This window comes from Pseudoxanthomonas sp. OG2 (genome assembly GCF_014192765.1).
Lineage (GTDB): Bacteria > Pseudomonadota > Gammaproteobacteria > Xanthomonadales > Xanthomonadaceae > Pseudoxanthomonas_A > Pseudoxanthomonas_A beigongshangi.
Genome location: NZ_JACHYM010000001.1, coordinates 453,588 through 827,988, shown reverse-complemented (window position 1 = coordinate 827,988; position 374,401 = coordinate 453,588). Strand labels below are relative to the sequence as shown.

The 374,401-nt window shown below is 67.2% G+C and carries 345 protein-coding genes, 14 tRNA genes, 2 other RNA genes and 1 pseudogene; 215 read left to right on the top strand and 147 right to left on the bottom strand.

Annotation, left to right across the window (positions count from 1 at the left end; all coding sequences use genetic code 11):
* Positions 1 to 157: 157 nt before the first annotated feature.
* The 3 genes from FHW78_RS03800 to FHW78_RS03790 all read right to left on the bottom strand — a co-directional run bounded on the left by FHW78_RS03800 (position 158) and on the right by FHW78_RS03790 (position 4,252).
* Positions 158 to 1,651 (bottom strand): CoA-acylating methylmalonate-semialdehyde dehydrogenase, encoded by a 1,494-nt coding sequence (locus tag FHW78_RS03800; protein ID WP_183637877.1) that lies wholly within the window; start codon positions 1,649 to 1,651, stop codon positions 158 to 160.
* Between the two features lie 22 nt (positions 1,652 to 1,673).
* A complete protein-coding gene (ald, locus tag FHW78_RS03795) occupies positions 1,674 to 2,789 on the bottom strand; it encodes an alanine dehydrogenase (protein WP_183637874.1) in 1,116 nt (371 codons plus the stop codon).
* 86 nt (positions 2,790 to 2,875) lie between these two features.
* Positions 2,876 to 4,252 (bottom strand): aspartate aminotransferase family protein, encoded by a 1,377-nt coding sequence (locus FHW78_RS03790; RefSeq protein WP_183637871.1) that lies wholly within the window; start codon positions 4,250 to 4,252, stop codon positions 2,876 to 2,878.
* Positions 4,253 to 4,695: 443 nt separating this feature from the next.
* Between FHW78_RS03790 and FHW78_RS03785 the strand changes: the two genes are divergently transcribed.
* A complete protein-coding gene (locus tag FHW78_RS03785) occupies positions 4,696 to 5,244 on the top strand; it encodes a cupin domain-containing protein (protein WP_183637868.1) in 549 nt (182 codons plus the stop codon).
* Between the two features lie 59 nt (positions 5,245 to 5,303).
* The gene (locus FHW78_RS03780) at positions 5,304 to 6,806 is read left to right on the top strand and encodes an aldehyde dehydrogenase (protein WP_183637865.1); all 1,503 of its coding nucleotides are present in this window, start codon (positions 5,304 to 5,306) and stop codon (positions 6,804 to 6,806) included.
* Between the two features lie 401 nt (positions 6,807 to 7,207).
* On the opposite strand, the gene FHW78_RS03775 is transcribed toward FHW78_RS03780, so the two are convergent.
* A complete protein-coding gene (locus tag FHW78_RS03775; RefSeq protein WP_183637862.1) occupies positions 7,208 to 7,492 on the bottom strand; it encodes a hypothetical protein in 285 nt (94 codons plus the stop codon).
* Positions 7,493 to 7,825: 333 nt separating this feature from the next.
* Here FHW78_RS03775 and FHW78_RS03770 point away from each other — a divergent pair, with 333 nt between their 5' ends.
* The gene (locus FHW78_RS03770; RefSeq protein ID WP_183637860.1) at positions 7,826 to 9,109 is read left to right on the top strand and encodes an MFS transporter; all 1,284 of its coding nucleotides are present in this window, start codon (positions 7,826 to 7,828) and stop codon (positions 9,107 to 9,109) included.
* A gap of 181 nt (positions 9,110 to 9,290) precedes the next feature.
* Here FHW78_RS03770 and FHW78_RS03765 read toward each other — a convergent pair whose 3' ends face one another.
* The 3 genes from FHW78_RS03765 to FHW78_RS03755 all read right to left on the bottom strand — a co-directional run bounded on the left by FHW78_RS03765 (position 9,291) and on the right by FHW78_RS03755 (position 12,531).
* Positions 9,291 to 9,752, bottom strand: a complete 462-nt coding sequence (locus FHW78_RS03765) for a bacteriohemerythrin (RefSeq protein WP_141456210.1) — start codon at positions 9,750 to 9,752, stop codon at positions 9,291 to 9,293.
* 98 nt (positions 9,753 to 9,850) lie between these two features.
* Positions 9,851 to 11,140, bottom strand: a complete 1,290-nt coding sequence (locus FHW78_RS03760) for an FAD-binding oxidoreductase (protein ID WP_183637857.1) — start codon at positions 11,138 to 11,140, stop codon at positions 9,851 to 9,853.
* Positions 11,137 to 12,531 (bottom strand): glutamine synthetase family protein, encoded by a 1,395-nt coding sequence (locus FHW78_RS03755; protein ID WP_183637854.1) that lies wholly within the window; start codon positions 12,529 to 12,531, stop codon positions 11,137 to 11,139. Before FHW78_RS03755 ends, FHW78_RS03760 begins: the two co-directional genes overlap by 4 nt.
* A 209-nt stretch (positions 12,532 to 12,740) precedes the next feature.
* Between FHW78_RS03755 and FHW78_RS03750 the strand changes: the two genes are divergently transcribed.
* The 10 genes from FHW78_RS03750 to FHW78_RS03705 all read left to right on the top strand — a co-directional run bounded on the left by FHW78_RS03750 (position 12,741) and on the right by FHW78_RS03705 (position 25,092).
* Entirely contained in the window at positions 12,741 to 13,520 is a 780-nt protein-coding gene (locus FHW78_RS03750; protein WP_183637851.1) for a gamma-glutamyl-gamma-aminobutyrate hydrolase family protein, read from the top strand.
* 43 nt (positions 13,521 to 13,563) lie between these two features.
* The gene (locus FHW78_RS03745) at positions 13,564 to 14,955 is read left to right on the top strand and encodes a glutamine synthetase family protein (protein ID WP_183637848.1); all 1,392 of its coding nucleotides are present in this window, start codon (positions 13,564 to 13,566) and stop codon (positions 14,953 to 14,955) included.
* A 739-nt stretch (positions 14,956 to 15,694) separates the two neighbouring features.
* Positions 15,695 to 17,059, top strand: a complete 1,365-nt coding sequence (locus tag FHW78_RS03740; protein ID WP_183637845.1) for an aspartate aminotransferase family protein — start codon at positions 15,695 to 15,697, stop codon at positions 17,057 to 17,059.
* A gap of 91 nt (positions 17,060 to 17,150) precedes the next feature.
* Positions 17,151 to 18,278: a polyamine ABC transporter substrate-binding protein gene (locus tag FHW78_RS03735; protein WP_183637843.1), complete on the top strand. Its 1,128-nt coding sequence runs from the start codon at positions 17,151 to 17,153 to the stop codon at positions 18,276 to 18,278.
* 160 nt (positions 18,279 to 18,438) lie between these two features.
* Entirely contained in the window at positions 18,439 to 19,575 is a 1,137-nt protein-coding gene (locus tag FHW78_RS03730; protein ID WP_183637840.1) for a polyamine ABC transporter substrate-binding protein, read from the top strand.
* Between the two features lie 97 nt (positions 19,576 to 19,672).
* Complete coding sequence (gene potA / locus FHW78_RS03725; protein WP_183637837.1) at positions 19,673 to 20,821, top strand: polyamine ABC transporter ATP-binding protein; 1,149 nt, start codon at positions 19,673 to 19,675, stop codon at positions 20,819 to 20,821.
* Complete coding sequence (locus tag FHW78_RS03720) at positions 20,818 to 21,732, top strand: ABC transporter permease subunit (protein WP_183637834.1); 915 nt, start codon at positions 20,818 to 20,820, stop codon at positions 21,730 to 21,732. The genes potA and FHW78_RS03720 overlap by 4 nt, the downstream gene beginning before the upstream one ends.
* On the top strand, positions 21,729 to 22,571 hold the full coding sequence (locus tag FHW78_RS03715; protein ID WP_183637831.1) for an ABC transporter permease subunit: 843 nt from the start codon (positions 21,729 to 21,731) through the stop codon (positions 22,569 to 22,571). Before FHW78_RS03720 ends, FHW78_RS03715 begins: the two co-directional genes overlap by 4 nt.
* A gap of 68 nt (positions 22,572 to 22,639) precedes the next feature.
* On the top strand, positions 22,640 to 24,001 hold the full coding sequence (locus FHW78_RS03710) for an NAD-dependent succinate-semialdehyde dehydrogenase (protein WP_183637828.1): 1,362 nt from the start codon (positions 22,640 to 22,642) through the stop codon (positions 23,999 to 24,001).
* Positions 24,002 to 24,231: 230 nt separating this feature from the next.
* A complete protein-coding gene (locus FHW78_RS03705) occupies positions 24,232 to 25,092 on the top strand; it encodes a pirin family protein (RefSeq protein ID WP_183637825.1) in 861 nt (286 codons plus the stop codon).
* Between the two features lie 201 nt (positions 25,093 to 25,293).
* Here FHW78_RS03705 and aqpZ read toward each other — a convergent pair whose 3' ends face one another.
* The 4 genes from aqpZ to FHW78_RS03685 form a co-directional block, all read right to left on the bottom strand.
* Positions 25,294 to 26,010 (bottom strand): aquaporin Z, encoded by a 717-nt coding sequence (gene aqpZ / locus FHW78_RS03700; RefSeq protein WP_183637822.1) that lies wholly within the window; start codon positions 26,008 to 26,010, stop codon positions 25,294 to 25,296.
* Positions 26,011 to 26,134: 124 nt separating this feature from the next.
* Positions 26,135 to 26,995: a pirin family protein gene (locus tag FHW78_RS03695; RefSeq protein WP_183637819.1), complete on the bottom strand. Its 861-nt coding sequence runs from the start codon at positions 26,993 to 26,995 to the stop codon at positions 26,135 to 26,137.
* A gap of 254 nt (positions 26,996 to 27,249) precedes the next feature.
* Positions 27,250 to 27,948 carry a deoxyribonuclease V gene (nfi, locus tag FHW78_RS03690; protein ID WP_183637816.1) on the bottom strand — a complete coding sequence of 233 codons (699 nt, stop codon included), beginning with the start codon at positions 27,946 to 27,948 and terminating at the stop codon, positions 27,250 to 27,252.
* Positions 27,949 to 28,001: 53 nt separating this feature from the next.
* Positions 28,002 to 28,523, bottom strand: coding sequence for a phosphoglycerate mutase family protein (locus FHW78_RS03685; RefSeq protein WP_183637814.1), 522 nt, complete (start codon positions 28,521 to 28,523; stop codon positions 28,002 to 28,004).
* A gap of 157 nt (positions 28,524 to 28,680) precedes the next feature.
* Here FHW78_RS03685 and FHW78_RS03680 point away from each other — a divergent pair, with 157 nt between their 5' ends.
* The gene (locus tag FHW78_RS03680; RefSeq protein ID WP_183637812.1) at positions 28,681 to 30,240 is read left to right on the top strand and encodes a phospholipase D family protein; all 1,560 of its coding nucleotides are present in this window, start codon (positions 28,681 to 28,683) and stop codon (positions 30,238 to 30,240) included.
* A 459-nt stretch (positions 30,241 to 30,699) separates the two neighbouring features.
* Here the strand turns inward: FHW78_RS03680 and mfd are convergent, their stop codons facing one another.
* The 7 genes from mfd to FHW78_RS03645 form a co-directional block, all read right to left on the bottom strand.
* A complete protein-coding gene (mfd, locus tag FHW78_RS03675) occupies positions 30,700 to 34,185 on the bottom strand; it encodes a transcription-repair coupling factor (RefSeq protein ID WP_183637810.1) in 3,486 nt (1,161 codons plus the stop codon).
* Positions 34,186 to 34,307: 122 nt separating this feature from the next.
* A complete protein-coding gene (locus tag FHW78_RS03670) occupies positions 34,308 to 34,580 on the bottom strand; it encodes a DUF4242 domain-containing protein (protein ID WP_183637807.1) in 273 nt (90 codons plus the stop codon).
* Positions 34,581 to 34,596: 16 nt separating this feature from the next.
* A complete protein-coding gene (locus tag FHW78_RS03665; protein WP_183637802.1) occupies positions 34,597 to 35,646 on the bottom strand; it encodes a class I SAM-dependent methyltransferase in 1,050 nt (349 codons plus the stop codon).
* A gap of 139 nt (positions 35,647 to 35,785) precedes the next feature.
* Positions 35,786 to 36,337: a GNAT family N-acetyltransferase gene (locus tag FHW78_RS03660; protein ID WP_183637798.1), complete on the bottom strand. Its 552-nt coding sequence runs from the start codon at positions 36,335 to 36,337 to the stop codon at positions 35,786 to 35,788.
* 53 nt (positions 36,338 to 36,390) lie between these two features.
* The gene (locus FHW78_RS03655) at positions 36,391 to 37,344 is read right to left on the bottom strand and encodes a DUF808 domain-containing protein (RefSeq protein ID WP_183637794.1); all 954 of its coding nucleotides are present in this window, start codon (positions 37,342 to 37,344) and stop codon (positions 36,391 to 36,393) included.
* A gap of 68 nt (positions 37,345 to 37,412) precedes the next feature.
* Entirely contained in the window at positions 37,413 to 38,297 is an 885-nt protein-coding gene (rlmJ, locus tag FHW78_RS03650) for a 23S rRNA (adenine(2030)-N(6))-methyltransferase RlmJ (protein ID WP_183637791.1), read from the bottom strand.
* Positions 38,298 to 38,316: 19 nt separating this feature from the next.
* Entirely contained in the window at positions 38,317 to 39,258 is a 942-nt protein-coding gene (locus tag FHW78_RS03645) for a LysR substrate-binding domain-containing protein (protein WP_183637788.1), read from the bottom strand.
* 97 nt (positions 39,259 to 39,355) lie between these two features.
* Between FHW78_RS03645 and FHW78_RS03640 the strand changes: the two genes are divergently transcribed.
* The 9 genes from FHW78_RS03640 (at position 39,356) to FHW78_RS03600 (ending at position 47,810) form a co-directional block, all read left to right on the top strand.
* Positions 39,356 to 40,069 (top strand): NAD(P)H-dependent oxidoreductase, encoded by a 714-nt coding sequence (locus FHW78_RS03640; RefSeq protein WP_183637785.1) that lies wholly within the window; start codon positions 39,356 to 39,358, stop codon positions 40,067 to 40,069.
* Between the two features lie 47 nt (positions 40,070 to 40,116).
* A complete protein-coding gene (creB, locus tag FHW78_RS03635) occupies positions 40,117 to 40,803 on the top strand; it encodes a two-component system response regulator CreB (protein WP_183637782.1) in 687 nt (228 codons plus the stop codon).
* Between the two features lie 2 nt (positions 40,804 to 40,805).
* Positions 40,806 to 42,227 (top strand): two-component system sensor histidine kinase CreC, encoded by a 1,422-nt coding sequence (gene creC / locus FHW78_RS03630; RefSeq protein ID WP_183637779.1) that lies wholly within the window; start codon positions 40,806 to 40,808, stop codon positions 42,225 to 42,227.
* A gap of 188 nt (positions 42,228 to 42,415) precedes the next feature.
* Positions 42,416 to 43,795, top strand: a complete 1,380-nt coding sequence (creD, locus tag FHW78_RS03625; protein ID WP_183637776.1) for a cell envelope integrity protein CreD — start codon at positions 42,416 to 42,418, stop codon at positions 43,793 to 43,795.
* A 9-nt stretch (positions 43,796 to 43,804) separates the two neighbouring features.
* Positions 43,805 to 44,257 (top strand): hypothetical protein, encoded by a 453-nt coding sequence (locus FHW78_RS03620; RefSeq protein WP_183637774.1) that lies wholly within the window; start codon positions 43,805 to 43,807, stop codon positions 44,255 to 44,257.
* Positions 44,257 to 44,574 carry a hypothetical protein gene (locus FHW78_RS03615; RefSeq protein ID WP_183637772.1) on the top strand — a complete coding sequence of 106 codons (318 nt, stop codon included), beginning with the start codon at positions 44,257 to 44,259 and terminating at the stop codon, positions 44,572 to 44,574. Before FHW78_RS03620 ends, FHW78_RS03615 begins: the two co-directional genes overlap by 1 nt.
* A 39-nt stretch (positions 44,575 to 44,613) precedes the next feature.
* Positions 44,614 to 45,219 carry a GNAT family N-acetyltransferase gene (locus FHW78_RS03610; RefSeq protein ID WP_183637770.1) on the top strand — a complete coding sequence of 202 codons (606 nt, stop codon included), beginning with the start codon at positions 44,614 to 44,616 and terminating at the stop codon, positions 45,217 to 45,219.
* Positions 45,216 to 46,100: a carbon-nitrogen hydrolase family protein gene (locus FHW78_RS03605; RefSeq protein WP_183637767.1), complete on the top strand. Its 885-nt coding sequence runs from the start codon at positions 45,216 to 45,218 to the stop codon at positions 46,098 to 46,100. The genes FHW78_RS03610 and FHW78_RS03605 overlap by 4 nt, the downstream gene beginning before the upstream one ends.
* Before the next feature lie 120 nt (positions 46,101 to 46,220).
* A complete protein-coding gene (locus FHW78_RS03600) occupies positions 46,221 to 47,810 on the top strand; it encodes a M20/M25/M40 family metallo-hydrolase (RefSeq protein WP_183637764.1) in 1,590 nt (529 codons plus the stop codon).
* A gap of 79 nt (positions 47,811 to 47,889) precedes the next feature.
* On the opposite strand, the gene FHW78_RS03595 is transcribed toward FHW78_RS03600, so the two are convergent.
* The 9 genes from FHW78_RS03595 to FHW78_RS03555 form a co-directional block, all read right to left on the bottom strand.
* On the bottom strand, positions 47,890 to 48,441 hold the full coding sequence (locus FHW78_RS03595; protein ID WP_183637761.1) for a phosphatase PAP2 family protein: 552 nt from the start codon (positions 48,439 to 48,441) through the stop codon (positions 47,890 to 47,892).
* Positions 48,419 to 49,561 (bottom strand): glycosyltransferase family 1 protein, encoded by a 1,143-nt coding sequence (locus FHW78_RS03590; protein ID WP_183637758.1) that lies wholly within the window; start codon positions 49,559 to 49,561, stop codon positions 48,419 to 48,421. Before FHW78_RS03590 ends, FHW78_RS03595 begins: the two co-directional genes overlap by 23 nt.
* A 339-nt stretch (positions 49,562 to 49,900) precedes the next feature.
* On the bottom strand, positions 49,901 to 50,872 hold the full coding sequence (locus FHW78_RS03585) for an aldo/keto reductase (RefSeq protein ID WP_183637756.1): 972 nt from the start codon (positions 50,870 to 50,872) through the stop codon (positions 49,901 to 49,903).
* A gap of 74 nt (positions 50,873 to 50,946) precedes the next feature.
* Positions 50,947 to 52,194 (bottom strand): EAL domain-containing protein, encoded by a 1,248-nt coding sequence (locus tag FHW78_RS03580; RefSeq protein WP_183637753.1) that lies wholly within the window; start codon positions 52,192 to 52,194, stop codon positions 50,947 to 50,949.
* 175 nt (positions 52,195 to 52,369) lie between these two features.
* The gene (ppx, locus tag FHW78_RS03575) at positions 52,370 to 53,899 is read right to left on the bottom strand and encodes an exopolyphosphatase (protein ID WP_183637750.1); all 1,530 of its coding nucleotides are present in this window, start codon (positions 53,897 to 53,899) and stop codon (positions 52,370 to 52,372) included.
* Positions 53,900 to 53,970: 71 nt separating this feature from the next.
* Complete coding sequence (gene ppk1 / locus FHW78_RS03570) at positions 53,971 to 56,061, bottom strand: polyphosphate kinase 1 (RefSeq protein ID WP_183637747.1); 2,091 nt, start codon at positions 56,059 to 56,061, stop codon at positions 53,971 to 53,973.
* Positions 56,058 to 57,398 carry a phosphate regulon sensor histidine kinase PhoR gene (gene phoR, locus FHW78_RS03565; RefSeq protein WP_183637744.1) on the bottom strand — a complete coding sequence of 447 codons (1,341 nt, stop codon included), beginning with the start codon at positions 57,396 to 57,398 and terminating at the stop codon, positions 56,058 to 56,060. The genes ppk1 and phoR overlap by 4 nt, the downstream gene beginning before the upstream one ends.
* An 89-nt stretch (positions 57,399 to 57,487) precedes the next feature.
* Positions 57,488 to 58,177 carry a phosphate regulon transcriptional regulator PhoB gene (gene phoB, locus FHW78_RS03560; protein WP_141456251.1) on the bottom strand — a complete coding sequence of 230 codons (690 nt, stop codon included), beginning with the start codon at positions 58,175 to 58,177 and terminating at the stop codon, positions 57,488 to 57,490.
* Positions 58,178 to 58,305: 128 nt separating this feature from the next.
* A complete protein-coding gene (locus tag FHW78_RS03555; protein ID WP_225562447.1) occupies positions 58,306 to 59,949 on the bottom strand; it encodes a M48 family metalloprotease in 1,644 nt (547 codons plus the stop codon).
* A 199-nt stretch (positions 59,950 to 60,148) separates the two neighbouring features.
* On the opposite strand from FHW78_RS03555, the gene grxC reads away from it, so the two are divergent.
* From grxC to FHW78_RS03535, 4 genes are all read left to right on the top strand, one after another.
* Positions 60,149 to 60,433 (top strand): glutaredoxin 3, encoded by a 285-nt coding sequence (gene grxC / locus FHW78_RS03550; protein WP_221188916.1) that lies wholly within the window; start codon positions 60,149 to 60,151, stop codon positions 60,431 to 60,433.
* Positions 60,430 to 60,819, top strand: a complete 390-nt coding sequence (locus tag FHW78_RS03545; protein WP_183637738.1) for a carboxymuconolactone decarboxylase family protein — start codon at positions 60,430 to 60,432, stop codon at positions 60,817 to 60,819. The genes grxC and FHW78_RS03545 overlap by 4 nt, the downstream gene beginning before the upstream one ends.
* Positions 60,820 to 61,013: 194 nt before the next feature.
* Positions 61,014 to 62,021, top strand: a complete 1,008-nt coding sequence (locus tag FHW78_RS03540; protein WP_183637735.1) for an isocitrate dehydrogenase — start codon at positions 61,014 to 61,016, stop codon at positions 62,019 to 62,021.
* 153 nt (positions 62,022 to 62,174) lie between these two features.
* Positions 62,175 to 63,494, top strand: a complete 1,320-nt coding sequence (locus FHW78_RS03535) for a Na+/H+ antiporter NhaC family protein (RefSeq protein WP_183637733.1) — start codon at positions 62,175 to 62,177, stop codon at positions 63,492 to 63,494.
* 78 nt (positions 63,495 to 63,572) lie between these two features.
* Here FHW78_RS03535 and FHW78_RS03530 read toward each other — a convergent pair whose 3' ends face one another.
* Positions 63,573 to 64,337, bottom strand: coding sequence for a Bax inhibitor-1/YccA family protein (locus FHW78_RS03530; protein WP_183637730.1), 765 nt, complete (start codon positions 64,335 to 64,337; stop codon positions 63,573 to 63,575).
* 150 nt (positions 64,338 to 64,487) lie between these two features.
* Between FHW78_RS03530 and FHW78_RS03525 the strand changes: the two genes are divergently transcribed.
* From FHW78_RS03525 to FHW78_RS03470, 12 genes are all read left to right on the top strand, one after another.
* Positions 64,488 to 64,564 (top strand) — tRNA-Pro (locus FHW78_RS03525).
* 43 nt (positions 64,565 to 64,607) lie between these two features.
* A tRNA-Arg gene (locus FHW78_RS03520) sits at positions 64,608 to 64,684 on the top strand.
* 44 nt (positions 64,685 to 64,728) lie between these two features.
* Positions 64,729 to 64,805, top strand: a tRNA-His gene (locus tag FHW78_RS03515).
* Positions 64,806 to 64,879: 74 nt separating this feature from the next.
* Positions 64,880 to 64,955, top strand: a tRNA-Lys gene (locus FHW78_RS03510).
* An 87-nt stretch (positions 64,956 to 65,042) separates the two neighbouring features.
* Positions 65,043 to 65,128: transfer RNA gene (locus tag FHW78_RS03505), tRNA-Leu, on the top strand.
* A gap of 222 nt (positions 65,129 to 65,350) precedes the next feature.
* A complete protein-coding gene (tig, locus tag FHW78_RS03500) occupies positions 65,351 to 66,643 on the top strand; it encodes a trigger factor (protein ID WP_183637727.1) in 1,293 nt (430 codons plus the stop codon).
* A gap of 94 nt (positions 66,644 to 66,737) precedes the next feature.
* Positions 66,738 to 67,364: an ATP-dependent Clp endopeptidase proteolytic subunit ClpP gene (gene clpP, locus FHW78_RS03495; RefSeq protein ID WP_183637724.1), complete on the top strand. Its 627-nt coding sequence runs from the start codon at positions 66,738 to 66,740 to the stop codon at positions 67,362 to 67,364.
* Positions 67,365 to 67,490: 126 nt separating this feature from the next.
* Positions 67,491 to 68,774: an ATP-dependent Clp protease ATP-binding subunit ClpX gene (gene clpX, locus FHW78_RS03490; RefSeq protein ID WP_183637721.1), complete on the top strand. Its 1,284-nt coding sequence runs from the start codon at positions 67,491 to 67,493 to the stop codon at positions 68,772 to 68,774.
* A gap of 136 nt (positions 68,775 to 68,910) precedes the next feature.
* On the top strand, positions 68,911 to 71,355 hold the full coding sequence (lon, locus tag FHW78_RS03485; RefSeq protein ID WP_183637718.1) for an endopeptidase La: 2,445 nt from the start codon (positions 68,911 to 68,913) through the stop codon (positions 71,353 to 71,355).
* 221 nt (positions 71,356 to 71,576) lie between these two features.
* On the top strand, positions 71,577 to 71,849 hold the full coding sequence (locus tag FHW78_RS03480; protein ID WP_141456262.1) for an HU family DNA-binding protein: 273 nt from the start codon (positions 71,577 to 71,579) through the stop codon (positions 71,847 to 71,849).
* A gap of 38 nt (positions 71,850 to 71,887) precedes the next feature.
* Positions 71,888 to 71,962 (top strand) — tRNA-Val (locus FHW78_RS03475).
* Positions 71,963 to 71,989: 27 nt separating this feature from the next.
* Positions 71,990 to 72,066, top strand: a tRNA-Asp gene (locus tag FHW78_RS03470).
* Between the two features lie 163 nt (positions 72,067 to 72,229).
* Here FHW78_RS03470 and FHW78_RS03465 read toward each other — a convergent pair.
* Positions 72,230 to 73,285, bottom strand: a complete 1,056-nt coding sequence (locus FHW78_RS03465; protein WP_183637715.1) for a WG repeat-containing protein — start codon at positions 73,283 to 73,285, stop codon at positions 72,230 to 72,232.
* A gap of 626 nt (positions 73,286 to 73,911) precedes the next feature.
* Between FHW78_RS03465 and FHW78_RS03460 the strand changes: the two genes are divergently transcribed.
* Positions 73,912 to 73,988: transfer RNA gene (locus FHW78_RS03460), tRNA-Asp, on the top strand.
* Positions 73,989 to 74,144: 156 nt separating this feature from the next.
* Positions 74,145 to 76,121 (top strand): peptidyl-prolyl cis-trans isomerase, encoded by a 1,977-nt coding sequence (locus tag FHW78_RS03455; RefSeq protein WP_183637712.1) that lies wholly within the window; start codon positions 74,145 to 74,147, stop codon positions 76,119 to 76,121.
* A gap of 133 nt (positions 76,122 to 76,254) precedes the next feature.
* On the opposite strand, the gene FHW78_RS03450 is transcribed toward FHW78_RS03455, so the two are convergent.
* Positions 76,255 to 77,484, bottom strand: coding sequence for a lytic transglycosylase domain-containing protein (locus FHW78_RS03450; protein ID WP_183637709.1), 1,230 nt, complete (start codon positions 77,482 to 77,484; stop codon positions 76,255 to 76,257).
* The gene (gloB, locus tag FHW78_RS03445; protein ID WP_183637706.1) at positions 77,481 to 78,257 is read right to left on the bottom strand and encodes a hydroxyacylglutathione hydrolase; all 777 of its coding nucleotides are present in this window, start codon (positions 78,255 to 78,257) and stop codon (positions 77,481 to 77,483) included. Before gloB ends, FHW78_RS03450 begins: the two co-directional genes overlap by 4 nt.
* Positions 78,258 to 78,311: 54 nt before the next feature.
* Between gloB and FHW78_RS03440 the strand changes: the two genes are divergently transcribed.
* From FHW78_RS03440 to dnaQ, 4 genes are read left to right on the top strand one after another with little or no spacing between them, the layout of a single operon-like run.
* Complete coding sequence (locus tag FHW78_RS03440) at positions 78,312 to 78,971, top strand: class I SAM-dependent methyltransferase (RefSeq protein ID WP_255443134.1); 660 nt, start codon at positions 78,312 to 78,314, stop codon at positions 78,969 to 78,971.
* Positions 78,972 to 78,992: 21 nt separating this feature from the next.
* On the top strand, positions 78,993 to 79,445 hold the full coding sequence (rnhA, locus tag FHW78_RS03435) for a ribonuclease HI (protein WP_183637704.1): 453 nt from the start codon (positions 78,993 to 78,995) through the stop codon (positions 79,443 to 79,445).
* 5 nt (positions 79,446 to 79,450) lie between these two features.
* The gene (locus tag FHW78_RS03430; RefSeq protein WP_183637702.1) at positions 79,451 to 79,984 is read left to right on the top strand and encodes a GNAT family N-acetyltransferase; all 534 of its coding nucleotides are present in this window, start codon (positions 79,451 to 79,453) and stop codon (positions 79,982 to 79,984) included.
* A gap of 13 nt (positions 79,985 to 79,997) precedes the next feature.
* Complete coding sequence (dnaQ, locus tag FHW78_RS03425; RefSeq protein WP_183637700.1) at positions 79,998 to 80,738, top strand: DNA polymerase III subunit epsilon; 741 nt, start codon at positions 79,998 to 80,000, stop codon at positions 80,736 to 80,738.
* 98 nt (positions 80,739 to 80,836) lie between these two features.
* On the opposite strand, the gene FHW78_RS03420 is transcribed toward dnaQ, so the two are convergent.
* A complete protein-coding gene (locus tag FHW78_RS03420) occupies positions 80,837 to 81,541 on the bottom strand; it encodes a PP2C family serine/threonine-protein phosphatase (protein ID WP_141456270.1) in 705 nt (234 codons plus the stop codon).
* A 214-nt stretch (positions 81,542 to 81,755) separates the two neighbouring features.
* On the opposite strand from FHW78_RS03420, the gene FHW78_RS03415 reads away from it, so the two are divergent.
* Positions 81,756 to 81,846: transfer RNA gene (locus tag FHW78_RS03415), tRNA-Ser, on the top strand.
* A gap of 203 nt (positions 81,847 to 82,049) precedes the next feature.
* On the opposite strand, the gene FHW78_RS03410 is transcribed toward FHW78_RS03415, so the two are convergent.
* Positions 82,050 to 82,739 (bottom strand): SDR family NAD(P)-dependent oxidoreductase, encoded by a 690-nt coding sequence (locus tag FHW78_RS03410; RefSeq protein ID WP_183637698.1) that lies wholly within the window; start codon positions 82,737 to 82,739, stop codon positions 82,050 to 82,052.
* Between the two features lie 102 nt (positions 82,740 to 82,841).
* Here FHW78_RS03410 and FHW78_RS03405 point away from each other — a divergent pair, with 102 nt between their 5' ends.
* Positions 82,842 to 83,249, top strand: coding sequence for a DUF6165 family protein (locus tag FHW78_RS03405; protein ID WP_183637696.1), 408 nt, complete (start codon positions 82,842 to 82,844; stop codon positions 83,247 to 83,249).
* A gap of 15 nt (positions 83,250 to 83,264) precedes the next feature.
* Here FHW78_RS03405 and FHW78_RS03400 read toward each other — a convergent pair whose 3' ends face one another.
* Complete coding sequence (locus FHW78_RS03400) at positions 83,265 to 84,329, bottom strand: nitronate monooxygenase (RefSeq protein WP_183637694.1); 1,065 nt, start codon at positions 84,327 to 84,329, stop codon at positions 83,265 to 83,267.
* Positions 84,330 to 84,377: 48 nt separating this feature from the next.
* Complete coding sequence (locus tag FHW78_RS03395) at positions 84,378 to 85,424, bottom strand: glycosyltransferase family 9 protein (RefSeq protein WP_183637691.1); 1,047 nt, start codon at positions 85,422 to 85,424, stop codon at positions 84,378 to 84,380.
* A gap of 19 nt (positions 85,425 to 85,443) precedes the next feature.
* Here FHW78_RS03395 and FHW78_RS03390 point away from each other — a divergent pair, with 19 nt between their 5' ends.
* The 7 genes from FHW78_RS03390 (at position 85,444) to FHW78_RS03360 (ending at position 90,206) form a co-directional block, all read left to right on the top strand.
* A complete protein-coding gene (locus tag FHW78_RS03390) occupies positions 85,444 to 86,187 on the top strand; it encodes a 3-deoxy-D-manno-octulosonic acid kinase (protein ID WP_183637687.1) in 744 nt (247 codons plus the stop codon).
* A 1-nt stretch (position 86,188) separates the two neighbouring features.
* On the top strand, positions 86,189 to 86,944 hold the full coding sequence (locus FHW78_RS03385; RefSeq protein WP_183637684.1) for an MBL fold metallo-hydrolase: 756 nt from the start codon (positions 86,189 to 86,191) through the stop codon (positions 86,942 to 86,944).
* Positions 86,941 to 87,957, top strand: coding sequence for a GTP 3',8-cyclase MoaA (gene moaA, locus FHW78_RS03380; protein ID WP_343205529.1), 1,017 nt, complete (start codon positions 86,941 to 86,943; stop codon positions 87,955 to 87,957). The genes FHW78_RS03385 and moaA overlap by 4 nt, the downstream gene beginning before the upstream one ends.
* Positions 87,958 to 88,019: 62 nt before the next feature.
* A complete protein-coding gene (gene moaC / locus FHW78_RS03375) occupies positions 88,020 to 88,511 on the top strand; it encodes a cyclic pyranopterin monophosphate synthase MoaC (protein ID WP_183637681.1) in 492 nt (163 codons plus the stop codon).
* A complete protein-coding gene (locus tag FHW78_RS03370) occupies positions 88,508 to 88,753 on the top strand; it encodes a MoaD/ThiS family protein (protein WP_183637679.1) in 246 nt (81 codons plus the stop codon). The genes moaC and FHW78_RS03370 overlap by 4 nt, the downstream gene beginning before the upstream one ends.
* A gap of 3 nt (positions 88,754 to 88,756) precedes the next feature.
* Positions 88,757 to 89,185 (top strand): molybdenum cofactor biosynthesis protein MoaE, encoded by a 429-nt coding sequence (locus FHW78_RS03365; protein WP_183637675.1) that lies wholly within the window; start codon positions 88,757 to 88,759, stop codon positions 89,183 to 89,185.
* Positions 89,186 to 89,192: 7 nt separating this feature from the next.
* Positions 89,193 to 90,206, top strand: a complete 1,014-nt coding sequence (locus tag FHW78_RS03360; RefSeq protein ID WP_183637672.1) for a YncE family protein — start codon at positions 89,193 to 89,195, stop codon at positions 90,204 to 90,206.
* A 452-nt stretch (positions 90,207 to 90,658) separates the two neighbouring features.
* On the opposite strand, the gene ffs is transcribed toward FHW78_RS03360, so the two are convergent.
* The 4 genes from ffs to FHW78_RS03340 form a co-directional block, all read right to left on the bottom strand.
* An RNA gene (ffs, locus tag FHW78_RS03355) (signal recognition particle sRNA small type) lies at positions 90,659 to 90,755 on the bottom strand.
* A gap of 53 nt (positions 90,756 to 90,808) precedes the next feature.
* Positions 90,809 to 90,928, bottom strand: a non-coding RNA gene (locus tag FHW78_RS03350) — RtT sRNA.
* 40 nt (positions 90,929 to 90,968) lie between these two features.
* Positions 90,969 to 91,061 (bottom strand) — tRNA-Ser (locus tag FHW78_RS03345).
* An 82-nt stretch (positions 91,062 to 91,143) separates the two neighbouring features.
* Positions 91,144 to 91,995: a hypothetical protein gene (locus tag FHW78_RS03340; protein ID WP_183637669.1), complete on the bottom strand. Its 852-nt coding sequence runs from the start codon at positions 91,993 to 91,995 to the stop codon at positions 91,144 to 91,146.
* A gap of 98 nt (positions 91,996 to 92,093) precedes the next feature.
* Here FHW78_RS03340 and dnaX point away from each other — a divergent pair, with 98 nt between their 5' ends.
* The 4 genes from dnaX to FHW78_RS03320 all read left to right on the top strand — a co-directional run bounded on the left by dnaX (position 92,094) and on the right by FHW78_RS03320 (position 95,503).
* A complete protein-coding gene (gene dnaX / locus FHW78_RS03335; protein WP_183637666.1) occupies positions 92,094 to 93,938 on the top strand; it encodes a DNA polymerase III subunit gamma/tau in 1,845 nt (614 codons plus the stop codon).
* Positions 93,939 to 93,944: 6 nt separating this feature from the next.
* Positions 93,945 to 94,265, top strand: a complete 321-nt coding sequence (locus FHW78_RS03330; protein ID WP_141456287.1) for a YbaB/EbfC family nucleoid-associated protein — start codon at positions 93,945 to 93,947, stop codon at positions 94,263 to 94,265.
* Between the two features lie 121 nt (positions 94,266 to 94,386).
* On the top strand, positions 94,387 to 94,983 hold the full coding sequence (recR, locus tag FHW78_RS03325) for a recombination mediator RecR (protein WP_183637662.1): 597 nt from the start codon (positions 94,387 to 94,389) through the stop codon (positions 94,981 to 94,983).
* A 157-nt stretch (positions 94,984 to 95,140) separates the two neighbouring features.
* Positions 95,141 to 95,503: a histidine triad nucleotide-binding protein gene (locus FHW78_RS03320; RefSeq protein WP_183637660.1), complete on the top strand. Its 363-nt coding sequence runs from the start codon at positions 95,141 to 95,143 to the stop codon at positions 95,501 to 95,503.
* Between the two features lie 226 nt (positions 95,504 to 95,729).
* Here FHW78_RS03320 and FHW78_RS03315 read toward each other — a convergent pair whose 3' ends face one another.
* The 4 genes from FHW78_RS03315 to FHW78_RS03300 are packed head-to-tail and all read right to left on the bottom strand — an operon-like array spanning position 95,730 to position 100,119.
* A complete protein-coding gene (locus tag FHW78_RS03315; protein ID WP_183637658.1) occupies positions 95,730 to 96,251 on the bottom strand; it encodes a Slp family lipoprotein in 522 nt (173 codons plus the stop codon).
* 11 nt (positions 96,252 to 96,262) lie between these two features.
* The gene (locus tag FHW78_RS03310; protein WP_183637655.1) at positions 96,263 to 98,212 is read right to left on the bottom strand and encodes a DUF3488 and transglutaminase-like domain-containing protein; all 1,950 of its coding nucleotides are present in this window, start codon (positions 98,210 to 98,212) and stop codon (positions 96,263 to 96,265) included.
* The gene (locus FHW78_RS03305) at positions 98,205 to 99,164 is read right to left on the bottom strand and encodes a DUF58 domain-containing protein (RefSeq protein WP_183637652.1); all 960 of its coding nucleotides are present in this window, start codon (positions 99,162 to 99,164) and stop codon (positions 98,205 to 98,207) included. The genes FHW78_RS03310 and FHW78_RS03305 overlap by 8 nt, the downstream gene beginning before the upstream one ends.
* 4 nt (positions 99,165 to 99,168) lie before the next feature.
* Positions 99,169 to 100,119 (bottom strand): AAA family ATPase, encoded by a 951-nt coding sequence (locus FHW78_RS03300; protein WP_141456294.1) that lies wholly within the window; start codon positions 100,117 to 100,119, stop codon positions 99,169 to 99,171.
* Between the two features lie 47 nt (positions 100,120 to 100,166).
* Between FHW78_RS03300 and FHW78_RS03295 the strand changes: the two genes are divergently transcribed.
* Entirely contained in the window at positions 100,167 to 102,008 is a 1,842-nt protein-coding gene (locus tag FHW78_RS03295; protein ID WP_183637649.1) for a glycosyltransferase family 39 protein, read from the top strand.
* A 51-nt stretch (positions 102,009 to 102,059) separates the two neighbouring features.
* Here FHW78_RS03295 and FHW78_RS03290 read toward each other — a convergent pair whose 3' ends face one another.
* Positions 102,060 to 102,632: a Maf family nucleotide pyrophosphatase gene (locus FHW78_RS03290; protein WP_183637646.1), complete on the bottom strand. Its 573-nt coding sequence runs from the start codon at positions 102,630 to 102,632 to the stop codon at positions 102,060 to 102,062.
* Positions 102,633 to 102,753: 121 nt separating this feature from the next.
* On the opposite strand from FHW78_RS03290, the gene FHW78_RS03285 reads away from it, so the two are divergent.
* The 18 genes from FHW78_RS03285 to FHW78_RS03200 all read left to right on the top strand — a co-directional run bounded on the left by FHW78_RS03285 (position 102,754) and on the right by FHW78_RS03200 (position 119,633).
* The gene (locus FHW78_RS03285; protein WP_183637643.1) at positions 102,754 to 103,260 is read left to right on the top strand and encodes a YceD family protein; all 507 of its coding nucleotides are present in this window, start codon (positions 102,754 to 102,756) and stop codon (positions 103,258 to 103,260) included.
* A gap of 65 nt (positions 103,261 to 103,325) precedes the next feature.
* The gene (gene rpmF, locus FHW78_RS03280; RefSeq protein ID WP_097119893.1) at positions 103,326 to 103,520 is read left to right on the top strand and encodes a 50S ribosomal protein L32; all 195 of its coding nucleotides are present in this window, start codon (positions 103,326 to 103,328) and stop codon (positions 103,518 to 103,520) included.
* 93 nt (positions 103,521 to 103,613) lie between these two features.
* Positions 103,614 to 104,606, top strand: coding sequence for a beta-ketoacyl-ACP synthase III (locus FHW78_RS03275; RefSeq protein WP_183637640.1), 993 nt, complete (start codon positions 103,614 to 103,616; stop codon positions 104,604 to 104,606).
* Positions 104,607 to 104,967: 361 nt separating this feature from the next.
* On the top strand, positions 104,968 to 105,912 hold the full coding sequence (fabD, locus tag FHW78_RS03270) for an ACP S-malonyltransferase (RefSeq protein ID WP_183637637.1): 945 nt from the start codon (positions 104,968 to 104,970) through the stop codon (positions 105,910 to 105,912).
* Between the two features lie 63 nt (positions 105,913 to 105,975).
* Positions 105,976 to 106,719: a 3-oxoacyl-ACP reductase FabG gene (gene fabG, locus FHW78_RS03265; RefSeq protein ID WP_183637634.1), complete on the top strand. Its 744-nt coding sequence runs from the start codon at positions 105,976 to 105,978 to the stop codon at positions 106,717 to 106,719.
* Between the two features lie 147 nt (positions 106,720 to 106,866).
* Positions 106,867 to 107,106, top strand: coding sequence for an acyl carrier protein (gene acpP / locus FHW78_RS03260; RefSeq protein WP_093297108.1), 240 nt, complete (start codon positions 106,867 to 106,869; stop codon positions 107,104 to 107,106).
* Between the two features lie 119 nt (positions 107,107 to 107,225).
* Complete coding sequence (fabF, locus tag FHW78_RS03255) at positions 107,226 to 108,464, top strand: beta-ketoacyl-ACP synthase II (protein ID WP_183637631.1); 1,239 nt, start codon at positions 107,226 to 107,228, stop codon at positions 108,462 to 108,464.
* 278 nt (positions 108,465 to 108,742) lie between these two features.
* Positions 108,743 to 110,107: an aminodeoxychorismate synthase component I gene (locus FHW78_RS03250; RefSeq protein ID WP_183637628.1), complete on the top strand. Its 1,365-nt coding sequence runs from the start codon at positions 108,743 to 108,745 to the stop codon at positions 110,105 to 110,107.
* A 693-nt stretch (positions 110,108 to 110,800) separates the two neighbouring features.
* Positions 110,801 to 111,868, top strand: a complete 1,068-nt coding sequence (mltG, locus tag FHW78_RS03245; protein ID WP_343205528.1) for an endolytic transglycosylase MltG — start codon at positions 110,801 to 110,803, stop codon at positions 111,866 to 111,868.
* The gene (gene tmk, locus FHW78_RS03240; RefSeq protein ID WP_141456307.1) at positions 111,865 to 112,521 is read left to right on the top strand and encodes a dTMP kinase; all 657 of its coding nucleotides are present in this window, start codon (positions 111,865 to 111,867) and stop codon (positions 112,519 to 112,521) included. Before mltG ends, tmk begins: the two co-directional genes overlap by 4 nt.
* Positions 112,522 to 112,539: 18 nt before the next feature.
* Entirely contained in the window at positions 112,540 to 113,502 is a 963-nt protein-coding gene (locus tag FHW78_RS03235) for a DNA polymerase III subunit delta' (protein ID WP_183637620.1), read from the top strand.
* Between the two features lie 25 nt (positions 113,503 to 113,527).
* Positions 113,528 to 113,887 carry a PilZ domain-containing protein gene (locus FHW78_RS03230; RefSeq protein ID WP_141456310.1) on the top strand — a complete coding sequence of 120 codons (360 nt, stop codon included), beginning with the start codon at positions 113,528 to 113,530 and terminating at the stop codon, positions 113,885 to 113,887.
* A 158-nt stretch (positions 113,888 to 114,045) separates the two neighbouring features.
* Positions 114,046 to 115,515: an ATP-binding protein gene (locus FHW78_RS03225; RefSeq protein ID WP_183637617.1), complete on the top strand. Its 1,470-nt coding sequence runs from the start codon at positions 114,046 to 114,048 to the stop codon at positions 115,513 to 115,515.
* 919 nt (positions 115,516 to 116,434) lie between these two features.
* Positions 116,435 to 116,695 carry a hypothetical protein gene (locus FHW78_RS03220; protein WP_141456316.1) on the top strand — a complete coding sequence of 87 codons (261 nt, stop codon included), beginning with the start codon at positions 116,435 to 116,437 and terminating at the stop codon, positions 116,693 to 116,695.
* A gap of 316 nt (positions 116,696 to 117,011) precedes the next feature.
* Positions 117,012 to 117,803, top strand: coding sequence for a hypothetical protein (locus FHW78_RS03215; RefSeq protein ID WP_183637614.1), 792 nt, complete (start codon positions 117,012 to 117,014; stop codon positions 117,801 to 117,803).
* Positions 117,790 to 118,509: a hypothetical protein gene (locus tag FHW78_RS03210; protein WP_183637611.1), complete on the top strand. Its 720-nt coding sequence runs from the start codon at positions 117,790 to 117,792 to the stop codon at positions 118,507 to 118,509. Before FHW78_RS03215 ends, FHW78_RS03210 begins: the two co-directional genes overlap by 14 nt.
* 77 nt (positions 118,510 to 118,586) lie before the next feature.
* Positions 118,587 to 119,411 (top strand): hypothetical protein, encoded by an 825-nt coding sequence (locus tag FHW78_RS03205; RefSeq protein ID WP_183637608.1) that lies wholly within the window; start codon positions 118,587 to 118,589, stop codon positions 119,409 to 119,411.
* Between the two features lie 3 nt (positions 119,412 to 119,414).
* Positions 119,415 to 119,633: a hypothetical protein gene (locus tag FHW78_RS03200; protein WP_183637605.1), complete on the top strand. Its 219-nt coding sequence runs from the start codon at positions 119,415 to 119,417 to the stop codon at positions 119,631 to 119,633.
* 75 nt (positions 119,634 to 119,708) lie between these two features.
* On the opposite strand, the gene FHW78_RS03195 is transcribed toward FHW78_RS03200, so the two are convergent.
* Positions 119,709 to 120,023, bottom strand: a complete 315-nt coding sequence (locus tag FHW78_RS03195) for a hypothetical protein (protein ID WP_183637602.1) — start codon at positions 120,021 to 120,023, stop codon at positions 119,709 to 119,711.
* 6 nt (positions 120,024 to 120,029) lie between these two features.
* On the opposite strand from FHW78_RS03195, the gene FHW78_RS03190 reads away from it, so the two are divergent.
* The gene (locus FHW78_RS03190) at positions 120,030 to 120,389 is read left to right on the top strand and encodes a hypothetical protein (RefSeq protein WP_183637599.1); all 360 of its coding nucleotides are present in this window, start codon (positions 120,030 to 120,032) and stop codon (positions 120,387 to 120,389) included.
* Positions 120,390 to 120,431: 42 nt separating this feature from the next.
* Here the strand turns inward: FHW78_RS03190 and FHW78_RS03185 are convergent, their stop codons facing one another.
* The gene (locus tag FHW78_RS03185) at positions 120,432 to 121,550 is read right to left on the bottom strand and encodes a serine hydrolase domain-containing protein (RefSeq protein WP_183637597.1); all 1,119 of its coding nucleotides are present in this window, start codon (positions 121,548 to 121,550) and stop codon (positions 120,432 to 120,434) included.
* Between the two features lie 205 nt (positions 121,551 to 121,755).
* On the opposite strand from FHW78_RS03185, the gene FHW78_RS03180 reads away from it, so the two are divergent.
* Together FHW78_RS03180 and FHW78_RS03175 are read left to right on the top strand one after the other, a co-directional pair.
* Positions 121,756 to 122,412, top strand: a complete 657-nt coding sequence (locus FHW78_RS03180; RefSeq protein WP_183637594.1) for a tetratricopeptide repeat protein — start codon at positions 121,756 to 121,758, stop codon at positions 122,410 to 122,412.
* A 181-nt stretch (positions 122,413 to 122,593) separates the two neighbouring features.
* Positions 122,594 to 122,956, top strand: a complete 363-nt coding sequence (locus tag FHW78_RS03175; protein WP_183637591.1) for a glyoxalase superfamily protein — start codon at positions 122,594 to 122,596, stop codon at positions 122,954 to 122,956.
* 67 nt (positions 122,957 to 123,023) lie between these two features.
* Here FHW78_RS03175 and FHW78_RS03170 read toward each other — a convergent pair whose 3' ends face one another.
* Both FHW78_RS03170 and FHW78_RS03165 read right to left on the bottom strand, forming a co-directional pair.
* Positions 123,024 to 124,094 carry an alpha/beta hydrolase gene (locus FHW78_RS03170; RefSeq protein WP_218533804.1) on the bottom strand — a complete coding sequence of 357 codons (1,071 nt, stop codon included), beginning with the start codon at positions 124,092 to 124,094 and terminating at the stop codon, positions 123,024 to 123,026.
* 66 nt (positions 124,095 to 124,160) lie between these two features.
* Entirely contained in the window at positions 124,161 to 125,246 is a 1,086-nt protein-coding gene (locus FHW78_RS03165; protein WP_218533805.1) for an AraC family transcriptional regulator, read from the bottom strand.
* Positions 125,247 to 125,657: 411 nt separating this feature from the next.
* Here FHW78_RS03165 and FHW78_RS03160 point away from each other — a divergent pair, with 411 nt between their 5' ends.
* The 12 genes from FHW78_RS03160 (at position 125,658) to FHW78_RS03100 (ending at position 138,413) form a co-directional block, all read left to right on the top strand.
* Positions 125,658 to 126,275: a TetR/AcrR family transcriptional regulator gene (locus tag FHW78_RS03160; RefSeq protein WP_183637589.1), complete on the top strand. Its 618-nt coding sequence runs from the start codon at positions 125,658 to 125,660 to the stop codon at positions 126,273 to 126,275.
* A gap of 75 nt (positions 126,276 to 126,350) precedes the next feature.
* Positions 126,351 to 127,454: an efflux RND transporter periplasmic adaptor subunit gene (locus FHW78_RS03155; RefSeq protein WP_183637586.1), complete on the top strand. Its 1,104-nt coding sequence runs from the start codon at positions 126,351 to 126,353 to the stop codon at positions 127,452 to 127,454.
* Positions 127,451 to 130,549, top strand: a complete 3,099-nt coding sequence (locus tag FHW78_RS03150) for an efflux RND transporter permease subunit (protein WP_183637583.1) — start codon at positions 127,451 to 127,453, stop codon at positions 130,547 to 130,549. Before FHW78_RS03155 ends, FHW78_RS03150 begins: the two co-directional genes overlap by 4 nt.
* Before the next feature lie 228 nt (positions 130,550 to 130,777).
* Entirely contained in the window at positions 130,778 to 131,671 is an 894-nt protein-coding gene (locus tag FHW78_RS03145) for an NAD(P)/FAD-dependent oxidoreductase (RefSeq protein WP_183637580.1), read from the top strand.
* Positions 131,672 to 132,031: 360 nt separating this feature from the next.
* Positions 132,032 to 132,298 (top strand): hypothetical protein, encoded by a 267-nt coding sequence (locus FHW78_RS03140; RefSeq protein ID WP_183637577.1) that lies wholly within the window; start codon positions 132,032 to 132,034, stop codon positions 132,296 to 132,298.
* A gap of 150 nt (positions 132,299 to 132,448) precedes the next feature.
* Positions 132,449 to 133,135, top strand: a complete 687-nt coding sequence (locus FHW78_RS03135; RefSeq protein ID WP_183641106.1) for a L,D-transpeptidase — start codon at positions 132,449 to 132,451, stop codon at positions 133,133 to 133,135.
* Positions 133,136 to 134,066: 931 nt separating this feature from the next.
* Positions 134,067 to 135,137, top strand: a complete 1,071-nt coding sequence (locus FHW78_RS03125; protein WP_183637571.1) for a fimbrial protein — start codon at positions 134,067 to 134,069, stop codon at positions 135,135 to 135,137.
* Positions 135,138 to 135,321: 184 nt separating this feature from the next.
* On the top strand, positions 135,322 to 136,197 hold the full coding sequence (locus FHW78_RS03120; protein WP_183637568.1) for a nuclease-related domain-containing protein: 876 nt from the start codon (positions 135,322 to 135,324) through the stop codon (positions 136,195 to 136,197).
* 157 nt (positions 136,198 to 136,354) lie between these two features.
* On the top strand, positions 136,355 to 136,774 hold the full coding sequence (locus tag FHW78_RS03115; RefSeq protein ID WP_183637565.1) for a hypothetical protein: 420 nt from the start codon (positions 136,355 to 136,357) through the stop codon (positions 136,772 to 136,774).
* 107 nt (positions 136,775 to 136,881) lie between these two features.
* Positions 136,882 to 137,229 carry a hypothetical protein gene (locus FHW78_RS03110; RefSeq protein ID WP_183637562.1) on the top strand — a complete coding sequence of 116 codons (348 nt, stop codon included), beginning with the start codon at positions 136,882 to 136,884 and terminating at the stop codon, positions 137,227 to 137,229.
* 85 nt (positions 137,230 to 137,314) lie between these two features.
* Positions 137,315 to 137,827: an HIT family protein gene (locus tag FHW78_RS03105; RefSeq protein ID WP_183637559.1), complete on the top strand. Its 513-nt coding sequence runs from the start codon at positions 137,315 to 137,317 to the stop codon at positions 137,825 to 137,827.
* A gap of 205 nt (positions 137,828 to 138,032) precedes the next feature.
* Positions 138,033 to 138,413, top strand: a complete 381-nt coding sequence (locus FHW78_RS03100) for a DUF4440 domain-containing protein (protein ID WP_183637556.1) — start codon at positions 138,033 to 138,035, stop codon at positions 138,411 to 138,413.
* Here the strand turns inward: FHW78_RS03100 and FHW78_RS03095 are convergent.
* Both FHW78_RS03095 and FHW78_RS03090 read right to left on the bottom strand, forming a co-directional pair.
* Positions 138,385 to 138,777 (bottom strand): RidA family protein, encoded by a 393-nt coding sequence (locus tag FHW78_RS03095; protein WP_183637552.1) that lies wholly within the window; start codon positions 138,775 to 138,777, stop codon positions 138,385 to 138,387. The genes FHW78_RS03100 and FHW78_RS03095 overlap by 29 nt on opposite strands.
* Before the next feature lie 24 nt (positions 138,778 to 138,801).
* On the bottom strand, positions 138,802 to 139,212 hold the full coding sequence (locus FHW78_RS03090; protein ID WP_183637549.1) for a RidA family protein: 411 nt from the start codon (positions 139,210 to 139,212) through the stop codon (positions 138,802 to 138,804).
* A gap of 129 nt (positions 139,213 to 139,341) precedes the next feature.
* Here FHW78_RS03090 and FHW78_RS03085 point away from each other — a divergent pair, with 129 nt between their 5' ends.
* The gene (locus tag FHW78_RS03085) at positions 139,342 to 140,280 is read left to right on the top strand and encodes a LysR family transcriptional regulator (RefSeq protein WP_183637546.1); all 939 of its coding nucleotides are present in this window, start codon (positions 139,342 to 139,344) and stop codon (positions 140,278 to 140,280) included.
* A 20-nt stretch (positions 140,281 to 140,300) separates the two neighbouring features.
* On the opposite strand, the gene FHW78_RS03080 is transcribed toward FHW78_RS03085, so the two are convergent.
* Both FHW78_RS03080 and FHW78_RS03075 read right to left on the bottom strand, forming a co-directional pair.
* Positions 140,301 to 140,651 (bottom strand): response regulator, encoded by a 351-nt coding sequence (locus FHW78_RS03080; protein WP_183637543.1) that lies wholly within the window; start codon positions 140,649 to 140,651, stop codon positions 140,301 to 140,303.
* A pseudogene (locus FHW78_RS03075) lies at positions 140,620 to 141,791 on the bottom strand (ATP-binding protein); the annotation flags it as partial. The gene FHW78_RS03080 and the pseudogene FHW78_RS03075, both read right to left, overlap by 32 nt.
* A gap of 211 nt (positions 141,792 to 142,002) precedes the next feature.
* Between FHW78_RS03075 and FHW78_RS03070 the strand changes: the two are divergent.
* The 5 genes from FHW78_RS03070 (at position 142,003) to FHW78_RS03050 (ending at position 144,052) form a co-directional block, all read left to right on the top strand.
* Positions 142,003 to 142,272 (top strand): hypothetical protein, encoded by a 270-nt coding sequence (locus FHW78_RS03070; protein ID WP_183637538.1) that lies wholly within the window; start codon positions 142,003 to 142,005, stop codon positions 142,270 to 142,272.
* An 8-nt stretch (positions 142,273 to 142,280) separates the two neighbouring features.
* Positions 142,281 to 142,622: a hypothetical protein gene (locus FHW78_RS03065; protein WP_183637536.1), complete on the top strand. Its 342-nt coding sequence runs from the start codon at positions 142,281 to 142,283 to the stop codon at positions 142,620 to 142,622.
* 104 nt (positions 142,623 to 142,726) lie between these two features.
* The gene (locus FHW78_RS03060; protein ID WP_183637533.1) at positions 142,727 to 143,362 is read left to right on the top strand and encodes a hypothetical protein; all 636 of its coding nucleotides are present in this window, start codon (positions 142,727 to 142,729) and stop codon (positions 143,360 to 143,362) included.
* Between the two features lie 46 nt (positions 143,363 to 143,408).
* Positions 143,409 to 143,687, top strand: a complete 279-nt coding sequence (locus FHW78_RS03055; RefSeq protein ID WP_183637530.1) for a hypothetical protein — start codon at positions 143,409 to 143,411, stop codon at positions 143,685 to 143,687.
* A gap of 125 nt (positions 143,688 to 143,812) precedes the next feature.
* On the top strand, positions 143,813 to 144,052 hold the full coding sequence (locus FHW78_RS03050) for a hypothetical protein (protein WP_183637527.1): 240 nt from the start codon (positions 143,813 to 143,815) through the stop codon (positions 144,050 to 144,052).
* Positions 144,053 to 144,400: 348 nt separating this feature from the next.
* Here the strand turns inward: FHW78_RS03050 and FHW78_RS03045 are convergent, their stop codons facing one another.
* The 3 genes from FHW78_RS03045 to FHW78_RS03035 form a co-directional block, all read right to left on the bottom strand.
* A complete protein-coding gene (locus FHW78_RS03045; protein WP_183637525.1) occupies positions 144,401 to 145,084 on the bottom strand; it encodes a hypothetical protein in 684 nt (227 codons plus the stop codon).
* A 311-nt stretch (positions 145,085 to 145,395) separates the two neighbouring features.
* Positions 145,396 to 146,214, bottom strand: a complete 819-nt coding sequence (locus tag FHW78_RS03040) for an aminoglycoside phosphotransferase family protein (protein ID WP_183637523.1) — start codon at positions 146,212 to 146,214, stop codon at positions 145,396 to 145,398.
* Between the two features lie 198 nt (positions 146,215 to 146,412).
* Positions 146,413 to 148,476: a 3-hydroxyacyl-CoA dehydrogenase NAD-binding domain-containing protein gene (locus FHW78_RS03035; protein WP_183637521.1), complete on the bottom strand. Its 2,064-nt coding sequence runs from the start codon at positions 148,474 to 148,476 to the stop codon at positions 146,413 to 146,415.
* 331 nt (positions 148,477 to 148,807) lie between these two features.
* On the opposite strand from FHW78_RS03035, the gene rpoE reads away from it, so the two are divergent.
* From rpoE to recO, 9 genes are all read left to right on the top strand, one after another.
* Complete coding sequence (gene rpoE / locus FHW78_RS03030; RefSeq protein WP_141456371.1) at positions 148,808 to 149,428, top strand: RNA polymerase sigma factor RpoE; 621 nt, start codon at positions 148,808 to 148,810, stop codon at positions 149,426 to 149,428.
* Entirely contained in the window at positions 149,425 to 150,363 is a 939-nt protein-coding gene (locus tag FHW78_RS03025) for a sigma-E factor negative regulatory protein (RefSeq protein ID WP_183637519.1), read from the top strand. Before rpoE ends, FHW78_RS03025 begins: the two co-directional genes overlap by 4 nt.
* Positions 150,364 to 150,451: 88 nt before the next feature.
* A complete protein-coding gene (locus FHW78_RS03020; RefSeq protein ID WP_183637517.1) occupies positions 150,452 to 151,978 on the top strand; it encodes a DegQ family serine endoprotease in 1,527 nt (508 codons plus the stop codon).
* A 139-nt stretch (positions 151,979 to 152,117) separates the two neighbouring features.
* Positions 152,118 to 153,926 (top strand): translation elongation factor 4, encoded by a 1,809-nt coding sequence (lepA, locus tag FHW78_RS03015; RefSeq protein ID WP_183637515.1) that lies wholly within the window; start codon positions 152,118 to 152,120, stop codon positions 153,924 to 153,926.
* 101 nt (positions 153,927 to 154,027) lie between these two features.
* Positions 154,028 to 154,822 carry a signal peptidase I gene (lepB, locus tag FHW78_RS03010; protein ID WP_183637513.1) on the top strand — a complete coding sequence of 265 codons (795 nt, stop codon included), beginning with the start codon at positions 154,028 to 154,030 and terminating at the stop codon, positions 154,820 to 154,822.
* Between the two features lie 40 nt (positions 154,823 to 154,862).
* The gene (locus tag FHW78_RS03005; protein WP_141456376.1) at positions 154,863 to 155,246 is read left to right on the top strand and encodes a DUF4845 domain-containing protein; all 384 of its coding nucleotides are present in this window, start codon (positions 154,863 to 154,865) and stop codon (positions 155,244 to 155,246) included.
* 3 nt (positions 155,247 to 155,249) lie between these two features.
* Positions 155,250 to 155,927: a ribonuclease III gene (rnc, locus tag FHW78_RS03000; protein WP_141456377.1), complete on the top strand. Its 678-nt coding sequence runs from the start codon at positions 155,250 to 155,252 to the stop codon at positions 155,925 to 155,927.
* Complete coding sequence (gene era, locus FHW78_RS02995; RefSeq protein WP_141456378.1) at positions 155,924 to 156,847, top strand: GTPase Era; 924 nt, start codon at positions 155,924 to 155,926, stop codon at positions 156,845 to 156,847. Before rnc ends, era begins: the two co-directional genes overlap by 4 nt.
* An 89-nt stretch (positions 156,848 to 156,936) precedes the next feature.
* Complete coding sequence (gene recO, locus FHW78_RS02990; protein WP_183637510.1) at positions 156,937 to 157,668, top strand: DNA repair protein RecO; 732 nt, start codon at positions 156,937 to 156,939, stop codon at positions 157,666 to 157,668.
* An 18-nt stretch (positions 157,669 to 157,686) separates the two neighbouring features.
* Here recO and FHW78_RS02985 read toward each other — a convergent pair whose 3' ends face one another.
* A complete protein-coding gene (locus FHW78_RS02985) occupies positions 157,687 to 158,349 on the bottom strand; it encodes a response regulator (protein ID WP_235996977.1) in 663 nt (220 codons plus the stop codon).
* A gap of 45 nt (positions 158,350 to 158,394) precedes the next feature.
* Between FHW78_RS02985 and FHW78_RS02980 the strand changes: the two genes are divergently transcribed.
* The 11 genes from FHW78_RS02980 to FHW78_RS02930 all read left to right on the top strand — a co-directional run bounded on the left by FHW78_RS02980 (position 158,395) and on the right by FHW78_RS02930 (position 169,640).
* Entirely contained in the window at positions 158,395 to 160,404 is a 2,010-nt protein-coding gene (locus FHW78_RS02980; protein WP_183637504.1) for a hypothetical protein, read from the top strand.
* 19 nt (positions 160,405 to 160,423) lie between these two features.
* On the top strand, positions 160,424 to 161,056 hold the full coding sequence (locus FHW78_RS02975; protein ID WP_183637501.1) for a YdbL family protein: 633 nt from the start codon (positions 160,424 to 160,426) through the stop codon (positions 161,054 to 161,056).
* Positions 161,057 to 161,324: 268 nt separating this feature from the next.
* Entirely contained in the window at positions 161,325 to 162,689 is a 1,365-nt protein-coding gene (gene rlmD, locus FHW78_RS02970; protein ID WP_183637497.1) for a 23S rRNA (uracil(1939)-C(5))-methyltransferase RlmD, read from the top strand.
* Between the two features lie 92 nt (positions 162,690 to 162,781).
* Positions 162,782 to 163,300 (top strand): CYTH domain-containing protein, encoded by a 519-nt coding sequence (locus FHW78_RS02965; protein WP_183637494.1) that lies wholly within the window; start codon positions 162,782 to 162,784, stop codon positions 163,298 to 163,300.
* A 10-nt stretch (positions 163,301 to 163,310) separates the two neighbouring features.
* The gene (gene nagZ, locus FHW78_RS02960) at positions 163,311 to 164,315 is read left to right on the top strand and encodes a beta-N-acetylhexosaminidase (protein WP_183637491.1); all 1,005 of its coding nucleotides are present in this window, start codon (positions 163,311 to 163,313) and stop codon (positions 164,313 to 164,315) included.
* Positions 164,315 to 164,890, top strand: a complete 576-nt coding sequence (locus FHW78_RS02955; RefSeq protein ID WP_183637487.1) for a hypoxanthine-guanine phosphoribosyltransferase — start codon at positions 164,315 to 164,317, stop codon at positions 164,888 to 164,890. Before nagZ ends, FHW78_RS02955 begins: the two co-directional genes overlap by 1 nt.
* A complete protein-coding gene (locus tag FHW78_RS02950; RefSeq protein WP_183637484.1) occupies positions 164,887 to 165,633 on the top strand; it encodes an S-methyl-5'-thioinosine phosphorylase in 747 nt (248 codons plus the stop codon). The genes FHW78_RS02955 and FHW78_RS02950 overlap by 4 nt, the downstream gene beginning before the upstream one ends.
* A 91-nt stretch (positions 165,634 to 165,724) precedes the next feature.
* Entirely contained in the window at positions 165,725 to 165,931 is a 207-nt protein-coding gene (locus FHW78_RS02945; RefSeq protein ID WP_141456387.1) for a cold-shock protein, read from the top strand.
* Positions 165,932 to 166,003: 72 nt separating this feature from the next.
* Positions 166,004 to 167,230 (top strand): NAD(P)/FAD-dependent oxidoreductase, encoded by a 1,227-nt coding sequence (locus FHW78_RS02940; RefSeq protein ID WP_183637481.1) that lies wholly within the window; start codon positions 166,004 to 166,006, stop codon positions 167,228 to 167,230.
* A 76-nt stretch (positions 167,231 to 167,306) separates the two neighbouring features.
* Positions 167,307 to 168,935: an acyl-CoA dehydrogenase family protein gene (locus tag FHW78_RS02935; RefSeq protein WP_183637478.1), complete on the top strand. Its 1,629-nt coding sequence runs from the start codon at positions 167,307 to 167,309 to the stop codon at positions 168,933 to 168,935.
* 240 nt (positions 168,936 to 169,175) lie between these two features.
* Positions 169,176 to 169,640 (top strand): L,D-transpeptidase family protein, encoded by a 465-nt coding sequence (locus FHW78_RS02930; RefSeq protein WP_218533824.1) that lies wholly within the window; start codon positions 169,176 to 169,178, stop codon positions 169,638 to 169,640.
* Between the two features lie 19 nt (positions 169,641 to 169,659).
* Here FHW78_RS02930 and fabR read toward each other — a convergent pair whose 3' ends face one another.
* Positions 169,660 to 170,304 (bottom strand): HTH-type transcriptional repressor FabR, encoded by a 645-nt coding sequence (gene fabR, locus FHW78_RS02925; RefSeq protein ID WP_183637473.1) that lies wholly within the window; start codon positions 170,302 to 170,304, stop codon positions 169,660 to 169,662.
* Positions 170,305 to 170,412: 108 nt separating this feature from the next.
* Between fabR and FHW78_RS02920 the strand changes: the two genes are divergently transcribed.
* Together FHW78_RS02920 and FHW78_RS02915 are read left to right on the top strand one after the other, a co-directional pair.
* Positions 170,413 to 171,519, top strand: coding sequence for a ferredoxin reductase (locus FHW78_RS02920; RefSeq protein WP_183637470.1), 1,107 nt, complete (start codon positions 170,413 to 170,415; stop codon positions 171,517 to 171,519).
* Complete coding sequence (locus tag FHW78_RS02915) at positions 171,519 to 172,685, top strand: acyl-CoA desaturase (RefSeq protein ID WP_183637467.1); 1,167 nt, start codon at positions 171,519 to 171,521, stop codon at positions 172,683 to 172,685. Before FHW78_RS02920 ends, FHW78_RS02915 begins: the two co-directional genes overlap by 1 nt.
* A 64-nt stretch (positions 172,686 to 172,749) precedes the next feature.
* Here the strand turns inward: FHW78_RS02915 and FHW78_RS02910 are convergent, their stop codons facing one another.
* The 6 genes from FHW78_RS02910 to FHW78_RS02885 all read right to left on the bottom strand — a co-directional run bounded on the left by FHW78_RS02910 (position 172,750) and on the right by FHW78_RS02885 (position 177,872).
* Entirely contained in the window at positions 172,750 to 173,349 is a 600-nt protein-coding gene (locus tag FHW78_RS02910; RefSeq protein ID WP_183637464.1) for an HAD family hydrolase, read from the bottom strand.
* 55 nt (positions 173,350 to 173,404) lie between these two features.
* Complete coding sequence (locus tag FHW78_RS02905; protein WP_183637461.1) at positions 173,405 to 173,638, bottom strand: hypothetical protein; 234 nt, start codon at positions 173,636 to 173,638, stop codon at positions 173,405 to 173,407.
* 68 nt (positions 173,639 to 173,706) lie between these two features.
* Entirely contained in the window at positions 173,707 to 175,503 is a 1,797-nt protein-coding gene (locus tag FHW78_RS02900) for an ABC transporter transmembrane domain-containing protein (protein ID WP_183637458.1), read from the bottom strand.
* Between the two features lie 109 nt (positions 175,504 to 175,612).
* On the bottom strand, positions 175,613 to 176,209 hold the full coding sequence (locus FHW78_RS02895; protein WP_183637455.1) for a YigZ family protein: 597 nt from the start codon (positions 176,207 to 176,209) through the stop codon (positions 175,613 to 175,615).
* Positions 176,206 to 177,321 carry a hypothetical protein gene (locus tag FHW78_RS02890; RefSeq protein ID WP_183637453.1) on the bottom strand — a complete coding sequence of 372 codons (1,116 nt, stop codon included), beginning with the start codon at positions 177,319 to 177,321 and terminating at the stop codon, positions 176,206 to 176,208. The genes FHW78_RS02895 and FHW78_RS02890 overlap by 4 nt, the downstream gene beginning before the upstream one ends.
* A complete protein-coding gene (locus FHW78_RS02885) occupies positions 177,318 to 177,872 on the bottom strand; it encodes an RNA polymerase sigma factor (RefSeq protein WP_183641104.1) in 555 nt (184 codons plus the stop codon). The genes FHW78_RS02890 and FHW78_RS02885 overlap by 4 nt, the downstream gene beginning before the upstream one ends.
* A gap of 263 nt (positions 177,873 to 178,135) precedes the next feature.
* Here FHW78_RS02885 and FHW78_RS02880 point away from each other — a divergent pair, with 263 nt between their 5' ends.
* Complete coding sequence (locus FHW78_RS02880; RefSeq protein ID WP_343205527.1) at positions 178,136 to 181,027, top strand: EAL domain-containing protein; 2,892 nt, start codon at positions 178,136 to 178,138, stop codon at positions 181,025 to 181,027.
* Between the two features lie 107 nt (positions 181,028 to 181,134).
* Here FHW78_RS02880 and FHW78_RS02875 read toward each other — a convergent pair whose 3' ends face one another.
* From FHW78_RS02875 to FHW78_RS02860, 4 genes are all read right to left on the bottom strand, one after another.
* Positions 181,135 to 182,940, bottom strand: coding sequence for a VWA domain-containing protein (locus FHW78_RS02875; RefSeq protein ID WP_183637449.1), 1,806 nt, complete (start codon positions 182,938 to 182,940; stop codon positions 181,135 to 181,137).
* 135 nt (positions 182,941 to 183,075) lie between these two features.
* Positions 183,076 to 184,404 carry an exodeoxyribonuclease VII large subunit gene (xseA, locus tag FHW78_RS02870; RefSeq protein ID WP_183637447.1) on the bottom strand — a complete coding sequence of 443 codons (1,329 nt, stop codon included), beginning with the start codon at positions 184,402 to 184,404 and terminating at the stop codon, positions 183,076 to 183,078.
* Positions 184,405 to 184,593: 189 nt separating this feature from the next.
* Positions 184,594 to 185,136 carry a response regulator transcription factor gene (locus FHW78_RS02865; protein ID WP_141452386.1) on the bottom strand — a complete coding sequence of 181 codons (543 nt, stop codon included), beginning with the start codon at positions 185,134 to 185,136 and terminating at the stop codon, positions 184,594 to 184,596.
* Positions 185,133 to 186,356 (bottom strand): ATP-binding protein, encoded by a 1,224-nt coding sequence (locus FHW78_RS02860; protein WP_183637445.1) that lies wholly within the window; start codon positions 186,354 to 186,356, stop codon positions 185,133 to 185,135. The genes FHW78_RS02865 and FHW78_RS02860 overlap by 4 nt, the downstream gene beginning before the upstream one ends.
* A gap of 124 nt (positions 186,357 to 186,480) precedes the next feature.
* On the opposite strand from FHW78_RS02860, the gene ispG reads away from it, so the two are divergent.
* Both ispG and FHW78_RS02850 read left to right on the top strand, forming a co-directional pair.
* Positions 186,481 to 187,746, top strand: coding sequence for a flavodoxin-dependent (E)-4-hydroxy-3-methylbut-2-enyl-diphosphate synthase (ispG, locus tag FHW78_RS02855; protein WP_183637443.1), 1,266 nt, complete (start codon positions 186,481 to 186,483; stop codon positions 187,744 to 187,746).
* A gap of 4 nt (positions 187,747 to 187,750) precedes the next feature.
* Complete coding sequence (locus tag FHW78_RS02850; protein ID WP_343205566.1) at positions 187,751 to 188,434, top strand: phosphatase PAP2 family protein; 684 nt, start codon at positions 187,751 to 187,753, stop codon at positions 188,432 to 188,434.
* Here FHW78_RS02850 and FHW78_RS02845 read toward each other — a convergent pair.
* Positions 188,419 to 188,769: a hypothetical protein gene (locus tag FHW78_RS02845; RefSeq protein WP_183637440.1), complete on the bottom strand. Its 351-nt coding sequence runs from the start codon at positions 188,767 to 188,769 to the stop codon at positions 188,419 to 188,421. The genes FHW78_RS02850 and FHW78_RS02845 overlap by 16 nt on opposite strands.
* A gap of 173 nt (positions 188,770 to 188,942) precedes the next feature.
* On the opposite strand from FHW78_RS02845, the gene FHW78_RS02840 reads away from it, so the two are divergent.
* Positions 188,943 to 189,929, top strand: a complete 987-nt coding sequence (locus FHW78_RS02840) for a DedA family protein/thiosulfate sulfurtransferase GlpE (protein ID WP_183641099.1) — start codon at positions 188,943 to 188,945, stop codon at positions 189,927 to 189,929.
* 99 nt (positions 189,930 to 190,028) lie between these two features.
* On the opposite strand, the gene FHW78_RS02835 is transcribed toward FHW78_RS02840, so the two are convergent.
* The gene (locus FHW78_RS02835) at positions 190,029 to 190,916 is read right to left on the bottom strand and encodes a GGDEF domain-containing protein (protein ID WP_183637438.1); all 888 of its coding nucleotides are present in this window, start codon (positions 190,914 to 190,916) and stop codon (positions 190,029 to 190,031) included.
* Positions 190,917 to 191,013: 97 nt separating this feature from the next.
* Between FHW78_RS02835 and FHW78_RS02830 the strand changes: the two genes are divergently transcribed.
* A complete protein-coding gene (locus tag FHW78_RS02830; protein ID WP_183637436.1) occupies positions 191,014 to 193,716 on the top strand; it encodes a serine/threonine-protein kinase in 2,703 nt (900 codons plus the stop codon).
* A 39-nt stretch (positions 193,717 to 193,755) separates the two neighbouring features.
* Here FHW78_RS02830 and FHW78_RS02825 read toward each other — a convergent pair whose 3' ends face one another.
* The 7 genes from FHW78_RS02825 to FHW78_RS02795 form a co-directional block, all read right to left on the bottom strand.
* A complete protein-coding gene (locus FHW78_RS02825) occupies positions 193,756 to 194,664 on the bottom strand; it encodes a DMT family transporter (RefSeq protein ID WP_183637433.1) in 909 nt (302 codons plus the stop codon).
* A gap of 190 nt (positions 194,665 to 194,854) precedes the next feature.
* Entirely contained in the window at positions 194,855 to 195,895 is a 1,041-nt protein-coding gene (gene murB / locus FHW78_RS02820) for a UDP-N-acetylmuramate dehydrogenase (RefSeq protein WP_183637431.1), read from the bottom strand.
* Positions 195,892 to 196,947 carry a quinone-dependent dihydroorotate dehydrogenase gene (locus FHW78_RS02815; protein WP_183637429.1) on the bottom strand — a complete coding sequence of 352 codons (1,056 nt, stop codon included), beginning with the start codon at positions 196,945 to 196,947 and terminating at the stop codon, positions 195,892 to 195,894. Before FHW78_RS02815 ends, murB begins: the two co-directional genes overlap by 4 nt.
* 3 nt (positions 196,948 to 196,950) lie before the next feature.
* Entirely contained in the window at positions 196,951 to 197,721 is a 771-nt protein-coding gene (locus FHW78_RS02810; protein WP_183637427.1) for a class I SAM-dependent methyltransferase, read from the bottom strand.
* A gap of 10 nt (positions 197,722 to 197,731) precedes the next feature.
* Positions 197,732 to 198,016, bottom strand: coding sequence for a DUF4190 domain-containing protein (locus FHW78_RS02805; RefSeq protein ID WP_141452397.1), 285 nt, complete (start codon positions 198,014 to 198,016; stop codon positions 197,732 to 197,734).
* A 25-nt stretch (positions 198,017 to 198,041) separates the two neighbouring features.
* On the bottom strand, positions 198,042 to 199,574 hold the full coding sequence (locus FHW78_RS02800; protein WP_183637425.1) for an aldehyde dehydrogenase family protein: 1,533 nt from the start codon (positions 199,572 to 199,574) through the stop codon (positions 198,042 to 198,044).
* A 413-nt stretch (positions 199,575 to 199,987) separates the two neighbouring features.
* Positions 199,988 to 200,064: transfer RNA gene (locus tag FHW78_RS02795), tRNA-Arg, on the bottom strand.
* 506 nt (positions 200,065 to 200,570) lie between these two features.
* Here FHW78_RS02795 and FHW78_RS02790 point away from each other — a divergent pair.
* The 8 genes from FHW78_RS02790 to FHW78_RS02755 all read left to right on the top strand — a co-directional run bounded on the left by FHW78_RS02790 (position 200,571) and on the right by FHW78_RS02755 (position 211,359).
* Complete coding sequence (locus FHW78_RS02790) at positions 200,571 to 202,697, top strand: TonB-dependent receptor (protein ID WP_183637422.1); 2,127 nt, start codon at positions 200,571 to 200,573, stop codon at positions 202,695 to 202,697.
* A 352-nt stretch (positions 202,698 to 203,049) separates the two neighbouring features.
* Positions 203,050 to 205,557 (top strand): bifunctional aspartate kinase/homoserine dehydrogenase I, encoded by a 2,508-nt coding sequence (thrA, locus tag FHW78_RS02785; protein ID WP_183637419.1) that lies wholly within the window; start codon positions 203,050 to 203,052, stop codon positions 205,555 to 205,557.
* Positions 205,558 to 205,583: 26 nt separating this feature from the next.
* Complete coding sequence (locus FHW78_RS02780) at positions 205,584 to 206,504, top strand: homoserine kinase (RefSeq protein ID WP_183637416.1); 921 nt, start codon at positions 205,584 to 205,586, stop codon at positions 206,502 to 206,504.
* 116 nt (positions 206,505 to 206,620) lie between these two features.
* Positions 206,621 to 207,916 carry a threonine synthase gene (gene thrC / locus FHW78_RS02775; RefSeq protein WP_183637413.1) on the top strand — a complete coding sequence of 432 codons (1,296 nt, stop codon included), beginning with the start codon at positions 206,621 to 206,623 and terminating at the stop codon, positions 207,914 to 207,916.
* A gap of 5 nt (positions 207,917 to 207,921) precedes the next feature.
* Complete coding sequence (locus tag FHW78_RS02770; RefSeq protein ID WP_183637410.1) at positions 207,922 to 208,941, top strand: L,D-transpeptidase; 1,020 nt, start codon at positions 207,922 to 207,924, stop codon at positions 208,939 to 208,941.
* A 56-nt stretch (positions 208,942 to 208,997) separates the two neighbouring features.
* The gene (locus FHW78_RS02765; protein ID WP_183637407.1) at positions 208,998 to 209,711 is read left to right on the top strand and encodes a murein L,D-transpeptidase catalytic domain family protein; all 714 of its coding nucleotides are present in this window, start codon (positions 208,998 to 209,000) and stop codon (positions 209,709 to 209,711) included.
* Positions 209,712 to 209,732: 21 nt separating this feature from the next.
* Complete coding sequence (locus tag FHW78_RS02760) at positions 209,733 to 210,209, top strand: OsmC family protein (protein WP_183637404.1); 477 nt, start codon at positions 209,733 to 209,735, stop codon at positions 210,207 to 210,209.
* 115 nt (positions 210,210 to 210,324) lie between these two features.
* Complete coding sequence (locus tag FHW78_RS02755; protein ID WP_343205526.1) at positions 210,325 to 211,359, top strand: LacI family DNA-binding transcriptional regulator; 1,035 nt, start codon at positions 210,325 to 210,327, stop codon at positions 211,357 to 211,359.
* Positions 211,360 to 211,391: 32 nt separating this feature from the next.
* On the opposite strand, the gene FHW78_RS02750 is transcribed toward FHW78_RS02755, so the two are convergent.
* Both FHW78_RS02750 and FHW78_RS02745 read right to left on the bottom strand, forming a co-directional pair.
* Entirely contained in the window at positions 211,392 to 213,065 is a 1,674-nt protein-coding gene (locus tag FHW78_RS02750) for an alpha-amylase family glycosyl hydrolase (RefSeq protein ID WP_183637401.1), read from the bottom strand.
* Positions 213,065 to 214,456 (bottom strand): MFS transporter, encoded by a 1,392-nt coding sequence (locus tag FHW78_RS02745; protein WP_183637397.1) that lies wholly within the window; start codon positions 214,454 to 214,456, stop codon positions 213,065 to 213,067. Before FHW78_RS02745 ends, FHW78_RS02750 begins: the two co-directional genes overlap by 1 nt.
* A gap of 375 nt (positions 214,457 to 214,831) precedes the next feature.
* Between FHW78_RS02745 and FHW78_RS02740 the strand changes: the two genes are divergently transcribed.
* Entirely contained in the window at positions 214,832 to 216,448 is a 1,617-nt protein-coding gene (locus FHW78_RS02740; protein ID WP_183637394.1) for an alpha-glucosidase family protein, read from the top strand.
* 277 nt (positions 216,449 to 216,725) lie between these two features.
* Entirely contained in the window at positions 216,726 to 219,470 is a 2,745-nt protein-coding gene (locus FHW78_RS02735; RefSeq protein ID WP_183637391.1) for a TonB-dependent receptor, read from the top strand.
* A gap of 313 nt (positions 219,471 to 219,783) precedes the next feature.
* On the opposite strand, the gene FHW78_RS02730 is transcribed toward FHW78_RS02735, so the two are convergent.
* Together FHW78_RS02730 and rnd are read right to left on the bottom strand one after the other, a co-directional pair.
* Positions 219,784 to 219,859 (bottom strand) — tRNA-Ala (locus tag FHW78_RS02730).
* 125 nt (positions 219,860 to 219,984) lie between these two features.
* The gene (rnd, locus tag FHW78_RS02725) at positions 219,985 to 221,076 is read right to left on the bottom strand and encodes a ribonuclease D (RefSeq protein WP_183637387.1); all 1,092 of its coding nucleotides are present in this window, start codon (positions 221,074 to 221,076) and stop codon (positions 219,985 to 219,987) included.
* A gap of 192 nt (positions 221,077 to 221,268) precedes the next feature.
* Here rnd and FHW78_RS02720 point away from each other — a divergent pair, with 192 nt between their 5' ends.
* The 3 genes from FHW78_RS02720 to FHW78_RS02710 are packed head-to-tail and all read left to right on the top strand — an operon-like array spanning position 221,269 to position 224,461.
* Positions 221,269 to 223,005 (top strand): formylglycine-generating enzyme family protein, encoded by a 1,737-nt coding sequence (locus FHW78_RS02720; protein ID WP_183641095.1) that lies wholly within the window; start codon positions 221,269 to 221,271, stop codon positions 223,003 to 223,005.
* Positions 223,006 to 223,025: 20 nt separating this feature from the next.
* Entirely contained in the window at positions 223,026 to 223,940 is a 915-nt protein-coding gene (locus tag FHW78_RS02715) for a M48 family metallopeptidase (protein ID WP_183637384.1), read from the top strand.
* Positions 223,937 to 224,461, top strand: coding sequence for an SRPBCC family protein (locus FHW78_RS02710; RefSeq protein ID WP_183637381.1), 525 nt, complete (start codon positions 223,937 to 223,939; stop codon positions 224,459 to 224,461). The genes FHW78_RS02715 and FHW78_RS02710 overlap by 4 nt, the downstream gene beginning before the upstream one ends.
* 174 nt (positions 224,462 to 224,635) lie before the next feature.
* Here FHW78_RS02710 and FHW78_RS02705 read toward each other — a convergent pair whose 3' ends face one another.
* The 5 genes from FHW78_RS02705 to gluQRS form a co-directional block, all read right to left on the bottom strand.
* Positions 224,636 to 224,806, bottom strand: a complete 171-nt coding sequence (locus FHW78_RS02705) for a hypothetical protein (RefSeq protein ID WP_183637378.1) — start codon at positions 224,804 to 224,806, stop codon at positions 224,636 to 224,638.
* Positions 224,807 to 224,859: 53 nt separating this feature from the next.
* Entirely contained in the window at positions 224,860 to 225,600 is a 741-nt protein-coding gene (gene phbB / locus FHW78_RS02700) for an acetoacetyl-CoA reductase (protein WP_183637376.1), read from the bottom strand.
* 76 nt (positions 225,601 to 225,676) lie between these two features.
* The gene (gene phaR / locus FHW78_RS02695; protein ID WP_141452414.1) at positions 225,677 to 226,183 is read right to left on the bottom strand and encodes a polyhydroxyalkanoate synthesis repressor PhaR; all 507 of its coding nucleotides are present in this window, start codon (positions 226,181 to 226,183) and stop codon (positions 225,677 to 225,679) included.
* 165 nt (positions 226,184 to 226,348) lie between these two features.
* Complete coding sequence (locus tag FHW78_RS02690) at positions 226,349 to 227,089, bottom strand: beta-ketoacyl-ACP reductase (RefSeq protein ID WP_183637374.1); 741 nt, start codon at positions 227,087 to 227,089, stop codon at positions 226,349 to 226,351.
* Between the two features lie 50 nt (positions 227,090 to 227,139).
* Positions 227,140 to 228,063, bottom strand: a complete 924-nt coding sequence (gene gluQRS, locus FHW78_RS02685) for a tRNA glutamyl-Q(34) synthetase GluQRS (protein ID WP_183637372.1) — start codon at positions 228,061 to 228,063, stop codon at positions 227,140 to 227,142.
* Positions 228,064 to 228,175: 112 nt separating this feature from the next.
* Between gluQRS and htpX the strand changes: the two genes are divergently transcribed.
* Entirely contained in the window at positions 228,176 to 229,057 is an 882-nt protein-coding gene (gene htpX, locus FHW78_RS02680) for a protease HtpX (RefSeq protein WP_183637370.1), read from the top strand.
* A gap of 217 nt (positions 229,058 to 229,274) precedes the next feature.
* Here the strand turns inward: htpX and FHW78_RS02675 are convergent, their stop codons facing one another.
* The gene (locus FHW78_RS02675; RefSeq protein WP_183637368.1) at positions 229,275 to 231,347 is read right to left on the bottom strand and encodes an EAL domain-containing protein; all 2,073 of its coding nucleotides are present in this window, start codon (positions 231,345 to 231,347) and stop codon (positions 229,275 to 229,277) included.
* A 102-nt stretch (positions 231,348 to 231,449) separates the two neighbouring features.
* A complete protein-coding gene (gene epmB, locus FHW78_RS02670) occupies positions 231,450 to 232,469 on the bottom strand; it encodes an EF-P beta-lysylation protein EpmB (RefSeq protein ID WP_183637366.1) in 1,020 nt (339 codons plus the stop codon).
* 103 nt (positions 232,470 to 232,572) lie between these two features.
* Between epmB and efp the strand changes: the two genes are divergently transcribed.
* From efp to folE2, 6 genes are all read left to right on the top strand, one after another.
* The gene (gene efp, locus FHW78_RS02665; protein WP_183637364.1) at positions 232,573 to 233,139 is read left to right on the top strand and encodes an elongation factor P; all 567 of its coding nucleotides are present in this window, start codon (positions 232,573 to 232,575) and stop codon (positions 233,137 to 233,139) included.
* Between the two features lie 273 nt (positions 233,140 to 233,412).
* Complete coding sequence (locus FHW78_RS02660) at positions 233,413 to 234,756, top strand: TRZ/ATZ family hydrolase (protein WP_183637361.1); 1,344 nt, start codon at positions 233,413 to 233,415, stop codon at positions 234,754 to 234,756.
* A 72-nt stretch (positions 234,757 to 234,828) separates the two neighbouring features.
* Positions 234,829 to 235,557 (top strand): bifunctional 2-polyprenyl-6-hydroxyphenol methylase/3-demethylubiquinol 3-O-methyltransferase UbiG, encoded by a 729-nt coding sequence (ubiG, locus tag FHW78_RS02655; RefSeq protein ID WP_183637358.1) that lies wholly within the window; start codon positions 234,829 to 234,831, stop codon positions 235,555 to 235,557.
* 5 nt (positions 235,558 to 235,562) lie between these two features.
* On the top strand, positions 235,563 to 236,264 hold the full coding sequence (locus tag FHW78_RS02650) for a phosphoglycolate phosphatase (RefSeq protein WP_183641093.1): 702 nt from the start codon (positions 235,563 to 235,565) through the stop codon (positions 236,262 to 236,264).
* 33 nt (positions 236,265 to 236,297) lie between these two features.
* Positions 236,298 to 237,002, top strand: a complete 705-nt coding sequence (locus FHW78_RS02645) for a phytoene/squalene synthase family protein (protein ID WP_183637355.1) — start codon at positions 236,298 to 236,300, stop codon at positions 237,000 to 237,002.
* A gap of 128 nt (positions 237,003 to 237,130) precedes the next feature.
* On the top strand, positions 237,131 to 238,063 hold the full coding sequence (gene folE2 / locus FHW78_RS02640) for a GTP cyclohydrolase FolE2 (RefSeq protein WP_183637352.1): 933 nt from the start codon (positions 237,131 to 237,133) through the stop codon (positions 238,061 to 238,063).
* Positions 238,064 to 238,309: 246 nt separating this feature from the next.
* Here the strand turns inward: folE2 and FHW78_RS02635 are convergent, their stop codons facing one another.
* The 3 genes from FHW78_RS02635 to yidD all read right to left on the bottom strand — a co-directional run bounded on the left by FHW78_RS02635 (position 238,310) and on the right by yidD (position 240,801).
* Positions 238,310 to 239,137, bottom strand: coding sequence for a M23 family metallopeptidase (locus FHW78_RS02635; RefSeq protein ID WP_183641091.1), 828 nt, complete (start codon positions 239,135 to 239,137; stop codon positions 238,310 to 238,312).
* Between the two features lie 65 nt (positions 239,138 to 239,202).
* Entirely contained in the window at positions 239,203 to 240,549 is a 1,347-nt protein-coding gene (locus FHW78_RS02630) for a dihydroorotase (RefSeq protein WP_183637349.1), read from the bottom strand.
* Positions 240,550 to 240,801, bottom strand: a complete 252-nt coding sequence (gene yidD, locus FHW78_RS02625) for a membrane protein insertion efficiency factor YidD (protein WP_141452428.1) — start codon at positions 240,799 to 240,801, stop codon at positions 240,550 to 240,552.
* A 96-nt stretch (positions 240,802 to 240,897) separates the two neighbouring features.
* On the opposite strand from yidD, the gene dksA reads away from it, so the two are divergent.
* The 9 genes from dksA (at position 240,898) to FHW78_RS02580 (ending at position 251,991) form a co-directional block, all read left to right on the top strand.
* Positions 240,898 to 241,938, top strand: a complete 1,041-nt coding sequence (gene dksA, locus FHW78_RS02620) for an RNA polymerase-binding protein DksA (RefSeq protein WP_183641088.1) — start codon at positions 240,898 to 240,900, stop codon at positions 241,936 to 241,938.
* An 80-nt stretch (positions 241,939 to 242,018) separates the two neighbouring features.
* A complete protein-coding gene (locus tag FHW78_RS02615; RefSeq protein WP_183637346.1) occupies positions 242,019 to 242,468 on the top strand; it encodes a nucleoside deaminase in 450 nt (149 codons plus the stop codon).
* Positions 242,469 to 242,660: 192 nt separating this feature from the next.
* Positions 242,661 to 243,284: a sigma-70 family RNA polymerase sigma factor gene (locus FHW78_RS02610; protein ID WP_183637343.1), complete on the top strand. Its 624-nt coding sequence runs from the start codon at positions 242,661 to 242,663 to the stop codon at positions 243,282 to 243,284.
* 43 nt (positions 243,285 to 243,327) lie between these two features.
* Positions 243,328 to 244,395 (top strand): FecR domain-containing protein, encoded by a 1,068-nt coding sequence (locus FHW78_RS02605; RefSeq protein WP_183637340.1) that lies wholly within the window; start codon positions 243,328 to 243,330, stop codon positions 244,393 to 244,395.
* A 258-nt stretch (positions 244,396 to 244,653) separates the two neighbouring features.
* Entirely contained in the window at positions 244,654 to 248,052 is a 3,399-nt protein-coding gene (locus FHW78_RS02600) for a TonB-dependent receptor (RefSeq protein ID WP_218533953.1), read from the top strand.
* A gap of 173 nt (positions 248,053 to 248,225) precedes the next feature.
* On the top strand, positions 248,226 to 248,837 hold the full coding sequence (locus FHW78_RS02595; protein ID WP_183637337.1) for a hypothetical protein: 612 nt from the start codon (positions 248,226 to 248,228) through the stop codon (positions 248,835 to 248,837).
* 187 nt (positions 248,838 to 249,024) lie between these two features.
* The gene (locus FHW78_RS19800) at positions 249,025 to 249,936 is read left to right on the top strand and encodes a hypothetical protein (RefSeq protein ID WP_218533955.1); all 912 of its coding nucleotides are present in this window, start codon (positions 249,025 to 249,027) and stop codon (positions 249,934 to 249,936) included.
* Positions 249,937 to 250,039: 103 nt separating this feature from the next.
* Positions 250,040 to 250,984: a hypothetical protein gene (locus FHW78_RS02585; protein WP_183637334.1), complete on the top strand. Its 945-nt coding sequence runs from the start codon at positions 250,040 to 250,042 to the stop codon at positions 250,982 to 250,984.
* A gap of 50 nt (positions 250,985 to 251,034) precedes the next feature.
* Positions 251,035 to 251,991 carry a hypothetical protein gene (locus tag FHW78_RS02580; RefSeq protein ID WP_183637331.1) on the top strand — a complete coding sequence of 319 codons (957 nt, stop codon included), beginning with the start codon at positions 251,035 to 251,037 and terminating at the stop codon, positions 251,989 to 251,991.
* A 22-nt stretch (positions 251,992 to 252,013) separates the two neighbouring features.
* Here FHW78_RS02580 and FHW78_RS02575 read toward each other — a convergent pair whose 3' ends face one another.
* The 3 genes from FHW78_RS02575 to cysS all read right to left on the bottom strand — a co-directional run bounded on the left by FHW78_RS02575 (position 252,014) and on the right by cysS (position 255,167).
* Positions 252,014 to 253,222, bottom strand: coding sequence for an MFS transporter (locus FHW78_RS02575; RefSeq protein WP_221188950.1), 1,209 nt, complete (start codon positions 253,220 to 253,222; stop codon positions 252,014 to 252,016).
* Between the two features lie 32 nt (positions 253,223 to 253,254).
* The gene (locus FHW78_RS02570) at positions 253,255 to 253,692 is read right to left on the bottom strand and encodes a SufE family protein (RefSeq protein ID WP_183637326.1); all 438 of its coding nucleotides are present in this window, start codon (positions 253,690 to 253,692) and stop codon (positions 253,255 to 253,257) included.
* A 95-nt stretch (positions 253,693 to 253,787) separates the two neighbouring features.
* Entirely contained in the window at positions 253,788 to 255,167 is a 1,380-nt protein-coding gene (gene cysS, locus FHW78_RS02565; RefSeq protein ID WP_183637323.1) for a cysteine--tRNA ligase, read from the bottom strand.
* A 180-nt stretch (positions 255,168 to 255,347) separates the two neighbouring features.
* Between cysS and FHW78_RS02560 the strand changes: the two genes are divergently transcribed.
* The 13 genes from FHW78_RS02560 to FHW78_RS02500 all read left to right on the top strand — a co-directional run bounded on the left by FHW78_RS02560 (position 255,348) and on the right by FHW78_RS02500 (position 267,078).
* Entirely contained in the window at positions 255,348 to 255,836 is a 489-nt protein-coding gene (locus FHW78_RS02560; protein ID WP_225562472.1) for a hypothetical protein, read from the top strand.
* A 243-nt stretch (positions 255,837 to 256,079) separates the two neighbouring features.
* Positions 256,080 to 257,117 carry an N-acetylornithine carbamoyltransferase gene (locus tag FHW78_RS02555; protein ID WP_183637320.1) on the top strand — a complete coding sequence of 346 codons (1,038 nt, stop codon included), beginning with the start codon at positions 256,080 to 256,082 and terminating at the stop codon, positions 257,115 to 257,117.
* 67 nt (positions 257,118 to 257,184) lie between these two features.
* Entirely contained in the window at positions 257,185 to 258,426 is a 1,242-nt protein-coding gene (locus FHW78_RS02550; RefSeq protein WP_183637316.1) for an argininosuccinate synthase, read from the top strand.
* Positions 258,426 to 258,695 carry a hypothetical protein gene (locus FHW78_RS02545; RefSeq protein WP_183637314.1) on the top strand — a complete coding sequence of 90 codons (270 nt, stop codon included), beginning with the start codon at positions 258,426 to 258,428 and terminating at the stop codon, positions 258,693 to 258,695. The genes FHW78_RS02550 and FHW78_RS02545 overlap by 1 nt, the downstream gene beginning before the upstream one ends.
* A complete protein-coding gene (locus tag FHW78_RS02540) occupies positions 258,688 to 259,782 on the top strand; it encodes an acetylornithine deacetylase (RefSeq protein WP_183637312.1) in 1,095 nt (364 codons plus the stop codon). The genes FHW78_RS02545 and FHW78_RS02540 overlap by 8 nt, the downstream gene beginning before the upstream one ends.
* Before the next feature lie 18 nt (positions 259,783 to 259,800).
* The gene (locus tag FHW78_RS02535) at positions 259,801 to 261,117 is read left to right on the top strand and encodes an acetylglutamate kinase (protein ID WP_183637310.1); all 1,317 of its coding nucleotides are present in this window, start codon (positions 259,801 to 259,803) and stop codon (positions 261,115 to 261,117) included.
* 1 nt (position 261,118) lies between these two features.
* A complete protein-coding gene (locus FHW78_RS02530) occupies positions 261,119 to 261,736 on the top strand; it encodes a GNAT family protein (RefSeq protein ID WP_183637308.1) in 618 nt (205 codons plus the stop codon).
* Positions 261,733 to 262,704, top strand: a complete 972-nt coding sequence (argC, locus tag FHW78_RS02525) for an N-acetyl-gamma-glutamyl-phosphate reductase (RefSeq protein ID WP_183637305.1) — start codon at positions 261,733 to 261,735, stop codon at positions 262,702 to 262,704. The genes FHW78_RS02530 and argC overlap by 4 nt, the downstream gene beginning before the upstream one ends.
* Entirely contained in the window at positions 262,701 to 263,999 is a 1,299-nt protein-coding gene (gene argH / locus FHW78_RS02520) for an argininosuccinate lyase (RefSeq protein ID WP_183637303.1), read from the top strand. The genes argC and argH overlap by 4 nt, the downstream gene beginning before the upstream one ends.
* A gap of 3 nt (positions 264,000 to 264,002) precedes the next feature.
* On the top strand, positions 264,003 to 264,359 hold the full coding sequence (locus FHW78_RS02515) for a cupin domain-containing protein (RefSeq protein ID WP_183637300.1): 357 nt from the start codon (positions 264,003 to 264,005) through the stop codon (positions 264,357 to 264,359).
* Positions 264,356 to 264,616, top strand: coding sequence for a YciI family protein (locus FHW78_RS02510; protein ID WP_183637297.1), 261 nt, complete (start codon positions 264,356 to 264,358; stop codon positions 264,614 to 264,616). The genes FHW78_RS02515 and FHW78_RS02510 overlap by 4 nt, the downstream gene beginning before the upstream one ends.
* A 22-nt stretch (positions 264,617 to 264,638) precedes the next feature.
* A complete protein-coding gene (gene proB, locus FHW78_RS02505; protein WP_183637293.1) occupies positions 264,639 to 265,781 on the top strand; it encodes a glutamate 5-kinase in 1,143 nt (380 codons plus the stop codon).
* Between the two features lie 37 nt (positions 265,782 to 265,818).
* Positions 265,819 to 267,078 carry a glutamate-5-semialdehyde dehydrogenase gene (locus FHW78_RS02500; protein ID WP_183637291.1) on the top strand — a complete coding sequence of 420 codons (1,260 nt, stop codon included), beginning with the start codon at positions 265,819 to 265,821 and terminating at the stop codon, positions 267,076 to 267,078.
* A 231-nt stretch (positions 267,079 to 267,309) separates the two neighbouring features.
* On the opposite strand, the gene FHW78_RS02495 is transcribed toward FHW78_RS02500, so the two are convergent.
* The 5 genes from FHW78_RS02495 to pgaA form a co-directional block, all read right to left on the bottom strand.
* Positions 267,310 to 268,509: an MFS transporter gene (locus FHW78_RS02495; RefSeq protein WP_343205565.1), complete on the bottom strand. Its 1,200-nt coding sequence runs from the start codon at positions 268,507 to 268,509 to the stop codon at positions 267,310 to 267,312.
* Between the two features lie 169 nt (positions 268,510 to 268,678).
* The gene (gene pgaD, locus FHW78_RS02490) at positions 268,679 to 269,146 is read right to left on the bottom strand and encodes a poly-beta-1,6-N-acetyl-D-glucosamine biosynthesis protein PgaD (RefSeq protein ID WP_183637285.1); all 468 of its coding nucleotides are present in this window, start codon (positions 269,144 to 269,146) and stop codon (positions 268,679 to 268,681) included.
* A complete protein-coding gene (pgaC, locus tag FHW78_RS02485) occupies positions 269,143 to 270,390 on the bottom strand; it encodes a poly-beta-1,6-N-acetyl-D-glucosamine synthase (protein ID WP_183637282.1) in 1,248 nt (415 codons plus the stop codon). Before pgaC ends, pgaD begins: the two co-directional genes overlap by 4 nt.
* A 2-nt stretch (positions 270,391 to 270,392) precedes the next feature.
* Positions 270,393 to 272,264 carry a poly-beta-1,6-N-acetyl-D-glucosamine N-deacetylase PgaB gene (pgaB, locus tag FHW78_RS02480; RefSeq protein WP_183637279.1) on the bottom strand — a complete coding sequence of 624 codons (1,872 nt, stop codon included), beginning with the start codon at positions 272,262 to 272,264 and terminating at the stop codon, positions 270,393 to 270,395.
* Positions 272,264 to 274,300 (bottom strand): poly-beta-1,6 N-acetyl-D-glucosamine export porin PgaA, encoded by a 2,037-nt coding sequence (gene pgaA / locus FHW78_RS02475; protein WP_183637276.1) that lies wholly within the window; start codon positions 274,298 to 274,300, stop codon positions 272,264 to 272,266. Before pgaA ends, pgaB begins: the two co-directional genes overlap by 1 nt.
* 626 nt (positions 274,301 to 274,926) lie before the next feature.
* Here pgaA and FHW78_RS02470 point away from each other — a divergent pair.
* Complete coding sequence (locus FHW78_RS02470; RefSeq protein WP_343205525.1) at positions 274,927 to 276,276, top strand: glycosyltransferase; 1,350 nt, start codon at positions 274,927 to 274,929, stop codon at positions 276,274 to 276,276.
* The gene (locus FHW78_RS02465) at positions 276,273 to 277,205 is read left to right on the top strand and encodes a hypothetical protein (RefSeq protein ID WP_183637270.1); all 933 of its coding nucleotides are present in this window, start codon (positions 276,273 to 276,275) and stop codon (positions 277,203 to 277,205) included. Before FHW78_RS02470 ends, FHW78_RS02465 begins: the two co-directional genes overlap by 4 nt.
* Positions 277,206 to 277,337: 132 nt before the next feature.
* Here the strand turns inward: FHW78_RS02465 and FHW78_RS02460 are convergent.
* Positions 277,338 to 277,414 (bottom strand) — tRNA-Pro (locus FHW78_RS02460).
* A 126-nt stretch (positions 277,415 to 277,540) separates the two neighbouring features.
* Between FHW78_RS02460 and hisS the strand changes: the two genes are divergently transcribed.
* A complete protein-coding gene (gene hisS, locus FHW78_RS02455) occupies positions 277,541 to 278,935 on the top strand; it encodes a histidine--tRNA ligase (protein ID WP_183637267.1) in 1,395 nt (464 codons plus the stop codon).
* Between the two features lie 276 nt (positions 278,936 to 279,211).
* Here the strand turns inward: hisS and FHW78_RS02450 are convergent, their stop codons facing one another.
* Positions 279,212 to 281,017 (bottom strand): diguanylate cyclase, encoded by a 1,806-nt coding sequence (locus tag FHW78_RS02450; RefSeq protein WP_183637264.1) that lies wholly within the window; start codon positions 281,015 to 281,017, stop codon positions 279,212 to 279,214.
* Positions 281,018 to 281,202: 185 nt separating this feature from the next.
* Between FHW78_RS02450 and FHW78_RS02445 the strand changes: the two genes are divergently transcribed.
* The 11 genes from FHW78_RS02445 to FHW78_RS02395 all read left to right on the top strand — a co-directional run bounded on the left by FHW78_RS02445 (position 281,203) and on the right by FHW78_RS02395 (position 291,022).
* Entirely contained in the window at positions 281,203 to 281,535 is a 333-nt protein-coding gene (locus FHW78_RS02445) for a YerC/YecD family TrpR-related protein (RefSeq protein ID WP_183637261.1), read from the top strand.
* Positions 281,536 to 281,545: 10 nt separating this feature from the next.
* Positions 281,546 to 282,460: an ATP phosphoribosyltransferase gene (gene hisG / locus FHW78_RS02440; protein ID WP_183637258.1), complete on the top strand. Its 915-nt coding sequence runs from the start codon at positions 281,546 to 281,548 to the stop codon at positions 282,458 to 282,460.
* Positions 282,457 to 283,749 carry a histidinol dehydrogenase gene (gene hisD, locus FHW78_RS02435; RefSeq protein ID WP_183637255.1) on the top strand — a complete coding sequence of 431 codons (1,293 nt, stop codon included), beginning with the start codon at positions 282,457 to 282,459 and terminating at the stop codon, positions 283,747 to 283,749. Before hisG ends, hisD begins: the two co-directional genes overlap by 4 nt.
* The gene (gene hisC / locus FHW78_RS02430; protein WP_183637252.1) at positions 283,746 to 284,855 is read left to right on the top strand and encodes a histidinol-phosphate transaminase; all 1,110 of its coding nucleotides are present in this window, start codon (positions 283,746 to 283,748) and stop codon (positions 284,853 to 284,855) included. Before hisD ends, hisC begins: the two co-directional genes overlap by 4 nt.
* On the top strand, positions 284,852 to 285,925 hold the full coding sequence (gene hisB, locus FHW78_RS02425; protein ID WP_183637249.1) for a bifunctional histidinol-phosphatase/imidazoleglycerol-phosphate dehydratase HisB: 1,074 nt from the start codon (positions 284,852 to 284,854) through the stop codon (positions 285,923 to 285,925). The genes hisC and hisB overlap by 4 nt, the downstream gene beginning before the upstream one ends.
* The gene (gene hisH, locus FHW78_RS02420; RefSeq protein WP_183637245.1) at positions 285,922 to 286,521 is read left to right on the top strand and encodes an imidazole glycerol phosphate synthase subunit HisH; all 600 of its coding nucleotides are present in this window, start codon (positions 285,922 to 285,924) and stop codon (positions 286,519 to 286,521) included. Before hisB ends, hisH begins: the two co-directional genes overlap by 4 nt.
* The gene (hisA, locus tag FHW78_RS02415; protein ID WP_183637242.1) at positions 286,521 to 287,288 is read left to right on the top strand and encodes a 1-(5-phosphoribosyl)-5-[(5-phosphoribosylamino)methylideneamino]imidazole-4-carboxamide isomerase; all 768 of its coding nucleotides are present in this window, start codon (positions 286,521 to 286,523) and stop codon (positions 287,286 to 287,288) included. Before hisH ends, hisA begins: the two co-directional genes overlap by 1 nt.
* Entirely contained in the window at positions 287,282 to 288,058 is a 777-nt protein-coding gene (gene hisF / locus FHW78_RS02410; RefSeq protein WP_183637237.1) for an imidazole glycerol phosphate synthase subunit HisF, read from the top strand. The genes hisA and hisF overlap by 7 nt, the downstream gene beginning before the upstream one ends.
* Entirely contained in the window at positions 288,048 to 288,650 is a 603-nt protein-coding gene (hisIE, locus tag FHW78_RS02405) for a bifunctional phosphoribosyl-AMP cyclohydrolase/phosphoribosyl-ATP diphosphatase HisIE (RefSeq protein ID WP_183637219.1), read from the top strand. The genes hisF and hisIE overlap by 11 nt, the downstream gene beginning before the upstream one ends.
* 82 nt (positions 288,651 to 288,732) lie before the next feature.
* Positions 288,733 to 290,394: a calcineurin-like phosphoesterase family protein gene (locus tag FHW78_RS02400; RefSeq protein ID WP_183637216.1), complete on the top strand. Its 1,662-nt coding sequence runs from the start codon at positions 288,733 to 288,735 to the stop codon at positions 290,392 to 290,394.
* Between the two features lie 43 nt (positions 290,395 to 290,437).
* Entirely contained in the window at positions 290,438 to 291,022 is a 585-nt protein-coding gene (locus tag FHW78_RS02395; RefSeq protein ID WP_203322729.1) for a YdeI/OmpD-associated family protein, read from the top strand.
* 163 nt (positions 291,023 to 291,185) lie between these two features.
* On the opposite strand, the gene mtnC is transcribed toward FHW78_RS02395, so the two are convergent.
* From mtnC to FHW78_RS02370, 5 genes are all read right to left on the bottom strand, one after another.
* The gene (mtnC, locus tag FHW78_RS02390) at positions 291,186 to 291,884 is read right to left on the bottom strand and encodes an acireductone synthase (RefSeq protein ID WP_183637209.1); all 699 of its coding nucleotides are present in this window, start codon (positions 291,882 to 291,884) and stop codon (positions 291,186 to 291,188) included.
* 91 nt (positions 291,885 to 291,975) lie between these two features.
* Positions 291,976 to 292,536 carry an acireductone dioxygenase gene (locus tag FHW78_RS02385; RefSeq protein ID WP_183637206.1) on the bottom strand — a complete coding sequence of 187 codons (561 nt, stop codon included), beginning with the start codon at positions 292,534 to 292,536 and terminating at the stop codon, positions 291,976 to 291,978.
* A 101-nt stretch (positions 292,537 to 292,637) separates the two neighbouring features.
* Positions 292,638 to 293,282: a methylthioribulose 1-phosphate dehydratase gene (locus tag FHW78_RS02380; protein ID WP_141452472.1), complete on the bottom strand. Its 645-nt coding sequence runs from the start codon at positions 293,280 to 293,282 to the stop codon at positions 292,638 to 292,640.
* Positions 293,283 to 293,361: 79 nt separating this feature from the next.
* The gene (locus FHW78_RS02375; protein ID WP_183637202.1) at positions 293,362 to 294,786 is read right to left on the bottom strand and encodes an amino acid permease; all 1,425 of its coding nucleotides are present in this window, start codon (positions 294,784 to 294,786) and stop codon (positions 293,362 to 293,364) included.
* Between the two features lie 116 nt (positions 294,787 to 294,902).
* The gene (locus tag FHW78_RS02370) at positions 294,903 to 296,375 is read right to left on the bottom strand and encodes an amino acid permease (protein WP_183637199.1); all 1,473 of its coding nucleotides are present in this window, start codon (positions 296,373 to 296,375) and stop codon (positions 294,903 to 294,905) included.
* Positions 296,376 to 296,521: 146 nt separating this feature from the next.
* On the opposite strand from FHW78_RS02370, the gene FHW78_RS02365 reads away from it, so the two are divergent.
* Complete coding sequence (locus FHW78_RS02365; RefSeq protein WP_183637196.1) at positions 296,522 to 297,121, top strand: NUDIX hydrolase; 600 nt, start codon at positions 296,522 to 296,524, stop codon at positions 297,119 to 297,121.
* Positions 297,122 to 297,210: 89 nt separating this feature from the next.
* Here FHW78_RS02365 and FHW78_RS02360 read toward each other — a convergent pair whose 3' ends face one another.
* Together FHW78_RS02360 and serA are read right to left on the bottom strand one after the other, a co-directional pair.
* Positions 297,211 to 297,894 carry an HAD family hydrolase gene (locus FHW78_RS02360; RefSeq protein ID WP_183637193.1) on the bottom strand — a complete coding sequence of 228 codons (684 nt, stop codon included), beginning with the start codon at positions 297,892 to 297,894 and terminating at the stop codon, positions 297,211 to 297,213.
* Positions 297,895 to 297,979: 85 nt separating this feature from the next.
* Positions 297,980 to 299,221: a phosphoglycerate dehydrogenase gene (gene serA / locus FHW78_RS02355; RefSeq protein ID WP_183637189.1), complete on the bottom strand. Its 1,242-nt coding sequence runs from the start codon at positions 299,219 to 299,221 to the stop codon at positions 297,980 to 297,982.
* Positions 299,222 to 299,411: 190 nt separating this feature from the next.
* Between serA and FHW78_RS02350 the strand changes: the two genes are divergently transcribed.
* From FHW78_RS02350 to FHW78_RS02340, 3 genes are all read left to right on the top strand, one after another.
* Positions 299,412 to 300,803, top strand: a complete 1,392-nt coding sequence (locus FHW78_RS02350) for an FAD-binding oxidoreductase (RefSeq protein WP_183637186.1) — start codon at positions 299,412 to 299,414, stop codon at positions 300,801 to 300,803.
* 235 nt (positions 300,804 to 301,038) lie between these two features.
* On the top strand, positions 301,039 to 301,338 hold the full coding sequence (locus FHW78_RS02345; protein WP_183637183.1) for a DUF2388 domain-containing protein: 300 nt from the start codon (positions 301,039 to 301,041) through the stop codon (positions 301,336 to 301,338).
* Positions 301,339 to 301,532: 194 nt separating this feature from the next.
* Positions 301,533 to 303,227, top strand: coding sequence for a DUF4105 domain-containing protein (locus FHW78_RS02340; RefSeq protein ID WP_255443233.1), 1,695 nt, complete (start codon positions 301,533 to 301,535; stop codon positions 303,225 to 303,227).
* 2 nt (positions 303,228 to 303,229) lie between these two features.
* On the opposite strand, the gene FHW78_RS02335 is transcribed toward FHW78_RS02340, so the two are convergent.
* The 9 genes from FHW78_RS02335 to FHW78_RS02295 all read right to left on the bottom strand — a co-directional run bounded on the left by FHW78_RS02335 (position 303,230) and on the right by FHW78_RS02295 (position 312,654).
* Positions 303,230 to 303,691 carry a GNAT family N-acetyltransferase gene (locus tag FHW78_RS02335; protein ID WP_183637180.1) on the bottom strand — a complete coding sequence of 154 codons (462 nt, stop codon included), beginning with the start codon at positions 303,689 to 303,691 and terminating at the stop codon, positions 303,230 to 303,232.
* A 75-nt stretch (positions 303,692 to 303,766) separates the two neighbouring features.
* Entirely contained in the window at positions 303,767 to 304,333 is a 567-nt protein-coding gene (yeiP, locus tag FHW78_RS02330; protein WP_183637177.1) for an elongation factor P-like protein YeiP, read from the bottom strand.
* 96 nt (positions 304,334 to 304,429) lie between these two features.
* Positions 304,430 to 305,200 (bottom strand): SDR family NAD(P)-dependent oxidoreductase, encoded by a 771-nt coding sequence (locus FHW78_RS02325; RefSeq protein WP_183637174.1) that lies wholly within the window; start codon positions 305,198 to 305,200, stop codon positions 304,430 to 304,432.
* A 69-nt stretch (positions 305,201 to 305,269) separates the two neighbouring features.
* The gene (locus tag FHW78_RS02320; protein ID WP_255443130.1) at positions 305,270 to 307,867 is read right to left on the bottom strand and encodes an EAL domain-containing protein; all 2,598 of its coding nucleotides are present in this window, start codon (positions 307,865 to 307,867) and stop codon (positions 305,270 to 305,272) included.
* Complete coding sequence (locus tag FHW78_RS02315; protein ID WP_183637171.1) at positions 307,864 to 308,757, bottom strand: hydroxymethylglutaryl-CoA lyase; 894 nt, start codon at positions 308,755 to 308,757, stop codon at positions 307,864 to 307,866. Before FHW78_RS02315 ends, FHW78_RS02320 begins: the two co-directional genes overlap by 4 nt.
* Entirely contained in the window at positions 308,754 to 309,374 is a 621-nt protein-coding gene (locus FHW78_RS02310) for a hypothetical protein (RefSeq protein ID WP_183637169.1), read from the bottom strand. The genes FHW78_RS02315 and FHW78_RS02310 overlap by 4 nt, the downstream gene beginning before the upstream one ends.
* Complete coding sequence (locus FHW78_RS02305; RefSeq protein WP_183637167.1) at positions 309,371 to 311,362, bottom strand: acetyl/propionyl/methylcrotonyl-CoA carboxylase subunit alpha; 1,992 nt, start codon at positions 311,360 to 311,362, stop codon at positions 309,371 to 309,373. Before FHW78_RS02305 ends, FHW78_RS02310 begins: the two co-directional genes overlap by 4 nt.
* Positions 311,363 to 311,409: 47 nt before the next feature.
* Entirely contained in the window at positions 311,410 to 311,802 is a 393-nt protein-coding gene (locus FHW78_RS02300) for a VOC family protein (RefSeq protein WP_183637165.1), read from the bottom strand.
* Positions 311,803 to 311,853: 51 nt separating this feature from the next.
* Entirely contained in the window at positions 311,854 to 312,654 is an 801-nt protein-coding gene (locus FHW78_RS02295) for an enoyl-CoA hydratase-related protein (protein ID WP_183637164.1), read from the bottom strand.
* 106 nt (positions 312,655 to 312,760) lie between these two features.
* Between FHW78_RS02295 and FHW78_RS02290 the strand changes: the two genes are divergently transcribed.
* From FHW78_RS02290 to FHW78_RS02280, 3 genes are read left to right on the top strand one after another with little or no spacing between them, the layout of a single operon-like run.
* On the top strand, positions 312,761 to 313,009 hold the full coding sequence (locus tag FHW78_RS02290; RefSeq protein ID WP_183637162.1) for a ferrous iron transport protein A: 249 nt from the start codon (positions 312,761 to 312,763) through the stop codon (positions 313,007 to 313,009).
* Complete coding sequence (feoB, locus tag FHW78_RS02285; protein WP_183637159.1) at positions 313,006 to 314,856, top strand: ferrous iron transport protein B; 1,851 nt, start codon at positions 313,006 to 313,008, stop codon at positions 314,854 to 314,856. Before FHW78_RS02290 ends, feoB begins: the two co-directional genes overlap by 4 nt.
* 1 nt (position 314,857) lies before the next feature.
* Positions 314,858 to 315,112 (top strand): DUF6587 family protein, encoded by a 255-nt coding sequence (locus tag FHW78_RS02280; RefSeq protein ID WP_183637156.1) that lies wholly within the window; start codon positions 314,858 to 314,860, stop codon positions 315,110 to 315,112.
* A 4-nt stretch (positions 315,113 to 315,116) separates the two neighbouring features.
* Here the strand turns inward: FHW78_RS02280 and FHW78_RS02275 are convergent, their stop codons facing one another.
* The 11 genes from FHW78_RS02275 to FHW78_RS02225 form a co-directional block, all read right to left on the bottom strand.
* The gene (locus FHW78_RS02275; RefSeq protein ID WP_183637152.1) at positions 315,117 to 316,613 is read right to left on the bottom strand and encodes a J domain-containing protein; all 1,497 of its coding nucleotides are present in this window, start codon (positions 316,611 to 316,613) and stop codon (positions 315,117 to 315,119) included.
* 1 nt (position 316,614) lies between these two features.
* Positions 316,615 to 318,309 carry a molecular chaperone HscC gene (locus tag FHW78_RS02270; protein ID WP_183637149.1) on the bottom strand — a complete coding sequence of 565 codons (1,695 nt, stop codon included), beginning with the start codon at positions 318,307 to 318,309 and terminating at the stop codon, positions 316,615 to 316,617.
* A gap of 100 nt (positions 318,310 to 318,409) precedes the next feature.
* On the bottom strand, positions 318,410 to 318,775 hold the full coding sequence (locus FHW78_RS02265; protein WP_183637146.1) for a hypothetical protein: 366 nt from the start codon (positions 318,773 to 318,775) through the stop codon (positions 318,410 to 318,412).
* A 3-nt stretch (positions 318,776 to 318,778) separates the two neighbouring features.
* Positions 318,779 to 319,312: a polymer-forming cytoskeletal protein gene (locus FHW78_RS02260; RefSeq protein WP_183637143.1), complete on the bottom strand. Its 534-nt coding sequence runs from the start codon at positions 319,310 to 319,312 to the stop codon at positions 318,779 to 318,781.
* A 154-nt stretch (positions 319,313 to 319,466) separates the two neighbouring features.
* Positions 319,467 to 320,216: an SDR family oxidoreductase gene (locus tag FHW78_RS02255; protein ID WP_183637140.1), complete on the bottom strand. Its 750-nt coding sequence runs from the start codon at positions 320,214 to 320,216 to the stop codon at positions 319,467 to 319,469.
* A 3-nt stretch (positions 320,217 to 320,219) separates the two neighbouring features.
* Positions 320,220 to 321,827, bottom strand: coding sequence for a carboxyl transferase domain-containing protein (locus tag FHW78_RS02250; protein WP_183637137.1), 1,608 nt, complete (start codon positions 321,825 to 321,827; stop codon positions 320,220 to 320,222).
* 123 nt (positions 321,828 to 321,950) lie between these two features.
* On the bottom strand, positions 321,951 to 322,328 hold the full coding sequence (locus tag FHW78_RS02245) for a hypothetical protein (RefSeq protein WP_183637134.1): 378 nt from the start codon (positions 322,326 to 322,328) through the stop codon (positions 321,951 to 321,953).
* Positions 322,329 to 322,480: 152 nt separating this feature from the next.
* The gene (locus FHW78_RS02240) at positions 322,481 to 322,840 is read right to left on the bottom strand and encodes a hypothetical protein (RefSeq protein WP_183637131.1); all 360 of its coding nucleotides are present in this window, start codon (positions 322,838 to 322,840) and stop codon (positions 322,481 to 322,483) included.
* 192 nt (positions 322,841 to 323,032) lie between these two features.
* Positions 323,033 to 324,208: a thiolase family protein gene (locus FHW78_RS02235; RefSeq protein WP_183637128.1), complete on the bottom strand. Its 1,176-nt coding sequence runs from the start codon at positions 324,206 to 324,208 to the stop codon at positions 323,033 to 323,035.
* Positions 324,209 to 324,324: 116 nt separating this feature from the next.
* Positions 324,325 to 325,497 carry an acyl-CoA dehydrogenase family protein gene (locus FHW78_RS02230; protein ID WP_183637127.1) on the bottom strand — a complete coding sequence of 391 codons (1,173 nt, stop codon included), beginning with the start codon at positions 325,495 to 325,497 and terminating at the stop codon, positions 324,325 to 324,327.
* A 39-nt stretch (positions 325,498 to 325,536) separates the two neighbouring features.
* The gene (locus FHW78_RS02225) at positions 325,537 to 326,637 is read right to left on the bottom strand and encodes a Glu/Leu/Phe/Val dehydrogenase (RefSeq protein WP_183637125.1); all 1,101 of its coding nucleotides are present in this window, start codon (positions 326,635 to 326,637) and stop codon (positions 325,537 to 325,539) included.
* Between the two features lie 222 nt (positions 326,638 to 326,859).
* Here FHW78_RS02225 and FHW78_RS02220 point away from each other — a divergent pair, with 222 nt between their 5' ends.
* The 4 genes from FHW78_RS02220 to FHW78_RS02205 all read left to right on the top strand — a co-directional run bounded on the left by FHW78_RS02220 (position 326,860) and on the right by FHW78_RS02205 (position 332,657).
* Positions 326,860 to 327,459, top strand: a complete 600-nt coding sequence (locus tag FHW78_RS02220) for a TetR/AcrR family transcriptional regulator (RefSeq protein ID WP_183637123.1) — start codon at positions 326,860 to 326,862, stop codon at positions 327,457 to 327,459.
* 15 nt (positions 327,460 to 327,474) lie between these two features.
* Positions 327,475 to 328,404 (top strand): alpha/beta fold hydrolase, encoded by a 930-nt coding sequence (locus tag FHW78_RS02215; protein ID WP_183637121.1) that lies wholly within the window; start codon positions 327,475 to 327,477, stop codon positions 328,402 to 328,404.
* 137 nt (positions 328,405 to 328,541) lie between these two features.
* On the top strand, positions 328,542 to 332,201 hold the full coding sequence (locus FHW78_RS02210; protein ID WP_183637119.1) for a methylmalonyl-CoA mutase family protein: 3,660 nt from the start codon (positions 328,542 to 328,544) through the stop codon (positions 332,199 to 332,201).
* Between the two features lie 144 nt (positions 332,202 to 332,345).
* Positions 332,346 to 332,657, top strand: a complete 312-nt coding sequence (locus FHW78_RS02205; protein WP_183637117.1) for a hypothetical protein — start codon at positions 332,346 to 332,348, stop codon at positions 332,655 to 332,657.
* Positions 332,658 to 332,737: 80 nt separating this feature from the next.
* Here FHW78_RS02205 and FHW78_RS02200 read toward each other — a convergent pair whose 3' ends face one another.
* Together FHW78_RS02200 and FHW78_RS02195 are read right to left on the bottom strand one after the other, a co-directional pair.
* Positions 332,738 to 333,064, bottom strand: a complete 327-nt coding sequence (locus tag FHW78_RS02200; protein WP_183637115.1) for a DUF6122 family protein — start codon at positions 333,062 to 333,064, stop codon at positions 332,738 to 332,740.
* 11 nt (positions 333,065 to 333,075) lie between these two features.
* The gene (locus FHW78_RS02195) at positions 333,076 to 333,546 is read right to left on the bottom strand and encodes a YaiI/YqxD family protein (protein WP_183637112.1); all 471 of its coding nucleotides are present in this window, start codon (positions 333,544 to 333,546) and stop codon (positions 333,076 to 333,078) included.
* A gap of 267 nt (positions 333,547 to 333,813) precedes the next feature.
* On the opposite strand from FHW78_RS02195, the gene FHW78_RS02190 reads away from it, so the two are divergent.
* Positions 333,814 to 334,728 carry a VOC family protein gene (locus FHW78_RS02190; RefSeq protein WP_183637109.1) on the top strand — a complete coding sequence of 305 codons (915 nt, stop codon included), beginning with the start codon at positions 333,814 to 333,816 and terminating at the stop codon, positions 334,726 to 334,728.
* A 54-nt stretch (positions 334,729 to 334,782) separates the two neighbouring features.
* On the opposite strand, the gene FHW78_RS02185 is transcribed toward FHW78_RS02190, so the two are convergent.
* Positions 334,783 to 335,385, bottom strand: a complete 603-nt coding sequence (locus FHW78_RS02185; protein ID WP_183637106.1) for a DUF1579 domain-containing protein — start codon at positions 335,383 to 335,385, stop codon at positions 334,783 to 334,785.
* A gap of 212 nt (positions 335,386 to 335,597) precedes the next feature.
* On the opposite strand from FHW78_RS02185, the gene FHW78_RS02180 reads away from it, so the two are divergent.
* From FHW78_RS02180 to thpR, 4 genes are all read left to right on the top strand, one after another.
* Positions 335,598 to 336,524 (top strand): M14 family metallocarboxypeptidase, encoded by a 927-nt coding sequence (locus FHW78_RS02180; RefSeq protein WP_183637104.1) that lies wholly within the window; start codon positions 335,598 to 335,600, stop codon positions 336,522 to 336,524.
* A 93-nt stretch (positions 336,525 to 336,617) separates the two neighbouring features.
* Positions 336,618 to 336,884, top strand: coding sequence for a DksA/TraR family C4-type zinc finger protein (locus tag FHW78_RS02175; RefSeq protein WP_183637101.1), 267 nt, complete (start codon positions 336,618 to 336,620; stop codon positions 336,882 to 336,884).
* A gap of 35 nt (positions 336,885 to 336,919) precedes the next feature.
* Positions 336,920 to 337,516 (top strand): 2'-5' RNA ligase family protein, encoded by a 597-nt coding sequence (locus FHW78_RS02170; protein ID WP_183637098.1) that lies wholly within the window; start codon positions 336,920 to 336,922, stop codon positions 337,514 to 337,516.
* A 61-nt stretch (positions 337,517 to 337,577) separates the two neighbouring features.
* Complete coding sequence (gene thpR, locus FHW78_RS02165; RefSeq protein ID WP_183637095.1) at positions 337,578 to 338,156, top strand: RNA 2',3'-cyclic phosphodiesterase; 579 nt, start codon at positions 337,578 to 337,580, stop codon at positions 338,154 to 338,156.
* A 12-nt stretch (positions 338,157 to 338,168) separates the two neighbouring features.
* On the opposite strand, the gene FHW78_RS02160 is transcribed toward thpR, so the two are convergent.
* The gene (locus FHW78_RS02160) at positions 338,169 to 339,281 is read right to left on the bottom strand and encodes a tetratricopeptide repeat protein (RefSeq protein WP_183637092.1); all 1,113 of its coding nucleotides are present in this window, start codon (positions 339,279 to 339,281) and stop codon (positions 338,169 to 338,171) included.
* Between the two features lie 56 nt (positions 339,282 to 339,337).
* Between FHW78_RS02160 and FHW78_RS02155 the strand changes: the two genes are divergently transcribed.
* From FHW78_RS02155 to FHW78_RS02090, 14 genes are all read left to right on the top strand, one after another.
* Positions 339,338 to 339,904, top strand: a complete 567-nt coding sequence (locus FHW78_RS02155) for a GNAT family N-acetyltransferase (RefSeq protein ID WP_343205524.1) — start codon at positions 339,338 to 339,340, stop codon at positions 339,902 to 339,904.
* A complete protein-coding gene (gene trxC, locus FHW78_RS02150; RefSeq protein ID WP_183637087.1) occupies positions 339,901 to 340,347 on the top strand; it encodes a thioredoxin TrxC in 447 nt (148 codons plus the stop codon). Before FHW78_RS02155 ends, trxC begins: the two co-directional genes overlap by 4 nt.
* Before the next feature lie 107 nt (positions 340,348 to 340,454).
* On the top strand, positions 340,455 to 342,188 hold the full coding sequence (locus FHW78_RS02145; protein ID WP_183637085.1) for a M1 family metallopeptidase: 1,734 nt from the start codon (positions 340,455 to 340,457) through the stop codon (positions 342,186 to 342,188).
* A 101-nt stretch (positions 342,189 to 342,289) separates the two neighbouring features.
* Positions 342,290 to 343,150 carry an SAM-dependent methyltransferase gene (locus tag FHW78_RS02140; protein ID WP_183637083.1) on the top strand — a complete coding sequence of 287 codons (861 nt, stop codon included), beginning with the start codon at positions 342,290 to 342,292 and terminating at the stop codon, positions 343,148 to 343,150.
* Entirely contained in the window at positions 343,125 to 343,409 is a 285-nt protein-coding gene (locus FHW78_RS02135) for a hypothetical protein (protein ID WP_183637081.1), read from the top strand. The genes FHW78_RS02140 and FHW78_RS02135 overlap by 26 nt, the downstream gene beginning before the upstream one ends.
* A gap of 18 nt (positions 343,410 to 343,427) precedes the next feature.
* Positions 343,428 to 345,287, top strand: a complete 1,860-nt coding sequence (locus FHW78_RS02130; RefSeq protein WP_183637079.1) for a GGDEF domain-containing protein — start codon at positions 343,428 to 343,430, stop codon at positions 345,285 to 345,287.
* Positions 345,288 to 345,466: 179 nt separating this feature from the next.
* The gene (locus tag FHW78_RS02125; RefSeq protein WP_183637076.1) at positions 345,467 to 347,284 is read left to right on the top strand and encodes a GGDEF domain-containing protein; all 1,818 of its coding nucleotides are present in this window, start codon (positions 345,467 to 345,469) and stop codon (positions 347,282 to 347,284) included.
* A 97-nt stretch (positions 347,285 to 347,381) separates the two neighbouring features.
* On the top strand, positions 347,382 to 347,726 hold the full coding sequence (locus FHW78_RS02120) for a RidA family protein (RefSeq protein WP_141452518.1): 345 nt from the start codon (positions 347,382 to 347,384) through the stop codon (positions 347,724 to 347,726).
* Between the two features lie 98 nt (positions 347,727 to 347,824).
* Positions 347,825 to 347,899, top strand: a tRNA-Val gene (locus tag FHW78_RS02115).
* Between the two features lie 141 nt (positions 347,900 to 348,040).
* Entirely contained in the window at positions 348,041 to 350,455 is a 2,415-nt protein-coding gene (locus FHW78_RS02110) for a DEAD/DEAH box helicase (RefSeq protein ID WP_183637073.1), read from the top strand.
* Complete coding sequence (locus FHW78_RS02105) at positions 350,452 to 351,321, top strand: ribonuclease H-like domain-containing protein (RefSeq protein ID WP_183637071.1); 870 nt, start codon at positions 350,452 to 350,454, stop codon at positions 351,319 to 351,321. The genes FHW78_RS02110 and FHW78_RS02105 overlap by 4 nt, the downstream gene beginning before the upstream one ends.
* A 174-nt stretch (positions 351,322 to 351,495) precedes the next feature.
* Positions 351,496 to 352,614, top strand: a complete 1,119-nt coding sequence (locus tag FHW78_RS02100; RefSeq protein WP_225562461.1) for an HDOD domain-containing protein — start codon at positions 351,496 to 351,498, stop codon at positions 352,612 to 352,614.
* Between the two features lie 426 nt (positions 352,615 to 353,040).
* A complete protein-coding gene (locus FHW78_RS02095) occupies positions 353,041 to 353,574 on the top strand; it encodes a hypothetical protein (RefSeq protein ID WP_183637068.1) in 534 nt (177 codons plus the stop codon).
* Positions 353,575 to 353,904: 330 nt separating this feature from the next.
* A complete protein-coding gene (locus tag FHW78_RS02090) occupies positions 353,905 to 354,297 on the top strand; it encodes a hypothetical protein (protein ID WP_183637065.1) in 393 nt (130 codons plus the stop codon).
* Between the two features lie 124 nt (positions 354,298 to 354,421).
* On the opposite strand, the gene FHW78_RS02085 is transcribed toward FHW78_RS02090, so the two are convergent.
* From FHW78_RS02085 to FHW78_RS02025, 13 genes are all read right to left on the bottom strand, one after another.
* Entirely contained in the window at positions 354,422 to 354,676 is a 255-nt protein-coding gene (locus FHW78_RS02085; RefSeq protein ID WP_183637062.1) for a hypothetical protein, read from the bottom strand.
* 616 nt (positions 354,677 to 355,292) lie between these two features.
* Positions 355,293 to 356,495, bottom strand: coding sequence for a flagellar hook-associated protein FlgL (flgL, locus tag FHW78_RS02080; protein WP_183637059.1), 1,203 nt, complete (start codon positions 356,493 to 356,495; stop codon positions 355,293 to 355,295).
* On the bottom strand, positions 356,492 to 358,372 hold the full coding sequence (flgK, locus tag FHW78_RS02075; protein WP_183637056.1) for a flagellar hook-associated protein FlgK: 1,881 nt from the start codon (positions 358,370 to 358,372) through the stop codon (positions 356,492 to 356,494). Before flgK ends, flgL begins: the two co-directional genes overlap by 4 nt.
* 12 nt (positions 358,373 to 358,384) lie before the next feature.
* Positions 358,385 to 359,461, bottom strand: a complete 1,077-nt coding sequence (flgJ, locus tag FHW78_RS02070; protein WP_183637053.1) for a flagellar assembly peptidoglycan hydrolase FlgJ — start codon at positions 359,459 to 359,461, stop codon at positions 358,385 to 358,387.
* Positions 359,461 to 360,543, bottom strand: a complete 1,083-nt coding sequence (locus tag FHW78_RS02065; protein WP_183641073.1) for a flagellar basal body P-ring protein FlgI — start codon at positions 360,541 to 360,543, stop codon at positions 359,461 to 359,463. Before FHW78_RS02065 ends, flgJ begins: the two co-directional genes overlap by 1 nt.
* 133 nt (positions 360,544 to 360,676) lie before the next feature.
* On the bottom strand, positions 360,677 to 361,363 hold the full coding sequence (gene flgH, locus FHW78_RS02060; protein WP_183637050.1) for a flagellar basal body L-ring protein FlgH: 687 nt from the start codon (positions 361,361 to 361,363) through the stop codon (positions 360,677 to 360,679).
* A gap of 8 nt (positions 361,364 to 361,371) precedes the next feature.
* Positions 361,372 to 362,157 (bottom strand): flagellar basal-body rod protein FlgG, encoded by a 786-nt coding sequence (flgG, locus tag FHW78_RS02055; RefSeq protein WP_141452527.1) that lies wholly within the window; start codon positions 362,155 to 362,157, stop codon positions 361,372 to 361,374.
* A 196-nt stretch (positions 362,158 to 362,353) separates the two neighbouring features.
* A complete protein-coding gene (locus FHW78_RS02050; protein WP_183637047.1) occupies positions 362,354 to 363,106 on the bottom strand; it encodes a flagellar basal body rod protein FlgF in 753 nt (250 codons plus the stop codon).
* A 110-nt stretch (positions 363,107 to 363,216) separates the two neighbouring features.
* A complete protein-coding gene (gene flgE, locus FHW78_RS02045) occupies positions 363,217 to 364,437 on the bottom strand; it encodes a flagellar hook protein FlgE (RefSeq protein WP_183637044.1) in 1,221 nt (406 codons plus the stop codon).
* Positions 364,438 to 364,488: 51 nt separating this feature from the next.
* Entirely contained in the window at positions 364,489 to 365,169 is a 681-nt protein-coding gene (locus tag FHW78_RS02040) for a flagellar hook capping FlgD N-terminal domain-containing protein (protein WP_183637041.1), read from the bottom strand.
* A 26-nt stretch (positions 365,170 to 365,195) separates the two neighbouring features.
* A complete protein-coding gene (flgC, locus tag FHW78_RS02035) occupies positions 365,196 to 365,603 on the bottom strand; it encodes a flagellar basal body rod protein FlgC (RefSeq protein ID WP_141452531.1) in 408 nt (135 codons plus the stop codon).
* A 3-nt stretch (positions 365,604 to 365,606) separates the two neighbouring features.
* On the bottom strand, positions 365,607 to 365,996 hold the full coding sequence (gene flgB, locus FHW78_RS02030; RefSeq protein WP_183637038.1) for a flagellar basal body rod protein FlgB: 390 nt from the start codon (positions 365,994 to 365,996) through the stop codon (positions 365,607 to 365,609).
* A 524-nt stretch (positions 365,997 to 366,520) separates the two neighbouring features.
* Positions 366,521 to 367,474, bottom strand: coding sequence for a chemotaxis protein (locus FHW78_RS02025; RefSeq protein ID WP_183637035.1), 954 nt, complete (start codon positions 367,472 to 367,474; stop codon positions 366,521 to 366,523).
* 191 nt (positions 367,475 to 367,665) lie between these two features.
* On the opposite strand from FHW78_RS02025, the gene flgA reads away from it, so the two are divergent.
* The 4 genes from flgA (at position 367,666) to FHW78_RS02005 (ending at position 370,456) form a co-directional block, all read left to right on the top strand.
* A complete protein-coding gene (flgA, locus tag FHW78_RS02020) occupies positions 367,666 to 368,307 on the top strand; it encodes a flagellar basal body P-ring formation chaperone FlgA (RefSeq protein ID WP_183637032.1) in 642 nt (213 codons plus the stop codon).
* 166 nt (positions 368,308 to 368,473) lie between these two features.
* A complete protein-coding gene (flgM, locus tag FHW78_RS02015) occupies positions 368,474 to 368,782 on the top strand; it encodes a flagellar biosynthesis anti-sigma factor FlgM (RefSeq protein ID WP_141452535.1) in 309 nt (102 codons plus the stop codon).
* Complete coding sequence (locus FHW78_RS02010; protein ID WP_183637029.1) at positions 368,779 to 369,129, top strand: flagellar protein FlgN; 351 nt, start codon at positions 368,779 to 368,781, stop codon at positions 369,127 to 369,129. Before flgM ends, FHW78_RS02010 begins: the two co-directional genes overlap by 4 nt.
* 166 nt (positions 369,130 to 369,295) lie before the next feature.
* A complete protein-coding gene (locus FHW78_RS02005; RefSeq protein ID WP_183641071.1) occupies positions 369,296 to 370,456 on the top strand; it encodes an ATP-binding protein in 1,161 nt (386 codons plus the stop codon).
* A gap of 101 nt (positions 370,457 to 370,557) precedes the next feature.
* Here FHW78_RS02005 and FHW78_RS02000 read toward each other — a convergent pair whose 3' ends face one another.
* The 3 genes from FHW78_RS02000 to FHW78_RS01990 all read right to left on the bottom strand — a co-directional run bounded on the left by FHW78_RS02000 (position 370,558) and on the right by FHW78_RS01990 (position 374,264).
* The gene (locus FHW78_RS02000) at positions 370,558 to 372,273 is read right to left on the bottom strand and encodes an EAL domain-containing protein (RefSeq protein ID WP_183637026.1); all 1,716 of its coding nucleotides are present in this window, start codon (positions 372,271 to 372,273) and stop codon (positions 370,558 to 370,560) included.
* A 2-nt stretch (positions 372,274 to 372,275) separates the two neighbouring features.
* Positions 372,276 to 372,935 (bottom strand): histidine kinase, encoded by a 660-nt coding sequence (locus tag FHW78_RS01995; RefSeq protein ID WP_183637023.1) that lies wholly within the window; start codon positions 372,933 to 372,935, stop codon positions 372,276 to 372,278.
* Between the two features lie 138 nt (positions 372,936 to 373,073).
* The gene (locus FHW78_RS01990; protein WP_183637020.1) at positions 373,074 to 374,264 is read right to left on the bottom strand and encodes a methyl-accepting chemotaxis protein; all 1,191 of its coding nucleotides are present in this window, start codon (positions 374,262 to 374,264) and stop codon (positions 373,074 to 373,076) included.
* Between the last annotated feature and the right edge of the window lie 137 nt (positions 374,265 to 374,401).

The following is a 374,401-nucleotide window of genomic DNA, read 5'->3' as shown; positions in this document are numbered from 1 at the left end:
CCGATGGTCACGGCCAGGGTCAATGCGATGAAGACGTGACGCCAGCCAAAGTACCCCTTGTGGGAGCGACGTGAGTCGCGATGACGGAGCCGGGAAAATCGCGAAAAGCTCGCGACTTACGTCGCTCCCACAATCAGCTGGTAAGGAGCACTGACACTCACTTCATCGTCGGCATGACGAATTCGGCGTGGCGGGGTTCTTCGGGCCAGCGGGCGGTGATGGTCTTCAGGCGGGTGTAGAAGCGCACGCCGTCCGGGCCGTGCACGTGCAGCGGGCCGAACAGCGAGCGCTTCCAGCCGCCGAAGCTGTGGAAGGCCATCGGCACCGGGATCGGCACGTTGATGCCGACCATGCCGGCCTGCACCTGGTGGGCGAATTCGCGCGCCGCGCCGCCGTCACGGGTGAACACCGCCACGCCATTGCCGTACTCGTGTTCGTTGACCAGCCGCAGCGCGGTGTCCAGATCCGGCACCCGCATCACGCACAGCACCGGACCGAAGATCTCCTCGCGGTAGATGCGCATGTCGGGGGTGACGTGGTCGAACAGGCAACCGCCGAGGAAGAAACCGTTGCCGGCGCCTTCCACCGTCACCCCGCGTCCGTCCACCAGCAGCGTGGCCCCCTCGGCCACGCCCAGATCGACATAGCCGCGCACCTTGTCGCGGTGCGCGCCGGTGACCAGCGGCCCCATCTCGGTGTCCTGGGCGCCCGGGCCAATCTTCAGCGCGGCGACCTTCGGCGCCAGCCGTTCGAGCAACGCATCGGCGGTGTGATCGCCTACGCACACCGCCACCGAGATCGCCATGCAGCGTTCGCCGGCGGATCCGTAGCCGGCACCCAGCAGGGCGGCAGCGGCGCCATCGAAGTCGGCGTCGGGCATCACCACCATGTGGTTCTTGGCACCGCCCAGTGCCTGTACCCGCTTGCCGTTGGCGCTGCCGCGCGCGTAGATGTATTCGGCGATGGGGGTGGAACCGACGAAACTCACCGCCTGCACGCGCGGATCGTCCAGCAGCGCATCGACGGCTTCCTTGTCGCCGTGTACCACGTTGAACGCGCCATCCGGCAAGCCGGCCTGGCGCAGCAGTTCGGCCAGCATCAGCGAGGCGGACGGATCCCGTTCGGATGGCTTGAGCACGAAAGTGTTGCCGCAGGCCAGCGCCACCGGGAACATCCACAGCGGCACCATCGCCGGGAAATTGAACGGGGTGATGCCGGCGACCACGCCCAGTGGCGCGTACTCGCTCCAGGAATCCACGTCGCGGCCGACGTTCATCGAATGCTCGCCCTTGAGCAGATGCGGAACGCCGCAGGCGAACTCCACCACTTCCAGTCCGCGGGTCACTTCGCCGCGCGCGTCCGACAGCACTTTCCCGTGTTCGTAGGTGATGCGCAGCGCCAGTTCGTCGGCGTGGCGTTCCAGCAGTTCCTTGAACCGGAACATCACCCGCGCGCGGTTGAGCGGGGTGACCGCGCTCCAGGCCGGGAACACCGCCTGTGCGGCCTGGACCGCGGCGCCGACTTCCGCCGCCGATGCCAGCGGCACGTGCGCCGACACCTGTCCGCTGGCCGGATCGAAGACCTCGCCGTGGCGGCCGCTGGTGCCAGCCGCCGGCTGTCCGTTGATGAAATGGTGCAGGAGTTCGGTCATGGGGGATGTCTTGGGAAGCGGATCAGCCCAGCGCCTGCGCCGCCGGCACATAGGGATAGCCGAGATCCTCGGCCACCGCCTTGTACGTCACCGTGCCGGCGTACACGTTCAGGCCGTTGAGCAGGTGGGGATCGTCCAGCAACGCGCGCCGCGCGCCCTTGTTCGCCAGCTGCACGGCGAAGGGCAGGGTGGCGTTGGTCAGGGCGAAGGTGGAGGTGCGGGCGACGCCGCCGGGCATGTTGGCGACGCAGTAGTGGATGACGCCATCCACTTCGTAGGTCGGATCCTGGTGGGTGGTGGGATGGCTGGTCTCGAAGCAGCCGCCCTGGTCGATGGCCACGTCCACCAGCACCGAACCCGGACGCATCAGCTTCAGCTGCGAGCGCGATACCAGCTTGGGCGCGGCCGCGCCGGGAATCAGCACCGCGCCGATCACCAGGTCGGTGTACGGCAGGCGCTCCTCGATCGCGTCGTGGGTGGAGTAGATGGTGGTCAGGCGATCGCCGTACAACTCGTCGATGTACTTCAGGCGATCGATGGAGCGGTCGAGGATGGTCACGTGCGCGCCCAGCCCCATCGCCATGCGCGCGGCGTTCAATCCGACCACGCCGCCGCCGATGACCAGCACTTCCGCCGGTTTCACGCCCGGTACCCCGCCGAGCAGGATGCCGGATCCGCCCTGCGCCTTTTCCAGCGCATGCGCGCCGGCCTGGATCGACATGCGCCCGGCCACTTCGCTCATTGGCGCCAGCAGCGGCAGGCCGCCGCGGTGGTCGGTGACGGTCTCGTAGGCGATCGCGGTGACGCCGGACGCGACCAGCGCCTTGGTCTGTTCCGGATCCGGTGCCAGGTGCAGGTAGGTGTAGAGGACCTGGCCGGACCGCAGCATTGCGCACTCCACCGGCTGCGGCTCCTTGACCTTGATGATCATGTCGGCGCGGCGGAAGATTTCCTCGGCGCCGGAGACGATTTCCGCTCCCGCTTTCGCATACTGTTCGTCGGTCAGGCCGATCGCCTTGCCGCCGTCCTTCTGCACCATCACCTGATGGCCATGGGCGATCAGTTCGCGCGCACCGGCCGGGGTCAGGCCGATGCGGTACTCATGGTTCTTTATTTCCTTGGGAACGCCGATCAGCATGTTTCTCTCCGTTGCGTGAGGATGGATGCGCGTGGGGAGCGCCGGGGCGTGGTCGGGAAGCGGGAACTGGGAACTGGAGCAGGGGATCAGGCAGTGGTGCGGATGATATCGGCCAGGGTGGCGAAGATGCGATCGATGTGGCCGCGCTCGGCGATGAGCGGCGGCGACAGCGCGATGACGTCGCCGGTGACCCGGGTCAGCAGGTTGCCCTCGTGGAAGGCGCGGTTGAACACGTCGTAGGCGCGGGCGCCCGGCGCGCCGGCCCGCGGCACCATCTCGATGGCGCCGACCAGGCCGAAGTTGCGGATGTCGGCGATGTTGGGCAGTCCGCGCAGGCCGTGGATGGCGTCTTCCCAGTAGTCGCCCAGTTCCAGCGAGCGCTCGAACAGGTTCTCTTCCGCATAGGTGTCCAGCGTCGCCAGCGCGGCGGCGCAGGCCAGCGGATGGCCGGAATAGGTATAGCCATGGAACAGGTCGATGGCGTTGTCCGGACCGTGGGTGAACACGTCGTGGATCTTCTCCGAGACGAACACCGCGCCCATCGGTACGCAGCCGTTGGTCAGGCCCTTGGCGGCGGTGATGATGTCGGGAGTGACGTCGAAGCGCTGCGCGCCGAATGCGCGGCCCAGGCGGCCGAAGCCGGTGATGACCTCGTCGAAGATCAGCAGGATGCCGTACTTGTCGCAGATCTCGCGGATCCGGCGCAGGTAGCCATCCGGCGGGATGATCACCCCGGCCGAGCCGGAAATCGGTTCGATGATCACCGCGGCGATGGTGGAGGCGTCGTGCAAGGCGACCATCCGCTCCAGATCCTCGGCCAGTTCGATGCCGAACGGCGGCAGTCCGCGCGAGAACGCGTTGCGCTCCAGGTCCAGCGTATGGCGCAGGTGATCCACGCCCGGCAGCAGGCTGCCGAACCACTTGCGGTTGTTCGGCAGGCCGCCGACCGAGATGCCGCCGAAACCAACGCCGTGATAGGCCTTCTCGCGCCCGATCAGGCGGGTGCGCTGGCCCTCGCCACGCGCACGGTGGTAGGCCAGCGCGATCTTCAGCGCGCTGTCGACCGATTCGGATCCGGAGTTGGTGTAGAAGACATGGTTGAGATCGCCCGGCGTCAGCTCCGCCAGCCGCTCGGCCAGCACGAACGGCAGCGGCGAGCTCATCGAGAAATTGGGCGCGAAATCGAGCGTCTCGATCTGCTTCTTCACCGCCTCGACGATGCGCGGCCGCGCGTGGCCGGCGTTGCAGCACCACAGACCCGAAGTGGCATCGAGAATCTCGCGGCCATCGACCGAGCGGTAATGCATGCCGGAGGCGCTGGCGAGCAGGCGTGGCGCCGCCTTGAACTGCTTGTTGGCGGTGAACGGCATCCAGAACGCATTGAGCGATTCCGGCGCCTGCAGGGCCTGGGTCTCGTAGAAATCCGCCAGTGCGCGGGAGGAGGAGGGGGCGTCGGCGCTCATGGCGGCTCCTGGCTGCGGGGGTAGGGCCGCAGCTTACCGCGTTGAATAAACTTTACAACTGCCGTTGGTAGCCCCGATGGCGGTTCGGGAGCCCTTGAAGCAAAGGCAACGGCTTTCGCGCCTGCGGGCGCGAGTCACTTTCTTTGCTTGTGCAAAGAAAGTAACCAAAGAAAGCACACCCCCTCAGGCGCCGCCCGACCCGCTGCGCGGGCCGGGTTCGCAGTCCAGGCGGGCATTTCGGGAAGGCACATCCCTGTGCCTGCCCGAAACGGCGCGCGTCCTGCGCGCCGCCCCTTCGGGGTATTCGCCCGCCCGGCCTGCCGGCTTCACGGGGGACCGAAAGGCAGGAGCAAAGGCAAAAGCGCGTGCGGCCAATCAAATTGACGCCCTCCTCACCGGGTGTAAAGTATCCGCAACATCCGCCACCGGTACGCCCACGGGAAATGGACATCGGCGCCCGCCTGCAACTGGTCCGCAAATCCAAGCACCTCAGCCAGCGCGAGCTGGCCAAGCGCGTGGGCGTCACCAACAGCACCATCTCGCTGATCGAGCAGAACAAGGTCAGCCCCTCGGTCAGCTCGCTGAAGAAGGTGCTGGACGGCATTCCGATCTCGCTGGCCGATTTCTTCACCCTGGACCTGGAAGCCGGCCTGCCGGACAACCCGTTCTACGGCGTGGAGGATCTGCCGGACGTGGGCAGCAATGGCGTGCACTACTTCCTGGTCGGGCAGCACCGCCCGCAGCGGCAGATGTGCATCCTGCGCGAGGTGATGCCGGCCGGCACCGATACCGGCGAGACCATGCTGCGCCACGACGGCGAAGAGGGCGGGGTGATCATCGCCGGGCAGGTCGAGGTGACCGTCGGCGACCAGGTCCGCGTGCTCGGTCCCGGCGAGGCGTACTACTTCGAGAGCCGGGTGCCGCACCGTTTCCGCAACGTGGGCGAGGGCGATGCGGTGATCGTCAGCGCGAACACGCCCGCCACGTTCTGATTCCATCGCCGTCGCCCGCGCGGCGACGGTATCGCACCCCCTTCCCCCAGGAGCCGACGATGAATGCACCCCGCACCCGCGAAGACTGGCTGGCGATGGCCGCCGGTCTGTCCATCCGCAGCCAGGCCTTCATCGACGGCCGCTACGTGGACGCGGCCAGCGGCAAGACCTTCGACTGCGTCAGTCCGATCGACGGGCGGGTGCTGGCGAAGGTGGCCGAGGGCGGAAGCGAGGATATCGATCGCGCGGTGGCGGCGGCGCGCCGCAGCTTCGAGGCAGGCGCGTGGGCCAATGCGAAGCCGACCCACCGCAAGAAGGTGCTGCTGAAATTCGCCCGGCTGATCGAAACGCACGGCGACGAACTGGCGCTGCTGGAGTCGCTGGACATGGGCAAGCCGGTCACCGATGCGCGCCAGGTGGACGTGGCCGCGACGATCCGCTGCGTGAGCTGGACCGGCGAGGCGCTGGACAAGGTGTACGGCGAAATCGCCGCGACCGGCCCGGACGAACTCGGCCTGGTGACCCGCGAGCCGCTGGGCGTGGTCGGCGCGATCGTGCCGTGGAATTTCCCGATGCTGATGGCGGCGTGGAAATTCGCGCCCGCGCTGGCGACCGGCAACTCGATCGTGCTGAAGCCTTCGGAAAAATCGCCGCTGAGCGTGCTCCGGCTGGCCGAACTGGCAATGGAGGCGGGCATTCCCGCCGGCGTATTCAATGTGGTGCCCGGTTTCGGCAAGGAAGCGGGCGAACCGTTGGCGCTGCACATGGACGTGGACGGGCTGGTGTTCACCGGCTCCACCGCGGTCGGCAAGCGCCTGTTGCAGTGCGCCGGCCTGTCGAACATGAAACGCGCCTACATGGAGTGCGGCGGCAAGAGCCCGAACCTCGTGTTCGCCGACGCGCCGGATCTGGACAAGGCGGCCGAGGCCGCGGCCGGCGGCATCTTCTACAACCAGGGCGAAGTCTGCACTGCCGCCTCGCGCCTGCTGGTGGAGCGCGCGATCAAGGACGAGTTCGTCGCCCGCGTGGTCGAGGCGGGACGGAAGATGCAGCCGCGTCATCCGCTGGACCCCGGCGCGCCGATGGGCGCGATGGTGGACGAGAGCCAGACCAACCGCGTGCTCGGCTATATCGAGAAGGGCGTGGCCGAAGGCGCCAGGCTGGTGCTGGGCGGCGGGCGCGCCGAGGTGGTGTCCGGCGGCTGCTACATCGAGCCGACGGTATTCGACGGCGTGGCCCACGAGCACACCATCTCGCGCGAGGAAATCTTCGGCCCGGTGCTGTCGGTGATCGCCTTCGACAACGAGGAGCAGGCGCTGCGCATGGCCAACGACACCGAATACGGCCTGGCCGCCGGCGTCTGGACCCGCGACATCGCCCGCGCCCACCGCGTCGCCCGCAAGCTGCGCGCCGGCAGCGTGTGGGTGAACTATTGGGACGGTGGCGACATGACCGCACCGTTTGGCGGCTACAAGCAGTCCGGCAACGGGCGCGACAAATCGCTGCACGCCTTCGACAAGTACACCGAGATCAAGGCGACCTGGATCAATCTGGCGGATTGATACAGCCAAAAAACATGTTTCCCTGTGGGAGCGACGTGAGTCGCGATGCTTTTGCTCCGCATACGAGAGACTTTGCGGATCGCTGCGAGTTTTCGCGACTCACGTCGCTCCCACAAGGAAGTTCCTCGGACCACGGTCGCGACTGACGTCGCTCCTACGGGCAGTCCGGCAACGGCCGCGACAAATCGCTGCACGCCTTCGACAAGCACACCGAGATCAAGGCGACCTGGATCAATCTGGCGGATTGATACGGCCAAAAACATGTTTCCTTGTGGGAGCGACGTGAGTCGCGATGCTTTTGCTCCGCATACGAGAGACTTTGCGGATCGCTGCGAGTTTTCGCGACTCACGTCGCTCCCACAGGACGTTCATCGGGACCACGGTCGCGACTGACGTCGCTCCTACCGATCCGTATCGTCGGGGGTGAACGGGCGATTCGTGCGCGGGGCATCGGGCAGTTGCCGATCCAGCGATTGCCGGTAGCGGATGCAGCCGCGCAGGAACTGCGGCCAGTCGGGGACCTCCGGTTGCGGATCGCTTTTCTCAGGCAGCAGGCCCCACAGCGCCGGATGGTGCCAGCACAGGTCGTGGCCGGTGCTGTCGCGGTGCTCGCGGATGCCGGCGCGCAGGCGGCGTACTTCGGCGATCAGTTCGTCGCGCGAAAGGGTGTTCAGGTCCTCATCCATGGTCGGGCTCCTGCATGAAGGGGAACGCGACGAGGATCGCATGAATGCGGGGAAGGAATGTTGCTGGCCCGGTGGGATGGCGCCAAGAGCAAGCGCTTCACAACCGCCGAATGGCGGGTCATTCCCCCGTCGCCTGCCTCGCAGACGCCCGCCCCCTTTTGCAAAGGGGGCAAAAGCGGCAAAGGGGACCGGGGAGGATTTGCCTTTTGCGCCAGAGGCAAGCCAATCGAACCGCAGATCCTCCCCCTTTGTAAAAGGGGGATTGAGGGGGATTTGCCTTTGCGCCCCACCTGGATCTGCCAGAATCGGGCCGTCACCCCCTTCCACGCCTCCATGACCGCCACCGCCGTCGCCGATCCCGCCTTGCCGGGCAACTCGCCCCGCCGCGTCCTGTTTGCCAGCCTCATCGGCACCACCATCGAGTTCTTCGATTTCTACATCTACGCCACCGCGGCGGTCCTGGTGTTCCCGAAACTGTTCTTCCCCGAGGGCGACGCCGGGGCGGCGACGCTGCAATCGCTGGCGACCTTCGCACTGGCGTTCTTCGCACGACCGGTCGGTTCGGCGATATTCGGCCACTACGGGGACCGGATCGGCCGCAAGGCGACGCTGGTGGCCGCGCTGCTGACGATGGGCCTGTCCACCGTCGCCATCGGCCTGCTGCCGACCTACGCCAGCATCGGCATCTTCGCGCCGCTGCTATTGGCGCTGTGCCGGTTCGGCCAAGGCCTGGGGCTGGGCGGCGAATGGGGCGGCGCGGTGCTGCTGGCCACCGAGAACGCGCCGCCGGGCAAGCGCGCCTGGTACGGCATGTTCCCGCAACTGGGCGCGCCGATTGGCTTCCTGTGCTCGACCGGCATCTTCCTGCTGCTGACCGAATTGATGACCGACGCGCAGTTCCTCGCCTGGGGCTGGCGCATCCCGTTCCTGGCCAGCGCGGCGTTGGTGATCGTCGGCCTGTGGGTACGCCTGCGCATCACCGAGACACCGGATTTCCAGAAGACCCTGGACCGCGACGAGCGCGTGCGCCTGCCGATGATCACCGTGTTGAAGCAGCATCCACGCGCGCTGTTGGCCGGAACCTTCGCGGCGATGGCGACCTTCGTGCTGTTCTACCTGATGACTGTGTTCGCGCTGAGCTGGGGCACCTCGCGGTTGGGCTACTCGCGCGAGCAGTTCCTGTTGCTGCAGATGGTCGGCGTGCTGTTCTTCGCCATCGGCATTCCGGTGGCCGCACTGTATGCGGACCGACGCGGACGGCGGCGGGCGATGATGCTCGCCAGCGTCGCGATTTTCGCGTTCGGGCTGGCGTTCGCGCCGCTGTTCTCCTCCGGCAGTGCCGGCGGCGTACTGCTGTTCCTGGCCTTGGGCCTGGGCATCATGGGCCTGACCTACGGCCCGTGCGGCACCATCCTGGCGGAGATGTTTCCCACCGAGGTGCGCTATACCGGCGCGTCGCTGGCCTTCAACCTGGCCGGCATCTTCGGCGCGTCGCTGGCGCCCTACGTGGCGACCAAGCTGGCCGAACAGTTCGGCCTGGCCTACGTGGGGTATTACCTGTGTGGTGCCGCGGTGCTCACCTTGCTGGCGCTTTGGCTGATGCCGCGTTCTCGTTGAGGGGCGTGGCTTGGCCGGGCATGGCGCAGCGGAGCGAGGCCGGCGTGTAACGCCGAGCTTGCTCGGCGGAATGCGTCCGAACGTGTTGGTGGCGCAGCGGAGCAAGGCGGGCTTGTAGCGCCGAGCTTGCTCGGCGGGCTGCGTCCGAAGCCGCTGGCCGGTCAGCGGAGCAAACGCCGCCTCACCGGAACAGCCGCTTGAGGGTACGGCCTAGCCAGCCGCCTTCCTGGTGCTCGCGGGCGAACAGGTTGAGGTGGTGTTTCACCGCGTCGGCATAGTCCTTGTCGTCGCTGCGGATGTGGTTGTACAGCCAGCGGGCGAGCATGGAACGCAGCTCGTCGCCGATGTCGTCGCCGGCCTCGAAGCGCATCCGGTATTCGCCCACGCGTTTGGCGAACAATTGGTGCACGCGCTTGTGCGCGGCCGAGAACGGATAGCCGGCCTCTTCCATCAGCTCTTCCTCGAAGGCGAAGTGGGAGAGGGTGTAGTCGACCAGTTCCTCGATCACCTCGGCCACCGCGATCCGTTCCATCGAACGGTTGGCGATGTGCAGGCGGTTGATCATCTCGACGATGCGGCGGTGCTGGGCGTCGATCACGTCCACGCCGGTGTTGAGGTCGTCCTGCCAGACGAGTAGGGCCATGTCGGTACTTCCCGCACGCCGGGGTGTGCGTGCCTGGAAATACTCTAGGAAGGACCCGTCCACCGGGCATTGATTCCGATCAAACCGGCCGGAAATCCCTACCAGAGCGCATCGCGCAGCTTGTACCAGGCCATCGCCGCCACCAGCATCGGCGTGCGCAGCAGGCGGCCGCCGGGGAACGGGCGGTGCGGGATACGGGCGAAGGCGTCCAGGCGTTCGGCCTGGCCACGGATGGCGTCGGCGATGACCTTGCCCGCCAGGCCGGTGGACGCCACCCCGTGGCCGCTGAATCCCTGGGCGAAATAGACATTGGGCGCCAGCCGGCCCCAGTGCGGGGCGCGGTTGAGCGAGATATCGACGTAGCCGCCCCAGACGTACTCGATGTCGACATCGGCCAATTGCGGGAAGACCCGCCGCATCCGCCGCGCCATGGTCCCGCGCAGGTTGGGCGGAGGCAGGGTGGAATAGCTGGCGCGGCCGCCGAACAGCAGGCGGTGATCGCGGCTCAGGCGGAAATAGTCCAGCGCCCAGTTCACGTCCGCCACCGCCATGTCATTGCGGATCAGGGCGCGGGCGCGTGCCTCGCCCAGCGGCGCGGTGGCGCCGATGTAGGTGCCGACCGGCATGATCCGCGATTCCAGTTCCGGCGCGACGCCGCGCAGCCAGGCATTGCCAGCCAGCACGGCGAACTCGCAGCGGACCCGCCCGGCGTCGGTATGCAGGATCGGCGCGGCGCCACGTTCCAGCCGGACGATCCGCGAATGCTCGAAGATGCGCACGCCCGCCGCCAGCGCCGCGCGGGCCAGCCCGAAGGCGTATTCGAGCGGATGCAGATGGCCGCTGAGCGGATCGTAGATGGCGCCGAGATAGCGATCGCTGGCCAGTTGCGCGCGCAGTTGTTCGCGGTCCCACCATTCCATCGGGTAGTCATAGTGCTCGGCCATGTGCGCCTGCCAGCGCTTCAGCGCCTGTTCCTGGCGCGGCTTGATGGGCACGCTGGCGTGCCCGTCGCGCCAGTCGCAGGCGATGGCGTGGCGATGGATGCGATCCCGCATCAGCGCCATGCCCTCGCGCGAGAAATCGAACAGGCGGCGCGCGTCGGCGCGCCCGACCAGTCGTTCCAGGGTGTCCTGCTCGCAACCATAGCCGACGATCGCCTGGCCGCCGTTGCGGCCACTGGCGCCCCAGCCGATCCGCTCGGCTTCCAACACGATCACGCGATAACCGGCCTCGGCCAGCTCCAGCGCCGCCGACAGGCCGGTATAGCCCGCGCCGAGGATGCACACGTCGGCCTGCAGTTCGCCCTCCAGCCGCGGCTGCGGCGGCAGCGGCGCGGCGCTGGCCGCGTACCAGGACGGCGGATAGGCGGCGGTGTCGCGCCGGCTCATACCGACCGCAGGTACCAGTCGTACTCCAGGTCGGTGACCTGGGTATTGAAGCTGCGTATCTCCTTGAGCTTCTGCTGGCCGTAGATGTGCCGGAACGACGTACCGAACCATTCGGCGACGAACCCGCTGGCGAGGAAATCGTCGATGGTGTCGCGCCAGAACGGGGTCAGGTTCTCGGTCTGCTCGTAGGCGTTGCCGGTGATCGGCGGGCCGGGGTCGAAGCCGTTCTCGATGCCGTGCAGCATCCCCGCCAGCACCGCGGCGGTGACCAGGTAGACGTTGGCGTCGGCGCCGGCGATGCGATGTTCGACCCGTGTGTTGGCCTCGCCGCCGTGCGGGATGCGCATGGCGACGGTGCGGTTGTTGTAGCCCCAGCAGGTATTGAGCGGCACGAATGCGTTGAGCACGAAGCGCCGGTAGCTGTTGGCGTTCGGCGCGAACAGCAGCAGGCAGTCGGCGGCGCTGCGCTGCAGGCCGCCGATGGCGTGGCGCAGCGCGTCGGCCGGCTGTCCGACCGGCGAGGCGAACACGTTGCGGCCCTCGCCATCCAGCACGCTGACGTGGATGTGCATGCCGCTGCCGGCCTGATCGACCAGTGGCTTGGCCATGAAGCTGGCCAGCGCGCCCTGCTGCTGGGCGATCGCCTTGATCGCGCGCTTCAGGTAGATGGCGTCGTCGCAGGCCAGCAACGCGTCGTCGCGGTGCTTGAGGTTGATCTCGAACTGGCCCGGTGCGTATTCGGCGACGGCGGTGTCGGCGGGAATGCGCTGGGCGCGGCAGGCGGCGGCGACCGCGTCGGTGAAGCCGCGGTAATCGTTGAGGTCTTCCATGTAGTAGACCTGCGTGCTGCGGTTGGGCGCGCCGGTGGCCGGATTGCGCGACGCCACCGGACGGCCGTCGGCGTCCGGGCGCTGTTCGAACAGGTAGAACTCCAGTTCCACCGCCACCACCGGCTTGAGCCCGCGCGCGGCGTAGCGCGCCAGCACGCGCCGCAGCACCTCGCGCGGATTGGCCTCGAACAGGCCGCCGGCCGCGTCCTCCATCGCCAGCAGCAACTGCGCCATCGGCCGCGGTGCCCATGGCACGGATCGCAGCGAACCCGGCACCGGCCGGCAGATGCGATCCTCGTCGCCGATGTCGTAGCCCAGTCCGGTCTCCTCCACCGTGTTGCCGGTGATGTCGGTGGCGATCAGCGACATCGGCAGGCACACCCCGTCGGCGTAGACCTTGTCCAGCGCGTCACGGGTGATGCGCTTGCCGCGCAGCAGGCCGTTCATGTCGGGCAGGATGAGGTCGATCAGTTCGCAGCCGTCGATGCCGCGCAGGGTGGCGGCGTCGTCTTCGGGAAGGCCCGGGACGGTAGTCGATTCGGGGTGGGAAGGGAGGTTCATGCAGGCGCTCCGGAAGGCCGGAGGCAGCTTAGCAGAGGAGATGCGTTGTCAAGAATACTCAACGACACTCGCAGCCTCGTACCCCGAAAACGCCCGAAACCGGTGCTGCTGCGCACCATTACGGGGCGCACGGGCGCTGATTCGCCCCCTGTGTTGTAAAAATAAAACGGCCGGGCTAAGGTGGCTCCAAGCCATCCCGAGCCCCCTGCATGACCAGCCAGCCGCTGGTCGGCCTGCCGACCGATCACAAACAAATCGGCGCGCATCCCTTCCTCGCGGTCGGGGAGAAGTACATCCGCGCGGTGGTCGACGGCGCCGGCGCGATGCCGGTGCTGCTGCCCACCCTGGACCCGGCGTTGCCGCTGCGCGAGTTCCTGCGCGGCGTCGACGGCATCCTGCTGACGGGCTCGGTCAGCAACATCGAACCGCATCACTACAGCGACGAATCCAGCTACGAAGGCAACCTGTTGGATCCGCGCCGCGACGCCACCAACCTGGCGTTGATTCCGCTGGCGATGGACATGGGCGTGCCGCTGCTGGCGATCTGCCGCGGCTTCCAGGAAGTCAACGTCGCCCTGGGCGGCAGCCTGTACCAGAAGGTGCACGAGCAACCGGGCTTCATGGATCACCGCGAACGCCCGGACGATCCACTCGACGTCCAGTACGGCCCCGCGCACGACGTCGCGCTGGCGCCGGACGGCCTGCTGGCGCACTGGGCCGGCGTGGAACGGGTGAAGGTCAATTCGCTGCATGGACAGGGCGTGCGCCGGCTCGGCCGTGATCTGATCGTGGAAGCCACCGCGCCGGACGGGCTGATCGAAGCCTTCCGCCACGCCGGCCCGGGTTTCCTGCTCGGCGTGCAGTGGCATCCGGAATGGCGGGTCGCCGAAAACCCGTTCTACCTGTCGATCTTCCAGGCGTTCGGAGCCGCCTGCCGGGAGCGCGCCGAACGGCGCGCGCGGGAACGCCCGCCGCCCCGCGCGGCGTGAAGCGATTGCGTCCTTCCCGTTCCCCTCTCCGAACCGTATTCCCATGAGCCAGAAAAAGAACTCCCGAAAACAGACCACGCCGCAGCAGGCCGAAGAGAGCGCGCTGCGGCGCTGGCTGAAGGAACGCCGCATCACCGAGGTCGAATGCCTGGTGCCGGACATCACCGGCAACGCGCGCGGCAAGATCATTCCCGCCGACAAGTTCTCGCACGACTACGGCACCCGCCTGCCGGAAGGCATCTTCGCCACCACTGTCACCGGTGATTATCCGGACGACTATTACGAACTGACCTCGCCGTCGGATTCGGACATGATGCTGCGCCCGGATCCGGACACGGTGCGGATGGTGCCGTGGGCGGCCGATCCCACCGCGCAGATCATCCACGACTGCTACACCAAGGCCGGACAGCCGCACGAACTGGCGCCGCGCAACGTGCTGCGGCGGGTGCTGGCCGAGTACGAAAAGGCCGGCCTGCGACCGGTGGTCGCGCCGGAGCTTGAATTCTTCCTGGTGCAGAAGAACACCGACCCGGATTTCCCGCTGCTGCCGCCGGCCGGCCGCTCCGGGCGCCCGGAGACCGCGCGCCAGTCGTACTCGATCGACGCGGTCAACGAGTTCGATCCGATCCTCGACCTGATGTACGACTATTGCGAGGCGATGGAACTGGACGTGGACACGCTGATCCACGAATCCGGCGCGGCCCAACTGGAAGTCAATTTCACCCACGCCGGGGCGATGGCGCTGGCCGACCAGGTGTTCCTGTTCAAGCGCACCATGCGCGAGGCGGCGATGCGGCACGGCGTCTACGCCACCTTCCTGGCCAAGCCGATGGAGAACGAGCCCGGCAGCGCGATGCACATCCACCAGAGCGTGGTGGACGCGAAGAAGGGCCACAACGTGTTCACCGGCAAGGATCCGGGCAAGTTCAGTCCGATGTTCGGGCACTACCTGGCCGGCCTGCAGAAGTACGTGCCGATGGCGATGGCGTTCTTCGCGCCCAACGTCAATTCCTACCGCCGGCTGATGTTCGGCGAGGTCTCGCCCAGCAACGTGCAGTGGGGCTACGACAACCGTACCTGCGGCCTGCGCGTGCCGATGGACACTCCGGAGAACATGCGGGTGGAAAGCCGCTTCGCCGGTTCCGATGCCAATCCCTACCTGGCGATGGCCGCGACCCTGGCCTGCGGCCTGCTGGGCATCCGCGAGAAGCTCAAGCCGACCGCGCCGACCGCCGGCAGCGCCAAGGAAATCGGCTACGACCTGCCGCGTTCGCTGGGCGAGGCGCTGGACGGGTTGGAAGCGTGCAAGCCGCTGCAGGAGATGCTGGGGCCACGGTTCGTGCGGGCGTACGTGTCGGTGAAACGCAAGGAGTACGAGACCTTCTTCCGCGTGATCAGTTCGTGGGAGCGGGAATTCCTGTTGTTGAACGTCTGAGTGTTCATGGTGCGAGATTTTTTGGGCCATCGTGGGATGGGGCGTCGGGCGCTGGCGCGCGTGGGTGGTGTCGGCCGCCGGCCATGGCGCGCTTGCCGCGGGGCGTCACTTTTCTTTGCTTGTGCAAAGAAAAGTAACCAAAAGAAAGCACACCCCGGTCCTCGCGCCCCAGCCGCTACGCGGCCGGGGTCCGTGTCCCCGATGGGAATTTTGGGAAGGCACATCCCTGTGCCTACCCAAAACGCCGCGCGTCGTGCGCGGCGCCCTTCGGGTTTGCCCACCGGTGCCACCGCTGCGGATGGGGCCCCTGGGGCAAAAGCCACAGCCACAGCAAATCCTGTGGCCAGCCAAGGTAGGCACGGCCTCTGGCCGCGAGATCATCGTGACTCTGCTGTTGCCATTGCTCTTTTTTTTGCTTTTCGGGCCCCCGTTAAGGCGTGGCAAGCGGGCCGGGTAAACCCGCAGGGCGGCGCACAGGACGTGCGCCGTTTTCGGCAGGGGCAGGATGCCCCTTCCGAAAATTCCCGGACCGATTGCGGACCCGGAGCGAAGCGCAGGGCACGTCGCCAGGGGTGTGTTTCTTTGCCTACTTTCTTTGCACAAGCAAAGAAAGTAGGGCCTCGCGGCGAGCGCGCCATCGGTGAGCACCGACGACACCATCACGCGCAAGCGCCCTGAGCGCTTCAGTTCGAGTCCAGCGTAGACAACAAGCCATAAAGAACGTCATCCCGGAGTCCCCATGGAACACCTCGACATCCGCACCCTCCAGAAACTCGACGCCGAACACCACCTGCACCCCTTCAACGACAACGCCGCCCTGGCCAAGAAAGGCACCCGCATCCTTACCCGCGGCGAGGGCTGTTATGTATGGGACGCCGAAGGCAACCAACTGCTCGACGCCTTCGCCGGCCTGTGGTGCGTCAACATCGGTTATGGGCGCAAGGAGCTGGGCGAGGTCGCGTCGAAACAGATGACGCAACTGGCGTACTACAACAGTTTCTTCCAGTGCACCACCGAGCCGACCATCGAACTGGCGGCCAAGCTGGCCGAACTGGCGCCTGGCGACATCAACCATTCCTTCTTCGTCAATTCCGGCTCGGAGGCCAACGACACCATCCTGCGGCTGGTGCGGCACTTCTGGGCGGTGCAGGACCAGCCGCGCAAGAACATCTTCATCGGTCGCCACGACGGCTACCACGGCACCACCATGGCCGGTGCCAGCCTGGGCGGCATGAAGGGCATGCACAAGCAGGGCGGGCTGCCGATTCCCGACATCCACCACATCGATCCGCCGTTCTGGTTCGCCGACGGCGGCGAGCTGTCCGAGGACGAGTACGGTCGGGTCGCGGCGCGCCGGCTGGAAGACAAGATCCTGGAGCTGGGGCCGGAACGGGTCGCCGCCTTCATCGGCGAACCGATCATGGGCGCCATCGGCGTGTACATCCCGCCGCGCACCTACTGGCCGGAAATCGAACGCATCTGCCGCAAGTACGACGTGCTGCTGATCGCCGACGAGGTCATCTGCGGCTTCGGCCGCACGGGCGAATGGTTCGGCTCGCAATACTTCGGCTTCCAGCCGGACATCATGCCGGTGGCCAAGGGCATCACCTCCGGCTACATCCCGCTGGGCGCGGCGATGTTCAACGACCGCGTGGCGAACGTGCTCAAGGCGCAGGGCGGCGAGCTGGCGCATGGCGCCACCTATTCCGGCCATCCGGTGTGCGCGGCGGTGGCGCTGGAGAACATCCGCATCCTGCAGGAAGAAAAGATCGTCGAACGGGCCAAGAGCGAGATCGCGCCTTACCTGGCGCAGCGCTGGGCCGAGCTGGGCGAACACCGGCTGGTCGGGCAGGCGCGCATCGCCGGCCTGGTCGGGGCGCTGGAACTGGTGCCGGACAAGGGCGGGCGCGGGTTCTTCCCGGATCGCGGTTCGGTCGGGGTGATGTGCCGCGACTTCGCCCTCAAGCGCGGCCTGATCCTGCGCGCCACCTGGGATGCGATGTTGCTGTCGCCGCCGCTGGTGATCACCCGCGATCAGGTCGACGAACTGTTCGACAAGGCCTGGAAGGCGTTGGACGACACCGCCCAGGCGCTGGGCCGCTGACGGTGGGAACGCCGGCCCGTCAACGGGTTCCCAGGCGGGTGGCGGGGCGTATCATGTCCGCCATCACCTTTCTGCTTCCAGGAGAAGCCCCATGAAGTTCCGAGCATTGACGATTGCGCTGGCCGCGGCCAGTGCCCTGGCGGCCTGTGGTGGCGGCGGGGACGGGGAAAAGAAGGCGGCCAAGGCGGCCGACGAGAAGGTCGTCAACGTCTACAACTGGTCGGACTACATCGCCGAGGACACCATCCCGAACTTCGAGAAGCAGACCGGGATCAAGGTCACCTATGACGTGTTCGACAGCGACGAGATGGTCGAGACCAAGCTGCTGGCCGGTTCCAGCGGCTACGACGTGGTGGTGCCCTCGCTGAGCTTCCTCGGCCGGCAGATCCAGGCCGGCGTGTTCCTGCCGCTGGACAAGTCGAAGATCCCGAACCTGAAGAACGTCGATCCCAAGTTGCTGGAGCGCATCGCCCTGCAGGATCCGGGCAACCAGTACGCGGTGCCGTACCTGTGGGGCACCAGCGGCATCGGCTACAACGAGGACAAGGTCAAGGCCGCGTTCGGCAACACCGACGTCACCGGCAGCTGGGACCTGGTGTTCAAGCCGGAGAACCTGTCCAAGCTCAAGGACTGCGGCGTGACCGTGCTGGATACCCCGTCCGAGCTCATCCCGATCGCACTGAACTACCTGGGCGAGGATCCGCACAGCTTCGATCCCAAGGTCATCGACAAGGCCGCGGCGCTGCTGAAGGGCATCCGTCCCTACATCCGCAACTTCCATTCCTCGTCCTACATCAACGACCTGGCCAACGGCGACGTGTGCCTGGTGGTGGGCTGGTCGGGCGACGTCATCCAGGCACGCGATCGCGCCGACGAGGCGGAGAACGGCGTGCACATCGGCTACTCGATTCCGAAGGAAGGCGCGCCGCAGTGGTTCGACATGATGGCCATTCCCAAGGATGCCAAGCACGTGGACAACGCCTATGCCTTCATCAACAACATGCTGGACCCGAAGGTGGCGGCGGCCAACACCAATTTCGTGACCTATCCGAACGCGGTGCCGGCGTCCAAGCCGATGATCGAGCCGTCGATCGCCAACGATCCGACCATCTATCCGCCGGCCGAGGTCGACGCCAAGCTGTTCACCTTCGCGGTGCTGCCGCCGGAAGTGGACCGCCAGTACACCCGGATCTGGACGGAACTGAAGACGGGCAAGTAAACCGGAGCAGGGCCGCCTCGCGCGGCCCTGGTCTTTGGGGGGGATTGCCGGGGCCTCGGTCCCGGGCACGAACAGGGCATTCCCCGGAATGCCCGCAGTCAAACCGCAAGAACGCACCACTCATCACTGCCATGCCTGGCGCAACTCTGGAGAGAGCTTGATGAAACTGCGAATCCTGGCCACCGCTGTCCTCCTCTGTACCACCCTGGCCGCCTGCGGCGGCAAGCCCGATGCCGACAAGGGGGCGGCCGGCACCGCCAAGGCCGAAGGGGCCAAGGAAGTGAACGTCTACAACTGGTCGGACTACATCGCCGAGGACACCATCCCGAATTTCGAGAAACAGAGCGGGATCAAGGTCACCTACGACGTGTTCGACAGCAACGAGGTGGTCGAGACCAAGCTGCTGGCCGGCTCCAGCGGCTACGACATCGTGGTGCCGACCCTGAATTTCCTCGGCCGGCAGATCCAGGCGGGCGTGTTCATGCCGCTGGACAAGAGCAGGATTCCCAACTACGCCAACCTCGACCCGGAGCTGATGAAGCGCATCGAGCGGCAGGATCCCGGCAACCAGTACGCCATTCCGTACATGTGGGGCACCACCGGCATCGGCTACAACATCGACAAGGTCAAGGCGGCGTTCGGCAACACCGACATCGCCAACAGCCTGGATATCGTGTTCAAGCCGGAGAACGTGTCCAAGCTCAAGGACTGCGGCGTGACCCTGCTGGACACCCCGTCGGAAATCATCCCGATGGCGCTGAACTACCTGGGCGAGGATCCCAACAGCTTCGATCCCAAGGTCATCGACAAGGCCGCCGCGCTGCTGAAATCGGTGCGCCCCTACATCACCAACTTCCACTCCTCGCAGTACATCGACGCGATGGCCAACGGCGACACCTGCCTGGTGGTGGGCTGGTCCGGCGACATCATCCAGGCGCGCGATCGCGCCGGGGAAGCCGGCAACGGCATCAAGATCGCCTATGCCATCCCGAAGGAAGGCGCGCCGCAGTGGTTCGACATGCTGGCCATCCCCAAGGACGCCAAGCACGTGGACAACGCCTACGCCTTCATCAACTACCTGCTGGATCCGCAGGTGATGGCCAACAATTCCAACTTCATCCATTACCCCAACGCCATTCCCAAGGCCAAGGCGCTGATGGACAAGGCGATCGTCGAGGATCCGACCGTGTATCCGCCACCGGAAGTGGAAGCCAAGCTGTTCACCTTCGCGGTGCTCCCGCCGGAAGTGGATCGCCAGTACACCCGGATCTGGACGGAACTGAAGACCGGCAAGTAACCCATGCGAAGGGGCGGGCGACGACGCCCGCCCCGGAGCGTTTCCATTTTCAAGAAAATACCGGCGCCGCATGCACGGCGCGGTACAGGGGAACCCGATGGCGGCTGACAACCCACCTCCCGGCAACGGCAAGGACACCGCGACCGCCAAGGCCGGTGTCGATGCCTACCTGCGCATCGTCGACGTGCGCAAGGAATTCGACGGCTTCGTCGCCGTGGACGACACCAACCTGACCATCCGCAAGGGCGAGATCTTCGCCCTGCTGGGCGGTTCCGGCAGCGGCAAGTCCACGTTGCTGCGCTGCCTGGCCGGGTTCGAGAAGCCCACGGCCGGCAAGATCTACCTGGACGGGCAACTGCTCAACGACCTGCCGCCCTACGAGCGGCCGCTCAACATGATGTTCCAGTCCTACGCGCTGTTCCCGCACATGACCGTGGAACAGAACATCGCCTTCGGCCTGAAGCAGGACGGCCTGTCCAGGGAGGCCATCAAGAAGCGGGTCGAGGAAATGCTGGCGCTGGTGCAGCTGGGCAAGTTGGCCAGGCGCAAGCCGCACCAGCTCTCCGGCGGCCAGCAACAGCGCGTGGCGCTGGCGCGGTCGCTGGCCAAGGGGCCGAAGCTGCTGCTGCTGGACGAGCCGATGGGCGCGCTGGACAAGAAGCTGCGCTCGCAGATGCAACTGGAACTGGTCAACATCATCGAGAAATCCGGGGTGACCTGCGTGATGGTCACCCACGACCAGGAAGAGGCCATGACCATGGCCACCCGCATCGCCCTGATGGATCAGGGCTGGATCCGCCAGGTCGGCACGCCGGACGAAATCTACGAGCAGCCGACCAGCCGCTTCGCCGCCGAGTTCATCGGCTCGGTCAACCTGATCGATGGCGTGGTGGAGGAGGACGAGTCCGACTACGTCACCATCCGCAGCCCGCAACTGCCGGTGCCGGTCTACGTGGGCCATGGCATCTCCGGCTTCGAGGGCCAGGAAGTCTCGTTCGCCGTTCGCCCGGAGAAGCTGGGCATCGGCAAGGCGGAACCGGCGCAGGAGTACAACAAGGCCAAGGGCGTGATCGAGGACATCGCCTACTTCGGCAGCCATTCGGTCTATCACGTGCGCCTGCCGGGCGGCTACAAGTTCATGGCCAACTTCGCCAACGTGCAGCGCTGGGCCAGCGAAGGCCTGACCTGGAACGACGAGGTCTGGGTGTGGTGGGGCGACAACGACGGGGTGGTGCTGACCTCATGAAACTCCGCGACCTGATCAAGAAAGCCACGCCGGGCCCGCGCTGGGCGGTGATCTCGGTCCCTTACCTGTGGCTGTTGCTGTTCTTCGCCATTCCCTTCCTGATCGTCCTGAAGATTTCGTTCTCGCGGCTGGCCATCGCCATGCCGCCGTACACGCCGATCCTGGAATACGTGGACGAGGCGCTCTCGCTCAAGCTCAACCTGGGCAACTACGCGGCGCTGTTCACCGATTCCCAGTACATCCAGGCCTACCTGAGCTCGATCCAGATCGCGGCCATCTCGACCTTCTTCGCGCTGCTGATCGGCTATCCCATCGCCTACGTGATCGCGCGCCTGCCGCCCTCCAGCCGCAACATCGCGATGATGCTGGTGGTGCTGCCGTCCTGGACCTCGTTCCTGATCCGCATCTACGCCTGGATCGGCATCCTCAAGAACAACGGCCTGCTCAACAACCTGCTGATGAAGCTGGGCATCATCAGCGAGCCCTTGCAGATCCTGTACACGCCGATGGCCGCCTACATCGGCATCGTCTACGCATACCTGCCGTTCATGGTGCTGCCGCTTTACACCAACCTGGTCAAGCACGACCAACGCCTGCTGGAAGCGGCCTACGATCTGGGCGCCAAGCCGTGGAAGGCGTTCTTCACCATCACCCTGCCGTTGTCGCGCGCCGGCATCATCGCCGGCTGCATGCTGGTGATGATTCCGGCGGTGGGCGAATTCGTCATCCCCGAACTGCTGGGCGGTCCGGACACGCTGATGATCGGCCGGGTGCTGTGGAACGAGTTCTTCAACAACCGTGACTGGCCGGCGGCCTCGGCGGTGGCGATCGTCATGCTGATCCTGCTGATGATCCCGATCCTGATCTTCAACCGGGTGCAGCAGCGCGAGCTGGAAGGGAGGCTGACATGAGCCGCCTGCGCCAACGCAGCCTGACCTGGCTGGTGCTGGGTTTCGGTTTCGCCTTCCTGTACCTGCCGATCCTGATCCTGATGGTGTACTCGTTCAACGAGTCGCGCCTGGCCACGGTCTGGTCGGGATTTTCGGTGAAGTGGTACGGCGAGCTGTTCCGCGATCAACAGATGCTGCAGGCGGCCTGGATCAGCCTGAAGATCGCGTTCTGGACCGCGACCGCGGCGATGGTGCTGGGCACGCTGGCGGCGCTGGTGATGACCCGGATGCGACGCTTCCCCGGCAAGACCCTGTTCGGCGCGCTGATCACCGCGCCGCTGGTGATGCCGGAAGTGATCATCGGCCTGTCGATCCTGCTGATGCTGGTCTCGATGGGCGAACTGCTGGGCCTGCCGTCCAAGGGCGTCATCGCGATCTGGATCGCCCACGTCACCCTGACCGTCTCCTTCGTCACCGTGGTGATCTCCTCGCGTCTGTCCGAACTGGACAAGTCGCTGGAGGAGGCGGCGATGGACCTGGGCGCGAACCGGCTCAAGGTGTTCTTCCTGATCACCCTGCCGATCATCGCGCCGGCGCTGGTGTCGGGCTGGTTGCTGGCATTCACCCTGTCGCTGGACGACGTGGTGATCGCCAGCTTCGTCGCCGGCCCCAGTTCGACCACCCTGCCGATGAAGGTGTTCTCCTCCGTGCGCCTGGGCCTGAGTCCCAAGATCAACGCGCTGGCGACGCTGATGATCGCGATCGTCTCGCTCGCGGCGTTGGCCGGCTGGTGGCTGATGTACCGCGAGGAGAAGCGCCGCCAGCGCGACATGCAGCTGGCGTTGCAGGAAAACGGCTGACCGGGCCCACCCGGCGCTAACGCGGCGGGCGCCAGAATGGGCACCTGCCCGAGAACCCAGAGATCGTCATGAAGGTAGACATCGTCAATCCCGCGACCGGCAAGGTCGACCGTTCCCAACCGCTGATGGACGCCGCCGCGGTCGAGGCCGTGCTGGCGGCCTCGCAGCCGGCCTTCCGTGTCTGGTCGGCGCGTCCGCTGGCCGAGCGTGGCGAACTGCTGCGCCGGGTCGGCTCGGAACTGCGCCGCCGTCGCGACGACATCCAGCGGGTGATGACCGCCGAAATGGGCAAGCTGCGCAAGGAGGCCCTGGCCGAAATCGACAAGTGCGCCGGCGCCTGCGACTACTACGCCAACCATGCGGCCGATTACCTGAGGGACGAGCCGATCAACACCGATGGCAGCCGCAGCTACGTGCGTTACGAACCGATTGGCTGCGTGTTCGCGGTGATGCCTTGGAACTTCCCGATCTGGCAGGTGTTCCGGTTCCTGGCGCCGGCGCTGATGGCGGGCAATGTCGCCGTGCTCAAGCACGCCAGCAATGTGCCGGGCTGCGCCGACGTCATCGCCGACGCGCTGCATGGCGCGGGCGTTCCGGCCGGCGTGTTCGGCGTGCTGCATATCGACAACGACCAGGCCGCCGAGGTCATCCGGGATCCTCGCGTCGCCGCGGTGACCCTGACCGGCAGCGAGCGCGCGGGCCGCTCGGTGGCGGGAAACGCCGGCCAGCAGCTCAAGAAGTGCGTGATGGAGCTGGGCGGCAGCGATGCTTTCGTGGTGCTGGAGGACGCGGATCTGGACAAGACCGTGGCCGGCGCGATTGCGTCCCGCTTCGGCAATGCGGGGCAGACCTGCATTGCCGCCAAGCGCTTCATCGTGGTCGAGGCGATCGCCGATCGCTTCGTGCAGGGCTTCAGCGAAGCGGCGGCGAAACTGCGCCTGGGCGACCCGCAGGACGACGCTACCACGCTGGCGCCGATGGCGCGCCAGGATCTGCGCGACGAACTGCATCGCCAGGTGCAGGCGAGCATCGCCAGGGGTGCGAAGGCCCTGCTGGGTTGCGAGCCGGATGCCTCGCACGCCGGTTATCCCGCTTCGATCCTGGATGGAGTGAAGCCCGGCATGCCGGCCTACGAGGAAGAACTGTTCGGCCCGGTCGCCAGCATCCTGCGGGTGCGCGACGAGGCCGAAGCGGTGCGGGTCGCCAACGACACCACGTTCGGCCTGGGCGGCAGCGTCTGGACCGGCAATGCCGATCGCGGCGATCGGGTGGCGCGCCAGTTGCAGGTCGGCGCGGCCTTCGTCAACGCGATCGTGCGCAGCGACGTGCGCCTGCCGTTCGGCGGCACCAAGCGTTCGGGCTTCGGGCGTGAACTGGCCGAGCACGGCATCCACGAGTTCATGAACATCAAGTCCGTCTACGTGGCCTGATCGCCGCGAATGGTAGGCGCGACCCCGGCCGCGAGCTCTTTCTCATCGTGCCAGGCGGACGAACCGCGTGTGCGGGCATTCCGCCGAAAGCTCGCGGCCGGAGGCCGCTCCTACCGGGCGGGTCGGCTCCTTGGCTACCGGCTCCATGGCTGGAACAGATGGTTACGGGTGCCGGCATTCCGAAACCGGTGCCGCGCTGCCATCTTTCCGGCATTGCCCAGGAGGTCACCATGCACACCCCCGTCGATATCCATCCCGCCCGCGTCCTGCGCAAGGTGCGCGGTCGCGCCACCTCCGATGGCGCCGGCGTCAAGCTGACCCGCGTCATCGGCGGCCCGGACCTGCCGGATCTGGATCCGTTCCTGCTGCTGGACGAGTTCGGCACCGATCGCGCCGAGGACTACCTCGCCGGTTTCCCGGAACATCCGCATCGCGGCTTCGAGACCGTCACCTACATGCTCGACGGGCGCATGCGCCATCGCGACAACCACGGCAACGAGGGCCTGCTGACGCCGGGTTCGGTGCAGTGGATGACCGCCGGCCGCGGCCTGGTGCATTCGGAAATGCCCGAGCAGGAATCCGGGCGCATGCGCGGTTTCCAACTGTGGGTGAACCTGCCGGCGCGCGAGAAGATGACCGCGCCGAAGTACCAGGAATTCGCGCCGGAACGCATTCCGACCGCCTCGCCCGGACCGGGCGTGGGCATCAAGGTGATCGCCGGCCGGGTCGGCGACGTGGAAGGTCCGATCTCGCAACCGGCCACCGATCCGGTCTATCTCGACATCGCGCTCGACGCCGGCAAGGCGTGGGACTACGTGCTGCCCGAAGGCCACAACGCGTTCGTGTATGCGTTCGAGGGTGCGCTGACGGTGGGCGAGGGCGAGGATGCGCGCGCACTGGAAACCCATGAGATGGGCGTGCTCGGCGGTGGCAGTGGACTGAGCCTGCGCGCCGGCAACCAGCCGGCCCGCGCCATCCTGGTGGCCGGGCGCCCGCTGCGCGAACCGGTGGTGCGGCATGGCCCCTTCGTGATGAACAGCAAGCAGGAAATCATGCAAGCCTTCGTCGACTTCCAGGAAGGGCGGTTCTGATCGCATCCCGAGATGCCGGCCTGTGGGAGCGACGTAAGTCGCGAACCGTTTCCGGCATCGAGTTCCGAAAGAAGGGAGCCTTACTTCCCGCCATCCCGCGGCTGATGGTCATCGCGACTTACGTCGCTCCCACAGGGAAGAGATGAACGGAGAAAAAAAGCCGGGCAATGCCCGGCTTTTTTTGCAACGGATGCGGCGAAGTCAGTCCTTGCCAATCGCCTTGTAGATCACGCCGCCGAGCAGGCCGCCGAGGATCGGCGCCAGCCAGAACAGCCACAACTGGCTGATCGCGGTCGGGCCGGCGAACAGCGCCACGCCGGTGGAGCGGGCCGGATTCACCGAGGTGTTGGTGACCGGGATGCTGATCAGGTGGATCAGGGTCAGGGCCAGGCCGATCGCGATCGGCGCGAAACCCGCCGGGGCGCGGCCATGGGTGGAACCCATGATGACGATCAGGAAGAACGCGGTCAGCACCACTTCGGTCAGGAACGCCGCCGCTACCGAATAGCCGCCCGGCGACATCGCGCCATAGCCATTGCTGGCGAACGCGCCGGCTGCATTCGGATCAATCGCGAAGCCGCTGGCGCCGCCGGCGATCTGGAGCAGGATGAATCCGGCCGCGATGCCGCCCAGCACCTGGGCGACGATATAGGGCACCAGCTCCTTGATCGAGAAGCGGCCACCGGCCCACAGGCCGAAACTCACCGCCGGATTGAAATGGCCGCCGGAGATGTGGCCGAACGCGTAGGCGCCGGTCAGCACGGTCAGGCCGAAGGCCAGCGCCACGCCGAGGAATCCGATGCCGAGTGGATTGGCGTCACCGCCGAACTTGGCCGCCAGCACGGCGCTTCCGCAACCGCCCAGCACCAGCCAGAAAGTACCCAGGAACTCCGCCGCGAGTTTCTTTCCAAGACTCATCTGTAATCCCCCAAGGAATGGATGGAACCGTCGTCCGACGGGCCGCACGCGCACGAGGATCGCGCGGGTGCGGCACCAGTATGCCTTGGGTAACTCAAAAAAGTGTGACAGCCATCACTCTTGATTAATGATCGGGCAAGGGAATGAACTCGGTCTCGCCGGGCACCTGGCCGAATTTTCCTTCGCGCCAATCCTCCTTGGCCTGTTCGATCCGCTCCTTCGAACTGGAGACGAAGTTCCACCAGATGTGCCGATGCGCGTCGAGCGGTTCGCCGCCAAGCAGCAGCGCCTTCACCGGTGTCTTCGCGCGCAGCACCGGCCGGGTGCCGGGATCCAGCACCACCAGGTGCTTGTCGGGAATGTCGGCGCCGTCGAGCTGCGCGTCGCCCTCCAGCACGTACAGCGCACGCTCGGCATGACCGCCATCGATGGCGTGCTCGGCGTCGGGCTCCAGATCCAGGGCCACGTTGAAGGTGTCGGCGAACACCCGCACCGGCGATTCCTCGCCATAGGCGCGGCCGGCGATCACCCGCAGCCAGGTGCCGTCATGGCGTCGCTGCGGCAGGGTGTCGGCCTTGTGGTGGTGGAATTCGGGCGCGACCTCCTCGTAAGCCTTCGGCAGCGCGACCCAGGTCTGCATGCCGTGCAGCGGATGCGGATGCGCGCGCACATCGGACGGCGTGCGCTCGGAATGGGCGATGCCGCGACCGGCGGTCATCCAGTTGACGTCGCCGGGCAGGATGACCTGCTCCGAACCCAATGTGTCCTTGTGATTGATCGCGCCGCTCCACAGGAAGGTCACCGTGGCCAGGCCGATGTGCGGGTGCGGGCGCACGTCCACGCCGCGGCCCTCGTCGAAGGTCGCCGGACCCATGTGGTCCACGAACACGAACGGACCGACGCTGCGCGCCTGCAGGCTGGGCACCGCGCGACGGACCTGGAATCCGCCCAGATCGTGGGTGCGGGGGGGAATGATGAGGGTCATGGCGTCCTCCGTGGGTGGCTGCGCGCAGGATGGCACAGCGTCATGACGCGCGCAGGGCCGGCGACGGCAACGGATTGTTTCCGCGATGGACGCATCACCCCGCATCCATCCCCGTCGCCCGACCTGGAAGGGGTAGGAGCGGCCTCCGGCCGCGAGCTCTTCGTTCGCCATGAGAGGGGGACGAACGGCATGAACATGTCCCCCGCGAATTCAGCGGAAAAGCTCGCGGCCGGAGGCCGCTCCTACCCACCTGGCTATCGCGAGGCGGGGGCGAGCGGGACGTCGCCGCGCCGCGACGCCAGCCGGTCGGCCAGGCGCGTGGGTTCCGGCAGGCGGTAGCCACGCAGGCAGTGCAGGGTCCAGTCGAGCGCGCCGGCCATCGAGACGCGGTGGCCGGGCGAGACGATCAGCGGCAGGCAACGCGGCTTGCTGCGCAGCGCCCAGCCGATCTGTTCGCCGCCATCGAGCAGGGGGGTGTGGTCGCCGCCGCGATCGCCGGGCGGATCGAAGCGGCCGCACAGCGGTTTCTTCGCCACTCCGATGCTGGGCAGGCCGGTCGCCACGCCGAAATGCGCGGCGATGCCGAGCCGGCGCGGGTGGGCGATGCCCTGGCCGTCGATCAACACCAGATCCGGAGCCTGCCGCAGCATCGCCAGCGCCGCGACCAACGCCGGCAGTTCGCGGAAACTGAGCAGGCCCGGCACATAGGGCATCGAGGTCGGTACGCGCGCGACATGGGTTTCGATCGGCTGCAGATCGCGCGCATCGAGCAGCACCACCGCCGCGCGCGTGGTTGCACCGCCTTCCTCGAAACCGACATCGAAACCCGCCAGGTGACGCGGTGGATCAAAGTCGTCGCGCAGGCGGACCTGGCGGGCGAGTTCCTTCTGCAGCAGGCGGGCGTGGCGGGCGCTGCCGTCCCACGCGCCGAACACGTTGGTCGCGTCGTTCATCGATGCAGGGTAACCGATGCCGCCTGAGCGCTCCGTGCAGACGGCGCGCGCGGTCAGTAGCGCGCGATCTCGACCCGCACGCGGCCATCCGCGCCGACGTGGATGCGGGTCAGGCGATCGTACTCGGTGTCCGGCATCGGCGCGGCCGGCTGGCCGGAGAGGGCGGTCACCAGATCCGGCACGGTATTGCTGTGGCCGACGATCAGCACCGTGCCGTGATCGTGATCGCGACGCCAGCGGGCGGCGCTTTCGGCGGCGGGGCCGCGCGAAAAGTAGGCGTTGACGGGAATATGCCGGCGATCCGCGATGGGCTGGGCGGTCTGGCGGGTACGTTTGAACTCGGTCGCGTAGACCGCGACCACGGGCGCGTCGGCCAGGACCTCGGCCAGCCGCTGCGCGCGGCGCAGGCCAATCTCCGACAGTTGCGGATCCTCCGGATCGTCGGTGGCCTTCTCGGCATGCCGGACCACCACGAAGGTGGTGCCGTCGGAAGACGGCGTGCTGGCGCAGCCGGACAGGGCCAACGCGGCCGCCGCGAGCAGAAGGCACAGGAAGCGGTTCAGCGGGATCGTCATGGAGAACTCCGGCGAAGACGCACGCAGCATATCGCAGGCGTCCTGGCGGGCGGTCCTGAGGTGGCGGCAGCGAACCGGCGAGGCCGGCCGCCGGGGAGGCGCCAACACATCCGTCAGGACACACCCGGTAGAATCGATGCATGTCACCGAGGAGCCCATGATGGCACGCAAGCTTCGCCTGCTGGGCCTGATCCTGCTGACGCTGGTCATCGCCAGCCTGGTGTCGCTCTACAGCTACGGCCGGTTCGCCGCGCGCGTGCACGGACCGGCGACGCAGGCCCTGCCGATCGCCGCCAACGCCACCGCGCTGGATCGCGCGATCGCGCCGCTGACCGAAGCGCATCCGGATCGGAGCGGGCTTGGCCTGGTGTCGGACAACCTCGATGCCTTCGCGATCCGCGCGCTGACCGCGCAGGCGGCGGGGCGCAGCCTGGATCTGCAGTACTACATCTGGCACGACGACCTCACCGGACAACTGCTCGATCGCGAACTGCTGCGCGCCGCCGACCGCGGCGTGCGCGTGCGCCTGCTGCTGGACGACATGAACGCGCATGGCCGTGATTCGCTGCTGGTGGCGCTGGACCAGCATCCCAACATCGAGGTGCGGATGTTCAATCCGTCGCGCAACCGGGCCGGCTTCCTGGGACGCGGCATGGAAATGCTGCTGCGCGGCGTCAGCCTCAACCGGCGCATGCACAACAAGGCGTGGATTGCCGATGGGCGGATTGCGGTGGTAGGGGGACGCAATATCGGCGACGAGTATTTCGACGCGGCCACCGATACCAATTTCCTGGACCTGGACGCGGCCCTGCTGGGACCGGCGGTGCGCCAGACCGAAGCGATTTTCGACGCGTTCTGGAACAGCGGCTCGGTGATCCCGCTGCATGCGCTGGCGCGCGCGGACGAAAACGCGCTGGCGGAACTGCGCGCCGACGTGGACAAGGCGCAGCGATCGCGCCGCGCCGCGCCGTATCTGAAGCGGGTGGAAAACTCCCCCGGCGTGCGCGCCTTCGTCGAGGGGCAGATGCCGCTGCACTGGCCCGCGTCGACCCAGGTGCATTCCGATCCGCCGGAGAAAGGCGAGGGCAACGGCGGCGACGGCTGGCTGATCAACCGGCTGGTGCCGGCCGTCTCCGGGGCGCGCGAACGGGTCTGGCTGATCTCGCCGTACTTCGTGCCCGGCCGTGACGGCGTGACGTGGTTGGCGGGGCTGCGCCGGCGCGGCGTGGAGGTGGGCGTGCTGACCAATTCGCTGGCGGCCACCGACGTGACCGCCGTGCACAGCGGCTATGCGCCCTACCGGGTGCCGCTGCTGCGCGAGGGCGTGAAGCTGTACGAGCTGATGCCGCGCGGCGCGCAGGAGGACAGCAGTCTGTTCGGGTCCAGCGGCGCCAGCCTGCACACCAAGGCATTCGTGGTCGACGGCGCTTCCGGCTTCGTCGGTTCGTTCAACCTGGATCCGCGCTCGGTCAGCCTCAATACCGAGATGGGCGTGTTCTTCGAGGACGCCGACACCGCCGCCGAACTGGCCCAGCGCTACCGCGACAAGACCTCGCCCGCGTACAGCTACCAATTGCGGCTCGTCGACGGCAAGCTGCGCTGGGACGACGGTTCGGTGACCCCGCCGCGGACCTGGGACCACGAACCCGGCGTCGGCCTGTGGCGCCGCGGCACCGTCAAGGTGCTGGAATGGCTGCCGATCGAGTCGCAGTTGTAGTGCCGGCAATTCCCCAACTGTGGGAGCGACGTCAGTCGCGATGCTTTTCAGCCAGACCGCCAACGGCAATCGCGACTCACGTCGCTCCCACAAATCCGGCAGGCATCGGCCAGTGGAGTAGAGGCACCGCCAAGCCGCTGGAATGGCTGCCAATCGAATCGCAGTTGTAGCGTTGGCAATTCTCCAACTGTGGGAGCGACGTCAGTCGCGATGCTTTTCAGCCATGTCGCCAACGGCAATCGCGACTGACGTCGCTCCCACAAATCCGGCAGGCATCGGCCAGTGGGGTAGAGGCACCGCCAAGCCGCTGGAATGGCTGCCAATCGAATCGCAGTTGTAGCGTTGGCAATTCTCCAACTGTGGGAGCGACGTAAGTCGCGAATGCTTTTCAGCCATGTGGCCAATGGCAATCGCGACTCACGTCGCTCCCACAAGATGCCACAAGGTCGATTCCGGCCGTCAGGCCACCTTGAGCGTGGTCAACAGTCCCTTGGCGGCATTGAAGCGATCCGCCGGTTCCATCATCGGCAGCTTGATGCGCAGTTTGTCCGGACCATCCATGCTGTAGATGCGCGGCTGTTTCTGGATCAGCTGGATGACCGACATCGGATCGATGTTCGGTTTGGCCTCGAACACGATGCGCCCGCCGGCATCGCCCAGATCCAGCTTGCGGATACCCAGCGCGGTGGCGTCGAGTTTCAGTTCGGCGGCGGCGAACAGGTACTTCACCGGATCCGGCAGCAGGCCGAAGCGATCGACCATCTCCACCTGCAGGTCGCGCAGCTCGTCGCGGTCGCGCGCGCTGCTGATGCGCTTGTACAGGGTCAGGCGGGTATGCACGTCGGGCAGGTAGTCGTCCGGAATCAGCGCCGGCACATGCAGTTCGACCTCGGCGCCGCGCGCCTCCTGGCCCAGGTCCGCGTCCGGCAGCTTGCCCTGGCGGATCGAGCGCACCGCGCGCTCCAGCAGTTCGGTGTAAAGGCTGAAACCGATCTCGGCCATCTGTCCGCTCTGGTCCTCGCCCAGCAGTTCGCCGGCGCCGCGGATTTCCAGGTCGTGGGTGGCCAGCAGGAAGCCGGCGCCCAGTTCGTCCATCGCCGCGATCGCGTCCAGCCGGCGCTCGGCGTCGGCGGTCATGCTGCGCTTGTCCGGCACCACCAGGTAGGCATAGCTGCGATGGTGCGAACGGCCGACGCGGCCACGCAACTGGTGCAACTGGGCCAGGCCGAAGCGGTCGGCGCGATGGATGACGATGGTGTTGGCGTTGGGAATGTCGATGCCGGACTCGATGATCGTCGTGCACAGCAGCACGTTGAAGCGCTGCTTCTGGAAGCCCAGCATCACCTGTTCCAGCTCGCGCTCGGGCATCTGTCCGTGGGCGACGCCGATGCGCGCTTCCGGTACCAGTTCCTGCAGATCGCGCTGCATGCGGCCGATGGTCTCGACGTCGTTGTGCAGGAAGTACACTTGGCCGCCGCGCGAGAGTTCGCGCTGGAAGGCTTCGCGCAGCAGGGTGCCGTCCCACGGGGTGATGAAGGTCTGCACCGCCATGCGGTTGGCCGGCGGGGTGGCGATGATCGACAGATCGCGCAGTCCCGCCATCGCCATGTTGAGCGTGCGCGGAATGGGCGTGGCGGTGAGGGTCAGCAGGTGGACATTGGCGCGCAGCGCTTTCAGCGCTTCCTTCTGGCGCACGCCGAAACGCTGTTCCTCGTCGACGATGACCAGGCCAAGATCCTTGAACTTCACGTCCGGCTGCAACAGCCGGTGGGTGCCGACGATCACGTCCAGCGTGCCCTCGGCCAGCTTCTCCAACTCGGCCTTGATCTCCTTGGCGGTCTTGAAGCGCGACAGAACTTCCACCCGCAGCGGCCAGTCGGCGAAGCGATCGCGGAAGTTGCGGTAGTGCTGCTCGGCCAGCAGCGTGGTCGGCACCAGCACCGCCACCTGCTTGCCGGCGCTGGCGGCGGCGAAGGCCGCGCGCACCGCCACCTCCGTCTTGCCGAAGCCGACGTCGCCGCAGACCACCCGATCCATCGGCTGGCTGCTGCCCAGATCGCGCAGCACCGCCTCGATGGCGGCGTGCTGGTCCGGGGTTTCCTCGAACGGGAAGGCGGCGGCGAACGGCTCGTACATCGCCCGGTCCACCGGCAGCGCCAGGCCGGCGCGGGCCTGCCGGCGGGCCTGGATTTCCAGCAGTTCGGCGGCCACGTCGCGAACCTTCTCGGCGGCCTTCTTCTTGGCCTTGGTCCACGCCTCGCCACCCAGCGAATGCAGCGGCGCGGTTTCCACCGAGGCGCCGGAGTAGCGGCTGATCAGGTGCAATTGGGCGACCGGCACGTACAGGCGGTCGCCCTTGGCGTATTCGATTTCCAGGTACTCGCCGGGCAGGCCGCCGGCCTCCAGCACCACCAACCCGCGATAACGGCCGACGCCGTGATCCTCGTGGACGATCGGCGCGCCTTCGCTCAGCTCGCCCAGGTCGCGGATGATGCTGTCCGGCTCGCGGCCGGTGCGCTTGCGGCGATACGGCTGGGTGGCGCGTTCCGGGAACAACTGGCGTTCGGTGAGCACCGCCACGGCGGGCGCATCCAGGGCGAAGCCGTCTTCCAGCGGCGCGACCGCGATGCCGAAGCGGGCACCGTCGGCGAGGAAGGCGGGCAGGTCGTGCAGCACCGCCGGTTTCAGTTCGGCCGATTGCAACACTTCCAGCAGCGCCTCGCGGCGACCGGCGGAGTCGGCGGCGATCAGCACCCGGCCCGGATAGTGATCCAGGAACGAACGCAGTGCCTGGCCCGGCGCCTGATCCTTCTGCGCCAGCGGCAGCGTCGGTGAAGGCTGGTCGCCCAGCGGCGCGGCTTCGGCATGGCGCGGGTGATCCGTTCCGCAGACTTCGATGCGCGATGACTGGTTGAGGCGTTCGCGCAGGTTGTCCGGCGGCAGGTACAGCTCTTCCGGCGGCAGCAGCGGGCGCTCGATGTCGTGGCGGCGCTGCTCGTAGCGGCCCTGCGTCTGCGTCCAGAACGCGTCGGCGGCGGCGCTGGCGCCATCGGCCAGCAGCGGCAGGGCACGTTCGCCCAGGTAGTCGAACAGGGTGGCGGTCTGCTCGAAGAACAACGGCAGGTAGTACTCCACGCCGGCCGGCGCCAGCCCGGATTTCAGATCCTGGTAGAGCGCGCTGCGGCGGGTGTCGACGTCGAAACGGTCGCGCAGCAGGTTCATCGCACGCGCCAGCGAGGCATCGTCCAGCGGTACCTCGCGGCCGGGCAGCAACTGCACCGCATCGGTTCTTTCCAGCGAACGCTGGCTTTCCGGATCGAACTGGCGGATCGAATCGATGGTGTCGTCCAGCAACTCGATGCGCAGCGGCGCGTCGGCGCCCATCGGATATACATCGAGCAGGCCGCCGCGCACGGCGAAGTCACCCGGATCCAGCACCTGCGGCACGTGCCGGTAGCTGGCCGTTTCCAGCCGGCGCTTCTCGGCGTCGAAGTCCAGCACCTGTCCGACCCGGTAGTCGAAGCTGCCGCCGACCACGTGGCGCAGCGGCGGCAGGCGCTGCATCAGCGTCTGCACCGGTACCACCACGATGCCGCGCTTCAGCGCGGGCAGGCGGTGCAGCGCGGCCAGGCGCTGGGAAACGATGTCCGGATGCGGGCTGAAGCGATCGTAGGACAGCGTTTCCCAGTCCGGGAAAGGCAGCACCGGTAGATCCGGGCGTCCCTGTTCGCCCAGCAGCGTGCGCAGATCGCCTTCCAACTGGTGCGCCTGGTGGTTGTCGCGGGCAATCGCCACGATTGGACCGTCGTGGGCGAGCGCCGCGCGGGCCAGGAACCAGGCCAGCGCGGATGGCGAGGCCGGCGCGCGCCACCAGGCGCGCGACTGGGCGCCGCGGGGCAGGGGAGGAACGGGGGTGGAGGAGGCGGAATTCGGATCGGTGGTCATCGGCGCACAAAACAGCGGCAGCGCCGGAGGCGTCGTCCGCCACCAGCGCAAGGGACCGCCAGTCTACCGCGCCGCCGCTGCCGCCCGGGTAAACGCCGGCACCGGCACCGTCATCATTACCGTCATTCGGCGGTGACCGGGTCGATCACCGCATGGACTTCGGCGATCCGATTGGCGGGGAAACCGCCCATCCGCGCGTGCTCGCGGATCAGGTCCTCGTTCGGCGCCACGTAGATGCAGTACACCTTGTCGGCGGTGACGTAGCTTTGCATCCACTGTACCTGTGGGCCCAGGTCCTCCAGCACCTCGCAGGATTTGCGCGAGATGGCGCGCAGTTCCTCCGCCGGCAACAGGCCGGCGCCGGGCAGATCGCGTTCGATCACATAGCGTGGCATGGGAATCTCCAGTGGTTCAGGGGCGTGCTTCGAACACCAGGTTGAACGGGGTCTGCGCCGCGCGCCGGAAACGGCCGAAGCCGCCGGCTTCCATCACCGCGCGCAGGCGCGCCTCGCCGGCCTGCGCGCCCAGCGCGGGGCCGTGGCGGGCCAGCGACACCGGCACGCAGATCTGCGAAGAAGCACCGTAGTAGACCCGGCCGACCGGATTGAGGTTGTCCTCGACGTTGTCGCCGGCGAACGGTTCCACCAGCAGGCAGTGCCCGTCCGGCTTCAGCGCCTGGCGGGCATGGCGCGCCGCGCCGACCGGATCGGCCATGTCGTGCAGGCAGTCGAAGAAGGCGATCAGATCGAAGTCATGCTCGCCGTAGCCGGTGGCGTCGGCGACTTCGAAGCGCGCGTTCTCCAGCCCGGCCTCGCGCGCGCGTTCGCCGGCCACCCGGATCGATTCGGGATGGTAGTCGTAGCCGACGAAGCGCGAGCGCGGGTAGGCGCGGGCCATCAGCAGGGTGCTGGCGCCATGGCCGCAGCCGACATCGGCGACCTGCGCGCCGGCGGTGAGCTTGGCGACCACGCCGTCCAGCGCGGGCAGCCATTCGCCGAGCAGGTGGGCGTTGTAGCCGGCGCGGAAGAACCGTTCGGTGCCATGGAACAGGCAGGCGTGGTGATCGCCCCATTCCAGCCCCGCACCGGTGCGGAAGTTGTCCACGGTGCGATCCAGCGCGTGGAAGACCGCCTCGATGATGTAGTACGCGCCCGCCAGATCCACCGGACTGGCCGGGTCGGCCAGGCACAGCGCCTGTTCGGGCTCCAGCCGGTATTCGCCGCTGCCGGGATCGTAGGTGACGTAGCCGCCGGCGGCCTGGTTGGCCAGCCATTCGCGCAGGTAGCGTTCGTGGGTGCCGGTGCGCTCGGCCAGCGCCGCGGGCGTGAGCGGCCCCTCCGCCAGCGCCTTGTACAGGCCCAGCCGATCGCCTGCCAGGATCAGGGTGGCGCTGATCGCCGCGCCGAGGTCCTCGACCGCCTTGCCGAGGAAGGTGTTGAGCCGGGTTTCGTCGATGCCCATCGGGGAGCCCTCCGACCGCGCGCGACAATGCCTGCCGCAGGCCTCCCCTGACAGTCATGATGACGGCGATGTGGGTGGAGGACGGCCGTCCGCCGGTCGGAAAGTGGTCCGCGCGGGGGCTTCCGGATCAGCTTCCGGATCAGGCGACTTCGTTGAGGTCCAGCACCACCCGCACCAGGCCCGGCGCGGAGTCGGCTTCGCGGACCTGCTTGAAGCCCAGCGACTGGGCCAGTTGCAGCATCGGCAGGTTGCTGTCCAGGACGTCGCCGTAGAGCCGGTCCAGCTTCTTCGAACGCGCCCACTTCACCAGCCGGCGCATCAGGTGGCGACCCAGGCCCTGGCCGGCGATGAAATGGCTGACCAGGATGGCGAACTCGGCCTCGCGGGTGCGGTTGACCACCGACGCGCGCGCCACCGCGCCGACCAGCGCTTCGCCCGGCGGCAGCGATTCGGCGGCGACCAGCGCGAACTCGGTCTGCGGATCCGGCTGGCTCAGGCGCTGCGCCATTTCCGGGGTCAGTTCGCGCAGGGCGTACAGGAAGCGCTGGCGGATTTCGTCCGGTCCGAGCAGGGTGAAGGCGCCCTGGATGGGACCGGCGTCCTCGGGTCGGATCGGGCGGATCAGCAACTCGCGCCCGCTGGGCAGGCGGAAGTGTTCATGCCAGGGGGGCAGTCGTTTCGGCGCGGTCATGTGATCATGCTCGCACGAAATCCCCCAGGCAGGCGAGGCGCCTGAACAGCGGTTCAGGCAGCGTGGCGTTTCCCGCGCAGCCGCCCGATCAGCACCGTGACCGCCACGATCAGGGCACCGGCGACGATGCCGACGCCGGCGTTGAACAGCATCGACAGCAGCCCGCCGAGCGCGCCCTGCGCGTACGGCTCGATGAAGTGGTGGAGGGCGCCGATGCCGTGCACCAGGATGCCGCCGCCGACCAGGAACATCGCGGCCGTGCCGGCGATGGACAGGAATTTCATCAGGTAGGGCGCGCTGTGCAGGATGCCGCGGCCCAGGGCGCGCTTGAAGCGCGGCCAGCCGCCCGCGCGCTCGTCGCGGTTCAGCGCCAGGCCGGCGTCGTCGAGCTTGACGATGCCGCCGACCAGTCCGTACACGCCCACGGTCATGATCAGGGCGATGGCGACCAGCGTGAGCAACTGTTCGATGAAGGTTCGCCCGGCCAGGGTGCCGAGCGAGATGACGATGATCTCCGCCGACAGGATGAAATCGGTGCGGACCGCGCCACGGATGCGCTGCTGCTCGAAGGCGACCATGTCGACCTGTTCGTCCTGCACCGCGCGCACGCGTTCGGCGTGCTCCTGTTCGTCCTCGCCCTTGCCGTGCAGGAACTTGTGCGCCAGCTTCTCGACGCCCTCGTAGCAGAGGAAGGTGCCGCCGAGCATCAGCAGCGGGGTGATCAGCGGGATGTTGATCCCGCGTCCGTGCAGCCAGGTTTCCAGCGCGCTGATCGCCAGCGCGGCCGGTACCAGGATTGCCTTGTTGACCATCGATCCCTTGGCCACCGCCCATACCACCGGCAGTTCGCGGTCGGCCTTGATGCCGGAGACCTGCTGGGCGTTGAGCGCCAGATCGTCGCCAAGCACGCCGGCGGTCTTCTTGGTGGCGATCTTGGTCATCGCCGAGACGTCGTCCAGCAGGGTGGCGATGTCGTCGATGAGGGCGAACAGGCTGGATCCGGCCATGGAGGGATGCGCGAGGAAGGGAGCGGCGATTCTCGCACAGCCTCCCGACGGGATCGTGGCGGGCGCGCCTAGCCCGGACGTTTGCCGGGCGCGGCGGCGGTTTCGCGCTTGATCCACTCCAGCCGGCTGCTGGCGCCGGCTTCGCCCAGCGCGGTCTGCAGGGCGGGCAGCACCGGCGCGATGGCGGCGTCGAACTGCCAGGGCGGATTGATCACCAGCATGCCGCTGCCGTTGAGCCGCAGCGGCGAATCGTCCGGGCGGACCTGCAATTCGGCCACCAGCGCCGACTTGGCCGGCAGGGCGGCCACCTTGCGGAAGAACGGCAGCAGGCTGCGCCGCTGCTTGATCGGATACCACACCGCGTAGGTCGCGGCGGGCCAGCGTTGCAGGCCTTCGCGCACGGCATCGAGGATCTGCGGATACTCCGCGTCCTGCGCCTCGTAGGGCGGATCGATCAGCACCAGCCCGCGGGCGAAGCGGGTTTCGCCGAGCCGTGGCGGCAGCAGGGCGCGCATCGCCGCATAGCCGTCTCGCGCATGCACCGCCACCCGCGGGTCGTGGGCGAACAGCGCCTTCAGTTCGGCCGCTTCCTCGGGTTGCAGTTCGCAGGCGGCCAGCCGGTCCTGCACGCGCATCGCCTGCGCCGCGAGCAACGGCGAACCCGGGTAGGCCACCAGCGCGCCCACCGGGTTGTCGGCCTGCACCGCGCGCAGGTAGTCCTCCACCGGCGCGGGCAGGCGGGCGCTGTCGAACAGGCGGACGATGCCGCCATCGGCCTCGGCGGTCTTGCGGCTCTCGCTGGCGCCCAGCAGGTAGCGCCCGCGGCCGGCATGCGTGTCCAGCACGAAGAACGGCGTGTCCTTGCGCTTGAGTGCATCCAGCAGGGCCAGCAGCAGGACGTGCTTGAGGACGTCGGCGTGATTGCCGGCGTGGAAGGCGTGGCGATAGTTCATCGGTGAAGTATGCCGGGATTCAATCCGTCGCCGGGAAAGCATCGGCGGGGTTACCGGTACCCGGTGACGCTTCGGCCTGTTCCCGCAGCCAGGCGCGCACGCGCGCCACCGCGTCGTTGCCCGCGTGGCGTGGCGGCCAAAGCACCCGGATCGGATGGCCTTCCAGCACCGGACCGAAGGGTTGCACCAGGGTGCCGTCGTGCAGTTCGCCGGCCACCAGCGCCAGGTTCGCCAGCAGCACGCCCTGGCCCGAGATCGCGGCGACGATGGCATGCGACTCGTCGGAGAACATCCGTTCCGGCGCGTCGCCGGCGGCCACTCCGGCCTTGCGGAACCACAGCGGCCAATCGGGCGTGGCGCGATCGCGCTGCCGCCACTCGAAGCGCAGGCGCGGGAACGAGGACAGCCGCGCCGGATCGTGCAGGTCCAGGCGCGGACTGCACACCGGGGCGAAGCGGCACGCAAGCAGATGGTCCGCGTGCAGGCCGGGCGGCGGCGTCCGGCCGTAGCGCAAGGCCAGATCGACCTGGCCGGCGAGCAGATCCACCGGCGCGTCGGAGGCGTGCAGGTGCAGATCGATGTCCGGATGCGCATCGGCGAATGCCGGCAGCCGCGGCAGCAGCCATTGCGCGGCGAAGCCACGGGTGGCCGAAACGGTGACCGCCAGGCGCGGCGAGGGGGCGCGCAGCGCCGCCAGGGTCTGGCCGATGTTGTCGAAGCTGTCGCGCAGCACTGGATACAGCCGCTGGCCGGCCTCGGTGAGCGCCACCCGCCGGGCCTGGCGGGTGAACAGTGGCAGGCCCAGCCGGTCTTCCAGCAGACGGATCTGGTGGCTGACGGCGGTGGGGGTGAGCGCCAGTTCCTCGGCGGCCCGCCGGAAGCTCAAATGCCGTGCGGCGGCTTCGAACACGCGCAGCGCGTTCAGGGACGGTAGTCGGGCTATGGGATGAATTTCATTCATCTATGAGGGTTCGCAAATATCGTTTTTTCTGGGGGTTGGTCCCCGGGAAAATGCGCATCATGCACCTGTTCCGGTGCGTTGCCAAAGATGAATAAAAATGAACATCCTGTGCATCGACTCCAGTGCCCGCGCGGGCCGCTCGGACCAGCAGGCGCATGGCTCGCACACCCGCCGCCTCAGTGCCGGATTCCTCCGTCGCTGGAAGGCGCGGCGTCCGCACGACCGGGTGGCGCATCGCGACGTGGGCCTGCATCCGCCCGCGCCAGTGACCGGCGACTGGGTACGCGCGGCGTTCACCCGGCCGGAGCAGCGCGACGAGCGGATGCGCGAGGCCCTGCGCGAGAGCGATGACCTCGTGGACGAACTGATCGCCAGCGAACTGATCGTGATCGCCGCGCCGATGTACAACTTCGGCATGCCGGCCCAGCTCAAGGCGTGGATCGACAACGTGGTGCGGGTCGGGCGCACGTTCGGCTTCGACCGCAGTCGGGCCGGGGAGCCGTACTGGCCGATGCTGGCCGGGCAGGGCCGGCGACTGGTCCTGCTGGGCGCGCGCGGCGATTTCGGCTATGACCCGGGCGGACGCCTGGCGCATCTGAACCATGTGGAGGACGGCATCGCCGTGCCGCTGGCGTACCTGGGCATCGACCGGGTGGACCGCATCGCGGTGGAGTACGACGAATTCGCCGACGTGCGCCTGGCCGGTTCGCTGGCGGCGGCCGAGGCCGAACTGGATGCGCTGGTGCCACGCCTGATTGCGGAAATGGCCGATGGCGCCGGCGCATCCCCGGTCCGGATGGCGACAGGCTGAGGCAGGGCGCGTGGCGGCCCGCGCGGGGGCCGACTATCCTGTGCCGCATGCCGCTGATCCTGATTGCCGAAGACGAAGCCGCCATCGCCGACACCGTGTTGTACGCGCTGCGCAGCGAGGGACTGGAAACCGAGCATTGCCAGCTCGCGCGCGAGGTCGTGCCGCGGGTGCGCGCCGGTGGCGTGGACGTGGTGGTGCTGGACGTCGGCCTGCCCGACGCCAGCGGCTTCGACGTCTGCCGTGAATTGCGCGCCTTCAGCGACGTACCGGTGATCTTCCTGACCGCGCGCAACGACGAGATCGACCGGGTGCTGGGGCTCGAACTTGGCGCGGACGACTACGTCGCCAAGCCGTTCTCGCCGCGCGAACTGGTGGCGCGGGTGCGCGCGCGGCTGCGCCGGTTGCATCCGGCCGCGCCGGCCACGCCGGATGCGGGCTGGATCCGCCAGGGCGGTTTCGCCATCGATCGCGACGGGCACCGGATCCATTACCAGGATCGCCCGCTGGATCTGACCCGCTACGAATACGCCCTGCTGGCGGCGCTGCTGCAGCGGCCCGGCGCGATCCTCAGCCGCGCGCAATTGATGGATCGCGGCTGGGACAGCGACGCCGAGAGCATGGACCGCACCGTCGATACCCACATCAAGACGCTGCGTGGCAAGCTGCGCGCGGCCGGCGCGGAGCCGGATCCGATCCGCACCCATCGTGGTCTCGGCTACGCCATCGAGCTCTGATCATGCGCCTGGGCGCCCGCCTGTTCCTCGCCTTCTTCCTGATTGTCGGACTGGCCGCGTTCTTCGTGATGCGGGTGTTCGTCAACGAGGTCAAGCCGGGCGTGCGCCAGGCGATGGAATCCACCCTCGTGGATACCGCCAACCTGCTGGCGGTGATGGCCGCCGACGATCTGAAGGCCGGCCGCATCGCCGATGGCGACTTCGCGGCCAAGATGTCCGAAGCCGCGGGACGTGATCTGCGCGCACGCATCTGGAGTTTTCCCAAGCGCCACATCGAATACCGGGTGACCGTCACCGACGCGCGCGGCATCGTGGTCTACGACTCGCAGGGCCGCGACCTCGGCCGCGACAACTCGCGCTGGAACGACGTCTACCTGACCCTGCGCGGCGAATATGGCGCGCGCTCCAGCCCGGAGACGCCCGACGATCCGGAGCGCACGGTGATGCACGTGGCCGCGCCCATCCGCGACGGCGACCGGCTGATCGGCGTGCTGACCGTGGCGCAGCCCAACCACACCATCGATCCCTTCATCACCGCCAGCCAGCGCAGCATCATGCGCCGCGGCGCCTGGCTGATCGGTCTGTCCGCGCTGATCGGCATGCTGATCACCTGGTGGCTGGTGAGCGGCATCCGCCGCCTGAACCGCTACGCGCAGGCGGTGGCCGCCGGCGAGCCGGTCCCGCCGCCCAAGCCGCGTCGCGACGAAATTGGCGATCTGGGCCGCGCGCTGGAGGCGATGCGGCGCAAGCTGGAGGGCAAGGCCTATGTCGAGCAGTACGTGCAGTCGCTGACCCATGAGATGAAGAGTCCGCTTGCGGCGATCCGGGGCGCGGCCGAGCTGTTGCAGGAACCGCTGCCGGAAACCGAACGGCAGCGCTTCGCCCGCAATATCCAGACCCAGGAGCAGCGCCTGACCGAGACCATCGACAAGCTGCTGGCGCTGGCCGAGGTGGAACAGCACGGCTGGCTGCAGAAGCGCCAGACGATGATGGCGGACGAATTGCTGGAGGCCGTGCGCGAGGCCGCGGAGATGCGCGCCACCGGCCTGGATCTGCGCGTGCGCGGCGCCCCGGGCCTGCGCCTGAGTGGTGATCCCTTCCTGCTCCGGCAGGCGCTGAGCAACCTGCTCGACAACGCCATCGCGTTCTCGCCGTCCGGCGCGGAGGTGGTGCTGGCCGCCGAGACCGCCGGTGATCGCGTCCAGCTGAGCGTGCGCGATCACGGACCGGGCATTCCCGACTACGCGCGCGAACGCATCTTCGAACGCTTCTATTCGCTGGCCCGTCCGGGCAGCGGCCTGCGCAGTTCCGGCCTGGGCCTGCCGTTCGTGCGCGAAGTCGCGCGCCTGCATGGCGGCGACATCGTCCTGCGCAACCATCCCGACGGCGGCGCCGAAGCCGTGCTGACCCTGCCCGCGGCCTGATCGAACCCTATCTTGTGGGAGCGACGTAAGTCGCGATTCGACCAAGCCGGGTTTCGCGACTCACGTCGCTCCCACAAAAGGGAGAAGGCGCCGGCCACCCACTTCACACAGACTTCAAATCCGCTTCCACGCCCGCCCACCGGCCGGCGCCAGGCTTTGTCCATCTCCACACCCGGATGGGCGAAGACATGAAGTCGTTGAAGCTGTTGTTGCGGTTCCTGACCGTGGGCGGTCTGGTGCTGCTGTTGATGATTCCCCTGCTGATGGTGCGCGGCGTGATCAGCGATCGCGAACGCTACCAGGCGCAGGCGGTCGAGCGCATCGCCGAGAGCATGGCCGGTCCGCAGCAGGTGATCGGGCCGTTGCGGGTGGTGCCGTGGCAGAAGACCAGCAACACCACGGTGGTCAACGCCGAAGGCAAGCCGGAAATTCGCCAGGAAACCGTGCGTGGCTACGTGCTGCAGACGCCCAAGACGCTGCAGGCGGGCGGCGGGCTGAAGCCGGCGCTGCGGCGCATCGGCCTGTATGACGTGCGCACCTACCAGTGGTCGGCGCGCATGAGCGCGCACTTCGAGTCGCTGGTGCTGGAGCAGACGGATGGCCGCACCTATGGCAAGCCCATCCTGGTGATGGGCTTGAGCGATGTGCGCGGACTGGTGGGGACGCCGGTCGTCAAGGTCGACGGACGTACGCTCGCCTTCGAGGGCGGCACCGGCGCGATGTCCGCGCGGATGAGCGGCGTCCACGCGGTGCTGGGCGGCGAGGGCGGGGTGCTCCTGCCGGCCAGCAACGTGCAACTGGACTTCGGCCTGGCCGGCACCGAATCGCTGGGCATCAGCCCGATCGCCGACAGCAACCGCATCGATGTCCATTCGGAATGGCCGCATCCGCTGTTCGGTGGTCGCTTCCTGCCGACCCAGCGCACCGTCGAGGCCAGCGGCTTCACCGCCAACTGGGAAATCTCCTCGCTGGCCAGCAACGCGCAGGCGCAACTGGCCAGCGCCGAAGGCGATTTCACCCGACGCATGCCGCTGACCGGCCAGGTCGCCATCGACGCATCCTCGGAAGGTCCCTCGCTGACCCGCATCGACAGCGCCGACATCCACCTGGTCGATCCGGTGGACATCTATACCCAGGCCGATCGCGCCAGCAAGTACGGCATCCTGTTCGTGGTGCTGACCTTCGTCGGGTTCGCCCTGTTCGAACTGATCAAGCGCCTGCCGATCCACCCGCTGCAGTACCTGCTGGTGGGCCTGGCGCTGGCGATCTTCTTCCTGCTGCTGCTCAGCCTGTCCGAACACATCGCATTCTGGAAGGCATACCTGGTGTCGGCGGTGGCGTGCATCGGCCTGCAGTTCTTCTACCTGTCCGGCGTGCTGCGCAGTTGGCTGCGCGCGGCCGGGTTCGCGACGATGCTGACCGCGCTGTATGGGGTGCTGTACATGCTGCTGCTGTCGGAGACCAACGCGCTGCTGATGGGCACGCTGCTGCTGTTCGGCATCCTGGCGGGGATCATGTGGATCACCCGCAAGGTCGACTGGTACGACCTGGGCAACGGGTTGCGCTGAGGCACGCCCATGCTGGACCCGCAGACATTGCATCGCCGCGCGTGCCGCGTGTTGCCCGCCTGCCTGCACACCGAGGCCGTCATCGCCCTCGACGGCGGTGACGGCAAGCCAGCCGGTATCAGCGAACGCGCGCTCGCCACGCTGCTGCTGCCGCTGCGGCACGTGCACCGGGGTTGGCTGGGGTTCCGGTTGGCGGCGGAGACGCGCAACGCGCTGCGCCGCCGGCCGATGGTGTTGCTGCAGGACGCGACGCAGGCCAGGGAAGGCCTTTCGCGGCATGCCGTCCCCATTGCCTGGGGACCGTGGCAGGCGGCGGGCGAGCCACCGCGCGCCCGTCGCTTCATGACCTGCTCGCGGGATGGCCGCGCACGCCTGTGGGTGTTGCCCGAATCCGGAATCGTGGTCTATGACTGGGATGATCGCCGCTGCCTGCCGGCGGGAGGCGGCGAACGATGCCGGTGATGTTGGTGGGAACGGTCCTGGTCCTGCTGTTCTACGTCATGGCGGCGGTGATTTCATGGCGCTTGTACGGCGTACTGTTCCTGCTCCCGCAATTGCTGTTCTCGCTGCTGTGGTTGCAGCACTGCCATGCGTCATCGCAGCCGGGCCACGACGGGGGCCCGGGCGAAGGCCTTGGCGTGCTGATGGTGATGGCCGCGCAGGCGATGCTGACCGTGGGCGGCCTGCTTGCAGGCGTGGCGGTGGCGGCGGGGCGCGGGGTCGCCGGCGCGGGTATCGAGCCGCCGCCGGGTGGGACCGGCGAGGGTCCCACGCCGTGACCGCGCGTCACCATGCCGGGGCTGCGGTAAAGTTCGCGGATGGATTCCCGCTTCGACATCCGTGTATTCCGCGGACCGGACATCGGGCCGTGGCTGGCGGACGTGGCGCGCCTGCGCGTGGCCGTGTTCCGCGACTGGCCCTATCTGTACGAGGGTGATTTCGACTACGAACGCGACTATCTGGCGGCCTACGCGGCGTCGCCGCGCAGCGTGTTCGTGCTGGCGCTGGACGGGGAGCGGGTGATCGGCGCGTCCACCGGGCTGCCGCTGCTGGATGACGGCGAAGCTTTCCGCCAGCCGTTCCTGGCATCGGAGATCCCGCCGGACGAGGTGTTCTATTTCGGCGAATCGGTGCTGTTGCCGGAGCATCGCGGTCGTGGCATCGGCCATGCCTTCTTCGATCGGCGGGAGGCGCATGCGCGCGCGCTGGGCGGTTTCCGCTGGACCGGGTTCTGCGCGGTGGATCGCGACCCGATGGATCCGCGTCGGCCGGCGGAACATCGCGGCAACGACGCGTTCTGGCACAAGCGCGGCTACCGGCGCAGGGAGGGGATGACCATGCAGCTGGCGTGGGACGAAATCGGTCGCGGCGAAATCCCGCATGCGCTGACGTTCTGGCTGCGTCCGCTGGAGGTCGCGCCATGAAGGTGGCCGTGGCCAAGTATCCGATCCAGGCGCCGCGCGACTTCGCCGCCTTCGCCGAACGACTGGGGCGATTGCTGGGTGATGCGGCCGCACAGGGCGCGAAGGTGGCGGTGCTGCCCGAATACCTGTCGCTGGAACTGGCCGCGACCTTCGCGGCGGACATCCGCGGTGATCTGGAAGCCTCGCTGGCGGCGACCCAGGCGCTGCACGCGGACTGGATGAGCTTGTTTCCGAAGCTGGCGACGGAACTGCGCCTGCATGTGGTGGCCGGCTCGTTCCTGCTCGCCGTGAGCGAACGGCGCTACCGCAATCGCAGCTACTGGTTCACGCCCGATGGCCGCCACGGTTGGCAGGACAAACTGCAGCTCACCGGTTTCGAGAAGGCCACCGGCGTGATCGAGGGCGGCGACGCACTGAATGTGTTCGATGTCGAGGGCGTGCGGGCCGGCGTCGCGGTCTGCTACGACAGCGAGTTCCCGCTGCCGGTGCGCGCGCAGTACGAAGCCGGCGCACGCCTGCTGGTCGTGCCCAGTTGCACCGACACAGAGGCAGGCGCCACCCGCGTGCGGGTCGGTTGCCTGGCGCGCGCGCTGGAGAACCGTTTCTTCGTGGCCCAGGCGGTTACCGCCGGCATCGCCGAATGGAGTCCGGCGCTGGACGTGAATACTGGCGAGGCGGCCCTGTTCGCGCCGATGGATCGCGGTTTCCCCGCCGACGGCGTGCTGGCGCAGACCCGTGGCGACGAGGTCTGGGCCATCGCCGATCTCGATTTCGACGCGCTGGATGCCAGCCGCGGCCAGGCGCAGGTCGCCAACGATCGCAACTGGACCGGACAGGGCATTCCCGCACTGCAGCGCGCCCGCCGCGAACCGTTCCGCTGAGCCCGGCTCTCGCCGGCTCTCCGCCCGACCATGACTGATGGCAGGGGGACCATGACCTTTGGCCGGGGCAGACTCGATCCTTTATGCACATTCGGGGACGAACCCGGGGAGAGCAGGGGCGTGTTGAAGCGGAGCGTGATGGCGTTGTGCCTGGGCCTGGCCGGAATGGCGCAGGCGAATGAGCCGGTGGACCTGGACATGGTCAACCGCATCCGCCAGGAGGCATTCCACCGGTCGCAGGTGATGGCGACCTTCGGCCACCTGACCGAGGAAATCGGGCCGCGCCTGACCAACTCGCCGGGCATGGCGCAGGCCAATGCCTGGTCGCGCGGCAAGTTCACCGAGTGGGGTCTGTCCAATGTCCATGACGAGGCGTTCGACGACTTCGGCCGCGGCTGGACCTATCGCTCGGCGAGCGTGGAACTGCTGGCGCCGCGGGTGACCTCGCTGCGCGCGGTGCCCAAGGCCTGGACGCCCGGCACGCAGGGCCCGGTCGAAGGCGAGGCGGTGGTCGTCACCCTCAAGACCAAGGCGGACCTGGACAAGTACAAGGGCAAGCTGAAAGGCAAGATCGTCCTGCTCAGCGAAGCCCGCGAGTACAAGCCCGGTACCGAGCCGGATTCGCGCCGCTACGACGAAGCCGGCCTGACCGAGCTGCTGTCCTTCAGCGTGCCCAAGGACACCAATCCGGCCGATCGTGGCAAGCGACTGGCTGAGTACCGGCAGCGCCAGGATCTGGTGCAGGCGACCAACCGTTTCCTGACCGAGGAAGGCGCGCTGGCCGCGCTGAGCATCAGCGGCTGGGACAACGGCATCATCCGGGTCGGCGGCGGCGGTTCGCGTCGTGCCGGCGAGCCGGCCGGCATTCCGGAACTGGCGGTGGCGGCCGAGCACTACAACCCGCTGCTGCGCGCGATCGAGCGCAAGCAGGACGTGCGCCTGCGCATCAACGTGGACGCGCAGTTCACCAGCGAGACCAATGATCCCGGCTACAACACGATTGCCGAGATCCCGGGCAGCGGCAAGGCCGACGAGATCGTGATGATCGGCGCGCACATGGACTCCTGGCACGCCGGCACCGGCGCGGCCGACAACGCCGCTGGCGTGGCGGTGATGATGGAAGCCATGCGCATCCTCAAGGCGGTGGGCGCCAAGCCGCGCCGCACCATCCGGGTGGCGCTGTGGAGCGGCGAGGAGCAGGGCCTGATCGGTTCGGCGGCCTATGTCGCCAAGCACTTCGCCGACTATCCGGAAGCCACCGATCCGGAACAGAAGAAGCTGCCGCGTTACTTCCAGGAGCGCACCGGTCCGCTCCAGCGCAAGCGCGACTACGACAAGTTCTCGGCCTACTTCAACCTGGACAACGGTTCCGGCAAGATCCGCGGCATCTACGCGCAGGAAAACCAGGCGGCGATGCCGATCTTCGAAGCCTGGCTGAAGCCGTTCAACGACGTCGGCGCCACAATCGTGACCGTGCGCAACACCGGCAGCACCGATCACGTCTCGTTCGATCGCGTCGGCCTGCCGGGCTTCCAGTTCGTGCAGGACGGCCTGGACTATTTCAGCAACGTCCACCACAGCGATCTGGATACCTACGATCACGCCGCGCCGGAAGATCTGAAGCAGGCGGCGGCGATCCTGGCCTCGTTCGCCTACCACGCCGCGATGCGCGAGCAGAAGCTGCCGCGCAAGCCGCTGCTGGAAAACTGAGCATCATCCTCGTGAAGTGGAGAAGGCCGGATTCTCAGGAATCCGGCCTTCTTTTTTCCCAGCCGTTTTTCCGGTTCGCTCAGGCGAACAGCGACACGCCCGGCACCAGCCACAGCGACAACCCGGCCAGGGCCGAACCGATCACGGTGGCGGCCAGCACGTCGCTGGGATAGTGCAGGCCCAGCACCACCCGCGATACCGCCACGCAGGCCGCGAACGGAATCAGCAGCACCGCCAGCGCGGGATAGTGGGCCAGCGCGACCACGGTGAAGGCGACCGCATGCAGGGTATGTCCGGACGGAAAGCTGAATTCGTCCAGCGGCGCGATCCAGGCGCGGATCCGCACGTCCGAGGCGAACGGGCGCGGGCGCCGGGTCCAGCGCTTGAGCAGCTTGTACAGGGTCAGCGCGATCACGCCGGTGGCCGCCAGGTGCGCCGACGCGGCCAGGCCGTCCAGCCCGTCCGCGACGATCAGTGCGCCCATCAGCACGTACCAGAACACGCCGTCGCCCAGGCGGCTGATCACCGCGAAGAAGCGGCGCACGCCCTGCCATTCGCCCCAGCGGTTGGCGCGCAGACACCAGCCTGCGTCGCGGCCCCGGAGCGCGTTACGCGGTAGCGACGTTCTCATGCGGCCTCCTTTGCGCGGCCAGACCGGCCAGCAGGTTGTCGAAATCGGTGGCGACCTGTTCCGGGCGCAGTACGCGCACGGCCTCGCTGGCATCGGCGCCCAGGCGCCGGCGCAGCGCTTCATCGGATCCCAACTGCGCGGCCGCGGCCACGAACGCGTCGTCGTCGCTCACCGCGAAGCCGTGCACGCCGCTGCGCAGGTGCTCGCGCGCGGCGCCGTAGTCGAAGGCCACGGTCGGCACGCCGCTGGCCATCGCTTCCAGGGTCACGTTGCCGAAGGTTTCGCTATGGCTGGGGAACAGGAACAGATCGCCGCTGGCGAAATGCCGCGACAATGCCGCGCCGTGTTGCACCCCGCAGAACACGAAGTCCGGATTGGCCGCCGCCAACCGCTCGCGCGCCGGACCGTCGCCGACCCAGACGAAACGCGCGTCGGGGCGGTCGCGCTGGATCGCGCGGAACGCCTGCACGGCCAGGGTGAGGTTCTTTTCCGCGGCGATGCGGCCCACGTAGATCGCCACCGGCGTGTCCGCGCCCGCGCCCCATTCGGCGCGCAGGCCGTCATCCCGGTGCGCCGGCGAGAACTGCGAGGTGTCGACCGCGCGCGCCAGCCGCACCACCCGGGCGAAGCCCTGCGCGGTCAGGAATTCCTGCAGCTCGCGGGTCGGCACCAGGGTGGCGTCGGCGCCGTTGTGGAAGCGCCGCATCCAGCGCATCGCGGTCTGTTGCAGGAACGCCGCGCCGTAGTCGCGCATGTATTCGTCGAAGCGGGTGTGGAAGCCGGTCGCGACCGGAATGCCCAGCCGTCGCGCCGCGCGCAGCGCCGACCAGCCCAGCGGGCCTTCCGTGGCCACGTAGATCGCATCCGGTGCCGATTCGCTCCACAGCCGGGCCAGGCGACGCGCCGCCGGCAGGCCGAATTTCAATCCGGGGTAGCGGGGCAGCGCCGCGCCGCGCACCAGGGTGGTGTCGTCGAGTTCGCGCGGGTCGCCTTCCTGCCGCGGCCGCACCAGCGAGACCCGGTGCCCGCGCGCGCGCAGACCCTGTTCCAGCCCCTGCACGGTCAGGGCAACGCCGTTGACCTCGGGCGGATAGGTTTCGGTGACGATGGCGTACCGCATGCGCAACTCCACGTTTTGCGCATGGTGGAGACCGGCCATGAAACCCGCATTGCAGTTACATGGCGTTCGCGTGACAGGGCGCGGTGGGATTGGATTTCCGCGGAAGATGCCTTCGAGGAGCCAAGGCGGAGTTCACATATCGAGTAACCGCTCAGCTAAGCCCCCTTTGAAAAAGGGGGCAGGCACCTGCGAAGCAGGTGACGGGGGGATTGACCAGCCATTCGGCTGTTGAGAAGCGCTTGCTCTTGGCGCAAAAGCAGAATCCCCCTCAATCCCCCTTTTTCAAAGGGGGAGGCAAAAGCAGAAGCTCCCACAATCCCCAATCCCCAATCCCCGCCCTCAAGGCACCGGCCCGCCCCGCGCCGCGGTGAACAGCGCATACCACTCCTCGCGGCTCAGCTCGATGCGGTCGGCGGCGCAGGCCGCGGCCAGGCGATCGGGGCGGGTGGTGCCGATGACGGGTTGGATGCCGGCGGGGTGGCGCAGCAGCCAGGCCAGCAGGATGGCTTCGGGCGAAACGTCGTGGCGGGCGGCGACCAGGGCGACGGCTTCGGCGGTCGGACGCAGCGCGGGCTCGGCGGTCGCCGGGTGGGAGAGCCGGCCACCGGCCAGCGGCGACCAGGCCTGCAGCAGTATGCCCTGGCGCCTGCATTCGTCCAGCGTGCCGGCCGAGGCGGTGTAGGTGGTGCCGCGGGTGGCGGCGATCACGCCCTCGTTGATCAGGTGATGGTGCAGCAGGCTGACTTCGACCTGGTTGGCGACCAGCGGCCGATCGACATGCGCCCGCAGCAACGCGATCTGGCTGGCGGTGTGGTTGCTGACGCCGAAATGCCGCACCTTGCCGCTGCGATGCAGATCGTCGAAGGCGCGGGCGACTTCTTCCGGTACACCCAACGGATCCGGCCGGTGCAGCAACAACAGGTCCAGGTAGTCGGTGCGCAGCCGGCGCAGGCTGCCCTCGACGGATGCGACCAGGTGCGCATGGCTGAAATCGTAGCGACCCGGCGAATCCGGTTGCGGGTCATGGGCGAAGCGGATGCCGCACTTGGATTGCAGGATCAGTTCGTCGCGGCGCGAGGGCGAGGCCGCCAGCCAGTCGCCGAACAACCGCTCCGACTTGCCGCGCGCATAGATGTCGGCATGGTCGAACAGGTTGATGCCCTGTTCCAGCGCGGTCTCGATGAGCTGCGCGGCCTGCCGTCGTTCTTCCGCGGTGGGATCGGTGTCGTCCCAGGCGCGGCTCAACTGCATGCAGCCGCAGGCGATGCGCGAGGCGCGCAGGTCGGTGTGGGGAATCGGATGGCGCCGCATGGGATGGGTTCCGGTCAGGACGCCGGATCATGCCAGAGCGGCGCGCCGCTCCGGCGGGATATGGTACGGCGGCGTCAGTGGACCCGCTTGCCCGGTGGATCCAGCAACGCCAGCAGCGCCGGCAATGACAGCGGCCGCGACAGGAAATAGCCCTGGGCGTCCGGCACGCCCAGGGCGCGCAACGCGGCCAGTTCTTCCGCCGTCTCCACGCCTTCGGCGACGATGCCGCTGTGGGTTTCGCGGGCGAAGGCGATCAGTGCCGCGGCCAGTGCGCGGCGTGGCGAATCGGTGTCGATGCTGCGGGTCAGGGTCATGTCCAGCTTGATGATGTCCGGGCTGGTGGCCAGCACATGGCGCATGCTCGCGTAGCCGGCACCCGCATCGTCGACCGCGACGCGCACACCCTGCCGGCGCAGCGGCGCCAGCCGCTCGCGCAACACCGCGTAGTCTTCCACGTAATCGTGCTCGGTGATTTCCAGCACCAGCCGGTGCGGCGGCAGTTCGTCCAGGTAACCGGCGATCTCGCCGCTGATGAGCGTCTGCGGCGAGACGTTGACCGATACGTAGAAGTCGCCGGGGACGTGGCGCAGGCCGTCGAGCGCGGTGAGGATCGCGTTGAGTTCCATCCGCACGCCCAGGCCGATTTCGCGCGCCTCGTTGAACCACAGGTCCGGTGGCCGTGGCGGGTTGATGTCGAACCGGGACAGGCATTCGATGCCGATGATGCGCTCCCCGGCCAGATGGTAGATCGGCTGGTAGACGATGCTGGGCTGGCCCATCTCGAGCACCGAGGTGATCCGCTCGACCTTTTCCTGGTGCAGGCGCACGGCATCCAGATCGCCGTCGATCTGGTAGGCAAGCAGATCCGCGAAGGCGCGCATCATGTGCAGGTCGCGTTCGCCCAGCGACAGGTGCGGGCGCAGGCTGAAACAGCAGAAGGTGCCGTAGACGCGGCCGTCGCGCAGGCGGATGGGGACGCTGATGTGCGCGCCGATGGGAACCAGCGCGGTCTCCGGAATCGCGGCCAGCGCCGGCACCGCGGCGGTATCCGGTATCAACTGCGGGATGCGGCCCTCGACCACGCGCAGGCAGTAGCCTTCATCGAGCGGGCTGCTGTCGCCGGGACGGATCGGCATCGGTTCAATCGAGCCCGCCACGTGGCGGAAGGTCCGGTAGTGGCCACCGAACTCGGAAATGAAGGCCACGTCCATGCCCAGATGGGTACGCACCGCGTCGAGCACGCGATCGACGTTGTGGCCGATGGCCAGCGCACCGGGCCCGCCTTGGGCCAGGATGGCATTCCAGGGAGCGTCGTTCCGCATGACTTCCTCCTGAAGGCAAGGGCGGGAAACGATCGATGGACACGGGCGCAGGGCGGTTATGGCGAGGCGGGATCGATCCCCTGTCCGATCCGGCGCCGCCCGGCATGGCCTCGACGGTTTCCCGGGCGGAGTCTAGCGCGGGTGTTTGCGGTTTGCAGCGGCCGGGCGCCCCGGCTCAGGCGACGAAGGGCTTGAAGGTGATGCCCAGGCCCTGCATGTCCTCGGGCTCGCCGACCAGGTCCGACTTCAGCAGCGGCCGGGCTTCAATCCAGCGGCGGTCCACCACCAGCCGGAGTTCGTCGCCCTCTGCGGTGAGCTCGAGGCGGGGAATCGGCGCGGCCTCGTGCGCGCGATGCAGCAGCACCGCCAGCCGCAGCAGCGCGGCCTTGCGCTTGGCCGACAGCAGCAGGCGGTCGGGCAGGGCGTCGAACGCGGTCTTGGGAATGTTGCGGCGGTGCGTGCGCACCAGCGCCGCCAGGACCTGCTGTTCCTGCCGGGAGAAGCCGGCGATGTCAGAATTCTCCAGCACGTAGGCGCCGTGCGCGTGGTACTGGCTGTGGGCGATGACCAGGCCGATCTCGTGCAGGCGCGCGGCCCAGCCGAGCATGCGGGCGTCGTCATCGTCCAGCTTCCAGGCACCGGCGACCTGCTCGTGCAGGCGCAGCGCGGTGGCTTCCACCCGCGCGGCCTGGATTTCGTCGATGCCGTAGCGCTGGGTCAGCGCGGCCGCCGACATGTCGCGCGGATCGTTGTCGCTGCCGCGGCCCAGCATGTCGTACAGGATGCCTTCGCGCATGGCCGCCTTGCTGACCATCAGCCGCTGCAGGCCCAGCGCCTCGAAGGCGGCCTCCAGCACCAGCACGCCGCCGGCGATGATCGGGCGGCGGTCGCTGGACAGACCGGGCAGATCGATGGCGTCGATGCGCTCGGCCTGCAGCAACCGATCGCGGACCTGCGGCAGGGCCTCGGCGGTGACCGCGCCCTTGGTCAGTTTCATCGCCGCGCAGATTTCGCCGATCGCCTTGTTGGTGCCGGAGGAGCCGATCGCCTCCTGCCAGCCCAGCGAGCGGTACTGGCCGGCGAACTGCTGGAACTCGGCGGCGATTTCGGTGAGGGCTTCCTTCCAGCGCTTCTTGGACAGCTTGCCGCCGGGGAAGAAGCGCCGGGTGCTGGCGATGCAGCCGGCCTGCAGGCTTTCGCGTTCCAGCGTATCCATCCCGCGACCGATGATGAACTCGGTGGAACCGCCGCCGATGTCGATGACCAGGCGCAATTGCCCCGCCTTGGGCGGCTGCGCGTGCGCCACGCCCAGGTAGATCAGGCGCGCCTCCTCGCGGCCGGACACCACTTCGATCGGCTTGCCCAGGGCGGCTTCGGCGGGGACCAGGAAGGACTGCGGATCGGCCAGTTGGCGGACCGTGTTGGTGGCCAGCGCGCGTACCCGGCTGGCCGGGATGTCGCGGATGCGCTGGCCGAAGCGCGACAGGCAGTCCAGCGCGCGTTCGCGCGCGGCCTGCGACAGTCCGCCCTTGCCGTCCAGGCCGTCGGCCATGCGCACGGTCTCGCGCAGGCGATCGACCACGCGCAGCTGTCCCAGCGTGTAGCGCGCCACGATCATGTGGAAGCTGTTGGAACCGAGATCGATGGCGGCAAGCTGTTCGCCGTCATGGGGAGGCGGCGAGACGTGGGCGGAGACGGGCGGCATCGGAAAAGCCTAGAGGCAGAGACCGCGGCTTGGCAACGCGGCCCCTGCCATTTCAGGCACTTGCATCGCCCTCAGACCCCGGCCAGCAGGGTCGCCTGCGCCGAATGCGGTGCTTCGCCCTCGGCCGGCGCGACCTTGCGGTAATTGCCGTCGGCGTCCAGCGCCCAGGCGTTCTGGTTGTCGTCCAGATAGTTCTGCAGGCCGTCGCGGAACACCCGCCTGGCCAGCTCCGGATCCAGGATCGGGAAGCAGGTCTCGACCCGGTGCAGCAGGTTGCGCTCCAGCCAGTCCGCGCTGGCGCAGTAAAGCTCGGGGTTGCCGTCGTTGCCGAACCAGTAGACCCGGCTGTGTTCCAGGAAGCGTCCGACAATCGAGCGCACGTGGATGTTCTCGGAAATCCCCGGCACGCCCGGCCGCAGGGCGCAGGCGCCACGCACGATCAGGTCGATGCGCACGCCCGCCTGCGAGGCCGCGTACAGCGCGCGGATCAGGCGCGGCTCGTTGAGCGCGTTGATCTTGGCGATGATGCGAGCCGGCTTGCCGGCCTTGGCCAGCTTCGCCTCGCGCTCGATCTTGCGGATGAGCCCGGCATGCAGAGTGAACGGGGATTGCAGCAGGCGCTTGAGCTTGGTCGACGGGGCCAGGCCGGACAACTGCTGGAACAGCAGGTGCACGTCGTTGCCGATGTCGGCGTCGGCGGTGATCAAGCCCAGGTCGGTGTAGGCGCGGGCGGTGCCGCTGTGGTAGTTGCCGGTGCCCAGGTGCACATAACGGCGCAGCTTCTTGCCCTCGCGGCGCACGATCAGCAGCATCTTGGCGTGGGTCTTGTAGCCGACCACGCCATACACCACCTGCACGCCGGCTTCCTGCAGGCGATCGGCCACGCCCAGGTTGGCGTCCTCGTCGAAGCGCGCGCGCAGTTCCACCACCACGGTGACGTCCTTGCCGTTGCGCGCCGCCTGCACCAGCGCATCGACGATCGCCGAGTCCTTGCCGGTGCGGTACAGGGTCTGCTTGATTGCCAGTACGTTCGGATCCACCGCCGCCTGCTTCAGCAGTTCCAGCACCGGGGTGAACGCGTCGAAGGGATGGTGCAGCAGCACGTCGCCGTCATCGACCTTGTCGAAGATGGCGTCGCTGTCGCGCAGGGTGCGCGGGGTGAAGACGGGGTACTTGAGTTCCGGGCGCTGCACCAGGTCGTACACCTGGATGACCCGGTTGAGATTGACCGGCCCGTCGATCAGGTAGACCGCGTTGTCGGGCAGGGCGAAATTCTGCAGCAGGGTGCGGATGATCGGCTTCGGGCAGTCCTGGGCGATTTCCAGCCGTACTGCCGGCCGGTAGCCACGGCCGATCAGTTCGTCGCGCAGCGCCAGCGCCAGGTTCTCCACTTCCTCCTCGTCGACAACCACTTCGGAGTTGCGGGTGACGCGGAACTGGTAGGAACCCTTGACCTCCATGCCCGGGAACAGTTCGTCGACGAACGCCGAGAGCACCGAGGACAGCAGCACGAAGTCGTTCTCGCCGCCGGACACGCGCGAGGGCAGGTGGATGATGCGCGGCAGCGAGCGCGGCGCGCGCACGATCGCCAGGTGGCCGGCACGACCGAACGCGTCCTTGCCCTTCAGCACCACCACGATGTTGAGGGACTTGTTGAGGATCTTCGGGAACGGGTGCGCCGGGTCCAGGCCCAGCGGCGACAGCACCGGCATGATCTCGTTGCGGAAATAGGCGCGCAGCCAGCGCGTCTGCCGCGCGCTCCAGGCGCCGCGTCCGAACACCCGCACGCCGGCTTCGTTCAGCGCCGGCCGCAGCACCTCGTTCCAGCACTTGTACTGCGCATCCACCAGTTCCGCGGCGCGATCGTGGATGCGGTTGAGCGCGACGGTGGGGCTCATCCCGTCGGCGCCCGGCGGCAGGCCGAAGTCCTGCGCATGGCGGACGGTGGCCGCGCGGATCTCGAAGAATTCGTCCAGGTTGGTGCACGAGATGCACAGGAAGCGCAGCCGCTCCAGCAGCGGCACTTGCGGATCCTGCGCCTGCGCCAGCACGCGGAAGTTGAAATCCAGTTGCGACAGTTCGCGATTGAGGTAGAGCGAGGGATCGCGCAGGGCGTCTTCGTTGCTCAGATGGTCTGGCGTCGTGTCGATGGCGGCGTTCATGCGATCTGGCCGTGGGGCAGGGAAGGGGAGGGGGCGGGAGCGCGCGGATGCACGCGCTCGCCGCCGAAGTGCACCGAGAACACGCTACCGTGGCCGACCTCGCTCTGGATGTCCAGCCGCGCCTGGTGCAGGTTCAGCACGTGCTTGACGATCGACAGGCCCAGGCCGGTGCCGCCGCTTTCGCGCGAGCGGCTGGTGGACACGCGGTAGAAACGCTCGGTGATGCGCGGCAGGTGCGCGGCCGGAATGCCGTAGCCGGTGTCGCGCACGCTCAGCATGGCACCGTCGCCCTCGCGCACGAAGCGCACGGTGATGGTGCCGCCGGCGGGGGTGTAGCGGACGGCGTTGCTGACCAGGTTGGAGAATGCGCTGTGCAGCTCCTTGTTCGATCCCCACAGATCCACGCCGGCTTCGTCTTCCACCACCACGATGTGGCGCTTGTGGCTGAGCGCCTCGGCCTCGCGGCGCAGGGTCGCCAGCATCGGCGCCATCGCCACGCTTTCGTCCGGCAGACTGTCCTGCGCCTCCAGCCGCGACAGGGTCAGCAGATCCTCGACCAGCTGGGTCATGCGCTGGGACTGTTTCTGCATTTCCGCCAGCATCGGCGCCCATTCCGGGAAGTCCTGCGGGTCCAGCATGTCGAGATAGCCGTGGACCACGGTCAGCGGCGTGCGCAACTCATGGGAGACGTTGGCGACGAAGTCGCGGCGCATCTGTTCCAGCCGCAGCATCTTGCTGACGTCGCGCGCGACCAGCAGCCAGTACTGGTCGGAATAGGGAATCAGGCGCAGGTTGAGGCGCAATTGCGGATCCACCGGCGAGGCGGCATCCAGCATCGGCTCGGCATTGCGGCCGGCGGCCAGCCAGTGCGACATCGGCAGCGGTTGCAGGCGATCGCCGATCGGCGCGCCGATGTCGGTCGGATACTGCAGCCCCAGCAGGCTGGTGGCGGCCTTGTTGAACCATTGCACGCGCTGGTTGTTGCGTTCCACCACCACCACCGCGTCCGGCAACGCCGCGGCGGCGGCGCGGTAGGCACGCAGCATGTCCAGCAGCCGGCGCTTGCGCGCGCGCATTTCCGCATGGCCGCGGAACAGCAGCCGATCCAGTTCGTTCCAGACGCCGTTGCCGCGCGCGGGCTCCAGTCGCTGGCGCGCGGTCAGCCGCACCAGCACCTTGCGCAATCGCCAGTAATGCCAGGCCACCACGCCCAGCGCGGCCAGGGTGACGACCGGCCAGACGTGGCCAATCAGCAATCCAATGACCACCGCCAGGGCCAGCACACCCGCCAGTTGACCGAGCGTCTTGAACCAGGCGGAGCGTATGTATTGGGGCATGGGCCGATTGTAGGCAGTTATTTATGACAGCCAGCGGGAGCAGGCGGGGGAAACATCGAATCCAGAATCCCCCAAGCCGAATCCCGCGCCTAGACCGACGCCGAGAACCGGTAGCCGGAACCACGCACGGTCTGCACCATGTTCTCCAGGCCGTGCGGTTCCAGGGTCTTGCGCAGGCGGCGGATGTGCACGTCCACCGTGCGCTCCTCCACGTACACGCTGCCGCCCCAGACGTGGTCGAGCAGCTGCGTGCGCGAATAGACCCGCTCGGGGTGGGTCATGAAGAAATGCAGCAGGCGATACTCGGTCGGGCCGATCGGCACCGGGGTATCGCCGGCGAACACCCGGTGGGCGGCGCCGTCTATGCGCAGCGGGCCGATGCCGACGCTGCCGTCCTCGTCGTCCTCGCGGGAGCGGCGCATGACCGCCCGGATGCGCGCCAGCAGTTCGCGTGCCGAGAACGGCTTGACCACGTAGTCGTCGACGCCGGCTTCCAGGCCGCCGACCCGATCATTCTCCTCGCCGCGGGCGGTGAGCATGATGATGGGGACGTCGCGGGTCATCGCGTCCTTGCGCCAGCGGCGCGCCAGCTCCAGGCCGCTGGTGCCGGGCAGCATCCAGTCCAGCAGGATGAGGTCCGGCACCCGGTCGGCGATGGCGTTCTGGGCCTCGCGGGCGTCACCCGCATGCACGGGTTCGTAATCGCCCTTGCGCAGGGCGAAGGCGACCATGTCGCGGATGGCCGGCTCGTCGTCAACGATCAGGATGTGCTTCTGCACGCGATTACCGTCGTCTGTGGGGTACCGCACCAGTAGACGACAATTTTATGACGGAAACATGACATGCCGCGCGCCCGTCATATGACAGTCGGGGCCGCTGGTCGCCGCCGGGAGCCCCGGCGGCCGGGCTAGCGGCGTTCGATGTCCGGGTCGCGCACGCCCTGGCGCCGCAGTTCGAGCACCTGCGGGGTGATGACGGAGATGCGGGCGTCGATGCGGGCGCGGGCGTAGTAGTCCAGATCGCTGCGCTTCTTGAGATTCTGCAACTGGATGAGCGCCTGTTCAGGCCGCCCATTGAGGAAGGCCGCCTCGGCGAAGGCTTCGCCGGCGCGGACCGGGTCGCCGGCCAGCTCGTTGGCCCGGCCGAATTCCTGCTGGAACACCGGGTCGTTGCCGGCCCGGGACAGCAGCGGACGCAGCACCGCCTGGGCGTGCCGGCCAGCTTCGGCGCCCCCCTGCTCGTTGAGGACGCGGGCGAAAGTCAGCGCGATGGGGCGGTTGTTCGGCATCTGCTGGAGCAGGCGGGCGAGCCGTTGGTTGGCCGCCGCGGTGCGGCCCGCGCGGGATTCGGCCTCGGCGGTCGCCAGTTCCAGCCACAGGTTGCCCGGATGCTCGGCCAGCAGCGGGGCCAACTCGGTCAACGCCACCTCCGGCCGTCCCGATCCCAGGTGGGCCAGGGCCAGGCCATAACGCTGGGCATCGTCCAGGCCCTTGCCGGATTCCCGGCGGATGGTCTCGTAGTCGCGGGCGGCGCCGTCGGCGGTGGTCGCGCTGAGCACCCGCAGGCGTTCCCGGGCCCAGTCGAAGTCACCGGTGGGGCCACGGCTGAACAGGTCGCCCGGCAGGCGCACGGACAGGGGCAGCAGCGGATTGTCGCTGTCCTTTTCCGGTGCGACCACGCGCTTGGGATCGAACTGTTCGACCCGCTCGCCGCCGCCCGGAACCCGGGTGATCAGGGTCAGGTTGTCCTTGCGCATCTGCTCGGCGCGTTCCTTGGCCTCGCTGATCCGGGTGGTGGTGACCGGGTGGGTCATCAGGTAGTCCGGGTACGCCTCGCGGCCGGTGCCGCGGTTGGCGCGGGTGGCCTGGGCCATGCGGGCGAAGAAGCCGGCCATGGCGTCCACGTCGTAGCCGGCGCGCGACAGGGTGCGGATGCCCAGCCGATCGGCCTCGGATTCGTTGGAACGGGTGTAGTCGATCTGGCGTTGCTGCATCAGGCCCATGCCGCTGGCGACCGCCGCCATCGAGGCGTCGCCGCTGGAATTGCCGCCGGCGCTCTGCGCCAGCACGATCGCGCCCAGCATCCCGAGCAGGATCGGAATCTGATCGCGCTCGGCCCGCTCGACGCCGCGCAGCACGTGCTGCTGGGTGACGTGGGCGATTTCGTGGGACAGCACCGCGGCGACTTCGTCCTCGCGCTCGGCGGTCAGGATCAGGCCCGCGTTGGTGCCGATGTAGCCGCCCAGCGTGGCGAACGCATTGATCTGCCGGTCCTTCATCAGGAAGAACGTATAGCTCTGGCGCGGCGAGTCGCTTTCCGCGCCCAGCCGGGTGCCGACCTTCTGCAGCCAGTCGTCCAGCAGCGGGTCTTCCAGCAGGTAGCCGTAGTTGCGCAGCTCACGCAGCATCATTCCGCCGTACTCCGCCTGGCGCGCCGGGCTCAGCACCTCGCCGGCGGAGGAACCGATGTCCGGCAGGCGCACGTCCTGCCCTTGCGCCAGAGGCGCGGCCAGGAGCACGGTGAGGGCGGTGGAAAGCAGCGGAAGGCGCAAACGGAACTCCGTTGTCGGACAATGGCGGCAGGCTTGCGAGCGGCAGGATGACGCTTTGCCGCCGGCAGCGAGTGAACATGCGGTTAACCGGACCCACGGCCCGCACTGTTCCACTCGGCCGGCTGGAAAGCGCGCCATCGGCCACCCATATTGCCCTCAGACCCGACTTTGAACGCGTTGTTCCATTCAGGAGGATTCCTTGAGCGACACCGAGACCGGCGGCCCCGCCATCACCCTCTACACGACCGCGATCTGCCCTTACTGCGTGGCCGCGAAGAACTTCCTCAAGAGCAAGGGCCAGAGCTGGAAGGAAGTCCGCATCGACCTGGAGCCGGACGAGCGCGAACGCATGATCGCCCGCGCGCGCCGCACCAGCGTGCCGCAGATCTTCATCGGTGAGACCCACGTCGGCGGCTACGACGACATGATCGCCCTGCATCGGGCCGGCAAGCTGGAGCCGCTGCTGGCCGGAGAGGGCGCATGAGCGGCGGTGAAAAGGACCGTCTGCGCGAATTCACCGAATTTCGCCAGCGCATGAACGAGCGCATCCTGGCCGAACCGAACCAGGTCGTCCGCCGCTTCTTCGCCCTGGATACCCAGACCTACCAGCCCGGCGCGCTGGATGTGAAGACCAAGGAACTGCTCGGGCTGGTGGCGTCGATGGTGCTGCGTTGCGACGACTGCATCAGCTACCACGTGGCCCAGTGCAAGGACGCCGGCGTCAGCCGCGACGAGTTCTTCGAGACCTTCTCGGTCGGGCTGGTGGTGGGCGGCTCCATCGTCATCCCGCACCTGCGCCGGGCGGTGGATTTCCTGGATCAGCTGGAGGCCGGCGCGGCCGACGCGCCTTCGGCGCACGGCCACGATTGACCCGCGAATCGGCCCCGCGCCGGCGCCGGCCTTGGCCGGAACCGGCGCGACAGGGCCGGTTTTCCGCTCCTCCGACGATGGTCGATTTGGGACCGTACAGGGGGTTCAGGCATAATTGGCGGACTTGAAACCCCCTCCGCGCCTGCATCCCGGTTCCCGGCCCGCACGGCGCCCCTGTTCGGAATCCCAAGCAAATGACCCAGACGATTACGGTCATCCGCGGCGACGGTATCGGCCCGGAGATCATGGACGCGACCCTGCACGTGCTCGAAGCCCTGAAAGTGGGCCTGAGCTACGAGGAAGCCGATGCAGGCATGGTCGCGCTGGAAAAGCACGGCGACCTGCTGCCGCAGGCGACCCTGGACTCGATCCGCAAGAACGGCGTGGCCCTGAAGAGCCCGCTGACCACGCCGGTGGGCGAGGGCTTCAGCTCGATCAACGTGGCCCTGCGCCGCCATTTCGACCTGTACGCGAATGTCCGCCCGGCCAAGTCGTTCCCCAACACCAAGTCGCGCTTCCCCTCCGGCGTGGATCTGATCACGGTCCGCGAGAACACCGAAGGCGCCTACATCGGTGAAGGCCAGTCCATCTCCGAGGACGGCGAAACCGCGCTGCTGACCCAGAAGATCACCCGCAAGGGTTCCGAGCGCATCGTCCGCTACGCCTTCGACCTGGCCCGCAAGACCGGCCGCAAGAAGGTCACCGTGGTGCACAAGGCCAACATCCTCAAGACCACCTCGGGCCTGTTCCTGAAGGTCGCGCGCGAAGTGGCCGCGCAGTACCCGGACATCCAGTGCAACGAGATGATCGTGGACAACACCTGCATGCAGCTGGTGATGCGTCCGGAGCAGTTCGACATCATCGTCACCACCAACCTGTTCGGCGACATCATCTCCGACCTGTGCGCCGGCCTGGTCGGCGGCCTGGGCCTGGCCCCGGGCGCCAACATCGGCGTCGACGCGGCCATCTTCGAAGCGGTCCACGGCTCGGCCCCGGACATCGCCGGCAAGGGCATCGCCAATCCGTGCGCGCTGCTGCTGGGCGCGGCGCAGATGCTCGACCACCTCGGCCAGCCGGACAAGGCCGAACGCCTGCGCGCGGCGATCATCGCCACCCTGGAAGCCAAGGATTCGCTGACCCCGGACCTGGGCGGCGAGGGCACCACGATGTCCTTCGCCAAGGCGATCGCCAGCCGGGTCTGATGTCCCGGCGGCGCCGGGTTTTACCGGGCTGAAACACGGAAACGGGGCGCCCAGCGTCCCGTTTTTGTTTGCGTTCGTCCCGCCCGCGGGGCTTGGACCGGGCCGTGGCAAGCCGGACAATCGCCGGTTTCCCGCACACCTCCGCCGCCCACGATGACCGTCCGCCCCAGCGCGCTCGCGCTGACCCCGCTGCTGCTGTTCCTGGCCCTGTTCTTCGGCGCCGGCCTTTACTACACGTCCCAGGGCGACGCCATGGGCTTCTACCAGTTGCGCGCGCCGGTGGCGATCCTGCCGGCGCTGGCGCTGGGGGCGTGGCTGGCCCATCGACGCGGCGTGGCGGCCTCGCCGACGCTGCTGGGAGGCATGGGCGATGCCAACGTGATGCTGATGTGCCTGATCTTCCTGCTGGCCGGCGCGTTCGCCACCGTGTCCAAGGCCATTGGCGCGGTGGATGCGGTGGTTGCGCTGGGACTGGGCGCGCTGCCGCCGTCGCTGATCCTGCCCGGATTGTTCCTGGTGGCTTCATTCGTGTCGCTGGCCATCGGCACGTCGATGGGCACGATCGCCGCCGTTGTGCCGATCGCGCTGGGCGTCGCCGACGCCGCCGGCCTGGATCGCACGCTGGTCGTCGGTGCGGTCATCGGTGGTGCGATGTTCGGCGACAACCTGTCGGTGATCTCGGATACCACGATCGCGGCGACCCGCAGCCAGGGCGCGGAGATGCGCGACAAGTTCCGCGAGAACTTCAAGATTGCGTTACCCGCCGCCCTGGCCACCGCGGTGCTGCTGGCGTTCCTGGGAGAGGGGGCGCCGGTGGAGGCGCCCGGCGGCGCGTCGCCCTGGCTGGTGCTGCCCTATGTACTGGTGCTGGTGCTCGCCCTGATTGGACTGGACGTGGTGGTGGTGCTGGCGATCGGCCTGGCGCTTTCCGGCGTTTTCGGCTTCGTCTTTGCCGGCGACTACACGCCGGTCGATCTTGCCGGAGACATCTACGCCGGATTCGAGAGCATGGTGGAGGTGACCCTGCTTTCGATCCTGATCGGAGGACTGGGGGCGCTGATGAAGGCGAGCGGGGGCCTGGACTGGCTGGCGCGGACGATTGCCCGTTTCGCCCGCGGCCATACCGGGCGGCGCTCCGGCGAATTCAGCATCGCCGCGCTCTCCGCCGGGACCGATGTCCTGACCGCCAACAACACCGTGGCGATCCTCATCACCGGCAGTCTCGCCAAGGACATCGCCGAGCGCCACGGCATCACGCCGCGTCGTTCGGCCAGCCTGCTCGACATCTTCGCCTGCGTGGTGCAGGGCGTGCTTCCTTATGGCGCGCAGATTCTGCTGGCATCGTCGCTGGCGGCCGTTTCGCCGCTGGCGCTGGCCGGCAGCGTCCACTATTGCTGGCTGCTGGTCGCGGCGGCCGTGGTGTTCATGCTGCTTCCCGCGCGCCGCTCAACTGCCGTGGCGGGTACCGGCTGAGCGGCACGTCGCATCCAGGGCAGCAAAAAGAAAACGGGGCGCCTTGCGCCCCGTTTCTTGTTTTACCGGCCTGGAGATTCAGTTGCGCGACTGCAGCTTGGACAGCAGGCGCAGGAACTCGATGTACAGCCAGATCAGGGTGACCATCAGGCCGAACGCCGCGTACCACTCCATATACTTGGGTGCGTTCTGCTCCACGCCGGTCTCGATGAAATCGAAATCCAGCACTAGGTTCAGCGCCGCGACCACTACCACGAACAGGCTGAAGGCGATGCCGATAAGACCCGAGTCGTGGATGTAGGGAATGTTGATGTTGAAGAAGCCCAGCACGATCGTGGCCAGGTAGATCAGCGCGATGCCGCCGGTGGCCGCGACCACGCCCAGCTTGAAGTTCTCGGTGGCCTTGATCCAGCCCGAGCGGTAGGCCATCAGCAGCGCGAACAGGGTGCCGAAGGTCAGCAGCACCGCCTGCAGCACGATGCCGTTGAACTTCACCTCGTACATCGCCGAGATGGCGCCGAGGAACAGGCCCTCGGCCAGCGCGTAGAGCGGGGCGGTGACCGGTGCCCAGGTCTTCTTGAAGATGGTGATCATGGCCAGCACGAAGCCGCCGATGAGCCCCCCCAGGATGTACAGCATCGCCCCCGGCGCGAGTTCGCCGGTCGGGGTGAGCGCCGTGTTCCAGGTGTAGGTGGCGGTCAGCACGCACAGCAGCAGCAGGATGCCGGTCCGGTTGACCGTGCCGTTCAGGGTCATCGCGCCGGCATCGCGCGAAACCACCGCGCCGCTGCCCAGGTCGAGGAAGGTGGACTCCTTAAGAGCCGGATTGCCGCTGCGCATCATGGTTCCCTCATGGTTGATTCGGACTTCTGTCCCCAGCCGCGGAGCATAGCCGATGCCCGTGACCGGACGCGGCGTTTGACAGGAAGCCGGCAGATTCCGACAATAGACGGCCTTGTCGACGCTGCCTGGCGCCGATGCCGGGGCCCTCGTCGGGGTATAGCGCAGTCTGGTAGCGCATCTGCTTTGGGAGCAGAGGGTCGGGGGTTCGAATCCCTCTACCCCGACCAGTCTGGCTCGTCCCGACGACAGGGATGCGACAATCCGGTCCGGGCGCCCGTAGCTCAACCGGATAGAGCACCGGCCTTCTAAGCCGGCGGTTACAGGTTCGAGTCCTGTCGGGCGCGCCATCCGGCGCAAGCGGCGGACAAAGCGGTAGAAAAAAGTTTCAGTGGTGGCTGTAGCTCAGTTGGTTAGAGTACTGGATTGTGATTCCAGATGTCGGGGGTTCGAGTCCCCTCAGCCACCCCACCCAGCAAGGCTTTCGCGCAAGCGGGGGTTTGTAAGAAAAAGAAGATGCGGTTACACTACGCGTCCAGTTTTTGGGGCCGTTAGCTCAGTTGGTAGAGCAGTTGACTCTTAATCAATAGGTCCAAGGTTCGAATCCTTGACGGCCCACCAAACAGAACGCCCGACCGCGAGGTCGGGCGTTTTCTTTTCCGGGATGCTCCGTCGGCCTTCCCGGCTGGGTAGAATGCCGGCGCACCTGCGAAAGTGGCGGAATTGGTAGACGCACTGGATTTAGGTTCCAGCGGGTAACCCCCGTGAGGGTTCGAGTCCCTCCTTTCGCACCACGTCCTTCCGGACGTTTCCGGGACCGGCCCGGAATCCGGGGCCCCGGCCATTTCCCCGGATTGCCCCGAAATTCCCTTCCCCGGCGCCTGCGGTTGGCAGGAAAGCCCGGAATAGGCGAAACTATTCCGTTCCGCCGGTCGGCACGTCGCGTGTCCGCGGGCGACCCGAATTCATCAACATCATGCCCGGGCATGGGACCCGGGCAGCAGGAGCCAGTGAGTATGCAAGTTTCGGTCGAATCGGTCGGCAACCTCGAACGCCGCATGACCTTCAGCCTGCCGGCTGAGCGTCTGGATACCCACATCGGTGGCCGCCTGCGCGAAATCGCGCGCACCGCCCGCATCAAGGGTTTCCGTCCCGGCAAGGTGCCCACCAAGGTGATCGAGCAGCGCTTCGGCCAGCAGGTCCGCGCCGAGGCCCTCGACGGCCTGCTGCGCGAGACCTTCAACAACGCCGTGCGCGACAACGATCTGCAACTGGCCGGCAATCCCCGCATCGAGAAGAACGGCGAGGGTGAGCTGGATTTCATCGCGACCTTCGAAGTGGTGCCGGATTTCGGCGAGATCGACGTGACCAAGCTCAACGTCATCCGCCACACCGCCGAAGTGGCCGACGCCGACATCGACCAGATGGTCGAGAACCTGCGCCTGCAGCGCCGCACCTTCGAAGTGGTGCAGCGCGGTGCGAAGGACGGCGATCGCGTCGAACTGGAAACCTGGTCGCAGGCCGGTGACGAACGCCTGCCCGCCGAGGGCGCGGAAAAGGGCGCCACCCTGATCGGCTCGGGCGTGATGTTCGCCGATATCGAGAAGGGCCTGATCGGCCTGGCCGCCGGCGAGGAGAAGACGATCCAGGTGCAGTTCCCCGCCGACTGGCGCGTGCCGCAGCTGGCGGGCCGCCAGGTCGACGTCTACGTGAAGGTCACCGAAGTGGCCGAGTCGGTGCTGCCGGCAGTCGACAAGGACTTCATCCGCAGCTTCGGCGTGAAGAGCGGTGACGCCGAACAGTTCCGCCGCGACATCCGCAGCAACCTGGAGCGCGAGCTCAAGGGCGCCCTGATGGGCCGCCTGCGCCGGGAAGTCGGCGAGCAGCTGATTGCCGCCTGGGCGCACGTGGAAATGCCGCCGCGCCTGGTCGAGAACGAGGCCCGCGCGATGGTCCAGCAGACCGCCGATCAGGCCGCCCGCAACGGCCAGCAGGTGCAGATCCCGCCGAACGCCCATGAGGGCTTCATGGATGCGGCCCGCAAGCGCGTCCTGGTCGGCCTGCTGGTGGGCGAGGTCGCCCGCCGCAACCAGCTGCGCCTGGATCCCAAGCGCCTGAACGAGACCCTGCGCCTGATCGCCTCCACCTACGAGGAACCGGAGCAGGTCATTGAGTTGTACCGCAACGATCCCCAATTGATGGGGGGACTGCAGTCGCGGGTGATGGAAGAGCAGGTGATCGACTGGATCGCCGAGCGCGCCCAGCACACGGAGCAGTCGCTGAGCTTCCAGGAAGCCATCCGGAACTAACGGCGGTTCGCCGGGGTCGATGAGACCCCAGCCCGTCCCGGTCCGGCTATCCTAGGCCGGACCCCTCCACGACAATTTGGGCGCGAAAAAGCCGATGAGCATTGAAACCAAAGCCTTGAACCTGGTGCCGATGGTGGTCGAACAGACCAGCCGCGGCGAGCGCGCCTACGACATCTATTCGCGCCTGCTCAAGGAACGCATGATCTTCCTGGTCGGCGGCGTGGACGACCAGGTGGCCAACGTGATCGTGGCGCAGATGCTGTTCCTCGAGGCCGAGAACCCCGAGAAGGACATCAGCCTGTACATCAATTCGCCCGGCGGCGTGGTCACCGCCGGCATGGCCATCTACGACACCATGCAGTACATCAAGCCGGACGTCAGCACCGTCTGCATCGGCCAGGCCGCCAGCATGGGCGCGCTGCTGCTGGCCGCCGGCGCCAAGGGCAAGCGCTATGCGCTGCCCAACTCGCGGGTGATGATCCACCAGCCGCTGGGCGGCTTCCAGGGCCAGGCCACGGACATCGACATCCATGCCCGTGAAATCCTGACCCTGCGTTCGCGCCTGAACCAGATCCTGGCCAAGCACACCGGCCAGGCCCTGGAAACCATCGAGCGCGACACCGAGCGCGACAATTTCAAGAGCGCCTCCGACGCGCAGGCCTATGGCCTGGTCGACCAGGTGCTGGAACGCCGTCCTGAAGAGACCATCCAGCCGGCGTGAACCCCGGGCGCGGACCCTGTTTGCCGCGCCTGCCACCCCCTCCGCGGACCCGGCTGACAGGCCGGGGCCGTGTGCTATTCTCCGACCGAGTCCGCCTAGCGGGCAGGGTGACCGAGTAATCGAAGCATGAGCGAAGACCGTCAGGGCCGTACCGGCGACAGCAGCAAGATCCTGTATTGCTCGTTCTGCGGCAAGAGCCAGCATGAAGTCCGCAAGTTGATCGCGGGCCCCAGCGTGTTCATCTGCGATGAATGCGTCGAGCTGTGCAACGACATCATCCGCGAGGAACTCGAGGAGAAGGCGCAGTCCGCCCGCAGCCACCTGCCCAAGCCGCGCGAGATCCTGGAAGTCCTGGATCAGTACGTGATCGGCCAGCAGCGCGCCAAGCGCACCCTGGCGGTGGCGGTCTACAACCACTACAAGCGCATCGAGAGCCGACAGAAGAACGACGACGTCGAACTGGCCAAGTCGAACATCCTGCTGGCCGGCCCGACCGGTTCCGGCAAGACCCTGCTGGCCGAGACGCTGGCCCGCCTGCTCAACGTGCCGTTCACCATCGCCGACGCCACCACCCTGACCGAAGCCGGTTACGTGGGCGAGGACGTGGAAAACATCATCCAGAAGCTGCTGCAGAAGTGCGACTATGATGTCGAGAAGGCGCAGCAGGGCATCGTCTACATCGATGAAATCGACAAGATTTCGCGCAAGAGCGAAAACCCGTCGATCACCCGCGACGTGTCCGGCGAAGGCGTGCAGCAGGCGCTGCTGAAGCTGATCGAAGGCACCGTCGCCAGCGTGCCGCCGCAGGGTGGCCGCAAGCACCCGCAGCAGGAATTCCTGCAGGTGGACACCAAGAACATCCTGTTCATCTGCGGCGGCGCGTTCGCCGGCCTGGACAAGATCATCCAGCAGCGCTCCACCGAGGCCAGCGGGATTGGCTTCGGCGCCAAGGTCCGCAGCGCCGAGCGCAAGACCGAGACCGGCAAGCTGCTGTCCGAGGTCGAGCCGGAAGATCTGATCAAGTTCGGCCTGATCCCCGAGTTCGTCGGCCGCCTGCCGGTGGTCGCGACCCTGGAGGAACTGGACGAGCCGGCCCTGGTCAAGATCCTCACCGAGCCCAAGAACGCCATCACCAAGCAGTTCAAGAAGCTGTTCGACATGGAAGGCGTGGAACTGGAGTTCCGCCCGGACGCGCTGTCGGCGATTGCCCGCAAGGCGCTCAAGCGCAAGACCGGCGCGCGCGGCCTGCGCACCATCGTCGAGTCGGTCCTGCTGGACACCATGTACGACCTGCCGTCGCTGGAAAACGTGAGCAAGGTGGTGGTGGACGAATCGGTCATCGAACACAAGTCCGAGCCGTACCTGATCTACCAGAATCCGCCGGCCCAGAAGGTCGCCGCCGCGGAATGAAGCGAGGCCGAGCATACGGCGCAAGTATTTGATTCAATTAACATTTAGAGGTTGCACTTGCATCCTCCCGACAATGGCCCCATAACGGGGCCATTGGCTTTTTGGCCTCCGTAATTCCGCATCCGCTGGAGCCCCCATGCCCCGCCGTACCCCCACCGAAATTCTCGACCTGCCGGTCCTGCCGCTACGCGACGTAGTGGTGTTCCCGCACATGGTCATTCCCCTGTTCGTCGGCCGCGACAAGTCCATGCGCGCGCTGGAGCAGGCCATGGAAGCGGACAAGCGCATCCTGCTGCTGGCCCAGAAGTCGGCCGAGACCGACGATCCCGTGGCCGCCGATCTCTACAGCATCGGCACCCTGGCCCAGGTCCTGCAATTGCTGAAGCTCCCCGACGGCACCATCAAGGTGCTGGTCGAGGGCGTGTCCCGCGTGAAGGTTTCCAATGTCGTCGAGCGCGACGGTTCGCTGTACGGCGAAGGCGAGGAAATCGAATCCACCGAAGGCCGCGAGCCGCGTGAAATCGAAGCGGTCGCGCGTTCGCTGATGGGCCTGTTCGAACAGTACGTCAAGACCAACCGCAAACTGCCGCCGGAACTGCTGCAGACGCTGGCCGGCATCGATGAACCCGGTCGCCTGGCCGACACCATCGCCGCCCATCTGGGCGTGCGCCTGAGCGACAAGCAGCGCCTGCTGGAAACCATCGGCATCGGCGAACGGCTGGAATTGCTGGTCGGTTTCGTCGACGGCGAAATCGACGTGCAGCAGCTGGAAAAGCGCATCCGCGGCCGGGTCAAGTCGCAGATGGAGAAGAGCCAGCGCGAGTACTACCTCAACGAGCAGATGAAGGCGATCCAGAAGGAACTGGGCGAGCTCGACGACGCGCCGAACGAGCAGGAGGAACTGGCCCGCAAGATCGCCGAGGCCGGCATGCCCAAGGCGGTCGAGACCAAGGCCAAGAACGAACTCAACAAGCTCAAGCAGATGTCGCCGATGTCCGCCGAGGCGGCGGTCGTGCGCAATTACCTGGACTGGCTGCTGGGCGTGCCGTGGAAGAAGCGCAGCAAGGTCCGCAAGGACCTGAAGGTCGCGCAGGAAACCCTGGACGCCGACCATTACGGCCTGGACAAGGTGAAGGAACGGATCCTCGAATATCTCGCCGTGCAGTCGCGCGTGCAGAAGATGCGCGGCCCGATCCTGTGCCTGGTGGGACCGCCGGGCGTGGGCAAGACCTCGCTGGGCCAGTCAATCGCCAAGGCGACCAACCGCAAGTTCGTGCGCATGTCGCTGGGCGGCGTGCGCGACGAGGCCGAGATCCGGGGCCACCGCCGCACCTACGTGGGTTCGATGCCGGGCCGCATCGTGCAGAACCTCAACAAGACCGGCAGCAAGAATCCGCTGTTCGTGCTGGACGAAATCGACAAGATGTCGATGGACTTCCGCGGCGATCCCTCGTCTGCGCTGCTGGAAGTGCTGGATCCGGAGCAGAACAGCGCCTTCAACGATCACTACCTGGAAGTGGATCTGGACCTGTCCGAAGTGATGTTCGTCGCGACCTCCAACTCGCTCAACATCCCCGGCCCATTGCTGGATCGCATGGAAGTCATCCGCATCCCGGGCTATACCGAGGATGAGAAGCTCAACATCGCCCTGCGCTACCTGCTGCCCAAGCAGATCAAGGCCAACGGCCTGAAGCCGGAAGAGCTCACGATCGCCGAGGACGCCATCCGCGACCTGGTGCGTTACTACACGCGCGAATCCGGCGTGCGCAACCTGGAACGCGAAATCGCCAAGATCTGCCGCAAGGTGGTCAAGGAAATCGCGCTGGCCGGCCCGCAGCCGGCCAAGAAGAAGAAAAAGGGCGCGCTGGTGCAGGTCAGTTCGAAGAACCTGGACAAGTATTCCGGCGTGCGCCGCTTCGATTTCGGTCGCGCCGAGGAGCAGAACGAGATTGGCCTGGTCACCGGGCTGGCCTGGACCGAAGTGGGCGGCGATCTGCTGCAGATCGAAGTCGCGCTGGTGCCGGGCAAGGGCCTGTTGACCCTGACCGGCCAGCTGGGCGACGTGATGAAGGAATCCGCGGCCGCCGCGATGTCGGTGGTGCGCGCGCGCGCCACCGCACTGGGCATCGATGCCGAGTACCTGCAGAAGCACGACGTCCACCTGCACGTGCCCGACGGCGCGACGCCGAAGGATGGTCCCAGCGCCGGTGCCGCGATGGTGACCGCGCTGGTGTCCACGCTGACCCGCACGCCGGTGCGTGCCGACGTGGCGATGACCGGCGAGATCACCCTGCGCGGGCGCGTGTCCGCCATTGGTGGCCTGAAGGAAAAACTGCTGGCGGCGCTGCGCGGCGGCATCACCACCGTGATCATCCCGGAAGAGAACCGCAAGGACCTCGCCGACATTCCCGCCAACGTCACCCAGGGCATGAAGATCGTGCCGGTCCGCTGGATCGATGAGGTGCTGGATCTCGCGCTGGAACGGCCGCTGGCGCCCACCGCGGCGCCGACCGAGGGGGGCAAGCCGCGGCGCGTGCCGGCCCGCCGCAAGGCGCCCGTGCAGCCCGACGTCAAGCACTGAATCGCGGCATACACGGAAGGTAAAAAACCCGCAAAACCCGCGTCATTATTGGGTTTTCGGCTTGCGTGCCTGTATACCCGCTGGTATAACGGCGTCACCCGCAAACACGATGAGCATCGTTCTCGTCGTGTTCGTGGAAGACGACCGGAAGCGCGTGACGATCAGATTCCCGCGCATTCCGGTTACACATTCCGCGGTTGTTCCGCAAAAGGAGTTTCTACATGAACAAAACCGAATTGGTTGATGCCGTCGCCGACGAAGCCGAAATGTCCAAGGCTGAAGCTGGACGTGCCGTCGACGCCGTGATTTCCAGCATCACCAAGGCCCTGAAGAAGGGCGACAGCGTGACCCTCGTGGGCTTCGGCACCTTCCAGGTGCGCAAGCGCGCCGCCCGTACCGGCCGCAACCCGAAGACCGGCGACACCATCAAGATCAAGGCTTCCAAGAATCCCGCCTTCAAGGCTGGCAAAGCCCTGAAGGATGCCGTAAACTAATCGACTCGCTGCTGCCGAGTGAGTCCGGTCGGTTGAACGGGTGCTTAGCTCAGCGGTAGAGCGTCGCCCTTACAAGGCGAGGGTCGGGGGTTCGAAACCCTCAGCACCCACCAAACCGGACCAACTGTTTAAGTTTCCGCGGAGTGGTAGTTCAGTCGGTTAGAATGCTGGCCTGTCACGCCGGAGGTCGCGGGTTCGAGTCCCGTCCACTCCGCCACGAACATGAAAAACCCCTGAGAAGTCAGGGGTTTTTTGTTGCCTGTCGGTCGCGCGAAAGATGGCGATGGTGGTTGCTTCCAGCGTCCGGAGCGATGCGAATGTCGCGTAGCGCCCCGCGGACCAATCGCGTCGTCGTGGATGGCGCCTCGCTTGAATTTCCGTCAGTCCGGCGCGGACGATGCGCGGTACTCGCGACCCTGAAGGTCGATGTAGAACTCATCCCCATCGAGACGCACGCGCGCAAGGCCATCGCGGAAGCGGAATTCCGAGTCATAGCGGAACGGGATGACCCGTTGTCCGCGCGTATCGAGAGCTCCCCATTGCTTTTGCCCGTTGCTGGCGGCGATCAGACTCTCTCCCCAAGGCGAAACCTCGCTCAGGCCGCAATGGAGTTCCGCCCCCGCGTGATCGAGGAGGCAGCGGGTGTCGTCGTCCCGTCGCACGACCAGCAGGCGGAGCGGCAGATCGGGAGAGGTATATTTCAGGTACTCGAAGCTTGGCCGATCCGCGGTCACGACCTCCACGTTGCGCGCCGCATCCAGGATGCCCCAGCCGCCGCCGACGCGATGAACCACGAAAAAATTGTCGTATTGATATCGGAGATCGTCATAGATGCCGAACGGGACGATTTGCCGGCCATCGGTACCGAGCACACCAACGCTCTTGCGGTCCGGGGCGCGTACCACGCGAAGCTCCCGGGAATCCGACGACGGCTCCCGGAAACGGCTGGACGCCACGTCATACCGATCCGGATAGTCACCGCCGCAGGGGTGTGCGTGGCCGTCCGGAGAGATGAGATAACACTTCCGGCTTCCCGCGGAATGAAACGGATTCAAATCGATGAATCCGCTTCGGGTGGACGGTTTGACGATGGCGCCCCAGGCCACGCCGTCCCTGAATGGCCTGGCTTCGGTGAAACGCGGATGCAGGATCCAACGGCCCCGGAGATCGATATAGCCCCATTTCCCGCCCGATTTCACCGCGGCCCGGTCTTCGGTGAACGGCTGCGCATCCTCGAAGGTTTTCGAGAACGGGGTCTGCCCATGAGCATCGACAAAACCGAACCGGCCGTCGGCATGGAGATAGGGGATGAAGGAAGTCGCGGCGTTCACCGGATGTCCGGTTTCGGCGGCGCCATCGTCGGAACGACCGGAGGCGATCATCGAGATGGGCAGGAGTAGCCAGGTGAGGAGCCGAAGCAGGCGGGAGGGCGGCATGACACAAGAGCAATGGCAGTGCGAACAGAGGTCGATTCTATCGGGATGACTCCGAGGCCCTTTTGCATTGTTCGTTCTCAAGAGCAACGAATGACGGTCGCTCGTGTCGAGGAATCTCTTGCCCATGCGGGAAGAAAGGGCGGCGAGCGAATCCGTCCGATGCGGTTGCGGCCGGAAAGCACCTGGCACCGCCATAGGGGGCCGATTTATGGGAACGAATGCTCTGCGCGGCTGCGGCCGCGTGGCTGCCGTGGGGGGGCGGGCGCGAGCGCAGCAGGTCGTCGAGAGGGAGGGAGGTGCGCCACGGTGGACGAGTCCCGGCGGGGCAGGGAACCACCCGCTCCGAACGAAACAGGTCTGGCCGACCTTTCACCGGGAAGGGTGCGGCAGGGATGACGCCGAACGCACGCCGGGGGCCCCCGCGACCGCCGCTGCCCGGTCATTCCGGCCAGGCCGCCGGAGGCGCGGCGGAAGCAAGCGACGGGCTCCCGTGGCCCCTTGGCAACCGCGGGCAGGGAGAGATGCGGTTCCCTGGGCACGGTGCCGACAGGGGACCGAACCTGAAAAATCTGTTCGACCGGTCTGGCACAATTTCCGGAAGCCCCGTACAATGGTCGACTCAGCGCGGAGTGGTAGTTCAGTCGGTTAGAATGCTGGCCTGTCACGCCGGAGGTCGCGGGTTCGAGTCCCGTCCACTCCGCCAGTTATCCCGGAAAGCCCGCGAAAGCGGGCTTTCTGCTTTTCCGGGGACCGCTGCCGGCGTCCGTGGATGAACGGGCCCGGGCGGTGCGGCCGGGTTGCGGCGAACCACCGCGAAGCGCGGTAAACTGCGCGGCTACTGAAATCGAGCCACGCATCGATGCTGCAAAAACTCCGCGATAAGACATCCGGGTGGATCGCCACCCTCATCCTGGGCCTGCTGATCATTCCGTTCGCCTTTGTCGGCGTGAACGAATACATGACCGGCGGCACGGCCAACGATGTCGCGACCGTCGAGGCGCCGCCCACCTGGTGGAAGTCCGCGCCGAACTGGTGGCCGGTGTCCAGGCTCTGGCAGCGCAAGGAAATCACGGTCGACGAATTCCGTACGACCTTCGAGGCCGCGCGCCAGCAGCAGCGCCAGATGCTGGGCGAGAATTTCGATGCGCGCGAGTTCGAGAGCAAGGAAAACAAGCTCAAGATCCTCGAGCAGCTGATCAACCAGCGCGTGCTGGCGTTGGCTTCCGAACGTGCGGGCGTGGTGATCGGCGATGCCGCCGTCAACCAGGCCATCGCCGCCGAACCGGCCTTCCAGGTCGACGGCAAATTCAATGCCGAACGCTACCAGCTGGTGCTGGCTTCGCAGGTGCCGGCGCTGTCGCCGCTGAAGTTCCAGGAGCAGGAACGCGAGCGCCTGAAGATGATGGTGATGCCCGAAGGCATCGGCACCTCCGATTTCGTCACCAAGGGCGAACTGGAGCGGTTGTTCAAGCTGCTGGCGCAGACCCGCGACGTGGGCCTGGCGCTGGTGCCGCCTGCCGCACCGGATACCGCGCCGGTGTCCGACGCCGATATCCAGAAGTGGTACGACGGCCACAAGGCCGATTACCGCCAGCCGGAAACGGTCTCGCTGGAGTATGTCGAGGTCAACGGCGCGACCCTGCCGGGTGCCGTGGCGCCGGACGAGGCGACCCTGCGCAAGCGCTATGAAACCGAGAAGAACCGCTTCGTGGCGCCGGAACAGCGCGTGGTATCGCACATCCTGATCGGCGCGCCGGCCGGTGCCGACGCCGCCACCTTGAAGAAGGCCGAGGACAAGGCCGCCGCGCTGGCCGCGCAGGCCAGGCAGGGCGCCGACTTCGCCGCGCTGGCCAAGGCCAATTCGGAAGATCCGGGTTCCAAGGACACCGGCGGCCTGCTGCCGGCGTTCGCGCGCGACGGATCGATGGTCAAGCCGTTCGAGGACGCTGCGTTCGCCATGCAGGCCGGCGAGATCCGTGGCCCGGTCAAGAGCGACTTCGGCTATCACGTGCTGAAGCTAAACGAGATCAAGCCGGGCCAGGGCAAGAGCTTCGAGGAGGTCCGCGACGAACTCGCCCGCGAGCAGGCCACCGCCGACGCCGAGCGGGCCTACAACGAACTGGCCGGCAAACTCGTCAACGAAGTGCTGAAGAACCCCACCGCGCTGGAGCCGGCCGCGAAGGCCGTTGGCCTGCCGGTGCAGAAGATCGGGCCGTTCTCGCGCGCCAACGCCAGCGGCATCGCCGCCAACCCGGCGGTGCTGCGCAGTGCGTTCTCCGAGGCGCTGGTGCAGGACGGTACGGTCAGCGATCCGATCGAGATCGCGCCCAGCCACAGCGTGGTGATCCGCGTGGTCGGTCATACGCCGGAGCAGCCGCAGCCGCTGGCCCAGGTCCGTGACGCGGTGATCGCCGCGATCCGCGCCGATCGCCAGGAGAAGGCCACCGCCGCCACCGCCGACGCGGTGCTGGCACGCATCGCCAAGGGCGAGACGCTGCAGGCGATTGCCACTGCCGACAAGCTCCAGTTCAACGAAATGCCGGGCATGCCGCGCGGCATGCCGGTGCCGACCGCGGAAGGCAACGAGGCGATCTTCGCGGTGCCGCGTCCGGCCGCGGGCAAGGCGTCGACCGGCAAGGTCGCGCTGGGCGGCGGCGCGTTCGCCGTGTTCGCGGTCACCAAGGTCACCGACGGCGATGCCGCGCAGGTGCCGGCCGAGCAGCGCGATGGCATGAAGCAGCAGCTGATCCAACTGGGCGGCGGCGTCGCCACCCAGGGTTTCATCGACACCATGCGCAAGCAGTACAAGGTCACCGTGATGGAAGATCGCCTGTAAGGCGTTCGACCGACGCGGTGAACGAAAAAGCCCGGCAAACGCCGGGCTTTTTTTATCGGGTCTTTTGCGCCACACGGCATCGGCACGGAGCCGGCATGACCTCGAGCCGGGGGGACCGAGAGCCGTCCTGTCGTCAGGGCTGGCTTTCGTCCAGCGCCAGCACCATGCCCGGGCGCAGGATGGCGTCGGACTTCAGGCCATTGCGCGATAGCAACTGCTGCGGCCTGAGGCCGTACCGCCGCGCGATGGTCCAGGCGGATTCGCCGGCACGAACGGTGTGCGAGCGCCGGGATGCGCTGGCGACGCTGGTGTCCCGCGACGGCGGCGAAGCGCTTGCGGCGGCGCCGATGCCGGCGGCGGACGGACCCGGTCCGGACTCCGCTTCGACCGACGCGTCGGCAAGCCGGGGCGAGGATGCCGCCACGATGCCCCGGGAATCGGGAGCGAGAATCCTGACCGGCTTGTCCAGGCGCGGGACACCCTTGCCCAAGGCCGGATTCAGGCGCTTGAGCAGGGCGCTGTCGTGACCGTTGGCCTCCGCCCAGCGCTCCAGGCTGGCGGCATCGCGGGGCAAGGCGTGCGCGGACAGGCGAGGCACTGGACGGTCCAGCCGTTTCAGCCATTCGCCGCGATCGTCGGCCTGTTCGAAGATGCAGGCCAATGCATGCAGCTTTTCGACGTAGGCGTAGGTGATGCTGGACAACCCGGGCAGCTCGGCCGGGCGGGCGTTCTGCGCATTCATGCCGGCGCGGCGCATCGATTGCAGCACCCGGTACTCGCCGGCGTTGTAGGCCATCACCGCCAGCCGCCAATCGCCGCCGAACATGCCATGGAGGGTCTTGAGGTAACGCACCGCGGCCTGGGTGGAATCCACCGGCGAGAGCCGGCCGTCGTAGCTTTCGCGCACCGGCACACCATGGTTCCGTGCGGTGATGCCGATGAACTGCCACAGGCCCGCGGGACCGCTGGCGTTGCGCGCGCCGGGCTTGTAGCCGCTTTCCACGAAGGGGATGAGCGCGAACTCGGTGGGCAGGTGCGCCTCGCGCAGCGCGTCCACGACATAACCGAACAGCGGTAGCACGTCGTCCGATTTGACCAGTTGGCTCGGCGCATGGGCGAAGTGCTTCTTCCAGCGCGGGCCGGTGGCGGCGGCATCGCATTGCGGTTCGGCCAGGCCGTCGCGGAACCGCTGGTAGATCTCCAGCCCGCTTTCCTGCTGGCTGGGGGGCACCGTGACCAGTTCGATCGGGGGGGCCGAAGGCTGGCTCGCCTGTGCCGGCGACAGTGCCAGGCCCAGGCCGGCGCTGCAGGCCAGCGCGAGCAGGCCGGCTCGCAGGCCAGGAAGCGGGCCGCGCCGGTTCATGCGCGGAACTGGTCCTTCCAGCGCCGCAGTTCGGCGAAGGTCTCGACCCGGTCGGTGGGCGCGCGCCCCAGCCGGTGCGCCACGGCCGCGCGCACGGCCTCGCTGTCCACCCGCAGGAACGGGTTGGTCGCGGTTTCCTGGGCCAGGGTCGACGGCAGGGTCGGACGGCCGGCTTGGCGCATGGCGTGGACTTCCTCGGTTCTGCGACGCAGGGCCTCGTTGGCGGGATCCACCGCGCGGGCGAATGCGGCGTTGGCCAGGGTGTACTCGTGGCCGCAGCAGACCGCGGTCGAGCCGGGCAGGGCGGCCAGGCGGTCCAGCGACCCCAGCATCTGGGACGGCGTACCTTCGAACATGCGCCCACAGCCCAGGCTGAACAAGGTGTCGCCGCAGAACAGGTGATCCTGGTCCTGGCCTCCGCCCAGATAGGCGATGTGGCTGCGGGTATGGCCGGGCACGGCCAGCACCTCCAGGCGCCAGTTCTTCAGCGCCACGCGGGCGCCGTCGCCCACCCGCACACAGTCGAACGGAATCCGCTCGTCCTCCGGCGCGTAGACCGGCAGGGTCGGCCAGCGGGCGCGCAGTGCCGCCACGCCGCCGATATGGTCGTTGTGGTGATGGGTCAGCAGGACCGCCGCGGGCCACAGGCCCTGGTCGGCGGCGGCCAGGACCGGCGCGGCGTCCCCGGGGTCCACGATCAGCGCATCGCCGTCGTCGTCGGCCAGCGCCCAGATGTAGTTGTCGTCGAAGGCGGGCAGGGCGGTCAGGCGCATGGGCGATGGTTTTGGGGAGGGACGCTGGAAGGGTCGTCCACTACAATCCCGAACATGCCTGCCTTCGAGTTCAGCCGTCAACCCGATGCCCTGGCATGGTTCGATGCCGGGCGCGGGCAGGCCCTGCTGGCAGCCGAGACCGTCGCCGCCGGCCAATGGCTGACGCTGCGGCCGGCCCAGCCGGCGCTGTGGCTCTCCCCGGCCCCGGCGCGCCCGCCGGTCGTGCTCCACGGCTTCAGCCGGCAGTTGTGGCTGTGGCGGCATCCGGACGGCTTCAGCGGCGATCTGCGCTGCGAACTGCCCCTGCCGCTGCCCAGCGAGGCCTTCGGCAGCATCGTCGTCCAGCACGTGCAAGAGGCCGGTTCGGCGACGGATCTGCTGGGCGAGTGTGCGCGCGTGCTCGCCCCCGGCGGACGCCTGCGCCTGTACACGCTCAACCCCCTCAGCCCGTACCGGTGGCGCTGGCGCGGTGCCGCCCTGCGGGTCCGCGATGCCGCCAGCTGGCAGGGCGCGCTTCGCCAGGTCGGCCTGCACCCGCTCGCCGCCGGAGCCGGCTACCAGGGGCCGCTGCTGCGCGGCACCGCGATGGCGCCGCACCTTTCCTTCAACCGGTTCCGCGCGGTCTGCGTGCTGGAAGCCGAAAAACGCGTCGCCGCCCTGATTCCGCCCGCGCCGGCCCGGCGTCGCTGGAACACCGGCGCGGCGCACGCCTGAACCCACAACGCACAGGAAGCAATGAAGCAGATTTCCATCCATACCGACGGCTCCTGCCTGGGCAATCCCGGGCCCGGGGGCTGGGCCGCCCTGTTGCGCTACCAGAAGAAGGAGCGCGAACTTTCCGGGGGTGAAGCCCAGACCACCAACAACCGGATGGAGTTGATGGCGGCGATCGTGGCGCTGGAGACCCTCACCGAGGGATGCGCGGTCGCGCTGTACATCGATTCCCAGTACGTGCGCCAGGGCATCACCGAATGGATGCCCAACTGGGTGCGGCGCAACTGGAAGACCGCCGCCGGCGACCCGGTCAAGAATCGTGATCTGTGGGAGCGCCTGCACGAGGCGACCCGGCGCCATCGCATCGAATGGCACTGGGTGAAAGGCCACAACGGGGACCCGGACAACGAACGCGTCGATCAGCTGGCGCGCATGCAGGCGCTCAGGTTCCGAGACGGCGGCGCGGTAAAGTAAGCGGCATGAATCTTTCACCCGTGCTCGAAACCGAGCGCCTGCGCCTGTTCGAGCTGTCGGAGCATGCACCCGGCGATACCGCCTTCGTGCTGGAACTGCTCAACGACCCGGATTTCCTCCGCTACATCGGCGACCGCGGCGTGCATTCGCTGGCGCAGGCAGTCGACTACCTGCGCGACGGACCGGTGGCGAGCTACCGGCTCAACGGTTTCGGCCTGTATCGGGTGGAACGGCGCGAGGACGGCGCGGCGGTGGGCATGTGCGGGTTGATCAAGCGGCCGCCGCTGGCGCATCCCGATCTCGGTTACGCCCTGCTGCCGCGTTTTCGTGGCCATGGTTACGTGGCCGAGGCCGCGCGGGCAGTGCTCGCTGCGGCGCGCGAACAGGGCATCGCCACCGTGCTGGCGGTGGTGGACCCGGACAATGCGGCCTCGATCCGGACCCTGCAGGGCCTGGATTTCGGGTACCGTGAAATGGTCCGGCTGGCGGCGGACGACATCGAACTGAAGTTGTTCGCTTGGCAATCAGACAAGCAATAGGCAAGACAGACGCATGCGACAGATCATCCTCGACACCGAAACCACCGGCCTGGAATGGAAGAAGGGCAACCGCATCGTGGAAATCGGTTGCGTCGAACTGCTCGAACGCCGGCCCACCGGCCGCACCTACCACCAGTACATCCATCCGCAGCGCGAGTTCGAGCAGGGCGCGGCGGAGGTCACCGGCCTGAGCCTGGATTTCCTGTCGGACAAGCCGCTGTTCGCGCAGATCGCCGACGAGTTCCTCGCCTTCATCGACGGCGCGGAACTGATCATCCACAACGCCGCGTTCGACGTGGGCTTCCTCGACTACGAACTGTCGTTGCTGGGCGAGCACTACGGGCGCCTGCAGGATCGGGTGACCGTGGAGGACTCGCTGCTGCTGGCGCGCCAACGCTTCCCGGGACAGCGCAATTCGCTGGACGCGCTGTGCAAGCGGCTGGGCGTGGACAACACCCATCGCCAGTTGCACGGCGCGCTGCTCGACGCCCAGCTGCTCTGCGATGTCTACCTCGCGCTGACCGCCGGCCAGCGGGAAATCGGCTTTGCCGGCCTGGACGAACCGAGTTCCGGCGCGGCGGTGGTGGCGGCCGATTTCAGCGGCCTGGCCGCCGGCCCGCGCCCGCGCGTGCAGATCGGCGAGGCGGAACAGGCCGCGCACGAGGCGCGCCTGGAAAAACTGCGCAAGAAAGCCGGCAAGGCGTTGTGGGACGAACTCGACACCCCGGCCATGGCCGAAACCGCCATCGCCTGAATCTCAGGGCGGAGCAGGCAACATACCTCGTAGCGCCGAGCTTGCTCGGCGAACCGGGGCGGAGATCCGGGGGCAAGCGGAGCAAGCTCCGCTCTACGTCAGTGGCAGCGCACCAGGATGGCGGTGACGTTGTCCGAACCACCGCCATCGAGGGCCGCGGCGATCAGGCAATCCACGCATTCCTGCGCGCTGCAGTCGGACAGCCTCAGGGTGTCCGCGATACTGCGATCGTCCACTTCCTCGGTCAGCCCGTCGCTGCACAGGAGCAACTGCATGCCCGGACGCAGTTCGCCGGTGAGGGTTTCAACGTTGAGATGGGTCGGATCGGTCACGCCCAGCGCCTGGGTCACCACGTTGCGGTGTGGATGCGAGCGTGCCTGTTCGCTGGTCAGCGAACCCTGTGCGATCAGTTCCTGCACGTAGCTGTGGTCCTGGCTCAATTGGGCCAACTGGCCGTCGCGCCACAGGTAGGCGCGGCTGTCGCCGACCCACGCCACCTCGAAACGGTTGCCCTGGACCCGCGCGGCGACCACCGTGGTGCCCATCGGCAGGGTGTCGTTGCGGCGCCGGGAGGTGCGGATGATTTCCTCGTCGGCGATGCGGATGGCCTGGTGCAGCGGCGTGCCATCGCGGATCTCGCGCACGATGGTCTCGCGCGCCAGCGCGCTGGCCACCTCGCCGCAGGCGTGCCCCCCCATGCCATCGGCCACCAGCCACAGTCCCAGCTCGCTGTCGCCGTAGTAGGTGTCCTCGTTCAGCTCCCTTCTGAGGCCTACGTGGGTGATGTGCCCGAATTCGATCATTGATGTCCTGATGGTGGGAGCGGGGGAGGGAAGTTCCCTGCTGGTTGATACGGAATGATCCGGGCGAAACGGACAGCGGGCAAGCAAAAGCGAGCCCGGGAGAGTTTTCGTTCAGTGGGAAACGACGAATCCGGCCGGAATCTTCAGCTTCGGCTTGTCGGCGGAGGGCCCGACCCGTATCATTCACGCCCCCGGCCGCGCGTCGGGGACCACCGGAGAGGTGGCAGAGTGGTTGAATGTACCTGACTCGAAATCAGGCATACGTTAATAGCGTATCGGGGGTTCGAATCCCCCCCTCTCCGCCAGATACGCAAGGGCCCCCGCAAGGGGGCTTTTGCGTATCTGGCGGAGTGTGGGGATCTGGAGAGAACCCCGACGGGTTCGACAGAACGGCGCAGCCGTTCTGCACGGCGAAGCCGCCCGCAGGGCGAGGCACGCAGTGCCGAGTGAATCCCTCTCCGCACCTTACAGGGCCCCCGCAAGGGGGCTTTTGCGTTTCGGGAACTTCTCAGACCCGACCAGTCACCGGAATCAGCGCGCCGGTGATCGCGGCGGCCGGTTCGGACAGCAGGAACCGGACCACCCCCGCCAGTTGTTCCGGGGTCACCCAGCGCGAGGTGTCGGCGTCCGGCATGTCGGCGCGGTTGGCGGGGGTGTCGATGATGCTGGGCAGCAGCGCGTTGACGGTGATGCCGCGATCCTTGAATTCCTCCGCCATCGCCTCGGTAAGGCGCGCCACGCCGGCCTTGGAGGCCGCGTAGGCGCCCATGCCGGTGCCGGCCTTGACTGCGCCGGCCGCGCCGATATTGACGATGCGGCCGCCGCCGGCGGCGAGCAGGAACGGCAGCGCGGCCTGGCTGGCGGCCACGGCCGTGCGCAGGTTCAGCCGGTAGAGCCGGTCCCAGGTGTCCAGGCTGCCTTCGGCCAGGGTTTCCCAGTGGAAGCCACCGGCGATGTTCACCAGCGCGCCGATGCCGCCGAGCGCCTGCCTGGCCTGCTCCAGCGCGGTCCTTGCCGCCTCGGCATCGGCCAGGTCGATGCCGCCGAAGGCATGCACGCCGGCGGTGGTTTCGGCGGGAGCGGGCGCGTGATCCAGCGCTGCCACCGTCGCGCCCGAAGCGACCAGCGATTGCACCACCACCCGGCCAAGCGCGCCGAAAGCGCCGGTGACGACAACCCGTTGGGCCGATGAATTCATGGAGGACATCCCGATGCGGAAAGCGACCATGTTAGCGCCGTGCGAGCGGGCGTGTATCCGCCATCCGGTACACTGGCCGTCCCGTTTTCGCGGTGCCGCGCCATGTCCGAAATCCTCGTCCCCGTTTCCTTCGGCGAACTGCTCGACAAGATCGCCATCCTGCAGATCAAGTCCGAGCGGATGAGCGACCCGGCCAAGCTGGCCAACGTGCGCAACGAACTGAGCGCACTGGAAAAAACCTGGATGGCGCATCCGGCGGCGGTCAACAACATCAGTGAACTGCGCGCCCAGCTCAAGGCGGTCAACGAGCGCCTGTGGGTGATCGAGGACGACATCCGCGTCAAGGAGAAGGCGCAGGCCTTCGATGAGGAATTCGTCCGCCTGGCGCGCAGCGTCTACTTCGAGAACGACGAACGCGCGCGCATCAAGAAGGACATCAACCTGGCGCTGGGCTCCAGCTACGTGGAAGAGAAGTCCTACCAGGACTACAAGACCGGCGCGACGCCGTAACCACCGCGCGCGGGACTACACCAGGCAGGTCGGTTCCTGCGTGCCGAATCCCCGCGCCAGATCCCACACCATTTGCGCCGCGGGTATCGCCTGCGTGCCGGACACGTTCTGGCCGGCCCACAGCGGCGAATAGTCGCCGCTGCCACGCGCCTCGGCCGCTTGCCGCAAGGGCGCCATGGCCGCGCTTGCGAGCGGAAACGCGGGCGCGTCAGTCGCCATCGGCCCCAGCGTGCGCATCGCGTGGTTGACGATGCCGCGCGCGGGACGTCCGGTGAACACGTTGGTCAGCGCGGTGTGCGCCGCCGCCGGGCTTTGCAGGGCCGCGCGGTGCAGCGGACCGGTATCGGCCTCGGGGCATAGCAGAAAAGCGGTGCCGACCTGCACGCCCGCCGCGCCCAGCGCCATCGCCGCCGCCACGCCGGCCGCGTCGGCGATGCCACCGGTCGCAATTACCGGGCAACGCACCGCTGCGACGATCTGCGGCAACAGGGTGAAGGTGCCGGACTGGGTGGTGAGGTCGTCGGTGAGGAAAAGGCCGCGGTGCCCGCCGGCTTCCAGTCCCTGCGCGATGATTGCATCGACGCCGCGCGTCTCCAGCCAGCGCGCTTCCTCCACCGTGGTGGCCGAGGCCAGCAACTTGCAGCCCCATTCGCGCAGCGGCGCGATCAGCGCCTCATCCGGCAGCCCGAAATGGAAGCTGATCACGGGCGGGTGCAGTTCGCGCACCAGCGCCAGCAGATCGGCATCGAAAGGCCGCCGTCCCGCGCCGGCCGGAAAGGCATCCGGATCCAGGCCGAAGCGGGCGTAGTCGGCGGTGAGTCTGAGCCGCCAGGCGGCTTCACGCGCCGGATCCGGTTGCGGCGGCGCATGGCAGAAGAAATTGAGATTGAATGGCGCTTCGGTCTGCGCGCGGATGGCCGCGACTTCCGCGCGGACGGCGTCCGCTGACAGCATCGCGCAGGGCAGGGCGCCTAGGCCACCGGCCTGGCTCACTGCAATGGCCAGCCGGCTGCCCTGCACGCCGGCCATTGGTGCTTGCAGCAGCGGCAGTTCGATTCCGAGCAGCGTGGCGAGCGACATGGCGGATTCCCGGTGCGGCGGATCCGGAATTATGCGCCCGCAATCATGTCAGCGCGCGGTATCGGCCCGATAGCGTTCGAACGCCGCGATCGCATCTTCGACGGTGACCAGATCCATCACCTCGTCGAACTCGATCTTGGTGCCCCACTTCAACGCGTCGGCCGGTTTGCCAAGGTATTTGCGCGCGGCGGCGTCATAGCGGTCCACGCAGTAGCGGATATCCGAATAGGGGCCGCTGCGGCGCGGATTGCTGGCCGCGTGCAGGCCCAGCACCTTGGTGCCGACCGCGTTGGCGATATGCATCGGGCCGGAGTCCGGCGTGACCAGCAGGTCGGCGCGCTCCAGCAGCGCGGGCAACTGCTTCAGCGTGTCCTTGCCGACCAGGTCCAGGGCCGGCGCGCGCATCGCGGCGAGAATCGCATCGGTGGTGCTGCGCTCCAGATCGCTGCGACCGCCGCACAGCACCACCCGCCAGCCGTGGCCGGCGGCGTGATCGGCGAGCGCGGCGTAACGATCGGCATGCCAGTTGCGGCGCACGTGGCTGGAGCACGGGGAAATCATCAGCACCGGCGCCCCGTCCTGCGGCCATTGCGCGGCGGCCCAGTCGCGCGCTTCCCGCGGATAGGGCAGGTCCCAGATCACCTGGTCCTGTTTCAGGCCCAGCGGTTCGCAGAAGCTGCCGATCGCGTCCAGTACATGGATGCCCGGGCGGTCGGGGATGCGCTCGTTGATGAAGAGGCCATGCAGATCCTTGGAGCGCGCGTGGTCGTAGCCGATGCGCCGCCGGGCCGGGATGAAGGCCGACAGCACGTTGGCGCGCAGGGCCACCTGCATCTGCAGCAGCACGTCGAAGCCGCCGGCCGGCAGCTCCCGGCGCAGGGCGCGCATGCCGGCTAGGCCGCTGCGCTTGTCGTAGGTGTGGAAGGTCACGCCCTCCAGGCCGTCCAGCAGCTTGTGCCCGGCCTTGTCGATGACCCAGTGCAGGCGGGTCCGCGGCCAGTGCCGCTGCAGGGTGCGCACCAGCGGCACCACGTGGGTCACATCGCCGAGCGCCGACAGGCGCAGCAGGCAGATCGATTGGGGGATGGCGGACAAGAGTTGTTAGACTCGCTGGATGGTCAGTTTCGACGCCACGGAATCCCTGACGCCGTTCCGCGAAGGCCGCGGATACGGTGCGATTCTGTTCGACCGCCAGCACCTGCGGCAAGCCAATCCGGACTGGTTCGTGCCGGAGAAGTGGGGCGATCGCGCCCAACCGGTCGGCGACGGCGGGCGCGGCGGGGCCTGGTTCATCGAAGCGCCGTCCAGCCAGTGCGTGCTGCGGCGCTACCTGCGCGGCGGGCTGGCCGCGCGCGCCAGCCGGGACCGCTACCTGTGGCGGGGCCCGGACAAGACCCGCAGTTTCGCCGAGTTCCGGCTGATGCGCGCGCTGCTGGCGCGCGGCCTGCCGGTGCCGCAGCCGGTCGCGGCCCAATACGTCCACGAAGGCATGTTCTACCGCGCCGCCCTGCTGATGGAGCGGCTGGCCGGGGTGACCTCGCTGGCCACCCTCGCGCAGGAACTGCGCGCACCCTGGGAAGAGGCCGGCCGGCTGATTGCCCGCTTCCACCGGGCCGGGCTCCAGCATGCCGACCTCAACGCCCACAACATCCTGTTCGACGAGCAGGGCAAGGGCTGGCTGATCGACTTCGATCGCGGCCGCCTGCGCATTCCTGCCACCGGCTGGCGCGAACAGAACCTGGCGCGCCTGCTGCGCTCGTTGCTGAAGCTGCGCGGATCGCGGTCCGGCGAGGACGTGCGCCAGGACTTCGCCCGCCTGCGCCGGGCCTATGATCAGGCCTGGTCACGGGGTTTCTGAGATGGACTGGCGGCTGCGCTTCCATGGCGTGGGCAGTGCGACGGCGGTGGCGCTGGGGTCGGCGATGGCCACGATCGAGCGCGACGGCCGCCCCTGGCTGACCATCGACTGCGGCGGCGAAGGCCTGACCGCGTTTCTCGAACACTATGGCGAATGGCCGCAGGCGCTGTTCGTGACCCATGTGCACCTGGATCATGTGGCCGGCTTCGAGCGCCTGTTCGTCGGCCACTATTTCGAGCCTTCGCGCCGGGGCCGCGTACGCCTGTACGTGCCCGCGCCGGTGGTGCCACTGCTGCACCAGCGCGTGGGCGAGTATCCCAATGTGCTGGCCGAGGGCGGCGCCAATTTCTGGGACGCGTTCCAGCTGATTCCGGTCGGCGGCGCGTTCTGGCACGAGGGTGTGCGGCTGGAGGCATTTCCGGTGCGCCACCACTGGCCGGAGACCGCGTTTGGCCTGCGCCTGCCCGGCAGCCTGGTGTGGACCGGCGACACCCGGCCGATTCCGGAGATGCTGGCGCGCTTCGCCGATGCCGATGAAGTGATCGCGCACGATTGCGCGCTGCACGGCAATCCCTCGCACAGCGGGATCGAGGATCTGGAACGCGAGTACCCGCCGGCGTTGCTGGCGCGCTGCGTGCTGTACCACTACGCCAGCGCCGCCGATGGCGCGGCGATGCGCGGGCGTGGTCACCAGGTCGCCGAACCCGGGCAGACGCTGTCGTTGAAGCCGCTGCGCGATGGGATGGAAGCGCGGTGAACGCGATCCCGCCGCCGCCGGAAGATCGCCTGGGCCGGCCGTTGCGCGACCTGCGCCTGTCGGTGATCGAAGCGTGCAACTTCCGCTGCGGCTATTGCATGCCGGCCGACCGGGTGCCGGACGACTATGGGCTGGACGCCGCCTCGCGGCTGTCCTTCGACCAGATCGAAACGCTGGTGCGTGCCTTCATTTCGCTGGGCGTCACCAAGCTGCGCCTCACCGGCGGCGAGCCGCTGCTGCGCAAGGGCCTGCCGGATCTGGTCGCCCGCCTGACCCGCCTGCCGGGCCTGGACGACGTGGCGCTGACCACCAACGGCACGCTGCTGCGCGCGCAGGCGGCGGCATTGAAGCAGGCCGGCCTGCGTCGCCTGACCGTCAGCCTGGATGCGCTGGATCCGGACGTGTTCGCAGCCATGTCCGGCGGCCGCGGCCGCGTGCAGGACGTGCTGGCCGGCATCGACGCGGCGGTGGCGGCCGGATTCGAGCGGCTCAAGATCAACTGCGTGGTCCAGCGCGGCCTCAACGAGCGGCAGGTGCTGCCGCTGCTGGAACACTTCCGCGGCAGCGGCCACGTGGTGCGCTTCATCGAGTACATGGACGTGGGCACCCGCAACGGCTGGCGGCGCGACCAGATGGTGCCGTCGGCGGAACTGCGCGATCGCATCGCCGCGCGCTGGCCGCTGCATCCGGTGCAGGCCAACTACCGCGGCGAGGTGGCCGAGCGACACGCCTTCGACGACGGCCAGGGCGAAATCGGTTTCGTCAGTTCGGTCAGCGCGCCGTTCTGCGGCGACTGCCACCGGGCGCGGGTGTCGGCCGACGGCCACCTGTACACCTGCCTGTTCGCCAGCGAGGGTGCCGACCTGCGTTCGGCCCTGGCGCAGGGCGAGCACGAGCTGACGACGCACGTGGCCTCGCTGTGGCGCTCGCGCGAGGACCGCTACAGCGAGCAGCGCGGCCAGACCGGCGCCCGCCATGGCCGGCCGGTCGAGATGTACCTGATCGGCGGCTGATCCCGGATGTGCGCCGCCCGCGCCGGACGCTACCATGTGCGGCCTGGACCGCACGCCGACCCATGAAGAAACCGACCCTCGCGCTGACGCACCTCGACGCCGCCGGACGCCCGGCGATGGTGGATGTGTCCGCCAAGCCGGCAACCGCGCGCGAAGCGATCGCGGAATGCCGGGTGAAGTTTCCGGCCGCCGTCGCGCAGCAACTGCGTGCCAATGGCCTGCGCAGCGCCAAGGGCGGCATCGTCGATACCGCCATCATCGCCGGCACCATGGCGGTCAAGCGCACGCACGAACTGATTCCGTTCTGCCATCCGCTGCCCATCGACGGCTGCCGCATCGCCATCGACTGGCATGACGAGCGCAGCCTGGACATCCGCTGCTCGGTGCGCACCATTAATCGCACCGGCGTGGAGATGGAGGCGTTGACCGGCGCCACCGTGGCCGCGCTGACCGTGTACGACATGTGCAAGGCGCTGTCACACGCCATCGTGCTGGGACCGGCGCGGCTGCTCGGCAAGCGCGGCGGCAAACGCGACGTGGGGACGCTGGCATGAGCCGGCGGCTGATCGTGCGTTACTTCGCCAGCCTGCGCGATGCCGCCGGCGTGGCCGAGGAAACCCTGATCACCGGCGCGCCGGATCTGCGCGGCGTCTACGCCGAGTTGCAGGCGCGCCACGGCTTCCGTCTGCCCGTCGCCCACCTGCGCGTGGCGGTGGACGGGGATTTCGCCCGTTGGGAGGACGCACCGCGCGAAGGCAGCGAGGTCGCGTTCATTCCGCCGGTGAGCGGAGGCTGAGCCATGCCGCGTTTTGCCCTGAGCGACATTCCGTTCGATCCGGCGCCGTTGCGCTCGGCGTTGCTGGACGAGCGCGCCGGCGCGTTCGCCGCCTTCGAAGGCTGGGTGCGCAACCACAACGATGGCCGCGCCGTGAACGGTTTGCGTTATGAAGCCTATGTGGAACTGGCGGAGAAGGAAGGCGAGCGGATCCTGGCCGAAGCCTGCGAACGGTTCGCCATCCACGACGCGCGCTGCGTGCACCGGATCGGCGAACTGGCCATCGGCGACCTCGCGGTCTGGGTCGGAGTGAACGCCGGCCATCGCGACGCGGCCTTCGCCGCCTGCCGCTGGATCATCGACGAAGTGAAATCGCGCGTGCCGATCTGGAAGCACGAACGCTATGCGGCCGGCGATGCCGGCTGGCTGCACCCGACACCGACAACGGATTGAGGAAAGGATGCTTACGCGGAACAGGGAACAGGGACGTTTGCTGTTGTGGTTGGCGTTGTGCGCGCCGTTGTCCGGATGGTGCGCGGATCTGCTGGTCAGCAACCAGTCCGCCGACAGCGTCTGGCGGTTGTCCGCGCAGGACGGTCGCAAGCGCGGGGAATACCGCACCGGCGATTCGCCGCATGAAATCGCGATCTCGCCGGACGGCCGCACCGCGGTGGTCAGCAACTACGGCAGCGAAGTGTCCGGCAGCACGCTGTCGGTGCTGGACCTGCACGCAGGCCGCCCGACCCGCACCATCGATCTGGGCACCCATGGCGCGCCGCACGGCATCCGTTTCCTGGACGCCGGGCGCGTGGTGGTCACCGCCGAGGGCAGCGCCAGCCTGCTGCTGGTGGACGTGGACGAAGGCAAGGTGACCCGCGCCATCGATATCGGCGACGGCATCGGCCACATGCTGGCGGTCAGCGTGGATCGTCGCCATGCCTACGTCAGCAAGCTGGGACGCGGAACGGTCAGTCGCGTCGACCTGGTGGCCGGCAAGCTCCTGCTGGAGCGACCGGCGGGCAAGGGCGCCGAAGGCATCGCCCTGCGTCCGGATGGCCTGGAACTGTGGGTCGCCAATCGCGACGAAGGCACCGTGACCGTGCACGATCCCAACACGCTGGCGGTGCGGCGGCGCATGTCCAGCCGCGGCTTTCCGTTGCGCGTGGCGTTCACCTCCGATGGGCGCCATGCCTGCGTGGTCAACGCCCGCAACGCCGAACTCCAGGTCTTCGACGCCCGCACCAAGCTCGCGCTGACCCGCGTGCCGCTGACGCGCGAAGGCATGGACATCCGCGACACCGCCCTGGGCCGAGGTGCACTGCCGATCGGCATCACCGTCGATCCGGTGAAACCTCGCGCCTACATCGCGCTCAGTGGCGGTGATCGCATCGCTGTGGTGGACACCCAGAAATGGCAGGTCATCGATTACTGGGTCACCAGCCGCGAACCCGGCGCGGTGGTCCTGTTCCCGTAGAGCGGAGCTTGCTCCGCTTGATCGGTCCGAATGCCGGTGACCTTCCGCCGTCGAGACAAGCTCGGCGCTACAGGAATCTCCACGCCCGTAGAGCGGAGCTTGCTCCGCTTGAACGGTCCGAGTACCGGTGACCTTCCGCCGCCGAGCAAGCTCGGCGCTACAGGAATCTCCACGCCCGTAGAGCGGAGCTTGCTCCGCTTGAACGGTCCGAATACCGGTGACCTTGCGTCGCCGAGCAAGCTCGGCGCTACAGGAATCTCCACGCCCCGTAGAGCGGAGCTTGCTCCGCTTGGACGGTCCGAGTAGCGGTGACCTTCCGCCGCCGAGCAAGCTCGGCGCTACAAGAATCTCCACGCCCCGTAGAGCGGAGCTTGCTCCGCTTGAACGGTCCGAGTACCGGTGACCTTCCGCCGCCGAGCAAGCTCGGCTCTACAGGGTCGGAAAAGGCGATGACCCCGCCGGTTGACCTCGGCGCCCGCATCAGTCGATACCGTTGCTGCCTTCCGGCCCTGGCGGGGTTTTCAACCTAGCGTCGCGAGGGACCGACGGGGTCACCATAGACGAGGGCCGCGCTGCGCGCGGCCCGTGTATTGCTCGAAATCTGGCGGAGAGAGGGGATTCATTCGGCGCTGCGCGCCTCGCCCTGCGGGCGGCTTCGCCGTGCAAACCGCTGCGCGGTTTGTCGAACCCGGGGGTTCTCACCCCCTCTCCAAGTCCCGGCGAAACATCACGGACATGGAGCCTTCACTACGTCATTCAATCTGGCGGAGAGAGGGGGATTCGAACCCCCGAAGCGCGGTTTAGACGCTTACACACTTTCCAGGCGTGCTCCTTCAACCACTCGGACACCTCTCCGGGTCCCCAGGGACCGGCCGGTCCGCGGGGAGTCGGGCATTCTACGGAATTTCCCCGGGCAGGGCAAAAACATCCGGAGGGTTCACCGGGCCTCGCACTGGACGTCGTAGGCGGAGACGGTGGGCGGCTCGTCGCCGAGCGTGGTCACGTGCAGTTGCGCGCCGTCGGCACGTTCATAGTTCACCGCGCAGAAGCCATAGCCGGTGCCGGAGCAGGTCTCGAATTCGGTCAGGCCCTCGGCGCGGTAACCGGCTGCGGCGTCGAAGCGGTCTTCCTCGTCCGTCGCCGCTGGCGGAGCCGGGCGCCAGCCCCCCTTGGCCAGGATCTTCCGGGCTTTCGGGATATCCATGCCACGGAGATTGGGAATCACCAGGTTGCCGCAGAATGTTTCCCGTTCAGCCACCGCCACCACTTCAATGGCGTCCGCGCTGAAGCGGAGGTCGGCCTGGGCCAGGTTGGGGGGCGTCCGGTCGGTGATCCGGACCCGATCCGGCAACGTCGTCCCGGCGACGCCACCAATCGGCCCGCCCACATATTCGTCCTCGGCCGGATCGCCATACACGATGGCCGCCAGCGCCGGGCCGCGGAACACGAACACGTTGCCGTCGGCGATCAAGCAGGTGCCGCTGGTGCCTTCGCCCCCGCGGCTGAAGGCGCCCACGCTGGTATACCCGCCGGCCTGGACCTCGCTGGTGACGTACCAGCCGCGCGCGGCGACGGCGCGGCCGGCCGTGGTCTTCGGTTCGGTGACCTGCATCCGGCAGAAATGGCCTTCCTCCAGCATCTGCGGCTCGCGTGGCGCGGGCAGCGCGTCGCGGGCGGCGATATGCAGGCCCTTGACCTCGCTGCGGACCGCCGGCGCGGCGGCGCTGGCCGAAAAGGCGGTGAACAGCAGGCAGCAGGCGGCTGGAACGGCCCGAAAACGATGGAACATGCGGATCCCTGTCATGGACGCGTCCGGCGTCCGTCCTGGCCGGCAGTGTATCCATCGGTTCCGGCCTTGACCGCGACCGGGTGTGGCAAAATCCACCGATGAGCTATCTCGTCCTCGCCCGCAAGTGGCGTCCGAAGCGCTTCGCCGAACTGGTGGGGCAGGAACACGTGGTCCGCGCGCTCAGCAACGCGCTGGACACCGGCCGCGTCCATCACGCCTTCCTGTTCACCGGTACCCGTGGCGTCGGCAAGACCACGATCGCCCGCATCTTCGCCAAGTCGCTGAATTGCGAGAAGGGCACCAGTGCCGATCCCTGCGGCCAGTGTGCGGCCTGCCTGGACATCGACGCCGGCCGCTACATCGATCTGCTGGAAATCGACGCCGCGTCCAACACCGGCGTGGACGACGTCCGCGAGGTGATCGAGAACGCGCAGTACATGCCCTCGCGCGGCAAGTTCAAGGTCTACCTGATCGACGAAGTGCACATGCTGTCGAAGGCGGCGTTCAACGCGCTGCTGAAGACGCTGGAAGAGCCGCCGGAACACGTCAAGTTCCTGCTCGCCACCACCGATCCGCAGAAGCTGCCGGTGACGGTGCTGTCGCGCTGCCTGCAGTTCAACCTCAAGCGGCTGGAAGAGCCGCAGATCGCGGGCCAGATCGCCAAGATCCTGGGTGCCGAAGGCATCGAGGCCGACGACGGCGCGATCCGCCAGATCGCCAAGGCCGCCGACGGCAGCCTGCGCGACGGCCTGTCGCTGCTGGATCAGGCCATCGCCTATGCCGGCGGCGCGCTGCGCGACGAGGGCGTGCGCACCATGCTCGGCACGGTCGATCGCACCCAGGTCGGCGCGATGCTGGAGGCGCTGGCCGAAGGTGATGGCGAACGCCTGTTGCAGGTGGTCGCCGCGCTGGCCGATTTCTCGCCCGACTGGGATGGAGTGCTGGAAGCGCTCGCCGAAGCGCTGCATCGCATCCAGGTGCGCCAACTGGTGCCCGGCGCCGGCGCGGACGGCGAGGGCGTGGATGCGGATAGATTCGCATCGCAACTGCGGCCGGAAGTGGTGCAGCTGTGGTACCAGATGGCGCTTGGCGGACGTCGCGATCTGCCGCTGGCGCCCAGCGCCCGCGCCGGTTTCGAAATGAGCGTGCTGCGCATGCTGGCGTTCCGCCCGGCGCCCGCGACGGGCGAGGGCAAGGGCGAAGCCGTGCCGACGACGCGGCAAGCGGCGTCGATGCCCGCCGCGACGACGAGCGCCGCTTCCAAACCTTCGGAAACCGCGCCCGTGCGCGCGGTGGCCGACCAGGCAGCCCCCGCCGCCACACCGCGACCCGCTGCCGCGCCGATGCCCGCGCCGGCCGCCGATGACGACACGCCGCCGTGGCCGGTCGAACCGCCGCGCGCCGTGTCTTCCGCGCCGGCGGCGATTGCGCCTTCCCAGGCGATGGCACCGCCACCATCGGCACCGGCCCCAGTCGCCGCAACCCCGACATCGACGCCGAAGCAGGAAGCCCATCCCGCCGATCGCGACTTCGCCTTTTCCTCCGACATCGGCATCACCAACGCCGATGTATGGATGCACTTCGCCAGCAACAGCGAACTGAAGGGCGCCACCCGCCAACTGGTCGAGAACGCGGCGTTCGTCGGCTACGACAGCGGCGTGCTGCAGCTGTCGCTGGATCCGGGCTTCGACTACCTGCGCTCGGAGCGTTCCGTCCGCGATCTCGGCGACGCCATCGCCCAGCGCTACGGCACCGCGCCGAAGATCGTGTTCCAGGCCGCGCCGGCGGGCTCGGAAACGCTGCGCCAGCGCACCGATCGTGAACGCGGCGAACAGCAGATAGCCGCCGAGCAGGATTTCATGAACCACCCGGACGTGCAGCGCCTGATCGAGCAACACGGCGCGAAGGTCGTACCGGATTCCATCCGTCCATTCGAAGAGTAAGCACACATGCGTGGAAACATCGCCCAACTCATGCAGCAGGCGCAGAAGATGCAGGAAAACCTGCAACGCGCCCAGGAAGAGATCGCCAAGCTGGAAATCACCGGCAACGCCGGCGGCGGCATGGTCAGCGTGACCCTCACCGGCGCCAAGGAGTGCCGCAAGGTCCGCATCGATCCGTCGCTGCTCGGTGACCAGGAAATGCTGGAGGATCTGGTGGCCGCCGCCTTCAACGACGCCTCCAACAAGATCGACGCCGAATCCAAGTCGCGCATGGGCGCGCTGACCGCCGGCATGCCGATGCCGCCGGGCATGAAGCTGCCGTTCTGAGCCCACGGGTGGACGACGTGCCAACGGGTTTCGATGAACGCCCGCCACGCGTGAACCGCTTCCGACAGATGCATGCCATGCCGCCCGCCGCGCCGGGCGGCTTCTTTTCCTTCGCACGTCCATGTCCCTGTCCCTGCTCGAACAACTGATCGAATCCCTGCGCGTGCTGCCGGGCGTGGGCCAGAAGACCGCCCAGCGCATGGCCTACCACCTGCTGGAGCGCGAACGCGAGGGCGGCAAGCACCTGGCCGAGACCTTGTCCGTGGCGCTGGAGCGGATCGGGCATTGCAGCCAGTGCCGCGATTTCACCGAGGGCGAGATCTGCGCGATCTGCGCCAGCGGCAGCCGCGATCGGCACCTGCTGTGCGCGGTGGAATCGCCCGCCGATCGACTCGCCATCGAGCAAGCCACCGGCTATCGCGGGGTGTACTTCATCCTGCAGGGCCGGCTGTCGCCGCTGGACGGCATCGGCCCGCGCGAACTGGGCCTGGAACAGCTTGGCGAACGCCTGAAGCAGGGCGAGATCAGCGAGCTGATCATCGCCACCAATCCCACCGTGGAAGGCGAGGCCACCGCACACTATCTCGCGCAACTGGCCCGTCAGCACAACGTCAAGCCGAGCCGCCTGGCCCACGGCGTACCGCTGGGCGGCGAACTGGAATACGTGGATCGCGGCACCCTTTCGCACGCCTTCGGCTCGCGCAGCGAGATGCCCTGAAGCATTTCCCGCCCTGTCTTGTGGGAGCGACGTAAGTCGCGATAGCTCTGGTCGGTTTCGTCCGCTTCACCGCAATCGCGACTTACGTCGCTCCCACAATGCATCGATGTCGACCGCCAGGCACTATGCTTGCACCCACCCCATCCCGGACCGCGCCATGACCCAGAACGACACCCTGTTCGGCAAGATCCTCCGCCGCGAGATTCCCGCCACCATCGTCTACGAAGACGATGAGGTGCTCGGTTTCAAGGACATCGCACCGCAGGCGCCGGTGCACGTGCTGTTCATTCCCAGGCACGTGCTGATTCCCACCATGGACGACCTGCTGCCGGAACAGGCCGCGCTGGTCGGCAAGCTGGTGCTGGCGGCGGCCGAGTACGCGCGCCGCGAAGGCTTCGCCCAGGACGGCTACCGGGTGGTGATGAACTGCCGCGAACACGCCGGGCAGACCGTGTTCCACCTGCACCTGCACCTGCTGGCCGGCGCCCCGCTGGGCCACTTCGGCGTCCCCGGCCGCTGATCTCCCACGCGGTGCCCACCGCAAGCCGTCATTCCAGCGCAAGCTGGAATCACGTTCGCGCGATGCCCTCGCATCCGCGATGATCCATCGTCCCGGAAAATGGATTCCGTCATTCGCCGGAATGACGAGGAAAGGGGCAGTCCAGTGATGTGGGACACGACCAAAGAAAAACGCCGCTCGATGAGCGGCGTTTTGCATCCGGCCAATCCTCAGGCCACGGGGGCGATCACCACCAGCCCCAATAACCCCAGCGCGGTCCCCAGTAGGGACCCCAGAACGGGTCATAGAACGGCGAAGGACGCACTTCGACCTCGCGCACTTCCGGCCACAGGTAGACCACGTCGGCGTCCACCCTCGGCAGGCGGTAGTCGTACTCGCCGATGCGGGTGTTCTCGTAGCTGTTGATGCGGCCGACGAAGGTCACTTCGCGGCCCGGCGCGAACACGGCCGGATCGTAGAAGCCGGAGCGGCAGGCGAGGAAGCGGCCGTCGGTCGCGTCTGGCGCCGATTCCATAGGCCGGCCGGTGGCGTTCAGCGGACGCGAGACCAGTTGGAAGCAGGTGCTGTCCTGGCCTGGCTTGGTTTCGATGATGCGGCCGCCCCAGCGCACCTGCGAACCCACCTGCGCACCGGCGACGGCGTCGCGCGGCGTGACCGGGGTGAAGGTGCCTTGCAGTGGTTGCGGGGCGGTGGCGCAGGCGGCGAGGGCCGCGACGGCGCCGGCTAGCATGAGGTGACGAAGTTTCATGGAAATCTCCTTCAGGGCCGATGGCGGCGCAGGTCGCGAACCAGCGCGGGAATGTCGCTCACGGCGGCAGCGTAGCGCGCCTCGGCGAAACGTTGGCTGAGCGGGACCAGCACCGCGCCGGCGGCCGGATGGCTGGCGGCGACCCGCCGCGCCCAGTCCAGCGCCGGCTCGTGGGGCTGGCGGCCCAGTCCGATCCGCGCGTAGCGCGCGCCCAGCGCGTGCCAGGCCCGCAGCAACGGATCGCGCTCGCGTTCGCCGCGGGCCAGCAACCAGGCCATCGCACCCACGGCAAGCAGCGCGGCCAGCGCGAACAACGCGCCCAGCCGGCCGCCGTCCAGCGGAGGCAGACCCAGCGCCCTGAGCATGTGCTGCTGGCGGCGGGCGTCGAAACCCAGCACCAGATCGTTCCAGCCGCGCCGCAGCCAGTCGCCCGCGTCGAACAGCGGATTGCGCTGGAACACCGCGCCGGTGTCCGCGCCCAGGCGATCTTCCAGCGTGTCGAAGATCCGCTCCGGCGCCACCGCGGCGGTGGGATCCACCCGCACCCAGCCGCGTTGCGGCAGCCACACCTCGCTCCAGGCATGCGCATCCATCTTGCGCACGATCCAGTAGTCGCCGAAACGGTTGCGATAGCCGCCGGCGTAACCCACCACGACCCGCGCCGGAATGCCCGAGGCGCGCATCAGCGTGGTGAACGAGGAACTGAAATGCTCGCAGTACCCGCGCTGCTGGTCGAACAGGAACTCGTCGACCGCGTCGCGTCCGGGCAGCGGTGTATCCAGGGTGTAGCCGAAGTCGCGCCGGATCCATTCCAGTGCGCGGCGCACGATGGCCAGATCGTCGCCACCGGCTTCGCGCCGCCACCGCGCCGCCAGCGCGTGGGTCCGCGGATTCAGGCCGGCCGGCAACGCCAGCGCGCGTTCGCGCAGCGGCGTGGGCAGCCGGGTATCGAAGCGCGACGGCGGCGCCGAAGCCACGCGCCAGCGGGTGACACCATTCATGGGCTGCGTGGCCACCAGCGCCCGATCCCGATCCAGTTGCGCATCGGCGGGCGTGGACACCGGCAGATCCAGCGCCACCAGCCAGCGCTGCTCGGTCGGCTCCACCATCATTTCGTAGTCCCAGCGCGGTGCCTGGGCCGACTCCGCCGGCGCCGCCGGCAAGGTCGCGATCCACGGCGAGCGCGTCCACTCGCGACCGTCGTAGTCCCACAGCACCAGTCCGCGCCAGTACATCTCCTCCGGCTTCGGCACCGCGCCGAAGAACTGCACGCGCAGGGCCGGGTTGTCGTCGGCCATCAGGTCCAGCCAGCCGCCCGGCGACATCCGATCGGACAATCCCGGCTGGGCCAGTGCGCGCTCGGGCACGCCCCAAAGCGGGGAAGGAAAACGCGGGAAGAACCAGAACGTCGCCAGCATCAGCGGCAATCCGATCAGCAGCAACCGGCCGACCCGCCACAGGCGCTGGCGCAGGGACACGCGCGGCATCGGCGCATCGGCTTCCGCGTCGGCCAGTTGCGACAGCGCCAGCAGGCCCGCGGCCACGCCGAGCGCGGCCAGCAGCAGGGTGAGCGGTCCCTGGTCCAGCAGGAACGCCGAGAACGGCGCGAACAGCGCGAATCCCAGCAGGCTGCGCGCATCGCGCAGGCTCACCGTCTCCGCCGGCTTCAGCGCCAGCATCGCCGCCAGCAGCGCGCAGCCGGTATCGCGGCCGAAGCGCATGCCCATCACCGCCAGCACCGCGCCGATGATCAGCAGCGCCAGCAGCAGCCGCAGCGGGCCGGGCAGCGCGCGCCGCCAGGACAGCGCAGTGGTCGCCACCGCCAGCGCGCCGATGCCGGCCGCCACTCCGGCCGGCAACTGGATCAGGAGCGCCAGCAGGCACAGTCCGGTCGCAAGCAACGCCCACAGGCGACTGCCGGCATCCAGCGTGCTGGCGCGGGGCGCGGCGGACTTATCCATGCGGCAACAACGCCAATGCCCGCAGGCAGGCATGCCGGTGCGCGGGGCCGCGCGAGGGCCCCAGCGCGACGTCGCCGGGCAAGCGAAGCCGGTAGCGGCGGCCCTCGCGCTCGGCCAGATCCACCCAGTGGGCGAGTCGGCGGATGCGTTGTTCGCCCGGCAGCGCGGCCAGCGCCGACCAGGCCAGATCCACTTCCAGGCCCACCGGCTGCTCGAACTCGCGCACCAGCAAGTGCTCGCGCCGCGCGGAGGGCTTCCAGGCGATCGCGCGCAACGGATCCCCGGCGCGGTAGGCGCGCAGATGGTGCACGTCGTCGCCGCTGGCCTGGCGTCGGGCGCGGCTGCCGCCACCCTCCGAGTCGGGCAGGGGAGGACCGTTCGGTTCCGGCGATGGATACACCAGCAGCCACTGGCGTGGCCAGAACCAGGCCCAGGCGCGCGCCAGGCCAAGCGGTTGCGTGGTCCAGATCTCCAACCGCTCCGGATCCAGCCAGCCGCGGCGGGTCGTGGGCAGGATCAGTTCCGCCACCACCGCGTCGCCGGTGATCACCGGCACGCCGCCGGCGATCTCCAGGCACGACAGCCGCAATCCGCGACGCTCGCGCTGATCGCGCGTGGACAGCGCCACCTGCACCCGCAGCGGTTGCCCGGCCGGCACCGGTTCGGCGGACACCGCGTCCAGTTGCAGGCCGGACAGTTGCAGGTGCGCGGCAATCAGGCTGGCCAGCCCGGCCGAGGCCAGCAACAGCGCCAGCAGCAACGCCGGGTTGTTGTTGTAGTTGAGCGCGCCGACCAGCATGGCGGTCACCAGCACCGCATAGAACAAGCCGAAACGCGTGGGCAGCACATACACCCGGCGGCGGTCCAGCCGGGCCGGCAGGGGCTCGGACTGGCGCGGCCGCGCGAACCGCGACAGGCGCCGGCGCAACCGTTGCCGCAGCGTGTCCGCCATCGACTCAGTCCACCGCCACCGCGTGCAGGATCGCCTTGGCCAGCGCGGCGGTCGAATCGGCTTCCGCCTCGGCGACCAGCCGGTGCGCGGCCACCACGCCGAACAGCGCCTGGATGTCTTCCGGCAGCACGTGCGCGCGGCCGAGCAGCAGCGCATGCGCGCGTGCCGCGCGCAGCAGCGCGATGCCCGCGCGCGGCGACAGGCCCACGCGCACGCCCGGATGATGGCGGCTGCGCGCCAGCAGCGCCTGCACGTAGACGATCAGCGCGTCGCTGGCGTGCACCTGGTTCACCGCCGCGCGCAGCGCCAGCACGTCGTCCGAACTCAGCACCGGCAGGGTCTGCGCGATCAGCGCGCGCCGATCCTCGCCGGCCAGCAGCGCGCGTTCGGCATCCGCGCCGGGATAGCCCAGCGCCAGCCGCAGCAGGAAACGATCCAGCTGCGAGTCGGGCAGGGGATAGGTGCCCGACAGATCCACCGGATTCTGGGTGGCGATCACGAAGAACGGATCCGGCAATCCATGGGTCACGCCGTCCAGCGTCACCTGGTGCTCGGCCATCGCTTCCAGCAGCGCGCTTTGCGTGCGCGGCGGCGCGCGGTTGATTTCATCGGCCAGCAGCACCTGGGTGAACACCGGGCCGGGATGGAACTGGAACTGCCGCGCCGCGCCGTCGTAGACCGACACGCCCAGCACGTCAGCCGGCAACAGATCCGAAGTGAACTGCACGCGCTGGAAGCCCAATCCGAGCGTAGCCGCCAACGCGTGCGCCAACGTGGTCTTGCCCAGGCCGGGCAGGTCCTCGATCAACAGGTGGCCGTCGGACAGCAGCGCCACGAACGCCAGCCGCACCTCGTACGCCTTGCCCAGCACCAGTGCATTGACTTGTTCCTGCGCGCGCTTGAGGGCATCGCGAAGGGCATCGGATAGCATAGGCGGCGTGGGCGTGGTGGGCATCGCGTGCTCGGGACCTGACCGTTGGGATGAAGAGGAAGTGTAGCGGCATGCAGGACGTGGCAAGCGCAAGGAAAACCTTTCTGGCGGTCTGGCTGATCGCATCCGTGATCAAGGTCGTGATCGCGGCCCGCCTGCCGCTGTTCGTCGACGAGGCGTTCTATTGGCAGGAAGGCCGCCACCTGGCCGCCGCCTACTCGGATCTGCCCGGCCTGACCGCCTGGCTGACCCGGCTGGGCACCGAACTGGGCGGTCAGCACCGCCTGGCCCTGCGCGCGCCGTTCCTGATCATGGCCGCGCTCATTCCCTGGCTCATCGCCCACATCACGCGCCGCTGGTTCGACGAGGCCGCCGGCTGGCAGGCCGGCACCCTGACCGTGCTGATGCCGCTGTCGGGCACGCTGGGCCTGCTGGCCCTGCCGGACGTGCCGATGGCGCTGGCGGCGGTGCTGTGCCTGGATGCGGGTGCGCGCCTGCTGCGCGAGATCGACGCCACCTCCGCCGCCGAACTCGCGCTCGGACTGGCCATCGGCGCGCTCAGCCATTACCGCTTCCTCGGCGTGATCGGCGTGGGTTTCGTCGCCCTGCTGTGCCTGCCGGAAGGACGCCGCATCCTGCGCGACCCGCGCATCTGGATCGCGTTGGCGGTCGGCGTCGCCGCGTGGGCGCCGCTGCTGGCATGGAACCTGGAATATGCCGACGCCGGTCTGCGCTTCCAGTTGGTCGATCGCCATCCGTGGTCGTTCCAGCCCACCGGCGCCTGGTTCGTGATCATCCAGGCGTTGATGGTCACGCCGCTGCTGTTCGCCGCATTGATGATCGCGGGCTTCCGCGCCAGCCGCGGGACCGCCGACGTGCCCTCGCAATGGCGCTACTTCGGCCTGCTCGGCATGGCCTCCACGCTGGGCTTCTTCGCGCTGGGTTTCTTTGCCGACGTCGAGCGGGTGAGTTTCCACTGGCCGTTGCCCGGTTACCTGGCGCTGATCCTGGCGGTGCCCGCGCTGATCGCCGGCTGGCCGCGATTCTGGCGGCGCGCGCTGTGGATACTGGCCGGCGTGGGCATGGTGGCGATGCTGGCCTATTACCTGGTGGCCTCGGTGCCGTCATGGCGCGAGCGCTTCGCCGCCGAAAAGTACTACCCCTACAACTTCGCCGGCTGGTCGCACCTGGCCCGCGCCGTGCGCGAGGAGCGCGCGCGCCTGCCCGCCGACACCACGCTGCTGGCGGGCAGCTTCAAGGTCGGCGCGGAACTGGGCTTCGCACTCGACGATCCGGACATCCGGGTGCTCGATCATCCGCTCAACCGCAAGCATGGCCGCGCGCCGCAGTTGCAGCTCTGGAAACTGCAGGATGACGGCACCCGCGACATGCCGGTGTTGCTGGTGATCGGCCAGGGCGACGTGCAGTACAAGCACTTGCTGGACTACTACCACACGCTGTGCGGGCAGGTCGGGCCGCTGCCGCCGCCGCGCGTGGTCAACATCGATCACGGCCACCAGCGTTTCCTGTTGTTCGCCTTGCCGAAGGAAAAAGCGAAGGGCGCCTGCGTGGCGCCGGCGATGGCCTGGATCGACGCACCGGTGTCGCGCGCCGGCGTGTCCCCGCGCTTCCCCGTGCAGGGCTGGGCGTTCAAGGAAGGCGTGGGCCTGAAGGGCGTCGAAGTGCTGATCGACGGCAAACCGGTGGCCAAGGCCGAATACGGCAGGTCCGAGCCGGGCGTGGCCGCGTTCTGGCGCATCTCCAACGATCCGCAGCACCCGCGAGTCGGGTTCCGCGCGGACGTGGATGCGTCGGCCCTGTCACCGGGACGCCATTGGCTCGGCCTGCGCCTGCACGGCAACGACGGCAGCGTCGAGGACTGGGAAGAGCAGCCGATCGATATCGAGCCTTGACTGGGCGGATTGCGAGAGCGGGCCAAGGCCCGCTCTACAAGGGGAACCCGGTCAGGGCAACTGGAACCCCGCCTCGCGCAGCAGGCGCGACAGCGCGATCAGCGGCAGGCCGATCAAGGCGGTCGGATCCTGCGAGTCGATGGCCTCGAACAGGGTGATGCCCAGTCCCTCGCTCTTGAAACTGCCGGCGCAGTCGAACGGCTGCTCGGCGTCCACATAGCGTTCGATTTCCTCCGCCGACAGCGCGCGGAACCGTACCGTGGTCACATCGCTGGCCTCATGCCGGTTCTGGTCCCGCAGCAGGCACAGCGCGGTGTGGAAACGGATGGCCCGGCCGGACATCGCGGTCAGCTGGGCGATGGCCGCCTCGCGGTGGCCGGGCTTGCCGATGGCCTGGCCGTCCACCTCGGCCACCTGGTCGGCCCCGATCACCCAGGCCTCGGGGTGGTGGGCGGCAATCGCAGCGGCCTTGAGACTGGCCAGCCGGGCCGCCAGGGCCGCCGGCGCCTCGTCCGGGCCGGTCGTCTCATCCACGTCCGGGCGGGCCACATGGAAGGGCAAACGCAGCCGTTCCAGCAGTTCGCGGCGGTAGCGGGAGGTCGAGGCGAGCAGCAGGGGCATCATGGCGGGCCGGGAGACGGGGGCGGGCAGTCTGCCGAGCGTGGCCGCGTCCGGCAATCCCTTATCCTGTGACGATTGACCAGGTTTGACAGCTCGGCGCGCAGTCCTTAACATTCAGCGGCTTATGTCCGCGAATACGCCCGAGATGTTGGATGCTTGGCGCATGGTCGCGGCACGGCGCAGTTTTGAAGGTCGCCTGCCGCTGTCGTCCATGACGCGCTTGCAGGGTCTGCTGAACGATACCGATGGCGAAGCACGCTACACGATCGAATTCGATCAAGACGCGCTGCGGGTGCCTTACGTGGAGTTGAGGATCGAGGCGCAGTTGCCGCTGGTGTGCCAGCGCAGCCTGCAACGATTCCTGCTTCCGGTCAGTCTCGTCCAGCGGCTGGGCCTGGTGCGCGACGAGGCCGACGAGGCCGCGTTGCCCCCGGACTACGAAGCGCTGCTGGTGCCGGAGGACGGCATGCTGCACCCGGCGGATCTGGTGGAGGACGAACTGGTCCTCGCCGTTCCGGTGGTTCCGGTCAATCCGGAATCGGACGCGGTGGAACGTGACTGGCCGGCGCAGGAAGAAGAATTGGCAAAGGCCAACCCGTTCGCGGCGCTGGCCTCGCTGAAAAAGAACTAGCCGCTTCGGCGGTCTGGCAATACGAATCGCAGATTCATTTCAAGGTTTATAGCTGGAGCAATCCCATGGCTGTGCAGAAATCCCGAGTCACCCCGTCCCGCCGTGGTCAGCGCCGTTCGCACGACGCCCTGACCGCCAAGCAGCTGTCCACCGATCCGACTTCCGGTGAGACCCACCTGCGTCACCACGTGACCGCCGACGGCTACTACCGCGGCAAGAAGGTCATCGCGACCAAGACCTCGGCCGTCGAAGAAGATTGATGCGCTCCCGGCGCGTCCGCTTAATCGCGGACGCGCCCGCCATCATCGTCGTGGTATCCAGGGCCCCGTTGCGGGCCAGCAACGGGAGCAGGCATGAGCCAGCAATCCAACGGGCGTATTTACGCGCGTATCGCCGGAACCGGCAGCTACCTGCCTGAGAAGGTCCTGACCAACGACGACCTGGCCAAACTGGTCGACACCAGCGACGAATGGATTCAGACCCGCACCGGCATCCGCGAGCGCCACATCGCCGCGGAAGGCCAGACCGCGGGCGATCTCGGCTACCAGGCCGCCCTGCGCGCGCTGGAAGCCGCGGGCGTCGAGGCCTCCGAGATCGACATGATCGTGGTGGGCACCACCACCCCCGATCTGATTTTCCCGTCCACCGCCTGCCTCATCCAGGCCCGCCTGGGCGCCGAAGGCTGCGCCGCGATGGACGTCAACGCCGCCTGCTCGGGCTTCCTGTACGCCCTGAGCGTGGCCGACAAGTTCATCCGTTCCGGTGACGTCAAGACCGCCCTGGTCATCGGCACCGAAACCCTCAGCCGCATCGTCGACTGGACCGAGCGCACCACCTGCGTGCTGTTCGGCGATGGCGCCGGCGCCGCCGTGCTCAAGGCCGACACCGAAACCGGCATCCTCAGCACCCACCTGCATGCCGACGGCAGCAAGAAGGAACTGCTGTGGAACCCGGTCGGCGTGTCCGCCGGTTTCGACAACAATGCGCCGAACAACGGCAGCCGCATCCACATGAAGGGCAACGACGTGTTCAAATACGCCGTCAAGGCGCTGGACTCGGTCGTGGACGAAACCCTGGAAGCCAACGGCCTGGACAAGCACGATCTGGACTGGCTGATTCCGCACCAGGCCAACCTGCGCATCATCGAGGCGACCGCCAAGCGCCTGGAGATGTCGATGGACAACGTCATCGTCACCGTCGACAAGCACGGCAACACCTCCTCCGGCTCGGTACCGCTGGCGCTGGACGAAGCGATTCGCTCCGGTCGCGTGCAGCGCGGCCAGCTGGTGCTGCTGGAAGCCTTCGGCGGCGGTTTCACCTGGGGCTCGGCGCTGCTGCGTTACTGATCACAGGCGACGTTCTCATCCGCGATATCGCAAAGGGCGCTCTTCGGAGCGCCTTTTGTTTTCGGGGAGAGGCAAGTCGCCGTGCGCGGAAACACCGCGTCATCTCGCACCCTGTCGCGCGTGTTTCGCATCCGCGAATTCGCCATCGTTACAAGCGGGCGAGGTGGCCGTCATCGAGTGACGTCATTGGGTGCGCAGGGTTCGCGCTGGAAGCTCGCGACTGACGTCGCTCCCACAGGAAGCAGGTGTGGGGGCGATGGTTCCGGAGGCGCGGGGTGGGGCGCGCAATACGCCTGGGTACAGACAATCCGGCGCTTTCGCACGTATCATCCCCGCTCGTTTTTTTTCACCGGACCCCCGCGTGACCTCCACCCCGCTCGCATTCGTTTTCCCCGGCCAGGGCTCGCAGTCGCTCGGCATGCTGGCCGAACTGTCGGAGCTGCATCCGATCGTGCGCGAAGCGTTCGCCGAGGCCTCCGACGGCGCCGGCGTGGATCTGTGGGCGCTCTCGCAGGGCGGCCCGGAAGAAATGCTCAACCGCACCGAATACACCCAGCCGGCGCTGCTCGCCGCGGGCGTGGCGGTGTGGCGCGCGTGGCAGCAGCAGGGCGGTGCCCAACCGGCCGTGCTCGCCGGCCACAGCCTGGGTGAATACACCGCGCTGGTCGCCGCCGGCGCGCTGTCGCTGCGCGACGGCGCGCACCTGGTGCGCCTGCGCGGCCAGCTGATGCAGGAAGCCGCGCCCGAAGGCGTCGGCGCGATGGCCGCCGTGCTCGGCGCCGAGGATGCCGTGGTCGCCGAAGTCTGCGAACAGGCCTCCAACTCGCGCGTGGTCGTGCCGGCCAACTACAACTCGCCCGGACAGATCGTGATCGGCGGCGACACCGAAGCCGTGGAACGCGCCATCGCCCTGCTGGGCGAGCGCGGCGTGCGCAAGGTGGTCAAGCTGGCCGTCAGCGTGCCCTCGCACACCCCACTGATGCGCGAAGCCGCCAACCGCCTGGCCGAGGTCATGGCCGGACTGAGCTGGCACACCCCGGCGCTGCCGGTGGTGCAGAATGTCGACGCGCGGGTGCATGCGGATCTGGACGGCCTGCGCGACGCGCTGGTGCGCCAGCTCTACCTGCCGGTGCGCTGGACCGAATGCGTGCAGGCGCTGGCCGGGCAGGGCGTCGTCCGGGTGGCCGAATGCGGCCCCGGCAAGGTGCTGACCGGCCTGGTCAAGCGCATCGACAAGGCGCTGGACGCGCGCGCCATCGGCGGCGTTGGCGACTTCCAGGCCGCGCTGGCGGACTGGGCCGCCTGAGCCCCGCCGACCCATCCTTCCGGCGCGCGCACCGCGCGCGCCCCTGATTCCGAGGACCCCGCAATGAGCAAACCCCTGCAAGGCGAAATCGCCCTCGTCACCGGCGCCAGCCGCGGCATCGGCGCGGCCATCGCCGATGAGCTCGCCGCCCAGGGCGCGACCGTCATCGGCACCGCCACCACCGCCGGCGGCGCGCAGGCCATCGGCGAGCGCCTGGCCGAGCGCGGCGGCCACGGCCGCGAACTCAACGTCACCGACGCGGCCGCCGTCGAGGCGCTGATCGAGGACATCGCCAAGCAGTTCGGTCCGGTCTCGATCCTGGTCAACAACGCCGGCATCACCCGCGACAACCTGCTCATGCGCATGAAGGACGAGGACTGGCAGGCCATCCTCGACACCAACCTCACCAGCGTCTACCGCACCTCCAAGGCGGTGATGCGCGGCATGATGAAGGCGCGCAAGGGCCGCATCGTCAACATCGCCTCGGTCATCGGCGTCACCGGCAACGCGGGGCAGGCCAACTACGCCGCCGCCAAGGCCGGCATCATCGCCTTCTCCAAGTCGCTGGCCAAGGAAATCGGCAGCCGCGGCGTCACCGTCAATGTGGTCGCGCCCGGCTTCATCGACACCGACATGACCAAGTCGCTGCCGGAAGACGCCAAGAACGCCATGCTCGGCCAGATCGCGCTCGGACGCTTCGGCGAACCGGCCGACATCGCCCGCGCGGTCGCGTTCCTGGCCGGCCCCTCGGCCGGCTACATCACCGGCGAGACCTTGCACGTCAACGGCGGCATGTACATGCCGTAACAAAAAATAGCGGTAAGTGGTTGATTTGGTGACGGATCCGGGCATCTGCCCGCCGCCGCCGGTTTCCACTACACTATCCCCCGGTTTGCCATCGCCAAGCGTGGCAATATCAACTAGTCACCCAATCTCCGTCTGGAGCGATATCCAATGAGCAGCATCGAAGAACGCGTCAAGAAAATCGTCGTCGAACAACTCGGCGTGAAGGAAGAAGAAGTCACCAACAGCGCATCGTTCGTCGATGACCTGGGCGCCGACTCGCTGGACACCGTTGAACTGGTGATGGCGCTGGAAGAAGAGTTCGAGTGCGAAATTCCGGACGAAGAAGCCGAAAAGATCACTTCGGTGCAGCAGGCCATCGACTACGTCAAGGCCCACGTCAAGGCGTAAGCCCGGCGTTCTGAAGTCTTCGTGTCGGGGCCGCGAATGCGGCCCCGCGCGTGTCCGGGGTCGCACCGCCCGGCAAGCAAAACGGGCGTACCGAAACAAATGCATTTGAGGAGCGTGTTATGAGCCGGCGTCGCGTCGTCATTACGGGAATGGGTTTGGTGTCGCCGCTGGGCAACGACATGGCCACCAGCTGGGATGGCATCGTCAACGGCCGTTCCGGCATCGGTCCGGTCACCTCGTTCGATGTTTCGGCCTACACCACCCAGATCGCGGGTGAAATCCGCAACTTCGATCCCACCACCTTCGTCTCCGCCAAGGACGCGAAGAAGATGGATCCGTTCATCCACTACGGCATCGCCGCCTCGTTCATGGCACTGGATGATTCCGGACTGGAAATCACCGAAGCCAACGGCGAGCGCATCGGCGCCATCATCGGCTCGGGCATCGGCGGCATCCACGGCATCGAGGAACAGACCATCAAGCTGCACGAAGGCGGCCCGCGCAAGGTCTCGCCGTTCTACGTGCCCAGCACCATCATCAACATGCTGCCCGGCCAGCTGTCGATCCTGAAGGGCATCAAGGGCCCGAGTTTCTCGGTCGTCTCGGCCTGCGCCACCTCCAACCACTCCATCGGCGTGGCCATGCGCGCCATCCAGTACGGCGATGCCGACGTGATGGTCGCCGGCGGCGCCGAACTCGGCTCTTCGCCGACCTCCATGGCCGGCTTCTGCACCATGAAGGCCATGTCCACCCGCAACGACGATCCCACCCGCGCCTCGCGCCCGTGGGATCGCGATCGCGACGGCTTCGTGCTGGGCGATGGCGCCGGCGTGCTGATCCTGGAAGAGTACGAACACGCCAAGGCGCGCGGCGCGCGCATCTACGCGGAACTGGCCGGCTTCGGCGCCAGCTCCGACGCCCACCACATGACCGCCCCCAGCGAAAACGGCGAAGGCCCGGCACGCTGCCTGGTCGCGGCCATGAAGGACGCCGGCATCACCGCCGAACAGGTCGAATACCTCAACGCGCACGGCACCTCCACCCCGCAGGGCGACCTCGCCGAAACCCTGGCCATCAAGCGCGCGCTGGGCGACCACGCGTACAAGATCATGGTCAGCTCCACCAAGTCGATGACCGGCCACCTGCTGGGCGCGGCCGGCGGCGCGGAAGCCATCTTCTCCGTGCTGGCGATCCACCACGGCATCATTCCGCCGACCATCAACCTGGACAACCCGAGCGAAGGCTGCGACCTGGACTACGTCCCGCACACCGCGCGCGAGAAGAAGATCGACATCGCGGTGTCCAATGGTTTCGGCTTCGGCGGAACGAACGGCACGCTGGTGTTCAAGCGGATCTGACGCCGGGCGATGTTGCGCGATATACGAAACCCCTCGCTGGAAGGCGAGGGGTTTTTGTTTGTCTGATAGGAAAAGCGCCCCCATCCGCCCTGTCGGGCACCTTCCCCCGCAGGCGGGGGAAGGGCGATGTATCAACATCTTCTTGACCCCAACGAAAGTCCCTTCCCCCGCGTTGCGGGGGAAGGTGCCCGGAGGGCGGATGGGGGCAAGCCCGCAATGCCAGAACCCCCACCACATCCGGCACAATGCACCCTGCTTCCCCGCGCTCCCGCAAGACGATGATCGAAACCCGCGCGCTGTCCCCCGACACCGATCTGCTCGCCCTGCACCGGCGCGATCCAGCGCGCTATCCGGTGCTGCTGGAATCGGTCGCCTCCGGCACCGTGCAGGGACGCTGGGACCTGCTGCTGATGGCCGCCGAAGGCGAAGGCTTCACCCTGCATCACGACGGCCGCGTGCGCGACTTGCATGGCGCACCGCAGGACGCCAACTTCCTCGACACCCTCGACGCCCACTGGCAAGCCGCGCGCATCGATCGCGAAGAACCGCGCTGGCCGTTCCGCGGCGGCTGGGCCTTGCTGCTGGCCTACGAACTGGCCGGCGAAGTCGAACCCGTCCTGCAACTGCCCCCGCGCGATGACGACGCGCGCATGCCGATTGCCGTCGCCCTGCGTTGCCCCGCCGCGATCCTGCGCGATCGCGGCACCGGCGACTGCGTGGCGATTGCCGAACAGGGCCACGCCGCATTGCTCGAACGCATCGCCGCCGACCTCGCGTCACCCGCACCCGCATTGCCCGCCTGGCACCCGCCGCTGTGCATCGACGAGGACGCCCCCGAACGCTTCACCGACGGCGTCGTCCGCATCCTCGACTACCTCGCCGCCGGCGACGTCTTCCAGGTCAACCTCTCGCGCGCCTGGAAGGCGTGGTTCGACGGCACCCTGGAACCTTCAACGCTGTACGCGCGCCTGCGCACCGCCAATCCCGCACCATTCGCCGGCCTGTTCGCGGGGCAGGGCTGGGCCGTGGTCAGTTCCTCGCCCGAACGCCTCGTCTCCGTGCGCGGCGACGTGGTCGAAACCCGCCCCATCGCCGGCACCCGCCCGCGCTTTCCCGGCGACGATGACGCCGCCCGCATCCGCGAACTCGTCGGCCATCCCAAGGAACGCGCCGAACACGTCATGCTCATCGATCTGGAGCGCAACGACCTGGGCCGCGTCTGCCTGCCCGGCAGCGTGCAGGTCGACGAACTGATGACGGTCGAAAGCTACGCCCACGTCCACCACATCGTCAGCAACGTGCGCGGCCACCTCAAACCCGACGCCACGCCCGGCCAGGTCATCCGCGCCACCTTCCCCGGCGGCACCATCACCGGCTGCCCCAAGGTGCGCTGCATGCAGATCATCGCCGAACTGGAACAGGTCGCCCGCGGCGCCTACACCGGCGCCTTCGGCTGGCTCAACCGTGACGGCGACCTGGACCTCAACATCCTCATCCGCAGCGCCGAAGTCCTCCCGCGCGAAGGCGGCACCGAAGTCCGCTTCCGCACCGGCGCCGGCATCGTCGCCGACTCCATCCCCGATCGCGAACTCGACGAAACCCGCGCCAAGGCCCGCGGCGTCCTGAAAGCCCTGGAAGCCTGACCGACTCTCTTGTCCCGCTTTGCAGGGAAGAGATTTGCGTAGGGATTTTTGGCCGTCATTCCGGCGCAAGCCGGTAAGTGGGGTGGCGCGGAGCGTGCCCCCATCCGCCCTTCGGGCACCTTCCCCCGCGTTGCGGGGGAAGGGACTCGCCTCGCGATTTTCGAGGCGTGCCGCCCCCGCATATCCGGCAAAGCAAACTCCTTCCCCCGCAACGCGGGGGAAGGTGCCCCAACGGGGCGGATGGGGGCGCCTTCCCGCAACTCACCCACAGCCCCTTCGTCATCCCGACGAACGCCCGGACCCATCTCCGCGAACCTCGCCCAAATGCATCCCGGCCCCCACCGAACTAACAACCCAAAACCCCAACGAAAGTCCCTTCCCCCGCAACGCGGGGGAAGGTGCCCGAAGGGCGGATGGGGGCAGCCTTCCCGCAACTCACCCACAGCCCCTTTCGTCATCCCAACGAACGCCCGGACCCATCTCCGCGAACCTCGCCCAAATGCATCCCGGCCCCCACCGAAATAACAACCCAAAACCCCAACGAAACTCCCTTCCCCCGCAAAGCGGGGGAAGGTGCCCGAAGGGCGGATGGGGGCAGCCTTTCCCCACAAAGCCAACCCCACCTGTCAACCCATCGCCCCCTTAACACCGAGCGGTTATCCTCCCCAGCTTCCGTCCCACTCCGAGACCTACGTGGCTTCAGGTTGCAAAAGCGGCTGCCGCAACATCGTCATCGTCCTGATTCTGCTGCTGCTGGCCGCGGCCGCCGGCGGCGCCTGGCTGTACCAGCGCTACCACGGCTTCGCCGATGAACCGCTCACCGGCCTCAAGGGCGATCAGGTCATCGAAGTCGCCAGCGGCGACGCCTTCGGCACCGTCCTGCGCAAGCTGCGCGACCAGGGCGTGACCGACGGCCAGAACATCGAATGGCAACTGCTCGCCCGCGAACTCGACGCCGCCGGCAAGCTCAAGGTCGGCGAATACGCCCTGCAACCCGGCACCACCCCACGCGACCTGCTCACCCGCATGCGCGACGGCAAGACCGTGCAGTACCGCTTCACCATCGTGGAAGGCTGGAACATCCGCCAACTGCGCAACGCGCTCAAGGCCGCCACCCCGCTCAAGCAGGAAACCGCCCAGCTCGACGACGCCGCGCTGATGAAGGCGCTCGGCCACCCCGGCCAGCATCCCGAAGGCCGCTTCCTGCCCGAAACCTACGTCTACACCCGTCGCGAAACCGACCTCGACGTGCTCAAGCGCGCCTACGACGCCATGGACAAGGCGCTCGCCAGCGCTTGGGCCGAACGCGACCCGCAGGCGCCGCTGGCCTCGCCGGAGGAAGCGCTCATCCTCGCCTCCATCGTCGAAAAGGAAACCGGCATCGCCTCCGAGCGTCCGGCCATCGCCGGCGTGTTCGCCCGCCGCCTGAAAATCGGCATGCGCCTGCAGACCGATCCCACCGTCATCTACGGCCTGGGCAGCGGCTACGACGGCAACATCCGCAAGCGCGACCTGCTGGCCGACACGCCCTACAACACCTACACCCGCGCCGGCCTGCCGCCCACGCCCATCGCCATGCCCGGCGTGGACGCCCTGCGCGCGGCGGTCAAACCCGAAGCCGGCGACGCGCTGTACTTCGTCGCCGTCGGCGACGGCAGCGGCAAGCACGTGTTCTCCGCCTCGCTGGACCAGCACAACGCCGCCGTCGCCCGTTACCTCGTCACCCGCCGGGAGACCCTCGACAAGGCGGCGCAACCATGACCCAGTCCGTCCTCAGCCATCCGCACTTCATCAGCCTGGAAGGCGGCGAGGGCGCCGGCAAGACCAGCGCCATCACCGCCCTGCGCGATCTGTTGCAGGCGCGCGGCCACGAAGTCGTACTCACCCGCGAACCCGGCGGCACCCCGCTGGCCGAGCGCATCCGCGAACTCGTCCTCAACCCGCGCGACGAACCGCTGCATGCCGACACCGAATTGCTGCTCGTGTTCGCCGCCCGCGCCCAGCACGTGCGCCAGGTCATCCGCCCGGCGCTGCAACGCGGCGCCTTCGTCGTCAGCGATCGCTTCACCGACTCCAGCTACGCCTACCAGGGCGCCGGCCGCGGCCTGGACGCGCGCTGGATTGCCGAACTGGAACGCCAGGCCGTCGGCATCAAGCCCGGCCTGACCCTGCTGCTGGATCTGGACGTGCGCGAAGGCCGCGCCCGCGCCGCCGGCCGCGACCTCTGGCCCGATCGCATCGAAAGCGAACAGGACGACTTCTTCGAACGCGTGCGCCAGGGCTTCCGCCAGCGTGCCGCCGAGGAACCGCAGCGCTTCCGCCTGATCGACGCCAGCCAGACCCCGGCCCAGGTCGGCGCCGCCGTGCGCGACGCCCTCTGGCAATGGCTGGAAACCCTCGAAACCCTGGAATGATGTGGAAGTGACCCCGGAATGACCGAGTTCTCGCCCTGGCAGCGACGCGCCTATGACCACGCCGTCGCCGCGCTGGACGGTGGCCGCATGGGCCACGGCCTGCTCATCTGCGGACCGGCCGGACTGGGCAAGCGCGCCGTCGCCGAACGGCTGGCCTTGCACGTCTTGTCCGGTGGCAATGCCGCCCACGCCCAACGCGCCGCCGCGCTGATGGCCGCCGGCACCCATCCGGATTTGCAGGTGGTGTCCTTTGGCTTGACCAAGGACGGCACCAAGCTGCGCACCGAGATCGTCATCGACCAGATTCGCGACCTCTCGCAGAAGCTCGCGCTCACCCCCCAATACGGCAGCGCCCAGGTCGCCCTCATCGACCCGGCCGACGCCATCAACCGCTCGGCCTGCAACGCCCTGCTCAAGACCCTGGAAGAACCCGCGCCCGGCCGCTACCTGTGGCTGCTCAGCGCCCAGCCCGCGCGCCTGCCGGCCACCATCCGCAGCCGCTGCCAGCGGCTGGAATTCCGCCTGCCGCCACGCGCCGAGGCGCTGGAGTGGCTGCAAGGGCAGGGCCATACCGCCGCCGCCGCGCAGGAAGCCCTGGATGCCGCCCGCGGCCATCCCGGTCTGGCCAACCAGTGGCTGCGCGAGGACGGCCTGGCCCTGCGCAAGCAGGTCGCCAGCGACCTGGACAAGCTCGCCCGCGGCCAACTGGGCGTGGTGGAAACCGCGCAGAAGTGGGCCAACGACGAACTGGCCGACGCCCGCCTGCGCCACGCCGCCGATCTGGCCCTGGCCCGCGCCAGCGACGCCGGCTTGACCGACACCGCCCGATTGACCAAGCTGGCCGCGTGGTTCGACGCCGCCAACCGGACAAGGGATTTGCTGCGTACCACCGTCCGGGGGGATCTGGCGGTGGCCGAACTGCTGCTGCTGTGGACGCGACAGATGGGCGAACCGCGCCCCACCCGCGCCGCACGCGGCTGACGTCACAAGGAGCAAGGGGACACCGATGAACACACCCGCCGCCACCGGTCGCCAGGGCATCCTGTCGCTCGCCGTCAAGGACAAGGCCGCCCTCTACAACGCCTACATGCCCTTCATGAAGGGCGGCGGCATCTTCGTCCCCACGCCCAAGCGCTACTTCCTGGGCGATGAAGTCTTCCTTTTGCTTACCCTGCCCGAATCCACCGAACGCCTGCCCGTTGCCGGCAAGGTGGTATGGGTGACCCCCGCCGGCGCCCAGGGCGCCCGCACCGCCGGCATCGGCGTGCAGTTCCCGGATAACAGCGATGGCGAAGCCATCAAGAACCGCATCGAGACCATCCTGGCCGGCACGCTGAACGCGGATAAGCCGACGCATACGATGTAGGTCTAACTCGCTTAAGGACAAGCGCATGCTTTCCAGCAAGTTCATCAATACATTGATTTTTCGCTCTGCTATCAGGTAGTTAACTACCTGTTCTCGGCTGGTACTGGTATGTTGCCAACTGCCGTAAGAAGTCAATCAAGGTTGAATAGAGAGCTCACATGCTGACGAGGCTGCGAATAAAGGGCTTCAAGAACCTAATCGATGTAGATATCAGGTTCGGTCCGTTGACGTGCATAGCTGGACCAAACAGCGTTGGAAAATCGAATCTATTTGACGCGATTCGATTCCTAAGCGAGTTGGCCGACAAGCCTTTCGTTGAAGCAGCTCGGTCAATTCGGGGTGGGGAAGACATCCAATCATTGTTTACTGCACGACAAGATCCAAGAATGGAGTTGTCTGCTGAAATGATCATCTCAACGGAGGGATTCGATGATTTCGGACAGCCAGCAGAAGCTGGCGCAACATTTGTCAGATATGACTTGGTTCTCTCCCTCGATACGAGTGGAGAATTTCATGGGTCATCTCGGATTAGGCTCGATTCTGAGAAGTTGAGCTATATAACCAAGGCAGAATCCGCCGAAGCGATTGGCTTCCCGCATTCAAAGCAATGGAGGGATTCGGTTGTGCGTGCTTCGGCCCGAAGGACAACCTTCATTACAACCGAGGTTGATCCTCATAGGGGAGCCGTCGTTCGCTTGCAGTCTGATCGCATGCGAGCTGAAGGTATGTCTCAAGCTGGTGGCGGTAAGGCATTTGCATTCTCTACTAAGACCCTGCCTAGGACAGTGCTTTCATCTGCTCAGAATGCAGAAGAGAGTCGCACCGCAGTGCTTGTTCGCAAGGAAATGAGGAACTGGAAACTTCTGCAGTTGGAGCCCTCTTCATTACGAGGCGTTGATGAGTTTGATAGTGAACAGCGCATAGACGCAACGGGTGCGCATATTCCCGCAACCCTATGGCGGCTCACGAGCGACAAGGCAGAGGCTGAAGCTGCTTCTGTTACAGCGAATATCTCAAATTCGCTTTCAAACCTTGTTGAGCGCGTTAGAGATGTCAGGGTCGATAAAGATGAAGTCAGAAGAACCTTTAGGTTCATGATGACAGATGCGGAAGGGTTGGAGCTTCCCGCTAGTTCGCTTTCAGATGGAACGATGCGATTTGTTGCGCTAGCCATCATAGAGCAGGATCCAGACGAAACCGGCTTGCTTTGCCTTGAAGAGCCAGAGAATGGAATTCATCCACAGCGAATTGACGCGATTCTGGATCTTCTATATCGAATAGTGGTTGATGTTGATTCTCCTATTGGATCTGATAATCCACTCAGGCAAATCATAGTTTCGACTCATTCTCCACTGCTTGCTTCACGAGTCGATCGGGACGATTGCGTGTTTGCTCGGATCCGCCATCACGGGATAGCTGCTGAACGGTTCCCGGGACTTCAGTTGGTGGGATTGGCGCGAAGTTGGAGGGCCAGGCTTTCTACTGAATTCATCGCAGATGGTGATGCGATCGCATACCTTAGGGCGTCGGGGTTGCTAGATTCACCCGTCCCGTTCGAGAGAACGGTCGCTGGAATGTTTAGGGGGCAGCTAAATCTACCGCTGTATTTTGGGGTTGATAGTCCATGATTGACTATACGCTTACTACGGAAGGAACAAGCGATAGAGTTCTCCTTAGGCATATCGATTGGCTCTTATCTCAACATGCAAGTGTTGAGTTTGATGGGAAGTGGGCGGACCCTACTACATTCGCTAGCCATGAACGTGATGTTGAGACACGGATGGTCGAATCTATAAGAAATTACCCATGCAATCTTCTCTTTGTTCATCGCGATTCGGATGGACATGGGTATGCTGCTAGGAAGGCTGAGATAACAGACGCATTAGGGCGTTGTGGTTTAGGGGTCCCGGTCGTATGTGTGATCCCGGTGAAGATGACGGAGGCTTGGTTGCTGATTGAGGAACAAGCAGTAAGGACAGCTGCTGGAAACCCAAAGGGGCGAACCGATATCCAGTTTCCGCGCTTGAGTTCCCTTGAGGGACTGGCGGATCCAAAGGATCGTCTCAATAGTTGTTTAATGCTTGCGTCTGAGACTACTGGAAGAAGGCGCCAGAGATTCTCATCGTCTCTTAGTTCGAGTCGTCACCGCGTTTCTCAGCTTATAGAAAATCTCGATCTGCTTAGACGAGTTCAAGCATTCGTTGATTTTGAGAGTGATGTAAAAAGAACTCTGGTCGAGAACGGTTGGTCCCCAGGAGCAGCGGCTGTTTAGCTGGAAGTTGAGTCTCAATGTTAGTCGACTCCACACCCACCCTGTAGCAGACTCCTTCCCCGGAGTTTAGAAGCTCCTCTTACAGCGGAAGCCACCACCGAAACGCGGTGGCTTTTCCGTATTGCGTGTCACAATACGGACCGACGCAAAGCTCTGCGTCGGGAGGGTGGCTAATACAACACCCGTCAGGGAAATACGCCCACCGTCTGTAAGCGGCTTCTAACCTCCCGACAACCACGCACATCCCGTGCGTGGAGAGCAGAAGGAGTGTTTGCATGAACGGAAAGAAGCCCGCCACCCCCAGGCCCGATCGCGGCTACCTGATCACCGAGGACAGCCAACGCCAGCTCCGGCGCATGGCCGAGCAGTTCCAACTGGCCGCCGTCCTCATCGCCCCCCGCAGCGCCCAGGACGACACCATCCGCATCCCCGTCCACGTCCTCCCGGTCACCGAACTCCTCTACGACCACGCCCGCCACCTGCGCCGCATCCTCAACACCGCCCACCACATCTTCCTGGACGGCAAACAGCGCTAACGCACCCCGGACTGGCCGCGCCAACGCGTGGGCCGGTCAGTCCAACCGGGTGGCGCAGGTGCGCGTGCCTGAATACTCCGCTTTCGTGAGGCGCTTTGCTTTCGCGTTTCGTCAAGTACTTTCAGACGAATCCTATGGCTGGAGCCTTCTCCGATAGGTCCACTTCGTACGCACTGCCTATGCAGCGAGCGATGTTCGATGAAGGTGGCTAATCATCGAACCGGAAGCGCAGGTAGGTGATGCGAAGTGCACGCCTTCGCCGCGTTCGTGAACTTTGGCGCGCGAAGGAGCCTGCAAATCTCTATCGGGGGGCGGTATGAAGATACCGGTGGTTCTAGCCGTGCTGTTGCTCGTGATTCTCTATGCGGACCATGCGACCGCAGCGCAGACCTGCGTGAGCGTCCGCGTAGTCACGAAAGATCCGAAAACTGGCGAGATGCATGTTTCCCACCAACTCGTCTGCTGGGATGAGCCGGAACCCGGCGGATGGGATGGAAGGAATCCGATCTTCCCGGGTCATCCACGAGGAGGCCTCTACTGCGATAGCCTCATGCTGCAAAAGCCCGAAAGCTGTCTGGGACAGGAGCAGATAGTAGGCGCACCCTTCGGGAGGGAGCGATATCATCCTGGCTCTGGCCTGGCCGCCGCCATCCACAACACGACCAACAGGGCGCTTGCGCCACGGACACGTACGCTGATAGCCAACGCGCTCTCGGCTCATACCGCGGCTTTGGAAAGAGGAACGATTCCACTCGTTACCGCAAATGCCAATCTACTCGAAGGGATGAGATTGGCGTGCAGTTATCAGGCGGCTCACGATCAACTGAATCCTCCACTGACGCCATGGGTAGGAAGAATATCCCCCGCCATGCGGGCTTGTCTGGGAACACTGAGCCGGCTTAGCGGCGAAGCTGGTTTGTCCTTTGGTGCGTTCTATTTGGACTGGCTGCACACGCTGGGTATAAGCATGGCTGATTTGAAAGTTCCACAGACGTTGATCAACTGGGTGGCGCCGGAAAACTCGTTGCGCGTCAAGTACGAACTTATCAGTGGGCACGTCAAGTGCAATGCCTGGTATAGGGAGGTCATCAAGAATGGCTGCCAATAAAAAAATCGTCGCGCTGGGTGTGGCAGCGTTGCTCATTGGAGCCGCCTGCTGGCATTTCTTTGGCAACGACACAGAGCGGGAAAGCCGGTCCGATTTCGCGTCTGAGAGGGTGTCGGGGCAGAAGTCGGAAGATCCCCAGGAGCCCTTGCCTCCAACTACAACTGCTGCGAGGTCTATGGTCTCTTCCAGTGTTGTTTTCCAGCACTATCAGTGCCCGCCCGGCATGGAGGATTGCGAACGCAATCCCAATGTGGCCGCCACCCCGGAGGACGCCCAATGGCTGCTGACGCACGGCTATCCCACCGTCAAGCAGATTCAAGATCTCCGCACACGATCTACGGCGGACTATCGGGAAGAGTACCAGCGGACTGGCAGCAAGGTAGCCCAGTCGCTCTATGCGATGAGCCTGGCGCTGGATGGCGAGGCGAGGACGGCGATTGGTCTGCTTTCACAGGGGGCAGGCCAGGGAAACATCTACGCATATCACTTGCTGTCCGACCTGTATCGTCGCACCGAAGAGTTGGCCAACCTGATCACCAGCGCCGCATACCTGCGCGCGGCCTATCTGGCCGGCGATTCCCGCGCGGCGGACCGATACGCCTACCAGTTCGGCATTCTGTCGCCGCCTGAAAATCTGCTCGCCGACAAGGAGGCGTTCCGGCTTTTCAAGACCTTCGGACGCGGACGCAACTACCTGCGCCCATGAGGGGAGGGAACCGATCGAGATGACCATGCATCCATCACGACGCCGCCGGTTCCTTGTAACTGGTGTCCAGAAGTACTATGAAAAATGATCGCAAGATCGTGGCGGCTGGCATCTTGCTCTCCGTTGGGCTCGCCGCCTGCACATCGAAAGAGCCCCCGGCGTCCCAGTCCCGCAAGATTCCACAGTCCCTGACGGCTGAGTTACCCGCTGCGGTGATCCGTGCAGTCGGCCAAGGCTTGTGGATTGAGGCTCCAGCCGCGATTCGGTATGCCGGACAGCCCAGTCTGGGAGCTGCCGCTTCCTGGGACGCACGACTGGCAACGCTGCCGGAGCGGGACCGTGCCTATATGGAGGCCGTCAACGGCAGGTATTACGGCGCGCTGGCCTTCGCCAGCGAGCAGGAGCGGCGGGAACTGACTGCGCGGGGATTCCCCATGCCGGAGGAATGGCTGGCGGCCCGCGACACACCGGATGCCGAACTGGAACGTCAGGCGATAGCGGGCAACCAGAAAGCACGGATGTTCCATATCGATCGCGTCAGCGAACGGGTGGCGCCTGTCCTGACGGTGCGCGGCTTCGAGAACACGCCGGGTGACCAGGAACTGTTCCGGCAGTTCGTGGACGCCACGGCCATGGTTGCGAACCTGCTGCACGATACCCGCAGTCCCTTTGCCGCCTACCTCGCCGGCAGGATCGTGTCTTCCGGAACGCTGGGCGGCCAGCCGGAGGCCATCGCTGCATCCTTCCAGTTGGCCAGGGAACTGGGAGACCCACGCGCCGACAGCTTCCGCGATGCATTTCTCGACCAACACCCGGGCATGGACGTCGCGACGGTGATGACGGCCTATTCGTACTTCAAGTCGAGCGTGGATAGGACGGCGGCGGATGGGAAAGGGCGGTAGGGGATGGAAGTGTTCGACGGCGTGAATAGGCTACGGCATACCACGCAATTGAAGACGTTGGCGGCACTGATATTTCTCGCTTCCGGCGGCTGGAACCTCTATCAGGGAATCATGGCCACACCGGAAGGCGAGATCGATTCGCTGCGCTGCTGGGCAGGCGCTGTCTGTGTACTGGCAGCGGTATTGATAGAGAAGTCGCGACGTCGCCTGCAACGCCGTTGACGGAGATCACTTCCCCGCCCGTGCCTGGGCGGGGAGGGGTTTCTCCCCTAAGGCGCGTTCTTCCGCGCACGATATTCAGAACCGTCCGATGGAAGAACGCAACGCCGGATGATGTTGTGAATGCTGTTGGTCTGATGGACGCATCGGCGGATGAATCCCACAAGACGCGAACAGTGTGCTGCGGCCGTCGCCGTATGCCTGCTTCACTGGATGCTGTTCAAATTGCTGGCCTCTCAAGGCGCCGTCATAGATTCCAGCAACGAAGCCAAACCCCTGCGTATCCGGTTCATCGAACGCGAACCGCCACTGCTGCCAAGTACAACCAACCGAGACGATTCGCCAGATACTCCCGTCTCCAGTCAGCCCCACGTAGCCCGAATGCCCCTGCATCCTCGAATGCCTGAACTGGCGTATCCGGATGCCGATACTGACACCCGTCCACGCGCAAACGAGCCACTCAACCTGACACCCGCAACATCCGCCGCACCGGACTTCTCACGACGCCCCTTGGAAGGCGACACTCGCCTGGACCGCTTCGCCGCCCCCACCGAGCGCATCCCCATGCGCAAGCCCCTCACCGGCAAGGACGTCATTGAAGGCGCTTCCCAGATACTCGGTTTCTGGCCGCCGGGCTACACCACCGATCCCTGTCCTCGGATCCGCCGCAATATCGATGAATTGAAGACGGACGGTAGCGCCAGTGGCCGCGAGCGACTGGCGCAAGAGATGGCACGACAGGCGCGATACTGCCCCTGAGCGTTCCGGCTTGGCAGTGCTAACGCGGGGTCGAACCTGCCCTCACGGCGACGCCGGTTCCCCATAACTGGCATCCAGCAACGCCGTCGCCAGATCCCCGATGCGCATATGGTCGAAGCTGGTGTTGTTGGCCAGGAACACGCTGTGGCCGTCTTCCAGCACACGCCAGGCGAGCACGCGGAACGCGCCGTTGGAGCCGTACTCCCACGCCACCGGGCGCGGCTTTCCCGCCACCGGCAACGTCTTGACCCGGCCACCCAGTGCGTAGTTTTGCGCGGGGCGGACCACTTCCATCAATGTGGCGACGCTGGCAGGCGACAGGACGCGATGCTTGAAGACCGCGTCCATCAGCCGTTGCAGGTCACCCACGCTGGTGTAGTAACCGCCGGCCAGCATCATGAAATCGGGCACCGGGTTTTGCCGGGGTGTCACGACTGGTTGCAACGCGGCATAGCCTGCGGCCATGCCGGTGACGTGGACCGAGTCGCCGACGAAGACGCCGCTGTCGCGCAGTCCCAACGGGAAGGTCAGCAGGGTGCGCACCAGCGCGGCATAGGGTTGTCCGCTGACGCGTTCGACAATCGCCTTGACGATCAGCCAGTTCGAATGCGAGTAGTCCCAGTCGGTCCCCGGCTCGAACGCCAGATCGCCGCTGGCATAGGTGCGTACCGCTGTGGCGTTGTCCAGCGACTGCTGCTTGAGCGTCGGGTCGGCCTTGGCCGCCGCGTCCCACTGATTGGGCACGCCGCTGGAATGGCTCATCAGCCAGCGCAGCGTGAGCTTGTGGCCGGTATCGGGCCGGTAGTCCGGCAGATAGGTGGTAATCGGCGCGTCCAGCGCCAGCCGGCCCTGTTCCACCAGCCGCATCGTCACGATGGCCGCGACCCACTTGGAAATCGAACCGGCTTCGAAGCGCGTCCGCGGCGTCATCGGCGTGCCGGCTTCCGCGTCCGCGGTGCCGAAGGCGCCGCTGTAGATCGCCTGGCCGTCCCGCGTGACCAGCACGGTGCCGTTGAAACCTTCCTCGCGGGCGAACTTCTCCGCGATGTCCTTGCACTTGCCGCAGTCGGCACGCACCTGGCCGGGCAGGAGCAGGGTGAGCAGGGCAACCGCCAGACCTGTCAGAGCGCGAGGCGGTAGACCGATGACGGGCGAGGGCATGGGCGCGGCAAGGTGAAGAAGACTGGCGTTGGATGCCGTGGCGGCGTCAAAGGTTTATAGGCCCGTCGATGTCCTTCATTAAACCCTTACTGGTTTGTCCGGCCCGTGCGTCTCGGCTAGAGTGCCGCCACCGGCAACCGGGGGAAGGGAAGTGCCGGGCGGATCCCGGGGAAGCGCCTCGGACCCGAAGATTTGATGGCGTGGCGTGCTGCACTTTTTCAATGAATGTGGAAACAGGGGAACAGCGATGGTGGCAGGGATTCGCATAGCGCTCGGACTATGGATGCTGGTTTGTGGGACGGCGTACGCAGCGGATGACTCGGGCGAACGCGAGGACTACAACAAGCTGCCGGTCGAGAAAGTAAGGCCGTACGCAATCAAGGGAGACCTTGGGGCCATCCACGCGCTTTGCTATCGCTACATCTATGGAGATAAAGCGCCCTTGGACTATGCCGAAGCCCACAACTGGTGTGCGCAGGGGGCGGTCAGGGGAGGAGCCAGTTCCCAAACATTGCTGGCGGAGTTGTTCTTACTGGGAAAGGGAGGCCCGGCCAAGCCGGAACGCGCCTACCACTGGTATCTGGAGGCCGCCGACCAGGACCACGTGCATGCTTTGTTCATGCTTTACCTGATGGATGCGAATGGCCTTTCGCCAAAAAAAGATCCGGAGCGCGCCATGCGCTATCTGCGCCGATCCGCGGAGTTGGGCTATCAGGCTGCCATCGACATGCTGAAGTCACTGGAAGAGGAAGCCAAGCCAGGAAAGTCCCTGCGAAAGACTGCGGGCGAAAGCAATAGCCGAATGCCGTCTGGGGCAGAGCCTGCTCAAGCCAGCAATACGAGGCAAAGCAGAGCAGGCTGAGACTGGCCGCTGCTCCCTGTTATCCCAACATCGGCATCTCCGGTTTGGTGCCGTTGGCGAATAGCCAGGTCCCGGATCCTGACAGGAAGCACGTGATTGACGGGCCGACGAGCGCTTGCCCAGAATCCCCCGTGCACCCCCACTTTGGGGCGCGCGCCATGGGCTCGCAGAGAGGGACGTCATGACCCAGACCGTTGTTCCGGTTCTTCGCGTGACCAACGCGGCCATCAGCTTCCCGTTCTATACCGAAGGCCTCGGGTTTACCGTCGACCGGGAATATCGGCACGAGCAGGGCTTCCCCGTCTTTGCGCAACTCACGCGGGACGGGCAGTCGATCTTCCTGACGGAACACGCGGGTGACTGCCAGGTTGGTGGCGCCGTTTACTTCATGGTGCCAGCGGTGGACGAGTGTTATCGGGCGTTTCAGGCGACGGGGATTGTCAAAGCCAATCCGCCCCACAACACCGCCTGGAAGACGCGCGAACTCCAAATTGTCGATCCGGATGGCAACCGGCTTACGTTCTCCACCGAACTTGCCGGCTGATGCAGGTGCTGGTGCCGGCTGATTTCGGTTTCCGCTCGCGTCGTAGTATGCCGCGACCCCTCGAGTGTCACGTATTGAGCTGCGTCCGTAGGAAGCGGGAAACACGCTCGACGGCCTTATCGACCTGGGGCTCTGCGTCGTAGTACTGGTAGTGGGTGCCGTCTTCCCACGCCAGTTCCTTCGCCCCGCCCAGTGCGGCGAACAGCTTTTTTGCCTGCTCCGGGAAGGCGCATCCATCGGAGTGGACGACGATCGCGGGAGTCGACACGGACGCGGCCGTGCGGATCGGAGCCATTTCCAGAAAAGCGGTCATACCCATAAGAGCCGCTTCGTTACGGTATTGCGGGACGTTCGCCCGGGACTCCATCAGGTAATAGTCGTAGTTGCCTTCGCGTCCGAAATTGATGGCAGCAGGGTCGACTTCGCTATACGCAGGTACAGCATCCACCGCGCCCCGCTTCCCGTACTTCTCGCGTGCCTTGTTCGAGGCAGCCTTCCGCTGCGCCACGACATCGGCGCCATACAGATTATCCAGAAGTTCTGGATCGGGCAGGAAGCCTGCGACGGTCGCAATGGCCTTGACCCGATCTTCGGTCGCCGCCATCTCGATGACGTTACTGGCGGAAGTGCAGACGCCGACGACAGCGACGTTTTTAACGAAGGGCCGGTCCAGGAGGTAGCTGATGGCCGCCTTCAGGTCGCTGACCTTCTCCGCTGGCGCTTCGAGTTGGCGCGGCATGCCGCCGCTCTCACCGTAATGGGCATAGTCGAACGCCAGTGCGACAAATCCCGCTTCAGCGAGCTTTTTCGCATAGGTGCCCGACATCTGCTCCTTCACGGAGGTGAAAGAGCCCTGGACGATCACTGCATCGAAGCGTCCGGTTCCGGAAAAACCTCGCGGCAGGAAGAGATCGCCAACCAGCTTGATGCCGTCACGGGTGAAATCGATCTTCTGTTTCATGGAGATGGATCCGGTGTGAGGGGATTTCGACGCGCTGGTGCGCAATGCGGTTGATGAACCGATGGTCGGGGCGAGCGCTGCCACGCAGAGACTCGTCGCTGCGATAAGCAGTGAGCGTCGCTGCAGGAAGGCTGCGGAGGGGTCTTTTTTTTTCACATTTTCGATGCGGTGTTTCAATGAGCAAACTCCAGGCGGGTGACGGACCAATGCCGGCGTTGGTCCTGATGATGGGGGCGCGCCTTTCTAGTGCGCCGTTCGCCTATCAGCGCCTTGAAGCGCGAGCTCGCGCCAGCGGGCAGGTGTCGTGCCTTCCCAGGAGCGAAATGCCCGGTAGAACGAGTTCGCGTCTTCGTAGCCGACGAGGTAGGCTACCTCGTTGATGTCGATCGAAGGCTCGGCCAGTAGATGCCGGACCAGATCCTGTCGCGCCGCAGTCAGCAGCTGGCGGTAGGTCGTGCCCTCATCGGTGATGCGGCGCTGAAGCGTGCGCTCGCTCATCCCGAGTTCGCGGGCAACGTCGGCCATCTCCGGCCGACCGCTGGCCAGGATGTGCTTTAGCGTTGCCTTCACCCGATGCGAGATGGTGTGGGGTTCGCTTGCCTCTGCCAGCGCTGCGGCGAGGACCGGACTCAGTATCGCCAGCAACTCCGGGTTGTGCCCCGGGAACGGCAAGTCGAGATCGTTGGCATCGAGGATGAGTTCATTGCGGGAAGCGCCGAACTGCACCGGACAACCGAAGTAGGCCTCGTGCGCACCCGAGCGGTCATCCTGCCGCTTCAGCGACAGCCGGATCGGGGTGATCCGCCCACCCGTGCCGCGCCGGCCGAGTTCGACGAATGAGGTGAACTGGATGTCCATCAGGACCGAGGGGATCTCGGTCTCCGCCTGCCACCAATCGACCGTGAGGGTCGCCTCCCGCCCCGACTCCACCAGATTGATTCGTTCTGGCGCACATAGCGCCTTGAATCGCGCTGTCCGCTGGAGCGCGTCTCGATAGTCCCGGGCGTAGAACGCGATCAAGCTGGACGGCGGCAACGTGGCGGTCTTCAGGCCTTGGTTGAACCGAATCCCCGCCGAGGCGTCCGGGCTCAACTTCTCGATGGCCTCCCACAGGCGAAAAAACTCCTCGGTGGTGACCTGTCGCCGGCCTGATGACTCAGGCAGGTGCAACGTGGCAGGCAGCCGCGCATGCCGCAGCACAAGCTCGGGACTGAGCCCGATCACTCCCAGTCCCTCCCAGGTCGCGGGCGCGACATCGAACCGGATGAGCTTGGGATTCTGGCGAAGCATCGACGAAGGGCGCGCGGCCGGCGGGGTGCGAGTGGTCATTCTCTCGCGCTGGAGCCACCGTTTCACTAGCAGAAAATGCCACGTTACTTGCGGTCGGCGCCAAGGGCGCGCGACGCGAGTTACACAGAGGCGTACAGCTGCGGCCCTTTAGTGAAGCCAAGCACGAGTTCTATGCAAGCTGCCGGTCGGCATCTCGTTCAATGCTCGCTTGGCAAGTCCGCTTAGGGTCGAATCGGACCATATGCCCGCCCGGTCCGATCCAGCCATCTCCTGACTAGTACCGCGCCCTGTCCAGCCCCAACCGGTACAGATGTTCAGATCCGCCGGAATCCGCAGGCTGAATGGTTCCCAGCAGTGAACTGTGCCTGTTCAGTCCGCCAAGTCCTGTGTGACCAATAACCCCAACGGACATAAGTTGATGATTCATGGTGGCCCCGGTAAGCTGGGCGCATGAACACCCTGAGCGCTCCAACTGGCGCCAGCCGCGGGCCGGCTACTCATGACATTCGCGACCAGATTGTCGTGGCGGCGACTGAGCACTTCAGCCACTACGGCTACGAGAAGACCACCGTTTCCGATCTGGCCAAGGCGATCGGCTTCTCAAAGGCCTACGTCTACAAATTCTTCGAGTCGAAGCAGGCCATTGGCGAGATGATCTGCGCCAACTGCCTGGCGGAACTCGAACAGGAAATCCATCAGGCCATTGATGGCGTGGAGCAGCCCGCAGAGCGGCTGAGGAAGTTTTTCAAGGCTTCCACGGAGGCGCACCAGCGACTCTTCTCCCAGGATCGAAAGCTCTACGAAATAGCGCAGTCGGCCGCCGCCGAGCGGTGGCAATCCGTGTTGGGATACGAGGAGAGACTACGCGCGCTGCTCCAGGAAATCCTCCAGCAGGGCCGGGATTCGGGCGATTTCGAGCGCAAGACGCCGCTGGATGAAACCACCAATGCCGTCTATCTGGTATTGCGCCCGTATTTGAATCCACTTTTGTTGCCGCATAGCCTCGACTACAGCGGGCAAGCGCCCATGCTGCTTTGCAGCCTCGTGTTGCGGAGCCTGTCTCCTTAGGAAATTCGTTGTGACTATTGACTATTTTGGTCACTAGGTTCAGAGTCCCGTCCAGATTGGACCGACGGGACTCCCATGCGTCATTTTGTTAAAAATTCATTAGCCGTTGCTCTCCTGGTTTTTCTGGCGGGATGCGGCGCCGAAGCACCGTCTGACCCCAGAACAAAGGCGCCTTTCGTACGCACGGCGACGGTGGTGGGGGATGGCGCGCCAGCTCGCGCATTTACAGGAACGGTGGCGGCGAGAGTCCAGAGCGATCTCGGATTCCGTGTTCCAGGCAAGGTGTCGCAGCGGCTGGTGGATGCGGGGCAAAAGGTCCGGCGCGGGCAGATCCTGATGCGCATCGACCCGGCCGACCTTCAGTTGTCGGCGCAGGCGCAACAGCAGGCGGTCGTGGCCGCGCAAGCCCAAGCCAGACAGGCGATCGCCGATGAGGCCAGGTATCGCGCCCTGCTTGGCACGGGTGCCATCTCCGCCTCCTCGTACGACCAGAGCAAGGCCGCGGCCGATGCGGCGCGCGCCCAGCTCAGTGCCGCCAGAGCGCAGGCACAGGTGGCCAGCAACGCCAATCGCTACGCGGAGCTTCTCGCCGATGCTGACGGCACTGTGATGGAAACGCTGGCCGAACCCGGCCAGGTGGTGAGCGCCGGCCAGCCCGTCGTGCGGCTTGCGCGAACCGGAGAGCGCGAAGCCATCGTGCAGCTTCCCGAGACCCTGCGCCCGGCACTGGGCTCGGTAGGCCAGGCCAGGCTGTACGGCGATCGCCGGAACCCGGTGCCCGCCAGGCTCAGGCAGCTCTCCGACGCGGCGGATCCGCTGACACGCACCTACGAGGCCAGGTATGTCCTGGATGGCGCGCTCGCGGAGGCCCCTCTGGGCGCCACCGTCACGCTCGAAATCGCCGATGGCCTGCCCGTCACGGCCGCACTTCAGGTCCCGATTGGCGCGCTGTTCGACGCAGGGAAGGGGACCGGTGTCTGGGCGCTGGAAGGCACGCCCGTCAAAGCCGTCTGGCGCCCCGTGCAGGTAATGGGACTTTCGGACGACATGGCGCAGGTCAAAGGCCGCCTGAAGTCGGGCGAGAGGGTTGTTTCGCTCGGTGCGCACCTGATCAAGAACGGCCAGATCGTCAAGCCGCTGGGCGAGGGCAAGGAAACACGCTCCGGAGCTCAGCGATGAGTGAGGGGCGCTTCAATCTTTCGTCGCTCGCGGTTCGCGAGCGCTCCGTAACCGTCTTCCTCCTGTTCTTGATCTCGGTGGCGGGCGTCCTTGCGTTCTTCCAACTGGGCCGCGCCGAGGATCCTCCGTTCACGATCAAACAGATGACGGTCGTCACTGCATGGCCGGGAGCGACGGCGCAGGAAATGCAGGACCTGGTGGCCGAACCGTTGGAAAAGCGGCTGCAGGAACTGCGGTGGTACGACCGCTCCGAGACCTACACGCGGCCAGGTCTGGCCTTCACGATGGTGTCATTGCGCGACGCAACGCCACCCTCCCAGGTGCAGGACGAGTTCTATCAGGCCCGCAAGAAACTGGGAGACGAGGCAAAGAGGTTGCCCGCTGGCGTCATCGGGCCGATTCTCAATGACGAATACGCTGACGTGACCTTCGCACTCTTTGCGCTCAAGGCGAAGGGGGAGCCGCAACGACTGCTGGTGCGTGACGCCGAAATGCTGCGCCAACAGTTGCTGCATGTGCCCGGGGTCAAGAAGGTCAACATCATCGGCGAGCAGCCTGAGCGCATCTTTGTATCCTTTTCGCACGATCGGCTGGCGACGGTAGGCGTCAGCCCGCAGGACATTTTCACCGCACTCAACAGCCAGAACGTGCTGACGCCAGCCGGGTCCATCGAGACCCGTGGGCCGCAGGTGTTCGTGCGCGTGGAGGGCGCCTTCGATAGCCTGGAGAAGATCCGCCAGACGCCGATCGTGGCGCGCGGACGCACGCTGAAGCTCTCCGACGTGGCCACCGTCGATCGTGGCTATGAGGATCCGGCCACCTTCCTCGTTCGCAACAATGGCGAGCCCGCGCTCCTGCTGGGCGTCGTCATGCGCGATGACTGGAACGGGCTGGATCTCGGCAAGGCGCTGGAATCGGAAGTCAGCAAGATCAATGCGCAACTGCCTTTGGGCATGTCGCTTGCCAAAGTCACCGACCAGGCCGTGAACATCAGTTCGGCGGTCGACGAGTTCATGGTCAAATTCTTCGTCGCGCTGCTTGTGGTGATGCTGGTGTGCTTCCTCAGCATGGGCTGGCGGGTAGGCATGGTGGTCGCCGCGGCCGTACCCCTGACCCTGGCCGCGGTGTTCGTCGTCATGGCGGCCACGGGCAAGAATTTCGATCGCATCACGCTGGGCTCGCTCATCCTGGCATTGGGGCTGCTGGTGGACGATGCCATCATCGCCATCGAGATGATGGTGGTGAAGATGGAAGAAGGCTACAGCCGCGTGGCCGCCTCGGCCTATGCCTGGAGCCACACGGCCGCGCCGATGCTGTCCGGAACGCTGGTCACCGCCATCGGATTCATGCCCAACGGTTTCGCGCGATCCACCGCGGGTGAATACACCGGCAACATGTTCTGGATCGTCGGCATCGCGCTCATCGTGTCCTGGGTGGTGGCCGTGGTGTTCACTCCCTACCTGGGCGTGAAGCTGCTGCCGGACATCAAGAAGGTGGAGGGCGGACATCAGGCGATCTACGACACCCGCAACTACAATCGCTTCCGGGAACTGCTGGCGCGCGTGATCGCGCGCAAATGGTGGGTCGCCGGCGCGGTGGTAGGGCTGTTCGCGCTGGCCGTCGTCGGCATGGGCGCGGTCAAGAAGCAGTTCTTTCCCACCTCCGATCGACCGGAGGTGCTGGTCGAGGTGCAGATGCCCTACGGCACGTCCATCCAGCAGACCAGCGCCGCCGCGGCCAAAGTCGAAGCCTGGCTCGCCAGGCAGGAAGAGGCGCGCATTGTGACGACCTACGTCGGGCAGGGCGCTCCTCGCTTCTTCCTGGCGATGGCTCCGGAACTGCCGGATCCGTCGTTCGCCAAGATTGTGGTACTGGCTGGCGATGACAAGGAGCGGGAAGCGTTGAAATTCCGGCTGCGCGAGGCGATCGCCGACGGACTGGCGCCCGAAGCGCAGGTGCGTGTCACCCAAATCGTGTTCGGTCCGCCATCTCCGTTCCCGGTGGCTTATCGGATCATGGGGCCGGACAGGGAAAAACTGCGCGAGATCGCCGGGGAGGTCGGCAATGTCATGCGGGCGAACCCGATGATGCGAACGGTCAACTCCGACTGGGGACCCCGCGTGCCCACGCTGCACTTTGCACTGGATCAGGACCGCCTCAACGCCGTGGGCCTGACCTCGAACTCGGTGGCGACGCAATTGCAGTTCCTGCTCAGCGGTGCGCCGCTCACGGACGTACGCGAAGACATTCGTTCCGTGCAGGTGGTAGGTCGCGCGGCGGGCGATACGCGTCTGGATCCGCAGAAGATTGCGGACTTCACGTTGGTCGGAAGTGCTGGTCAACGTATCCCGCTCTCCCAGGTGGGGACCGTGGAGGTGCGCATGGAAGATCCCATCCTGCGCCGACGCGACCGCACGCCCACCATCACCGTCCGCGGCGATATCGCCGAAGGCCTGCAGCCGCCAGATGTCTCCACGGCGGTTCTGAAGGATCTGCAGCCGCTGATCGAGCGGCTCCCGGCGGGCTACCGCATCGAGCAGGCCGGTGCGATCGAAGAGTCCGGCAAGGCCACGGCGGCGATGCTCCCGCTGTTCCCGATCATGATCGCACTTACGTTGCTTGTCATCATCCTGCAGGTTCGCTCCATCGCAGCGATGGTCATGGTGTTCGCCACCAGCCCACTGGGGCTCATCGGTGTGGTGCCGACCCTGCTGGTCTTCCAGCAGCCATTTGGCATCAACGCACTGGTCGGACTGATCGCGCTGTCAGGCATCCTGATGCGTAACACCCTGATATTGATCGGCCAGATTCACCATAACGCGCAGGAAGGCCTGGGTCCTTTCGATGCCGTTGTTGAAGCGACCGTGCAGCGGGCGCGGCCCGTCATCCTGACCGCGCTGGCCGCGATTCTGGCCTTCATACCGCTGACGCACTCCGTGTTCTGGGGGACGCTGGCATACACGTTGATCGGGGGAACGCTGGCGGGAACCGTCCTCACACTGGTCTTCCTGCCGGCGATGTATGCAATCTGGTTCAAGATAAAACCGTCTTCACCCGATGAAACGGCCCAACCCGTGCTTGCCCCTGCACACTGAGCGTGGTCCGACGCATGAATGCCGAGTCTTTTGCACCGTTTGACGGGACGAGCGCCGACGCGACGCTGAGCCTGTTTCATCGGGCTCTTTCCGGGCCGCCTCTGCCGCACATGCATGGCGCTGTTTCTGACCGAGATTCCAGTTCCGGGCCCTTCGAGCGCGTATCGCTGGACAATGCGCGCCTGGCCCCAGCCCAGCCCTTCCACCCACAACGCGGAGCCCATCACCATGGATGACGTCATCATCATCGGCGGCAGCTTTGCCGGTCTCGCCGCCGCCCTGCAACTCGGCCGTGCCCGCCGCAAGGTGACCGTTCTCGATACGGGGCTGCCGCGCAATCGCTTCGCGGGCCACTCGCATGGCCTGCTCGGCCACGATCACAAGCCACCGCTGGACATCCTGGCCGAAGCGCGGCGGCAGCTGGCGCGCTATCCCACCGTCAGGCTGGTCAATGCCCGGGCCGACAGCATCTCCGGCGCCATCGATGATTTCACCGTTCTCACCGGGGACGGCGAAAGCCTTGGGGCGCGCCGCCTGATCCTGAGCTATGGCGTCGTTGACCAGATGCCTGATGTTCCGGGCTTTGCGGAAGGTTGGGGGAAAGCCATTGTGCCTTGCCCCTATTGCGACGGCTTTGAAGTCGCCGACCAGCATTGGGGCCTCGTCTGGTCCGGTCCGCAGTCGCACAATCATGTCAGGCTGTTCCACGATGGGACCGACAGGTTGACGCTCTTCGCCGACGGTCACGACATTGCGCCCGACGTCCGGGCCGATCTGGCGCGTCGCCGCATTCCAGTCGTCGCCGGCCGGATCACCGAGGTCGCCCATCACGGGGACCATAACGCCATCGTCAAGCTCGATACCGGTCCCGATGTCGCGGTCGACATCCTGTTCGCGCACCCACGCAACAAGCCGTCCGCAAGCCTGCATGAATCATTGGGCCTGGCCACGGTCGATACGCCCCTTGGCGTCGTTCTCAAGGTCGACGAGCGCCGCGAAACCAGCATGCCCGGCATCTACGCCGCCGGCGACCTCGCCAACCCCCTAATGCCATCGGTCACCACGGCATCATCACAGGGCGCGATGGCGGGTATCTTCGCCCAGCAGTCGATGCTGGTTTGAATGGCCGCCTCCAACCGGTGCGGGGCATCCGGCGCACCTTGTCCGCGTCCTTGCCACTGGCCGTCGATGTCACTTCCGGGATTGGCTGCGGAGAGCGGGCAATGTGCTTCAAAATGCCCGCTATCGATCCGAAGCCGGCATTACGCGCAGGGGCGCGGTATTGGCGCGGGGGAGACCCTGTCGACCGCGCGGACGCATGGGGCCGCGGGTTTTGATGGAGATGAAGGGATCCAGGCCGCAACGCCCGCGGATTGCCGCATCTTCACAGCCCATCTACATACGCCAATGTCGGCTGAAGGCTGCTGATGACTCCGGCAAAAAGACCGCTATATTTCGAGCTCCCAGACGAAGGAGGTTGGAATGTTCATGACCCAGAAGCATCTGAAAATTGCACGTACGCTCGGCGTGGCGATCGTCGCCCTGAGCCTTGGCGCCTGCGCCACCTACAAGGACGAGTTCGCGACGATCAACTCGCGCCTCGATCAGCTCGACACGAAGGTGCAGGGCGCGGCTCAAAGCGCCGAATCCGCCAATCAGTCCGCGCAGCAGGCCAACCAGCGGTTGGATCAGATGGAAGGCCGCCTGCAGCGGCTCGAAAGCGCGCCGCGCCGCTCGCCGCGCGGTTGATCGTTCTGCATCATTTGTGACGAACGGTTTGAACCTGGGACCCGGCGGCCTTGCTGGCCGCCGGTCTCCTTTCTTCATCCAGCCTTCGTTTTGAGGAACCGTCCCATCCGTACTTATCTGCACCCTGTGATCCGGACCGCCACTGGCGCGCTGGCGCTGACGCTGGCGCTCGCGACTGTCGGCGTGGCCACCGCGAAGGATGCCACCGCGCAACCGGTATCCGCCGTCGACCAACTGCCGCGAGGGCAGGAAGTGTCCGATACGGTGATTGAGCTCGCGGGCTGGGTGGTCGCAAGCAAGGACAACCTGGGCTATCCGTTCGCGGTCCTGGACAAGGCCGCCGCACAGATCCTGGTGTTCGGCGGTGACGGCCGGCTTCGCGGCGCGGCGCCCGGACTCTTTGGCTCGGCCATCGGCGATCACACGGCCCCAGGCATCGCCGGCCTCGCGCTTCGCGAAATTCCGGGCCGGGATCGCACGACGCCGGCCGGGCGCTTTGTGGGCGGCTTCGGCCCGTCCATCGACGCGGGGCGCGTGCTGTGGGTGGACTACGAATCCGCGGTCTCCATCCACCCGACCGCGACGGGTGTCCCGGCCGAGAAGCGCCCCGAACGCCTGGCGTCGCCATCGCCGGACGACAACCGCGTCACGCATGGCTGCATCAACGTCTCGCCCGAGTTTTACGAGCAGGTCATCCAGCCGACGTTCGAGCGGGGCGGGGTGTTCTACATCCTGCCGGACAAGGCGTCGCTGGCGGAGACCTTCCCGGAGTTCGCGCAGAGTCGCCAGACGGCGCGTGGCAACGACGGAAAACGCTCGCGGCGCGCCAACAAGTGACGGACGCGTAGGCGTATTGCCTGGGGTGCGCGGAGCATGCGTCCTCGACCCCGGCATCCGTCGCCCGGCAGTCGATGCTGGTTTGAATGGCCGCTCCAATCAATGCGGCACATCCAGCGCCATGATCAAACGGCGCCGCAAGGCTCGAACGGATTGTCAGGCGGCGCCTGCGGGTGGCATCGCGATGACAACCTTGCCCCTTGCCCGGCCCCGTTCCACGTAGGCGATCGCCTCGAGTGTCTCGTCGAACCCGAACGTGCGGCCGAGGATCGGACGCAGCGCGCCAGCATCATGGAGCGCGGAGAGTGTCCGCAGTTGTTGACCATCGGCACGCCCATGCGGAGGCATTCTCCTGTCGCGCGCCTGCCCGGATGACTCACCCCTGGTGGACGAGATCCTGGAGACGTGCCGCGGGCGGATTCTTGCGTCACTAACCACCCAAGACGACGCGGAGAGGGGAACTTCGCGCGGAAAGCGGCCCGGCGATTCGTTCTGACCGAGCGTTGCTTCGTAGGGCGGCAATCCAGGGTTCGCATCGAACAGCCAAGGCCAACGGCCAACCCGTGGGCTGACGAACAGCCATCTCGCCAACCATGCGTTCAGCAGGGCATCCCGGCCATAGGCTTCTCTATTGCGGCAATCCTATGCGTGCGAGCGCGATCGATTGCGCGAACGTGTCGCGGGTCAGTTCGCGTTTTTTTAAGACGATTCCTAAAGAAATCGCCATTCGGTCTCTTCAAGAATCGATGGCAACGAAAGTTAGCATCGCTAGCTTTCATGGGGGCCCGTCCCGGGAGACCGAGCGCTCTTTCCCGTTCGTGCGGTATGCGTTGAGCAGTCTCTGGTCGCCGAGGCATGCCTGTCTGTCTCCCCCGTGGGGATCGTCATTCGAGCGTGGCCATGCGTCATGCAGGGAGTTCATAGAAGCACCATGAATTACATTGTCCGAATCCTGCTGGCAGCTTCGCTGTGTGTGTTGGCGCATGAGAGCCATGCGATGGTCTGCGTAAAAGATCGGCCCCCGACAGGTGGAGGGACTGTCACCCACAAGCAGGACATCGGTACCACGGTCGCAGTACCCAGAGTGCTGCCCGCGGGCACGGTCTTGTGGCGATCGCCCACCTATACCTTCGTCATCACCTGCTTTCATGATCGCGATGCCGGTGTCGAGAACGTCTACTTCTACATGAGTCCCGACGACCCGAATTTGAGCAAATTGGGGAGGGATGTGGAAATAGGGATCGGACTGGTAGGTCCTGCCGATGGTAGCGGTCCGGGCGACAAGCGCTGTTCCGCCATCGGCGGGGGACAGGGGGGAGGAAACTGCAAGATCAAGCTCGATGCTGTCGTCCCCGCTTGCTGGGGAACGCAGGGCCGGGGATGTGGCGGCACCCGGTTCATGGTCAAGTTCACGTTGACCTTCAACTTCTTTCTGGCAAAGCGCTCAGGACCCGGCAGTGGTCAGGATGGCCCGCTGACCGGCATACGCGGTGAGTATCCCATCTTCCAACTGGATGGCGCGCAGGCGCTCAACAACGAGCCAGACCGGAACCTGCGCATGATCGTGACCGGCCTGGATAAGCTGCACTACGTTGCCTGCGCCTCCACCCTGTCCATCGAACCCGGAACCATTCGGTTTGGTGGCATCCATTCGATGTACGCCGAGCGGGACAAGACCGCCAAGGTCGTGCCTTTCAGCATCACCGCCAGGAAACCCTGCACCAGCGTGTACGCGCTGACTGCCCTGATGAAACCCCTCAACGGCACCATTCAGCCCGGCAATCATGTGCTGGTGCCGAACGACAACCCGTCGGTGGGCATCACCCTGCGGCGTGCGGAAGACGAAAGCGCCGTTCCCTTCAATCAGGAGTTTGACCTGATTCCTCGCACCGGTGACATGGTGGTGGTGAAGAAGTTCTTCGCCCAGCTCAAATGGCTGACTGACAAACCCACCCTCGGTCCCTTCAGTACCGGCGCGACGATTGATGTCTACTACAAGTGACGTCCGACACAAGGTGGCGGAAAACGCGCAAGGGAGCGTGCGTCATTTCATGCTGATACCGAAGGGAAGGGTATGGAACGTGACATGGATTGCATTGGAGTTCCGGGCGCTCGTTCGGTTGCAACAAGAGCACAAGTTCGCCACCATCGGCATCGGGAAGTAGCACAAGGGGGAAGGGATGCACATGTGGTTGTTGCTGGTCGCGGTGGGGCTGCCAGTGTTTCTGGTACTGGGCACGGTCCTGTTGTGGCGTCGTGTGCTGGCGCGCGACAACCGTCGCTCTCCGCTCACCATCTCCCTGCATCATCAGGCCGGAGAGCAATTGCGCCGGTCACTGGACAGGGCCACGGATGATTTCTACGAAGCCATGGGCATGGCGGTCGCGCTGGGACCCCTCTTCCTGTCCGGCTGGATGCTGGCAAGGCTGGGCAAGCTCGACTGGTCGAAAATCCGCTTCGGTTGGGGCGATGTCATCCTGGGGCTGGCGGCCGCGGCGATGCTGGCGTGGATCATCCGCAAGGTGATCATCAACGGACAGACGGTTCGCAAGCTGCGACAGGGACTCGAAGCCGAGCTGGCCACCGCACAGTGCCTGACCCCGCTGATCGGCGAGGGATGCTACGTCCTGCACGACATTCCGGCTGACAAGTTCAACATCGATCACGTGGTCATCTCGCCGCATGCGGTGTTTGCGGTGGAATCCAAGTCGCGGATGAAGCCGGAACAGGGTGGAAAGGAGAACGCCAGGGTGCGCTATGACGGCAAGACCCTGCGGTTTCCGGAACATGTTGAAACCAAGCCCCTGGACCAGGCCAAGGGGCAGGCGAGATGGTTGCAGAAGGCGTTGACGGACGCGCTGGGGGAACCGGTGAAGGTCGTGCCCGTGCTGTCGCTGCCGGGCTGGTTCGTGGAAGGACGGGGAGGACGGGAGGACGTCGTGGTCTGCAATCCGGTCAATCCCCGCTTCATGCTCCTGCCTGCCTTTGGCGATCCGCTCCCGGAAGCCTTGCGCAAGCGGGTTCTCAACGAGCTGACAAAGCGTTATCCGGGACAGGGCTGACGGGTACAGCCTCTGGAGGCAACCCCATTGGCTTGTTAGTCGGACTTGGCGGACCTAAGATCCTGCCGTACCAAGGGGCGCGACGGGGTCTATTTCGGATATGTCGCTTAGCCGTACTCGAACGGCCATTTATCAGCATTTGCCATCAGGAGACGTAATGTCGCGCTTGTTTTTTCTACTATTCCTGCTTCCCTTCACCCTGCATGCGCGTGATTTCAAATCAGAGAGCGAGACCAAGGCGTTCTCCGATTCGGTAATGAAGGAAGTCGCGACAGGTAATCTGAAAGGCGGATTCGATCAGATCGGTGCCGTCTATACCGTCATTCCCAAGGTGGAACTTGATGCGCTGGCCAGTCAGGCCATGCTCCAGGTTCCCGTCATGGAGGCGAGGTTCGGAAAGAGCATCGGATATGAGTTCATCTCCGAAAGCCGGGCCGGCGATTCGGTGCTCAAGTACGTCTATCTTCAAAAGTTCGAGAAGCACGCCATCGTCTGGCAGTTTGTGTTCTATCGTCCTGGGCAGGCGTGGATCCTGAACTCGTTCAAGTATAGGGATTCGGTGCTCGACGAGCTCTGACGGCTGAGCGTTCATGCCACTGGGGCCGCCACGCGTCGCTTGTTGGCTGAACCCAACGATTTCAAAATGAACTAGTGTCGTTGAATCAGCGAATCGCCGGATCGAACATGAAAATTGCGCAAACCTTATTCCTGCTTGTTTGCCTGTTTTCGGCGCCCCATTTGCATGCGGCGGATACGGCGGGGGCGGAAGAGTCGCCTCATGCAGAAGCGATTCGCCTTGTCATGCAACATCGTGCTGACGAGGTCAGGAAGATGGATGAGGCGGATCAATGGTGGCATGACACGGAAGAGCGGACCTGGTCGGCCAAACGTCCTTTTGGGCCTGGTGTTGTCGACAGTACCCACCTCTTCATTGTCACGTATGCAATCGATGGTCATATCGTAGGCACCTGGAGGGTGGATACCCGAACCGGCGAAGTAGCAGGCCCAGCTGAATCCATTTCAGCCGAGTGAGGATGTATCAACTCGAACTGGATTTCCTTTCTGGCGGGATGCAGCCGCCGTCTCGTCGAGCTAAAGAAATGATAGGAGAGGGCGATTGATAGAACTCCCCATAAGAGACCCCTGCGATCTTTGTGAAACGGCGGGACGCGAAGACAGATGGGCGGTCATCGATGAGGGCGAACATACGCTTACCGTGATCAATCCCTGGCAATTCGAAGTCGGCCAGTGTTGTGTCATCACACGCCGGCATGTCGCCACGCTGCTCGATCTTTCCCGCCAGGAATGCGAGGAAGTACTGGTGTCGGCCAAGCGGCTCGCGGAGGCGCTGGTCAGGACATATCAGCCCCTTGGAATACTGACGTTCCAGAACAACGGGGTCTACAGCGGACAGGAAACACCGCACTTCCATTTCCATGTCGTGCCCCGGCAGAAAGGCAGCGACTGGGGCATCGGGCCACCCCAACTCGCGACCTTCGATGGTGCCGGACGTCAACGGGGGACGCCGCACGATCCGAGCGGGGATGCGCAGCGTCTGGCCAGGGTTCGGGTTTCCGCCGGGCAGTTGGCTGAAACCGCTGCCTTGATCCGGTCGAATCTGCCGAACTAGCCAGTTGATTCCTGTGGGCGGCTGAGCTGTCCGGAAACACGCAGGCGGAAGTCGCGGGGCGAATCGGAAGTGCCGCTTTTGCGCCTGTTCGCTGGTTTGGCCGAGTGGTTATATCAGGTGGACTGAGGATGGCAGCCCATAGGGTGTTCCGTAAATGTACGAATAGCCCGGTTCCGGGTACCTGCTACCAGGTAATCAAATGGTCATGACAGATGAATCCAAACTACTGAAACAACTGGAATTGGAGCTGCTCGATCCCGCTGGCCGTTCCGATTCCGTTCTTCTGGACAGGCTCATCGCGGACGACTTCATTGAAGTGGCAGCCAGCGGCAGGGCGTTTGGAAAGGACGAGGTGCTCGCTCGCCTTCCTTCGGAGACGGGCATTTTGTTTCGCGCCGAAGATCTCACGGTGCGCCTGATCGCGCCCACGGTCGGTCTTGTTACTTACTCGGTAACCCGTACCGCGGGCGGCGCGCCCGCCGTATCCAGGCGCTGCTCAATCTGGCGCCTCGACCAGAAGCAGTGGCGCATGGTCTACCACCAGGGGACAGCCGAACTCAGCCAGGAATCCGCGCAATCACCTTGATCTCGAAGTCGAAGCCCGCCAGCCAGTTCACGCCGACCGCAGTCCAGTTCGGATAGGGCGCCTTGGGGAATATTTCGCTCTTGATCTTCATGACGGTGCCGAACTGGCGTTCCGGGTCGGTATGGAAGGTGGTCACGTCGACAATGTCGTCCAGCCCGCAGCCACCGGCTTCCAGCGTCGCTTCGAGATTGGCGAACGCCAGCCGGACCTGCGCTTCGAAGTCCGGTTCGGGCGAACCATCGCCGCGGCTGCCGACCTGGCCGGAAACAAACAGCAGATCGCCCGATCGGATCGCGGCGGAATAGGTCTGGGAGGAGTAGAGGTCGTGCCGGCCGGCAGGGAATACGGGGTCACGCGGTGTCATGGGGATGCTCCTGTTGTTGTCAGGTTATGCGGCCGGGCGCGCGGCGTCCGGCAGCTTGGCGACGGCCTTGATCTCGAACTGAAAGCCGTACAGCCACGTCACGCCGATACCGGTCAGCGCGGGATGCGGCGCCTCGCCCCAGAATTCGGGCACGATTTTCCACGCGCGTTCGAAGTTCCGCTCCGGGTCGACGAGGAAGACGGTGACGTCCACGACGTCGTCGAAGGTGCAGCCGGCTTCGGCCAGGATGGCGTTGAGGTTGCGGAAGGCCTGGCGCACCTGGTCCTCGAAATCCGGCTCCGGCGAGCCGTCCTCGCGGCTGCCGACCTGCCCGGACACGAACAGGAAACCGTTGGAACGCACCGCCGGGGAATAGCGGTTGCGCTCGTACAGGGCACGGCGGCCCGGGGGAAAGACGACATCACGGGTACTCATGGAAATCTCCTGATGGGGCGGCGCCCGGTTTCTGCCGCTCACTCTAGGTAGCCGCCCTGGAGGGATAAACACGCTGAACGCGGGATCACTGTTTGTAGAATCCAAACAATCCCAACGTCCGGAACCCCCATGGACCGTCTCGATGCGATGCAGGCCTTCGTCCGCGTGGTGGAAACCGGCAGTTTTACCAAGGCGGCCGAGACCTTGCAGTCCAGCAAGACCCGCGTCACCCAACTGGTGCAGCAACTGGAAACCCATCTGCGGGTCAAGCTGCTGAACCGCACGACGCGCAAGGTCAATGTCACCGCCGACGGCGCCGCCTACTACGAGCGGGTGGTGCGCCTGCTGGGCGACCTGGACGACGCCGAGACCAGTCTGTCCGCTGCTTCCGCATCGCCGCGCGGGCGCCTGCGCGTGGACGTGCCCGCACCGCTGGCCAGTCTGGTGCTGGTGCCGGCGCTTCCGGATTTCCACGCGCGCTATCCGGATATCCAGCTCGATCTGGGCGCGAGCGATCGCAAGGTGGATTTGATCGACGAGAACGTGGACTGCGTGGTACGCGGCGGCGAACTCGCCGACCCGTCCCTGCGCGCCCGCCATGTCGCCGATCTGCCGCTCGGCGTCTATGCCGCACCGGCCTACCTCGCGCGCAACGGCACGCCGGCGCATCCGCAGGCACTGGAAGACAGCCGGCACCGCATCGTCGGCTACCGCAGCTCGCGCATCCGCAGTGCCTTGATGTCTCCCCTGCGCCAGGGCGGGGAAGAGGTGCGCGTGCAGGGACGCCACGTATTGTCGGTGGATGACGGCAACGCCTATCTGGCCGCCGGGGTGGCCGGCCTGGGGGTGATTTGGCTGCCGCAATACATGGCCAATGGACCGACGGCGCGCGGCGAGTTGGTGCGGCTGTTCGAGGACTGGCAACTCGACGCGATGCCGTTGTATCTGGCGTTCCCGCCCAGCCGGCACGTCAGCCGCAAGCTGCGGGTGTTCATCGACTGGGTGGTGGAACTGATGGCGCGGCACGCGCCGGCCATCCAGCCGCCGGGGACGCCGGCGTCGCGATGAGACGCCGTGGCTGGATGCCCTCAGCTGATCGCATTCAACAAGCCCATCAACCGGTACGGCTTGGGAATGAACTCGAACCGTTCCGGCAGCTGCGGCAGATGCCCCAGCTGATGGCCGGAGGCGACGATGATTTTCGCCGCGGGATTGAGTCGCGCGGCCTCGTGGGCCACGTCGATACCGGACACGCCGTCCGGCATGCTCACATCGGTAATCACCGAATCGAACGGGATGCCGGTATGGAGCAGTTCCAGTGCATCGCGGCCGTTGGCGGCCACGCAGACCTCGAACCCTTCCGAAGACAGGGCGTCGGCCACGACTTCAGCGATGTCGGGCTCGTCTTCAACGAACAGGACCCTGCGAACCTTCTCCATCGTCTTTCTCCATGCCTGCGGGCAACCAGATGCGGAACGTGGCGCCTTGACCGGGACTGCTGGCGAGTTGGACAAATCCACCGGACTGGGAAGCCAGGCCGAACACCTGGCTGAGTCCGAGGCCACTTCCCTTTCCTACTTCCTTGGTTGTGAAGAAGGGGTCGAATACCCTGGCTTGCAGCTCGACGGGGATGCCGGGCCCGTCATCGCTGACCTCGGCACAGACGTGCAGCGAGGGCTCGCTGTCGGGCTGCAGGGGATTGTTCATCAGGGCGGCGGACGTCCGCACGACGATGCTGCCGTTCCCGGACAGGGCGTCGCGGCTGTTGCAGACGAGGTTGAGGATGGCCGCTTCCAACTGGGCCCGATCCACCAGCACGAGCGGGAGATGATCGGACAGCTCGAAGCGCAGGCTGACCTGATCCGCGCAGGCACGCTCGAACAGGTCGGCCGACTTGCGAATGAGTTCGCTCAGGTGGGTAGGTTGTGAAAGCAGGTTCTGCCCGCGTCCGAAGGTCAGCAATTGGCGGGTGAGCAGGGCGCCACGGTCGCAGGCGCGGATGGCGGCCTTCAGCGGCGAGGCGATGTTGTCGTTGCCGACCGTCCTGGCCGCGATCACGTCCAGGCTGTTGAGGATGACCGTGAGCAGGTTGTTGAAGTCGTGCGCCAGCCCCAGGGTGAGCTTGCCGATGGCCTCCATCTTCTGCGCCTGCAGCAGGGCGTCGCGCGCTTCCTCCAGTCGCTTCTGCGCCGAATACCGCTCGGTCACGTCGCGCGTGACCTTGGCGAATCCGATCAAATCGCCATCCTCCCAGATGGGTTCGATGACGATGCTGGCCAGGAACCGGCTGCCGTCCTTGCGCACGCGCCAGCCTTCGGCGGAGAGGCCGCCGTTTTCGGCGGCGGCGCGGAGATTGTTGCGCGGAACCTCGGCGGCGATGTCCTCGGGCGTGTAGAAGCGGGAGAAATGCTCGCCGATGATTTCCCGCGCGGAATAACCCTTGATGCGCTGGCCGCCCGGATTCCAGGAGCAGATGTAGCCTTCGGGATCGAGCATGTAGATGGCGTAGTCCGTGACGCTCTTGATGAGCAAAGACAACTGCCTGGATTCGTCCTCCAGTGTCTTGGGTTGGCTGAGTCTGAGCATGTGAATGTCTCGTGGCCCCATGCCTGAAAACTAGGATGCTGTTTGTTAAAAAGGAGTGAGTTCGGCCCCTCGATTCTTGCAGGACCCGTCCCGAGAGCGTATATGTGTAGGACTTGCTGAGCGGCAGCTCATTCTCGCCATCCATCCAAGGCGACCACACTTCCTTTCGGCACACACTCATGGCCTTGTGGCCAAGGATGCATCGTGTCCCGAGGTCGTCGTCAGGTGTTTGTCCTGCATGTGGGCGCCGCGCAGTCCGTCGGTCCGGACGAGTTGCGGGTCATGTGGGCGACTGCCTGCGGTTCGCTGGATATCAACGTGACGCGGCAGGCGCGCGGTGGCGAGCACCCGGGACGCCCGAGCTACGGACTCTGGGTGGGCGAGACGTTCGACCGGCACGGCGCGGAAGCCCGGATGCGGGATCTGCTCATGGCGCGCGGCTATTTGTTCACTCTCAGAAGTACGGCCCAGTAGGAGGTTGCATGGCGTTCGACATTGGAATCGGGAAGTGCCGTTCGATCACGAACGATACGGTGGATGTGTGGGTGGACAGTTCCGTGGTCCGCCGGATTCTCCCCGATGTGGCGTGGAAGCAGGCCGGCATCAGCGTGCTGCGGATTCCGCAGACGGTGTGCAGCACGGTCCGACCGCTGGTCGTTGGCGAGGAAGTGTTTCTGGGCAGCGACGCACTGAACGCGAAGAGCTTCGGCCAGCTCGACTTCCACGGCACCGGGGATTTCAGCCGTGTTGGCCTGGGAAAGCTGGTGCCCGTCCTCGACGAAAGCCAGCCGCCGCCGCCGAGCCGGAAGAACAGCTGGCGCTGAAGCGTCGCCCGCCAAGGCTGTTCACCCGGAAAAGGTCGCCACTGCTGCGGATTGTCCGCCCGTTCCAGCTCGGCTAAAGTGCCGCGACCGGCGGGGGACGGGCGATGACAGGGAAGTTGGACCAATGGATCATGGGAGTGGCCTGGTTGCTGGCCGGCCTGTGCGGCACGGCTTCGGCGCAGTCGCTGGACCGCATCACCCTCAACGCGCCCGAGCTGTCAGCCGGCGCCTATACCTGGGACGCACCCGGCGCGCGCATCGAAGAAAGCCTGGAACCGGGCGATGAAATCTACGGCGGTACCCTGAATCTGACGCCCAGGGGCGGACCGGGTGGCGAGTACCGCGTGCGTGTGCAGTTTGAAACCAGCCTGGGCATCAGCGGAGAAGGTCCGCATGTGGACCTGATCGACTTCCGCCATTGCGTATCGGAATGGCATGTCGCCAGCAGCGCCGACGGGCGCCGTTTCACCGTGCCAACACCGACCGACGAGGAATCCGGATGTGTTCCCCGGGCCACTCCCGATGAAATCCGCGTCGCCGCCCGCGAGGCATTGGCCGGTTGGAGCGACACGCAGGAGACCACGGAGCATTGGCTAGGCCTCATCAAGGACATCAAGTCACCGGCCGACTCGCCGATGTATTCGACCATCAGCGAAATCAGAATCCAGGTGGAAGCGCGTGTGGACGGTCGCTGGAAACCGGTGACGCGACTGGTGTTTGCGGTGCCGATGGGATGTTGAATGGCGCAACACGGGCGCCCGGAACGACAGGACCTTGGGAGGGGGAATGTACGAGGAACGCGTGGAAATCTATTCCGACCGCACCAACGCGGTCGTGCTGCGCCATCACGGTCGCAAGCATCCCGGCGTGCTGGTGCAGGGCGATGCATTGTTCATGATGTTCCAGTGTGCCGATGCGGCGTGCGAGGCCGCGCGTGGCGTGCTTCCTGCGGAAGCACAGGATGAACTCACCGACTTGCGCGATACGTTGCTGGCCTATCTGGATCACTACAAGACCGTGCTGGGTGAGCACGGACTTGTTCCACCATTTCACGAACACGCGTAGGAGAGTGAGCACGCCCCACCGTCATCTTTGGACCGGAAGCGGAGAGGTGAGCAGAGAACAGACGCCCACCTTCGACGGGCAAAGAATTGGCGGACTGGGACCGGTCCATGGCAAGGAGGTGTTCGATGCGATTCCTGAGAGAAGGCTTGGCGCTGCTCGCCGGTGTCGTGGGCTTCGTCCTGGGGGCTTTGGGAGCCTTGGCTGTGTTGATGCGCCTGCTCATCCCGGACGGCGATTGCCAATCACCCTGCGATGGGCCTGCCTACATCGCCATGTGGATAGGCGTTTTTGTCGCGCCGGTGGTGGGGGTCATTTGCGGAGGACTGGCTTACTGTGGAATGGCATATTGGAACAAGCGTCAATGACCTCAGGCGAACCACGATTATGAAGCGAACAAGGAGGAAGAATGCGGATTGAGTCACCACACCACTTCTGGGATGCAGGAAGGTGGTTTCTGATTGCGTTCGCCACTGCGGGCGCAATCGCGGTGGTCCTGGAAAGAAATGGGCATGGACCCGGACTCTCTATCCTCCTGGCCTGGGGCATCAATCTTGTCGTAGCCTGGAAACTGGGTAGGGCGCACGCGGTGCGCGGTGTACGCCGATGGGCGGTGACCTGTGCGGCGGCGCTGGGTCCCCCGCTGTCGTTTTTCCTGCTCTTTCGGATGTGGCCGACAATCGCGCAGGCATGACCTGGGTATGCTTTGACCCACCCTAAGAGGACGGCGGGGTCTTCTGGCGCCACAGCCAGATCGCCAGCGGCACGAAGCTCAGGTAGACCAGCGGCAGGTAGAGCGTGCCGTAGAGCGCGTCGAACTTCGGTCCGATGAGGTAGCTGTCGATCATTCGCAGGAACAGTCGCACGGCATTCAGGCCGAAGGCCCACAGCGCCAGCCAGTGCATGCGGTCGCGGCCCAGCGCGAGGCATGCCAGCACGCTGCCCAGCAGCCACGACAGGCCCAGCGGGAAGTACAGCGCGTACTGCACCGACTGGAAGCTGCCCTGCGCGGCCAGGATGCGTGCGTGTTCGGCCGTGTCGGTGGTGGCCCGGTATTGCTCCGGCAGGGCCAGGTAGACATGGAACAGCTCCACCGCGCGCAACTGGACTTCCAGCAGGCAGAACACGAAGAAGCCGAGGAACGCCAACACCGCCAGTGCAGGATTGCGCCGCCAGGCGATACCGCAGGCCACCAGGAACAGATAGGCCAGCCCGAAGAACGACAGCAGCATGCTGGTCGCGCGCGCCAGGTTGAGCGGATGTGGCCCCTGCAACAGTTGCTGCACGGGATCGCCGGCTTCCGGCAGATGCCCGAACACGTACCACTGGAACGATTGCACGGCGACGTAAATCAAGGCGACGACAGCGGCGATGCGACGGTGCCGAGGGGTATCGAACATGCGGACTCCCGGAACGGGGACGGGAACGAACGGCGCAAGCGTACCCGAATCGGAGCGCCGGGCGAGGGCTGGCCTCCGTTTTATGCATGCGTCTTTTCTGTTGATAGTGGTCTGATGCGCAGGCCACTGATGCCTGTAAAAGTCCCTTCCCCCGCGCTGCGGGGGAAGGTGCCCGAAGGGCGGATGGGGGCGCTCCTTCGCCCTGCCGTCCTGGCTCGCTCGCCACCCTGTGAAAGCCGAGCACGGACTGGTCTGACCCGGCAGGCCGCGGATATTTCACCCGTCCCGCGAAACCCGCAGACGGATGCCTCTCAACCGTCCAGCATCGCTTGCGCCAGATCGGCGACGGCGAAGTCCGAGGCGATGTCCTGTTCGTCCTCATCCTCCAGGAACCATGCCGCCGACAGGCCGGCGAAGGCGACCACCCAACGCAGCAGGCGTTGCGGCTCCAACCGCGCAGCCTCGGCAATCACATCGAATTGACGATGGAAGCGTTCGGGCCGGGTGACGGTGGGCAGGTCCGGATTGGTCAGCAGGTTGGCGTAGTCGAAGCCGCGTTCACCGGTGACGCATTTGGGATCGATGGCGAGCCAGCCGCGCTCGTCGAAGTCCAACACGTTGCGGTGATGCATGTCGCCGTGCAGGACCACTGGATCCTGCGGATCGTCCAGCAGCCCCAGCGCCATGGTCCAGCAACGCGCGAAGCGGGCATCGATTCCGGCCACGGCTTCCAGCGAACGAAACCACGGCCGCAGCGGCACCAGGTGCGCTGGCGGCGGAGCGGCGCGTGGCGCATGCAGGCGGGCGAGGGTGGCGCAGAGGATGCGGCTGGCTTCATCGTCCCGGCCGTCCAGCGCCATCGCGAACAGATCGCGCGTGCCGGTGGCGCGTTCCATCAGCAGGGTGTCGTCTTCATGCCCATACACGTGCGCGGCGCCGTCGCCGTTCCACCAGCGCAGCAATGCGCCGCCGGATTTTTCTTCCGGCGTCAGTGCCCGCTTGAGCATGGCGGGGCGGCCCCGCCAGCGCACCGGCAGCAATTGGCTGCCGGGCGTGGCGAAGGCGTCACCATCAACGGTGAGTTGCCATTGATCGAGCAGGGGCTGCCAGTCGGAGGAGGGAGGCTTCATGCGACCGGATCATAGCCAACCTCGTCGACACTATCGGATCCTGGGCCGGCATCCCTGTGGGAGCGACGTCAGTCGCGAACCTGTCAATCCGGATCGACGCTCGTCAGGACGCGTTTGGCATCGCGAATCGCAACTGACGTCGCTCCCACAAGAGGAGGTTCAAAAGAAAAAGGCCGCGTCGCGGCCTTTTCTTTTGACTCATGCGGCGGGTTGCCGCAGCGCTTCCGAATCCCAGCCGGGACGCGGGGCGAAGCGGTCGCCGTGGCGCGCCTGCAGGGCCTTGAGCCTGGCCAGCAGCGTGTCGGCGCCGGTGCTGCGGATGTACTGGATGGGGCCGCCACGGAACGGCGCGAAACCGGTGCCGAAGATCACGCCGGCATCCAGCAGATCGCCGTCGGACACCACGCCATCGTGCAGGCAGGCCACCGCTTCATTGAGCAGCGGCAGGATCAGGCGGTCCTCCAGATCCTCCGGCGCCTTGTAGTCCTGCGGCACCTCCGGCTTGACCGGCTTGCCGTTCTCCCACTTGTACAGACCCTGGCCGTCCTTCTTGCCGCGCTTGCCGGATTCCACGTTGCCCAGGGCGGCGGGAACCGTGAGGCCGAGGAACGGAGCCAGTTCCATGCCTACGCCGGCGGCCACGTCCAGGCCGACGGTGTCGATCAGTTCGATCGGTCCCATCGGCATGCCGAACTTCACCGCCGCCTTGTCGATGACCGGGCCGGGAATGCCTTCGGCATACGCGTTGGCCGCTTCCAGCATGTACGGGAACAGCACGCGGTTGACCAGGAAGCCGGGCGTGCCGGCGACCGGCACCGGCAGCTTGTCGATGGCCTTGCAGAACGCCGCCAGGCGCTTTTCGGTCTCCGGCGCCATCGCGTCGTGGCGGATGATTTCCACCAGCGGCATCAACGCGACCGGATTGAAGTAGTGCAGGCCGGCGAACTGCGCCGGTCGCTGGATGTGCTCGCGCAGCTCGGTCAACGGAATGGACGAGGTGTTGGTGGTCAGCAGCGCGTCGGGTTTCAGGCGCGGCTCGACCGACTGGTACAGATCACGCTTGGCTTCCGGGTTCTCGATGATCGCCTCGATCACCAGATCCGCTTCCGGCACGCCGTCGCCGGCCAGGTCGCTCTTCAGCCGCGCGGCCACCGCCGGACGCTTGGCCTCGTCCTTCACCCGCTTGGCGAACAGTTCCTGCGCGCGGGTCATCGCGCCGTCGATGAAGCGCTGCTCGCGATCCTGCAGGGTGACTTCGAAACCCTTGTAGGCCGACCAGGCGGCGATGTCGCCGCCCATCACGCCGGCGCCGACCACGTGCACGCGCTGGATGCCGTGATCCTTGCCGCCCAGGCCCTTGAGCCGCTCGGTCAGGAAGAAGATCCGCACCAGGTTGCGCGCGGTCGGGGTGGACGCCAGCTTGACCACCGCCTTGCGCTCGGCGTCCAGGCGGCCCTGGATGCCCTTGCCGCCGGATTGCTGCCAGGTGTTGATGAGCGCGTAGGGCGCGGGGTAGTGCGCGCGCGGCGCCTTGCGGGCGACCTGCTTGGTCATCTGCGGCGCCAGGATCTTGCGCGCGATCCAGGTGTTGCTGATCCAGCCCAGGAAGCGCTGCTGAAACGGACGCTGCACGCCGTTCTGGATCAGGCCGATGGCGGTGTCCAGCAATACCGCCGGTTCCACCACCTTGTCCACCAGGCCCATCGCGCGGGCGGCGCTGGCCGACAACGTGCGGCCGGTGAGCATCATGTCCATCGCCTTGGGCGAGCCGATCAGCCGCGGCAGGCGCGCGCTGCCGCCCCAGCCCGGGAAGATGCCCAGCTTCACCTCGGGCAGGCCGATGCGGGTGGACGCGTCACTGGAGGCGACGCGATAGCGGCAGGCCAGCGAAATCTCGGTGCCGCCGCCCATGCAGAAGCCGTGGATGGCCGAGACGGTCGGGCAGGGCAGTTCGGCCAGCTTCTGGAACACGGTCTGGCCGCGACGGATGGCGTCGTTGACGGTGCCGCGGCGATCGAATTCCTGGAACTCCTTCAGGTCCGCGCCGGCGATGAAACCGGAGCTCTTGGCCGAGCGCAGCACCAACCCCTTGGGCGGGTCGATGGCGAGGCGTTCGAGCAGATCGGACAGCTCGATCAACGCGTCCTGGGAGAACGCGTTGACGCTGGCACCCTGGCGGTCGAAGCTGAGGACGACGATGCCGTCGCTGCGCAGTTCGGTCTGCCAGTGACTGAATCGAAGCCCATCGAAGTTTGCGGCCATGATCGGACCATCCGTTTACGTATGGACAAGACCGCTATCATCCCGAGGTTGTTTAACCCGCGTCAAATCCGCATATCCGGGAGAGGGGTTGATCGACGGCCGGGGAAATGATCCCGCGCCGGCGGTTAAATTCTTGATATCCCGCCGGTTTTTCCCGGCTGGCATGCCGGTTCCGGGCGTTGTTGCCCGGAGCCGCGCGATGGCCCGGCCCGGAGCGCCGGCGGGATGGGAAACGGGGCCGGTCAGGCCCGCGACCCACCCGTGAACTTTTTTCCGCGGATGCGGTCACATTGCCCGGCTGATGGCCGAGCTCACAGGAGTGCAGCCCGGCATGGCCGGAACCGATTCAACACAGGAGTTGGACCTCGAACTGGTCAAGCGGGTGCAGCGCGGCGACAGCGCAGCCTTCGATCTGCTGGTGCGCAAGTACCAGCATCGGGTGGTGGCCCTGATCGGGCGCTACATCCATGACTGGAGCGAATGCCAGGACGTGGCCCAGGAAACCTTCCTGCGCGCTTATCGCGCGCTGGGGAACTTCCGCGGCGATGCCCAGTTCTATACGTGGCTTCATCGGATTGCAGTGAATACCGCCAAGAACCATCTTGTAGCGCACAACCGCAGGCCGCCGACGGATGACGTCGACGCCGCCGACGCCGAGCAGTACGACGCCGGCAGTCGCCTTCGCGACACGGATACCCCCGAACGCGAATTGATGCGCCAGGAACTGGAGCGCACGGTCATGAAGGCCGTGGACGCGCTGCCCGAGGAATTGAGGACCGCCATCACCCTGCGCGAGGTGGAAGGTCTGAGCTATGAGGAAATCGCGCAGAAGATGGATTGCCCCATCGGCACCGTGCGTTCCCGCATTTTCCGTGCGCGTGAAGCCATCGATGCCGAGTTGCGACCCTTGCTCGATACAGAAAGTGCCACCCGGGAGCGTAGCCGCCCATGACCGTAGAACTCGACAAACTGGACATCCACAACCGCCAGCAGCTTTCGGCGTTGATGGACGGCGAGTTGTCGCCCGATGAAGCCCGTTTCCTGCTGCGCCGCCTGCAGCACGACGGCGAACTGAACGCTTGCTGGGAACGCTGGCAGCTGTGCGGCGACGTGCTGCGTGGCCAGGCCCAGGCGCCGGCACCGGAAGGTTTCGCCGCCCGGGTGGCGCTGGCCGTGGCCGCCGAGGCCCGCCAACCGGCCGCCAACCAGGAAGCGACCGGCGCGCCGCGCGGCCGGCTGGCACGCTGGGGCGGCGGTGCATTGGCCGCCTCGGTCGCACTGGTCGCCTTGTTCATGGTTCGCCAGCAGGCCCCGCAGGAGGACGCCGCTTCCGCCGCACCGTCGGTGGCCGCGGTGCCAGCCGCGCCGGCCGAAGACGCGGGTGTTCCCGCCACCGTCGCCGATACCGGCACCCTGGCCGATGGCGCCGGAGCGGCCGAACAGGCCCTGGCTTCGGCGGCGACCGCCGCGGTGGCCGTGGCCAGCGTGCCGCGTCGTGCCGATGCCGCTTCCCGCCGCAGCGCCACCCGCACCCAGCAGGCGGCCCGCAGCGCCGCGGGCCGGGTGATGCGCGAGCCGGTCCGGGCCGTGGCCCGCACCACGCCGCCGGTCGCGGTGCCCGCCGTCGCCAACAACGCACCTGTCCTGCCGGCATCCGCGCCTCCGGCGAGCGCGATCGCCCGCAATGGCGATCCGTTCTCGCCGGGACCGGCCGCCCCGCAGGCCCGGCCGTGGCCGCGCTCGACGCTGTCGCAATACCCGGCCAGCGGCGCCTTCAACGCCGGTTTCTCCAGCGACGCGGGCGCCCGTACGTTCTATCCGTTCGAGCCTTCCACCGAGGCCTCGTCGGTACCGCCGGTCGAACCGGCCCGCGCGCCGCAGCGCTGAATCGCGGCCGCACCGTCATTCCCCGGCGCGGGACCGCGCCGGGTTTCCCACCCCAAGAACCGTCATCCGCAATCGAGGCCCGCATTCGATGAGTCTGAGTGCCCGTTCCAACGTGTTGTCCCTGCTGATCCTCACCGTGCCGCTGGCCGCCTGCGCGCGCCCGGCCGATCCCGCGCCGGCGACGCCGGTCGCCGCGTCGGTGCCCGCGGTGGCGCAATCGTCCGCGCCGCAACTGGTGAGCGGCCTGCCGGATTTCACCAACCTGGTCGAACAGGTCGGTCCCGGCGTGGTCAACATCGAAGCCCAGATCGGCAGCCGCCGGACCGCCGACGCCGGCGAGGCGATGGGCGAGGACGAGATTCCCGAATTCTTCCGCCGCATGCTGCCGCCGGGCTTCCAGATGCCGGGCCCGGGGGATCGCGGCCGTGGCCCGCGCGGCGTCTCCGCCGGTTCGGGTTTCATCATTTCCGCCGACGGCTACGTGCTGACCAACCACCACGTGATCGACGGCGCCGACGAGGTGAAGGTGAAGCTGCCGGATCGCCGCGAGTTCACCGCCAAGGTGATCGGCAGCGACCAGCAGTACGACGTGGCGCTGCTGAAAATCGAGGCCAAGGGCCTGCCGGTGGTGCGCCTGGGTGATTCCAGGACGCTCAAGCCGGGCCAGTGGGTGGTGGCGATCGGTTCGCCGTTCGGCCTGGACCATTCGGTCACCGCCGGCGTGGTCAGCGCGGTCGGTCGCAGCACCGGCGGCCAGGAACAGCGCTACGTACCCTTCATCCAGACCGACGTGGCCATCAACCAGGGCAACTCCGGTGGGCCGCTGCTCAACACCCGCGGTGAAGTGGTCGGCATCAACTCGCAGATCTTCTCCGCCTCCGGCGGCTACATGGGCATCAGCTTCGCGATTCCGATCGATCTGGCGATGGGCGCGGTGGACCAGCTGAAGGCGACCGGCAAGGTCAGCCGTGGGCAGTTGGGCGTGGTCGTCGAGCCGCTGACGACGGAAAAGGCACGTGGCATGGGGGCTGCCGATACCCGCGGTGCCCTGGTCAATCAGGTCCTGGAGGACAGCCCGGCGGCGAAGGCCGGCCTGGTGCCTGGCGACATCATCACCGGCTTCAACGGTGCGCGTATCAACGATTCCTCGGATCTGCCGCCACTGGTGGGCGCGCTGACCCCGGGCACCAAGGCCACCATCACGGTGATCCGTGATGGCAAGCCCAAGGACCTGAGTGTGACCCTGACCGAGCTCAGCGAGGAATCGGCTTCCGCCAGTGGCCTGCCGGCCGTCCCGGGCAAGCCGGCCCAGACCTCCGGCAACAATCCGCTGGGTATCGTCGGCCAGGATCTGGACGCGAATGCCCGCAAGCAGATGGGCCTGAAGGCGGGCGAGGGCGTGTTGATCTCGCGCATCAATGGCAGCGCCGCCCGTGAAGCCGGGTTGGCGCCGGGCATGGTGGTGCTGCAGGTCGGGCGCACGCCGGTCGGTTCGGCCGCCGCGCTCAACGGCCAGCTCAAGGACGTCAAGGCGGGTCAGACCGTGATGTTGCTGGTCCGGCAGGGCGGCGTGACGCGCTTCCTGGCGGTGACCGCCGACGACGCCAAGCCGTAAGCCTGCTTCCACGGCTGCTTTCGGACGCCCGCCGGAGGTCCCGGCGGGCGTTCATGTTTGTGGGGCACAGGTAGGGATTGCCTCCGGCCATGCGATAATGCCCCGTTATCCTGACGACGGCCGTGGCCGCCGCCCCCACATGTCCTCTGATTCCATGCGGAACATCCGCAATTTCTCCATCATCGCGCACGTCGACCACGGCAAGTCGACCCTGGCCGATCGCATCATCCAGCTTTGCGGCGGCCTCCAGGCCCGCGAAATGGAAGCGCAGGTGCTCGACTCCAATCCGATCGAACGCGAGCGCGGCATCACCATCAAGGCACAGTCCGTATCCCTGCCGTACAAGGCCAAGGACGGGCAGACCTATTTCCTGAACTTCATCGACACCCCCGGCCACGTCGACTTCAGTTATGAAGTCTCGCGTTCGCTGGCGGCCTGCGAGGGCGCGCTGCTGGTGGTCGATGCCGCCCAGGGCGTGGAAGCGCAGTCGGTCGCCAATTGCTACACCGCGGTGGAGCAGGGGCTGGAAGTGGTGCCGGTGCTGAACAAGATCGACCTGCCCACGGCCGACATCGAGCGTGCCAAGAGCGAGATCGAGGCGGTCATCGGCATCGACGCCGAGGACGCGGTGCCGGTCAGCGCCAAGACCGGCCTGAACGTGGATCTGGTGCTGGAAGCCATCGTCCAGCGCATCCCGCCGCCGCAGCCGCGCGACACCGACAAGCTGCAGGCGCTGATCATCGATTCCTGGTTCGACAACTACCTGGGCGTGGTCTCGCTGGTGCGGGTCATGCAGGGCGACATCGTTCCGGGCAGCAAGATCCTGGTGATGTCGACCGGCCGTACCCACCAGGTCGACAGCGTCGGCGTGTTCACCCCCAAGCGCAAGGTACTGTCGAAGCTGGGCGCCGGCGAGGTGGGCTGGATCACCGCGTCCATCAAGGACGTGCACGGCGCGCCGGTCGGCGACACCCTGACCCTGGCCAGCGACCCGGCGCCCAAGCCGCTGCCCGGCTTCCAGGAAATGCAGCCGCGCGTGTTCGCCGGCCTGTTTCCGGTGGATGCCGAGGACTACCCGGCGCTGCGCGAGGCGCTGGAGAAGTTGCGCCTGAACGACGCGGCGCTGCGCTTCGAGCCGGAAAGCTCCGAGGCGATGGGCTTCGGTTTCCGCTGCGGCTTCCTGGGCATGCTGCACATGGAAATCGTGCAGGAGCGCCTGGAGCGCGAGTACGACCTGAACCTGATCAGCACCGCGCCGACGGTGGTGTACGAAATCCTGAAGACCGATGACACGGTGATGCCGCTGGACAACCCGGCCAAGCTGCCGCCGGTGAACCAGATCGAGGAGATCCGCGAACCGATCATCCGCGCCAACATCCTGACCCCGCCCGACTACGTGGGCAGCGTGATCACGCTGTGCGAGGAGAAGCGCGGCAGCCAGATCGGCATCACCTACATGGGCAGCCAGGTGCAGATCAGCTACGAACTGCCGATGGCCGAAGTCGTGCTGGATTTCTTCGACAAGCTCAAGTCGGTGAGTCGCGGTTACGCTTCGCTGGACTACCACTTCCTGCGCTTCCAGGCCGGCCCGTTCGTACGGGTGGACACCCTGATCAACGGCGACAAGGTCGATGCGCTGTCGCTGATCGTCCACCGCGGCCAGGCCGATCGCCGCGGCCGCGAGCTGACCGAGAAGATGCGCGAACTGATTCCGCGGCAGATGTTCGACGTGGCCATCCAGGCCGCGGTGGGCTCGCAGATCATCGCCCGCAGCACGGTCAAGGCCATGCGCAAGAACGTGTTGGCCAAATGCTATGGTGGCGACATCACCCGCAAGAAGAAGTTGCTGGAGAAGCAGAAGGAAGGCAAGAAGCGGATGAAGCAGGTCGGCCGGGTGGAAATCCCGCAGGAAGCCTTCCTGGCGGTGCTGCAGGTCGACAACAAGTAAGCTGGGCGTCGGGATTGCGGCGAGGAACCGGGCCGATGATGGCCCCGCTCCAGACGAATCCCCACTCCCGAATCCCCAATCCCGTTCCGAAGGAACACTAGATGGTCTGGTTCGAAACTATCCTGGTCGTGTTGACGCTGCTCACCGGCGTTATCTGGCTGCTCGACAAGCTGTTCTTCGCCAAGCGCCGTGCCGCGCGCGGCGGGTTGCTGGACGAGGAACCGGTGCTGGTGGACTACTCGCGGGCGTTCTTCCCGGTGCTGGCGATCGTGCTGGTGCTGCGCAGCTTCGTCGCCGAGCCGTACAAGATCCCGTCCAGCTCGATGATGCCGAACCTGCTGATCGGCGACTTCATCCTGGTCAACAAGTTCGCCTATGGCCTGCGCCTGCCGATCAACAACCGCAAGTTCGTCGCCATCGGCGAACCCAAGCGTGGCGACGTGGTGGTGTTCAAGCCGCCGCACGACCCGGAGAACAACTGGATCAAGCGCGTGATCGGCCTGCCGGGCGACCGCATCGGCTTCCAGGGCAATACGGTTTCCATCAACGGCCAGCCGCTGGCCTACCAGACCCTGGGCACCTACGCCGGCCGTGGCCTGCCGATGGGTGCCGAGAGCGCGACCCTGCTGGAGGAACAGCTCCCGGGCCGCCCGCACAAGGTGCTGGAAGTGCTGGAGCGGGCCACCGGCGAGGGCGAGTGGATCGTGCCGCCGGGCCACTATTTCGTGATGGGCGACAATCGTGATAATAGCGAGGACGGCCGGCTGTGGACCCAGACCCACTTCCTGCCGGAAGAGAACCTGCGCGGCAAGGCTTTCCTGATCTGGCTGAACTGCGAGGACTGGTTCTGCAAGGGGAGCTTCGAACCGTCCCGGATCGGCAACCGCATCCAGTGACGGCAACATCATCCAGGGCGTGTTCAACGGGGGACTGGCAATGAATCACAAGCATCAGAGTGGCATCACCTTGATTGGCTTCCTGGTCGTGCTCGCGGTGGTGGGGTTCGCCGCGTTCATCGCCATGAAGCTGTTCCCGATGTACCAGGAGTACTACTCGGTGCGGACCGCGATGCGCGGCCTGGCCGCCGAACCCGGCATCGCCGACATGGATCCGCAGCGCATCCAGGACAAGTTCTTCCGTCACCTGGCGATCGACTACACCGAGAACGTCAAGCCGGCCAACGTCAACTTCGAACGCACCGATGGGGGCTGGCTGATGAAGGTCAATTACGAAGTGCGCCGCTCGATGGTCGGCAACCTCGACGTGGTCGGCAAGTTCGACACCACCGAGGAACTGACCCGCCGCGGCGGTTCGGAATAAGGTTTGAGCGTACTCCGGCTCACGCATGAGTTCGTCAATCAGGGTTTGCTGGGGCAGGCCCTGACCCATCGCAGCGCCGGGGCGCCGCACAACGAACGGCTGGAATTCCTCGGCGACGGCATCGTCAACCTGTTGGTCGCCGAGGCGCTGTTCCAGCGCTGGCCCAAGGCCGATGAAGGCGCATTGACCCGCGCGCGCGCCGAACTGGTGCGCGAGGCCTCGCTGGCCACCATCGCCCGGCGCATGGAACTGGGTGCGCGGTTGACGATGGGGCCGGGAGAAATGAAGTCCGGCGGACATCGTCGCGACTCGATCCTCGCCGACGCGCTGGAAGCGCTGGTGGCCGCCATCTACCTGGACGCCGGTTTCGAGGCGTGCCGGGCGGTGGTGCTGCCGTGGTTCGAGGATTCGCTGGCCGCGCTGCCGGTCGGCAAACCCGAAAAGGATGCCAAGACCCGCCTGCAGGAATGGCTGCAGGCGCGCCAGCGGCCGTTGCCGCTGTACGAACTGGTGTCCGAGAGCGGCGACGACCACGCCAAGCAGTTCGTGGCCCGTTGCAGCATCCAGGAACCACCGCTGTCGGCCGAGGGCGAGGGCACCTCACGGCGCATCGCCGAGCAGGCCGCCGCCGCGGCGCTGCTGGATCAACTGGCAGAGACCAAACGGAACACCGTCGAATGAGCGACACCCCCCAAACGCATAGCGGCAGCGTTGCCGTGATTGGCCGCCCCAACGTGGGCAAGTCGACCCTGACCAATGCGCTGGTGGGCGCCAAGGTCAGCATCGTGTCCAGCCGGCCACAGACCACCCGCCATCGCCTGCTGGGCATCGCGACTTTCCCGGCCGGGCAGATCGTGCTGGTCGACACGCCCGGTTTGCACAAGCAGCAGGGCAAGTTCTCCGCCTCGGCGATGAGCCGGGTGATGAACCGTGCCGCGCGCGGCGCGCTGGAAGGCGTGGACGCGGGCCTGCTGGTGATCGAGGCCGGCCGTTGGGAAGACGAGGACACCCTGGCCTACAACGTGCTCAGCGACGCCGGCATCCCGGTGGTGCTGGTGATCAACAAGGTGGACCGACTGCGCGAGAAGAGCGCGCTGCTGCCGTTCCTGGCGCAGGTTTCCGAGGGGCGCAAGTTCGCCGCCGTGCATCCGATCTCCGCGCTCAAGCGCAATGGCCTGGAAGCACTGGTGAAGGACGTGCTGGCGCTGCTGCCGGAAGCGCCGCCGATGTTCGGCGAGGACGAAATCACCGATCGCAGCGAACGCTTCCTTGCCGGCGAGCTGATCCGCGAGCAACTGATGCGCCAGCTCGGCGCGGAACTGCCGTACGCCACGACCGTGGAAATCGAACGCTTCACCGAGGAAACCTCGCCCAAGCAGGGCGAACTGCTGCGCATCGGCGCGGTGGTGTGGGTCGAGCGCGAAAGCCAGAAGGCGATCGTGATCGGCAAGGGGGGCGCGCGACTGAAGGAAATCGGCAGCAAGGCGCGCATGCAGATGGAACACCTGTTCGGTCGCAAGGTCTTCCTGGAAACCTGGGTACGCGTGCGCGAAGGCTGGTCCGACGACGAAACCGCCCTCAAGGCGTTCGGTTATGAGTAAGCAGGGGCGACGCGAGCAGGCAAGTCCCGATTCGTGTCCCTCCGCTTTCGCGAATCCCCAATCCCCAATCCCGAATCCCGGCCGCTGAAATGCACCTCACCGGCGAACACGCGTTCGTCCTGCATGCGCGGCCCTGGCGCGAGACCAGCCTGCTGGTGGAAGTGCTGAGCGAGGACCGTGGCCGGCTGGGACTGGTGGCGCGCGGCGTGACCGGACCGAAGAAGCAGGCGCTGCGTGCCGCACTGCAACCGCTGCAGTACATCCGGCTCGATGCCGAACTGCGCGGCGAACTGGCCCGGCTGGTGGCCGCCGAGGCGCTGGACACCGCGCCGAGGCTGGGAGGCGACGCGATGCTGGCGGGCTTCTATCTCAATGAACTGGTGCTGCGGCTGGCGCCCCGCCACGATCCGCTGCCGGACCTGTTCCATGCCTATGCCGCCGCGCGCGAACGGGTTCGCGGCGGCCAGCCGCTGGCGTGGACATTGCGGCGGTTCGAACGGGATTTGCTGGACGCACTGGGATTCGGCTTCTCCCTGGAACATGACAGCGACGGACGCGCGATCGATCCGGCCGCGCGTTACCAGCTGGATCCGGAACAGGGACCGCGCCGGTTGCTCAGCGATCGCGGACACAGCGATCGCAGCGCCGCCGCGACCGGCCGCGCGCTGCTGGCGCTGGCGGCCAACCAGGCGCCTCCGGCCGAGGATCTGGCCGGCCTGCGGCTGGCCCTGCGCGGCGTCCTGGCGCACCACCTGGGGCCGCGCGGCCTCAAGTCCTGGGAACTGATCAGCGAACTGGGCAGGCTGAAGCCGCGCGCCTGAGGCGCGGAAAGCACTGCATCAGTCGCGGAGCGACTCGGCCGCGGCGCGGAAATCCATCAGCGCTTCCAGCGAACCGGGCGCGTGATGCAGTCGCTGCGCGGCCGTCGCCAGGCGGCTGGCCCCGACGAAGCCACAGCTGGCGCGCAGCTTGTGCAGGACGGCGCGCAGGGCTTCCTGGTTGCCATCGCGGAAGGACTGTTCGACAGCGCCGACGCTGGCGGGCAACTCGTCCAGGAACAGTCGACGCAAGGTCGCCACGTGTTCCCGGTTGCCATTGAGCGCCTTCAGCGCGGCCGACTCGTCCCAGTCGTGCGTGGTCGACGCCCCCGCCGGCAGATGCCGACGCACGGCCGCTTGCAGGTCCGCCGCGGACAGCGGTTTGACCAGCACCGTCGCGAAGCCGGCCGCGAGCAGGGATTCGCGCCGCTCGGAGGAAGGATCGGCGGTATGGGCCAGCGCCACCGTGCGCGCATGCAGCCGGCGCAGGCCATCGAGCAGTTGCGCGCCGCTGCCGTCGGGCAGGTTCGCGTCGATGAGCCAGAGATCGTGTTGATCTTCCCGCCGCAGGGCGTCGGCGACCGAATCGGCGCTGTCGACCTGGGCGGGCAGCGCCTGCAGCGCGGCCAGCATGAAGGCGTGGCTGATCGGGTCGTCCTCGACCAGCAGCAGGCGTGGCTTCATTCCTTCGTCCCCGGACATCGTTATGCTGCCCCCATGTGCGTTCGCATGTTAACGCTGCTGGTGCTGATCGGGTTGACACCGCTGTTCCCGGCGCAGGCCCGCGTCGCCAGCGTGCATATCGCGCGGGTGAGCACGCCGGTGGCGGTGCTGGAGGACGTGCACGTGCGCCTAGCCTGGCCGGCGGCCGCCGACACCGGCGAGCTGTCCCTGCGGGCACGTGGCCTGCGGGCGGACGATCTGGGCTATCGCTGGCACGACGTTCATTGGAGCTGTCCGTTGCGGCGCGAGGCCGGGGAACGGTGGCGGTGCGACGGAAGGGTGACCCAGGCCGGCGGTTCGCCGCTGCGGCTGGACGTGGCCATCGACCTGACCCATACCCATGCCCGGCTGGCCGGCGGTCCCGCGTCGCTGGCGATGGAGCGCAACGCGGCCGCGCCGGATCTCACCCGGATCAATCTGGTGCAGGTGCCCGTGAGCTGGGCGCAGGCGCTGGTCGCGCAGGGCTGGGCGGATGCGCGCCTGAAAGGCGGGCGCCTGGATGGCAGGCTGGACCTGCGGGTGCCCGAACGCGGTCCATTGCAGGTCTCAGGGCCGCTCCGGCTCGGCGGACTCTCGCTCGACACGCCGGACGGCAGCATTGCCGCCGAAGGCCTGTCGGCCGCCTTGCGGATCGACTACCGGCAGTTTCCGCAGCAGAGGCTGGTCACCCTGGACGGCGAGCTGCGTGGCGGCGAACTGCTCGCGGGCAACGCCTACATCGCCTTGCCGGATACGCCGGTGGGGGTGAACGTGGCCGCGCGGCGCTGGCCGGACGGGCGCTGGGAATTGCCGACGCTGGCCTGGGACGACGGCGCGGCCCTGCAGGTGACCGGCGGTCTGAGCCTGGATCCCGCCTTGAACCTGAGCGATGCCGCGCTGCGGATGCGCAGCGACGACCTGGCACCGTTGCAGGCGCGCTACCTGTCCGGCTGGCTGGGCCTGGCCGGCCTGTCGGATCTGCGCATGGGCGGGGCGTTGGCGGCGCGGGTGGATCTGCACGCCGGCGCGCTGCGCGAGGCGGAGATGGAACTGCGCGATGTCGATCTGATCGATGGTCGCGATCGTTTCCGCCTGCTGGGCGTGCAGGGCAATCCGGTGCTGTCCGGCGGCAACCGGCGCGACAGTGTCCTGCGCTGGGGCGGCGGCGCCCTGCACGGACTGCCGTTTGGCGCGGCCGAGTTCCCATTGCGCAGCGGCGACGGGGCACTCGCGTTGCGCGAAGCGGTCACCGTGCCGGCGCTGGGCGGCGGCCTGACCTTCGAAGCCCTGAACCTGCATCCGCCGCGGGCGGCGGGCGGGCTGTCGTTCGACTTCGGCCTGAGCGTGAAGGACCTGGACATCGGGCAGCTCGCCACGGCGATGCATTGGCCCGCGTTCCAGGGCAACCTCAGCGGACGCATTCCACGCGTGCGCTATGCCGAGGATCGCCTCGACTTCGACGGCGTCCTGACCGCGCACATGTTCGGCGGCAGCGTGGAAGTTTCCGGCCTGTCGATGGAACGTCCGTTCGGCACCGCGCCCACGCTGTCGGCGGACATCGCGCTGGATGATCTGGATCTGCAGGCGCTCACCGGCGTGTTCGGCTTCGGCGAGATCACCGGCGCGCTGGATGGCCACATTCGTGATCTGCGCCTGGTGGATTGGAGTCCGCAGGGGTTCGACGCCGACCTGCATACCGATCCGCAGTGGCGCGGGCGCCAGCGGATCAGCCAGCGCGCCGTGCAGGATCTGTCCAGCGTGGGCGGCGGCCAGGGTCTGGGCAGCAGCCTGCAGGCGCAGGCGCTCAAACTGTTCGACGACTTTGGCTATCGCCGCATCGGCATCCGTTGCCGCCTGTCCGAGGAGGTCTGCCGGATGGACGGGCTGGGTTCAGCCGGAGCCGGTTTTATCATTGTCGAAGGCCAGGGACTGCCGCGCCTGACCGTGGTGGGCTACAACCACCAGGTCGACTGGCCGACCCTGGTCAAGCGCCTGGGCGACGTGACCCGCGGCGAAAGCAAACCGGTATTCCAGTAGCCATCCAGGAGAGACACACATGCATCGTTGGTTGGGAACCTCTGTCGCCGCCGCGCTGCTGCTGACCGCATGCGTCACCATCAACGTCTATTTCCCGGCCGCCGAAGCCAAGGAGGCCGCGCGCGAGTTCGTCGAGAAGGTGATCGGCGACGACGCCAAGTCGCCCGCCACGCCGGAGGCCAAGCCCGATTCCAGCGTGCCGACCACCCCGGGCGGCAGCGCATCGCTGAGGCCGGTCTCGCGCCGCGGTTTCGATTGGCTGTCGCTGATCGGCATTGCCAGCGCGCACGCGCAGGAAAGCGCGGACATCAACATCAAGACCCCGGCCATCCAGGCCATCCAGGGTCGCATGGCCACCCGCTTCCGCAACCAGTTGCAGGCCGGTTTCGATGCCGGTGCGCTCGGACTGACCCGCGACGGCATGATCGAAGTGCGCGACGCCGGCAAGCTGGCGCTCAAGGACCGGGTGGCGATCACCCAGGCGGTGGCCGACGACAATCGCGACCGCAAGGCCGTATACCGCGAGATCGCGGTGGCCAACGGTCACCCGGAGTGGGAAGCGCAGATCCGCCAGACCTTCGCCCAGCAGTGGATCGCCAGCGCCCGGGGGGGCTGGTGGTACCAGGATGCGGGCGGGTGGAAGCAGAAGTAGGACGCCGGAGGCTGAGGACCAAATCCCGCTCGGTCTCCCTTTTGCGCTTCAACAGCCGAATGGCTGGTCAAGGGGAGGCAAAAGCCAGGTTTTCTTGAGCATCTCGAACGCATCGGAGCTGGGAGATTGCTTTCTAGCCCCCTTTGAAAAAGGGGCGGGCGGCCGCGCAGCGGGCGTCGGGGGATTTGCTTTTGGCGGGGAGTCGGGAGAGGCCCGCCCCCGCTCATGCGACAATGGCGCCCCGTAGTCCGCACGCAGCTTTCGCCACGTGGCCCGCAGCCGTTCCCCCCGCATCGACAAGACCCCTTTTGAAGCCCAGATCCTCGACCTGACCCACGACGGCCGGGGCGTCGCCCGCCGGCCCGCCGCGCCGGGCGAGAGCGGCAAGGCCGTGTTCGTGGCCGGCGCGTTGCCGGGCGAGCGGGTGATGGCCGAGCAGACCGCCAAGAACCGCCATTTCGACGAAGCGCGCACGCTGGACGTGCTGCAGGCCTCGCCGGATCGGGTCGCGCCGCGCTGCGCGCATTTCGGTACCTGCGGCGGCTGCGTGCTCCAGCACCTGGACGAGGACAAGCAGATCCACGCCAAGCAGCGGGTGCTAATGGAAAACCTGGAGCGCATCGGCCACGTCGCTCCCGGCAGCGTGCTGGCGCCGCTGGTGGATGCGAGCTGGGGCTATCGGCGCAAGGGCCGCTTCTCGGTGCGCCGGGTCGACAAGAAGGACAAGACCCTGGTTGGATTCCGCGAGCAGGATCCGCGCTTCGTCGCCGATCTGTCCGAGTGCCATACCGTCATCCCCGAGATCGGCGGACGCATCACCGCGCTGGCGGCGCTGGTCGATGGCCTGGACGCGCGCGCCGACATTCCGCAGATCGAATTCATCGCCGGCGACGCCAGCGTGGAGTTCGGCGGCATCGCCCTGGTGTTCCGGCATCTGAAGCCGCTGGGCGATACCGATCGCGCCGCGCTGGTCGCGTTCGGGCAGCAGCATTCGTTCGCCATCTTCCTGCAGCCGGGCGGCGTGGACAGCGTGCATCCGCTGTGGCCGGAAGCGCCGGCGCTGGCCTTCGTGCTGCCGCAGTGGAACGTCGAATTGGCGTTCCGTCCGCTGGACTTCATCCAGGTCAACGCCGGGCTGAACCAGAAGATGATCGCGCGGACCTTCGAGTTGCTGGATCCGCAACCGCGGGATCGGGTGCTGGATCTGTTCTGCGGCCTGGGCAACTTCACCCTGCCGATGGCCCGGCTGGTCGGCGAGGTGGTGGGCGTGGAAGGCGATGCCGGCCTGGTGGCGCGGGCGCGCGAGAACGCGCAGCGCAACGGACTGGCGAACGCGCAGTTCCATGCCGCCGACCTGACCCAGGATCAACGCGGCACCGGCTGGATGCGGCAGGGCTTCGACAAGCTGCTGCTGGACCCGCCGCGCTCGGGCGCCATCGAAGTGCTGCAACAGCTGCCGCTGAAACAATTCAACCGTATCGTCTACGTCAGCTGCCACCCCGGCTCGCTGGCACGCGACGCCGGCTTCCTGGTCAACGAACAAGGCTACGAACTGAAGGCGGCCGGGGTGATGGACATGTTCCCCCACACCGCCCACGTCGAATCGATTGCGTTGTTTGAGCGGAAGCGGTGATTCGGGATTGGGGATTGGGGATTCGCAAGAGCCCTTTCCCCAGTCTCCCGATGCCTGCATTTGCCAATCCCGAATCCCGAATCCCCAATCCCATGCCTGTAGAAATCGAACGCAAATTCCTGGTCACCGGTGACGGCTGGCGCGAGGCGGCGCACGAGGTGGTGCCGATGGCGCAGGGCTACATCAACGACATGGCGGCGATGGACGAGGGCCGGCAGAAGGCGTCGGTGCGCGTGCGCATCCAGGGCGACGAGGCTTATCTCAACCTCAAGTCGCGCGAGCTCGGCCATACCCGCCAGGAGTTCGACTATCCCATCCCGGTGGAAGAGGCGCGCGCGCTGCTGGACCTGTGCGTGGGCGGGCTGATCGACAAGCGCCGCCACCATGTCCGCCATGCCGGGCACCTGTGGGAGGTGGACGAGTTCCTGGGCGAGAACGCCGGCCTGGTGGTGGCCGAGATTGAACTGGCCAGCGCCGATGAAGCCTTCGTGAAACCGGACTGGATCGGCAGGCAGGTCACCGACAGCCTGCGCTATTACAATCTGGCCCTGGCGTCGCGCCCGTACTCGCAGTGGTCCGCGGCCGAACGCGACGCCAGCGACCTTCCCTGAGGATTCCACCATGCTCGTCATCGGCATCGCCGGCACCGAACTCAGCGCCCAGGAGCGCGACTGGCTGCAGCACGACGCCGTCGCCGGCGTCATCCTGTTCACCCGCAACTTCGCCTCGCGCGCGCAGGTCACCGAACTGTCCGCCGCCATCCGCGACGCGGCGCCGCGCCCGCAGCTGATCTGCGTGGACCAGGAAGGTGGCCGCGTGCAGCGCTTCCGCGAGGGCTACAGCGCGCTGCCGCCGCTGGAAGGCTTCGGCAAGCGCTACGCCGAGGACCCGCAGGGCGCCCTGCAACTGGCGCAGGAACACGCCTGGCTGATGGCCAGCGAGATCCGCGCCAGCGGCATCGACCTGAGCTTTGCTCCGGTGGTGGATCTGGCGCGCGGCAACCGTGCCATCGGTGATCGCGCGTTCGACGCGGATCCGACGGTGGTCGCCGCATTCACCCGCGCCTACGTGCAGGGCATGCACAGCGTCGGCATGCCGGCCACCCTCAAGCATTTCCCCGGCCACGGCACGGTGCTGGAAGACACGCACTTCGACGACGCGGCTGATCCGCGCACGCTGGAGGAACTGCGCGGGCAGGATCTGCTGCCGTTCGTGGCCGGCATCGAGGCCGGCGCGGACGCGGTGATGATGGCGCACGTGAAATACCCGGCGGTGGCGCCGGAGCCGGCCGGCTATTCGCCGCGCTGGATCCAGGACATCCTGCGCGCGGAAATGGGTTTCCGCGGCGTGGTGTTCTCCGACGACATCGGCATGGCCGCGGCGTTCTCCGCCGGCGGCGTGAAGGCGCGTATCGACCTGCACCTGGACGCGGGCTGCGACGTGGTGCTGGTGTGTTCGCCGAAGCTGGTGGAGGAATCGCTCAAGGCGGTGGAAGGGCGCGCCCTGAACACCGCGGCGCTGCTGGGCCTGATTGGCCGCGGCGCGCTGGGCTGGGACGGCCTGCTGGCCGATCAACGTTATGGGCAGGCGCAGGCGCGCGTGCTCGGCAATACAGGAGTGGTGTGATGAGCAAACTGGGAACGACGCGGCCGCCGCTGGCCGATGCACTGGCCAACGCGGATCTGCTGGTGGACCGCGCCACCCTCGACCAGGCGATCGCGCGCATGGCCGAACCGATCGCGCGCGACTACGCCGGCGAAGTGCCGGTGTACCTGACCATCATGCATGGCGCGCTGCCGTTCTCCGGCCAGTTGGCGCTGGAACTGGGCGCGCGCGGGCTGGACCTGGAATTCGACTACCTGCACGCCACCCGCTATCGCGGCGAGACCGCCGGCGGCGAACTGGTGTGGAAGCATCGTCCGGCCACCGCGCTGTACGGCCGCCGCGTGCTGCTGGTCGACGACATCCTCGACGAAGGCCATACCCTGTTGGCGGTGCGCCAGTGGTGCCTGGAGCAGGGCGCCACCGACGTGCGCATCGCCGCGCTCAGCGTCAAGCGCCACGACCGCTGCGTCGAAGGCGTGCAGGCCGACTACATGGGCGTGGAAGTCGCCGATCGCTACGTGTTCGGTTTCGGCATGGACTACTACGAGCAGGGTCGCAACCTGCCGGCCATCTATGCGCTGAAGGAAGAGGCATGAGCGGCATCGCGCTGGCCGTGATCGGCGGCACCGGCGTCTATCGCCTGGCCGCGCTGGCCGACGTCGAAACGCGCGAAGTGGATACCCGCTTCGGCAAACCGTCCGGGCCGATCCGCGTCGGTCACCTGCTGGGGCAGAAGGTGGCGTTCCTGGCCCGCCATGGCGAAGGCCATTCGGTGCCGCCGCACCAGGTGAACTACCGCGCCAATCTGGCCGCGCTGAAGGACATCGGCGCCACCCGTGTGCTGGCGCTCAATACGGTCGGCGGCATTACCGAACGGTTCGGGCCGCGCGTGCTGGCTTGCCCGGATCAGATCATCGATTACACCTGGGGGCGCATCTCCACGATCTGCGAGGAGCCCGGCAGCGAAGTGCTGCACGTGGATTTCGGCGAGCCCTACACGCCTTTGCTGCGGCACAAGATCGTCGCGGCCGCGCGCGTGACCGGCGTCAAACTTGTGGATGGCGGCTGTTATGGCGCCACCCAGGGCCCGCGCCTGGAAACCAAGGCGGAGATCGCGCGGATGCGTCGCGACGGCTGCGATCTGGTGGGCATGACCGGCATGCCGGAAGCCGGCTTGGCGCGCGAACTGGGGCTGGATTACGCCTGCCTGGCGATCGTCGCTAACTGGGCGGCCGGTTGCGGCACCGGCGAGGAGATCACGATGGCCGAGGTGCTGGCCAACGTCGAAGCGGCCTCGTCGGGACTGCCGGAACTGATTGGCGAACTCGCGCGCGGGTGATTGTCAACGCGGCAAAGCCTTTGCATACTCGGCGGGTGCGGTTGTCGCCGCACGTCAACCACCCGCACCTTACAAAGGAAACGCAAGCGCTATGCCGTACGGTACCGTGAAATGGTTCAACGATGCCAAGGGCTTCGGATTCATCGCGCCAGAAGATGGCAGCGCCGATGTCTTCGTGCATCACTCAGCGATCAACTCCAAGGGCTTCCGCAGCCTGAAAGAAGGCCAGCGGGTGACCTATGAAGTGACCCAGGGCCCGAAGGGCGCACAGGCCGGCAGCGTCACGCCGTCCGACTGATTGCAACGCTGCGAGATTTCTCGAACCCCGCTTCGGCGGGGTTTTTTATGAAGGAAGGGGAGACCCACACGGATGCGGAAACAACACATCGCCATCGTCGGATACGGCACCGCCGGCCAGGCCCTGGCCCTGCTGCTGTCGCGCGACGGACATGCGGTGGAGGTGTTCGAACGCGCACCGCAACTGGGGCCGGTGGGAGCGGGATTCCTGCTGCAGCCGACCGGCCTGCAGGTGCTGTGGGAGCTGGGATTGCTGGAGGCCGCGCTGGCGCACGGACGGCGCGTGCGCCGGTTGTACGGGGAGACGCCCTGCGGTCGCGCGGTGATGGACATGCGCTATGCGCGGCTGGACGTGGGGCTGTTCGGTCTGGGCATGCAACGCGGCGCGCTGTTCGCGCTGCTGGCCGACGCCTGGCCGGGACGGACCGAAGTGCGCCAGGGCGTGTCCATCGAGGAGGTCGAAGAGGACACGCGCTGGCTGCGCGATCACACCGGCGCCCGCCATGGCCCCTACGATCTGATCATCGCCGCCGATGGTTCGGCCTCGCGGCTGCGCCGGCACACCGGCGCGGTCAGGCTGGATGCGCCGTATCCCTGGGGGGCGCTGTGGTGCCTGGTGCCGCAGGGGGAATGGCCATGGCCGGACGAGCTGCGCCAGCGCTATGTCGCCGCGCGCAAGATGATCGGCATGCTGCCGGTAGGCACGCGGCCGGATGACGGCACGCCGAGGCTGAGTTTCTTCTGGAGCCTGCCGACCGCCACGTTCGAGCAGTGGCACGGCCAGGGCATCGACGGTTGGCGGCGCGAAGTGGCGGCAATCTGGCCCGGGATCGAACCGCAGCTGGCGGGATTGGTGGAGCCGGTGCAACTGGCGCGCGCAAGCTACCGCGATGCCGCGCTGACCCGCTGGTCGCGTGGCCGGCTGGTGATGGCCGGTGACGCGGCCCATTCCATGAGCCCGCAGCTCGGGCAGGGCGTGAACATGGCGCTGATGGATGCGTTGGCGCTGCGCGACGCGCTGCGCGCGGAAACCGAAGTCGAGGCCGCGCTGGCGCGCTACCAGCGCGAGCGCGAGGCGCACGTGCGCATCTACCAGTTCTGGAGCCGCTGGCTGACGCCGATCTTCCAGTCCGAGCACGACTGGATCGCGCATGCGCGCGATGTCGCGTTCCTGCCCCTGGGACGCCTGCCGTGGGGAAGCCGGCACATGCTGCGCGTGCTCAGCGGTACCCAGCACGGCGTGTTCGGCAAGCTTCCGCTGCAGCCGGCGTTCCTGCAGGCGCTCGCCGGCCTGGGCTGAACCGGCGGGCCCGACGCCCACATCCGGCGCGCTTTTGGGGGAGAATCCAGGCGCATGCCGTGATGGAGTCCACGCGATGAACGGATTGCCGCCCTTCGAAACCCATCGGGTCGAAAACCAGCCACCCGCGTTCGAGCCGCGCGATCTGTGGGCCGATGACATCGCCCTGCGCGAGGCGGTCGACCGCGAAGGCGGTGCGGCGTTCGCGGCGCGGCTGGCCGTGTATGGCGCGCTGGCGGGCGACGAGCTGTACCGCATCGGTTTCGACGCCAACCGCGATCGCCCGCGCCTGCGCACGCATGATCGCTTCGGTCATCGCATCGACGCGGTGGAATTCCATCCGGCCTATCACCGGCTGATGGAGGCGGCCAAGACGCATGGCGTGGCCGGCCTGTCCTGGCATGACCCGCAACCGGGCGCGCACGTGGCGAGGGCGGCGCTGAGCTATCTGCACCACCAGGCCGACGCCGGCACCAGTTGTCCGTTGACCATGACCCACGCGGCGGTGCCGGTACTGCGGCGCGAACCGGCGCTGGCGGCCTGGGCGGAAGCGGCCGCCGCGCCGCTGTACGACCCGCGCGATCTGCCGCTGGCCGACAAGGCGGGCATCACCCTGGGCATGGGCATGACCGAGAAGCAGGGCGGCTCGGACGTGCGCGCCAACACCACCACCGCGACGCCGGACGGCGAGGGCTACCGGCTGGTCGGGCACAAGTGGTTCTTCTCCGCGCCGATGTGCGATGGCTTTCTGGTGCTGGCGCAGGCGCCGGGCGGGCTGACCTGTCTGCTGATGCCGCGTCGTCTGCCCGATGGCGAACGCAACGGCTTCGCGCTGATGCGCCTGAAGGACAAACTGGGCGACTGGTCCAACGCCTCCAGTGAAGTGGAATTCCGCAACGCATTGGCTTGGCGGGTGGGCGAGGAAGGACGCGGCGTGGCGACCATCATCGAGATGGTGATGCTCACCCGGCTCGACTGCATGCTCGGCTCGGCGGCGGAAATGCGCATGGCGCTGGCGCAGGCGCTGCACCATGCGCGTCACCGTCGCACGTTCGGCAAGGCGCTTGTCGACCATCCGCTGATGGCGAACGTACTGGCGGATCTGGCGATCGAATCCGAGGCGGCCACGGCCTTCGCGCTGCGGGTGGCGCGCGCCGTCGACCGCGCGCCGCGCGATGTGGGCGAGGCGGCTTTCGCCCGCATCGCCACCGCCATCGGCAAATACTGGATCTGCAAGCGCACGCCCGCCTTCGTCAACGAGGCGCAGGAGTGCCTGGGGGGCGCGGGTTACGTGGAGGAATCCATCTTGCCGCGGTTGTACCGGCAGGCGCCGCTCAATTCCATCTGGGAAGGCAGCGGCAACATCCAGTGCCTGGACGTCCTGCGCGCGCTGGCGCGCGAGCCGGACACCCGCGCGGCGCTGGCGGCCGAACTGGAATCCGTGGCGGGCAGGGAGCCGGCTTTCGACAGCTTCGTCGCGACGCTGATGACGGATCTGGCGCACGCCAGCGAAGCCGGCGCGCGCAACCTGACCGAACGGCTCGCACTGGCCCTGCAGGCGACCGTGTCGCTGCGCGCCGGCAGTCCCGCCGCCAGCGCCTTCATCGCCGGCCGGCTGGTGGACCAGGGGCACGGATGGGCCTTCGGAAGCCAGCCCGGGATCGCCGCCGCCGACACGCTGCTGGCCCGCGCGCTGCCCGCGTAGCCATTCCGCCAGCGGCACGCCGTGAGCGCCGTTCCGGCGCGAGTTTTCGACTGGTGCCTGGGGATGCCGGTGGACATCGCGCGTACCGGAGCAACCGGCAAGGCGCGAAAAAACGACCGGACGGAAATGCCACGTGCCAGGGTTGGGACCTGGGCTAGCATCGCCTTCATGGAAAGATCGATCAGAACGGACCGGTGGCCGGTCAGCCTCCGCGGCTGCGCGGGATGCCTGCTATGGGCCGTGTTCGCCTTGACCGGCAGTGCGCGAGCCGGCGAGCCGCCGGACCTGCTGCCCGTCGCGCAGCGGGCCGATGCCATCCAGGTCTACAAGGCGCAAAGGCGCATGGAACTGCTGCGGGCCGGCCGGGTCATCGCCACCTACCGGATCGCGCTGGGCGACGCGCCGGTCGGACACAAGCGCCAGCAGGGCGACGAGAAGACGCCGGAAGGCGATTACCGCATCACCTACCGCAACCCGCGCAGCCGTTTCCACCTGTCGCTGCGCGTTTCCTATCCCAACGAGGCGGATCGCCGGCAGGCACGCGCGCGTGGCGTGGATCCGGGCGGCGACATCATGATCCATGGCGCGACGCCGCCGGGTTACCGCGGCGACTGGACCGATGGCTGCATCGCGGTGACCAATGCGGAAATGGACGAGATATGGCGGCGGGTGCCGGTCGGCACGCCGATCCGAATAGTCCCCTGAGCCGCCCTGAGCGGCGGGGTCAGCGGCCGGCGGCGAGGGCGCGCGAGCCGGTGATGATCATGCGCACCATCTGCGAGACCTGATCGATCAGTTCCGGGTCCTTCTCCGGCGGCAGATCCATCGCGGTGGCGCCCATCGCGAACACCAGGCGGGTGATGGCCTTGGAGACGAGCGCCGGCTCGTGCAGCGGTGCGTTGTCGCGGATCGCCAGCCGGATCAGGTCGATGCGCAGTTCTTCCTCGAAGAATTCCAGTTCACGGTCCACCGCCTGCTTGAAGGCGTCGGAACCGACCGTGCCCTCGCGCAGCAGCACGTGCAGCAGCTTGTCGTCGGCGCGCAACTGTTCGATGAAGGCTTCCACCGAACTGCGCACCACGCTGCGATCACTGCTGGCCGCGCGCTGGCGGGCCTCGCCGATGATCTTGCGCAGCGAACTGCCGGCCACGTCGATCAGCGCCACAGCCAGTTCGTCCATGTCGCGGAACTGCCGGTAGAAGCTGTTCGGGGCGATGCCGGCCTCGCGCGCGACCTCGCGCAGGCTGAGGGTGGAGACGCTGCGGTGCGGTCCGAGCAGCTTCAGCGCCGCCGCCAGCAGGTCCTCCCGGGAGATCGTCGCCTTGCGGCCGGGGCCGTGGTCGTCGTGCGGGAGGAGGGAGGTGGACATGGATGGAAGCGTACGGGGCTGAATGGAAAGGGACTGGCCGGCATCATAGCGGCAAGAATTAATATACGGTTGTATACACGACTGTATTGACACCGGTATAGTGCCCCTATGAACGCCCGTGTCCTTCCCGCCGCCCGCCGCCCATCGGGTGCGCTGCGGCGGCTGATCAGCCCGCTGGTCGCGCCCGATGTCTTCGATTTCTGGGCCGGCAGGCTCAACCGCAACTGGACCTGGGACCGCCCGCGCGCGCGCCTGGTGGCCCGCGAGGACGCAGCGAAGGGCGCGGTGACACTCTGGCTCAGACCCAACCGGCACTGGGCCGGATTCCGGCCGGGACAGCACGTCAACCTGGGCGTGGACATCGGCGGCGTCCGCCATACCCGCAGCTACAGCCTGACCGAACCGCCGCGCGCGGACGGCCTGCTGGCGATCACCGTCAAGGCGATCGAGGCGGGGCGGGTCAGCCAGTACCTGTACGGCCAGGCCCGGGCGGGCGAAGTGTTCGAACTGGGTCCGGCGTTCGGCGAGCTGTGCCTGCCGGCGCGCCCGGAGGGCGGCTGGCTGTTTCTCGCGGCCGGCAGCGGCATCACCCCGCTGATGGCGCTGACCCGGCAACTGGCGGCCCAAGGCATGCCGGTGGATCTGGATCTCGCTTACTGGGCGCGCACCCGCGAGGAGCTGTGCTTCCTGGATGAGCTGCGTGCATTGGCGATCCGCCATCCGCGCTTCCGCGTGCATCTCGGCCTGACCGGCGAGGCCGCGCGGGAGGCCGACGAGCAGGCCGGCCGCATTGATGGCGATTGGCTGGACGCGCGGATTCCCGCGCTGGCCGGACGGCGGGCGATGGCCTGCGGTCCCGGCGGTTTCGTCGAGACCGCGCGGCGGTTGCTGGAAGGCCGCGTCGCCGGCTTCCAGGCCGAGGCGTTCAGCCCGCCGCCGAATGCCATCGAAGACAGCGGCGAAGTCGAAGTCCATCTGACCCGCAGTGGCCGCCGCCTGCAGGTGGCGCGTGGCCAATCGCTGCTGGTGGCACTGGAGGAGGCCGGGCTGAAACCCGAATCCGGCTGCCGCATGGGCATCTGCAACACCTGCGCCTGCGGCAAGGCCACCGGCGCCACCCGTCATCTGCCCAGCGGCGCGCTGGCGCAGGAACCCACCCAGGCGCTGAAGCTGTGCATCAACAGCGCCGTGACCGATCTGGAACTGGATCTCTGATGAGCGCTGCACGCAACCGGGCCCTGACCCCCACCGAACTGGATCGCTTCGGCGAAGAACTGGACGCGCTGCGCGCACGCACGGTGGCCACGGTGGGCGAGCGCGACGCACGCTACATCCGCCGCATCATCGCCGCGGTCCGCTATACCGAAGTGGCCGCGCGCACGCTGCTGTTCGCTTCCGCCCTGCTGGGCGGCCTGCTGGCGGCGGGACAGGCCTGGGCGTGGGTGTTCTGGCCCACCTGGATCCTCGGCGCGCTGCTGCTGGGCGGGGCCAAGATCCTGGAGAACATGGAACTGGGCCACAACGTCATCCACGGCCAGTACGACTGGATGGGCGACCCGCAGATCAACGGCCGGACCTACGAGTGGGACATCGTCGCCACCAGCGAGAACTGGCGGCATACACACAACTTCCGCCATCACACCTACACCAACATCCGTGGCCTGGACGACGACATCGGTTACGGCCTGCTGCGGATCTTCCCCGAGCAGAAGTGGAAGCCGTTCTACCTGGCGCAGCCGCTCGTCGCGATCGTCTTCGCGCTGTATTTCCAGTGGGGCGTGGCCATCCAGGATCTCAAGCTGGGCCGCTGGTGGCACGGCAAGATGACCGGCGCGCAGCTGCGACGCAAGGCGCGTCCGGTGCTGCGCAAGATGTCGCGCCAGTTGATCAAGGACTACCTGGTGTTCCCGGCCCTGGCGGGCCCGTTCTTCCTGCCGGTGCTGCTGGGCAACCTGGTTGCCAACGGCATGCGCAACGTATGGACCTACGTGATCATCTTCTGCGGACATTTCACCGCCGATGCCGAGACCTTCCCGAAGGAATGCATCAAGAACGAATCGCGTGGCCACTGGTACCTGCGCCAGCTGCGCGGATCCTCCAACATTGGCGGCGGCCGGTGGATGAACGTGATGTCGGGCAACCTGAGCCACCAGATCGAACACCATTTCTACCCCGATATCCCGGCCAACCGCTACGCGGAAATGGCGGTGGAAGTGCGCGAAATCTGCGCGCGTTATGGGCAGCACTACAACACCGGCTCGCTGCCACGCCAGTTCGGCCAGGTGGCCTGGCGGATCCTGCGGCATGCGTTCCCGAGCCGCGCCCGCATCAAGGTGCCGCTGGTGTTGCCGGAGCCGGAGCCCGCGCCGGAAGCGGCGTGAACCGTCACCGGTTCAGTCGAACAAAAGCGTTGCAACGGGGCCGCCGAGCCCTTTCCGGATACCGTCAGTCGCGACGCCAGGGCTGGCCGCGGTACCACGCCTCGTGCGCCAGGCCGAGCATGGCGTGATCCTCGTGGGTGTCGCCGTAGGCGTGGATGCGCTCGTAGCGTGACAGGTCGTAGCGTTCGCGGATGCGGCGCGCCTTTTCCTCGCCCACGCACTGCGCGCCGCGATAGCGCCCGGTCATCCGGCCGTCGCGGCTTTCCAACTGCGAACAGAGCAGTTCCAGTCCCTGTGCCTGGCACCAGTGCGACAGGTAGACCTCCAGGCCGCCGGACACCACCACCACGGTGTCGCCGCGATCGCGGTGCCAGTGCAGGCGTTCCATTGCGTCCGCGCGCAGCACGCCGGGCAATACCTGATCGGCAAACGCCTTGCCGGCGTCGCGCAGGCGGCCTTCGGCGACCCGGCGGAAACCGAAATTCACGATGGTCGCGCGCACCCGGTGGCCCGACACCCAGCCGGCGCGATAACCGAGCACCATCGGTGCCAGCACCACCTGGCCCACGGCCAGGCGCACCGGCGGAACCGCGGCGCGCATGAAGTCCGGCATCATTTCGCGGACCGTGAGGGTGCCGTCGAAATCGAACAGGGCCAGGTTCATCGCCGCCTGTGCCCGGGAGTGGACATGTCCGACGCCGTTCGACTGCCGCGCGTGATCAACGGCACGCGTAGACGGGCTTTTCCGGGGTGGAGTTGGAGCGGCAGGCCGGACACCAGGACTGCACGATTTCCTGGCCATCGGCCATCGTGCGCATGCCGAAGTGGCCGACCGGATGGAAGACATGCCGACCCGCCTGGCTGGAACAGCGCGGGCAACTCTTGAGGTGCTGTCCGCCCCGTTCCATGTACTGGGAATCGTTGAGGGGATGTTCGCAGCTGCAGTCGGTCATGGCAGGTCCTTCGCGATGGAATCCGGTGGAGTGCGGATGTTAACCGGCGCGCGCGGCCGATGGCATCCTCAGTCGAGGAACTGCAGGCGCGCCAGTTCCGCGTACAGGCCATCCTGTGCCAGCAGTTCCTCGTGCGTGCCCTGCGCGACGATGCGGCCGCGATCCATCACCACGATGCGATCGGCCTTGAGCACGGTAGCCAGGCGATGGGCGATGACCAGGGTGGTGCGGCCCTGCATGAGTCGTTCCAGCGCATGCTGCACGGCGCGTTCGCTCTGCGCGTCGAGCGCGCTGGTGGCCTCGTCCAGCAGCAGGATCGGCGCGTCCTTCAGCAATGCGCGCGCAATCGCAATGCGCTGCTGCTGGCCGCCGGACAGACGCGCGCCGCGTTCGCCCAATTGGCTGTCGAAGCCGTCGGGAAGCTCGCGCAGGAAATCGTCGGCCTCGGCCGCCTCGGCGGCGGCGCGTACCTGCTCGTCGCTGGCGTCGAGTCGACCGTAGCGGATGTTGTCGGCCGCGCTGGCGGCGAAGATGGTTGGCTGCTGGGGAACCAGCGCGATCCGTTCGCGCAGGCCGGTGGGATCCAGCTCGCGCACATCGACGCCGTCCACGCGGATCGCGCCGGACTGCACGTCATGGAAGCGCAGCAGCATGGAGAACACGGTGCTCTTGCCGGCGCCCGACGGACCGACCAGCGCGACCGTCTCGCCGGGCTTCACCGTCAGGTCGAAGCCATCGAGCGCGGGCAGGTCCGGGCGCGACGGGTAGTGGAACACCACCTGCTCGAAACGGATCTCGCCATGCAGCGGCTCGGGCAGCGCACGCGGCCGCGCGGGCGCGGCGATGCGCGGCGTTTCCTCGAACAGTTCGGCGATGCGGCCCATGCCGCCGGCCGCGCGCTGCAGCTCGTTCCAGACTTCCGCCAGCGCGCCGACCGAACCACCGCCGATCAGGGCGTAGAGGACGAACTGGGCCAGCGTGCCGGCGGTCATCGCGCCCTCGGCCACGTCGTGCGCGCCCATCCACAAGACCAGCACGATGGTGCCGAAGATCAAGGTAATGGCCGCCGCGGTCACCCAGGCCTGGGCGCGGATGCGCCGGCGCGAAGTGTCCACCGCCACCGACAGCGCGGCGTCGAAGCGGCCGCGTTCGTAGCTTTCACGCGCGTGCGACTGCACCGTGCGCACCGCGCCCAGGGTTTCGCTGGCCAGCGTGTTGGCATCGGCCACCCGGTCCTGGCTGGCGCGCGAGGCTTTGCCCAGCCGGCGCGAGCCCAGCACGATCGGCAGCACCGCCAGCGGGATGCCCAGCAGCGCGAATCCGGCCAGGCGCGGACTGGTGACGAACAGCATCACCAGGCTGCCGATCACGGTCACGCTGCTGCGCAGGGCCACTGACATGCTGCTGGCGACCACGCTGCGCAGCAGTTCGCTGTCGGCGGACAGGCGCGAGAGCAGTTCGCCGCTGCGGGTGCGATCGTGGAATTCCGCATCCAGGCCGATCAGGTGCGCGTACAGGCGCTGGCGCAGATCCGCCACCACCTTCTCGCCCAGCAGCGAGACGAAATAGAAGCGCGCCGCGCTGGCCAGTGCCAGCACCACCACCACCACGAACATCGCGCCGAAGGCCTGGTTGATGCCGGCACCGCCGGCGCCGAAGCCCTGGTCGATCATCTGCTTGAAGGCGGTCGGCAGGCTCAGGGTGGCCGCCGAGGCGACCGCGAGGGCGACCAGCCAGGCGGTGAACAGGCCGGCGTGCTGGCGGATGAAGGGCCACAACGCGCGCAGGCTGCCCAGCTTGGCCTTGGGGCGGGCCGCGCGGGCATCGTCGGTGCCGGCGTCGGCCGGCGCTTGGGCAGCACTCATGAAGGTTCCATAGGAAACGCTGTGGAAGCGGTCCGGTGCCGGACCGCTTCCACAATTCTTCCGGATTGGATTCGCCCGTGACCGGTGTCTTCCGGATCAGGCATCCCGATCAGGCATCCGGCTCCGGCCCGGACCAGCGCACCCGGTTACGGGTGGCGTCGCGCAGGTGGATTTTCAAGGCGTCCCCCTGTTCTGCCGGCAGGCGCAGGCGCAGGCGGGCACCGTGTTCGTCGAAGGACTCGTCCAGTTTCTCCGCGCCGAATCCGGCCAGGGCGGCATGCACGGCCCCCAGGTCCTCGAACGGCGCGGCCAGTTCCAGCGTCCGCATCACGATCAGCGGCCTGCGTTCGGCCAGCCGCAGGCATTCGGCGGCCGCGCCACCGTACGCGCGGACCAGGCCACCGGCGCCCAGCTTGATGCCGCCATACCAACGGGTCACCACCACCATCAACTGGTCGTAGCCCTGGCCGTCGATCGCGGCCAGGATGGGGCGTCCCGCGGTGCCGGCGGGTTCGCCGTCGTCGCTGGAGCGGTACTCGGCGCCGATCCGGTAGGCCCAGCAGTTGTGGGTGGCGGCGGGGTCGGCGACGTCGGCCAGAAACGCCAACGCATCCTCCGGGCTGGTCACCGGCGCGGCGGCGACCAGGAACCGGCTGTGCTTGACCTCCAGCAGGTGCGAGGCCTGGGCGGCCAGGGTGTGGCTCATTCGCCCAGCAGTTCCTTCAGATCGTCGGGAACCTTCTGGAAGGGATGGTTCTGCTTGAAGCGCATCAGGCTGTCGGTCGCGCTGGCGCGATCGCCCAGGTCCCGGCGCAGGCGGATGCGTTCCAGCCAGTCTTCCGGCGGCAGCTTGGTGTCTTCGATGACCGGCAACTGCAGGTCGGTGCGCTTGAGCGCGTTGCGGGTGGCGCTGGCGGGTGCCGGCGCGACCGGGGCCGAGGTGGTGATCGCGGGTGGGGGCGGCGCGGGCTGGGTGGCGGGCTTGGGCGCGACGAGTCCGCGCCGCACGCGCGCCTCCGCGCCGCCACGGGCGGCCTCGGCCGCGTCGGCGGCATCGCGGGCCTGTTCGGCGCGCGCCTTTTCGCGACTGGCGGCAATCGCCGCGGTGGTTTCCGGATCGGCGACGAAGCCCGGGCGGTCGGCGCTGCTGGCATTTCCATAGGCCTGCACGGTCGCGGGTGGCATGGCGACGCTGTCCAGGGTGGTGGCATCGGCGCGGGCTGTCGCGGCGACAGGCGGGGGGGGCGCAGGCGGCGCGGCCAGCGGGCGGCCGTATTCGACGGCGGGTACGGATGCCGGCTCGGCCGCGGCTTGCGGAGCGGGAGCCTGCCGTCTGGCGGGCGGGATGGCTTCGCGCGTGGCCACGCGTTCGGCCGGGGCGCGACGGGGCATGGCCATCGGCTTGGCCACCGTGGGTGGCTGCACGACCGAGGCCGGTGCCGGCGGGGCGACTTGCCGGGCGGATGCGGGCGGGGCGTCGGCCGGCGCGGCGGCCGCGGCGTCCGCCGCCTGGGGTTCGTCGGCGATCACGAGGCGAGCCTCGGGCAGCGCGGTCTGCTCCGCCGAGGGGATTTCGTCGACCGGCCGAAGCTGCCATGCGATGCCCACCGCGAGCAGGGCGCTGGCGGCCAGGCCCATCGCCACGGGCCAGCGCGGTTTGCGCCGCGTGGCCGGACGGGCCACCACCGCGTCGTGCGCGGCCGTCAGGATGCGGGCATCGAGGGTGGGCGAGGGCTCGCCGTGCGGCCCCAGCCGCGCCAGCTGATCGGCCAGCTGGCGTTCTTCGGCATTCAACGGTTCGGGGGGACGGCGGTTCATTCGTTCAGTCTCGCGCGCAACTTGTCCATCGCGTAGCGCAGCCGCGATTTGACGGTTTCCCGACCCACGCCGGTGATGTCGCCGATTTCCTCCAGGCTCAGTTCCTGTTCCAGTCGCAACTGCACCACCTGGCGCTGGTCCTCGGGAAGTTCGGACAACGCCATCTGCAGCCGCCGCCGCTGCTCGAACTCGGAGAGCTGCCGCTCGGGCGTGTCCGGATCCGGCACCCGCGCGGTGCGCTCGTCCGCGTCCTCGGGGGCCGGCGGGCGATGGCGGGCGGCCCGCCAATGGTCGTTCAGGCGATTGTGGGCGATCCGGAACAGCCAGGTGGTGAAGGCCGCCTCCGGTTTCCAACCCTGGCGCGCACTGATGACCCGCTGCCAGACATCCTGGAAAAACTCGTCCGCCAACGCGCCGTCGCGCAGATTGCGCAGCAGGAACCGGTACAGCGGTCCCCGGTGGCGGGCGTAGAGCCGCTCGAAAGCCGATGCATCGCCGGCGGCATAGGCCAGCATCAATGCTTCATCGGCGGGTTCGGCGGCGTCGTTCACTGCGATCAGCGTAAGGGCTTCGCGCTTTTCCGGGAAGCGGCCGAGCGTCAGGTTGCTGAACGAAAACGCATCCGGCGCAGGGCGGGGCGCATCGGAAAGCAGGGCGGGGACCGGAACGAAATGCATGTCCGTGAAAACGGATGGACGGCCATTGCGGGGTTCGCACCGGAGTTTGTGGCGCGGGTTGCCGTTCACGGACCGCATTGGCGTTATGCTCGGCACGGGGAACTTTCATTTTGAAGCCAATGCTGTCCGGAACCGGGGTGCCCAGCCAGAACGAGCGTGTCGGCACCTTGCCCGGCGAAGGAGAGGCGGTGGCACCCGAACGGATCCTGGGCGTGCTGCTGGAAGGCCTGCCGCCAGGCGCCGAACTGGCGATCAGCTGGCGCGACTGGGCGCTGGGCGCGGGCGGCGTCGCCACGGTCGAAGCCTCCGCCGGCCTGCGCCGGCGCGCCGAACACGCACTGGGCGAGGGTTCGCCGGTCGACCCGGAAGATGGCTGGCTGCTGGCCTGGGAAAACGCGGACGGCAACGCGCGGATGGCGTTGGCGGTGGCATTGCCGCAACCGGTGCCCGAGGCGAGGCGTGACTCCTGGTGCCGGCTGGCCAAGGCGATGATCGGCGCGACCCTGGAAACGGCGCGCGCGCATGCCCGGATCGTTTCGCTGGAAAAATCCAAGCGCCTGCAGCAGGCGCTGTACGAAATCGCCGATCTGGCCGGCACCGGGCTGGAGATGAGCGAGATGCTCCGCCGCATCCACGCGGTGGTGAATTCGCTGATGTACGCGGAGAACTGCTACATCGTTTCCTACGACGACCAGCGCCGGACCATCCGCTTCCTGTATTTCGCCGACCAGAAGGACGCCTACGTCGCCGAGCCGGAGCGCGAGTTCACCGAAGAGGAAATGGCCAACAGCATGACCTTCGCGCTGCTGCGCCACGGCCAGCCGTTGCGCGGACCTTCGGCGGTGATCCGGCAGAAACTGGGGGTCATCCGCGATCCCAGCCACGGCCCGGACAGCCTGGACTGGCTGGGCGTGCCGATGCGCCGCGACGATCGCGTGTGCGGCGCCATTGTGGTGCAGAGCTACGACACTCCGGCCAGCTACGCCGACGAGGATCGCGCGCTGCTGGGCTACGTGGCCCAGCACATCCTCACCGCGCTGGATCGCAAGCACGCGCACGCGGACCTGGAACACCGGGTGGAAGCGCGCACCCACGAACTGCAGCGCGCCAACCGCGAGCTGCAAGCCGAAATCATCGAGCGCAAGCGCGCGGAGAAACTGCAGAGCGCGCTGTTCCGGATCGCCGATCTCGCCATCACTTCCGAGAGCCTGGAGCGCTTCTACGCGGACGTGCACGCGGTGGTGGACGAGTTGATCGACGCGCGCAATTTCTACATCGCGCTGCTCAGCGAGGACAGGCAGACCCTGACGTTCCCCTACTCGATCGACGAGCGCGACCCACTGCGGCGGTCGCGCCGGATCGGCAACGGCCTGACCGAATACGTCATCGAGACCGGAAAGCCGCTATTGGCCGACCGCGCCGTCATCGCCCAACTCAGCGGCGAGGGCAAGGTCGTCCAGCACGGACCGCCGGCCCACAGCTGGCTGGGCGTGCCGCTGTTCCAGGGCGACGATGTGCAGGGCGTGGTGGTGGTGCAGAGTTATTCGCCGGAGGTGAAGTTCACCCAGCACGACCAGAGCCTGCTGAACTTCGTCGCCCACAACATCGGCAACGGCCTGGGCCGGCAGCGCGCGCAGGAGAACCTGCGCGCCGCGCACGCCGAGCTGGAACGGCGGGTGGAGGAACGGACCCGCGAACTGGCCGACGCCAACACCCAGTTGCGCGCCCAGATCAACGAACGCCTGCGCGCCGAACAACGCCTGACCTACCAGGCCACCCACGACGCGCTCACCGGACTGCCGAACCGGCCGCACCTGCTGGATCGGCTGTCCGCGGCCATCGAACGTGCCCGCCATGGCGACGGCCAGGCGTTCGCGGTGCTGTTCCTCGATCTGGATCGCTTCAAGCTGGTCAACGACAGCATCGGCCACGCGGCCGGCGACGAACTGCTGATCGAGGTGGCACGCCGCATCACCATGACCGTGCGCGGCAGCGACGTGGTCTCGCGTCTGGGCGGCGACGAGTTCGCCATCCTGATGGAGTACGCCGACGGCGAGGAGAACATCCGCGAGCTGGCGCAGCGCTTGCTGGCGGTGCTGAGCCGGCCGATGTGGGTGGCCGGGCGCGAACTGTATCCCTCGGCCAGCCTCGGCATCGCGGTCTGGCATCCGCGCTACCGCAACGGCGAGGAACTGCTGCGCGACGCCGACGCGGCGATGTACCGGGCCAAGGAGCAGGGACGTGATCGCTGCGCGATGTTCGACGAGGCCATGCGCGAGGCGGCGATGCACAGCCTGGACCTGCAGGCGGACCTGCGGCGCGCGATCAACAACCGCGATTTCGTGCCGTACTACCAGCCGATCCTGCGGCTGGACGACGGCGAGGTGGTCGGCTACGAGGCGCTGCTGCGCTGGCAGCACGAGCGGCGCGGATTGCTGGCGCCGGCCGAGTTCATCAGCCTGGGCGAGGACAGCGGACTGATCGAACAGGTCGATTGGCTGATCTACGAACAGGTGGTGAACCAGATCGCGCGCGGCGGCGAGGGCTACGTGTCGGTCAATGTGTCGCCACGGCATTTCCGCTCGCCGGATTTCGCCGACCGCCTGCTGGCGTTGTTCGAGGCCCAGGGCGCGGATCCGGCGCGGTTGCGGGTGGAAATCACGGAGGTGGCGCTGCTCGACGACGCGCCGCGCACCCTGCGCATCCTCAGCACGTTGCGCGAGCACGGCATCCTGGCGCAGCTCGACGACTTCGGCACCGGTTTCTCGGCGCTGTCGTACCTGCACCGTTTTCCGATCTCGGTACTGAAGATCGATCGCAGTTTCGTGGCGGGCATCGGCGACGAAACCCGGCCCGAGAGTCCCGGCCTGGTCCGCGCCATCCTCGCGCTGGCCAGCACCCTGGGCATCGACACCATCGCCGAGGGCATCGAGACCGAGGAGCAGCGCGGCGCCTTGCTGGAATTGGGCTGCAACTTCGGCCAGGGCTACCTGCTGGGACGGCCCGCCGCGCACATGGGCGCGCGCTGAACGGCGGACAGCGCCGTCCACCGCCAGGATTGAATCAAGCCATTCGCTTCGCCGTCCCGGGAGAGTTCGCGCCGGGACGGCGCTCCTGACCAGCGGGATGTTTTTCCCTATTCGCCGGCGGCGATGGCGGGGATGTCCGTCGCCTGCGCCGTGGCGAGTTGCCGGGCCTGTTCCACCATGCCGGTGAATTCGCGGCGAAGGCCGAACCGATCCGAACCTTCGGCACCGCGCGCGGCGGCCAGCACCTGGGCCCAGCTCCAGTTGTCGATGTGCTGCCCGCCGCGCAGCAGATCGGCGTACGCCGCCACCGCGGTGGCGAAGCGGAAGCCTTCGCTGGGTTTCTGGCTGAGGGCATCGGCCCGGATTGGCGTCGCGATCAGGCGGCTGGTCTCCTGGCCCGGCGGTTTGTAGCGCAGTTGCAGGTGGGCGATCTCGCCACCGGCCACGCCACGCGATGCGGCTGCGGAACCGGCCTGGCCATAGCGCAGCGGCGGCAGGCGATCGGCGCCGGAACCGGCGGGCGTGATCTCGTACAGCGCGGTGACTTCGTGGCCCGCGCCGATATCACCGGCGTCGACCTTGTCGTTGGCGAAGTCCTCGCGCTTGAGCAGGCGGTTTTCGTAACCGATCAGGCGGTACTCGGAGACGTAGGCCGGATTGAACTCGATCTGGATCTTCACGTCGCGGGCGATGGTCAGCAGGGTGGACTGCATTTCCTCCACCAGCACCTTGCGCGCCTCCTGCAGGGTATCGATGTAGGCATGGTTGCCGTCGCCCACGTCGGCCAGGCGCTCGGCCATCGCGTCGTTGTAATTGCCCTGGCCGAAGCCCAGGGTGGTCAACGCGATACCTGACTTGCGCCGGTCCCCGACCAGCGTCTCCAGCGCGTCCTGATCCACGGTACCGACGTTGAAATCGCCGTCGGTGGCCAGGATTACCCGGTTGACGCCGTCCTTCACGAACGCCTGCTTGGCCATCGCGTAGGCCAGCCGGATGCCGTCGCCGCCGTTGGTCGAACCGCCGGCCTGCAGGCGATCCAGCGCGCCGAGGATCTCGTCGTGGCGGTTGCCCGGGGTAGGCGGCAGCACCAGTCCCGCGGAGCCGGCATAGACCACCACCGACACGCGATCCTGCGCGCGCAGCTGCGGCACCAGTTGCGCGAATGCCTGCTTCAGCAGCGGCAGCTTGTCCGGCGAATCCATCGAGCCGGAGGTGTCGATCAGGAGCACCAGGTTGGCGGGCGGCAGGGTCGCCTTGGGCACGTCGTAGCCCTTGATGCCGACCATCAGGATCTGGCGCTTGCTGTTCCAGGGCGCGGCGGCGAGTTCGGTGGTCACCCGAAACGGGGTGTCGCGGTTGGCCGGCGCCGGATGGTGATAGTCGAAGTAGTTGATGAACTCCTCCGCGCGCACCGCGTCGGCGGGAGGACGGACGCCGTCGCGCAGCATCCGCCGCACGTTGCTGTAGCTGCCGGTGTCCACGTCGATGGAGAAGGTCGACACCGGCTGCTCGCTGGCGCGGTGGACCGGGTTGTCGTCGCGCGCGGCGTAGCGTTCGGTGTTGGCCGGCTCTGACGAGGAGACGAGCCCAGGGCTTCGCAACGCTGCGTACCCGGCACTCATTTTCATCGCGGCGGGCGGGGGAGGCGCGGCGGCCGCCCTGGGGATGGGGCGACCGTACTCGGTTCGCGGCCGGGCACCGGCCTGTTGACGGACCCGGACCGTGTCCAGGGTGGCGCTGGTGGCCGCCGCGTCGGCGGCGGCAGACGCCTCGGCCTCGGCCAGGTTCGCGGTGATGTCGGCGTTACCGGGGCTGGAGGAGGCGGACGACGGGGACTCCGCCACCGGCTGCGACTGGCAGGCGGCGAGCAGGGCGACGGCGAGCAGGGTGAGGCTGGGGCGAGCGTGGCGCATGGCGATTCTCCCGATGGGTCGGGAAGGTCAAACGCACGCGGAAGAAAAACGGGGTTGAGGCCGATTGGCGGAACGGGAAGACAGTGGGGTGGGCAGACCCAAGGCCGGCCCGGCCAACGCCGCGGACCAGGCGCGCTACTCGACGCGCAGTTTCAGATCACCATCGGCCAGGCGGGCCTGCACGGTATCGCCCGGCTGTACCTGCGCGACCGAGCGCACCAGCGCACCGTCGTCCCGGGTGACGATGGCGTAACCGCGTGCCACCGTCGCCAGCGGACTTACCGCTTCCAGCGAACGGGCCAGTCCGCGCAACCGCAGGGCGTCGCGCTGCAACTGGCGGGCCACCGCGGCTTGCGGGCGAACGCGCAGCGCTTCCAGCCGCGCGCGCAGTTGCGCCAGTTGGCGCTGCGGTTGCGCGGCGCGCAGGACGGCCGCGGCATGGCGCAATCGTGCGCGCTTCTGTTCGGAACGTTCGCGCCACAGTGCCTGCAGGCGCCGCATCGCCTCGTCCTGGCGGCGGCGGATCAGCGCCAGGCGTGCCTGCGGGCGCAGCGCGTTCAGGCGCAGCGCGGCGCGGTCGGCGCGCTGCATGGCCTGGCGCAGGAGGTGGCGTTGCAGATCGAGCAGGCGTCGCTGCAAGGTGCGCAGGCGGGTCGCGAGATCGCGAACGTCCGGCACCAGCAGTTCGGCCGCGACCGACGGCGTGGGCGCGCGCAGATCGGCTGCGAAGTCGGCCAGGGTGAAGTCGGTCTCGTGGCCGACCGCGGACACCACCGGTACGGGGGATGCGGCGATCGCGCGCGCCAACTGTTCGTCGTTGAAGGCCCACAGGTCCTCCAGCGAACCCCCGCCGCGGGTCACCAGGACCGTGTCGTAGCGGCCGCTGTCAGCGGCGCGCCGGAGCATCGATACGATCTGCGCGGGCGCGGCCTCGCCCTGGACCTGCACCGGCAGGATGTCCACTTCCAGCAACGGAAAGCGCCGGCCCAGCACGCTCAGCACGTCGCGCACCGCCGCGCCGCTGGGCGAGGTGATGACCGCCAGCCGGCGCGGGTGCGCGGGCAGGGCGCGTTTTCGGCCTTCATCGAACAGCCCCTCGGCCGCGAGCCTGGCCTTCAGTGCTTCGAACGCCCGCCGCAGTGCGCCTTCGCCGGCTTCTTCCACATGGTCGATGACCAATTGGTAATCGCCGCGTGCTTCGTACAGGGTCAACCGGCCGCGCGCGAGCACCCGCAGCCCTTCGCGAGGAACGAACCGCAGCCACTGGCTCTTGGGCTTGAACATCGCGCAGCGGACCTGTGCGCGGGCATCCTTGAGGGTGAAGTACAGGTGTCCGGAGGCGGGACGGGTGACATTGCCGAGTTCGCCTTCCACCCAGATCAGCGGGAACGCGCCTTCGAGGAGGTCGCGGGCCAGGGTGTTGAGCTGGCTGGGGGTGAGGACGTCGCGGGCGGGGTCTTGCATGGGGCATACCGTAGCGCAGCAGCGCGGTTTCATAAACCCGGCGTGGAGCGGAGCCTGCTCCGCTGCGGTGGCTCGGTTTTTTGTCTTTTCACCTTGTGCGCCACCAGTTTGCGCGCTGGCACCCGATAGCCATTCCGGATGAAAGCGAAAGGCAAAAGCAAACGCCACGGCAGCGGAGCAAGCTCCGCTCTACTCGTCGACCTGTCGGCGTTCGGGGCCGGGGCGTTTCAGCAGCTTGCGCTGCAATGATCGCCGGTGCATGCCCAACAGACGCGCGGCGGCGGAAATATTGCCATCCGTCTCCGCCAGCGCCTGCTGGATATGCTCCCACTCCAGCCGGTGCAGCGGGGTCATGGTTTCCTCGGGCTCCAGCGGCTCGCTCTTCTGCTCGATGCCGAGCGCGCGCAGGATCGACGACAGCGAGGCCGGCTTGGGCAGATAGTCGTCGGCGCCGCGCTTGATCGACTCCACCGCCGTGGCCACGCTCGCGTAGCCGGTCACCAGCAGGATCCGCATGTCCGGACGCAATGCGCGCAGCGGTTCGATCAGGGTCAGGCCGGACGATTCGCCCAGCTTCAGATCGACCAGGGCGAAGTCGGGCGCCTGCTCACGCGCCAGGCGCAGCGCCTCGCGGGGATCCAGGGCGATGCGGGTCTCGATACCGCGCCGCGCGAGGCTGCGCTGGAGGGTGCGGGCGTACAGTTCGTCGTCGTCGATCAACAGGCCGTTCATGGGAAATCCTTGGTGCCGCGCAACGGCAGACGGAACCTGACCCGCACGCCGCGTGGCGAGGCGGTCTGCAGGGTCAGCGAACCGCCCAGGCGTTCGACCGTCGCGTGCGAGAGCGCCAGTCCCACGCCCATGCCATCGGGCTTGGTGCTGCGGAACAGGGTATCGGATTGGAAGCGCAGGGTGTCCTGGAAGCCGTCGCCCTCGTCGCGCACTTCGCCGATCAGTTCGCCGCCATCGCAGCGCAAGCGCAGTTCCACCCGGGTGGAACCGGCCTGCTGGCTGGCGTCGGCGGCGTTGTTGAGCAGTGCCTGCAACAGGTGGCCGATCGAGGGATCCACCCGCAGCCGCGGCGGCAGTTCGCCCTCGCGTTGCAGTTCGATGGTCGGGCGTACCAGTTGCCAGCGGTGGATGACGCGCTCCAGGTCCGCGCCGGTGTTGCGGCCCATCTCGGCGGAGGCGGCCAGCTCGCGCACGCGGTCGCGGCAGATGTCCACCAGTTCGCGCAGGGTGGTGGCGTCTTCGCGGATGGCCTCGTCGTCGCACTGCTCGGCGATCTCCTCGCTCAGCAGGGTCATCGTCGCCAGCGGGGTGTTGAGTTCGTGCGCGACCGCCGCGGCGTGGGTGGCCAGGGCGACGATGCCTTCGTTGCGGGCGAAGCGTTCGCGCAGCACCGCCAGCTCGCGTTCGCGCTGGCGCAGCGCGGCCACCAGGCGGGTGGAGAAGTACAGCACCACGCCGACCGACAGCAGGAAGTTCACCGCCATGCCCCACAGGTGCAGGTTGAACGCATTGCCGTGGAAAGCCGGCAGGGGCCGGCCGAACACCGCCATCAGCGCATAGCCCACCAGCGAGGCGGCGGCGGTGGCCAGCACCCAGCGCAGCGGCAGGGCCAGCGCGGCCACCGCGATCAGCAACAGGAACATCGGGCTGAACGGGTTGGTGATGCCGCCGCTCCAGCCCACCAGCCAGGCCAGCACCGCCACGTCGACCAGCATGTGCAGGAACGCCACCCCGGCCGAATCCGGCGCCAGCCGGTGGCTGCGCCAGGTGGCGTAGACGTTGAACGCGGCCAGCAGGCCGATGCCGCCCCACAGCGGCGCGACCGGCAGCGGTATGTGCATCAGCTCGGTGGCGACCAGGACGGCCACGGCCTGGCCGATGATGGCGACCCAGCGCAGGTTGCACAGGGTCCGCAGGAAGCTGGGAGAGGAGATCGGCATGCCGACATGCTAGACGATGCCGCAAGCGCGGCCATCCGGTGGACGGCGGTCCGGAGCGCGTCGGGTGAACGGCAGCGTGCCGACGGGCGCTGCCCGACCCGGTTCCCGGTCTAAAATGGGCGTCATGCACGACGCCGTCAGCCGCCCCACGCCCCCCGCCAACGCCGCCGCCTGGCCCCGCCGCATCACCCATGCCGTCGATATCGGCGGAGTGAAGGTTGGTGGCGGGCAACCGGTGGTGGTGCAGTCGATGACCAACACCGACACCGCCGATATCGCCGGCAGCGTCCGCCAGGTGGCCGAGCTCTGGCGCGCCGGTTCGGAAATGGTCCGGCTGACCGTCAACAATCCCGAATCCGCCGCCGCCATCCCGCGCATCCGCGAGAAGCTGGAGATGATGGGGATTACGGTGCCGCTGATCGGCGATTTCCATTACAACGGCCACCAGTTGCTGGCCGGCGAACCTGCCTGCGCCGAGGCATTGGCCAAGTACCGCATCAATCCGGGCAACGTCGGCTTCGGCAAGAAGAAGGACACCCAGTTCGCCCAGTTGATCGAATTCGCCATCCGCTACGGCAAGCCGGTGCGGATCGGCGCCAACTGGGGATCCCTGGACCAGGCGCTGGCCGCACAGCTGATGGACGAGAACCACCAGCGCGAGCAGCCTTGGGACGCCGGCCGGGTGCTGCGCGAAGCGCTGATCCGCTCGGCGGTGGATTCGGCCGAGCGCGCCGTGGATCTGGGCCTGCCGCGCGATCGCATCGTGCTGTCGGCCAAGGTCAGCGGCGTGCAGGAACTGATTGCGGTGTATCGCGACATGTCGCAGCGCTCGGAGTTCGCCCTGCACCTGGGCCTGACCGAGGCCGGCATCGGCAGCAAGGGCATCGTCGCCTCGGCGGCGGCGCTGTCGGTGCTGCTGCAGGAGGGCATCGGCGACACCATCCGCATTTCGCTCACGCCCGAGCCGGGCCAGTCGCGCACGCAGGAAGTGATCGTCGCGCAGGAACTGCTGCAGACCACCGGCCAGCGCGCCTTCACCCCGATGGTCACCGCCTGCCCGGGCTGTGGCCGCACCACGTCGGAGTTCTTCCAGGAACTGGCCAAGGTGGTGCAGAACCATGTGCGCGGCAAGATGCCGGAATGGAAGATCAGCCACCCCGGCGCGGAGAACATGACCCTGGCGGTGATGGGCTGCGTGGTGAACGGTCCCGGCGAATCGCGCCACGCCAACATCGGCATTTCCCTCCCGGGCACCGGCGAGGCCCCGGCCGCACCGGTGTTCATCGACGGCGAGAAGGCGGTGACCCTGCGCGGCGAGAACATCGCCCAGGAATTCATCGCCCTGATCGACGGCTACGTCGAACGCAAGTACGCGCGTGGCGCCGTCTGAGGTCCTGGCCCAGGGGCTGAACGCCCTGCTCGAATTGTTGCGCGAGCGCGGCCTGCGGATGCTGCTGCTGTTCGCCGGTGTGCTGGCGCCGCTGTGGCTGTTCGTGGAACTGGCCGACGAAGTCCACGAACTGGAGAACTTCTTCTTCGACGATCCGCTGCTGTGGCGGATGCACGCGCTGGCGTCGCCGGCGCTGGATCGCTTCTTCGTCGGCGTGTCGGCGGCCGGCTACCAGTACGGGGTGATCCCGGTCGACATCGCTATCGTGCTGGGCCTGCTGGCCTGGCGGCGCTGGCGCGAGGCGTTGTTCGCGGCGTCCTCGTTCATCGGTTCGGCGCTGCTGAACCTGGCGACCAAGCAGTTCTTCCAGCGCGACCGGCCGTCGCTGTGGGATTCGATCGCGCCCGAGCACACCTTCAGTTTCCCGAGTGGGCACGCGATGGGGTCGATGACCCTGGCGATGGTGGTGTTCCTGCTGGCCTGGCGCACCCGCTGGCGCTGGCCGGCGGCGCTGGCCGCGCTCGCCTTCGTCCTGCTGGTCGGCCTGTCCCGGGTCTACCTGGGCGTGCATTACCCCTCGGACATCCTGGGTGGCTGGGCCGCGGGCATGGCCTGGGTGGCCGGCCTGTATATCGTGCTGTACCGCAACGGCGGGCCGTGGAAGCGCGTCGCTCAGGCGAACTCGTAGAACTGGAAGCACACCCCCGGCGGCACGATCAGGTGGAACTCGCGCCGGCCCCACGACTTCATTTCCAGTGGCCCGATCTGCGCGGGCAGATCGCGGTACTCCGCGTACAGCGCGTCCAGTCCGGCCACCCCGATGCTGAAGCTGGCGTTGCGCGCCCACAGCGGTTCGTTGTTGCGGACCAGGTGGAAGCCGATGCCGTCGCGTTCGATGCCGGCCATGTCGCCTTCCTGCCAGAGCGCGTGGAAGCCCATTCGGCCGACATAGAAATCCAGCGCTTCGGCCAGGGACGGCCCGGCCGGCACCAAGGGGGTGACGCTCGCGAATCGGCTGGTCATCGGCGCTCCCTCCCTGCTGACCGCCTCCAGACTAGGAGAACCGCTGGTGGCGTCGCAAGCCGGCGGGCGCAGAACGTAACGGATTGTTGCGATCCGCCCGGCTTGTGGTTGTCCGCGCGCGGCGGGAGGATGGCGGCCTGTGCAAATACCGCGTGGCGCGGATGGATACCGATATGCAGGAGCTGGTCGAGCGGTTCGGCGTCGGACTGGTGTTCGTCAACGTGCTGGCGCTGTCGCTGGGCTTGCCGGTGCCGGCGATGCCGACCCTGATCGTGGTGGGGGCGGGCATCGCCCTGCACGCGGATCCGGCGTGGCCGGCGCTGCTTGGCGTGCTCGCGGTCTCCGTCTCGGCCAGCCTGCTGGGCGACGCCGCGTGGTTCTTTGCCGGCCGCCGCTACGGCAACCGCACCCTGCAATCGCTGTGCCGGCTGTCGCTGTCGCGCGACAGTTGCATGAAGCAGACCGAACGCGTCTACGGCCGCTTCGGCATCCGCGTGCTGGCGGTGGCCAAGTTCGTGCCCGGCCTGTCGATGGTCGCGGTGCCGCTGGCCGGTGCGATGCAAGCGGGCCTGCCGCGGTTCCTGCGCTATGACGGGCTGGGCGCGGCGCTGTGGGCGACGGTGGGGCTGGCGCTGGGCGTGATCTTCTCCCGCCAGGTGGAAGGCGTGCTGCTGGCGCTGTCGCAACTGGGCGTCGGCGCGCTGGCGCTGGTGGCGGCGGGGCTGGTCCTGTACGTCGGCTATCGCTGGTGGCGCCGGCGCGCGCTGTTCCGGATGCTGGAAGCCGCGCGCATCGAACCGGCCGCGCTGGACGCGCTGGTGCGCGCGGGGCAGGCACCGGCAATCCTGGACATCCGCGCGCCGGGTTTCCGCGATGTCGACCCCTTCATCATTCCCGGCGCGGTCTTCGCCGACGAGCGCAGGCTGGATGACATCATGGCGACCGTGCCGCGTGATCGCAGGGTTGTCATCTACTGCGCCTGCCCGGACGAGGTGTCCGCGGCCTGGCTGGCCGGCCAGCTGCGCCGGCGCGGCTATCTCGACGCGGTTCCGCTGCGCGGTGGCATCGACGCCTGGCGCGCGGCGGGATTGCCGGTCGCGCCGATCGGCGGCGAGGGGACGTTCGGGATTGGGGATTCGAGATTGGGGATGACGGGGTGACTGGATTGGAGATTCGGGATGACGGGACAGGGTAGGAGCGCCGTCCCCGGCGCGAGCTCTTGACCTCGGCGTCCCACGAAAAACCAGTACCCCGAAAACTCAATACTGGATGCAGACCCGGTTGCGGCCTTCGCTCTTGGCCCGGTAAAGCGCGGCGTCGGCCGCGGCCATCATCCGGCTGCAGGTATCGCGGCTGGGCGTGAGCGCGGCGATACCGATGCTCACGGTGATCGACTGCTCGTCGCCGCCGGGCTTGAACACCGCCTCGGCCACCGCCTGGCGCAGGCGCTCGGCGAAACCGAACGCGGCGTCGCCGTCGCATTCGGGCAGCAGCACCGCGAACTCTTCGCCGCCGATGCGCGCGGCGGCATCGTCGTTGCGCACGTGCCTGCGCAGGATGCCGGCGATCTGGCGCAGCACGTTGTCACCGGAGATGTGCCCGTAGCGGTCGTTGATGGGCTTGAACAGATCGACGTCGATGATGCACATCGCCAGCGGACGCTGGTGGCGCATCGCGCGGGCGATTTCGCGCTCGACCGCCTCGATGAAGTGGCGGCGGTTGTAGAGATCGGTCAGCGCGTCGTGGGTGGCAAGCTGGTAGATCTCCTCGTGGTAGTGCGCCTCGACGCTGGCGTGGCTGATGAACTTCAGGATGCACTCGCCCAGGGTCAGGTGATCGCCATCGGTCAGCGTCGCCTCCTGGATCGGCTGGTCATTGAGGCGGGTGGGATTGGTCGCATCCAGATCGCACACGCGGTACTCGTCGCCTTCGCGCCAGATCCGGCAATGCAGGCGCGACACGCTGCGGTGCGGGATGTGCAGGTCGGCCTCGCGCGAACGCCCGACCACCACCGGCTGCGCGTCGATGTCGGCGCGCCGGCCCAGGCCCTCGCCCTGGATCACCACCACGCAGGCCGAGCGCGAGCCGGACGGACGCGGTCCGTCGCTCAGGATCGTGCGCTGGGTGGTCTCGTGATCGGGCGCCATGCTGCGGCCGCGGGGAGGGAAGGCGTTGAGTGTAGCGGGTCCGCGTGGCGGCTGCCGGCGCTTCCGCTACCATGGCGGCACTCCAGGGGGATGCGCCATGAATCCAGCACCGCCATCGGCGGACCCGGAAGCCACCGAGCTTCTGGCGACGCGCCTGTCCGGGCACATGCCCGCGGACGGCCAGACCTTCGCGCCGGGCGCGCGGCTGGGACGCTATCGGCTTGAGGGCCTGCTCGGACGTGGCGGCATGGGCGAGGTGTACCGGGCCGGACAACTGGAACCGGTGCGCCGGACCGTGGCGCTGAAGCTGTTGCGCGGTCATCGCGTGGAAGCGCGCCATCTGGCCTATTTCGAGATCGAACGGCAACTGCTGGCGCAGATGCGGCATCCGGCCATCGCCCAGATCTACGACGCCGGCGCCACCGACGACGGCGTGCCGTTCTTCGCCATGGAGTTCAGCGAGGGGCGGCCGGTCACCGTGTTCTGCGCGGAGGAGGGACTGGATCTGCGCGAACGGCTGGCATTGTTCATCCGCATCTGCGAAGGCGTCCAGCACGCCCATCACAAGGGCGTGATCCACCGGGATCTGAAACCCGGCAATATCCTGGTCGACCGCATCGACGGCCGCGCCGCGCCCAAGATCATCGACTTCGGCATCGCCACCGCCACCTCGCGCGCGCTGGCCGGCATGCAGGAGCGCGCCGGCACCCCGGACTACATGAGCCCGGAACAGGCCGAGGGCGACCTTGCCACCCTCGATACGCGCAGCGACGTCTACTCGCTGGGCGTGCTGCTGCACGAACTGCTGACCGGCAGCCGACCCGGCGTGCGCGACGGCGGCACCGCCGATGGCGGCTTCCTGCGCCTGCCGTCCGAGCAACTCGCCGCGCAGTCGACCGCGGCCACGCCGGCGGGCGATACCCACCGCCTGCGGCGCGCATTGCGCGAGGAACTGGACTGGGTGGTCGCCAAGGCGATGGCCCATGATCGCAATGCACGCTATGCATCGGTCGCCGAACTGGCCGCGGAACTGCAGCGGTTCCTGGAGGGCGCGCCGCTGGCGGCGGTGCCGCCGACCCGCCGCTACCGCTGGTCGCGCTTCTTCGCCCGCCACCGCACCGCGCTGGTGGCCGCGGCGGTGGTCGGGCTGGCGCTGCTGGGTGGTCTTGCGGTGTCGGTGTATGGCCTGATGCAGGCGCGTGCGCAACGGACGATTGCCGAACAGCGCAGCGCGGAACTGGAGAAAGTGGCCGCGTTCCAGCAATCGATGCTGGAAGGCATCGACATCGAAGCGATGGGGGGCGGCCTGGCCGGCGGCATGCGCGACCAGATCGCCGCAGCCGATCCGTCCGTCCGCGCCTCGCTGGAACAACTGCTGGCCGGGATCAACACCGCCGATCTGGCACGCGGCATGATCGATCGTGATCTGCTGGCCAGCGCCGAGGCCGCCATTGATCGCGACTTCGCCCGGCAACCGGCGCTGGCCGCCAACCTGCGTGAATCGGTCGCACGCGTCTATGCCGCCCTGGGCATGAGTCCGCAGGCCGCGCGGGAATTCGGCAAGGTCGCCGATTACCGCGCCGGCCAGTCCGGCGAAGCCGACCGGACGACGCTGGCCGCGCGCCTGGAGCAGGCCGAAGCGCTGCTCGGCGCGGCCGAGGTGGACGCCGCCGCGGCCATCATCGAACGCGCGCAACCGCTGGCGCGGCCGTTGCCGTTGAACGATCCCACCCGCGCCGGACTGGAGATCGCCCAGGCCAGCCTGCTGTCCGCGCGCGGCGAGCGTGAACGCGCCAAGACCCTGCTGCAATCCCTGCACGAGCGGCTGGCGAAGCAGGCGGGCGATCGCGATCCCGCGGCGATGGACGCCCTCAACGCGCTGGCCGACATGCAACGCGCGGTCGGCGAGATGGCCGAGGCGCGGGCGAACATGGAAAAGCTGCTGCCGTTGCGGGTGGCGGTGCAGGGCGCCGAACACAAGGACACCCTGGCGGCCACCGGCAATCTGGCGGTGATGCGGATGATCACCGGCGAGAAGGAAGGCGCGGTCAAGTTGCAGCGCGAACTGCTGGCGATACAGACCCGCCGGCTCGGCAACGATCATCCGCTGACGCTGCATGCGCGCGGCACGCTGGCCAGCATGCTGGCGGACTCCAACGCCGCCGAGGAAGCGTTGCCGATGATGAAGGCGGTGCTGGCCGGGCGCGAGCGCGTGCTCGGGCCGCTGCACCCGCAGACCATCCGCGCGCGGTTGAACCTGGCCACGACCTACGCGCGGCTGGACGACTACGCCGCCGCGCTGCCGCTGGAGCGGCAGGTGCTGGAGCAGCGGACCCGGTTGTTGGGCGCCAATCATCCGGACACCCTGTCGATCCTGATCAACCATGCCGGCACCCTGCTGCGCGATGGCCATCCGCAGCAGAGCCTGGCGCTGCTGCGCGACGGACTGCCATTGGCGCGCGATGTGCTGGGAATGAAGCACCCGCAGGCCCAGCGCGCCTTGCTGATCCGTGGCGACGCGGCGCGCACGCTGGGCGATGCGCCGCTGGCGCTGGCGTCCTATCGCGAAGTGGTCGAGGTCCGCGGTCGCCTGCTAGGGGAACAACACCCGGAAACGCTGCATGCGATCTGGACGCTGGCCACCGCCGAAGCGGGCTTCGGCCACCGCGAACAGGCGCAGGCGCTGCGCCGGCAATACCTGGAGCCGCTGCTGGCGGCCAGCCCCGATACCCTGAGCGAGCCGCTGGCCGCGCTGGCCGATGCCATCCGCGAAGGGCGCCCGCCGACAGGATTCAAGTAAGGCGGGAGAGCATGCGCGTCGCGTCGTCGCGGAGGCGCCTCACTCGCCCGGCTTGGCCGCCGAACTGGCCGCCTCGGAGGCGGCCTTGCGCGACAGCACCGCCTCGCGATGGGCGATGTAGGCGTTGGCGCCGAAAATGATCGCCGCGCCCAGCAGGGTCCAGCGATCCAGGCTTTCGTCGAACAGCCACCAGCCGAACACCGCCACGACCGGCAACTGCATGAAGCTGATCGGCGTGAGCGCGGAAACCTCGCCCAGCTTCAGCGCACGGGTCCACAGCATGTGCCCGCCGGTGCCCATCACGCCGGCGGCGATCACCCACAGCCAGGTGATGCCCTGCGGCCATTCCCACACGCTCAGCGCGGGTACCAGCGACATCGGTACCCACAGCAGGGTGGTGTAGAGGACGATGCGATCGGCCGGCTCGGTCTGCGACAACTGCTTGATCTGGATCGCCACCAGCGCGCTCATCACCGCTGCCAGCACCGCGATCATGGCGTCCATGCTGAACTCGGCGGTGCCGGGACGCACGATGATCAGCACGCCCAGGAAACCCAGCACCACAGCGGTCCAGCGGCGGGCGCGGACCTTTTCGTTGAGCATGGCCGCCGCGGCCAGGGTGACGAACAGCGGGGTGGAGTAGGACAGCGACACCGCCTGCGCCAACGGCAGGTGGCCGATGGCCCAGAAGCCGGCCAGCATCGAGCAGATACCGATCACGCAGCGGAACAGGTAGCGCGGGAAATGCTGGGTCTTCAGCAGCCCCGGCCCGTGCTTGACCAGCAGCGGCAGCGCCGCCAGCAGGCCGAAGAAATTGCGGAAGAACGCAATCTCGAAGGTGTGCAGGCTGGCCGAGGCCAGCCGGATCGCGACCACCATCATCGCGAAGAACATCGTGCTGGCCAGCATCAGCGCTGCGGCGCGGAAGTGGACGGGAATGGCGGGCATCAGGCTTCCACGAAGGCGGGGCACGCCGGGCCGAATGCCGGCATGCGCGGGAGAAAACGACGAAGGAAACACAGCCATCGCGCGGCGACGCGGTTTGGACGCCACGCGCGGATCCCGCCCCGCCCTCCGCTCCGCGCGCTCCGGGGGAGCGGGCGGGAACGACGCGGGGCGGGAGCGGTGACGCGCATGGCTACCAGCGCGCTCCGATGATGCGGGGCTCGGGTTCGATGGCGACGCCGAACCGCGTGGCGACCGAGTCGGCGATGCGGCGGGCGAGGGCGAGCAACTGGGCGCCGGTGGCGCCGCCATGGTTGACCAGGACCAGCGCGTGCGAGGCGGCCACGCCGGCATCGCCGTCGCGGTGCCCCTTCCAGCCGCAGGCGTCGATCATCCAGGCGGCGGAAATCTTGCGGGTGTCCGGCGCGTCGCCGCGGAACACCGGCAGGCCAGGATGCGCGGCCTGCAGGGTTTCGGCCAATGCCGCCGGCACGATCGGATTCTTGAAGAAGCTGCCGGCGTTGCCGATCACCACCGGGTCCGGCAGCTTGCGGCTGCGGATCGCGATCACTGCTTCGGCGACGTCGCGCGCATCCGGCCGGGCGATGCCCATCGTCGCCAGTTCCTCGCCGAGGCCGGCGTAGTCCAGCCGCAGCGCGGGCGCGCGCAGCAGGTCCAGCTCCACCGCGGTGACGATGTAGCGGTCCGGCTGGTGCTTGAACACGCTGTCGCGATAACCGAACGCGCAGGCGCTGCGGTCCAGCCGGCGCAGGACGCCTTCGTGGCGATCCCAGGCTTCCACCGCGTGGATGAATTCGCCGACTTCCACGCCATAGGCGCCGATGTTCTGGATCGGCGCGGCGCCGGCGGTGCCGGGAATCAGCGCGAGGTTTTCCAGCCCGCACAGCCCCTGTTGCAGCGACCACATCACCAGCGCGTGCCAGGGCACGCCCGCTTCGGTGCGCACGCGCGCGTGGGTGGCGTCCTGGGACAGCACGCGGGTCGCGGCGGCGGTCAGCGCCAGCACCGGTCCCTCGGCGTCGCCGGCGAACAACAGGTTGCTGCCGCCGCCCAGTACCAGCAGGGATGTCTCGGCGATTTCCGGCCGCGCCAGCAGTTCCGGCAGCGCGGCGGTGTCGTCCAGTTCAATCAGCCAGGGCGCGCGCGCTTCCACCCCGAAGGTGTTGCGATTGCGCAGCGAGGCGTCGCGGATCAGGCGCCAGGGAAGACTCATTCCGGCGCCACCGCGCCACGGCTGGGTGCCTCGCGGCGGCGGCGGATGGCATCGACGCACTCGCCGATGAGTTCCGGCCCGCGATAGACCATGCCGGAATAGACCTGCACCAGCGAAGCGCCCGCGGCCATCTTGGCCACCGCGTCGGCGCCCGAGAGGATGCCGCCCACGCCAATCAGCGGAATCCGGTCTGGCAGGCGGGTGCGCAGCCGGCGCAGCACCAGCGTCGACTGTCCCATCAGCGGCGCGCCGGACAGGCCGCCGGTCTCGTGGGCCAGCGGATCGTCCTGCACGCTGATGCGCGAGACGGTGGTGTTGGTGGCGATGACGCCGTCCACGCCCAGATCGCCGAGCACGCGTGCCACCGCGTCGATGTCGTCGTCGGACAGGTCCGGCGCGACCTTGACCAGCATCGGCACCCGCCGGCCGTGTTGTGCGGCCAGATCCTCCTGCGCCTCGCGCAGGCTGCCGATCAACTGGCGCAGTGCCTGTTCCTCCTGCAGCTCGCGCAGGCCGGCGGTGTTGGGCGATGAGATGTTGACGGTGATGTAGTCGGCCAGCGGATAGACCCGTTCCAGGCAATACAGGTAGTCCGAGGCGGCGCGTTCGTTGGAGGTGTCCTTGTTCTTGCCGATATTGATGCCGAGCACGCCGCTGCGGCGGCGGATCCGTTCGATATTGCGCACCAGCGCGTCGACGCCTTCGTTGTTGAAACCCAGCCGGTTGATCACCGCCTGATGCGCGGGCAGCCGGAACATGCGCGGTTTCGGGTTGCCCGGCTGCGGGCGCGGCGTGACCGTGCCCACCTCTACGAAGCCAAAGCCCAGCCCGAACAGCGCCTCGACGTGGGCGCCGTTCTTGTCCAGGCCGGCGGCCAGGCCGACCGGGTTGGGGAAGGTCAGCCCCAGCAGCTTGGTCGGCAACGGCTGCGGCGGCCGCGCCAGCAGCGGGATCGTGCCGGTCCGGTAAGCCGTCTCGATGGCCTTCAGTCCGAGGCCGTGGGCGCGTTCGGCGTCAAAGCCGAACAGGAAGGGGCGAGCGAGTTTGTACATGGATCAGTGCAGGGTGCCCACGAACACACGGGTCAGGTAGTCGAAGTGGATCATGCCCTGTTCGGCGTGCGTATCGAATACCCGGCGCAATTCCGCCCGCATCGGCTCGTGCCGGGGATCCCCGGGCGGGGGTGTGGAGGAGGAGGAGCGCAGGCGGCCGTACAGGGCGTCGAAATCCAGCGGCTGGGCGTGCGGGAAGCGCGCCATCGCGCGGAAACCCGGCCCGAACCAGGCCTGCATGGCGTCGTCGTCGGGGTGGCGTTCGGCAACCCGCGCATAGTCCTCGCCGTGGGCGTGCAGCAGGGCCTCATAGTCGCGCAGGAACGGCGAGGCGTCGGGGAGGCGGCTGTTCCAGAACACGCAGGCCAGGCCGCGCGGGCGCAGGATGCGCGCCCATTCGCGGCGGGTCGCATCCGGTTCGAACCAATGGAAGGCCTGGGCGCTGGATACCAGATCGATGCTGGCCGGCTCCAGTCCGGTAGCCTCGGCGCTGCCGTCGGTCGTGCCCAGGCCGGGCTCGCCGGCCAGATCCGCCACCAGCGCCTCGCGCATGGCGGCATTGGGTTCCACCGCGATCACCGGGTGGCCGCGCCGTAGCCAGGCGCGGGTGGCGATACCGGTGCCGGCGCCGATGTCTGCAACCCGCGCGCCGGGTGGCACGCCCTGTTCGCGGTGCAGCCAGTCGAACAGGGCGTCCGGGTAGCCGGGCCGGTAGCGGACATAGTCCGCGACCCGGTTGCTGAAGCGTAGTGCGCTGTCGCCGGCGCCGGTCACCGGGCCCGGCTCACTGGCTCAGCGTGCCCAGCCACACCAGGCCGCCGAAGAACAGCACGAACACCAGGATGCCGATGATCCACAGGACGACCGACAGCCAGCCCAGGATCAGCCCGGCCACCGCGAACCCGTCGCCGTCCAGGCGCTGCGGCTCGCGACGGATTTCGGCCCGCGCCATATGGCCGGTGATGATCGCGCCGATGCTGCCCAGGAAGGGCAGCAGGCTCCAGCCGAGGATGCCGGCGATCAGGCTGATGATGGCCAGGGTGCTGGTCTGGCGGGCGGGTGCGTTCATCGGCGTCCTTTTCCTTTCTCGGGGCTCAGAGGTCGAACTTTATACCCTGCGCCAGCGGCAGCGAGTCGGAATAGTTGATGGTGTTGGTCTGGCGGCGCATGTAGACCTTCCACGCATCCGAACCGGATTCGCGGCCGCCGCCGGTTTCCTTCTCGCCGCCGAACGCGCCGCCGATCTCGGCGCCGCTGGTGCCGATGTTGACGTTGGCGATGCCGCAGTCCGAGCCGGCCGCCGACAGGAACTGCTCGGCCGCCTTCAGGTTCTGGGTGAAGATCGACGAGGACAGGCCCTGCGGCACGCCGTTCTGCATGTCGATGGCCTCGTCCAGGGTCTTGTACTTCATCACGTACAGGATCGGCGCGAAGGTCTCGTGCTGGACCACCTCGTCGGAGTTCTTCAGGCCGGTGACGATGGTCGGCAGGACGAAGTTGCCGGGGCGATCGATCGCGGTGCCGCCGGTCTCGACCTTGCCGCCGCTGGCCTTGGCCTTCTCGACCGAAGCGAGGAACTGCTGCACCGCGCCCTGGCTGTTGAGCGGTCCCATCAGGTTGGCCGGGTCGGTCGGATCGCCGATCTTGCCCTCGACCTGCTTGTAGGCCTTGATGAGGGTGGACAGCACGGTGTCGTAGATGGATTCGTGCACGATCAGGCGGCGGGTGGTGGTGCAGCGCTGGCCGGCGGTGCCGACCGCGCCGAACACGATGCCCGGGATCGCCAGCTTCAGGTCGGCGGTTTCGTCCAGGATGATCGCGTTGTTGCCGCCCAGTTCCAGCAGGCTGCGGCCCATGCGGCGGGCCACGCGCTCGCCGACGGTGCGGCCGACCTGGGTCGAACCGGTGAAGCTGATCAGCGGGATGCGCTTGTCGTCGACGAACTGCTGGGCCAGCTCGATGCCGGCGTCATTGATCAGGAAGAAAATGTCCGGAAAGCCGCCGGCCTTCAGCGCGTCATTGCAGATCTTCATCGACGCGATCGCGGTCAGCGGGGTCTTGTTGGACGGCTTCCAGATGCATACGTCGCCGCAGATCGCGGCCAGGAACGAGTTCCACGACCACACCGCGACCGGGAAGTTGAACGCGCTGATGATGCCGACCAGGCCCAGCGGCTGGTACTGCTCGTACATCCGGTGGCCGGGACGCTCGGAGTGCATGGTGTAGCCGTACAGCATGCGGCTCTGGCCGACCGCGAAGTCGGCGATGTCGATCATTTCCTGCACTTCGCCATCGCCTTCGGGCTTGCTCTTGCCCATTTCCAGCGCGACCAGCGAGCCCAGCGCGTCCTTGTGCTTGCGCAGCGCCTCGCCGCACAGGCGCACGGCTTCGCCGCGGCGCGGGGCCGGGGTGGTGCGCCAGACCTTGAAGGCTTCCTGCGCGCGCGCGACCACGGTCTCGTAGTCGGTCTGGCTGCTGGCATGGACCTCGGCAATCACCTCGTTGGTGGTCGGATTGATCGACTGCAACAGGCCGGCGTCGGTGGTCGTCGACCACTCGCCGCGGCCCAGGTAGGTGCCGGAGTTGGTCTTGCCAAGGCCGAGTGCCTTGAGGATGTCTGCGGGCATGGAGCGCTCCAGAAAAGATTCGAAAAAGGCGCGGCGCGACCTGCGCCGGCGGGCCGCCGATTTTAGCAGAGCGATCCCGTCGGCCCGCCTGGATCCGGGCCTTCCGTGGATGTGCTGAGCGGCTTGTTCGATTCGCCGAGTCCGCGGGCTTCCGGCAACCCGGATTTCGGCGATTCGCCGAGCGTGACGGCGCATCGATGGTGTCGCGATGCGGACCGGTGGCGCATGGCGGAGCGGCTACCTCGCCCCGGACCCGGGCATGACCCGCCAGGATCGATGTCCTCGCGGCGGTGGCATCGAGTGGGGTGGCGGAAGGGGTTTCCTGCCCGTGGGCGCCGTGACCGCGCGAATTGCCGGCATCGCTGCGGCTCGCCCCGGCAGGGCCGGAAGGGCGCCGCTAAGTGCTTGAAAGATGGCGGCCCCGGCGCGATTCGAACGCACGACCTTCCCCTTAGGAGGGGGACGCTCTATCCAGCTGAGCTACGGGGCCATGGCCGGCATTCTCGCATGAAGGGGCGGATGGGGCGACCGGCCCCGGCATGGCGTGGCCGCGCCGCGCCGGCGGGCATTTCAGAAATGACGCCCAGCTTCGTCTCAATGCCGAGCGACTCCCCGACGGAAGGAGATGGGACGCACGCCGGGCACGGCCATCCGTGTCGTGGATGTCCGGATGTCATTTCTTCCTCATCCGGTGTCGCGACGTTTCCTCGCGCGAATGCGAAGTGCGGGAGCGGCTTTTCCGCCTCGCAGCGAACGAAAATTCGCTGCGAGGCGAAGTCGTGCCTGGACAAAAATTGACCACATCGAATTGTGCCGAATTCCGTGCGCAATCCCGTCATCGCCGACTAGATGTCGAATGCATGACAAAAAGAATATTGAAGACGGGGCAGCGCTGACAGCGCAGGAAACGCACCCGCCATGCGACGGAGCCCGGGATTCGTGAGCGGCTCCGGACGCGTTCCGTTTCTACATTCGATATTCCAGGAGAGAGTCGCCGTGGTATCCCTTTGCCATCCGCCATCAGGAACGCTTCGCCATGGACCGGCGCTTACCCGCATCGCCGTCGCACTGGCGATCGCCATCGCGCCGCCATCGGCGCTGGCCCAGGCGGCCGACAACCCGCCCACGCCTGTTGACGCGCAAGCGGATGTTGCCCGGGCCGCCGACGAGCAGGCCGTGGATCTCGGCTCCGTGACGGTCACCGCGCGCAAGCGCGACGAACGCAACCTGGACGTGCCGATCGCGGTGACCGCGATCACCGGCGAACAGATCGATGCGATGGGCATCGACAACGTCGGCGACGCGATTTCGTTCTCACCCGGCGCGGCGGCGTACGATGCCGGCGGCGCGTTCACCTACATCCAGATCCGCGGCGCGTCCGCGCGCCAGGGCAGCAACGAGAACGGCTACTACCTCGACGAAGTGCCGTTCAACGGCGTGACCGTGCCCTGGTATCCGGAAACCCGCTCGTTCGACATCGAGCGCATCGAGATCCTCAAGGGGCCGCAGGGCACCCTGTTCGGCGAGGGATCCATGGGCGGCACGGTGCGGGTCATCACCCGCAAGCCCGAGTTCAACAGCTTCCGCGCGGGCGTGGAAACCTCGTACAGCAACACCGAAGGCGGCACCGACGGCTGGGGTGTCAAGGCAATGGTGAACGTGCCGCTGGTGGACGACACCCTGGCGATGCGCTTCGGCGTCACCGACGAGTCCCTTTCGGGCTGGCTGAGAAACCGCCAGACCGGCGAGGAGAACATCAACGAACAGCGCATCAGGACCGGCCGCGCCAAGCTGCGCTTCGCGCCGAACGAGCGCTTCAACCTCGATCTTTCGTACTGGAAGTTCAAGGCGCATTCGCCGGGCGGATTCGAGGCGGCCTACGACGACATGAGCGTGGATTCCTACTACGACGTGCGCAACGAATGGGATTCCGGCAGCCTGACCGCCAGCTATGCCTTCGACGATTCGCAACTGCTGTACGTGTTCTCGGACGGCAGCCTGTGGCGCGGGCTGAGTGGAATGATCAACCCGACAACGGCCTATGCGGGCACGGTCGACATCGGCGTGCGCACCCATGAATTGCGCTGGTCATCGACCGGCGAACGTGCGGTGGACTGGACGATGGGCTACTACCTGCGCAAGGCGATACGCCGGGATTCGTCCGCGATGACCGGCCTGTCGCCGACCCGCTCCTCGCAGACCAATGACTCGTTCTCGCTGTTCGGCGAAGCGACCTGGCACATCAACGAAAAATGGGCCGCGACCGCCGGCGTCCGCTACTTCGAGGACAAGGTCGACTCGATGGATGTCAGCGCGACCACGCGCAATACGCTGCAGAAGACCTTCACCAACACCAGTCCGCGGCTCAGCCTGTCCTATGCCATCGACGGGAATTCCACGCTCTACGCCAGCGCGGCCAGTGGCTATCGCTCCGGCCAGCTGCAGCCGATTACCTCGATCGAACTGGCCGAGCAGGCCGGGATCGACCTGCCGGTCGGCACCAAGCCCGACGCGATCTGGAGCTACGAGCTGGGCTACAAGGCGGTGTTCGACGAGGGACGCCTGTTGCTGGAGACCGCGGTGTTCTACAGCGACTGGAAGGATGTGCCGGTCTACATGTCACTGGCCGACGGCCTGTACAGCGGCATCCTCAATTCCGCCGGCTCCACCCAGAAAGGCGTGGAACTGGGGATCACCTGGATGCCGAACCGGTCGTGGGCGTTCAATTTCGGCGGCAGCGTGATCGACGCGGTCTACAAGGAAGATCTGGAAGGCACCCAGTTCCACAAGGGCACGCCGGTGTTCAACGTGCCCAGGACCACGCTCAACGGCGGGGTGGCCTACAACTGGCCGGTCGGCGATTCGCTCAAGGGCATCGCCCGCAGCGACCTGATGTACCACTCGCGGCGCGAAACCTCGGCCACCGCCGGCACCGAAGGGGGCGATGCGATCACCCGGCTGGCCGCGCGGGTTGGCCTGGAATCGCCCAGTGGCTGGTCCGCCTACCTGTTCGGCGAGAACCTCACCGACGAGGATGGCGCCACCGATGCCCGCAGCATGACCGGCGCGGCGACCCGCCTGCGGCCGCGGACCTTCGGTGTCGAGTTCCGCTACAACTACTGAGGGAAACTGCCCCTCCCGGCCAGGCCGGGAGGGGGATGGGCAGGGCTGTCGACGTCATTGATGCAACGCAGCACTTGACAGCCCGCCCGCTCTTCGTGTCCCCTACGGACATGCGCCCGAACGCCCCGTCCACCGTCGATTCCGCACGCCCGGCCCCGTCGCCGGCGGGGCGTTTCGCGTGCACGGGGGCCGCCTCGGCCGCCACCACTACCACCACCATTACCACCCCGATTAGCAGGGTGCGGTTGGTTGTGTTCGCGTAATTCGCAAACCACGGCCCCGCACCCGAATCAGGATGCGGGGGAGCCCAAAGCCTGATCCGTGTACCGGGCCTCCTATCGAGGTTCCGTCCATGTCGTCCAGCGTCGCCGCTCCACCCCAGCTTCCGTCCAAAACGCCGCAGTCCGCCACGGTCGTGCACAAGTTCGGCGGCACGTCCGTGGCCGACGCGGAACGCTATCGCCATGTCGCCCAGTTGCTGCTGGCGCGCGAGGAGGTCCAGCAGATCACCGTGGTCTCGGCGATGAAGGGCGTCACCGACGCGCTCATCGCCCTGGCCGAACTGGCGTCCGGCAACCTGGCCGAATGGCGCGATCGCTGGCACGAACTGCGCGCGCGCCACCGCGGCGCGGCGGTCGCGCTGCTGGCCGAGGACGCTGGTCCCACCCTGGAATGGATGGACGCGCGCTTCGACGAACTGGCCGAAATCCTCGGCGCGCTGGCGGTGATCGGCGAGTTGCCGCGCGAGGTGCTGGATCGGGTGCAGGGCCTGGGCGAAGTGTTTTCCGCACATCTGCTGGGCGAGTACCTGCGGGGGCGCGGCGAGGATTGCGCGGTGCTGGATGCGCGCGACGTACTGGTGGTGGACCGCGGCGATCTGGGCGTGGACGTGGATTGGCTGCAGAGCGCGCAGCGGTTGTCGGACTGGCGCGCCGGGCACCCGCAGCGGCGACTGGTGGTCACCGGTTTCGTCGCCCGCGACCGCTCCGGCCGCATCACCACCCTGGGCCGCAACGGCAGCGACTACAGCGGTGCGATTTTCGCGGCCCTGTTCAACGCCGACGAACTGCACATCTGGACCGACGTGGACGGCGTGCTGTCGGCGGATCCGCGAGTGGTGCCGGAAGCGGTGCAGCTCAGCGCGCTCAGCTACGACGAAGCCTGCGAACTGGCCTACTTCGGCGCCAAGGTCGTGCATCCGCAGACCATGTCGCCGGCCATCGAGCGTGGCCTGCCGATCGTCATCCGCAACACCTTCCATCCCGAGCATCCGGGTACGAGAATCACCGCCGCCAGCGATGCGCACGGCCCGGTGAAGGGCCTGACCCTGAGCCCGGATCTGGCGGTGCTGAACCTGGAAGGCACCGGCCTGATCGGCGTGCCTGGCACCGCCGAGCGCGTGTTCGCCGCACTGCGCGACGCGCGGGTGTCGGTGGTGATGATTTCGCAGGGGTCCTCGGAGCATTCGATCTGCTGCGTGGTCAAGAGCGCCGAGGCGCAACGGGCGCAGAACGCGCTGCTCAATGCGTTCGCCCATGAACTGACCATCGGCCAAGTCCAGCGCGTGCAGCGCACCGACGGGGTCAGCGTGCTGGCCGCGGTCGGTGACGGCATGGCCGGCCAGCCCGGCGTGGCCGCGCGCCTGTTCGAGGCGCTGGGACGGGCGCGGGTCAACATCCTGGCGATCGCCCAGGGTTCGTCGGAGCGCAACATCTCCGTGGCCATCGACAGCGCCGACGCGACCAAGGCCTTGCGCGCCGCGCACGCGGGATTCTGGCTGTCGCCGCAGACCTTCTCGGTCGGCGTGATCGGTCCGGGCAACGTCGGTGCCACCCTGATCGAACAATTGCGCGCGGCGCAGCCGCAATTGCTGGGCAAGGCCAACCTGGATCTGCGCCTGCGCGCGATTGCCTCCAGCCGCAAGATGCTGCTGGACGAGCGCGGCATCGGTGCCGACTGGCGCGAGCGCTTCGAGGCCGGCACGCAGGAGGCCGATCTGGATCGCTTCACCGCCCATCTGCTGTCGGCGCACCTGCCGCACGCGGTGATCGTGGATTGCAGCGCCAGCCCGGAAGTGGCCGAACGCTACGCCGACTGGCTGGCCGCCGGCATCCACGTGGTCACCCCGAACAAGCAGGCCGGCGCCGGTCCGCTGGCCCGCTACGAGGCCATCCGCGAAGCCACCGCCGCCAGCGGCGCGCGCTTCCGCTACGAGGCCACGGTCGGCGCCGGCCTGCCGGTGATCTCGACCCTGCGCGATCTGCTCGATACCGGCGATGCGGTGGTGTCGGTCGAAGGCATCTTCTCCGGCACCCTGGCGTGGCTGTTCAACAAGTACGACGGCAGCGTGCCGTTCTCGCAACTGGTCACCGAGGCGCGCGGGCTGGGCTATACCGAGCCGGATCCACGCGACGACCTGTCCGGCACCGACGTCGGCCGCAAGCTGGTGATCCTGGCGCGCGAGGCCGGGCGCTCGCTGGCGCTGGAGGACGTGGCGATCGAGAGCCTGGTGCCGGAAGCGCTGCGCAACGCCAGCGTGGAGGATTTCATGGCGCGGCTGCCGGAGGTGGACGCCGTGTTCGCCGAGCGCCTGGCGCAGGCGAAGGCCGCCGGCCAGGTGCTGCGCTATGTCGCCCGGCTGGACGGCGAGGGCCGGGCGCGGGTCGGGCTGGTCGCGCTACCGGCGGCGCACGCGTTCGCCAACCTGCGCCTGACCGACAACATCGTGCAGTTCACCACCCGGCGTTACTGCGACAATCCACTCATCGTGCAGGGGCCGGGCGCCGGTCCGGAAGTGACCGCGGCCGGCGTGTTCGCCGATCTGCTGCGGGTGGCCGCCGGACAGGGAGCCAGGCTGTGAAGGAGGAACAGGTGGGAGCAACGGCAATGACCGACACGGCGAGCGCGTTCTCGCCGGCTTCGGTGGGCAACGTGGGGGTGGGATTCGACATCCTGGGCCACGTGATCGAAGGCGCGGGCGATACCGTGCACGTACGGCGCATCGCCGCGCCGGAAGTGCGCATCGCCGACATCCGCGGCGCCACCGTGGATCTGCCGCGCGACGCGCCCGGCAATACCGCCGGCGCGGCGCTGATTTCGCTGCTGGAGGCGGAACATCCCGGCTTCGGTTTCGAAATCGAGATCGAGAAGGGCATCCCGCTGGGATCCGGCATGGGCGGTTCGGCCGCATCGTGCGTGGCCGCGCTGGTGGCCGCCAACGCGCTGCTGCCACGGCCGCTGTCGCGCGAGGCGTTGTATCCGCATGCGCTGGTCGGCGAAGCGGTGGCCAGCGGCGGACGCCATGGCGACAACCTCGGGCCGATGCTGCTGGGTGGCCTGGTGCTGTCGACCGCGGATCGGCTGGTGCCGATTCCGGTGCCCGAGGCGTGGCATTGCGTGCTGGTGCATCCGGACGCGGTGCTGGAAACCCGGCGCGCGCGTGCGGCGCTGGCCGGCGCCTACGAACTGAAGGAGTTCGTCGCCCAGAGCGCGCATCTGGCGCTGCTGCTGGCCGGCTGCCAGCGCGGCGATGCGACGCTGGTGCGCGAAGGGCTCAACGACGTGCTGATCGAACCGCGCCGCGCGCCGCTGATCGGCGGTTTCGACGCGGCCAAGGCGGCGGCGCTGGCGGCCGGTGCGATGGGCGCCAGCATTTCCGGCGCCGGACCCAGCGTATTCGCCTGGTTCGAGTCCCGCGCGCGGGCCGAGGCGGCGGCGCCAGGCATTCAGGCGGCGTTCGCGGCCGCGGGTTTCGACAGCCAGGCCTGGGTGTCGCCGATCGCGGCGCCGGCGGCGCGGTTGCTGTAGCGCGCGGATCTTTCGCGGGCGGCGCGGCCGGTGTTCAGCCGCCGACGCCCGCGATCACCGCCAACACGCGGTCGGCCACTTGGGCCACCGGCAATCCCTCCCCCTACGGAAAAACGATGAATTTCATCTCCACCCGCGATGCTTCCGAACCTGCCAGCCTGAGCGCGGCGATTGCCGCGGGCCTGGCGCCCGATGGCGGCCTGTATGTGCCCATGCGACTGCCTGCGTCGCGCACGCTGCGCGTCGGTGCGAACCTGGCCGATACCGCGACCGGGTTGCTGGCGCCTTTTTTCGAAGGCGATGCGCTGGCACCGGAGCTGCCGGCGATCTGCCGCGAAGCTTTCGATTTCCCTGCGCCGTTGAAGCCGCTGGCCACCCCGGGCGATCACGTGCTGGAGCTGTTTCATGGCCCGACCGCCGCGTTCAAGGATTTCGGTGCGCGCTTCCTGGCCGCCTGCCTGGTCCGGCTGCGGCAAGACGACGCGCAGCCGCTGACCATCCTGGTGGCGACCTCGGGCGACACCGGCGCCGCGGTCGCCGCCGCGTTCCATCGCCAGCCCGGCCTGCGCGTGGTGGTGCTGTATCCGGACGGACGGGTCTCGCCACGGCAGGCGCATCAGCTGGGATGTTTCGGCGACAACGTCAGCGCGCTGCGGGTGGCCGGCGCGTTCGACGATTGCCAGGCGTTGGTGAAGCGCGCCCTCAACGACGGTGCGTTGCAGGCACGGGTGCCGCTGAGTTCGGCCAACAGCATCAGCCTGGGCCGGCTGCTGCCGCAGATGAGCTACTACGCCGACGCGGCGCTGCGCCACCAGGCGTCAACCGGCGAATCGCTCAACCTGGTGATTCCGACCGGCAACCTCGGCAACGCGCTGGCCGCGATCCTGGCGCGCGCGCTGGGCGTGCCGCTGGGCCGGATCGTGCTGGCGACCAACGCCAACCGGTTACTGCCGGATTACTTCGGCGGCGGCGACTACGCGCCGCAGGCGAGCGTGGCGACGATCGCCAACGCGATGGACGTTGGCGCGCCGAGCAATTTCGAGCGGTTGCGCTGGCTTTATCGTGGCGATGACGCCGCATTGCGCGCCGCATTCACCGCGCGCAGCGTGGGCGATGCCGCGATTCGCGAAACCATCGCGCGCCGGCATGCCGATTTCGGCGAAGTGTTCTGCCCGCATACCGCCACCGCGGTGAACGTGCTGGAGCAATTGCGCGCGGCGGGCGAGGGCGGACATTGGGCGGTCGCCGCGACCGCGCATCCGGCCAAGTTCGAAAGCATCGTCGAGCCGTTGATCGGCCGACCGGTCGAAGTCCCGTCGGCGTTGGCCAATCTGCTGGCGCGGCCGGCCCACGCCGATCCGATGCCGGCGGATTACGACGCCTTGCGTGATCGGTTGGCGGCCCTATCCTGAGCGGCATGAAGAAAAACCTCGTCATCTCCCTGGCCCTGGGCATCGCCCTCGGCCTGGCCACCACCGCCAGCGCCCAGACCGCGCAGGATGCCAGCCGGCTGAAGCCTGGCGAATACATCTGGGCGCCGCAGGTCGCGCCGGAAGGCCCGGTGGTGCTGGTGGTCAGCCTGGACGAGCAGCGCGCCTACGTGTATCGCAACGGCATCGCGATTGGCGTGTCCACGATCAGCTCCGGCAAGCCAGGCAAGGACACGCCGACCGGCGTGTTCACCATCCTGCAGAAGAACAAGGATCACCGCTCCAACCTCTACAACAATGCGCCGATGCCCTACATGCAGCGGCTGACCTGGGACGGCATCGCCTTGCATGGGGGGCATCTGCCCGGTTATCCGGCCTCGCATGGCTGCGTGCGCCTGCCGCAGGCGTTCGCCGAACAACTGTTCGGCATCACCCAGCGCGGCGACACCGTGGTGGTAGCCAACGCCAAGGCCGCTCCGGCCAGCGTGGTGCACCCGGCGGTGCTGGCGCCGGTCACCCGCAGCGGCCAGGCGGTGGCGGCGCCGTTGGGCGAGTTCGAGGTCTATTGGAACGAGGCGGCGGCGCCGCAGGGGCCGGTCAGCATCCTGGTCAGCCTGTACGACCGGCGGGTATCGGTGCTGCGCGACGGCGTCCTGATCGGGTCGGCGCCGCTGCAGCGGGTCGGCGATCTGGAACTGAACGGCACCGTGCTGTTCGTGATGACCACGGAAATGGAAGACATTCCCAGCCTGCTGGATCCGCAGCGGCACCAGCACCGCTGGGTCGCCCACCGGGTGCTGGGCGAGGATGGCGCGGCGATGCCCACGTTGCAGGCGCTGGGCCAATCCTTCTGGGTACCGGAGGCGTTCTCGCGCCGCCTGTATGGCATCCTGCAGCCCGGTACCACCGTGCTGGTCTCGGATCTGCCCGGGGTGCGCGCAACGCCGGCCGAACAGCCGGCCGAGCCCGTCTTGGAATCGGATCCCGGCGGCCCCATCCAACCCTGACGCGATGGCCAGCGGAACGGCGCTCGCTACTTTCCTCCGTTGCCCCGTGGTTCCGTATGCCGCCCCGTTTCCGCCTGCTTTCCCTCGCCAGTCTGCTCGCCAGCGTCGCCTTGCCGGGGCACGCGCAGAACGCACCCGCCACGGGCCTGGTCGACCAGCTCGCGCGCACCGCGCCGAAACTGGATCGCAAGGTACTTTCGCTCGCCACCCAGGCGATGTCCTGCGCACTGCGCGGCACCGCGCTGCCGCCAACCCTGAGCGTGATCGACTATTCGCGCCCGTCCACCCAGCCGCGCCTCTGGGTGTTCGATCTGGCGCGGCAGCGCCTGCTGTTCGAGGAGTGGGTGGCGCATGGCCGCAACACCGGCGAAAACCTGGCCAGTCGCTTCTCCAATGAAAACGGCAGCTACATGTCCAGCCTGGGCGCCTTCCGCACCCAGGAAGCCTACGTGGGCGGCAATGGCTATTCGCTGCGTCTGGAAGGGCTGGAACCGGGCATCAACGACCGCGCGCGCGAACGCGCCATCGTCATCCACGGCGCGCCCTATGTCAGCGAAACCCTGATCCGCCAGCAGGGCCGGCTCGGCCGCAGCCTGGGCTGCCCGGCGGTGCGCACGGCGGTGGCGCGGCCGCTGATCGACACCATCCGCAACGGTTCGTTCGTATTTGCCTACTATCCCGACCAGGACTGGCTGCGTCATTCTCAGTTGCTCGGCGCGGCCTGCGAAGGCGGCACGGCCGGCACCACCGCCGCGCGCGCCCAACCCTGATGTCCTTCCGGAGCCCTTTCGATGAGCGAGAACCCGCGCCTGACCGTCACCCTGCACCAGGATCAGGATTTCCAGTTCCGGGTCCGTTTCGACGGCACCGCCATTCCCGAACTGCTGACCGATGAAGCCGAGCCGCTGGGGCAGGGCGCCGGTCCCAGCCCGACGCTGATGCTGACCACCGCGATTGCCAACTGCCTGTCGGCCAGCCTGTTGTTCGCGATGCGCAAGTTCAAGAACCAGCCGGGACCGCTGGTGACCACCGCGACCACCGAACTGGTGCGCAATGAACAGGGCCGGTTGCGGGTCGGCCACGTGCAGGTGGACATCCAGTTGGCCGAGGCGGCCGAGGCGTATCAGTCGCTGGAACGGTTGCTGGCCCAGTTCGAGAACTTCTGCACGGTGACCGAGAGCGTCCGCCAGGGCGTGGAGGTTTCGGTCAGCGTCCGCGATGCCGATGGCGTGCAGTTGCACGGCATCGAGGTGCCGGCCGGCGCCTGAACACCGCCGGCGCATCGGCCGGAACCCGCCGCGAACGCTTATCCGCCGGCCTGCGCTGCCGCCGGCGCGGCCACGTGGCATGATGCGGGGGTATGCCGAACATGCCCCGTCCCTCGTGATCGCTCCCATCAAAGGCAAGGCCACGTCGCTGGACATCGCCCATTTGGCGGGCGTGTCGCAGCCGACCGTGTCGCGCGCGTTGCGCGGCAGCCCGATGGTCAACGAGGAAACCCGCAAACGCATCCAGGCGATCGCCGCGGAACTGAACTACAAGGTCGACAAGAACGCCTCCAACCTGCGCCGCCAGCACTCCGGCACCATCGCGCTGCTGTTCTTCGAGGACCCGACCCCCGACGATTCCCAAATCAATCCGTTCTTCCTGTCGATGCTGGGATCGATCACCCGCGCCTGCGCGCTGCAGTCCTACGACCTGCTGATCTCGTTCCAGCAGCTGTCGACCAACTGGCAGGCCGACTACGAGGACAGCAACAAGGCCGATGGCCTGATCCTGCTGGGCTATGGCGATTACCTGGAAGCGCAGTCGCGGCTGGAGCAACTGGTCCAGCAGGGCACCCACTTCGTGCGCTGGGGCGCGGTGCTGCCCGGACAGCCCGGCGTCTCGATTGGCTGCGACAACTTCCAGGGCGGCCACGACATCACCGTGCACTTGATCGGGCAGGGGCGGCACGACATCGCCTTCCTCGGCCATGCCTCCAACCACTATCCGGAGTTCTTCGAGCGCTATCGCGGTTACGCGCAGGCGCTGCAGGCCGCCGGCAGTCCCTCGCAGCCGTCATTGCAGGTGGACGCGGTGACCAGCGAGCAGTCCGGCTACGAGGCGGTGCAGGAACTGCTCAGGCGCAAGGTCCGTTTCGATGCCATCTTCGCCGCCAGCGACCTGATCGCGATCGGCGCGATGAAGGCGCTTCACGAACACGGTCGACGGATTCCGCAGGACGTGGCGGTGGCCGGTTTCGACGACATCCCGCTGGCCGCCTTCGTCACCCCGGGCCTGTCGACCGTGCAGCAGGACACAAAGCGCGCGGGCCAGATCCTGGTCGACAGCCTGCTCCGGCTGATCAATGGCGAGGCGGTGGAAAGCCAGTCGATTCCCGCGCGGGTGATCCTGCGCGGATCCACCGGCGCCTGATCACCAGCGGCTTCGCGCGCGCCACGCGGCCGTCAATCCGCTTTCGGTGTCTTGCGCTGCATCAGTTCGCGCAGGCGCTGGCGGGTGTCGGCGCGGGTGATGGCGCCATCGTGGAAGAACACGCGGACGCCGTGGGCGGGCACGTCGGCGCGCAGTGCTTCCCCTACCTGCTGGCGATCGCCGGTAAACGCGTCGCGCCATTCGCCGGGTTGCAGGTAGTCGCCCACCTTCATCGTCGCCGGCCGGTCCGCCTTGTTCAGCAGCACCAGCGCGGTCTGGCGCTGGCCGCCGTGATCGTAGACACGGTAGAACACGGCCTCATCGCCCTTGAGCGTCACGTTCAACTGCAGGCCGCGTTGCAAGGCGATCGAATCGCGGCGCAGCGTGGCGATGCGTTTCAGCGCGGCATGGATGGCATGTGCCGGTGCGGCGTCGATGCGTTCCTGGCCGAAGTAGTTGCGGTTGCCCGCGTGTTCAGCGCGCCCGCGCATGAAGCCGGTTTCCGAGCCGTAGTAGATCACCGGGATGCCGCGCGCGGTGAACAGCCAGTTGTGCGCATCGATGAAACCGCTGTTGGCGGCGTTCATGCGCGCCATGTCGTGGTTGTCGTAGAAGGTCATCAGATCGTACGGGTTGGCGTACGGACCGTCCTCCAGGTACAGCGCCTTGCCCAGTTCGGCGAAATCGCTGCCAGGCTTTTCGAACACTTCCGTCAGCTTCGCCTTCAGCGGGAAGTCGAGCACGCTGTAGCCGCCGTTGCGACGCCAGGTATGCCCGGCGATGCTGGCGGCGTCGTAGTTGAAGTTCTCGCCGAACATGAAGAACCCGGGCCGTTTGGCGCGGATGCGGTCGGCGAACCGTTTCCAGAACCCGTGTGGCATCCAGGCGATGGTGTCGACCCGGAATGCGGCCGCGCCCTGATCGATCCACTGTTCGTAGGCGCCCACCAGATAGTCGAGCACGGCGGGATTGTCCTGGTCGAAGTCGGACAACTGGGCCAGGCCGCCACCGGTGTTGTAGAAGGCATGCAGCGGATTGCCGGCCGGATCCAGATCTTCCGGTCGCAGGTTCTGGTGATCGGCGACCAGCCGGCCGTCGCGGTCCCACAGCCTGCCGTACTGCGCCTGCGGCGTGGGCATGGTGTAGGACGGCGAGCCGTGGTTGGCGACGATGTCCAGCACCACGTCCAGTTGCTGATCTTTCATCGCGCGGGTAAAACCGGCGAAATCCAGGCCCGGGCTCGGAAGATGTTCATCCAGCCGATAGAAGTTGATGCCCCAGTAGCCGTGATAGCCGGTCTTGCCGCGATCGGTGAAGGCGCCGTTCCAGATCACCGCATCGCCGCCGGTGAACGCCTCGTCGGGATTGTCGACGATCGGCGTGACCCACACCGAAGTGAAGCCGAGGTCGCGGATGTAGCCGGCGTTGTCCAGCACGCCCTTGAAATCGCCACCCAGGTAGCCGACGTTGTCGGACTCGCCGGCCGGCGCGCCCGGTGTCGGCAGGTCGAAGCTGCGATGGGCGCCGCCCTGGTCGCGGTGATCGTTGCCGGGATCGCCGTTGACGAACCGGTCGGTCAGTACGAAGTACACCGCCTCGCGGGCGAAGGGTTCGGTGGTGCCGTGGAAATCGTCCGCGCGGACCGCACCGGAAAACGACAGGGCGGGCAGCAGCGTCGCCAGCAGCGCGCATGCGGGATGTCGCATCAATGCACCTGGGGAGAAAAGGAGGCGGAGTCCGCGGGAGCAGTGTGTTCCTGCACGCGCAGCAGCGACAGCGCCGCCAGCAGCAGGCTGGCGCCGCTGATCACCAGCGCGAAGATCGGCTGGTTGCCGAAGAACGCACGCAGCACCGGGCCCAGCAGGGTGGCCGCGACGATCTGCGGGATCACGATGAACATGTTGAAGATGCCCATGTAGATGCCCATCCGGTCCGCCGGCACGTGGCTGGACAGCAGCGCATAGGGCATCGACAGGATGCTGGCCCAGGCCACGCCGACCAGCGCGAAGGACAGGATCAGCCAGCCCGGCTGCGGCACGAACCACATCGACAGGAAGCCCAGGCCGCCCAGGACCAGCGAGCCGGCATGGACCGCCCTGCGGTTCAGCGGCAGGCGCGCGGCATACAGCGACAGCAGCAGCGCCACCAGCATCGACGACAGGCCGTAATAACCCATGTAGGAACCGACCAGGTCGGCCGCGTCCTGGAACGCGGCGTTGGCGCTCTGGAAGGCGGCGGCCTGCGCGGGGACGGCCATGTCGAACGCGGCCGGATCCGGTGCCGGTGCCTTGAACACATGCTCGGTCAGGCCGGGCGTGGCCATGCTCCACATCGCGAAGAAGGCCAGCCAGCTGAAGAACTGGACCGCGCCGAGGCGGCGCATCTGCGCCGGCATGTGGATCACGTGGTGCACGACTTCGGCGACCAGTCCTCCCTGGGCGTTTCGATTGGCCCGGAACCCTGCTTCGTCCTCAGGCGGATATTCCCGTGTGCTCAGTACCGTGACCAGGATGCTGGCGAGGAACACGAACGCGCCGATCGCGAAGGCGATCTTCACCGATGGCGGCACCACGCCCGGACCGGCCTCGTTGGGAACGCCCAGGTGGGCCACCAGCCACGGCAGGTTGCTGGCCAGCCAGGTGCCGATGCCGATGATCAGGGTCTGCAGGACGAAGCCGTAGGAGCGCTGGCTGTCCGGCAGCTTGTCGGCCACAAGCGCGCGGAACGGCTCCATGCTGACGTTGATCGAGGCATCCAGCACCCACAGCAGGCCCGCCGCCACCCACAGGGCAGGCGAGTGCGGCATGAACACCAGCGCGATCGAACTGAGGATCGCGCCGGCGAGGAAGTAGGGCCGGCGCCGGCCCAGCCGCGGATGCCAGGTGCGGTCGCTGAAGTAGCCGATCACCGGCTGCACCAGCAGGCCGGTCAGCGGCGCGGCGATCCAGAGCAGCGGCAGCGAATCCTTCTCCGCGCCCAGGGTCTGGAAGATGCGCGACATGAAACCGCCCTGCAGGGCAAATCCGAACTGGATGCCGAGGAAGCCGAACGACATGTTCCAGATCTGCCAGAAGGACAGGCGCGGCTTCGGGGTCATGCGGGATTCCTGTGCGGCAACGGTGGTCGCATCGCCGGCGGCGTGCGTTTCTGGTGCGGCGATTCTTGCAGCATCGCCCGCCGGTTCCATGCTGCACTGCAAACAGGAAATGGCGCTGGCGGAGACTTCCGGATGGCGCGACGCGTGCGCTAGGAAGTTGCAGGAAACAGCTTGTTTTCAGCGGCCTGGTGCGTATGAAAGAGCAGTCTTTCCGCGAGCGGGCTCGCCCGGTAGAGGTCCGCCGCGGTGCATCCATGCATACGTATTCATGCCGGTCCCGGCGCGTGCCGGCGCAACGCCGATGCGCGGACGTGGAATAGTGGCGCCCGTTGCGTGACCGGCCGGCACGCCGAAACCACGAGTTCCGGGGAAGCGATGGACAACAAGCATTGGTGGCGTGGCGCGGTGATCTACCAGATCTATCCACGCAGCTTCCTGGACACCGATGGCGACGGCGTGGGCGATCTGCCCGGCATCGTCGATCGGTTGGACTACATCGCCCGGCTGGGCGTGGACGCGATCTGGATTTCGCCGTTCTTCAAGTCGCCGATGGCCGATTTCGGCTACGACATCGCCGATTATCGCGACGTGGACCCGCTGTTCGGCACGCTGGCCGACTTCGATCGCCTGCTGGACAAGGCGCATTCGCTCGGCATCAAGGTGATGATCGACCAGGTGCTGAGCCACTGCTCGGCCGAGCACGCCTGGTTCAAGGAAAGCCGCGAGAGTCGCGACAATCCCAAGGCCGACTGGTATGTCTGGGCCGACCCGAAGGAAGACGGTACCGCCCCCAATAACTGGATGTCGCTGTTCGGCGGCGTGGCCTGGCGCTGGGAACCGCGCCGCGAGCAGTACTACCTGCACAACTTCCTGGCCGCGCAGCCGGATTTGAATTTCCACAATCCCGACGTGCGCGCCGCGACCCTGGACAACGTGAAGTTCTGGCTGGACAAGGGCGTGGACGGCCTGCGCCTGGATGCGATCAATTTCTGCTTCCACGATCGTCAACTGCGCGACAACCCACCCAAGCCCAAGGAGAAGCGGGTGGGGCGTGGTTTCAGCGCCGACAATCCCTACGCCTACCAGTATCACTACTACAACAATACCCAGCCGGAGAACGTCGCGTTCCTGGAGGAACTGCGCGCGCTGATGGACCGCTATCCGGACGTGGCCGCTCTGGGCGAGATTTCGTCGGAGGATTCGCTGGCGACAACCGCCGAGTACGTCAGCGAGCACAGGCTCCACATGGGCTACAGCTTCGAACTGTTGACCGACGACCACAGTGCCGGCTACATCCGCGGAACGGTCGAGCGGCTGGAAGCCGCGATGACCGAGGGCTGGCCCTGCTGGGCGGTGTCCAACCACGACGTGCAGCGGGCGGTGACGCGCTGGGGGCAGGGCGATGCCTCGCCCGGACTGGCGGCCCAACTGGTGGCGCTGGTGTGTTCGCTGCGCGGTTCGGTGTGCCTGTACCAGGGCGAGGAACTTGGACTGCCGGAAGCCGATGTGCCCTATGCGGATCTCCAGGACCCCTACGGCAAGACCTTCTGGCCGAATTTCAAGGGGCGCGATGGCTGCCGCACGCCGATGCCCTGGACCACGCAGGAAAGCGCCGGTTTCAGCGATGGCCGGCCGTGGTTGCCGATTCCCGCCGGGCATCGCGCGATCAGTGTCGCCGCGCAGGAAGCCGATCCGTCATCCGTGCTCAACCGGGTGCGCGCCTTCCTGGCGTGGCGCCGCGGGCAACCGGCGTTGACGGCCGGTTCCATCACCTTCCTGGATGCACCGGAACCGGTGCTCGCTTTCCGTCGCGACGGCGAAGGACAGTCGCTGCTGGCGGTGTTCAATCTGTCCGCGCAGCCCGTGCACTGGTCCTTGCCGGATGGTCTTGCGGTGCGGCCCATCGATGGACCGGGCGTGATCCCGGGCCAGCTGGCGCAGGGCCGGATCACGCTGCCCGCGCGCGGCGTGTTCTACGCGCGCATCGACTGACAAGGACAAATCCGATTTCCCCGCGAGATCCACGACGCCGCTCATTCAGGTGAGCGGCGTTCGCGCACGCATGCGTCGTTCCCGCGCCATCCCATGGAACCCCGGTTACACGCGTCGGAAAACGCGATGAATACGTATGCAGGCCGATTTGTGCGGGCTTTCCGGCCACTACCATTGCCGCACGTTCCGGTGCGATCACCGCGTCGGCGCGCCAGACCCGGACGATCGCCCGCGACGCATCCGGTTCATCGCATACAACGTCCTTGGAGAGGGGAACATGTTGCAACACAAGCGCAATCTGCTGAGCGCGGCGCTGGCTTCCGCCATCGCACTGGCCGCGACCGGCGTACAGGCCCAGACCACCACCGGCCAGGATCCGCAAGCCGAGGCCACCGAGCTCGATACGGTCACCGTCACCGGCATCCGCCGCGGCATCGAGGAAGCGATCTCGGTCAAGCGCGATTCCACCTCGATCGTCGAGGCGATCTCCGCCGAGGACATCGGCAAGCTGCCCGACATCAGCATCGCCGAGTCGCTGGCGCGCCTGCCCGGTCTGGCCGCGCAGCGTGTCGCCGGCCGTGCCCAGGTGATCAGCGTGCGCGGCCTGTCGCCAGACTTCTCCACCACGCTGCTCAACGGCCGCGAGATGGTCAGCACCGGCGACAACCGCAGCGTCGAGTTCGACCAGTATCCGTCCGAGTTGATGAGCGGCGTCACCGTCTACAAGACACCCGACGCGGGGCTGGTCGGGCAGGGCCTGTCCGGCACGCTGGACATGCAGACCGTGCGCCCGCTGAGTTTCGACGAGCCGGTCGGTGCGATCGGTTTCCGTGGCCAGCGCAACTCGCTGGGCAAGGCGGCGGACGCGTCGGCCTATGGCGAACGCATCAACGCCAGCTACATCACCCAGTCCAAGGATCGTCGCTTCGGTTTCGCGATTGGCTATTCGCACTCCAAGACCCCGATCCAGGAAAACCAGGTCGGCCTGTACGAGCCGTGGCAGGCGATTGGAGACAACTGGCGTCCGGGCGTGCCGGCCGGCACGTTCTATTCGGACGGCATCAAGGCGCTGCGCCGTACCGGCGAGACCAAGCGCGATGGCGTGATGGCGACCCTGCAGTTCCGCCCGTCCAATGCCTGGACCAGCACGCTGGACCTGTTCCACTCCGAGGCCGAACAGGTCAACACGGCGAACCAGTTCGAAGTGCATATCGGCGATTACAACGGCGGCTACGGGCGGTTGAACGTCACCAACCCGGTCATCAACGGCAACAATACCTTCACCGGTGGCACCGCCAACAACGTGTACCCGCTGGTCCGCGGCATGTACAACTACCGCGAGGACGAGATCAACGCGTTCGGCTGGAACAACGAATTCAACGTGGGGCAGGTTCGCCTGGTCGCGGATATCAGCTATTCCAAGACCAAGCGCGACGAGATCAATCTCGAGAACAACACCCAGTTGCTGCCGGCGCCGCAACTGGATTCGATCGCGCTGGCCTATCGCCAGAACAACTTCTCCCAGCTCAACCCGGGCCTGGATTATTCCAATCCCGAAACGCTGTTCCTGACCAACACCATCTATGGCTCCGGCTACGGCAAGACCCCGAAGGTCGAGGATGAACTGAAGGCCATCAAGCTGGCGGCATCGCTGCCGCTGCCCGAATCCTGGGGCTGGTTCTCCGATCTCGACGTGGGCGTGAACTACGCCGATCGCCACAAGTTCAAGCGCCAGCCCGAAGGCAACATCAACCTCGGTGCGCAGGGCGTCACCGCGATCGGTTCGGATCTACAGTACGGCCTGGTGGATCTGAACTTCGCCGGCGTCGGTTACATCCCGTCCTGGAACGTGCCGGCCGCGGTCGCGCGCTACATGGTGTTCAACCCGGTCGACAACCTGTCCTACCTGATTCCAAAGGCGTGGGACGTGGACGAGGAAATCTCCACCGCGTTCGTCCGCGCCAACATCGATACCGAATGGGGCGGGGTGCCGGTGCGCGGCAATATCGGCGTGCAGGTCCAGCACGTCGACCAGGCCTCGCAGGCGCGCTACTGGGACAGCACCCAGCCGGCCGGCAGCAACATCCAGCCGCTGGATGGCGGCAAGAGCTATACCGACGTGCTGCCCAGCCTGAACCTGGCGTTTTCCTTCCCGAACGAGCAGACCCTGCGCGTGGGCCTGGCCAAGCAGGTGGCGCGTCCGCGCGTGGACGAGCTGCGTTCCTCGCTGGAGTTCGGCGTCAACACCGCCACCGGCGAACCGGGCGCGAGCGGCGGCAATCCGAACCTGGATCCGTGGCGCGCCTACGCGTTCGATCTGTCCTACGAGAAGTACTTCGGCACCAAGGCGTATGTCTCGGCTGCGTTCTTCTACAAGGATCTGCGCACTTACATCTTCACCGAGAAGCGCTACGGCTACGACTTCACCGATTTCCTGGTGGACTACGTGCCCGGCCCGAACGAGCCGCCGCCCCAGACCACCGGTCCGTTCACCGCGCCGTACAACGGCACGGGCGGCACCCTGAAGGGCCTGGAACTGACCGCCTCGCTGCCGCTGGATCTGTTCAGCGACGCGCTGCAGGGCTTCGGCATCATCGCCAGCGCCGGCTTCAACGACAGCGACATCACCATCCCGCCGCCGCCGAACGCGCAGAGCAGCGTGGGCAGCCAGAACATCATGCTGCCGGGCCTGTCCAAGCGGGTGTACAACCTGACCGCGTACTACGAGCGCAATGGTTTCGAGGCGCGGGTCAGCCAGCGTCGCCGTTCCGACTTCATCGGCGAAATCGGCAACTTCGATGGTGACCGCTCGCTGCGCTACGTGGTCGGCGAGGACATCACCGACGCGCAGATCGCCTACAACTTCGGTGACGGCAGCGCGCTGTCCGGCCTGAGCATCCTGTTCCAGGTCAGCAACCTGACCAACTCGCCGTACCAGACCTACGCCGGCAGCAAGGACCGGCCGTTGGAATACATCGAGTGGGGCCGCACCTACCTGTTCGGTGTGAACTACCGGTTCTGATGCCGGCGCGCATCGAGGGAAATGGAGACTGCCGGCGCAAGCCGGCAGTTTCTTTTTGTGCGGTGCCGAAACGACCCGGTTTCATTGGGACAGGTGTGGTCAAATTTTCGCCAACCACCTTGACAGCCTTGCGGGGACTGGGCGCGCGCGGGTTATCCACATCTTTGTGCAGATTTCATCCACACCGGTTGTGGACAAGCGGAACGGCCGCGTCGTGAGCGGCAGGTCGGCAAGCGGCAGGCGCGAACACCGACGCGCGAACGAAGGGCGCAAAAAGAAAGGGCCAGGCTCGCGCCTGGCCCTTCCGATATTTTGGTGGAGAGGATGGGGATCGAACCCACGACCTCGTCATTGCGAACGACGCGCTCTCCCAGCTGAGCTACCCCCCCACGAGGGTGAGACAAGTCTAGCGCCTCGCGCTCCGGTTGCCAACCGGGAGGGGATTCAGCCCGGGTCGCGGGCGATTGCCGCCTGCAGCCGCATCTGGCTGTGGAACCGCGCCGCGTCGGGTGCCTCATCCGGCCGTGGTGGCGGCTTCGTCGCGCTCAAGCAGCGGTTCCAGCTCGGCCCGGCGCCAGCCGGACAGGGCGCCGGGCCATTGTCCGGATTCCAGCAGGACTTCCAGGTAGCGACGCGAGGCCAGCACGCCGTCGGGCAGGCCCAGTTCCGCGCTGCGGCGGGCCACCGCGTCCTGCAGCTTGCGCAGCGCGGCCTTGTCGCGATCGGTGGCGGCGCGGGCCAGCGGTGCTTCGGCTTCGTCCGCCAGCGGAGTGGACAAGCCCTCCCAGAGTGCGTCGGCCAGCTTGCGTGGCGCCTTGGGCTGGGCGTCCAGCCAGCGACCCAGCGCGGCGCGATCGGCCGGCGGCGTGCGTGCCAGCGCCACCGCCATTTCATTGTCAAGAATCCAACTGCGTGGCTTGTCGCTGCGACGGGCGGCGGCATCGCGCCAGCGCAGCAACCGCAGCAGGCGATGCTGGGCGGGCGCATCCAGGAACTGCGCGCTGCGCATGGCCAGGTGCGGCCAGCGATCGCCTTCTTCCTGGGTCGCGTTTTCAAGCAGGCGCCGGCTGTCCTCGACCAGCCAGTCGCTGCGTCCGCTTTCATGCAGCCGGGCGGCGAGGTCGTCGTGCAGCGCGAACAGGTAATGCACGTCGTCGGCGGCGTACTTGAGTTGCGATTCGCTGAGTGGACGGCGCAGCCAGTCCGACCGAGTTTCACCCTTGGCCAGGGCGACGCCGGTGATCTGTTCGACCAGCTTCTGGTAGCCGATGCCGGCGGCGACGCCGGCCAGGGCGGCGGCGATCTGGGTGTCGAACAGCGGTTGCGGCACGGCGCCGCAGGTGTAGCCCAGGGCGACCAGGTCCTCGCTGGCGCTGTGCATGACCTTGAGAATGCGGGTATCGCCGAGGATCGTCGCCAGCGCCTGCGGCATGCCGGGTTGCAGCGGATCGATCAGGAGGATTTCCTCGCCCACGGCCATCTGGACCAGCGCCAGCTGGGGCCAGAAGGTGCGCTCGCGGACGAACTCCGTGTCCAGGCCGATGCGGGCCGGGGGCGTGGCGAAGAACGCGGCGAGGGCGTCCGGGGTTTGAATCCAATGGGGCACGAAATCTCCGCTGAATGCATTGGTTGCCGAGTCGGGAGACAATAGCCTACCGTCGCGGGACGGATTTCGGTGAGTGTGGAGGGCGGTTTGCGCGCGTTTGGCCTGCTGGTGCTGACCGGTCTGGTGCTGTGCGGTTGCTCGCGCGAGCCCGCGGCGTCGCGCAATGCACGCGGCGATGCGGCCGATGTGCGCATGCCCCGGATTACCGTCACCGGTGACGACAGCGTCAACGCCGCCCTCAACTGGCAGCCTCCGGTGGTCCTGCTGGCGCAGGAGGGCGTCGCCGATGCGCGCAGGCGCGCGGCGCGGGCGCTGGAAGAAGGACGCCTGTATGCCGGTCCCGACGATGCGATTCCGCTCTACCTGGCCATCCGCCGGCTCGACCCGGAGGACGCCGTGGCCCGCAAGGGTCTGGACCAGGCCCTGGATCGCCTGCTCGAACGCGGCGAACGGGTGCTGAAAACCGCCGAGGACCGCGACGAGGACGCGCGCGAGGCGGCCCAGATCGCCGCCGTGGCGCGTGCCATCGATCCGGACGACGAGGCCGTGCTGGCCTATCTGTCGCGGGTGGATGAAGTCGAACAGTTGACCCGTCTCAACCTGGCCAGCGAGCGCGCGCTCAACGGCGGGCGGTTGGGCGAGCAGGGTGGCGGCGCGCTGGCGGGCTTTCGCGAAGTGCTGAAGTGGAAACCGGGCCAGGCACGTGCGCTGCAGGGCGTGGCGGCGGTGGAGAGCGCGCTGATCCGGCGCGCCGAGGATGCGGCGCTGGCCGGCGATTTCGACGGCGCGCGCAACTGGCTGGCGCATGCGGGCAAGGTTCGCGGCGGCGACGAGTCCGTGACGGTCGCCGACGCGCGCCAGCGGGTCGAAGCGATCCGCACGGTGCGCATCGCCGGGCTGCGCGAATCGGGCGTGCAGGATCTGCAGTCGCCGCTGGGCCTGAAGGCCGCGCGCGAAAAGCTCGCGGAAGTGCTGCGCATCGCACCGCCTGGCGATCCGGTCGCGGCCGATTTCCGCCAGCGGATCGAACTGGCTACCCACTACGGGCTCTTCCGTCCCGGCCAGGCCTTCACCGACGCGCTCGGCAACGGCGGCCGCGGGCCGGAAATGGTGATCGTGCCGCACGGTGCGTTCCGCATGGGCGCGGACGACAACGAACTGGGCTCCGCCGATGCGGAAAAACCGGCCCACTATGTCCGCTTCGACCGCGGTTTCGCGATGGCGCGCAATGCGGTGACGGTCGGCGAATTCCGTCGCTTCGTGCAGGCGACCAGTTATCGTCCGCGCGCGACCCGGCGCGGGCATTCCATCGTCTACGACGAGCGGAGCGGCAACTTCGTCCGCCGCAGCGGCGTGGACTGGCAATCCGACCATAGCGGGGCGCCAGCGCGCGAGGACATGCCGGTGCTGCACGTCAGCGTCTACGACGCCGAGGCCTACGCCGACTGGTTGACCCGCCAGACCGGGCATGGCTATCGCCTGCCCAGCGAGGCGGAGTTCGAGTACGCCCTGCGCGCGGGCGTGCAGGGCCGCTACCCCTGGGGCAACGGGGTGCCACCGGCCAAGGTGGAGAACCTGACCGGCGGCAACGACGCCTCGCCCAGCGGCCGCCATTGGAACAACGCCTTCGTCGGTTACGGCGACGGTTACTGGGGACCGGCGCCGGTGGGCAGCTTCCGGCCCAATGCCTGGGGGCTGCACGACATGGGCGGCAACACCAGCGAGTGGGTGGCCGATTGCTGGCACGCCAGCTACCGGCGGGCGCCGGCCGACGGCGCCGCCTGGTTCAATCCCGGTTGCCGTTCGCGGGTGGTGCGGGGCGGCTCTTGGGCCAGCGCGCCGGTGCAGGCACGGGCGGCATGGCGTTCCTCCTCGGATTCGGATATGACTAATGCGCGGGTGGGCTTCCGCGTGGTGCGTGGCATCTAGCCGGCAACTGGGAGAAGGCGATGAGGAACGATCCGTTCGGGCAGGGACAGTACGAACAGGGTGGCGCGCCCCGGCGGCGCGGCCTGTTCGGCAACGTGCGCTGGCTGATCCTGCTGGGGTTCGCGGGCTATGCCGCGTTCTACTGGTTCTCCAACCGCGTCGTGGACCCCTACACCGGCGAGAAGGTGCTGATCGACAGCTCGATCAGCGTGGAGGAGGAAAAGGCGCTGGGCCTGCAGGCCTACCAGGAAATCCTCTCGCAGGAACGCCCGGTCGATCCCGATTCGCAGATTGCCCAGCAGGTGCGCGCCATCGCGCAGCGCCTGATCGAAAAGATCCCCGAAGTCGAAGCGGCCATCGCCCAGGAGCGGGGCACCCAGGCCAGTGGCAACTGGCGCACCTTCGACTGGGATGTCAACGTCATCCAGTCAGACCAGGCCAATGCGTTCTGCCTGCCCGGCGGCAAGATGGCCGTCTACACCGGGCTGATCCCGGTCGCCAAGAATGCCGATGCGGTGGCGGTGGTGATGGGCCACGAGATCGCGCATGCCCTGTTGCGTCATGGCGCCCAGCGCATGTCCCAGCAGAAACTGACCCAGATCGGGCAGATGGCCGGCGCGATGAGCGGCATGGATCCGCAACAGCAGCAGATGGTGATGGCGGCGATGGGCTACGGCTACCTGTTGCCTTACGCGCGCACGCATGAAACCCAGGCCGACGAAGTCGGGCTGATGCTCGCCGCCGCGGCCTGCTTCAATCCGCAGGAAGCGGTGCCGCTGTGGGAGCGCATGAGCGAGGCCAGCGGTGGGCAGGCGCCGCCTGAGTTCTCCTCCACCCATCCCAACCCCGGCACCCGCATCCAGAACCTGACCGCGCTGATGCCCAAGGCGATGGAATACCGCAACCGGTACTGCAAAGAGGCGGCGGCGCAATGATCGCGCGCCGGTGGGCGGCGATGCTGCTGGCCGGCGGACTGGCGGTGTCGGCGCAGGCGGCGGTCAAGGACCAGGCCGCCAACGGCTTCACCGTCGAGAACAGCCAATGGGTGCCGGTGACGCCGGAAGCGGCATGGAAGGGATTGGCCGAGATCGGGCAGTGGTGGCCGAAGGATCACACCTGGTGGGGTGACGCCTCACGCCTGAGCCTGGAGCCGCGCGCCGGCGGCTGCTTCTGCGAAATCGACGGCCTGCGCCAGGCCCGGCACATGACGGTGGTGTTCGCCGAGGCAGGCAAGCTCCTGCGCCTGACCGGCGGTCTTGGACCGCTGCAGGGAATGGGATTGTCGGGGGCGATGGAATGGCGCCTGGCCGAGGAGAACGGCGGCACCCGTATCACGCAGTGGTATCGCGCCGGCGGTTACACGCCGGACGACCTGCGCACCCTGGCCCCGGTGGTGGACCGGGTGCAGGCACAGCAACTGGGTGGATTGGCGGAGTACCTGCGCAAGGGCGGGTAAACGCTCGCCGAGGAATCGGAACCGCGCGTAGAGCGGAGCTTGCTCCGCTGCTTTTGTGGGATGTTGCAACGTTGTCTGCCTTCGTTTCCCGCCTTCGACAGCTTGTGCTTCAGCGTCCGATACCGATGACGCATGAGACCAAAACCAAGGCAGCGGAGCAAGCTCCGCTCTACCTCAGAGCTTGCTGAAAACCGTCGCCGCCACCAGCAACCCGAATCCCGCCACCACCAGCCAGAACGCATGCGGCGCCAGCACCGGGATGTAGCCGAAACGCGCGGCGATGCCGCCGCTGCCGAGCAGCAGTGCGATGAGCCAGACGCCGAAAGTGGGAGGAGTGAGTTTCATCCGGTTTCCTTGGTTGTGCGATCGTGCAATGGAATGCGCAGCATAGCCGCGGCTCAGAAGCTCATGAAGAGGCCGCCGTTGACCGGCAGGTTGGCGCCGGCGATGTAGCCGGACGCATCGTCGGCCAGGAACGCCACGGCGCGGGCGATGTCCTCCGGCGCACCGATCCGGCCGACCGGGACCGAGGCGATGGTGCGCGACCGCACGTCCTCCGGCATCGCGCGGGTCATCGGCGTTTCGATGTAGCCGGGCGACACGCTGTTGACGGTGATGCCCTTGGCAGCGACTTCGCGCGCGAGCGACATGGTGAAGCCGTGCAGACCGGCCTTGGCCGCCGCGTAGTTGGTCTGGCCGAAGTTGCCGGTCTGGCCACTGACCGAGCTGATGTTGATGACCCGGCCGAAGCCGCGCGCCTGCATGCCATCGATGGCGTGGCGCGAGAGGTTGAACACGCTGCCCAGGTTGACGTCGATGACCGCTTCCCACTGCGACTCGTCCATCTTGCGCAGGGTGGAGTCGCGGGTGATGCCGGCGTTGTTGACCAGGATGTCCAGTCCGCCGTGCGCGTCCTGCACATCGCGCACGAACGCGCCGCAGGCGGAAAAGTCGCTGACATCCAACGGCATGAAATGGACGTCCAGTCCGGCGGTGGCGTCGGCGAAGGATGCCCGGCGCGCATCGTCGGCGGGCAGGTCGGCGGCGATGACGGTATGGCCGGCGCCGGCCAATTGCTTGCAGATGGCGGTGCCCAGACCGCCGATGCCGCCGGTGACGACCGCGACGCGTTTGCTCATGGAGGGGATCCTCGGAAATCGGATGGCATGAAAAAGCCCGCGCCACGGGGCGCGGGCTCGTTCACGGAAACGGGATTCAGCGGGCGCGGGTCTTCGGCGTCTCGCGCGGGGCTTCCTTCGGCTTGGCGGTGGCCGGACGGCCCAGGCCGCCGCCGCTGAGGTTGCGCTGGAATTCCTGCCACAGCTCCAGGTTGCGCTCGGTCAGCTGGTTCATCATGGTCCAGGGCGTCTGTCCCAGCAGGTTGCCCATCTGGCTGCGGAACTGCTGCTGCTGCTCCATGAAGATCTGCATGCTGCGCTCCAGGTAGTTGCCCATGAAGCCCTGCAGCGAATCGCCGTAGAAGCGGATGATCTGGCTCAGCAGCTGGGTGGACAGCACCGGTTCGCCATCCTGTTCCTGCTCGCTGATGATCTGCAGCAGGACGGTGCGGGTCAGGTCCTCGCCGCTCTTGGCGTCGCGGACCTCGAAGTCCTCGCCATCGACGATCAGCTGGCGGACGTCCTCGATGGTGATGTAACTGGAAATCTCGGTGTCGTAGAGACGGCGGTTCGGGTACTTCTTGATGATGCGGATCGCAGCCATGAAGCAATCACTCTAAAACGCAGTGCCGGGCAGCATGACGCAGCGCAGCAGCCCTTGCAACAGGCCGCAGGTCAGGGGTGCCCTGTTCAGGAACAACGCCGGGCAAAAAAATGCTGCGGGCCGGACCCGCAGCATTTTTGGATCGTGGTGGGCGCCGGGAACCGGTCACCAACCCATGTGGTGGCCGCCGTTGATGTCCAGGTTGGAACCGGTGATCCAGCCGGCCTCGTCGGCGACCAGGAACGCCACCGCATAGGCGATCTCGTCCGGGTTGCCCAGGCGGCCGGTCGGGATGTCCGCGGCGATCTTGGCGCGCACTTCCTCCGGCACCGCCATCACCATGTCGGTGGCGACGTAGCCCGGCGACACCGTGTTGACGGTGATGCCGAGCTTGGCGTTCTCGCGGGCCAGCGAAATGGTGAAGCCGTGCATGCCGGCCTTGGCGGCGGCGTAGTTGGCCTGTCCGTACTGGCCCTTGAGGCCGTTGATGGAACTGATCTGGATGATCCGGCCCCACTTGCGATCGCGCATGCCCTCGATCACCGGGCGGGTCATGTTGAACACCGAATTGAGGTTGGTGTTGATGACCTCGTTCCACTGCAGTGAACTCATGCGGTGGAAGGTGGTGTCGCGGGTGATGCCGGCGTTGTTGATCAGGATTTCCACCGGGCCGAGTTCGGCCTCGACCTTGCGCACGAGGGATTCGGCTTCCTCGGCGGAAGTGACGTCGCCGGGGAACAGCGTGACATCGTAGCCGTCGGCCTTCATCTGCTGCTGCCAGGCCTTGGCCTTTTCCTCGTTGCGGTAATTGGTGGCTACGCGATGGCCCATGCCGGCCAACTTCTTGCAGATGGCGGTTCCGATGCCGCCGGTGCCGCCGGTGACCAGCGCGACGCGAGAACTCATGTGGGGCTTCTCCTGTGGGGACCGCCCGCAAAAGGCGGTTGCTCCGGATTCTAGACAGCGTGCGCGTCAGGCGCGTTGTGCGGCGCAGCGAATGGGATGCGCGCCTGGCGGGGAAGGCGTTCCGGAACGAACTCATCGGCCGCCGTCCGCAGCAGTCCGGTCACCCCGCCACTGGCCGGCAGGCGATCCGCCGGCTGTCCGAGCGCGGCCCAGGCGACGCGCAGCGCGGGCAGGGGATCGGTGGCGTCGATCGGCAGCGCGGCCATCGATTTGGACAGCTTCTGGCCTTCCCCGTCCACGACCAGCGGCAAGTGCAGGTAGCGTGGCGTCGGCAAGCCCAGGGCACGCTGCAGATGGATCTGCCGGGGCGTGGAATCCAGCAGATCGGCGCCGCGCACGATGTCGGTGAAGCCCTGGGCGGCATCGTCCACCACCACCGCCAGTTGATAGGCCCAGTAACCGTCGGCCCGGCGCAGCACCACGTCGCCGGCTTCGGCATGGACATCCTGTTCGAAGTGTCCTTGCAGACCGTCCTCGAACCCGATCACGGTGCCGGTTCCGACCCGCAGCCGGACAGCCGGATGCGCGCGCGCTTCGGCCGCCACGCAGCGATGGTGGATGCCGCCGGCCGCGGCCAGCTCGCTGCGGCTGCAATGGCAGAAGAATGCCTGGCCCCGCTCCAGCAGTTCGTCCAGCGCGGCCTGGTACAGGACGCCGCGTTCGCTCTGCCGCACCACCGGGCCGTCGGAGACCAGGCCGAATGCGGCCAGCGTGGCCAATTGGAGATCGGCGGCACCGGCGACTTCGCGAGGCGGATCCAGATCCTCAACCCGCACCCACCATTCGCCGCCGGCATGGCGTGCCAGCAGCCAACTGCCCAGCGCGGCCAGCAGGGAGCCAAAGTGCAGCGGGCCGGTGGGCGAGGGCGCGAAGCGGCCCCGGTAGGGGCGCGCGGATTCAGGGCGTACGGACATGCGTGCGGTGCGTTTCCAAAGCTGAATCGTCGGTCAGGAACGTGCTTGAATTCAACCGCACACGGCCGCAGATTCGCTCAACATTTCACACCGAAAGCCTGCGGAGTCTCCCGTGTTCAGCCGTATCGCCCTGTTCCTCGCCACCAACCTGGCCGTGCTCGTCCTGGCGAGCGTCGTCATGTCGATACTCGGGGTCAATCCGAACCAGATGTCCGGGCTGCTGGTGATGGCCGCCATCTTCGGCTTCGGCGGATCGCTGATCTCGCTGCTGCTGTCCAAGACCATGGCCCTGCGCGCGACCGGCGCGCAGGTGATCGAGCAGCCGCGCAACGAGGCCGAGCAGTGGCTGCTGGCCACCGTGCAGCGCCAGGCCCAGGGCGCCGGCATCGGCATGCCGCAGGTGGCGATCTACGACGCGCCGGAAATCAATGCCTTCGCCACCGGCGCCAACCGCAACAACGCGCTGGTGGCGGTGTCCACCGGCCTGCTGCGGGCGATGAACCGCGACGAAGCCGAAGCCGTGCTCGGCCACGAGGTCAGCCACGTCGCCAACGGCGACATGGTGACGATGGCGTTGCTGCAAGGCGTGCTGAACACCTTCGTGATCGTGCTGGCGCGCGTGGTCGGCGGCATCGTCGACAGTTTCCTGTCGGGCAATCGCGAGGGCGAGGGCCGCGGTTTCGGGTACTACATCATCGTGATGGTGCTGGAAGTGGTGTTCGGCCTGTTCGCCACGATGATCGCGATGTGGTTCTCGCGCCGGCGCGAGTTCCGCGCCGACGCCGGCGGCGCCAACCTGGCCGGCCGCCACAAGATGATCGCCGCGCTGGAGCGCCTGAACGCGCAGCATGCGCAGAGCACGCTGCCGGCGCAGGTGGAGGCATTCGGCATCGCCGGCGGCATCGGCCAGGGCTTGAAGCGCCTGTTCCTGAGCCATCCGCCGCTGGAGGAGCGCATTGCCGCGCTGCGGGCGGCACAGGGCACGTTTGCCTGAGACGACGTCGCAGGAGCACGCGAAACCCGCCGCAAGGCGGGTTTCTTTTTTCCGTTCCGTAGAGCGGAGCTTGCTCCGCTGCCTTCGCTCTGGCTTTTGCTTTTGCGTCTCGCTTTCACGGGAAGCGGAAACCAAGGCAAGGGCAGCGGAGCAAGCTCCGCTCCACGACGGAAAGTCGGGCGCGGCGGGGAGGCCGGAAGCCCGCCCCATGTGTGAATCAAGAGAAGTCGTAGCTCATCTGCGGTCCCGGCGGCGCCAGGAACTCGCCTTCCACATAGTCCACCATCGAAGTGAACAGGAAGCTCATCGTGGCCGCGTCGGCGACGTGATCGGCAATGGTCAGGATGCCCTGTGACTGCGCGCGCTCGGCGATCTCGCGGATCTTCAACTGGTGTTCCGGGGTCTTCGCCAGGTCGGCGCTGAACACGCGATCGATCTTCAGGAACGCCGGCTGGAAATGGGCCAGCAACTGGAACGAGTCCAGGCCGGCGCCGAAATGCTCCAGGCCGACCTTGCAGCCCAGCTTCGACGCGCCGGACTGGAACGTCTGGGCCTGGCGCAGGTGGGTGAACACCTTGGCCTCGGAGGCTTCCAGCCACAGGCAGTCGCCGGGCACGTCGTGCGCCGCCAGCTGTTTGGCGATGAGTTGCAGCAGGCGTTCGTCACCGAACGAGGTGGGGCTGACCTTGACCAGCAGGCGGGTCAGGTAGCCCTTGCGGCGGCGTTCGCCCAGCACCTCGATGGCGCGGTTGACCACCCAGCGGTCGATCGCATCGAGCAGGCCGTGTTCCTCGGCGATCCCCATGAACACGGGCGGCATCACCGTTTCGCCGTTGGAATCCAGGCGCAGCAGCGCTTCGTAGAGTTCGCCGGCCTCGCCCTGCAGGCTGACCACCGGCTGGTAGTACAGCAGGAAATGATCGTTGGCCAGCGCGTCCTGCAGGCGCGCGATCCAGTTCTGCACCCGCTCTTCCTCGGCACGGTCGACCGCGCCGGGATCGAAGATCTCGATGCGGTTGCCCCCCAGGCTGGTCGCGGTCTGCAGGCTGTCGGTGGCGCGGGTGAGCACCAGGCCGACGCTGGCGATCTTCTCGCCGATCTGGACGCCGCCGATGCTGGCGGTGACCGCGGTGGAGCGATCGCCGGCGTTGAACACGTGCGAGGCGAAGGCCGCGCGCAGGGTCTCGGCCAAGGCCGACGTCTGCGCATGATTGCCCTTGAGCAGCACCGCGAAGGTGCGCTCGCCGAAGCGGGCAGCGGTGGTGCGGCTGTCCAGCTTCTCGGCCAGGCGTTGCGCCATCGCCGCGATCAGGGCGTCGGCCGAGTCGATGCCGATGTCCTGCAGCAGGCGCTGGTAGTGGTCCGGCTCCAGCAGCAGCAGCGAATAATGCTCGCCGCGCGCGACCTGGCTGACCGCTTCCTCCAGCGCCTGCAGGAAGGTCGGGCGGTTGAACAGGCCGGTGACCACGTCGCGCTGGCGCAGATCCTCGACCTCGCGCGCCAGCTCCGGATCGAATTCCTCGCGGCGGCGGAACACCACCTGCACGCAGGGTTCGCCCTCGTAGGTGGCGGTGGCGAACTCGAGCGTGGCGGGGAACTGGTCGCCGTCCAGGCTGCGCGCCTCCAGCTCGAAGCGCGGCGGCGGCGGCTCGCCCTTGCTCAGGTTCTTGAGCAGTTGCTTGAAATCGTTGACGTACTGCGGCGCCACCAGATCCAGCAGCGACAGGCCCTCGACCTCGTCGAAGGACTCGAAGCCGAGCATTTCCAGGTACGCCTCGTTGGCGCGGATGTGCATGCCTTCGTGGATGTAGGCGATCGGGTCGCGCGAGGAGGAAATGAGCGCGTCGCAGCGGCGCTCGATTTCGCGCAATTGCACGTCCAGCCGGCGGACCGCGCGGCGCGTCTCCAGGTCCGACCATTCGCTGCGCAGGACGTGCAGCAGGTGTTCGGGACGGCCGCGCAGCACCATGCCGCGTGCTCCGCCGGACTGATCGCTCAGCCAGTCGGCTTCGCTGATGCCGTCGGCCAGCACGATGACGGGGATGTCCTTGCCGCTGGCATCGACCGTGGACAGGACCCCGGCCAGCGGAATTCCCCGGGCCGAACGGGCGGCCAGCACCAGATCCATGGGTTGCGCGGCCACCATCTGCGCCAGTTCGTCGGCGTCCAGCGGGCGCAGCGGCCGCACGGCGATGCCTCCATTCCGCAACGTACTGACAATCGCCTCGGCGTCCTCGCCGCTGTCATCGACGATCATCAAACGGAGGGTGGAGTCTTTGCCGATCTGCATGCAGCGGTTCCGCCTTGGGAGCGCGTTTAATACACGAAGGGGCCGGAAGCGTCCAATGCGGGCGTCGCAAAAAGGCGGGACGGGCGCTCCATCGCGGCCGGCTCAGAGCGGCCGCTTGCCGGTGTCGCCCGGGATCTCGCGGACCAGCCGCGGCACCAGGTAGCCGGACAGGCGGGCGCGCAGGCCGGCGTGCAGGGCCAGGGCCTGTTCGTCGGGAACCTCGAAATGGGCCACGCCCGCGACCCGGTCCAACTGGTGCAGGTAATAGGGCAGGACGCCGGCGGCGAAACTGCGCTCGCCCAGGGCGGCCAGCGCGTCCACGCTGTCGTTGACCCCGCGCAACAGCACGGCCTGGTTGAGCAGTTGCGCGCCGGCCCCGCGCAGGCGGCCCAGGGCGGCGTCGACGCCGGCATCGAACTCGTTGGCGTGGTTGGCGTGGATGACGAACGCGACCGGCCAGGGCAGCCCCGCCAGCCAGCGGACCAGGCCGTCGTCGACCCGTTCCGGCAGCACCACCGGCAGGCGGCTGTGGATGCGCAGGCGGCGAAGATGCGGGATACCGGCGAGCGCGTCGGTCAGTTCGACCAGCTTGGGCGTGGCCAGCGACAGCGGGTCGCCACCGGAGAGCAGGACCTCCTCGATGCCCTCATCGGCGCGGATGGCGTCCACGGCCTCGCGCCAGCCGTCGCGGGCGGCGGTTTCCTCGGCATAGGGGAAATGCCGGCGGAAGCAGTAGCGGCAGTGCACCGCGCAGCTGCCGGTGGCGACCAGCAGGGCACGGCCCCGGTACTTCTGCAGGACCCCGGTGGCGGTCCGGGCGGCCGCATCGCCGACCGCGTCCAGGCCGAAGCCCGGCACCGGCCGCATTTCCTCGTCCAGTGGCAGCACCTGGCGCAGCAGCGGGTCGTTCGCGTCGCCCGGCACCATGCGGGCGACGAAGCCGCGCGGCACCCGCAGCGGGAACTGGGCGGCGGCGCCTTCCGACAGGCGGCCGGCCAGGCCTTCCAGTCCCAGCATCGCCAGCAGCTCATGCGGGTCGCGCACGGCGTCGCGCCAGGCTTCCTGCCAGCGGGCGCGGGGCAGGGGGGCGGGCTGCATGGGGAGGGGGGCTGCGGTTATCATGTGCGGGTCTGAAAACAAAACGCCCGCCGGTCCCGGCGGGTTCCCCATTCTATCCGGCCAGCCGCCTCCCGCGGCGGGTTTGTCTTACCCCAAGGAGTACCCCATGGCCAGTTACGGCATGAACGACGTCAAGAACGGGATGAAGATCCTGGTCAACAACGAACCGTCCATCATCACCGACACCGAATACGTCAAGCCGGGCAAGGGCCAGGCCTTCACCCGCGTGAAGTACCGCCAGATCCGCACCGGCCGCGTGCAGGAAATCACCATGAAGAGCACGGACTCGGTCGAGGCCGCCGACGTGGTGGATACCGACATGCAGTACCTGTATTCGGATGGCGAGTACTGGCACTTCATGCAGCAGGAAACCTTCGAGCAGGTCCAGGCCGACAAGGCCGGCATGGCCGGCGCCGAGAAGTGGCTGAAGGGCGAGGAAGAGTGCGTGGTGACCCTGTTCAACGGCACCCCGATCCAGGTCACCCCGCCGAACTTCGTCGAGCTGAAGATCGTCGAGACCGATCCGGGCGTCCGTGGCGACACCTCCGGCGGCGGCGGCAAGCCGGCGACCCTGGAGACCGGCGCGGTCGTGCGCGTGCCGCTGTTCGTCGGCCAGGAAGAAATCATCAAGGTCGACACCCGCACCGGCGACTACGTCAGCCGCGTGAAGTGACGCGACGGCGCGCCCGCACGCGGGCGCGCCTGCCGTTGCGCCATTCCGGCGAAGGCCGGGCTCCATTTTGCTTGCGGTTGCTTTTGCGTTTGAAAGCCAGAAGCACAGGCAACATCAAGATGGAACCCGGTTTCCGCCGGGACGACGAGAGATTCCCGGTGGCGGCGAGGTGAGCGCACCGATGCGAGCCGAGCCTCCTCCGACCGGAAGCACCGACGCCGTGAATCGCTGGCCTGATTCCGGCTCCCCGCGGAACCACGGATACGAGGACGCATGACCCACGACACCCGCCCCGAAGCTTGCGATCTCCTCATTGAGGCCGGTTTCGTCATCCCGGTGGTGCCACATGGGGTGGTGCTGGAAGACCATGCGGTGGCGGTGAAGGGCGGCGACATCCTCGCCATCCTGCCAATTGCCGACGCGCGCCAACGCTTCGTGCCGGAGCGGGTGGTGTCGCGACCGGATGCGGCGCTGCTGCCCGGTCTGGTCAACGCGCATACCCACAATCCGATGACGCTGCTGCGCGGCATCGCCGATGATCTGCCGCTCATGGAGTGGCTGCAGAAGCACATCTGGCCGGTGGAAGCGGCGGTGATCGGCCCGGAATTCGTCGCCGACGGTACCACCCTGGCGATCGCCGAGATGCTGCGCGGCGGCACCACCTGTGCCAACGAAAACTACTTCTTCCCCGATGTGCAGGCCGCGGTCTACAAGCGCCACGGCTTCCGCGCGCGGGTCGGCCTGCCGGTGATCGATTTCCCGACCGCCTGGGCCAAGACCAGCGACGAATATTTCGACCGCGCGGGCGAGGTCCATGATCAATGGCGCGGCGATTCGCTGGTCGACACCGCGTTCGCGCCGCACGCACCGTATACGGTCAGCGACGCCAACTTCGAGCGCGTGCGCATGCTCTCGGACCAGCTCGACGTGCCGGTGCACCTGCACACCCACGAGACCGCGCAGGAAATCGCCGATTCGCTGAAGCAGTATGGCCAGCGTCCGCTGGCGCGCCTGGATCGCCTGGGCCTGGTCAACGACCGCCTGATCGCGGTGCACATGACCCAGCTGACCGAGGCCGAGATCCACCTGTGCGCCGAGCGTGGCGTGTCGGTGGTGCATTGCCCGGAATCCAACCTCAAGCTGGCTTCCGGTTTCTGCCCGGCCTGCGCGTTGCAACGCGCGGGCGTCAACCTGGCCATCGGCACCGACGGCTGCGCCAGCAACAACGACCTGGACATGTTCAGCGAGACCCGCACCGCGGCGCAGCTGGCCAAGGCGGTGGCGAACGACGCCACCGCGCTGGACGCCGCGACCGCGCTGCATGCGGCCACTCTCGGCGGCGCGCGCGCGCTGGGCTACGGCGATCGCATCGGTTCGATCGAACCGGGCAAGCAGGCCGACCTGATCTGCGTGGATCTGGGCGCGCTGGAAACCCAGCCGCTGCACCACGTCGTTTCCCAGCTCATCTACGCGACCGGCCGCCACCAGGTCAGCGACGTCTGGATCGCCGGCCAGCCGCGGCTGGTGCAGCGCGAACTGGTCGACATGGACACGGCCGGCCTGATCGCCAACGCGCGCCAATGGCGCGAGCGTATCCGCACGCTGCATGGCGGATGATGTCCGTTCCCCACCGATTCCCCTGCCGTGTGTCCGCACGCCGCGGCCACCGGCTCCTGCCGAGGTGACCCCATGACCTCCACCGCTTCATCCGCGCCCTCCGGCGACAACTTCGATCAGGCCGAACTGGACAAGTTCGGTGCGCTCGCCAATCGCTGGTGGGACGAGCAGGGTCCGCAGAAGGCGCTGCACGCGCTCAATCCGGTGCGCCTGGACTACGTGCGCCAGCGTGCGTCGCTGGCCGGCGCGCAGGCGCTGGACGTCGGCTGCGGCGGCGGCCTGCTCAGCGAAGCGCTGGCGAAGGCCGGCGCGCACGTCACCGGGATCGACCTGGCGCCGGAACTGATCAAGGTGGCGCGCCTGCACAAGCTCGAGTCCGGGGTGCAGGTCGACTACCAGCTGCGTCCGGTCGAATCGCTGGCCGAGGAGCGTCCCGGCAGCTTCGACGTGGTCACCTGCATGGAAATGCTGGAGCACGTGCCGGATCCGGCGGCGATCATCGAGGCGTGCGCGCGCCTGCTGAAACCCGGCGGCCGGCTGTTCCTGTCCACCCTCAACCGCACCCCGGCCGCGTTCGCCCTGGCCATCGTGGGCGCCGAATACGTCGCCCGCCTGCTGCCCACCGGCACCCATCACTACCAGGACTTCATCAAGCCGTCCGAACTGGCCGCCTGGCTGCGCCGGTCCGACCTGCAGCTGGAGGACGTCAGCGGCCTGGCCTACGAGCCGTGGCGGCAGCGCGCGCGGTTGGCGCGCCGTACCGACGTCAATTACCTGGCCTGCGCGGTGAAGGCGGCATGAGCCGGATGGATGGCGACGCCCCCAAGATCGGCGCCGGATTCCCGGCGGTGGCCCTGTTCGATCTCGACGGCACGCTGCTGGACAGCGCGCCGGATTTCGTCGCCACCGCCAACCGCATGCTCGCCGCGCGCGGCCGCGCGCCGGTGACCTTGGCCGACCTGCGTCCGCACGTGTCCAAGGGATCGCGGGCGATGGTGGGCGCGGCGTTCCCGGATCTGGACGTCGCCGCGCGCGACGCGCTGGTGCCGGAATTCCTGGTGGTCTACCAGGAGGAACTGGGCCGCCACAGCCATCCTTTCGAAGGCGTGGAAGCGATGCTGGCCGCGCTGGAAGCCGCCGGCACACGCTGGGGCATCGTCACCAACAAGCCCGAGTACCTCGCCCGCGACGTGCTGCCGGCCGAAGGCTGGCAGGAACGCTGCGCGGTGCTGATCGGCGGCGATACCCTGGCCGAGCGCAAGCCGCATCCGCTGCCGTTGCAGGTGGCCGCCGAGCGGCTGGGCGTGGCTTGCGGCGACTGTGTCTACGTTGGCGACGACGAACGCGACATCGTCGCGGCGCGCGCGGCCGGCATGCCGTCGATCGCGGCGCTGTGGGGCTACCGTCTCGATGGCGATGATCCCGAAAGCTGGCAGGCCGAACGGATGTGCGACCAGCCCGCCGAACTGCTCGACCCGGACGCCTGGCCGACCGCGGTCGGCGCCTGAGCCATCTTCACGACCGACTTTCAGCACGTTCCCGTGTCCGATTCCTCCGCCCTCGAAAGCTTCCTCGACAAATGGCGCCAGCGCTGGCCGGAATGGCAGGTCGCCGAGATCTTCGTCGCGCCGGAACGACGCGCGCTGGCCGAAGCGTGGTTCTCGCTGCTCCAGGAATTCGACGACATCCTCAATATCGCAGGCGATCCGTTGCCGGCCGATGCCAAGTTGGCCTGGTGGGGCGAGGAATTGCGCAGTTGGGCGGATCGCCGCTCGCGTCATCCGTTGGGTCGGCGGCTGGAGCCGGTGCCTGCGCCGTGGGCGGAACTGGCCGATGCGCTGCCCGCGCTGATCGCGGCGCGCGATGCCGCCGCCGACGGCGACGCCGCCTTCGCCCAACTGCGGGTTTACGGCGTGGCGGTGGCCGCGGTGGAAGCCGCGGTCCTGGGCGGAACGCCGGATGTCGCGGCGGTGATTGCCCGGACCCTGGCGACCCGCCTGGCCGACACCGCGACCGCGGCGCTGCCGCGGTCGGCCGCGGGCAACGACGATCGCACGCGGCTGCGTGACTGGGCGCGCACGCTGGACCGACGCTGGCCGGCGGCATCCGGCGCAAGCCGGGAGCGGCGCATCGCCGACGCCTTCGCCCACGCCCGCCTGCGCCGGTTCGCCAGGGCAGGGGAGGCCACCGCGCTGCCGTCCCGCCTGCGCCTGCTGCTGGGCGCCTGGAACGCCGCGCGCGGCTGAGCGGGAAGCCCGCGATGGACGCGAGCCATCGCTGCGATAGGCATGCGGATTCGCCGTAACGGACTGTTTCATCTGGCGATTCGGGGCTGGGGGTACAATGCGGGCCTGTTTTTCTCCCCCGTACCGACATGGCCTCCGTCCCTCCCGTGGCGCCACGCGCCGATCTTCCCGACGTCGCCCACCAGAGCGTGCCGTTGGCACGCGCGCTGGACTGGGTGGGCATGGAAGGCATCGCCCTGCCGGTGCGCATCGGCGATGGCGAGGGTGGGCAATTGCAGGTGCCGGCGAACATCGACGTGTTCGTCAACCTGACCAATCCGGACGCCCGCGGCATCCACATGTCGCGCCTGTACCTGCACCTGCAGGACGGCCTGTCGCGCGAGGCCATCACCCCGGCCGGGTTGCGCCACCTGTTGCAGGAAGGCGTGGCTTCGCAGCAGGGGCTGGCGAACCAGGCCCGCATCCGCCTGCGCTATGACGCGCTGTTGCGCCGGCGCGCGCTGGAAAGCGAGTACTCGGGCTGGAAGCGCTATCCGGTCGAGATCGACGCCACCCTGGTCGACGGTCACCTGCATCTGGCGCTGTCGTTCTCGGTCGAATACTCCAGCACCTGCCCGGCCTCGGCGGCGCTGTCGCGCCAGGCCAACGCCGAGCGGTTCGCCGAGGACTTCGCCGCCGCGCACCCGCTGTCGGTCGGCGTGGTCCGCGACTGGCTGTCTTCCGAGCGCGGACTGGCGGCGACGCCGCACGCCCAGCGCAGCCGCGCCAGCGTGCGCGTCGAATTGCGTCCGCAGTTCGAGGAACTGCCGCTGGTGGCGTTGATCGACGCGATCGAGGCCGCCCTGGGCACGCCGGTGCAGACCGCGGTCAAGCGGGTCGACGAACAGGCTTTCGCGCGCCTGAACGCGGAGAACCTGATGTTCTGCGAGGATGCCGCGCGCCGCGTGGCCGCCGCGCTCTCGCAGGATCCGCACGTGGCGCGCTACGACGCCACCGTCGCCCATTTCGAAAGCCTGCACCCGCACGACGCGGTCGCCCGCGTCAGCGGCAGCAACGGCTGAGCCGTCTCTCGCGCAAATCGGGAAAAGCTCGCGACTCACGTCGCTCCCACAAAAAGCTTCCCCTGTAGGAGCGACGTCAGTCGCGACCGTAACCTGCGCGTTACCCGTACCTGTCATCGGCGACGCCTGCCTGCCTCGCTTGCCATTACTCCATCGCAATCGGACCGAAAAGCTCGCGACTTACGTCGCTCCTACAAGGGGAATTCGTGTGGGAGCGACGTGAGTCGCGAAGGCTGGCGAGCACGCTCACTTCGCCGCAGCCGTCTGCGCGCGCTCCAGCACCAGCAGCGGATCGATGCGCACGTCGAACCAGTTCATGCCCCAGTGCAGGTGCGGGCCGGTGGCGCGTCCGGTGGCGCCGACCGCGCCGATGACCTGGCCCTGCTCGACGCGATCGCCCACCTTCACGTCGATGCGTGACAGGTGCAGGAAATTGGAGCTGACCCCGTAGCCGTGATCCAGCAACAGGGTGCCGCCGGTCAGGTACAGATCCGGGCCGGCGAAGGTCACCACGCCCGCCGCAGGCGCCTTGACCGGCGTGCCATTGGGTGCGGCGATGTCCATGCCCGAATGGCCGGAACCGGGTTGTCCGTTGTAGACGCGCGCGTTGCCGAAGCGGCCGCTGATGCGGCCCTGCACCGGCCAGATGAAGGACTGGGCGAAATCGGTGCGATCGTCGTCGCGCGCGCGCGCGGCGGTGACCTGCGCCTGCTCGCGCCGGATCCGCTCGGCGATCGCCGGTGGCGGATTGACTGTCTTCGGCGGCACGCCGTTGACCCGCTCCACTGGCCAGTCGCGCGGCGTCACCGTGATGCGCGCGGTTTCCCGGCGCCCGGAGGGCGTCGTCACCTCGACACTCAGCGGGCCCGCTTCATCGCGGCCGACCCCGAACACCACCGTGCCATAGCCGCTGGTGCGCAACGCGCGGTTGGCATAACGCACCTGGCTGCCGGGCGGCACCTTGCCGAACACCAGCGCGCCCTGCGAGACCTGCGGGGGAAACACCACGCGCTCGTCCTGCGCACCGGCGGACGCGGGGCCGTAGGTACCCTCGGACAGCACCTCCTGCGCCATCGCAGGACGGGCGGGGGAGAACAGCAAGACCAGGCCCAGCGCGCAGGCCGCGCCGGCCAGGCGCGTCACCGATCGAACTCCAGCCGCTGGCCGTTGGGCGTGCCGACCAGATGCTCGCCGTTCCAGACCAGCCGGCCGTTGACCCAGGTCGCGCCGATGCGCGAACGGAAGGTGGTGCCCTCGAACGGCGACCAGCCGCACTTGGACAGCACGTCCTCGCGGCGCACGGTGAACTCGGCGTCGTCCACCAGTACCAGATCCGCCCAATAGCCTTCGCGCAGGAAGCCGCGCTCGTGCACGTCGAACAGCTGCGCCGGGGCGTGTGACACCTTCTGCACGATCTCGGTCATCGTGGCGCGGCCCTCGTGGACCAGATCCAGCGCCGCCACCAGCGCGTACTGGACCAGCGGCAGGCCGGACGGCGCCTGCGCGTAGGGCTTGGACTTCTCCTCCAGCGTGTGCGGGGCGTGGTCGGTCGCCAGTACGTCGATGACATCGTCGGCCAGCGCCTTGATCAGCGCCTCGCGATCGCTGGCGTCCTTGATCGCCGGGTTGCACTTGATGAAGTTGCCCAGCCGCGCGTAGTCGGCGCGGTCGAAGCGCAGGAAATGGATGCAGGTCTCGGCGGTGATGCGCTTGCGCTTGCCGGACGCGTCGATCAGGGGGCCGGGCGTGAACAGGGCCAGTTCGTCGGCGGTGGAGATGTGCAGCACGTGCAGGCGGGTGTCGTGGCGGCGGGCCAGTTCCAGCGCCAGCCGGGTCGACTTGATGCAGGCTTCGCGGCTGCGGATGTCCGGGTGGTGCTCGGCGGTCAGCGCATCGCCGTAGCGGGCCTGGAACGCGGCCATGTTGGCATCGATGGTCGGCGTGTCCTCGCAGTGCGTGATGATCGGGGTCGGCGCCTCGCGGAAGATGGCGTCCAGGGTCTCCGGGTTGTCCACCAGCATGTTGCCGGTCGAGGCGCCCATGAACACCTTGATGCCCGGCGCGGTCTTCGGGTCGAGCGCGCGGATGGCCTCCAGGTTGTCGTTGCTGGCGCCCAGGTAGAAGCCGTAGTTGCCCCAGGCCCGGCCCGCCGCCCGCTGGTACTTGGCTTCCAGCGCGGCCGAATCGAGGGTCGGCGGCACCGTGTTGGGCATGTCCATGAAACTGGTCAGGCCACCGGCCACCGCGGCGGCCGATTCGGTGGCGATATCGCCCTTGTGCGGCATGCCAGGCTCGCGGAAGTGGACCTGGTCGTCGATCATGCCCGGCAGCAGCCAGCGGCCGGCGGCGTCGACGACCTTTTCATCCGCCCCGGCGGACAGGCCGCTGCCGATGCGGGCGATGCGACCGTTCTCGATGCGCAGGTCGCCTTCGAATTCGCGGCCTTCGCTGGCCATCCGGGCATTGACGATGAGGGTGGAGGGCATTCAGTGCTTTCCTGTGCAGGGGGCGGAGGTTTCACCGGCGGGCGGCACCGGGTCGTGGCCGCCGGGATGCAGGGGATGGCAGCGGCCGATGCGGCGGGCGGCGAGCCAGCTGCCTTTCATCGGACCGAACCGGGCGATCGCTTCCATCGCGTATTCCGAGCACGATGGCACGAAACGGCAGCGCGGACCCAGCAGCGGGCTGATGAAGCGCTTGTACACCCGCAGGACAGCAATGAGTACCCGGCCGATCATGTCCGGATGATAACCGTGTTGGGTTGCCGCTGCCCGCCGGGTAGGCTATAAAGTCGCGCTTTCCCGATGCTCGGGAAGAACAAGGAAGCGCTGTTCGTGGCTGCTAAGAAACCTGCAAAGAAGGCCGCCAAGGCCGCCAAGAAAACCGCCAAGCCCGTCGCCAAGAAGCCTGTCGTGAAGAAGGCTGTCGCCAAGAAACCGGCCGCCAAGCCGGTGGCCAAGAAGGCGGCGCCCAAGCCCGTCGCCAAGAAAGCCGTGGCCAAGAAGCCGGCCGCAAAGCCGGCGGCCAGGAAGGCGGCGCCCAAGCCCGCGCCCGCCAAGGCAAAACCGGCCGCCAAGCCGGTGGCGAAGAAGGCCGTGGCCAAGAAGACCGCTCCCGTCGCAGCACCGAAGACCAAACCCGCACCGAAGCCCGCCCCCAAGCCGGCTCCGGCCAAGACTGCTCCCCCGAAGGCCCCCGCACCGCGCTCGACCGCTCCCGCCGCACCCCGGCAGGAGGCCAAGCCCGCGCCGGCTCCGGCGGCCAAGGCTCCATCCCCCGCAAAGCCAGTGCCCGCACCGAAACCGACCAGCAAGACAACCAATTCCGCCCCCGTGACCAGCAAGCCTGCCATCGCTCCCCGTTCCACCGGCAAGGTGGCCGTGGCCGTGGCCGCCAAGCCGCAGGCTCCCGTCGTCCGGGAAAAATTCAAAGTGGTGCCCTACAAGACCGATGACGCCACCGGTCGCCCGATCGTTCCCCAAGGCTACAAGCCGGCCGTGGACGAGGAGTACATGAGTCCGCTCCAGCTCGAATATTTCCGCCAGCGCCTGCTGCAGTGGCGTGCGGATCTGGTCGAGGAATCCAAGCAGACCATCGAGAACCTGAAGGACGAGGTCCGCGACATCGGCGACGAAGCCGAGCGCGCCACCCGCGAAACCGAGAACTCGCTGGAACTGCGTACCCGCGATCGCTACCGCAAGCTGATCGGCAAGATCGACAGCACGCTCAAGCGAGTGGATGCCGGCGACTACGGCTACTGCGTCGACACTGGCGAGGAAATCGGCCTGGAGCGCCTGGAGGCGCGCCTGACCGCCGAGCGCACCATCGATGCGCAGGAGCGCTGGGAACACATGCAGAAGCAGCAGGGCGACTGATTCCGCGCCCCTCGTTGCCATCCCCGCGAACCCCGCCCAGGCGGGGTTCGCTTTTTCCGCGACCCGCGACAGGAGGCGGCATGGATCACGAGCAGTTCATGCGCGAGGCAATCGCGCTCGCCAGGGCCAACATCGCCGACGGAGGCCGTCCGTTCGGCGCGGTGCTGGTGCGGGACGGCGAAGTCGTCGCCCGCGCCGCCAACGGCATCCATCGCGACCACGATCCCACCGCGCACGCCGAACTGCTGGCCATCCGCCAGGCCGGCACCCGCCTGGGCACGCCGCGCCTGGATGGCTGCGTGATCTACGCCAGCGGCCACCCGTGCCCGATGTGCCTGGCCGCCATGCACCTGTGTGGCATCGGCGAGGCGTGGTTCGCCTATTCGAACGAAGACGGCGCGCCGTACGGCCTGTCCACCGCCGCCGTGTATGCCGAGATGGCGCTGCCGCCGGATGCGCACGCCACCTTGCGGCTGGCACGGCTGCGGCCGGCCGGCGAGGACGGGCTGTACCGGGAATGGCAAAAGTAGAGCCGAGCTTGCTCGGCTCTGCCGCCAACTTCGAACCGGGCCGCTCCTGGATGGGAAAACGCGGTGCCGCCTCCGGACCCGCCGGCCCGTCGGATATTGCGTTGCAACGTGCGCGGCCCCCGGCGTGTGCCTAGGCTGGCGCACGTACCCGACCGTATGCGCCGTGCTGGCCCGCCCCCGGGCACCCGCCGGATGGAGGTCGGATTTCCTTTACTCAGGACGATCGCCAGACAGGGGATGCCGGTGTCCGAACCATCGCCTTTCGCCCAGGGTTCCCCTCGCATCGACGAGGGCAGCGACGGGCGCGACGACCTGCTGAACACCATTTCGCTGCGCTATCGCGCGCCGTTGCGCGGTTTTTTCGCCAAGCGGGTCCGGGATGCCAGCGAGGTCGACGACCTGACCCAGGAAGTGTTCCTGCACCTGCTGCGGCGCGCCCGCGGCGGCGCCATCGAGCATGTGGAGCAGTACGTGTTCCAGGTGGCGGCCAACGTCCTGCGCGACTGGGCACGCCGGCGCAAGGTCCGGGCGATGGATGTCCAGGAGTCGTTCGACGAGGATCTTCACCAGCCCGCTACGGATATTTCGCCGGAGCGCGTCTTACTGGGAGAGGAGGCGGTCCGGGTGATGACCGCCGTCCTGCGGAGCCTGCCCGAACGGACCCGCGACGTTTTCGTGCTGAGGACCATGGAAAAGCGCAAATACACTGAAATCTCGGTCATGCTGGGCATCTCCGTCCGGGCCGCCGAGAAACACATGGCCAAGGCGCTGGCCCGGTTGGGCGGCGCGCTGGGCGGGATGCCGGAGGGCGCATGACCCCGCCGGACAGGCACACGACAGAGGCTGGCGAAACGCACCCATGAACTCGCGGACTCCTCCAACGACCTGGGCGATGGACTTCGCGGCGGACAGCGCCGACGAGGCGGCCGCGCGCTGGAGCGAGATCCTGCGCGACGCGCCCGACCAGCCGCGCCTGCGCGAGGGCTTCGATGCCTGGTACGCGCGGTCGCCGGAGAACGCGGCGGCCTGGCGGCGCATCCAGGCCGCGAATCACTGGGTACGCACGCTGTCGGATTCACCGGAAATGCAGTCGCTGCGCCGCGAGACGCTGGCGCGCGTGGCCGAAGGCAGGCTGCGCTCCTCGCGGCGATGGCGGCGGCTGTCGATTGCCGCCTCGCTGCTGTTGCTCACCGGCGTGGGTCTCATCGCGCTGAGGCCGGAGGCCACCCGCGGGTTGTTCTCCGGCGCGGGCGACACCCTGGCCGGCAATGTCTACCAGACCGGCGTGGGCCAGCGCAGCGTGGTGACGATGGACGACGGTTCGGTGGTGACCCTCAACACCGACAGCCGGTTGTCGGTGCATTACCGCGCTGACGTCCGCGCGGTGACCCTTGAACGTGGGCAGGCCCTGTTCAAGGTCGCCAAGGATCGTTCGCGACCGTTCGTGGTCACCGCGGATGGAAAGCGGGTTACCGCGCTGGGCACCGAGTTCGACGTGCGGGTCGGGGAACGTCTGTTCGAAGTCACCTTGCTGGAAGGCCGCGTGGGTGTCGCGCCGGCGCAGGGCGTCGCACCATCGCCGGCCAATGCGGCGACGCTGGCGGAATTGCATCCGGGCCAGCAGTTCGTCGCCACCGACGGATCCCGGCCGGTGGTGCGGGTGGCCGACGTGGGGCGCGTGGTCAGTTGGCGCACCGGCCAGATCGTATTCGACAACGAGCGATTGGACGCCGCGATTGCCGAAGTGAACCGCTATTCGCGGAGAAAGGTGGTGCTGGGCGACCCACAGCTCGCTTCGCTGAAGATCAGCGGCGCGTTCAATGCCGGCGATACGCATACGTTCGTCGAGGCGTTGACGAATTACTTCCCCATCCAGCGCGATCCGCGCGAAGACGATCGCGTGGTGCTCGAGTCGCGCTCCCGATGAGCGCACGCACATCCCCGCGCCATGGCGCGCGCGGAATGATCCCGGACTGACGCAGGCCTCCACCCGGCGATTCTTGTTGCGTCGCAAAACAGATCCCGCGGGTCCAGTATTCCAGTCGTGATCTTTTTTTCCGATCACAGTTCGGGTTTTGCGCGGGAGCGCGTCTGTATGGAAGTACGTCGCCATCACGACGTGGTCGCGTGACAAAAAACTCGGGGAGGAAGCATGGGAGTTCGTTCGTCTCGATTCGCAAAGCACGTGCTCAGGCCTTGTGCCCTGGTACTGGCGCTGTCGCCGATACTCGCGGCGCAGGCGCGAGACGGCACTGACCCGCCCGCGCGTTTCGAGATACCCCAGCAGACCCTCAGTGCGGCCCTGTCCGACTATGCGCGCCAGAGCGGCAAGCAACTGTTGTATTCGCCCGAACTTGCGGTTGGAAGAAGCGGGCGCGCGGTGGTGGGCAGCAAGGCGCCGACACAGGCACTGGAAGAACTGCTCGAAGGCACCGGACTGACCTATACCGTCAGCCCTTCGGGGGCGATCCTGATCAGGGATCCCGCGCAGGCCGCCCGCGAAGCGGCGGCGAAGAAGGACAAGCCGGGCGGGCCGCAGGGAAACGGACAGGAGGTCGCCGCCCTGCAGTCGGCGACGACCTCCGGGACCGTGGCCCAGCAGACTGCAAGCGAAACCGCGACAAGAACTGCTGAAGCGCGCAACGAGACCACGCTGGATACCCTGGTGGTCACCGCGCAGAAGAAGGTGGAGAACATCCAGAAGGTTCCCATCGCCATCAGCGCCTTCAGTGGCGACGATCTCAATGACCGCAAGATCGAGACCGGTGGCGATCTGGTCACGGCGACGCCGAACGTCACCTTCTCCAAGACCAATTTTGCGAGCTACAACTTCCAGATCCGCGGCATCGGCACGCAGGCGCTGTCGGTGACCACCGACCCGGCGGTCGCGGTCAGCTTCAACAGCACGCCGATGATCCGCAACCGCCTGTTCGAGCAGGAATACCTGGACGTGGAGCGGGTGGAAGTGCTGCGCGGTCCGCAGGGGACGCTGTACGGGCGCAACGCCACCGCCGGCGTGGTCAACATGATCCCGAACCTGGCCGATCCGGAAGCCTTCGACGCCAGCGTCAAGACCGAGCTCGGCAACTACGAATCGCGCCGGGTCAACGCGATGATCAACGTCCCGTTGAGCGAGACCTTCGCTTTCCGCGTGGCCGCGCAGTACACCAAGCGTGATGGATATGATCACAACACGGTCACCGACAGGGATGTCAACGACCGTGACCTGATGACCACGCGGTTGTCGGCGACGTTCCGGCCCAGCGAACGCTTCAGTGCCAGCGTGGCCTGGGAGCACTTCCAGGAAGACGACATGCGCGCCCGCACCGGCAAGCAGATCTGCCACAACGATCCGGGGCCCGCCACGATCGGCGGCTACGAGCCGGTCTTCGGCAATGCGCGCAATTATCTGAGTCAGTCCTGCAAGGATGGATCGCTTTACGGCAACGACGCGTTTGGCGTGCCCAATGCGGCAAGCCTGCCTTACATCCTGGGCTCGTCCCCGGTCATCCTGGGCATGTTGTTGGACGAGAACGGCTTTCCGGTCGGCGGCGTAACGCTGCTGCCGCTGGGCGTGGATCCCTATGCGGGGCTTCGCCAGTCGACCGACCTGCGCGAGATCGCCACGACCTACGATCCACGCTTCGAGGCGAAGAACGATGTCGTGCAGATCAATCTCGACTTCGGCCTGAGCGACCAGTTGAGCCTGGTGTCGCAGACGCTGTACACGCGGGACCGCTACTACTCGACCCAGGACTACGGACGGTTCCAGTCGAATCCGATTTTCAACGACAGCAACGATGCCGTGCAGTTCTTGCCGGATTTCACCTTCGGTCCCGCCTATCCCGCTACGCCCGGCGGGGTGTTCTGTGATCCGCAGCTGGGCTGCTCAAACCGGCTTCTGAACGTTGACCTGGTCGATTCCTACAGCACGCAGTGGTCGCAGGAATTCCGACTGCAATCCGCATTCGATGGCAAGTTCAACTTCAGTGTCGGCGCCAACTATCTGGAATACGAGGTTGACGAAAGCTACTACGTATTCAGCAACATGTTCAGTGCGCTGGCGCAGTTGTTCTTCAACGGCAATGGCGGCGGAACGGCGCCAGGGCACTGCCCGGCCGGAAGCGCGACCCGGTTCGACCCGAACCAGGGCATCGAAGTGCCCTGCGTGTATGTCGATCCCAACCCGCTACGTTCGATCGACGGGCAGGGACACAATTATTTTCGCAGCCGCAACGTCGCCAAGACGCGTTCGGCGGCGATCTTCGGCGAAGGCTATTGGCAACTGTCCGATACGCTGCGGCTGACCGCCGGCCTACGCGTCACCCGGGATCGCAAGACGACCACGCCCTATCTGAGCCAGACGTTGCTGGGCGATTCGACCGTGGGTGGCAACTCGTCGTTGTTCGGTGGCTACACCGGCTACGGCTATCCGGCGGGCGCGGACATCCGGCAGACCTGGACCGAGCCGACCGGGCGACTGGTGCTGGACTGGTCGCCGGACCTGTCCTTCACCGACAGCACGCTGGTATATGCCTCGTTGTCACGCGGCTACAAGGCCGGCGGCACCAACTCGCCCGGCGTGGGAGCCAATCCGGAGGCGCTCAGCTTCGAACAGCGCAACCCCGAGTTCCGGCCCGAGTACGTCAACGCGTTCGAGATCGGCACCAAGAACGTGATGGCCGGCGGCCAGCTGATGTTCAACGCCACTGCGTTCTACAACGACTACAAGGACTACCAGGTCTCGCAGATCCAGGATCGCGCCACCCTCAACGAGAATTTCGATGCGCGCACCTGGGGCGCGGAGTTCGAACTGGTATGGAAGCCGACCGACGCCTTCCAGATCAGCGGCAACGTGGGCCTGCTGCGCAGCCGTATCGGCGCCAACCAGTACTCGATCGACGTGATGGACCGGACCGCGGGAAATCCCGAATGGACCACCGTGCGTCCATGGATGCAACTGGCGTCGAACTGCATCGCGCCGACCGCGCTGGTATCGATGGCGCTGGAGAACTACTTCGCCGATCCGTTCAACCAGATGTACAGCAATGCTGGCTTCCTCAACAGCTTCTGCACCGTCAACTACTACACGGCGATGGGTGGGTTCACGGCGGATCGCGGTTTCAATGGCGGCCCCGGGCCGTACGCCTATCTGTTGAATGGCGCCTATTACAATCCGGAAACCGACGCGCCCAACGGTGGTGCAGGCTTCGCCAAGAACGTCGGTGGAAATGAACTGCCGAACGCACCGCACATCACCGTCAGCCTGAGCCCGCAGTACACCTTCCTGCTGGCGGACAGCGAGCTGACCTTGCGCGCGGATCTCTACTACCAGGGCAAGAGCTGGGCGCGGATCTACCAGGACCGCATCGACCGGCTCAGGGAGTGGGGCAACGTCAATCTGTCATTGACCTGGTACAAGCCGGCTTCCGATCTGACCGTGCAGTTGTACGTAAAGAACGCGCTGGACGAGGAGGCCATCACCGGCACCTTCCTCAACAGCGACGATACCGGCTTGACCTCGAATGTGTTCATCCAGGACCCACGCATCATCGGTCTGAGCATTCGCAAAGGATTCTTCTGAGAGACGGGGAGACAGGAAGCCCATTTGCAGGGAATGCGGGAAATCCTGGCGCCGCCGCTCCTGACGACCGGTGTCGCCTAGACCGCGCAGCCACGGAGCGGACTATCCGTGACACGTCACCCGGACGCATGGCGTTCGGGCACACCACCAACCCTCCATCGGAGAAAGGCACCATGTCAAAGTTCAAGGTCAGTTTGCTTGCAATCGTGTCCGCTGCTGCGATGTTCGGCGCCGCATCGGTATCCGCCGCGACCCCCACCTTCCAGGTTTGGAATGGCACCAGCTGGGGCGATGGCACCACGCATTTCATCGGAACAACGACAGCGTCGTATTTCGGAAACAATCTTCCCTGTCCCTCCGCCGATTTCACCGTCGTGGTGACCAGCGGTGTCGCCAAGATCACCGCGGTGAGCTTTGGCGGTAGCTCGGCATGCTCGAACATCATCCCCCGTGGTCTTCCTTGGAAGGTCTCCATCACCGCGACCAGCGGCACCGGCGGTACGCTCACGATCGGCGACACCGCCAGCACCACAACGAACGTGAACGGCGTCAATGTGTTCATCCCGGCGCCGCTCAACGCGAACTGCCCGAGCTTGAACGGACGCGCTCCGGTGACCGGCGTGGCGATGACCAATTCGACGACCACGACGGGAATCGCATCGATCCAGTTCAGCGGAACGCTGGGCGCATGCGCGGTGTCCTCCACCGCCCCCACCCACCTGCGGAACCGGAGCCTGGACGGCACGGTGTCGTATCCGGCGGCCCGGGTGGTGCTGTTGCCATAAGCACGACCACCCGGAACGGGAGTGGTCCAGGGGCGATGCCACCGGTCGCATGACCGCAGGCATCGTGGCCATTCACCGGCCTGGTGGCGGAACGGGACGTCTGCCGTCCCGTTCCGCGACTTGATCCATCCCTTTCACGCGGGCCCGGAGACAGAAGGTCAGGGGGCCGCTCACGCAGGAGCTCATCATGTTGAAGACGTCGTTGTCCGTTGTCCTCGCGGGACTGGCGGCTGTTGCCGCCATGCCTGCCGCCATCGCCGGTACGCCTTCCGGTCCCTACGCGATGTTCAAGTACTGTCCGTATACCAACCCGAGCGTCGGTTCCTGCGTGATCAACACCACCGACTCGGGCGTGTTCGTCATCGGCAACACCACCTTGCCGATCGACAAGCCCATCGTGCTGCAGGGCGGGGTGGAGAACCTGGGGCCGTCGCCGCTGTACCAGGCGGTGGGCGCACCGACGCTTTCGGCGCCACCGGCCAAGGTGCCGGGTGGCCTGTTGGGCATCATGAACCCCGCCCCCAATTGGCCCGGCCCTCTGTGGACCGCATTCTGGGCGATCGTGGCCACGGTCAACGACGTCACCGCCACCATGGAGCCGGTCGCGTTGGCGCAGACGAACTTCGGCAACGCGCTGTTCCCGCCGACCGACGGCAGCGATCCCACCGCGGCGCAGCTAGCGGTGCGCGTGCACCTGCAGAATCCGTTCCTGGGCAACAACTGCTACATCGGTTCGCCGCAGAACCCGATCATCATCAAGCTGCAGACCGGTACCACCCAGCCGCCGCCGCCGAACCAGCCGATCGCGGGCAATCCCGGCACGGTCGAGACGATCATCACCGACGAAGAGAACTTCATCGGCTATCTGCAGGTGACCGACGCGACCTTCGTCGACAACTCGTTTGCGGTCCCGGCGGCGACCGGGTGCGGCAACATCGCGCTGGGCCTGCCGATCCTCACGCCAATCCTGGAATCGCTGGTTTCGGGCGCAGTCAACCTGAAAGTCGGACTGCCGTCGGCGGCTGGCAAGAACACCGCGGTGCTCAACAGCGATGCCGCGATCGCCGCTTCGGCGTTCGTGCTGGGGAGCGAGCAATAAACGGATGCACGCCGAGGTGAAACGGCGGGGCAGGATGCCAGGGCCAGGGACGGGCGGCGCAGGGTGGCCAGGGAAGGCCGCCTTGCGCGTATCCTGCTAATCCATGCGCAGCAACCGCCTCGTCATTCCCTTGATCGTGGTCGTCCTGGCCGCGCTCGCGGGCGCGTACTGGCTGGGGCGGTCGCAGCCACACGCATCGCAGGGCGATGCGGAATCTTCCGCATTGGCCGTACCGGCTGATCGGCGAGCCAGATCCACGCAGCCGGGCCTGCGGAACGGATCTCGCGCACGGGGCTATTTCGCCGAATTGAAGATCGCCGCCGACGGCGGCGACCTGGCGGCGTCGACGCGCCTGTATCGCAATCTGGACCTGTGCCATCGCCTGCGCTCGGCGGCCTGGAGCAATGCCGTGCTGGCCGGCGAGTTGCTCGACACGCAGACCCGCGGCATGAGCGCCGCGCAGTTGGAGAATTACCGGGCGCAACTGGATGGAATCGAATCGCGCCGGCAGAACGCGCGACGGATGAGCGAGCTTTGCGACGGCGCCGATGCGGCGACCCTGGACTCGCTGGTACCGAGCCTGCACCAGGCCGCGCAACTGGGAGAACCGTACGCGCGTGCCTGCTATCTGGCGATGGGACCCGGGTTGGACATGCGCGCGCTCGCCAGGCATCCCGAATGGATCGATACCTATCGCACCAGCGTTCCGGGAATGGTCGAGGCCGGCCTGGCCGCCGGTGACTGGGCGATGGTGAATGTCCTGCGAACCGCCTTGCAGCCTGGTGCGGAGGGCTTGCTGGGCGGCGCGCTGGATGCCGATCCCGCGCAACACTTCCGTTATCTCAAGCTCTACCGGCTGGGCGCGGGAGCCGGCGACATCGCGGTGCTGGACCAGCAACTGGCGGTGGCCGCCGCGCGGCTGTCGCCGCAGCAGCGCGCCGAGGCCGAAACCTGGGCCGACACCACGTTCCGGCGCGACTTCGGCGGCCGTCCTTCGGCCGGTGCACCGGGACTGGACCGGGATCCCTGCGTGTTCCCGCATGAGTGAGGGGAACGGATGTACATCGACGAGGATTTGACCGTGGGACGATCCGGACAATGAAGTGGAAACACGCAATCATGGCCTGCACCGCGCTGGTGGCGGTCGCGGGCGTCTACGCGCTCGGCCGCTGGAGCGCCTTGCCGACGCCGGAAACCGCTTCGCGCGCCGCGCAAACGCGCTCGGCCGGAGACGGGGCAGGCGGCGCGGACGCCGCACCGGCAACACCTGCGAAGGGCGGCGTCCTGCCGCCGGTCTCCGCATCGCTCGGCGCGACCTTCAGCGATTTGCAGGCCCGCGCGAACGCTGGCGACCTCGACGCCGCACGCCGGCTGGTTCGCGACCTCGACCGTTGCAGTCGCCTGCGCGCCAACGAGTGGCGCAACGCGGGCACCACCCAGGCGCTGCTGGATCGCAAGACCGATGGCATGAGCGCGGCGCAACTGCGGACCTACCAGGTGTTGCTGGACGCGATGGACGTGCGCCAGCAGACCGCGGGCAGGAACCGGGAAATGTGCGCCGGCGCGGACGACAAGATGCTCGCGACCCTGGTGGCCAACATCGCCCAGGCGGCGCGGCTGGGCGATGCCGACGCACGCGCGTGCTATCTCGGCCGGGGGCCGCTCTACGACGTGCGTGGCCTGATCGAGCACCCCGGCGTGCTGCAGGGCTATCGCCGCGATGCCACCGCGATGATCGACGCCGGTCTGGCGGCGGGCGACTGGCGGGTGGTGGATCTCCTGCAACGCGCCTATGAACCGGGCGCCGAGGGGCTGCTGGCCGGCATGCTGGGCCCCGATCCGGCGCAGCATTATCGCTATCTCAAGCTGTACCGACTGGGTGCGGAGCCCCATCGCGTGGCGCAACTCGATCGGCAGATCGCCGCGATTGCCGCCAGCCTGTCACCGGAACAGCGCTACGACGCCGACCGCTGGGCGCAGGGCACGTTCGAAGACAAGTTCAGCGGCAGCTCGACGACTTCGACGCCGCCAGGCTGGGAGGCGTGCAGCTTCTGATCGCGGATGAGAAACCCTGCGCTCAGTGCAGATCGTTCAAATCGAGCCGGCGCAGCCGCGGTGCCCGCCACGCGGTGGCGGCGACCACCACCAGGATCGCGCCGCCGCCCAGCAGTACCGCCGGAATCAATCCCAGCAGCCGCGCCATCGTGCCGGCGTAGAACGCCCCCAGCTCGTTGGACGAACTGATGAAGATGCCGTTGATCGAGGACACTCGCCCGCGCATCTCGTCCGGCGTCGACAGCTGCAGGATGGTCGAACGCACCACCACCGACACGCCGTCGCACATGCCATAGGCCAGCAGGATCAGCGCCGACAGCCAGAAACTGCGGGACAGCCCGAACGCGATCACGCACAGGCCGAAGCCCGCCACCGCGAACAGCAGTACCCGGCCGGCGTGCTGCTGCAACGGATGCCGCGCCAGCCACACGCCCACGCACACCGAACCCAGCGCTGGTGCCGCGCGCAGGATGCCCAGGCCTTCGGGACCGTAGCGGAGAATGTCGTGGATGAACGCCGGCAGCATCGCCACCACGCCACCCAGCAGTACCGAAAACATGTCCAGCGCCATCGCGCCCAGCATGATCTGGTTGCCCCAGACGAAGCGCGCGCCCTGGGCGATGCTGGCGAAGATCGGCAGGCTGGTTGCCGGCGGGCCGGGTTCCTCCACCCGCAGACGCGCGAGCACGCCGCCGGCCAGCACCGCCAGCACCGCCGCCACGGCATAGGACAGCGCGTTGCCGCCGAATCCCACCAGCAGACCACCGATGGCCGGACCGGTCACCATCGCCGCCTGGAAGATCACCGTGCCCAGGCCGGCGCCGCGGACGAAGTCCTCGCGTGCCAGCACCTTCGCGAACAGCGCGTTGTAGATCGGACTGAGGAACGAGCGCGCCATCCCGGTCAGCGCGATGGCGGCGTAGATCGGCCACAGCCGCGTGGTCGGCAACCATCCCGCCGCCGCAAGCACGAGGATCACCGCGGTCAGCGTCAACGCCGCGCAGGCCGCCACGCCCAGCTTGCGTCGCGGCAGGTGGTCGACCAGATAGCCGGCGAACGGCGCCACGCAGAAGAACGGCAATACTTCGGCCAGGCCGATCAGGCCGAGCGAGAACGGATTGCGGGTGAGTTCATAGATGTGCCAGCCGACCGTCACCGCGACGATCTGGTAGGACAGCAGCGCCAGGATGCGGTAAGCCAGGACCGTGGTGAATCCGCGGTTGCGCAGCAGCGCCCTGACCGGAGAGGAGCTATTGGCCGCGCTCACCGGGCCGCCGCGGCGGTCTCGCGGATGAAGGCCAGCAGCGAGGCCAGTCCGTTGCTGCGGGTCGGCGAGAGATGCTTGGCCAGGCCGATATCGGCGATGTAGTCCGCCTCGGTGGCGAGGATTTCGCTGGCCGGACGGCCGGAGTAGACCCGCAACGCCAGGAAGATCAGCCCGGACACGATCGCCGAATCGCTGACAGCGCGGAAATCCAGCCGGCTGGCGTCACCCTGCGGCACGATCCAGACCAGCGACTGGCATCCGAGCAGGCGATGTTGCTCGGTCTTCCACTCCTCCGGGAACGGCGGCAGCTTGCGGCCCAGGTCGATCAGGTACTGATAGCGCTCGGCCCAATCGCCGAAGAACGCGAATTCGTCCTTGATGGCGTGCTGGGCCTCGGCGGCAGTGGGTTCGAGCGGGAAGACGGTGTCGGTCATGGCGATTCGGAATGCGCCCTTCCGGGGAAGGGAGGCGGCGGCGCTCATCGGCCGCCTGTCCCGGCGCGGTCAGGCGCCGGGGCGGAGGGGAGGACTCAGGCCCGCTTCCAGCGGACGCCCTGCGGGGTATCTTCCAGCAGGATGCCTTCGCTGGCGAGCTGATCGCGGATGGCGTCGGAGCGGGCGAAGTCGCGGGCCCGCTTGGCGGCGGCGCGTTCCTCGATCAGGCCCTGGATGCGCACGTCGTCTTCGTTGGAGGCACCGCGCGCGAACCATTCGGCCGGCGCCTGCTGCAGCAGCCCCAGCGCGAAACCGGCGCCCAGCAGTTCCGCCTTCAGTCGCGCGCGGTCGTCGGCGGTGGCGGCCTTGCGGGCCTCGGCGGCGATGCGGGCCAGTTCGGCCAGCGCCAGCGGCGTGTTGAGGTCGTCGTCCAGCGCTTCCTCGATGGCGGCGGGAATCGAGTTGGCGGCGGAAGCCGGCGCATCGGCGTCGTGCAGATCCCGCAGCGTGCCGTACAGGCGATCCAGGGTTCGCACCGACTGCTCGATCAGCGCGTCCGACCAGTCCAGCGGCTGCCGGTAGTGTGCCGACAACAGGGCGTAGCGCAGCGCCTCGGGCGGGTGGTGTTCCAAGAGGTCGTGCACGCGTTCGATGTTGCCCAGCGACTTGCTCATCTTGGCGCCGCCGAAGTTGAGCATGCCGTTGTGCAGCCAGAACCGGGCGAAGGTCTTGCCGCCGTGGGCGCATTCGCTCTGCGCGATTTCGTTCTCGTGGTGCGGAAATTGCAGGTCCACGCCACCGGCATGGATGTCGATGGTCTGGCCCAGGTGGGCCGCCGCCATCGCCGAGCATTCGATGTGCCAGCCGGGCCGGCCGCGGCCCCAGGGGGATTCCCAGCCCGGCAGTTCGTCGCTGGAGGGCTTCCACAGCACGAAATCGCCGGGATCGCGCTTGTAGGGCGCCACGTCCACGCGCGCGCCGGCCAGCATTTCCTCCGGGTCCCGGCGCGAGAGCTTGCCGTAGTCCGGGAACGAGGCCACCGCGAACAGTACGTGGCCCTCGGCCGCGTAAGCGTGCCCGCCGGCGATCAGGTCCTGGATCATCGCGACGATCTGCGGAATGTGGGCGGTCGCCTCGGGCTCGATGTCCGGCGGGGCGACGCCCAGTCGCGCCATGTCCTGACGGTAGGCGGCGGCGAAACGGTCGGTGATGGCACTGATCGGCACGCCCTGTTCCAGGGCCGCCGCGTTGATCTTGTCGTCCACGTCGGTGATGTTGCGGGCGTACCGCAGCGCGCCATGGCGCCGGCGCAGCAACGCCGCCAGCACCCCGAACACCACCGGGCCGCGGGCGTTGCCGATGTGGACGTAGTTGTAGACCGTGGGCCCGCACACATACAGGGTGGGGCAGGCGGGATCGAGGGGGACGAAGTCCTCGACCCGGCGGGTGAGGTTGTTGTGGAGGCGAAGGCTCATCAGGCTGCGGCGTGGGGAAGCACGGTGATTCTACAGCCTGGCGGGGTCCGGCCGGCCGCCGGCCGGGCGCAGGAGGGGATGGTTCAGCCCCTCTCCAGCCTGGTCGCCTACACTAGTGCGCAGGGATTTCCACCAACGGGTCGCATGGGTCGTTTCCGTCATTGCTTGCTGCCACTGCTGATGTTGCCGATCGCCATGGGCGCGATGGCGCAGGAGCGCGTGGTCCAGGCGGAGAACGTGCGGCTGGACTACGCCCAGGTGCTCAACGTCGAGCCGGTCTACCAGACCCTGCGGGCCAGCCGGACCGAGGAAGTCTGCGACGAACTGCCCACGCTGCCGACCACCACGGTCCATCCGACCCGGGAACAGAGCCGCTGGGCGCGGTTCTTGGACTCCATCAAGGGTGTGTTCTCCGGCGACGACGAGGCCAAGGCGGAAGACGCCGACGCGCAGGCCGGCCAATCCACCGAACCGGCCAAGCTCAATTGCCGCAGCGTGCCGGTCGAGCGCGAGTTCCGCCGCCCCATCGCCTACGACGTGGACTACGTCTACAAGGGCACCAAGTACCGTTCCCGCCTGGCCGAGGATCCGGGCAACCGGCTCCGGATCCGGATTTCGGTGATGCCCTACGTGCCGACCGTGCCCCCGGTCGAGGCGCCCGCGCCCTGAGCCTTGCGCTGCGCCGCAGCACGTGCGAGGATTCGCCCCCTATGAAGATGAACGCCCACGCCCATGCTGACAGCGCGGCCCGCCAGGCCTCGGGCATGACCTCGCGTGCGCGTCGACCGGAATCCTGCTCCTAGCTGGGTCGCCCGGACGTTTTCGCCTGTCTTGACGGAACCCAGCCAGAGGCTGGGTTTTTTCGTTTTCCGCCCCCGAATTTCCGCAACATTCCCGAACCAGGATGCCTTGATGAAGCACTTCTTGAACACGCAGGACTGGAGCCGCGCCGAGCTGGATGCCTTGCTGGCGAGCGCCAGGCACATGAAGCTGGATCAGAAAAGCCGGCTGGGCGAACTGCTCAAGGGGCGGCCGCTGGAAGGCAAATCGATCGCGCTGGTGTTCTTCAATCCCTCCATGCGCACCCGCACCAGTTTCGAGCTGGGCGCCTTCCAGTTGGGCGGGCATGCGGTGGTCCTGCAGCCGGGCAAGGACGCGTGGCCGATCGAGTTCAACCTGGGCACGGTGATGGACGGCGATACCGAGGAACACATCGCCGAGGTGGCGAAGGTGCTGGGCCGCTATGTCGACCTGATCGGCGTGCGCGCATTCCCGAAGTTCATCGACTGGGCCCATGACCGCGAGGACATCGTGCTGAAGTCGTTCGCCAGGTATTCGCCGGTGCCGGTGATCAACATGGAGACGATCACCCATCCCTGCCAGGAACTGGCGCACGCGTTGGCGCTGCAGGAACACTTCGGCACCACCGATCTGCGCGGCAAGAAGTACGTGCTGACCTGGACCTATCATCCCAAGCCGCTGAACACCGCGGTGGCCAACTCGGCGCTGACCATCGCCACCCGGCTGGGCATGGACGTGACCCTGCTGTGTCCGACCCCGGACTACATCCTGGACGAGCGCTACATGGGTTGGGCCGAGCAGAACGTGGCCGAGAGCGGCGGCTCGCTGGCCGTCAGCCATGACATCGAAAGCGCCTACCGCGGCGCCGACGTGGTCTACGCCAAGAGCTGGGGCGCGCTGCCGTTCTTCGGCAACTGGGAGCCGGAAAAACCCATCCGCGACCAGTACAAGCACTTCATCGTCGACGAGGCCAAGATGGCGCTGACCAACAACGGCGTTTTCTCGCATTGCCTGCCGTTGCGCCGCAACGTCAAGGCCACCGACGCGGTGATGGATTCGCCGCAGTGCATCGCCATCGACGAGGCGGAGAACCGCCTGCATGTGCAGAAGGCGATCATGGCCGCGCTGATGAGCAGCCGGGATTCGTGATTCGGGATTGGGGATTCGCATGAGCGAATCCGGCGTCCCTGACCAACTTCAACTGAGAGATACCCCCATGTCGCAATCGAACGCTTCCACGAATCCCCAATCCCCAACCCCCAATCCCGGCTCCAAGGACATCGTCCTCGCCTTCTCCGGCGGCCTCGACACCAGCTTCTGCATTCCCTATCTGCAGGAGCGCGGCTGGGCTGTGCATACCGTGTTCGCCGACACCGGCGGCGTGGATGCCGAGGAACGCGCCTATATCGAACAGCGTGCCGCCGAACTGGGCGCGGCCAGCCACGTCACCGTGGATGGCGGCCCGGCGATCTGGAACGGCTTCGTCAAGCCGTTCGTGTGGGCGGGCGAGGGCTATCAGGGCCAGTATCCGCTGCTGGTCTCCGACCGTTACCTGATCGTCGATGCCGCGCTCAAGCGCGCCGCCGAACTTGGCACCAACGCGATTGCCCACGGCTGCACCGGCATGGGCAACGACCAGGTCCGCTTCGACCTGGCGGTCAAGGCGTCGGGCGACTACCGCATCGTCGCGCCGATCCGCGAAATCCAGAAAGAGCACACCCAGACCCGCGCCTACGAGCAGCAGTACCTGGAAGAGCGCGGTTTCGGCGTGCGCGCCAAGCAGAAGAGCTACACCATCAACGAGAACCTGCTGGGCGTGACCCTGTCCGGCGGCGAGATCGACAAGTGGGAAGCCCCGGGCGAAGGTGCGCGCGGCTGGTGCGCGCCGCGCAGCGAGTGGCCGGAGCAGGCCCTGCGCGTGACCGTCGGCTTCAAGCAGGGCGAAGCGGTGAGCCTGGACGGCCAGGCGCTGGACGGCGCCCAACTGCTGGCGAAGTTGAACGCGCTGTTCGCCCCGTATGGCGTGGGTCGTGGCATGTACACCGGCGACACCACCATCGGCCTGAAGGGCCGCATCGTGTACGAAGCACCGGGCCTGATCGCCCTGCTGGCGGCGCACCGCGCGCTGGAGGAGGCGGTGCTGACCAAGCAGCAGAACCGCTTCAAGCCGGAAGTGGCGCGCAAGTGGGTGGAGGTGGTGTACGAAGGCTTCTTCCACGATCCGATCAAGACCGACCTGGAAGCCTTCCTGGCGTCCTCGCAGGCGACCGTCAATGGCGAGGTCGTGCTGGAAACCCGCGGCGCCCGCGTCGACGCGGTGGCGGTGAAGTCGCCGCACCTGCTCAATGCAAAGGGCGCGACCTACGCCCAGTCGGCCGACTGGGGCGTGGAGGAGGCGGAAGGCTTCATCAAGCTGTTCGGCATGAGCAGCACGCTGTGGGCCGAGATCAACCGCTGATGGTCTTTCTGGCGCGAACGCGTTCGGGCTTGCGGGAAGCGTTGGATTTGGCGGCCGCTGCTGGTGGCGCCGTCTGGTGTAGCGCGGCCGCGATCTCCGAGAATGATTTCAGGAGTCACCAGGGCGTGCCGCTGACCCGCTTCTCCGATTCGATTTCGTTCGCGCATGTAGAAGATATCGCACGGACGATCGCGACCATAGATGAGCATCATCCGGGTGTCCGGATATGGCTAGAACAGCACGAGACAAGGGCGGGCTCCAATGAGTGAGTTGCTTGAAAGCAGTTTGCGTCATCTCGAACAGCTGGTGTCCCACGACACCCGCAATCCGCCGCGCGCCATCACCACCGGCGGCATCTTCGACTACATCCGCGCGCAGTTGCCGGACTTCAATGTCGAGGTGATCGACCATGGTGCCGGCGCGGTGTCGCTGTTCGCTGTGCGCGGGCAGCCGAAGCGGGTGTTCAACGTGCACCTGGACACGGTGCCTTCGTCGCCGGCGTGGACCGCCGATCCGCTGAAGCTGCGGGTCGAGGGCGACCGCGCCATTGGCCTGGGCGCCTGCGACATCAAGGGCGCCGCCGCCAGCCTGATCGCCGCCGCGCAGGTCACCTCGGGCGATGCCGCGTTCCTGTTCTCCAGCGACGAGGAAGCCAACGACCCGCGCTGCATCGCGGCGTTCCTCGCCTGCGATCATGGTTTCAGCGAAGCCATCATCGCCGAGCCCACCCAGGGCCAGGCGGTGCTGGCGCATCGCGGCATCAGCGCGGTGCGGATGGCGTTCAAGGGGCAGGCCGGGCACGCTTCGGCCGAGAACGCGTTGTCGCTGAGCGCGCTGCACAACGCGATGCGCTGGGGCACCACCGCGCTGGATCACGTGCAGGCCCAGCACCACCTGCGCTTTGGTGGACTGACCGGACTGCGCTTCAACATCGGCCGGGTCGAGGGCGGCATCAAGGCCAACATGATCGCGCCCAGCGCCGAAGTGCGGTTCGGCTTCCGGCCGCTGCCGTCGCAGGACATGGACGCGTTGCACGCGCAGTTCCGCGCGTTCGCCAACCCCGATGCGCTGGCCGAGTACGAGGAGACCTTCCGCGGCCCATCGCTGCCTTCAGGCGACGTCGCCCGCGCCGAGGAGCGACGCCTGGCCGCGCGCGATCTGGCCGACGAACTCGGCTTGCCGGTCGGCAACGCGGTGGACTTCTGGACCGAGGCCTCGCTGTTCTCGCAGGCCGGCCTGACCGCGCTGGTGTACGGCCCGGGCGACATCGCCCAGGCGCATACCGCCGACGAATGGGTCGCGCTCGACCAGCTTCAACACTACGCCGCCACCGTGCAGCGGATTTTCACCGCATAACCGAGACCCGCAGAAACGATGGAATCGAACAAGCAAACCCGGCAGACCATCATCCGGCTGCTCTCCAGCATGGCCAGTGCGAAGGAGATTTCGCAGTACGTCAAGCGCTTCTCGCAGCTGGACGCCAAGCGCTTCGCCGTGGTCAAGGTCGGCGGCGCGGTGCTGCGCGACGACCTGGAGGCGCTGACCTCCTCGCTGACCTTCCTGCAGGAAGTCGGCCTGACCCCGATCGTCGTGCACGGCGCCGGCCCGCAGCTGGACGAGGAGATGAACGCCGCCGGCATCGTCAAGCAGACCGTCAACGGCCTGCGCGTGACCACGCCGGAAGTGCTGGCGATCGTGCGCAAGGTGTTCCTGCAGCAGAACCTGGCGTTGGTGGAGGCCCTGCAGCAGGGCGGCGCGCGGGCGACCTCGATCGTGTCCGGCGTGTTCGAGGCCGAATACAAGGACCAGCCGACGTACGGCCTGGTCGGCGACGTCACCCGCATCAATCTGGCGCCGATCGAGGCCAGCCTGCACGCCGGCTCGATTCCGGTCATCGCCAGCATGGGCGAGACCGTCGGCGGGCAGATCCTCAACATCAACGCCGATTTCGCCGCCAACGAACTGGTGCAGGTGCTGCAACCCTACAAGATCATCTTCCTGACCGGCACCGGTGGCCTGCTGGGCGCCGACGGCAAGGTCATCGACTCGATCAACCTGTCCACCGAGTACGACGAACTGATGGCGCAGCCGTGGATCAACGGCGGCATGCGGGTGAAGATCGAGCAGATCAAGGACCTGCTGGACAAGTTGCCGCTGACCTCGTCGGTGTCGATCACCAAGCCGGCGGAACTGGCCAAGGAACTGTTCACCCATCGCGGCTCCGGCACGCTGGTGCGGCGCGGCGAACGGGTGCTGCGCTTCGATTCCTGGGAAGGCGTGGATCGGCAGCGCCTGCGCGAGCTGATCGAATCGAGTTTCGGGCGGCGCCTGCTGCCGGACTATTTCGAGCGCACCGCGCCGCATCGCGTCTACATCAGCGAGAACTATCGCACTGCGCTGATCCTGACCCACGAGGACGGCTTCGCCTACCTGGACAAGTTCGCGGTGCTCGACGACGCGCAGGGCGAAGGCCTCGGGCGTGCGGTCTGGCACGTGATGCGCGAGGAAAACCCGCAGCTGTTCTGGCGTTCGCGCCACAACAATCCGGTCAACATCTTCTACTACGCCGAGTCCGACGGCTGCTACAAGCAGGAGAAGTGGAAGGTGTTCTGGTATGGCATCGACAGCTTCGACGACATCGAGCGTTGCGTGGCCCATTGCCGCACGCGCCAGCCGACCCTGGTGGATTGAGATGACGGCGGACACGACTGGCCTCTGGCAGCAGGTCCCGCGGCTGAAAGGACGCCACGCACGCCTGGAACCGCTGCAGCGCGCACACGCGGACGGCCTGCGCGCGGCACTGGAAGGCGATGCCCTGGCCGCGCTCTGGTACACCAATGTGCCGCGCGCGGCCGAGGTCGACACCTACCTGGATGGCGTGTTCGCCACCCAGGCGCAGGGCAGGATCCTGCCGTTCGTGGTGCGGGATGCCGTCGGCGACATCGTCGGCAGTACGCGCTTCTATGATCTGGAACCCACGGTGCCGCGCGTCAGCATCGGCTACACCTGGTACGCGCCGCGGGTGCAGCGTACCGGCCTCAATACCGAAGCCAAACTCCTGCTCTTGACCCATGCGTTCGAAACGCTGGGCTGCATCAGCGTGATGTTCGAGACCAGCTGGTTCAACCAGCGCTCGCGCGCGGCCATCGCCCGCCTGGGCGCGAAACAGGACGGCGTGCTGCGCAACCATCGGCGTCATGCCGATGGCAGCCCGCGCGATACCGTCATTTTCTCCATCCTCGACAACGAATGGCCGGCGGTGAAGCGCAACCTGCTTTCGCGCCTGGCCCAGCATGAGTCCTCCCCATGAAAACCGTCGGCATCGTCGGCGCGCGCGGACATACCGGCGCCGAACTGATCAAACTGATTGCCCGCCATCCGCAACTGGAACTGGCGTTCGTGTCCTCGCGCGAGCTGGACGGACAGAAAGTCAGCGACCACATCGCCGATTTCGCCGGCGAACTGCGCTACGAAAACCTCAGCCATGAACAGGTCGGCGGCAGGGGTGCCGACGCCGTGATCCTGGCGCTGCCCAACGGCAAGGCGGCCGAACTGGTCGCCGCCATCGATACGCAGGCGCCGGAGACGGTGGTGGTGGACCTGTCCGCCGATTATCGCTTCAACTCCGACTGGTACTACGGCCTGCCGGAACTGACGCGCGACGCCTATGCCGGGCAGAAACGCATCAGCAATCCAGGCTGCTATGCCACCGCGATGCAACTGGCGATCGCGCCGGTGCTGGACCAACTGGCAGGCCCCCCCCAGTGCTTTGGTGTTTCCGGCTACTCCGGCGCCGGCACCACGCCGTCGGACAAGAACAATGTCGAGCTGCTGCGCGACAACCTGATGCCGTACGCGCTGACCGATCACATGCACGAACGCGAGGTCAGCCGGCACCTGGGCGTGCCGGTGGAGTTCATGCCGCACGTGGCGCCGCATTTTCGCGGCATCACCATGACGGTCAACCTGTATCTGCAACAGGCGGTCAAGCGGGACGACATGCGCGATCTGTACGGGCAGCGTTACGCCGGCGAACCGCTCGTCCGCGTTACTGATGACGCGCCATGGGTGAGTCGCATCGCCGGCCGGCATGGTGTGGAAATCGGTGGATTCACCGTGGCGCCGGGTGGCAAGCGCATCGTGGTGGTGGCGACCCTGGACAACCTGCTGAAGGGCGCGGCGACCCAGGCAATGCAGAACCTCAACCGCGCCTTCGGCTTCGACGAACTGGAGAGCATTCCGGTGGACACATTCCATCACGAGGAGGGCAGGGCATGAGCGACCTGTTGTGGCAGAAGCCCGGCGTCACGGTCGACGCGGAAATCCAGCGGTTCCTGGCCGGCGACGACGTGTTGCTGGATCGCGAATTCTTCCTGCACGACATCCAGGCCAGTACCGCGCATGCGGAGGGGCTGCAACATATCGGCATCCTGTCGGCGGACGAGCTGGCCGGGCTGAAGCGCGAGCTGGCTGCACTGGCCGAGGATTTCAGCACCGGCCGCTTCGTACTGGACGAGCGCTACGAGGACGGCCATTCCGCCATCGAGGCGCGGTTGACCGAGCGTCTGGGCGACGCCGGCCGCAAGATCCACACCGGCCGCAGCCGCAACGACCAGATCCTGGTCGCCACCCGCCTGTGGCTGAAGGAAAAGCTGGCGCGCACGGCGGCGCTGTGCCGCGAGGTCGCCAAGGTCGCCCTGGATCGCGCGGTGGCCGAGCAATCGCTGCCGCTGCCCGGCTACACCCATATCCAGCGGGCGGTGGTGTCGTCGGCGGGCATGTGGTGGGCCGGCTGGACCGAGGCGTTCATCGACAACGCCATCCGTGCCGGCGATACCCTCAAACTGGTCGATGCCAATCCGCTGGGCACCGCGGCCGGCTATGGCGTCAATCTGAAGCTGGATCGCGAGCACACCACCGTGGCGCTTGGCTTCGAGCGCATGCAGATCAGCCCCATCTACGCGCAACTCTCGCGCGGAAAGTTCGAGATGGCCGCGCTGGAAGCACTCGGCGCCGCGACCCTGGACCTGCGCCGCATCGCCTGGGATCTGTCGCTGTTCACCAGCGCCGAATTCGGTTTCGTCGCGCTGCCTGCGCAGTACACCACCGGCAGTTCGATCATGCCGAACAAGCGCAATCCCGATGTGATCGAACTGATGCGCGCCACCCACGCCAGCGTGGCGGCGGCGCGCACCGAGATCGAACAGTTGCTGTCGCTGCCATCCGGCTACCACCGCGATCTGCAGGCCAGCAAGGGTGCCATCTTCCATGGCTTCAGTCGCGGCCTGCCGGCGCTGGAACTGTTGCCGGCGTTGCTGGCCAACCTGGAATGGCGCGAGGACCGGCTGCGCGCGGCGATCGATTCGGGCATGTACGCGACCGACGTGGCGGTGGAAGCCGCGGTGGCGGGCATACCCTTCCGCGAGGCCTACAAGGCCGCTGCCGCAGCGGCGGACACGGCCGGGCAGGGACGTACCCCGGAAGGCAGCCTGGATGCGCGGGTGTCGCCGGGCGCCGCCGCCGACCTGCGGCTGGATACCCTGCGCCGGCGCCTGGTCGCGTTGGAGGGTTGACTCATGTCGCCGGTCAGTCGCGCCAATGCCGAACACTACGCGTGGGGCCAGGGCTGCGATGGCTGGCATCTGCTCAAGGATGCGGGCCTGAGCGTGATCGAGGAGCGGATGCCGCCGGGTACGGCGGAAGTCAGACATTTCCACGCCCAGGCGCGTCAGTTCTTCTACGTGCTGGATGGGCAGGCCGAACTGGAAGTGGAAGGCGCCGTTTCCCTGCTCCAGGCCGGGCAGGGGTTGCACGTCGCGCCGGGGCAGGCGCACCGGATGCGCAACGGTGGCGGCACGGATGCGCGCTTCCTGGTGATTTCGTCCCCGCGTGCGCACGGCGATCGCCATCCCGCGCCGGAGAATCGTGCATGAAGACCCGTTACCTGGTGATGGCGATGCGCACGCCGGACTTCCGCGATGACGTCATCGCGCCGCACCACGCTTTCCTGGATGGCCTGCGCGAGGCGGGCCTGCTGGAAATGACCGGCGGTTTCAGCGATCGCAGCGGCGGCGCCTATCTGCTGGCGGGCATCGGTTCGCTCGATGAGGCACGCGCCATCGCCGCGCGCGATCCGCTGGCGGTCACCGGCAGTTCGCTGCTGACCGTGTACGAATGGAACACCCGTTGAAAAAGCCGCCACCGAGTCCGACATGAGCCACGCCGCCATTCCGTTCGCTGCGCAGATCCTTCCGACGTGGAAGCGCGCCGTGCTGAAGGTCGGTAGCAGCCTGCTGGCCAACGAAGGCGAGGGGCTGAGCCCGAGGCATGCGCTCAATCTTGCGCAGTTCGTGTCCTCCAGCTTGCTGGTCGGCCGTGAAGTGGTGATCGTGTCCTCCGGCGCGGTCGCCGCCGGACGCGGGTTGCTGCATCGCAAGCCGGCCGCGGGCGTCGCGATGGCGGAACGGCAGGCGCTGGCCGCGCTCGGGCAGGCGCAGCTGATTGGCCTGTGGCAGCGCTTCTTCGAGCGTCCGGTCGCGCAGGTGCTGCTCACCCATGACGATTTGCGCAACCGCCGGCGCTATCTCAACGCCCGCGCCACCCTGCAGGAACTGCTGGCGCTGGGCGCGTTGCCGGTCATCAACGAGAACGACACCGTGTCGGTGGACGAACTGAAGCTGGGCGACAACGACAACCTGGCCGCGGTGGTGGCGGCGCTGGTCGATGCGGATGCGCTGTTCATCGCCACCGACATCGACGGTTTCTATTCGGCCAACCCGCGCACGCATGCGGATGCGAGGCCCATACTCGACGTGGAAGCGTTGACGCCCGAATTCTTCGCCATGGCCGGTGGCGCCGGCAGCGGGGTCGGCACCGGCGGCATGCACACCAAGCTCGAAGCCGCGGCCAAGGCGGCGGCGGCCGGCATCGAAACCTTCCTGTTCAACGGTACCCGCGCCGAGACCCTGTCCGCGCTGGCGGCCGGGCGCCTGCACGGCACCCGCTTCCGACCGGCCCAGAACCGCCTTGCCGCGCGCAAGTACTGGCTGCGCAACGTACCGGTGGAAACCGGCGCGATCCTGGTCGATGCCGGTGCGGCCGGCGCGGTGCGCGAGCGCGGTGCTTCGCTGCTGCCGGGGGGCGTGGTCGGCGCCGAAGGCGATTTCCGTCGCGGCGACATGGTCGAGGTGCGCCTGCGCGAGGGCGGTGACCAGTGCATCGCGCGCGGCGTGAGCCAGTACTCGGCCATCGACATCCGCCGCATCGCCCGCCGGCACTCGCGCGAGATCGAAGCCATACTCGGCTACAGCTACGGCGAGAACGTCGTGCACCGCGATGATCTGGTCGTGCTCTGAGCCGGCCATACGAATACCAGCAACGGGACCGAACACGATGAGCACCATCCAGCAACAGGCCCTGCAATGCCGCGACGCCGCGCATTCCATCGCGCAGCTGTCCAGCGACGCCAAGAACACGCTGCTGCGGGCGATGGCCGACGCGCTGGAGGCCGACCGCGAAGCGATCCTGGCCGCCAACGCGCGCGACATGGAAGCCGCCGCCGCCAAGGGCATCACCGGCGCGATGCTGGATCGGCTGAAGCTCGACGACAAGCGCCTGGCCGGGATCGCATCCGCCGTGCGCGAAGTGGCGGATCTGCCTGATCCGGTCGGGCAGGTGACCCGCGAGGAAATCCGCCCTAACGGGATCCGCATCCGGCGCGTGCGCGTGCCGCTCGGCGTGGTGGCGATGATCTACGAAGCGCGTCCCAACGTCACCGCGGACGCGGCCGCGTTGTGCCTGAAGGCCGGCAACGGGGTGATCCTGCGCGGTGGCTCGGAGGCGATCCATTCCAACACCGCCATCGCGGCGGCGCTGCGCGGCGCGCTGCGTGCGCAGGGACTGCCGGACGCGGCGCTGACCCTGGTCGACGATCTGCGGCGGGAGACCATGGTTGAACTGCTGCAACTCAACGACGTCATCGATCTGGCGATCCCGCGGGGTGGCGAAGGACTGATCCGGTTCGTCGCCGAACACGCGCGGGTGCCGGTGATCAAGCATTACAAGGGCGTCTGCCATCTGTTCGTGGACGCCAGCGCGGATCCGCAACTGGCCCTGCGCCTGCTGCTCGACGGCAAGGCTTCCCGGCCGGGCGTGTGCAATGCGCTGGAGACCCTGCTGGTGCACCGTGACATCGCCCCGGTCTTCCTGCCGCTGGCGGCGGAAGCGCTGCGTGGTCGCGGCGTGCAACTGCGTGCAGACGAGACGGCGCGGAACTGGATGCCGGAAGCGGCGGCGGCGACCGAGGACGACTACGCGGCCGAATTCCTCGATCTGATTCTCGCGGTGCGGGTGGTGGACGACCTGGAACAGGCCATCGCGCATATCCGCCGGTTCGGTTCCGATCACACCGAGGTGATCGCCACCAACGACGCGGGCAACGCGGACCGGTTCGTGCAGGCGCTGCGCTCGGCGGTGGTGATGGTCAACGCCTCGTCACGCTTCAGCGACGGCGGCGAACTGGGACTGGGCGCGGAAATCGGCATTTCGACCACCCGCCTGCACGCCTACGGCCCGATGGGCGCCGAGTCGCTGACGGTCGAACGCTTTGTCGTCCGCGGCGAAGGCCAGGTCCGCCACCCCGACCTGCTGTAGAGCGGAGCTCGCTCCGCTCCGTCGGTTTCGGATGGAAAGCGCAGCCGAGCAAGCTCGGCTCTACGCGTTCGCCAGTTCGCCAATCCTGAGTCCTGGCTTTTCACCCGGTAGAGCGGAGCTCGCTCCGCTCCGTCGGCTTCGGATGGAAAGTGCAGCCGAGCAAGCTCGGCTCTACGCTTCTACCAATCCCGAATCCCGAATCCCGAATCCCGATTCCCCAATCCCGGCCTCTCACCACGTATCCTCCAGGAACCGCGGCTTGCAGGCCAGGTAGCCACCCACCAGCAGCACGCCAATGCACAGCACCAGGAAACCGAACGGCCACGACCAGCCGTGGGTATGCTCGTGCAGCAGGCCGAACATCAGCGGTCCCAGGCAGGACAGCGAATAGCCCACGCCCTGCATGAAGCCAGACAGCGACGCGGATCCGGCCGGTGTGCGCGTGCGCAGGTTGATCATCGTCAGCGCCAGCGGGAAGGTACTGGGTCCCATGCCCAGCAGCGCCACCCACAGGGCCGGCGCGGCCATCGGTGCCCACAGCAGGCCGGAGAAGGCGACCGCGTAGAATGCCGCGCACGCGAGCACGACCGTATAGGGATTGCGCATCCGCACCGCCAGCGCCGGCATCGTCAACGACGCGACCAGGCCGAGCGCGGAAAACAGGCCGACCATCGTGCCGCCCAGCGCTTCGCTGCCGCCGGCCTCGATCAGCAACTTCGGCAACCAGGTGAACATCGAATACGTCACCAGCGAGGTCATGCCGAACATCAGCGCCATGCCCCAGGCGACCGGCGATCGCCAGACCCGGCCGCGTGCGGCGGGCGCGGACAGTTCCGGTGCCTCGTCGCCGCCGGTGACGGCCTGGTCATGCATTTGCGCCATCGGCGTGTCGTGGCGCCGTTCGATCCACAGCACGCCGATCCACGGCAGCGCCGCGGCCGCCGCGAACAGTGACCACAGACCCAGCGAAATCTGCCAGTTGCTGGCCGCCATCACCGGCACGGCCAGCAGGGCCGGCAGGATGGTGCCGGCTTGCAGGACGGTGATGTAGAGGGTGCTGACCGTGCCCACACGGTCGGCAAAGTAGCGCTTCACCAGCGGCGGCAGCACGATGTTGCCGATGCCCATGCCGGCCAGCGCCACCGCCGAGGCGGCAAGCAGCGCGCCGCTGCCACCGGCCAGGCTGCGCAGCAGCAGGCCGACGGCGGCCAGCGCCATGGCCAGCAGCGCGGTGCGTTCCAGGCCGATGCGGTGGGCGATGCCGGGCGTGAGCACGCCGAACAGCGCGAACGCGGCGGTCGGCAACATGCCGAACACGCCGGTCATGGTGGCACCGAAACCGAACAGGTGGCCCAACTGGTCCAGCAGCGGCGTCAGCGAGGTCACCGCCGTGCGCAGGTTGAACGCGGACAGCACGATGCCGGCCAGGATCAGGCCACGTCCGGACCATAGCGGAACGGAGGAACCCGGTGGGGAGGGGGAAGTCGAGGGGGAGGCGTGTTGCGGGGATTTCATCGCCCACATTATTGCCGATGCGCGCTGGCGACGGTGTGCCGCCAAGGCGACACACCGTCCCGGCAATCCCGCGCGAGGTCCGCGATCAGCCGCCGGTGTTGGCGCTCAGCGCCGGACGGCTCATCGATTCGGGAATCGCGTGATCGTTCATGTGCAGCAGGGTGACCTTGGACTGGCCAAGCTGGTTCGCCAGCGCCAGGCTAGCGCCCAGGCGTTCGGCCACCTCGTCCACGCCCACGTCCTCCTGCGGGCTACGCCGATCCTGGGAAGCGAAGCGCCAGCGGTTGTACTCGGCCCAACCGATCAGTGCGAGTGCGCAGACCGCGGCCATCACCGGGATGGCGACGATCAGGAACGGCTCCACCTGGTGCTGGCGCGTGTACAGCTCGAAGAACGCCGTGCGCACGCCCAGCAGCCACAGGATCAGGGTGACCAGTGGCAGCCACAGGTAGATGTACAACCCCCAGAAGGCGGCGGTGACGAAGCCCCACGCCGCGCGCTTCAGGCGCGGCTGGGCATACGGTTTGCGGATGAGGCGGGAATCGTATTTCATCGGATACCTCGATCAGGACTGACCCACGTGGCGCGCTTGCCGCGCCGTTTCAACAAGGTTTTGGGAAGCGCGACCACGGTGGTGAACAGGCTCAGCAGCCAGTACGCCATCGGGTACCAGATCATCCAGAAGTAATTGCGGCCGACCTGGGTTTCGTAACGGCGGTCGATGATGATGCTGCTGGCGAACTGCGCCATGCAGACCATCGCCAGGATCACGCCGTGCCACGAGGGCAGGATGGTGTGCACGTACAGCGCCGGCGGCAGGGCGATGAACTTGCCCAGCGCCCACAGCACGATGATCAGCAGCATCGTGTAGGCCCACAGCACACTGAGCAGGTACTCGAGCAGGACGCCCCACATCCGCCGCTTGCGCCAGCTGAGGAAGTCGCGGCCGTGGCGCAGCAGCACTTCCACGCCACCCTGCGCCCAGCGCAGGCGCTGCCGCCACAGGCCCTTCAGGGTCTCCGGCATCAGGATGAAGCACAGCGCGTTCGGCTCGTAACGGATGTCCCAGTGATCCAGTTGCAGGCGCCAACTGATGTCGATGTCCTCGGTCACCATGTCATCGGCCCAGTAGCCGATACGGTGCAGGGCGGTGCGGCGGAACGCGCTGATCACGCCGGAGACGGTGAAGATGCGTCCATACACGCGCTGGGCGCGCTTGATCATGCCGATGATCGAGGAGAACTCGCCGACCTGCAGCCGGCCCAGCAGGGTCGAGCGGTTGCGGATGCGCGGGTTGCCGGTGACCGCGCCCACGCGCGGGCCGGAGGTCAGGTGCCAGACCATCCAGTGCGCGGCGTATTCGTCCAGCAGCGCGTCGCCGTCGATGCAGACCAGGTATTCGGACTGCGCGGCGAGCGCGCCCATGCGCAGCGCGTTGGCCTTGCCCAGGTTGCGATCCAGGTGGATCACCCGCAGCCGGTCGTGGCGCTCGGCCATGGCATTGAGTACGGCGGCGGTGTTGTCGCGGCTGCCGTCGTTGATCGCGATGACCTCGAAGTCGGGATACTTCTGCAGCAGCGCGCTGCCGATGGTTTCCTCCGCGTTGTCACCCTCGTTGTGGCAGGGGATGAGGATCGAAACCTTCGGGAAGGCGGCCAGCGGCGGCGGATCGGTGCGCTGGCGCGCGTGGCGCTCGCGACGGAAGTAGTAGTACAACCCGCCCGACATCCAGAAGAACGACATGATGATCGGATACAGGAAGGCGAATTCGAAAAGGACGGCGAGGATCTTGTCCATGATCAGCGCTCCTCGTACGGGAAGCCACGGGCGGAGATGCCGGCACGGGCATCGGGCATGCGCGGCAGGTCGGCGATGAAGTCATCCGGGTACCAGCCCAGATGGCGAACGCCCTGGGCCTGCAGGCGACGGATGAGGGCATTGATGCGCGGGCCGGGAATCGGCTTGCGGGTATTCCAGTCGACGGTCTGCAGTTCGAACAAGGTCTGCGACAGTTGCGGGTCCTGCTTGCGTACCGCCGCCACCAGTTCGTCCAGCCACTTCTCCGGACGCCGGCTGCCTTCCATCCACGGCATCGCCATCAGCGCGGTGTGATCGTAGGCGCGGTTGAACAGATCCAGCCGCTGCGCGAACCAGGCCTGGCTCTGCGGTTCCAGCACCGGGCGCGCGTACATGTTGCGCACGGTCTTGAGCTTGGGACGCCAGCGCTCGGCGGCGTTCCTCAGTTCCAGGGTGAAGTCGATCAGCGCCTGCGTGCGCGCCTCGGTGTTGCCGGGAGCGAGCGTGGCCAGTTCGGTGTCGCGCAGGTAGGCATCGTCATGGAACAGGAGTCCTTCCATGTACGAGGCGACCGCCAGGTCCTCGTAGATGCCGGCGATGGTCCGGCGCACGTCCGGACGGGTGAAGTCCAGCCGCGGGATGCCGTCGGCCTCGCGGCTGGCGATGGCCATGCCGGGCACCTGCTGCGGGAGCTTGTAGGCCATCACCGGCAGCCAGGCGAACACCTTGACATGGGCGCGGGTGTACAGCTGCCAGGCGACCCGGTTGTACAGATCCGCGCGTACCGGCATGAAGCGGTTGGGGAAGTACAGCGCATCGGCGGCACCATCGCCATCCGGGTCGGCGAAGGCCTGCAGGAACACATGCGAGGGGCCGATGCGGTTGACGCGCTCGATCAGCAGGTCCAGGTTGCGCGCCTGCTGTTGCGGGTCAGGGTCGTAGACCGCGTCCAGGTCGATCTGCAGGGCACGGATGCCTTCGGCTTCCGGATCGTGGCGGAGCTCATAGGCCAGTTCGGTGACGGTCGGATTGTCCATCACCAGCAGGCGGGCCAGGCCGTGCAGGTCCGCGGTCACCGGCGTGCTGGGGCCTTCCAGATCGAAGGACACCGGCATGCCCAGCGATTCGGCGATGTCGTTGCTCACGCTGCTGTAGGCGGCGTAGGGCCACACGATGGCGCGCGGCGCCTGGCCCAGGTGCCGGCGGATCAGATCGCTGCTGGTCGCCAGATCGGAGCGCACGCGCTCGCGGTACGCGGCTTCGGTTTCATAACGCCCGGCTGCCGGATCGTAGATGCGGGTGATCGCGGCCGGGGTCTGGTTGCCCTGCGGGTTGGACTGCACGCCCTTGTGCAGGGCGTTGGTGTGGCTGGCGACTTCGACCAGCCCGCTGGCCTGCATCTCCCGCAGTTGATCCCAGGTGACGAAATCGTCACGGGTGAACATGCGCGGACCGTAGTCGATCTCCTGGCCTGCGGGCATGTCGACCCAGCCGGTGATCACCGCCGCCAGCGCCGGGTAGTTGTAGGCGCGCAGCAGCGGGAAGGCATGCGTGTACAGGCTGCGCAGGCCGTCATCGAAGGTCAGCAGGACCGGCTTGGCCGGCAGCGGCTTGCCGCCGCGGGAGGCTTCCACCACCTGCGACAGCGACACCGGGTGGTAGCCGTGCCCGGCCAGCCAGTCCAGGTGCGCGGCGAAGTTCTGGGTGCTGACCGCGTAGGCGTCGGCGTCGCCTTTCTTGGCGACATCGTCGCGGATGTCGTGATAGCTGAGCACCAGCAGCGGCTCGGCGGCGCGCGCGGCGAGCATCGGCGCGAACAGCGCCAGTGCGCACAGGGCCAGCAGCAACCAGGTTGGACGTACGGACTTCATCATCATTCTCCCCACCGCAGTTCGGCATCGAAGCCGAAGCGTTCTTCACGGACCCCGTCGTAGACCGGGCGCGACCAGCTGACCCCGTAGGTCAGCACCCGGCCGAGCGCGAATTTCCATTCGTGCTCGTAGCGCAGCGCCGGCACCCAGTGGGTGCCGAAGCCTTCCTGCCAGTAGCGGCCGGCGGTGGCGGTGAGGCGATGACGGAAATGGCGCTCGTATTCGCGCCACACCAGGTGATCCGCGCGCAGGCCCAGTTCCAGCGAACCGTCACGCGAGGGATTGAAGTACGGTGTGTCCCGGCGGCTGCCACGGCTGCCGTAGAGACCGGCCAGGCCGTCGAGCAGGAAGTAGGGACGGGTCCACAGGCGCTGTTCGGCATTGAGGTTGAGCGCGGTGCGGCGGTTGCCGTCCTCGTAACGCCAATGGGTGAGCCCGCCACGGAATTCGGTGCGCTCGTTGCGCTCGTACACCAGGTTGATCGCGGCGCTGTCGGCGGTGATGCCGGCGTCACGCGCCTGCAGCGAGGCGTCGGCGTCATTCCGGCGCAGCGAAAGCTGGCCGTCGAGGGTATCGCTGAAGCGCCAGCCCACGTCCAGCGACACGCCGGTGCCGCCGACGCGGTCACTGGCGTGGTAGACGCCCAGGTGGGTGTCCAGGCGATCGTAGGCGTAACGCACGCCGACGCCCTGCCGGCGATGATGGATGCGATCCCGATCGAAGTCCGCCCAGCGGTCGTCGGCCACGGCGGTTAGGCGCCAGCGGTCATCGAACAGCGGCGATTGCACTTCCACGCCATATTCGCCGTCGCGGTTGCCGAACGGCGTGTTGCCGCTGCCGCCGTTGCTGCGCGCGCCGGCCACGTAGGCGCGCCATTGCCAGCCGCGATGATTGCGCCAGAGTTCGTCCATGCGCTGCACGTTCGGCTGGTCGCCGTATTCCCTGACCAGCAGATCGTGCAGATCGCGGGCCTGGTCGTCGCGGCGCAGGGTGACCAGTGCCTCGACCTGGCCGACGCGCGCATTGACGTCGCGTTCGTCCAGCGTGGAGGCCATGCGGAAGCGCTCCAGCGCCCGCTCCGGCCAGCCGCGCATCATGTAGACCTGCCCGAGCGAGGTCTGCATGCCGGCGTTGTTGGGCGCGATGCCCAGCATGGCGGTGATGTCGCGTTCGGCGCTGGGCAGGTCCTCGGAGAAGGCGCGCAGCATCGCCAGCGTGCTGTCCGTGTCGGCGCGGCGCCAGTTCTGGCTGCCCTGGCGCGCGCCCGGCGCGTACAGCCAGGCCGGCTGGGTCTCGCGATAGGCTTCCAGGCCGCGGATGGCGGTGGTGGGCCGCTCGCTTTCCAGATAGGCGTAGGCCAGTTGCATGCGCACGTCGCTGTTGTCCGGATCGGCCTTGAGCGCGGCTTCCAGCACCGGCGCGGCCTCGAACGGACGCTTGAGCGCCATGAACGAATCGCCCACCGCGGGTAGCGCGTAGGCGGGCACCGCGAGTCCGGCGGTGTCGTTCAAGGCCTGGTATTCGTCGACCACCTGCTGGTGGCGTCCCAGCTTCGACAGCAGGATCAGCCGGTCATAACGGATGCGGGTCGGCAAGGTTGGATCGTTCGCCGGACTCCGTCGCAGATATTCCTCGATGGCGCTGTCGGCCACACGCGCCTCGGCCAGGCGGTTGCGCTCGTTTTCCGGGTAGGCCTGCGACCACAGGATCAACCGGGCCAGGTAGTTGGCTTCGAACTGCTCGCGCTGCGCGGCATCGAACAGCTCGGGGCGGGCGCGGTACATCGCCCAGGCCTGGTAGCTGTTGCCGACATCGCCCAGGGTCAGGGTACGCAGGCGGTACAGTTCAGGATCGTCCGGGCGCTGGGCCTGCAGGCGTTCGAATATCGCCAGGGCGTCCAGCCAGCGCGACTCGTCGCGCAGGCGGGCGGCCTGCGCTAGCGAGGCCTCGTGCCCCGGATCGTTGCCGGCGCCGGCCGGCGGGAAGGTGGGAGTGGTGGCGGGTGCCGCTGCCAGAGCCGGCAGGCCGGTCGCACCCATGGCGCATGCAAGCGCCCAAGACAATGTGGTTCTTTTCAAAACGTTCCGCCCCTGTCGCTAACAGTTGGGTCCCCCGGGGGAGACCGTGCTGGTGGTCCTTGGATTTGTGATGAGTCGCACAAATCCTGCCAAGTCTAGGAAGCGGTACCCAAAGGGCGCCCAAACGGGACGATTCTGTTAATAATCCATAAATTTATGTGATGTAACTCACTAAAAATCACGATCAATCGGCCTTGCTGGCCCGGTTTCCCGCCGAAAACACGAGTCGGGGTGGGGGGTTGTGAGCGATACGTGACAGGTTCCGCGTGAGGCTCGGAAGCATCCCGAAAAGCGGAACTCCCGGGGCGGGCGGGCCTGAGCCACCGGAAATGCGGCCTTCGGAGCCATCAGGTGGGCAGGACCAAAAGTGACCCTGTGCGTCACAAAACGGTGATTTGAATCACGAAACTGTAACGAAGGCTCGGAGAGGCGATGAGAGGTCACATTGCCCGGCCCGCCGGGTTGGCACGCGAATTGCTCGATGACAGGCACATCCGCTCCGTGTCCACGCCGCCATGTACGACGCCCATTCGCCTTCAGACGCCCCTCCGTGGGACGGTGCCCGTACCCGGCCGCCGGAGCCGCCCGTGCCCGCGCCGGTTCCTGTGCCGGAATTCCGTCGCTTCTATGTGCCGATCCGCCTCAAGTACGTGCTGGTGCTGGCCGTCGCGCTGGCGTGGGCCGGACTGAGCGTCAAGCTGTCCCAGCCCTGGCTGCATGAATTGTCCGCCCACGTGGGCTTCGCCCTGGCGCTGGTCGTGATCATGTTCATCGCCTACGTGCCGGGCTTCATGAACGCGTTCCTGATCGGCTCCATCCTGGCCGACCGCCGTCCGCGCCTGCGCAGGTTCGAACGCCTGCCCGATGTCTGCGTACTGGTCGCCTGCTACAACGAGGCGGAGAACATCGCCGACACCCTCACCAGCCTGTCGCGCCAGGATTACCCGGGCGAAATCGAAGTGGTCGTGATCGACGATGGTTCCATCGACGACAGCGCCGCGATCGCCCGCGCGACCGCGGCCGACCAGGCGCGCCCCGGCCTGCGCATCCGCGTGCTGAACCAGCCGAAGAACGGCGGCAAGTCCAAGGCCCTCAACCGCGGCCTGGCGGAAACCCGGCAGGCGCTGGTGGTCACCGTCGACGGCGATTCCTATCTGCGTCCGGACGCGCTGCGCAAGCTGGTGGAACGGTTCCTGTCGGATCCGGCCGGCACCGTGGCGGTGGCCGGCGCTGTGCTGGTGCGCAACTCGCGCGAGAACTGGCTGACCCGCAGCCAGGAATGGGATTACTTCCACGGCATCGCCGCGGTCAAGCGCATGCAGAGCATGTATCACGGCACGCTGGTCGCGCAGGGCGCGTTTTCGCTGTACACCCGCGAGGCGCTCGAACAGGCCAACGGCTGGCCGGAGTGCGTGGGCGAGGACATCGTGCTGTCGTGGGCGCTGCTGAAGACCGGCGCGCGCATCGGCTACTGCGAGGAAGCCTGCCTGTTCACCCGCGTGCCGGAGAAGCTCGGCCAGTTCTCCAAGCAGCGCCAGCGCTGGTCGCGCGGCCTGATGGAAGCTTTCGCTCGCCACGGCAGCCTGCTGTTCAAGCCGCGCATGACCACCTTGTTCATCTGGTGGAACCTGCTGTTCCTGCCGCTGGATCTGGTCTACACGCTGGCCTTCATTCCCGGCTTGATCCTGGCGCTGTTCGGCTATTACTGGATCGCCGGTATCATGACGCTGCTGGTACTGCCGCTGGCGGCGTTGTGGAACCTGATCATCTTCCGCGTGCAGTCGAAGATGTTCAAAAGCCAGGATCTGCGCGTACGCCGCAACATCAGCGGATTCCTGTTCTACACCCTGGCCTACACCATGATCCTGCAGCCGGTCTGCGTCCTGGGGTATGCCGCCGAAATCCTGCGCCTGCGCAAGACCTGGGGGACCAAATGAGAAAGTGTGCCGTCGCCGCCGCCCTGGGATGGGCGCTGGCGATTCCCGTGTTGTCCGCCCATGCCGCCGAGGATGCGCCGGCCGCGCGCCCGGCGCTGCGGACGGACTTCTGGATGGGCTCCGATGCGGACGACAACGAAACCCGCAAGCTGGCACTGGGCTGGGACATCCAGCACCGCGATATCGAGCACTGGTGGGGCGTGAAGGTCGAACGCGCGCGCTTCTCCGGACGCGACTGGTCCGAATCCGAGAACCGCGCCTACCTGAGTGGCGCCGGCAGCCTGGGCAAGGACTGGCGCTGGGACGGCGACATCGGCAGCAACGGCGACGACCTGCTGGGCCGCGCCTCGATCCACAGCACCGATCCCTGGCGGAAGGAAATCTTCGTCGAGCGCGAAGTCCTGGAAACCCGACGCGGCGTGCGCGAGGGCTGGGTGCAGACCTTCGCCGGCGCAGCCATCGACATGCCCTTCAGCGATCGCTGGTCCGCCAGCCTGGTCGCCGGCGTGCAGGACTTCGGCACCGGCGACAACCTGCGCACCCACCTGCGCGGCAACCTGGTCTATGCGTTCGCGCCGGAGTACGGCCTGAGCGCGCAACTGCGCACCCGCTACTACCGCAACAGCGAAGCCTTCGAAGCCGACTACTATTCGCCGCCCTGGTACGGCGAAGCGCTCGGCGTGCTGGCCTGGCGCCGCCACATCGGCGGCTACCAGTGGAGCGCGCGCGCCGGCTGGGGCCGCCAGCGCAGCTCCGAGGAGGGCTGGAAGCGCGCCCGCCTGGCCGAGTTCGGCGTGGAGACCCCGCGCTGGAAGGACGCCTGGCTGCGCCTGGACGCCGGCTACACCGATACCCCGGTACTGACCGATACCGGCACCGGCAGCTACGCCTACCGCTACGTGCGCCTGCAGGCGTTCGTGGTGTTCTGAGATTCGGGAAGGTCTTGCCGGCCGGCGAGGTGCCTGCCGGCCTTCGGCCCCGTGGAACGGGGACTTCCGGTCTTCGGGCACAAAAAAACCCGAAAAACATTCGTTTTCCAGGCTTGATTGCGACCTATCGATTGGTCGGGGAGACAGGATTCGAACCTGCGACCTCTACGTCCCGAACGTAGCGCTCTACCAGACTGAGCTACACCCCGTGTGAGCCGGCTATTCTATTCAGGACGCCGACGGACGGCAACAGTTTTTTGCATGCCTGCCCCCGGCGCGCCGTTCAGTCTTAGAATGACGGCCCTCGATATCGCTCGTCCCCCCGGAGTTTTCGCTTGATCAAGCCACGCACGCCGCCAGGAGTGATGGAACTGCTGCCGCGCGAGCAGATCGCGTTCCAGCGCATGCTGGACACCATCCGCCGCAACTACGAGCGCTTCGGGTTCCTGCCGGTGGAAACCCCGGTGTTCGAGCTCTCGGAAACCCTGCTGACCAAGTCCGGCGGCGAGACCGAGCGCCAGGTCTATTTCGTGCAGTCCACCGGCGCGCTGGCCAAGACCGAGGCGGGTTCCGCCGAGGGCCTGCCGGAACTGGCGATGCGCTTCGACCTGACCGTGCCGCTGGCCCGCTACGTGGCCGAGCACGAGCACGAACTGACCTTCCCGTTCCGGCGCTACCAGATCCAGCGGGTGTACCGGGGCGAGCGCGCCCAGCGCGGCCGGTTCCGCGAGTTCTACCAGTGCGATATCGACGTCATCGGCAAGGACGCGCTCAGCATCCGCTTCGACGCCGAGATCCTGGCGGTCATCCACGCGGTCTTCAGTGATCTGGGCATCGGCAAGTTCACCATCCAGCTCAACAACCGCAAGCTGATGCGCGGCTTCTTCGAGGCCCAGGGCATCGCCGACGGCGAACGGCAGGCGCTGGTGCTGCGCGAGGTCGACAAGCTCGACAAGCGCGGCGCCGACTACGTGCGCGAGACCCTGCAAGGTCCGGATTTCAACGTGCCGGCCGAAGCGGTCGCGCGGATTCTCGAATTCGTCGCCGTGCGCTCGACCAGCCATGCCGACGCATTGGCCCGCCTGGAAGCGCTGGGGCAGGGCAACGAGACACTGGCCCAGGGCGTGGCCGAGCTGCGCGAAGTGCTGGAACTGGTGCATGCGCTGGGCGTTCCCGAGAGCGACTATTGCCTCAACTTCTCGATTGCACGCGGCCTGGATTACTACACCGGCACCGTCTACGAGACCCAGTTGGACGACTACGTCCAGATCGGCTCGATCTGTTCGGGCGGCCGCTACGAGGATCTGGCCAGCCACTACACCAAATCGAAGTTGCCCGGCGTGGGCATCTCCATCGGCCTGACCCGCCTGTTCTGGCAGTTGCGCGAGGCCGGACTGATCGCCGGCAGCGATGAGAGCAGCGTGCAGGCGATGGTGGCGCTGATGGACGATGACGCGCTGGCCGATTCGCTGGACATCGCCCGTCGCCTGCGCGTCGCCGGCATCAATACCGAAGTGCAGATGGAAGCGCGCAAGTTGGCCAAGCAATTCCAGTACGCCTCGCGCGCGGGCATCCGTTTCGTGGTGCTGGCCGGCGAGGACGAACGCGCCCGCGGCATGGTCACGGTGAAGGATCTGGTCCGCGAACAGCAGTTCGAGGTCAAGCGCGAGGAACTGGCCAGCAGCCTGAAGGTGGAGCTGGAGCAGGCCCGCGCGCTCGCGGGCCGCTGAAAGCACACGAACGGTAGAGCGGAGCTTGCTCCGCTGTTTTTCGCAGTGGTTTGAGTCCGCGGAGCCGAGCGAGCCCGGCTCTACATGGGTAGAGCGGAGCTTGCTCCGCTGCTTTTCGCACGTGGTTTGAGTCCGCGGAGCCGAGCTTGCTCTGCTGCTTTTCCCGCGTGGTTGAATCCGCGGAGCCGGGCAAGCCCAGATCCACAGGGGTAGAGCGGAGCTTGCTCCGCTGCTTTTCGCGCGTGGTTGAGGCCGCGGAGCCGGGCAAGCCCGGCTCTACAGCGTGCGCACGCAATCGCGGCCTTCGGCCTTGGCGGTATAGAGCGCCTGGTCGGCGACCTGCAGGGCGGAATCGATGCTGTTCTTGTCGATGTCCACGCAATGCACGCCGATGCTGGCGGAGATGGGAATGTCCAGATCCCCGCTGCGGCAGGGCCGATCGCGCAGGCGCTGGCGCAGTTCCTCGGCCACATTGCTGGCCTCGTCCAGATCCATGTCGGGCAGGGCGGCGATGAATTCCTCGCCACCGAAGCGCGCAACCAGCGCGCCGTAAGGCCGCAGCGTTTCGGCCATCGTGTTGGAAGTCCAGCGCAGGCAGTCGTCGCCGACCAGGTGGCCGTAGGTATCGTTGATGCGCTTGAAGTGGTCCAGATCGATCATCAGCAGCGAGATGGGCTGCTGGCTGTTGCGCGCCTGCGAGAGCAGGTGTTCGAAGGCTTCGCGGAAGTGGGTGCGATTGTAGAGTTCGGTCAGCCCGTCCAACTGGCTGAACTCGCGCAGGCGCAGGTGCGCGGCTTCCAGTTGCTCCAGCGCGCTGCGCAACTCGCCGGTGCGTTGTTCGACCTTGATTTCCAACTGGTCGCGCGATTCGCGCACGATCCGCTCGTTCTCGTTGCGCAGCGAGGCGTAGCGGTAGCCCAGCGCGACCGACAGCAGCAGCATTTCCAGGGCCGAACCGATCTGCACGCTGTACTCGGTGACGAAGTTCTTGGGCAGCGCGCCGAAGGCGACCATCGCGACCATCGCGATGCCCGCCAGGAACATCGACCAGGCCAGCAGGAACAGCTTGGCCGGCTTGTAGCCGCTGCGCATGGCAACCACCGCCTCGACCGCGATCCAGGCCACGCTCAGGATCACCGCGACCACCGCCAACTGGGTGGATAGCCGGATGGGAATCCAGGTGGTGGCGACGCCCAGCACCACGAACAGCGCGATCATGCCCAGGCCGATGCGGTCACCCAGCGGCCAGCGCCGGGCCAGGCCTAGGAAATTGCGTGCGAACTGCTGCATGCCGATCTGCGCCAGGCAGATCGAAAGCGGTACGGCCTTGTCCGCCAGCCACGGTGAATGCGGCCACAAGTACTCGAAGCCCAATCCGTACAAGGTGAACAGCACCAGCCCGAAAGCGCTGATATGGAACATGTACCAGAAGTAGCTGGCGTCGCGCAGGGTCAGCCACAACACCAGGTTGTAGGTGAACAGCGCCAGCAGGATGCCGTAGTACACGCCCATCGCGAACTGTGCGTCGCGCGAGAGTTCGGCGAAGGCGGTTGGCGTGTACAGGGCCAGCGGCACCTGCATCGAGCTCTGGCTTTCCACCCGGACGAACAGATCCGCCGGCTGTCCGGGCGGCAGGTCAAGCTGGAAGTTCGGATGCCGGTAGCGCACGCTGCGCTGCTCGAAATGCAGGTGATCGCCACCGGCCTGGTGGAACAACTGGCCGTCGGGGTAGCGCACGTACACGTCCAGCCGATCGCTCAGCGCGTACTGCTGGACCAGCAGCCAGCGCGGTTCCTGCAGGTTGCGATTGAGCAGGCTGACGTGGAACCAGTAGGCGCCGGGCTGGAAACCGAAGGATGCATCGTCGCCTGGCAATGGCCGGAAGCGTCCCGCCCGCAGGCTGGTCTCGATCGCCCGGATATCGGCCCGGCCATCGCTGTCGTGGAAATAGGTCGTATGGGGAGCCAGGGCATGGGTGGCCGCATCGCCTGACATCACCAGTGGTGCCTGCGCCTGCGCGAGCGCGCAGAACAGCATCAGCGCGGCCAGCAGCCAGCGAAGTCCGCGGATGGCTTCCCTCATTCCCGTCCCCGATCCAGAGCACCCGCCGGGCCGGCGGACCGGCCGTCAGTTTAACCGTGGGACCGGGGGAGGCCGGGAGGGGGCGGACTTGACGGGGCCTGGAGGCTCAACTAATGTATTAACGCGTTAGTACATTGATTGGGCCGGTCGCCGGTCCCTGATTTCCCGGACCCCACTGACTCCCCATGAAGCGCCGCCCCGCCATTCCCGACGATGACCGCGCCGAAAGCGCCTCCCTGCAGGCGCTTTCCCAGGCGCTGGCCAGCCTGGGCGAAGCCGGGCAGGTGCGTGCGTTCCTGGAAGACCTGTGCACGCCGGCCGAGTTGGAGGCCATGGCCGACCGCTGGCGGGTGGTGCCGCTGCTGCTCAAGGGCGTGCCTTACCGGGAAATCCACGAGCTGACCCAGGTCAGCGTGACCACCATCGGGCGGGTCGCCCGCACCCTCGAACGGGGCACCGGCGGCTACGCCACCGCGTTCCAGCAGCAGCAACCGCGCGCCAACGGCGCCTCCCACTGAGTTTCCTCCCATGAGTCCCAGGGTTGTACCCGCGACGCGCGATCGCCTGCGCATCGCCATCCAGAAAAGTGGCCGCCTGGCCGAACCCGCGCGCGCGCTGCTCGCCGCCTGCGGACTGAGTTGGCGCGAGAGCCGCGACAAGCTGTTCTGCTACGGCGAATCGCTGCCGATCGACCTGCTGCTGGTGCGCGACGACGACATTCCGGGCCTGATTGCCGACGGCGTGTGCGACTTCGGCGTGGTCGGCCGCAACGAACTGGACGAACAGGCCGGCGAACGCGCGCGCATCGGCCTGCCGGCGGCCTACCGGGAACTGCGTCCGCTCGGCTTCGGCCAGTGCCGGCTGATGCTGGCGGTGCCGGACAACTGGGAATGGCAGGGCGCGGCGCAACTGCAGGGCCTGCGCATCGCCACCAGCTATCCGGCAATCCTGTCGGACTGGCTGCGGCGCCAGGGCGTGGAAGCGGCTGTGGTGGAGTTGTCGGGTTCTGTGGAAATCGCCCCGCGCCTGGGCACCGCCGACCTGATCTGCGATCTGGTTTCCAGCGGCGCGACCCTGGCGGCCAACCAGCTCAAGCCGGTGGAAACCCTGCTGGACAGCGAGGCCGTGTTGGCCGGTCCGGTCCGCGAGTTCGAGGACGAGCGCGCGGGACTGGCGGCGATGCTGCTGCGCCGGGTCGACGGCGTGCTCAAGCTCAAGGACAGCAAGCTGCTGATGTTCCGCGCCAACCGCGACACCGTCGCCGAACTTTCGCGACTGCTGCCGGATGCGGAACCGCTGGTCCAACTGCCCGGTTCCGGCGAAGGTCCGCTGTCGCTGCAGACCATGTGCCACGGCGCCATCACCTGGCAGCGGCTGGAAGAACTGGAACGCGCCGGCGCGCAGGGATTGATGGTGCTTTCGGTCGAGAGGTCGCTGGCATGAATCGCTTGATCTGGTCCCGCCTCGATGGCGAACAACGCCGCGCCGCCCTGCGCCGTCCGGTGCAGGGCGTGGCCCAGCGCACCCGCGACGCGGTCGCCGCGGTGCTGGCGGAAGTGCGCCAGCTCGGCGACCCGGCGCTGCGCGAATTCACCAGCCGTTTCGACGGTGTGGCGCTGGACGATTTCGAAGTGCCCGCGGCGGAGTTCGCCGCCGCCGAAGCGGCGGTGGCGCCGGCGCTGAAGCAGGCGATGGAGGAGGCGGTCGCCCGCATCGAAGCCTTCCACCGCGCGGGCATGGCCCAGCCGTACGCGGTCGAAACCGCACCCGGCGTGCTTTGCGAACGGATGATCCGGCCGATTGCGCGGGTGGGCCTGTACGTCCCGGCCGGCAGTGCGCCGTTGCCTTCCACCGCATTGATGCTGGGCGTGCCGGCGCGCCTGGCCGGTTGCCGCGAGGTGGTGCTGTGCACGCCGCCGCGCGCCGACGGCAGCGCCGATCCCGCCGTGCTGGTGGCCGCGCGGATGACCGGCGTGACCCGCGTGTTCAAGTTGGGCGGCGCGCAGGCGATCGCGGCGATGGCGTTCGGCACCGCCAGCGTGCCCCGCTGCGACAAGCTGTTCGGGCCGGGCAACAGTTACGTGACCGAGGCCAAGCAGCAGATCGCGCAGGCCGGCGTGGCCGCCATCGACATGCCGGCCGGGCCGTCGGAAGTGCTGGTGATCGCAGATGCCGGCGCGGATCCCGCGTTCGTCGCGGCGGATCTGCTGTCGCAGGCCGAGCACGGCCCGGATTCACAGGTGCTGCTGTTGTCGGACGCACCTTCGCTCATCGACCGCGTCGCGGTGGAACTGGAACGCCAGCTCGCGGCGTTGCCGCGCGCGGCGATCGCGCGCCAGGCGCTGTCCGCCTCGCGCCTGATCGAAGTGGAGCGGCTGGACGATGCGTTCTCGGTCAGCAACGAATACGCGCCCGAGCACCTGATCCTGGCCCTGCGCGACCCGCGCGCCTGGCTGGAGCGGGTGGAAGCGGCCGGCTCGGTGTTCCTGGGCGATTACACGCCCGAAGCGCTGGGCGACTATTGCAGCGGCACCAACCACGTGCTGCCGACCAGCGGCGCCGCGCGCGCCTACAGCGGCGTGAGCGTGGCCAGCTTCCAGAATTTCGTCAGCGTGCAGGCGGCCAGCCGCGCGGGCATCGGCCGCATCGGCGCGTGCGCCTTGACCCTGGCGCGCGCCGAGGGACTTGACGCGCATGCCAACGCGGTCGCGCTGCGGCTGGAGGCGGCATGAATACGCCCGACAACAAGGCGGCAAATGCCGGAGTGCTGAGTCTGGTCAGGCCCGACCTGCGCGGTTTCGGTGGCTACAAATCGGCCCGCACCGAAGCCTTGCGCGGGGATGTCTGGCTCAACGCCAACGAGTCGGCCTGGTCCAACCCGGCCGACGCGGGCGCGACCTGCCAGCGCTATCCGGAACCGCAACCAGCAGCCTTGCGCGCGGTGCTGGCCGACTTGTACGGCTGTGCCCCGGAGCAGTTGCTTATCGGCCGCGGCAGCGACGAGGCCATCGATCTGCTGGTGCGCGCGCTGTGCGTGCCGGAACGTGACGGGGTGGTGATCAGCTCGCCGGTCTTCGGCATGTACGCGGTGTCCGCGCGATTGCAGAACGCACCGCTCATCGATGTGCCGCTACGCGATACCGAGCAGGGCTTCGAGCCGGATTTGGATGGACTGGCCGCCGCCGCGCTGGCGAACGGCGCCAAGCTGGTGTTCCTGTGCTCGCCGACCAATCCCACCGGACGCGCCTGTACGCGGGAGGAAATCGCGGACCTGGCCGGGCGCCTGGCCGGTCGTGCGCTGCTGGTGGTCGACGAGGCCTATGTGGAGTTTTCCGATGTTCCCTCGGCCAGCAACTTGATTGCGCGGTTCCCCAATCTGGTGGTGTTGCGCACGCTGTCCAAGGCGCACGCGCTGGCGGCCGCACGAATCGGCGTGGCGATCGCCGCGGAGGAACTGATCGCTGTGCTGCGTGCCTGCCAGGCGCCGTATCCGGTGCCTGCGCCCTGCGCGGAACTCGCGCTCGCCGGCCTGGCGCCGGCGGCGCTGGCGCAGACCCGGCAGCGGGTGGAACGGGTGCGGCGCGAACGCGAGCGGATGCGGGGCGCGCTGGCGGCGCTTCCCGGCGTGCGTCGCGTCTATCCCTCGCAGGGCAATTACCTGCTGGTGCGGTTCGACGATGCCGACCGAGCGTTCACCGCGCTGCTGTCCACCGGCGTGGTGGTGCGCGACCAGCGCGCCGCGCCGCAACTGGGCGATGCGCTGCGGATCAGCATCGGCAGTCCGGAGCAGAACGAACGGGTGCTGGCGGCACTGGCCGTGCGGGAGGCGGCGGCATGACTCCGATCCTGTTCATCGATCGCGACGGCACCCTCATCGAGGAACCAGCCGATTTCCAGATCGACGCCTACGAGAAGATCCGGTTCGTGCGCGACTGCATTCCGGCGTTGCTGAAGCTGCGCGACGCCGGCTACCAGTTCGTCATCGTCAGCAACCAGGACGGACTGGGCAGCGAAGGCTATCCGCAGGCGTCGTTCGATGGTCCGAACGATCTGATGCTGCAGATCTTCGAAAGCCAGGGCATCCGTTTCCGCGAAGTGCTGGTCGACCCGAGCTGGCCGGAAGAGAACCGTCCGACCCGCAAGCCCGGCATCGGGCTGGTCCTGCACTATCTCCAGGATCGCGAGATCGACTGGGCGCGCTCGGCGATGGTCGGCGACCGGCCCACCGATATCCAGTTCGCCGACAACCTGCGCATCCGCGGTTTCCAGCTGAAGACCTCGCAGTTCGGTGGCGACTGGGACTGGCCGTCGATCGCGCATGAACTGGCCGACGCGCCGCGCCGGGCAAACGTCCAGCGCAATACGAAGGAAACCCGTATCCGCGTGGAGGTGGATCTGGATCGGGTGGCCGAGCCGGTCATCCGCACGGGACTGCCGTTCTTCGACCACATGCTGGAACAGATCGGCAAGCACGGCGGTTTCGCCCTGCGCATCGACACCGAGGGCGATCTGCACATCGACGAGCACCACACGGTGGAGGACACCGGCCTGGCGCTGGGACAGGCGCTGAAGCAGGCGCTTGGCGACAAGCGCGGCATCGGCCGCTACGGCTTCACCCTGCCGATGGACGAAACCCTGGCCAGCGCGGCGCTGGATTTCAGCGGCCGGCCGTACTTCGTGTTCGACGGTGAATTCCGCCGCGAGCGGGTTGGCGATCTACCCACCGAACTGGTGCCGCATTTCTTCCGTTCGCTGTGCGACGCCTCCGGCCTCAACCTCAACCTGAGCGTGCGCGGCGACAACGACCACCACAAAATCGAAGCCTGCTTCAAGGCGCTGGCGCGCGCGTTGCGCCAGGCGATCCGGCGCGAAGGCGCGGAACTGCCCTCGACCAAGGGAGCGTTGTGATGCAGGTGGCGTTGGTGGATGCCGGTGGCGCCAACATCGGTTCGGTCCGCTACGCGCTGGAGCGCCTCGGCGTGGCCGCCACGCTCACCGCGGATGCGGCGGTCATCCGCGCCGCGGACCGGGTCATCCTGCCTGGCGTGAGCACCGCGGCCACGGTGATGGCGCGGCTGCGCGAGCAGGGACTGATCGAGGTGCTGCGACAACTGGAATGCCCGTTGCTGGGGGTCTGCGTCGGAATGCAGCTGTTGTTCGAACATTCGGAAGAAGACGACACGCCCTGCCTGGGCCTGTTGTCGGGGCGGGTGGCGCGATTGTCGCCGGGTCCCGGCATCCGGGTCCCGCACATGGGCTGGAACACGCTGCGTACGCAGCGCGGGTCCGGTCTGACCACTGGCCTGGACGGCGGCCATGCCTATTTCGTGCACAGCTACGCCGCGCCGGTCGGTGCGGATTGTCTGATGAGCACCGAGCATGGCCAGCCGTTCGCGGCGGTGGTGCAGCGTGGCCGCGTGGCCGGTGCGCAGTTCCATCCGGAGCGCTCGGCCGAGGTCGGTGCGCGGCTGATCCGGAACTTCATCGAAGCGGGATTGCAATGATGGCCGCGGTATCGGCGGGCGCGGGCGCGCAACAGGACTTCCAGGCCTATCCGGCCATCGATATCCGCGACGGCCGGGTCGTGCGGCTGGCGCAGGGCGACTATGCGCGCGAGACCCGCTATGGCGACGATCCGCTGGCGATCATCCGCGGCTATGCGGAACAGGGCGCGCGCTGGCTGCATCTGGTGGATCTGGATGCGGCCCGCGCCGGCGGCTACACCCTGGCGCCGCTGCTGCGCGATATCGCCACCACCACCGGGCTGCGGGTCCAGACCGGCGGCGGCGTGCGCTCGCGCGAGGATGTCGCGCGCCTGCTCGATGCCGGCGCGGCGCGGGTGGTGATCGGATCGCTGGCGGTACGCGAACCGGAAGCGGTGCTGGCCTGGTTGGCCGAGTTCGGCGCCGAGCGCATCACCGTGGCGCTGGACACGCGCCAGGACGCCGCCGGCGTCTGGCGATTGCCGGTGCACGGCTGGACCGAGGACGCCGGCGTGACCCTGGATGAACTGGCGGTCCGCTTCGAGGCCGGCGGACTGGTCCACGCGCTGAGCACCGATATCGCCCGCGACGGCATGCTGTCCGGCCCCAACCTCGATCTGTACCGGCACCTGGGCGCGGTTGCGCCGCGGCTGCGCGTGCAGGCGTCCGGCGGTGTCCGCGCGCTCGACGATATCGTCGCCGCGCGCGCGCAGGGCTGTGCCGGCATCGTGCTGGGGCGCGCGCTGCTGGAAGGCCGCTTCAGCGTGGCCGAGGCGCTGTCATGCTGAGCCGGCGCATCATCCCGTGCCTGGACGTGCGCGACGGCCGCGTGGTCAAGGGCGTGCGCTTCCGCGATCACGTCGACATGGGCGACATCACCGAGCTGGCATTGCGCTACCGCGATGCCGGCGCCGATGAACTGGTGTTCTACGACATCGGCGCCAGTCCGGAAGGGCGCTCGGTGGATTACGCATGGGTGGAGCGGGTCTCGCGCCTGCTCGACATTCCGTTCTGCGTGGCAGGCGGCATCCGCGACGTGGATACCGCGCGGCGTGTGCTGCACGCCGGCGCGGACAAGATTTCGGTCAACACGCCGGCGCTGGAACGTCCCGCGCTGATTGGCGAACTGGCAAAGGCCTTCGGCGTGCAATGCGTCGTGGTCGGTATCGATTCGGTGCGCGAGGCCGACGGCGAATGGCGGGTGCGCCAGTACACCGGCGATCCGGCACGTACCCGCGCGCTGCCGGTGCGTACGCTGGACTGGGTGGGCGAGGCGCAGCGGCTGGGCGCGGGCGAAATCGTGCTCAACTGCATGGACAGCGACGGCGTGCGGCGTGGCTACGACATCGAGCAACTGACCGCCGTGCGCGCGCTGTGCGCGGTGCCGCTGGTGGCTTCCGGCGGTGCCGGGGAACCCGAGCATTTCGCCGAGGTATTCCAGCGTGCCGATGTCGATGGCGCGCTCGCCGCCAGCGTGTTCCACAGTGGCCGGATCGCCATTCCGGATCTGAAGACCTACCTGCGCGGGCAGGGCATCGAGGTGCGTGATGTCGCTTGAACCGGAACAACTGGATTGGAACAAGGGCGACGGCCTGCTGCCGGTGATCGTGCAGGATGCGTCGACCCGCCGCGTGTTGATGCTCGGTTACATGAACCGCGAAGCCCTGGAGGCGACCCTGGCCAGCGGCCGGGTGACCTTCTACAGCCGCAGCAAGCAGCGCCTGTGGACCAAGGGGGAGAGTTCCGGCCACGTGCTGGAAGTGCGGGCCATCGAGGCTGATTGCGACAACGACACCCTGCTGGTCCAGGCGGTGCCGCACGGGCCGACCTGTCACCTCCAGCGCGCCAGTTGCTTCGCGGAGGCGCCGGGCTCGTTCCTGGCCGAACTGGACGCGCTGGTGGCGCGCCGCGAGCGCGAGCGCCCGGCGGGCAGCTATACCACCCGGCTGTTCGAGGAAGGCGTGCGCCGGATTGCGCAGAAGGTCGGCGAGGAAGGCGTGGAGACGGCGTTGGCCGCGGTGGCGCAGGACGAGGCGGCGCTGCTCGGCGAAAGCGCGGACCTGCTGTATCACCTGCTGGTGCTGCTGCGCAGCCGCGGGAGGGGTTTGGCCGATGTCGAGGCGTTGCTCGCCGCCCGCCATTCCGCCTGAACCTGCATCGCGGTGGCGAGGTACGCCGCTGCCGCACGATAATCGGCGGGTTGCCCGAGGGGCGTCGCCGGAATCCGTGGATATGACCCAGCGCGTGGTATGGCTGCCGCTCGTCGTCCTGTCGTTGTTGGCCATTGCGGATGCGTCCGCGTCGTCGCGGGCAGAGGACGCCACCGCGGCCACGCAGGAGGCGGCCGCGGCCACCGGACAGGCGTTGGCGGAAGTGACCGGGGTGATCTACCTGGATGCCAACGGCAACGGCCGCCGCGATCCGCGCGAACAGGGCCTGGCCGGAGTGAAGGTCTCCAACGGCCGCGATGTCGCCGTCAGCGACGCACGGGGAGGCTACCGGCTACCCGGACGCGAGCGCGCCACCGTCTTCGTGATAAAGCCGCCGGCGTACGCCGTGCCGACGGGCGCCGACGGCTTGCCCCGGTTCTGGCAGCATCTGTTCCCGCAGGGGTCGCCCGCGCTGAAGTACGGCGGCATTCCGGCCGCCGCCGTCCCGGCCCAGGTGGATTTCGGCCTGTTGCCCGCCATGCGGCGCGGGAGCGGCTCCAGCCTGGAGATGCTGGTGTTCGGCGACCCGCAACCCAAGACGCGGACCGACGTGGATTACTACGCGCGCGACATCGTGGCGCCGTTGGTCGGCCGGCACGGCGCCCGCCTGGGACTGAGCGTGGGCGATATCGTCAATGATGATCTGAGCCTGTATCCGGCCATGAACCAGGTGACGGCGAAACTGGGCGTGCCCTGGCTGCACGTGGCCGGAAACCACGATCTGGATTTCGACGCGCAGGCCGACGAGGACTCGCTGCTGAGCTTCCGCAACGTCTACGGCCCCGACACCTATGCGTGGGAGGAGCCGCAGGCCAGCTTCATCGTGCTGGACGACGTGGTCTATCGCCCCGGCCAGAAACCGGCCTACATCGGTGGGCTGCGCGAAGCGCAGTTCGATTTCCTCCGGCAGTACCTGGCGACCCTGCCGAAGGAACGCCGGGTGGTGATTGCCGCGCACATCCCGTTCTTCGATCCCCTCCCGGGTGTGGAGACTTTCCGCCGTGCCGACCGCGAACGCCTGTTCACCCTGCTGCGGGAACATACGCAGGTGCTGCTGATCAGCGCGCACACCCACAACCAGCGCCACTACCGTCATGGCGCGGACACCGGCTGGCAGGGCGCGCAGCCACTGCACGAGTACAACGTCGGCGCCACTTGCGGCGCGTTCTGGTCGGGGGTGAAGGATGCGCAGGGCATCCCCGACACGACCATGAGCGACGGCACTCCCAACGGCTACGCGTGGCTGACGATCCAGCCGGACGGCGACTATGCACTGCGCTACCACGTGGCGCGCGCGGCCGGTGATCCGGCGATCGGCCTGCATGCGCCGAAGGTGTTGCGACAGGGCGCCTATCCGGCCTACGGCGTATACGCCAACGTCTACATGGGTGAAGCCGATACGCGGGTCGAATATCGCATCGACGGCGGTGAATGGAAACCGATGCGGCGTGTACTGCAGGCCGATCCGGCGCTGCTGGCGGAGAACATCGCGGATGACACCGCGACCGCGTTGCGTGGCTACGATCGTTCGCCGGAAGCGGACACCTCCACCCACCTCTGGCGCGGCGCGCTGCCGACGGATCTGGCAGCGGGCGAGCACCGCATCGACGTGCGGGCATTCGATCGGTGGCGGGGCGAGCAGGCCACGTCCACCACCTATCGGCTGCAGCAGGCGGCCGAATAGCGGCACGCGCCGGGACAGGCGAAAACCCGACAGGAACATGCCGATGGCCAACGATGCGCTCGACCTTCCGATCAAGCTGTTCCGCAACGCCGCGGCCTGGGAAAAATGGCTCGCCGCGAATACGGGTACTCCGGGCTTGTGGCTGAGGATCGCCAAGAAGGACGCGGGCGTGGTTTCCGTGAGCTATGCCGAAGCCCTGGAGGTGGCGCTGTGCCATGGCTGGATCGACGGTCAGCGCCGCACGTTCGACGAACAGAGTTTCCTGCAACGATTCACCCCGCGACGCCCGCGCAGCCTGTGGTCGAAAATCAACGTCGGCAAGGCCGAGGCACTGATCGCCTCGGGCCGGATGCGCGAGGGCGGCCTGCGTGAAATCGAACTGGCACGCGCCGACGGACGCTGGGCTGCGGCCTACGCAAGCGCGGCGGTGATGGAGGTGCCGGCGGAACTGGCGGCGGCGCTGGCGAAGGCACCGAAGGCCGCGAGCTTCTTCGAAACCCTGGACCGCACCAACCGCTACGCGGTCTGCTGGCGCGTGCACACGGCGAAGAAGGCGGAAACCCGGGCGGCCCGCATCGAAAAACTGGTCGCGATGCTGGCGCGCGGCGAGAAAATCCACGCGAAATAGCGGCGCAAATGAAAAACGCCCCGGCGGGGCGTTTTCGGTTCCCGGCTGGCTGGCGAATGCTGGCTGGCGGGACGTGCTGGCGAGCGCGGGCTGGCTGGCAACGGCGCGCAGTCTAGCCGTTGTCGCTGCCGGATGATGAAATGCGAATCGCTCGCAACAAGCGTCAGTGCGGCAGTTCGATGGCGTCGAACGCGGTGACGCGCGGATGGCCGTTGGCGGCGCCGTCAAGCCGGGGCTGCGGATAGTCCTGCGGACGATCGATCAACTGGGTGCGCATGCCGGCTTCGCGGGCCGCGTCCAGTTCCTCGACCACGTCGGACAGGAACAGGATCTCGCCGGCCGGCGCGCCAATCCGCTCGGCGATGCGGCGATAGCTGTCCGCCTCGCGCTTGCCGCCGATTTCGGTGTCGAACCAGCCCGAAATCATCGGGGTCAGGTCGCCCGCGTCGCTGTGGCCGAAAAACAGCTTCTGCGCCGGCACCGAGCCGGAGGAATACACGTACAGCGGATAGCCCTGCTCGTACCACCGGGCGAGCGCCGGCGCCGCATCCGGGTAGATGTGCGCGGTGAAGTCGGCGTCGCGGTAGCCCGCGTCCCAGATCATGCCCTGCAGCGCCTTCAGCGCGGTGTGCTTGCGATCCTGATCGATCCAGCCCTGCAGGGTCTCCACGATGACATCGTCACTGCAGATCGCGCCATGTTCGGTGGCGACCGCATCCAGCCAGCGGCGCACCTCCGGTTCCTGTCCGTGTTCGCGGACGAAGCCGGGCAGGGCGCGGCGGGCGTAGGGAAACAGCACGTCCTTGACGAAGGAGATGCTGCTGGTGGTGCCTTCGATATCGGTGAGGATGGCGCGGAGCATGGGGCGGGTGGATTTCGGGAATGGGGAATGAGTTGGGAACGGCGGCGCCCGGCGGCGGGCACGCCACCGCGTCGCGGGAGGCGGAACGGGCTTACTCGGGCCGGGTCGGGCCGTTGTAGCGCGGGAACTGCTGGGCGATGGTGGTGCCGGTGAAATGGCCGACCCAGCCGTCCGGTTCGGTGAAGAAACGGATCGCGACGAAATGCGGTTCCGGCCCCATGTCGAACCAGTGCAGGGTGCTGTCCGGCACGGCGATCAGATCGTCCTGGACGCACTCCACCTCGTAGACCTTGTCGTCCACATGCAGGGTGAACAGGCCCGAGCCGGCGACGAAGAAGCGCACTTCGTCTTCCTTGTGGTAATGCTCGTCGAGGAACTTGGCGCGCATTTCCTCGCGCTTGGGGTTGTCCGGCGCGATGCTGACCACGTCCACCGTCTTGAACCCGCGTTCGCTGACCAGCCGGTCGATGTCGGCGCGGTAGGCGTCCATCACGTCCTCCGGCGCGGCGCCCGGCTGGATCGCCTTGTTGGCTTTCCAGCGCTCGAAGGTCACGCCGACCTTCTGCAGCTCGGTGGCGATGAAATCAGGATCGTAGCTGGCGAACTCGGGGGTGACCGGGTCGCTTTCATGGAAGATGCGGAGGCGGCTCATGGCGATATGGCTCGACGCGTGGGGAATACAAGGGTAGCAGGCACCTGGTTCCGGTCCAGTTACCGCGCAGGCGCGCGGCGTGGCACGGGGTTATCAGTGTCTCAGCGCCGGCAACCCAGCTTGCGCAGCTCCAGTTCGCAGTGGAACAGGAACTCGAAGGCTTCCAGGTGGCGGCGAGCTTCGGCCATGTCGCGGCCCCAGGCGTACAGGCCGTGGCCGTCGATCAGGTAGCCCCACAGCGGCTGCCGGTCCAGCAACGCGTCGACCTGGGCGGCCAGGGTCGGCATGTCCTGGGTGTTGCTGAACACCGGCACCTGGATTTCGGTCTCGTGGGTGGTATTGCCGTGGAACGCCTTGAGCAGCTCGTAGCCTTCCAGCCGGATGTGGCCGGCGCCGGCGTACAGCCGCGAGGCGATGGTCTGCACCGGCGAATGGGTGTGCAGCACGCAGCCGATCTCGGGGAAGCGGCGATACAACTGGGTGTGCAGCAGGGTCTCGGCGGAGGGACGGTGGTCGCTGCCGACCGCCTTGCCGTCGAAGTCCACCACCATGATGTCGGCTTCCTCCAGCCGCCCCTTGTCGCGCCCGGACACGGTGATGGCGGCGTGGCGATCGTCCAGCCGGTGCGAGAAGTTGCTGCTGGTGGCCGGCGTCCAGCCGGCCTGCGACAGCTCGCGGATGTTGCTGATCAACAGCTTCGCCAGTTCGCTCAGGCGTCCGGCGTCATAGGGCAGGGGGGCGTTCATGGCGCCATTTTAGCGCCTGCCGCCCCGGCTGGGCGGGACGGCGCGAGGACGGGCCGCAGGCGCGGCCCGGTGGCGTGGTTCAGCGCCGCAGCTTGCTGTGGCGGTGACCGTACAGGAAGTAGATCGCGAAACCGACCGCCGTCCAGACCGCCATCAGGAACCAGTTGTGCGCGGTCATCGCCGACAGCAGCGCCAGGCAGCACAGGATGCCCAGGGTGCAGATCAGCCAGGCGGCCGGAATCCGGAACGGGCGCGGCAGGTCGGGCTGGGTCCGGCGCAGGATCAGCACGCCCAGGCAGACCGCGGCGAAGGCGATCAGCGTACCCATCGAGGTCAGCTCGCCCAGCACGTCCAGCGGGAACAGCGCCGCCAGCAGGGCGATGCCGATGCCGGTGATGACGGTGTTGATGTGCGGGGTGCGGTACTCGGGATGGATCTTGGTGAACACCGGCGGCAGCAGGCCGTCGCGGGCCATGATCATGAAGATGCGCGGCTGGCCGATGATCATCACCAGCACCACCGAGGACAGACCGACCAGCGCGCCGATTTCCACCACCACGCGCAGCCAGCCCAGTTGCGGATGCGCCGCCACCGCGGTGACTACCGGTTCGTCGGTGCCCAGCAGGGTATAGGGCACCAGTCCGGTCATGACCGCGGCCATCGCGATGTACAGCACCGTGCAGATGGCCAGCGACAGCAGCATGCCGACCGGCATGTCGCGTTGCGGACGATGCGACTCCTGCGCCGCCACCGAAACCGCCTCGAAGCCGATGTAGGCGAAGAACACCATCGAGGCGCCACGCAGCACGCCTTCCCAGCCGAACTTGCCGGGGCCTTCGTTGGCCGGGATGAAGGGCTGCCAGTTGGCCGGATCCACGTACTTCCAGCCGACCACGATGACCAGCACGATCAGGCCGCTCTTGAGCAGCACCATCGCCATGTTCATCGCCGAGGACTTGCGGATGCCGACGTAGCACAGCCAGGTCAGCAGCAGCACGATGGCGGCGGCGGGCAGGTTGGCGATGGCGCCGGTCGGTTGCAGCTTGGCGTCCAGCGGCGCGCTGACCAGCGCCGCGGGCAGGTGGATGTCGAAGTGTTCCAGCAGGCTGAGGAAATAGCCGGTCCAGCTGACCGCGACCGCCGAGGCCGAGACGCCGTATTCCAGTACCAGCATCCAGCCGATGAACCAGGCCGCCAGTTCGCCGAGGGTGGCGTAGGTGTAGGTGTAGGCGCTGCCGGACACCGGCACCATCGCCGCGAACTCGGCATAGGCCAGCGCGCAGAAGGTGCAGCAAATCGCCGCCAGCACGAAGCTCAGCATGATCGCCGGGCCGGCGTGGTTGGCCGCCGCCTGGCCGGTGATGACGAAGATGCCGCCGCCGATCACCGCGCCGATGCCCAGCGCGGTCAGGCCCCAGGGTCCGAGGGTGCGGCGCAGGCTCAGGCCTTCGGCGTCGCTATGGCTGGCATGGGGGTGCTTGGTGGCCCAGAGTTGTCCGAACATCAATCCACTTCCAATCGTCGTTCTTCATCAAGACGTATGGACGGGCGATATCCCGGCCACCGTCATGATGCATGCAATGAAAAAGGCCGGCGCCGTGCGCCGGCCCGTTCGGGCCCTCAGGCCTTCTGCCGCAGTTTGCTGTGGTGGTAGCCATAGCTGAAATAGATCAGCAGGCCGAACACGGTCCAGCCGACGAAGATCGGCCAGTGCTCCACGAAGGGCTGCCAGAACAGATACAGGCAGGCGAGCGCGCCCACGGGGCAGATGATGTTCGCCAGCGGCACGCGGAACGGGCGCGGCAGTTCGGGGCGGGTATAGCGTAGTACCAGCACGCCGATGCAGACGGTGGCAAAGGCCAGCAGGGTGCCCATCGACACCAGCTCGCCCAGCACGTTGAGCGGCATCAGGCCGGCCAGGATGGCGGCGAGCACGCCGACGATGATCGTGCCGACGTAGGGCGTGCGGAACTTGGGATGGACCTTGCCGAACAGCTTCGGCATCAGGCCGTCCTTGGACATGCTGTAGAAGATGCGCGGCTGCGCCATCAGCATCACCAGGATCACCGAGGACAGGCCGGCGATGGCGCCGATTTCCACCGCGGTCTTCAGCCACGACAGATCCGGGAACGCTTCCAGCGCGGTCGCCACCGGCTTGGGCGTGCCCAGCAGGCTGTAGTGGGTCATGCCGGTCAGCACCGCGCACACCACGATGTAGATGACCGTGCAGATCGCCAGCGAGCCGAGAATGCCGATCGGCATGTCGCGCTGCGGGTTCTTGGCCTCGCCGGCGGCGGTGGAGACCGCGTCGAAACCGATGTAGGCGAAGAACACGATCGCCGCGGCGCGGGTCACGCCCTCGAAGCCGAACTTGCCCGGGCCTTCGTTCGGCGGAATGAACGGGGTCCAGTTGGCCGGATCGATGTGCTGCAGGCCGAACCCGACGAACAGGCAGATGACGGTGACCTTGATCGCCACCACGATCGCATTGACGAACGCGGACTGGGTGATGCCGACGTAGCACAGGCCGCTGATGGCGGCGACGATCAGGATCGCCGGCAGGTTGAACAGGCTGCCGGTGGAAACGAAGTCGGTCCCGTTCCAGTCGATCGGCGCCTGGGTGAGCTGCATCGGGAAAGGCAGGTGCAACGTGGTGGTGATGAAGCTGACCAGGTAGCCCGACCAACCCACCGCGACGGTGGAGGAGGCGAACAGGTACTCCAGCACCAGGCACCAGCCGATGAACCAGGCGACGAATTCGCCCAGGGTGGCATAGGAGTAGGAATAGGCGCTGCCCGACACCGGCATCAGCGCGGCGAATTCGGCATAGCACAGGCCGGCCAGGGCGCAGGCGAAACCGGCCAGCACGAAGCTCAGCATGATGGCCGGACCGGCATGGTTGGCCGCCGCCTGGCCGGTGAGCACGAAGATGCCCGCGCCGATGACCGCACCGACGCCCAGCATGGTCAGGTGCTTCGCTGTCAGGGTCCGTTTGAGGGTGGCCTCGCCATCGAGGCTGCCTTCGAAGGGTTCACCGGCATCCACATGGCCGGCCGGTTCGACCGGCTTGACCCTGAACAAAGATTTGAGCATTCGCGACTTCCCCGGAGTTGGCGACCGGTCTTGGCCGGTGCCTGTCATTTGGCGGTCACGGGTGTGTGGGTCACCCGCACGGAAGCGCCGTACCTTGCCAAAGCGAGCCGGGGATCACAAGCGCGGATGCAGCACGGGGAGGGATAATGGCGGCGAGCATCATTCTCCGCATAACTGAACAGGGCAGGCGCGTGTTTGAATCACCGTTGATGGAACAATTGCAGGTCTATCGGGCGCGCTGGCCCGAGGAGGCCGCGGTCGTGGGGGACTTCCTCGAACTGCTGGCGGATTCGCGCAATCCGTTCCTTCGCGAACGCCTGGAGGGGCATTTCACCGGCGGCGCCTGGCTGGTCAGCGCCGACGGCCGGCGCACCCTGCTGACCCACCACCGCAAGCTGGCGCGCTGGCTGCAACTGGGCGGCCATGCCGACGGCGACACCGACATGGGCCAGGTCGCGCTGAAGGAAGCCGAGGAGGAATCCGGCTTGCCGGATCTGCGGCTGGACGACACCGCCATCTTCGATCTGGACCGGCACTGGATTCCGGAACGCAAGGATGTGCCGGGACACTGGCACTACGACGTCCGCTACGTGATTCGCGCCGGCGCGGACGAACGCTACGTGGTCAGCGAGGAATCGCTGGACCTGGCCTGGCGCGAGATCGCGCCGATCGCCGACGAGCCCGACGAATCGCTAAGCCGAATGGCCCGCAAGTGGCTCGCCGCCCAGGCGCAGGCCGGGGCCTGAGCAACCGTTGACGATTGAACCGCGCGTCGCGGCCTGGACGCGCGGCCGATGGTTTTGCCGGCAGACATCGGTGGCGGAAGGCCCCGCGCTCAGCTGCGCGCCACCACCTCGTCGATATGCCGCAGCAGATCGGCCGGATCTTCGTAGACACGGAACGCGCCCGAGCGCTCCAGTTCCTCCTGGCCGTAGCCACCGGACAGCAGGCCCACGCCAAGCGCGCGGGCGCGCTGGGCGGCCAGCATGTCCCAGATGCTGTCGCCGATCACCAGCGAGCGGGTGATGTCCACGCCCAGCCGATCGGCGGCGGCGATGAACAGATCCGGATCCGGTTTGGCATGGCGCACCAGATCGCGGGTGATCACCGGCACCTGCGCCGGATCCACCCCCAGTGCGTGCAGGTTGTGCGCGGCGGTCTCCATCCGGCCGCTGGTGGCGATGCCCCAGGGGATGCCCTGTTCGGTCAGGAATGCCAGCAGTTCGCGCGCCCCCGGCAGCGGCTGCACGGCACGCTGTTCCGACTGCCGCGAATACGCCTCGGCGTGCCAGCGGCGCAGGCGACCCAGCCGATCCTCGGTGATGTCCAGGCCGGTCTCGCGCAGCAGGATGTGGGTGAACAGGCCGCCGCTCATGCCGATCTTGCGATGAATCCGCCACACCGACAGATCCACGCCCTCGCGATCGAGGGCTTCCTTCCACGCCAGCACGTGCTGGTAGACGCTGTCCACCAGCGTGCCGTCGAGATCGAACAGGAATGCGGTATCCGCGCGGGCCATGGTCCATCTCCTTCAGGAACGATACGGGCGGCCAATGGCCGCTTCAAAACGGTGCGGGCGGCCAATGGCCGCCCGCGGGGTGAACTCAGTACAGGATGCGTGTCCGCAAGGTGCCGGGAATCGCCGACAGCGCGTCCTTCAACTCGGCGCTCTGCTCCTCGGTCGCGGTGACGTCGATCACCACGTAGCCGACCTTGGGATCGGTGCGCAGGAACTGGCCGTCGATGTTGACGTTGTGCTTGCTGAAGATTTCGTTGATCTGCGACAGCACTCCCGGCACATTGCGGTGGATGTGCAGGATCCGGCGACTGCCGTCGTGGCCGGGCAACGTGACCTCGGGGAAGTTGACCGCCGACAGGGTCGATCCGTTGTCGCTGTAGCGCACCAGCTTGGCCGCCACTTCCACGCCGATATTGTCCTGCGCTTCCAGCGTGCTGCCGCCGACGTGCGGGGTCAGGATCACGTTGTCGATACCGCGCAGCGGCGATTCAAAGGCCTCCGCATTGCCCTTGGGTTCGACCGGGAAGACGTCCACCGCCGCGCCGCCGACCGCGCCGGACTTCAATGCCGCGGTCAGCGCATCGATGTCGACCACGGTGCCGCGCGAGGCGTTGATCAGGTGCGCGCCGTGTTTCATCTTCGCGATCTGCGTGGCGCCGAACATGCCCTGGGTCGCGGCGGTCTCCGGCACGTGCAGGGTCACCACGTCGCTGCGCGCAAGCAGATCGTCCAGGCTGGTGGCAGAGCGCGCGTTGCCCAGCGAGAGCTTGGTTTCGATGTCGTGGAAGATCACGTTCATGCCGATCGCCTCGGCCAGCACGCCGACCTGGGTGCCGATATGGCCATAGCCGATGATGCCGAGCGTCTTGCCGCGCGCCTCGTGGCTGCCGGCGGCCGACTTGGACCAGCCGCCGCGATGGCATTCGGCGTTCTTCTGCGGGATGCCGCGCATCAGCATGATCGCCTGCGCGATCACCAGCTCGGCCACGCTGCGGGTATTGGAATAGGGCGCGTTGAACACCGGGATGCCGGCCAGCTCGGCCGCTTCCAGATCCACCTGGTTGGTGCCGATGCAGAAGCAGCCCACCGCGATCAACCGGCGCGCATGCGACAGCACGTCCCCGGTCAGGTGGGTGCGCGAACGGATGCCGATGATGTGGGCCTCGGCGATGCGCCGCTTGAGCTCGTCCTCCGGCAGCGACTTGTCGTGGAAATCGATCTGCGTGTATCCGGCGGCGCGGAAGGTTTCCACGGCGGTCTGGCTCACTCCCTCCAGCAACAGCACGCGGATGTCCTGCTTCGGATAGGAGGTCTTCTTGGTCGACATTGCGGCGGGCGCGAGGTGGCGGGGAAGGGCTTTCCACTATGCCAGAAGCGGCGCGCCTTTGCTGCATCGCCACATGCCCCGGAAAGCCGGTTCCCAAATGGTTTCGGCTGCAACCGGCGCGCCGTCTGGACGCGCCGCAGCATCGCTGGCACGCTGGCGTTCCCCCGATGCCGTCCGTCCGTACGAATCAATGACCGATCCGCGTTTGCAGGCGCTGCAGCAGGCCGTGCCCGAGTTGCGCCTGACCACCGAAGCCGCCGAGCTGGAACATTACGGCCGCGACTGGACCCGCCGCTGGACGCCGGCGCCGCTGGCGATCGCGCTGCCGGCCACAGTGGAGGAAGTGCAGGCCATCGTGCGCTGGGCCAACGAAAACGGCGTGGCGGTGGTGCCGTCCGGCGGCCGCACCGGCCTGTCCGGCGGCGCGGTGGCGGCCAACGGCGAACTGGTGCTCAGCCTGGAGCGGATGAACAAGGTGCTGGCCTTCGACGCGGTCGATCGGACCCTGACGGTGCAGCCGGGCATGGCGCTGGAGGCGGTGCATAACGTTGCCCGCGAACACGGACTGGTCTACCCGGTCGATTTCGCCGCGCGCGGTTCCTGTTCGATCGGCGGCAACATCGCCACCAACGCCGGCGGCATCCGGGTCATCCGTTACGGCAACACCCGCGAATGGATCGCCGGCCTCAAGCTGGTGACCGGCACCGGCGAATTGCTGGATCTCAATCGCGGGCTGATCAAGAACTCCAGCGGCTACGACCTGCGCCAGCTCGTCATCGGCTCGGAGGGCACCCTGGGCGTCGTGGTCGAGGCCACCCTGCGGCTGACCGACCCGCCGCCGCCGACCAACGTGATGCTGCTGGCGCTGCCCTCGTTCGAGGTGCTGATGCGGGTGTTCGCCGAGTTCCGCGCGCGCCTGCAACTGGAAGCCTTCGAGTTCTTCACCGATCGGGCGCTCGAGCACGTGCTGGCGCACGGCGCGCAACCGCCGTTCGCGGAAGTCCATCACTATTACGTGGTCACCGAATTCGCGATCGGCGACGAGGCGAAGGAAACGGCGGCGATGGTCGCGTTCGAGGCCTGCCTGGAGCAGGGCTGGGTCAGCGACGGCGTGATCAGCCAGAGCGACGCCCAGGCCGCCCAGCTGTGGCGCCTGCGCGAGGGCATCACCGAGGCGCTGGCGCGCTACAAGCCGTACAAGAACGACGTGTCGGTGCGGATTTCGGCGATGCCGGCGTTCCTGGCCGAGACCCAGGCGCTGCTGGGCGATGCCTACCCGGATTTCGAGGTGGTCTGGTTCGGCCACATCGGCGACGGCAACCTGCACATCAACGTGCTCAAGCCCGATGGCCTGGACGATGCCGAATTCGTCCGCCAGTGCGAACACGTGACCAAGCTGCTGGCGGCCTCGCTGCGGCGGCACGGCGGCAGCATTTCCGCCGAGCATGGCATCGGCCTGGTCAAGAAGCCCTACCTGGACAGCACGCGCGGCGCCGCGGAAATCGCGGTGATGCGCGGGATCAAGCGGGTGCTGGATCCGAACGGGCTGATGAACCCGGGCAAGCTGTTCGACCCGGACTGACGGAACCTGCTTTTGTAGGAGCGACGTCAGTCGCGACCGTGCCGTCCGGGCCGGCACCCCAAGCCGGGGTCGGTCCACATGGACCTTGACCGGAACCTTCCCGCTTGAGTGCCGACCGCGCTTGCCTCGACCTTGCACGGTCGCGACTGACGTCGCTCCTACAAGGAGGGATTCAGGTGATTCGGGAGATTTGCGGTAGTCTTTGCCAACCCCTGATTCGAGTATCTTTCCGCGCATGAAACGCCTGCTTGTCGCCAGCGCGCTGCTGGTCCTTTCGATTCCCGCTTTCGCCGGCAGCTTCGCCGGTTCCTCCGCCGGCGCCTCCTCGGCCGGTTCCTCCGCCTCGTCGGGCAGTTCCTCCGGCGACGACAAGGTGGTGCTGCAGGCCCGTGACGACGCCGCCAGCTTCGTGGCCAGCGAAGGCCGCATCCGCGGCGCGCGCCTGGAAGCCGCGCTGCGGCACCTGCGCGAACGCGACACGAACGCGCGCGAGGCCAGCGACATGGCCCTGGCGCAGGCCATCCTGGCGCTGTGAACCCGGGCGGCCGGAACCCGCGCCGCGCCGGCGCGGGCTTCCGCGCCCTGGCCCTGCTGGCGGCGCTCGCCTGCGTCGCCGGGCACGCGCAGGCATCGCCGCGCCTGCGGCTGGATTCCGCCGGTCTCCAACCCGATGAAATCGCCGCCAGCGAACGACTGCTGGCCGAGGCGGTCGCGCGACTGACACCGGCGATGCGCGCGACGCTGGATCGCGACATTCGCGTGCAGTGGAGCCCGCGCCTGGACGCGCAGGTGCATGGCCGCGCCACCGGTGATCGCCTGTTGCTCAACCGGAACCTGCTGGCTGGGCTCATGGCCTCACCCGCAGTGGGCGAGGGCGACGGACGTCCGGCCCTGGCCGCGCTGCTGCACGAACTGGGACATTTCCTCGATCGCTCCGCGAGCGGCGCGATGTCGCGGGATCCGCGCCTGCTGGATCTGGCCGGCTGGCAGATCCGCGCAACGCCGGGCCTGACCCGGCTGATGGGGCGCCGGCGCGGCAACGATTTCCGCGAACGCAGCCCGGATCCTTACGAACTGCACAATCCCCGCGAATACGTCGCGGTGAACCTGGAGCATTTCCTGCTGGATGCCGACTACGCCTGCCGGCGACCGGCGCAGTACCGCTACTTCACGCAGCGCTGGGGGGCACCCGCGGTCGCGAGTGCGGCATGCGCGGATGGATTCGCCTACGTCGATGCGGGCGACGTGGGCGCGGGCGCGGATGCGGCGTCGGCGACCGGCGGACGGCTGGGCACGCTGGATCCGGAACGGATCTACCAGGTGGATTACCTGCTGGCCGAAGGCAACGACGCGATGATGAGCCGCTGGGGGCACAGCATGCTGCGGCTGGTGATCTGCGCGCCAGGGCGGCCGCTCGGCCCGGATTGCCGGCTGGACCTGGAACACCACCGGGTGCTGTCGTTCCGCGCCTTCGTGGGCGATCTGCAGATTTCCAGCTGGCGAGGGCTGACCGGCCGCTATCCCTCGCGCCTGTTCGTGCTGCCGCTGGATCAGGTGATCGACGAGTACACCAAGATCGAGCTGCGCGGCTTGCAATCCGTGCCGCTGCGGCTGGAGCGCTCGGAAATCGCGACGCTGGTCGAGCGTGCCGCGCAGCTTCACTGGAGCTATGACGGCCACTACTTCTTCCTCGGCAACAATTGCGCGGTGGAAACCTACAAGCTGCTGCGCGACGGCGCGCCCCGGCTCGGCGACGCGGATCTGGGCGGCATCACCCCGACCGGGCTGGCGCGGCGATTGCAACGCGCCGGCATCGCCGACGGGACGGTGCTGGCGGATCCGGCGCGGGCGCTGCGCGAGGGATACCGCTTCGATTCACTGCGCGAGCGTTTCCAGGGCCTGTTCGAGGTCGCCCGCGCGCGGACGGATCTGCCGCAACGCGGAGTCGAGGAGTGGCTGGCCACGTCCCCGCAGCAGCGGCGTCTGTGGCTGGAACGTGCCGATCTGAAGGCGGCCGCCGCGTTGCTGGTGCTCGAACAGGCGGCGCGACGGCAGCAGGAATCGCGGTTCCGCGAGGCGTTCAAGCGCCGCTACCTGCAATCAGGTGGTGATGAGCTGGGCGCGGCGGCCGGGACCTTGCGGACATTGCTGCGGGAAACCGCCTGGATGAGCCGCCCCGCGGATCTGCTCGAAGGCGCCGGCTATGGCTTGCCGCAGGCGGAAGAACGGACAGCGCTCCAGGCCGGCAGCGCGGCCCGGCGCGAACGCCTGCGCGATCTGGAGCGGCAGCTGGACCAGCAGGCCCGATCGCTGCTCAGTCCGGCCCAGGCCCGAGATCGCGAGGCCGTCGATGCCAACATCGCATGGCTGGGCGCGCACCTGCGCGAACTGCATCGCCAGGCCGGCGGACTGCAGCTGAACTGAGCTCAGGCGTTCTCGTCCAGCCAGCGGGTCATCAGCCGGCGCGGATGCGCGTCGTAGCCGCTGCGCTGGTAGATGCCGTGGGCGTGCTCGTTGTCGTCGCTGACTTCCAGCCGTACCGCGCGCAGGCCTTCGCGCCGGCACAGCGCTTCCACCTCGGCCAGGGCCAGCTTGCCCAGGCCGCCACCGCGCTGGGTGGGCAGGACGTACAACTCGTCCAGCAAGCCGTAGCGCCCGCCGAACTCCAGGCTGAAGCAGAAGCCGACCACGATGTAGCCAGCCAGCGTGCCGCCGCGTTCGATCAGCAGCAGGCGACCATTGGCGGGATCGCGCAGCAGGGCGTCGAGTGCATCGCGCAGCATCGCCTCGTCCCACGGAATGTCCTCGTCGGCGTAGAACTCGCGGACGATCGGAACCAGCGTGTCAATGTCTTCGGCGGTGGCGAGACGGAAGCGGGGCTCGGACATGACGCGTTCCAGGTTGAAGAATGAAAAACAAAAAGGGCGGGCCCTCGCGGACCCGCCCCGGAACCGCGGGCAGCGTCAGTCGGCGCGGCCGCCGAATTCGCCGGTGGTGGTGTTGACCAGGATGCGTTCGCCGTTGGTGATGTACTCGGGCACCATGATTTCGATGCCGGTGCTCAACTTGGCCGGCTTCGGACGCTTGGTGGCGGTGCCGCCCTTCAGTTCCGGCGGGGTTTCCACCACTTCCAGGGCCACGTGCTGCGGCAACTGCAGGGCCACGGGGAGTTCATCGATGACCTGCACGTAGCAACCGGCCAGGCCGTCGGTGATGTAGCCGGCGTCATCGCCCAGCACGTCCGCATCCAGCGTGTACGGCGTGTAGTCCTCGTCGTCGAGGAACACGAAGGCGTCGCCGTCCTTGTACGAGAACGTGGCTTGGCGGCGCAGCAGCTCCACTTCGGTCAGGTTGTCGTCGGCATCGAAGCTGGCGTCCAGCTTGTTGCCGCCCGGCACGCTGTACATGGTGAAGCGGAAGCGCACGTTGCCGCCACGCCCCTGCGGCGAGCTGCGGTCGATGTCGCGGATCTGGTACACGCCGCCGTTGTGCTCGACGACGTTTCCTTTCTTGATGTCGAATGCTTTCATGGGATTGGGAATTCGGGATTGGGGATTCGGGAAAAGCGGGATGGGTTTCGGTGGAGTGCTTCTGCGAATCTCCAATCCCGAATCCCCAATCCCGGCTTACTTGGGTGCCAGCCGGACGGCGCCGTCGAGGCGGATCGTCTCGCCGTTGAGATAGGTGTTGCCAAGGATGTAGGCGACCAGGTCGGCGAATTCGTCGGGCTTGCCCAGGCGCGAGGGGAACGGGATCGATGCGCTGAGCGATTGCTGCACGGCCTCGGGCATCCCATCGACCATCGGGGTCCAGAAGATGCCCGGAGCGATGGTCATCACCCGGATGCCGAAGCGCGACAGCTCGCGCGCCATCGGCAGGGTCATGCCGACCACGCCGCCCTTGGAGGCCGAGTAGGCGGCCTGGCCGATCTGGCCTTCGTACGCGGCCACGCTGGCGGTGTTGATGATCACGCCGCGTTCGCCGTCGGTGCCGCCCTCGTTGTGCTGCATCAGGTTGGCGGCGGCCTTGGCCACGTTGAAGCTGCCCACCAGGTTGACCAGCACCGTGGTCTGGAAGGTCGACAGCGGCATCGGCGCTTCCTTGCCCAGCACGCGACCGGCGCCGAGGATGCCGGCGCAGTTGACGGCGGCGTTCAGTCCGCCGAGGAATTCGCTGGCGGCGGCGATGTTCGCTGCCACGCCGGCCTCGTCGGTGACGTCGGTGCGGAAGTAGCGGGCATTGGCCTCGCCCAGCGCGGCGACCGCGGCCGCGCCCTTGTCGTCGTTGACGTCGAACAGCGCGACCTTGCCGCCCTGCGCGACCAGATGCTGGGCCACGGCGAAGCCGAGGCCGGAGACGCCGCCGGTGATGACGGCGCGGGTAGCGGACACTTGCATGCGGGAAACCTGGGACGGAAAGACCCGCATTTTACGCGAATGACCGGTCGCCCCGGCAGCGGTGCGCGCTCAGCCGTTGGAGGCGCGGTCCAACGGCACGTCCAGGCGGCGGGCGAACTCGTCCGGCGACAGGCCCGGGGCGAACAGGAAGCCCTGGCCGACCGGTACGCCCAGTTGCAGCAGGAACTGGCGCTGGGCCTCCGATTCCACGCCTTCGGCGACCAGTCCCAGGCCCAGGCTGCGGGCGATCGCGGAAACCGCCTGGCAGACCGCCACGTCGGAACGGTTGTTCGGCACGCCCTCGGTGAACAGCTGGCTGAGCTTGAGCCCGTGGATGGGCAGTCGGCGCAGGTAATTGAGCGCGCTGTAGCCTTCGCCGAAATCGTCGATGGTCAACACCACGCCCAACGCCTTGAGCCCGGCGAAGGTGCGCAGGGTGGACGGCGCGTCCTCGATCAGCACGCGTTCGGTGAACTCCAGCTCCAGCGCCGAACCCGGCAACTGGAACTCTTCGAGCAGGCGGCGCACCTTGTCGGCCAGATCCTCGCCGACGAACTGGCGATAGGAGACGTTGACCGCCACCCGCACGATGCCCAGGCCCTGATCGCGCCACTCCGCGACCTGGCGGCAGGCCTCGCGCAGCACCCAGCTGCCGATGTTGACGATGTCGCCGGTGGTTTCGGCATGACTGATGAACAGGTCCGGGCGCAGTTCGCCGAGCTGGTGGTTCTGCCAGCGGATGAGCGCCTCGGCGGCGACGATCCGGCCCTGGCGCAGATCCACCTGCGGCTGGTAGACCAGCCGGAATTCCTGGTTGTCCACCGCGCGCCGCAGCTGGGTCTCGATCTGCAGGCGATCCTGCTGGCGCTGCGCCAGTTCGGGCGAGAACACCTGCCAGCCGTTGCGGGCGCGGTGCTTGCTGTCGTACATCGCGATGTCGGCGTTCTGGATCAATTGCTGCGGGCGCAGGCCATCGTCGGGCGCACGCGCGATGCCGATGCTGGCGGTGATCGAAAATTCGTCCTGGTCGAAGCGGAAGGCCTCGGCGAACGCCCGCAGGATGGCGTCGGCGAGGCGCTCGGGCAGGGCACGGTCGCCGCCGGCATCGCAGACCACCAGGAACTCGTCGCCGCCGAAGCGCGCGATCATGCCGTGCTCGCCCACCGCGTCGCGGATGCGGTTGGCCGCCTGCACCAGCAGCTCGTCGCCGGCATTGTGGCCCAGCACGTCGTTGATCATCTTGAAGCGGTCGAGATCGATGTACAGCACCGAAGCCTGCGGATGGACGGGATCGGCCAGGCGCTCGGCGATTTCGGTCAGCACCGCGTCGCGGTTCATCAGGCCGGTGAGTGGATCGGTGCGGGCCTGGATGCGCAGGGTCTCTTCCGCCTGCTTGTCGGTGGAGATGTCCTGCAGAGTGCCGGTGATCCGCGAGTTGCCGGGGTCGCCGGGCTCGGCGTCGCCGATCACCCGGATCCAGAACGGCTGGCCGTCGTGGCGGCGTCCCTGCAGCTCGAGATCGAAACCGGCGCCACCGGTGGCGACCCGTTCCACCATGCAACGCAGGCGCCGCCGATCCGGCTCGCGCAGGCAGGCCAGCAGCGCATCGAGGGTATCGGGGGGCAGGGCGGCACCGAGGATGCGGATGGCTTCCTCGGTCAGGTACAGGCGGTCGCGGGCGATGTCCCATTCCCAGCCGCCGATGTGCGCCAGCGACTGCGCGCGATCGAACAGCGCGCTGTCGCGCTTGAGCTCGGTCACGTCGCTGAACAGCGAAGTCACCTGTGCCGGCCGGTTGCCGCCGGGCAGGAACTGCGGCACCGAGGTGACCGTCAACCAGATCATCTGCCGGCGCTGGCGGTGGTACATGCCCAGCAGCGCGCTCTCGACGACATGGCCGGTATCCAGCGCGCGCTGCGCCGGCAGTTCGTCGCGGCGCAACTCGCGACCATCCGCCCCGACGATGCGCCAGTGTTCGATGCCCAGCTCGTCGGCCGTGCGCTGATCCTCGCGGATGCCGAAGATGCGCATGGCCGCGCCGTTGCAGTACTGCAGGCCCAGATCGTGATCCTGCACCACGATGCCCTTGTCGATGGTTTCCATCAGTTCGCGGTAGCGCATCTCCGCTTCCCGCCGCGTACTGATGTCGCGTGCCACCGCGACGATGCTTTTGCGCCCGTCGAAATTGATGTTGGCCGAATGCACTTCGACCGGGAAGCGGCTACCGTCGCCGCGCATGTTGGTGACCTCGATGACATAGGTATCACCACGGTTGAGCGTCTCCCAGACCGGCATCAGGTGATCGCGCGGCAGATCCGGGTTGAGCACGTTGATGTTCTTGCCGACGATCTCCTCGCGCGGCCGGCGGTAGGCGCGCATGCCGGCGCGATTGAGATCCATCACCGTCCCGTCCTCGGCGATGATGCTGACCGGATCGGGCACGGCGTCGAAAAGATTGCGGTAGCGCTGGCGTTCGGCTTCCGCGCTGGCCAGCGCGGCAAGCAGGGTCTCGCGGGCGCGGGCGAGCAGGGCGCGGGTTCCCTCGTCGACCGCGGGATCGGCCATCGCGCGGGCGATGGCCTGCAAGGTGGCTTCGGTCTCCGGCGCGACGGGGACGGCCGCCGGGCTGGCGGCATCGTCCGGGGCCGACGCGCCGGCGACGTTCATGTGGCCGCCATCGCCTTGCCGGCCTTGCTGCCGGTCTCGCGGCCGAGCAGGGCGGCGAGCCAGCGGCCGGTTTCGCCCAGCCGGTCCAGGTCGACACCGGTGGCGATGCCCATGCCGTGCAGCATGTAGACCACGTCCTCGCTGGCGACGTTGCCGCTGGCACCCTTGGCGTAGGGACAGCCGCCGGTCCCCGAGACCGCGGCGTCGACCACCCGCACGCCTTCCTCCAGGCACGCCAGGATGTTGGCCAGCGCCTGGCCGTAGGTGTCGTGGAAATGCACCGCCAGCGACGATAGCGGCACCACGCTGGCGACCGCCTGCAGCATCGCGCGCGCCTTCAGCGGGGTGCCCACGCCGATGGTGTCGCCGAGCGAAATCTCGTAGCAGCCCAGTTCGTGCAGCCGGCTCGCGACCCTGACCACGTCGGCCACCGGCACATCGCCCTGATAGGGGCAACCGAGCACCGTGGACACGTAGCCGCGAACCCGCACTCCGTCGGTGGCGGCGCGCGCCAGCACCGGCCGGAAGCGCTCGATGGATTCGTCGATGCCGGCATTGATGTTCTTGCGGTTGAACGCTTCGGAAGCGGCGGTGAACACCGCGATTTCCTCCACGCCGACCGCGCGCGCGCGGTCGTAGCCGGTCTCGTTCGGCACCAGCACCGGATAGGCAACACCCGGTTCGCGATGGATCCCCGTGAACACTTCCGCCGCGTCGGCCAGTTGCGGCACCCAGCGTGGACTGACGAAGCTGGTGGCCTCGATGGTGCGCAGGCCGGTACGGGAGAGGCGATCAATGAGTTCGATCTTGTCGGCGGTGGCGATCACCGCCTTCTCGTTCTGCAGGCCGTCGCGCGGACCGACCTCGACGATGCGGACGAAGTCGGTCATGGCGCGGCCTCCATGCCGGCGCGGCGCAGGCGCGGATTGCGCGAGGCGGGATCGAAGCTGTCGAACAGCCCCGGATCCGCCGCCAGCGTCGCCCGCAGTGCGTCGGCCTCGCCTCCCAGCAGATACACCATCGTGTCGACCTCGCGAATGCCCGGGTCGCCCTGCTGGATGCGTTCGAGCGCGCGGCTGGCCCGCGGCATCGCCACTTCCAGCACGTCGTCGGCGATGCGGTATTTGAGTAGCAGCACGCTGGTGGCGGGCAACTTGCTGTTTCCCGCCGGCGCTTTCGGGTCGTTGAACAGATCGCGCATGTCGTCCTGGTCCAGCGCCAGGTAGCGCGTGCCGTCGAGTTCGAAACCCAGCGCGCGGAACCGGGTGCGCGGCGTCTTGCCGCTTTCGACCAGCGAGACCTGGCACTGCGCGTCGATCTCGGCGTAGTCGCCGGAGCCCAGCGGCATCTTTTCCGGATCCGCGCCGGGCAACGGCAGCCAGCGGCCGGCCAGGGCCGGGTCGCAGCCCAGTTCGGCGGGAGCGCGTTCGAACATCAGGCAGCCGGGCAGGGCCGGCAACGCGAGGGCCAGCAGGAACAACAGCGGCATGCGGCGGCGGCCCGTCATTCCAGGGTCACCAGGACGGCGTCGGCTTCGACGAAGTCGCCGGCGCTGGCGCGCAGCTCGCCCACCACGCCATCGCGCGGGGCCTTCAATGCCAGCTCCATCTTCATCGCTTCCATCACCAGCAGTTCCTGGCCCGTGGTCACCGTGTCGCCGGCCTTGGCGCGGACCACCACCACGCGGCCGGGCATCGGCGCGCGCACGCGGTGGTCTCCCCCGGCATCGGCGGTCGCGGTCCTGCGATAGGCGGGCACCTGTTCCAGCACGACCCGCTGCCGGCCGTCGTGGACGGTGATGCGCTCGCCTTCCCGCAGGACGCGGAAACGCCGTGCTTCATGATCCATACGCAAACCGAGCAGGTCGCCGGTCAACCGCGCGCCCTCGATGGCGTGGGTGCGGCCGTCGTGTTCGATGGCATAGCGGCCCTGGGTACCCTGTGCCTTCAGGGCGAAGGTCTGTCCCCGGTGGACGAAACTCAGCGGCCGCTGGCCGGCATGGCCCAGTCGCCAGCCGTCGGCGATGGCCCAGGGCGAACCCGGATCGGCGGACGCGCGCGCGGTATCGGCGGCAGCGGCCTCCTGCGCGAGCAGGGTGGCGGTGGCGGCGGCCAACAGGGCGGCCGGGTCGGGTTCGCCGGCGGCGAGGAACTCGTCCAGGTGCCGGTCCAGGTAGCCGGTATCGATGCGCCCCTCCAGCACCGCCGGGTGGCGCGCCAGCCGCTCCAGGAACGCGATGTTCGACTTCGGCCCGATCACGTCGCACTGTTCGAGCGCGTCGCGCAGGCGCGCCAGCGCGGCGGGGCGGTCGCGGTCGTGGACGATCAGCTTGGCAATCATCGGATCGTAGAAAATGGTGACCGTATCGCCTTCGGTCACGCCCGAATCGATGCGCACGTGCGGGTCCGTCGGCGGCAGCCGCAGGCGTTCCAGCCGGCCCGAACCGGGCAGGAACCCGGCTTCCGGATCCTCGGCGTACAGGCGCACCTCGATGGCGTGGCCCTGCTGCGGAATCGCGTCCTGCGCCAGCGGCAGCGGCTCGCCGGCCGCCACCCGCAACTGCCACTCCACCAGGTCCAGGCCGGTGGTCATCTCGGTGACCGGGTGCTCGACCTGCAGGCGGGTGTTGATCTCCATGAAGAAGAATTCGCCGTCGGGTGCGACGATGAATTCGACCGTGCCGGCATTGACGTAGTCGATCGCCTGCGCGGCGAGGATGGCGGCCTGGCCCATCGCCGCGCGTTGCGCCGGGGTCAGGAACGGCGAGGGCGCTTCCTCCAGCACCTTCTGGTAGCGCCGCTGCGCCGAACACTCTCGCTCGTTGAGATGCAGGGTATGGCCGTGGCGATCGGCGAACACCTGGATCTCGATGTGGCGCGGCGTGGACACGTAGCGTTCCAGCAGCACGCGGTCGCGGCCGAAGGCGTTGGCCGCCTCGCGCTGGCAGCTTTCCAACTGGGCGATGAAGTCGTCCAGCCGGTGCACGATCCGCATGCCCTTGCCGCCACCGCCGTGGGCGGCCTTGATCATCAGCGGGAAGCCGATCCGTGCGGCCTCGCGCGACAGCGTGTTGGGCGATTGATCCTCGCCGGTGTAGCCCGGCACCACCGGCACGCCGGCGGCGGCCATCAACTCCTTGGCTCCGGCCTTGCTGCCCATCTTGCGCATCGACGCCGCGCCCGGGCCGATGAAGACCAGACCCGCCGCTTCCACCGCCTCGGCGAAGTCGGCGTTCTCCGACAGGAAGCCATAGCCGGGATGGATGGCCTGCGCGCCGCTGCGGCGCGCGACTTCCAGAATGGCGTCGCCGCGCAGGTAGCTGTCGGCCGGCCGCGGTCCGCCGATCGGCCAGGCCTCGTCCGCCTGGCGCACGTGCTGTGCGTCGGCGTCGGCTTCCGAATACACCGCAACGGTGCGGATGCCGAGGCGACGGCAGGTGCGGATCACGCGGCAGGCGATTTCGCCGCGGTTGGCGATGAGGATCTTGTCGAACATGCGGGTCGGGATTTCCGTGTCGGTTCGGTAGGAAAGCGAGGCGAGGATCAGGCCGGCGCGTGGCAGACCGCTTCGACGTTGTTGCCGTCGGGATCGATCACGAACGCGGCGTAGTAATCGGGATGGTAGTGCGGGCGCAGGCCCGGGGCGCCGTTGTCGGTCGCGCCCGCAGCCAGGGCCGTGGCATGGAAGGCATCGACGGCGCCGCGGTCGGGGGCGACGAAGGCGACATGGGTGCCGGTGCCCGGACGCGCGCCGGTGCCGACCCAGAACGCCGGCTTGCGCGGCGGTCCGAATCCGCAGCCCTGGTAGCCACCCGGGCCGGTTTCGCGCTCGGTCACTTCCATGACCACCGCGTAGCCCAGCGGTGCGAGCACCCGTTCGTAGAAAGCGCGGCTGCGCGGATAGTCGGCGACGGCAAAACCAGCATGGTCAATCATGTCGGCACACCTTGGAGGGAAGAGGGCGGCGCGCTCCCCGCGCCAGTGGCGTCAGCGCGCGGGCACCCAGGCCGGCGCGCGTTTTTCCAGGAAGGCGGACAGGCCTTCCTGGCCTTCGGCCGACACCCGCAGGCGCGCGATCAGCGCGGCATTGTCGGCATCCAGGCAATCACGGTCCGCCTGCGCAGCGACCCGGGTGACCAGTTGCTTGGCGGTGGCGGCGGCCTGCGGTCCGGCCTTGAGCAGCAGATCGATCTGGCGTTGCACCGCCGCATCCAGCGCGTCGGCTTCGACCACCTGGTGCAGCAGGCCGATGTCCAGCGCCGTGGCGGCGTCGAAAATCTCGGCGGTCGCGAACCAGCGCCGGGCCTGGCGCGGCCCGATCGCGGCAATGACGTAGGGCGAAATCACCGCCGGCAACAGACCGAGTTTGCTCTCGGTCAGCCCGAACTTCGCCTCCGGCACGCCGATGGCGATATCGCAGCAGGCCACCAGGCCGACCCCACCACCGAACGCCGCGCCATGCACGCGTGCGAGAGTCGGACGCGGCAGTTCGTCCAGCGTGCGCATCAGTCGGGCCAGCGCCAGCGCGTCCTCGCGGTTCTCGGCTTCGCCGGCGGCGGCCATGCCGCGCATCCAGTTCAGATCGGCCCCGGCCGAGAACGAGGCGCCGGCACCTTCCAGCACCACCACCCGGACATTGGGGTTGGCTCCAGCCCCTTCCAGTTCACGGGTCAGCTGCGCGATCAGGCCGGCGTCGAACGCGTTGTGCAGTTCCGGGCGGTTCAGCCGCAGCCGCAACACGCCATCATCCAGATGGCTGGCCAGCGCCGGTGCGTGCGGCTCCGTCATGTCTGCTCCTCCCGAAAGCGGCAAATGATAGCCCCTGCGCCGATTTTGGCCTTCGTGCGCTGCGGCGATGCTACAATGAGAATAGTTCGCATTTGAGAGTTGCCGCGTGATGCTGACCGAATTGCCTCCCCGGACCCTGGCCATCGTCGAATCGGTCGACGACAGCCACCCCAACGACAACATCGCCCGCCGCCTGCGCGAGCTGGGTTTTGTCGACGGCGAGGAGGTGCAGATCGTCGCCAAGGGACCGCTGGGCGCCGAACCGCTGCTGGTGCAGGTGGGCTTCACCCGTTTCGCCCTGCGTCGCAGCGAGGCGGCGCGGATCCGGGTCCGTCCGGCGGGAGCGGCGGCATGAGCGCGCAGCCATTGCGGCTGGCCCTGGTCGGCAACCCGAACTGCGGCAAGACCGCACTGTTCAACCAGCTGACCGGCAGTCGCCAGAAGGTCGCCAACTACGCCGGCGTGACCGTCGAGCGCAAGGAAGGCCGCCTGCACACCGCCTCTGGACGCAGCTACGCGCTGCTGGATCTGCCCGGCGCCTACAGCCTGCATGCCGCCAGCCTGGACGAGGCGGTCACCCGTGATTTCTGCCGTGGCTTCCTGCCCGGCGAGGCGCCGCCGGACGTGCTGGTCTGCGTGGTCGATGCCACCAACCTGCGCCTGCACCTGCGTTTCGCGCTGGAAGTGCGCGAGCTCGACAAGCCGATGATCCTGGCGGTCAACATGATGGACGCCGCGCGTCGCCGCGGTATCCGCGTGGACCTGGAAGCGCTGTCGCGCGAACTCGGCGTGCCGGTGGTGGAGACGGTGGCGGTCAAGCACAACGGTGCTCGCGCGCTGGTCGAGCAGATCGAGCGCATGGCCGATGCGCCGCATCCGCCGAAGCACCGGCTGGGCGGCGACGCCGACCTGCACGCGGAAACGCGCCGTCTGCTGTCGATGGCGGTGGACATGCCGCAACGCACCGCCAGGGTGGACGACGCGCTGGATCGCTGGCTGCTGCACCCGGTGATCGGCTTCGTCGCACTGATCGTGGTGATGTTCCTGATCTTCCAGGCGGTGTACGCCTGGGCCACTCCGTTGATGGATCTGATCGAAGCGGGGACCGGCGCACTGGGTGAATGGGTGGGCGGCACACTGCCGGAAGGCCCGCTCAACAGCCTGCTGGTGGACGGCATCATCGCCGGCGTCGGTGGCGTGATCGTGTTCCTGCCGCAGATCCTGATCCTGTTCGCCTTCATCCTGGCGCTGGAGGAATCCGGCTACCTGCCGCGCGCGGCGTTCCTGCTGGATCGGATGATGGCCTCGGCCGGCCTGTCGGGGCGTTCCTTCATCCCGTTGCTGTCGAGCTTCGCCTGCGCCATTCCCGGCATCATGGCGACCCGTTCGATCCAGGATCCGCGCGATCGCCTGGCGACAATCCTGGTCGCACCGTTGATGACCTGCTCGGCGCGCCTGCCGGTGTATGCGCTGCTGATTGGCGCGTTCGTGCCGGAAAAGAAGATCGGCATGTTCAACCAGCAGGGCCTGGTCCTGTTCGGCCTGTACGTGGCGGGCATCCTCAGCGCGCTGCTGGTGGCCTGGGTCATGAAGAAGTGGCGCCGCGACAAGAGCGAGCATCCGCTGATGCTGGAGCTGCCTTCCTACCGCATTCCCCATCCACGCGATCTCGCGATCGGCCTGTGGGAGCGCGCCTGGATTTTCCTGCGCCGGGTCGGCGGCATCATCCTGGCGATGACAGTGCTGCTGTGGGTGTTGCTGAACTTCCCCGCGCCACCGGTCGACGCGGTGGGGCCGGCCATCGACTACAGCTTTGCCGGCCGCATCGGTCATGCGATGGCGGTGTTCTTCGCGCCGCTGGGCTTCAACTGGCAGATCTGCATCGCGCTGATTCCGGGCCTGGCGGCACGTGAAGTGGCGGTGGCGTCGCTGGCAACGGTCTACGCGCTGTCCGCGGCCGACGACGACGCAGCCGCGCAGGCGTTGTCGCCATTGATCAGCGATGGCTGGTCGCTGGCGACCGCGCTGTCGCTGCTGGTCTGGTACATCTATGCGCCCATGTGCCTGTCCACGCTGGCGACCATCAAGCGGGAGACCAACTCGTGGAAGCAGATGTCGTACGCGGCGTTCTACCTGTTCGCGATGGCCTATGTCGCCTCGCTGCTGACCTACCAGATCGCCAAGGCGCTGGGAGCGGGCTGACGTGGACGGCTCGCTGATCCTGCAATACGCGATCATCGGCCTGCTGGCGCTGGCCAGCGTGTGGGTGGTGCTGAAGAAGCAGTTTCCGGGCACGCTGCGCAAGGCGCGGGTGGCGTTGGCGCTGCCGTTGCTGCGCGAGGGTCGTCCAGGCTGGTTGCATGCGCTGGGGCGCTGGATCGCGCCGGAGCCGCGCGGTTCCGGTGGTGGCGACGGCTGCGGCGGCTGCAACAGTTGCGGGCCGTCGTCGAAGGTCTGACCGCCTAGAACACCCGCGCCAGCACCCAGCCGACGAAGAAGCCGTACGAGGCCAGCGTGGTCCAGCCATTGCCCGCGGCGGCGGACAATGGAATCCGCTGGCTGCGCGCGTAGAGTCCGTCAAACAAAGCAAGGCCCAGTGGGACCACGGCGAAGCCGACCGCCCCGGCCGACCACAGATCGGGAAGCGTGCCGGGCAACAAGGGCTGCATGGCGATGCCACCCAGCAGGAATCGCAAGGCATCGAAGCTGCGTCGCCAATGAATCAGGGCGGCGGGAACGACCAGTGGGTAGGCCAGCCAGTCCACTCCCGACAGCGCGGCCAGGACCAGGCCCGTCACTGCCAGCAACACCGGTATCAGCGTGCGTCGGCTCTCGTTGGCGGAACCGTTGTCGCCGAGGCTGATCGCGTGCAGCCACACCATCAGGCGCCAGCCGCCCTGGATTGCCAGGGCAACTCCACCGACCACCAGCGCGGTCGACAGGGCAGGGCGCGATTGCGCGAACACGACCGGTGCGAGCAGATAGCCCAGCAGCGCCAACAGGACGGCGCGTGCCAGCATCGGCAACCAGCGCCAGACGCCGAGATAGTCCTTGCGGGCAAGTTGCCGGAAGAACTGATCCTGGCCCGGATCAATGCCATCCGGCAGATCGCCGTAGTCCTCGCTCAGGCGTTGCGACAACCGGGCGATGCGCGCGGACATTCCCGGCACGCAGGCGATGGCCAGCGCCTGCGGCCATCGGAAAGGGCGCTTGAGCTGGCGGATCGCCAGCGGACGTGGCTCGTCGTAGCGGGAAGTCTGCTCGCGTTCGATCGCCCAGCGCACCGCCATCCGTTGCTCCAGCCAATAGTCCTGCTGGCCGAAGAAGGTCTCCAGCGCGGACAGGTTCGCGGGTGGAATCGTGACGCCGTCGTAACCCAGGCGCTGGAACAGCGCATCGCCGACCGACTGTTTCAGTTCCAACTGGTAAAGGTCGTCGTGTGCCGCCAGCCAGGCCGACAGTACGGCGGGAGGCGTATCGCGGGCCCGTTGCACGGTTTCCGCGAAAAAACCATCGAAGTCGAAGCGTCGCGTGGTCGCATCCGCAACCGCGGAGGCCGCTGCTGCGGCGGCGCTGGCGACCGGCGATGGCAGGTGCGGCGTGCGCCCGGAGATCAGCGCGTCCAGTTGTTCCGCGTCGAGCAGGACGGTGTGCGCCGTCGCGGGATCCGCCAGCAGTTCCGTTTCCCCGTGTCCATGTTCCCGTCCGGCCTGCGGCTGGTCGTCATCGCCGACCGTGGCTACGTCCGCCGCTTCGATGTCGTCTTCCTCTTCCTCCCAGGCGGCCGCCATCGCCCGCTGCCGGCAATGCTGGAGGGCTTGTTGGTAGGCCTCGTGCAGGCGCTGGAAACCTTCCGGATCATCATCCGGCCGGGTGACCTTCAGGCGTCGCGCGTAGGCGCGCTTGATCGCGCTTTCGTCCGCGTCGCGGGGGACACCCAGCAGATCGAACGGAGTCATCTCAGGCCTGCGACTCGATGTGCTGGAGCATGGCGGCGAAATGGGTGCGGTGTTCGCGGATCACGTCGGGATCCTGGCTGTCGAGCGCGCCGCGGAAGCGCACCAGCGCGTCCTGCAGATCGCCGCGTGCCCACAGCAGTTCCTCGTACAGGCGCTCGGCGCGGGCGATCAGGCTGAGGTTCTCCTGCTGGTCGCGCGGGTGGATCTTCAGTGCCGCCAGCGTCGCCAGGCGTTCGCGGATCTCGGCCTGCGAGAGGATGCCCGGGTTCTGTTCCAGGATGACCTCGTGGGTCTCGCCGGTGGCGACCACGGTGGCCTCGACCTGGAGCAGGCCGTTGACGTCGTAGGTGAAACGGATGTCCACCGGGTTCTCGTGCGCGGCCTTGGCCGGGACCGCCACGCTGATCTTGCCCAGCCGCACGTTGTGCTCCACCCGAGGGCTTTCGCCCTGGAAGATCTCGAATTCCACCTGCCGTTGCCAGTCCTGCAGCGGCTGGTAGCGCTCGACCCGGCTGACCGGCACCGTGCTGTTGCGGTGGATGATTGGCGAGAAGATGCCGCTGGTGACCTGGCCGTTGGCCCCCTGCTGGCTGGTGCCGACGCCGAGGGTGTGCGGACAGACATCGGTGAGGATCACTTCCTCCAGCTTCTCGTCGCGCGCCTTCATGCCGGCCGCGATCGCCGCGCCCACCGCGATGGCTTCGTCGGGATTGATGTGGCGCAGCGGCAGCCGGCCGAACATGCGCGACACCAGCCGTGCCGTCAGCGGCATGCGCGAAGCGCCGCCGACCAGCACGATGTCGTCCAGTTGCGCGGGTGTGAGCCGGGCGTCGCGCATGGCGCGTTCCAGCGGCGCGCGCAGGCGCTGCACCAACGGTTCGCAGATGCGGGCGAAACGGGCTTCGTCCAGCTGCCAGCTGCGTGCCTGCCCGGCCAGCGTCAGTTCGACGGCATGTTCGGTGGCCGACGCGTGCGAGAGCTCGCGCTTGAGCAGTTCCAGCCGGCGCAGCAGTTGCGCCGATTCGGCCGGTTGCAGGGTGCCCGGGGCGATGCCGAGATCCTGCAGGCAGGCATCGCGCAGCGCATGCAGGAAATCCTCGCCGCCGAGGAAGTTGTCGCCGGCGCTGGCGTGCACTTCCATCACGCCCTCGAACATTTCCAGGATCGACACGTCGAAGGTGCCGCCGCCCAGATCGAACACCAGGAAGCGTCCGCCGCCTTCGCGTTGCTGCAGGCCGTAGGCCAGCGCCGCCGCGGTGGGTTCGTTGATCAGCCGCTCGACCTTGATGCCGGCCAGCTCGCCGGCGATGCGGGTCGCCTTGCGCTGGGCGTCGCCGAAGTAGGCGGGCACGCTGATGACGGCTTCGCCGACCTTCTGGCCAAGGTGCGCCTCGGCGTCGGCGATCAGCGCGCGCAGCACCAGCGCCGATAGTTCCTCCGGCCGGAAGGAATGCTTGCCGAGCCGGGTGACCCGATCAGTGCCCATCCAGCGCTTGAAATGCGCCACGCTGGACTGCGGATGGGTAATCAGGCGCTCGCGCGCGGCTTGCCCGACCAGCACCGCGTCCTGGCCATCCACGCTGACCACCGACGGCGTCAGGTAGCTGTTCAGCGCATTCGGAATCAGCTGTGGTCCCTGTTCGCCATACACGCCCACCAGCGAATGGGTGGTCCCCAGATCAATGCCGACAATCATTCAGTCCCCTGGATCCTTCCCTGCATCGGCGATCAGTGTAAGGGCAGGGAAGCAGTGGCGGGTACCCGGAGGATGCGGCGCGCTCGCCCGCAGGCGGTCTTCAGCGACGCGGCCCGCGGCCACCCGGCCGCGGGAACATCTCCACGCTCAGGGTGAAGGTGCGCTGCTCGCCCGGCTGCATCGCGCCCACGCCGACCACCTGGCGGGTGACTTCCTCGCCACGATCGTTGCGGATGCTCATCACCACCGAGTACTCCCAGGGACCGCCATCGGCGGGATGGCGGACGCTGCCCTCCACCTTCAGCGGCACCACCGTCTGCGCCGTGCGCGCAGCCGCCAGCGACGCCTCGTCGAAGCGCAGGTGGTGGCGGCACGCCGGGCAGACCGCGGCGCTTTCCAGGATGGTGGTCTTGCAGTGCGGGCAGGTACGGGTCGCCCCGGCCATCCCCGGGCGCGGGCTGCTCATGCCTTAGCCGGCGTCTGGACCGTTGGCCGCCTTGGCGGCGCGCGGCGCGGCCTTGTCCTCTTCCCAGCCGAAGTCGGCCTGGCCGCGCATCCGCGAACCGGCCGCGACGGTCAGGGAGCCGGCCTTGACGTCGCCGACCAGCACGCCGGAGGCGAGCAGCTCCACCCGCAAGGCGGATTCGATGTTACCCTCCAGCTCGCCGGCGATGATCACCTTCTTGGCACGCACGCCGCCGTTCAACTTGGCGCCGTTCTCGATGGTGAGGTCGCCCTGCACATTGACGTCGCCCTTGAACTTGCCGGCGATGCGGATGTGGCCGGTGCCCTCGATCTTGCCCTCGATGGTCAGGTCGGCGGCGATCAGCGATTCCTTGACTTCGCGCTCGGGGGCGGGGGCCGCGCGCATGCCCGGCGGATTGCTGACGGTCGGGGAAAAATCCGCAGCCGCCGTGGATTCGCGCGCAGGCGCGGGCGAAGGTTCCGGCGGCAGCGGAACGGCATCCTTCTTGGCGGGGCCTTGGTCTTTCCAGATGGACATAAAGCGGCAACTCCGGGCGATGTGAACGGCCGACTATCGCCCGTCGCCGGGGTCAAGGTTGTGACCGTCTTTGCCCATTGGTCGGTTCGTTGCCCTGATTCATGCGAGGGTCGGCGATGTGCAGGCCGCGCTCACGCAGCTGAAGAGGGGGCGGTCAGCGGCCGCCGGCGACGTCGAGGAAGGTGCCGCTGGTGTAGCTGGCTTCCTCCGAAAGGAGCCAGAGGATCGCCCGGGCGACCTCTTCGGGCTGGCCGCCGCGTTTCATTGGCACGAACGCCTTGACCCGTTCCACCCGGTCCGGTTCGCCGCCGCTGGCATGCATGTTGGTATGGATGAACCCGGGACGCACCGCGTTGACCCGGATACCGTCGGCGGCGACTTCCTGGGCCAGCCCGACCGTGAGCGTATCCAGCGCCCCCTTGGAGGCGGCGTAGTCGACGTACTCGCCGGGGGAACCGGTGCGCGCCGCCACCGAGGACACGTTGACGATCGCGCCGCCACGGCCGCCCCGGCGGGTCGACATGCGCCGGATCGCCTCGCGGCAGCAGAGCAGGGGGCCGATCACGTTGGTGGCCAGGATGCGCTGCACGCGGGCCGCGTCCATCGCCTCCACCCGCATCTGGGTTTCCAGCACGCCGGCATTGTTGACCAGCGCATCGATCGGCCCGAAGGCGCCGTCCACTTCCGCGAACAGGCGTTCCACTTCGGCTTCCACCGCGATATCGGCGGCGAACGCGGCGGCCTGCCCGCCGTCGGCGCGGATGCGCTCGACCAGCGCGTCCGCGGCGACGGCATCGCGCCGGTAGTTGATCGCCACCGTGTAGCCGCGCGCGGCGGCCAGGCGGGCGGTGGCGGCGCCGATGCCGCGGCCGCCGCCGGTCACCAGCAGGACAGGCGCCGCCATGGACTACATCCGGAACACGCCGAAGCGCGCCGGTTCGATCGGTGCGTTTAGCGAGGCCGACAGGCCGAGGCTGAGCACGCGGCGGGTGTCGGCCGGATCGATGATGCCGTCGTCCCACAGCCGCGCGGTGGCGTACCAGGGACTGCCCTGGGTTTCGTATTGCTCGCGGATGGGGGCCTTGAAGGCTTCTTCCTCTTCCGCCGCCCAATGGCCGCCGCCGGCCTCGATGCCATCGCGCCGGACCGTGGCCAGCACGCTCGCGGCCTGCTCGCCGCCCATCACGCTGATGCGCGCGTTGGGCCACATCCACAGGAAGCGCGCGCCGTACGCGCGTCCGCACATCGCGTAGTTGCCGGCGCCGAAGCTGCCGCCGATGACAACGGTGAACTTGGGTACCGACGAACAGGCCACGGCGGTGACCATCTTGGCGCCGTCCTTGGCGATGCCGGCGTTCTCGTACTTGCGGCCAACCATGAAGCCGGTGATGTTCTGCAGGAACACCAGCGGGATGCCGCGCTGATTGCACAGTTCGATGAAGTGCGCGCCCTTGAGCGCGCTCTCGGAAAACAGGATGCCGTTGTTGGCGACGATGCCGACCGGATAGCCGTGCAGGTGGGCGAAGCCGGTCACCAGGGTCTTGCCGTAGCGCGCCTTGAATTCGTCCAGCTCGCTGCCGTCGGTGATGCGGGCGATGACCTCGCGGATGTCGAACGGGCGGCGGGTGTCCTTCGGCACGATGCCGTACAACTCGTCGGCCGAATGCAGTGGCTCGCACGCTTCGCGCACCGCGACCGGCACGGCCTTGCGCCGGTTGAGGTTGCCGACCAGGCGGCGGGCGATCTGCAGGGCGTCGCGATCATCCTCGGCGAAGTGATCGGCCACGCCGGACACGCTGGTATGCACGTCGGCGCCACCCAGCGCCTCGGCATCGACGACTTCGCCGGTAGCGGCCTTCACCAGCGGCGGGCCGCCCAGGAAGATGGTGCCCTGTTCCTTGACGATGATCGATTCGTCGCTCATCGCCGGCACGTAGGCGCCGCCGGCGGTGCAACTGCCCATCACCACCGCGATCTGCGGAATGTTGTCGGCGCTCAGGCGCGCCTGGTTGTAGAAGATCCGGCCGAAGTGCTCGCGATCCGGGAACACTTCGTCCTGCAGCGGCAGGAACGCGCCGCCGGAATCGACCAGGTAGATGCAGGGCAGGCGGTTCTCGCGCGCCACTTCCTGCGCGCGCAGATGCTTCTTCACCGTCATCGGGAAGTAGGTGCCGCCCTTGACCGTGGCATCGTTGGCGACTACCACCACTTCCTGGCCCATCACCCGGCCGATGCCGCAGACCATGCCGGCGGCGGGCGCGGCGCCGTCATACATGTCCTCGGCGGCCAACGGGGCGATTTCCAGGAACGGCGAACCGGAATCGAGCAGCGCGGTGATGCGGTCACGCGCCAGCAGCTTGCCGCGCTCGGTATGGCGCTGGCGTGCCTTGTCGCCACCGCCGTCCGCGGCCCGGGCCAGGCGGCGATCGAGTTCGGCGACCAGCGCACGATGGTATTCGGCGTTGTCGAGAAATTCCTGCGAACGCGGATCGAGTTGCGAAGTGATGGCGGACATGCGGCGACCGGAACGGGAAAGGCGGCATGTAAACACAAAGCCGCAGGTCCGCCAAACTTTCCGCGCCGCAAAAAACAAGGCCCGCTTGCGCGGGCCTTGTCGTGTTCGGCGATGGCCGGACGATTACTTCTTGGCTTCTTCAGCCTTGGCGTCAGCCTTGTCGGCCACTTCGGCAGCCTTGTCGGCGGTCGCCTGGGCGGCGTCGGCCACGGCGCCAGCCGCGGTGGCGGCAGCGTCGGTGGTGGCAGCGGCAGCGGCGTCGCCAGCCTGGGCGGCGGCGTCGGCGGTGGCGGCGGCAGCGTCGGTGGCAGCGGCAGCAGCGGCGTCGCCAGCGGCGGCAGCGGCGTCACCAGCGGCGGTGGCGGCGTCGCCGGCGGCGGTGGCAGCCTGGTCGGCGGCGGCAGCGGCGTCGGTCGCGGCGGCGTCGGTGGTTTCGCTCTTGTTGCAGGCGCTCAGGGCCAGAACGGCGGCGGCCAGCAGGATGTAGAACTTGGTCTTCATTTGGATCCCCAGTGAGGTTTTGGTTGAGAGCAAAACGGGTGAGCGTCCTTGCCCGCTGGGACAGCGGCGCCAGTGCCCGGGCCCGGGTACAGAAAAAGCCGCCAATCAACCGGCGGCTTTTTCAATTTTAACGCTATGAAGCTAAGAAGTGATTACTTCTTTTCTTCGGCCGGAGCAGCAGCGTCCTTGGCAGCGTCGGCAGCCTGGCCGGCGGCGTCGGAAGCCTGGCCAGCGGCGTCGGCAGCAGCGTCGGCAGCGGCGGCGGTGCCAGCGGCAGTGGCGTCGGTGGCGGCGGTGGCAGCAGCGTCAGCGGCGGTGGCAGCGGCGTCGGCCGACTGCTGGGCGGCGTCGGCGGTCGCGGTGCCGGCCTGGGCGGCGGCGTCGGCAGCAGCCTGGGCTTCGGTCGCAGCGGCGTTGGCGTCGGCAGCGGCGTCAGCAGCCTGTTCCTGGTTCGAGCACGCAGCCAGGGCGAAACCCAGAGCCAGCGCGATCAGAGCCTTGTTCATGGTCATGTTGCATTTCCTCGTCGTTAGTTAGGCAACGCGCTATTGCGCGCCTGCAACATGATGACAAGCCAGTTACGCCTGTCAAGCGGTCCGCTGGTTATTTTTGTCAAACCTTCGTTAAAGCACCCATCGAACCGCCAAAAAGGCAAGCGGCCGGGTATCCGGGGGATACCGCGACCGCCCGGGCAGGGGCATGGCTCAGACGATTTCCACCGCGATCGCGGTGGCTTCGCCGCCGCCGATGCACAGCGACGCCACGCCGCGCTTGCCGCCGCGCTGGCGCAGCGCGTTGATCAGGGTGACCACCAGGCGGGCACCGGAAGCGCCGATCGGATGGCCCAGCGCACAGGCGCCGCCGTTGACGTTGAGCTTGGCGTGCGGAATGCCGAGATCCTTGATCGGTGCCATCGCGACCACCGCGAAGGCTTCGTTGACCTCGAACAGATCCACCTGGTCCACGGTCCAGCCGACCTGCTTGAGCAGCTTGTCGATCGCGCTGACCGGAGAGGTGGTGAACCACTCCGGCTGCTGCGAGAAGGTGGCGTGGCCGACGATTTTCGCCAGTGGCTGCAGGCCGCGCCTGGCGGCTTCCTCGGCGGTCAGCAGGACGGTGGCGGCGGCGCCGTCGGAAATGCTGGACGAGCTGGCCGCGGTGACGGTGCCGTCCTTCTTGAACGCCGGCTTGAGGGTCGGGATCTTGGCCAGGTCGGACTTGCCGGGTTGTTCGTCGGTGCTCACTTCAACCTCGCCCTTGCGGGTGGCGACCTTGACCGGAACGATCTCGGCGTCGAAGGCACCGGACTGCTGGGCGGCCTGCGCGCGCTTGACCGATTCGGTCGAGTAGGCGTCCTGTTCCTCGCGGGTGAAGCCGTACTTGGCGGCGGTGGCTTCGGCGAACACGCCCATGGCCTGGCCGTCATACGGATTGGTCAGGCCGTCCCAGGCCATGTGGTCGACCGCCTGGAAGTTGCCGAAGCGGTTGCCGGCGCGCGAGTTCGGGATCATGTGCGGGGCGTTGGTCATCGACTCCATGCCGCCGGCGACCACGATGCTGGCCGAACCGGCCTTGATCAGATCGTGGCCCAGCATGATCGCCTTCATGCCCGAACCGCAGACCTTGTTGATGGTGGTGCAGCCGACGTCGGTCGGCAGGCCCGCGGCCAGCGAGGCCTGGCGCGCGGGTGCCTGGCCCAGGTTGGCCGGCAGCACGCAGCCCATGATGACCTCGGAGACGTCGGCGGCGGGGACGCCGGCCTGCTCCAGCGCCGCGCGGATGGTCGCCGCGCCCAGGGTCGGGGTCGGCACGCCGGTGAACTGGCCCATGAAGGAACCGATGGCGGTGCGCTTGGCGGCGGCGATGACGATATCGGACATGAAACGGAACCTCGTGTAGGGATGGCCGGATTATCCCGCTCGCGGTGCGGTGCAGCAATCGGCCGTTCGGACAGGGGGATGCCGCCTGGCGGACCAGGCGGTGGTGGAATGCCTGTTCAGGCGCGGCCGTCGAACAGTTCGCGGCCGATCAGCATGCGCCTGATTTCGTTGGTGCCGGCGCCGATGGCGTAGAGCTTGGCGTCGCGGAGCAGGCGGCCGGTGTCGAACTCGTTGATGTAACCGTTGCCGCCCAGTGCCTGGATGGCCTCCAGGGTGACCTGCACCGCGGCCTCGGAGGCATGCAGCAGGCAGCCGGCCGCGGCGGCGCGCGAGCCGGTGCCGGCATCGTAGTCGCGGGCGACCTGGTAGGCGAAGGCGCGGCTGGACTGCAGCGCGGTGTACATGTCGGCCAGCTTGCCCTGCATCAGGCCGAAAGTGCCGATCGGCGAATCGAACTGGCGGCGTTCGCGCACGTAGGGCAGGGTGATGTCCATGGCCGCCTGCATCAGCCCAATCGGACCACCGGTCAGCACCAGCCGCTCGGTGTTGAGGCCGCTCATCAGCACGCGCACGCCCTGGTGGACTTCGCCCAGCACGTTCCCGGCGGGAATCTCGCAGTTCTCGAACACCAGTTCGCAGGTGTTGCTGCCGCGCATGCCCAGCTTGTCCAGCTTCTGCGCGGTTGAGAAACCCTTCATGCCGCGCTCGACGATGAAGGCGGTCATGCACTTGCTGCCCGCCTCCTTGCCGGCGGTGCGCATGTAGACCAGCAGCACGTCGGCTTCCGGTCCGTTGGTGATCCACATCTTGTTGCCGTTGGCGACCCACACGCCGTCGCGCAGTTCGGCGCGGCAGCCCATCGAGCCGACCACGTCGGAGCCGGCGCCGGGTTCGCTCATCGCCAGCGCGCCCTTCCATTCGCCGGTGCACAGCTTCGGCAGGTACTTGCGGCGCTGGGCGTCGCTGCCGTTGAGGAACAGGTTGGAAACGCACAGGTTCGAGTGCGCGCCATAGCTCAGGCCGACCGAACCGGACGCGCGCGAGATTTCCTCCATCGCCACCAGGTGCGCCAGGTAGCTCATGCCGCTGCCGCCAAAGGCCTCGTCCACGGTCATGCCCAACAGGCCCATTTCGCCCAGCTTGGGCCACAGGTCCTGCGGGAACACGTTGTCGTGGTCGATCTGCGCGGCGCGCGGAGCTATCTCGGCATCCGCGAACCGGCGCACGGCGTCGCGCAGCGCGTCGATTTCCTCGCCAAGCGGAAAAGCAGCGATTGAAACGGGTCGCATTCGGTCCTCCCTCCTATTGCGGCCTGTGGGTGTTGGCGATCAACGCTCTCCGCGCAGATGCCCCATGAAGCGTGGTGCGGTCCGGCCCAGCGGCAGCTTGAGCTTGCCGATGGCGGCGATGCGCGCCTCGGCGATGCGGTCGGCGGCGTACTGCGGCGCGAGGTTCTCGCGTTCGGCCAGATCGAAGATCTTGCCGACTGTGTGGTAGATGGTGCGCATCATCCGCATCGCGCGCTCGCGGTTGTAGCCGTCGATTTCCAGCGACACGTTGATGACGCCGCCGGCGTTCACCGCGTAGTCCGGCGCATACAGGATGCCGCGCTTGGCGGCTTCCACGCCGGTGACGTGCGACATCTGATTGTTGGCGGTGCCGCAGATGACCTTGGCCTTCAGGCGCGGCAGGGTCTCGGCGTTGATTGCGTATTCCAGCGCGCACGGCGAGAACACGTCCACCGGCAGATCGTAGATTTCGTCCGGCTTGACCGCCTCGGCGCCGTATTCCTCCACCGCGTACTCCACCAGCTTGGGATTGAGATCGGTGACGAACAGCTTGGCGCCGCGTTCCTTCAGCAGTTTGACGAACTCCATGCCGATATGGCCCAGGCCCTGCACGGCGAAGCTGTACTTGCCGATTTCCTCGTTGCCGAACTTGCGGTTGAGGGTGGCCATCAGGCCCTGCAGCGCGCCGTAGGCGGTGAACGGGGCGGGATCGCCCGAGCCGCCGTGGACCTGGTGCACGCCGACCACGTATTCGGTCTCGCGGTAGACGTTCTCCATGTCGTTGACGTCGGTGCCCACGTCCTCGGCGGTGATGTAGCGGCCGCCCAGCGAGTCGACATAGCGGCCGAACGAGCGGAACAGCACCTCGGTCTTGTCGGCGGTGCTGTCGCCGATGATCACGGCCTTGCCGCCGCCGACGTTGAGGCCGGCGAGGGCGTTCTTGTAGGTCATGGTGCGGCTGAGCCGGAGCGCGTCGGTCAGCGCCGCCTGGCTGTCGGCGTAGGGGCGCATGCGCACCCCGCCCAAGGCCGGACCCAGGACCGTGCTGTGAACCGCGATGATGGCCTTCAGGCCGGCGTCGGGGTTGTGGCAGAAGACGACCTGCTCATGGCCGGACGTGTCGAGGGTTTCGAAGATCATCTGGGACTCCGGTGCGGCGTGGGGCCGCGGGCTACGCCGGGTGGCTTTGGCTAACCGCTTGTTCGAAAAATAAAAAAGCGACGTTTCCGGCTCGCCGTGGTCGTCGCAGGCGGGCATTCTAATCCATACGGCCGGCCGGGGGCAGTTTGTGGACGGGATCCCGTTTTAGTGCCTTCGCCAGGCCGGCTGACAGATTCGAACGATCGTGCTATTTTCGCCGCCATGAATCTGTGCGCCGCCACCAGCAAGGGCACGGCCACCCGCGAGATGATCGTCGAGCGGGCGTATGCCATCGCCTGCCGGCAGGGCCTGGAAGGCCTGTCCATCGGCGAGCTGGCGCAGGCCGCGGGCATGTCCAAGAGCGGCGTGTTCGCGCACTTCGGCTCCCGCGAGGATCTGCAGCTCACCGTGCTGGACTGGACCGCGCGCCGCTTCGGCGAGGCGGTGATGGCGCCCGCGCTGCGGCAGCCGCGTGGACAGGCGCGGCTGCGCGCGATCATGGACGGCTGGTTCGCCTGGGTGCGGGCCAATCCCGATGGTTGCGTGATTCTCGGCGCCGCCAACGAATACGACGCACGCCCCGGAATGATGCGCGAGCGCGTGATCGCCTGGCTGACCGAGTGGCGCGCCGTCGTCGCCAAGGCCGCGCAGATGTGCATCGACAGCGGCGAGTTCGCCGCCGACACCGATCCCGTACTGGTCTCGTTCCAGTTGTTCGCCATCACCGAAGGGCTGCACAACGCCCGGCTGTACGACCCCGCTCAGGCCGAAGCCCTGGCCCGGCGGGCGCTCGATCACCTGTTCGCCTCCTACGCCGCCTGATCCGGAGAGTCCCCCATGGCCGCCGTCGTTTCGCCACAAAAAAGCACGATCGTTCGTAAAAATGTCCGCCTGCTGCCGTTGCGCTCCGCCTTCGCCCTGGGCAGTTGGCTGATGCCGGAAGCCACGCTCCAGCATGCCTTCCGCCTGTTCGGCACGCCGATGCCCGGCGGCCGCGAGCGCGCACGCCGCAGCGATACCTGGGGTGCCAGCGTCCACACCTTCGCGCACGGCCGCGAGCGGCTCACCTGGTATGCCTGGGGAGATCCCCAGCGCCAGCCCATCGCGCTGCTGGCGCATGGCTGGTCGGGCTATGCGCTGCAACTGCTGCCATGGGTGGAACCATTGCGCCAGGCCGGCTACGCGGTGGTGGCGCTGGACCAGATCGCGCATGGCCGCAGCAGCGGCTACCGGGCGACGCTGCCGATGTTCGCCGACGTCCTGCACCGTTTCGCCGAACGCTTCGGCGGCGTGCAGGCGCTGGTGGCGCATTCCCTCGGCGGCGCGGCCGCCATGATCGCGCTCGCGCGCGGATTGCGGGCGGAGCGCGCGATCCTGATCGCGCCGGCGGCCGATCCAATCGCCGCGGCGCAGCGCTTCGGTGGTTTCGTCGGTCTCGCCGCGCATCTTTCGGCGCGCCTGTTCGACGAATTCGAGTCGCTGACCGGCATGGCGGTGGAAGGATTCCAGGCGCACCTCAATGCGCCCCGCATCGCCAGTCCCGCGCTGATCGTCCATGACCTGGAAGACCGCGAAGTGCCCTGGTCCGAAGGCGAGCGCTATGCGCGCTACTGGCCGGAGGCGCGCCTGCTGAGCACCACCGGGCTCGGACACAACCGCATCCTCACCGATCCCGGCGTCATTGCTGCGGCGATGTCCTACCTGGACGGACGCGCGGTGGGGCAGCGCGTCGTGTCCACGCCGGACCTGCCTTACGGATTCGCCTGAACAGGCACCCGGCCCGGGCTGCGCCGCCGCGCCAGACGGCGGCGTAGGGTGCTTCGACCAAAGGCGTCATGGGGCCGAACTCCGCCGCGCGCTACAATTCCGCCTCTAATGCATGCAATACGCGAGTGAGGGCGCGAATGAGCACACCGGCTTCCCAACTTCCTGCAGCACGCGCGGATGCATCACCGCTGCGTTTCGTTACCGCGGCCAGCCTGTTCGATGGCCACGACGCAGCGATCAACATCATGCGCCGCCTGATCCAGGGGCAGGGCGCCGAAGTGATCCACCTGGGCCACAACCGCAGCGTCGAGGACGTGGTCCGCGCCGCGCTGCAGGAGGATGCCGACGGCATCGCCCTGTCCAGCTACCAGGGCGGCCACGTCGAGTACTTCAAGTACATGGTCGACATGCTCAAGGAGCGCGGCGCCAGCCACATCCGCGTGTTCGGCGGCGGCGGCGGCACCATCACCCCCGAGGAAATCGCCGAGCTTCAGGCCTACGGCGTCGAACGCATCTACCACCCCAACGACGGCATGAAGATGGGGCTGGTGGAGATGATCGAGGATGTGGTGGGCCGCGCGGGCGCGGCCCGGGATTCGGGAATGGGGATTCGGGATTCGCAGGATCCCCACGCCGCCATCGGTGACGAAGCGGCCATCGGGCACATGCTTAGCCGCATCGAGGATGGTGATTTCAGCGAAACCGAACTCGCCGCCCTGCGCCGGCAGTGGGCCAACCCGCGCTCCACCGAATCCCGCATCACCAATCTCGAATCCCGTCCCGGCACGCCGGTCATCGGCATCACCGGCACCGGCGGCGCCGGCAAGTCGTCGGTGACCGACGAGCTGATGAACCGGTTCCTGTCCAGCTTCCCGCAGATGCGGATGGCGGTGATCTCGGTCGACCCGACCCGCCGTCGCACCGGTGGCGCGCTGCTGGGCGACCGCATCCGCATGAACTCGCTGCGCAGCGAACGCATCTACATGCGTTCGATGGCGACCCGCCGGCAGAACGTGGCGACCAACGCGGTGCTGAAGGACTGCATCGCCTACCTGAAGTCGCTGGGCTTCGATCTGATCATCGTCGAGACCGCCGGCATCGGCCAGAGCGACTCGGAAATCGTCGACCTGGTCGATTTCCCGATGTACGTGATGACCAGCGACTACGGCGCGGCCAGCCAGTTGGAGAAGATCGACATGCTCGACTTCGCCGAACTGGTGGTGCTGAACAAGTACGACAAGCGCGGCGCCGAGGACGCGTTGCGCGACGTGCGCAAGCAGTGGAAGCGCAACCGGGTGGCGTTCCAGACGCCTGACGCGGATGTGCCGGTGTATCCGACCATCGCCAGCCAGTTCAACGATCCGGGCATCAGCTGGATGTTCGCCAACCTGTGCCGCCTGCTGCGCGACAAGCTGCACCTGCCGGCGGAGAAGTGGACGCCGGACATCGACACCGAATTGAAGGAACCGCGCGCGACCGTGCTGATCCCCGGTGCGCGCGTGCGCTACCTGGCCGAGATCGCAGAGCAGGGCCGCGGCATCAACCGCCGCATCGAGAGCGAAGCCGAAACCGCCAGCCGTGCGCAGTCGTACTGGCAGTCGCTGCGGGATCTTGACGACCCGGCACTCCCCAAGGCGCTGGATCTGTATGCCGCCGAAGATCTCCTTCCCCCGCTTGCGGGGGAAGGTGCCCGAAGGGCGGATGGGGGCAAGACGGGTGACGCCGGCCCCCACCCCAACCCTCCCCCGCAGGCGGGGGAGGGGGCAGGTCAAGTCGATCGCTCTCTATTGACCCTGCGCCAGCGCTACCAGGACGCCGTGCAGTCGCTGTCCAGCGAAGCGCTGAAGCTGCTGCGCGAGTGGCCGGCGCGGCTGAAGGCGGCGACCGACGAGGTCAACGAGTACGAGGTGCGCGGCAAGACCATCCGCATCGAGAACTACCGCGAGTCGCTCAGCCACCAGAAGATCCCCAAGATCGCCGCGCCGAAATACCGTGGCTGGGGCGAACTGCTGACTTTCCTGCAGAAAGAAAACCTGCCGGGCAGTTACCCCTACACGGGAGGCGTGTATCCGTATCGCCGCACCGGCGAGGATCCGATCCGCATGTTCGCCGGCGAGGGCACGCCGGAGCGGACCAACCGTCGCTTCCACTACCTGAGCCTGGGCCAGCCGGCCGCGCGCCTGTCCACCGCCTTCGACAGCGTGACGCTGTATGGCGAGGATCCGGCGCCGCGTCCGGACATCTACGGCAAGATCGGCAACTCCGGCGTCAACATTCCCACGCTGGATGACATGAAGAAGCTGTACTCCGGCTTCGACCTGTGCGCGCCGACCACCTCGGTATCGATGACCATCAACGGTCCGGCACCGATCATCCTGGCGATGTTCATGAACACCGCCGTCGACCAGCAGGTGGAGAAGTACCTGAAGGCCGATGCCGATCGCTGGGCGGCCGCGCAGAAGAAGCTGGACGAACTGTTCGCCGGCCGCGAGCGTCCGCGCTATTCCGGCGAACTGCCGGCCGGCAACGACGGACTCGGCCTGGGCCTGCTGGGCGTGACCGGCGATCAACTGGTGGACGCGGACACCTACGCGCGGATCAAGGCCGAGACCCTGAAGACCGTGCGCGGCACCGTGCAGGCCGACATCCTCAAGGAAGACCAGGCACAGAACACCTGCATCTTCAGCACCGAGTTCGCCCTGCGCATGATGGGCGATATCCAGCAGTACTTCGTCGACAACGGCGTGCGCAACTTCTACTCGGTGTCGATTTCCGGCTACCACATCGCCGAGGCGGGCGCGAACCCGATATCGCAACTGGCCTTCACCCTGTCCAACGGTTTCACCATCGTCGAGTACTACCTGGCGCGTGGGATGAAGATCGACGACTTCGCTCCGAACCTGTCGTTCTTCTTCAGCAACGGCATGGATCCGGAATACACCGTGATCGGCCGCGTCGCGCGGCGCATCTGGGCGCGCGCGATGCGCGAGCGCTATGGCGCCAACGAGCGCAGCCAGATGATGAAGTACCACATCCAGACCTCGGGCCGTTCGCTGCATGCCCAGGAAATCCAGTTCAACGACATCCGCACCACGCTGCAGGCGCTGTACGCGCTGTTCGACAACTGCAACAGCCTGCACACCAATGCCTACGACGAGGCGATCACCACGCCGACCGAGGAAAGCGTGCGCCGCGCGGTCGCGATCCAGATGATCATCAACAAGGAGCTGGGCCTCAACTTCAACGAGAACCCGTGGCAGGGCAGCTTCGCGGTCGAGTACCTGACCGACATCGTTGAGGAAGCGGTCTACAAGGAGTTCGAGGCGATCAGCGAGCGCGGCGGCGTGCTCGGCGCGATGGACACCATGTACCAGCGCGGCAAGATCCAGGAAGAATCGTTGTACTACGAGCACAAGAAGCACGACGGCAGCCTGCCGCTGGTGGGCGTGAACACCTTCCTGCCGAAGGAGCACGGCGGCGAGATCGCCACGGAGATCGAACTCATCCGCTCGACCGAGGAAGAGAAGGGCCAGCAGATCACCAACGTGCGCGCCTGGCAGTCCTCGCGCAACGGCCTGGCGCCGGAGGGCGAGACGGACCACGCGCATTCCACCGCACTGGAGGAACATGCCGAGGCCGACGCGCACGACGGCCATGGCCTGGCCTATCTGCAGAAGGCGGCGCGGGACAGGCGCAATGTGTTCGTCGCGCTGGTCGAGGCGGTCAAGACCCATAGCCTGGGCCAGATCAGCCACGCCCTGTACGACGTGGGCGGCGAGTACCGACGCAACATGTGAGGGACGGAGGGCCGCCGTCGAGCGGCCTTCCGGACGCTCCTGCGACGGGCGGTGAAATCCGATGACGCCCGGCGGGCGTGTTTGCCGGTAGAGGAAATGCAGGCCAGTGGTGGCCTGCACCACCCCTATTCGAGGAGACACCCCATGCGCAAGTTCATCATCCGCTCCACCTCCTTTGCCAGCCTGTTGCTGCTGGCCGGCGCCGCCCTGGCCGGCGGTCCGATCAATCCGCCGCCCGCTTCCTGCGCGGTGGACGAGGTCTACAAGTGCGAAACCATCGGTGGTCAGAAGTACTGCAAATGCGCCAAACGCGATCTGTCGGCGGCGCCACAGCGCAATGACGAGCCGCGGCGCCTGAAGGGCAAGCCCCAGCACCTGGTCAATCATGGCTCCGGTGCGACCGGGCAGACCCCGGCGGCACCGCAGCCGGAACCGCGCAAGTCCGATCAGCGTTGACTGTCGGGCGGGAGAGGGCGCAGGCGCGCCCTCAATCCCCGGATGCGGCCTCTTGCTTGCCCATCGGGCGATGCGGGTCGCTACATCATCAGGCAGTCCAGTCCATCCAGCGCGATGTGGATGAGCAGGCCGACACCGAACCAACGGGTCCGGCGCGGGACCACCAGCGCACCGTAGAGCAGCATCGCTGGCCAGGTGTGCAGCGGATGGAATCCCAGGCTGCACCGCCCGGGCGCGTAGATCGGATCGGCCAGCAGGTGATCCAGATCGATGATCCAGCCGGCCAGCATCCAGGCGGCGGCGCGCTTCCATTCCTTCGGCCAGAACAGGCGCGCGGTGGCGACGGGCACCAGCACGTGCAGCAGCAGATGGATGAACGGACGCGGTTCGAGGTCGGGCAGGGGCATTTTCGCGAAGCTCAGCGCCGCGTTGCCAGCCAGCGATCCAGCTGGTTGGCGAAGGCCTGCCGATCACGGGCATTGAAGGCGGCCGGCCCGCCCGTCTGTACGCCGGCGCCGCGCAGTTCGTCCATGAAGTTCCGCATGGAGAGCCGTTCGGCGATGTTGTCGGCGGTGTAGCGGTCGCCGCGCGGGTTGATCGCCTGCGCACCATTGGCCAGCACCCGCGCCGCCAGCGGAATGTCCTGGGTGACCACGAGATCGCCGGTACGCGCGCGTTCGGCGATGGCGTCGTCGGCCACGTCGAAGCCTCCCTGCACCTGCAGCGCGCGGATGTACCGGGAAGATGGGGTGCGCAGCCACTGGTTGGCGACCAGGGTCACCTGGACCTGTGCGCGTTCGGCCGCGCGGAACAGTATCTCCTTGACTGGCCCGGGGCAGGCGTCGGCGTCCACCCAAATCCGGGGGCCGGGAGGCGATGCGTCGTTCACCGATGGTCCTCCCTGCCGGAACGCACCGGAGCGGAGGGTGTCGCCGTCCGGCGCGGGACGCGGCGGGGAGGGGGGACGCGGGAAGCGGAAAATCGTTGCATGAGAGAAGGCAGGGAGAGCGGACGCGGGCCCCACACGATAGCCCGATCCTGCTGTCGGGACCGCCTGGATGGCAACAGCGGCTTTACGGGAGATGTGGAAGGGTGTCGATTTCAGGCGGCCCGGTTCGTCGGTTGATTACACCCTCAATCCCGCAGGAGCTTCCGCATGTCCCTCGTGAAACCCATCACCCCGCATCTGTGGTTCGACACCCAGGCCCGCGAAGCCGCCGCGTTCTACTGCTCGCTGTTTCCCGATTCGCAGGTCGACTCCATCGTCCGGTTGCGCGATACGCCCTCCGGCGACTGCGACGTGGTCTCGTTCACCCTGGCCGGCCAGCCGTTCATGGCGATCAGCGCCGGTCCCGTGTTCACGTTCAATCCCTCGACTTCCTTCCTGGTCCATTTCGATCCCGCGCGTGACGGGCAGGCGCGTGAGCAACTGGATGCGATGTGGGCCAGGCTCATCGACGGCGGGCAGGCATTGATGCCGCTGGATGCGTATCCCTTCAGCGAGCACTACGGCTGGGTGCAGGATCGCTACGGCCTGTCCTGGCAACTGATGCTCAGTCCGCCTGGCGCACCCCCGCGCCCGCGCATCGTGCCGGTATTGATGTTCACCGGCGAGGTGTACGGGAAGGCCGAAGAGGCTGCGAAATTCTATCGTTCGGTGTTCGACGATTCCGAAGCCGGGCAGATGGCCCGCTACACGGAGGACAGCGCCAACGATCGCGCCGGCGCGGTCATGTTCTCCGACTTCCGTCTGGGCGATACCTGGATGGCGGCGATGGACAGCGGCCATCCGCACGGCTTTGCCTTCAACGAAGCCATCTCGTTTCTGGTCACCTGCCGCGATCAGGCCGAAATCGACCGCTACTGGGCGCAGCTGTCGTCGGTGCCTGAGTCCGAGCAGTGCGGTTGGTGCAAGGATCGCTTCGGGCTGTCCTGGCAGATTTCGCCGCAAGGGCTGGACGAGATGATGACCTCGGGCGATGAAGCGCTGGTTGGGCGGATCACGCAGGCCGTCCTGGACATGCACAAGCTGGACGTCGCCAGGATCGAAGCGGCGGCGCGGGAGCAGTAGCCCGCGACGCACGGGGCGGTCGCGAACCGCCCCGTGCCTGTCGCGGATCGGCGCCTAAGGCCGTTTCTTGTAGGTAATCTCCATCATCTTGGCCTCCTTGCCATCCGGGCCGGGCGCGTACATCTCGAATACCTCCGTGCTCTTGTCGGACCAGCGGGTGGTCATGCGAGAGGTCACGGGTTTCTTGCTGACAGGGTCGTGATAGGTGCCGGTATAGGTGCAGGCCATGCTGGCGTCGCAGGTGCCCTCGCTGACCATCAGGCCGGTGCTCATGCTGTCGTTCCAGGTGGACCAGTGCTTGCCGGTGACATTGTCGAAGCCGTGCAGGCCCTGTCCGGTGAAGGGTTGGCCCATCATCTGCGAGCTCACTTCCTCCACCAGCACGCGATCGCCGAGGATCATCCTGCGGGTCGCAGTGCCTTTGTCGATGGTGGGCGGGGTATCCGGAGCGTGCCAGCTTTTCACGGTCAGGTCGTAAGTGCCGGCCAGTGTGGCGAGTTGTCGATGTTCGGCGCCGGGCGTGCCGGCTTTCTGGAAGGCTTCCATCATCGCCTTCATTTCGGGCGTCATGGGGGGGGCCTTGTCGTCCTGCGCCGCGGCCGAGGCGGCGGGCAGCAGGCAGGCGAGGGCGAGGGAAAGAACGGAACTGCACTTCATGGCAGGACCTCCGGGGACATGGCCAGGTTGCGGTGGGCATGGGGGTGCGCCGTATTTGCACCAGTCCGCGCTCAATCCGCGTGAAGGTGGACCACCGTGGGGCCGGAAAGGGGAACACGCGGAACGCCGCGCACGGGCCGCGGCGCAGGGTGCGTGCCCGCACGGGCCTGCTAAAGTGCTGCTCCTTTTCCGCTTCCGCCCGTCGCCCCCGCATGAACACGACCGACCGCTTCTATCCCATCGGCACGCCCGGCCAGCCCTGGGGCGCCGCCGAGAAAGCCGAATGGCGCGCCCGCCAGACCGTCCAGCGCAGCTACGCCGCCGACGTGCTGACGGTGATCGAGCGCCTGCGCGCGCGGTTCGACGTGGAGCAGTACGGTGAGCTGGACTACGGCGCGGACGGCCGCTATCCGCTGTTCGCCGTGCGCAGCCGCGACTGGAATCCCGCGCTGCCGATCATGCTGGTGACCGGTGGCGTGCATGGCTACGAGACCAGCGGCGTGCACGGCGCGCTGCAGTTCCTGGAACAGCGTGCGGCGGACTACGCCGGCAAGGTCAACCTGCTGGTGACGCCGTGCATCAGCCCATGGGGCTACGAGCGCATCCACCGCTGGAACGCCGACGCGCTGGATCCGAACCGCTCCTTCCGCGAAAACAGCCCGGCGCAGGAATCGGCCGCGCTGATCCGGCTGGTCGCGCCGATCCGCGACCTGGCGCGCATGCATATCGATCTGCATGAAACCACCGACACCGACGAGAGCGAGTTCCGCCCGGCCTTGGCCGCGCGCGACGGCAAGCCGTTCGAGCCGGGCGAGATTCCCGACGGGTTCTACCTGGTCGACGACAGCGAGAATCCGCAGCCCGACTTCCAGCGCGCGGTGATCGCGGCGGTGGAGCAGGTCACCCACATCGCGCCGGCCGACGCCAACGGCGAGATCATCGGCTCGCCGGTGGTGGCCCCCGGCGTCATCGAGTACGCGTTCAAGCCGCTGGGCCTGTGTGCCGGCGTGACCAACGCGCGCTACACCACCACCACCGAGGTCTACCCGGACAGCCCCAAGGCGACCCCCGCGCAATGCAACGACGCCCAGGTGGCGGCGGTGTGTGCGGCGATCGACTACGCACTTGCCCACGCTTGAAGCCCGCGGAGTCCGGCCCCATTTCGTTCCGTGAAAGGCATTCCGGGGCGGCGGGTGTAACCTCCGCCCGGTAACACCCGAGAGGACAGGACCATGGCAACCGGTTGGGCCGGCGACGGCGCCGTACAGGATCAGATTGACGCGACCGTGAAGGACGCGATTGCGCGTGCGCGCCGCAATCTGCCGACCGGTCCCAGCCTCTCCCACTGCGAAGAATGCGATGCGCCGATTCCGCCGGCACGGCAGAAGGCCGTGCCCGGCGTGCGCCTGTGCGTGGCCTGCCAGGAAGCGGCCGACCAGGCGCAGGAGCAGGGGCAGATGTACAACCGGCGCGGGAGCAAGGACAGCCAGTTGCGCTGACGAGGTTTCGTGGCGCATTGGACGATACGCAGGCCATGCCCGATCTGTTTCCGGAAAGTCTTGAACCAAGCAGCATCGGGCTTGCCGGAGCCTGGCGGCTTGCACCTATCTTCTTCGCCATCTATCCGGAGGCGGACGCGCATTATCTCCTCCTGGAAGCACGACATCGCCTGGTCCGGACATTGGGCATCCGGAAATTTTCGGCCAGGCCGGCGGAGTTGTTACATGTCAGTGTTGCCGAATGCGGAAAACCGGCCCGGCTGAGACAGCCGTTGGAACTCGCGCTGCGCGCGGCCTCCGGACGATTTTCATTTCCGGCATTCGACATCGTCCTGGAGACAAGCGCGCGCTTTGGCAAGGATGACCGAGCGTGTGTCCTCGTCGCGGACCAGGCCACCGGGCGCGCGATCCACGGATTGCGAAACGCACTCGCCGACGCGCAGCAGCCCTATGGGCTCGTAGGGGACAGGACGGTCATGGCCCCGCATATGACGTTCGGCTATTGCGATGGCCTTCCGGAGGAGAGGTTGCCGGTTCCAACCGTTCGGTTTCGCGCCACTGCGGTGGACCTGGTGATCAGCAATCAGGGGTACTCGGAGCATCTACGGGTGGCTCGTTGGCCATTGCTATGAACCTGTCGGGTTTTTCCTAGCGTCGGCTGGAATCGCAGGGATGCCTGGCCTAGGATCCGGCATGTCCATGCAGAATGATCTCTTCGAGAGCCAAGGCAGTGCGCCACTGCACCGCCTATTCTTCGCGCTGCTGCCATCCGCATCCGAGCGCGCACAGGTGGCGGGCGTGGCGGATGGACTGCGCGCCAGCCACCCGCATACGCGCTGGGTAAATCCGGAGCGCTACCATCTGACCCTTCACTACCTGGGCGAAAGCAGCGGTCCCCGGGAAGACTGGATAGCGCGGGCACGGGAAGCCGCTGAAGGGTTCAGCGGCGAGGCCTTCCACCTGCAACTGGATCATCTGCTCCCGCTGGGCAATCCGCGGCGACCGGCGCTTACGCTGGCGGCCTTTTCTTCCTCGACGGAATTGCTCCGTTTCTGGCGTGGCCTGCAGGAACGCCTGATCCGGGCCGGTTTCAAGGATCATGTCGGCAGGAGCTTTGTGCCGCACCTGACCCTGGGCTACAGCGAGCCAGGGCCCGCCACGCCGGCGGTGGCGTCGGTTGGCCTCGCGCCCGATGGATTCGTGTTGATACAGAGCATCGAGGGGCAATCGGATTACACCTTCCTCGGTCACTGGCGCCTCGGTACGGATTGAGCCCGTGGCATATCAGCGCGGCTGTGGACCGAAGATGCTCGGTTCGCGTGGCCGCCGCAGGCGCTCCAACTTGGCCTGGTATTGGGCACGTGTCGCTCCCTCGCTCAATTCCTGGGCGCGGGCGAGGGCGCGGCCCGCGCGGCGTGCCTTGCCAAGATGCAGATACGCCCGCGCCAGCCCAAGATAAAACCGGTGTTCGCTGCCGAAGAGCCGGATGGCGCGCTGGTAATAGTCGATCGCACCCTCGTAGTCGCCCGAGCGCTCGTGCTCGAGTGCGAGCAGGAACTGATCGAATGGGTCGTGCGCACGAACCCGCTCCAGCCGCCGTTGCAGTGGCTTGGCCTCGGCAACGCGCCCGCTGCGGTTGTAGAACGTCACCAGGTTGAACAGCGCGGAGGAGTAGTTCTCATTCAGTGTCAGGGCATGCAGGTAAGCGCGTTCGGCGCCCGCCGCGTCGCCACGCCGGAGTGCAGCAACACCCGTGTTGTTCCAGAATGCCGGATATCCGGGGCTCAGCGCGCGCGCGCGCGCGAGGTACGCCTGTGCGCTGGCGGCGTGGCCGGCGCCCAGCAGATCAACCGCACGATTGTTATAGAACATGGCGAACAGGTGCGTGTCGGGAATCGCCTCGGGCTGTTGCCGTGCGATGACCTGGTCCCAGGCCACGTCCACGCTGAAGCGCTGGCGTCCGATGCGGATGCCGGCATTGACGTGATTGTTGCGATAGACGGTGTTGCCCTCCTGGTACCAGGTCAGCACGTCCTCGATTTCCTGTGCGTAGGCCTGCAGTCCGTCCACGCGCGCCAGTGCCACCACCATCAGGGTGAAGCTGAGGCAATTTGCGCGACCGGTCTGATACGTCTGGCCGACGGTGTAGTTGGCGCCATTCTGGTACTGCAAGCCCAGGCCGCCTTCCTTTGAGAACAGGAAGTCGACCAGCCGGTTGAGTCGTGCCGAGGATTGGACGTCGCCTGCCTGCGCCATCCATTGCCGGAACCGGTCCTGCAGTTCCGGAGGCACGGCCATGATTTCTTCGACCGTGGGCAGGTCGGGAGGAACCTGCGCATCCGGCAGCGGCGGCTGCGGCGAAAGCGCCAGGGCGGCGGCGAGCAACCACGTGGCCATACGCGTACCTCCACGTCTTCGGCCAAACTCCGGTCGCCGCCAGTCTAGTCCTTTCCGTGGCTGGTGGAGTGAAAACGACGGATGGGAAAGACAAACGGAAGCGCGGATTACAACCGCGTCCCCGGCGCCGATCGTGGCAAGCTGTGCGGATGAAAATCGAAGCCGCCACCAACGCCGATCTGCCTCGCCTGCTCGAGGTCTGGGAGTCCGCCGTCCGCGCCACCCACCACTTCCTGGAGGAGGCCGACATCCAGATGTTCCGGCCGCTGGTGCGCGATGGCTATCTCCCTTCCGCCGAGCGACTGGCGGTGGCCCGGGCCGGCGACGGCCAGCCCTGCGGGTTCGTCGGCGCGGAGGCCGGCAAGGTGGAGATGCTGTTCGTCGACCCGGCCCACCACGGGACCGGCGCGGGCAAGGCGTTGCTCCGTCACGCGATTGAAAGCTGGGGCGCGCGCCGGGTGGACGTGAACGAACAGAACCCGGGGGCGGTGGGGTTCTACCTGCACATGGGCTTTGAGCTGGAATCGCGATCCGAACGGGATGGTCTGGGCAAACCGTTCCCGCTGCTGCACCTGCGGTTGTCCGAAGGCCGCACCGAGACGGTGGGGCGAAAGACGCGATGAACGCAACCCACTGGCTGGTTCCCTGTCCGGATTGTGGAGCGATGAACCGCCTGCCGCCGGAACGGCTCGGCCAGTCGCCCGGTTGCGGGCGCTGCCACCAGCCGCTGTTTCGCGGGCGGCCATTGGCGCTGACCACCGGCGACTTCGACCGCCACGCGCTGCGCAGCGAGCTCCCGCTGCTGGTGGACTTCTGGGCACCGTGGTGCGCCCCGTGCCTGGCGATGGCGCCGCAGTTCGAGGCCGCGGCCCGGGCGCTGGAACCGCGGATGCGCCTGGCCAAGGTGGACACCGAAGCGGAGACGGCGCTGGCCGCCCGCTACGGTATCCGCAGCATTCCGACCCTGGTCCTGATTCGCGGCGGGCGTGAACTGGCCCGCCAGTCCGGGGCGTTGTCACGCGAGCAGATCGTGGACTGGGCCCGACGCGCGCTGGCCGGGGCTTGATCCCGCGCCCGCCATGACTTCAGTCGGATACCCCTGGTCCGGACGGGCGTGCCACCATCGACGGTTGTCGTGGTGGTCGCCACGACCCGAACGGAGCCGAGATGCCGATGAAGTCCTCCCGCCTGATGCTTGCCCTGTCCGTGAGCCTGTCCGCGGCCGCCCTGGCCCAACAGCCCGACATCACCGACCTGACCCGTGACTCCGGGGTGCCGCGCGCGCCTGAACAGGAGGCGGTCGTGTTCGAGCATGCGGACCTGAGCTTCAAGGTCGTGCCGGCGGAAAAGGCCATCCAGGGCGACGCCCGGTTGACCTTCCGGGCCAGGTCGCCGATCCAGCGGGTGGTCGTGGATCTGGACCGCAACCTGGCGGTCAGCCGGGTCGAGGCCGACGGCGCCGTCCTGCCGGCCAGCGCCTGGCGCAATCCGGAAGGGCGCATGACCATCGATCTGCCCGCGCCGGTGGCGGCGGAGCAGCAGGTGAAGGTCCGCATCGTCTATGGCGGGAAGCCGCACGTGGCCAAGCGCGCGCCCTGGGACGGCGGCTTCGTCTGGGCGACCGCGCCCACCGGCGAACCCTGGGTCGCCTCGGCGGTGCAGGGCGAGGGCTGCGACCTGTTCTGGCCCTGCATCGACCACCCGCAGGGCGAACCGCTGGTCGTGGACCAGCACATCACCGTGCCGGCGCCGCTGGTTGCGGCCGGCAACGGCATCGCCATGGGCATGCAGGAAAAGGACGGCTGGCGCACGTACCACTGGCGCGCACGTGATTCGAATACCTATGCCATTGCCCTGAACATCGGTCCCTACGAGGAGATGAAGGGCGAATACCGCAGCCGCTTCGGCAACACCATCCCGCTGCATTTCTGGCATTTGAAGGGGCGCGAGGCGAAGGCGCGCGGCCTGTTCGCCGAGTTCCCGCAGGTGCTGGACTTCTTCGAACGCAACATCGGCCCGTATCCATTCGGCGACGAGAAGATGGGCGTGGTCGAAACCCCGCACCTGGGCATGGAACACCAGACCATCAACGCCTACGGCAACGACTACAAGAAGGACAAGTACGGCTACGACTGGCTGCTGCAGCACGAGTTTGCCCACGAGTGGTTCGGCAACCAGTTGACCAACGTGGACTGGGACGACATGTGGCTGCACGAGGGCTTCGGCAGCTACATGCAGCCGCTCTACCTGCAGTACCTGCGCGGCGAGATGGAGTACCACGCCGCGTTGCTGGACCAGCGTGCCGGGCTGGTCAACAAGTATCCGATCGTGTCCGGCAAGAGCCAGACCGAGAAGACCGTCTATGACCGTGAGAATGGCCCGGGCCTGGATATCTACTACAAGGGCTCGCTGATGCTGCACATGCTGCGCGGCCTGATTGGCGACGAGGCCTTCTTCGCCAGCATCCGCCAGGCCGTGTACGGCACCGACACGCCGCAGCCGGGCAAGTTCAAGCCGCGCTATGTCTCCACCCGCGACTACATCGACATCGTCCGCAAGGTGACCGGCCGCGACTACGGCTGGTTCTTCGACGTCTACCTGTACCGCGCCGCGCTGCCGGAACTGGTCGCCGAGCGCGACGCCAGCGGCCTGAACCTGCGCTGGAAGACCCCGGACGACCTGCCGTTCCCGGTACCCGTGGAAGTCCGTGTCGGCGGGGTGGACGGCAAGGTCCAGACCGTGGCCATGGACAACGGCCGGGGCCGGTTGGCGCTCCCCGCGGGCGAGCCCTATACCCTGGATCCGGCTTCGCGCCTGCTGCGGGCATTGCCGCATATCGTGGAATACCAGCAGGACGCCGAGGCGCGCCGCAAGGCGGCGGCGGAGGCCAAGGGAAAGGCACGCTGAGGGGCGCGGAATGGGGGACCGCCCCGATCCTGTCACGGCATTTTTTTGCATTGCGGCGCCCGGACCGTTAGATTTCGCTCTTTGAAACGGTCGGCGGCGCGATGGACGTGCGGGGAAGCCTGGTCTGCGTGGGAACGGGGATGATGTTGGGAGCGCACATCGGGCCGCGCGCGCGCGGCCATATCGAGCAGGCCGACGTGGTCTTCGTGGCCGTTTCCGATCCGCTGGTCGAATTGTGGGTCCAGGGCATGAACCCGGATGTGCGCAGCCTGCAGCCGCTGTATGCGGAAGGCAAGTCACGTCGCGACACCTACGTACAGATGGTCGAAGCCATGCTCTCCGAGGTGCGTGCCGGACGTCGTGTCTGTGGCGCCTTCTATGGTCACCCCGGTGTATTCGCGCTCGCGCCGCACCTGGCGGTCGAGCAGGCACGGAGCGAGGGCTATGAGGCGGAGATGGAGCCCGGTGTCTCCGCGGAGGACTGCCTCTACGCGGATCTGGGCATCGATCCGGGCACCTACGGGTGCCAGCACTACGCCGCCAGCCAGTTCATGCTCTATCGCCGTCGGATCGATACTTCGGCCTATCTCGTCTTGTGGCAGGTCGGCCTGGCCGGCGACCGCAGCCTGCGCACCTTCAGCAGCACTTCCGCCGAACGGCAACTCCTGGTCGACCTGTTGGCGGAAGATTATCCGTTGGATCACGATGTCATCGCCTATGAAGCGGCGACGATGCCGATGACGCCGCCCCGGTGCGAACGGATCCGGTTGTCCTCGCTCGCCACCGCGGATTTGAAACAACAGACCACCCTGGTCGTGCCGCCGGCGCGGCGGATGCAGCTCAACACGGCCATGCGGGATCGCCTGGAAGCGTTGCAGAACGGGGCCACTGTCCCGTTCGATTCACCAGAAAACCACCACCCACAGAGGATGCAACATGTCGAACGCAATCCGGTTTCTTGAAACGCTGGGGCAGAACCCGGCGCTGTCGCGTATGTCGCCCGAGCAACTGCAGGCGATGATCGATTCGTTGGAGTTGGAGCCCGCGCAGCGCGAGGCGGTGATGAAGGGCGATTTTTCGGTGCTCAGCCAATTGGTGGGTGGGCGTGCGGAGATGGTTGGCCTGATTTGGGAGCCGGGTCCCGAACTTCCGCCCGGCGAGACTCCGGATGCAGACACGCCGGATGAGAACGAGCCGGCCCAGGCGCCCGAGGAAGAGTAAGTTACCGGGACCACGGACATGTTCCCTCGCCTGATCATGCGAACGTTGCTGACGGCCATGATATGGGTGACGACGGCTGCCGCGAGTGCGGCAGCCGTCACCGGTCCCGCAGGCAGTATTGATGCGTTGCTTCAGCAGGCGGAACAGGTCAAGAGCTCCGAACCCAAGCGATTCCAGCAGTTGTTGCAGCAGCTGCAACGCGCCGGCAAGTCGGCAACTACAGCCCAGCGCGAGCATATCGAGTACCTGGCCATCTACGACGTGGCGTTCCAGGGGCAGTATGAAAAAGCCATGGCGCGTGCACGTATGCTCATCGAGAGCACGCAGGACCCTGAGATGAAGTTTCGTACGGGCGTATTGGTTGCCAATACCAGTACCCTCGGCCGTCAGTTCACCGAGTCGCTGCGGCAATTGGAAACGACGCTGGGGTTGGTTGACCAGGTCAAATCCAAGGAACTGCGCCATCAGGGTCTTGGCGTGGCAGCGTTCACCTACGGGCAGGTGGGGCAGCACCAGTTGGCCCTGCGCTATGCCGAACGCATTCTCGAAGACTCGCCGCAGCCACGGACGCAGTGCTTCGCCAACCAGGTCAAATTCGAGGCGCTCAACAGCCTGGGTACCTTGCCGAGCCGGGACGATTCCATCCTCCAGGCCATCGAGCAGTGCAAGACGCAACACGAGATTGCCGCGGTCAACACCATCCGGGTGACGCTCGCGAAGAAGTGGGCCGCCGAGGGCAAACGCAGTTCGGCCATCGAGCTGCTGCGCAGCAACCTGCAGGAAGTGGAGGCAACCCGTTTTGCCTACCTCATCGCCCAGGTCAAGGCGCTGATCGCGGAGTTGTTGCTGGACAAGGGCGAGCTGGGAGCCGCCGAGAGTTTCGCCTCCGACACGATTGCCCAGGGAAACACGGACGGCAATCTGCCTTCCCTCGCCAGCGCCTATCGCACGATGTACCGGATTGCCGAGGCGCGTGACGACTCCGACCAGGCGCTGGTCTATTTCCGCCGCTACGCGGAGGTGGACAAGGCCTATCTGAATGAAGTGAAGGCGCGCGAACTCGCATACCAGATCGTGCGCCAGGAGACCCTGGAGAAATCCCAGCAGATCCAGCGACTGGACAGCCAGAACCAACTGCTCAAGCTCCAGCGCAAGGTCGAGCAGCAGGCCGCGCAGAACACGCGCCTGATCATCATCCTTCTGGTGTTGCTGCTGGCGACCATCGCTTATTGGGCCTACAAGACCAAACGGGTCCAGATGTCGCTGAAGCACCTGGCCGAGACCGATGCCCTGACCGGCATCTGCAACCGGCACCATTTCACCCAGCTGGCAGAGCGAAGCCTGGCCCAGTGCGAGCGCAATGGCGAAGAAGTGGCCGTGATCATGTTCGATCTGGACCACTTCAAATCGATCAACGACCGATTCGGACATCCTTCTGGAGACTGGGTACTCCGGCAGGTCGCGCTGGTCTGCCAGGCGCTGTGTCGCCGGATTGACGTGCTCGGTCGCCTGGGGGGCGAGGAATTCGCAATGTTGATGTACGGCTGCGATCTGCGTTCGGCGATTCGTCTGGCCGAGGATTGCAGGGCGCGTCTCACCGCCATCGATACTTCCGAGACCGGGCACCGCTTTTCCATCGCAGCCAGTTTCGGCGTCACCTCGACAGCGGTATCCGGCTACGTGCTCGAACGACTGCTTTCCGATGCCGACCGCATGCTCTATCGATCCAAGGAGCAGGGACGCAACCGGGTAGTGGCCTACCGGGGAACGCACGCCGACGATCGGTCGGAAACCCCGGCGGAATCCGCTTGGCCCGAACTCGTTGGCGAGCTGCCTGCCGCCGGTCCAGCAGGGCGGTCTTTTGGACGTGCGGGCTGAACCCGGCCTCCGGACGCCCTCCCGAGCGATGCGATAAGATCCCCGCGGGGCGGCCTCCTGGCGGAGGTCGGCATGTCTTGTCAGCGAGGGAATTCCACGTCCAATGAACCGGATCCGCCTGCATTCATGCCGGATGTGCCGCTGATGGCCGTAGCGGAAGCGTGGACGGGCCCCTGACGATGCGCAGCGGTTTCAGGACATGGCTGCTGTGGGCGGCCCTGTGGGTTCCGGTCGCGATGGCCGCGAGGGCAGCATCACCCAGCGTGACGGATCTGTTTGCGCAGGCGGAGTCGATACGCAGCGCCGAACCGGCGCGCTTCAGTGCCTTGGTCGATGCGCTCCAGCGGCGCAAGCAGGAAATGGAGCCTCGCCAGCGCGAACAACTGGAGTATCTGGAAGCGTACCGACTTGCTTTTTCCGGCAATTACGACGCGGTGATTCCGCGCCTGAAAGCGCTGGCCGCCTCCGCCAAGGACGACGATATCCGGTTCCGCGCAAATGCGTTGCTGGTCAATCTCTACACCAAGAGCCGACGATTCGCCGAAAGCCTGCGCCAACTCGGCAATGTGCTGCCGCAGATGGATCGCGTTTCCGATCCGCAACTGAAAGTACATGCGCTGGTCGAGGCGGCCTACCTCCACAACGAGATCGGACAGTACGGACTGGGTCTGCAATACGCGGAGCGGATTCTGTCCGAACATTCGGATTCCCGCGCGCGTTGCTTTGCCGAGTATCTCAAGTACGACGCAATGATGAACCTGGCGACCATGCCTGCCGACATGGCGCCGTTGGACGATGCCATAGATCATTGCACGGCGGGTGGCGAAAGGCTGCTGGCGAACCACATCCGGGTGATTGTGGCCAGGGCGATGGCTGCGAAGCACAAGCGGGCCGAAGCCATCGCATTGCTGCGGACGCATTTGGCGGAGGTGGAATCGTTTCGCTATCCCTATCTGGCGGTCCTGGTCAAGGCAACGCTGGCGGAACTGCTGTTCGAGCGAGGCGATCTGAAGGCCGCGGAAACCTACGCATCCGAAGCCATCGCGCTCAGCGGCGCGGTGGGCACCAGCACGCAGTCACTGGTCGGGGCCTATCGCACCATGTACCGGATTGCCGAGCGCCGGCGTGACACGGAAACCGCGCTGGTCTACTACCGCCGCTTCGCGGAAGCGGACAAGGCTTATCTGAACGAGGTCAAGGCGCGCGAGCTGGCCTACCAGATTGTCCGCCAGGAAACCTTCGAAAAGTCGGAGCAGATCCAGCGACTTGGCAGCCAGAACCAGTTGCTGCAACTGCAACGCAAGCTGGAGAGCAAGTCGGTCCAGAATACCCGCCTGGTGGTGGTGCTGTTGACCATGCTCCTGGCCAGCATCGGCTACTGGGCATATCGCACCAAACGCACCCAGATGATGTTCAAGCGGCTGGCGCAGACCGACGCGCTGACCGGCATCGGCAACCGCAGCCATTTCAGCATCCAGTCCGAACGCCTTTTGGCCCAGTGCGCGAGGAACGAGCAGGAAGTCGCGCTGGTCATGTTCGATCTCGACCATTTCAAGACGATCAATGATCGCTACGGCCACGCCGCCGGCGATCAGGTGCTGGTGCGGGTGGCCGAGCTTTGCCGCGGTCTGGATTACCGCAATGCCGTGGTTGGCCGGCTGGGCGGGGAGGAATTCGCCCTGCTGTTGCCTGGCATGAGCCTGGCGCAAGCGGTCGAGGCGGCGGAGGATTGCCGCCAGCGCGTCACACGCATCGATACTTCGGGCACGGGCCATCGTTTCCTCGTCACCGCAAGCTTCGGCGTCACCACCACCGCGTTGGCCGGCTATCAACTCGCGAGGTTGTTTTCGCTCGCCGACCGCATGCTGTATCGGTCAAAGCATGACGGTCGCAATCAGGTCAGCGCCTACGAAGGTGGCTATTCGTTGCCCGAACGGCGGACGGTACCGGCGAGCGGCGAGACGGCACGCCGGGAAACGCAGGAACAGGAAAGCTGAAAAGACATCGTCGCGCCTTGCGACTCCAGGTGAACCGCGCCTGCGTTAAGCTTCATCGGCGGCACAGCCAGTGCCGATGAATGAAGGAGCTTTCCCCATGATCCAGCGATTCGATGTCGGCCCCCGCATGTCGGAAATGGCCATCCACAACGGCGTGGTCTACCTGGCCGGCCAGATCGCCGACGACGCCAGCCAGGACATTCGCGGCCAGACCCGGCAGGTACTGGCTGCCGTCGACGCGCTGCTCGCGCAGGCCGGGACTGACAAGAGCAAGTTGCTGCGGGTGGAAATCTTCCTGAAGGACATGCTCGACTTCGAGGGCATGAACCAGGCCTGGGACGAGTGGGTGGTGCCCGGCCACACCCCGCCGCGCGCCACGGTCCAGGCCCGCCTGGCCAATGCCGAATGGCGCATCGAGGTGCTGGTGACCGCCGCGGTCTGAGCCGTCGGAATGGCCCGCGTGGCGGGCCTTTGCGGGTCGGCGGGCAAAAATGTTTGACCTATCCGGCAGGCCCGATTAACATACGCGGCCCGAGATTCGGGCGGTTAGCTCAGCGGTAGAGCACTGCTTTCACACGGCAGGGGTCACAAGTTCGAACCTTGTACCGCCCACCAGTTGTACGCAAAGGCCCGGCGCAAGCCGGGCCTTTGCTTTTTCGCGTCCGGTCGGGGCGTGCAGGAGGGAGCGCCCCGGGCGTCAATCTCAAATCCTGCGACGGCGGTGGTTTGTGATGACGGCCTTTCTGGAGTCCGCCCATGTCCGTACCCGCCCGGCAAATCGCCCGTTCCCACCGTGACCTGCTGCCGGCCGGTACCACCGACGGCAGTCGCCTGTCCGAGCGGTTGGCGGCCAAGTATCCGGATCGAGTGACCGGCCAGTTGACCGTGCCCGGGCGCGAGGGGCGCTACGCCCCATTGCCGGAAACCCTGCCGCCGGCGCTGGCGCGCGCGCTGCGCCAGCGCGGGGTCGAGCGGCTCTATTCGCATCAGGCCGAAGCCTGGGCCCACGCGGCGGCGGGCGAACATCTGGTCATCGCCACGCCCACCGCCTCGGGCAAGTCGCTTTGCTACACGCTGCCGGTGGCGTCGGCGGTGATGGGCGGCAGCGCCAAGGCGCTGTACCTGTTTCCGACCAAGGCGCTGGCGCAGGATCAGGTCAGCGAACTGCTGGAACTCAACGCCGCCGGCGAGCTGGGCATCAAGGCCTTCACCTTCGACGGCGATACGCCGGGCGACGCGCGCCAGGCCATCCGTCTGCATGGCGACATCGTGGTCAGCAATCCTGACATGCTGCACCAGGCGATCCTGCCGCACCACACCAAGTGGGCGCAGTTCTTCGAGAACCTGCGCTACGTGGTGATCGACGAAGTCCATACCTACCGTGGCGTATTCGGTTCGCACGTGGCCAACGTGCTGCGCCGCCTGCGTCGGGTGTGCGCGTTCTACGGCGCCTCGCCGCAGTTCATCCTGTGCTCGGCCACCATCGGCAATCCCAAGGCGCACGCCGAGGCGCTGCTGGAAGCCGACGTCCACGCCATCACCGAGTCCGGCGCGCCCAGCGGCGACAAGCATGTGCTGCTGTGGAATCCGCCAGTGGTCAATCCGGATCTGGGCCTGCGCGCATCCGCGCGTTCGCAGAGCAACCGCATCGCCCGGCTGGCGATCAAGGCGGGGTTGAAGACGCTGGTGTTCGCGCAGTCGCGGACCATGGTGGAGGTGCTGACCAAATACCTCAAGGATGTGTTCGACCACGATCCCCGCAAGCCCGCGCGGATCCGCGCCTATCGCGGCGGCTACCTGCCGACCGAGCGCCGCCAGGCCGAGCGCGACATGCGCGACGGCCGCATCGACGGCATCGTCTCCACCTCGGCGCTGGAACTGGGCGTGGACATCGGCAGCCTGGACGCGGTGGTGCTGAACGGTTATCCCGGCTCGATTTCCGCCACCTGGCAGCGCTTCGGCCGCGCCGGCCGGCGCCAGCAGCCTTCGCTGGGCGTGCTGGTGGCCAGCTCGCAGCCGCTGGACCAGTACGTGGTGCGGCATCCGGACTTCTTCGCCGACAGCCCGCCCGAACACGCGCGCATCGCCGCCGACCAGCCAATGATCCTGCTCGATCACATCCGCTGCGCGGCGTTCGAATTGCCGTTCCTGGCGGGCGAGCATTTCGGTCCGGTGGACCCGGCGCCATTCCTGGAACTGCTGAGCGAGGACAGCGTGGTCCATCGCGAGGGCGAGCGCTACGAATGGATCGCCGACAGCTATCCGGCCAACGCGGTCAGCCTGCGCGCGGTGGCGGACGGCAACTTCGTGGTGGTGGACCGCACCGACGGCCGCCAGACCATCATCGCGGAAGTGGATTTCAGCGCCGCGCCGCTGACCCTCTACGAAGGCGCCATCCACATGATCCAGTCCACGCCCTACCAGGTCGAGCGGCTGGACTGGGAAGGCCGCAAGGCCTACGTCACCCGCACCCACGTCGACTACTACACCGACGCCATCGACTACACCAAGCTGAAGGTGCTGGAGCGTTTCGACGGCTGCCGCGCGGGGCAGGGCACCTGCCATCACGGCGAAGTGCACGTGGTCCGGCGCGTGGCCGGCTACAAGAAGATCCGCTACTACACCCACGAGAACATCGGCTACGGCCCGGTCAACCTGCCGGATCAGGAAATGCACACCACCAGCCTGTGGTGGCAGCTGCCGCCGGAGACCCTGCATGCGGGCTTCGCCTCGCGGCAGGAGGCGCTGGATGGTTTCCTCGGCGCGGCCAACGCGCTGCACATCGTCGCCACCGTGGCGGTAATGGCCGAAGGCCGGGATCTGCAGAAGGCGGTGGGCGATGGCGACGGCGCCTGGTTCGCGGTGCCGGATGCGCAGGGCAGGGGACAACTGCGCGGCGGCGAAGGGCAATTGCTGTCGCCGCTGGAAGGTGACCGCTTCGTGCCCACGCTGTACCTGTACGACAACTACCCCGGCGGCATCGGCCTGAGCGAACCGCTGTGGCGCCGGCAGGCCGAACTGGTGCGGCGTGCAGGCGAATTGGTGGATGGCTGTGGCTGCCCCGCTGGTTGCCCGGCCTGCGTCGGTCCCATCCTGGCCGCCGACGAGACCGCCGAGGTGACCCCCAAGGTGCTGGCGCGACGCGTGCTGGAACTGCTGGCGGTCGCATGAGCACCGCGCTGGAACACCTGCGCCGGCTGCGCCAGCAGGCCGGGCATCCCACACCCGTCGCATCGCCACCTGCGGTCCGCGCGCCGGCTACCGACATGGCCACTTCGTTGCGGCGGATGCTTGGTGTGCGCACGCGTTCGGCGCCGCCCTCGCGCGCCGCCGCGCACCAGCGCATCCTGCCGGGCGAGGAGATCGCCGATGGCCTGCATCTGATCGAGCGGATATTGCCGTGGCCGGTGATACCCGAGTCGTTCGACGGCGCGTTCGCGCGCGAGGATCTTCTTTCCGCCTCGCAGCTTCTTTTCTTCGATACCGAGACCACCGGACTGGCGGGTGGCACCGGCACCCGCGCCTTCATGATCGGCGCCTCGGATTTCGTTCCCGAAGGGCTGCGGGTGCGACAGTTGCTGATCGCGCACCTGGCCGCCGAGCGCGCCATGCTGGATACCTTCGCGGGCTGGCTGCGGCCGGACATGCGGTTGGTCAGCTACAACGGGCGCTGCTACGACGCGCCCCTGCTGATCACCCGCTACCGGTTGGCGCGTCGTCGCAATCCGCTGGAAGGATTGGCCCACCTGGACCTGCTGTATCCCACACGCCGGCGCTATCGTGGCGTCTGGGAAAACTGCCGCCTCGCCACCATCGAGCGGCGCGCACTGGAGATCGTGCGCGAGGATGACCTGCCAGGTTCGGAAGCGCCCGCGGCCTGGTTGGGTTATCTGCGTGGCGGCTCGTCCGAACTGCTGCATCGGGTGGCCGCACACAACTTTCAGGACGTCGTCACGCTGGCCCGCCTGCTCGCGCACTTGTCTTCCGCCGGGCCGGTGGAAGGGCGTTCGCTGCCCGGAATCGCGCCAAAAATTTGACGAATTCCGGTTTCGACGCCGCCTTTCCACGGCGGTTGTGTGAAGGGCTGCGCAATATCGCGTGACAGCCCTTCAGGAATGTCATCGCGCGGCCGAAAAATCGGTAGATTTTCGCGCGGGCGTGTATCCAGGGTTCGGATGCGCCACTGGACAATGGTTTGAAGGGGAAGTGCCTTGCGGATCCTGTATGTGGGCGACACCGCCTGTTTGCCCGATGATCTGACCGACTACATCGGCGACATGGGCGACGAATGGAAGGTCGAGTTCGTTGCCGACGGCAACGCCGCCATGTTCGCGGTCGCCAATTCCCCGATTGACGTGTTGATCGTCGGCCCGGGCCTGCCCGACTTGCCACCGGCCACGCTGCTCGGCCAGATTCGCACCCTGCGTCCGGAAACCATCCGCATCGCGCTGCTGGAAAACACCGAAGCCGGCGTTTCTCCACCCATCAAACTGATTGGCGTCGCCCATCGCTTCCTGCCGCTGCCACTGTCTTCCGAGACCGTGCTGGAAGCCATCCACAGCCTGGAAGAACTGCGCGACCTGCTGGACAGCCCGCGCCTGCGCCGCGTCATCGGCCGGGTCGAGCACCTGCCGTCGCCGCCGCACCTGTACTTCGCGCTGACCCGCGCACTGGAAGAGGACGACGGCGACAGCAACGACATCGCTCGCATCGTCTCCGGCGATCCGGCCATCGCCGCCAAGGTGCTGCAGTTGTGCAACTCGGCCTATTTCTCCAACGGCCGCGCGATCACCGATCTGCGCGCGGCGGTCACAAGGCTGGGGCTGGCGACCCTGCGTGATCTGGTGCTGGCCAGCGAAGTGTTCTCGATCAAGACCGGCAGCAACGTCGATCGCCTGGCCCTGCAACAGCGCGCCCTGATCGCCTCGCGCCTGGCCGCGCGCATCCTGCCGAAAACCAGCGCCGAACTCGGCGCCACCGCCGCACTGCTCGCCGACGTCGGCCTGCTGTTGCCCGGCGTGCGTGACGAACGCGAACCCGTCGCCGCCGAAGGCGACGAACGTCCCGGCCACACCGAAGCCGGCGCCTACCTGCTCGGCCTGTGGGGCCTGCCCATGCCCATCGTTGAAGCCGTCGCCTTCCACCGCCAACCGCAGCGCTCCAGCCTGCGCAGCTTCTGGGTCCCCGGCGCCGTGCACGTCGCCGGCGCGCTCGCCAGCAACGAGCAAGTGGACGAGGACTACCTCAAGTCGCTGGGCGTGCTGCATCAACTCGCCGGCTGGCGGGAGATGGCGGATAGCCTGTTTGATCGGGTAGCTAGCGCGGCTTAAGCAGGGGCCTCGCTCCCTGGTGAAGCATCGCTCATCCATACTCTCACTGCGTCACTGTGGACGGGATGCTTGTCCGCAGTTATGACGGAGCAGATCAAAGGAACCCGTTGCTGGTCAGCATCGCGGGACAGCTTGACTGCTTCGATAATCCCCGTTATTTATCCAGTGGAACGCTTCTCGCGAGGCGTTCTTGTTCCGACTGAGGGAATGACGGCCGGAGGCGCCAATGGAATCGCCGCAATGTACTGAGCTGCGTCCATCGAAAGGGTGCAGGCCGCCGCTGGAGTAGTACCCAGGAGAAGACATGGAACCGAGGTCACGCTGGATCGCGTTGCTTGTGGTTTGTTCTGTGATGGGAGGCGTGAGGGCGCAGGAAGTCCCGGTGGGGGACGAGTACCTGCGCAGGTTTATGAAACCATCCAGCCGGTGGGCGATACTCCGTTCGGGGAGCGCCTGAATCTCTACACCGGAGATCTGACCTTCAGCCAGACGGATGTTTTGCTGGAAGGAACGGGGCCGACCATCACGCTTGTCAGGCAACTTGCCAGCATGGCCGAGAGCGAATCCCGACTGCAGCCCTACATGATGGGCGACTGGGTGCTTTCAATCCCGCGTATTGAAACCGTGGTCAGCGCCAATCTGATGACCGGGGATCCGGGCCAACCGGGTGACCGCTGGATGGTGATCTCATCGTCGGATCCCAACCGACACAAGCGTTGCACCTTTTTCGGGCGACCCGTGGCATCGCCGGGCTTCGGTTTCAACGGATCGGTCTGGGCAGGCGTCGAGATGGTGACGGAGGATGGTCAGCGACAGACTTTCCTCAAGCGTTCCACGCAGAATACGTCCGCTCCCGTGATGACCGATTCGCTGGGACAGCCCATCTCATTCCCGGTGGTCACCCAGGACAACTGGCAGGTGGATTGTCTCGCGGTGGTGGCGGATTTGCCGGAGGCGTAAGAGGAGGGCTCGTATTAAGGAATGCGGCGAATTTTAGTAGAGAGTTGCGAGTTGCAGATCTTGGCCTCAAGGGCTCTATACAAAGCTTCGTGGAACTTTTGCGTTAAAAGATGGTGTCGCAACTATCCGAGTCGACATGATTAAGGGGAAAATTTCGAACCCCCTGAAAATTGTTGGGAACATGATCAATACGGCTAAGGCGAATGGCGCGACAACGCTAAGAATTAAGGGGTCATCGCGGAGCCTAGACTCCATAATACTATTCAGTCGCGCTATGGTTTAACAACGAATGGCGCGACAGATGTAATAACTGTTCCGGTGAGGTGAGTGATGAAGGTTGCCGTTAGAGCTTATCGAATTCTGTTTCCAATGGAGAATTTTCGCAAAGATTGGTCGCAGGATGCTGAGCTTTTTAAAATTCATGGAGATGGGATGGGTATTCCATTGGGTGGGTATAAGAACCCTGGTGAAGATGGAGGGGTTGTCGGTTTTTTTGAAGCCGGAGTTGCGTGGCGGGATGGAGAGCGAGTAGTCAAAGTTAAGTACTCGGACCTGGCGGAGGTGGAACTTCCGAATGAAAAGGAGAGTAAATCACTTGTGCTGGTAAGCAAGGATGGGCGACGAGATCAACTTCCGGTGCAGGGTTATAAGGAAAAATTTTTTGACTCCATGACATTTCTAAGGTTTTTTCTTCGTGTGATGGATGATTTGAAGGAAGGGTGAATTTTATCTTCCTGAAAATAGGTAAATAGCTAATAGCAGCTATGGCAGGTTCTATCGGCTGGATTTTCCGCATATAAAGCAGTATTCATCCATAGAACGCGGGCGCTAGCAGCCCGCGTTTTTGTTACGCGTCGTTGGCCGGTTCGACGTCCGGTTTTCCGGAATGCCAGCGGAGCTGGTCGAGGATGTGGCTGGCGTCGTGGGCGAGGCCGGCGAAGCAGTCGCTCAGGGGTTGCAGCGGGATGGGCAGGCTGTGGTGCTCGTCCTGGCGGAAGCGGGGACTGATGAGCAGGGACAGCAGTTTGAGGTGATCACGCAGCTGGATGAGATTCAGCTGGGTTTGTTCTTCCAACAGATAGACCATTCGAACATTGGTCATGGGGACCTCCATTTCTTCGTTGAAGAATCCCGGCGCGCGTGAGTGCGGCCGGGTGCCGGGAGGTCAGATACCGCACGTAGTCGGCTGGGCTATTTCCCATACGGGTCTTGCATTCACCCACCTCCCGGCATTGAAACGAGGTCGCCGGTTGCTATCCGGTGATGAAGAAAAGAACCGCCGGATAACAGGGGTAGTACCGCTACGTGGGGAGGTCTGAACTCCTGATGCCGGAGTCTGCCGATGTGGTTGGGCGGTGTCGACTAACTTTGAGCGTTTTGGCTTCAGTGTTTCTGGGCTCACTTTTTTATTTGCGTGACGATGGGCGCCCGTTGTGTTTGGCGAAGTGGCGAGTGGTGGTGGTCGGCGCCAAGAGCAAATCCCCCTCAGTCCCCCTTTTTCAAAGGGGGAGGCAGAGGTAGTCGTTTTTGCTGGGATGTTGGTTATCTTGAAGAACGCGTGGACTGCGTGCGTCACGGTAGCCTTCCCTGCGACGATGGTGTCACTGGGCGAAGCTCTGGTCGACTTCCGACTTCCGACTTCCGACTTCCGACTTCCGACTTCCGACTCCCGACTCCCGACTCCCGACTCCCGACTCCCGACTCCCGAATCCCGCCCCTCACCCCATCATCTTGAACAGCGACAACTGCTGCATCTGCATGAACACGCTCTGCGCAGCCTGGAGGGCGGTGTTTTCCAGGTTGTAGCGGCCGATGGCCTCGGCCCAGTCGAGATCGCGCAGGCTGGAGAGGGTGCCCTTGAGGGTGACGGCGTTGGCGTCGCGCAGTTCGGCGGCGCTGTCGATGGCCATCAGCTGGGCGCCGCCGCTGGCGCGGGCGTCGATCATGTGGCCCTGGGCGCTGGCGACGTCGCGCATGGCGGCCTGCAACTGGTTCTGCATGGCGGCGCGCTGGGCGTCGGTGGTGGGGTTGGTTTCCAGTGCGCCGATCAGATTCTGGATGGTGGCGAACACGTCACGGGTGGCTGAAGGGCCGATGTCGAATGCGTCGCCGGCGTTGGGCTGGCCGTCGATCTTCACCTGCACGCCGGCGAAGGCGATGCTCTGGCCCTTGGTGTAGGTGCCGGTGGAAATCGGGGTGGGGCCTGCACCGTAGACCTCGTAGGTGGTCGGGCTGGTGAAGCGGATGCTGTACTGGCCGCCGTCGTAGGCGCTGGAGTCGGTGACGCTGAGATCCATCAGCAGGCCGGTGCCGGTGTTGGCGCCGGCGGCGGCGCCGTCGATGCGGCCGGTGCCGGTGCGCAGGCGCAGGAAGATTTCGCTGCCGGGCAGGGTGTCGGAGACGAAGGTGTCCGGCGCGACCTCGACCTGGCGCTGGGTCTGGTCGCCGCTGTAGATGACGCCGCCGGCCGCCAGTGCGAACGGGGCGCTGCCGTCGGCGGTGCCGCCGAACAGGTAGCGGCCGGTGCCGTCGGTGCTGTTGGCCAGATCCAGCAGGCCGTCATGGATGGATTTGAGTTCGGCGCTGATCGCCTTGCGGCTGTCGTCGCCGAGCGCGGCGTTGTTGGCCTGCACGGTCAGTTCGTGCACGCGCGCCATCGCGTCGCCGACCAGCTTGAGCGCGTTTTCCTGCAAGCCCAGGCGGTTCTGCAGGGTGCTGGCGTTGGCGGCGAAGCGTTCCAGTTCGGCCAGGGTGCGATCCAGGCCAACGGCATTGCCGGCGGCGACCGGATCGTCCTTGGCGCTGATCAGCTTCTGCCCGGAGGCGAGCTGCTGCTGGGTGTGGGCCAGCTTGGCCTGCTTGGCCAGCATCGTGGTGATCGACTGCTGGTACATCAGGCCGGTGGAGATGCGATTGTTCATCGGCGGGTCGCGCTCAGCAGGGACTGGAACAGGGTGTCGGCGGTGGAGATGATCTGCGCCGCGGCCTGGTAGGCCTGCTGCAGGCGCATCAGATCCGCCGCTTCCTCATCCAGGTTGACGCCGGAAATGGCATCGCGCGCGGCCTGCGCCTGATCCTGCAGCACCTGCTGTGCCTCGGCCGAGTAGTCGGCCTGGCGCGCGGCCGAGCCAACCGTGGTGGTCAGGCCGGAGATGGCGCCGTTGAGGGTGAGGGTGCCGCCGTTGAGCTTGCGCGCGTCGTCCAGGTTGGACAGCAGCTTGGCGTTGCCGTTGTCGCTGGAGTTGGCGCCGGTGGGGCCGAGGTTGAAGGCGTCGCCGGCGGCGGGCGCGCCGTCGAGGGTGACGCTCCAGCCGTTGTGGGTGATGGCCTGGCCGGGCGTGTAGGTGAACGGGCCGGCGCCGTCGATGGTGTACTGGTTGGCGTCGATGAATTCGATCACCGACGGTGCCAGCAGGTTCGGATCCGCCGGGTTGGTGATGGTGACCGCGCCCAGCTTGCCGGTGCCGGTGTTGGCCAGATCGGCCTTGGCCTTGACCGGGCTGGCGGCGGCGATCCGGCTGGGATCGCTGATGGCGAGCTTGATCGTGCCGGCCGCGCCCGCGGTGGGTTGCAGCAGGAAGCGATCGTTGGCGGCGGGCGTGCCGCTGGACAACACCAGTTCCACGCCGTTGACCAGCAGCGGATCGGCGGCGGTGCCGGTCCCGGTGACCGGGATGGCGGTGCCGGTGTCGGGATCGGTGGCGACCCAGTTGCCGCCGTCGAAGCGCAGCATCACGTTCTTGCCGTTGAGCGCGCCCAGATCGCCCAGCGACGGTTGCAGCACGGCGTTGCCGGTGTTGCCCGAGTGCGACGAGATCTGCGGCTGCGGCGCGGTGAAGAAATCCCCGCCCATCTGGCCGTATTGATCCATGCCGGCGCGATGGCCTTCGTTGAAGGTTTCGGCCAGCGACATGGCGATGCGACCGAGTTCGGCGATGGCCGGATCCAGCACGGTGGTGCGGAATTCCATCAGGCCGCCGATCTGGCCGCCGAGCGCGCGCTTGTCCAGGGTGACCCGCTGGCCGTTGGTTTCCAGCGCCACCTGCAGGCGCTCGGGCCGGTAGGGATCGGCCACGGTCACCAGCGAACTGGCGGTGGCGCCGACCACCATCGGCTGGCCGCCGGCGGTGAACACGTTGATCTGGCCGCCGTCCTGCTGCACGGCGGTGCCGCCGGTGTAGCCGATCAGCTGGCTGATCAGCTGATCGCGGCGATCCAGCAGATCGCCCGAGGCATTGGCGCCGTTGCCGATGCGACCGTTGAGCTGGGCGATTTCCTTGGCCAGCCGGTTCACTTCACCCACGGCGGAGGTGAGGCCGCTGTTGACCTCGCCATCCACCTTGTCCAGTTGCTGATCAATCTGGTTGAAGCGGGTGACCAGCGCATTGGCCTGGGACAGCACGCTCTGCCGATCGGCCGCGCCGGCGGCGCTGGAGGACAGCGCGCTGATCGAATCGAAGAAGCCCGACCACGGCGCGGCGATGCCGGTGGCCTTTTCCGAGAACAGGCTGTCCAGGCGGTTGGACAGCACCGACATCTGCTGCAGGCGGTTCAGTTCGCCGGTGCTGTCGAGCAGGCGCGCGGTGGCCAGCGAATCGGCCATGCGATGGACGTCGACGATCTGTACGCCACCGCCCTGGTAGCCGTAGCCGTGGAAGGTGCCGTTGCGCGCGGCGAACTCGGTGCGCTGGCGCGAGTAACCCGGCGTGTTGAGGTTGGCGACGTTGTGGCTGACCGTGGACAGCGCCCGCTGGAAGGCGAGCAGGGCGCTGGAACCGGTGGCGAGGAGGTTGGACATGGACTACTCCGTTCAGCGGCCCAGGAAGCGGCTGGCGAGCGCGTTGCCCACCGTGGCACCAATCGCACCGCCGACGGTACTGCCGACCGCCGAGATGACCTTGCCGAGGGTGGGACCGGTGGCGATGCTGGCTATCTTCTTCGCGTAGGACGGATCGGTGGCATAGCCGGCCTGTTGCAGGCCACGCGCGAACCCGTGGATATCCTTGCCGGCGGCCAGCGCCTTCTGGTAGCGCGGGTTGTTCTTCAGCAGGCGCACGTAGTCGGCGAAGCTTTCGGCCGGGGAGCTGTAGGCGCGGAAGTCGGCGGTCTCGTTCTGGCGCACGCCGTTGCGGTATTCGTGGGTGCCGGTGCGGGCGCGTTCGCCCTTCCAGCCGGTGGCCTTGATGCCGAACAGGTTGTGCGCGCTGCCGCCGTCGTTGCGCTGGATGACGCGCTTGCCCCAGCCGGTTTCCAGCGCGGCCTGGGCGACCAGAGCGCGCGGATCCACGCCCAGTTCCTTGGCGGCGCGCTGGGCGTGGTCCCAGATCTCGGCGACGAAGCGTTCGGGGGTGTTGCGGGCGTACTGCTGCGGATTGGCGCTGGCGACCTGTTCCACCTCGTCGCACGCGGCCTGGGCTTCCGGCGCGGTCAGCGCGGCCCAGTCGATGCGCGGCAGGCCCATCGCGGCGCCGGGATCGCCGGCTTCGGGGGACGACGCGCCGGACAGACCGGGCGCGCGCCCGGCGATCACGTCCAGCATCTGCTCGGCGCCGGACGGCATCATCTTGCGGTACTGCGACAGCGCGGTGTTGACCGGCACCGGCGCGGTGTTCGTGTCGGTGGCGCCGAGCTGGCGCGCGATCATCGGCGCCAGTCCCATGCCCTTGCCCTGGGTCATCGCCTTGGCCAGCTGCTGGTCGTACATCTCGCGGAACATCTGGTTTTCGCCGGGGAACAGCGAGTCCCCGAAGCTGGCCTCGCGCATGCACTTGATCAGCATCTGCGCGAACTGGCCCTCGAATTTCTGCGCCACCTCGTGGATGCGCGCGTTGTCCGCCGCCGGGTTGGCGGTCGGGTTCAGCGGCAGGGTGGGCTGCAGGATGTTCATCAGATGATTTCCAGCTCCGCGCGCAGCGCGCCGGCCTGCTTGAGCGCTTCCAGGATGGCGATCAGATCGCCCGGCGCGGCGCCGACTTCGTTGACGGCGCGGACGATCTCGTCCAGCGAGGTGCCGCCCTCGAACTTGAACATGCGGTTGCCTTCGGCGGTGATCTGCACGTCGGATTGCGGGGTGACCACGGTCTGGCCGCCGCGATTGAAACTGTTGGGCTGGCTGACGTTGGCCGATTCGGTGATGGTGACGGTCAGCGAGCCGTGGGTGACCGCAGCCGGCATCACCTGCACCTGCGCGCCGATCACGACAGTGCCGGTGCGGGCGTTGACGATGACCTTGGCCGGCGCGCTGCCGGGGGTCAGTTCCAGGTTCTCGACCTGGGCCAGGAAGTTGACCCGGCTGCCGGCATCGGCCGGCGCGCGCACCGCCACGGTGACCGCATCGACCGCGTAGGCGGCGCCGGCGCCGAAGCGCTGGTCGAGCGCGGCGACCATGCGCGAGACGGTGGTGAAGTCGGCCTGGTGCAGGTTGAGGGTGACGCTGCCGCTGCCGTCGTTCATCGCGTTGGGCACCGCGCGTTCGACGATGGCGCCGTTGGGAATGCGGCCGACGCTGGGCACGTTGACCGAGACCTTGGAACCGTCGCGGCCCTGCGCGCCGAAACCGCCGACCACCAGATTGCCCTGGGCGATGGCGTAGACCTCGCCGTCGGCGCCGCGCAGCGGCGCCATCAGCAGGCTGCCGCCGCGCAGCGAGGTGGCGTTGCCGATGGACGAGACGGTGATGTCGATCGGCTGGCCGGGCTTGGCGAAGGCGGGCAGGTCGGCGTGGATGGCGACCGCGGCGACGTTCTTGAGCTGCGGATTGACGTTGGGCGGCACATTGACGCCCAGTTCGCCCAGCAGGTTCTTCAGGCTCTGCACGGTGAAGGGCGCCTGGCTGGTGCGGTCGCCGCTGCCGTCCAGGCCCACCACCAGGCCGTAGCCGACCAGCGGGTTGCTGCGCACGCCGCCGACCTGGGCGAGATCCTTGATGCGCTCGGCGCGCGCCGACGGCGCCAGACAGGCCAGCACCATCAGCCACCACAGCAGGGCGCCGATCGTGGTCCACGGATCGACGCGGCGACGGTTGGGATCGCGCGGGTTGCGATGGAAGGGCAGGCGGATGGCCATCGTGCGGCGCTCCCGGGTGACTCGTCAGTTCAGAGGGTTAATTGGGATAAATCGGCGAATTGAAGAAGCGCCCCAGCCAGCCCATCGAGTTGGACTGGGCGATGGCGCCGCGGCCGCCGTAGGCGATGCGCGCCTCGCCGACCTTGCTGGACGGAATGCTGTTGTCCGGCGAAATGTCGGCCGGGCGCACGATGCCCTGGATCTGGACGAGCTCGTCGCCCTGGTTCAGGCGCATGTTCTTCTGGCCCTGCACCACCAGGTTGCCGTTGGGCAGGCGCTGGATGACGGTGACGGTCACGCTGCCCTGCAGGCGATTGCTCTGCGCGCTCTTGCCATTGCCGTTGAAGCCGCGATCACCCTTGACCGAGGCGCTCAGCAGATCGCGGCCGTTGTAGGTCAGCGGCGCGCCGGCGATGTTCGGCGCCGCCATGGTGACCTCGCTGGTCTTGTCGACCTGGGTGGTCGCGCTGGTCTGCGCGTTGGTGTTCTCGATCAGGTTGATGGTCAGCAGGTCGCCGACGTCGCGGGCGCGGCGATCGGAGTACAGGTTCAGGCCCGGGCCGGCGCGGTAGATCGCGCCGGAGGTGGGTTCGGCCTGCGTCGCCATCACCACCTGCACCGGCTGCATCGGCGCGAACGGGCGAACGTCGCCGAACGAGCGCGAACAGCCGGCCAGCGCGAAGACGCAGCAGGCGAGGGTGGCGGTGCGGGACAGGCGGGTCATGGCGGGCCTCAGACGTTGTTGTTCAGATAGCCGAGCATGGAGTCGGTGGTGGAGATGGCCTTGGCGTTCATTTCGTAGGCGCGCTGGGTTTCGATCATGCTGACCAGCTCTTCCACCACGTTGACGTTGGAACCTTCCAGCGAGCCCTGCACCAGGTTGCCCAGGCCATTGAGGCCGGGCGTGCCGTTCTGGGCGGGGCCGGAGGCGGTGGTTTCGACGTACAGGTTCTCGCCCTTGGCCTGCAGGCCGGATGGATTGACGAAGTCGGTGAGGGTGAGCGATCCGATTTCCACCGCCTGCGCCTCGCCGGCCATGGTCACGCTGACCGTGCCGTCGTTGCCGATGGTCATCGACTGCGCGCCTTCCGGCACCTGGATGCCGGGCTGCACGGCATAGCCGCTGTTGGTGACCAGTTCGCCCTGGGCGTTGATCTGGAACGAGCCATCACGGGTGTAGGCGGGCGTGCCGTCGGGCAGCATCACCTCGAAGAAACCGCGGCCGTTGACCATCACGTCCAGCGAGCGCCCGGTCTGCTGCGGATTGCCCTGCTGGAAATCCTTGGAGGTGGCGACCACGCGCACGCCGGTGCCCAGCTGCACGCCGGACGGCAACTGGGTCTGCTGCGAGGTCGAACCGCCGGGCTGGCGCAGCTGCTGGTACAGCAGATCCTCGAAGCTGGCGCGGTCGCGCTTGAAGCCGGTGGTGTTGGTGTTGGCCAGGTTGTTGGAGACCACGGACATGCGCGTCTGCTGCGCATCGAGCCCGGTCTTGGCGACCCAGAGTGCCTGGTTCATGGCGTGGTCCTTTGAGCGATGGGATTGGGGATTCGGGATTGGGGATTCGACGTGGGCGTCGGATCCTTCTTCGCATGGGGAAGAGGCAAGGTCCGTGCCAACCCGGTGGTCGGGATTTCGACGCGGACAAGAACCGGGACGACGGCCACAAAGTCGCTGTTACCAATCCCGAATCCCGACTCCCCAATCACGGCCCCTAACCCCCCAGCCGCAGCAACTGATTCGACGATTGCGCCATGTCGTCGCCGGTGCGGATGACCTTGACCTGCATTTCGAACTGGCGCTGGAGCTGGATCATCTGCACCAGGGCGCCGGCGGCGTCGACGTTGCTGCCTTCGAGCACGCCGGTGGTCAGGCTGTTGCCCTGCGCCATCGGCGGGGGCGGCTGGGTGGGGTCGGCCGGACGCATCAGGCCGTCGGCGCCGCGCGCCAGTTGCGAGGCCGGCACGTCGACGATGCGCATGCGGGCGACCATCGCCATGGTCTGCGGGCCTTCGCCCTGCGGCACGATGGAAATGGTGCCGTCGGCGCCGAGATCGAAGGACTGCGCCGGCGGGATGGCGATCGGATTGCCGTTCTCATCGAGCACGGCGCGGCCCCCGTTGGTGACCAGTTGGCCGTTGGGGGTGACGCTGAGTTCGCCGTTGCGGGTATAGGCGGTGCCGCCGTCCGGCGCCTGCACGGCCAGCCAGCGGCCCGGTTGCAGCGAGACGTCCAGCGAACGGCCGGTGACCATCTGGGTGCCGGTGCGCGAATCGAAACCCGGATCCGTCAGCACCGCGTCCACCCGCGAGGGAAATCCCTGGCCGGGAATCTTGAACGCCTCGGTCGCGGCCAGGGCGGCCTTGAATCCCTTGGTGTCGACATTGGCGAGGTTGTGCGACACCGCGCCCTGGGCCTGCAGCGAGGCGCGGGCACCGGTCATGGCGACGTAGAGGGCTTTGTCCATGGGCAGGGATTCGGGATTGGGGATTCGGGATTGGGGAAGAGCGGGGAACGGAGCGGGATGGGGCGCGCTTTAGACAAATCCCCAATCCCGAATCCCGAATCCCCCCGTCATCAACGGATGTTGATGACGGTCTGCGTGATCTGATCCTGGGTGGACAGCATCTGCGAGTTGGCCTGGAAGTTGCGCTGGGCGACGATCATGTTGACCAGCTGTTCGGTCAGGTCGACGGTCGAGGCTTCCAGCGCGCCGGAGGCGACCTGGCCGAAGTCGGACGTGCCCGGCGCGCCGGTGCGCGGTTCACCCGAGGCGTAGCTGTGGGTCCAGGTGTTGTTGCCCTGCGAGACCAGGCCCTGCGGGTTGGTGAAGTTGGTCAGCGCGACCTGGCCGATGGCGCGGTCCACGCCGTTGGAGTAGCGCGCGAACACCACGCCTTCCGGCGACACGGTGAATTCGTTGAGCTTGCCGCTGGCGTAGCCGTCCTGCCGCTGATCCTTCTTGGCGAAGGCTTCGCCGTACTGGTTGGTGCCGGTGATGTCCAGGGTCATGTTGAGCACGCCGGCGCCGGTGGTCGGGGTGAACGGCGCCAGGGCGATGCGGCCGTTGGCCGGCAGGGTCAGCGCGCCGTTGTTGTCGAACTGCACGGTGGTGGCCGGACCCATCGAGGTGCCGTCGACGTAGACGTGGGCTTGCCATTCGTTCGGATTGGCGGTCTTCACGTAGTAGACCGATTGCTGGTGCGCCACGCCGAGCGAGTCGTACACGGTGACCGAGGTGGTCTCGTTGTAGCTGTTGCCGTCGTTGGGCGTGAACGGCGTGATGGTCGGCTGCGCGGCGTTGCCGGGCAGGGTGACGCCCAGGTTGACCAGGGTGGTCGGCGCCGGCGGGCTGTCGCTGGTCAGCAGTTGCAGGTCGACCAGGCGGCCGGTATCGAAACCGCTGCCGTCGGCGCGCGGCGGGAACACCTGCAGGCGGAAGCCGTCCGGGGTGGTGACGAAACCGTTGGGATCGCGCTGGAAGTTGCCGGCGCGGGTGTAGACGTTGGTGCCGTTGTTGCTGACCGTGAAGAAGCCTTCGCGGTCCACCGCCAGATCCAGGTAGCGGCCGGTCTGGTTGATGTCGCCCTGCGAGAACTGCTGGGCCACGTTGGTCAGACGCACGCCGGCGCCGATGCCGTTGCGCAGCAGGCCGTAACCGGTGGTGGAGAATACTTCGGCGAACTCGGCGCGCGATTCCTTGAATCCGGTGGTGCCGACGTTGGCGATGTTGTGCGAGGTGACGTTGAGGTCGGCGTTGGCCGCCTTCATGCCGGAGAGCGAACTGTTGAAAGCCATGGAAAACTCCTTAGCGGATGCCGGGTCGGAATGGCCCGTGGATGTCAGGGATCAGGAAGCCGACTTGCCGATGCGCAGCACGTAGTCGAGCGGAGCGGTGCCCAGGCCGGGCAGGTTGAGATACAGGCCGTCGGAACCGATGGTCACGCTTTCCACGGTGGAATCGACGTAGGTGTTGAGCTTGGTGGCCTTGCCGGTGTCGTCGGTGTGGGTGGCCTTGATCGCATACACGCCTTCCGGTGCGCGTTCGCCGTTGGCCTTCACGCCGTCCCAGGCGAACGCGGTCTCGCCCTTGGCGGCGTCGAGTTCGATGGTGTCCACGACCACGCCGCTGGCGTCGGTGATTTCCACCTTGAGCGTGCCGGTGGCGGGCGACATGACCAGGCCGGTGGCGCTGCCCTGCGCGCCGAGCGCGATCTTTTCCGACGGCACCAGCACGTCGTGGCCGACCAGCGAGGCGCCCTTGAGCACCTGGTCGCCGGTCAGGGCGGTGGTGAAACCGTTGACGGTGGTGTTGAGTTCGCTGATGCCCTGCACGGTGGAGAACTGCGCGAGCTGGCCGATGAATTCGCTGTTGGACAGCGGCTTGAGCGGATCCTGGTGCTTGAGCTGCTCGGTCATCAGGCGCATGAATTCGGCCTGGCCCAGGCTTTCCTTCTTCTTGTTCGATCCGGTGCCGGTGGTGCTGTTGTTGATCGCGGCAAAGGGATCGCCATTCACGGCGGTGGTCATGCGGTTGCTCCGGTAGGCGGGACGCGTCAGCGGCCCATGGTCAGCGTGGCCAGCGCCAGTTCCTTGGCGGTGTTGAGGACTTCGACGCCGGCCTGGTAGCCACGCGAAGCGGAAATGAGGTTGACCATCTGCGCGACCGGATCCACGTCCGGCGCATAGACGTAGCCTTCGGCGTCGGCCATCGGGTGGCCGGGTTCGTAGCGCTTGATCGGCGGCGCCTCGCTCTGGGTGATCTCCTTGACCTGCACCGAGGTCAGCGAGCCGTCGGCGTTGAGCGGGCGGGCCTGGAAGATCGGTTCGATCGGCTTGTACACCGCCTCCGGCGAGGAGGCGATGGAGTCGGCGTTGGAGAGATTGCTGGCGATGGTGTTCAGGCGCACCGACTGCGCCTGCAGGGCCGAACCGGCGACGTCGAAGATCGGCAGGTTGCTCATGGCTTATTGCCCCGTGATGGCGGTGAGCATGGTGCGCACCTTGGATTCGATGAAACTCAGCGAGGCGCGGTACTCCAGCGCGGCGCGGCCGTAGGCGGCGCGCTCGGTGTCGGCGTCGACGGTGTTGCCGTCCAGGCTGGGCTGCACGCCCTGGCGTTCGTGGATCTGCGGGCCGAATTCCAGTCCGTTCAGATGACGCCCGTCGGTGGTCTGCAACGGCGCGGCCTGGCGGGCGGCGGCGTTCTCCAGCACGGCCTGGAAGTTGAGATCCTTGGCCTTGTAGTTGGGGGTGTCCGCATTGCTGAGGTTGCTGGCGATCAACTGCATGCGCTGCTCGCGCAGCGGCAGGGCGGCGGCATGGACACCCAGGTAATCGCGGATGGGATTGGACATTGGCGGGCCCCGTTGGGAACGTTGCCCGGGTGGGTGCAAGGCTTGTGCCAGTCCGGGGGAGATGCTTCCCCCACTAAGTGCCGGTGCCATTCCTTCTCTTGGGGAACGATGGGCACCTTGTGGCTTTGCCTCCCCCTTTAAAAAAGGGGGACCGAGGGGGATTTGCTCTTCGCCGGTTCCTGGCACCGCGCGCAAATCCCCCGTCGCCCCGCTGGCGCGGGCCGCCCGCCCCCTTTTCCAAAGGGGGCTATCCCGAATCCCGAATCCCCACTCCCGGCGGCCAACCGGCCGCCGTCAGGCGGCCCGCTTCGCCACCAACACTTCATGGGGAAACGAGATGCACCCGGGGGCTTTGCCTCCCCCTTTAAAAAAGGGGGACCGAGGGGGATTTGCGCTTTGCCGGTGCTCCTGACACCGCGCAAATCCCCCGTCGTCCGCTGACGCGGGCCGCCCGCCCCCTTTTCCAAAGGGGGCTATCAATCCCGAATCCCGAATCCCCAATCCCGGCGGCCAACCGGCCGCCGTCAGGCGGCCCGCTTCGTCGCCACCACCTGCTTCAGCCGGTTCAGCACGTAGTCCGCCAGTTCGTGCGGGCTGTACTTGGCGACGAAGGCGTTGGCGCCGACCCGTTCGACCATGGCGTTGTTGAACACGCCCGAGAGCGAGGTGTGCAGAAGTACGTACAGACCGGCCAGGCCGGGGTGGCGACGGATTTCCGTCGTCAGGGTGTAGCCGTCCATGGCCGGCATTTCGATGTCGGAGATGACCATGGCGTAGCGCTCGGCCGGGTCCTCGCCGGCGGCGTGGATCTGCACGAGGTGGTCGAGCGCCTGCTTGCCATCGGAAAGCAGGGTGGCGCTCACCCCCAACTGGTCCAGCACGCTGCGGATCTGCGAACGGGCCACCCGCGAGTCGTCCACCACCAGCACCTGCAACGGCGGGGCGTCGGCCGGCAGCGCCATTTCCGGCGCCAGCGGCGCGTCCATGCGCGCCTGCGAGATGTCGGCCAGCACGCTTTCCACGTCGATCACCTGGATCAGCTCGCCCTGGAAGCGGGTGACCGCGGTCAGGTAGCTGGCCTCCGCGCCGAGCTCCGGCGGCGGGTGGATGTCCTCGACCGCGATGTTGACGATGCGCTCGACGTCGCTGACCAGGAAGCCCTGCACCGATCGGTTGAACTCGGTGACCACCAGGTAGTTGGGCGCGCGCGCTGGATCCGGATCGCGCTCGGGATGGCCGATGCTCAGGCCCAGGTCCAGCACCGGAATCGAACGCCCGCGCACGTCGGCCGCGCCGGCGAACTCGGCGGGCAGGCCGGGCAGCTGGAACAGCGGCGGACGGCGCAGGACCTCCTGCACCTTGAACACGTTGACGCCAAAAAGCTGACGCCCGCCCAGGCGGAACAGCAACAGGGCGAGCCGGTTGTGGCCGGCCAGGCGGGTGCGCTGGTCGATGCGGTTGAGCAGATCCTGGGTCATGCAGGCATATCGGCCGGGTTGCGCACGGCTTGAGCGGTGAGGGGGCGTCCGGCGGCAGGGAAGGGCTCGTCCTCGAGGGACGGCGGTTACGCAGTCGATTTCGCCGACGCGCACCGCGGCAGGCGCGAGGACCGCCGGTTTCGGCACATCGCTTGCATTCCTTGTCGCCGATGAACCGATGGAGCCCGCTCATGCGACGACTCGTGCTGCTGCCCGCGCTGCTGGCGGCGTTTGCCGTGCCCGCCGCGGACTTCCAGCCGGTGGACAGCATCCGCCAGGCCGCGATTGGCGCGATGGCGTCGGCCGGCGAGGCGGAAGCGACGCTGGACCCGAACCTGCGCCTGCCGCGTTGCGCCGCGCCGCTGGAAGCGCGGGTGCAGAACAGTGGTTCGGTCGAGGTCGGTTGCCCGCAGGGCTGGCGCCTGTTCGTGCCGGTGCGGGTACGCCGCAGCCAGACCGTGCTGGTGCTCAATCGCGGCATCGCGCCGGGGCAGGTGGTGACCGCCGATGCGTTTGTCGCCGAAACCCGTGACGGCGGCCGTATCGCCGCCGGCGCCTTGACCGACCCCGCCCAGGCCGTGGGCCAGGTGGCGCGGCGGATGTTGACCGCCGGCTCGGTGCTGGGAGCCAACGATCTGGTCGCGCCGCGATTGATCCGGCGCGGCGACAACGTGGCGCTGGTGTCGCGTCGCGGTGGCGTCGAGGTGCGGGTGGCCGGCAAGGCGCTGGCCGACGCCGGCGAGAACGAGCGGGTGACGGTGGAAAACCTGTCCTCGCGCCGGGTGGTACAGGGCGTGGTAGGCCCGGGCGGCGACGTCTGGGTGAGCCGTTGAGGAAAAAAATGGAATCGGCCCTAAAGTCCCCGGACGGGCGGCCGATACCGAGCTGGTAGGGAAGTACGCCTCGGGTGCGCTTCCGATAGAAAAATGTGGATTCCGTCACTAAAGCTTTGCCTTTGACGGCCGATATGCTGTTTGAACCCGCAACAGGTAGACCGACATGAGCCAGAAAATCGAAGGCAACGCGCCTTCTGCCATCCGCACCACCGGTCCGATCGGTGGCAAGGTGGCGGCGTCCGGCGCCGAACGTTCCCGGCCGGTGGAAGCCAGCGCGGGTGGCGACAGCCTGCGCCTGACCGGCGAAGCCACTGGTCTGCAGGCACTGCAGCGCGAGCTGTCCTCGGCCTCCGCGGTGGATACCGCGCGGGTCCAGCAGGTCCGCGATGCGCTCCAGGCCGGTACGTACCGGATCAATGCCGAGGCGATCGCGGACGGCATGCTGAGCCTGGAACGCCAGCTCGGCCAATGAGCGCCGAACTGGAGACCCAGTTCGAGCGTCTGGCCTCGGCGCTGGCCGAGGAGCGCCGCGCGATCCTGGAACACGATGTCGAAGCCCTGGTGTGCTCGACCCGGGAGAAGCTGGCCTCGCTGCGCGAACTGGAAAACCGCATGCCCGCGGCCGCGTCCGCGCCGTTCGAGCAGCGGCTGCGCGAGCTGTCGGAGGCCAACCAGTCCAACGGCGCGCTGCTGGCGCGGCGTCGCCGCGAAGTGAACTGGGCACTGCGTCGCCTTGGGCGCAGCGAAAGCAGCGGCGCCTACGACGCCAACGGACAGACCGAAGTCCTGCGCGGCAGCCGCCCGATCGCGGTGGCCTGAGGCGCGGTGCGCGCGGCTTGCCGCCGCCGCGACGCTTGCCGATACTGACGGCCCCTTTTTGCCGCAACTCCCTTTCGCGGGGTCATCCGTCGTGAGTGTTTCCTCCGCTTCCCGTCTTCCCGCGGACATCCCGTCCTTCGTCGACATCCAGGCGCTCACCGAGCTGATGGACGATGGCGTGCTGCTGTGCCGCGGCGATGACCGCGCGCTGCATGCCAATGCCTCCGCGCTGGCACTGCTGCCCGAGGGCGAGGAGCCGGAATCGTTGCAGGCCGTACTGGAGCTGGTGCCGGCCGAGGCGCGCCGCGCCGCCCGCGCGACGGGACGCTGGAACGGCGAACTGGCGCTGGAGGATGGCCGCATCCTGCAACTGCGCATCTACCATCACCACGCGCCCGGCGACGACGGCTACGCGCTGATCCTGTTCCACGACATCAGCGAAGGCCACGCGCGCCAGCAGGAGTTGCAGCGCCGGCACGCCCAGTTGCGGCAGACCCTGATCCGCCTGGCCGGTACCCAGGAGCAACTGGTGCAGTCGGAAAAGATGGCGTCCATCGGCCAGCTGGCCGCCGGCGTGGCGCACGAGATCAACAATCCGATCGGCTACGTGCATTCCAACCTGGGATCGCTGCAGGAATACCTGCACAGCCTGTTCGCCCTGATCGAAATCTACGAGCGCGCCCTGCGCGCGCCGGACCCGAAGGCGCTGCTGCCGGAAATCGACGACATGCGCTCGCGCTTCGACATCGACTTCATCACCAGCGACCTGCCGCAGCTGATGTCGGAGTCGCGCGAGGGCATCGAGCGCGTGACCCAGATCGTGCGCAGCCTCAAGGACTTCTCCTACTCCGGGCGCGACGACTCGTGGAAGCTGGCGGATCTGCACCACGGCCTGGACTCGACCATCAACATCATCTGGAACGAGCTCAAGTACAAGGTCACCCTGGAAAAGCATTACGGCAAGCTGCCGCTGGTGCAGTGCCTGCCGTCCGAGCTCAACCAGGTGTTCATGAACATCCTGCTCAATGCCGGCCACGCGATCGAGGAAAAGGGCCGCATCAGCGTCACCACCGGGCTGGCCGGCGAAGAGGCGTGGATCGAGATCGCCGATACCGGCAGCGGCATGCCCGAGAGCATCCTGCAGAACATCTTCGATCCCTTCTTCACCACCAAGCCGGTCGGCAGTGGCACCGGCTTGGGCCTGTCGATTTCCTACGGCATCGTGAAGAAGCACAACGGCCGCATCGAGGTGGACAGCAAGCCCGGTGAAGGTTCGCGTTTCCGCATCACCTTGCCGGTGCGGCAGCCGGTGAAGGACGCGGGCTGAGGTTCGCGTGGGGTTTGGCGAATGGCAAGGGCAGCCGAGCAGGCCCGGCTCTACGCATCGGTAGAGCGGAGCTTGCTCCGCTGCTCCCCGAACCGAGGCAATCAGCCAACCACGCGGTGGTGCGGCTGGTTCTCGTAGGCTGTGAAGGCCTGGCGGATGTGTTCGCGCAGGTCGTCGTCGTTCCAGGGTTTGGTCAGGAAGCGGTAGATTTCGCCGCGGTTGATCGCTTCGGTGACGGTGGCCAGATCGGTGTAGCCGGACAGCACCAGGCGCACGGTGTCCGGGTACAGCACGCGCACGCGGCCGAGGAACTCGGTGCCGCTCATGTCGGACATGCGCTGGTCGGACAGGATCACCTGCACGTCGTTGGTGGCCAGCAGCTCGAAGGCGTCGTTGACGCTGGAGGCGGCCAGGATGCGGTAGCCGTCGCGGCGGAACAGGCGCACCAGCGAACGCAGGATGTTCTCTTCGTCATCGAGCAGCAGCAGGGTGCGATCCGGCTTGGTGGCGGCGAAGGCGTCGGCGCGAAGGTAGCGCCGGCGCAGCACCGCGCCGGCATCCTCGGCCGACATCGGTTCGCCGAACAGGTGGCCCTGGAACATGTCGCAATGGTTGCGGCGCAGGAAACCCAGCTGGATGTCGGTTTCCACGCCGTGCGCGATCACCTTCATGCCCAGCTGGTGGCCCATCGCGATGATCGCGCAGGTGATGGCGACCTCGCGGTTGCTGGCCGGCACGCCCTTCACGAAGCTGCGATCGATCTTGATCTTGTCGACCGCGAAGCGCACCAGCGAATCCAGGTTGGAATCGCCCATGCCGAAGTCGTCCAGGGTCAGGCGCACGCCTTCGCGGTGCAGGCTGGCGAGGGTGCGATGGACCAGATGGGTATCCTTGGCCAGCGCGTTCTGGCGTACTTCCAGCACCACCATCTGCGCCGGGATGCCGGCGACCTGCATCGCCTCCAACACTTCCATGACGAAGTTGGGGCGCAGCAGCTGCAGGGTGGAGACGTTGATCGCGATCTCGAAGTCGTCGAAGCCCCAATCGCGCCAGACCCGTGCCTGCCGGAACGCCTCGCGCAGCACCCAGTCGCCGATCTGCACGATCACCCCGAGCTTTTCGGCCACGTGCATGAAGCGCTCGGGGACCAGCACGCCCAGTGCCGGCGAATGCCAGCGCAGCAGCGCTTCCATGCCGACCACGCGGCCGTCGTGGGCGTTGATCTGCGGCTGGTAGTGCAGGCGGAACTCGTTGTTGTCGATCGCGTTGACGATCTGGCGCGCGATGATGCTGTCGCTGCGGATGCTGATGGCGGCGTCGCGGGCATAGCGGCGGACCAGGTTCAGGCCCTCGTGCTTGGCCTGGCCGACCGCGGTCTCCGCGCATTGCAGCAGGCCGGTGACGGTGGTGGCGTCTTCCGGGCACAGCGCCATGCCGACGGTGGCGGTGAGGAACAGCGTATAGGGCAGCACCGCCATCGGCAGTTCGACCTGATCGCGCACGAATGCGCCGAACGCATCCGGCGACGGCACCTGGGGCAGCCGCGGCATGGCGACGATGAACTCGTCGCTGCCCTGGCGCCAGACCCCCGCGTCCGGGCCCAACTGGGTGGACAGGTGCTGGCCGAGCAGCAGCAGCGCCTGGTCGCCGACATCGGCGCCCATGTTCTCGTTGATGGAGCGGAAGTGATCGATGTCGACGTGCAGCAGCATCAGCGGCGTGCCGCCCTGCACGGCGGACTCGACCATGGCCTGAAGATCCGGATCCAGCGCGCCAAGGCGGGCGATCGATGGCGGCGCGACGGGGTAGGCGGACATGTTCAAGCGTCCGCCATCGTGGCGGGCAGTTCCACCCGCAGGCGCATTCCGGCCTGTGCCTCGCCGGGCAGATGGAGCGCGAGGCCGGCGGCGGTGGCACGCGATTGCAGCAGGGCGGCAGTCAGCGGATCCGGCGCGGGACCGTCGTGGTGGACTTCCAGCACGGCGAAACCGGCGCGCGCGGCGGACAGCCGCAGTTCCAGCGAGGCGAGCGTGGGCAGCGGCAGCAGCAGATCCTGCACCAGGCGGAACGCGGCCAGTTCGAGCGCCGCGTCCGCGCGTGGCGCCGGATCGGCCAGTCGCAGTCGCGGCACCAGGCCCCAGCGGGCCTGCCAGCGCTCGGCTTCGCCACGCAGCGAGGCGGCCAATCCGAGGGTGTCGATCTGCGGAGGGCGCAGATCCGCGTAGAGGTCGCGCAGGCGGGCGACGGTGTCGTCGGCGATGCGCACGATGTCGGCCAGATCCTGGCGACGCTGGATGGCGTCGTCCTCGTCGTCGGCCAGGTGGGCGGACATCTTGATCGCCGACAGCGCCTGGCCGATTTCGTTGTGCAGGGCCCGGGCGACGACACGGCGCTCGGCTTCCTGGCGCGCGTACAGCTCGCGCAGGGCGTCGGCGGGGATGGATGGCGTATCGGGGGCGGCGGGTGTGCGGGCCGTCATTGGCAACGGTCAGGTGGACAACCGCGCCAGTATGCCAGTTGCCCGCCGGACCGGCGCGGCGGATACGACGACGCCGGCACCGCGGAGGCGGTACCGGCGTCGCGGAAAACGGATGTGTCGGAACGTATTCGTCAAAAATCAGAACAGTTCGACGGTGCCCGCGCCCATGTTCTGCTGCGCCACCGGCTTGTGCGGCGGGCGTTCCCATTCGCTGCGGCGGTCGCGCAGGCGGCTGCCGATATGGCGCAGGGCCGAGAGCAGCTCCTGGTCCATGACGCCGCCGCTGCGATGCAACAGTTCCTGCAGGGCCAGGGCTTCCTGGTTGATGGTGGTCAGGCGGTCCAGGTGGGTGACCGCGCTGCCCAGCGACTGGGTGGCGATGTCCTCGAACTGCAGGGCGCGCACCGCCTCGGCCACACTCAGGTCGATGGCATGGCCGCACTGGGAGATCTCGCGCATGCCGTCGCCCAGCGAGGCGTTGATGGCGGCGACCTGGGTCAGCATGTTGGCCGCTTCACCGCGCGCCTCGCGGGACCGGTCGAGATCGCGCGAGGCCATGTGCGAGACGGTCTCACGGACCTTGGCGATGGCGTCCTTGGAGCTGTGGGCCAGTTTGCGGATCTGCTCGTTGAACGCGGTCGAGCGTTCGGACAGGTTGCGCACCTCGTCGGCGACCACCGCGAAGCCGCGACCGGCCTCGCCGGCGCGGGCGGCTTCGATGGCGGCGTTGAGCGCCAGCAGGTTGGTCTGGTCGGCGATCGACTTGACGTCCTCCAGCAGCGAGAAGATGCCGTCCAGGTGCTGGGCCATCTCGTCGATGTGGTGCACGGTGGTGGTGCTCTGGCCGCTGACCTGCTCGAGCGCTTCCACCAGTTGCTCCATGCGCTGGCTGGCGTGCTGGGCGAAGCGGGCCACGTCCACCCCGGCGCGGTCGCCGTCGCCGGCGCGGTCGACGATGCGCGACACCGCCAGGCTCTGCTCGCGGGACTTGCGCATCATCGCGTCGAAGCTTTCGCCCAGGCCGCCGACCGCGTCGCGGATCAGGCCACGCGCGCGGTCGATCTCGGCGCGAGAGCCATCGATTTCATTGCCGACGAAGCGGCGCAGTTCGTTCAGCAGGCTGTCCTGCTCGCGCAGGATGCTGGTGTGCTCCGCGCTGGGTTTCTGCGCGCCCCACACCGACAGGAAGGCGAACAGCAGCCAGGCCAGCGTCATCGTGGTCAGGATGGCCCATTGGACCGCACCGGGCCAGTCGAAGGCGACCGACAGCGGGAACACCAGCGTCAGGATCAAGGGAGCGGCAAGACGAACCAGGATGCGCGAATACATGGGTGCTCTCTGCTGAATCACGGTATGGATATCGGCCATGGGGGATGGCTCTTTAGCGTTCGTCGCGGCAATGCGCGATGCGCGGGGAAAACTGTGACCTGGGTGGAGATCCGCCGGGAAAACGGCGGAAACGGGCG

Bases quoted from the DNA above. Each gene is read 5' to 3' on its own strand.
- FHW78_RS03800 (WP_183637877.1), bottom strand. From the start codon at position 1,651: ATGACCGAACTCCTGCACCATTTCATCAACGGACAGCCGGCGGCTGGC.
- ald (WP_183637874.1), bottom strand. From the start codon at position 2,789: ATGCTGATCGGCGTTCCCAAGGAAATAAAGAACCATGAGTACCGCATC.
- FHW78_RS03790 (WP_183637871.1), bottom strand. From the start codon at position 4,252: ATGAGCGCCGACGCCCCCTCCTCCTCCCGCGCACTGGCGGATTTCTAC.
- FHW78_RS03785 (WP_183637868.1), top strand. From the start codon at position 4,696: ATGGACATCGGCGCCCGCCTGCAACTGGTCCGCAAATCCAAGCACCTC.
- FHW78_RS03780 (WP_183637865.1), top strand. From the start codon at position 5,304: ATGAATGCACCCCGCACCCGCGAAGACTGGCTGGCGATGGCCGCCGGT.
- FHW78_RS03775 (WP_183637862.1), bottom strand. From the start codon at position 7,492: ATGGATGAGGACCTGAACACCCTTTCGCGCGACGAACTGATCGCCGAA.
- FHW78_RS03770 (WP_183637860.1), top strand. From the start codon at position 7,826: ATGACCGCCACCGCCGTCGCCGATCCCGCCTTGCCGGGCAACTCGCCC.
- FHW78_RS03765 (WP_141456210.1), bottom strand. From the start codon at position 9,752: ATGGCCCTACTCGTCTGGCAGGACGACCTCAACACCGGCGTGGACGTG.
- FHW78_RS03760 (WP_183637857.1), bottom strand. From the start codon at position 11,140: ATGAGCCGGCGCGACACCGCCGCCTATCCGCCGTCCTGGTACGCGGCC.
- FHW78_RS03755 (WP_183637854.1), bottom strand. From the start codon at position 12,531: ATGAACCTCCCTTCCCACCCCGAATCGACTACCGTCCCGGGCCTTCCC.
- FHW78_RS03750 (WP_183637851.1), top strand. From the start codon at position 12,741: ATGACCAGCCAGCCGCTGGTCGGCCTGCCGACCGATCACAAACAAATC.
- FHW78_RS03745 (WP_183637848.1), top strand. From the start codon at position 13,564: ATGAGCCAGAAAAAGAACTCCCGAAAACAGACCACGCCGCAGCAGGCC.
- FHW78_RS03740 (WP_183637845.1), top strand. From the start codon at position 15,695: ATGGAACACCTCGACATCCGCACCCTCCAGAAACTCGACGCCGAACAC.
- FHW78_RS03735 (WP_183637843.1), top strand. From the start codon at position 17,151: ATGAAGTTCCGAGCATTGACGATTGCGCTGGCCGCGGCCAGTGCCCTG.
- FHW78_RS03730 (WP_183637840.1), top strand. From the start codon at position 18,439: ATGAAACTGCGAATCCTGGCCACCGCTGTCCTCCTCTGTACCACCCTG.
- potA (WP_183637837.1), top strand. From the start codon at position 19,673: ATGGCGGCTGACAACCCACCTCCCGGCAACGGCAAGGACACCGCGACC.
- FHW78_RS03720 (WP_183637834.1), top strand. From the start codon at position 20,818: ATGAAACTCCGCGACCTGATCAAGAAAGCCACGCCGGGCCCGCGCTGG.
- FHW78_RS03715 (WP_183637831.1), top strand. From the start codon at position 21,729: ATGAGCCGCCTGCGCCAACGCAGCCTGACCTGGCTGGTGCTGGGTTTC.
- FHW78_RS03710 (WP_183637828.1), top strand. From the start codon at position 22,640: ATGAAGGTAGACATCGTCAATCCCGCGACCGGCAAGGTCGACCGTTCC.
- FHW78_RS03705 (WP_183637825.1), top strand. From the start codon at position 24,232: ATGCACACCCCCGTCGATATCCATCCCGCCCGCGTCCTGCGCAAGGTG.
- aqpZ (WP_183637822.1), bottom strand. From the start codon at position 26,010: ATGAGTCTTGGAAAGAAACTCGCGGCGGAGTTCCTGGGTACTTTCTGG.
- FHW78_RS03695 (WP_183637819.1), bottom strand. From the start codon at position 26,995: ATGACCCTCATCATTCCCCCCCGCACCCACGATCTGGGCGGATTCCAG.
- nfi (WP_183637816.1), bottom strand. From the start codon at position 27,948: ATGAACGACGCGACCAACGTGTTCGGCGCGTGGGACGGCAGCGCCCGC.
- FHW78_RS03685 (WP_183637814.1), bottom strand. From the start codon at position 28,523: ATGACGATCCCGCTGAACCGCTTCCTGTGCCTTCTGCTCGCGGCGGCC.
- FHW78_RS03680 (WP_183637812.1), top strand. From the start codon at position 28,681: ATGATGGCACGCAAGCTTCGCCTGCTGGGCCTGATCCTGCTGACGCTG.
- mfd (WP_183637810.1), bottom strand. From the start codon at position 34,185: ATGACCACCGATCCGAATTCCGCCTCCTCCACCCCCGTTCCTCCCCTG.
- FHW78_RS03670 (WP_183637807.1), bottom strand. From the start codon at position 34,580: ATGCCACGCTATGTGATCGAACGCGATCTGCCCGGCGCCGGCCTGTTG.
- FHW78_RS03665 (WP_183637802.1), bottom strand. From the start codon at position 35,646: ATGGGCATCGACGAAACCCGGCTCAACACCTTCCTCGGCAAGGCGGTC.
- FHW78_RS03660 (WP_183637798.1), bottom strand. From the start codon at position 36,337: ATGACCGCGCCGAAACGACTGCCCCCCTGGCATGAACACTTCCGCCTG.
- FHW78_RS03655 (WP_183637794.1), bottom strand. From the start codon at position 37,344: ATGGCCGGATCCAGCCTGTTCGCCCTCATCGACGACATCGCCACCCTG.
- rlmJ (WP_183637791.1), bottom strand. From the start codon at position 38,297: ATGAACTATCGCCACGCCTTCCACGCCGGCAATCACGCCGACGTCCTC.
- FHW78_RS03645 (WP_183637788.1), bottom strand. From the start codon at position 39,258: ATGAATGAAATTCATCCCATAGCCCGACTACCGTCCCTGAACGCGCTG.
- FHW78_RS03640 (WP_183637785.1), top strand. From the start codon at position 39,356: ATGAACATCCTGTGCATCGACTCCAGTGCCCGCGCGGGCCGCTCGGAC.
- creB (WP_183637782.1), top strand. From the start codon at position 40,117: ATGCCGCTGATCCTGATTGCCGAAGACGAAGCCGCCATCGCCGACACC.
- creC (WP_183637779.1), top strand. From the start codon at position 40,806: ATGCGCCTGGGCGCCCGCCTGTTCCTCGCCTTCTTCCTGATTGTCGGA.
- creD (WP_183637776.1), top strand. From the start codon at position 42,416: ATGAAGTCGTTGAAGCTGTTGTTGCGGTTCCTGACCGTGGGCGGTCTG.
- FHW78_RS03620 (WP_183637774.1), top strand. From the start codon at position 43,805: ATGCTGGACCCGCAGACATTGCATCGCCGCGCGTGCCGCGTGTTGCCC.
- FHW78_RS03615 (WP_183637772.1), top strand. From the start codon at position 44,257: ATGTTGGTGGGAACGGTCCTGGTCCTGCTGTTCTACGTCATGGCGGCG.
- FHW78_RS03610 (WP_183637770.1), top strand. From the start codon at position 44,614: ATGGATTCCCGCTTCGACATCCGTGTATTCCGCGGACCGGACATCGGG.
- FHW78_RS03605 (WP_183637767.1), top strand. From the start codon at position 45,216: ATGAAGGTGGCCGTGGCCAAGTATCCGATCCAGGCGCCGCGCGACTTC.
- FHW78_RS03595 (WP_183637761.1), bottom strand. From the start codon at position 48,441: ATGAGAACGTCGCTACCGCGTAACGCGCTCCGGGGCCGCGACGCAGGC.
- FHW78_RS03590 (WP_183637758.1), bottom strand. From the start codon at position 49,561: ATGCGGTACGCCATCGTCACCGAAACCTATCCGCCCGAGGTCAACGGC.
- FHW78_RS03585 (WP_183637756.1), bottom strand. From the start codon at position 50,872: ATGCGGCGCCATCCGATTCCCCACACCGACCTGCGCGCCTCGCGCATC.
- FHW78_RS03580 (WP_183637753.1), bottom strand. From the start codon at position 52,194: ATGCGGAACGACGCTCCCTGGAATGCCATCCTGGCCCAAGGCGGGCCC.
- ppx (WP_183637750.1), bottom strand. From the start codon at position 53,899: ATGCCGCCCGTCTCCGCCCACGTCTCGCCGCCTCCCCATGACGGCGAA.
- ppk1 (WP_183637747.1), bottom strand. From the start codon at position 56,061: ATGAACGCCGCCATCGACACGACGCCAGACCATCTGAGCAACGAAGAC.
- phoR (WP_183637744.1), bottom strand. From the start codon at position 57,398: ATGCCCCAATACATACGCTCCGCCTGGTTCAAGACGCTCGGTCAACTG.
- FHW78_RS03545 (WP_183637738.1), top strand. From the start codon at position 60,430: ATGAGCGGCGGTGAAAAGGACCGTCTGCGCGAATTCACCGAATTTCGC.
- FHW78_RS03540 (WP_183637735.1), top strand. From the start codon at position 61,014: ATGACCCAGACGATTACGGTCATCCGCGGCGACGGTATCGGCCCGGAG.
- FHW78_RS03535 (WP_183637733.1), top strand. From the start codon at position 62,175: ATGACCGTCCGCCCCAGCGCGCTCGCGCTGACCCCGCTGCTGCTGTTC.
- FHW78_RS03530 (WP_183637730.1), bottom strand. From the start codon at position 64,337: ATGATGCGCAGCGGCAATCCGGCTCTTAAGGAGTCCACCTTCCTCGAC.
- tig (WP_183637727.1), top strand. From the start codon at position 65,351: ATGCAAGTTTCGGTCGAATCGGTCGGCAACCTCGAACGCCGCATGACC.
- clpP (WP_183637724.1), top strand. From the start codon at position 66,738: ATGAGCATTGAAACCAAAGCCTTGAACCTGGTGCCGATGGTGGTCGAA.
- clpX (WP_183637721.1), top strand. From the start codon at position 67,491: ATGAGCGAAGACCGTCAGGGCCGTACCGGCGACAGCAGCAAGATCCTG.
- lon (WP_183637718.1), top strand. From the start codon at position 68,911: ATGCCCCGCCGTACCCCCACCGAAATTCTCGACCTGCCGGTCCTGCCG.
- FHW78_RS03480 (WP_141456262.1), top strand. From the start codon at position 71,577: ATGAACAAAACCGAATTGGTTGATGCCGTCGCCGACGAAGCCGAAATG.
- FHW78_RS03465 (WP_183637715.1), bottom strand. From the start codon at position 73,285: ATGCCGCCCTCCCGCCTGCTTCGGCTCCTCACCTGGCTACTCCTGCCC.
- FHW78_RS03455 (WP_183637712.1), top strand. From the start codon at position 74,145: ATGCTGCAAAAACTCCGCGATAAGACATCCGGGTGGATCGCCACCCTC.
- FHW78_RS03450 (WP_183637709.1), bottom strand. From the start codon at position 77,484: ATGAACCGGCGCGGCCCGCTTCCTGGCCTGCGAGCCGGCCTGCTCGCG.
- gloB (WP_183637706.1), bottom strand. From the start codon at position 78,257: ATGCGCCTGACCGCCCTGCCCGCCTTCGACGACAACTACATCTGGGCG.
- FHW78_RS03440 (WP_255443134.1), top strand. From the start codon at position 78,312: ATGCCTGCCTTCGAGTTCAGCCGTCAACCCGATGCCCTGGCATGGTTC.
- rnhA (WP_183637704.1), top strand. From the start codon at position 78,993: ATGAAGCAGATTTCCATCCATACCGACGGCTCCTGCCTGGGCAATCCC.
- FHW78_RS03430 (WP_183637702.1), top strand. From the start codon at position 79,451: ATGAATCTTTCACCCGTGCTCGAAACCGAGCGCCTGCGCCTGTTCGAG.
- dnaQ (WP_183637700.1), top strand. From the start codon at position 79,998: ATGCGACAGATCATCCTCGACACCGAAACCACCGGCCTGGAATGGAAG.
- FHW78_RS03420 (WP_141456270.1), bottom strand. From the start codon at position 81,541: ATGATCGAATTCGGGCACATCACCCACGTAGGCCTCAGAAGGGAGCTG.
- FHW78_RS03410 (WP_183637698.1), bottom strand. From the start codon at position 82,739: ATGAATTCATCGGCCCAACGGGTTGTCGTCACCGGCGCTTTCGGCGCG.
- FHW78_RS03405 (WP_183637696.1), top strand. From the start codon at position 82,842: ATGTCCGAAATCCTCGTCCCCGTTTCCTTCGGCGAACTGCTCGACAAG.
- FHW78_RS03400 (WP_183637694.1), bottom strand. From the start codon at position 84,329: ATGTCGCTCGCCACGCTGCTCGGAATCGAACTGCCGCTGCTGCAAGCA.
- FHW78_RS03390 (WP_183637687.1), top strand. From the start codon at position 85,444: ATGGTCAGTTTCGACGCCACGGAATCCCTGACGCCGTTCCGCGAAGGC.
- FHW78_RS03385 (WP_183637684.1), top strand. From the start codon at position 86,189: ATGGACTGGCGGCTGCGCTTCCATGGCGTGGGCAGTGCGACGGCGGTG.
- moaC (WP_183637681.1), top strand. From the start codon at position 88,020: ATGAAGAAACCGACCCTCGCGCTGACGCACCTCGACGCCGCCGGACGC.
- FHW78_RS03370 (WP_183637679.1), top strand. From the start codon at position 88,508: ATGAGCCGGCGGCTGATCGTGCGTTACTTCGCCAGCCTGCGCGATGCC.
- FHW78_RS03365 (WP_183637675.1), top strand. From the start codon at position 88,757: ATGCCGCGTTTTGCCCTGAGCGACATTCCGTTCGATCCGGCGCCGTTG.
- FHW78_RS03360 (WP_183637672.1), top strand. From the start codon at position 89,193: ATGCTTACGCGGAACAGGGAACAGGGACGTTTGCTGTTGTGGTTGGCG.
- FHW78_RS03340 (WP_183637669.1), bottom strand. From the start codon at position 91,995: ATGTTCCATCGTTTTCGGGCCGTTCCAGCCGCCTGCTGCCTGCTGTTC.
- dnaX (WP_183637666.1), top strand. From the start codon at position 92,094: ATGAGCTATCTCGTCCTCGCCCGCAAGTGGCGTCCGAAGCGCTTCGCC.
- FHW78_RS03330 (WP_141456287.1), top strand. From the start codon at position 93,945: ATGCGTGGAAACATCGCCCAACTCATGCAGCAGGCGCAGAAGATGCAG.
- recR (WP_183637662.1), top strand. From the start codon at position 94,387: ATGTCCCTGTCCCTGCTCGAACAACTGATCGAATCCCTGCGCGTGCTG.
- FHW78_RS03320 (WP_183637660.1), top strand. From the start codon at position 95,141: ATGACCCAGAACGACACCCTGTTCGGCAAGATCCTCCGCCGCGAGATT.
- FHW78_RS03315 (WP_183637658.1), bottom strand. From the start codon at position 96,251: ATGAAACTTCGTCACCTCATGCTAGCCGGCGCCGTCGCGGCCCTCGCC.
- FHW78_RS03310 (WP_183637655.1), bottom strand. From the start codon at position 98,212: ATGGATAAGTCCGCCGCGCCCCGCGCCAGCACGCTGGATGCCGGCAGT.
- FHW78_RS03305 (WP_183637652.1), bottom strand. From the start codon at position 99,164: ATGGCGGACACGCTGCGGCAACGGTTGCGCCGGCGCCTGTCGCGGTTC.
- FHW78_RS03300 (WP_141456294.1), bottom strand. From the start codon at position 100,119: ATGCCCACCACGCCCACGCCGCCTATGCTATCCGATGCCCTTCGCGAT.
- FHW78_RS03295 (WP_183637649.1), top strand. From the start codon at position 100,167: ATGCAGGACGTGGCAAGCGCAAGGAAAACCTTTCTGGCGGTCTGGCTG.
- FHW78_RS03290 (WP_183637646.1), bottom strand. From the start codon at position 102,632: ATGATGCCCCTGCTGCTCGCCTCGACCTCCCGCTACCGCCGCGAACTG.
- FHW78_RS03285 (WP_183637643.1), top strand. From the start codon at position 102,754: ATGTCCGCGAATACGCCCGAGATGTTGGATGCTTGGCGCATGGTCGCG.
- rpmF (WP_097119893.1), top strand. From the start codon at position 103,326: ATGGCTGTGCAGAAATCCCGAGTCACCCCGTCCCGCCGTGGTCAGCGC.
- FHW78_RS03275 (WP_183637640.1), top strand. From the start codon at position 103,614: ATGAGCCAGCAATCCAACGGGCGTATTTACGCGCGTATCGCCGGAACC.
- fabG (WP_183637634.1), top strand. From the start codon at position 105,976: ATGAGCAAACCCCTGCAAGGCGAAATCGCCCTCGTCACCGGCGCCAGC.
- acpP (WP_093297108.1), top strand. From the start codon at position 106,867: ATGAGCAGCATCGAAGAACGCGTCAAGAAAATCGTCGTCGAACAACTC.
- fabF (WP_183637631.1), top strand. From the start codon at position 107,226: ATGAGCCGGCGTCGCGTCGTCATTACGGGAATGGGTTTGGTGTCGCCG.
- FHW78_RS03250 (WP_183637628.1), top strand. From the start codon at position 108,743: ATGATCGAAACCCGCGCGCTGTCCCCCGACACCGATCTGCTCGCCCTG.
- tmk (WP_141456307.1), top strand. From the start codon at position 111,865: ATGACCCAGTCCGTCCTCAGCCATCCGCACTTCATCAGCCTGGAAGGC.
- FHW78_RS03235 (WP_183637620.1), top strand. From the start codon at position 112,540: ATGACCGAGTTCTCGCCCTGGCAGCGACGCGCCTATGACCACGCCGTC.
- FHW78_RS03230 (WP_141456310.1), top strand. From the start codon at position 113,528: ATGAACACACCCGCCGCCACCGGTCGCCAGGGCATCCTGTCGCTCGCC.
- FHW78_RS03225 (WP_183637617.1), top strand. From the start codon at position 114,046: ATGCTGACGAGGCTGCGAATAAAGGGCTTCAAGAACCTAATCGATGTA.
- FHW78_RS03220 (WP_141456316.1), top strand. From the start codon at position 116,435: ATGAACGGAAAGAAGCCCGCCACCCCCAGGCCCGATCGCGGCTACCTG.
- FHW78_RS03215 (WP_183637614.1), top strand. From the start codon at position 117,012: ATGAAGATACCGGTGGTTCTAGCCGTGCTGTTGCTCGTGATTCTCTAT.
- FHW78_RS03210 (WP_183637611.1), top strand. From the start codon at position 117,790: ATGGCTGCCAATAAAAAAATCGTCGCGCTGGGTGTGGCAGCGTTGCTC.
- FHW78_RS03205 (WP_183637608.1), top strand. From the start codon at position 118,587: ATGAAAAATGATCGCAAGATCGTGGCGGCTGGCATCTTGCTCTCCGTT.
- FHW78_RS03200 (WP_183637605.1), top strand. From the start codon at position 119,415: ATGGAAGTGTTCGACGGCGTGAATAGGCTACGGCATACCACGCAATTG.
- FHW78_RS03195 (WP_183637602.1), bottom strand. From the start codon at position 120,023: ATGCAGGGGCATTCGGGCTACGTGGGGCTGACTGGAGACGGGAGTATC.
- FHW78_RS03190 (WP_183637599.1), top strand. From the start codon at position 120,030: ATGCCTGAACTGGCGTATCCGGATGCCGATACTGACACCCGTCCACGC.
- FHW78_RS03185 (WP_183637597.1), bottom strand. From the start codon at position 121,550: ATGCCCTCGCCCGTCATCGGTCTACCGCCTCGCGCTCTGACAGGTCTG.
- FHW78_RS03175 (WP_183637591.1), top strand. From the start codon at position 122,594: ATGACCCAGACCGTTGTTCCGGTTCTTCGCGTGACCAACGCGGCCATC.
- FHW78_RS03165 (WP_218533805.1), bottom strand. From the start codon at position 125,246: ATGACCACTCGCACCCCGCCGGCCGCGCGCCCTTCGTCGATGCTTCGC.
- FHW78_RS03160 (WP_183637589.1), top strand. From the start codon at position 125,658: ATGAACACCCTGAGCGCTCCAACTGGCGCCAGCCGCGGGCCGGCTACT.
- FHW78_RS03155 (WP_183637586.1), top strand. From the start codon at position 126,351: ATGCGTCATTTTGTTAAAAATTCATTAGCCGTTGCTCTCCTGGTTTTT.
- FHW78_RS03150 (WP_183637583.1), top strand. From the start codon at position 127,451: ATGAGTGAGGGGCGCTTCAATCTTTCGTCGCTCGCGGTTCGCGAGCGC.
- FHW78_RS03145 (WP_183637580.1), top strand. From the start codon at position 130,778: ATGGATGACGTCATCATCATCGGCGGCAGCTTTGCCGGTCTCGCCGCC.
- FHW78_RS03140 (WP_183637577.1), top strand. From the start codon at position 132,032: ATGTTCATGACCCAGAAGCATCTGAAAATTGCACGTACGCTCGGCGTG.
- FHW78_RS03125 (WP_183637571.1), top strand. From the start codon at position 134,067: ATGAATTACATTGTCCGAATCCTGCTGGCAGCTTCGCTGTGTGTGTTG.
- FHW78_RS03120 (WP_183637568.1), top strand. From the start codon at position 135,322: ATGTGGTTGTTGCTGGTCGCGGTGGGGCTGCCAGTGTTTCTGGTACTG.
- FHW78_RS03115 (WP_183637565.1), top strand. From the start codon at position 136,355: ATGTCGCGCTTGTTTTTTCTACTATTCCTGCTTCCCTTCACCCTGCAT.
- FHW78_RS03110 (WP_183637562.1), top strand. From the start codon at position 136,882: ATGAAAATTGCGCAAACCTTATTCCTGCTTGTTTGCCTGTTTTCGGCG.
- FHW78_RS03100 (WP_183637556.1), top strand. From the start codon at position 138,033: ATGACAGATGAATCCAAACTACTGAAACAACTGGAATTGGAGCTGCTC.
- FHW78_RS03095 (WP_183637552.1), bottom strand. From the start codon at position 138,777: ATGACACCGCGTGACCCCGTATTCCCTGCCGGCCGGCACGACCTCTAC.
- FHW78_RS03090 (WP_183637549.1), bottom strand. From the start codon at position 139,212: ATGAGTACCCGTGATGTCGTCTTTCCCCCGGGCCGCCGTGCCCTGTAC.
- FHW78_RS03085 (WP_183637546.1), top strand. From the start codon at position 139,342: ATGGACCGTCTCGATGCGATGCAGGCCTTCGTCCGCGTGGTGGAAACC.
- FHW78_RS03080 (WP_183637543.1), bottom strand. From the start codon at position 140,651: ATGGAGAAGGTTCGCAGGGTCCTGTTCGTTGAAGACGAGCCCGACATC.
- FHW78_RS03065 (WP_183637536.1), top strand. From the start codon at position 142,281: ATGGCGTTCGACATTGGAATCGGGAAGTGCCGTTCGATCACGAACGAT.
- FHW78_RS03060 (WP_183637533.1), top strand. From the start codon at position 142,727: ATGACAGGGAAGTTGGACCAATGGATCATGGGAGTGGCCTGGTTGCTG.
- FHW78_RS03055 (WP_183637530.1), top strand. From the start codon at position 143,409: ATGTACGAGGAACGCGTGGAAATCTATTCCGACCGCACCAACGCGGTC.
- FHW78_RS03050 (WP_183637527.1), top strand. From the start codon at position 143,813: ATGCGATTCCTGAGAGAAGGCTTGGCGCTGCTCGCCGGTGTCGTGGGC.
- FHW78_RS03045 (WP_183637525.1), bottom strand. From the start codon at position 145,084: ATGTTCGATACCCCTCGGCACCGTCGCATCGCCGCTGTCGTCGCCTTG.
- FHW78_RS03040 (WP_183637523.1), bottom strand. From the start codon at position 146,214: ATGAAGCCTCCCTCCTCCGACTGGCAGCCCCTGCTCGATCAATGGCAA.
- FHW78_RS03035 (WP_183637521.1), bottom strand. From the start codon at position 148,476: ATGGCCGCAAACTTCGATGGGCTTCGATTCAGTCACTGGCAGACCGAA.
- rpoE (WP_141456371.1), top strand. From the start codon at position 148,808: ATGGCCGGAACCGATTCAACACAGGAGTTGGACCTCGAACTGGTCAAG.
- FHW78_RS03025 (WP_183637519.1), top strand. From the start codon at position 149,425: ATGACCGTAGAACTCGACAAACTGGACATCCACAACCGCCAGCAGCTT.
- FHW78_RS03020 (WP_183637517.1), top strand. From the start codon at position 150,452: ATGAGTCTGAGTGCCCGTTCCAACGTGTTGTCCCTGCTGATCCTCACC.
- lepA (WP_183637515.1), top strand. From the start codon at position 152,118: ATGTCCTCTGATTCCATGCGGAACATCCGCAATTTCTCCATCATCGCG.
- lepB (WP_183637513.1), top strand. From the start codon at position 154,028: ATGGTCTGGTTCGAAACTATCCTGGTCGTGTTGACGCTGCTCACCGGC.
- FHW78_RS03005 (WP_141456376.1), top strand. From the start codon at position 154,863: ATGAATCACAAGCATCAGAGTGGCATCACCTTGATTGGCTTCCTGGTC.
- era (WP_141456378.1), top strand. From the start codon at position 155,924: ATGAGCGACACCCCCCAAACGCATAGCGGCAGCGTTGCCGTGATTGGC.
- recO (WP_183637510.1), top strand. From the start codon at position 156,937: ATGCACCTCACCGGCGAACACGCGTTCGTCCTGCATGCGCGGCCCTGG.
- FHW78_RS02985 (WP_235996977.1), bottom strand. From the start codon at position 158,349: ATGAAGCCACGCCTGCTGCTGGTCGAGGACGACCCGATCAGCCACGCC.
- FHW78_RS02980 (WP_183637504.1), top strand. From the start codon at position 158,395: ATGTTAACGCTGCTGGTGCTGATCGGGTTGACACCGCTGTTCCCGGCG.
- FHW78_RS02975 (WP_183637501.1), top strand. From the start codon at position 160,424: ATGCATCGTTGGTTGGGAACCTCTGTCGCCGCCGCGCTGCTGCTGACC.
- FHW78_RS02965 (WP_183637494.1), top strand. From the start codon at position 162,782: ATGCCTGTAGAAATCGAACGCAAATTCCTGGTCACCGGTGACGGCTGG.
- nagZ (WP_183637491.1), top strand. From the start codon at position 163,311: ATGCTCGTCATCGGCATCGCCGGCACCGAACTCAGCGCCCAGGAGCGC.
- FHW78_RS02955 (WP_183637487.1), top strand. From the start codon at position 164,315: ATGAGCAAACTGGGAACGACGCGGCCGCCGCTGGCCGATGCACTGGCC.
- FHW78_RS02950 (WP_183637484.1), top strand. From the start codon at position 164,887: ATGAGCGGCATCGCGCTGGCCGTGATCGGCGGCACCGGCGTCTATCGC.
- FHW78_RS02945 (WP_141456387.1), top strand. From the start codon at position 165,725: ATGCCGTACGGTACCGTGAAATGGTTCAACGATGCCAAGGGCTTCGGA.
- FHW78_RS02940 (WP_183637481.1), top strand. From the start codon at position 166,004: ATGCGGAAACAACACATCGCCATCGTCGGATACGGCACCGCCGGCCAG.
- FHW78_RS02935 (WP_183637478.1), top strand. From the start codon at position 167,307: ATGAACGGATTGCCGCCCTTCGAAACCCATCGGGTCGAAAACCAGCCA.
- fabR (WP_183637473.1), bottom strand. From the start codon at position 170,304: ATGTCCACCTCCCTCCTCCCGCACGACGACCACGGCCCCGGCCGCAAG.
- FHW78_RS02920 (WP_183637470.1), top strand. From the start codon at position 170,413: ATGAACGCCCGTGTCCTTCCCGCCGCCCGCCGCCCATCGGGTGCGCTG.
- FHW78_RS02915 (WP_183637467.1), top strand. From the start codon at position 171,519: ATGAGCGCTGCACGCAACCGGGCCCTGACCCCCACCGAACTGGATCGC.
- FHW78_RS02910 (WP_183637464.1), bottom strand. From the start codon at position 173,349: ATGAACCTGGCCCTGTTCGATTTCGACGGCACCCTCACGGTCCGCGAA.
- FHW78_RS02905 (WP_183637461.1), bottom strand. From the start codon at position 173,638: ATGACCGACTGCAGCTGCGAACATCCCCTCAACGATTCCCAGTACATG.
- FHW78_RS02900 (WP_183637458.1), bottom strand. From the start codon at position 175,503: ATGAGTGCTGCCCAAGCGCCGGCCGACGCCGGCACCGACGATGCCCGC.
- FHW78_RS02895 (WP_183637455.1), bottom strand. From the start codon at position 176,209: ATGAGCCACACCCTGGCCGCCCAGGCCTCGCACCTGCTGGAGGTCAAG.
- FHW78_RS02890 (WP_183637453.1), bottom strand. From the start codon at position 177,321: ATGAACCGCCGTCCCCCCGAACCGTTGAATGCCGAAGAACGCCAGCTG.
- FHW78_RS02875 (WP_183637449.1), bottom strand. From the start codon at position 182,940: ATGCGCCACGCTCGCCCCAGCCTCACCCTGCTCGCCGTCGCCCTGCTC.
- xseA (WP_183637447.1), bottom strand. From the start codon at position 184,404: ATGCAAGACCCCGCCCGCGACGTCCTCACCCCCAGCCAGCTCAACACC.
- FHW78_RS02865 (WP_141452386.1), bottom strand. From the start codon at position 185,136: ATGAACGGCCTGTTGATCGACGACGACGAACTGTACGCCCGCACCCTC.
- FHW78_RS02860 (WP_183637445.1), bottom strand. From the start codon at position 186,356: ATGCCGATCTCCTCTCCCAGCTTCCTGCGGACCCTGTGCAACCTGCGC.
- ispG (WP_183637443.1), top strand. From the start codon at position 186,481: ATGCACGACGCCGTCAGCCGCCCCACGCCCCCCGCCAACGCCGCCGCC.
- FHW78_RS02845 (WP_183637440.1), bottom strand. From the start codon at position 188,769: ATGACCAGCCGATTCGCGAGCGTCACCCCCTTGGTGCCGGCCGGGCCG.
- FHW78_RS02840 (WP_183641099.1), top strand. From the start codon at position 188,943: ATGCAGGAGCTGGTCGAGCGGTTCGGCGTCGGACTGGTGTTCGTCAAC.
- FHW78_RS02835 (WP_183637438.1), bottom strand. From the start codon at position 190,916: ATGGCGCCCGATCACGAGACCACCCAGCGCACGATCCTGAGCGACGGA.
- FHW78_RS02830 (WP_183637436.1), top strand. From the start codon at position 191,014: ATGAATCCAGCACCGCCATCGGCGGACCCGGAAGCCACCGAGCTTCTG.
- FHW78_RS02825 (WP_183637433.1), bottom strand. From the start codon at position 194,664: ATGCCCGCCATTCCCGTCCACTTCCGCGCCGCAGCGCTGATGCTGGCC.
- murB (WP_183637431.1), bottom strand. From the start codon at position 195,895: ATGAGTCTTCCCTGGCGCCTGATCCGCGACGCCTCGCTGCGCAATCGC.
- FHW78_RS02815 (WP_183637429.1), bottom strand. From the start codon at position 196,947: ATGTACAAACTCGCTCGCCCCTTCCTGTTCGGCTTTGACGCCGAACGC.
- FHW78_RS02805 (WP_141452397.1), bottom strand. From the start codon at position 198,016: ATGAACGCACCCGCCCGCCAGACCAGCACCCTGGCCATCATCAGCCTG.
- FHW78_RS02800 (WP_183637425.1), bottom strand. From the start codon at position 199,574: ATGCCCGCAGACATCCTCAAGGCACTCGGCCTTGGCAAGACCAACTCC.
- thrA (WP_183637419.1), top strand. From the start codon at position 203,050: ATGTCGTCCAGCGTCGCCGCTCCACCCCAGCTTCCGTCCAAAACGCCG.
- FHW78_RS02780 (WP_183637416.1), top strand. From the start codon at position 205,584: ATGACCGACACGGCGAGCGCGTTCTCGCCGGCTTCGGTGGGCAACGTG.
- thrC (WP_183637413.1), top strand. From the start codon at position 206,621: ATGAATTTCATCTCCACCCGCGATGCTTCCGAACCTGCCAGCCTGAGC.
- FHW78_RS02770 (WP_183637410.1), top strand. From the start codon at position 207,922: ATGAAGAAAAACCTCGTCATCTCCCTGGCCCTGGGCATCGCCCTCGGC.
- FHW78_RS02765 (WP_183637407.1), top strand. From the start codon at position 208,998: ATGCCGCCCCGTTTCCGCCTGCTTTCCCTCGCCAGTCTGCTCGCCAGC.
- FHW78_RS02760 (WP_183637404.1), top strand. From the start codon at position 209,733: ATGAGCGAGAACCCGCGCCTGACCGTCACCCTGCACCAGGATCAGGAT.
- FHW78_RS02750 (WP_183637401.1), bottom strand. From the start codon at position 213,065: ATGCGACATCCCGCATGCGCGCTGCTGGCGACGCTGCTGCCCGCCCTG.
- FHW78_RS02745 (WP_183637397.1), bottom strand. From the start codon at position 214,456: ATGACCCCGAAGCCGCGCCTGTCCTTCTGGCAGATCTGGAACATGTCG.
- FHW78_RS02740 (WP_183637394.1), top strand. From the start codon at position 214,832: ATGGACAACAAGCATTGGTGGCGTGGCGCGGTGATCTACCAGATCTAT.
- FHW78_RS02735 (WP_183637391.1), top strand. From the start codon at position 216,726: ATGTTGCAACACAAGCGCAATCTGCTGAGCGCGGCGCTGGCTTCCGCC.
- FHW78_RS02720 (WP_183641095.1), top strand. From the start codon at position 221,269: ATGCCCCGGATTACCGTCACCGGTGACGACAGCGTCAACGCCGCCCTC.
- FHW78_RS02715 (WP_183637384.1), top strand. From the start codon at position 223,026: ATGAGGAACGATCCGTTCGGGCAGGGACAGTACGAACAGGGTGGCGCG.
- FHW78_RS02710 (WP_183637381.1), top strand. From the start codon at position 223,937: ATGATCGCGCGCCGGTGGGCGGCGATGCTGCTGGCCGGCGGACTGGCG.
- FHW78_RS02705 (WP_183637378.1), bottom strand. From the start codon at position 224,806: ATGAAACTCACTCCTCCCACTTTCGGCGTCTGGCTCATCGCACTGCTG.
- phbB (WP_183637376.1), bottom strand. From the start codon at position 225,600: ATGAGCAAACGCGTCGCGGTCGTCACCGGCGGCATCGGCGGTCTGGGC.
- phaR (WP_141452414.1), bottom strand. From the start codon at position 226,183: ATGGCTGCGATCCGCATCATCAAGAAGTACCCGAACCGCCGTCTCTAC.
- FHW78_RS02690 (WP_183637374.1), bottom strand. From the start codon at position 227,089: ATGAGTTCTCGCGTCGCGCTGGTCACCGGCGGCACCGGCGGCATCGGA.
- gluQRS (WP_183637372.1), bottom strand. From the start codon at position 228,063: ATGTCCGTACGCCCTGAATCCGCGCGCCCCTACCGGGGCCGCTTCGCG.
- FHW78_RS02675 (WP_183637368.1), bottom strand. From the start codon at position 231,347: ATGCAGATCGGCAAAGACTCCACCCTCCGTTTGATGATCGTCGATGAC.
- epmB (WP_183637366.1), bottom strand. From the start codon at position 232,469: ATGATAACCGCAGCCCCCCTCCCCATGCAGCCCGCCCCCCTGCCCCGC.
- efp (WP_183637364.1), top strand. From the start codon at position 232,573: ATGGCCAGTTACGGCATGAACGACGTCAAGAACGGGATGAAGATCCTG.
- FHW78_RS02660 (WP_183637361.1), top strand. From the start codon at position 233,413: ATGACCCACGACACCCGCCCCGAAGCTTGCGATCTCCTCATTGAGGCC.
- ubiG (WP_183637358.1), top strand. From the start codon at position 234,829: ATGACCTCCACCGCTTCATCCGCGCCCTCCGGCGACAACTTCGATCAG.
- FHW78_RS02650 (WP_183641093.1), top strand. From the start codon at position 235,563: ATGGATGGCGACGCCCCCAAGATCGGCGCCGGATTCCCGGCGGTGGCC.
- folE2 (WP_183637352.1), top strand. From the start codon at position 237,131: ATGGCCTCCGTCCCTCCCGTGGCGCCACGCGCCGATCTTCCCGACGTC.
- FHW78_RS02635 (WP_183641091.1), bottom strand. From the start codon at position 239,137: ATGGCGCAGGAGGTGCTGTCCGAGGGTACCTACGGCCCCGCGTCCGCC.
- FHW78_RS02630 (WP_183637349.1), bottom strand. From the start codon at position 240,549: ATGCCCTCCACCCTCATCGTCAATGCCCGGATGGCCAGCGAAGGCCGC.
- yidD (WP_141452428.1), bottom strand. From the start codon at position 240,801: ATGATCGGCCGGGTACTCATTGCTGTCCTGCGGGTGTACAAGCGCTTC.
- FHW78_RS02615 (WP_183637346.1), top strand. From the start codon at position 242,019: ATGGATCACGAGCAGTTCATGCGCGAGGCAATCGCGCTCGCCAGGGCC.
- FHW78_RS02610 (WP_183637343.1), top strand. From the start codon at position 242,661: ATGGAGGTCGGATTTCCTTTACTCAGGACGATCGCCAGACAGGGGATG.
- FHW78_RS02605 (WP_183637340.1), top strand. From the start codon at position 243,328: ATGAACTCGCGGACTCCTCCAACGACCTGGGCGATGGACTTCGCGGCG.
- FHW78_RS02595 (WP_183637337.1), top strand. From the start codon at position 248,226: ATGTCAAAGTTCAAGGTCAGTTTGCTTGCAATCGTGTCCGCTGCTGCG.
- FHW78_RS19800 (WP_218533955.1), top strand. From the start codon at position 249,025: ATGTTGAAGACGTCGTTGTCCGTTGTCCTCGCGGGACTGGCGGCTGTT.
- FHW78_RS02585 (WP_183637334.1), top strand. From the start codon at position 250,040: ATGCGCAGCAACCGCCTCGTCATTCCCTTGATCGTGGTCGTCCTGGCC.
- FHW78_RS02580 (WP_183637331.1), top strand. From the start codon at position 251,035: ATGAAGTGGAAACACGCAATCATGGCCTGCACCGCGCTGGTGGCGGTC.
- FHW78_RS02570 (WP_183637326.1), bottom strand. From the start codon at position 253,692: ATGACCGACACCGTCTTCCCGCTCGAACCCACTGCCGCCGAGGCCCAG.
- cysS (WP_183637323.1), bottom strand. From the start codon at position 255,167: ATGAGCCTTCGCCTCCACAACAACCTCACCCGCCGGGTCGAGGACTTC.
- FHW78_RS02560 (WP_225562472.1), top strand. From the start codon at position 255,348: ATGTTGCCGATCGCCATGGGCGCGATGGCGCAGGAGCGCGTGGTCCAG.
- FHW78_RS02555 (WP_183637320.1), top strand. From the start codon at position 256,080: ATGAAGCACTTCTTGAACACGCAGGACTGGAGCCGCGCCGAGCTGGAT.
- FHW78_RS02550 (WP_183637316.1), top strand. From the start codon at position 257,185: ATGTCGCAATCGAACGCTTCCACGAATCCCCAATCCCCAACCCCCAAT.
- FHW78_RS02545 (WP_183637314.1), top strand. From the start codon at position 258,426: ATGGTCTTTCTGGCGCGAACGCGTTCGGGCTTGCGGGAAGCGTTGGAT.
- FHW78_RS02540 (WP_183637312.1), top strand. From the start codon at position 258,688: ATGAGTGAGTTGCTTGAAAGCAGTTTGCGTCATCTCGAACAGCTGGTG.
- FHW78_RS02535 (WP_183637310.1), top strand. From the start codon at position 259,801: ATGGAATCGAACAAGCAAACCCGGCAGACCATCATCCGGCTGCTCTCC.
- FHW78_RS02530 (WP_183637308.1), top strand. From the start codon at position 261,119: ATGACGGCGGACACGACTGGCCTCTGGCAGCAGGTCCCGCGGCTGAAA.
- argC (WP_183637305.1), top strand. From the start codon at position 261,733: ATGAAAACCGTCGGCATCGTCGGCGCGCGCGGACATACCGGCGCCGAA.
- argH (WP_183637303.1), top strand. From the start codon at position 262,701: ATGAGCGACCTGTTGTGGCAGAAGCCCGGCGTCACGGTCGACGCGGAA.
- FHW78_RS02515 (WP_183637300.1), top strand. From the start codon at position 264,003: ATGTCGCCGGTCAGTCGCGCCAATGCCGAACACTACGCGTGGGGCCAG.
- FHW78_RS02510 (WP_183637297.1), top strand. From the start codon at position 264,356: ATGAAGACCCGTTACCTGGTGATGGCGATGCGCACGCCGGACTTCCGC.
- proB (WP_183637293.1), top strand. From the start codon at position 264,639: ATGAGCCACGCCGCCATTCCGTTCGCTGCGCAGATCCTTCCGACGTGG.
- FHW78_RS02500 (WP_183637291.1), top strand. From the start codon at position 265,819: ATGAGCACCATCCAGCAACAGGCCCTGCAATGCCGCGACGCCGCGCAT.
- pgaD (WP_183637285.1), bottom strand. From the start codon at position 269,146: ATGAAATACGATTCCCGCCTCATCCGCAAACCGTATGCCCAGCCGCGC.
- pgaC (WP_183637282.1), bottom strand. From the start codon at position 270,390: ATGGACAAGATCCTCGCCGTCCTTTTCGAATTCGCCTTCCTGTATCCG.
- pgaB (WP_183637279.1), bottom strand. From the start codon at position 272,264: ATGATGAAGTCCGTACGTCCAACCTGGTTGCTGCTGGCCCTGTGCGCA.
- pgaA (WP_183637276.1), bottom strand. From the start codon at position 274,300: ATGGGTGCGACCGGCCTGCCGGCTCTGGCAGCGGCACCCGCCACCACT.
- FHW78_RS02465 (WP_183637270.1), top strand. From the start codon at position 276,273: ATGAGAAAGTGTGCCGTCGCCGCCGCCCTGGGATGGGCGCTGGCGATT.
- FHW78_RS02450 (WP_183637264.1), bottom strand. From the start codon at position 281,017: ATGAGGGAAGCCATCCGCGGACTTCGCTGGCTGCTGGCCGCGCTGATG.
- FHW78_RS02445 (WP_183637261.1), top strand. From the start codon at position 281,203: ATGAAGCGCCGCCCCGCCATTCCCGACGATGACCGCGCCGAAAGCGCC.
- hisG (WP_183637258.1), top strand. From the start codon at position 281,546: ATGAGTCCCAGGGTTGTACCCGCGACGCGCGATCGCCTGCGCATCGCC.
- hisD (WP_183637255.1), top strand. From the start codon at position 282,457: ATGAATCGCTTGATCTGGTCCCGCCTCGATGGCGAACAACGCCGCGCC.
- hisC (WP_183637252.1), top strand. From the start codon at position 283,746: ATGAATACGCCCGACAACAAGGCGGCAAATGCCGGAGTGCTGAGTCTG.
- hisB (WP_183637249.1), top strand. From the start codon at position 284,852: ATGACTCCGATCCTGTTCATCGATCGCGACGGCACCCTCATCGAGGAA.
- hisA (WP_183637242.1), top strand. From the start codon at position 286,521: ATGGCCGCGGTATCGGCGGGCGCGGGCGCGCAACAGGACTTCCAGGCC.
- hisF (WP_183637237.1), top strand. From the start codon at position 287,282: ATGCTGAGCCGGCGCATCATCCCGTGCCTGGACGTGCGCGACGGCCGC.
- hisIE (WP_183637219.1), top strand. From the start codon at position 288,048: ATGTCGCTTGAACCGGAACAACTGGATTGGAACAAGGGCGACGGCCTG.
- FHW78_RS02400 (WP_183637216.1), top strand. From the start codon at position 288,733: ATGACCCAGCGCGTGGTATGGCTGCCGCTCGTCGTCCTGTCGTTGTTG.
- FHW78_RS02395 (WP_203322729.1), top strand. From the start codon at position 290,438: ATGGCCAACGATGCGCTCGACCTTCCGATCAAGCTGTTCCGCAACGCC.
- mtnC (WP_183637209.1), bottom strand. From the start codon at position 291,884: ATGCTCCGCGCCATCCTCACCGATATCGAAGGCACCACCAGCAGCATC.
- FHW78_RS02385 (WP_183637206.1), bottom strand. From the start codon at position 292,536: ATGAGCCGCCTCCGCATCTTCCATGAAAGCGACCCGGTCACCCCCGAG.
- FHW78_RS02380 (WP_141452472.1), bottom strand. From the start codon at position 293,282: ATGAACGCCCCCCTGCCCTATGACGCCGGACGCCTGAGCGAACTGGCG.
- FHW78_RS02375 (WP_183637202.1), bottom strand. From the start codon at position 294,786: ATGTTCGGACAACTCTGGGCCACCAAGCACCCCCATGCCAGCCATAGC.
- FHW78_RS02370 (WP_183637199.1), bottom strand. From the start codon at position 296,375: ATGCTCAAATCTTTGTTCAGGGTCAAGCCGGTCGAACCGGCCGGCCAT.
- FHW78_RS02365 (WP_183637196.1), top strand. From the start codon at position 296,522: ATGGCGGCGAGCATCATTCTCCGCATAACTGAACAGGGCAGGCGCGTG.
- FHW78_RS02360 (WP_183637193.1), bottom strand. From the start codon at position 297,894: ATGGCCCGCGCGGATACCGCATTCCTGTTCGATCTCGACGGCACGCTG.
- serA (WP_183637189.1), bottom strand. From the start codon at position 299,221: ATGTCGACCAAGAAGACCTCCTATCCGAAGCAGGACATCCGCGTGCTG.
- FHW78_RS02350 (WP_183637186.1), top strand. From the start codon at position 299,412: ATGACCGATCCGCGTTTGCAGGCGCTGCAGCAGGCCGTGCCCGAGTTG.
- FHW78_RS02345 (WP_183637183.1), top strand. From the start codon at position 301,039: ATGAAACGCCTGCTTGTCGCCAGCGCGCTGCTGGTCCTTTCGATTCCC.
- FHW78_RS02340 (WP_255443233.1), top strand. From the start codon at position 301,533: ATGCGCGCGACGCTGGATCGCGACATTCGCGTGCAGTGGAGCCCGCGC.
- FHW78_RS02335 (WP_183637180.1), bottom strand. From the start codon at position 303,691: ATGTCCGAGCCCCGCTTCCGTCTCGCCACCGCCGAAGACATTGACACG.
- yeiP (WP_183637177.1), bottom strand. From the start codon at position 304,333: ATGAAAGCATTCGACATCAAGAAAGGAAACGTCGTCGAGCACAACGGC.
- FHW78_RS02325 (WP_183637174.1), bottom strand. From the start codon at position 305,200: ATGCAAGTGTCCGCTACCCGCGCCGTCATCACCGGCGGCGTCTCCGGC.
- FHW78_RS02320 (WP_255443130.1), bottom strand. From the start codon at position 307,867: ATGAACGTCGCCGGCGCGTCGGCCCCGGACGATGCCGCCAGCCCGGCG.
- FHW78_RS02315 (WP_183637171.1), bottom strand. From the start codon at position 308,757: ATGACCGACTTCGTCCGCATCGTCGAGGTCGGTCCGCGCGACGGCCTG.
- FHW78_RS02310 (WP_183637169.1), bottom strand. From the start codon at position 309,374: ATGACGGGCCGCCGCCGCATGCCGCTGTTGTTCCTGCTGGCCCTCGCG.
- FHW78_RS02305 (WP_183637167.1), bottom strand. From the start codon at position 311,362: ATGTTCGACAAGATCCTCATCGCCAACCGCGGCGAAATCGCCTGCCGC.
- FHW78_RS02300 (WP_183637165.1), bottom strand. From the start codon at position 311,802: ATGATTGACCATGCTGGTTTTGCCGTCGCCGACTATCCGCGCAGCCGC.
- FHW78_RS02295 (WP_183637164.1), bottom strand. From the start codon at position 312,654: ATGACGGAGCCGCACGCACCGGCGCTGGCCAGCCATCTGGATGATGGC.
- feoB (WP_183637159.1), top strand. From the start codon at position 313,006: ATGAGCGCGCAGCCATTGCGGCTGGCCCTGGTCGGCAACCCGAACTGC.
- FHW78_RS02275 (WP_183637152.1), bottom strand. From the start codon at position 316,613: ATGACTCCGTTCGATCTGCTGGGTGTCCCCCGCGACGCGGACGAAAGC.
- FHW78_RS02270 (WP_183637149.1), bottom strand. From the start codon at position 318,309: ATGATTGTCGGCATTGATCTGGGGACCACCCATTCGCTGGTGGGCGTG.
- FHW78_RS02265 (WP_183637146.1), bottom strand. From the start codon at position 318,775: ATGAGCAGCCCGCGCCCGGGGATGGCCGGGGCGACCCGTACCTGCCCG.
- FHW78_RS02260 (WP_183637143.1), bottom strand. From the start codon at position 319,312: ATGTCCATCTGGAAAGACCAAGGCCCCGCCAAGAAGGATGCCGTTCCG.
- FHW78_RS02255 (WP_183637140.1), bottom strand. From the start codon at position 320,216: ATGGCGGCGCCTGTCCTGCTGGTGACCGGCGGCGGCCGCGGCATCGGC.
- FHW78_RS02250 (WP_183637137.1), bottom strand. From the start codon at position 321,827: ATGTCCGCCATCACTTCGCAACTCGATCCGCGTTCGCAGGAATTTCTC.
- FHW78_RS02245 (WP_183637134.1), bottom strand. From the start codon at position 322,328: ATGAAGACCAAGTTCTACATCCTGCTGGCCGCCGCCGTTCTGGCCCTG.
- FHW78_RS02240 (WP_183637131.1), bottom strand. From the start codon at position 322,840: ATGACCATGAACAAGGCTCTGATCGCGCTGGCTCTGGGTTTCGCCCTG.
- FHW78_RS02235 (WP_183637128.1), bottom strand. From the start codon at position 324,208: ATGTCCGATATCGTCATCGCCGCCGCCAAGCGCACCGCCATCGGTTCC.
- FHW78_RS02230 (WP_183637127.1), bottom strand. From the start codon at position 325,497: ATGCGACCCGTTTCAATCGCTGCTTTTCCGCTTGGCGAGGAAATCGAC.
- FHW78_RS02225 (WP_183637125.1), bottom strand. From the start codon at position 326,637: ATGATCTTCGAAACCCTCGACACGTCCGGCCATGAGCAGGTCGTCTTC.
- FHW78_RS02220 (WP_183637123.1), top strand. From the start codon at position 326,860: ATGAATCTGTGCGCCGCCACCAGCAAGGGCACGGCCACCCGCGAGATG.
- FHW78_RS02215 (WP_183637121.1), top strand. From the start codon at position 327,475: ATGGCCGCCGTCGTTTCGCCACAAAAAAGCACGATCGTTCGTAAAAAT.
- FHW78_RS02210 (WP_183637119.1), top strand. From the start codon at position 328,542: ATGAGCACACCGGCTTCCCAACTTCCTGCAGCACGCGCGGATGCATCA.
- FHW78_RS02205 (WP_183637117.1), top strand. From the start codon at position 332,346: ATGCGCAAGTTCATCATCCGCTCCACCTCCTTTGCCAGCCTGTTGCTG.
- FHW78_RS02200 (WP_183637115.1), bottom strand. From the start codon at position 333,064: ATGCCCCTGCCCGACCTCGAACCGCGTCCGTTCATCCATCTGCTGCTG.
- FHW78_RS02190 (WP_183637109.1), top strand. From the start codon at position 333,814: ATGTCCCTCGTGAAACCCATCACCCCGCATCTGTGGTTCGACACCCAG.
- FHW78_RS02185 (WP_183637106.1), bottom strand. From the start codon at position 335,385: ATGAAGTGCAGTTCCGTTCTTTCCCTCGCCCTCGCCTGCCTGCTGCCC.
- FHW78_RS02180 (WP_183637104.1), top strand. From the start codon at position 335,598: ATGAACACGACCGACCGCTTCTATCCCATCGGCACGCCCGGCCAGCCC.
- FHW78_RS02175 (WP_183637101.1), top strand. From the start codon at position 336,618: ATGGCAACCGGTTGGGCCGGCGACGGCGCCGTACAGGATCAGATTGAC.
- FHW78_RS02170 (WP_183637098.1), top strand. From the start codon at position 336,920: ATGCCCGATCTGTTTCCGGAAAGTCTTGAACCAAGCAGCATCGGGCTT.
- thpR (WP_183637095.1), top strand. From the start codon at position 337,578: ATGTCCATGCAGAATGATCTCTTCGAGAGCCAAGGCAGTGCGCCACTG.
- FHW78_RS02160 (WP_183637092.1), bottom strand. From the start codon at position 339,281: ATGGCCACGTGGTTGCTCGCCGCCGCCCTGGCGCTTTCGCCGCAGCCG.
- trxC (WP_183637087.1), top strand. From the start codon at position 339,901: ATGAACGCAACCCACTGGCTGGTTCCCTGTCCGGATTGTGGAGCGATG.
- FHW78_RS02145 (WP_183637085.1), top strand. From the start codon at position 340,455: ATGAAGTCCTCCCGCCTGATGCTTGCCCTGTCCGTGAGCCTGTCCGCG.
- FHW78_RS02140 (WP_183637083.1), top strand. From the start codon at position 342,290: ATGGACGTGCGGGGAAGCCTGGTCTGCGTGGGAACGGGGATGATGTTG.
- FHW78_RS02135 (WP_183637081.1), top strand. From the start codon at position 343,125: ATGTCGAACGCAATCCGGTTTCTTGAAACGCTGGGGCAGAACCCGGCG.
- FHW78_RS02130 (WP_183637079.1), top strand. From the start codon at position 343,428: ATGTTCCCTCGCCTGATCATGCGAACGTTGCTGACGGCCATGATATGG.
- FHW78_RS02125 (WP_183637076.1), top strand. From the start codon at position 345,467: ATGCGCAGCGGTTTCAGGACATGGCTGCTGTGGGCGGCCCTGTGGGTT.
- FHW78_RS02120 (WP_141452518.1), top strand. From the start codon at position 347,382: ATGATCCAGCGATTCGATGTCGGCCCCCGCATGTCGGAAATGGCCATC.
- FHW78_RS02110 (WP_183637073.1), top strand. From the start codon at position 348,041: ATGTCCGTACCCGCCCGGCAAATCGCCCGTTCCCACCGTGACCTGCTG.
- FHW78_RS02105 (WP_183637071.1), top strand. From the start codon at position 350,452: ATGAGCACCGCGCTGGAACACCTGCGCCGGCTGCGCCAGCAGGCCGGG.
- FHW78_RS02090 (WP_183637065.1), top strand. From the start codon at position 353,905: ATGAAGGTTGCCGTTAGAGCTTATCGAATTCTGTTTCCAATGGAGAAT.
- FHW78_RS02085 (WP_183637062.1), bottom strand. From the start codon at position 354,676: ATGACCAATGTTCGAATGGTCTATCTGTTGGAAGAACAAACCCAGCTG.
- flgL (WP_183637059.1), bottom strand. From the start codon at position 356,495: ATGAACAATCGCATCTCCACCGGCCTGATGTACCAGCAGTCGATCACC.
- flgK (WP_183637056.1), bottom strand. From the start codon at position 358,372: ATGTCCAACCTCCTCGCCACCGGTTCCAGCGCCCTGCTCGCCTTCCAG.
- flgJ (WP_183637053.1), bottom strand. From the start codon at position 359,461: ATGAACATCCTGCAGCCCACCCTGCCGCTGAACCCGACCGCCAACCCG.
- FHW78_RS02065 (WP_183641073.1), bottom strand. From the start codon at position 360,543: ATGGTGCTGGCCTGTCTGGCGCCGTCGGCGCGCGCCGAGCGCATCAAG.
- flgH (WP_183637050.1), bottom strand. From the start codon at position 361,363: ATGACCCGCCTGTCCCGCACCGCCACCCTCGCCTGCTGCGTCTTCGCG.
- flgG (WP_141452527.1), bottom strand. From the start codon at position 362,157: ATGAACCAGGCACTCTGGGTCGCCAAGACCGGGCTCGATGCGCAGCAG.
- FHW78_RS02050 (WP_183637047.1), bottom strand. From the start codon at position 363,106: ATGGACAAAGCCCTCTACGTCGCCATGACCGGTGCCCGCGCCTCGCTG.
- flgE (WP_183637044.1), bottom strand. From the start codon at position 364,437: ATGGCTTTCAACAGTTCGCTCTCCGGCATGAAGGCGGCCAACGCCGAC.
- FHW78_RS02040 (WP_183637041.1), bottom strand. From the start codon at position 365,169: ATGACCACCGCCGTGAATGGCGATCCCTTTGCCGCGATCAACAACAGC.
- flgC (WP_141452531.1), bottom strand. From the start codon at position 365,603: ATGAGCAACCTGCCGATCTTCGACGTCGCCGGTTCGGCCCTGCAGGCG.
- flgB (WP_183637038.1), bottom strand. From the start codon at position 365,996: ATGTCCAATCCCATCCGCGATTACCTGGGTGTCCATGCCGCCGCCCTG.
- FHW78_RS02025 (WP_183637035.1), bottom strand. From the start codon at position 367,474: ATGACCCAGGATCTGCTCAACCGCATCGACCAGCGCACCCGCCTGGCC.
- flgA (WP_183637032.1), top strand. From the start codon at position 367,666: ATGCGACGACTCGTGCTGCTGCCCGCGCTGCTGGCGGCGTTTGCCGTG.
- flgM (WP_141452535.1), top strand. From the start codon at position 368,474: ATGAGCCAGAAAATCGAAGGCAACGCGCCTTCTGCCATCCGCACCACC.
- FHW78_RS02010 (WP_183637029.1), top strand. From the start codon at position 368,779: ATGAGCGCCGAACTGGAGACCCAGTTCGAGCGTCTGGCCTCGGCGCTG.
- FHW78_RS02005 (WP_183641071.1), top strand. From the start codon at position 369,296: ATGGACGATGGCGTGCTGCTGTGCCGCGGCGATGACCGCGCGCTGCAT.
- FHW78_RS02000 (WP_183637026.1), bottom strand. From the start codon at position 372,273: ATGTCCGCCTACCCCGTCGCGCCGCCATCGATCGCCCGCCTTGGCGCG.
- FHW78_RS01995 (WP_183637023.1), bottom strand. From the start codon at position 372,935: ATGACGGCCCGCACACCCGCCGCCCCCGATACGCCATCCATCCCCGCC.
- FHW78_RS01990 (WP_183637020.1), bottom strand. From the start codon at position 374,264: ATGTATTCGCGCATCCTGGTTCGTCTTGCCGCTCCCTTGATCCTGACG.